The organism is Deferribacter thermophilus, from assembly GCF_049472675.1.
Classification (GTDB): Bacteria; Chrysiogenota; Deferribacteres; order Deferribacterales; family Deferribacteraceae; genus Deferribacter; species Deferribacter thermophilus.
The window spans coordinates 1-386,288 of record NZ_JAPNXM010000001.1 but is presented as its reverse complement, the minus strand read 5'-3'; the positions used below and the strand labels follow the sequence as shown (position 1 = coordinate 386,288).

Below are 386,288 nucleotides of genomic sequence, written 5' to 3'. Positions count from 1 at the left end.
GTGAACAAGGGATAAAAAACTAAAAAGTAATAAAAATTGAGTAGAAAATTGAGCAAAATTTAAGAAAAATGATGAAAATTGAAAAACATAGAAATTATGCAATAGCCTTGAATATTGTATTATTTATCATATAGTAATTATAAAACTATATTAGTGTAATAATTATATGTAAGATTCTAAAACTTTTCATTTATTAAATCTTGTAGCTTGGGTGATAGAGCATCATTAATAGATTTTGAGTTTAAGTTAAAAAATGATTGATAAAATTGAACTACTCTTTCTTCACCGATTTTAAAAGTCATTTTTGTAAATCTTCTTTCTTCTATACAAGGGAAAATTAAACCTATTTTTTTACAATCTTTATATTTTGCCGCATAAACAAAGATCTGGTAAAGGTCAGTCTGGCTAATATCATCTACATCTCCAATAAGTTTCCATTTTGTATCTAAAATTATTAGCCCTTCATTTATAACTATATCTGGGATTAAAGAAAACTTCTTGGGCTCATCAAATAAATAATGTTGTTTATCTTGCAGTTTAACATTATTACATAACTCCTTTTTAATAAGTCTACCAACATATTCTTCAAAAATTTTGTTCATATCAAATAATAAAGCATAAGCTACAGAACTTCCTTTATAAGGGGTAAAAATCTCATTTAATAAAAATAGCTTTGCCCATACTAAAGAGGTATGATAATGTGAAATAGTCCTGTCTTTTTTTATTTTAGTAAATGCTATTTTTGGATCATTTAAAATTATGTCTATATCATCAAAAATAAATAAAGCTTTTCTAATTCTTTGTTGATTTCCTGATAATTTTGATAAAGAGTATAATTTCATTAGTGCTGTTTTTAATATCTGGTTTTCTATCCTATTTGAATGGTATTCATCATATTCAACAAAAAACCTCTCTTTATGTATAAAATTTTTATTTATTTGTTCTTTAATTTTTAGTTTACCTTTTAAAAACTTTTGATTTTGAGTATGAGTTATATAGTCACACTTAATACCTTTTTTTATTAAATGTTCTATTTCAGTCAAAAACATTGATATAAATATTTCAAGAAGAGGCATATTTTCAGTACTTAAATAAGCTGATTGAAAATAATGAAAAGGGGAATTTTTTAGTTCTTTTAGCATTTTAATTAATATTGTTTTTGATAACTCAACATCATTTTTATTAGAAATTTTAGGAAGAATTTCAATTACAAAACCACTTTTAGTTTGAATAACTCCTACAAAATTTTGAGGTTTTAATGCTCCATTTCTTTCATAAACCAAAAATCTGTTTTTATTGTCTTGTGCAAAAAGTTCTAATTCCTTAAAAATTTTCTGTGCTTGAACGCTATTTTTTACAACACTGTTTATCTTTTCTATATTTATAATTTCATATTCTATTACTTGTAAAACATTATCCATATTAAAGTGTTATACAATTTTATTAGGATTATAAATTTTTATATAACTTTCAGCTTGTTCAAATGCTTCATTGTTAATTGTAAAAATCCTTTTTTCATCGATAAGTTCTGGAATGTTATTTCCAAAAAGTTCTTGAATTTTAATATTTTCTATTTTTATAAATTGATAATCCTCATTATCAACTTGATTATCTGCTAGAATAAATCTTATTTTTTCCCAATCATCATAAAAATATTCCTGCAATAAAGGGATTATTTTATTTTTAAAAATAAACTTTAAATCTTCAAAACTTTTAATTTTTAAAAAGTAAGCATGGCCAATTGTATGATCTCGGTCATACAAATATTCAATCCTCTTATTCATTGTTTTTAAAAGGTTGGACAAATCTATTTCTTTATTTTCTTGTAAGGAAATTTTTTTATCTTCTAATAAGCTATAATCAGGCATCATTTCAATAAAGGTGAATCTTCGTCTCAAAGCTGTATCTAATAAAGCGATACTCCTATCTGCTGTATTCATAGTTCCTATGATATAAAGATTATTTGGAACACCAAATTCTTCATTTAAGTAAGGCAATTTGACGATTGCTTCTTCTTTTTCACCGATTCTTTTATCTTCTTCAATTAATGTTATTAACTCGCCAAAAATTTTAGAAATGTTGCCACGGTTAATTTCATCTATTATCAATATATAATTTTTTAGATCTTCAGATTGCTTTAAATAACTTATCTTATTCCCTTCATAAAATTCTTTAATTTTTTCAAACAATGCATAATAATAAATAGCGTTTCCATGTCGTTTATTTTTCGATTCGTAGCGAGGTTTAATATCATCTGGAGTTTTAATTTTTCCTTTAATAAAGTTTAAAAGATCTCTCATAATAATTTCTTTTGCTAATCTTTGTTTGCTTGTTACGCTTCCACCGATAGTAAATGAAATAAAATCTCCGTCACTATTTTTATTAACCGATTCAATTAAAACATTACCTTTTAGATTAAATTTTTGATTATTAAGCAGAATATCTTCTATATAATCAGCAAAATCACTTACTAATTGTTCTATATTAATAGTTTCTTCTTTTTTTGAATTCTCAAAATTCTCTTTAGCCTTTATAGTAACTATTTTAAATATTCCATCTTTAACTTTATAGTTGATTTGTCCATTATCATCAGTTTCAGCTTTTAATCCTTCGATAAAATCCTCATAGCTATAACTTTGATGAAATGTAATAAACTCAATTTGTCCTTTTTCTTTAAATTCTTTAAATTTTTCTCTTAATTTTTCTCTATCAGTATAGTCTATTTTTTCTTTATTTAAAATGTCATTTATTTCATTCCCTAAATCTTCTTTTTCTCCTATAATTTTTAAAGCCATTTCAATGGTTTTATAAGTTTTACCTGTACCTGGAGGGCCATACAAAATTTTATTTAAAGCTTCTTTATCAATATTATTTATGATATTCGCTTGATTCATGTTATTCTCCTCATTTATAATCTCAAATTCCTGATCACTTTCCAAAATTTTTGTAAAGTGACCTGATTCAAAATAATAAGGGATAGCTGGAGCATCTAGTTTATTAGCCAGCATTGTGGCTATAAGTTCAAGTTTTCTAAGATCATAAATCTCATTTTTATATTTAACCTTTTTTAAAGAATCTGGTAGATTTTTATACTTATGGTAATATTTTGTAGCTTCTTTAAAATCATCAACTTTAGGCTCATTAATTTCCCAAATTCTAAAATTTTCGGGAACTTCTTCCTGTAATACTTCTAAAAGTTTTTCAATTTCACTTTTATTAAGTTGTACCTCAACAGTAAAATCAGGTTTTCTTACGTCAGTATGTTGGACTATCTTTCTTAAATCTTCAGTTTGCCATTCACTATAATCTTTTATTCCTTCTATAAATACCCACTTAACTTTATCTGTTTTTTTATTATCATTTAACTCAGGGAAATCCTTTTTTATTTGTTGTAATAACTCACTGAGCCCTAATTTTTTTCTTTTTTCATAATCTCTTAAAACCCAACTTAAATAAAGTAAAATATTTTTTCTATGTTCTTTTTCCGTTATGAATTTTACTAAATTCTCAATCTTTTTCTCCATGTTAACCCTCATAAAAGATTTATTTTAATATCATGTATTAAATTTACAAAAATGGTTGTAATCGCAATATTCACAATGTTTGTCTGGTAAAGCATAAAGATATTCGGAATTTATCATGTGGTTAAAAATATATTGTATGAGTTCTTTATGATACTCTATATTTTCATCTGACATTTTTTCAATTATCTCATTTCCTTTAGAAGCTCCGATGTGATGTATTTCAGATTCAACTTCATTTTTAAATTTTTCTTTAGCCATTAAAATATAACATGGTATTTGAACAGAGTTTATACTTTTCCTAACTTCTATTAAAGTTGAATCGTCATAAACATTTAATATATCATCGCTATTGTCTATTAATTTCTTTACTTTGTTTTTAGATGGCATAACTTTGCCAGTACCTGTTTTATAGTCAATTACTCTTATTTTACCATCTTCAGTTTCATCTATCCTATCAGCAAAACCATACAATTTTAGCTTATCAGATTTAAGTTCTTCTTCTAATGCTACCAATATAAAATCAATTTGATTTTTTGTGATATATTTTAAATAATTATCTACTCTATATTTTAAAATTATTTTTAATGCGTTTATTTTAAGATCATCTAACTTATTTAGAAACGATTTAATTTCTCCGTTTTTACCATCATATTTATAATCTGGTAGTTTTTCTATCTCTTTATGAATAGACTTTTTTATATTCTCTAAGATTTCCTTCGTTATTTTTTCCCCTAAATAATTTTTAAAGTTTTCTTCAAAAAATTTATGAACAATTGTTCCCAGTTTGTCAGCTTCAAAATCTTCGTCTAATTTAATTTTACTTTTTACTTCTTTAATATATTTTAAATAATAAGCATAAGGGCACTGCATGTAATAATTTAGTCTAGATGGTGAAATATGTCCTTCTTCAAATAGTTCTTTAAAATGTTCTTTAATTTCTTCAGTTTTTTCTATTTTGTTGTCTATTTTTTCAAATTTAGATAATACTAACTCATGACTGTGTATTTTTAATCTTTCTTTATTTTTTAATTCATTTAATAAAATTAACTGTTCTACAAACCTACTTCTTATGTGTTTATCTATACCTATTGCCCCTGATTTATACATTACATGGACATTTTTAGCAGAATAGACTAGTCTGAAAAAATTATATCTCATTAACATTTCTTTTTCTTTAAAAGAAGTCAGTCCAAGCTCAACTTTTATTTCTTCTGGTAATAAAGGGTCTATTTTATCACCTGAAGGTAAAACACCTTCATTTACATCTGCGATTATTATATTTTCAAAAGATAATGATCTTGCTTCAAGCATCCCCATTATTTGAATACCTTCAAGAGGATGTCCTTCAAAAGGTATAATCATATCATTGATGATTTCTTTTAGTAAGTGATAAGAAAATAGAATATCTATTTTGCGATTAGAATCTAAACAACTTAAATTTTCAATAATTTCATTATAGAAATATTGTAATATCTGAGTTGTAAATTTGTATTTTTCTTTTTGAAGCTTATCTTTATCAAATTTGTTGTATAAATATAAAAATGAGTCTTTTAATGAATCTATATCTTTAACTTCTAAAAACTTTTTTAGGAATTGTCTAAAAAAATCTGCACTTTCTTCAAATTTGTAAGTTGATGATTGTATTTCAAATAATTCTTCTCTTAATTTGTTTGCACTGCTTATAATTTCATTGTTAAATAAATTTACAATACTCGAATTTAATAATCTTAGTAATAACTTTGAATCAACAATATATTTGCCTGTCGCTGTATTTCTTCTATCAATATCAATCAAAACAAGAAATAATGAATCTAAAAACATACCCACATCAGTATTACCAAATGGATAACCCATTGAAATATTTAGGTGATAATTATCTTTATTATCAAAGAACGCTAATAAAGGAAAAAGAGTCCTGGCATCAGGCAAAATTACAGCTAATTTCTCTGGTGATTTTTTATCTTCAAAAGTCGAATATTTATTTTTTACAATTTCAAAAATACTTGCTGCTTGTGAATGTGTATCTGGAAACTGGTAAAAACTAAAATTGGTTTCGAAAAGATTTTTATCATCTTTAATTTCTTCAACATCTGTTTTTCCAATTTTATTTAATTTAGATATTAAATTATCCACAATTTTAAAGGTATCAAAAGATAAATTACTACTTTCTCTATCTTGTAAATCAGTTTGTATTAAAAAGTAAGTATCAACAAAATCTGATATATTTTTTATCATTTTCAATTCAGAATTAGAGAGATAGACCATTCCGCTAAAAATAAATAATGTATCCTTAAAATCTTCACGAAACTTTTCTAAAGAAGTTAACTCTGATGCTCTTTTAAATGTGTTACCGTTATATGTATAATTTTTGTAATTTTCTTCATAAATTGTGTATAGCCTTTTTAAGTTTTCTAAAATCTCTTTTGCTTCATCTAATGCTTCTACATAATAAAAATCTTTCAATTTATTTCCTAGTAATTGTTTATCAATTTCATCAAACAATTTTGACAGTCTTTTAGCCCAAGGAAATACTTTAACATCTGTTCCACCTAACTTATTATAAAGTGTAGAATAATTTTGCAGCAAATCTAAAAAGAATATTTCTCTTTCTAAACTACTATGAAAAGTTGGTATTTCATCAGAATAGCTTATTACAATATTTTTGACAAAATCCTCTATTGTGTAAAAATCAACACTAAGTGCTGTATTCAGATCTATAGATTTTTCAATAAATCTTATTGGACGTCTGTTTGCTGAAATAAAAATAATTTTTTTGTACTCTTTTTTTAAAGTGTCTAATAATGATGAAACATAATGAATAAAATTTACACCTAAATCGATCTTATAAATTTTAACTGACATTTATAATATCTCCAGTTTCAGTGTAATAGATAATGCCTTTTGCATTATCAAAGAATTTTAAATAATCTTTTATTTGAGACTGATGCTTTTCTTCCTTTTTCCCTGTTTTAAAATCAATAATATAGTAGTTATTACCTTTTTTAACTATTCTGTCGATTCTAAAAATCCTCCCTTCTTTATCGATAAGCTCTTTTTCATTCCAATAATCATCAATGTTTTGATAATAATCTTTTAAGTTATTTAAAGTTTTTTTCATTAAACCTTTCGCAGAATTATCTTCGTGTTTAAGGATTTTTACAGCTTTATTATAAGCATTTGTTATTATTGCATCTAAATCATCATTTTCTTCTATTTTTCCAACAAATGATATTGCTAAGTGAAATAACTCTCCTAAAATTTTTTCATTAGGTGACAGGTTTAAAAAGTAATTTTCAGGATATACTTTTAAAAATTCCCTAAAAGTAGAATTAATTTTTAAGTTATTATTAGCTTGTGTTTGTGTTGGAGTTCCTTCAGTTTCTTCAGTTTTCAACTCGCCTATGATATATGGGTATTTTAAATTATTATTACCATTTATAGTTTTTAGAATCGTGTGTAATAAACTCGCAGCAGTTATTGTTTTTTCAAATTCACCTTTACTTTTAAGCTTATAAGCACCCAAAATAAATAGATTTTCTTTTGCTCTTGTATTGGCCACATACATGAGATTTAATGATTCAATAAATCTTGTTTTTATATGCTCAAAATATTTCTCTTTGGCATCATTTAAAATATCTTTTAATTTACCACTTATCTTAACAAATACATATTCATCTTTTTCAGTCAAAGGTGAAATATTTACACTATCATAGATTGTAATATTTTTGGTGTCGTATAATGGCCAATCGTAAAATGGGATAATAACTGTATGGCTTTCAAGACCTTTAGATTTATGAATAGTCATTACTTTTATAGCGTCAATATCTTCGCTAATTGTAATTGTTATATCTTTGTTTTTGTAGAAATACTCTAATATATCTTCCAAACTTTTCTGTGATTCTGCTAGTTTTAAAACTTCTTCTAGTAACCTATCAAAATATAGTTTGTTATTTTCAACATCAAAAATATCTAGACTCATTAATTTACAAAAAGCTTCATAGGGCGATAATAATTTTATTTCATTTTCAACTTCTTTAATTCTTGAAGGATTTATACCTACAATTTCTAATGCTGATTGATAACTTTCATCTTTGGAATAAACTATCGCAGATAGTGCTAAAAGGAATTTTTTAATTTCAAAATTGTTTAAAAGTACGAGTGAATCTTCCGTAATAAATGGAATGTTTGGAAAATCTTGTCTGATCCAATTTACTACTTTGTCGATATCTTTCTTTTTCCTCAGCAAAATCATTATTTGCGATGGTTTTAAGTTTTTGGAGTTTAACAATTTATCTAAAATATTTTTTAATTCTTTGTGATAAAAATCTTCATCTAAATCTATTGATTCGTCTATTCTTTTAGTTATTTCCTTTAAGTTGACTTCTACATAACCTTCTAAGTCACTGTGAATCTGTTGTTCTGATTCTGTATAAATATCTTCTATTGCTTGTTTTATCTTTTGAGATAATACACTGTCATATTGACTCAATAAGTCTTTAAAATCATTATTTTTTTCAGTAATGTTATTAATGTTAAATACATTGTTGTTAAATTCTACTATATTCTTTGCAGAACGGTAATTCATATCAAGAAAATCTGGTTCTAATCTTAAATTTTCTTTTTTAAGTACTTCATTGAAAATGGTATAGTCTCCACCTCTCCAAGCATATATTGCTTGTTTTTTATCTCCAACTATAAATAATGAACCTCCTTCAGCAATAGCATTTTCAATTAAATGATATATAGCGTTGAATTGCTCTTTTGATGTATCTTGAAATTCATCTATTAGATAATGAAAAATCCTATCTCCAAGCTTACAGAATGCATAGCTTACACCATATTCCTTTGATAATATATCGCTGACATCTTTAGATATTTTACTACCATCTACAATGTTTAAAAATGACTTAATCTCCGACTCTTTTTCTTTAAACTTTTTTAATTGTTTTGCTACCGAATTAGTTTCATATACATGTTTTAGTAAAATAAATTTTTCTACATTTAAAACGCACTCTTTAAGTTTTAAGATAAATTCAACTTCAACTTGATAATCTAGAGTTTTGTCTTTACGATAAAGATCTACTAATGTATTACTTTCGCATATCTTTTTGAAGTCGCTAAATTTATCAATTAATTTATCAAAGTTCAGGTTATTAAACCTTTTTATTTTGTTTCCATTAAAAACATCTTTGTTGTTTTCGACTATATATTTTATATAATTTATGTAACTTGATAAACTATTTTCAATTTCCTTTTTTAATGACAATAAATTTGATGACTTTGAAGTTATTTGAAATTTTTCACATAAATCATCAAATGTTATTAAATCATGAGGAATATCTAAGTCTCTAAATTGCTCAATACCTCTTTTAATAATATATTCTGCATTCATCCCTTTATAATCTAATTGTAAAAGACTTTCTAAAAATTCTAGTAGGTCACTTAAGTTGTTTGGATCTGTGATAAGGTCATCTATTGCAAGTTGAAAAATTTCTTCTCTATCAAAGGTTATTTCATAATCAGGATAAATTTTTAAATCAATTGCAAAAGCTTTTAAAATCTTATTCATAAAAGAATCTATAGTTGTTATATTAAAATCACTATTATTTTTTATGATATCGATTAACAATTCTATTGCTTCTTGTTCTTCAACATTAAATTGTTTTTTATCAAATTCTTCATCTTCATAAATGCCAGCCAATTTTTTTAAAAATGTTACAACCCTTTCTTTCATTTCAGCAGCAGCTTTGTTTGTGAATGTGATAGCAACAATAGAACCAATAGAATTTGGATATAATAGGTTATCGTCAATTTTTATATTAGCAATATTACAAGTTTTTCTATCTTTATTTGATTGTTTGGTAGATAAATAAAGTTTTAATAGGTGAATAAATCTTTTAGCTAACGTATAAGTTTTACCTGCTCCTGCTGATGCTTGAATACAAAGGCTACTAATAAATTCATTTGTTTTTTCTTCGCTCATTTACAACCCTTTTTATTTTACAAATATTATAGCATAATTTGCATTTAGTTAAAAATTTTTATCTTAAATAAATTCATTGTAGTAATTTTTCTTTATATAATGAAAGCTATTTAATTATTTCAGCTATTCTATTTCTATTATATTCATCTTTTCTTGCTTAAATGAGTTCTTTAATTCGGTTAATGAGCACAATTTTATACTGTTGACTTTTATAAATTTAAGATACGAATCATATTCAGATTCATTTTTAAAAAATTTCACAATATCTAAATAAAATTTAGGAAAATAATCTTTCTCATAAAAAAATTCACATTCTTTAAGATGCCCTTTACTATCAGTATGAAAAATAAATATTCCTAAATTCGAACTAAAAAGATAATAATCGTCTGTAATGAAAATACCTTGTTCCTCAGAAGCAGAATTAACATAAAATGTACCACAACAAACACCGTGACAGGCATCATTTTCATCAGATATACATTCACAAATTCCTGTAATATTGTATATATTTAACTCCTCAGATATTTTGTTTATTGGAATATCTTGAAAATATTTGGCTAGTAAAAACACTAAAAAATCATACATTTCTTTACATTCAGTAATTTTTAAAGACTTTACCACTCTATACTCCCAGCAATTAATTTTCATTAATTATACTTAAATTATACGACATTATTTGACGCTTGCATTAAAAATCTTTTTTGTTTTAATTATTAATGGCAAGTACTTTATAAAATTAATTATTCTCCCTTTTTATTTTTTGTTAAATTATAAAAAATCTTCTGTTGTAATTATACCTTGTTTTTTTCTAATTTGCTCTTGAAGGTATTTTTTGTAATTCATGTTTAAAATCTGTAAAAGTTGTTTCTTATTCTTGCCAAAAGCGTCCATTACTCCGTATTTAATTAGTAAAATTATAGTATTTTTGTCTATAAGTGATAAATCTATTCTCCTGCAAAAATCTTCTAGATTTTTAAATTTACCATTTTTATTTCTTTCTTTAATTATTTCTTCAATTATTTTATTTTCATCAATTATAACATTTAGTCCAATTTTAATAATATTTTTTTCTATAATAGTTTTTTCTTTAGATTTATTAATATCAGGTAAAATCACAGTTATCTCCATTTTTTTACATTCTTTAAATAATCTTTCTAAATTACATTTAAATTCAAAATTTAATAAAGAAGCCATATATTCAACAGGGGAATGAGCTTTAAGATATGCAGTCTGATAACTTACCATTGCATAAGCTGCAGAGTGACTTTTATTAAATCCATATTCTGCAAATTTTGCCATTAAATCGAAAATCTCAGAGGCTATTTTTTCATCAAAACCTCTCTTTACAGCACCTTCTATCCCAAGTTTTTCATCACCATAAAGGAATATCTCTCTGTGTTTTGCCATCTCTTCAGGTTTTTTCTTACCCATTGCTCTTCTAAGTAAATCCGCACTTCCAAGTGAATATCCAGCAATAACTTGTGCAATCTGCATTACCTGTTCTTGATAAACAATAATGCCGTAAGTCTCTTTTAATATCTCCTCTAACTCAGGTAATGGGTAAGTAATCTCTTGAAGACCATGTTTTCTTTTTACAAAGTCATCAAGCATCCCACTACCAATAGGGCCAGGTCTGTAAAGAGCTACTAAGGCTATTATATCTTCAAAGGTTGTTGGTTTTAATTTCTTGAGAAGGTTTTTCATCCCGCTACTTTCAAGCTGGAATACACCTGTTGTCTCTCCACTTGATAAAAGTTCAAAGGTTTTTTTGTCATCTAATGGGATTGAGGATATATCAAAATCAGGATCTTTTGTTTCTCTTATTAGTTTAGATGCATAATCAATTACTGTAAGGTTTTTTAAACCTAAAAAGTCAAATTTAACTAGCCCAACTTTTTCAAGTGTATCCTTTTCAAATTGAGTTACTACCTCATCATTTTGCCCCTTACAAAGAGGTACATATTCTACTAATGGTTTATCAGCGATTACCACACCTGCTGCGTGCATCCCTGCGTTTCTCAGTAAACCTTCTAATTTTAGTGCATGATCTAAAAGCTCTTTCCCCTTTTCTATACTTCCTATGTTTGGCTTTAATTCTGGATCCATTTCCAACGCTTTTTTCAAAGTGAGGCCTGGCTTTTCAGGGATCATTTTGGCTATTTTGTCCACAGTTTTCAGTGGGATTTCCAGTACTCTTCCAACATCCCTTATAACACCTCTTGCAAGCAATTTACCAAAAGTGATGATTTGAGATACTCTATCATGCCCATACTTATTTCTCACATAGTCAATTACTTCTTCTCTTCTGTTCATACAGAAGTCGATATCAAAGTCGGGCATGCTTTTACGTTCTGGGTTTAGAAATCTTTCAAAAAGTAGTTTATATTTTATAGGGTCAATATCTGTAATCCCTACGGCATAGGCTACAAGAGAACCAGCACCAGAGCCTCTACCAGGGCCAACTGGTATTTTATTTTTTCTTGCATAATTTATAAAGTCCCAAACTATTAGATAATAACCGTCATACCCTTTTTCGTGTATTATTTTAAGTTCGTATTCTAATCTTTCGTAATATTTTGAGTGTAATTCTAATGGCACTTTTGCAAGTCTTTTATGAAGCCCTTCTTTTGCGATATGTTCTAAATAGGTTTTTAAAGTGTATCCTTCTGGGGCATAATATACAGGAAGGTGCAGTTCACCAAATGTCATCGAGACATTACATCTTTCAGCAATTTTAACAGTGTTTACTAAAGCTTCTTCAACTTCATTAAAGGATTTCCACATTTCTTCAGGTGATTTTACATAAAGTTCTGATGAGTGAGAATCTCTTCTATTTGGATCATTTAAAGTTTGCTGATATTGAATACACATTAAAACTTGATGAGAATAATAATCTTCTCTGTTTAAAAAGTGGCAATCGTTGGTTGCTACAAGTGGTATCCCTGTCTCTTTTGATATCTCTATTAATTTTTTATTAACTAAATTTTGTTCATCAATCCCATTGTCTTGAATTTCTAAAAAATAATTATCTTTCCCCATGATTTCATAGTACTCAAGAGCCGCTTTTTTTTGCTGCTTCATACCCTTCGTTTAACAGTTTTCTTGCAGGCTCTCCAGCTAAACAAGCTGATAGGGCAATCAACCCTTTTGAATGTTCTGCAAGTAGCTCTTTATCTATCCTTGGTTTATAATAAAAACCTTCAAGGTGAGCTTTTGAAACTAAGTATTGGAGATTTTTTAAGCCTGTATTTGTTTGGGCTAATAGGACTAAGTGATAATTTTTATCCTCTTTTTTATCATAATTCTTATTAAATCTCGAATCAGGTGCGACATACACTTCACAACCGATTATCGGTTTTATACCATGATTAAGAGCTTGATTATAAAAATCCACAATACCGTACATTGTCCCATGATCTGTAATAGCTACTGCTTTACTACCGTTTTCTTTCAATTTTTTCATAAGTTCTGAAATATGAATCGCACCATCAAGGAGCGAGTATTGTGTATGAAGATGAAGGTGAACAAAATCCTTTTTCATAAGTAACTCCAACTTAAAAAATATTATTTAGAACTAATTTGATAGATGTACCTTTTATATTTTGGTATAAAAAAACTAAATTATTTAATTGATAGTAAGTAACTGGATAATTTGAAATTTCTTTAATCTCTTCTGAAGAAATATTTTTAATATTTTTTTGGAGAAATTTACGAATTGTAGTTTTATCAGGAAGTTTTAATTTTAGGATAACATCAAATTGATTTTTAAATTTTAAAGGTAGTTTTTCTAATTCATTTACAGTAACAATTAAAATACCTTTGAAATTCTTTATATGTTCAATAAATTCGTAGATTGATTTATTAAAAAGAAATTTTGAATTGGAAATTAAAAATCTCTCTATATCATCAATAAGTAAAATAAATGATTTGTTTTCAATCAACTCAATTGAATTAAAGGCACTAAAAACTTTATTAATTAATAATGAATTATCTGTGTTAGAAGATTGTAAAAAACTTTTTTGACTAACAGTCGCTAATTTTTTATTGGTTAAATAAGCTAAATGATGTGCTGTAGTAGTTTTTCCAGTTCCACTTTCTCCATAAATTAAGACTTTTTTAATTTTGTCTAATTGAATTAAATCTCTTAATATTTTGATTTTGCTTTCAATGTTCTCGTTATAAATTAACTGTTTTTTAGAAGGATATTCATAAAAAATTAGTGTGTCTAATTCAATATTAGTTCTTTTTTTGTAAAAAAGCTTAGTTAAGATATAATCATTGATTTTTAAACTTATATCAAGATTAGACGTGCTTGGATAATTATTGTCCATCATTATTATATTGTCTTTGATTATTGGTAACTCTTTATTTATAATTTTATATAAAAACCTTAGGTGTTTTTTAGTATCGTTTTTTACAATGTGAATGTAATTATTTAACGCTTCATCAGGAGAAAAGTAAGGTTGAGTATAAGAAAATATGAGATATAGAAAAAGAAATTGTTCTTCAAATGAATATTTTGATAATATTTTGTAAGTTAGTGAAGTTTTAGGTATTTTGTCAATTAATCTTTGAAGTTTTGCTACAAACATATTAAATGAAATTTCAAGTTGCTCAAGCTCTGTTATTGGCTTAATTAGAATGTTTAATATTTCATATTCTTCTTGTAGTTCTTCTAATTTAATTACATCTTCAAATGCATTTTGTTTTATAAGTTTTTTTAAAACCCAACCTTCGACTTTAACTTCTGGGTCAAGAATTGTTTTTTGGTTATCATTAATGCAAATTGAATTTGGTTTGGTTGTTATTAATTTCTGATTTTCTAAACTGATTAAATAAGCTATTATTTCTAAATATTTTTCAGTTGTTAATCTGTTACAATATTTTTTAATAGTAACCCCATCTGGGTTATCTACACTTTTAGCTATAAGAAATCTTAAAAGATTTGCTTCTGAAGTAGATATATCAAAAAGTTTTACCAAAGTTTCAGTTATTTTATTCTTTTCTTTTAAATTAGTTAATATATTCTTATCTTTTGTAGAATTATAGATTTGTAAAAGTAAATTTTTCATTTTTGTACCTCCGATTAATTTTAAGTATAAAATAATATTTATTGACGACATTTTTTGACGTGCCTCTAAATTAAATATCTATTACATATTTTATATGTTATAATTAAAATCAATCGGAGGTGATGTATGTGTAAAAAATGGGCTACAGATTTATTAAATGAAGTGAAAAAAGTATGGGAAGAAACAGAAAATAATCACTTAAAAAATAATGGTTTTGCTGTTTTCTATTCGAAAGTTAGAAAGAATCCTGAATTAATGATTATTGGTTATAATCCTGGCGGTGGAGATAAAGATTTTAATATTGAAGATGTGTTTAATCTCGATAAAGAACACGAATACATAAAATATAGTGGTAAATACAATAAAAATGAGAAATATAAAACTGCTGAAGTGATGTATAAATTATTTGAGGAAATAAGAAAATTAGAATTATTAGAAAAAAGTGTAAAGTTAAATCTTATTTTTTTTAGATCAAAGAGTGAAAAAGAATGGCAAAGTTTAGATAAAAACTCTCGAATATTATTAGAACAGTTTTGCTTTGATAAAATTAAAGAAATAATAGATTTTTTAAATCCTAAAACAATTTTATTAGAAGGTATAAAAACATTTGATTTATTTATTTCAGAAATTTTAAGTAAACGATACGGTGTAACGAAGCAAAAAATTATTTCTTTTTATGCTTATTCTGATAAATCTCATAGACGCAGATGCATATTTGCAAAAACTGAATTTAATAATAAGAAAATAATTGGTATAATCCACCCGTCATATATTTATAGTGAAGTCAAAAAATATCTAGCAGAGGAATTATAATTTTTAATTATGAAAGGCATTTCGTTAACAATTGAAATACTAAATTTACTGAAATCCAATAAAAAGGTGACAACAAAATTAATTTCAGAAGAATTAGGGGTTAGCGTAAGGACTGCTCAGCGATACATGGCAGAGTTGCTAAACATTCCTGGTCTTTTATATTATGATACAGATAGTCACACTTATTCGTTACTTGAAAATGTAAAATTTACTGACGTAAATTTACCAAAAACAGAAATGAAATTTCTGGCAGCATTACTTGAGTATATAAAGAAATTTGTTACACCTAAAACCAAAACACATATTGATAAAATATTGAAAAGAATCTTACATATAAATTCAGTAGAAGCTGTAAAGTTTATCAATAATCCTAAGTACATTAATGTCGATAACATCATGGATACTTTATCTTTTATAGATGATGCCATCAAACACCGTCAGGAAATAGAATTTTATTATGAAAAGTACGGCAAAAAATATAATGTTACACCATTATGCATATTAATAGATAATGGATTTTGGTACTTATTAGCAAAGCATGAAAATACATTAAAAAAATTTTCTATAGACCTTATTAGAGATGTTAACATTCTTATGAAATTCTTTAAAATTTCTCAACAGGAAATTGATGAACTGATAAATAATGCCAATAGCATTTGGTTTGAAGAAAAAGAAAAAATTAAAGTGAGCGTTGAAATAGATTCAGAAGTAGCATTTTATTTTAAAAGGAAAGAGATATTTCCCCTGCAAAAAATTGAAAAAGAATTAGATAATGGGAACATATTATTAACTTTTCTTGTATCAAATGAGGAAGAGTTTTTATATTTTGTTCGCCCATGGGCTGAATATATCAAAATCAAAGAACCCGCAGAGTATATTACCATTATAAAAAAATTTGCTGAAAATATTCTTAAGAAATATTCAAAAAATTTATAAGATTTAAAATAAAGTTAGAGTGAAAAAAATAATTTTGGATAATTAAAATATTAATTAAAACGATTCCCTAACTGTTTTAATTATTCAGAATACTTTCTAATATTAAAAAAAATACAAAATTGATTAATGCAATCTTATTATTGATGCATCTATAATAGGGTAGTGTATAAGAATCTTGTGTAAGAATTGAAAAAGAGGTATACCCCAATGAATAATTATAATTTAGCTGAATTGTTTGAAAAAAAAGGATATTCGAGAAGTTTTTATGGAATTTATTTCGCAACACTTTGTTAATTTTTTAGAAAAGCTTGGAGAAATAAAAAGAGAGATTCATTGTACGGTCAATGAAGACAGTAAAAATGGTCATTTTACAAGAAATTTTGATACCATTTTTGGGAAGATAGAAGGAGTAAAAATACCAAAGACAAGGAAACTAAATTTTATCCATCGGCTGAGCAGTATGATATTATGACATTAATGGCAGCTAATAAGGTGTTAGAAGGTTTAGGAAACTTCAATAAGGAAATAGCACCAATGGTATCATTAAATAAGGGGTATCAGCTTAAAAATGAGGATATTGATACTAAAACAGAAGTTTTAAAAGAAGGGTTTGATAGATCTATTGCCGAGCTAAAAAAAGATATTACAGAACTTACCACCGGTAATGTTCAGGAATATACTGATGATAAGCATAAACATGTTAGTCCTAAAGGGGATGTGGAGCATCATAAAAATGATGGTGTTGAACAACGGCCTGATGATGCTGAGGCTGAAAGAATGTTAAAAGAAGCAAAAAGGAAAAGTGAATATAGTGATCCGTCCGATTCGGTAATGCCTTAGCAAAGCAGAACCGACACTATACACTGTCAAAATAGTGTATAGTGTCAAAAATAGTGTATAGTGTCGGTTCTAATCATTTTTGTGTAGATCTTTGTATTGATAGTATTCGTATAAACAGTATAATGGTTCCCTATAATCCCAAATTATTTTGCTACCACTATTAGAAAACAGAAAATCATCTTCAGTAGGTTCTTCTACCGGCAAATCCCCTTTTCTTGTCATCAGAATAATAATTACAGCAACAATCAACCCAATCAACATAAAGTCCATTACGTATTCTAACATCTTTTACCTCCTCGTCTTACCTGCCCTTACGGGTCAGGGACGGGAGGCAAACGTTTTTGATTATGTTTTTCCGTTTGCCACCCCGTTATAGTAAATTTAATTTTCTTTTACGGCTAATATTAAAGCTTACCTATAATTATAAAAAGATTTTTATTCTTTTGTCAATGATACTAAAATAATATATTAATATAATTATTAATATATTAATATTAGTAAAAAAATTAATATTTTATATTATATACTTCGGTAATTCGGTTGGTTAAGTTCAAATATAAGGTTCTTACAAATGTACATTAAAGCCAATAGCCCAAAAAGATACAAAAGTGCAGAAACTATTTCAAAAACATTTAAAAAGCTTAATAAAGCTTCTGATTTTGATTTGTTATGTATAACTGCCAATTAATAACCTGATATGGATATAAATATTAAGGCGCTTTAAGATCTTGTATTAATCAAAGGGAATTTGTTGTTTCATTCATAAAGGTAAAAATACACCAGCATTTATTCTTCGTAAAAGTTTTATTTAATGATTAAAAAAGTCTTTTTAACTTAATGTTGAAATTATATTAGATAATACTATAGTAACAAATAATTAGATGAAAGGAGTGGGTAAAAGTAAAATTGGGTAACGTTTTGGGTAATGGTTATTTTAGACAGAGTGTTATTGCCAGGTTTATCAATGGGATAACTATTGCTATTCGAGTCCGGTGTTGGGCATCAAATGTGGGAAATAGCTAAAAATATTGCTCACGATAGGACTTTTGGTTCTTTAGGTATGAATCAGGTAGCAAGAAGCTTAACGGGTGCGGAACTATTCAGTTTAGCTCAAGGTGCAGGAAAGATGGATGCTTACAATCAATATGGGTTTGATAAAATAAGGACTTCCACAGCTAACCTAACAGCACAGAATATAGGTGTAGGTAGTGCGTTTGATACTATGAATCAGGCTTATAAAACAGGGCTTACACAAGCAGAGCAAAAGATAGGTGAGGCACAATTAATACGTAATGTGGCTCATGATTTAGGAATAAGTGTTGCTGAGGCACAGAAATTGTATAAAACAGGATTTACGGCGACAGGCGATTTGAGGGATAAACTACTTGAGAGAATGGGAATTGATACAGAAACATTAAAATCGCAATTTGGTATTGATTACGATACACCATTATCATTTAAACCACAAATAGATAGTAGCGGACATGTTCAAAATATAATGGGATTTGAAACCGTGCAGTATGGTGAAGATGGTATGGCACATAAGTTTGGTTATGTGGCTGGTAAAGGTATGTTTGAAGAAGTTGTTACTACAATGAATATAGGTGGACACAACTACAATGCGGTAAGGACAACGCAGTATAATATGGATGGTGAAGTTGTAAACAGTATGGCAAGCTTTACGGCTGATCAGGATAATCCGTTAAGGATTAAAGGGGCTGATGGTCAAGAACACGAAATTACCGGTAGGGTATCAATTGCTGGTGATGTTGTAACCGTTAAAGATGGTATAATGGACGGTGAGAAGGTTACTGACACAACTTTTCAAGTGGATTCTGAAACCGCACAATATTTTAGAGCGGTTGGAGGTTACGAAAACCGCAATATACAAAGCGATCAGACTATTAGTGAATCTATTAATAGGAGTATTGATGAAATAAGTAATATAAAATTAAGACAGGATATAGATAAATTTGTTCGTGAAGACGCCGATCAGAAACCTGATTATGTTCAGGTTGGCGATAAAACTTTTATGGTTTATGGTTCGGTGAAACAGGTTGGTAATAAGACGGTTGCTGAGGGTGCGTTTTTTGAAGTGGATGCAAAAGGTAATATTGGTAGAGCGGTTGGTACTGGTGTATTGCAGGGTGAGGCACAAGTTGTGGATCATAAGTTTGCTGATGGATTAGAAGTAAAAGAATATTCGTTTAGTGATGGTGCTTATCTATCTTTGAAACAAGGGGTTAACAAACAAACTGAACAGGTTGACACCACTACGGTTGATACAGGTATGCATATCAATTCGTTGGATGCACTTAAAGATGTTAATGTTGCTCATCAATTATTTAAGGGTGCCACTTATACCGATGATAAGGGTAGGGAACTTATTGATATAGAAAAAGTACAACAACCTTTAAGTGATGTTGCAAAACAAATACAGACATTGGTGCATGCGAATATGGAAAAAGGGCATGTAGTATCAGAGGATTTTGTTAAGGCATTTTCTACTAATTTTTCTGGACAGGCTGGATTAGGTGGGAAGAGTGGTGGCGGTGCTTCAAGTACCGGTGTTAATGCTGGTATAGATTTATCTGTCCAACAACGAAGAACCGATTCTGAAAAGACTGGGGTGGAGCTTGATTACAATACCATTTATGGTGGGCTTGTTAATAAAGTTAAGGATTATGTAGAAAAGTATAATGAACACATTGATGTATATAAACAGCAGGGTATTACTTTAGATATGTTTGTTGCGCAACAGTTTACTAATGATTACAAAAGTTTTCTTAATAAAGTAACAGCTGAAACGGCAGGTGCGCAAAGTGGTGATATTAAGAATAATCCTAATGTAAAGGTTGAACAAATCAATGATAAACCTGGTGCTATACATACTCAGGAAGTCAAAGAGGTAACAGCAGAGGAAGCTCATCAGAATTTAATGGATGGTAATAACAGTCGTGATTTATACCATAATGTTACGCCAGATCATAAGAAGTTTACGCCAGATAAGAAAGAGTAAAATGATATCCTGCCTCTAATATTAGAGGCAGGATTAAAATGGAAGAATACCTATGGAAGCATACCTTTATCATCATACAAGCAATCATATGGAGGAATATTAAGATGCATCTTTCTGTATCTTTCTTCTATGTTTTCCATAAATATTACCGCATCATTATTTGTAACATTTTTAGCAGTATATTTTTTATTAACCTCTTTAACTGTTTTTATGGTATCTTTGTCTACGTTTTTGATTAACGCATAGATACCGAAACCTAATCCGAATACAAACAAACCAACAAAAAACAATAAAAATAAAAATTCTAACATCTTTTACCTCCTCGTCTTACCTGCCCTTACGGGTCAGGGACGGGAGGCAAACGTTTTTGATTATGTTTTTCCGTTTGCCACCCCGTTATAGTAAATTTAATTTTCTTTTACGGCTAATATTAAAGCTTACCTATAATTATAAAAAGATTTTTATTCTTTTGTCAATGATACTAAAATAATATATTAATATAATTATTAATATATTAATATTAGTAAAAAAATTAATATTTTATATTATATACTTCGGTAATTCGGTTGGTTAAGTTCAAATATAAGGTTCTTACAAATGTACATTAAAGCCAATAGCCCAAAAAGATACAAAAGTGCAGAAACTATTTCAAAAACATTTAAAAAGCTTAATAAAGCTTCTGATTTTGATTTGTTATGTATAACTGCCAATTAATAACCTGATATGGATATAAATATTAAGGCGCTTTAAGATCTTGTATTAATCAAAGGGAATTTGTTGTTTCATTCATAAAGGTAAAAATACACCAGCATTTATTCTTCGTAAAAGTTTTATTTAATGATTAAAAAAGTCTTTTTAACTTAATGTTGAAATTATATTAGATAATACTATAGTAACAAATAATTAGATGAAAGGAGTGGGTAAAAGTAAAATTGGGTAACGTTTTGGGTAATGGTTATTTTAGACAGAGTGTTATTGCCAGGTTTATCAATGGGATAACTATTGCTATTCGAGTCCGGCCCCGGGCATTTTTCTATATCATGTCAAAAAATTCAAAAACCTTAATTTTTCTGTTAAGATTATTTTCAACAAAATATTTCAAAAAAGATACATATTTTTTTTCCAACTCTCTACCTATAAAAACCTTTTTAAAGACCTCTTTATTATGAATATCTTCAAATAACTTTATTAGATCTTCTCCTATTTTTAAAAAATTTTCGGTTTTACAATCAACACACTTAATATTTAAATCATTACCTATATACAAATTATCAGTTTTTTCACACATAACACATTTCATCTCAGGGAAGTATCCAGACGAATTAAGTAAATAATGAGTTATGTAAATAAATGATTTATAAATATTTTGCTCATTTATGTTTAATAATAACTTCCATAAATAAGAATAATCATCAATATGATATTCTTGTAACAAAAAAAATATAACATTTAACCTTGCAAAAACATAAGGATTATCAATAAAATAAGAATAAGACACATAGTGCTCAAAGTTATAAAACTTATGCAGTGCCCCATTCTCTTTATACCTAATATCCATCAAACCAGGGATAAATTTGAAAACCCCCCCTTTTTTATTATAAGCACTGCTTATAAAAACTTTTATTATCCCAAAATCTTTAGATAAAACATAACCGATTGCTGATCTATCAGAATAGCTAATTAGTTTATAAATTATAGATTCAGTTTTTACTCTCAACATCAAAGAATAGTTAATAAAAGAATTGATACAGAAAAATAAATAGTCAAACCAGTAATATCATTCAATGTAGAGATAAACGGACCAGAAGCTACAGCAGGGTCATAATTAAATTTAATTAATGTAGCAGGCACAAAGGTTCCTGTAAATGCAGCAAAACTAAGAGCAAAAAAGAGTGCACATCCAACAACAACACCTATTTTAGGATCACCATGCCAAAACGGAGCCAGTATCGCTAGTAAGATACCTAAGATCAACCCCATTACCATACCAACCTTAACCTCTTTAAACATAAATTTTGTAAGCTCACTTTTATCTATTTTCCCCAAAGCCATACCTCTAATTAAAATCGTAGAAGATTGCGTCCCAACATTTCCACCCATTGCCATAACTAACGGCATGAAACTCGCTAAAATTGCAAATTCTTTAACTCTACCTTGAAAGAAAGTTATTACAAAACCTGAAATTAATTCACCAAAAAAAGTAATCAAAAGCCAGGGTAATCTTATCTTAGCAATTTTAAAAGCTTTATTTCCTAACAACAATTCATCATCAGTGGTACCAATCATTTTATATATATCTTCTGTAGCCTCTTCACGAATAATATCTATAACATCATCAACGGTTATAATACCCACAAGCTTTCTATTCTCATCAACTACAGGCACAGCCAATAAGTCATATTTTTCTACAATCTTTGCCACATCTTCTCTATCCATATCAACAGTGACACTTATAACATCCGTGGTCATAATTTCTTTTAATTTTTTATCAGGTGGATTTAATATCAACTGCCTTAAAGAAATAACACCTACCAACCTTTCTGCATCATCTATCACATAAAGATAAAAAACCATTTCTACATCTTCTGCTTTATGTAAAACCTTTGTGGCTTCTTTTACAGTAGTATCTTCATGTAGTGCAAAAAAGTTAGGGTTCATTACAGCCCCTGCACTATCTTCCGGATAGTGCAGCAGCTCTTCTACCGCTTCTACATCATCCTTTTCCATATATTTTAAAATTTCGTTAACTTTATCTTGATCAAATAACCTCAAAATATTAGCGGCATCGTCACTTTCCATCTCATTTAAAATCAAAGCAACCTCTTCTGGCTGCATAGACTCAAAAAACTCTAATAACTGCGAATCCTCTAATTCTAATATAATACTTGCAATTTTTGATTTATCATCAATACATTCCCAGATTTTTTTACGATCAAGTTCATTTAAATTTTTTATAATAACAGCAATATCTGCAGGATGAAGTTTATCCAATACTCTTTGAAGGCTACTTTTTGCATTTTTCCTTATTAACTTTTTAACAGTTTCTAATTTTACTCTTAACGCTGAAGTCAACATTATAAAATCCCTTGGATCTTTAAATATTCATCTTTATCTTGCCAATTATTAACAACTTTAACCCACAAATCAAGAAAAACCTTTACACCAAAAAATTTCTCCAAATTTTCTCTACTCCTCTTTCCAATCTCTTTTATAGTTCTACCTTGCTTTCCTATAACAATGGGTTTTTGCGATTCTTTAGATAAAATAATTGAACATGCAGCATAAAGCAAATCTTCACTTCTATCTTCCACTAACTCACATTCAACAACTGTATCATAAGGAACTTCTTCCTTTAATATTTTGAAAACCTGCTCTCTAACAAATTCTGCTATTAACAGTTTTTCAGGAACATTTGTTATGTAATCATCATCAAAAATTTTATCCCCTTCTGGTAAATCAGTTACTGTTAATTCCACAAGCTTATCAATATTTATGCCTTTCAAGGCAGATATAGGTAAAACATATTTAAATTCAGTATAACTAAATATTTTATTAGCCACTTTTAAGGCTTTTGATTTGGTAAATTTGTCCACTTTATTAACTAATAAATATTTTACCCCTTTATATTCTTTGAGTAAATTCAAAATAAAAAGCATCTCTTTTCCTATAAATTCATCAGGTTCAACCATTAAATAAACTATATCTACCATACCTAAGCTATCTATAGCATTTTGAACCATTAACCTATTTATTTTATCTTTAGCATCATGTATTCCTGGTGTATCAATAAAAATTATTTGATAATTAGCGCCAGTTTTTACCCCATTTATATTCGTTCTGGTAGTATTAGGTTTGTTAGATATAATACTTACTTTTTCCCCTAATAGATTATTTAATAAAGTTGATTTACCTACATTTGGCCTACCAATTATTGAAACAAAACCAGATTTATATTTTTTTCTCACTATCTTCTCCTAATATCGTTAACTCAAGCTTATCTAACTTTTTACCAGATTTTTCCAAAATTTTAAATTTAAAGTTCTTAAACACATATTCTTCACCAATTTCTGGAATTTTACCTGATAAAAAGTATATTAAACCACCAACAGTTTCATATTCTTTCATACTCTCATCCTTTTCTATTTTAAAATATTCACAAAAATCATCTATATCTAATAAAGGATCTACAATAAAAACATTTTCACTTATTTGAACTAATTTGTCTTCCTCCTCTTTATCAAACTCATCTCTAATCTCTCCAACAATTTCTTCAATAACATCTTCCAAGGTTACAAGACCAGCAACACCTCCATACTCGTCAATGACTATAGCTAAATGAATATGATTTGCTTGAAACTCTCTTAATAGATTATCAATTTTTTTTGTTTCAGGAACAAAATACGGTTTTCTAAGAATCGATTTCAAGTTAAAATTATTCCTATCTTTTCTTAATTCTTTAATCAAATCTTTAGTATATAAAATACCAACAATATTATCCATCCTTCCTTCATAAACAGGGATTCTGGAATATTCAGAATCAATAACTATATCCAATATTTCATCAAGAGTTTGATCAACCCTAATCGCAACCATTTCAGTCCTAGGAACCATAATTTCTTTTACCAATGTTTCACTAATTTCAAATATATTATGCAACATCTCTTTTTTTTGATTTTCTAACACACCCTCTTCTTCACCAACATTTATTAAAAACTCTATTTCATCTTCAGTAATTTTTGGTCTATCATTATCTAATTTCCCACCCATAATTTTAATCATTAATTTAACAAAAAGATTCAATACATAAGTAATAGGATAAAATAATCTATAAAATACTTTTAACAGCTTCATAAAAAGAATGGATATTATTTCAGCATTATGCTTTGCGAAAGTCTTAGGAGTAATTTCTCCAAAAATTAACACAAGAAATGTCATAACACCTGTTGTTAGAGCTATCTGACTATTTCCAAAATATTTTTCCGCTACATCAGCAGCAACTATAGAACCAAATATATTAACGATATTGTTACCTATCAAAATTGTATTAAGAACCTTATTTGGATGCATTAACCATAGCTCTAAATCCTTTGCTTTCTTCCCCTTTTCTTCTAATAAATGCTTAACCTTCAATTCACTTAATGAAGTCAAAGCAGTTTCACTAGCAGAAAAAAAACCAGAAAAAATCAAACAGATAAAAACTAAAAATAACTCTAAATTAATACTTATATCCAACTTTTACCCTCCTAAAAATATATTATACAACAAATAGGTAGTAACACTACCTAATAGACCACCTATAATAACCTCTTTTTTATTATGAATACCAAGTTGAACCCTTGATTGACTTACAAGTATAGCAAGTAAAAAAACAAGAATTATCTCTGTAATATTTTTAGTGATATATATTGTAGAAACAAGTATTGAAAAAGCTACAGCTGCATGACCAGAAGGCATCCCCCCATGTAATGGTTCACCCTTGCCAAAAATTGCCTTTAGTATTACCACCAATAGCACAGTTATAACTAATGACATAACAGCCAAATGGGAGGGTAAATCTGGTAATCTTTTAAGAGCAAAACTTGTATACTCTTTAATTTTATCAAAAAGTACAAAATAACCTACAAAAATAGCTCCAAAAGCCGTTGTTAATACCGCTCCTGCTGCCACATCTTTTATATGCTTAACTTCGTTACACTTTTCCTTACAAATAAAATCAATAATGTACTCTATTGCTGTATTAAAAAGCTCAGCTGCAATAACTAGTGATATTGTAATAGCAAGGATAATATATTCCCAAGACTTCAACTTGAAAAATAGTGCTACAAAAAGAACTAAAACAGCAAGAATGATATGTATTCTAAGATTTCTTTCTTTACGAACGGCGTAAATAACACCTTCTATAGCATAGCCAAGAGATTTCCACCAACTATCAGACTTCATCTCATTCACACAAACCGTAATTAATAGCTTTATGCAAAATTTTTTCTTGCAAATCAAACATTAATTTTTCCTCTTCATCCCCTTTTTCATGGTCATAACCCAACAAGTGCAATAAACCATGAATATATTGAAAAACAAGTTCCCTTAAAAAGGGGATATCATTTTCAAGACTATATTCTTTAACTTTATCAAGATTTATAACAATATCTCCAAGCATATCATCTTGAATAATACCCTCATTCATTGGGAAAGATAGCACATCTGTTGGATAATCTTTATCCCTATATTCCTTATTTAGTTTTTTCATTTTTTCATCATTATTTAATAATATAGATATCTCTGCCCTGTTTAAAGGGTAAATCACTTCTTTTAAAACCAATTTTGTTGTTTCATAAAAAACTTTTTCATCTATATTATAATTAGTTTCGTTAGTAATCAGCAAATCTATTTCTAAATCATCTTTCATATTTTTCCACCTTCCACTTCATATTTTTCATAAGCTTTTATAATCTTTTGAACCAAAGGGTGCCTTACCACATCTTTATCAGAAAACTCTATAAATTTTATCCCCTTAACATCCTTCAAAATTTTCTTCACAACTACTAAACCAGACTGTTTCTCCTTTGGCAAATCTATTTGAGTTATATCCCCTGTAATTACCGCTTTCGAATTAAATCCAAGCCTTGTTAAAAACATTTTCATCTGCTCAACGGTAGTATTTTGAGCCTCATCTAAAATTATAAATGAATCATTTAATGTCCTACCTCTCATAAAAGCTAAAGGAGCAAGCTCAATAACACCTTTTTCAATCAATCTTGCAGCTTTATCAATACTCAACATACTGTATAAAGCATCATATAATGGTCTTAAATAAGGTGTAATCTTATCCTCAATATCACCAGGTAAAAACCCTAATCTTTCTCCTGCCTCCACAGCAGGCCTTGTTAAAATAATTCTATTAACAACTTTATTAAGATATAGGTTTATAGCCATTGCCATAGCAAGAAAAGTTTTACCAGTACCTGCAGGACCAATCCCAAAAACTATATCATAATTCCTGATTGCATTTATATATTCATGCTGCCCCTTTGTTTTTGGAACTACAGATTTTATAAACCCAGCCACTTTTATATGGTCACTTAAAACTGCAGATACATCTTCATTTTTATCAGAATTAATCATATTTATGGCATCCCTAACATCATTGATATTCAAATCCCTAACAAAAGCAACATGTTTTAAATGATCCAAAAGCTTTGTAGTTTTTTCTACATTTTCATAATCACCTATAATCGTAAACTCTGAACCTCTAACTGAAATTTTCACATCTAATCTTTTCTTTATGAGCTTTAAATTATCATCATTAGTCCCCAAAATAATAGGAACAACCTGCTCTTCAACTGATATTACCTTTTTAATCTCCATCGTTTCTTCCACTACTCAACTCCTCAAAAATTTTTTTAGCATAAACTATCTCTTCTTCTTTATTATTAATAATACCATCTAATTTCAAATCTAAAAGTTTATCTAATACATATTTAAAGTCTTTCGATGGTTTATACCCCATCTGTTTTAATGTGTCTCCATTAATTTCAAGTTTTACATTTTGTAGTTTTGTAAAATAATTCTTAATAATTGACTCATATTTTTCACCAACAATAGCACCCAAATATAATATAAACTCATCATCTATCTCTTTTAATGTATTATAAACAAAGGAATTAACAAGATTTTTATTTTTCCTAAGTCTAATAGCTGCATTTCTTGACCTAAATATCTGTGTTAATAAATATTTTTTGTAATTATAACTCAATTCAAATCTTTCTAACAATTTTAACAAACCAGATCTCTTAATAGAATGAAACAGCAAAGCGAAACGAGGTAACCAAATTTCTATATTATTTTCAACTTGTACCGTATACCAATTAAGCAACTTTTCAAGATACTTAAAGTCATCAATTTTATCGTTAGAATAATTAAGATTTTCACCTAAAAATTTCAAAATTTCATATTTTTTCATTAAATCCAAAGCCTTTAAGTAATCTTTTTCACTAAGAATATATTTTAATTCTAAAAAAAGTCTTTGACCTACAATTCTATTTATTAACTGAAGATTTACAGCATGCTTAAGCAACCTTTCAGTATGTGGACCAATTTCAAAATTATACCTGACAGCAAATCTGATAGCTCTAAAAATTCTTGAAGGGTCATCTACAAAACTCAAATTATGCAACACCCTTATTTTTCTATCCTTTATATCAGACTGAGCTCCAAAGTAATCTATTAAAGCTCCAAAATCAGAACTATTTAGTTTGATTGCCATCGTATTGATTGTAAAATCTCTTCGATACAAATCTATTTTAATTGAAGAATCCTCCACTTCTGGGGCTGCAGCAGGAAAGTCATAATACTCTGTCCTGGCTGTTGCAAAATCGATTCTAAAATCATCTGGTAAAATAACTACTGCAGTTTTAAATTTATAGTGAGCAGAGACTTTAGCATTTTTAATCTTAGCAAATTTTTTTGCCAAAACTACTGCATCCCCTTCAACTACAACATCTAGATCTAAATTTTCAATTTTCATTATTAAATCTCTTACAAATCCACCAACAACATAAGCATTCATTCCCATTTCTTCAGCTAATTTACCAATCTCTAAAAGCAGATTAAAGATTTTTTCAGGTAATCTATCTTTCATCAAATGCTTAACATTTTTAAACCTTTTACTGTCTATATTTGTAATTCTACCTAACATATATTTTGGTGTTTTATTCATCTCTGCCATAGCTCTTAGAAAATCAGTCCTTGTTATTACACCAATAAGATTACCATCATCTTCCACAGGAACAAGCTTTTGCCTTTTTTCTAGTATTATATCTTCCACAACAGAAAATGGCGTATGAGGCTTTACTGTATAAAACTCTGTCTGCATTATTGAACCAACTTTTTCCCCTTTTAAACCATGTTGCATCCCTTTTAATATATCTTTTCTTGAGATCAAACCCACAGTCTTGCCATTTTTGAGAACTGGCATCGTATTAAGGTTATATTTCATAAATATTTCCATAGCTTCTTCAAACTTACTATCTGCATCAATATACTTAACAGGAGAAGTCATAAAATCCTTTGCAAATTTTATCGGTTTTATATTCTCTTTAATTAAATATTTCAGCTTCTCCAAAGATTCTTGCAAGGTCATATCCTTAATAATTGCACTAGCAGCATAAGGATGACCACCACCTTTGAAACCTTCCGCTATCTTACTCACATCAATATCTTCAACATTACTTCTACCTACAAATAAGACTCTATCTTCAATTCTAACCAACAAAATGCAAGCATCCAACCCTTCTACATCCATTAGCTTGTTAGCAAGTATTGCCACATCAGCTACATACTCATTATAGCTTGCATAAGATACGCCTATACTGTAAGAAGCAATTCTAAAAACAGTAAGATTTTGCAAGAGCTGATTTAATATTAAAATATGTGATTTACTCAAATCTCTTTGAATATATAATTGCAATGCATTTAAATCTGCCCCATTTTCTAGTAAAAAAGCACTAGCATAAAGATCTCTTGGAGTTGTATTACTATAAGAGAGAAACCCTGTATCTTCATAAATGCCTAATAAGAGTAATGTGGCAGTAACATTGTCAATTTCAAACTCATTTACCTTAATCCTCTCCGTAATGATAGTAGAAGTGGATCCAAAATTAAAAATGTATTCTTCATCAGCATTAATATCCCTTCCACTAACTGGATGATGGTCGTAAATAATAATTTTTTTTGCATTTTTTAAAAGCTTTGATGCTTCCCCTAATCTTTCTGAAATCTTACAATCAGTAATAATTAAAACCTCAATTTTTTCGTTTTCAACATCATTAAGATGTTTTAATGGTATATCGTCCAGTTTATAATCTTTTATAAACTTTCTTATAGATTCATCAAAACCACTCGTATAAACTATATAATCTGCATTGTATATTTTTAAGGCTGCATAAGCACTTGCAAATGCGTCAAAATCAGGATTTACATGTGTAACCACTAACTTCAATTCTACCTCTCAAACCTTGGATGATAACTAATAAGACTATTCCTTAATGAATCATCATCAAGCTGTGTATAAATTTCAGTTGTCAAAATAGATGAATGTCCCAACAACATCTGAATTACTCTTAAATCCGCACCATTTTTCAAAAGGTGAGTAGCAAATGTATGTCTAAAAACATGTGGTGAAACATTTTTTTTAATCCCAGCTAATTCTGCGTACTTTTTCACAATACCCCAGCAATATACCCTACTTAATTTTTTACCATATCTATTCAAAAACAGATACCCACTATCACTACCCTTTACAAAATAATTATGTCTTACTTCAAGATAATTATCAAGTAAATCTAATATTTTTTTATGAATAGGTACATATCGCTCTTTTCCACCCTTCCCTTTTACTCTAATTATCCCCCTTTTAAAATCACAATTAGTTAGCTCTATATTTACCAACTCACTAATTCTGAGGCCAGAAGTATAAAGCAATAATATCATAATATAGTCTCTAACACCAATAGGTGTATTTTTATCAATACATCTCAAAATCTTATCCACTTCTTCTTCATTTAAAAACTCTGGCAACTTAAACCATTTTTTTGGCTTATCAATAGCTAATACAGGGTTTTTATCTATCTTCTTCTCTTTAATTAGAAAATCATAATATGTAGATATACTTGACAACTTTCTTAAAATTGATTCAATAGTATACCCACATTTAACCAGATATTTAATATAATTTAAAATAGATGTATTATCATCAACCTTTAGTTTTTTTTCACCTAAATAGCTAATGTACTGCTCGACATCTCTAATATATGCATCAATAGTATTATCTGATAGTGACTCTTCTACAATTAAATAATGTTTAAAATAATTATGAACTTTCATATTTTTCTATGATATCATCAACGTTACTCATCCCTAAACGATCTGCTCCAGCATTTATAAACATAACAGCCTGCTCAAATGTTTTTATTCCACCAGATGCCTTAATCATAATTTTATCACCAAATGCATTTTTTATCAATTCTATATCTTCCAACCTTGCACCAGAAGCTCCAAAACCAGTGCTTGTTTTTACAAAATCAATACCACAGTTTATTAATAAACTTACTGCATCTAAAATTTGTCTTTTATTTAAATAACATGCCTCGATTATTACTTTAATAGTTTTATTTTTTGTAAACTTTCTAATTTTTGTTAACTCTTCTTCAACATATTTATAGTCTTTTTCTAAAAATTTTGACACATTCATAACTATATCATATTCATCTATACAAAAATTTTTTATATAGGCAATTTCTTTTATTTTATAATCAGTATTATTATAACCAAATGGAAAACCTATAACAGTAACTATTTTTGATTGTATTTTTTCTATTTCTTTATAATTTTCAATTATTTTTTCCATAGGTAAACATAATCCATAGAAACCATACCTTTTACATAAATTAATATATTTATGAACAATACTAGTTATAATATCCGCTTTTAAATATGTAATATCGATTTTTTCTATTACTTCCTTAACTTTATTATTAATATTCATAATAATGAATTCCTCCTCATAAATAATTTATTTTTACTATTTACAATCTTTTTATGTTGATTTATAGTTTACTCAGTTTTTAAATAAATGCAATATAGTTTAATGGAGGTAGAAATGGGTAAGAAACCAAAAATAACAAAAGAAGAAGCATTAGAATATCATGCAGGTGCCAGACCTGGTAAAATTGAAGTAGTTCCCACCAAACCATGCTTTACACAAAGGGATTTATCTTTAGCGTACACTCCAGGCGTAGCAATACCTTGTGAAGAGATCGAAAAGAATCCTGATCTTGCTTTTGAATACACTGCCAAAGGTAATTTGGTTGCAGTAGTTTCAAATGGTACTGCTGTATTAGGGCTTGGAAATATTGGTGCATTAGCAGGCAAACCTGTAATGGAAGGTAAAGGTGTTCTATTTAAACGATTTGCTGATGTTGATGTTTTTGATATTGAAGTTAATTCGCAAAATCCAGATGATGTTATTAAAGTATGCGAGCTTTTAGAACCTACTTTTGGTGGGATTAATTTAGAAGATATAAAAGCACCTGATTGTTTTTACATAGAAGAAGAATTAAAAAAGAGACTGTCTATCCCTGTTTTTCATGACGATCAGCACGGAACCGCAATTATTGCAGCTGCTGCTCTACTAAATGCTCTCGAACTTGTTAATAAAAAAATTGAAGAAATAAAGATAATCATAAATGGAGCTGGTGCTGCAGGGATTGCAATTGGAAAATTATTAATTTCTTTGGGTGCAAAAAAAGAAAATATTATTATGTGTGATACCAAAGGGGTAATCTATAAAGGTAGAAAAGAAGGGATGAATAAATATAAAGAAGAGTTTGCTATTGAAACCGATAAACGAACTTTAGAAGAGGCAATGGATGGTGCTGATGTATTTATGGGGCTATCTGTTAAAGGTGCTGTAACTAAAAAGATGGTAAAATTGATGAACAGAAATCCTATAATTATGGCTATGGCAAACCCTGATCCAGAAATTACACCAGAGGAAGTAGCAGAAGTAAGAGGTGATGCAATAATGGCAACTGGTAGGTCAGACTATCCTAACCAGGTAAACAATGTTTTAGGTTTCCCTTTTATTTTCAGAGGTGCTCTTGATGTAAGGGCAAAAGAGATCAACGAAGAGATGAAAATCGCAGCAGTAAAAGCTCTGGCAGCATTAGCAAAAGAAGATGTACCAGAAAATGTTTGTAAAGCTTATGGAGAAGAAAGGATTGAGTTTGGTAAGGATTATATAATACCGAAACCTTTTGACCCAAGAGTCCTTACATGGGTAGCACCTGCTGTTGCAAAAGCAGCTATGGACACAGGGGTTGCGAGAAAACCAATTACAGATTTTGAAAAATATAAAGATTATTTAGAGTCAAGATTATCCTTTGCTAAGGAATTTACCAGAGAAATTATTCATATTGCAAAACAAACACCTAAACGAATTGTATTACCTGAAGGCGATTTTGAAAAGGTTCTTAGAGCAGCTCAAAAGATTGTTGAAGAAGGGTTTGGAACACCTATTTTACTTGGAAATAAAGAAAATATCTTGGAACTTTCTAGTAAATACAACATAAACCTTTCTGGCTGTGAGATAATCGAACCAGCAAAATCTGATAAACTTGAAGAGTATGCAAATCAATTATTCCAGATGAGGCAAAGAAAAGGTATGACATTAATAGAGGCAAAAAGAAGACTTTCAAAAGTTTATAACTACTATGGAGCTATGATGGTATTAAACGGCGAAGCTGATTGTATGCTCACTGGCTACTCAAGAAGTTATGGTGATTCCATAAGACCGATATTAGAAACAATGAGTTTACAAAAAGGTTATACAGTTCCATCAGGTTCATACTTTATGGTTTTTAAAAACAGATTGGTCTTATGTGCTGATACTACTGTAAATATTGATCCAGATGCTGAACAGTTAGCTCAAATTGCCATTCAATCAGCTGAAACTGCAGAAAAATTTGGTATTGAGCCTAAAATAGCAATGCTTAGCTTTTCAAACTTTGGTAGTGTGAGAATTCCAAGAACAATTAAAGTAGCAGAAGCAATGAAAATTGTAAAAGAAAGATATCCTAATTTAACAATTGATGGTGATATGCAAGCTGACACAGCAACATATCCACCAATAGCTGAAGAAGCATTCCCTTTCTCTGAAATTAAAGGGGATGCAAACATTTTAATCTTCCCTAACTTAGAAGCAGGTAATATCGCCTACAAACTTCTTTATAGATTGGGTAACGGGATAGCGATTGGACCAATCCTTCAAGGATTTTGCAAATCTGTGCATGTATTACAAAGAGGTAGTGAAGTAAATGAGATAGTAAACATGGCTGCGATTGCTGTTGTTGATGCAGAATGGAAGCAAAAAAACGAAGAAAAAATTTGTCTTTAAAATACAAAAAAAATTACAGGCCTGACGGGTATTACCGTCAGGTTTTTTTAAAAATTACTTGAATTTATATTCATTCTAAATTATAACCCTCAAAAAAGTTTGAGGGTAAATAGTGAAAAAAAAGATTGTTATTATCGGGGCTGGTTTTGCTGGGTTAAATGCTGCAAAAACCCTTTCTAAAAACAAAGAAATAGAAATTGTTATTATTGATAGAAAAAATCATCACCTATTTCAACCTTTACTATATCAAGTAGCAACTGCAGGGCTAAACGAAGCTGATATTGCCTATCCCATCAGGAGTATTTTTAGTAGGAAAAAAAATATTACTGTTTTAAAAGATGTGGTAGTAGATTTTGACCTTGAAAATAGACATGTAATAACCAAATCAGATAAAATTAAGTATGACTACCTAATAATTGCAGCTGGTGCAGAAGAAAATTATTTTGGAAATACACAATGGAAGAACTATGCCCCAACAATAAAAACGCTAAAAGATGCTCAAATCTTAAGAAACAAAATACTTAATGCCTTTGAAATGGCTGAAAAAGCAAAATCTGAAAACGAAAAAAAGAAATTTCTTACTTTTATAATTATAGGTGGTGGCCCAACTGGTGTCGAATTGGCTGGAGCAATCGGCGAAATGACAAGAATCACTCTGGCCAAAGACTTTAGAAATATTGACCCAAGGCTTTCAAGAATCATTTTAATTGAAGCAGGTAAAAGGATATTACCATCTTTTGATGAAAAGCTAAGTACCAAAGCAACAAGAGATTTAGAATCACTTGGTGTTCAGGTATGGACAAATAGTTTAGTTACAGAAATAAATGAAAAGGGAGTAAACATAGGTAATGAGTTTATTGAAGCTGCTACAGTCATTTGGGCAGCAGGTATAAAAGCTAATAAATTATCTCAAAAAATTCCTGGAGAAAAAGATAAATCAGGTAGAATTAAAGTCAACGCAGATTTAAGCTTACCAAACTATCCTGAAATTTTTATCTGCGGAGATATTACAAATTTTGAGCAAAATGGCACACCTCTACCTGGAATTGCTCCCGTCGCTATGCAACAAGGAAAACATGCAGCTAAGCAAATTCTGAATGATTTAAAAAACAAAAAAAGGGAACCCTTTAAATATTTTGATAAAGGGCAGCTTGCAACAATTGGTAAAAGTAAAGCAATAGCTGAAATAAAAAATATTAAATTATCTGGCTTTATTGCATGGTTTACATGGATTTTTGTTCATATTTTATATCTAACAGGTTTTAAAAATAGACTTTTCGTAATGCTACAATGGGGTTGGTCATACTTTACATTTAAAAAAGGAGCAAGATTGATTATCGATAACGAAAATTGATGAATTAATTCTCTTCCCCTCTTTTTCTATAACTTACCACTAAAGGGACACCCTTAAAACCGAAGTTTTCTCGAATTTGGTTTACAATAAATCTTTTATAAGAAAAATGAACAGCCTCTGGATAATTTACAAAAATTACAAAATGTGGTGGTTTTATATCCACTTGCGTCATATAATAAAATTTCACCCTTCTATTTCTTACCACCGGTGGCTGATGTAAATACTGTACCTCTTCTAAAAGTTTGTTAAGTTTTGATGTTTGAATACGCTTAGTGTACTCCTTATAAAGCTCATTCACAGCATCAAAAATTTTAAAAATATTTTTCCCTGTTAATGCTGAGACAAAAACTACTGGTGGATTATTTAAAAATTTAAACTTCTCGTTTATATCACTTTTAAATTTATTCCCAATCTTTTCATCCTTTTTTACAGCATCCCACTTATTGACAGCAATTATTACTGGTCTTCCAGCTTCATAAGCATCAGCTATTATCTTTACATCTTTTTCAGTCACACCTTCTGTAGCATCTATAACACCTACAGCGATGTCTGCCCTTTGGATAGAATCATAACTCCTATAATAACCATATTTTTCAATCCTATCTTTAAACATAACAGACTTTTTTCTTATCCCAGCAGTATCTATTAATACATATTGCTGTGAATTAAAGTTAAAAAATACATCTACACTATCTCTTGTTGTTCCAGGAATTGGCGTTACAATTAGTCTTTCATCTCCAAGCCAACTGTTTATTAAACTTGATTTACCAACATTTGGTCTGCCAACAACAACAATTTTAACACTTTCACCATAGTCTAAATCAACATCATCTTTCTCATGGTAATTTTCTAATATTTTATCTAAAATCATATCTATATTTCTACCATGAGTAGCACTAATCGGGATAATTTCATCTACACCCAGTTGATAAAAATCAGCAATAAAAGCTTCTAATTTATCATTATCAACTTTGTTAACTGCTACTATAAAATTTTTCCCTTTTTCTCTCAAAATGTTACAAACTATCTCATCAAGAGGGTGCACCCCCTCTTTTGCATCCACGAGCAAAATAAAGAAATCGGCCTCTTCTAGTGAAGCATAAAACTGCTTTATCATCTCTTTTTTCAAAAGTTCTTCTCTCAAATCGTAACCGCATGTATCAATAACTTTAAACTTTTTGCCTTCCCATTCTACTATATGCTCAATTCTATCCCTTGTAACACCAGGGATATCGTCCACAATAGCTATTCTTTTACCAGCAAATCTATTAAAAAGCGTGGACTTTCCTACATTAGGCCTTCCAATAATTCCAACAGTAAACATCTATTCTCCCATTAAATTTAAAACTTGATTAATTCTCTTTATAACCTCTTCTTTACCAAGGTTTACAACCAATTTATCTAACTCTGGCCCCTTAGTAGTTCCAGAAACACCTACTCTTATAGCCATAAACAATTTTTTCCCTTTAACTTTTACTTCCTTTTGAACTTCTTTTATAGCTATTTTATAATTATCCTCATTTAATTCATCTATATTTTCAACAAAATTTTTAAAAGACACTAACACAGATTTTGTTGTATCATATCCTAAAATTTCCTTAGCTGAATCATCAAAATCTGTATTCATACAGAAGTATACTTTCAAATAATCTGACACTTCTGATAAAACTTCTAAATTATCTCTTATAGATTCCACCATCTTTACTAATTTTTCAAAATTCTCTTGAATATAATCATTACTAACTAAACCAGAATTAATTAAATATGGGATACATAATTTGGTAAGCTCAACCAAATCTTTATTTCTTATATAAATTCCATTCATCCACTTCAATTTTTCAAAATCAAATACTGCAGCACTTTTTGAAACTCTATCTAGTGTAAAACTCTTAATTAGCTCTTCCTTCGACAAAATTTCTTTCTCCTCAGGATGAGACCAAGAAAGCAATGCCAAATAATTAAAAAGAGCTTCGGGTAAATAACCCTTTTCACGAAATTGATTGACACTTGTATCCCCATGCCTTTTACTCAATTTTGAATGGTCAGGGCCCAAAATCATTGGTATATGTGCAAAATTTGGTATTTCAAAACCTAACGCATTATATATTAAAACTTGTTTAGGCGTATTGCTTAGATGATCATCCCCTCTAATTACATGAGAAATCTTCATCAAAGCATCATCTATAACAACAACAAAATTATATACAGGTGTTCCATCCGGTCTTACTATTATAAAATCTCCAAAAGCATCAGTTTTAAAAGTAATATTTCCCCTTATAATATCATTCACTTCAACTTCTTCTTGTTCAACCTTAAATCTAATAGATGGTTTTAACCCTTTATTTTCTAACTGTTGAATCTGCTCCTCTGTTAAATTCCTACATTTACCGTTATATCTTGGGGGTTTCCCTTCTTTTAATGCTTTTTCTTTCATCACTTCAAGCTCTTCTTTACTGCAGAAACACTTATACGCTTTTCCTTCTTCTAAAAGTTTATCAACATATTTTTTGTAAATATCAAATCGTTCTGTCTGTCGATATGGGCCAAACTCCCCACCTTTAATTGGACCTTCGTCCCAGTCTAAACCTAACCATTTTAAATCCTCATAAATTAAATTTTCACTTTCTACAGTAGATCTCTCCAAATCGGTATCTTCTATCCTTAATATAAACTTTCCTCCCATGTTTTTAGCAAATAAATAATTAAATAAAGCTGTCCTTGCATTACCTACATGAATATGACCAGTTGGACTTGGTGCAAATCTTACCCTTATACTCATTTAATCCTCCAAAAATATTGATTATTTATCATAAATATACTAATATGTTTGTAAAAATTATATTTTTATTATGATGAAAAAGATACTTATAGCAGACGCTTCTAAAGTGTCAAGAATTCTTTTAGAAAAAATACTTGCTGATACATTTGATATAATATCTTTCTCTTCAATAGCTGAAACTATAGATTATTTAAAAAAGAATTCAGCTGATATTCTAATTTCTGGTTTCGAATTATCCGATGGCAATGCTTTCAAATTAGCAGAATTAATCAAAATCAATGATATATTAATACCAATTTTACTTATAACTTCAGATCCCAAAACAATATCCAAATATGATGTTTACTCTTATGGAATTTTAGACATTTTAACAAGGGATCATATAGATGAAAATATAATAGATGAGATCAATCATATTATTGAATTATATTCAAACATTGATTTATCCAACTCTTTTATAGCTGCTATCGATGATAGCAAAACACAACTCTACTTTATAGAAAATGTATTAAAACAGACCAAATCCAAATATTTTTTATTTGAAAATCCAAGAGAGTTTATACAAACCTTACCCCATAACAAACCAGATATTTGTATTTTAGATGTCTATATGGATGAGATGGACGGTATCGAAGTTACAAAGGCAATTAGAAAATTTCCTGAGTTAAAAAATACGAGAATCCTTATCCAAACATCAGCAAGAGAAAATTCACTTTTGAGAACACTAATGATAATAGGAGCTGACGATTATATTATTAAACCTTATTCAACAGAAGAATTACTTTTAAAAATTATAAATAATTACAAAGTAAAAAAATTAAATGATGAATTAGACCAAATTAATAAAGAGCTCTTTGAAAAAGCTACTACTGATCCCCTAACAGGTCTTTACAACAGGAGATTTATTATTCAACAGCTCAATATCTTGATAGAAAATTATAAAAGATATCTCACCCCTTTCTCAGTTATAATTTTAGATATAGACCACTTTAAAAAGATAAATGATACTTATGGCCATGACATAGGAGATAATATATTAATAAGTTTAGCAAAAATATTAAAGGATACTTTAAGAAAAACAGATATTATAGGAAGATTTGGCGGAGAAGAATTCCTATGTCTTATACCAAACACACCAGCAGAAAATCTTTCATTAATAATTTCAAAACTTTTGAATAATGTTAGAAATTTTGAATATAAACACAATGATACTGTTATCAAATTTACAATAAGTATAGGCTGTTGTCTGTTTACTAAAAAATATAAAAGTGACAATGAAATCATTAAATGTGCTGATGATATGTTATACAAAGCCAAAAATAGTGGTAGAGATCAAGCTTTTTTACATATTGAAGGCACAGAACTAAATATAGTATGAGTACAAAGCTTGCATTTTTATTTGCTTTTTCTTATGTAATATTTTTTTGCTTAATAAATATTTACAATAAAAATAAAATAAGTATTAAAATAATAAAATATGCCAAAATTGTGTATCTTGGTTATAACGACAAAACAATTTCAGGTATAATATTTGGCTTAATTTGGGCTTTCTTTGATGGTTTTATCACAGGTCTAGTATTAAATTTTATCCTAACTATTTTTAGATAAAAGAGATGCTTAATAGCATCTCTTTATATTTTGTTGCCATGAAGACCAAAAAGTTGTCTTAAAGCATGTCTACCAATATTTGGGTTTTCCTTTAATCTCCTTCTTGAATAAGGCAACCAATCTTTTCCAAAAGGAACATATACTCTCAATCTGTGCCCAGCAGAAACAATAATTTCCCTTAATTCCTCATCAACACCTAAAAGCATTTGAAATTCATACTGATTTTTATCATATCCATACTTTTCTATCAATCTAAGAGCCTCAAATACAAGCTTTTCATCATGGGTAGCTATACCTACATATGCCTTATTTTTCAACAAAAGCTCAAGCGAATAAGTAAAGTTTCTATTTATAATATATGGATCTTTGTAAGCTAATTTTCTTGGTTCATTGTATATACCTTTACACAATCTAAAATTCATTGGGCCATCAGATAGTTTTATAATATCATCTGGAGTTCTTCTTAAATATGACTGTAATACTGTACCAACATGCCCTGGGAACTCTTCTCTCAATCTTCTGTAGAATTCTAGTGTATCATCTGTACATTTGGTATCTTCCATATCTATTCTAACAAAATTATTTAATGATTTTGCATGAGCCACTATTTCTCTAATATTTTCAAAAGCAAACTCTTTATCCAAAAGTAGTCCCATTTGAGTAGGCTTTAAGGATAAATTAGCATCAAGCCCTTCCTTATCAATAGTATCCAAAATTTCTATACACCTTTCTTTATAATACTTAGCCTCATCTTTAGTGCTTATAAACTCACCTAATATGTCAATGGTTGCCATCATATTTTTATTATTTAGTTCGTGAGTAACTCTAACAGCATCGTATAATTCTGGACCTGCAATATAGCTTTTAGCAAACAGGCCCACAATTGGGCCTGGTATATACATAATCGATTTAGATATTAAAAAATTCAAAAGTCCCATTTTTTACTCCTCAGCCATAAATGGGTATCTATAATTCTCAGGAGCATCAAAATTCTCTTTTACTGTTCTTGGTGTTACCCATCTTATCAAATTCAAATAACTACCTGCTTTATCGTTTGTACCAGAAGCTCTACTACCACCAAAAGGCTGTTGACCAACTACAGCACCAGTAGGTTTATCATTTACATAAAAATTACCAGCAGCATATTCCAATTTTTCCAATGCAATACTTATAGCTTTTCTATCTTCACCAAAAATAGCACCAGTTAATCCATAAGGTGATGTATTATTACATAACTCCAAAGTCTCTTCATACTTATCATCGTCATATACATAAACTGTCAACACAGGGCCAAAAATCTCTTCTTCCATAAGTTTAAATTTTGGATTGGTTGTTTCAACCAAAGTTGGCTCAATGAAATATCCGACAGATTTATCACAGCCACCACCAACAAGGATTTCAGCTTCATTAGAATTTTTAGCATAATCGATATAAGATTTTATACTTTCAAAAGCACTTTCATCTATCACTGCATTGAAAAAGTTAGAAAAATCTTCTGGACCACCAATCTTAATAGACTTGATTTCTTCAATCATCATTTCTTTAACATCTTTCCATATAGATTTAGGAATGTATGCCCTTGAAGCGGCAGAACATTTTTGACCTTGATATTCATAAGCTCCCCTTACAAGAGCTGTAACTAACTTTTTAATATTTGCACTATTATGGGCAAATACAAAGTCTTTACCACCAGTCTCACCAACAATTCTTGGATAATATTTATAATTTTTTATATTTTCACCCACAATCTTCCACATATTTTGAAAAACTTCTGTACTCCCTGTAAAATGAATACCAGCTAAATTAGGATCTCTTAAAACAACATTACCTACAGTGGAACCTGAACCAGGAATAAAGTTTATAACACCATCAGGTAAACCAGCTTCTTTCAATAATTTCATAATAAAATATGGGGCATAAACAGCAGTAGATGCTGGCTTCCACACAACAACATTACCCATAATAGCAGGTGCTGTTGGTAAGTTACCTCCAATTGAAGTAAAATTAAATGGCGTTACAGCAAAAATAAAACCTTCTAATGGTCTATGCTGTACATAATTCCAAGTTGGTTTTGGTGAATATGGAGGTTGATCAGTGTAAATTTGTTGCATGAAGTAAGTGTTGAATCTCCAGAAATCGATTAATTCACAAGCAGAATCTATTTCAGCTTGAAAAACATTTTTACTAACAGAAAGCATAGTAGCTGCATTTAGTATATATCTATACTTACCAGCAAGTAATTCAGCTGCTTTTAAAAATATAGCTGCACGCTCTTCCCATCTATATTTTTGCCATTCTTTCCAAGCTTCAAGAGCAGCTTCAATAGCCATTTTGACCTCATTTTCGCCTGCCATATGATATTCTGCTAATACATGATTATGATCATGAGGACATACAACTTTTCCAAGCTTTCCAGTTCTGACCTCTTTACCACCAATTATAAGAGGGATTTCAATTTTTTGATTTCTAAGCTCATTAATTGCATTCTTTAATAATTCACGCTCTTTTGTGCCTGGAGCATAACTATAAACTGGTTCATTTTCTGGGTATGGAATTTTTACGATACTATTATTAAACAGAAACATATTTCACCTCTCTAAAAGTTTTAGTTCATTATATCAAAATAAAAAATAAATTTCAATATTTTGAACATTAAAAAATAAAAAAAATAAGCCTGTCAAAAACAGGCTTTACATACCAAGATAAGCTTTTTTTACTTCTTCATTATTCAATAATGCCTTAGCATCATCTTCCATAATAATATTACCGGTTTCCATCACATATCCTCTGTCAGCAATAGACAATGCCAAATGAGCATTCTGCTCTACGAGCAAAATAGTAGTACCCTGAGAATTTATCTCTTTAATAATTTCAAAAATATTTTCCACAATTATTGGCGCTAAACCAAGACTTGGCTCATCTAATAATAATAACACTGGTTTGCTCATTAAAGCTCTTCCAATAGCAAGCATCTGCTGTTCACCACCTGAGAGGGTCCCACCAAGCTGATTTCTTCTTTCTTTAAGCCTTGGAAATAGCTCATATACTCTTTCTAAATCATTTTCTATTTCAACTTTATCTTTTCTTAAATAAGCGCCCATAAGCAAATTTTCATAAACTGTTAAGTTAGAAAAAATCTGCCTACCTTCAGGAACCTGAACAATACCCTTAGCAACAATCTTATCAGCAGTAAGATTTGTAATATCTTCATTTAAAAATTTTATTTTTCCTGCAGCAGGTTTTAAAATACCAGAAATTGTGTTTAATGTAGTAGTCTTTCCTGCTCCATTAGCACCAATTATTGTGACAATTTCACCCTCTTTTATATGTAAACTTATCCCTTTTAATGCTTCAATATGACCATATTTTGTATGTACTTTATCAAGTTGTAGCATTAGCCACCTCTTTTCCTAAATAAGCTTCAATAACCTTTTTATTATTTCTTATCTCATGAGGAAGCCCTTCTGCAATTTTCTTCCCATAGTCTAAAACAACTATCCTATCAGATATACCCATAACTAATTTCATATCATGCTCTATTAAAAATATGGTTTTATCTAGTTCATTTCTTATTTTTTCAATTAATTCCATTAAGTTAGCTGTTTCTTGAGGGTTCATACCAGCAGCTGGCTCATCCAAAAGTAGTAGTTCAGCACCAGTTGCAAGAGCTCTTGTTATTTCTAACTTTCTCTGCTCACCATAAGGGAGGTTTTCTGCTTTCTCATCTTTTTTACCTAATAAACCCATATAATCTAAATATTCCTCAGCTTTTTTAATAGTTTTTTTCAGTTCACTATGATAACTAGGAAGCCTCAATACGGATTGAATGACACCAATTTTTCTCCTACAATGCATTGCAAGTATAATATTTTCTAATACGGTTAATTGTTTAAAAAGTCTGATATTTTGAAATGTTCTAGCAATCCCCATTTTAGTTATCTGATGCGGCTTATACTTGTTCAAAAGTGTATTCTTAAACCATATTTCACCGCTTGTAGGTACATAAACCCCTGTAATTACATTAAAGATAGTGGTCTTACCAGCCCCATTAGGGCCAATAAGGCTCATTATCTCACCCTTTTTAACATCAAAACTGACATCATCTACTGCTTTTAACCCTCCAAAATACATACAAACATTTTTTAGTTCTAAAATTACTTCACTCATAATCACACCTACACGTTGACTCTTATTTTTCCAAATAAACCTTGAGGTCTAAATATCATCATAACTATTAATACAATTCCGTATGTGACCATTCTATACTCAGATGCAAACCTCAACAATTCTGGGACAGTACTAAGAACAACTGCTCCTGCTGCAGCACCAGTTATACTACCCATACCACCTAAAACAATCATACAAAGCTGCTCTATCGACTTCATAAAACCAAAATCGTTTGGATTTATGTATGTTAAGAAATGAGCATAAAGAGAACCACCAAGACCAGCAAAAGCAGATCCAACTGCAAAGGCTAAAATCTTATACTTAGCAATATCTACACCCATCATTTCAGCAGCTATTTCATCCTCTCTTATACTTCTTAAAGCAAGGCCGTGTCTTGAATTTTCAAACCGATACATAAATATTATTCCTAAAATTACGGCAAGTAATGCAACAAAAAATGTTGTATATTGTGGAATAGCATACAAACCTAACGCTTTACCAGCAAAGGGCGTATTTAAAATCACCACTCTAACTATCTCACCAAAACCTAATGTAGCTATTGCCAAATAATCTCCTCTTAGCCTTAAAATAGGTATCCCAAGCAAAGCACCCATTATACCTGCAAAAGCTGTTCCAGCTGATAAACAAACCCAAAATGGCATATTTAATTTTAAAGCTAACAATGCTGAACAGTATGCACCCAAACTCATAAATGCTGCATGCCCTAACGAAAGCTGTCCAGTAACACCTGTAATTAAATTTAATCCTAAAACAATTACAATATTTATACAGGTCATTGTAGCAATTTGTAAGAAATAATCATTTTCTAAAAAGCTTAAAAAATCCATCATATCCCCTCTTATACCTTCTCTTTAGCTGTTGAACCAAACAGACCAGTTGGTTTAACAATTAATATGAATATTAAAATTCCAAATGCTATTGCATCTCTAAATGATGGTGAAATAAATGCAACCCCAAGCACCTCTGCTAACCCTAACACAATTCCTCCAAACATTGCACCAGGGATACTACCAATTCCACCCAACACTGCAGCTACAAATGCTTTAAGACCAAAAAGTAAACCCATCATGGGGTCAATTGCAGTGTAATATGTCCCAACAAGGACACCAGCAGCTGCTGCTAAAGAAGAACCTAAAGCAAAAGTAAAACTAATTATCTTATCTGGATTTATCCCCATTAATCTAGCTGCATTTAAATTTTGGGACACAGCCCTCATGGCTATACCCATTTTAGTATTATGAACTATATAGTAAAGCCCATACATAAGAGCAATTGAAATCACTATTATAAATACCTGTAAAAGAGAAATTGATATACCACCAATCATAAAGCTAATATTAGGGAAAAGTTTTGGATATGCTTCACGCTGAGGTCCATTTATCAATACAACTGTATTAGAAATTATTATGGATGCACCAATAGCGCTAATTAATGCTGATATCCTTGAGGAGTTTCTCAAAGGTTTATAAGCTACTTTCTCTACTAAAACTCCAAGAATAGCACAACCCATCATCGCAAATACTAAAACTACCACAAAGTTCTTAACTAATAAAGTCGCTGCGATTAGACCCAAAAATGCTCCAACCATATAAATATCGCCATGAGCAAAATTAATCAGTTTTATTATTCCATAAACCATTGTGTATCCTAAAGCAATGAGAGCATAAACACTCCCAACAGTCAAACCATTTAACAATTGTTTAATAATTATCTCTAACAATGAAAACCTCCTAACAAAGAAATAGCCGCCATTGGCGGCTATTTTTGTTTATTATAGGATTTTTACTCGTTGAGTAATTTAAAGTAATACTTTCCGTCTTTCTTATCAACCATTTGTATAAAAGGAACCTTTTTAGCGTTACCTTCTTCATCAAAACTCATCTTACCACTTACACCCATAAAGTCTTTAGTAGCTGCAAGAGCATCTCTCATAGCAATTCTCTGTTTAACATTTGTACAATCTGTAACACCAGCTTTTTTCATAGCGTTTACAAGAAGATAAACTGCATCATAACCTTGAGCTGAGAACATGTCAGCTTCTTTTCCTCTTTCAGCCATTTTCCTTACAAAATTTTGAACATTTTCAGCTTTAGCTTGTGGAGAAAAACCAGCATAAACAATAGAACCTAAAACAGCATCGCCACCAACTTTCCATAAATCAGGTGCAAGTAAACCATCACCACCAACCATAGGTGCTTTAAGCCCTTGTTTTCTAGCTTCTAACATAATCAATGAACCCTCTGGATAATAACCAGTAAATATAATTGCATCAGGATTATGAGGCTTTATAGCAGTAATCTGAGCAGAAAAATCTGTATCTCCATCTGATATAGTCTGTTCAACAACTATATTTGCTCCATATTTCTTAGCTGCATCTTTAAAAATAGCTGATAAACCTACACTGTAATCATTGTTCACAGAAGTTATTAAAGCAAAATTTTTCCAACCAAATTTATCCATAATAAACTTTAATGTTGCAGGAGCACCATCTGAATCTAACAAAGTATCCCTGAAAACAAATGGTTTACCATCTGTTACACCTTTAGCTGTTGCACCAGCAGAAATTAATACAACTTTAGCTCTGTTAGCTATAGGTCCTATAACAAATGTAGCTCCAGAAGTTGGCTCTCCAATAATAGCACAAACTTTATCTCTATTAATGAGCCTTTGAGTAGCTGCTGCTGCCTCAGCCTTATCTCCCCTATCATCATAGTGAACAACTTTAATCCTCTTACCATTAACACCACCTACAGCATTAATTTCATCAACAGCCAACATAACACCATCAAGTGTCTTAACACCATAGACAGCCAAATTACCTGTCTCAGGTCCTACAACTCCAATTACTAACTCATGATGCTTTGCAAAAACACCAAAAGATAACAATACAACAAAGCTTAATACTAACAGTAATAACTTCTTCATACATCCTCCTTCTTGTTTTTATCAGTTTAAAATTGTGAACCGTAATTTATTTTATATTTAACAAATTGTCAATTAATTTTTAAACTATTGTTTAATCATGCTTAACTCAAATCCTACTTTTATTTAATTTAAAGCAAATTTGATTTAATTACATACTAATATTATAATTTAACTAAACACACATCTTTTAGCATATTTAAACTAATTTTAGTTTACTTTAATATCGCTTGACATTTATTCTTTTTGTTTTATATATTGAACTTATGACAATAGGTAAGAAGATTCAGGAACTAAGACAAAGGAAAAAACTAACATTAAGACAACTTAGTAAATTATCTGGTTGTTCACTAGGATTTTTATCACAAGTAGAAAGAGATTTAGTCTCTCCAACCGTATCTTCTTTAAAAAAGATAGCTGATGCTTTAGAAATAAGTATAATGCACTTTTTTGATCACCCTTCTCGCTATCAAAGAGTAGTAGTTAAAAAAGAGGAACGAAATAAATTAGTAAATCCAAAATCAAAAGTTACTTACGAATTATTACGCCCCCAATTTTCAGATACTGACTTAGAAGCTTTATATATGTACCTTGAGCCAAATGCATATAGTGGAAAAGAGTTACATTCTCATAATGGCGAAGAGTTTGTAATTGTTCTAAAAGGTGAACTGGAGATTACAGTAGGCGAAGAGATTTTCCATCTAAAAGAAGGTGATTCGGCTATTTATAAATCGAATATTCCTCATGGGTGGCGAAATCCTGGTGATACAGTTACAGAAGTAATTTGGGTTAATCATCCACCAACATTCTAATTTTTTAATTTTTTTGTAAATAAAAAAAGCAGGGTTAACCCCTGCTTTATATTTAATTAAAATTTATCATCAAATTATTCATCTTTGTTAAATGCGATAAATTTGCTCCCCATTCTAGTTATTACTTTTAAAGCAACAATTTCATCTTTCTTTATTTTATCATAGTATTTATAAAACTCTTCACTATCTTTAATTTTGTGTCTATTTATCCATACAATAATATCACCTTTTCTAAGACCAGCCTCATAAGCATTTGAGCTTGGATCAACATCCACAACTTTTACTCCACCATTGATCCCATAATCTTTCAATTCATTTTCATTCAAATCATTGACGACAATTTTACCTTCTCTTAAACCACCACCTTCAGCTACTTGTCCATCTTTCCTTTCACCTAACACAACAGATTTTTTCAAAATTTTACCATCACGAATTATAGTTAATACAACCTTATCCCCAGGATTATGTTTACCTATAATCATAACTAAGTCTCTACTATCTTTAACAGGCTCATCATCGACAGCAATTACAATATCTCCTGCCTTAATTCCTGCTCTATCAGCTGGATCACCTTTGATAACATCAGCAATTAATGCACCTTCATTTTTATCAAGACCAAATGATTTAGCCAACTTTTCATCTAAAGGTTGTACTGTTACACCAAGCCACCCTCTTTTAACTTCCCCCTGCTTAAGCTTTGGTAAAAGCTCTTTTAACATATTTACAGGTATTGCAAATCCAAGACCCTGTCCAGAAGGTATTATTGCTGTATTTATACCAACTACCTCACCTTTCATATTCACTAATGGCCCACCACTGTTTCCAGGATTAATTGAAGCATCCGTTTGCATAAAATTATCGTAAGGACCTTCACCTAATACCCTACCTTTTGCACTGATTATCCCAGCTGTCACTGTCCACTCCAAACCAAATGGGTTACCTATTGCAACAACCCATTCCCCTACTTCTGTCTTATTTGAATCTCCAAGAGGCAATGGTTTAAGATCCTCATCTTTTGGATCAATCTTTAACAAAGCCAGATCGGTTAGAGGATCTTTCCCAACAACTTTAGCCTTAAACTCTTTCTTATCAGCCAATTTGACAACAATTTCATCTGCACCATCAATAACATGATTATTAGTAACAATATAACCCTCTTTATCAATCACAAATCCAGAACCCAATGATTTAGATTTATATTCTCTAGGTTCTTCTTGAAAACGCTTAAAATCATCTCCAAAAAACCTCCTAAAAAAATCATCATTAAAAAAATATGGGAAACCTTTTCTTTTTACTATTTTTGTTGTACTAATATTAACTACTCCATCCCTTGTTTTCTTTACTACATCCACAAACGAATCTGGAGCGCCAAAATAAGCAAAAAGGTTTGCCGCATAAAGAACAATTACCATAGAAATCATAAATAACCGTTTCATTTAATAACCTCCTTTTTTATTAAATATTTAACAACTTTTTCCATCTCAAAATATGGGATAGTCCCAACAACTGTAACCAAAAAATCATCAATACATTTTCTTAACATATAATTACCAAAAATAATCCTCCTTAAAGGGGTAAAATCACAAAGATGCTTTTTCCAAAACACCGAAAAATTATTTAGCCCATCACTAAAAAGGAGTTGATTTTCATCCTCATTATTTTTCCCCGAATAAACCAACTTAAACCCTTTATAAAAATAAAAACCACCATTTATTTCACTTTTTGGTGGAATCTTTTTAACATTATTTGTTTTAAACTCATAGGAATAAAGTAGCTTATCGCTTAAATCATAAACTTCTTGTTTGTATAATCTACCATCCTCATAAATCCATAAAATATGTTTAAACCTGTCATTAAAAATTGGATCAAAATGATAAATTTTTATTTCAATATGATTATTTTTAACGGTCGAAACCTTTTCAGAATAATATTCAGTAGATATTGATTTAATAGAAAAGGTAGATTTTATCAAGCTTGATACAGTATGTGATAAATATCTATTATGGGGGTTTTTCTTCTCAAGATCCAATTGTAAATATCTATTTTCATCTAAAGCAATTTTTATATAAACCCCTTCGATTTCTTCAAATGAAAATGAATAAGAATAAGAGAGTAATAAGAACAAAAAAACTATATATAAAATTTTAGACTTATTTATCATAATTAACATTAGTAATTCTATTTAAATCAACTGGCCTATATTTCTCTAAATGTTCAGCAACATATTTTTCAAGTTTATAATCGGAAGCCATTTCATTAGAATTTTGTGATTTATTAAATAGCAGTAAAGATATTGCAATGAGAAAAATTGCAGCTACTGCAATAAATATTTTACCAACCTTTTTATTTTTATAATGTACTACATTACGATTTAGTTTAGTCATAACATCATTCAAACAATCGTAATCGTAATTATTCTCCATATATGAATTTTTTACTTCATCTTTTAATATTAAAAGATTTTCATAAAAAACTTTGCAACTACTACATTCTTTTAAATGTACTAAAACATTATCAACTTCAAATTCATCAAGTTCATTATCTACATAAGATGAAATCATTTTACGATATTTTATACAATCCATCTGCTAACCCCTGATTTATAAGTCTATCTTTTATAATTTGTCTTGCATTGAAAAGTCTGGATCTAACAGTACCAATTGGTATGTTTAAAGTTTCAGCTATCTCTTCATAACTCATATCTTCCACCTCTCGTAAAATAACAACCACTCTCAGTCTATCAGGTAATGATTCAACAAACTTTCTCACATACCTTCTTAATTCTTCTTTTAATAAGAACTCTTCAGGATCACCTTCATCAGCAATACTTTCAAAATAATCCGTTTTTTCTTCTCCATCTTCATTCCAGTCAGCATTCATATCAACATTTCTTTTATTTTTATTCAAATATCCTAAAGCTAAATTTATTGCTATTCTTTTAAGCCAAGGGAAAAATTGTGATTTATCCCTTAAAGTATCAAGTTTTTCAAACGCTTTCAAAAAAGATTCTTGAACTAGATCATCAGCAACATCTGGATCTTTAACCAATGAAATTACAGTATTAAATAGTTGCCTCTGATACTTTATTATCAACAGTTCATAAGATTGCGTATCACCTTTAAGAATTGCGTTAACAACACTCTTATCTGACACATTAGCCTCCCTTTACACATCTTAAGATATTATTATAATCTAAAAGTTCAAAAATTCATATGATTTATTGACAGAGTTTGTTTTTTAAGCTATAGAGACAATCTGCCATATTGGAGAGGTGTCCGAGCTGGCCGAAGGAGCACGATTGGAAATCGTGTGTACCGCCAAAAGCGGTACCGAGGGTTCGAATCCCTCCCTCTCCGTTTCAGAATGGCTCGATGGGGCCTCTGCAACAGGAGCTGCGTGAACCCCGCCAGGCCCGGAAGGGAGCAACGGTAGCGTGGTTTCCTGTGTGCCGGAGTGTCCCTGTCGAGCCTCTTAAACTATTGTGTTAAAGGGGTTTGATTATGCTAAGAATGTTTAGAAACCAAAAAAAAATCTTGGCTATTTTTCTCTGGCTTGTAATTGCAGCATTCATAGGTACTATATTCTTAGTTTGGGGAGTAGGTGGAAATAGAGCTAATCAAAAAAATTACGCTATAAAGGTCAATAATTTTGAAATTAGTTTTAATGAATATCAACAAGAGTATGAAAAGTTTACAAACACTCTTAAAACCCTTTTAGGTGATAATTTACCAACAACATCAAATATTAATAAACAAGTCATAGACAGTATAATAGAAAAATATCTTTTATTAGAAGAAGCAAACAGATTAGGTGTTTTCGTGTCTGATGTTGAAGTTTTTAATGAAATAAAACAAGTCCCATCATTTCAAACTAATGGGCAATTTGATACGCAAAGATATGTAGAAATCTTAAGGTTAAATGGATTAACCCCAGCACAATTTGAAAGGTCTATTAGAGCTGATATATTAGTTCAAAAGGTAAAAGATATTATTACTAAGAGTGTCTCAATAAACGAAAATGAAATTAAAAAAGAGTATACTTTTAGAAATAAACAGGCAAAAATTAAATATGTTAAATTAAATCCTGATTTGTATAAAAAATATGTCAAATATAATGATAATGACCTTAAAAGTTATTTTGAAAAAAATAAAGAGGATTATAGAGTCCCAGAAAAAATAAAAGTTAAGTATGTCAAAATAGATCCTAAAAACTTTAATAAAGATATAAATATATCAGACGAAGAAATAGAAAAATACTATATTCAGCATGCTAATGAATTTGTAGATAAAGAAAAAGTTGCTGCTAAGCATATTCTTGTTAAGGTTAATAACTGGGATAACGAAAATGAAGTAAAAAAAGCCAAAGAAAAAATCGAAAAGATTTTAAAAGAACTTAAATCTGGTGCTAAGTTTGAAGATTTAGCTAAAAAATATTCTGATGATCCATCAGCAAAAAATGGGGGTGATCTTGGCTATTTTACAAAAGGGGAAATGATAAAAGATTTTGAGGAAGCAGCTTTTAAATTAAAGGTTAACGAAATGTCTAATATTGTTAAAACAAAATATGGTTATCATATAATCAAGGTTTATGATCACAAACCTGAAAAAAAACTTACATTGGCTGAAGCTAAACAAAAAATAATCGATAAACTAAAAGAGTTGAAAGCAAAATCCATTTTTAATGAATATGTTCTAAATATTTACAGAGATATCCTGAGAGCATCAAATATAACGGCTTATTTAAAAGAGAACAAAGATTTACCTGTTTATGAAACAGAGTATTTTTCACTATTTGATAGTGTACCACCTGTTGATAATGATATTAATTTAAAAACTAAACTCTTTAAATTAGAATTAGCTGAAATTACCAATATAATTGATATTAATGGTATTAAATATATTTTTGAATTAGAAGATAGACAAAAATCATACATTCCAAATTTTGATAAAATAAAAAATGAAATATTACAAGATTATATAAATGATAAAGCCACCGAAATTGCTTATAATAAAGCTACTGAAATGATCAAAAATTCTAAAAATATTGAAGAAATATCAAACAAAAATAAGTTAGCTGTAACTACATCACCATATTTTAAAAGGATAGAGCCTATACCAGATATTGGTGCAAATGAAGAACTTTCCAAAAATATTTTTAATAATAATGGGAAATTATTAGAAAAACCGTTCGTTATTGCAGATAAAGTATATATCATAGAAGTTGTAGATGTTAAAGAACCTGATTTTACAAAAATAACCAATGAAGATAAAGAAGAAATTAAAAACTTTATACTTTCAATTAAACAAGATGAAGCTTTAAATAATTATATTGCAAAACTAAAAAGTGATGCAAAAATAGAAATTAACCCATCATTACAATAATTATGTATGAATATTTTTTCTTTTACGGCACCCTTCGCTTTGGGTGCCCTATTTCTACAATAATTTTAAAAAATGCTAAATATATAACTTCTATATCTCTACCTGGATCGTTATATTTATCCGATGATAAATACCCAGTATATGTTCCAGAGAATACTGGTGTGGTAATTGGTGATATATTTAAAGTTCCTTCAAATTTAATTCCTCACTTAGATGAATATGAAGATATAAATTCAGATTATACTCCATACAAAAGAGTACAAATGGAAAAAAATAACCTAAAATTTTGGATATATACTGCAAATAACAGTTTTCTAAAAAATTTAAGTATGTACAAAAAAATACCATCTGGTGATTGGTTAAAATATTACAAAAAAAGATATGTTTTAATGAAAAAACACATCTGATGCATATTTGTTTACAAATTTATCAAGTTTTTCCTCAGCATTTCTAGCCAACTTACACCTTTTTAAACTTGTAATTAGTTTTTCACATTTTTCTATTTCAATTTTACTAATCATCATTTTAGCTTTTAAAATAGCTGAAGGTGACATACTTAAATTTCTATACCCCAAACCTAATAAAACTGGTATATACTTTGGATCCCCAGCCATTTCACCACAAACAGTAACCTCTATACCAGCTTTTTGAGCATCTTTCAAAATTTTTCTTAATAAAGTTAATACAGCTGGATGTGTAGGTCTGTACAAATAAGCAACATACTCATTATTTCTATCTATACCTATCGTATACTGAATAAGATCGTTTGTACCAACACTAAAGAAATCTACCTCTTTATTAATTAAATGTGTAATTAAGGCAAGTGAAGGAAGTTCAACCATAACACCAAGTGGGATATTGGATCTGAACTCCTTTTTCTCTCTCTTTAAATCTTCTTCACATTCTTTTACTATCGATTTAGCCTGTCTAATCTCTTCTACCCCAGATACCATAGGAAACATTATCCTGACATCTCCAAAAACAGCTGCCCTTAAAATAGCCTTTATTTGAGTTTTAAACATATCTTTAAATCTTAAAGAATATCTAATAGCTCTCAGACCCATTGCAGGATTTTGTTCGTCAGGATGAGGTAATAAGTTTGCTAATTTTTCACCACCTAAATCAAATGTTCTAATAGTAATAGGCTTCCCTTTATTCTTAAGTACTGCGTCTTTTAATATTAAAAATTGTTCATCTTCTGACACATCCCCTTTTTCAAGATAAATAAATTCAGTTCTATAAAGGCCAATACCTTGGGCATTGTAATCATTTGAAATTTCTATTTCCTCATTAATTTCAACATTTGAAAATATATTTATTATTTCACCATCTTTAGTTTTTACATCAAGATTTTTTAATTTTTGCAATTCATTTATATATTCTTTATACTTCTTTTCCTTTTCTAAATAATCATTAAGAACTTCTGAATTTGGTGAGATAATCACCACCCCTTTAAAACCATCAATTATAACCATCTCTTCTTCAGAGATAATATTATCAGTTATCTTTTCCAAACCTACAACAGCTGGAATACCCATTGCCCTTGCTATAATAGAAGTATGAGATATTTTACTACCCAAATCTGTTGCAAAAGCCACTATATTTTGCTTTAACAAACTAACCAATTCAGATGGGGATAGATCATGTGCAATAGCTATCCTCGATTCTCCAAAAGTTTCTTTAAAAATAAACCCATCATTTGTCATAAATTTAATGATTTTATTTACGATATGTTTTACATCGTTTTTCTTTTCCTTAATATATGGATCTTCAGTCTTTTCAAAAATCTCTATCAATTTTTTAGAAACTTTTAACAAGGCATACTCTGCATTTACTTTTTCATTCTTTATAACTCTTTCAGTTTCACCTATTAACATATCATCTTTTAATAAAAGTAAATATACATCGAAAATAAACGAATGTTCTTCACCTAAATCTTGTAAACTTATATCTTTAATATGTTTTATATATTCTTCTGCTTTTTTTATAGCATCTTTAAATTTCCTGATCTCAAAAGCTATTTTATCATCAGAAATTCTTATTTTGTTAACCTTTACATGTTTTTTATTAATGAAAAATGCTTTCCCAACAGCTATACCTTCACTTGCAGCAATACCTTTTAAAACAATCACTTATCTTCTCCAAATTTATTTTTTACCAAGCTACTTAAAGCATTTAAAGCATCATCTGCATCATCCCCTATCGCTTTTATTTTTATTTTAGAACCTTTTGGAGCTGCAAGCATTAAAATACCCATAATACTTTTACCATTTACTTCCATCCCATCTTTTTCTATAAACACATCAGAAATATATTTACCAGCTTCTTTTACAAATGCAGCAGCAGCTCTCGCATGCATCCCCAATTCATTCACAATTTCCACTTCAATCTCTTTTTTCCCAGCCATACTACACCCCAACAGTAACTTTGAAAAGGAAAACAAAAAACATAATAGCCACAAAACTGTATATCAAATCAATCTTTTTTGCCAAAAATGTGCCCAACAAAAACAAGGATATGCCTGAAGCATATATACTTATATTCCCATCAAAGCCGTTTTTATGAATTATCATAACTAATATAAATCCTAAAAGAAATGATGTGATAGCATCAAAATACTCTGACCATCTATTAAAAAGTATTTTATTAAACCACTTAATTGTCTCTTTTCCGTATTGAAAACCTATATCAAACCCATTATAAAGAAAATAAAAATGAAAAAAATTAAAGAAAAATAAATATAAAATTAACGCTATAAAAGGGTTGTAAAAAGAAAACAAAACAGCAATAACAAAAGATGTAGGTCTTAAAGCATGCCAAAAAAAACTATCTCCAAGAGCTCCAAAAGCAGATGAATATATTTTCTTATACTGATCAGGATCCCCTTTATCTAAAAATTCTCTAAACCATACGCCTACAACAAACATCAACAAAAATGGGTGTGTATTAAAATAAGTCAACTCTCTTTTTATAACACTATCAGGGATATTAAATGATTCTTCCCTATTTATCTCATCCAGCATAAAAGCAAATCCTGTACCTTGCATATTCTCGTAATTCCAATTCCCTTGCAATAACAAACTTTTCAATAATCTTTTTATTTTCTTCAACTTCATATCAAATACCAAGCAGACATTACACCAAATATAAATACTAAATATTTAATTATACTTTTTAAATTCAAAAATCTTATTAAATAACCAGAAACAAAACATATAAGTAGTATCAAATATTCTGTAATATTTTCATTAAATATAAAGTTTAATTTAATATTAATAACTTGTATGTAGATGTAATATAGTAAAAAAAACAAAATGTTGTATACTATTACACCTCTAAAATAAGAAATCATTATCCCCCAAGTAATAACTTTAGTTATGGGAAATCTATAACCTTTCAATCTATTTTTCAAATACAAACCTTGATTTAATTTTCTAACAATAGACTCTGTAAATGTTGCAGGATAAGAAAAAACAACTACCAGTAACAAAAGTAAAAATACCTTAAAAATATTATCTACATTAACATGAGAAAATACCAAGCATGTAACATAAGTCATAAAAGAATCATCTCTAGGTATATGCGTCCCCACAGGTAAATCTATTAACCCTATTAACTCAAATAATATCCCTACAAGTAACAATAAATAAAAATTATCAAACATTATCCCTATTAACATTGATATAAAAATAGGTCTTGATATCATAATATTTAATGCAGAATTCCTATCAACCGAAATCAAACCTGATAAAAGAAATATTATCAAATACTTAATCATACAATCTCATCAAAGTTCAAAATATCAACACTTGTTTCCCAAGGTAATTTTTTTATATATATCATATAATTTTTTCGTAATTCACATAGCATTCTAATTTCGTCTTTAGTTAGAAAAACAGTATCACTAACCTCTATTTTATGCTTTCTATTAGCAACACACCCAATATTTATATAAATATCATCATTTAATAGTTCCTTAACATTGTACAAAGATTGTACATCTTCAAACAAAACAAGTAAGGATTTCTTTATATTTTTAAAATTAAATTTTTTCTTAAATCCCTCAAGGTTCATAAATTCTAAACTAACATTTTCTGGAGTTATACTAGAATATATTGTTTTTTTGAGAGTATCTTTTGCTATAATATCACTAACAATTATAACACTTGGTATTTTATAATATTTAATCCAGCCCTCTATAACTTGCCCATGAATTAATCTATCATCAACTCTAAAAATAACTCTTTTACCCATTTAATAAATCACCAGGTCTTTTTATACTATCTTTGCCTCTTTCTACAACTTTTTTTGCAATCTCCGTCACATCGTTTACTTCTTCCCTTAACGTTAACACTTTGATTAACATAGGTAAGTTAACACCAGTAACTACATCCACTTTATCTTCATTCATATAAGCCATAGCAATATTTGTAGGACTACCACCAAACATATCAGTAAGAATTAAAAGTCCAGAATCTTTATATTTTATAATATATTCCTCTAAAACTTCAGCTATATCATTTAAAGAAGAACCACTTTGAACTGGCAAGATCTCAACCCGATCCTTTTTACCCAATATCATTTCTGCTGTTTTTAGTAAAGCCAGTCCTAAAGAACCATGTGTTAATAAAACAACTCCAATCATCTTATCACCTTTCCATATCTCTGTGTTTTAATTTAACATTTATGTCAGTCTTATCTTTAATATATTCATATATAAATTCCGCAATAACAACAGAACGGTGTTTACCTCCAGTACATCCAATTGAAATTGTCAAAAACTTCTTACCTTCTTTAATATAATTAGGTATCAAAAAGTTCAATAAAGACTTTAACTTAACAAGAAATTTTTTAGCTCTTTTATCCTTAAATACAAAATCTTTGACTTTTTCATCCCGACCTGTTAATGGTCTAAGTTCATCATTATAATGTGGATTTTTTAAAAATCTAACATCAAAAACCAAATCTGATTCAGATGGTATCCCATATTTAAAGCCAAAAGATTGAATTATAACTGTAAAGTTTGTTTCAAAAAATTTTGAAAAAATATCATATATTTTATTAGAAAGTTCATTTATATTTAATTTACTAGTGTCTATCACAATATCTGCCAAATCTTTAATCTTATTTAATAATTCCTTTTCTTTATCAATAGCAAATAACAAATCATCCCCTAAAGGGTGTTTTCTCCTTGTTTCTTTAAAGCGATTTAATATTACCTCATTATCTGCTTCCAAAAATAGAATTTGAGCATTATAATTATCTTTCAAACCTTTGATAAAACTAAACGCATTATTAAAATCTTTATTTCTAACATCTATTACTAAAGCAACTTTTGGTATTTCAACATTAAAATCGAAAGCAAACTGAAAAAACTTTTCACCCAAAAATATAGGTAAATTATCTATTGTGTAAAATCCTAGATCTTCTAAAGCCTTTGCCGCTGTAGATTTACCAGCTCCAGACAAACCAGTAATAATAACAACAGAATAATCTCTATTCATTCAACCCCTTTTTTAAGGAAAATATTTTTTAGTAAAGCCTCTTTTTTTGCCTCTAAAACTTTATTTAGCTTATTATTAAATTCTACTGCAGCATCAAAGCCCATTAATTTTAACAAATGATTTTTAGCTGCAGCCTCTATAATGATAGCAATATTTCTTCCTGGAGAAACAGGAATATTTACAAGAGGTAGATCCACATCTAAAATAGTAAAAACTTTTTTATCAATACCTAACCTGTCATAATCACCATCTTTATTCCAATCTATAAGATTAACAACTAACTCAACCCTTTTCCTAAGCCTTATTGCACCAATACCATACATCTCTTTGATATTTAAAATACCTAACCCTCTAACTTCTAAATGATTAACTAACAAATCATCACCAAACCCTACAAGAAAATCTTGTTTTTTCTTTATTATGACTACATCATCGGCTACAAGCCTATGGCCTCTTTTAACCAACTCCAATGCACACTCACTTTTTCCAATACCACTTCTACCAAGAATAAGCACCCCAACACCATGAACATCTACCAGTACTCCGTGCATATTCGTAGTGGGTGCTAACTTTTCCTCTAAATATGAAGATATTTCATTTATCGCAATTGAGCTTTTTAATGGAGTTTTAAATAAAGGGATACCGTACTCTTTGCATGCATCAATTACTACTTTTGGAATATGTTGATTTTTAGTAACTACTATACATGAAATATCCTTTTTACATAAGCCAGTTATTGCATCATATTTCTTCTTTTCATCTAAAGCATTTAAATAGGAAATTTCTGTATTTCCTAAAATCTGTACTCTTCCTTTGTGGATATGATCGGTAAATCCTGCTAATGCAAGGCCAGGTTTTTGTATGCGGTGATTATCAATAAATTTTTCAAATACTTTTCTTTTACCATAAATTAGTTTTAATTTTAGATTTTCAGCCTCAGGAGCAAGTAGCTCAGAAACTGGTATAGAACTCATTACAATTTATCTTCCTCTTCTTTTAAAACTTCTAAAGCATCAGACGGATTATTACATTTCAAAACTTTCTCTTTAAAATCGGTCATTTTTATTAATCTTGAAATTCTTGCAAGAGCTTTCAAATGTAACTGCATCTTACTTGAAGGAGCAATAACTACAAAAAATAGTCTAACGGGTAAATCATCTACTGCATCAAAATCCAATCCATTATCAGATAAAGCAATTAAGATTTTTAAATCATCTAAGTTATTTATTTTAGCATGGGGGATAGCAACTTCTTCCCCCACTGCTGTAGAACTTAATATTTCCCTTTCATATAAGGCTTTATAAATTTCTTCTTCATCTAACTCTGAATAAAGCTCTTTAAATTTTTTAGCAAAAAATTTTAAAAGTTCATCCTTATTATAATTTTTATCAATAAAAATAATATTTTTTTCATCGATATAATCATATATTTTCATTTTACTACCTATTATGGTTCTATTAAACCTATATTACCATCATCCCTTTGATAAACAACATTTACTTCACCTGTATCAGCATTTCTAAAAACAAAAAAGTTTTTATTTAATAGTTCCATCTGCATAACAGCTTCGTCAATAGTCATAGGTTTTGCAGGTATCTGTTTACTAATAATAGTTTTTGGATTTGAATCGATAGACTCTGAATCAATAACATTTAATCTAAGCGATGTATCAGGTGTTGATTCCATAAATTTCTTATTTTTAAGCTTTTCTTTATATTTAACAAGCTGCTTTTCAATTTTATCTACAGCAAGATCAATTGATGCATATAAATCTTCAGACTTTTCAAGCCCTTTTAAAAACACCCCTTTAGCATCTACTAATATTTCAGCGATATGAACATTTTTTTGAATTTCTAATAAAACATGAACATCTATAATCTGATCAAAATACCTTTTTATTTTTGATACTTTTTTTTCTACATAACTCCTAATTGCATCAGTCAACTCAAGATTTCTTGCAGTAATTTGAATATTCATAAGACCTCCTATTTATTTTTTCTTTTACTAGATGATGGTATACCTAATTCATCTCTATATTTTGCAACAGTTCTTCTAGCAACTTTTATACCTTTTTTTGATAAAATTTCCACAATTTTTTCATCACTTAACGGCTTCTTTTTATCTTCATTGTCTATAATTTCTTTAATTTGATTTTTAATCTCTTCAATACTAATAGTTCCCTCACCTGTTTCAATCCCTTTTACAAAAAAAGTCTTTATTTCAAAAACCCCATACTCACAAGCTAAATATTTATTGGATGTTACCCTACTGACAGTAGATTCATGAAGACCAGTAGCATCAGACACTTCTTTTAATTTTAAAGGTTTTAACTTTGTATCCCCATTTAAAAAGAAATCTTTCTGATGGTTCACTATAAATTCCGCAACTTTTAAAATGGCTTTCTTTCTCTGATTTAAGCTTTTGATAACCCATAATGCATTCTTTATTTTATCCTCAATATACGACTTTGTCTTTTCATCCAATGAATTACTTTTTAATATCTTAAGATAATAACTGTTTAATTTAATTGATGGTGTATGCTCTTCATTTAACTTAACCTCTAGACCATCTCTTGTCTTATATACATACACATCAGGAATTATATATTGAGTATTTTCTGAAAATTTCAACCCAGGCTTAGGATCTAATTTTCTAACAATACTTAATAAAAATTTTAAATAATCCTCATCAATATCAAGCTTATCTATGATTTTATCATATTTTCCCTCGATTAATTCTAACTCAAAATCTTCTAACAAGCGAGTAATAAAATAAAAATCAATTTCTAATATTTCAAAATCTTTAAGTTGAATAAGCAAACATTCCTTTAAATCCCTTGCAGCTATGCCGGATGGCTCAAATTCTTGGACTTTCTTCAATACTTTTAAAAACTTATCTTTATCAACCCCTAAATTTTCAGATGCTTCATCTATATCCAATCTAAAATAACCATTCTCTGTTAGATTACCAATAATAAATTCCCCAATTCTGTATTCATCATCTTTCAATCCTGAAATTTTAAGCTGAAAGAGTAAATGACTATACAAATCTGGCTTTTTACTAACAAATTTTTCAAAATTAATATCTTCACTATCATCAGCTATATATATTTTATAATCATCTTCATTAAAAAATGATTCCCACTCTACTTTTTGTAATTCTTTTATATAGTTATCTATCTCTGTATCATTATAATTATCCATATCCTCTTTTACATTTACCTCTTCTAAAACAGGATTATTCTCTAAAATTGTGTTCAACTCCTGATTTAGCTCCATGATTGGTAATTGTAGTATATTCAAAGATTGTTTCATTTGAGGGGTAATTAATAACTTTTGAGATAATTTTGTTTTTAATGTTATATCTATTTTATTCATCTATATTGAATACCCTTCACCCAAATAAGTCTTTCTGACTTTATCATCTTTAATAATTGTATCTGGATCACCATGTGTTAATATCTTCCCTTCATACATAATATAAGCCCTATCAGTAATCTGTAAAGTTTCTCTTACATTGTGATCAGTAATCAAAATACCAATATTCATTTCTTTTAATTTAGCAATCATTTTTTGTATCTCTTGAACAGAAATAGGATCAATCCCAGCAAAAGGTTCATCCAGTAAGATAATTTCTGGCTCTATCGATAAACAACGAGCAATTTCAACTCTCCTTTTTTCACCACCACTTAAAGCATATCCGATTGTATCTCTAACATGTTGTAAACCAAACTCATCTATTAATCTCTCTGTTCTCTCTTCTATTAGCTTTTTATCTTTAAATTTAAACTCCATTGCAGCATAAATATTTTCATACACAGTCAAGTTACGAAATACAGAAATCTCCTGAGGTAAATAACCGATACCCAACGATGCTCTTTTATAAATTGGTAAATCAGTTATATCCTCTTCATTAAAACGAATTACACCTTCATCAGCCCTGATAATACCAACTATCATATAAAATGTTGTGGTTTTGCCAGCTCCATTTGGTCCTAACAACCCAACTACTTCACCTTTAGATAAATGAAGACTAACTCCATCGACCACAAATCTTTTCTTATATCGCTTCTTTAAATTCAAAACTTCTAACATATTTACTCTAATTCTGATTATTTTCTGGGATAAAAATAATTTTTACTTTCCCCTTATCATTATTCTTAACTTCAACCCTTTTCTCTTTATTATAATAAGTGACTTTATCACCTTCCAAGTAATTTTTATTTTGCCAAATTTTGACATCCCCTTCCAATACTAAAATGTCCTCTTTTATATCAAAAACTGCATTATCTGCCAAAGCAGTCATATTATCTTTTATAATTTTTACATTCCCTTTACAAACTATCTTACTTGGCTTATTCAAATCATCTAAATACACATACATTAAATCACTTTTAATAGTGGAATTATCATAAATAGCATCAACATCACCTTTGAAGATCGATATTCTTTTATTTACATCATAAGTAAGCTCATTTGAAGTTATCTGAACTCTATTTTCAGCAAACCCTAAACAACTAAATAATAAAAAAATAGATATAAATCTAAAAACTAATTTCATAATTAACCTCTACATTATCTTTGAATAACAATAAATTTTTATCATAATAGTATTTTAATCTTTTCGCCGTAATATAATTGAATTTATCTTTTATTACAATATTTCCTTCCAATTTTAAAGTTTTACTTTCTAACGAATATTCCCCTATAGCATCTTTATCCTTAGTAAATAAAGTATAACCATTGAACAAAACATTAATATCTCCTCTTACAAGCAGCTTTTTATCAAGAACATATTCACAACTATTAGCATTTAAAATTATATCGTTACTTTCTTTATGATAGATTAATTTGCAATTTTTTAGGTTAACTAATTTGTTATTTTTACTATAAATTGCTTCATCAGCAGTAAGTTTGTAATATTCACCTTCAGAAAATCTTTTAGATAGCTCAAAATTTTGCACACTTATAATATCTTTTTTAATATTTAAATCATTAAATTTTATTTTACTTTTAAAATAAGAATTAATCAAAAGTACTAAAAGAAAGAGAACAAAAATAAATATTAATATAATTTTAAAACTTCTTGCCACTGTCTATTTCTCTTAATAATTTCCTCAATAAAATATCTTACAGCCCCCCTTCCACCTGCTACAGGCGCAATATAATCTACCTCATTTTTAATATAATCTGGAGCATCATTAACCGTTGCTGAAAAACTAACTCTCTTTAAAAGGCTTAAATCATTTAAATCATCACCTATATAAGCAGCTTCACTATCATCAAAACCATATTTCTCTTTTAGTTTTTCATACACTTCTACTTTATTCATAACTCCCTGAAAAATATCTTCTATACCCAATTCCTTACATCTCATCTCTGTAATCTTTGATTCTCTTCCTGTTAATATTAAAATTTTATAACCAAGCCTTTGAGCTAACTTAATCCCTAACCCATCCCTTACATGAAAGTTTTTAATCTCACCATACTTTTCACTATAAATAATAGCACCATCTGTCAATACACCATCAACATCTAAAAAAATGTATTTTATCATACAATTCCTGCCTTTAATATATCGTGCAAATGTATTATCCCATAAGGCCTTTTATTTTCGTCAACTATGAGTAAAGTTGTTATAGAATGCTTCTCCATCAATTGTAATGCCTTCGCTGCTAAAGCATCCTCTTCAATTGTTTTAGGATTTTTTGATGCTATTTCCATAACATTTCTTATAAATAAATCTTTAAACTTTTCTAAACCTCTCCTCAGATCACCATCTGTTAAAATACCCACTAAAACACCATCATCATTCACTATAGCTGTACAACCAAATCCTTTTGAACTCATCTCTAAAATAGCATCAGTAACCGTAGCTCTATCTTTTACGATAGGAACTTTTGAGCCAGTATGGTAAATATCAGATACTTTTAAAAGTAATCTTTTACCGAGACTTCCAGAAGGGTGAAATAGTGCAAAATCCTCTTCTTTAAACCCTCTCTTTTCTAATAAAGCTATTGCTAAAGCATCCCCTAAAGCCAAAGCAGCTGTTGTACTGGCTGTTGGAGCCAAATTTAAAGGGCAAGCCTCTTTTTCAACTGATGCATCCAAAACACAATCACTTTTTTTTGCTAAAGTAGAATTAACTCTACCAACAATTGAAATCAAAGGCACACCTAATCTTTTAATAATAGGTAGTATTGAAACAATTTCATCAGTTTCTCCACTATTTGATATTGCTAATACTACATCATCTTTTACAATCATCCCTAAATCACCATGAACCCCTTCTGCAGGGTGTAAAAAAAGTGAAGGTGTCCCTGTAGATGCAAAAGTAGAAGCTATCTTCTTACCAATTAGACCTGATTTTCCCATTCCAGTTACTACCAAACGACCTTTACAATTATAAATAATATCTACTGCTTTTAAAAACTGATCATTAATCCTATCGATTAGATTATAAATCGCATCAGCTTCTATTTTTAAAGCTTTCTTTGCTACCTCTTTTAAATCCATAATGCATCCTGTATTTTTTTTACCTGTTCAAATAATTCCTCTGTCATTTTAAAATCTAACATATTTGGCCCATCACACAAGGCAGAATCAGGATCAGGGTGAACCTCTAAAAATAACCCATCTACACCACATGCAACAGCCCCTCTTGCTAAATATGGAGCAAATCTCCTTTCTCCACCAGATGCAGCCCCTTTACCACCAGGCAGTTGAACAGAATGAGTAACATCAAAAATTACAGTATCACAAAACTCTTTCATTATTGGAAAGCTCCTAAAATCAACTACTAAATTATTATAACCAAAACTGTACCCTCTTTCCGTAATCATAATATCTTTTGCATTAAAATATTTTAATTTATCAACAACATTTTTCATATCCCACGGAGCCATAAATTGACCTTTTTTTACATTCACAATTTTTCCACTTAAAGCAGCAGCTTTTAAAATATCTGTTTGGCGACATAAAAAAGCTGGTACCTGTAAAATATCCACATAATCTTTTATTAAGTATGCCTCTTGTTCAGAATGAAAATCTGTCAATATTTTTACTTCAAACTCTTTTTTCAATCTTTCAAAAAAAGAGACCCCTTTTTCAATACCTGGTCCTCTATAAGATGTTATAGAACTTCTATTTGCTTTATCATAAGAAGTTTTATAAACATATTCAAAACCATACTTACTGCATAAATTCTTTAAAAATTCACAAGTTTTAAAAGCAATTTCATCATTTTCATAAACACAAGGTCCAGCAATTATTAACATTCTTTCTCCTGAGATACATCCTTTTTCTCAAGCTTAAAATTATAAGCAGCTTTTATAAAATCTCTAAAAAGAGGATGGGGATATAATGGTCTTGATTTAAACTCAGGATGAAACTGGCACCCCAAAAACCACCTATGTGCCTTTAACTCAATAATTTCCACCAAATTTCTATCTGGATTTATACCAGATATATGTAAGCCAGCTTTTTTAAAATCATCTAAAAATTCATTATTAAACTCAAGTCTGTGTCTATGTCTTTCATAAATTACATCTTTTTGATATGCTTTGTAAGCCAATGAATCTTCAGTTATCTGGCACTTATAAGCTCCAAGCCTCATTGTCCCGCCAAGCTGTTTTATATTCTTTTGTTCCTGCATGAAATCTATTACAGGATATGGTGTTTTTGGATCAAACTCAACACTATTAGCACTTTCATACTTCATCACATTTCTTGCAAATTCAATAACAGCACACTGCATCCCAAGACATATACCAAAAAATGGGATATCTTTATTCCGAGCATAATTAACAGCATTTATCTTACCTTCAACCCCTCTTTCCCCAAAACCACCTGGTACTAATATCCCATCAACATCATCTAAATACTTGCTTAAATTTCCATGCTCTAAATCTTCAGCATCAATCCATTTAATCTCAACTTTCAACTTATTTGCTATACCACCATGAACCAATGCTTCATTCAAACTGATATAAGCATCTTTAAGATTTATATATTTTCCTACTACACCAATAGTCACAGTATCTTCCGGATTTTTTAATCTATAAACCACATTTTCCCAGTCTGAAAGATCAATATCCCTTTTCTCCAATTTTAATTTTTCTAATACTATTTTATCTATACCCTCTTTATGTAAAAGCAATGGAACTTCATATATCGTGGATGCATCTATAGCATTAATTACCGCATTTTTAGAAACATTACAGAATAAAGCAATCTTTTTCCTGATAGATTCATCTAAAGGATATTCTGATCTACATACTAAAATATCTGGTTGAATACCTATTTCCCTTAGCTCTTTTACTGAATGTTGTGTAGGTTTCGTTTTTAATTCACCAGCACTTTTTATGTACGGTACAAGTGTAACATGAATATAAACTACATCATTTTCATCCAAATCATACTTCATCTGCCTTATCGCTTCTAAAAATGGTAAACTTTCAATATCCCCAACAGTACCACCTATTTCAGTTATTACAATATCATACTGTTCAGATAGCTTAAAAATACTGTTTTTTATTTCATCAGTAACATGAGGGATTACTTGAACAGTTGCACCTAAGTAATCTCCTCTTCTTTCCTTATTAATTACATTATAATAAATTTTACCAGTTGTTATATTACATTCTCTTGTTGTAGGAGTAGATAAAAACCTCTCATAATGACCTAAATCCAAATCAGTTTCAGCCCCATCGTCAGTTACATACACTTCACCATGCTGAAAAGGGCTCATAGTACCAGGATCAACATTCAAATAGGGATCAAACTTTTTAATTAAAACCTTATAACCCCTGCTTTCTAAAAGTGTACCAATCGAAGCAGCAGTTATCCCTTTTCCCAAAGATGACAAAACTCCACCTGTTACAAAAATAAATTTAGCCATTATCAATCTCCTTTGCAATTTCTTCAGCTTTAATTGCATCCTCCATAGTATCAACAGAAAAAGGTTTATAATTAGTCAAAATTACCTTTATTTTTCCACCATTTTCTAAAACTCTTAATTGTTCAAGCTTTTCTAATCTTTCTAATTCCCCTTCGCACATTTCAGTAAATTTAAACAAAAAATCTCTCCTAAAACCATAAACTCCAATATGTTTTTTATATTTAATACTTTTAGCATCATCCCTTACAAAAGGTATCAATTGCCTTGAAAAATACAAAGCATAACCTTCATTATCTGTAACAACCTTAACAACATTTGGATTATCCACTTCTTCTAACGAAACTTCACAACAAGCAGTTACCATATCCAAATCTTTTTCATTTGTCAAAACTTCAATTAAATTATCTACTAATTTTGGATCAATAAATGGTTCATCCCCCTGAACATTAATAATTACATCATCTTTTATAAACTTAGCAACTTTTGCAACCCTATCACTTCCCGTTTTAATATCTTTATCACTCATTACACATTCTAAACCTTCTATCTTTTCACACTCTTCCAAAATCCTAAGATCATCTGTAACAACAATCACTCTATCAGCTTTTGACTTAAGACATCTTGATGCAACCCTATTTATCATACTTACACCATTAATTTTTATCAGGGGTTTACCAGGTAACCTTATTGAATCGTATCTCGCAGGTATAATAACAGTAGCCATAAAAACCTCTCAAATTTTCAAACAAACAGCCATTGCATAATCTCTTGAATGAGAAATTGATAATTTTAGATCATCTCTTACAGAATTATCAATAACAATAAACGGTTTTCCAGATTTATCATTTAAAATTTCAATTTTATTATAAGAAATTATTGTTTTATCCAGACATTTTATCACAGCTTCCTTCGCTGCAAATCTGCCAGCTAAAAAACTATATTTATTTAAATGTTTTGTAAAAAATATCTTTTTTTCCTTTGTAGATAAAATCTTATCTAAAAACTTTTCTCCGTATTTAATATAACTTTTTTTTAACCTTTCAATTTCTATAATATCACAACCAATCATTTTTTACACTCTAATGAGTGCTTACATATTAAATCTTTCATCTCTCTAACAGCTTCTTTTATACCTACATAAATTGACCTAGCAATTATAGAATGTCCAATATTTACCTCATAAATTTCTTTAATTTTAACAATATCAATAATATTATAATAATCCAATCCATGACCTGCATTCACAATAAATCCAAGCTCTTTTGCTATTTTAGCAGCAGACTTTAATCTCTTAAGCTCCTTGATTTTTTCGCCACCTTTTGCATCAGCATAAGCACCTGTATGAAGTTCTACAAATTTCGCACCAGTATATGTTGCTTTTTCAAGCTGAGATTCATCTGGATCTATAAAAATAGAAACCTCTATGCCAGCATCCATCAATCTAGAAACAGTATCTTTTACTAAATTAAAGTTTTCTATAACATCTAAACCGCCTTCTGTAGTCAGTTCCTGTCTTTTCTCAGGAACAAGAGTGCACATATCAGGCTTAACCTTTAAAGCTATATTTATAACATCTTCATTACATGCCATTTCAAGGTTAAGTCTTGTTTTTACTGTCTCTTTTAGTAGAAATAAATCTCTATCTTGAATATGTCTTCTATCTTCTCTTAGATGAATGGTTATACCATCAGCACCACCTAGCTCTGCCAAAACTGCGGCTCTAACAGGATCTGGCTCAATAGATAATCTTGCTTGTCTAACAGTAGCCACATGATCTACATTAACTCCTAATTTAATCATTAAACTTTCCCTCCACAAAATCTAATTTCTAGATTTGTTTTTGTTTATATCTTCAATAGCAACTTCACAAATTTTATCAATATATTCATCAATTTTATCTTCAAATTCTGCTTCTACCATGACTCTGAGCTTATTTTCAGTCCCTGAGTATCTCACTAAAACTCTTCCAGAGTTTTTCAACTCATTTTCTATATCTCTAATTATTTTTTGTAGCTTCGTTAACCTTTCAAATGGAACTTTTTCATCAACAGGTAGATTTTTTAACTTTTGAGGATAAACTTCAATAAACTTTTTTATATTATTTAAAGAATCCCCTTTTCTAACAAGCACTTTTAAAAGTTGTAATGCACTAATTAAACCGTCCCCCGTAGTATTATAATCACTAAAAATTATATGTCCTGATTGTTCTCCACCTAGATTATATCCACCTTTCAACATTTCTTCCAATACATATCTATCGCCTACTTGGCTTCTAATCATTTTAATACCTCTGTTAAGAAGTGAATTCTCAAAACCAAGATTACTCATCACAGTAGCAACTATTGTCGAATTTTTTAAGCTCCCAATCTCATTCATAAAGTCAGCACATATACCAAGTATATAATCTCCATCTACTATTTCCCCTTTTTCATCAACAAAAATAACTCTATCACCATCACCATCAAAGCTTATCCCCAAATCAGCTTTATGTTTAATCACTTCACCCTGTAATTGTTCAGGATTTACTGCACCGCACCCATCATTTATGTTGTAACCATTCGGCTTATCATTTATCACAATCACATCAGCGCCTAATTCAGAAAAAGCCATAGGAGCTACCTTATAAGTTGCACCATTAGCGCAATCAATAACAATCTTTAACCCTTTTAAATCTATATCTTTATCAAAAGTAGATTTCACATACTCCACATATCTACCAATTGCTGTTTCAATTCTGTATGCTTTACCAATATTTGTTGGTGAAAGATTGAAATTATTCTTTTCAACTAATTCTTCTATTTTTAATTCCAAATCATCACTTAATTTATAACCATCAGGTCCAAAAAACTTGATCCCATTATCATAGTATGGGTTATGTGATGCAGAAATAACAACCCCTGCATCTGCCCTCAAACTCTTTGTAATAAATGCTATAGCTGGTGTTGGTAAAACACCCAACAAAACAGCATCAACACCCATTGAACATATCCCAGAAACAATAGCATTTTCAAACATATAGCCAGATATTCTTGTATCTTTACCTATAACTATTAGATGTTTTTTACCACCATTTTTAAAAATTGTAGCAATAGCCTTCCCTAATTTTAACGCAAAATCCGAAATCATAGGAAAAACATTGGCTCTTCCCCTAATCCCATCTGTTCCAAAATATTTTCTCACTTTTTCACCTCTACTCTAACTTTCGAAGGCTTAATTCTTAATACAGTAACTTTTTCAGGCACATCGTATTTTACAGGTAATAAAAACCTACCCTGAGATTTAATATCAGATAAGTCCACATACACTTTAATAATCTCAGAAATTCTATCATCTTCTAATAAATCTTTCCTCCCTTTAATTTCTACACTAACTTCATTATCAAGGAGATCTGCATTATAATCAGTTTTATTTATTATAGATACTGGCAAATTTATCTTTTTGGTTACAATATCTTCCATAAATTTAACTACGACATCAATATAAGCAGGTTCAACCTCCATTAAACCTGGAACTTTCCTGATAGCAATATTATAAGTCAAATCTCTAAATTTATTATTTAAATCGATAGGTAATGTTTCTATTGTCTTCATATCTTTTATACTATTTTCAGCACCCTTTACTTTGACAGTATTAGGATAAACCTTTATATTTTTAACTTTATAGCCTAATTTTGGCGATCCAATAAAAACAGGCACCACCTTCAATTGTTTCTCAACTAATTTGTCTATTGTAATCACGATAACACGAGGATCTAAATTTACTATTTCAACCCCTTTTGGAGTTGACACATCCTGATTGGAAATTATATATCTATTTTTACCATATTTCAGTAAATCAGCATTTACTCTTACTTTTAAATCACTAAATTTAATATTTTTTAAAATATAATCTGGCCCTTTCACAGTTACTCTTACCAAATTCGTATCATATACAGCAATTAACCCTTTATTTAGATTTTCTAAGACTATAGGAACATCATAGGAGGCCTCTTTATAATCTGAAGTAACAACTATAAACCAAAAAAATAAAGCCATAATAACGCTAATTATTTTCAATTCTAAATTTTTAAGAATTAGATTCATCATTTATCCCTAACAATGAAACTAATGTATTTTTCAACATATCAGCATCCAACTCAGTAGAAATTCTTCCATTTGCTGCTACAGCAATTGTTCCCCTTTCTTCGCTAACTACTATACTTATTGCATCAGTTTCTTCACTAATTCCTAAAGCAGCTCTATGTCTAGTCCCAAATGACTTATCTATATCCTCTCTTTTTGTCAAAGGCAAAATAGCACTTGCATACACGATACGGTCATCTTTGATAACCACCGCACCATCATGTAAAGGTGAATATGGGATAAATATACTTAAAAGTATCTCCTTTGTTACAACTGAATCAACCTTTTGCATGCTTTGGACATAATGAGTCAAATCTGTATTTCTTTCTATAACTATTAAAGCCCCTATTTGTCTATTTGCAAGAATAGTGCAAGCTTTTACAATTTCATCTACAACAGCAACCCTTTTTTGAGCAAAATTACCAAAAATACCAGTTTCACCCAATACCGCTAAAGCCCTTCTGATTTCAGGTTGAAACAAAATAATAATAGTCAAAAATAAGTAACCAGAGAAATTACTCAACATCCAACTTGTAGCTTTTAGCCCTAAGAATTTGGAAATTACAGAAAAAATCAACAGAAAAACGATACCAAAAAACATACTAAATGCTCTAGTCCCTTTAATAAGCAACAAAAGACGATAAATTACAAAGCTAATAATTGTAATATCAATCAAATCAATAATTGAAAAATCTCTCAAAATCTCAAGCATCTAAACTAATCCCTTTATAATATTTTCCTATTTTTACAATATCCTTTGCAGTTTTTATATCATGAGTTCTAATAAAATCGGCACCTTTTGTAATTGCTAAAAACTCGATAGCTTTAGTTGCAATATCCCTTTCAACTGGTGGTTTATCAATAATGTTACCTATCATAGATTTTCTTGATACGCCAACTAATAAATGATACCCAAGCATCTTAAATTCTTCTAAGTATTTTAAAATTATATAATTATCTTTCAAAGTCTTACCAAACCCAAAACCAGGATCCAAAATAATACTATTTTTTCTAATTCCAAAATCCATAGCTTTTTTAGCTGAATTTAGTAAAAATAATTTTATCTCCTCTAATATATTTGTATATTGTGGATTATTTTGCATATCTTTTGGAGTACCTTTAATATGCATAAGACATACCGCAGCATTATATCTACTACAAACTTCCACCATTTTATCATCAAAAGTAAAGCCACTAATATCATTAATAATATGGGCTCCTTCTTTTAATGCAAAATCTGCAACTGCAGATTTGTATGTATCAATAGAAACTATAAAATCTTTTTCCAAAGCTTTACTAAGAGCATATTTGATCCTACTAATCTCCTCTGAAGCTGAAATAGGCAAAGACCCAGGCCTAGTTGATTCTCCACCAATATCTACAATCTTCACATCGTTTTCTAAAAAATACTCCAATCTTCTCTCAATAGAATCATTATCTGTAAAGCACCCCCCATCACTAAAAGAATCTGGGGTTGTATTTAAAATACCTACAATTTGAGGCTCATCTAAATAAATATTTTTATCTCTAGCTACTAAGATATTTGTATCATTTAGATTTAAGTATTCACCTAATTCATCAGCTAATACTTTTAAATTAAAAGGTTGAACTTTTAATTTTTTTATAAACTTCTTAAGAGATTTTTTATTTAACAATACCAAAGCATCGGTTTTCTCTACTTTACAATTAATAGATCCTTTAGCTACTGCCACATCTCCACCAAGCGAAAGAGCTTCCTGTTTTAAAATATTAGCTTGTCCAGGGGATAAGTCTAATACTTTAATACAATAAATTTCACCCTTTTCATATAAAGATAAAGCATAATTATCTACACCAATTTTCTTTAATTCATACAATAATCTATCTTTATCATTATTTATCTGATAAAATTTAAACATCTTCTATATTATCCCTCTTTTCTATATCAATATTACCACCATCATCACTACTATCATTTTTATCCTTAAAGCTTTTAATTATCTCATCCAATTCTTTGCCATCTATTGTTTCTTTTTCTAAAAGAAGCTTTGCCGTTGCATGTAAAATATCTATATTTTCTTTAAGAATATTTAATGATCTCTTATAATTATTCATTACAATCGATTTTATTTCTTCATCTATCATAATGGCTGTTTTTTCACTAAACTCTCTAGCAGAGACAATCTCTTTACCTAAGAAAACTGCTTCATCTTTTTTACCCAATGCAAGCGGTCCTAATTTTTCACTCATACCCCAGCTACAAACCATTTTCCTTGCTATATCAGTTGCTCGTTCTATATCATTTCCTGCCCCAGTAGTAAATCTATTAAATACTATCTCTTCTGCAGCTCTACCACCCATCAATACGCTGATCATCCCCTCTAAATATTCTTTACTGTACATATGTCTGTCATCTTGGGGTAGTTGTTGAGTAACACCTAATGCCATCCCTCGAGGAATAATACTAACTTTATGAACAGGGTCAGCTCCAGGTATAAACTTAGCAACAATTGCATGTCCAGCCTCATGATAAGCAGTAACCTTTTTCTCTTCTTCACTAATACTCATACTTCTTCTCTCTTTACCCATTAAAACCTTATCCTTTGCTTCTTCAAAATCTTCCATATAAACTTTATCTTTATTTTTCCTTGCAGCAATAAGGGCAGCTTCGTTTACTAAATTAGATAAATCAGCACCAGAAAAACCTGGTGTACTTTTTGCCAGGATTTCTAAATCAACATCATCAGCCAATGGAACTTTTTTAGTATGCACTTTCAAAATTTCATAACGACCATTTACATCAGGTCTTGGAACTACAACTTGTCTATCAAATCTACCTGGTCTTAATAATGCAGGATCAAGGACATCCGGTCTATTAGTTGCTGCAATAAGTATAACACCTTCATTTGATTCAAAACCATCCATCTCTACCAACAGTTGATTAAGCGTTTGTTCTCTTTCATCATGGCCTCCACCAAGACCTGCTCCTCTATGCCTACCAACCGCATCAATTTCATCTATAAAAATAATACATGGAGCATGTTTTTTCCCTTGTTCAAACAGATCACGAACTCTTGCTGCACCTACACCAACAAACATTTCAACAAAATCAGAACCAGATATGCTAAAAAAAGGTACTCCTGCTTCTCCAGCCACAGCTTTTGCTAACAATGTCTTACCTGTTCCAGGAGGACCAACTAATAAAACCCCTTTTGGAATTTTCCCACCCAATCTCTGAAATTTATGCGGGTCTTTTAAAAACTCAATTATCTCTTGTAACTCTTCCTTTGCTTCTTCTACACCTGCCACATCTTTAAAAGTAACCTTTTGCTGATCTTGAGTTAATAACTTTGCCCTACTTTTACCAAAAGAAAAAGCTTTCTCACCTGCACCCTGCATCTGCTTCATGAAAAAGATCCAGATACCAATCAATATAATCATTGGCAGCCAAGAAATTAATACCTGTACATACCAAGGATTTTGATCAGGCGGTTTTGCATATATTTGAACTTTATGTTCTCTTAAAATTTTTACAAGCTCATCATCAGTGGGATAATATGTTTCAAATTGTGTTCCATCAGTCATCTCCCCAGTTATATGATTCTGTTTTATAATAACTACCTTAACTTTATTTTCTTGAACTTTATTGATAAAGTCAGAATATGATAATTTTTTACTTAGTCCTTGACCTGTATTGAAAAAATTAAACATAACTACCATCATCAATGCAATTACCATCCAAAGCATTAAATTCTTGTAAAAATTATTTTTCATTTTCACTCCCTAACAGTATTTTATAATAATTTTAAAATAGAAATATCTTTTAGATTTCTAAAATATCCATTGTAGTCCAAACCATACCCCACAACAAACTCATCAGGTATTGTAAATCCAACATAATCTGCCGAAATTTCAGCAATCCTTCTTTCTGGTTTATCAAGCAATGCACATATCTTAAAAGATTTTGGATTCCTGACTTCAAGCAATTTCTTTAAATAACTCAAAGTAAGACCAGTATCCACAATATCTTCAACAAGAATAACATTTCTATCATTTAGGGGCTTATCTATATCACAAAGTAATCTTACAACACCTGATGACTTTGTAGTTTGCCCCACATAGCTTGATACAGAAATAAAGCTAACCTCTAAAGGTAAATCGATATTTCTAACCAAATCTGCCATAAAAATCCATGACCCTTTTAAAACTCCCACCAAAAATAACTCTTCACCTTTAAAATCTTCTGTAATCTTCTCACCTAATTCTTTTACTTTTGACTCAATCTCATCCCTAGTTATAAATGTCTCTAACTTATAATTACTAATCATTTTCCCCACCTTTTATATATTTTATTTCAATATCATCATTTTTAGATATATTTTCAACCCATAAAATATTTCCATTTTCTTCAACTAACACAGAAGTATCTCTTATAACTAAATCAATTTTTTTATCAATAAAAATATCCTTTAATTTTTTACCCAAAAACCTATCACCCTTACGCCTATTCCTAATTAACAAACTTTTGTTTTTTAATCCCCTTTTGAATACAACACATTTATTTAAATGAGGTATTTGCACTTTAAAAGTTCTTGAATCTTTTATAATTTCAAAATTCTTCAAGTAATATTTTTTATAAAGATAACAGTATTTATAAGATTTTTCAAAAACAAAGCCTAAAGGCAGTATTACCCTTTTTGACTCTTTGTAATTAAATATATCAATTATAGAGTTTATATGTCTTTTTTCTACCTTGAAATATTTATTTAACAATGACATCAAAAAATACTTTTTTTCATAATCAGTTAACTTTAAAAAATCATCTAATAAAAAAAATTTAAAATCATCAAAATTTTCTAAAATATGAACATTAATTTTACTATCTAAAAAAGATTTTAGCTCTTTTGACTCATCAATAAGTCTAATAATATTTTTAAAAAAGCCTTTATTGTAATTTGCTATTTCTGACATTAACTTATTTCTAACCCAATTTCTGAGAAACCTATCATCATAATTACTTTCATCAACCATAAAATCTAATTTGTAATAATTTACAAACTCATCTATTAAATTTCTGTCTATATCCAACATAGGCCTTTTAACATTACTGCTTTCTAAATTAAATCCACCTAAATTATAAAGAGGTGTTCCCCTAAAAACTCTTATAAAAAAATTTTCTATTAAATCATCTCTATGATGAGCGGTTAGAATATAATCAAAACCTAAGTTTTCTAATAATTCGTTTAATCTATTATATCTTAAATTTCTCGCAGCATCTTCAATACTCAAATTATACTTTTTTGCATATTCATAAACATCAATTTTAAAAACATATATCTTTAAACCTAATTTTTTGCAAAAACCCAAAGCAAACTTTTCGTCTCTGTCACTATTTTTTCTTAACTGATGATTTATATGACAAGCAACAATATCAGATATTTTCAATAAACACTTATTGTTAGCTAAAAAGTACAGTAAAGAAACAGAGTCTTTACCACCTGAAAAAGCTACTATTACCTTTTTGCCTTCTAAAAACCTACATTGTTCATACAAAAACTTTTCAAATAATGTATTCATCTAATTTAAGATATTCCTGCTCAAAATCCTTTTTAAAATCTATAAACTCTTTTCGGCCAAGTAAAGCATTTGTGTATTTTTTACCTTCTTCAACCCCAGGTTGATCAAATGGATTGATATCATTTGCCAATCCTATGATACTTACAATATACATATACATCATCATTAAATAACCAATGTTATATTCATCAATTAAATCCATAATAATCTTAATGGAAGGCCTACCAGCTTTTCTTAAAACCAATTCCGTCGAATGCAACTCATAATTAATCAGCTGTCCTAATGAAACATTTTTAAAATAACTTAAACTATCATCAAATACATCAACACATTTATTATCAAATTGATGATTTAAAACCTCAATAAATGTAAAATGCTTATCATTTGGTCCCTCTTTAAATAACTGCAACAGTGAATGTTGATCAACAGAACCTATAGACTTAAGAGGTGTTGTGCCAAAATTTACAGTTTCACCTTTGTTATTAGCAGCTTTTCCTAAGCTTTCTGCCCAAAGCTGGCAAAACCATTCTACAAACTTGCCTAATCTAGAAGTGTAAGGCATTACAACATTTATATTTTTACTGTTTTCAATAAAATACATGTAAATTGCAGATAATAATAAACATTTATTAATACCTTCATCGATAAAATTTTTAGCTCCAGCCAAAAGTCTATCAATTTCAATTCCAAGAAGAGCAAAAGGTAAAAGGCCAACAGGTGTAAAAACAGAAAATCTACCACCAATATTTTTTGGAATATCAAACATCTTTATTTTGTTTTCATTACCAAATTTCTTCAAAAAACCTTTTTCAGGATCTGTAATAAATATTAAATGTTCATTTAAATTCTTTCTCAAATTTTCTTTTAACCAGTTATAAACATAGACAAAATTAAAAATAGTCTCTACTGTAGAACCAGACTTCGAAATTACACAAACCAATGTATCTTCAGCTTTACAATGCCTGAGTATCGATTTTTTCTTAAAAGGATCAACATTATCTAAAACCCAAATCCTAGGAAAACACCCTCTTTCCGAATAGCTTAAGGCGTTGTAACCATAAGGTAACAAAGCTTCACAAACAGCTTCTATACCTAATGATGAACCACCAATGCCAATTACAATCAGATCATTATATTTTCCTAATGTTTTTTTAGCAAAATCTTTAATCTCGGAGATATTTTGGTTAACCACATCGGGAAAACCTACTTCACCATTTGAATGCAACTGAATTAGCTTAAGCAAGCCATTTTGTGCTTTGGATTTATAATTTTCAATATCGCTTTCAGTCAAACCAGAATTTAAAAATTTTTTTAAAGAATAATTAATATCTACTTTTATATTTTCCATACCCCCTCTCACAAGTTAATATATGTTTTTAAAATATCATAATTTAAAGAATAATTAAAAATATCATCTTTTTCAAGCACTCCTTCTTTTATTAAATCGGCAAACTTTTTCTCCAAAGGGATATAATCAGATGATCCTTTTACTTGTGAATTAATTTGTGATATAGCATTTTCAACAATAAGCCTTTTAACCTTTAAATTCATTCTCATATATTCATAAATATACAATTTTTTTATACTGTTTCTTAAATTAACTAACCTTTGAGCCAAGCATACCCTTAAAACGTTTGCAAACCTCTCCCTTATTGAATAATCTTTTGTTTTTTCAATTAAGGAATTAATATAACTAATGGCACTGGTAATATCAGGGGTTTCTAAACTTATAAAAACTTTTTTACCTGCCTCAGCTAATTGTAAAATATTTACAAATTCTTCTAAGTTATTCAACAAACCTATAAAAATTATATTTGAATTAATTACCTTATCTAATAATAAAGCATCTTTTAAATTTTCAGCATCACTTCCTAGCTCAATCTGCATAATGTAAGAATAATCACTCTCAAACCTATACATTATAAACTCATCAATATATATTATTGTTGTATTTAAATTCTTACTGAAATGACTTGCAATAGAGCTCATAAAAGTCGATTTTCCATGGCCATGAGGTGCTGCTATTAAATACAAACCACCACGCATAGATATTAAATCTCTAAATAAAGGCTGTTCAATATCATAACTCACAATATCAGGGATATGTTTACTTACAGGACTTAATATTACATTATATTTCCCTCTTTGCTTTAAAATCGAGCATAAAAATGTTTTATTATAAATGTTTAGATTGATTTTTATATTATTATCTTCAACCAACTTCTTCCTTAACCCCTCTGACAGATATAATTTTATAAAATTCAATATATCAGTGTGCTTAATTAATTTATAATCAACTTTAAAAATAGCACTGTTTTTCTTTAAGAATGGCTGCTCACCATCTGTGAAAATTATTTGAGTATAGTTTTGTTCAAGTTCATCTATTAATACAGCGACTTTACCCAAATCTACATCAAAAGTATTATATTTTTCTATCAAATATTTTTTCAAGCTTTTGTATTTATAGTCCTTCAAACCATAAGGGAAATTCTGAAAATCTATTATAATCTTTTTTACCATATTATCAGGCATAAGAAAAGGGTATACTTTACACCCTGATTCAAACTCAAAGTCTTTAATTAAATTTAATATTGTAAAATTTGAAAACCCTATAAATAACTTATTTTCCTTTTTTTCTAAAGGGATAATCTCATTTTCTACTACAGTTTTTAGTGAAAGACAGTTTTGAGCTTCTTTTGTGATTATAAATTCATCTTTATCAAACTTATTAATATTAAACTGTTCTGCTAAAAGCTTATAAAACTTCTCTTCATCAACAAAACCTAACTTTACCAAAATATGACCTAATTTTTCACCTGTAATTGACTGCCTTTTTAAGGCTATTTCTAACTGCTCTTTAGTTATAGCACCTTTCTCAACTAGTAATTCACCTATTTTTTTAGCCATCTCTATACCCTTTATTTTTTTAATTTTTTATTATTATAACATAATTGTAATAATAAAACAATTTTATTGATGTATAAAATTTATTGGTTTAATATAGAAAAAAATTTTAGGAGTTTTGACATGATACCAGTAATATCAATTGTGGGCTCATCAGACTGTGGTAAAACCACTTTAATTGAAAAATTATTAAAAATTTTCAAAAGTAAAAATTATAAAGTAGCTACGATTAAACATGATGTTCATGGATTTGATATAGATAAAGAGGGGAAAGATACATACAGACATAAACAGTCTGGAGCATATTCTGTAATTATTTCATCCCCATGGCAGTATGCTATAATTTCTGATGTAGATCATGAGCTCTCAATAGACGAACTAATATTCAAACTGGATAACGATATAGATTTGATATTAACAGAAGGTTTTAAAAGCGCAAATAAACCAAAAATTGAGGTATTCAGAAAAGAGCATTCGCAGGAATTATTATGTAAAAATAACCCCACACTAATTGGCGTTGCAACTGATGAGCCAGAAAACCCTGAATTAAAAAATATTAAAAATATTTTTGATTTAAACAAACCAGAGGAAATAGCTGATTTTTTAATTGAACACTATATAGAAAGCAAAAAGCGCAAAATTAGATTAGTAGTTGATGGTAATCCGATACCTATGAAAGACTTCGTAGCCGATATCGTATCATCAACTATATCATCAATGATTAGATCACTAAAAGGGTGTGAAAATGCAAAAGATATCAAAATTAGTATAAAAGATGAATAGATTCACAGATTTATACGAAGCTTTTAAAATTATTAATTCATTAAAAATTAAACGAAATACACAATTAATTAGTATTGAAAATGCTTTTGGTAAAACAGTTTGTAAAGATATAATCGCTCCAAGATCTATACCTGAATTCAATCTATCTAAAATGGATGGCTATGCTATAAACTCTAATGAAAGTGATTTTTCAAAACCGTTTGCCGTTATTGATGAAATATTTGCTGGAGAACAAACTAAAGTGAATTTATTGCCAAATGAAGCATATAAAGTTGCAACAGGAACAAAACTTTTACACAACATTGATATGGTTGTTCCAGTTGAAAACAGTAAAACAATTAATGAAAAACTTTACTTAGAAAAGCAAAAAAATACTTTTATTCAACCCAAAGAATCAATAATAAAAAAAGGGGAAAAAATTATAAATAAAGATGAAATAATTGATCACAGAATCATAGAACTTTTAGCCACATTAAGAATAAACAGTGTTGAAGTTTATAAACCTATTAAAATCGGAATAATTTCAACAGGATCAGAATTAACCGAGCTATTTGCAGATCCTAACAACACTTTAAACAGTAACTATTACATGATATCTACATTTTTAAAGAATTTTGATACAGAAATCACATATTTGGGTATAGAAAAGGATGATTTTCATTCTATTAAAACTAAAATTCAATCTACTATAAACGAGTATGATTTATTAATAACTATCGGTGGAACAGGATTAAGTAAAGCTGATTTAATCTTAGACATTATAAATTCACTTAATGGTAACATATTAATAAATAATATAAATGCAAGTCCAGGCAAAACATTTAAGCTTGCAACATTAAACAATAAACCGATTTTTATAATACCAGGTAATCCACAATCTGCAATTGTATGTACCGAATTATTTATCGGCTTCCTTTTAAGAGGGATATCTGAAAAAAATCTTTTAATAAAAATACCTGTAAATTTTAGCCTTAAAAAGAAAAAAGGTTTCTATAAAATCATAAAAACTATAACAACCACTGAAAGTAATAATCTTATTAATTGTGATTTGTTTCAAAATAAAAATAAAGGTTTTAGAAGTCTCACTATTATTGACAAAAATACTGAAATTTTGTATGAGGGTGATTTATGCGATACATTCTTGCTTTTCTATTTATAATTTTCATATCTTTAAACACCTTTGCTTCCCATAGGATAAATGATGTTGTTTTAGCAATTCAAAGAATTGAAAAGTCTGTAGTAAATATTCGTACGGAAAAGATTATCAAAAAAAGCTTTAACCCTTTTTTTAATGACCCATTTTTTGATGACTTTTTTGGCTTTGAAAGAACATATAAAACTCAAAGCCTTGGGTCTGGTTTTTTTGTCGATGATAATATTATTGTTACAAATTATCATGTTATAGAAGCTGCCAATAAAATATTTATAATCCCTTACGATAACGAACAATATGAAGCAGAATTAATTGGTGGTGATAAGCTCTTAGATATCGCATTACTCAAAATAAAAGCTAATAAAATATTTCCAAGTGCGAAATTAGGTAATAGCGATAATTTATATTTGGGTGAAACAGTTATTGCAATGGGGAACCCTTACGGATTAAGTAACTCGGTTACAACAGGTGTAATTAGCAATACTAAAAGAATAATAAAATCAGATAACGGATTTTCTATTTTTATTCAAACAGATGCGTTGATAAATCCAGGTAATAGCGGTGGTCCTCTTATAAATTTAGATGCAGAAGTGATAGGGATTAATTCTGCTATTTATAGAGAAGCTCAAGGGATTGGTTTTTCCACACCAATAAATGTATTAAAAAGAATTAAACCAGAAATAATTAAATATAAAAAAATAAGAAGAGGCTTTTTAGGAATTTTATTTGAAGAAGATAATGATGGTAATCTAATAATAAGTAGTGTGGAAAAAAATAGTAACGCCAGAAAAAGTGGTATTAAAAGAGGAGACATTTTATACTCTATAGAAGATATACCAGTATCTTCAAAAAAAGGGGTTAATTATATATTAAGAAGTTATCCGCCAAATTCTACAATTAAATTAGTTATTAAGAGAAAAAATGATTTTTACAAAACTAAATTACTGCTCACAAGCTATCCAGAAAATTACGGTTTAAAAATATTTAAAGAATTATATGGATTGGAATTTGTAAAAAAAAGGGAATATATTGTTGTTAAAAAAAGTAATATACCAGCCTATGTAAAACGAGGTGATGTAATATTAAAAGTAAATGATAAGGAGATAACCAATTTAGAAGTTCTAAATGAAATAATAATAAATAACTTTTATGATGAAATAAATTTTAGCATTTACAGGAATGGAGCAATATTCAACATTTTACTATCTTTATAGATTGAAAAATAAAAATAATTAAACTATACATTTAAAAACTTTGATGGAGGATTAATGAAAACAGCATATTTAGTATTAGAAGATGGAACCGTATTTGAAGGTATAAGCTTCGGTGCAGACGGTGAAGTGGAAGGGGAAGTTGTTTTCAATACATCAATGACAGGTTACCAAGAAATATTAACTGATCCATCCTATTATGGACAAATGGTTTGCATGACATATCCTCTGATAGGAAACTATGGTGTCAATGAAGAAGATTTTGAATCAGATAAGCCTTATGTCTCAGCATTTATAGTTAAAGAGTATTCTAAAACTTATTCAAACTATAGAGCAACTTCTTCTCTGGGGGATTTTTTAAAAAAATATGATATTATAGGTATTGAAGGGGTAGATACACGCAAACTTGTTAAGCACATTAGAGAAAGAGGTTCAATGAATGCTATAATTTCAACAGAAACAGATGATATAGATTACCTCAAAGAAAAAGCTAAAAACATCCCTTCTATTGTAGGTAAAGATCTTGTTCAGTTTGTAACTACAAAAAAAACTTATGAATGGACTGAAGGTAGTTGGATATTAGGAAAAGGTTTTTATAAACCTGAGAAATTTGATTTACATATTGTTGCCATAGATTTTGGTATAAAAAGAAATATCTTAAGGTATTTCGTAGATAATGGTTGTAAAGTCACTGTCGTTCCAGCAAACTCTAAGTTTGAAGATATTGAAAATCTTAATCCTGACGGTATCTTTCTTTCAAACGGTCCTGGAGATCCAGAACCAATAAAATATGGAATAGAGTTAGCACAAAAAGCAATAGAAAAATACCCTGTATTTGGTATCTGTCTTGGTAATCAAATTCTATCTTTAGCTCTTGGTGGCAAAACTTATAAATTAAAATTTGGACATCATGGCGGAAATCAACCAGTTATGGATTTAGAAACAAAGAAAGTAGAAATAACTGCACAAAATCACTGCTTTGCTGTTGATATCGATTCATTATCAGATGTTGTGGAAGTCACTCATATTAACCTAAATGATAAAACTGTTGAAGGGGTTAGACATAAAACAAAACCTGTGTTTGCTGTACAATATCATCCCGAAAACGGGCCAGGGCCACATGATGCCATATATCTTTTTAGAAGGTTTGTCGACTTAATTAGAAGCTGTAAATAGTTTAATGAATTATAAATTAAACAAGCTCTTACAATTTTTTACATTATTAGTTATTATCCTTTTTATTATAGTATTTTTATTATCCTATTGGATTTATAAATGCGAAAATTTCATAAATAATAACTACTTAACATTAGAGCTTAGAATTGATAAAAACGAATCCGTATCACAAACATATAATAAACTTTTTAAATATTTAAACACTCCACCCTTTTTCAAAAATTATTTACTACTTGTTTACAAATTTGGTAAAAATAGAAAATACGGTTTTTATAAATTTAATAATAAAAATATTAAATCAATTTTAGAAGATATCAGAAATGGTCATACATTTAAAATCAAAATAACTATTCCAGAAGGCTTTAATATATTCCAAATTGGTAACCTATTAGATAAATTAAAAATTGTAAAATATGATGATTTTATAAATTATATCACAAACAAAACTGTAATTAGAAAATTAACTGGTAAAAACTACATTTCATTAGAAGGTTTTTTATATCCAGAAACCTACTTTTTTAGCATGAACGAACCTGTTGAAAATATTGTAAAAAAAATGATTAATGAGTTTTTTAAAAACTTACCAAAAAACTTTGAAATCGAAGTCAAAAAAAATGGTTTAGATTTTTATAAAGGTTTAATATTAGCTTCAATTATACAGAAAGAAACATATTTAGAAGAAGAATACCCTATAATAGCATCAGTATTTTACAATAGAATAAAAAAAGGTATGCCACTACAATCTGACCCAACCGTCATCTATGGAATCTTTCATCAATTCAATGGAAACCTACAAAAAAAACATTTATTAGATAAAAATAACCCTTATAACACATACATTTATAGAGGATTACCACCCACACCAATTTGCAACCCATCCATTAGTGCTTTAAAATCAGTAATGTACCCAGCAAAAACTGATTATTTATATTTTGTCGCTGACAAAAACGGAAAGCATCATTTTAGTAAAACATACAGTGAACATAAACATAAAGTGTATAAGTATCAAATAATAAAAAAATAAGACAAAATTTGTATAATTTATCTTGACAAAATTAAAACAATTCTAAATATTATAATATAGAATTTTTAAAGGAGGGAAAATTATGGCAATAGGTGAATTTGTTAAATCTGCAGATTTCAAAAGTGAAAAGCATGTTCCTGTAATTGAATTACCAGAAAAAATTGAAGCAGGTAAAGAGTTTGTTGTAAATGTTTCTGTAGGTAAAGAGATTGCTCATCCAAACACTACAGAGCATTTTATAGGGTGGATTGCACTTTATTTCAAACCAGAAAATGGTAATGTTTATAACTTGGGTAGAGCAGAATTTACTGCTCATGGTGAATCCACAGAAGGTGCAAACAAAGGCCCTGCATTTACCGAACCTTCTGCACTATTCAAAGTTAAACTTAACCAACCTGGAAAATTAGTAGCTGTAAGTTATTGTAATATTCATGGTTTATGGGAAAGTGAAGTAGAGGTTAAATTTTAGCTAAAAAAGGGGGTAAGTAATTACCCCTTTATTTTATAATTCTTTCAATTCCATTAAAAACAACAAACCCCCTTGAAGAAGTTATCCCTATCATTGTTATATTAGTTTTTTTTGCAATCTCTAACCCCAGTTTGCTTGGAGCTGTCCTTGATACAACTATCGGTATTTTAGCTCTTGCACATTTTAGCATCATCTCTGAAGTCAGTCTTCCAGTTGTTAAAATAACCCCATCAAAAGTTCTTTCATTTAATAAAACAGCACCAATCACTTTATCTATCGTATTATGCCTTCCAACATCCTCACAGGTAAATTCAAACCCATCACTACAAAAAAAGTAAGCCTTATGCACACATCTTGTATAAGAATGAAGCTCTGAATCAGCTTCTAATTTCTTGTACATTTCCAAAACTTTTTGAGGTGTAACTTTAATATCTATCTCAACCCTTTCAAAACCTTTATAAACCTTCTCCAAAACCTTGCCTCCACCACAACCTGATGTAACAGTCCACTTTTCATCTTGAAACTCAAAATCTAAATCATTTAAATAAACATAAAAATTTTTATTATCACACATTCGAAAACTTTTTATATCATCTATACTATTAATTATTTTTGATGTATATAAAAAGCCAAACAGAAACTCTTTCTCATATTGTGGAATAAGCATTACCGATGTAAACTTTCTGCCATTAACAAAAATGGTATATTTTTCCTCCTTTATCAAATATTTTTCTTCTTTAATAAAGGAATTGTTTTCAATATAGAATCTTTCTACCTCATATTTCCAAGCAACCCTTTTTGGCAATAACCTTTGCTCTTTCATAATCCTCTCTGGTATTAATATTTAAAAAACTATACAACTCTTTATCATATTTGTAAAAAAACTCTAAATTATCAAAATATAATACATTCAAATCCTTATATACATCCAATAATCTAAAAATACCATTATTTAAATATTCCTCTAATACTTTTAATGAATTTTTAGTATAAAAACCAAATAAAGTATAAATTTTACTTTTTATCACAGGCAATAGTACTTCATAACCATCAATAAAACTAAATAAGTTTTTAATTAATTCTTTATTAGCAAAAGGGGAATCAGCAGAAATGACAAACAAAGTATCATATTTACTATTTTTTAAACCAGTTATTATACCTACTAATGGGCATTGTTGTTCATACTCATCATTTAAAAATCTACAATTTTTTACTTCAAAATCAAATTTAGTTGAATCTTTACTAATAATTAGTACATCATCCGAAATTTCAGACAGATTTTCAGCTAAAATCTGCGTAAATGACTTATTATTAATCTTTGCTAAAGTTTTATCACTTCCAAATCTTCTACTTTGCCCTCCAGCTAATATAGCACAACTAAAATTGCTCACTTCTAACTCGTAACAGGAATAATTTTTACAAAATCACTAAATATAGATTCTTTATCTTTATAAAATCTTTCTGCAAACTTTTTCAATTTTTCATTATAATCAGGGTCTATATCCACATCTTTAAAGGTATTTATAAACTCATCTATTTCATTACTTAAGAATACTTTATCTTCATCAGTTAAATAATCAATTTTCACAACACCTACCCCAAGCTGATTTTCTTTTATATTTCCCCTAATATAAGCAGCACCAGCCGTCATTCCACTACAAATATAATACCCCATTGGGTTATCCAAATCTACTACATTTAAAACTATTCCAATACCACCCTGAGCATACTCCATAAAATAATCCCCCATCCCCTTTTCTGAACCTACTCCATATATAGCCACAGGTGGTTTTCTTTCACTCAAGCGTTTTTCAAAAGTTTTTAAAAACTGATTCCAACTCATCTTTTTCCTTAAACTTCTTCTTTTTTGATATCTTAATAATAACTCATCTAAAATACTTTCCTTATCCCAATCCTTATATTTAGAAAGATCAAGCTCTGCCCATTCTTTTGGCAATCCAGCTTTCATTAACAATAAATTCCTAACTCCACCACTTTTAGCAACTCTAAATTTACCACTTACAGAATATGCAGCAAATAAATCGCCAACCTCACCAGCAATATTAATCTCTTTTGGATTAGAAGTGTTAGCAACACCAACATGCGCATTTGCAGGTATGTAAGTTTTATGATTTTTATTTGGAATTACATTTATCTTTACATCTTTAACAAAAGCAAATGCATGATTACCAACTAAACCTCTAACAGTGATCTCTTCGCAATTAACCCCCGTTCCAATAAGTCTTTGCCCAACAACATTATCTAAGAAAAATCTTTTTACCCCTTTTTCCACTGCTTTCTTCATAATTAAATTTAAAGTTCTACTATCAATCTCAAAAACTCCAACATCAATATATAAATAATCATTCTCTATTTTACTCAATATTTCTTCAATCAAATCTTTATTCTCATCATAAACCATTTTATATGTTTTAAATACTTTATGCTTTCTCTCTTTTGTTGAAACCCTTGGCAACTGCTTAAATATTTCAGATTTTCCAAAAGTTTCAAAAAGTAATGGATCACTGCCATGATATCTAAACCTTCTAGCACCCACAACATCAGCATGAGAACTCATACCCAAACCAGCCGCTAACCCTTCTAAATCCTTTTGAAAAGATTTTATCATATTCACTATACCTTCTGCAGCAACACCAGGATCAATTCTATCCCCATATTGTCTTGATGTTATCCCCCACGCACATTGACCAGTATGACACCTTTGACAGAGTGTACATCCTAATGGGTGCAATGTTCTCATCCCCATCCCAACAAAATCAGCTCCAGCGAGAAGAACAAGAAAAGCATGAAAGCTATCAAGAACTCCACCTTCAGCAATAATAGATACCTGCTCTCTAAGCCCCTCTTCTCTTAAAGCAAGATCAGCTATATGTGTTAAATAAACAACATTTAAACCTCTATTTTGCAAATCCACTAAATGTGCAGCACCAGTAGAACCATCCCCAGCTTTAACAGTAATATAATCAAAACCAGCTTTAGCAAGAGCAACAACAATCTCTTTAAAATTCCATGCAGTTCCATAAACATCTGCTCCAATAAGCTTATCATCACCCAATAGAGCTCTTAACGATTCAACGCGCATAGGTAACTCTTCTATGGAATATTGAAGGTGCTGAGGATTAGGTGCAGTTAAATTCCTTAATGCTTCAACACATCTTAAAAGAGCAATTTCAATATCATTTTTTTTAGCCTGTAATCTACCACCTTTACCCTTTTTTGCATCCTGCCCATATTTCATAGAAAATCCAGCAAACTTATCCAACTCAACCCAAGGCCCATAGCCACCAGAACCAAACTGTAAAATACAGTATTTAGCGGCAGGCATCATATCCGGATGAAGATAACCTTCACCAGTAAAAAAAGGTCTTCCAAGTTTGATACTTGCAATCAGACGAGCTAAAAACGCTTCATGACTATTAGAACCATAACTCATATGAACATCAAAAATTGGTGTGTTACACTTAAATCTTGCCTCCCTTTTCCCAAGATACATATTGTCAAACTTACCAGCATACTCATGCAAATGATCCCTTTGAGGGCTTAATATTTCAGCAGCATCAATTAACCAATCATTTGAAAGTTTTGATTTTTGAGCACCCAAATGGGCGCTACTAAGCATTGAATCACCTTCAGCTCTTCTAAGACAGTTGTTTATTACTGTAGAGTCAGTAAGCTCGACACCTATATCATGATAATCAGGGTTTTTATACACTTTAATTGCTCTTTGTGGACACATTTTTACACATCTTTTACAATTGCAACATTCATCAGGATTAATCCATAAAATCTTTTCTACCAAATGAACTTTATCTTCATTTTCAGGTAAAATACGATTTCCTGCATCATCATAATAAATTGTTTCCATTCTAAAAACGCCATACTCACTATTTGGATTTTTTAAGTTATGTGTACAAGCCTCAACACATCTGCTACAAAAAACACACCCTCTTCCAGGCTCTTCTTCCTCAGATGTAACCTTAACCCAATATTTTGCTCCTTTAGCATAAATCCCTGTTTCAATAGGCTCAATATATTTTATCGCTTTTTTAACAACTATTTCTTTCTTAATCATTTGTCATTCTCCATGAATAAACTAATTTTTTCAATTTTTTATTTTTAACTTCAAACGCTACCACCTTTCCTGCAGCTGGATCATAAACTTTGTCAAGTTGTTCACCCATAAAATATGCTGCAGAAACTACAGCTCTCTGCTCACTACCCAAAAAAGCAACCTTATCATTAAAACCGATGCTAAAAGGTCTCAAATGGTCTCTATCGGTAAATCCTAAAACATAATCTTTTACAAGTACAATTGCGGTTGCTGGACCACTCATTTTCATCCTACTTAGATATGGATCATTTACCACTTGAAAATACCTTTCCCTTTTTTCTTCTTCCATTTCGCTTATCTCTTGAGGAAACTTTCTACACAAGATCCATTCTATCTCTTCTATTGAAAAACCATTATTTAACAGATAATCCACTTCTAAAAAAATAGCCTCAGAATCTGTACCAACATGTAAATCAATCCCCAATTGCTCTAATGCAATAGCGTTAGATTTATCACTCGATAAATGCCCATTATGTATACCAGCTACCTCTCCAAAGGAAATTGGCTGAGGCCCCCACCATAAACCTCTACCTTGACTTGTTGGCCATCTCAAATGTATTAAACAACCATCATAAAACCAGTCCTCATACTGTTCTAATTCATATATTTTGATAGTATCCAAAAGCTCAAATGCAGTTAAAAATGTGCCATTTTCCTTTGATGAAGAAAATATCCTTGCATCATCCATAAATGTTTTATTAAAAAGGGTGACATGTTTTCTTATATAACGATACTCATCATCAATTCTTTCTCTATATAGCATCTCCTCTCTTGTTGGTGGTGTAACAAAATATCTTTTAATAATCGGTAAGTCATACTCAAAATAAAATTTCTTTTTCACTAAATCCTGCGAATCCAAAATATGAACTCCCCACTCTTCAATTACCTTTTCCAATTCTCTTACTTTAGTTTGATTACGAAACATTATATGAAAAACATAAAAATCATTGTCTTTATAAATCCCTTTTAAAGTGACGCCAGCACCTGCTCTACCTCTATATTGTAAACACATTGCTGCCTTCAATAGAGGTGATAATTTAAATTCACCAAAAGCAGAAATTAGGCCACAAGCACCTAATGGAAGCCCTTTTTCACCACCAGAAAATTCTTCAACAGAAATTTTACTATTTATCATTTTTAACCCCTTTTATTTCATCCAAACTTTTATACTGCTCTAACACATGTTCAAAATTTTCAGAATTTTCATCAATTACACTGAGTGCTGACCTTGGACATGCCTCAACACTTTTAAAAGTGCTACCTGAAACTTTTTCTTTTATAAAGGTATAAAAACAGGCATCATGCTTTGGATCCCAATCTACTTCATGTTTTGCAATAGAACCATCAGAATATCTATAGCACCAATCGCATTGAATACATATTCCACAGAAAAAGCATCTTTTGGCAAACAATACCGCTGTATCTTCATCAACCGTTTTCACAATTTCTTTAAAATTATATTTTCTCTCTTTAAAGTCTAATTTTTCCTCAATTAAACGGTGAGATTTTTCAAAATATTTCAAATTTAAAGTATTATAGTATGCAATATCTCTTTTTTTATCTTCTTGAAATTCAATATTTAAATATCTCAATATCTCTTTAGCAGTCTTTCTTGCCAGCCCTACTGCTCTTACAACCATCCCTGTACTTTCTACTGCTCCACTTGCCGCATCTCCAGTAATAAAAATTTTATCAATAAATTCTTCTGGTAAATCAGAGCATATAATTTTTGGAAATTCGATTGTAAATTTTTCACCCACAAAATAAAGATCGGGCTCATCACCTATAGCAAGAACAATTTTGTCAAACTCAAAAGTTTTATACTCACCTTTGACTGGCACAGGTCTCCTTCTACCACTTTCATCTACTGGCCCAAGCTTCATCTTTTGACATGTAAGTAATAATTTATTATTATTACTTTTTTCTATTTTAACCGGTTGTAATAGGAATTCAAACTTTACCCCTTCCCTTTTTGATTCTTCAACCTCACCTGGATGTGCTGTCATCTCAGCGACAGTTCTCCTGTAAATAACAGTTGGTTCACCTTTTAGTCTAACAGCAACTCTAGCTACATCAAATGCTGTATAGCCTCCTCCAATAACACCAATCTGCTCCCCTTCTTTAATTGGATTTTCACCATCCACATTAATCCCTCTTAAAAATTCAATGCCATGTAAAACATTTTCTAAATCTTCACCTTCAATATTTAACTTAAATGGTTTATGTGCACCTGTTGCTATAACTACCGCATCATATTCACTCGCCAAATTATAAAATTTTGACTTATTAATATTTTCATTACAATGAACTTTAACACCCAAATCTAATATATAGTTCAACTCCTTTTCAAACACATCTAAAGGATACCTATACCTTGGAATGCCTTCAACCAACAAGCCTCCTGGAGATTTATGTCTTTCAAATACATCGACATTTACTCCATATTGAGCCAAAAAATAGGCAACAGACAAGCCAGATGGGCCAGAACCAATAACTGCTACATTTTTTCCAACATTTTCACTTACATATTTAATTGGCTTTAAGCCATTTTTATAACCCCAATCTGCTACAAACCTTTCTAAAGCTTTAATATCAACAGGCATGTCAAATTTTGCCCTATTACAAGCTGTCTCACATGGATGATCACAAAATCTTCCACACCCACCAGAAAAAGGGTTTGTTTTCTTTAAAACATAAAAAGCCTCTTCGAACCTTCTAAGTGAAACTAAATGCAAAAATCTTGGGATATCATTTTCAGCAGGACAACCACTATTACCCAGATGGTCTTTGCTATAACAAGGGCTTTTTTTGTTAATATATATAGGGTATAACCTTTTCAACTTTTCCTCCTTACTTTCATAAATAATAGAGGAATCATCAAATATCCTAGTCAAACTTTCATAGATACTTTTACTATGACTTCCTCTATTAATAATTTATCATGAAATTATAAATATGTATAATAAAATTTAAAATACCTGTCAAGATTTTTTATTATATTATTAGGTTAATAGTTAAATTTATATTATTTTTTAAGGATTTCTATGGCTTTTGCATAAGAATATGAGTTTAAAATCTTTCGCCTATCCAATCCACCTTTACGAGCAATATTTATCCCATAAATTATGTCATTAAAACCTTGTTTATTATGTGCATCAGGATTTATAGCCACCATAAGGTCATACTTATGGACATATTCCATTTTTCTCCAATCGATGTCCAATCTATAAGGGTTAGCATTTAATTCAATCACTACATTATTATATTTACAAACTCGATATATCTCATCTTCATCAAATTCATAGCCATTTCTTGATAGCAAAAGTCTTCCTGTTGGATGACCAAAGATATTAACATGTTTATTCGAAAGAGCTTTAACTAACCTTTTCGTCATTTCCCCTTTTGTCATATTAAAATGTGAATGAACACTTGCTATAACAAAGTCAAACTTACTTAAAATATCATCATCAAAATCCAGGCTACCATCAACAAGGATATCGCATTCTATCCCCTTTAAAATTAAATTGCTATTCTCAGTATTGACTTGGTTAATTGCTTCAATCTGTTTTATTGCTCTATTTTCATCTAAGCCATTTGCTATACGAGATGATTTACTGTGATCAGAAACCCCAATATACTCATATCCGTAAATTTGAGCAATTTCTATTAAATCCTTAATTTGCATTATACCATCTGACCAAACTGTATGAACATGAAAAACACCTTTGAGATCCTTTAGTTCAATCAATTTATGAGAATTTATTGATTTTTCTCCAAACTCATAATAGCCTTCTCTCAATTCAGGGACAATATATGAAAGGCCTAAAATATTATAAATATCTTGCTCATCATCTATATTTAACTTTTCCTCACCTTTAAAAATACCATACTCATTTATTTTCAAACGTAAACTTTTTGCTTTCATTCTCAACACTTCGTTGTGATTTTTACTACCAGTAAAATGGTGTAACATTGTTACAAAATTTTCTTTTGAAGCAAACCTAACATCTACATTGATATTTTTATAGTTGAACCTAATTAATTTTTCTCCAGATTCTATAATTTCTATATTATTGCTTTTTAAAAAGTTAATAATACTATTTTCTGCAATTAAATTATTTACCAATATGACAAAATCGATATCTTTGATTACCTCTACTTTCCTTCTTAAACTGCCAGCAAATTCTACTTTATCAACCCCTTTTATATGACTTAAGCTTTTCTTAATCTCATCAGCTACTATTTCTGCTTCAAAAAAGAGATGTTTATCTTTATGTTTTTTATAGTACTCTAACCCTTTTAAGATATTCTCTTGAGATTTTTTGCCAAACCCCTGAAGTAATAAAAGCCTATTTTCTTTACATGCATATTCTAGCTCGCCTATACTATTGATTTTTAATTCGTTATACAATCTGTAAGCCTTTTTTGGCCCAAGACCAGGTATTTTTGTCATTTCAATCAAAATGTTTGGGGTATTTTTCTTAATTTCTTCTAATGCAGATAAAGTGCCAGTCTCAAGAATTTCTAATATTTTTTTAGAGATAGCTTTTCCTACACCTTTTATATCCTCTAATCTTTTACCACTATCAACATAATCTTTTAGATTAAAAGGTAACCCCTTTATAACCCTTGCTGCTTTTCTATATGCAGCAATTTTATAAACTTCATCATTGTTTAACTCTAAATAATCAGCATATTCCTCAAAAATTGAAGCTATCTTCTCATTTATCATTTTTTAAATTAAAGTGATTAATTTTCTTATGTAAATAAGTCCTTTCGATTTTTAAAACCTTTGCTGCTTTGGATATATTCCAATCCGTGCTTTTCAGAACCTTCAATATATAATTTTTCTCAAACAATTCCTTAGCTACCTTTAATGGTAAACCCATACTAATAATTTCAAGATCATCATTTTTAACCCCTTTTAAAAAACCAGGGGCATCTTCAACTTTGAGAATATCATCATCAGATAAAACAACCATACGCTCTATCGTATTTTTAAGCTGTCTTACATTACCCGGCCAATCATAATTAATAAACAATTCCATCAACTCATCAGACACCCTTTTGACAGGAAAGCCATTATTATAACAAGACTCCTTAACAAAAAACTCTACCAGTAATGGGATATCTACTTTCCTCTCTCTCAAAGGTGGCACATGTATAGGGACAACATTTATCCTGTAATATAAATCTTTACGAAAATTCCCCTTTTCTATCTCTTTTTCAATATTTTTATTAGTCGCTGATATTAATCTGAAATCTGATCTAATTACATCGTTGCCACCAATTCTACTAAATTCAAAAGTCTCTAATACTCTCAATAATTTTGCCTGCATCATCAAATCCATATCACCTATCTCATCCAAAAAAAGTGTCCCTTTGTCAGCGAGCTCAAATTTACCAGCTTTCCTACCAACAGCTCCTGTAAATGCACCTTTTTCATAGCCAAACATTTCACTTTCAATTAATTCTGATGGTACAGCAGAGCAATTTAATTCTACAAACCTATTTTTTGACCTTTTACTCAGTAAATGAATCAGCCTTGCAACATGCTCTTTTCCAGTGCCATTTTCACCAGTTATTAAAACCCATGCATTTGTGGGAGCAATTTTTTCTATCCTTCTTTTCAATGCTTGAATTTGATCACTAATACCTATCAAATCATACTTTTTTAAGAGATCCAGCTTAGTCTCTCTAAGATCCCTTTCTAATAATATTTTATCTTTCAAATGCTTTAATATTAGAAGAATTCTTTCAAGCGATAACGGCTTTTCTAAATAATCATAAGCACCATGTTTAATCGATTCTACTGCATTTTCAATATTTCCATGACCACTTATCATTATTACTTCTAAATCAGGAAAATATTTTTTAATTTCTATAAGCCCCTCATTCCCATCTTTATCAGGCAGCCATATATCCAAAAACAAAATGTCATAAAGTTCATTTTTTAACTTATTAAATCCATCGTTAAAGTTTAATGCAAAGTCAGCATTAAACCCTTCATCCTCAACTATATCTTTTAAAGTCTCACAAATATTTTTTTCATCATCTATAATTAATACTTTCATACTTGACTCCACTTTCTCTTATCAAATCTTATTTTAAAAATAGAATACTCTCCAATTTTGCTTTCTACCTTTATAGTACCATCATGTTCTTCAACAATCTTTTTAACAATTGATAAACCTAAACCTGTACCCCCCTCCCGTTTACTAAAATATGGTAAAAATATTTTTTGTATATCTTCTGGACTAATACCTTTTCCATTATCTCTTATTGATAAATATAAATATTCATTATCCTCATTTAGCGATAATTCTATAACAGCTTTATTATCCACAGCTTGAATTGAGTTTTGAATTAAATTATGAAGTAATCTTTTAATTTGCGAAGCATCCCCATACATCAATTTTACATTTGATTGATTAAATTTAAACTCCACATTTGAAACTGTAGATGTATAGAAATCGATTACCTCTTTTATGAGTTCACTTATATCAAAATATTTTTTATTTACACTTGGCATCCTTGCAAATTCATTAAACTCATTTATCATTTTGTACAAATCATTAACTTCATCTATAATAGTTTTTAAACTTTTGTATATTGATTCAGACAAACCATTTGAATTATCTTTTAACTTTTTCAAAACTCTTTCTGCATTGAGTTTGATAGGGGTTAGAGGATTTTTTATCTCATGAGCAATGCGACTTGCAATCTCTTTCCATATTTCATACTTTTTAGCAATCAATATGTCTGTTATATCATCTATAAATACAATTACATTATCCGGCTCATTATGAGTTAAGAAGACTTTAGAAAAAGTAAATGACAATGTTTTCATCTCGTTGTCAATTTTTAAATCTTTTTGGAAATTAAAAGTTATATCAGAGCTATGATAAAAAAACTTTTTTAAAGATTCTATAATTTCATCCCACCATTCTAAATTACTACTCAATAATTTTTCTGCACTTTCATTACACTTTAAAATTTTAAGTTTTTCATCAAACAGAAAAATTGCTGATTTTGTATTCTTAAAAATAATATCAATATATTGACTATCTCTAAAGACTTGTTTGTACATTTTATCCAATTCAATGTTTTTCTTTTTTAACTGTTCAGTATGTTCATTTAGTTTTTGCGCCATTTCATTAAAAGATTTAATCAAAACCCTAAGCTCATAACCGCCAACTTCTTCAAGCTTAATATCAAGATTACCAGAAGAAATCTTCTTTGATGCATCAACTAAAACATTTAAAGGTTCAGTAATATTTTTAGAAAAAACAATACTACCCCAAATCCCTGCCAGCGCCACTAGTAAAGTCATCAATATTAGAAGTATCTTATAAGAATTTTTAATAGGCTCGGCAAAAAACTTTATTTGGCTATAATTCCTATATGAATCCATTATTTTAGAAACCTTAGAAGCTTGATCAGGTGGAACTATTTTATACACAAAAAGAGCTCCTAAAGTTATCTTCTCAGAAGTTTTAGCAGATATTGGTGCACCTACCCAATAAAGTTGATTTTCACCAAAAAATTCATATTTTGCTACCTGCTTTGCTTGAGATACAATTTCATCAACGATATCTTTACCCACTATAAAGTTGATGTAATACTTCTTATCGCTTGATAAAATTCTATTACCTTCTTTATTAAATACAGCTACTCCATCAATTCTATTATTTTGTAAATAATCGTTTACAAAATCATTTAGTTCTCCATAGTTCCTTTGCAATAAAAATCCTTTGGTGGTTACAAGTTTTGAAAGTATTAAAGTTTGCTCTACCAAATCCTGCTCAAGTTGATTCTGATACCTTTGCATCAAATCAACTGAGCTTTTTAAAGCAAGCTCCACCTGGCTATCAAACCACTTATTAATACTATTATTAATTATATTAATGGAAAAAATAAAAACTATTGAGACAGGTATAACACTCAGAATTATTGAAAAAATAACTAATTTACTTTGAAGAGAAGAGCCAAAAACACCATGTCTACGGTTAAAGAAAATTTTAGCTAAATTTCTAAAAATTACTATTAGCAAAGCTAAAAGAAGTACAATATTTATATTAATTAATAAAAAAATCGAAATATTTGAGCTCAAAGGGAAATTATAATTAACCAACTTAGAACTAACAAAATAATTTAACAATATAACTAGAAATAAAGTTATTGTGTAATAAAGAATTCGCTTCTTTTTAGGTTCTAAATCTTTAAACATCAAGCCAGGCCTAAATCAAAACAAACCTGTTTAACAATATCAACACCAATCTTTTGAGACTTTCTAAGATACCCTTCAAATAGAGCATTATCACAAATAGTGTTAATTAACCTTGGTATCCCTTTACTATTTTCGTATATAATAGGTATCGAATCATCTTCAAATAAATTTTCATCCCCACCAGCTATTTTTAATCTGTGAGCGATATAATTCTTTGTATCTTCCAAAGTTAGAGGTTGTAAAATCACCCTTACTGCTATCCTTTGGAATAATGGCTCATCTAATTTAAGGTTTTCCTCAAGCTCTGGCAAACCAAATAAAACAAAATTTATCATTTTACCGTTTTCATCCTCAAAATTTAACAATCCTCGAATCTCTTCCATTACCTCTTTTTTAGTAAGCATTTGAGCTTCATCAATCAAAACAACAACTTTTCTACCATTATCATTCAATTCTTGAATCTTTTTAAAAAGTTTTGTAACCATTTCAGGCTTTTCTGAAGGGATATCCTCAATCCCTAACTGAACGCTCAATTTTTTAAGAAACCACTCAGAAGAAATTTCAGAGTGAACAACAACAATAAATACTGATTCATATATATCTGGATCTATCTCCTCATAAAAAAGCCTTGCAATGGTAGTTTTCCCATTACCAATAGGGCCTAAAACAACCCCTAAACCTTTTCTCTCTTCAATTAAATAATGTAGTTTAAGCATTGCTTTGACATGATTTGAAGATTTATAGAAATATTTTAAATCAGGTGTATTATTAAATGGTAATTCTTTTAAATTATAAAATTGCTTAACACTCATCTAAACCTACAAAAATGAAATTTTCTTTTTCTTCTTTTTTGTTTTATCATCTAAAACACTTATCTGCTCTTCACCTACAGAAGTTTGATCACTTTCAACAACCATATTATCATCTACTTTATCCCTTACATCTCTAAAATCTTTATCCAACATACTCAATTTATCAAAATAGTTCTTAGCAGTGTCTTTATAACCTTTTTCTTCATAAATAGTAGCTAACTCATATAAAGAAGTTTTAATCTTTTCTGTATCATCATAATCAGCAATAATAAGTTTATGGATATTTGCCGCTTCATCTATTTTACCTAACTTTTTATAACATTCAGCTAACATATGCAAACTTTCATACCTTTTCTCACCATAAGAAGATTTCTTAAACTCTTCAATTGCATCTTCAAATAATTCTAACTCAAAATAAGCTAAGCCTAAGTCATAATGAGTTTCATAATCATCTTCAGAAACCACATCCTCAATACTTTTACGCATTGCTTCTAATATTTTTGTTTCTTCATCAGAAAACTTCAAAACCTCAGAGGATGATTCTTCTTTTAACTCAGGTTCTATCTCTTCTATTTCTATTTGTTCTATTTGTTCATTTTCTTTAGCTGTTATATCTTCTAATTCATCACCTTCCAATTTCTCATAGGCAACCTTTTCTTCTGTTTCAGATTGAAAATCTTCTAAATCAAACTCATCAAGTGTTACATCAAACTCCGTTTCTTCTTCTACTATAGATACATCTTCAGCAAGCTCCATTATTTTTTCTTCTTCTTGCTCATTTACTAAATCTAAATCAATATCAAAACTCTCTTCTAAATTACTATCTGCTGAAATATCTGTCTCATTTGACAAAGTATCATCTTCAAATTTAGTAGTATCTAAATCGATATCTAAATCCAACTCCACATCATTTTTCAAAATATCAAAACTAGTTGTTTCTAAATCAATGGTGTCACTTTCCTCTAAAGATTGAAAATCAGTTGTTTCTTCAAGTGGTTCACTCTCTTTATCAGCTATCAAAACACCATGCTCAAGTTCATTTATATAATCAATAATGCGCTCAGCCTTTTCATTCTCACCATTTTCATAGTAAATATTTGACATTTTTTTATAAATTTCTATTTGTAAATTCTTTGCTTTACATTTACCTGCTAAAACAACCAAACCATCCAAAAGTTCTGTATCATCAGTTTGTTGATAAACAGACTCCACAATATTTATAAAATCTAAATTAAAATCATAATCGGGTAAGTTATTAATTTCATCAATGAGCTTTTTCAAATTATCATTATCGCTCTTTTTTAAGAAATATTCAGCAAGATCACTGTAAATATCCACTTTTTTATACTTATCTTTTAAATTTAAATAGTAATCTAAATCAGAGTCAATTGGGTAATATTTTTTAAAAAGTCTATACAAATCTTCATTAAAATCGTTTTTCAAATATAATTTTGCAGCCTCAATAAATTTATCTTTATCCTCCTCCCTTTCCTCAAAAAACGGTACCATAAACACGATAAGCTCTGATAAATCACATTTATGCTTTAATGCATAATCAGAAAACTCAAACAAATACTTTTTAGCTATATCAGATTTTTCAGCAGTATATTTCTCATATACCATAGATAAAGCTGAAAACAAAAATTTACATATTTCAAAACTTTTACCAAATTTATCTAACCGTTCTAATACCTTCACATAATTATTTAAATTTGTTCTATCAATTTCTGTTATCTCTTTTAGTATATCTATTGATTTATCTATAAAACCATTTTTTTCATATAAATCACTTAATGACATTAGGGTTCTTAATTGCTCCCCTTTCAGCTTTTTCTTCTCAAATGCCTCAGCCAATTTTCTATATAAATCATATTCATCAGGATAAAACTTCAAAACTTTTCTTATCTGAGCAATCAGTTTATCTAAATATTTACCTTTTTCCAAATCATCAATAAGCTTTTTATAGGTATTCAATGCTTCATTTTTTTGTCCGAGTTTATACTGGATATCACCAATCAAATTTAAGGCATCATAATCATCTGCATGATTAGCCAAATATTTTTTACACTCTTTTAAAGCCTTTTTTAAATTACCTTTTAAGTATATCTTTTTTATATCTCCAAAAGTTAATTCCTTATTTCCAAAAAGCCCCATTATTTGATACCTACCAGTTTATGTATTTGTGGAATAAAGTATCCCATAATGTTATAACAATAACATAAATCTAAAATTTTATCAAGTATCCTTAGATTAAATTTATTATTAATAAAATGTAAATATAGTTCCTTTACCCCCATTTCTTTAATATAATTTAAGATTTTATCCATTTTTTCTAAATCTATATTTTCACTAATTACAATTTTAAAATACACTTTATCTAACAAAGAAACCAATTTACCGATTTCTTTTAAATCACACTCCACTCCAAATGACTCATAAATTTTTAAATCTACGCTAATAATATCAATATATTGTTCTACTTCAAAAATTTCATCTAACAAAATTCCACTGGTTTCTAAAAATATTTTCACCCCCTTACTTTTAATAAGTGGCAAAAACTCTTTTAGAAAATCTTTATGGATTAAAGGTTCCCCACCAGTTAAAGCTATTGAATGATACATATTAAGCTTAAAATTTTCATCAATAATCTTTTCTAACTCTGAAGGTGAAAGAGGATTTTTGTATCTTTTATTATTACAGTAAAAATAGCTTTTAGCTATATAATCAGTATCACAGTTTTTACAATTTACATTACAACCTGCAAATCGTATAAAAATCTGTCTTACACCTACATATTTCCCTTCACCTTGTATGGATGAAAATATTTCTTTTATATAGGCACTATTTTTCATAATACTCTGCTGCAGCTGTTTCACTTTCCCAAACAACAACAGAGCTCACTAAATCCCCAAACTTAACTTTTAGCCTATCATATATATATTTCGCAATATTTTCACTTGTGGGGTTAACTTTAATAAAATATTCGTGTTCATTCAAAAAAATATGATCTAACTCTTCTGTAACGTTTTTCAATTCTTTTTTAATTACCTTAAAATCAACAAGCATTCCTGTTTTATCAAGCTCGTTACCTTCTAAGTAAACCTCTACTTTCCAATTATGCCCATGTAAGTTTTCACATTTACCATTATAATCTCTTAAAAAATGTGCACTCGCAAAGTGATCAATAACTCTTAATTTAAACATTGCCTCAACTCCTTTAATTCTTCATCTGTTAAATATTTATATTCTCCTGGTTTAAGCCCATTTAGCTTTATAGGCCCAATTCTAATTCTCACCAATTTTTTAACATTTATTCCAAAATATTTAAATATATTCCTAATCTCCCTTTTTTTACCTTCTATCAAAATAATATTATATGTATAATTTCCCAAATATTTTATTTTGCAAGGTAAATATTTAAAATCTTTAATTTTCAAACCTTTTTCGACCAGTCTCTCTTCTCTATCTTTTAGCAGCTTATCAACAACAACTATATACTCTTTTTCCACTTTATTAGCAGGATGTTGTATTTTATAAATCAAATCCCCATCGTTAGTAAATAAAATCAGCCCTTCACTCTTATAGTCTAACCTTCCCGAATACCCAAGCTTATTTTCTTTAAAAAACTGAACATCAGCTAACGATTTTTTCCCTTTGTAACTAACATAAGATGTTAACATATTAACAGGTTTATAAAATTTAATATAAATTTTATTTTTAAACTGAAGCTTTTCTCCAGCAACTATTATCTCATCATTAATAGTAAATTTCTCAGCAGGATTTGTAATTAAACTACCATTAACTGTAACCAATCCACTCAAAATCAATCTATCTGCATCTCGCCTTGAATATTTCCCACTTAATGCAATTAATTTATTTAGTCTAATTAACTCTTTTTCAGCTCTTGCCATTCTCTAAATGTAGGTAATTCTGATAAATCTGATAAACCAAAGTATTCTAAAAATTTATTAGTTGTACAATAAAGTAATGGTCTTCCAGGAACATCTTTTCTGCCAATAATTTTAATAAAACCTTTATCTAATAAATTCTTGATAATCGCTGTGCTATTTACACCCCTTATCTGCTCAATTTCAGCCTTTGTTATTGGTTGTTTATATGCAATAACTGCCAAAGTTTCTAAAGTAGCTTTGGAAAAATTTTCATTTTTTTCACCAAATATTTCTACCAAAATACTATGTAAATCATCATCCGATACCATTTGATAACCACCAGCTACAGGCAAAATTTTAATCCCCAAATCGAGATTGTTAAAATATTCGACATATTCAGACAACCTATTTTCTAAATTCACAGGTTCCATTATTTGCCTAAAAGTTTTTAAACTTACTGGTTTGCCAGATAAAAAAAGTGTTGCAAAAAATACCTTTCTTTCATCCATTCCTTTTCACCAAAAAATTTGAAAAATTACTCTCTTGAATAGCTAAAATCAATTTCAATTTAATCAATTCCAAAATAGCCAGAAAACTCACAACAACTTCCATTTTATTTGTACAATTTTCGATTATATGGTTCCAAAAAATCTCATTTTTTTCAAAAACAATCGATTTAATCTTTTCAATTACTTCCTTAATATCAATATTTTTCTTTTCTATCTTAATTACTTTTTTCTCCTCTTTATTTAATAATTCAAAAAACAATCTTGCAATTTTATAAGCATCATAAGTTTCTATTTCATCTTTTTCTAATAAAATAGATTCTTCTCTTGACATATATTTGTTAAATCTACTCTCCATCTCACTTAAAATTGCCGCAACATCTTTAAAAAAGGAGTATTCTATCAATCGTTGTGTAAATAAAAACTTTTCTTCTTCAATATCTATATCATCCTGAATAACTTCATTTTGAGGCAAAAGTAACTTGGACTTCAAATACACCAAATATGATGCCATTTGAATAAAATCTGAAGCCACTTCGATATCCATCTCCTCCATTGCATTTATAGCACTAATAAATTGATCAGCAATGACAGATATAGAAATATCATAAATATTCATTTCATTCTTGTAAATAAGATGTATTAACAAGTCTAGAGGACCTTCAAAATTATCAAGTTTAATTTCTAACAAATCACTCATACTAAATTCTCATAGCTTTTCTAACACTCTCCATAATCTTTCCAGCAGTTTCATTCGCTTTTTGTTGCCCATCTTTTAAAAATTCATCAATATCTGAAATTAGATTATCGTAATATTTTCTCTTTTCCTGAATAGGTGTTAAAAATTCCACTAAATGCTTTAACAATATCCTTTTACAATCCACACACCCAATTTTTGCATTTTTACATCCATCAATTATTTCAGCTTTTTCATCTTCGGTAGAAAAAACCTTATGATAATCAAAAATTGGACAAATGTCTGGATTACCAGGATCACTCCTTCTTTTTCTATTTGTATCAGTAATCATTGTCATTATTTTTTTCTCTACACTCTTTAAATCTTCACTAAGCATGATAGTATTGCCGTAAGATTTACTCATTTTTCTTCCATCAGTTCCTAAAAGTTTTGGAACTTCAGTTAACAACCCTTCAGGCTCGACAAAAATTTCACAATTATATAGATGATGAAATCTTCTCACAATCTCTCTACTAATTTCGATATGAGGTAATTGATCAATACCAACAGGCACATATTTAGCACTATAAAGTATTATATCCACCGTTTGCAATAAAGGATAACTCAAAAAACCCAAGTTATTTAAATCCCTATCCTTTAATTCCATTTTAATTTCTTTATATGATGGGCATCTCTCTAACCATGCTACAGGTGTAATCATAGATAATAATACGAAAAGTTCAGCATGATATAAATTTTTGGACTGGATAAAAAGAGTGCTTTTTTCTGGATCAATTCCTACACTAAGCCAATCTAATACAAGATCTCTTCTATAAGCCTCTATATTTTCAGGATTTTCATAAGTAGTGGTTAATGCATGCCAATCCGCAATAAAATAAAAGCATTCATACTTTTCCTGTAAATCAACCCAGTTTTTTAAAGCTCCAAAATAATGTCCAATATGTAGTTTACCAGTTGGTCTCATCCCGCTCAATACTTTTTCCATATTACCCCTCTTACAATAATATTTTAACAAAATAATGTATAACAGGAAAAATAAAATAATCTACAACATTTGTTATTAACAATAATAAAATTAGTATAAAACCATACCTTTCATATTTTATCATAAATATTTGTTTTGAAGGTGGTAAAAAAGCTTGCAATATCCTCCCACCATCTAAAGGTGGTATTGGTAACAAATTAAAAATACCCAATGCTATATTGATTTGAACAGAATATATTGCCATTAAAGTTAGAGGAACCAATATCTTATTAATCAAAATATTAGATGTCTCTATACTAGCAAATATATGATAAAGGCCTGATGATATTAGTGCTAAAATAAAATTTGCTAAAGGACCTGCAGCCGCAACAATTGCTATCCCATATTTTTTTCTTGCTACAATATTAAAATTAACTGGAACTGGTTTAGCCCAGCCAAACAATCTCGTTAAAAAAAGGACAAGTAACCCCATAATATCGATATGAGCAAAAGGGTTTAAAGTCAGTCTTCCTGCTCTTTTTGCTGTATCATCCCCTAAGAAATATGCTGCATAACCATGAGACGCCTCATGAAAAGTAACAGCAGCTAAAAAAGGGAGCAAAGCAATACTTAATTGTTGAAAGAAATTGTTTATATCAAACATAGAGTGAATTCTTACCAAATTAGTAAAACAATGTCAAAATATATTTAAATCTAAAGAAATTTATCTATAAAAGAGATATCATCAGAATATGTAATTTTTAAATTTCTAATATCAGATTCAACAATTCCAACACTTTCCCCTATCTCTTCCATCACTTGTGCCTCATCAGTTACAAAAATATTCTTCTCAAAAATATTTTCAAACCCTTTAATTAGCTTTTCTCTCTTAAAAACCTGTGGAGTATGAGCTAAAAAATATCTTTCTCTATCAACTGTTTTGACTATTTTATTATTTTCAACGATTTTCAAGGTGTCTCTAACTTTTAATCCGCATATTACAGCATCAAAATCTTTTAATCTTTTTAATAATCTATCAACAATATCACTATTTATAAATGGTCTTACAGCATCATGAATAAGAACATATTCTGCTGAAGAACTTATGGCACAGTTATAAACTGTATAAAAACGCTCACTCCCCCCCTTAACAAGTTTATAATTTTTTAGTCCAACCATATTCAATATAGAAAGTATAAATTCGTTATCATCCAAATTACATCCAATTATAAAACTATTAAATTTGAACGACATGGAAAGATTCTTTAATGTATAATATAATATCGGTTTACCATTTATTTCATAATATTGCTTCTTAATCTTGTCATTAAATCTACTGCCCACACCTGCTGCAGGGATAATTGCATCAATAATCATCTTTGCCTTGCAAATATAATTCTGCCTGTCTCTGTTTGTAATAGACTTGTCACTTCTACTCTTATCTTCTCGCCAATTAAATGCCTTCCATTTTCCACTACTACCATTGTTCCATCTTCCAAATAGCCTACCCCCTGATTATGCTCTTTACCCTCTTTTACAACATATATTTCCAAAATATCCCCTGGAAGTACAGTCTGTCTTAAAGCTATCGCTAAACTATTAATATTTAAAACTTCTACATTTTGAATCTCAGCCACTTTTAATAAATTATGATCAGTTGTAATTATTTTCCCTTTTAATTTTTTAGCTAATTTAACAAGCTTTTCATCCACAGTACCGATATTCTGATAATCAGTTTCATCAATCCTCACAGGGATCTTTTTTTGTTCTTTTAATCTCTGTAAAATACTTAGCCCTCTTTTACCTTTCTGCCTTCTAAGATGTTCATGAGAATCGGCAATATTTTGAAGCTCTTTTAGAACAAATACTGGAATAACTACCTCCCCTTCTATAAAACCTGTTTCAATAATATCTAAAATTCTACCATCAATCAAAGTAGATGTATCTAAAACCTTTGGAATTCTCACATACTTTGTCTTAACTGGTACAATCGATATCTTTGATAACAAATTTTCTAAAATTGTATAATTTTTATAACCAATTAAAATACCTATGTAAGTTCCCACAAAATATATAGCCAATTTTAAAGGTTCACTTGTAACAAAAGATTCCAGCGGAGATAATATCAAATAACTTATAATTAAAAATAAGATACCGCCAACAATACCGCTTAAAATTCTAAAACTTTTCAAATCTGTTATAAGTATTTCTAAAATATTGATTGCCAAAATTACACCAAAGCCGTAAGCAACGGCATAATTAAGTTCTACACCAATCTTGTCTCTTAAAAAAACAAAAACAAACATAATAATAATTGAATAAATCAACCTAAAAAGCCACATATTAACCTCTTAAAAACCTTTTTAGTTCTTCAAAATCCTCTCTACGCCCAAGACAAATAAGCACATCATCAGATTCTAAAACCTCATTTGCACTTGGATTATAGATAAAGTTTTTATCATTCTTTTTTATAGCAATCACAATCAATCCAAACTTTCTGATATTTGATTCTAAAATAGTTTTACCATCAAACTTTGAACCTTTTTTAACTTTTATTTCCTCAACTTCGATATTATAGTCATTTTTCCCTAATGCTAACTCTAAAAACTCTGTAACATTAGGTTTAATAATAGCGTTTGCAATCTGTAAGGCACCAGTAGTAAAAGGTGAGATAACACTATCAGCACCTGCCCAAAACATTTTCGAACTTGCCTCAGCATCCATTGCTTTTGTATATACTTTTATATCACTACTAAAACCTTTTGCAGTCAATGTGATATACACATTTTCTGCGTCAGATTCTACAACAGATATAACGCCCGCTGCATACAAAATATTTGCTTTAACTAAAGTATCCTCTTTAGTAGCATCACCAATAATATATAAATACTCCTTTTCATCAAATTCATGAATATACTTTTCATCCTTTTCGATTATCACAAAAGGTATCGATTTTTCTTTTAATTGAGCGGCTATAATTTTCCCCATTCTACCATAACCACAAATAATATAATGACCATTTAATTTACTTATTTTTTTATCCATCCTCTTTCTCCCAAAAGTTCTTCTTAACTCTCCAGCTATTATCAAATCAAATATTTGAGTACCAATATAAGCAAGAGTACCTGTACCAGTCAAAATTAAAAAGATTGTAAAATATTTCCCTTTATCTGATAAACGAAATACCTCTTCATAACCCACAGTTGAAATAGTAATAATAGTCATAAATAGAGAGTCTAAAAAATTTGCTTTTTCAATTAACACATATCCTAAAGTCCCAATTGAAGTTATAAATATTAAAATAGCAAAACCTATTAATATATTTCTAATTCTGTACTTTAACATTTAAAAGATCAACTCCAATAATCTTTTTAAAAAAATATTTAAAAATTGAATTATAAATATCAAAATAATTGGAGAAATATCAATAAAACCAATAGGTGGGATAAGCCTCCTAAAAGGCCCCATAACAGGCTCTGTTAATGCTACAATTAATTGTACTATTGGATTGTATGGGTCAGGACTTACCCATGAAATTAAAGCTCTTATAATTATAAGCCAAGTTAAAATCTGTAACAAATCTACTAAACTCATTAACCCATATTTTGTATTAACCAACAATATGGTAACAATATTAATTTCTCTTGCTATTAAAATATTAAAAACTATTTGCAAACCACTATTTGCCAAAACATAAATGATAAAAATAAAAATTACTGCTGCAACTACAACACCATTACCTGGTATATTAACAATTGTTCTTACTATTTTAACAACGGGTAAACCTATTCTGTGAAAAAAAGTAGTATATACAGAAGCTTGAAAAGATGTATTTAACACACTACCTAAAATTAAAGAAATAATATAAAACAACATTAAAAACCTTAAAATATCATCTATTGCACCAATTAAAGCATATATAAGACTAATTTTATTAATTGTCCAAAATACTAAAGCGAGTATAACCGTTAAAACACATATCAATAAAGGTATAAACTTTTTACTTTTTTCATGTGGATATTTGCTAAACATAGTAGAAAAAATCGGCTCTGTAAATGATGCAACTAATTTACCAAGAGGGTTAAAGTATAATTCCTGTCTAGTCATCACCCCTCTTAATATCAGTAAAACAATATATGCTTTAATAATAAATGAGAAAAACCACATATCTATCCCCTTTTTCCAAAAATAGCAGAACCTATCCGAACCATGTTAGCACCCTCTTCAATTGCTATTTCAAAATCATCACTCATCCCCATCGATAAATAATCCATATTAATATTATATTTGTCATTTGTTTTAACAAAAAGTTCATACATTTTTGCAAATAAAGGTCTATTCATTTCAGCATCTTCCACTAATGGTGGTATCATCATCAATCCCCTCAATTTTAGATTTTCGCAACTTAAAACAGTTTCCATAAGCTTATCAAAATCATTTAATAAAACCCCAGATTTTTGAGGCTCTTCAGCTAAGTTTACTTGTATTAGTATATCTTGAACCAAATTATTTTTTTTTGCGTATTTATTTATTAACTCTGCTATTTCAATTCTATCTACAGAGTGAATAAGAGTAAAATTATTCTTTAAATACCTCGCTTTATTACTTTGTAAATGTCCAATTAAATGAAATTTAATATCAGGGTATCTATCTTTTAATACCTCTACCTTTTTTAAAGCTTCCTGAACCCTATTCTCTCCAAAAATTTTCTGACCACATTCATAAGCTTCGATTATTTTATCTACAGGAAATGTTTTACTAACAGCTACTAATGTAATATCATCTTTACTTTTACCTATCTTATTAGCAGCTTTATCAATTTTTTCCCATATAATTTCTAAGTTTTTACAAATCATTAATCCCTCACTATCATACTAATCATTCTTCCCGTCACTTTCTCCCTTCTATAGGAGTAAAAATTTTCATCACATTTAGGACAACATCTTATATGCTCAATAATATTTTTTTCAATACCATTTTCTAAAAAAATATCTTCAATCTCACTTCTTAAATCAAAAAAATAACAACCATTTAATTTACGCAAATTTTTATCTAAATTAAACACTTTTTTTGTTAAATTTATAAAATCATCCTTTACTTCAAAACATTTTTCACAAATCCCAACATTAATTACTACATTTGATATTTTTTCATCTTGAAAATGCCTTAAGGCATTAACAATTATTCCATTATAAACAGATCTCCAACCACAATGTAAATTTGCTATACTCCCTGATTTACTCACAATCTGTACACTATAACAATCAGCAGTCAAAATCCCCAAACCTACACCTTGAGCTTTTGTAAAAAGCGCATCCCCTTCTTTAAATGATGCTGAATTTTTATCAACCACTACAACTTTAGATCCATGAATCTGTCTAAGAGTAATAATCCTCTTAATACCAGTATAATCTTTTAAAGCTTCATAATTTTTCTCAATATTTATTAAATCATCACCTGTAAAATAACCAAAGTTTAAACTTTTATAAACTCCTACAGAATATCCACCTAATCTCGTTGTAGTAAAAATTTTATAAGGAGAAGACAACTTTTTTGGTTTAATTAATAATAATTTTTGAGAATCTCTTTGCACTTTAAAAACTCTCTTTTAATAATTTCTCTATCAAAATTTGGTATTACCATCTTTTCCCAAATAAAAGTATAATTTTCATCAAAAAACTGCTCAGCCTTTTTCATAGCATCAATATCTTTTAACGCTTTTTTAACTCTAAAGTTATTATTTAAATAACTCTTATAAAATTCTCTAATATCATCTTCAGCTCTGGATAAGTAACTTTGTAACAATGCATTACTATAATTCATTATATCATATTTTACATTTGGTATCTTCCCCAATCCACTTTTTAATAAATTTATTTTTTTATTCAAAGATGATTTATTGTCTATACCAAAATACTGCATAGGGGTATTTGGTTTAGGGATAAAAATATTGATTGAAACTCTAATTCTTCCCAATCTGTTATAAAACTCTTTTTGAGTATTTAAAAATATTTTCGCTATATTTTCGATTCTCTTTACGATTAACGCTACATCCTCTAAAGTTTCTCCTGGCAAACCGATCATATAATAAAGCTTTAGATTTTCTATACCTTCCTTTGCAATCATATTTGCAACACTTAAAACAGTATCTTCATCTATCTCTTTATTTATTAATTTTTTTAGATTTGGGCTACAGGTTTCCTCTGCAATCGTTATTGACCTAACTCCTAAGCTTTTTAAAGAGCTTATAATTTCTTTTGTTAAAGTATCCGCCCTTAAAGATGAAACTGAAACTTTTAAGTTATAATCCATAAATTCTTTTAATAAATGATTAATACCAGGCAAATCGCCAAATGCTGCAGAAATCAATCCAATATTATCAGAAAATCTATAATGAACAATATCTTTCTTAACCAAATTATAATCAAATATTCTAAAAGGGCGATATGCAAAAGTAGCTGTGCAAAATCTACAGCTATATTTACAGCCACTTGAAAGCTCTACTAAATATTCATTTGCAAACTCACCCAAACCTGTTATAATAACTGAGCTTATAATCTCATTCTTTTCTCTTAAGGCAATCTTACCCGGGTACTTTTCCTTTGAAATCGCAAAATCAAAAGTTAACAGCCTCTCTATAAATTCTTCTTTTTTAGAGTACTCTCTAAAAATATCTTTAGTTTTATTCAATATTGGATCAATATCTCCAAGTAATATTACATCAACTATATCTGTTAATATTGCTGGGTTGATAAATGCCAATGCACCACCTGCAATAATTGGAGGATAAAATTCACCCCTTTCCTCTTTAAAAACTGGGATTCTTTCACTATTTAAAAATTGAATAAATCTCAAAATATCCTCTTCAAAATTTATAGATAGTGCAATGATATCAAATTCTCTAATAAACTTTTGAGACTCAATAGACAAATTATCTTCAATATAGTCCAACACAAATCTTTCACAAACAACATCTTCAATTTCATTGAATCTTTTATAAACATGCTGAAACCCCAAATTTTGAATAGCTATATCGTATTTGTTAGGATAAACCAGAGCAATTTTGACTTTACCAAACTTTTTTATTGATCCTTCTTCTTGATTCAATATTTTTCTATAATGATTTATTACTGACCACTTTTCCATTAAATTATAATATACCTTTTAGCTGAAAGTGACCATAGATACTAATTACCAAGTAAATATTCAACCTTTTCTAACAACATAGGAAGTTTAAATGGCTTTTTTATGAATACATGTTCCGAACTTGGTATTTGGTTATTTTCTATATCGCTGAAACCTGATATATAAATCACTTTACAAAGACCAAATTTCTTATTATACGCATTGATAAACTCATACCCATTACCATCGTTTAAAACAATATCAGAAATTATCAAATCGTAGGGGTAGCTTGTCTCTTCAAGTGTTTTCATAGCCTCTTTAATGGAATTAGCCACAACAACTTCATACCCCTTAGATTTTAAAAACTCAGAAATTGATAATGTAATAATCTCTTCATCATCAAGTACAAATATAGTAGCTTTTTTATTATCTACCTTGTTTTCATTATTCGAGTTTACTACCTCTACAATGGGTATTTTAATAGTAAATTTGGTATACTCATTTTCTTTTGAATCAACTGTTACTTTACCTCCATTGTTTTTTATATATCCATAAACCATTGCGAGATCTAACCCAATACCATGCTTATCATGTTTTGTGCTAAAAAATGGATCAAAAACTTTATCTAAATGTTCCTCTTTAATCCCTATACCATTATCAAAAAGCTCAATTATTGCAAATTTATTGCCATCTTCCTCTTGCATACTTGTAGTTATAACTATTTGCTTTGAATCTTTTTTTGAATCATCTAAAGCCTCAATACTGTTCATAATCATACTAAAAATAACATTCTTAAAAATATCTTTATTCAAATTGACATAATAATTACAATTTAGATTCACATCTAAAGATATACTTTTGACAAAAATATCATTATACTCTTCTAAAAACTCTTCTATTGCTTCATCAACCTTGAACAACTCTCCAGATATATCTTTAACTTTTATAAACATCATCATCTTATCAAGCATTGAAGCTATGCCATCACATATCTCAGTAATTTTGAAGAGATAATCTTTTGCTTTATCATTAACCTCATTTGAAGCTAAAGATGTATAAGACATAATACCAGTCAATGAATCATTGAGCCTATGAGAAAACATCTTGATAACCCTTTCGATTGCTTCGATTTTACCCTTTCTAGCCAGCTCCTCCTCTAATAAAATCTGATAGGTTATATCTTTAAAGATAAAAACAAGATAATCTTTACCATCAAAAACAACTTTAAAGACAACATAAGCAAACACATATCGGTTATTATCTAATGTAAAATATACTGTATCTGTATAATATTTATTCTCTTTTAGGTTATTTAAAATTTTATGTTTAACTTTATTATGATCTTCAAAAAAAGGTAAATCTTCAAAACTTATATCTTTTACCATGATAATATCATCAAATGACTTGTTTCTATACAAAGGTGTAAAATTTTCATTTGTTATCAAAACTAAATGAGGCGAATTGTAAACTATCTCCTTAAATAAAACCAACTCTTTTTTGGTTTCAACTAAATCCGTAATATCGTTAATTGTCAATATAAGTCCAAAGTTATCATCATCACTGCGATATTTTGAGACAGATAATAATGCCAAAAAGCTTGAGCCATCAGTTTTTTTTAGTCTTATTTGAAAATTTTTTACAAAACCTTCCTCTTCAATTAAATTTATAATTTTTTCTCTATCTTTAATGTTAAAGTAAAAACTTTTAGTATTTATTTTTCCCAAATCTCCCTTTTTTATCTTAAATAAATTTAAAGCTTCATCATTGGCATATAATACTTTCCCTTCTAAAGAGGAAATCACTAAAGGGGTTGACATATTATTAATAAAGTTTAATACACTTTCGTTTTTTAGAATATTCATATTCTACCTTCAAATAAACTTTTTTCTTCTTTATAAATCTCATCAAAATCCATCATTGCAGAATCAATTATATCCTCTGATAAATCAAGCTTTTTATTTGCTATTTTAAAAGATTCTTCGTCATAAATATTTAAACCAATTTTTCGTTTATTTATCAAACAGTTTGACACCACTAATAAAGCTAACATATCATCTTTTTGATACATTGTCATATCATGATGATAATAAACCTTTTCATAAAACAGCTCAGGTAAACCCCATTTACTTAAAACATACCCCCCTATTTCTGCATGATTAAAACCTATAAGATTTGACTCTATTTCAATGGAATTCACACCACCTTTTTTTGTTATATTAACTATTTCATCATAAAATGGTGTAGTTAATAAAAATATCACTTTACCAATATCATGTAAAATGCCCAATAAAAAGGCATCTCCAGTATCTATATTTTTGTAACTACCCAAAATCCTCATCAAAATTGCTACACATAATGAATGTTCCCAAATTCCTCTGGCTAATTCAATCTTTGTCTCATCATTATAAAAATAGCTTTTCATAGAAAGTGCTATCAATAAGTTTTTTAAATTCTTTTCACCCAAAATAACAATAGCATGTCTCAAATCTTTAATTTCCTCTTTTGGGGAAAAGATAGCAGAATTAGCCATTTTCAAAATTTCAGTAGTTAAACCTAAATCTTTTGAAACTAAATAAACTATTTCTGATAAAGTATAATTTTCCTTTTTTAAAATAGATAAAACACGAGCAGCTATTTGCGGTAATGGAGGTATATTATTTGCCTTTTTAATAATTACATCACTATCAAATTTCATATTTAAATTATACTTTATTTTAACTAAAAATCAACTCTAAAACTTGAAATTTAAACTGTTTTAATTATAATAATTCTAAAAATTTTAAAGAGGGCAACATGAAAGAAAGATATTTAGAGCTAAAAAAGAAAATAGTTGAAATGAGTGATTGTTATGAATTTTTAACAATATCCGAAAGAGATGAGCTAAAAAATTACAAAGTAGAATTAGAGCAGCTAAAATCAAGCCTTACACAACTCGATTTAGAATGGATTGATAATGAATTTAAAAAATGGTATGAAAGATATGTCATGATGGAAACATTAGTTTTTATTAAACCGCATGCTGGCTAATTAGTTTCAATAAAAAACTTCTTTCAGATACAGTCCATGAGCTGGAGCTGTACGACCAGCATTTTCTCTATCTTTACTTGATATTATCTCCTCTATTTTTTCTGGCTCTTCCTTTTGAAAATATAAATCTATTGCAGTTCCAACAATATTCCTAACCATATTATGCAAAAAACCGTTTGCATTAATCTCAATATCTATAAAGGGTCGATTATTTACCACTTTAATAAAATTTATCTTTCTAATAGGATTATCCGGCACACTTTTTTTCAAGCACATAGCACTAAAATCTTTTTCTCCAATAAAAAATTTAAGATATTCATATAATTTATTTTCATCAATTTTATCTTTAATCCACCAAGCTCTATTCCTATAAAGGGCTGACCTGATGGGGTTATTAAAAATTTTGTATAAATAGGTCTTACTTTTAGCTGATTTTTGTGCATGAAAACTGATATCAACATCAGTTACGTCTTTTATTACAATATCGCTTGGTAATAAACTATTTAACCCCATAAGTATAGACCTATTTTCTAAAAATCTATCAGTAGTAAAGTGAAAAACCTGACCAATTGCATGCACTCCAGTATCAGTTCTTCCTGATCCAACAATTTTTATATCTTTTTTAAATATCTTTGACAAAGCAGTTTCTATTTCACCCTGCACAGTTCTAAGGTGCTTTTGCCGCTGCCAACCATAAAAATCTGTCCCATCATATTCAACAATACATTTTTTCTTATACATAAATACAACCTACTAAAATAAATATTTCTAACATAACAAATAAAAAAAACTCTTTCTTATTTGGAAAATTAAATTTTAAAATCTTCTCCCAATCCCTTTTATACATCAAGGTTATACTAATTTGCTCTGCAAAATAAAATATCCTATTTAATAGCGGAATTATAAAATCTTCTATACGAAATAGGTTCTGGATAAAACTTCTATTTTCTCCTCTTATTTTTTGTGCAATTTTAATCTTTTCAGCTTCCTCAAAAATTAAAGGGATAAACCTTATTGCAAGAACAGATGTTATAGCAAGCTCTTCAACACTAACTTTAAAAACTTTAAGAGGTTTTAACATTAAATAAATTATTCTTACCAAGTCAAAAGGGGATGATGTAATTGTCAATATAGCTGATAATAATATAATCATTAAAAATCTCATTGTATATAAAATACTATAATTAAGATTTGATATATCAAATTTTAAATGTCCATCTATTGTAAAAAAAAGCTGTAGTAAAAAAGTAAATATTAATAAAATTAAAAATGGTTTTACATAAGATATTAAAATGTTAATTTTTATTTTGGAAATTTTTGCAGTAACTAAAACAACAATTAATAAAATCGATAGCAATGCCACACTCTTTATAATTGAAATAAACAATATCATTGACAATATAAGTAAGAACTTTAGAAAAGCATGAAAATTGTGAATATAAGAATTCGTCGCTATATATTTTCCAAAATAAACTTTATTCATACCAAAGACTGCTGCATTAACAATCCAACATTACCAGTAATCATCACATCACCAAATGGTGAAACAAAATTTACTCTTTCATTATAGTTATCAAATAATTCTTTTCTTCTTGGGCCAGTAACATAGATAGGGATATCTTGTATGTCTATTTCATCTATTTTATAATAAATATGTGCACCATGCCCACCATCATTAAAAATATCCTCATGCTTTATCTTATATAAACATAAATCTGCTATGTATGATAATATCTTTTCTTTACTTAACATTGAGGTATGATGCTCTATAAAAGCTGAAATTTTATAACCTTTATCTATCAAAGCAATAAAAGTATGTCCATTCCCAACATCTACAGTCACACAAGGAAAACTCTTAGCATCAAATGCTGCACCAAGACTTGCCACAACAGATGTATCGGAAATTGCAAAATCAAAAATAGCTATATCTAAAAGCTGCTTTTTCAAAGAGTTCCACCTAGAAAAACTATTGGGAATTACAACTGTTTTTTCAAACTTTGCCTTTAATAAACCATCTTTCAAAAATTTTTTGAGAAACTCTATTCTAACAACTCTATCAGATTTCCCTTTCTCAAAGCCATGATCCTGGGCAGCAACTAACACCTTATCAATTTTACTACCACACATTTTTTCAATAAAATCTATAATTTCTAAATCAATCTCTTTCAAAAAAATGTCCGGATTAACAATATCCTCTACAACTTTGAAACCTTCATTAATCACTTCACTTAAATCATCACTCACTGTTTTAGCAGCATCTTTAGACAAAATTACATTATTCGTAGATAAATATCGTTTTAAACTTTTGTTGATAAACCCCCCTCCAATTGTATACCCCCCAACAGTCAAAACTCCATTAAAATTACTTATTTTTTTAGAAAAAAGCTTAGTGGGAGAAGGTAAAATCAATTTTATGAAGTTCTCTGGGTTTACCCCCTCTTCATACAAAAGGTAATCAGCAGTGCCTAAACCTATATCAATAGACAATACAACCATTTAGTTAAGCGTCTTTTTGCTCATCCCCTTTTGCTTCAACTTGCTTATTTGGCTCTTCTGGAGTTATATCCACAGCATTTTCTGCTTCATTTGCAGCTTTTTTAAAGTTTTTAATTGCTTTTCCAAGCCCCTCACCAATCTGAGGCAACTTTCCTGCACCAAAAATAACTAAAACAATAACTAAAATAATAAGTAATTCTTGTGTACCCAATCCAAACATATTTACCTCCTAATTCCTTAACCTTTTATATTTTTTTATAAATTTTATCAACAAGTTTCTTTTATAAAGTTCAAATATAATACCAATAAAAAACAAAAACAACAGATATATATAAGCATATCTTGAAAAAACTGTTGATTTTTTTAAAACTGGCAAACTACACTTTAATATCCCACTTTCATCTATTCCTAAAGAAACTACTTTCTTATTAAATGGATCAATACATGCAGAAATACCTGACTGTGTCCCTCTAACAATTGTTCTATTAAACTCAAAAGCTCTAATAATATCAATAGCTAAATGCTGATATCTACCTTTAGAGTTTCCAAACCAGCTATCATTAGATAAAAAAACAAAAAGGTTTGCCCCCTTTTTAAAAAATTTTCTAACAATAGATGAATAAGCCGATTCATAACATATAGGTGTAGCAATAGCTAAATTATTACTTTTAAAAACAGTAAATTTATTACCAGCGCTAAAATCCTCACTATCCTTAAAAAAATAATATTCAATAGGTTTTAATAAATTTTTAAAAGGGAAATATTCTCCAAAAGGGACTAAATGTATTTTATCATAAAAATTAACAGTTTCGTTATCTATAAAAAATACAGAATTATAATACCTTATCTTTTCTTTTTTTTCATATCTTAGACATCCAAAAATAACCCCATCAGATTTCTTATTCTTTCTTAAATAATCTATTATCCATTTATCCTCATTGCAGAATGTTGGAAAAATTGATTCAGGCATTATAATCAAATCAAAGTTATCTTCTAAAGAGTTAAACATATTTAACACCTTATTTATAAGCTCTTCTTTTTTATTAGGATTCCATTTTTCTTTTTGGCTGTAAGCAGGCTGAATAGCAGCAATATTTACTTTTTTTCCATTATTATCATAATTAATTGATATATTTACTATAAATACAAAAACAATTAAACAAATAACACTAAATAAATAAATCAATTTTCTACTAGTAATTAAATTATAAAGAAGTAAATTCGTTAAAATTATAATAAATGATACACCATTTTCACCAACAATACTGTATAACTTTATTAATAAGTTATTGTTGTATTGTGTTATTCCTAAATTAATCCACGGAAAACCAGTAAATAAAAAACCCCTAATAAGTTCAAGCGCAACAAAAATAACTGACAAAAAAAGTATATTTAACCTTTTTTTATAAAAATATACAAATAAAAGCCAATAAATTGATAAATAGCTTGCAAATAGTATTAGAATAAGAAAGCCTATTATTTTTGGAGCATTTCCAAAATCACTTACTGTTATTACAATCCAGCTTAAGGTTATGGTGTATAAAATAACTGAGAAAAAATAAGTAAAAATTATAGATCTTTTCAAATTTAAGCTTTCTAACAGATAGAAAAATGGCACCAGTGCAACAAAAGCAAAATAATAGCAATCAAAACCAGGAGTGGATAATATAAGCAAAACTACAGAAGATAATAATAAAACTACCTCTTTAATCTTTTGCATAAATAAGCACTATATTTTCTTTGCTTAAAAATTTCACTACAACTTACCAAAAATTTACTTTTAAATTCATTAATATATTTTGGTCTTGTAACCAAAAAAAACTCATCTCTTTTATTCACAAAACTCTTCACTTCATTAAAACTTGTTAAATAGTAATTTTTATAAAAATTATCCTTTTCAAATTGTATCTCTCTTTCTTTACCAAAGGCTATTATAGCTAATTTGTTTCTATAATAAGATATTGAAGGTATAAAACCTTTATAGACCAAAACATCAATTTTATTTTTAGGATCTATTTTATTCATATAAAGACTCATCTGTCTGTAACCTTTAATATTTGGTCCAATTACTGGTAAAACCAAATAAACAATAAAAGTAAAAGCAATCATAGAAAAAGCAACAGAGCTTAGAAATTTTTCTGTTTTTAGATTAATTATAGCTAAAGACACAGTAAACATTGCCAAAATACCATATAAAACAGATGTCTTTTTAAAATCATTTAAAGGTGGATATAAATAACCAGAAATCATTATACCAAAAGCTATTACAAATAAAATTCCAATGATTAAATATCTAAACAAATTTTTGTTTAAATTTTTGTAGCCGTAATATGCCATGATTGATGAAACAGGGATAATTGGTAAAATGTATGTCTCAAGCTTACTTTTAGCAATACTAAAAATTATAAAAGGAGCAATAAAATAGATAAACAGAGTTTTAAGCTTAACATCTACACTTCTTAATCTTTTCAAATAATTAAAAAAATAAAATGTATATGGCAAAAAACCACCAATAAATACAAATATAAAAAAGTAAAAAGGCTTATATCTATGAAATCTATTTGTTACTACTCTATCAACAGTTTGAACTTTTAGAAAATAATTTAATAATTCAGGATTTTTTATAATTACTGCAATATACCACGGTAATGCAATAAACAAAAACATTACAATCGATAAAAAAGTCTCTTTTAATGAAAAAACTTTTCTATGGTTTTTATCAAAAAATTTCGCAACAAAAAATGGGAAAATTGTAAAAAGAAATATGATTGGCCCCTTTGTTAAAAAACCAAACCCAAGCGTAGCCCCATAAAGCAACGCATTAAAATATGACTTTTCATGATATATTTGCTTAAAAAGTAAATATTGAGCAATTACAGTCCACATTGTCAAGTAAATATCAGTAGATGTAATTCTTGATATAGCGATAAAAAGAAAATTTGTTGCATAAATCAAAGCTGTATTATAACAATCCTCCTCATTTTCTAAAAATAATTTTGATAATCTGTACAGAAAAAATATTGAGATAACTGCAGCAAAAACACCAAAAAACCTTGCGCCCAAACCATTTACACCAAATATCTTAATACCTGCAGCTATCATCCAATAAGCAAAGGGTGGTTTGTGAAAATGTTTTATGCCATTAAAGCGAGGTTCTATAAAATCACCAGAGACAACCATCTCTCTAGCAATTTCAGCATACCTTGCTTCTGTAGTTTCAAAAAGTGGCACATACTTTAGAGGATAAATAGATATCAAAAAATAAAATATTAAAAAAATATAAATCTTTTTTTTATTTGTCATTTTCTAACATCTTTTTCTTTTTCTCTTTATGTATAAAATAAAGATTTCGTATATAAATGAGAAAACCTGTAGATTGACCAACAATAAATACAATATCTTTTCTTAAAATTGCATAAGTTAATAAGCAAATACTCCCCCCTAAGCTAAAATACCAAAAAGCTATAGGGATAACGCTTTTTCTCATCTTTTCACTATAAATCCATTGGACAAAAAAACGCATAAAAAACAAAAACTGACCAGTAAAACCAATTGTTAACATTATAATTTCTGTTTTAGACATTTTTTTCTTTAACTTCAATATATAAAAATCTTTTAATCATCCATCTTACTACAATCAAATCATAAAACCCTTCGATAGCTCTTTTCAAATTTGTATATTTCGACTTACCATAAATCCTTGGTCTATGATTTACCTTTACTTCGATAACCTTAGCACCTTCTAATCTCATTAAAGTGGGGATAAATCTATGCAAGCCTTTAAACATTTTTATCCTTTTGACCATATCAGCTCTTAATATTTTTAATGCACAGCCTGTATCCTTTATTGTCTCTTTTGTTAAAAGATTCCTCACAAAATTACCTATTTTACTCCCTATCTTTTTAGATAAACTGTCTTGTCTATTGTGTCTCCATCCATTAACAACATCATATTCAGGATAATACTTAATCATTTCAATGATGTCGTTTGGATCATTTTGTAAATCTGCATCCATCGTTATTATGACATCTCCTGATGCATTTTGAAATCCAGCATACAAAGCTGCAGATTGCCCACAATTCTTCTTAAAAGACAAATATTTTACATAACTATCAACTACTGATAACTCTTTTATTATCTCCAAACTTTTATCCTTACTCGCATCATCCACAAATAAAATTTCATAATTATAACCCAAATTTTTCGCAACAAGCGTAATTTCATTATATAATGGTCTGATATTCTCTTCTTCATTATAGACGGGTATTACAAAAGAAATTTTATTAATCATTTTTAAATTCCTCTTTATCCCTTTTCAATTTTACAATAAATGTTGTCCCTTTATTTAGTTCACTTTCAACAAAGATTTGGCCATTATGTGCATCTATAATATCTTTAACAATACTTAACCCCATACCTGTACCATCTTTTTTTGTAGTATAAAACTCATTAAAAATATTTTTTTTCACTTCTTCACTCATCCCAACACCATTATCTTTAAACCTAAAAATTATAAAATCATCTTCACACTCTATCTCTAATATAACTTTGGGATTTTCTGCGCTACTTACTGCATCAATAGCATTTTTTATAATATTTATAAAAACTTGCTCAAGCTGCACTCTTGAAATTTTAATAAAACAATCCCTCCATTCCCCAATTTTATGTATTTCAAAGCTTATATAATCTTTATCAAATAAGATTCTTTTAACATAAGCTTCAATATCTTTTAAAAATTCCTTCACATTTAAACATTCAACATTATTTGGTGTGTATTTTGAAAATCTCAATGTTTGATCAATAATAGTTCTTATCCTTTCTGCATCGTTGATTATACTTTCGACTAATTTTTTAGTTTTCTCACTACCTATCTTTTCGCAATACATTATCAAAAGGTCTGAATTTATCATAATAGAATTTAATGGATTTTTTATTTCATGACTAATAGAAGCCATAAGTTGACCAATAGTGGTCAATCTATCTACATGGAGCATATTTCTATGCATATTATCTATTTTTCTATTAGCTTTCTTCAAAGAGCTCACCATATAATTAAAAAACTTTGCTAATCTTTCAATTTCATCTTTCGTATTTAACTTAATGCGAACATTTAAATCGTTATTCGCAACTTGTATCATCCCCTTTTCTATAATTTTTAAAGGATGAATAATTAATCTATTTAACATATAAGAAAGTAGAATTGTTAAAATAATTGAAAATAAGATTAATGTAATTATTACATTTATTGCTTCCTTGCTAAGTAAATTAGTAATTCTATTTACATCTACATTAATATTTAATACGCCTATCAAATCAGATTCGTCAGTATGACATTTTCTACAAGCCCCTTCATTCTTATAAGGTCTGTAGTAAGAATAAAATTTTAGATTATTAGTCTTAACTAACTTTAACTGTTCTTTTCCACCTAAGTTTTTATAAATTGAGTCGATATATTCTCGGCCATATTTTGTATTAGAACTAGAATAAGAACAATTAATATCTCTGTCTTTACCAAAAATGTGTATTCCTAATATATTTTCATCTTTACTCAAATTATTAATAAGCTCTCTTACAGCATCTTTATCCCCATTTATCATAAAATTATTGATTGCTCTATCCACAAGTAAAGGTAAGGTCTTGACATAATTTTCTACAATTAATAGAGTTTTTTTTCTAACATTATTAGAAAGGTATAATCCTACAAGAATATTAAGTATCAATAAAATTATAAAAATTATTAAACTGATTTTAAACTGTAGTTTACTAAATTTTGAGTTATTCATAAATTAGCTTAATAGATTCAAAAACCTTTTTAGCATACTCTGTAATATTTTCACCACTAACAATATAAGTAACAATAAACTGGTAAAAATATTTATCTTTAGTGAGAATTTTAGCATAAAAACCTACTGGTAGTTTAATCTTTTTATAGCCCATTGTGCCTTCAATAACTCTAGCTTTAACACCATTTTCATCTAATAAACTTTTTTTATATTTTAATGTCTGTGGATTACTCACATTTTCAAACTGCAATAACAAAGCTTTCTCCAAAGCATCAATGTCAGGATTTTCATTTTTATATTCAAACCTTGCCACACTAATTCTAAAAGACCCTTGAGAATATTCATACATTATTCCATTTTTGATTGTCTCCACCCTCTTAAGACTCAAGTCTTTTTTAATCGGTTCATCTGGGGATAATAACATTACTCCAATGTCATTTATTTTATAAAGCTTTAGTTCTTGCTTAACAAGCTCATCATTCTGTTTTCTTAATCCAGATTCTCCAACCCCTCTTTTTGCAACCATATAGGTAATTATCAACCCAAAAATAAATAGCGTTAATATTAATAACCTTCTATTCATTAAATCCCTCCATATTAATTAAATCTTCCTTTGAAATTAAAGATATTATATCTCTATTATCGCTTTTATTTACTACCACTAACGATGTTACTATTTCTGCTTGAACTTCCCTACATATTTCTTTTAAAGCTTTCAATGTATTGCCATGAGCATAAAAATCATCGACAAATACGAGTTTTTCACCACATTTTAGCACCTCTTTAGATACATACAAAGAGGTTGTTTCCTGTTTAGTAAATGAGTAACTTGTAACATTATAAAACTCTTTAATAGTAACTGGTAGTTTTTTCTTAACAATTATAAATGGCTTCTTCAATTTATAAGCCAAAGCAGATGTAAAGATTATTCCACTACTCTCAACTGTTATTAATTTATCAAAATATATATTTTGTAACTTTGAAGAAAAATAATCTACTATCAAACTTAATGATTCGTAATCTACTAAATGATTTAGAAAACTTGTAACATTTATTATATCACCATTTATTACCGCTTTTTCTTTAAAAATTTTAAGAAACTTATCTTTATAATTCAATATCATCTCCTATCTTCTCTATCATAAGCAATCCCCAATGACTCAGGTTCAACTTTGGCACCTTTTTCAAGCCTAATAGTAGCAATAACTAAAACCACTATTGTAAAAATGTATGGCAACATCTGCAGTATATGAGCTGACACATTAGTCCCAATAGCTTGTAATCTCAGCTGCAAAGCACTAATACCACCAAAAAGATAAGCACCAAACATAGCTCTATAACAGTACCATGAAGCAAAAATAACCAGAGCCACAGCAATCCAACCTCTTCCAGCAGTCATATTTTCTATCCAAAGTGGTGTATATGCTAACGATAAATAGGCACCACCAAGACCAGCAAGTCCTGATCCAAAAATAGTTGATAAAAATCTAACTCTAAAAACATTTATACCAGCTGTATCTGCTGCTGCAGGATTTTCTCCACACATTCTTATTTTTAAACCTAATTTTGTTCTAAAAAGTAAAAATGATAAAGCTATCACCAAAAAATAACTTAAATAAACCAGTAAATCTTGATTAAACATTACACCTATTACAGGTATTTTTGATAAAAAAGGTATAGAAATTTTCTTAAATCCACTTAAAGGAACACCTATCATTTTTTTACCATAAAGAGCTGTAATCCCAACACCAAACATAGTTAATGCCAACCCACTGACAATTTGATTTCCTCTAAGATATACAGTGATAAAAGCATGAATCATCCCTGCAATTGATGCTAAAACAAATGAGGCTAAAACACCTAAAAACAAATTCCCCGTTAAATAAGATATATAAAAACCACCAAGTGCTCCAATTAGCATCAAACCTTCTACACCCAAATTTATAATACCACTTCTTTCAGTAATTATTTCACCCAATGTTGCAAACAGTATAGAAGTACCAGACCTAATTGTAGCATCCAATAAAATCTCCACCATCATTTATTAATCTCCAGCCTTAACTTATAATTAACAAAAAACTCAGAAGAAATTACAAAAAAGAGTATCAACCCCTGAAAAGCATTTACAAATGCTACCGGCAATTGATAGCTTATTTGCAAAGCATCATTCCCCACAAATAATACACCCATCACAAATGACACAATCAATACACCTAAAGCACTCCTTTTTGCCAACCATGCAATAATTATTGCAGTATATCCATATCCCGGAGAGATAGAGTGTTGTAAACGGTAAGTTACACCAGCAACTTCAGAAAATCCTGCAATCCCAGCCAAAGCACCACTAATAAACATCACAAGAATAACATTTTTTTCATAATTAATACCTGCATATTTTGCAGCATTTGGGTTATTACCTATTACTCTTATCTCGTAACCCCAAATAGTTTTTTCAATAAGGATATAAAATAGAAATATCAAAAGTAATGCAATAAAAAAGCCTGTATGCAATCTTGTATTAAAATAATAACTAAGTCTTGCCACATCTGAAAACTGCTTTGTTAATGGGAAATTAAATCCAGCAGGATCTTTCCAAGGTCCATAAACCAAATAATCTACCCAAAGAATTGCTATATAATTCATTAACAAAGTAACGATAATCTCATTTACATTCCACCTTGCTTTTAAAAAACCTGCTATTAATCCCCATAATCCACTAAAAAATACTGCAGATAAAAACATCAATAAAATCATTAAAAAATGATTGTCTAACTTTAAAAATAATGCAACCAACGATGCCCCAAATGCCCCCATGTATAATTGACCTTCTGCACCAATATTCCATAACTCCATTCTAAACGCCAAAGCAACCCCAAGTCCACATAACATTAAAGGGGTTGTTTTTACTAAAACTTCACTTAAACCATAAAAGGAGCCCAAAGATTCAACAAACATATCTTTAAATACATTCAAAGGATTCATCCCATTGATAAACAAAAAAATTCCAACAAATGTGAAAGATAAAAAGATGGCTATAAAAGGTACCGCAATTTGTAAAAATTTACTTGAGTCGTCTCTTTTAATAACTCTAATCCTCATTTTTATGCCCTGCCATCAACAAGCCAATTTCTATAATTGTAGTCTCTTTAGGATCAACAATACCTATAATTTTACCTCTAAAAATAACACCAATTCTATCTGAAAGCCTAAATAATTCATCTAAATCTTCAGAAATCAAAATTGTGGTAACCCCTTTTTCCCTTTCTTCAAGAATAACTTTATGTACATACTCTGCTGAACCCACATCAAGCCCTCTTGTTGGATAAAGTGCCACCAAAATTTGAGGGTTTTGTGATAATTCCCTTGCTATAATAACCTTCTGAATATTGCCACCTGATAAATATCTTACAGCTTGATCAATGGATGCCAATCTGATATCAAAATCTTCAACCTTATTTAGTGCATTTTCATTTATTTTTTTAGTATTTTAAAAAAACCCTTTTCTAAATTTTTCATCTTTATAATTCTTCAAAACAAGATTTTCCTTTACACTCATATCAGGTGCTATTCCCATAGTTTTTCTATCCTCAGGTATATGAGCTATCCCTGCAATATACTTACCCCTTGCGCTTGAAAAAGTCATATCCTCACCGTTAATCAAAATCTGACCTCTTTCGACCTTTTTAAGACCTGTTAAAACTTCAGCCAAAGCTTTTTGACCATTCCCTGCCACACCTGCAATACCAAAGATTTCACCTTTATATATATCTAAGGATAAACCATCTAAATCACTCAAACCTTTTTCGTTTTTTACATATAAATCTTTTAAGCTTAAAATAATCTTCTTTTCTGTTAAAGGTTTTCTTTCAAAACTAATCTCTTCCGTTCTATCAATCATCAAATTAGCCAAAAGCTTTTCATCAAATTCACCCTTTTTAAGAGTTCTAACAACTTTCCCCTTTTTTAAAACTGTAACTTTATCAGATATATCCATTACTTCTTTCATCTTATGTGAAATAAAAATAATTGATTTCCCACTTTTTTTGAGATTTTTCAAAAAGTTAAAAAGCCTCTGGCTTTCTTGAGGTGTCAAAACTGCAGTTGGTTCATCTAAAATAAACAATTCACAATCTCTAAGTAACAACTTAATAATTTCTATCCACTGCTGTTTACCTATCTCCAATTTCCAAACAGGCACATCTAAAGGGATATCTAACTCAAACTCATCAATTATATTTTTAATTTTATCAATAGTTTTCTGATTATTAATTAAAAAAGGCGCATCTTCAACAGATAGAAGTAAATTTTCAAATACTGTGTGATTTCTTACTAACATAAAGTGCTGATGCACCATACCTATTCCAAGCTTTAGTGCATCCATAGGAGATTTTATATCTACCTTTTTTCCTTTCCAATATATATCACCAGAGTCAGGTTTATAAAGTCCAGTAATGATATTCATTAGTGTGCTCTTACCAGCCCCATTCTCACCCAGTAAGGTATGAATTTCCCCTTTCTCAATTTCAAATGAGATATTATCATTTGCAACAATTTTACCAAATGATTTTGTAATATTTTTCAGACTTAATAACATATCATTCATCACACGCTCTCAGTCAATATCATAAATAAATTTATATACTAATGAGCTTGTATATTTAAAAAGCACCTACCTATATTTTAATAAAATAAATTTGTAAAGCTAAAAAAACAAAGGGCGGGTAATCCCGCCCAAAAGAAGTCACTTTATTTTAAAATTTACTTTGGTATTACACCATTTACACCTTCAACAAAGAAATTCATCCCTAACAATTCCTTATCACCAAAAATTTCACCTTTTTTAAGAACCACTTTACCGTTTTGATCCTTTATTTCACCTTCAAAAACCTTAAATTCACCACTAACTATTTTTTGTTTCATATCCTCAACAAGTTTTCTTATATTAGCAGGTACTTTATCACTTATTGGAGCAAGCCTTACAACATCTTTGTCCATCCCCCACCATAATTGTTCACTTTTCCATGTTCCATCATGTACTTGTTTAGCTACATATTTATAAATAGCACCCCAATTCCAAATTGGAGCTGTTAAAAAACCGTTTGGAGCATATTTTCTCATATCAGAATTGTAACCGATCACAAATTTACCGCGAGCCTCAGCCGCTTGCAATGTAGCAGGTGTATCCTGATGCATAGTCAAAACATCAGCACCTACATCTAATAAGCTCTCAGCAGCATTTCTTTCTGTACCTGGATCAAGCCAAGTTTGGGTCCAAACCACTTTTACAACAGCTTTTGGATTTACCTTTCTAACTCCCAAAGTAAAAGCATTAATCCCTCTAATTACTTCTGGGATAGGATGTGCTGCAACATAACCAATAATATTTGATTTAGTCATAGCTCCTGCTATCAAACCAGTTAAATATCTAGCCTGATACATTCTACCAAAATATGTTCCCACATTTTTGGCAGTTTTATAACCTGAACAATGCATAAAAACAACATTTGGAAATCTTTTAGCAACCTCTAAGGTTGGATCCATAAAACCAAAACTTGTGGTAAAAATTAGATTATGACCAGTTTGAGCAAGCTTTAAAATCACTCTCAATGCATCTGCACCCTCAGGCACAGATTCCACATAAGTGGTCTTTTTTACAAAGGGCAATTTTTCAAGCTCTTTTCTACCTAAATCATGGGCAAAAGTCCAACCACCATCACCCACAGGACCTACATAGATAAAACCTACTTTCAAATCTTTAGAATATCCTACAGATAAAAAAATAGAAAACATAAAAAGTATTAGTAATATCTTCTTCATAAATCCTCCTTCTACTTTAAAATTAGGTTGATTTTATAAATAATATCAACTTATTGGTCAATTGCAATATAAATTCTACCAAGTTTTTCCCCATCAATTGATTTTGCCTCAACAGGATAAACCTCTTTATCAACATAAATAGAATATTTCTTTAAAAAACTATCATCAATTTCTATTAAATAACCTCTGTCATCCCCAGTATTTGTATTTACATTTTTTGGAACAAAACCCTTAAAATTAATTGCAATATCAGAACCATCATCATTTTCATAAAAAGCTTTAACTATTTTTATCTTGTCCCCTCTTTTAACTTTTAAAGTCTCTCCATCTAAAAAAGCTTCTTTTTTGCCATTAACTTCAATAATAAATACTAAGTTTTTATCTTCTGTTTTGCCCAAAACTTTCAAAAATACTTCACCTATTTTTTCATTATCCTTTCTAAAAATTACAGTTGTATCTTTTTCAATTTTAATTGGTACTCCCATATCATTTAGCCCATTGATACCTAAAAAATCACATGAAAGCCCCCTTTTATAATTAGACTCAATATGGATAGTTTCCACCATTGCACCTTTAGGCACAAACAAAATTTTCCTATTTTCCACAATCTTTGGGTCACCATTAATTTGTAAAACTACATATTTAAACTCTGGTTTTGGCAAAAAAATCTTTGGTTGTTCAGGTATAATATCAAATAGCTTCATAAAAGCATTAACAGCATAATTGTGGTGCAAAACTTTCATTTCAACACTTGGTAGGTTTTTAGATGCTTCAATTCCAAAAGCAGGTATACAATATTTTTTTAAAGCAAAGTATGTAGCTGTCTTTTTCATATCGGAAAAAGGAGTTTTGGGATCATCAGTATTTGTATTGAAATAATGCATGTAATATTTTTCTTCTCCAATTTTCTGATTTACCTCATTTAATACTTTTAAAGCTATATTTTTTAAATCTATTTTTTTCCCATTTCCACATTCATATATATCAGCATCTGTAATAATCGACTGCCCAAATCTTTTGGGATTTCTTAAAGAGTCTATATATTTAGGATAATGAAAACCCCAGCCATCATGTAAGTGCAAAAAGATATCAGACTCCGACATTAATTTCTTTATAATAGCTACCACTTTATCCATTTCTGTCTCAATTCTATTTTTATGAAATATTCTATTCATATCCCCATCAACACCACGATTAAAAAGTATTATAGACTTAAAATTAGCTCTTGGCACTACAATCAAATCACCTTTTTCTAACCTTAAATCAGAATATAAATCTGCAGACAAAAAACCCCCTGGCTCATCTCCCTGAATCCCCCCTACAATTAGCATAGTATTACCTGGTATCCTCCCATAGATTTTGTAAACATGTAATTCATAATCAGTCCCTTTAAAATAAACATCATGCACAGTTGAAGGACGTTCTACAGCCAATAAGCTTTTATAAACTAAAAATACAATTAGAATTAAAAACCATACAGCTCTCATTCGATTTTACTCCAGCTTTCGGAAAATATCCGAAAATTGCCAGGGCACCCTTTTATTTTTAAAACCTTATATCCAACATCTGAATAATTATCAGCGCTATAGCTTTGGATAAAACTAACTGTTATATTGTTAGAATTTAAAGGTACAATTTTCATATCTTTAATTTTTATATCAATATCCTGTGTATTATTAAAAATTTTTTCTTTATATGCTTTCCAAGCACTTTTATCCATCCCTTTAGAATAAAAATTCTCTCCATAAAATTTTATATATTCTTCTATATTTTTGCTCTTCCAATAATCAAGCCAGCTTTGCACAAATTCACTAATGTATTTTTTCAATATGCTCAAATCACTGTACTCATAAAAATTTTCATAAATTAATTTATAATCATCTATTTGCTTCATAAAATACAATTCCTTATACCCTTCACTGATTAAGTTTGATGCGCAATAAAGCTGTCTAAAACCATAATAAAGATATCTATCATCACCCTTTAAAATCTTAAGATTATCATAATAAATCCTTCTAAAAGGGTATAATTCCATTAATCTTTTCTTCATTAAAATATAACTTTTAAAACTTTTACCTTTATTATTTTTAAACTTTGTGTGATAAAAACTTGCAAACTTTTCAAAATCGTTTTTTTCCCAAGAACTAATATAATCATTTAATATGTTAATAAGTTTAGATTTAAGAAATATATAGTCTGTAGAACCTAATAATTTCGTCTCTTTAGCAATTATCACATTTTTCCCAATCGGTTCAAATTTTCTTAAATTGTTAATATCACCATTATGTAAGGCAACACAGCCTTGAGTAAATTGTTTATCAGAACTTTCATCCAGACCGTGTATCCAAATCCCATAACCTGTTTTACCCAAAATTTTATCTACAGGATTTGGATAATTTAAAGGGTAAGCACCATCACCATATATTGCTGAAAGTTTTTCTTTAGGTATAAAACTTACAATTTTATAAATACCCTCAGGTGTTTTTTTATCCCCCTCAACCTGTTTATCACCTTCGACTTCACCAAGTAATATATTTTCATATATTGTATCAATTTCAGGAACATCATTATTTATTTTTATTACAAAAAGCTGTTTTTTACTTTTATCAACAACAATTACAGTATCCTCTTTTACCCCCTTTGTAAAAACAGTATCAATTAGTTGTGAAAACGCTTGCTTATTAATTATCAATATAAATAGTGGTATTAATATGTAAAAAACTAATCTTCTCATAAATACTCCACTCTATTTTTCCCATTATTTTTAGCTTTATAGAGTCTATTGTCAGCTAATTTTATAGTCTCTTCCAAATTATTAGTTTCATCTCTGGAAGCAACACCCAAACTAACAGTTATTTTTAGATTTAAATCCGTTAACTTATCATCACTTATAAACTTCCTTATTTTTTCAGCAACATAACTACTACCTTTTATACCTGTCTCAGGTAGTAGCAGAATGAACTCTTCCCCACCAAATCTTGCCAAAATATCTGCATATCTAACGCATTCTTTGATTTTAGAGGCTATCTCTTTTAATACGATATCACCCACATCATGCCCATAAGTATCATTTACATCTTTAAAATTATCAATATCTAAAATAATTATCGAATATTCCCGCCCATATCTGATATATCTATTTTCTTCTTTACGAGCTAACTCCCAAAAAAATCTTCTATTATATAGTTGTGTTAATTCATCTGTAGTTGCCAATATTGATAACATTTTGTTTTTAGCCTCAAGCATATCTATTAAATATTTAATCCGTAAATGTGATCTAATCCGCAAATAAAATTCACCTATATCAAAAGGCTTCTTCAAATAGTCTGATACACCCAGTAAAAACAGACTATATTTAATATTTGAATCTTCACTTACAGTTATCATCATAATAGGTGTGTGCTCATAAAATTTAATAGATTTAAATTGCTGTATAAATTTTTCTGTCTTTTCACTACCCAAATAATAATCCATTATAACCAAATCCAACTTCGGTTTTTCTTTAGCTAATAATTTTTCAGCTTCTTCTAAAGAAAAACTGCTATAAACATTTAACCCAGCATATTCTAACAACCCTTTTAAATATAAATGTTGAATTTTACTATCTTCAATTAATAAAATATTTTTACCGCTATAATCGAATGTTTGAAGCAATCTATCTAAATTTAAAATAAATTCAGCAAGTTTTTCTTTTGATTCGCTTTTATTAAAATACCCTAAAATACCATATTCATTTAATTTAGTTTTTAACTCATTATCATCTGAAGCTGAAATTACTGCTATTTGAGTTTTTGTAAAATTTGGATCACTTTTTACACTTTTACAAAATTCTAAACCATCCCCATCAGGTAAATTTAAATCCAAAATAATTAAATCATATTTGTTTTTATTTAATAAATTATAAGCCTCTTTTAAAGTTATAGCTAAATCTACATTATATTTTAATAGTCCTAAATTATTTTTCAAAACATTAGCAAAAAACTTACTATCTTCAACCACCAAAACCTTTCTCATGTTAAACCTCTAATAAAATACCTATCTATCTTATTTTTTATCCTTCCGTCAACATGTTTAAAATAACCTAAAGGGATATCATTAAAAAATAAAATACCATTATTCACATTTAAATTATCTATTTGCAAATCATTACCTTTAAGAAATTCTTTAGCTTTTTCATAACTTACTCTATAATAATTTTCCGTTAATAATTCACCAAACTCCCAACATGCTTGAGATGAATATTCTAAACTATTTTTAATAATTTTGCCAAATTTTGTGCCAAACTTCTCATACTTAAGACCATTAATCTGTAATTTTGAAGAGATATAAACATCATTTTTTAATTCATAAAAATTCGCTTTCTTATCTATCTTTAAAATATCTTTAAATTTTTCATTTTTTAATAATTTTACCATACCCAACTTATTATTACCAAATCTCTTTTTAAAACCCGCCACAAAAAACCCTTCAAAACCTGGATATTTATTTGTATGAGGCAAAACCCTTACTACTCTTTTATCAATATACTCATCCCCTGATAAACCATAGTCAAACATCCCCTTGTTTAAATCTATAAGCTCCATATCATAATTTTTGATAATATATTTAACTACTTGCTCATTCTCCTCCATTGAAAATGTGCAAGTTGAATAAATAAAAACACCATTTTTCTTTAAAGTTTTGATAGCAGAATCCACAAGCTCCTTTTGCAGTTTTGATAACCGTAAGATAAGATCTTCACTCCAATTATTAAAAACAGTATTATCATAAAAAATCTTATTTTCATTACTGCATGGAGCATCCAATAATACAGCATCAAAAACTTCACTCAGTAAATTTCCCAAAACTCTACCATCATAAGAGATAGTAGCAACATTATAAGCAAAGTTTTTTTCAATATTAAAATGTAAATCTTTTAATCTTTTTTTAGAAGGTTCATTTGCAACAATCAAACCTTTTCTTTTCAATAGTTCACTAATAGCTGTCGTTTTGCCACCTGGGGCTGATGCCATATCAAGAATAATTGGTTCATTCTCTTCTAAATTTTCTATTAAAAATTTTACAGGTAACAAAGATGATGGATTTTGTATATAAATTCCACCTGTTAAAAATGAAATTGTATCTGACAATCTAAATTCTGAATCATCTGGATATTCATAAACATATGAAAAAATAGAATTACTTTTTATGTTCAGCTTTAAATAGTCAAACTCTGACAAATAATTTCTACCCCTTGCTAAATTAACTCTAATAAATTTTTTCTTATTTTCCTTTAAGGATTCTATAAATTTATTAATATCGTCTTCAAATATTTTACTAAATTTTTGTATAAACGGATGCATAGCTTTTTTTTTACACATAATTAAGGTTTTATCAACAAAAAGTGTAGATTTTTTTAATTTTCTATTTATTTTATGATTTAAATGTGTTAAGGACATTTTTAAAATTTTTAAAGGAGATATTTATGAAAGTAACCAACGATTCAAAAGTAACATTTATCTACACTGTAACCCTTGAAGATGGGACAGTAGTAGATGCAGTATCAAAGGAAGAACCACTAGTAGCAGAAATTGGGAAAAATCAGCTTTTACCAGTACTTGAAGAACAAATGTTAGGTATGGATGTAGGAGAAAAGAAGAATATTACTCTTCGTCCAGAAGATACTTTTGGCCCTTACAACGAAAGCTTAATAGCTGAAATACCTAGAGAAGAGATCCAACTTGACCCTTCTATCAAAGAAGATATGTATATTGATCTTGAAGATGAACAAAACAATCTATATAGAGGTAAGGTTTTAGAGTTAAATGATGATTATGTAAAAATAGATTTTAACCATCCATTAGCAGGTGAGACCTTAACTTACACAATAGAAATATTAGAAATCAATTAAATAATTAAGTGGAGGGGATCCCCTCCTACCTTTTTATAATCCTTTACATTTCAATATTTTATTATTAAATTAATTCAAAATTTATTAATTAACAAGAGGTGTTAAATGATAATATTAACTGGAGCAGCAGGTTTTATAGGTAGTGTATTATTAGGATATCTAAATGAAAAAGGTATTTCTAATATAATATGCGTTGATAAATTAGCTTCTAAATCAAAATGGAAAAACCTTGTTGGGAAAAAATTTATTGATTTTGCTGATAGAGATGTTTTCATTAACAATATTACAAATTATAAAGATATTGAATTTATTTTTCATATAGGTGCCTGCACTGATACTACAGAATTTAATTTAGATTATTTGCTAGAGCTAAATTATGAATATAGTAAAAAATTATTCAAATATGCTTCTGAAAATAAAATACCCTTTATTTATGCAAGCAGTGCTGCAACTTATGGAGATGGAGAATTAGGATACAATGACGATGAAATTATTATAGAAAAACTTAAGCCGTTAAATCCGTATGGTTTTTCAAAACAATTATTCGACCTTTGGGTTTTAAAACAACAAGAGAGACCACCATTTTGGGCAGGGTTTAAATTTTTCAATGTATATGGCCCGAATGAATATCATAAAGGTAGAATGGCAAGTGTGGTATTCCACTCGTATAATCAACTAAAAGAAACAGGCACAATTAGGCTTTTTAAATCACATAAGGATGGTTATGCTCATGGTGAACAAAAAAGGGATTTCATTTATGTCTTTGATGTAGTAAAAGTTCTTTACTATTTTTACAAATATTTACCACAATCAGGCATATTTAATCTTGGAACAGGATTCGCTAGGACTTTTAACGATTTAGCTAACAATGTAATAAAAAATTACGGAAAAGGGAAAATCCATTACATCGATATGCCAGAGGATATAAGGGATAAGTATCAATATTTTACTCAAGCAAATATGAATAAACTAAAGAGTACTGGTTATGATGAACCATTTTATTCACTTGAAGATGGGATAAAGGATTATATGCTGAATTTTTTGATGAAAAATTATAAAATTTATTAAAATTTATAATTTAACTCCCATTTTTTAAACTTAAAAACAATAATAATATTTACATATCAAACAATTATAATTTTCATTTTTTTAAATCTTGACAATAAAATTTATTTTACATATAAGTTATCACCTTGGAATTATCTAATTTTTTGTTTTGTATCATTCTTTTTTGGAGGAAAATATGAAAGCTTTAGGAAAACATATCCTTGTAGAGTTTTACGGTTGTGATAGAGATGTTTTAAATAATTCTAGCCTTTTAGATAAAGAGATGCAAACTGCAGCTTTAAAAAGTGGCGCAACTATTATTAATAGTGTTTTTCATACATTTAGTCCTTACGGTGTTAGTGGAGTAGTTGTTATAGCTGAATCTCACTTAACTATTCATACATGGCCAGAATATGGATATGCCGCCGTTGATCTTTTTACATGTGGTGATACAGTTGACCCATGGATAGCTTTTGATCATTTAAAGAAAATTTTAAAATCTACTCACACCTCTACAATTGAGATGAAAAGAGGACAACTAAACGACATTCAAGGTGAGCTTCGTCATAAGCCAGAAAATGCGTCTATTTAGGGGGTAAGCATGAATTTGTGGTTTACAGAATATTATGAAAATGATACAGCCTTATCAATTAAAATAAAAAAAACACTTTTTAGCGGTAAATCAAAATTTCAAAAAATAGATGTGTTGGAATCAGAGCATCTTGGAAAAATACTTTTATTAGATGACATTATAATGCTAACAGAAGCACATGAGTTTGCTTATCATGAGATGATAGCTCATGTCCCCCTATTTCATCATCCAAATCCTAAAAAGGTTCTTATTATAGGCGGTGGTGATGGTGGAACTGCAAGAGAAGTTTTAAGACATTCATGTATCGAAGAATGCATAATGTGTGAAATTGATGAAATGGTTGTTAAAATCTCTAAAGAGTTCTTACCAAATGTTGCAAGTGAGTTTGAAAATCCAAAACTTAAATTACTTTATAAGGATGGTGTGAAATTCATTGAAGAAAATACAAATAAGTTTGATATAATTATTATAGATTCTACAGATCCTGAAGGATTTGCAGAAGGGTTATTCAAACAAAAATTCTATCAATCTGTATTTAACTGTTTAAAAGAAGATGGCATAATGGTAGCTCAAGCAGAAAACCCTTATTACTATTTTGATATTCAAAAGGATATGTTTAACAATTTAAAAAATGTTTTTCCAATAGTATCAATGTACTTATCTTTCGTACCATTTTATCCGAGTGGTATGTGGGCATTTGCCTTTGCTTCTAAAAAATACAAACCTTTAGAAAAGGTAAGGTTTGATGATATAAAAGCTATAGAGGGGTCTTTAAGATATTTTAATTCTGATATAATTAAGTCTTGCTTTGCTCTACCAAACTTTGCTAAAAAAGTGATATGAAGAGTATTTCTAATTGCTTTATAGGCTGTAATACTGATTTAAATGAAACAAATATCGTTTTAACTGGAATCCCTTATGATGGTACTAGCAGTTTTAGACCTGGTTCTAGATTTGCACCAGATGAAATCAGAAAAGTTTCTTATGGTTTAGAAACATACTCACCTTATCAAAATGATGATTTAGAAAATAAACAAATATGCGATGTAGGGGATTTAGAACTTCCCTTTGGTGAAAAAAACATCATTTTAGACAAAATTGAATCACATATAGATAACTTTTTAAAAATTAACAAAAAAGTGGTTTCTATTGGCGGAGAACACTTAATAACATTGCCAATCATTAAAAGTTATTTAAAAAAATATAATGAATTATACATAATTCACTTTGATGCTCATGCAGATTTGAGAGATGACTATTTAGGTGAAAAATTATCTCATGCTACCGTTATTAGAAGAGCTGCAGAAATAGTTGGCTTTAACAAAATTTTTCAATTTGGTATCAGAAGTGGTACAAAAGAAGAATATGATATAATTAGAAAATATAACCTTTTAAACAGATCAATAGATAAAATTAAATCAATAATCGATGATAAACCTGTTTATATTACTCTTGATCTAGATATATTAGATCCATCTATTTTCCCCGGCACTGGCACCCCAGAACCTGGAGGGTGGAGTTTTAATAATCTTATAAATAAGCTACTTAAGCTTAAAAATTTAAATATTGTAGGATGTGATATTGTGGAACTATCTCCACACTACGATAATTCTATGGTATCATCAATAGTTGCTGCAAAAATTATAAGAGAAATACTAATTTTTATTTGAAATCTAATTAAATCTAATATATAAGGGTGTTTGCACCAATTAATAAATAATAAGTTTCAGGAGGTTAACGTGAACAAAAGGGAATTGATTGAAAAAATCGCTTCTAAAGCAGGCCTTAAAAAGAGCGAAGCAGAAAGAGCATTAGCAGCATTTGAAGAAGCTGTAATTGAAGCTTTAAAAGCTGGAGACAAAGTTACTTTGGTTGGTTTTGGTACTTTCTCTGTTAGCGAAAGAAAAGAAAGAAAAGGGAGAAACCCTCAAACTGGTGAGGAAATTACTATACCTGCTACAAAAACACCAAAATTTTCCGCAGGTAAATTATTAAAAGATTCTGTTAAATAAGCGGCTTCTATAAAGAAGCCGTTTTTTTATTATGAGTACCAAAAATAATATCTTAGGCGAAAAATTAAGAAATCTTAGAAAATCTCAAGGCTACAGTTTAAATCAACTTGCAAAAGTTATAGGTAAAACCAAAAGCTATTTATCAATGATTGAAAACGGTAAAGCAATCCCCTCAATGGCAACACTTAAGGCTATCACTAATTTCTTTAATGTAACAATTTCAGACTTATTAGAAGAAGACGAAAAAAATATACACCTAAATAAAGAAAGTTTTGATTTTAAAAATGATGCAGAATTAATTTATTCAAAAAAAGGGTTCTATAACCTTTATTTACTAATAAAAAACCCACTATTGAAAATGAAAACCTATCTTGTCGAAATCCCCCCTTATGGTGGATATCAACAAGAAATTAAACATGAAGGGGAAGAATTCGGTTATGTTTTGAATGGGGAAATTGAATTAACATTAGATAATGAAAAACATATAATTACATCAGGAAATTATTTTTACTTTTACTCTAACAAAAAGCACAAAGTAAAAAATATCTCCAGCTCAACTGCAAAGGTTCTCTGGGTTTATCTTCCAAAGTAATAAACAAAGTTAAATTATATTTGACTTCAAAACATCTTTTTGCTACTATTTAACCGGTTAAATAAACTCGCAGGGGTTTGCAATGATCTGGAATGAAGAATATGAAACTTTACCTCGTGAAGCCTTGGAAGCTCTTCAATTAAAAAGATTACAGCATTTAGTAGAAAAGGTTTATGCTACAGTACCTTTTTATCGTAAAAAGTTAGATGAAGCAGGTGTCAAACCAGAGGATATAAAATCATTATCAGATCTAAAGAAGCTCCCTTTTACCACAAAGCAAGATTTAAGAGACAATTACCCTTTTGGTTTGTTTGCTGTACCTAAAGAACAGGTAGTAAGAATACATGCCTCTAGTGGTACTACTGGTAAACCTACAGTTGTTGGTTATACACGCAGAGATATAAAAACCTGGGCTGAGCTTATGGCCAGGACTTTTTACGCAGCTGGAGTTGGAAAAGGTGATATACTTCAGAATGCTTATGGTTATGGTCTTTTTACAGGTGGTCTTGGAGCACATTACGGTGCAGAACTTATAGGAGCATCCGTCATACCTATATCAGGTGGTAATTCTAAAAAACAGATAATGATTATGCAAGATTTTGGGACTACTGCTATTTCCTGTACCCCTTCATACGCTCTAAATCTATATGAAGTAGCAGAAGAGATGGGGGTTGATCTCAAAAAGCTTCCAGTTAGAGTTGGGGTTTTTGGTGCAGAACCATGGACAAATGAAATGAGAAAAGAGATTGAGGAAAAATGGGGGATTGACGCTATAGATATTTATGGTTTAAGTGAGGTTATTGGGCCTGGCGTTGCCTTTGAATGTATCGAAGCTAAAAATGGTATGCATATTAATGAAGATCATTTCTTGGTTGAAATTATAGATCCCGAAACTGGAGAACAGCTGCCATACGGAGAAAAAGGGGAAATAGTTTTTACAACAATTACTAAAGAAGCAATACCACTAATTAGATATAGAACAAGAGATATAACAAGATTAATAAAAGAGCCTTGCATTTGCGGTAGGACTTTCGTAAGAATGGAAAAAGTAATGGGTAGAAGTGATGACATGTTGATTATTAGGGGTGTAAATGTATTTCCTTCACAAATAGAATCCATTTTAATGGAAACAAAAGGTATTCTTCCACATTATCTTATCGTTGTTGATAGAGAAAATAATCTTGATACACTCGAGGTACTCGTTGAAGTAAATGAAGAGTTTTTTTCCGATGAAATTAAAAGATTGCAAGAATTAGAAAAAGCTATAGAAAAAAATATTAAAGAGATGATTGGTATAACGGCTAAAGTTAGATTAGTTGAACCAAAAACCATAGAAAGAAGTCAGGGGAAAGCTAAAAGAGTAATTGATAAAAGATCCCTGTAGGAGGTAAATATGAAAATAACCCAAATCTCCATTTTTATAGAAAACCAATCAGGAAGATTGTGGGAAGTATGTAATATCTTAGGAGAAAACAATATAAATATAAGAGCATTATCACTTGCCGACACATCAGATTTTGGAATTTTGAGACTTATAGTAAATGATCCCGAAAAGGCATTTAAAATTTTAAAAGAAAACGATTTTACTGTTGGCAAAACAGAAGTCATTGCTGTTGAGGTACCTGATCAACCAGGAGGATTAGCACATATTCTTAAAATTTTAAAAGATAACAATATTAATGTAGAATACATGTATGCTTTTGTAGAAAGAAGTGGTGAAGAAGCAATTATGATTTTCCGTTTTGATGAAACTGATAAAGCAATAGAAACCCTAAATAAAAATGGAATTAAAACAATAAAGGGTGAAGAAATATATAGATTATAAGAGGTGAAAAATGAAAAAACTTTTGTTTTTACTAGTGTTTACAGTAACCCCAATTGTTCTTTTTGCAGATATAAAAATCGGAGCACTATTTTCTGTAAGCGGTCCAGCATCATTTTTGGGTTTACCTGAAAAAAATACTTTAGAAATGGAAGTAGAAAAAATTAATAAATCTGGTGGTATTAATGGAGAAAAAATTAAATTATATATTTATGACACAAAAGGCAACGATGCTGAAACTAGAAAAAAATTTCTAAGACTTGTTAATAAAGACAAGGTAATTGCTGTAATTGGTCCTACAAGGAGTGGTTCAACATTGGCAATTAAAGATCTAGCAAAAAAATTTCATATACCTGTAATAAGCTGTGCTTCTAGTGATAAAATAATTAATCCTCTTTATAAAGAAGTTTTTAAAGTTGCTCCTTCAGACGGTCATGCAGTAGAAAAGATTTATGAATATCTCATTAATAAAGGTTTAAAAAATATAGCAATTTTAACAGCTCAAAACGGTTTTGGATATTCAGGAAGAGAAGCTCTAATTAGATTAGCTAAAAAAATGGGGCTAAATATTGTTGCTGACGAAAAGTTTAAAGATACAGATAAAGATATGAAAAGCCAATTAAGCAAAATTGCAGAAAAAAATCCTGATGCTATTATTTGTTGGGGGGTTGGGCCTGCACCAGCAATTATTGCAAAAAACTTTAAAGAGTTAGGGTTAAAATCATTACTAATCATGAGCCATGGGGTTGCTTCTAAAAAATTTATTGAATTAGCTGGTGATGCCGCAAATGGTATAATCTTCCCTGCAGGAAGATTAATAGTTGCTGATCAATTAGATGATACTGACAAGTTTAAGAAATTACTTTTAAGTTATAAAAGCGAATATGAAAATACTTTTCATTCCCCTGTATCTACATTTGGCGGACACGCTTATGATGCTATTCACATACTTGTGAAAGTATTAAGAAACAACGGCAAAGATGCAAACTCAATCATAAAAGGGATAGAATCAATTAAAAATCATTTAGGTACTTATGGTGAATTCAATTTTTCAGAAAATGATCATAATGGGCTAAGTAAAGATGCGTTCATAATGGTAAAGATTGAAAAAGGGAATTGGAAACTAATTAAATAAATACACAATTTAAATAAAGCAATGCAGTTTTTATATTCTGGTTTAACAACAGGTAGTATATATGTACTTGTAGCAATAGGTTTTAATATAATTTACAATACCACAGGTATTGTAAATTTTGCTCAAGGTGAGTTTGTGATGATAGGTGGTATGTTAATTTATACCACCTTATCTTTATTTAATGTACCAATGCTATTATCTTTTATATTAACAATAATTTTATCATTTATTCTGGGAATTATTTCTGAAAAACTATTTTTAAATAGGGTAAAATTAAAAAACGAAATTAATCTAATCACTATAACTTTAGCAATTGCTATTATCCTTAGAGGATTAGCAATGATAATTTGGGGGAGAGATTCTTTAAAAGTCGAACCCTATATTGTAGAAAAAACTTTAAATGTTCCTGGAGGGGTAATCACAACCAATAGTTTAATGGTAATAATAATATCTATTATTATTGCTCTTTCCCTTTCAGCTTTCTTTAAATTCAATAAGTACGGTAAAGCCTTTAGAGCATGTCAAATTGATACATACGCAGCTGCAAACTGTGGAATAAATGTTAAAAACATAAAAATGCTATCCTTTGCTATCGCTGGAGCGTTAGGTGGTATTGCAGGGATACTAATTACACCAATTACCTTTGTTACTTACAATGATGGAATAATGAGTGGCTTAAAAGGGTTTTCAGCAGCTGTATTAGGTGGTTTTGGAAGTTTTACTGGAGCTATTATAGGAGGTTATTTACTAGCAATATTAGAGAGCTTTTTTGCATTAATATTCCCTTCAGGATTTAAGGATGCTTTTGCTTTTTTAGTCTTACTATTAGTTTTATTCTCTTTTCCAAATGGAATTTTTGGGAAAAAGAAGGCTGATAGAGTATGAATAAAACCAATAAACTATTTATCTTAATTAATTTTTTTATCGTAATTTTAATAGCAATATTTCTCAAAAACGACTATTATATTGGGCTTGTCACATATATTTTAATCAATGCAATGCTCGCTTCAGGCTTAAATATCCTTTTAGGATATTCAGGGATAATTTCACTATGCCAAGCCTCTTTTTTTGGGATAGGAGCATATCTCTCAGGGATATTGACTGTTCACTTTCAATATTCACCCATAATAACCGTTTTAATCGGAGCTTTTGTTACCTTTATAGTTGCTTTAATTATTGCTTACCCTACCCTTAAACTTCATGGTCATTATTTAGCTATGGCAACAATCGGTTTTGGTATGATAGTTTATGTGCTAGCAAATGAGTTGGATTTTTTTACTGGTGGGCCTTCTGGGCTTATAGGAATCCCATATTTTTCAATTTTTGGTTTTGAATTTGATACTGAAATCAAAAATTATATGTTGTTTGCATTTTTATATCTTTTAACATTAGTTTTTTTAGAATTATTCGATAAATCATTTTTAAGTTATGATTTTAGATTTATTAGAGAATCTGAGCATGCTTCAAGTGCTTTTGGTATAAACTATCACAAAGAGAAAATGTTACTCTTCGCATCTATTGCAGCTTATTCTTCAATTATTGGCTCTTTTTATGCTTTTTACAGCCAGTTTATCAGTCCAACATCAATAGGGATTAATTATTCAATTGAAATTCTTGCTATGGTAATTATTGGTGGTCTTGGATCAACTTATGGTGGTGTCATAGGAGCAATTATAATTTCTCTAATTCCAGAGGTTTTTGCTTCATTTGAAGATTTTGAAATTTTAATATATGGTGGGATATTGGCACTATGTATAATTTTCTTCCCTTATGGTATTGCAGGTTTTTTTAAGAGGTTAAAAATTGCTCAAAACTAATAATGTATCAATAAATTTTGGTGGTTTAAAAGCTTTAGATAATGTAAATATAGAAATAAAAGATAAGAGTATAACAGCATTAATTGGTCCTAATGGTGCAGGTAAAACAACTTTATTCAATATAATTACTGGATTTTTAAAACCCACATCAGGCAAAATAATTTTTGAAAACAATAACATTACGGGACTACCCCCTAATAAAATATTTTTTAAGGGAATTGTCAGGACTTTTCAAAATTTAAAAGTTATCAAAGAGTTGAGCATAAAAGAAAATCTATTATTAGGACTATTAAAAAAAGATTTAAATAAATATTACTTATTAAACTTATTTAGGTTAGATAGAACATATAGAAATAAATTAAATAATATTTTAGAGGAAACTTTAGAATTTTTTGGCATTTCAGATTGGGCTAATAAAACACCTGAAGAGTCTCCATACGGAGTGTTAAAACTTTTAGAGTTAGCAAGAGCATATCTTGCAAAACCAAAACTTTTACTGTTAGATGAGCCTGCAGCAGGTCTAAACAGTTTTGAAAAGGAAAAAATGGAGTCAATTATTTCAGAGCTAAATAAAAAAGGGATAACAATCTTAATGGTAGAACATGATATGAATTTTATATCTAATCTTGCAACATATGTTTATTGTCTAAATTTCGGTAAAATAATAGCCCAAGGAGAATTTAGGACAGTTCGAAATAACCCAGATGTATTAAAAGCTTATTTGGGTGATGAAGATGCTTAAAACTGTTTCCCTTTCTGCTTTTTACGGCAAAATCAGGGCATTAACAAATGTTTCTTTACATGTCAAAAAAGGGGAATTTGTCTCTTTGATAGGATCAAACGGAGCTGGTAAAACTACCCTTTTAAACTCAATCATGGGGCATATAACAAATAAATCTGGTCAAGTCTTTTTTGATACCATAGATATTAGTAATTATCCAACTGAAAAAATTGTATCATTAGGTATAGGTTATGTACCTGAAGGTAGAAGAGTTTTTACAGACATGACTGTAGAAGAAAATCTTGAGATGGGCGCTTTTATCTTAAAAAATAGCTCTAAAATAAAAGAAAATATGCAAAATGTATTTGATTTTTTCCCTGTTTTAAAAGAAAGAAGAAAACAGTTAGCTGGAATGTTATCAGGTGGTGAGCAGCAAATGCTTGCCATTGGCAGAGCACTTATGTTATCTCCAAAAATAATTCTAATGGACGAACCATCTATGGGGCTTGCACCTAAGATAGTTTCAGAATTATATAAAAAACTTCACCTCTTAAAAAAATATGGGTTGACAATATTTTTGGTAGAGCAAAACGCTAAAATAGCACTTAAATATTCTGATAGAAGTTATGTATTAGAAAATGGAGCAGTGGTTTTACAAGGAAAAAGTCAAGAATTATTAAGTGATAATGAATTATTAAGAGCTTATCTTGGTAAAGAATATAAAGAAAAATGGGAGAGATAAAATGAGAATGTGGCAAATGTCAGATGAAACAATGTCTTTATCCGAATTGAAACAACTACAACTTGAAAGATTACAATCAACCATAAATCGCGTTCATAACAATGTGGAGTTTTATCATAATTTATTTAATAAGCTGGGTATTACTCCTGACAAAATTAAATCGTTAGATGATATAAAATATTTACCATTTACTACCAAACAAGACTTGAGAGATAACTACCCTTATGGGATGTTTGCAGTTCCGCTAAAAGATATCGTCAGAATCCACTCATCAAGTGGGACTACAGGAAAACCCACGGTTGTTGGCTATACAAAAAGAGATTTAGAACTGTGGAAAAACTTAGTAGCAAGAATAATGGTTGCAGGCGGTGTTACAAAAGAAGATATCGTTCATATAGCTTTTACTTACGGCTTATTTACTGGAGGATTTGGCTTGCACTATGGTGCAGAACATATTGGTGCAAGCGTAATTCCTGTTTCTAGCGGAAATACTAGAAGACAGATTATGATTATGCAAGATTATAGAAGTACTGTATTGATTTGTACCCCTTCTTATGCTTTGCATATTGCAGAAACATTAGAATCGATGGGGCTTTCCAAAAATGATATACATCTAAAATATGGATTATTTGGGAGTGAACCTTGGGGAGAAAAGATAAGAAATGAGATTGAAACAAAATTAGGTATAATAGCCACTGATAATTATGGACTTAGTGAAATTATAGGACCTGGAGTTGCTGGTGAATGTTTATATAAAAATGGTTTACACATAAATGAAGATCATTTTTATGTAGAAGTAATTGATCCTGATACTGGAGAAGTTTTACCAGAAGGGGAAAAAGGTGAATTGGTTATAACAACACTTACAAAAGAAGCAATGCCTTTAATAAGATATAGAACAAGGGATATAACTAGAATCTATAGAGATAACTGCAAATGTGGAAGAACATTAATAAAAATGGAAAAACCATCAGGTAGAACTGATGATATGATAATTGTAAATGGAGTAAATGTTTTCCCATCTCAAGTTGAAGAAGCTCTAAAAGAAATCGAAGACACTACCCCCCACTTTATGATTTATGTTAGAAAAAAAGGCGCTTTAGATATGATGGAAATACATTTAGAAGTCTCTGAAAACCTATTTTTTGATGAAATGAAAAGGCAAAAAGAGGTTTTGGACAAAATTACAGAAAGGCTCTTTAATTATCTTGGTATAAAACCAAAGGTAAAACTTGTAGAGCCTAAATCATTAGAGAGATTTGAAGGGAAAGCTAAAAGAGTTATTGATGAAAGACATCAGTAATGATAGTTTAACGAAATTAGTCGATTTTTTCTTTGAAACAGGATTACTTCAACAATTACAAAGAAGTGGAATCCCTTTTTTAGGCTCCGGCAGTCAAACTGTAGCATCTCATATTTTCAGGACTACTTTAATAGGGTATTCAATTGCAAAATTAGCAGATGCTGATATTACAAAAGTGATATTAATGTGTTTATTTCATGATATTGAAGAAACAAGAATTGGAGATTTAAACTATTTACAACAAAAATATGTTATATCAGACGATAAAAAAGCTTTATACGACCTTTTAGAATTACTTCCGTTTAAAGAAGAAATTGCTAAAATTATTAAAGAATATGAAGAACAAAAAACATTAGAAGCAAAAATAGCAAAAGACGCTGATACACTGGAACTTATACTTTTTTTAAAAGAAAATCTAGACAAAGGGAATGAACAAGCTTTATTTTGGATTAAAAACGCCCAAAAACGCCTTAAAACATCTTTTGCTAAAAAAATTTTTGATATAATCATGGAAAGAAAATATTACGACTGGTGGCAATCTATAGAGAATGATTGGACAAATGGTAACAAAACCTGGTAATATTTGTTGACTTAACATCATTATTAATTTAAAAGAAACAAATGTATAACAAAGAGTTAAAAGGTTCATTATTTATTATATTTGCTGCTTTTCTTTGGGGAACAACTGGTACAACCCAAGGTTTAGCACCAGCTGAAGCAAATTCTGCAGTAATTGGTACTTTGCGAATATTGATTGGTGGTTTTATACTATTTATTATTGCATTAGCAAAAAATAAGAAAATTAGTTTTTCTAAAATTCCAATATCCACTACTTTGTTAGGAGTTTTTGCAGTTGCACTTTATCAAATCAGTTTTTTTTATGGAGTAAAACTTGCTGGAGTGGCAATAGGAACAGTTGTAGGGATTGGTAGCTCACCTATATCAGCAGGTTTATTATCAGCAATTTTTTTAAAAGAAAAACTTCACAGAAGATGGATAATAAGTACTTTTATTTCAATAATGGGATTATTTTTTATTAGTTTTAGTAGCATACAAGTAAACTACAATTTCAATATATTTGGAGTATTTTTAGCAATCACTGCAGGTTTTTCCTATGCTCTTTATACTATGATTAGCAAAAAGCTTTTGGAAGTTTTAGATAATGATACTGTTATGGCAATCCTTTTTTTAGGTGGTGCAGTTTTTCTCTCTCCTGTTCTGTTTTTTAATGATTTATCATGGGTTTTAACAACAAGAGGGTTATTAGTCACATTACATCTGGGGCTTTTTACAACAGCATTATCATATATCTTTTTTATCAGAGGGCTAAATTATATTGCAGTATCAAAAACCGCTACTTTATCCTTAACAGAACCTCTGACAGCAGCCTTTTTAGGGATTACAATATTAAATGAAAAGCCAAATATCTATTCTATTATTGGGATAATATTGATTTTTATAGGTATAATGATTTTAACTTTTAATTTACAAAAAAACAAATAAAGATAACTTTACATCATTTAAATATTTTGTTATCATAAGGTTATGAAAATATTATATATTGATGATAATTTAAGCAATTTAATAGCATTCAAAAAAATTCTTGAGCCTTTTTTTCCAGATTTTATTACAGCACAATCAGGTGAAGAAGGGATAAAGCTCCTTTATAAAGAAAATCCTGATATAGCTTTAATAGATTTAAAACTTCCAGATATAAACGGATTTGAGATTCTAAAAAATTTTAAAAAAGATAACCCAAAATCAAAAACTATTTTTATAGCGGTATCTGGCTATAACGATAATAATACCATAAAAAATGTTTACAATGCAGGATTTAGTGGATTTATTGAAAAACCTGTAAATATTAATCAGATAATTACTTACATATTGTCTTTTAAAAAGGATGATAAACAAACAAGTTTAAAACAAAATAATTTTAAAGATAATGATAAATTATCAAATGCTAATGAAAATATTATATGGGATGAGATTATCAACGCAATTTCTCATGATTTAAAAACCCCCATTACTTCGTTATTAATAAATTTAAAGGATAATAATTTTAATAAAAATGAAGTTATTGAAAAAATTAATAACTATTTGACTGAATTAGACAATATTTTAGATTTCTTAAAAAATCAATCAAAGATTTTGTTTAAATACAAATATTTTTTTCAGCTTGATGAAATAATAAAACATATTGAGAATAATTACGAATGTAATATAACTTATATAAACTCTCAAAATAAGATATACAATAACCCTGAATTAATTAAATATCTAATTGACACGGTTATAAAAAAAATAATATTATCAAATAAAAGCTTAAATATAACTTTAAGTAGTGATAAAAATTATATAAATTTTATATTTGAAAATATAAACAATATTGAAGAGTTAGAGTTTAACGATATGTTATTTAACAATATAATAAAAAGTTTAAATGCAAGGATATTTACTGATAACAATAACCTTTTTCTTTTAATACCAATATGGGGTTGATATGTATAAGGTTTTGTATGTTGAAGATGAGTTTCAAAGCTTTAAATTAGTTGAGTTAATTTTAAAAAAATACAATATAGATGTTTACTTAGCAAAGGATGGGTTAGAAGCTTTAGAACTTGCTGAAACAATAGTTCCTGACTTAATTATAATGGACATAAATTTGCCAAAATTAAAAGGTTTTGAAGCGGCTGCAATTTTAAAGTCAAAAAAGTCAACGAACCACATACCTATTATCGCTTTAACTGCAGTTAATGACGAATCCTATGAAAAACTTTCAATGGCTGCTGGATGTGAAGCTTTTCTAACAAAACCGATTGACCCAAAATCTTTTGCTAATCTAATAATAAAATTTATTGAAAAAAGGGATTTCACCGAAAAAGAGATTGATTTATTTTCTAAAGAGTTAAGTATATCATTGAAGAACAAAGCAGAATCATTAGCCAAATTAGAGAAAGAACTGCTAAATCTAAATTATAAACTAAATAAAATTTTAGGTTCTCTCCCTGAAGCCGTTTTTATTGTAAATAAAGATTTTGAAATTAATTATATGAACACAAAAGCCTTACAAATCAAAATAAGCAACGAAAGTTTTTTAACAACAAAGCAATTTTTTGATATATTTTCATTAATAGAGTACGACACCGATTATTTAAAAGAGGAACTTTTAGAAAAAGATAAAATAGAAGGGATCTATTCCACATTAAATGACTCATCAAACAGATACTTTTTGAGTACTTTTACCACCTTTGATGATGATATTTTAGTTTCTCTTAAGGAGATTACAGATTTGAAAGCATTTGAAGACAATATTAAGCATTTGGAAAAATTAGCCACGATAGGCCAAATCACTTCAGGTATAATCCACGAAATAAACAACCCACTTACATCAATAAAAAATTATATAACTGTCCTAAATCAAATCTGTAAAGATGAAATGCAAAAAGATATTTTAAATAAATTAACTTATGGAATAGATAGATTAGAATCATTAGCCCAAAACCTTGTAACTTTCGTAAGAAAACCTACTGAGAAAAAATACCCAATAAATTTAAATAACGCAATAAAATCTATTTTATCTTTTAGTGATTATGAAATCAGAAGAGGAAATGTTCAAATTAAGTTAGAATTAGAAGATGACCTCCCTTTAATTTTTGGACACACAACAAGTATTGAACAAATGATTCTAAACCTTTTAATCAACGCTAACCATGCTGTAAATGAAGTAGAATCACCTACAATTATTATAAAAACTTATTCAACCGATAAGTTTGTATTTTTAGAAATAATAGATAACGGTAAAGGGATACCTAAAGAAATCCAAGACAAAATCTTTGAGCCTTTTTTTACCACTAAACCAGAAGGAAAAGGTACCGGTTTAGGGCTTGCTATTGTGAAAAAGATAGTGGAAGAACATAATGGTGAAATAACTTTTACCACTTCTGATATTGGCACATCTTTTGTTATTAAATTAAAAAAAGACGATGGGAGTAAAAAATAGATGGAAAAAGTTTCCAATCCTGATCGATACATAGAATCAAATACCAAAGTACTCGTTGAAGTATTATCTGGGGAATTTATAGGTAAATATGATTCAAGGATAGAAGCCATTGATAACGATTATATCTATATTTCACTTCCTACAAAAAATGCAATACCTGCTCCACTAAAACCTGAAACTAAAATTGAGGTCTCATTTGTAACGGATAAAGGGAGATTTAGCTTTATAAGCGAAGTTATTGAAAGAGTAAGAGATAATATAATTATGTTAAAAATAAAAAAACCCAATCATTTAAATAGGAAAGAGTTAAGGAAATATTTTAGGGTAGAAACTCATCTAAAAATTATCGTTTACAAAATTAAATATAACGAAAACAGTAATACACCTGACATGTTAAAGATATGCAAGGAGAGTATTGTAAAAGATATATCTGGCGGAGGAGTCCGTATACTTACCGATCTTGAGCTCAATGTTGACGATATAGTCGAGCTTGATTTTGCAGGAACAATTGATCATATAAAAGAAGTCTTCGGCAAAGTTGTAAGAAGAAATGAGTTACAAAATAAATTAGAAGCTGGTATTGAATTTATATCTATCAGGGAAAATGACAGAGATAAAATTATTCAGTATGTATTTAAACGGCAAATAGAGTTGAAAAAGATGCAGTCTTAAATTGTAAAAGGAGGTTTGAAAATGCCATTTCAAACAGAAAAAGTAGAAGATATAACAATAATAATTCCACTATCAGAATTAGATGCAATAAATGGTAATGAAATTCGTAATTATTTATCAAAAATAGATAATACGAGTGGAGTTATAATCAATTTTGCAAGAGTTATTTATCTCAATAGTTCTGGCCTCAGAGAACTAATTCAATCTCTAAAACTTTTAAAAGATAAGCATATCCCATTTGCACTTTGCAAACTATCAGATAATATTTTCAAAATCTTTTCAAACACAAATTTAGACAAACTATTTAATATTTTTAAAAATGAAGATGAAGCTATCAAATTTATCAAAGAGCAATACACTACTTGAAACTATCTGTGATTTTCTTAATTATGAATGTGGACTCAAAGTAACTGAAGCTATAATTGATGAAGTTTTAAAATATATTAAGAAAAACTACTTTTTAGATCAATTACCTTACAATGATTTAATTAATTATTTGAAAAAAAATCTTATTAATTCGGTGCTGATAAATGAAACCTATTTCTTTAGAAATCCAGAACAACTTGATGCTATCATAGATTATTATAATAAATTTTTAAAAAATAAAAAATTAAAAATTTTATCATTTGGCTGCTCATCTGGTGAGGAGTGTTATAGTTTAGCAATAAAATTTTTCTTAGAAAATATAGATAATTATGAGATTGTAGGAATTGATATCGATAATGAAGCATTAGAAATAGCAAAAAAGGGGGAATATACTGAAAACTCATTTAGAAATAATGTAATGTTATTAAAAAATTTCTTTAAAAGAATTAATGATAAATATGTAATAAAAGATATTTATAAAAAAAATATAACCTTTTTAAACATTAATCTGCTAAAAGAAAACGCTTTAAAATATTTTGACAAACACCATTTCGATGTAATTTTGATAAATAATGTATTAATTTATTTAGATGAAAAAGCTATTTCTATTATATTAAAACAACTTAATAATTTGCTTTCAAAACAAGGTATATTATTAACAACAAAAGAAGAATCTTTTTTGATAGAAAAAGCTCATATTTTTAAAAAAGATCCGTACAATGATATTATTTATAAAAAAATCCTTTTTGAAGATATCTTACAAAAAGAATTCAGAGAATTATATTATATAAAAGCTGAAAATGATGAACAAGATGCAAATAAAATTTATGAAATCTCAAATAAATATAAAAATGAAACAATTGAAAAATTAAGAGAATATATAAAAATAACTCAAAATAAAAATGAAGTTTTAGCAATCAGTTATCGCATTTTTGAAAAAACACTAAATGCAGAAGATTTAAAAAATTTTATCAATCTACTAATAAATGAAAACTACTATCATGAAGCTCACAAATGGTTAAAAACTTACCTCATGATAATTAACCCTACAGAAAAAGATCTAAATGATTATATTAAGTTATGTATAAAAACTAAAAATTATGACGATTTGATACCAATATTAAAGAAAAAGATAGAATTATATAATAACAAAAAAGATATTTTGCTTTTAAAAACTATATTAGGACATATTAATGAACAGTGATGTTTTATTATGTATTACTCAAAACGAAACAATTCCTGAAGCTTTTTTATCAAAAAATGTAGTAGTTAGAACAACATTAAAATCAGCAATAAACGAAATAATGCATAAAAATGTAAATAAAATAATAATAAGTGAACAATTCTTTAAAAAATACTCTTTAGTCATACAACTAATAGCAAATATCATATACACTTATGAGATAGAATGTTATTTGTTATCAGAAAACCAATATTATAATTTTCATAATGTAACTATAATCAAACCAGAAAATTTAGAAACAATTATTAACAAAAATAACAATATAGAAACCCCATTTAAATCAAACGAAAAAACAACTACTTATATTTATAATATAATCAAACTTGCTATTACCAATAACATTTACAATCTGCTTCAAAGTTATAATGAAGATTTTGATGTTACTGTCAGTAGATTACTTGATATTTTAGAAAAAATCTTTTTACCTAAAAACCTAATAGTTCTAATTAAACAGGAATATTGCTACAAAGCTTACAAAAGTAACAACTCTAATTTGATGTGCTGCAATTTAATAAACATTTTATCAGAACATTTTAAAATCAATAAAAATGATATCATTTTTACAAATGAATTTGAAAACAAAGAAAACCAAACAAAAGATGAAAAGATTATAAATAAATTTTTCAATGTTGACGACGACATTTACTATCTTATTCAATTTGATGAAAACTCCCCTTTTGATGATACACTTTTAAATTATGCAATAACTTATTCAAATCTTCTGCTATCATATCTACTTACACAACAAAAGAAACAAAAAGAAATAATTACCGATTATCTAACTAAGATTTATAACAGAAAATTTTTTGATGAAACTTTAAAGAATATAATTAAATTTTCTAAAAGACATAAAACCCCATTTTCACTATTAATGTTTGATATTGATGATTTTAAAAAGATAAATGATATTTACGGACATGACTCTGGAGATACAGTATTGATTGAATTATCTAATATAATTAAATCGATCTTGAGACAATCTGATATTTTTGCAAGAATAGGTGGAGAAGAGTTTGCTATAATCTTAACAAAAACAAACTATAAAGGTGCCCAAATTTTATCTGAAAAAATAAGAAGTACAGTTGAAAATCACAAATTTTTATTTGATAAAGAATATAAAGTCACTATCTCTATTGGAATGATATCAATAGAAGAAGATTTCAATAACGATTATAATAAATTATATAAACTTGTTGACAACGCCTTATACAAAGCTAAAAAAGAAGGTAAAAATAGAGTAATTATAGAAAGAGTATGACATATAAAATAGATAACCTTTCAATTAAAGAATTGCAAAAATTTATCATTGATTTAAATGAAAAACCTTTTAGGGCAAAACAGTTATACAAATGGATTTACCAAAAAGGTATCACATCTTTTGAGGAAATGACTGACTTACCATTAAATTTTAGAGATAAATTAAGCGATATCTTTGAATTCACCAAAATTACTCCCATAGAGCAACTTTTATCAAAATTAGATGGATCTATAAAAGTACTGTTTGAACTTGAAGATAAAAACTATATAGAATCTGTTTTAATGTTTGATGGAGAAAGGGTCACAGCCTGTGTATCTACACAAGTAGGTTGTCGAATGGGTTGCAAATTTTGCAATACAGCTAAAATTGGCCTAATTCGTAATTTAACATCAGGTGAGATTATTAGACAAATTATATATCTAAAAGATCTAGCAAGACAAAATAATAAATTACTCTCAAACATTGTATTTATGGGGATGGGAGAACCTCTTGATAATTATGAAAATCTCACTAATTCTTTAGACATCATTTTAGATGAAGATGGATTAAATTTTAGCCATAGAAAAGTTACTGTTTCCACATGTGGTATTATTGATAAGCTTTATACTCTTTCTAAAAACTATAAAGTAAATATTGCAATATCCTTAAATGCTTCATCAAATAAAATCAGATCAAAATTAATGCCAATCAATAAAAAATTTAACATTGAAGAGATTATAAAGTCAATAAAAAACCTTCCAATTCCTAAGAGAAAAAGGATAACAATAGAGTATGTTCTAATCGATGGTATAAATAATACTAAAAGAGATGCAAATCTTTTGGTAAAACTTTTAAAAGGTTTACCAGTAAAGGTGAATCTAATAGTTTATAATAAAATAAAAGATTCACAGTTTAATCCTCCAGATTTAAATTATGCTTTAAATTTTCAAAAGACTTTGATAAATAATGGAGTGGCAACATTTATAAGAAAAAGCTTTGGCCAAGATATCGAAGCTGCATGTGGACAGCTTTACGCAAAATATTATAAAGAGAGGGGACTATGGAAAAGATCAAACTTAACCCAGGAGATAAAGCAGTAGATTTTAAACTTATTGGTGATGATGAGAAAGAGTACACCCTTGATGATTTTAAAGGTAAAAAGTTAATTTTGTATTTTTATCCAAAAGACAATACATCTGGTTGCACTAGAGAAGCAGTGGGCTTTACCGAACATCTCGAAGAGATAGAATCACTAAACGCAAAAGTTGTTGGTATAAGCCCAGATTCCATTACTTCACATAAAAAATTTAAAGAAAAACATGGATTAAAAATCCTTCTTCTTTCTGATCCTGATAAAAAAGTTGCAGAAAGTTATGGTGTTTATGGTGAAAAGAAGATGTATGGTAAAGTAACAAAAGGTATTATTAGATCAACTTTTATTATTGATGAAAATGGAATAATACTAAAGCCATTTTATAATGTAAAAGTAAATGGGCATGTAGAAAAAGTTATAGAGTTTCTAAAAGGGTTAAATAATGAGTAAAGAGAACATCAAATTTGAAGAAAAAATAAAAAGGCTTGAGCAAATTGTAAATATACTTGAAGAAGGTAATGTAGGATTAGAAGAATCCCTAAAGCTTTTTCAAGAAGGGATGAAGCTTGGAAAAGAATGTAAAAAATTTTTAAAAGAGATAGAACTAAAAATTAATAAAATAATAGATGTCAATGAAGATGGTACCTTAGAAACGGAAGAATTCAATGAATGAAAATTTCAATTTAAAAAACTACATTAAATTTTTTGCTAATAAAGTTGATAATTGGATGAGAGATTATCTTACTTATAAAAATGAATATACTATTGGTTTAATTGATTCTATGAGATATAGCATCTTTGCTGGCGGCAAAAGGCTAAGACCTGTATTAATTTACTCCTCTTACGGTATCTTTGAAAGCTATTTTGATAAAATTACCCCTTTTGCTGCTGCAGTGGAAATGCTCCACACTTATTCCTTAATCCACGATGATTTACCTGCAATGGATGATGATGATTTAAGAAGAGGAAAGCCCACAAATCACAAAATGTTTGGAGAAGCCACTGCCATATTAGCTGGTGATGCATTATTGACTTTGGCCTTTGAAATTATGCTAGATAAAGATATAAACAAAGATATACCTACAGATTTAATGCTTGAAGCAGCTTTTAAATTAGCCAAAAGTGCTGGATACAATGGTATGGTTGGTGGTCAATATGCTGATATAATCAATGAGAACAAAGAAATTGATAAAAATACATTAGATTTTATACATAAACACAAAACTGCAGCACTCATCTCTTATTGCTGTGAACTTGGCGCTATTTTAGGTTTTGCTGAAGAAAAAGATAAGCAAAATTTAGCTAAATTTGGCGAAAAAATTGGTTTAGCATTTCAAATTGTAGATGACATACTTGATATCACTTCGACTACCGAAGAACTTGGTAAAAACGCTGGAAGTGATATAAAAAACAAAAAAGCAACATATCCTGAAATTTATGGTTTAGAAAAATCAAAAAAAATAGCAGAAGACTTAATTGAAAAAGCTATCAACACCATTGAAATATATGGAAAAGCTGCTAATCCATTAATCGAAATTGCAAAATATATAATAAAAAGGGAAAACTAATGATTGACGATATAAAATTACCTAATGATATAAAAAACTTAAATTACAATGAATTAGAAGTTTTAGCCCAAGAGGTAAGAGATATTATTATTAACACTTGTGCTAAAAACGGTGGCCACTTAGCTCCATCATTAGGCGTCGTTGAGCTTACTTTAAGCATATTAAAAAACTTTGACCCACTTATAGATAGAATAGTTTGGGATGTGGGACATCAATCCTATGCCTATAAAATATTAACAGACAGAAAAGATAGATTTCATACATTGAGACAATTTAAAGGCATAAGTGGATTTAATAAACCTGCTGAAAGTAAATATGATGCATTTGGTGTCGGGCATACCAGCACATCTGTTTCAGCTGGATTGGGGATGAGGGTTGCAAATGACATTTTGAATTTAAATCGCAAAATTGTTGCAATTATTGGGGACGGTGCCCTTACTGCAGGTCTTGCTTTTGAAGGATTAAATAATCTTGGACATCTTGATAAGGATATGATTGTAATTTTAAATGACAATGAAATGTCCATTAGCAAAAATGTGGGAGCCATATCATCCTATCTATCAAGAGCAATGACAGGGGAATTTTACACTCATTTCAGAAAGGATGTTCAAAGTATCTTAGAGCATGCCCCGCTTGGAGATAAATTACTAAAAGTGGCTAAAAAGTTTGAAGAAGGGCTAAAAGGTTTTTTCACACCGGGTATTTTATTTGAAGAATTGGGTTTAAAATATATAGGGCCAATAGATGGCCACAATCTAAAAGAGCTTGATAAAGCTTTACACAATGCAAAAATACAAGATGGCCCTACTTTAGTCCATGTAATAACTAAAAAAGGGAAAGGGTATAAACCAGCAGAAGAAAACCCAGAAAAATTTCATGGGATATCATCTTTTGATATCAAAACAGGTAAGCCTATCAAATTTAGTGGCAAAACATTTACTGAGGTCTTTGGCGAAAAAATTATAGAAATGGCCGAAAAACACAAAGATATTGTAGCAATTACTGCAGCTATGAAGCCAGGGACAGGGCTCACAAAATTTGCGGAAAAATTTCCAGATAGATTTTTTGATGTGGGAATAGCAGAACAACACGCTGTTACTTTTGCAGCTGGCTTAGCTATAAGTGGATGCAAACCTTATGTTGCAATATATTCTACCTTTTTACAAAGAGCATATGATCAGATAATCCATGATGTCGCACTTCAAAATCTCCCTGTTACTTTTTGTATTGACAGGGGTGGACTTGTGGGAGCTGATGGCCCCACTCACCATGGAGCTTTTGATATCTCATATCTACGAACAATTCCAAATATACATATAATGCTTCCAAAAGATGAAATAGAACTAAAAGAGATGTTAGAATTGAGCTATCAAATCGATGCACCTGTGGCTATTAGATACCCAAGAGGAAATATAAAAGAATATGAATATCCTTACGAAAAAGTTGAACCTTTCAAACCTCAAATTATAAACGACAAAGGAGAAATATTACTGATAAGTGCCGGACACATTTTTGATGAGGCAAGTATAGTCTATGAAGAATTAAAATCAGATTATAATATTGCTTTTATTAATCTTCGCTTTGTAAAACCAATAAACAAAGATATTATTTTAGAAATATGCAAAGGGAAAAAATTAGTTGCTGTAGTTGAAGAAAATGCAAAATTTGGTGGTGTTGGAGAATACATTTTATCAATATTAGCAGAAAATAACCTCTTACCGAACAATTTTTTATCTTTTGGACTACCCGATAAATTTATCGAGCATGGTTCTATCACTGAACTTAGAAAAATCGCGGGTATCGATTCTGAAACAATAAAAAATAAAATAATTTCTGAATGGCAAAAGATAGATTAGATAAGATTTTATTTCAAAGAGGGTTAACTGAATCAAGGGAAAAAGCCCAAAGATTAATAATGGCTGGGCTTGTCATTGTAAATAATGAAAAAATAGACAAACCTGGCACAAAAATCGATGAAAACGCCCATATTAAATTATTGGAAACATTACCTTATGTCAGCAAAGGTGGTCTCAAATTAGAAAAAGCTGTAAATTATTTCAATTTAGATATTAAAGAAAAAACTGTCCTTGATATAGGAGCATCCACTGGGGGATTTGTCGATGTGGCACTAAAAAACGGTGCTAAAAAAGTTTATGCAGTGGATGTGGGAAAAGCTCAACTACACTACTCATTGATAAATAACCCAAAAGTTGTAAACATTGAAAAATGCAATTTTAGATATATAGAATTTGACACTATTGGCGAGCAAGTTGATATTATCACCTGTGATGTATCTTTTATTTCCCTTTCTCTCATCATCCCAAAAACAGTTCAGTTTTGTAAAAAAGATATTACAATTTTTATACCATTAATTAAGCCTCAATTTGAAGCTGGAAGGGATCAAGTAGGTAAAAATGGTGTTGTAAAAGATATAAAAATTCATAGAGAGGTTATAAAAAAAGTTATCACCTGTGCTTTAGATAATGGTTATGAGTTTGTTGATATAACCAAATCACCTGTAAAAGGTGCAAAAGGGAATGTTGAATACTTAGCATATTTCAGATATACTGGAAATAGGATATCAATAAAAGATAGTTTTTTCATAGAAATTGATAAAAAAATAGAGAGAGCCTTAAATGAATAATATAACATTAATTGTAAAACCGCACTCAGAAGCTGCCAAGCCTTTAGCTGAGCAAATTTATACTTTATTAAAAAAGAAAAATAAAAATATACTACTTGAAGAAAGGGCAGCTGCAGTTTTAAATTTACCAGAAAACAGTGCAGAAGAGATAAAAGAAAAATCAGAATTGATAATCGTTTTAGGAGGCGATGGCACATTAATATCAGCTATACGACTTGTTGAAGATAAAGATATCCCCATTTTAGGGATAAATCTTGGAAGGCTTGGATTTCTTACAGAAACAAAAGTTGAAGAAGCAATACATGTAATAGAAAATATTTTAGAAGGCAATTATAGATGTGAACAAAGGATGAAATTAAATGGTAAAATAGTTAATGGTGAAGCAGAATTTTCAATGGATGTCTTAAATGATATTGTTATTCATAAGGGTGCTTTAGCAAGAATTATTGAAATGGATGTTTTTATTGACAATATGTTTGTTAATACTTATAGAGCTGATGGTTTAATTATTGCTACTCCTACAGGCTCTACTGCTTATTCTTTAGCTGCAGGTGGGCCAATAGTAATACCGACAATGAATTCTATTTTGATAACACCTATATGCCCCCATTCTTTAACCCATAGGCCAGTTGTTGTCCCTGATAATTCAGAAATAAAAATTATTATCAAAAGTGAAGATGAAAAGATTTTTATCACCTTTGATGGACAAATTGGTAAAAAATTGGAAAAAAACGATGAAATAATTATTAAAAAATCGAAAAACTATGCAAGATTAATTATTCCTAAGAATCGCAATTATTATTCACTTTTAAGAGAAAAATTACATTGGGGCGATAAATAACGCCGCCCCAATTAAATCAGCCCTTTATCTTTTGCAAAATTTTTAAAACTTCTATCGTAAGTTCTTTCCGCCTCTGGAGAAAAATAACAGGCAGGTAATTCATCTTTACTTCTATGGCGAGCAATACAATCACAACATTTCCCTCTTATAGGGCAACTTACCCATGTACATGGACAAGACTGTGCTATTTTTTCTGCTTTACATTCCATAAAGACCTCCTAATTACTTAATATTTCAGCAATTTCTAATAATTTTGGATCAAGCTCTTTCTTTTTATTCAAAACATCATTCAATTCTACAAGCTCCATCTTTGTTTTCTGTAAAGCAACCATTTTACCGCATCCTGTCCCATCCAAAAGTGTCTCAACAGCAAATGTACCCATCCTTGTTGCAAGCGTTCTATCAAAAACTGTTGGGCTACCACCTCGTTGCAAGTGACCTAAAACTGTTATCCTTGTCTCAAAACCACCAATCATACCAAAAACCTTCCCAAAATCATAAGCAGACCCTACCCCTTCTGCTACAATCACAATACTTCTCGTTTTCCCTTCTTCATATCTTTTTTTAATCTTTTCAATAATTTTCTCAATATTAAATGGTACTTCAGGAATTAAGACTGCTTCAGCTCCACCAGCAATGGCTGACATTAAAGCCAAATACCCACAGTTTCTCCCCATCACTTCTATAAGAAATGTTCTATCATGTGAACTTGCAGTGTCGTTGATAGAATCAATACAACGAACAATTGTATTTAACGCAGTATCCACCCCAATAGACATATCAGTGCCGTATATGTCATTATCAATAGAACCAGGTATCCCAATTACATTCACACCATATTTACCACAAAGCACAGTAGCACCTCTAAGGGAACCATCACCACCAATAACTACAAGCCCATCAATATTATATTTTTCGAGGTTTTTTACAGCTTCCTTTTGCCCCTCTTCGGTTTTAAATCTTTCACTTCTTGCACTTCTTAAAAAAGTCCCACCTTTTTGAATAATGTTTGCTACATCCTTGCTCTCAAGTTTTCTAAACTCACCTTCTATCAACCCTTTATACCCCTGCTCTATACCATACACTTCAATACCTTTGCTCAAAGCCGTACGCACAACACTTCTTATAGCTGCATTCATACCTGGACAATCACCACCACTTGTTAATACAGCAATTCGTTTCATACTCCCCTCCTCTTTTTTAAATAAGTTTCATAAAACTCAGGAAATTTTTCATAGGGGATAGGATCTACTTCACCTGCTTCCATAAACCCTTTTAGTCTCAACAGACAGCTATCACACTCTCCACAAGCCTTATCTTCACTCTTATAGCATGACCAGCTCAAATGAAGTGGAGCATTTAACTCAACCCCTCTTTTTACAATATCTTTTTTCTTCATATTTATTAAAGGGGTTTCCACCCTCAATCCAATGTCCTTTGCAAGTGCCACACTCAGTAAATCGTTAAATTTGTCATAAAATATCTTTCTACAGTCTGGATAACCAGAACTATCCTCTTCCACAGCCCCTATAAAAATCCGCTCAGCCTCAATAACCTCAGCCCAGCTTGTAGCAATGGAAAGGATATTAGCATTCCTAAAAGGGACATAAGTTTTTGGTATCTCTTTCCTATTTAAATCCCCTTTTTCCACTTCAATCTTTTCATCAGTTAGAGCTGAACCACCTATCTTTTTAAGATAGTCTATACTCACCACCAAAGTATCTTTTGCATCATAATAATTTGCAATATCATAAAATGCTTTTAGTTCCCTATTCTCAGTTCTTTGCCCATAATTTGTATGCAAAAGATAAAGCTCATACCCCATATCCTTAGCAATAGCAGCCGTCACACAACTATCCATACCACCACTAACTAACACTATAGCCTTTCTCATAATTTCCTCCTGATTAATATTGTAGAAATCCTATTAGACAAATCAACAGTTTTTTACTTAAAAAATATTTAAATAATTATAATTTAATTTGAAAGTACTGATTTGACTATGTTTAGTTTACAAAAATCAAAGTTTGTTGCAAAAGATGTTATATCTTCAAAACCTAAAAGCTTGTTTCTTATTTTTTTTACACTGTACCCTTTCTCATGTAACTTTTTTACTTTATCAATAAGATCCTCAATATATTTAATCTTTTTAGATATCAATTCCTTAGGTTTTTCATCAACGATACCTCTATGAGCACAAAACATTACATCAAAATCATAATTTAGCAATTTTTTCAAACTTTCCAAAATAGTATAAATATTCTCATCCCTTCTCAAATACTTTGGTTTTGCAGATATAAATAAATCCCCTGTAAACAACCAACCCCTGTTTATCTCAAGCAAGGATACAGAATCCACAGAATGCCCAGGTGTATGTATCACATTAAAAGAGTACTTACCTATTTCAACTTTATCACTATAAATAAAATCAGGTGAAAATTTTTCTGGCACACCCCAGATAATTTTCTCATAAGGGAGCATCTTATATCCATTTTCCAGGTAACTAACTGATAAGTTATGTGCAAATATTTTCGTATTAAACAACTTCTTTAAGTCATAAGCATTACCAGCATGATCTTCATGATAATGTGTTAACAAGCAATACTCAGGTTTATAATTCTTAGCAATTTCAATAAATATTTTCTTTGTTGTAGGCTGTGCAGAGTCTATAAATATATTATCTAAAACAAAAAAATGAACCGTGGTATTTACCGCTTCATGAAACCTACCAACTTTATACGCAATTAAATCATAATACTTTTTACTTTTATGAACCATGAATCATTTTTATTATAAAATTGTATATTTATCAATCTATTTTTGAAAAATTATTTCCCCTTTTTTGATTACTTTATTAATACGGTTTACACCAAAATTATAAACAAGATATCTGTAGTCTGGCGCATCTAAAATAACAAGATCAGCTTGTTTTCCTCTATGGATAGATCCTGTTTTATCAGATAATTCTAAAGAGTATGCGCCATTAATTGTAACAGCATTAATAACTTCCTCCATTGTCATGCCCATATTAAGACAAGCAATAACCATTACCATCTGTATAGAATGCGTATATGAGCTACCGGGATTTAAGTCTGTAGATAAAGCTACAATTCCGCCTTTATCAAGAATCTTTCTTGCAGGTGCATATTCTTTTGACATCAAGAAAAAGGTAGTAGCTGGAAGCAGGTTGAACACACAGCCAGCATCTATCATTTTTTCAATATGCTCATCCTTTATCTTTACAAGATGTTCTCCACTAACAGCTTCAAATTCTGCACATAGCTCAGCTCCACCAAGAGGGTAAATTTCATCAGCATGGATTTTAACTTTAAACCCCAACTCTTTAGCAGTTCTCAAAATTTTTCTCGTATCATCAAGCTCAAAAACACCTTTTTCACAAAAGATATCTACATACTCTGCTAAACCTTTCTCTTTTACTGCAGGTAACATCTTATTTATCACAAGATCTATATATTCTTCTTTTTTCCCTCTATATTCTAACGGAATTTCATGCGCTCCCAAAAAAGTAGATTTAATATCTACAGGGTATTCTTCTTGCAATTTTCTTATCACTTTTAACTGCTTAATTTCATTTTCTAAGTCAAGTCCATAACCACTTTTCATTTCAACAGTAGCCACACCAAAACTTATCATCAACTCCAAGTCTTTCTTAGCAGCCTCATAAAGCTCATCAAAGGTGGCATTTCTAACAGCTCTAACTGTAGAATTTATACCACCCCCCTCAGCTGCAATTTCCATATATGTTTTCCCCATAATTCTTTTATTAAATTCATCCTCTCGTGAGCCAATAAATGGGATATGGGTATGTGGATCCACAAAAGCTGGCAAAACTACCTTACCAGTTGCGTCAATAACCTCATTTGCTTCTGCTTCTTTCGTAGTAATATCAACTATTATACCATCCTCAATTATCAAGTTCACATTTTCGTAAATATCAAGTTTTTTTGCATCATCTTTTACTGCATATTTTTTATTAACTGATGTCACAAGTTGTTTTATATTTTTAATTACTTTTCTCATCTGTAACCCCACCTCGAAATAGCATCTATTACATAAAAAATAATGTTAGCCCCTAGTCTTGCAGTCCTTCCATCAATATCATATTCTGGATTAATTTCTGCTATATCAAATGCAGTCAATTTACCTGTTTCAATAATCTTTTCTGCAAAAAATAAAAAGTCCTCTGGAGAAATGCCAAAAGGTGTGGGTGCACTTACCCCACATGCAATATCAGATGAAAAGACATCCATACAAACAGTTGTATAAATATAATCTGCATTTTCTAAATAATTTCTTATTTCATCAGTAAAATTCCTATTTTTTACTTCATATGCGAGTAAAAATTTACCACCAAATCTTTCATTCCTTTCAAAAAGTTGCCTTGTATTACCCGATTTTTGAATCCCAAGACAAAAATATTTATAATTTTCTTTTAATTCATCAGCAATCTGAGCAAACATTGTCCCAGACGATGGAGAATCATCATATGGCCTATTATCAAAATGTGCATCAAAATTCACAATTGAAATGTTATAATCTTTTATCCCCAAAAATGTTCCATAGGCAACTTCATGCCCACCACCGATAATAACAGGAAAACCTTTTTTATCTTTTATAATTTTAACCAATTCACCAAGTAATTTTTGTCCACTTTCTAAATCATCATTTACAATAACATCTCCAGCATCATACAACTTTAGATTATCCCAATGCCAAGGGAGTGAGGCCAGATATTTTCTGACCTCACCAGGAGCATTTTTAGCACCAATTCTACCTTTATTTCTTTTCACCCCTTCATCAGAACAAAATCCCAGCAAAACAACCGAATCTTCAAACTCAAAGCTATCTTTTTTTAAGTCAATCTGCTTTACTACCTGATGCCATCTAAAAGCCAATTTTTCATTTGTAGAGTCAACCCTTCCAGACCATTTAAAAGTATTACTTTTGTACTCACACATAGTATTTTATTTTCTCCAATCTAAAATTCCAAATTTATTGCCCACTTCGATAGCTTCTTCATAACCAGCATCAGCATGCCTATAAATACCAAGTGCAGGGTCATTAAAAAGCACTCTTCTAATACAGCGCTCTGCCCTTTCAGTACCATCCACAAGAATTACCATTCCAGCATGCTGTGAATACCCTATTCCTACACCACCACCATGATGGAAAGAAACCCAAGTGGCACCCCCAGCAGTATTAGCCATAAGATTGAGTAGTGGCCAGTCTGAAATTGCATCACTACCATCCTTCATCCCTTCTGTTTCTCTATTAGGTGAAGCGACTGAGCCACAATCTAAATGATCTCTACCAATCACAATTGGAGCCTTTACTCTACCACTTTTTACAAGCTCATTGAATATCAAACCAGCTTTTTCACGCTCACCAAGCCCTAACCAACATATTCTACTTGGTAACCCCTGAAAAGCCACCTTCTTCTCTGCCTCCTGTAGCCAGTGAATCATATGTTTATTTTCAGGAAATGCCTCCATTAAAGCTCTATCGGTTTCATAAATATCCTCAGGATCTCCTGAAAGTGCAGCCCATCTAAAAGGCCCCTTCCCTTCGCAAAATAATGGTCTTATAAACTCTGGAACAAACCCATTGAAATCAAAAGCATTTTCTACACCACCCTCTTTTGCAAACTCTCTTATATTATTTCCATAATCAAAAACTACACTACCCCTTTTTTGCATCTCAAGCATTGCCCTTACATGCCTTGCAATTGTTTTTATTGCTAAATCTCTATATTTTTTCGGATCCTTTTTCCTCAATTCAAAAGCCTCTTCTAATGAAAGGCCTGATGGAACATATCCATTTACAGGGTCATGAGCAGAAGTTTGATCTGTAACAATGTCTGGTATAATACCATCTGCAAGTAATTTTTCTAAAACATCAGCAGCATTCCCTACAAGTCCAACAGATATGGCTTTTTTCTCCTCTTTAGCTTTGAGTACGATATTTATAGCCTCTTCGTAAGAATAAGTCATTATATCTAAGTATTTAGTATCCAATCTTTTTTTGATTCTTTCGGGATCCACATCAACACCTAAGAAAGTTGCACCAGCCAAAGTCGCAGCCAATGGTTGAGCACCACCCATACCGCCCAATCCACCAGTAACAAGAAGCTTACCACTCAAATCGCCATTAAAATACTTTTTACCACAGGCAACAAATGTTTCATAAGTACCCTGTAAAATCCCCTGAGAACCGATGTAAATCCAGCTACCAGCTGTCATCTGCCCATACATAATAAGCCCTCTTTCTTTTAACTGGTTAAAATAATCCCAATCTGCCCATTTTGGCACAAGATTGCTGTTTGCTATTAAAACCCTGGGAGCTTCCTCATGAGTCCTCACAATTCCAACAGGTTTACCTGATTGAACAAGAAGACTATGCTCATTGTCCATAGTTAAAAGAATCTCTACAATCTTTTTCAAAGTCTCAGGATTTCTTGCTGCCTGACCTGTGCCACCATAAACTATTAAATTTGCTGGATCTTCTGCAACTTCTCTATCAAGATTATTTAGAAGCATCCTCAAAGGAGCTTCAGTCTGCCAAGATCTAGCATGAAGCACATTTCCCCTAGGGGCTTTATACTCTGGATGATTGGCATATTTTTTAATGAATTCCGAAAAGTTCATAATAACCTCCATATAAATCTATATTTTTTGATTTTGCTATCGATTCAGCAGCTTTTACCATCTCGCCGCTCTTAATAATTTCCACACCTTTTTTAAGATCGTTTGAAAAGATTCTATCTTCATCTGCATGATCAATATATTCTCTTACTACTTTATGGCACTCTTCTAAAACTATCCCAGACCTTAATGGTCTTCTAAAATCAAATGCCTGAGCAGCACAAACAAGCTCAACAGCTAATATTTTTTCTAAATTATCTAAAATTTTGTAAAGTTTCCTTGCGCTTATAGAACCCATACTCACATGATCTTCCTGCCCTAATGAGGTTGGGATGCTGTCTGCACTTGCTGGGAAACAAAGAGATTTATTTTCACTTGCCAAAGCGGCAGAAGTGTATTGTGGTATCATAAAACCAGAGTTTATACCTGTATTTTTCATCAAAAGTTTAGGTAGTCCCACATTCCCTTCTAAAAGTAGATATGTCCGCCTATCAGAAATATTGCCGATTTCACTCATTGAAAAAGCAGCATAATCTAAAGGTAAAGCAATCGGTTGCCCATGAAAATTACCACCGCTTATGATATCTTCACTAGAAAATATTATTGGATTATCAGTGACAGAATTAATCTCTGTATGAACAATCTCTTTAAAATGCAAAAATGTATTCCAGGTAGCTCCATGAACTTGAGGGATACATCTTAATGAATATGGATCCTGAACTCTTTCACAATTTTCATGTGATTTTAATATTTCTGATCCTTTTAAAAGAGTTCTAAATTTGTGCGCCACATACAAAGCACCTTTATACTCTCTTAACCTATGCAACCTTTCATCAAACGGTCTAAGAGATCCCATCAATGCCTCAAGAGTCATAGCACCTATAATGTCGGCATTTTCTAGGATATTTTTCATTCTTACCAGCGACAAAACTCCAAAAGATGACATAAACTGAGTCCCATTTATCAACGCCAACCCCTCTTTTGCTCCAAGTTCGATAGGGTCGATACCAAGTTTTTGCAACAACTCTCCAGTTTCAAAAATCTCACCTTTGTATTTCACATAACCATAACCTATCAGAGGCAAAAACAGATGCGCAAGTGGTGCAAGATCACCGGATGCACCTACTGACCCCTGCTCAGGCACAAGCGGTATAATATCATTTTCTAAAAACCAAAGCATTCGCTCAACTGTTTTAGGTTGAACTCCCGAATAACCAAAAGATAAAGCATGAGCTTTAATGATGATCATTGTTTTTACTATGTCATCATCAAGAAAACTACCAACCCCAGCGCTATGACTTTTTAAAAGATTATATTGAAGCTTTATTGTATCATCCGCAGAAATCTTTGTAGAACAAAGTGGCCCAAAGCCAGTATTTATACCATATACAGGTTTTTCACCCTTTGCCACTTTTTGTGTTTCATGATAAGAGTGATTAACTTTTTGATATGTTTCTTCATCCAAAATAGGTTTTAATTTTTTATTCAAAATATCTAAAATTTTTTTAGCACTCAGTCTATCTTTTCCTAATAAAAAGCTTTTCATCAATTCCCTCTCTCCTTTTGTATTTAATATGAAATTGTTGCCCAAAAGTCTAACACATTGTAATGACCAATTTTTATAAGATTGCTTCGGCAACTTTTGATACCTCGCAATGACCCTAAAATACTGTCATTGCGAGCATTAGCGAAACAATCTAAAGATTTAAAGCTGCTAACACTGTGCAACGCTCTCAATATATTGACTCCCTTTTTGTAGAACCATCTTTAGCATATCTAAAACGTGTTCCTATCTTGTATTTATCACCAGGAGCTATAAATTTTACATAAGTAACAACATCATTTCCAAGCCATGTCCTTCTTGACAACTGCAAACATGGTGTGTTTTTGCTAATTTTAAGCAATTCACAAATCATCCTATCTGGCATAATCGCTTCAACAATATGCTCAGCTTCTGTTAAAGCAGTGGTTCTCATTAAGTACTGGTGAGCTGTCTCTTTTGTAAAATCTACATTGAGATAATCAGGAACAATTTTTGGATTTACATATCGTATCTCTATCTGAAATGGTTCATTATCTGCAAAATGCAAGAACACTGATTTATAAACTTTATCACCACTATTAAGACCCATTAACTTTACTATTTCACCTTCTGCAATAGTAACCTCTACATCTATAACCTCTAAGCTATGCTTTTTGCCCATTTTCTCGATTTCATCAATCACTCCTCTAATTTCAAGCATCTCAGCCACATTACTTTCATAAGCTACATAAGTCCCTTTCCCCTGGACCCTTTTTAAAATATTTTCTGATGTCAATTCTCTAACAGCTCTATTTACAGTCATCCTGCTTACATTAAACATTTTTGCAAGGTCGTTTTCAGAGGGGATCTTAAAACCAGGCTTCCACTCATTTGAATGAATTTTATTAAGTATAAAATTCTTTATCTGAACATAGCTTGGTGCTATCACATCATTCATAATTCACCTTTCTAAATTCTTTCAATAAAAATAGATATTAATATTTTAAAAGGTTATTGTATATACAACTATATACATAATTAGTCAAGCGTATTATTTTCTTGACTTTAACAAATAATTAAATATTATTCAGCAATGAACTTACTGAGACCTTTTTTAGCCGCTGTTGCAGCTTTTCTTATTTGGGGATTTTTACCTTTCTATTGGAAAGCATTAAAAGAGATTAACGCCCTTGAAGTGTTAGCTTATAGAATAGTTATGACATTCATTCTTTTAGTATTTTATCATTTTTTCACAAATAGAAACACATTAAAAAAATTGTTTAATATAATTACTTTAAAAAAACATGTCATAAGTTCCATATTTTTAGCATCAAACTGGTTGATTTATGTGTGGGGAGTTGTCAATAATCATATCATAGAATGCAGTCTTGGGTATTACCTCACCCCTCTTGTTAGCGTTTTCTTAGGAGGGCTCATATTTAAAGAACAATTTTCCAACATTCAAAAAATATCAATTATATTAGCTACATTATCGGTTTTAAATATTATTGTATCTCTTAAAATAATTCCATTTATTGCAATTGGCTTAGCATTCTCTTTTAGCATGTATTCAGTATTCAGAAAAAAATCTAAACTTTCTTCCATTGATGGTCTCACCGTTGAATCTTTTCTATTATCAATCCCTTTTGCAACATATATCTTTATTTATGGTTCAAATCTCATCACAATCTCATCAACAATCTCATTTTTATTATTATTTAGTGGAGTTGTTACAGCTACCCCTTTGCTACTTTATGTTTATAGCATTAGAGAATTACCTTTATCTACCGTTGGAATGTTACAGTATATAGGCCCAACACTTATGTTCTTAATTGGACTTTTTTACTATAAAGAAAGTTTTTCCCTAATGTATTTTTTAAGTTTTCTGATAATATGGTTAGCAGTAATACTATTTACTTATGAATCAATAAAAAATAGATAAAAAATTATTGTTTTTTACTTTTGTTGCGTATCTCAGAAATTCTATTTTTTTCAAAAGCAAATTCTTGAATATCTTTTAAAAACTTTTCGGGATACTTATCTGCATAATAACTATAAGGTTTAATACCGAAAATAATATCAAACAAATCATTATCGAATATTTTTTCTAAAAAGATATTAAACTCACCTAATGTCTCTAAATCATAATGTGAAGGTACAAATTCTTTTACAAACTCTCTTAATAAAAGCTCATTTTCAAGCATCGCTCTTTTTGAGGCTAAAAACACACATTTTTTATATTCTTTCGTGTTTTTTATATCCATTAATGTCCCCTCAAAAGTAAAGAAAGATAGGGAGAAACCTCCCCCTATCTAATTATAAAACTTCTTTTGCAATCTCTCTACCAGCTGCAAGTGCTTTTTTATTTAACTCTTCAGTGCCCTTTGGTACTTTACTCAACACTGCCTTTTCTAAAGACTCAAAAGACACTACCTCCGCAATTTCATTTAAAACACCTAATGTAACAATGTTAGCAACAAGAGATTTACCAACTTTCTCAGCAGCAGTTTTAATGATAGGTAGTGAGTAAAGCTTAAAATTACCACTTGGTGGGTTTTTTACCATCAAGCTATCAACGATAACAATGCCGCCATCTTTTACTGCAGATGAAAACTTATCAGCAGCTTCTTGTGTCAAAGCTACTAAAATGTCTGCATCAATTACTTTTACATAAGTAATTTCCTCATCACTAATAACCACTTCAGATCTTGCAGCACCGCCTCTTGCCTCTGGGCCATAAGACTTTGTTTGTACTGCATTTTTACCATCGTAAACTGCTGCAACCCCAAGGATTGCACCAGAAGTAATCATACCTTGTCCACCGGATCCGCTTAATCTAACATCTACCCTTGCCATTGTTACTCTCCTTTTTTTAATCCAACAGTAGCATCATAAGTTTCTACATATTCTGGTTTTTCCTCTTTATGCAATACACCAATTACAAACTTATCAACTAACTCTTCTGGGCTCATTCTATCAGCTTTTGCCTTTTGAACAGCATTATCTTTCATCCACAATAGCATTGAAGTTGGAGTTTTAAATTTATTCTTTCTACCATAACCAGTTGGACAAGCATTTATAATTTCTACAACACTAGTACCTTTATGCAACAACGCTTCTTTAATCATTTTTTCACAATGAGTGGTATGATAAGCTGTAGATCTTGCTACAAAGGTAGCACCAGAACCAATTGCAAGATTTACAACATCAAAATTATTTTCTGGCATACCATAAGGAGCAGTTGTAGCCCAAGCACCTTTTGGAGTTGTAGGTGAATATTGAGCACCTGTCATACCATAAATATTGTTGTTAAATACCAAAATAGTAATATCTAAATTCCTACGACATGCATGGATAAAGTGGTTACCACCAATAGCAGTCATATCACCATCGCCACCAAGTGCGATAACTTTTAAATTTGGATTAGCCAATTTAACACCTGTTGCAAATGCAATAGATCTACCATGGGTGGTATGAAGTGTGTTAAAATCTACATATCCTGGTAATCTACTAGCGCACCCAATACCTGATGTAACTACTATTTCATTTTTATCCCAGCCAAGGCCATCAATTGCTCTGATAAAAGACTTTAAAACTATACCATAGGTACAGCCAGGACACCATATATGCGGAAATTTCTCATTTCTTAAGTATCTACTGTAATCGTAAGCCATTTAAGCAAACCTCCTAATTTTCTCTAAAATCTCAGAAGGCAATATTGGGTCAAGCATCAAGCTATATAAGCCCTCTACCTCACAACGACCTTTTGCTACCCTTTCAACCTCAAGAGTCATCTGACCAAGATTCATTTCTGGCACAACAATCCCTTTTATATTGTTAGTAGAAATAATTTTATCTAAGTGTTTTTCAGGAAAAGGCCATATTGTAAGTGGTCTTAGTAAACCAGCTTTTATCCCCTTCTCTCTAGCTTCAATAACTGCAGCCTTAGCAGATCTTGCATTAACACCAATTGCAAAAACAAGGATATCTGCATCATCAGTGTAAAATTCTTCAACTTTCACAATATCATCATAATTCTTGTTTAATTTTTCTATTAACCTTACTGTATTTTTTGTATGAAGAACAGGGTCATTTGTAGGAAAACCTGTTTCATCATGGTGTAAGCCAGTTACATGCCATCTATATCCTGCACCAAAAGGTGGCATCGGATTAATATCTTTTTCCATATCATAAGGCAAATATTCTTCAGGTGGAACACCTGGATCTTTTATTCTATCAATCACTTCTAATTCACCTGGTTCAGGAATTACAATAGACTCCATCATTTGACCTATAATAGCATCAGTCAACACTATAACAGGGCATCTATATTTTTCAGACAAGTTAAAAGCTCTAACAGTTTCTGTAAACTGTTCTTGAACAGATGCAGGTGTAACAGCTATTATAGGATGATCTCCATGAGTACCCCATTTTGCAGCCATAATGTCAGACTGGCTAGGACCTGTAGGCATACCAGTAGAAGGGCCACCCCTCATAACATCTACAATAACAACTGGTATTTCACATAAACATGCAAAACCTAAATTTTCTTGTTTTAATGATAGACCAGGACCACTTGTAGCAGTTAAAGCTTTAACACCAGCAAGTGAAGCACCAATAACTGATGCCATTGCTGCAATTTCATCTTCCATCTGTATAAATCTACCACCAACTTGTGGCAATCTTTCAGCCATTCTTTCAGCTACTTCTGATGAAGGTGTAATTGGATATCCACCATAAAAACGGCAACCAGCATATAAAGCACCTTCAGCCACAGCATGATTACCCATCATAAATTGAACATTTTTAGCCACTTTTAAAGCCTCCTAAGTTATTCTTCTTTCTTATAAACTACAATTGCAAAATCAGGACATCTTAATTCACATTGCATACAAGCAATACATTTGTCTAAATCTTTAACTGCAGCTTTGAAATCTCTCATTTCTAAACATCCAGTAGGACAAAGCTCAACGCAAATCTCACAACCTTTACACCATTTTGTATTGATTTCTATTCTCTCAGCCTTTGCCATTTACCTCTCCTTGTTCTAATTACTTAAAACTTTTGCAACAGTTTCACCTATTTCTGCTGGGCTCACAACAACATGAACACCAGCAGCACTTAATGCATCCATTTTTTCTTTAGCTGTACCCTTACTACCAGAGATAATAGCACCTGCATGACCCATTCTTTTACCCTTTGGAGCTGTCTGACCAGCGATAAATGCCACAACAGGTTTTGAAATATTCTCTTTTATGTATTCAGCTGCTTGAATCTCCAAATCACCACCAATTTCACCAATCATAACAATCGCTTTTGTTTCAGGGTCTTCTTCAAACATTTGTAACAACTCTTTATAACTCAAACCAATTATTGGATCACCACCAATACCAACAGCAGTAGAGATACCTAACCCCTGCTTAACAATCTGATTACTAGCCTCATAGGTAAGGGTACCTGATTTTGAAATTAGACCAACTGGCCCTTTTTTGAAAATAAAACCAGGCATAATGCCAATTTTACACTCTTCAGGGGTAATAATACCTGGGCAGTTCGGCCCAATCATTTTAACTTTTCTATGTTTGAGATATTCTTTAGCGTACATCATATCTTTTACTGGCGTTCCTTCAGTAATTGCAACTACCAACTCTATACCAGCATCAGCCGCTTCCATAATCGCATCAGCAACAAATGCAGGTGGAACAAACACCAAAGATACAGTTGCACCAGTTGCTTTTACTGCTTCTTCTACTGTATTAAAAACAGGCACACCAAGATGCTCTGTACCACCTTTACCAGGAGTAACGCCACCTACTATCTTTGTGCCATAGGCCATACATTGTTCTGCATGAAAAGTACCTTCTTTTCCAGTAATCCCCTGAACAATAACCTTTGTATCTTTATTTACTAATATGCTCATGCCAACCCCCTTTCTGCTGCCTCAACAGCTTTTCTTGCACCATCTTTCAAGTCTGTTGCAGCTATAAGCTGTTTAATACCAGAATTATTTAATATTTCTGCCGCTTCTTCAGCATTTGTACCATCTAATCTAACAACAACAGGTACATTTACTTGGGTAGCTTTTGTTGCTTCGATTATACCGTTTGCAACTCTATCACAACGAACAATTCCACCAAATATATTTACGAATATCGATTTTACATTTGGATCTCTCAATATAATTTCAAACCCTTTAGCAACAGTCTCAGCACTTGCTCCACCACCTACATCTAAGAAGTTTGCAGGTTTTCCACCTTCATGCTTAATTATATCCATAGTAGCCATTGCAAGTCCAGCACCGTTTACCATACAACCAACATTACCATCCAATTTTACATAACTGAGTCCATATTTAGCAGCTTCAATTTCAGTAGGCTCTTCCTCTGTCAAGTCTCTCATTGCCAGTATTTCAGGCTGTCTATAAAGAGCATTATCATCAAAACCCATTTTAGCATCAAGAGCGATAAATTTACCCTCTTTTGTCAATACAAGTGGGTTTATCTCTATCAAGTTAGCATCGTAATCCATATATACATTGTATATCGCCTGCGCAAAACTGATGAATCTGTTTACCAATTCTCTTGGTAAACCAAGTCCAAAAGCAAGCTTCCTACCATGAAAACCTTGGAATCCGATTGTAGGATTTATAGCAACTTTTATAATTTTTTCTGGACTTCTTGCAGCAACCTCTTCAATCTCAACTCCACCTTCAGAAGAAGCCATCATAACAGGCATTTCCAAAGACCTATCTAATACCATCCCTAAATAGAACTCTTTTTCAATATTTACACCTTCTTCTATATATACTCTATGAACAACTTTCCCTTCAGGACCTGTCTGATGGGTTACAAGTTTGCTACCTAACATCTGCTTTGCAATCAGACCAACTTCTTCGGTAGATCTTGCAAGTTTTACACCACCTGCCTTACCTCTACCACCAGCGTGAATCTGCGCTTTAACTACCCAAACATCTAAATCGCCGCCAAGCTGTTGAGCAGCTTTAACAGCGTTTTCTGGTTTAAACGCTACAAAACCTCTTGGGGTTGGTACACCATATTTTCTGAAAATCTCTTTGGCTTGGTGCTCATGAATATTCATAGCTCACCTTCCTTTTTTTGTATTTTCTTTCGAATTGTCGTTCATCATTACTACCCTCTCCCCGATTTTTCAAGTTTTTTTTAAGGTGAGCTATTTTTAAAACGGGGTGTTATAAACCCCGCAATTATTTTATAAAAAGCCAAGTCTCTTCATATCCTCAACAAGTTTTTTAACTGCATTAATTGAGTTCTCAAGCATAGCTTGCTCTTCTTCATTTAGAGACAGTTCAATAACCTTCTCCACACCATTTGCTCCAAGTACTACAGGAACTCCCAAATACATATCTTTAACACCATACTCCCCATTTAACCAAGCACATACAGGGAGAACTCTCTTTTGATCTCTCAAAACAGCCTCAGCCATAGCTATAGCACTTGAAGCAGGAGAATAGAATGCTGAACCTTTTTTCAATAATGCAACTACTTCACCACCAGCTTTTCTTGTCCTTTCAACTATTGCATCCATAACCTCTTTAGCCTTAGCAGCATCACCATATTTTTGCTCTAATAATTCCATAACAGGGATACCGTTGACATTAGCATATCTTACAAGAGGAACCATAGTATCACCATGACCACCAAGAACAAGAGCATTAATATCTTTAACTGACAAACCAAGCTCCCATGCTATGAATGAAGCAAAACGGGAAGAGTCAAGAACCCCAGCTTGTCCATAAACTCTATTGTGAGGGAAACCAGTAACTTCTCTCATAAGAGTAACCATAGCATCAAGAGGGTTAGAAATTACAATAACATGAGAATCTGGAGCATATTTTTTAATATTTTCTGCAACAGTTTTAATTATATTTGCATTAGTAGTTAAAAGATCATCTCTGCTCATCCCTGGTTTTCTTGGCAAACCAGCAGTTACGATACATAAATCCGCCCCTTCAATATCAGCATAGTCGTTTGTACCCTTAACAGATACATCAAAACCATCAACACGAGCTGCTTCTGCAATATCAAGACATTTACCTTGTGGCATATCCTCTACAATATCATACATAACCACATCACCAAGCTCTTTTAAAGCACAAAGTTGTGCTAAAACACCACCAATCTGTCCACCACCTATTAAGGCTATTTTTGGTCTTTTAAATGTTGCCATACGAGCCCCCTTTTTATTTATTTGGCAAAAGCCATATATACTTAAGCCAGGCTTTAAGCCTGGCTACCTTTTATAAACTATCAATAATCCCATTTAAAGTAACACTAGGTCTCATTGCTACTGATAATTTTTCTTTATCAGGATGATAATAACCACCTATATCAACAGGTTTACCTTCAGCAGCCATAATTTCATTTAATATTTTTTCCTCATTTTCCTTCATTGCAGTAGCAACTTTTTCAAAAGTGTTTTTTAATTCCACATCTTCTGTTTGTTCTGCAAGGGCTTCTGCCCAATACATTGCAAAATAGAAATGCTCCCCTCTATTATCTAATTGTCCAACTTTTCTTCCTGGCCACTTTTGATTCTCTAACAGCTTACCTACAGCCTTATCTAATGCATCTGCCATAACCTTAGCCTTTTTATTACCATACTGGTTGTAGATGTGTTCTAATGATGCGCCAAGAGCAGTAAATTCTCCAAGTGAATCCCATCTTAAATGACCTTCATTTAAAAACTGCTCTACATGCTTTGGAGCAGAACCACCTGCACCAGTTTCAAACAAGCCACCACCAGCTAAAAGTGGAACTATTGAAAGCATTTTTGCGCTTGTACCAAGCTCTAAAATTGGGAAAAGGTCTGTTAAATAATCTCTTAAAACATTCCCAGTTACTGAAATAACATTTTTACCCTGTCTTACAAGCTCACAAGTTAATTTCATAGCTTCTCTTGGAGCCATTATTCTGATATCTAAACCTTCTGTATCGTGCTCTTTAAGGTATTTTTCAACTTTTTTGATTAACTCACTATCATGTGCTCTATTTTTATCTAACCAGAAAATAGTTGTATCACCGGTAGCTTTTGCTCTATTAACAGCTAATTTAACCCAATCTTTTATAGCAATATCTTTAGTCTGACAAGCTCTCCAAATATCACCTTTTTCAACTTTGTGCTCAAATAAAACATTTCCATCAGCATCTACAACTCTGATTACTCCATCTCCAGGAGCTAAAAAAGTTTTATCATGAGAACCATACTCTTCAGCCTTCATAGCCATCAAACCAACATTTGATACACTTCCCATTGTAGATCTATCAAATGCACCATTCTTCTTACAATCTTCTATTATTTCTGCGTACATTGTTGCATAGCTTCTATCAGGAATAATACATTTACAATCATGTTGCTGACCATCAGGTCCCCACATTTTACCACCATCTCTTACTACCACAGGCATAGAAGCATCTATGATAATATCGTTTGGCATATGGAGGTTTGTTATACCTTTATCAGAATCAACCATTGCAAGAGGTGGATTCTTCTCATAAACTTTCTGGATAGCATCCTCTATCTCTTTCCTTTTATCTTCAGAAAGCTTTTGCAATTTTTTATAAATATCACTTAAACCATTATTTGGATTAACACCTACTTCTTCAAATACATCAGCATATTTTTCAAAAACTTCTTTAAAATACGTTTTTACCGCATGCCCAAACAATACTGGGTCTGAAACTTTCATCATTGTTGCTTTTAAGTGCAATGAGAAAAGTACACCTTTCTCTTTTGCATCTTTAATCTGCTCTGCATAAAACTCAGCAAGCTTCTTAGCACTCATAAAAGTGCCATCTAATACTTCCCCCTCTAAAAGATGAAGTTTATCCTTTAAAACAGTCACATTGCCATCTTTATCCACAAATTCGATTCTAACATCAGTTTCTTTATCAAGTGTAACTGATTTTTCATTTTCATAAAAATCACCACCAGACATGTGCGCCACATGACATTTCGAATCTGCACTCCAAGGTTTTAATGGCAAACCCATAGAATTAGGAAACTTTTGAGCATATTTCTTAACTGCAAGTGGTGCTCTTCTATCAGAGTTACCCTGCCTCAAAACTGGGTTTACTGCACTACCCAATACCTTAGCATATCTTTCTTGAATTTTCTTTTCTTCTTCTGTTTTAGGTTCTTCTGGATAATCAGGCACATTATAACCCTGCTTTTGTAACTCCTCAATAGCCTCTTTTAACTGTGGAATTGACGCACTGATATTTGGCAACTTAATGATATTTGCCTCAGGTTTATTAACTAATTCACCAAGATACGCCAAATCATCGTTAACTTTTTGTTCATCAGTTAAATAATCTGGAAAAGTTGCAAGTATCCTACCTGCAACAGAAATATCCCTAACTTCTACATCAATATCCGCATGTTTTAAATAACCTTTTACAATTGGCAACAAAGAAAATGTTGCTAAATAAGGCGCCTCATCAGTTTCTGTCCAAATTATTGTAGGTTTTTTCTCAGCCATAACCACTCCTCACATACTATTATTTAAATTATAAATGTATACTGTATACAGATATATATAATTTCATATTTAATGTCAAGAAATATTGATATTCACTATATTAAAACAGTTTTTTTAAATATAACTACTTTACAATATTAATTAAAATTCAAATATTTTTCCTAAATTTTCATTTATTATTTCACAATATATATCAATAAATTATATTTTATACTTAAAAGATTTTAAAATTTAACAATTTTAATATTTTATATCAAACAATTAAAAACATGATTTTTATTATTTAAAAACAATAAATAAACACTATTGAGTTTTCTATAGTTATAGTTTTTTTCAATAAAAATAGGGAGCTATAAAAGCTCCCTTAATTTATTTAAGCATAATCTAACTTGAAATCACCCATTTTATGAAATTCTAAATATCTGTAAACTTCCTCTTTGTTTGGCTCTAACTTCTCTTTCACTATCTCAAAATATTCTTCAGGTGTTGGTAATTTCCCTTTTAAAGCTGCAACAGCTGCCAACTCTGCAGAACCTAAATATACCCTTGCACCATCACCCATTCTATTATCAAAGTTTCTTGTAGATGTAGAAATTACTGTAGAGCCTGACTTAACTCTAGCTTGATTACCCATACAAAGTGAACAACCTGGAATTTCTGTTCTTGCTCCTATTTGAGAATAGATAGAGTAGTAACCTTCAGCCATCAATTGAGCCTTATCCATTTTTGTAGGTGGAGTTAACCAAATCCTTGTAGGTGCTTCCTTATAACCTTCCCAAATTTTACCAGCAGCTCTAAAGTGACCAATGTTTGTCATACACGAACCAATAAACACTTCATCTATTTTATCACCTGCAACTTCACTTAAGAGTTTCACATCATCAGGGTCATTTGGACAAGCTACGATAGGCTCAGTAATTTCTGATAAGTCTATTTCGATAACTGCTGCATATTCAGCATTTTCATCTCTTTCAAGTAATACAGGATTTTCTAACCATTTTTCACAATCTTCAATCCTTCTTTTCAATGTATCAGCATCTTGATAACCTTCTTCAATCATCTTCTTCATAAGTGCAATATTACTTCTCAAAAATTCAGCCACACTTTCTTCTGATAATTTTATTGTTGCACCAGCAGCAGATCTTTCAGCAGAGGCATCAGTAAGCTCAAAAGCCTGTTCAACAGTCAAGTTTGGTAAACCTTCCATTTCTAAGATTCTACCATTGAAAATATTTTTCTTACCCTTCTTCTCAACAGTAAGCAACCCCTGCTTTATTGCAAAATATGGGATAGCATTTACCACATCCCTTAAAGTAATCCCAGGGTTTAACTCCCCTTTAAATTTTACAAGTACAGACTCAGGCATATCAAGAGGCATAAATCCCAATGCTCCAGCAAAGGCTACAAGACCAGATCCAGCTGGAAAAGATATACCAATAGGAAATCTTGTATGCGAATCACCACCTGTACCTACAGTATCTGGTAACAACAATCTGTTTAACCATGAATGAATAACACCATCCCCAGGTTTTAATGCTACACCACCTCTTTCTATAATAAATTGAGGTAGTGTTTTATGCATTTTAACATCAGCTGGTTTTGGATAAGCTGCAGTATGACAGAAAGATTGCATAAACATAGGTGATTGAAACTTAAGACAAGCCAACTCTTTTAACTCGTCAGCAGTCATTGGACCAGTGGTATCCTGAGAGCCAACAGTAGTCATTTTCGGCTCACAAGCAGTGCCTGGCAATACACCAGGTAACCCACAAGCTTTACCAACAATTTTTTGAGCTAAAGTGTATCCTTGATTTGGTTTTGGTTTTGGATTGTCAGGTTTAATAAATAAATCACTCTCACCTAACCCTAAAACCTCTCTTGCTTTATTTGTTAAAGAACGACCAATAATAAGATTCAATCTACCACCAGCTCTAAACTCATCTCTCAATGTAGGAGGTTTAATTTGAAAAGTTGACAATACTTCTCCATTTTCACTTCTAATTTCACCCTTTTTCGTATCAATAATTACTACATCTCCAGTATTAAGCTTTGAAACATCACACATTATTGGTAAACCACCAGAATCCTCCACAGTATTAAAGAAAATAGGTGCAATTAAACCACCAATAACTATTCCGCCTCTTCTTTTATTAGGAACATAAGGGATATCTTCGCCAATATGCCACATTACTGAGTTTGTAGCAGATTTACGAGAAGATCCTGTACCAACAACATCGCCTACAAAAGCAACTTTATACCCTTCTTCTCTAAACTTTTTAATTGTATCAATACCGCCAGGAAATCTTGTTTCACCCATACTTAAAGCATGCAGTGGTATATCTGGTCTACTCCATGCATGTTTTGCAGGGGATAAATCATCAGTATTTGTTTCACCATCAACTTTAAAAATCTTAACCTTAATCTCATCAGGAAACTCAGGTTTACTTGTAAACCACTCCCCATTAGCCCAAGACTCTAATACCTCTTTAGCATACTTGTTAGTTTTTGCCATTTCAGCTACTTTATCAAACGCATCATAAACCAAAATAGTATGCTTTAAAGCTTCTGCAGCTTTAGCTCCAAGCTCCTCATCGTTTAACAAATCAATTAAATATCCCACATTATAACCACCCAACATTGTACCAAGCATAAAAACAGCATCTTCTTTGCTAACAACAGGAGAGCTCTTTTCCCCTTTTGCAATCTTGTAAAGCCATTCTGCCTTTACTTTTGCTGCTGGATCAACACCAGGAGCTACTCTGTCTCTAATTAAATGTAACAAAAAATCTTTTTTATCAGCTGGAGGATTTTCTAATAATTTGCAAACCTCCTCTGTCATTTCAGCAGATAGTGGTAAAGGAGGAATCCCCAAAGCTTCTCTTTCTTTTACATGTTCCATATACTTATCTAACATAAATCACCCCTCACAGAAATTTTAGGATGTTGCACAATATCACTTAAACTTTTTTAATCATTGAGATTGCTTCAATAAATTATTACTAATCATTGATATCTTTTTAAACTACTGTAATTATAATTGAAGCAATCTCAAGCTAAAGCACACATTATTGTGCAACATCTCAATTTTGTATACTGTATACTATTTTTTTTATCTTTTGTCAATTTACTAAAACATCTTTTTATATTTTGTAGTCATACAATGCATTTACATAATTATTTGTATTGTACAAAGTTTTTGATATACTTTATAACACTTTTTTGTTTTAACAAAAATAAAACGCTATTTAATTGTATACAATATACAGTTGACATAAATCAGAATTTATGGCATAAAATTAATGATTATTCACAATAAAAATCTCTTGTGAGGGTGACTATGGAGTTAAAAGAGGCAATATTAGAACTTATTAGAAGGGCATCCACAGATTTACCACCAGATATTGAAAAAGCTTTACAAGAAGCTTATGAAAGAGAGGATGAGGGTACCCCTGCAAAAAGCGTTTTTAAGACAATATTAGAAAATGTAAAATTAGCAAGGGAAAACTCTACCCCTATTTGCCAAGATACGGGCTCATTAATTTTTTATATTGATTATCCAGTTGGTGAAGCTGAAAAAACTTATAGAGAAGCTATTGAATGGGCTGCAGCAGAAGCTACAAAAAAACAGTACTTAAGACCAAATGCTGTAGATCCCATTACTGGGAAAAACTCTGGCAACAATGTTGGGAATAATGCACCTTACATTCATTTTCATCAATGGGATAAAGATGAAGTCAGAATAAGACTAATGCTCAAAGGTGGTGGTAGCGAAAATGTAGGAATTCAGTATAAACTTCCTGATTCCAATTTAAGAGCTGGAAGAGACTTAAAAGGTGTAAAAAAGGTTATCATTGATGCGGTTGTTAAAGCTCAAGGTTTTGGTTGTGCTCCAGGGACTATTGGAGTTGGTATAGGTGGAGACAGAGTTACATCTTATGCACTCTCTAAAGAGCAATTTTTTAGAAAACTTAACGAAAGAAATCCTAATCCAGAAATAGCAAAACTTGAAGAAGAATTGTACAAAGAACTCAATGAGTTAGGCATAGGACCTATGGGTTTTGGTGGAAAAACTACTGTTTTGGGTGTCCATATTGACGCTCAGCACAGGCATCCAGCAACATATTATGTAGCAATATCTTATATGTGCTGGGCTTATAGAAGAAAAGCTATGACAATTAAAAATGGCGAGGTGACTTATGCCGATTAAATTAACTACTCCAATAAGTGAAGAAGAAATTAGAAAATTAAAAGTTGGTGATGAAGTACTTTTATCTGGAACAATAGTAACAGCAAGGGATCAGGCTCATAAATTGATGGTTGAGGAAAGACCTGATTTTATAAGAGAATATTTAAAAGATTCTGTGATATATCATTGTGGCCCAGTAGTGAAAAAAAATGAAGATGGAAGTTGGTCTTTTGTTGCAGCAGGGCCAACAACTTCATCAAGGGAAGAACCTTATCAAGCTGATGTAATTTGTGAATACCAAGTCAGAGGTGTAATTGGTAAAGGTGGAATGGGTCCTAAAACAGCAGAAGGTTTACAAAAATGCGGTGCTGTTTACTTTCACGCTGTAGGTGGTGCTGGTTCATTAATTGCAAAAAAAGTAAAAAAAGTAAAAACTGTATTTAAGTTAGAAGAGTTTGGCACTCCAGAAGCTTTTTGGGTAATTGAGGTGGAAGATTTCCCTGTAGTAGTCACAATGGATTCTCATGGTAATAGTCTTCACAAACAAATATTAGAAAAATCTCAAGCTAAAGCAAAGGAATTGATGGGTCTTTAAAAAAGCGGGGGTATCCCCCTTCTTTTTACGATTATTCTTTTATCATTAATAAATTGCGTAATTTATTTATATCATTATTTAACAACCTAAATTAATCATAAATATATTTATAACAATACTATAAATTATTAATTTTAAATTGAATTTATTATAACACTACTTATATTTTATAAAAAATATTTAGGAGGTATCAAAATGCACAAAAAAAGTATTGAACTTTTAAACAAAGCTATAGCTGAAGAGATGACTGCACTCCAACAGTATATGTATTTCCATTTTCATTGTGATGACCAGGATTTAGATATTTTATCATTTATTTTTAGACAAAATGCTATCCAAGAAATGATTCATGTAGAAAAATTTGCTGAAAGGATACTTTTTTTAAAAGGTGAAGTTGAATTAAAAGCCTCAAATGATGTACAAAAAATCAAAGACCCTATAGAAATGTTGAAAATGGCTAGAAAATTAGAAGAAGAAGCTATAACCCTTTATAATCAATTCGCTTTGGAATGTGCCAAAAATGGAGATGCTATAACAAAACAATTATTTGAATCTGTAATAGCAGAAGAAGAAAGACATTATGATGATTTTGATAAAGAGGCTGAGAATATAGAAATTTATGGCAAAGAGTATCTAGCTCTTCAATCAATGGAAAGAGCAAAAAAAAGAGGAATTCCAAGACCTAATCCATCAATGGAATAAAATGGTAAGGCAGCAAAGTGCTGCCTTATTTTTTATAATATAGTATGTGTTTTTTTACCTAAATAAGCTTCCTGAATTTTTTCTGAATTTAACAGTTCCTCAGATGTTCCAGAATAAACAATTTTTCCTACTTCCAAGACATACCCACGATTAGCAAGTTTTAAAGCTGCTTTAGCATTCTGCTCAACCAGTAAGACTGTTACTCCACTTTTGCTAATTTCCCTGATAGTCTTAAATATTGATTTAACTAACAAAGGAGCAAGCCCTAAACTAGGCTCATCTAACAATAACAATTCGGGATCTGACATTAATGCTCTTCCTATAGCAAGCATCTGTTGCTCACCACCCGATAAAGTACCAGCCAACTGCCTCCTTCTTTCTTCAAGTCTTGGAAAAAGTTCATAAACCCATTTTAGCTTATTGTAGTCAACCTCTTTTTTTGAATAAGCTCCAAGGATTAAGTTTTCTTCCACCGTTAATGTGGAAAAAACTCTTCTCCCCTCAGGTGCTTGAGTAATACCCAATTTTACAATATCATGAGCTTCTAATTCAGTTAACTCTATCCCTTTATATTTTATACTTCCTGATGCAGCTTTTATAATACCGCTGATTGTTCTAAGAGTAGTTGTTTTACCTGCACCATTAGCACCAATAATTGTTACAATCTCACCTTTATTTACATATAATGATATCCCTTTTACTGCTTCAATATTACCATAATTAACTTTTAAGTCTTTAATCTCTAATAACTTTTCACTACTCATCGTCATCCTCATCGCTACCTAAATATGCTTCAATAACTTTAGGATCATTTTGGACTTCGGCTGGTGTCCCTTCAGAAATCTTTTTACCAAAGTTTAAAACTACTATTCTATCTGTTACATTCATCACCAAGTCCATATCATGCTCGATTAAGAGAATCGTCACACCCATATCTCGAATCTTAATAATTGTATCTATTAATTCCAAAGTTTCCTTATCATTTAAACCTGCAGCAGGTTCATCTAATATTAATAACTTTGGTTCTGCTGCAAGAGCTCTAGCCATTTCCACCTTTCGTTGAATCCCATAAGGTAAACTCGTGGCAGATACTGCAGCATATTCTGTAAGATTAAACATTTCCATGTAATCATATACTTTGAGCCAGTTTTCTTTTTCATCCTTTAATGAAAATGGTGTATGAATGATTCCATGATACCATCTTTGCTTACTCTTAAAATGTCTTCCTGACATTATATTTTCAGCAACACTCATTTCACCAAAAAGTCTAATTGTTTGAAAAGTCCTAACTATTCCAAGATTTGCTATTTTATAAGGACTTAATCCAGTTATATTTGAACCATTAAATATGATATCCCCTTTTTCTGGTTTATACACACCAGTTATACAGTTAAAAACTGTTGTTTTACCTGCACCATTAGGGCCTATAAGCCCAAAGATTTGCCCTTCCTCTACATTAAAAGTCACATTATCAACAGCTATCAATCCACCAAAAATTTTAGTAACATCTTTTAGTTCCAATAGTGCCATACTCTAATCCTTCATTATGTATTTTGGAATTCTACCAAATTTAGCAGGCCAAACACCTCTTGGCCTTAAAATCATAGTTAAAATCATCGCTATCCCAAAAACAAAATACCTAGCAGTGGCAAACTGTCTAAATAGCTCAGGCAATACAAACATAACAAATGTACCAATCAGAATACCTGGTATAGATGATGGACCACCTACTATAACAATAGTAAAAAATAGAACTGATTGAATAAAACTAAATGCCTCAGGACTTACAGCTGCATACTGAACAGCGAATAATACTCCAGCTAATCCAGCTAATGCAGCACCTAAACCAAATGCATATAATCTATAAAATCTGGTATTTATTCCAATACACTCAGCAGCTAAAGAATCCTCATTTAAATAATGTAGAGCTCTACCCACTTTACTAGTTTCTAAGTTTCTTATAATAATAAAAGTTATCATCAGTACTACAAAGGACATATAATATATTGACTGCTGAGACATAATCTGAAAACCGAATATTGATGGAACTCCTATCCCAAATATTCCATTTGGACCACCTGTAATCCCAAAAAGATTATTTTTTAACACCTGTTCAAAGACTATATTAAATCCAATAGTTGTTACCAATAAGTAATCGCCTCTTAAATGAATAATTGGTGCTGCAAGCAAAACACCTAATACCATCGGTAACAAAATTGCAACAGGTATAGTCCACATAACAGGTACATTATATACTGTATTCAAAATGGCAGTTGAATAAGCTCCCAATCCAAAAAACAGTGCATGCCCCATATCAAACATTCCAGCTCTACCAAGTACAATATCCTGACTCAAGGCAACAATAGAGTAAATAATAAAAGTAGTACCAACAGCCAACCACCTTGAATCTGCTACTAAAGGGAATATAACCAAAAAAATGATAAAAATAGAATAACCAATATACGCTTTTCTCTTATCCATTACACTTTCTCCGCAACTCTTTCTCCAAGGATACCAGTAGGCCTAAATATTAAAATCACAATAAGCAAAATATATGTAAAAGCATCAGCCCATGTTGTAGAAACATAACCTGCAATAAAAGCATTAAACAATCCTAAAAGCAAACCACCAAGCATCGCTCCAGGAATATTACCAATACCGCCAATAATTGCAGCAACAAAGGCATTAAGGCCATAAATCCAGCCCATATTAAAATATATACCTTTATAATACAACCCAATAAATAGACCTCCAACAGAACCGAGAGAGGAACCAATAATAAAAATCATCACAATAATTTTATTAACATCAATCCCCATCAATTTTGCAGCAAGCTGATCAATAGCACTAGCTCTAATAGCTGTACCTATCTTTGTTTTATTTACAAAGAAATATAAAACGACCATCAAAATCAATGATAATATAAGTATTATCAACTGCATTAATCCAACTGAAACACCACCAATACTCCAATAAACAGCTGGGATAACATCAGCAGGATAAATCTTTGGTCTTGGGCCCCATATAAGCATTATCCCATTTTGTATTACCATCCCAGCTCCAAGAGCTGAAACCACTGCACTAAGCCTTGGTGCATGTCTTAATGGTCTATATGCTACCCTTTCTAATATTACACCTATAATAGCAATAACAATTGCAGTTACCGCAAAAACCAGAGGTATTACAATATAATTTGGTAAATTAGCACCAGTTAACTGCATCATGATCACAAGTCCAATATAAGCAGAAAGTGCTACAAGATCGCCATGTGCAAAGTTAATAAGCTTCATTACCCCATAAACCATTGTATAACCAAGGGCTACGAGAGCATAAATGCTCCCGATAGTTAGCCCATTGATTAATTGTTGGAAAAATATTTCCATCGCCAACCCTTTTATTTAGTAGGATAAACTATCTTATACTCACCGTCAGGCTGAATTTCATAAGCCATGTATGCACTTGTTACTCTTTCACCTCTCTTATCCCATGTGATAGGACCTGTTATACCAGGGAAATTCTTAAGGTCATTGTGAAGATAATCTGCAATTTTTTTAGTATCAGTTGTTTTCAACACCTCAATAGCATGTAAAATAGCTCTTAAACCATCAACATTGAAAAGAGTCCATATACTTGGTGGATCTTCATTATATTTTGCTCTGTAGTCAGCAAGAAATTTTTTCGCAATATCATAAGGTAAATATTGTGGTAAAGGAACATTAATTATATAAGCACCAACAGCAGCTGAGCCAGCAAGTTTTACAAACTCTTTATTATCGTTAGAGTCACCACCAACAAAGTCTGCCTTAATACCAAGCTGTCTCATTTGTGCTACTATCAAACCACCATCTGTGTAGTATCCACTAAAATAGATTACATCAGGATTATAAGATTTAATTTTAGTTAAAACAGGTGTAAAGTTTTGATCACCTGATTTAATTTTTGCTCTATATACAATATTCCCACCAAGTTTCTTTGTATTTTCATAAACAGCTTTTTCCAAATCTACAGAGAATGTTGAATAGTCTGAAATTGTTGCAATTCTTTTGTATTTTTTAAATTTCATAAAAAATTCAGCTGTAAATTCGCCTTCAGCACTATTTGGTGAAGAATTTCTAAAGAATGTCCAATACCCATGTTTTACCAATGTATCACTTGTACCGTCACTAGTTTGCAATACACCAGCTCTAAAATAGGTAGCCTGTGCTGCTTCTGTAGCTGTAGATGTGTAAGAACCTATAACAGCAATAACCCCTTTGTTAACAAGTTCTCTAGCACAGATAGCAGCCTTAACAGCAGTTGCCTCATCATCACAAGTGATAACTTCAATCTTTTTACCTAAAAGACCACCTTTTGCATTTACCTGCTCAACCCACAATCTTACTGCATTATCAATACCCTGCCCTTCACTCGCAAACTTGCCAGTAATTGGTGCTTGAACACCTATTTTAATGGTATCAGCAGAAAAAGCAAAAGTTACCATAGAAAATACTACCAAAAGCGTTAATAACACCTTTCTCATAAGAACCTCCAAATATTAGAATTATGTTTTAATAAGAGCCCCTTATTATTCTAAAACTTTAAGGATTTGTCAAGTATATTGAACAATTTTCACAAAAAAATAACAGAGATTTTTAGTAATAAAATATTGGTTTATTATCAACAAATTATAAACAGCAAAACCCATAACATAATTTTGAAAAATAATCTATATGATGAACATAATAAATTAAGAGATAAAAATTTATTTAGCTAAGAAAATCAGAATCAATATTTTGCTAATATAAGCCGAACTATTATCTAACTTAATTTATTATAAAAATAGTATGAAGCGTATAAATCAAAACTCGCATTACCCACAGATTTAAAAACAGTTTTTATCTTTTTATAATTATCAGATCTATCAATCACCTCACCTAAATTAACTATTTCATCATCTTTGACCTTTCCATCTTTTAAAGCATTTATGATATCCCCACTCTCATTTATGCACCCTACTTTATTATCTGCAAAAATTTTAAACTCTCCATACAAGTTTGTATCCAGTTCTTGCATTTCTGGCTTGAAAGATCCTATAGCATTTATATGAACATCATCTTTAAACTTTATCTTTGTACTATCAAAAAGAGGGGTTTTACTATTTGTAGCAGCAATTATAATATCAGACTCTTCAAGCTTTTTATAATCATTCATCAGATAAATTTCTTTTTTATAAAACTTTCTAACCCTTTTTAAAAAGTCTTCAGCTTTGACTCTATTCCTATAATAAACATAAACAACTTCAATATCTCTAACAGCAATTACACCTCTTAATTGAGTTTCAGCCTGAGCTCCAGTCCCAAATATTGAAAGGACTTTTGCATCTTTCGAAGCAAGCTCATCCACTGCAGCCCCTCCGATTGCACCTGTTCTTAATGCTGTTAATTTTGCACCATCAAACATCGCTTTAACAACCCCTGTTTTCCCCTCAGCCAAAAATACAATTCCATTTATAGCGGGTAAACCAACTTTTGAGTTTTCATTACAAACTGCAACATATTTAAAACCCACTTTGTCTATCTTTTCAGAATAAACTGGCATAAATAAATATGTTGAATCATGCAAAGAGCTCGATATATGATGTCTTTCTGGCACTACAACATCATTATTATGCAATGCAACTAAAGAATCTTTCATAACATCAATCAACTCTTTCATATCTAAAGATTTTTCAATATCTTCTGCGCTAAAATATTTCATTTTTCACCTCATAAAAAAACCATAACTTATACTATCCTCTTTATCCACAAAAAACTCATTTTTACCAATAATATAAGCTTTACCTTCAACCTCAGGAATAACTGACTTAAAACCACAAAAATCAACCTCTTTAAATATTCTTCCTTTAAATCTTGTACCGATAATACTTTCAATTGTGATTTCATCTTTAATATCTATTTCACCTTTTAAATAATGCAAGGCTAACCTACCACTAACACCAGTCCCTGTTGGGCTCCTATCTACTTCACCATCAGCAAAGATACATACATTTCTACTAATGCTATCATTTCCAGTTTTTCCATCATAAAAAATAACTCCATATAAAAAACTTAAATCTTCATGTTTTGGATGATTAATTTGATATTTTTCTGATACTTTCTTCTTTATTAATCTTCCATAAGATATCAATTGCTGTACATTTTGTGGAGTCAAATCTATTTTTAAATTATTTGTATCCACATAAGCATAAAACGCTCCTCCAAAAGCAATATCAAAATGTATTTCACCCAAACTCTCTAAGTAAATAGAGCAATTAGATTTATAAATAAATGATGGAACATTCCTAAAATAATATCTAACAAGCTCGCCTTGTTTAATCTCTGCAAAAGCATTAACTATACCAGCAGGAGTATCTATTTTAATTTCCGTAAGAGGCTCTTTAAAATCAACTAAGCCCAATTCATAAGCAAGTTTTATTAATGCTATAATGCCATGTCCACACATTGTACTATAACCTTCGTTGTGTAAAAAAATAACTCCGAAATCAATATCTTCTCTATAGGGTGGTAATAAAATAGCACCATACATATCTGCATGACCTCTAGGTTCTAAAATTACAGCTTCCCTAATATAATCATATTCATTCATCATCTTTTTTCTGAATTCCAAAACAGATTTTGCAATAATATCAGGTAGGCCATCGTATATGACTCTTAGAGGTTCACCAGCAGTATGTAAATCTATAGTTTTAATTATTAAACCTTTAGAATCACACAATTTAAATTGTTCAAACTTATCTTTTCTAAACATAGTTTCTCCTTGACAAAATAATTTTTATATAATTTTATCAGTGATGAAAAAGCTTAACAAGTCTTTTTATAAAATTAGATACAACTAAAAACTTCTGGAGGTAAAAACATGGATGAAATCAAAAAGTGGTTTTACGAAAAGCTGGCAAATAAAGCAATTGAATCGCTAACAAAAAATGGATTTAAAGCTGTTTATTTTGAATCAAAAGAAGAAGCAATAAAACATTTTATTCAAACTGCCACAAATTATGATTCTATAGGTTTTGGTGGTTCAATTACTGTTGTTAAAGAGTTAAGATTAGTTGATGAAGCAAAAAAAACTAAATAAAAAGATTTTAAATCATGGAGATCCAAACCTAACACCTGAAGAAAGGAATCAGGTTAGATTAGCAGAATTAACTTGTGACCTTTTTGTCACTTCTACAAATGCATTAACCCTTGATGGTAAATTAGTAAATATTGATGGTACTGGTAATAGAGTAAATGCAATGGCTTTCGGCCCCAAAAAGTCTGTTGTGTATACTGGAATTAACAAAATAGTTGAAAATGTGGATGATGCAATAAAAAGAATTAAATTTATTGCTTCTCCAATGAATGCTAAAAGATTAAATTTTAATACACCCTGTGCAAAAACTGGCTTTTGCGCAGATTGTAATTCACCACAACGAATTTGTAGAATTGTAACAATAATTGAAAAAAATCCACCCTTGTCAGATATAGAAATAGTAATTATTGGTGAATCGTTGGGATTTTAATAAATTAAAAATAAAAAGCTTGCTTTATGTTATTTAATGTGTATATTGTTGTTAGTTGTTCAGGGCAGTTCGAGAGTTATTCTGGTAATTCCAAAGTAATTCTTACTGACAAACAACAAAACAAATAATACGAGGTATAGTTATGAGAAAAGGAACAGTAAAATGGTTTAACGATTCAAAAGGTTATGGTTTTATAACCGAGGATAATGGACAAGATGTTTTTGTACATCACACATCTATCCAAAAAGACGGATTCAAGTCTTTGGCTGAAGGAGAAAGGGTTCAGTTTGAAGTTGAAAAAAGTCCTAAAGGGCTTGCTGCAATAAATGTAGTATCACTTTAATAAAACGATATCTTAATCCAAAATATAAAGGCCGCTTTTTAAGCGGCCTTTTTTTATAATTTCAAAATTCATAAAATTTAAAGCTGGTAAGGGGACTTGAACCCCTGACCTACGGATTACGAATCCGTTGCTCTACCTGCTGAGCTATACCAGCTTATAAATTATATATTACTTATGGCACCTTTATTGTCAATTTTTGAAAATACCAAGCCAATGTAAGTTGAAAAAATAATATCCTTTTGCTATCATTTAAATATGATACAATCATTAACAATAATATTTTTATACCTTTTTATAGGTGATACAATTTCAACTATCTTAAATATCCCTATTCCTGGTAATGTCATCGGCATGATTCTTTTAACAATCTCATTAAAAACAAATCTAATTAAATTAGAAAGTGTAAAGCCTGGAGCAGATGTCCTTGTAAAAAATATGGCTTTTTTATTTGTTCCACCCGGTGTAGGGATAATGATATATTTTGACTTAATAAAAAAAGAGTTTATACCCATTGTTATTTCCTATTTTTTTAGCACATTAGCCGTTCTTTTCATAGTTGGCAAAGTACAACAAATAATGGACAAAAAAAATGAAAGCAATAATTGAAAATCCAATTTTTTCTGTAATGATAACATTTTTAATATTCTATTTAGCTTCCAAACTATACAACAAATATAAGTTTATACTCTTTAATCCAGTTTTAATATCAATAACATCACTTATTTTATTATTAAAACTTATTAACCTTGATTATAATACCTATTTCAAAGGTGCCAAAATTATCAGCTTTTTCCTTGGGCCATCGGTGGTAGCTCTCGGTGTACCACTTTATTTACAATTTGAAGAGATCAAAAAAAGAGGTATATCAATTATAATTAGTATAATAATCGGTAGTATTGTTGGTATATTATCGGCTGCATTAACTGCAAAATTACTTGGAGCTTCAAAAGTGGTGGTAGCTTCAATTGCTCCTAAATCTGTAACAACACCTATAGCAATGGGGATTTCAGAAAAGATCGGAGGAATTCCATCTTTAACTGCTGCGATAGTTATAGCTACAGGGGTGCTTGGCGCTGTAATTGGGCCAGCTTTTCTAAAATTAACCGGTATAAAAAATAAAGTGGCAATAGGTCTTGCAATTGGTAGCGCTTCTCACGGCATCGGCACAGCAAGAGCCTTTGAAGAAGGTGAATTAGAAGGAGCATCAAGTTCACTTGCAATATGTTTAAATGGCATTGCAACAGCCATATTTACTCCAATAATTTTTTATATTATATACAAATTATTATGAAATTAGTTGATTATCTCTCACAACAATTTAATATTTCAAAAAGATTAGCAAAAAAATATATAAAAGAGAAAAAAGTATTAATTGATGGTAAATTCATTAAAGAAAATATAGAAATCACAAATATTGAAAATCATCAAATATGCCTCAACATTGATATAAAAAAAGTAGAATATAATTTAGACGAATTTATCATTTCAAATTATGAAAATGTATTATTTCTCTATAAACGACCCTTTATGCATACAGAAAGACACAAATTAGAAGACTCTCTAACGATTTCAGACATTGTATCAGAACATTTCAAAGAATATACGCTTATTTCAAGGCTTGACTTTGAAACGGATGGAGTTATTGCAGCAATAAAAGATGGATATAAACCAGAGAATGTTTTGAAAAAATATCTAGCTGTTGTAATTGGTAATTTCCCAGAGGATACCATCGTTTTTAACAAAATCGATTACAATAAAAGGAAAAAAGTAAAAGTGTTAGAAGAGATTGACCTTGAACACCCATCAAATATAAAGGTCATTAATTCAAATAAAAATTATTCACTACTTGAAATCACAATATTTAAAGCAACAAGACATCAAATAAGAGCTCATCTATCTTATCTCGGATATCCGATTTTGGGTGATACACTTTATGGTGATAAACAATACAAAAGACTAATGCTCTCTTGTATTTATACAAAAATTGATAATTTTGAAGCCCACTCCCCAAAAAAAGAAAACTTTTTAAAAGAATATCAAAATCTCATTTCAATTTAAGTATTTTGGACTTTGCAAACTACTAATTAATATGCAATACTAAAAAGTTACTTTTAACTGTCTAACACTTGAATTAGTCAATCTCGCAATTTTTAATACATTTTAAGGAAATTTTTTTGTTAGAAAACCATAAAAATCTTATATTTAATTATAGTTATCAATCATTTGTCGATCTCCAAGGTTTTTTACAAGATTAGAGGTCGACTAAAAATTACTTTAAATTTGACACATTTTTCAAAATTTTGTATAATAAAATTAGTAGATTTATCAAAGATGTTTGACAATTTGATATATCATAGAGATAAGGGTTTTTAGAGTGCCTATGAGGAATTGAAACTATCGCAAGCGTATATTTAAAGTATGCATTTAACAGGGTTTTTAGAGTGCCTATGAGGAATTGAAACTCAAAGAACAATTAATAATTGCTGGGTATAATGAAGGTTTTTAGAGTGCCTATGAGGAATTGAAACTAGGTTCTAAAAAATCCTTTTGTTCAGGTAATTCAAGTTTTTAGAGTGCCTATGAGGAATTGAAACTTTGCCGTTTGTTTCTATGTTTTCATCAACTAATAGTTTTTAGAGTGCCTATGAGGAATTGAAACTGGGTCAAGATGTCAAGGAAGTTAATAAAGGTCTATTTGTTTTTAGAGTGCCTATGAGGAATTGAAACTGATAATAGTAGCGTAGGTGGGGTATAGTATGACTTCGTTTTTAGAGTGCCTATGAGGAATTGAAACTAATCTATGTTCGATAAACAATTATTTATACAAATACGTTTTTAGAGTGCCTATGAGGAATTGAAACTGAATCAGCCCCGACTATTTCGAGGCTGAATCATAAGTTTTTAGAGTGCCTATGAGGAATTGAAACAGCGACTTCCAGCGCTGCTTTCCGTTTTCTCGGTATAGTTTTTAGAGTGCCTATGAGGAATTGAAACCCAGGAATAATTTCAAATATTAGCTATCAACAAGAGCAGTTTTTAGAGTGCCTATGAGGAATTGAAACAAATCTTGTTGTAAATTATCCCAACAATGTTCCTTAAGTTTTTAGAGTGCCTATGAGGAATTGAAACGCAAATTCTTTGTTGATATTGCTAACTGTTATTTTTAGTTTTTAGAGTGCCTATGAGGAATTGAAACAAAATGAAAATAAACTATTAAAAACACCAAAAAGCCAAGTTTTTAGAGTGCCTATGAGGAATTGAAACGTTTCTGATATACCAATAACTTTGCGTGAATCTATGCCAGTTTTTAGAGTGCCTATGAGGAATTGAAACTTATGTGTGGAATATTTGCATTTTATGCTAGGGAAGTTTTTAGAGTGCCTATGAGGAATTGAAACTAAAGCCCTTTACTAAAATCCAAATAAGGTAAATTAAAGTTTTTAGAGTGCCTATGAGGAATTGAAACTCATTAGTTGATAATAGACCCAATTTAGTCAATCCAGTTTTTAGAGTGCCTATGAGGAATTGAAACACAGCATAATAAGATTTACCAGAACCAGGCACACCCTGTTTTTAGAGTGCCTATGAGGAATTGAAACGACTTGCTTTTCCTGAAGAGCTTGGTGGTATGCCATGTTTTTAGAGTGCCTATGAGGAATTGAAACTTACCATCCTCTCACAGGACAAAAATGTCAACAAGGTTTTTAGAGTGCCTATGAGGAATTGAAACAATGTAACACCTTTCTTTGTTTGCCTTGCACCGAAGCGTTTTTAGAGTGCCTATGAGGAATTGAAACTTTAAAAAAGGTTCAAAGCGTGGAACGATAAAAGAGGTTTTTAGAGTGCCTATGAGGAATTGAAACAATTTTCTGTATAGAGAATTGTTAATTCTATAATAGTTTTTAGAGTGCCTATGAGGAATTGAAACCCTAAACAATATTATTATGAAGATGGAACAGTTAAAGTTTTTAGAGTGCCTATGAGGAATTGAAACGTTCCAAATATTGATATAGGTATTGAACATGTATCACCGTTTTTAGAGTGCCTATGAGGAATTGAAACACGAAGATCCTTCACCGATGATGTATATCATGCCGACGTTTTTAGAGTGCCTATGAGGAATTGAAACAATACGCAATATTGACCAATTTCACTATGATATATGTTTTTAGAGTGCCTATGAGGAATTGAAACGGAAAAAAGAAATAGTCAATATAAGGCACATTTTCGGTTTTTAGAGTGCCTATGAGGAATTGAAACCGGGTTGAAAGTCTACCGCCGTGCTCTCTACCGCACGGTTTTTAGAGTGCCTATGAGGAATTGAAACTTGACAAATTTTTTTTAGTGGTATATGATGATAATCAGGTTTTTAGAGTGCCTATGAGGAATTGAAACTGTAAATCATAGTGAAATAGATTATAACTGTATTTCGTTTTTAGAGTGCCTATGAGGAATTGAAACCCTCCTTTGTCTTTAATATAATAATCAAACTGATTAGTTTTTAGAGTGCCTATGAGGAATTGAAACACTACACCACATTTTTCTCCATCTGGTGTGAATATTGGGTTTTTAGAGTGCCTATGAGGAATTGAAACTTGCTTTTTTTAGTAAATCTTCTGTTATGTTCTTATGTTTTTAGAGTGCCTATGAGGAATTGAAACTTTTAATTTCTTTATATGTCTCTTTTCTTTCTTTGTCGTTTTTAGAGTGCCTATGAGGAATTGAAACAAGTCAATTATAATGGAGATGATTACTATGGCGTTTGTTTTTAGAGTGCCTATGAGGAATTGAAACAGCAAATCAAAAAACGAACTAATGTCAGCATTACCAAGTTTTTAGAGTGCCTATGAGGAATTGAAACTTTATCATCTAACTTGATTGTTGTTAAAACTAAAGAGGTTTTTAGAGTGCCTATGAGGAATTGAAACCTATACCATAATTGCCATCTGCATAATATCTTGGTGGGTTTTTAGAGTGCCTATGAGGAATTGAAACAATTGTGATGGGAAAGAATTACATCTTGTTCAAAAATGTTTTTAGAGTGCCTATGAGGAATTGAAACTGGTTTTGATGCAACGCAATCTTTGCAAACTTTAGGTGTTTTTAGAGTGCCTATGAGGAATTGAAACTTTCATCATCTTCACAAATAATCCGTTTTGACATATGTTTTTAGAGTGCCTATGAGGAATTGAAACATGCAATAACATTGAAAAGTATCACTGTGTTAAACTGTGTTTTTAGAGTGCCTATGAGGAATTGAAACTTCTAAAATCAGATGGATTATGGGGGTGCGGGGAGAAGTTTTTAGAGTGCCTATGAAGAATTGAAACTAAGGTGCGGTAATAAACCAAAAGCGGTTCAATCCCGCGTTTTTAGAGTGCCTATGAGGAATTGAAACAACAAATGCATATGCATATGCAATATCGCTTGCCAAGTTTTTAGAGTGCCTATGAGGAATTGAAACTAGAAATATAGTATAACTTTAGGAATCATCTCATATTGTTTTTAGAGTGCCTATGAGGAATTGAAACTCTCAAAAAGTAAATGAAGAAAAAGAAACTATCAAAAAGTTTTTAGAGTGCCTATGAGGAATTGAAACTTCGAACTTGATAAATATTGTAAAATAGTAATTTTCGAGTTTTTAGAGTGCCTATGAGGAATTGAAACTAGCCTCAAGCTCCTCAAGTGTTGTAGCATTTTCAAGTTTTTAGAGTGCCTATGAGGAATTGAAACACTCAAAGACGCTTGATTTGACTTGTTTTGTCGATGGTAGTTTTTAGAGTGCCTATGAGGAATTGAAACGTATCCCAGCATGGAAAACGGTAACTGATACATATTAGTTTTTAGAGTGCCTATGAGGAATTGAAACCAGAGCTTTGGTTGATTTGTTTACTCCTGCTCCTAGTTTTTAGAGTGCCTATGAGGAATTGAAACTTGCTAAAACTATAGATAGAATCAACAAAATACTTAGTTTTTAGAGTGCCTATGAGGAATTGAAACAACAACATAGGACATAGGACAAAGAACTTAGAACTTAGAACTTTGAACTTTTGTTTTTAAAGTGACTAAAAGAAATTGAAGCTAATTAAATAAAAGCTTTTGCTAATATTTGTTTATATTATATTAATAATATGGATACATTTAATATCAACGGAACTCTTATTTGGTATTATTATATCTGTCCACGAGAAGTATGGTTTATTGGTCATTCCATAGAAGCAGATCAAGAAAACGATTTTTTAGCTTTAGGAAGGCATATTCATGATTTCTACTACAAAAGACAAAAAAAAGAATTTATTATCGATAATACAATAAAAATAGATATCTTGCCTGGGAAAAAAGTTATAGGTGAAATCAAAAAATCTTCAAAATACTTAAAAAGTGCAGCTATGCAAATTGCTTTTTACTTATATTTTTTAAAACAAAAAGGAATAATTTTATCAGGCGAGCTTTTGTTCCCAGAAGAGAGAAAAAGGGAAAAAATATTTTTGACAAAAGAAATCGAAAACGAACTTAAAAATGCAATAAATAATATTAATAAAATTTTAAATATGGATAAGCCTCCAAAAGCAACAAAAATCCACTATTGTAAAAATTGCGCTTATAAAGAGATGTGCTGGAGTTAGAATCTCATGAAGAAGCCAATATATATTTTTAATGACGGCGAATTAAAAAGAAAAGATAATACCTTATTTTTCATCAAAGATAACGAAAAAAAGACAATTCCAATAAATGCAGTATCCGAAATACATGTTTTTGGTGAAATCGATATAAATAAAAGAGCGCTTGAATTTTTAACTCAAAACAAAATACCTTTATACTTTTACAACTACTATGGATATTACATTGGAAGTTATTATCCAAGAGAATACTTAAATGCTGGCATTATAATTTTGAAACAAGCAGAATTCTATTTAAATAAAGAAGAACGACTATTTTTAGCAAAAAGTTTTGTAAGTGGAGGATTATCAAACATTTTAAAAAATCTCAATTATTATAAAAAAACAAAAGAAGAAAAAATAACACCGTATATTGAACAAATAGAAGAGAAATCAAAAGAAATAAATAATAAATCAAGTATATCAGCTTTAATGGCTCTCGAGGGTGAAATAAGAAAAATATATTATGATGCCTTTAATGTAATCTTAAACTTTGAAGATTTTTATTTTGACAAAAGGACTAAAAGACCACCCGAAAACCCAATAAACGCCTTAATAAGTTTTGGCAACTCACTGATATATACTACAATTCTATCTCAAATTTATAGAACACATCTTGACCCTAGAATCGGCTATCTCCACGAAACCAACCAACGCAGTTTTAGTTTAAATTTGGATTTAGCTGAAGTTTTCAAACCAATAATAGTTGATAGAGTAATTTTTAGCCTCATTAACAAAAAACAAATACAATTAAAACATTTTGAACAAGAAATTGATTTTACTTATCTAAACGAAAAAGGCAGACAAGTCTTTATAAAATTATTTGAAGAAAAATTAGCTACAACAATAAATTATAAAAATATAGGTAAAGTTTCTTATAGAAAACTTATAAGATTAGAGTGCTACAAACTTTATAAACACTTTTTAAGAGAAGATATTTACAAACCATTCATAACTAATTGGTGAGAAATGTTTATAATATTAGTATATGATGCAAATGAAAAAAGGGTGCAAAAATTTCATAAAATTTGCAAAAAATATTTAACTTGGGTTCAAAATAGCGTTTTCGAAGGGGAAATAACAGAAGCAAATCTCCGTATACTTACTGACGAATTAAAAAATATAATGGATGAAAATGAAGACTCTGTATTGATTTATAAATTCAGAACAAAAAAATATTATGAAAGAGATTCTATCGGTATAACAAAGCCTTCACATGAAGATTTATTTTTCTAATCAACTAATGTTGACAAGTTAAAAGTATATGTTAAAATATTATTATGAAAATAAAGCTTTTATTAAGTTCTGATAACGAATATATAATTTTGCCTATTCATCACAATTATTTACTTCAAAGTATGCTTTATAATAACCTTCCTACTCCACTTGCAAATTTTCTTCATGAAATTGGCTTTTTTTATTACAAAAGGCAGTTTAAACTATTCACTTTTTCAAAAATTCAATCCAAATATTTTGAACTTATCAGAGAAAAAAGTAAAATCACAAAAATTAAATATAAAACTCCAATAACTATTTTTATTTCTTCGGCTATAAGTGACTTTACAAAAAATTGGGGGGAAACATTTTTGAAAAAAGAAAATATTTTTTTAGGTAAAAATCCACTTTATCTTGAAAGTATAGAGGTTCTCCAAAATCCATACTTTGAAGAAGAGTTTATAATAAAAACATTATCTCCAATAACTGCTTATAAAACTTTTGAAAATGGAAAAAAATATTATAGATACTACTCACCAAGTGAACCTAAATTCCAATATTTAATAAAAGAAAATCTAAGAAAAAAATTTGAAATCATTACAGGTGAAGAAATTTCAGAGTTTCCAATTGAAATACAGCCAATAAAAACAAAAAAAGTATTATTCAAATACAAAGATTTTCCAATAGAAGCCTATGAAGGAACTTTTAAGATAAAAACAATCCCTGAACTTTTTAAAACTGTTTATGACGCAGGTCTTGGAGCTAAAAACCCCCAAGGTTTTGGGATGGTTGAGGTATTAAATAATGGCTAAAAAAGAAGTTTCAGTAACTTTTAATACTATAACTCCTCTTTGGACAGGAGACGCTTGGCAAGATAATAGCGAAATAAGACCTTCTTCACTAATGGGAAGTTTAAGATTTTGGTTTGAAGTTATTTGCTATTTTTCAGGTATATGTAAAATTGAAAAAGAAAATAATAGGATTGTTAATATTAAAGAAGGAAGATTTGAAAAAGAAGTTAATAAAAAAGATTTTAGAGAGTGTATCTTAGAAAGAGGAAATGACTTTCAAGCAAAAATAGAGTGTTTGAATGAGCAGAATATACTTTTACCTTCTATTATTTTTGGAACTACAAACTGGAAAAGTTTGATAGAAATTAAAGATATTGAATATTTAGAAAATTATTGTTTTGGAAACTACTTAAATTTACCTTATGCAATTGCTTTCTATAAGAAAAACAATAACGATGAACCTCAAGAATTTAAGACCAGAGAAGAACTAAACACATTCATTAATAACAGATATAAAAATATTAGGGATTGGAAAGAAAAACAGAAAAAATTTAGAGAAGAATACTCTGTTTTTTATTTCCCTATCCCTTATTTTTATGGGAAATTTAGTGTTACTTTTAAAATAGACGAAATTGAAAAATCTATTTTCTTTCCACTTTTAACCTTTATGGAGCAATACGGTTTTTGGGGTGGGAAATGGAATATTGGATATGGGAGATTGGAAATAAAAAGCGTGGAGGAAAATAATCAAGAAATAAATAATTGGCAAAGTAAAGAATTTGATTTATCTGTAGTTCAGAAGGATAAAAAAATAAATTTTACAGAATTCATTAAATTTGAAAACAAATTTGAAAATCTAACAAAAAAAGAAAATAAAATAAAAGTTCTACACCCTATAAGCTCAAATAGTGATTTTAAAGAAATTATAAAAATTCTTATTCAACGAAAATCCCTAGAAAGAGCTAGTTTTAGAGAAGACGATGAAGAAAGACATAAAATTTTTGGTAAAACAGGTAATCCAAGACAAATACCTTATGTCCCTCAAGGCTCAAAAATCCTTCCTTATATCTACAAAGAGGGGAAAGAATTTAAAGGTGGATTTATATCTGTTGCAGGATTATTAAATTTAGAAAGAATAGGTGATAGAGATGGCTAAATTTGATATTTATGCAGATAAAATAAATATTGATAACGATAATTTGATTTTTACACATGAAAATGAGAAGTTTCTAAATCTATTCTATGGAAATCTATATAAGAAAAGTAAAATTCTAAATGATTTTAAAAAAAGAATAAGATTTTATAAAAGTTTTGTAATTAACGAAGATAAAAACGATTTTAAAACCATTCAAAAAATATCTGGAATTTATAAAAAAGAAGATGACTTAAATAAACTTCAAAGCTATGTTGAGAAACTTCCTAAATACTCCTTTGCTATATGGTTTAAATTCGAGTTGGAAGCACCTTACTTTTCTAAAGATGACGATGAATTTTACATTATTCAAAATCCAATTTTAAAAGAAACAAATTTTAAAGTTCCAATGGTAAGAGGTTCTGGATGGAAAGGAGCTTTGGCAAGTGCTTTTAGAGAATTATTTAAAGAAGATTTTGAAAGCAATAAAGACAAAATAGAAAGTTTTTTGAGAATTTTTGGAGCAGGTTCAGACAGTATAAAAGCTTTAGAAAATTATATTTTAGGCAAGTCAAAGGATTTAGAGGGAATTAAGAATAAACTCTTAGAATTTATGCTTTTCGAGCTGGGTATAAAAGTAAATAAAGATTTAATTAATGAAGTTAATAATGCAAAAGATAAAAACGAACTTTTTAAAATATTAAAAGATAAAATCTCCTCAAAATTAACTGAAAAACAAAAAGAATTTCCTTTAGAGTTTCAAACCCATAAAGGAAGAGCAATTTTCTATCCAACTTACTTTGATAAACTGTCACTTGAGATAATAAACCCCCACGATAGAAGAAAAAGAGCTGGAACAAATCCTATTCATTATGAAGTAGTTCCAAAAGAAACTGAAGGAATTTTTCAACTAATTTATATTCCTTTTGATGGTGTTTTAAAATCAGATGAAGATTTAAAAAAAGAAGTTAGTCAAGATTTAAACAATCTATGTGAAGCAATAGAAAAATTATCAGAACAAGGAATAGGAGCAAAAACAAAACTTGGATGGGGGAGATTCAGTATAGAAACTAAAAAAGTTTGTGTAAATGGAGAATTAGAACTTCCTGAAGGGTGGGAAAAATGTTAGGATTAGATTTAAATAAATTAAAGCAATATAGGAATGAGATTTTAAAAGCTGAAATAGTTTCATATTTAGCTTTGTGGGATAAATTAAATCCATCTGATCAGAATAAGGCTTCAATTAATATCCAATGTAATGATTTAAATTGTTGGGAAAGTACCCTAAAAGATAGGGAAATTGATATTAAATTAGATGTAAATTCTTCTAAGTCTTTTAAATTATGGGATAATTTTTTAAATAATTTGAGAGATTGGAGAAAACAAAACAGTTTAGACTTTCTACTACAAATTTTATATGGTATATCCGAAAGTTTGAATTCTGGGATAGATAAAGGAAGTCCAAAAGATGATGTAAAGGTAAAACCTGAAAATGAAAGATGGTTAGCGAATGCTTTTGGTAGTTATAAAGAAGATATAATTTATTTAGAAAATGATGAAAATAAAATTAATAACCTTATAAACGATATACAAAATAATATACAACATCTATTAGATAAATCTAATATCTCTTTTGGAGAGTTAGAAGAACTTAGAAAGGAACTAAAAGAGTTATTATCTGGTTTATTATCTGATGATAGATTTCCAATTAACGACGTTTCATTATGGGAACAAACCTACTTACCTGCTTCAATGTTTAAAGCTTTATTATCTGATTATATTCTAATTAATCAAAATTTTAAAAGTATTCCTGATAGGCAAAAAGTAAAATGGAGAATATTAGGAGTTCAATACGATAAATTGGGCTTGGCAGAGAAAGGTTTAAAACTTGCTTCTATCGAATGGTATAGAGAAACAGCTAAAGAAATAGATAATGAAATAAAAGAGCTTTTAGAGATTAAACATCCGATAGGAAATGAAATTTATAGAGATGAGACTGGGATTTATTTTATTGTTGGAGAAAATATAGGGCAAGATGGAAGTAATGGTTTAGCTTGTTTAAAAGGGGATTTAAAAAGTATTGAGGAAAGAATAATAAGTATTTTTAAGGAAAAGTTAGAAGGTGAGATTTATCCTACCATAGTTTTAACAAAAGCTTCAAGAGGCTTAATGAATTTAGGTTATCTACTTGAAAAGGCTAAGGAGAGCTTTCTAAAAATAAAGATTAATGACGATATAACTAAAACATTAATACAAAACATAAACAATACTTCTGAAGCTATTGGAATTTGCCCTTTATGTAAAATTCGTTTGATTTATAAAGAGGACAAAGAGAAAAATAACTCTACAGCTATCTGCAAAACATGTGATGAAAGAATACATCATTATTCAGTAAAAAACTGGATACAAAATTTAGGCTCTGAAACGATATGGGTAGGTGAAATAAAAGACAAAAACGATAGAATAGCTCTTGTATCCTTAAAGTTTGAGCTTAAGGATTGGTTAAATGGAAATTTGTTGAATAGTTTGCTGGTTCGAGAAGAAGATTATAACGACTACTTTGAGACTATAAAACATATTTTAAAAGAGATTCAAAAAATTGATTGGAATAATTTTGAAAATTTTTTTACGAATGAAGAGTCTAATATTAAAAAATTTTTAAAGCTATTTGACAAAAAAGGAATACAAATACCTTATAGTAGCTTGTTAAAAGATAGTAATTTGAAAACAATCTTAACACAACGAGAAAATAATCTAGATGAAAGGAAAAAATCTCTGAAAGATTTATTCTATAGAAGTTTAGAAAACTATCTCTTACCTTTTTTTGGTAAACCTTTAGAAGATTGGCTCGCCAAAATAAGTAATAATTTCCAACAAGATTATATTTTCGAAGAAAAAAGATTTAAAAATCAGCAAATATTTAAAAATAATATAGAATTTCTGAAATCTTCTTTTTCTATGGGTTTTGTATTAATGCAAATATATAACACATTATTAGAACGCTCCATTGGTAATGAATGGGAAAAATTCATTAAAAATAATTTATCAAATAAAAATCATATAGATTTTGAAAATAGAATGATTGACTGGCAAAAGTTAACAGATAATGACATAGAATTTTTAGCTACTCTTCTACTGCAATTCCTACTTAGAAAAAATCCATCTCCTGCAAGACTAAGAAGAATTTGGGAAACTACACAGGAGTTTTTTGAAAATATAAAAATCCAAGTGTTAGAAAACAATCAATTAGGCATTCCTGAGTGGAGAAGGAAAAGAATAGTTTTTGAAGCAGATTTACAAGAACTTAATAAAAGCAGAGAAATAACTGATGAAAAAGGTTTATTATATTGGGCAGAAAAAAACGCAAATAAAATCTATCTAATAAGCTCTATAGAAGACTTTTTAGATGCTTATAACTTAGATTTTTACAATAACAAGAAATTACTTAAAGAACTCAAAAATAGTAAAACTAACTTTGAAAAAACAGAAGAAATTAACTCACAACTCAATCAAATCATAGAAAGTTTAAAAAATAACAGCAATCCTATAAATATCAAATTTTATACTTACAACGAAAAAGAAAACAAGGAAGACAAACCACTGGAAGAAATCAACATAAAAAGTATAGAAATCATTTCTTACAAGCCATATGCTTCAATCACAGACCCAACTCCTGCTGGCTGGCAAGTAATTATCCCTGCCGAATATGTTTCAAGATTTATTGATTTAGTTATGGAAAAATATAACCAAGAGTTTAAATATGTTTACGGAAAATTATCTATTCATATTGGAATAGTTGTCCAAAATTATAAAAAACCGCTTTATATAGGGATAAACGCTTTAAGAAGAATTAGAAGGGATGTGAAAGATACAGATAAACTTGGGATAAAAAAAGATAAAAAAGAGTTTAAAAAATATTTCAGATATAAAACTATTTACTATGCAAAACAGCAAGAAAGAGAAAATGATACTGCTAATTATTATTCCTTATATTGGAATAATACTGACCAAAAAGATTACAATTTCTTCATAAAACCGAATGATAACTGGAAAAAATGGATTTCTGTTATAGGTAAATTTCCCAATGATAGTTCAATAGAAGTTGTCCCCAATACTTTTGATTTTGAATTTTTAGATAACAATACAAGAAGAAATGATATTTTTTATGATGAGGAAAAAGGTTACAAAAGAGCCTTTGAGCTTAAAGCAAATAGACCTTATGAAATAGAGGAATACTGGAAGAAATTCAAAGCTTTTAAAGAACTTTTCAAAGAAAAAACAAACGCAGCAAAAATGCACAAACTGGTAAGTCTTTTTTATGAAAAACTTCAAAACTATGAAAAAGATTTAAATCCATTCCTTGCTTCAGCAATTATAAACATTTTAGAACTCAGGAAAAACAAAGAAGCACAAAAGCATATTCAAAATATTTTTGGATTAAATAAAAACAAAGATATCTTTGAAGAACTAAAAGACAAGTTAAATAAGGAAAAAATAAAACTATTTATAGATATGTTTGAATTCTGGCATACAGCATTGAAGGAGGTTTAAAAATGAGCGATGAAAAGATACAAAATGAAACAGTCAAACCCTTGAATATATTTGCTCTTGCTACTGACCCAATCTACATTGGAACAGGTGGTTATACTATAGGAAGAGTTGATAATACGATATTGAGAGATCCAATTACAAATATTCCTAAAATTCCTGGAAGTAGTTTAGCCGGAACTTGGAGATATTATGTAGTTTTAGAAGCATTGAAAGATATAAAAGATAAGCAACCTATTTTTGACGATATAAAAAAAGAAAATGAAGATACTATAGGAGAAAAATTAATAAATTATAACTGGAAACATCTACCTGAAGGAGTAAATAAACCTTCTGGATGGAAAGGCTTTGAAGGAAATCAAATTTTAAAAATCACTTGTGCAGGACAAGATGATGCTCCTAACGTAGATAGAGATAGCGAAAATAACACTGGGCATTGTGGACATTGTATAGTTTGTAAAGGTTTTGGATTTTCCAAAAAAGATATAAGCTGGCAAGGGATGCTCTTTTTTAGCGACCTAAATATTTTATTTTTCCCTGTATTTACAATGAAAGGGACAAAATGGATAACTACCGCTTCTCTATTAAAAGAAATTGGAATAGAAGAAAGTGAGTCTCAAGAAAACAAAATTAAGACAAAAAATGGAGATGAAGGACATCTAAATTTAGGCTGGCTTTATTTGGAATTAGATGGTAGCCATAATATTAATGATGAAATCAAAGTTAATGATTTTTCACTGAAACCAGAAGACATTATCATCGTTCCAGAAAGCTTATTCTCTCATATCGTCAACTCCAACCTTGAAGTTAGAACTTCTGTTTCCATTGACCCAATAACAGGAGCTGCAAAAGAAGGAGCTTTGTTTACAAGTGAAGCTATCCCAAGAGGAACTATTTTTTATGGAAGTATTAGGATTTTTGAAAAGAAAGCTTTTGAAGGATTAGATAATAAAATAAAAATAAAACCTTTACCTTCAGCAGAACAATTAGAAGAAGCTCTTAAAGACAGTGCTCACTACTATGAAAGTTTAGGTATTGGTGGAATGACTACCAGAGGATTTGGAAGGTTGAAAATTGAACTCTCTTTGGAAAATACTTCTCAAAACGGAGGCAGCGAAAATGAGCATTCAAGCCAATAATTTAGAAGCTACAATAAGCAAAGTTTCATATGAATTAGTAAGTGAAAAAATTTTAGATGAAAATGAAATAAATAAGCTTTTGGGAGTTTTATCAAGTAATGGTGTCTATGCAATGTGGGTGTATGCTTTAGATAAATTAGATTTATCTTTTAAAGAAAATAATGAAAAAGCTCAGATTTTGGAGTTTTTAAATAAATTTCTCAAATTAGTAAAAGTTATAGATAAGAATTTTAGTGAAATTGATAATATTAAAAATATAAATAATTACAAAGAAAAAATTTCTAATTTAACAAAAAGGATTAAAAATGATACAGATAAAGAACGAAAAAAAAGTTTAAACATCGAAAGAAATAGACTTTTAAGGCTACTTTTAGAGGAGGCAAATAAATACCTACAAGAAATTTCAAATGATTTACACAAACTTCTTTTCCTAAAACAACTTCTTGAAAAAACTCTTATTTATGCCCGTTATCAGGCTAAAGCACTGGGGGATTAAAATGTCATGGAAAAAGCTCATTTTTAAACAAAACCAACCTATTCATATAGGCTCTGGAAAATGGGGTGTATTAAAAGAAACTGATATTTTTATATCAGGACAAACAATGTGGGGAGCTTTAACAAATGCTTATTTTCAAAAAACTCAAGATTATAATGAAACTCTTTTTGAAAAAATATCAAATTTTTTCCCAAGTCTTGATAAAGAGAATATTTTAGCACCCCATTATAAAGAAGGAGAATTTCATTTAGGAGATTTTTCAGAAGAAGAGTTCAAAGCCTATTTTGTAGATACTCTTATTCAAACAGCAGTTGAGCCGATCAGCAGAAAAGCAAAAGATGAAAGCCTGCACGAGATTGATTATATTTTGCCAAAACCTAAAAAAGAATTCCAAAGTGTTGAAAAATTAGAACCGTTAAAAGAGCAACTTTATTGGATAGGAATAATTAACACGGATAATAAATTTTTAAAAAAAGGTCTAAAAATCTATATTGGAGCAGATAGTAGATATGGCTATGGAGAACTTGAATTGATATACATTGATAACTTAGCTGAAGAGGAAAAAGAATTTTGGTGGATAAACGGAGAGGAAATAAAAATTGAAAATGGACAATCCTCACCCTATTTTATTGAAGCTATTAAGAATTTAGAATTTAAGGGAGAACTTCTATTATTAACCGAATTAGATTTTTTGCAAAATATTCCGAAAGTTAATGAAGCAAAATTTTTTATAAATGTCGGAAGTAAAATACAAAATTCAGAGCAAAAAATGAATTTAAAAAGAGGAAAACTTTATGCTAACGGCTCTTAAAGACTTAGGAGAGATACTTCTAAATAAGGAAAATAAAACTCCTATAGATATCCTTATAGAAAATCCAGACAGCAACGGAACATACAAAGTGGTCTGGGCTTTAGAATTTGATAAAAATCTAAATTTCCAGAAAATCTCTGTTGAAGAGTTCAAAGCTGAATCTCCTTATATTTACCTTTATAAAAGAGCCTCTGGCTCAAACGCACCTGATTTTTCTCCAACCTCAAGAGTAACTGAACCAGAAAAAACATTTACAAAAAAACTTTTAAGATGGCTTGAAAATCATAAAAACATCCCAGAAATTGAGAAAATTTATAATGAGCTTTTAGAAAATAAAAATAAAATCATTCAAAAAATAGAAGAACTCAATCAACAAACAAAAGATAACAAAATTTTAACCCTAAAAATTGATGGAAAATATCTCTATGAAATAGAAAATCCAGACTTTAAGCAAATTTTACTTGAAGATTATTTAAGTAAAATAAAAGAGATTTCAAAAAAAGATGCAGTTTGCAGTGTTTGTGGAGAGAAAAAAGAAGAAGTTTTTACAACATCAGAAATTTATAAATTTTACACCTTTGATAAAGAATGCTATATAGCAGGAGGATTTAACAAAAAAGAGGCGTGGAAAAACTTTCCCATTTGTGAAGATTGTTTTCTAAAAGTGGATTTTGCCAAAAAATTTGTAGAAGAACATCTAAAGTATAATTTTTACGGCAAAACCTGCTATCTCATTCCCAAAATGATTTTAAATGTTTCTGAGGCTCTTACAGAAATAAATGAGATTTTAACTTCAGAAGAAAAAATCCAAAAACTGACAAATGAGCAAAGAAGAACAATAACCGGAGATAAAGAAGAAATCCTTGATATTATCAAAGATTATAAAGATGTTGTGAGCTTTTATTTTCTGTTCCTAAAAAAAGATAATGCTGCTGAGAGAATTTTGCTTTTAATAGAAGATGTTTTTCCCTCAAGAATTCATTTCATTTATGAGACAAAAGCCAAAATTGACAGAATTTTTGAGCAAAATTATACTTTTGCTAAACTCAATGAATTTTTAAAAGAGTTCGATAAATTATTTTTTGAAGTAGTAGATAAAATTTTTAGAGGTGGTAACCTCAATTTTAATACTCTTCTTCAAATATTTAACAGAAAAATAAGAAGCGATTTTTTAAATAACAACAATTTTAATTATACTGTAATAGATTCTCTCATGAATATTATATTTTTTGAAGAACTTGGTTTAATAAACTTCAAGGAGAACAAAATGGAAAGAACTAAATTTGATAAGATTTATGAAAAAGTAGGAAAATCTTTAAATACTCCAGCAAAAAGAGGTATTTTCTTACTTGGAGCTTTAACACAAATGCTTTTAAACATTCAAGGGCAGGAAAGAGGAAACACTCCATTTTTTAAAAACCTAAAAGGTTTAAAAATGAATGAAGAGAATATAAAAGGTTTACTTCCTAAAGTGATTAACAAACTGATGGAGTATGAAAGACTTGACAAAGGGAAGCAAGAATTAACACAGGAAATATCAAATGAATTTTTAGCTCAAGACAAATTTAGCTTAACAATAGATGAAATAAATTTCTATTTTGCTTCCGGCATGGCATTATCAAAAGAAGTTGCAAATATTATTTATGAAAAAGAAGAATAAAATAATTTTTATAGTAAAAACATAAATAAAAAGGAGTAAAGTTATGAGTGAAATTATTAAAAATCGAAGAGAATATCTATTTTTATATGATGTTAGCTTTGCTAACCCAAACGGAGATCCAAACGACGAAAACAAACCACGAATTGATGAAGAAACTGGAAGAAATATCGTTACAGATGTAAGACTTAAAAGAACTATAAGAGACTATTTAAAAGATTTTGAGGAGATGGAAATTTTTGTTAGAGAAATTGCTGATGAAGATGGAAAAATCCAAGATGCAAAGGCAAGGGCAAAAGATTTTGAAAACAATCCTGAAAGAATATTAAATGAGTGTATAGATGTTAGACTATTTGGTGGTACAATACCTATCACAACAGGGAAAAACAAAGATAGTTCAATTACCTATACAGGTGCTGTCCAGTTTAATATGGGTCAATCTCTTCATAGAGTAAAACTTGAATATATCAAAGGGACAGGTGCTTTTGCCTCAACAGCCGGAAAAGAACAAAAAACATTCAGAGAAGAATGGATTTTACCCTATTCTCTAATAGCATTTCATGGAGTTGCAAACGAGAATGCTGCAAAAGCAACAAAATTAACAGTTACAGACTTAGAGTATTTAAAAAAAGGGATGTGGGAAGGAACAAAAAATCTTATCACCCGCTCAAAAAATGAACAAATACCAAGACTTCTAATAGAAGTTATTTACAAAGATGAGGTTCATTCACATATTGGAGAACTTCATAGATATATAAAACTCGAATCTGAAAAAGCAGATGAAGAGCTTAGAAGTACTGATGACTTTATTCTAAATATTGATAAACTTATACATGCATTAGAAGAAGAAGCAGATAAAATTGAAAAAGTTTTATATAAAATTGACAGAAATTTAAGATTGAATAAAGATTTTTCTTCAGAGAAAATAAACTTTGAAAAAATAGAAATTTAGATTTAATTTTAAACTATGAAGACATTAGAAGATATAAAACAGCTTTTAATGAAGCACAAAAGTGAGATAAAAGAAAGGTTTGGAGTTAAGAATTTATATATTTTTGGCTCTTATGTTAGAGGAGAACAAACTCCAGAAAGTGATATTGATATATTAGTAGAATTTGAAAAAGGGAAGAAAACATTTAGAAACTATATGGGATTGAAATTTTATTTGGAAGAATTGTTTGAAAAGAAAGTAGATTTGGTAATTAAAGAAGCTGTAAGAAAAGAATTAAAAAAAAATATATATGGAGAGGCAATAAATGTCTGAACGGGAATATAAATTTTTTTTACAAGATATCGTTGATGATATAGAAAGGATAAAAAAATTTGTTTCTCAACTTGATAAATTAGAAGACTTAGCAAATAATGACCTTGTTCTATATGCGGTTCTTAAAGCTTTTGAAAATATAGGAGAAGCTACAAAACATATTCCTCAACATATAAAGGAAAAATATCCATATTTTTGGAAAGAGGTTTCTGGACTTAGAGATGTTATTGTTCATCATTATTGGGGAGTAGATATGGAAGTTATTTATGACATTATAGAAAATGAGATAGATGAGTTACAAAAATTAACGAGGGAAATTTTAGAAAAGGAATTTAGTAAATGAAAGTATTAGTTTTTGATATTTGGGGAGATTTTGGACATTTTAAAAAGTTTTATACAACATCTTCACCATTGACATTTTCTGTTCCACCACCTACATCAGTTTATGGAATGTTCGGTGCGATTTTAGGATTTGGAAAAGATGAGTATCTAAATTATATAAACGGAAAAACTATTAAACTAGCTATTCAAATACTAAATCCCATAAAGAAAACAAGAATGACAATTAATCTGATAGATACTAAGAACTCAAACAGTTTCCATTTGATTAAATCAAGAACACAGATAAAAACAGAATTTTTAAAAAATCCATCTTACAGATTTTATGTAAATATAAACAACGAAGACCTATTTAATAAGTTGATACAAAAAGTTAAAAATAAAGAAACCTACTACACTTTATCTTTAGGTCTTGCTAATTTGCTTGCAAATTTCAAATATATAGGAGTTTTTGAAGCAAAATCAACTGATAATGCTGACTTTGTAAATTCGGCAATTCTTTCAAAAAATGTTGAAAATATAGAAGTTGAAGAAGGGAAAAAATATTTTAAAGAAAAACTTCCAATAGATATGAATCAAAATAGAGAAGTTTTAAGATATGAAGATGTAATCATGGAGCTCAACGGACAAAAATTAGAAGGAAGTTTTAAAAAATGTTATAAAGTTAAGGATAAAATAGTTTCTTTTCTTTGAATTTAAACTTTACAAAGTATTTAAAAGATACTATATTTAGTATTATTAAGAATACTAAAAAGAGGTTTTTTCATGATATTATCAGCCAATGAATTAAAAATAAAAGGAATTTCATTTGTTGAAAAACTTATAAAAAAATATAACGAAGTTTTTATTACAGTAAGAGGAAAAAAGAAATTTGTCATTCTTCCTATTGAAGAATATGAAAAATTAAAAGAAGCAGAACTCGAAAAGATTATTAAAGAAGCAGAAGAGGACTATAAAAAAGGAAAATATATAAAAGAAACTGCAGAAGAACATTTCAAGAGGTTAAGTATTTAAGTGTATTCTCTTGTTTTTACAGAAACCTATTTAAAAAGAGAAAAAGAATTTTTAAAAAAGCATAAAGATTTGATTCCAAGATATAAAAAAGTTTTGAAATTATTAGAATTAAATCCATATCATCCATCTTTAAGACTTCATAAGTTAAAAGGAAAGTTCAAGGATAAATATTCAGTTTCAATTACTATGAGCTATAGAATTATTTTAACTTTTGCGATTGTAGAAAAGGAAATAGTTTTAATAGACATAGGACATCACGATGAAGTATATTAATTCAAATCTTCTTTCCCATCCAGATAGACTATTAGAAAAACATACCTCACAGGTTATAAAATTAGCTAATAAGTTTTATTCAAACTTACCTATTAATAACGAAATTTTAAAAGATATATTAACGATCATAACCTTTTCCCACGATATAGGAAAATCTACACAATTTTTTCAAGAATACATCAGCATCAACAAAAGTTTAAAAAACAAACCTGAAACAAAACACGCCCATCTTGGAGGAATTATTGGACTTTATTTAACTGACAGATATTTAAAATCTAAAAACATAGACAATCCTTTTCTTATTTCACTATCTTATATTTTGCCTAAACGCCATCATTCAAACCTAAAAGATTTTTTAAATGATTTATTTATTGAAGAAGAAGATATAAAAATTTTACAAAATCAGATAAACTCCATTGATAAAGAAAAATTTAAAATATTTTTACAAAATATAGAAATTTACGATAAAAACTTAATTAACTTCTCATTTGAAGAAATAGATTTCCAGCACATAAAGCAAACTTTAAGGAAAATAAAAAGATTTATTAGAAAACTCAAAGATGAAAAATCAATTGATTGCTACATAAATACAGTTCTTATATTTTCTCTACTTCTTGATGCTGACAAATCAGATGTTGGTATAAAAATAGATAAAAATATACTTTTTAAAGAAATTCAAATAAAACCTGATATTGTTGATAATTTTGTAAAAAATCTTTCTTATGGAAAAAATGAAATTATAAATCTTAGAAAAAAAGCCTACCAAGAAGTTTCAGAAAAAGAAATAGATGTAAATCAGAAAATTTACACTTTAACCCTCCCAACAGGACTTGGAAAAACACTTATCTCACTTAAAACAGCTTTAAAAATAGCTGAAAAAGTAGAAAAAGAAAAAGGGATAAATCTAAAAATTATTTACTGCTTGCCTTTTCTTTCAATTATTGAGCAAAACTTTAATGTTTTTGAAAAAGTTTTGAAAGAAAACAATATAAATCCAGACACCTCAATTCTTCTAAAACATCACCATTTGACTGGTTTTAGCTATAAATCAATGGATGATGAGTTTGAATATGACACTTCGAGAGTTTTAATAGAAGGCTGGAACTCTAAAATAATTACAACAACATTTTTACAGTTTTTTTACTCACTCATAGGAAATAAAAATAAAATGCTCAGAAAATTTCATAGATTTACAAACTCTGTAATAATTTTAGATGAAATTCAGTCTATTCCCCACAAATATTGGCTTCTATTGAAAGAAGTTTTAAGCCATTTAGCAGAAAAATTTAATTTCTATATCATTTTATCAACAGCTACTCAGCCAATGATTTTTGAGGAAAACCAATACTTTGAGCTTGCAAGTAAAGATTATTTTAAACATATTGATAGATACGATGTCTTTATAAATAAAACACAGCAAACAATTGAGGAGTTTTACTCAAATTTAAATATAAAAGATAACAAAACTTATCTTTTTATAATGAACACTGTAAATTCTGCTAAAATGCTTTATGAATTTCTTAAAAAAGATTTCAAAGATGAAATAATATTTTTATCGACTCATATTATACCAAAAGAAAGACTAAAAAGAATTAAAGAGTTGAAAAGTCATAAAAAAAGAATTGCAGTTTCAACACAACTTGTAGAGGCAGGCGTAGATATTGATTTTGACATTGTTTACAGAGACTTTGCACCTTTTGATAGTTTAAATCAATCAGCCGGAAGATGTAACAGAGAAGGTAAAAAAGAAAAAGGAAACTTTTATATAATAAAACTTTTTGATAATAAAAATAACAGATTTTATAGCTCATACATATATGACTCTGTTTTGATAAATGCTACAGATGAAATTCTTGAAAAAAAAATTTATTCAGAGAAAGAGTTTATAGGTTTAGTAAGTAAATATTTTGAAAAAATAAAGCAAATAAAATCTGACAAAGCTTCCTTAGATATGCTAGAAATGTTATACACACTAAGGTTTTCAGCAGAAAGAGAAAAAGACAAAATTAAATCTATTGAAGATTTTGTTTTAATAAAAGAAGACTACTATAAGGAAGATGTTTTTATTGAAATTGATAACGAAGCCAAAAAAGTATGGAAAGAATATTCAGAAATATGGAAGATACAGGATTTATTTGAAAGAAAAAAGGCATTTGATAGTATAAAATCTGACTTTTATAAGTTTGTTGTTTCAGTTCCAATTAAAGACAATCCACCACCAATTGAAAACAATTTTTATTTTGTTCCTTATGAAAACATAGATGAGTATTATGATTTAGAGACAGGTTTTAAAGTAAAAGGTGGGCTATTTTTTAGTTTTTAGTCGACCCCCATTATTTTGGATATTTTCCTAAAAAAATTTTTATTAGAAAACCATAGAGATCTTGTATTTATTTATATGTATCAATCAGTTGTCGATCTCCAGGGTTTTTTACAAGATTAGAGGTCGACTAAAAATTACTTTAAATTTGACACATTTTTCAAAATTTTGTATAATAAAATTAGTAGATTTATCAAAGATGTTTGACAATTTGATATTTAATAGAGATAAGGGTTTTTAGAGTGCCTATAAGGAATTGAAACTTTGGATCTTTCAAAAGATCAGAAATCAAACAAACAGGTTTTTAGAGTGCCTATAAGGAATTGAAACTGGATTGGAAGGGATTAATTAGTGAAGATGGAAAAAGTTTTTAGAGTGCCTATAAGGAATTGAAACTCAGCAATTTCAGAAGCTTTTCTTTCAGAAATCACATCGTTTTTAGAGTGCCTATAAGGAATTGAAACATAATAATAAGAATATAAGTATACAGTATCACAAAGAGTTTTTAGAGTGCCTATAAGGAATTGAAACGCTATTGGAATGGGATAGTGCCAATATGCCGCAAGGGTTTTTAGAGTGCCTATAAGGAATTGAAACATCCACTTAAAGAAACGTTAGCTGATGTATTATTATGTTTTTAGAGTGCCTATAAGGAATTGAAACTTAATTTTATCAACATAAAAAACAAAACATTCTAACAGTTTTTAGAGTGCCTATAAGGAATTGAAACTATAGTTGATACGAATACACATAAAGTTTATGAGTCACCGGTTTTTAGAGTGCCTATAAGGAATTGAAACTCACGTTTCGGTTGCAATTGTTTTATTTGTGTGTTGAGTTTTTAGAGTGCCTATAAGGAATTGAAACTCAGCAACTGAAAAAGCATTAGTTGATAGTAAAGCTGTTTTTAGAGTGCCTATAAGGAATTGAAACTATCATTGATAATACTATGGTTAACGTAATTTCTGGCGGTTTTTAGAGTGCCTATAAGGAATTGAAACTGTAATTACACATATGAACCGTTACCGCAAGGTTTTGCAAGTTTTTAGAGTGCCTATAAGGAATTGAAACACCATATCATATAAGCAAGCTTTTTATGTTTTGTGTTGTTTTTAGAGTGCCTATAAGGAATTGAAACTGTATGTAGAAAATTGAGTGACGGAACATGTGCAACTGTTTTTAGAGTGCCTATAAGGAATTGAAACTTCAAAAACAAACAAAAAATTCATGTGTTTGATTTTTGTTTTTAGAGTGCCTATAAGGAATTGAAACTAAACGTAGAGTTTATAATAGCCTGTCAAATCAATTGTTTTTAGAGTGCCTATAAGGAATTGAAACATTAGAAATCAAAGAATAACATATTTGGATGTTAATGTTTTTAGAGTGCCTATAAGGAATTGAAACATGAGATCAATAAACCTTCTTCTGCTATTTTGCGATGTTTTTAGAGTGCCTATAAGGAATTGAAACTTCTGATGTTGCTGATGTTGTTGATGTGGGAAATGGTTTTTAGAGTGCCTATAAGGAATTGAAACGAATGGTGTAAAAAAGAAAGCAGGGACTGAACCCGTTTTTAGAGTGCCTATAAGGAATTGAAACATACTTACAGCGGAGGGGATTAAGCCGATAGAAGAGTTTTTAGAGTGCCTATAAGGAATTGAAACAATTATAAACAAATAAAAAAGCTTGTGTATTTTTTGAGTTTTTAGAGTGCCTATAAGGAATTGAAACGTGTGTCGGGAAAAAGAAAAGGTTTTAAAGATGATAGAGTTTTTAGAGTGCCTATAAGGAATTGAAACTTTTTGAAATTTTCTTTAAATGTCCAGTCGCTTTTTAGTTTTTAGAGTGCCTATAAGGAATTGAAACTAAAATGGCAGGCAACAGCGTAACCGTTCCTGTTGTGGTTTTTAGAGTGCCTATAAGGAATTGAAACTCCTGAGTAGAACGCTCAATCAAGACAATAAACATATGTTTTTAGAGTGCCTATAAGGAATTGAAACTTGCGTTTGCTTGATATCCATTTGCTTTATGCCATTGTTTTTAGAGTGCCTATAAGGAATTGAAACTGATAATAGTAGCGTAGGTGGGGTATAGTATGACTTGTTTTTAGAGTGCCTATAAGGAATTGAAACGTTTTTATTTTTACTCTTAATACTTTTTTTACTAAATGTTTTTAGAGTGCCTATAAGGAATTGAAACTTATCTATTTATTGATGAATATATCTATACAGATAGAGTTTTTAGAGTGCCTATAAGGAATTGAAACTTGGTATATCAGAAACTAAATCAGCTACATTTCCTGTTTTTAGAGTGCCTATAAGGAATTGAAACTTTCTTTTATCTATTTTTTTTCTCGTTTTGTTTAGTGTTTTTAGAGTGCCTATAAGGAATTGAAACGAAAATGGCGAGATAGAATGCCACTACCTTTTAAAAACGGTTTTTAGAGTGCCTATAAGGAATTGAAACTACAACGGCGAAACGCAATTGATTGTGATTTGATATGGTTTTTAGAGTGCCTATAAGGAATTGAAACAGCGCTCTGCTAACGGTGAAACAGTTTTGACATTAAGGTTTTTAGAGTGCCTATAAGGAATTGAAACTATCACTATCAGCTGGCTTCAAAAGCTTTGGCTCTCCGTTTTTAGAGTGCCTATAAGGAATTGAAACCTGATGGCTCAGGGACACCTGTTCAAGCTTTCACTGGTTTTTAGAGTGCCTATAAGGAATTGAAACCTTTTTCAAAGGTTCTATATGCGCCATAGCCAAGATAGTTTTTAGAGTGCCTATAAGGAATTGAAACTGAAAAAACTTTTTGTTGCTCTTATGTTGACTTTATCGTTTTTAGAGTGCCTATAAGGAATTGAAACATATGCCTGAACAGGTTGATTTTCTCTCTCCTGTAGTTTTTAGAGTGCCTATAAGGAATTGAAACTAATACTGTATTATATCATAATATAGGGTTATGATTAGTTTTTAGAGTGCCTATAAGGAATTGAAACTAATACATATAAGCCATATAACCAGCACCAACAATAGTTTTTAGAGTGCCTATAAGGAATTGAAACAAAAAAAGTATTGACAATGTTGCAACAATGTATATAGTTTTTAGAGTGCCTATAAGGAATTGAAACCCTTCAAAACGATACAACGCAACAGCACTACCATCACCAGTTTTTAGAGTGCCTATGAGGAATTGAAACTCAAAACTAATATAGTTCTTGCTCTCTACCGTAAATACAACTGATTATTTCCCTTGCTGTTTCCTCGACAGATTTGTTTGTGGTATCGACAATATGCCACTGTCTATTCTTTTTAACAAGGTCATACACAAACTCTAACTCTTCAAATATCCTTTTTAAATCAGTATAATTACTTGTAGTTTTATAATGTTTCATCCTTTCCATCCTTACCTTTTGCAATACCTCTGGATCCATAACAAGACAAACAATCTTTTTCTGATCTATTTCAAACAACTCTTTTGGTAATGGGATTTCAGGAACAATTGGGATATTAACCACTTTATAACCAAGTTGTGCAAGGAAAAAAGATGTGGGTGTCTTGGAAACCCTTGATAAACCTAAAATTACAATATCGGCTTCTTTTAGCCCTTTAAGATTTTTACCATCATCATGGTTTATAGTAAACTCGATAGCCTCTATCCTTTTAAAATATTTGTCATCAACCCTTCTAAGCAAATTAGGATTTTCTAAAGGCTTAGCACCAAGAAAATTTGAAAGCTTTTCTACAGGTGGTCCCAAAATATCGTGGTGTATTATCTCATAGTCATGACACAATTTATGCATATATCTTCTCAACTCTTTTTTTACGAGAGTAAATGCAACAAAAGCCTTTTGTTCTCTTGCCTGATCTAAAATACTTTCAATCTGCTCTTTTGTATTAACTTTAGAAAATATAGTCAACCTAACATTTTGCTCCTCAAACTGTATTAAACAAGCCCTCATTAAATTGATAGCACTTTGACCCGTACCATCAGAAATTATAAATATTCTTTTCAAATCATCACCTTTCTTTCCAAGAAAAACATCAATATTTTTCATCCGTTCCACCTATAAGTTTATAAAATTCTTCCTCATTTATCGTTTTTACACCTAAAGATAACGCTTTATTATATTTACTACCGGGGTCTTCTCCCACAATTACATAATCAGTTTTTTTGCTCACTGATGAAGAAACCTCACCACCAAGCTTTTCAATCAACTCAACATAATAGTTTCTAGGTTTTGATAATGTGCCAGTGATAACAAATTTTAAACCTTTCAACTTTTCACTTTTATCTTCTTTCTCACCTTCCATAGAAAACTTTAAGCCATAACTTTTTAATCTCTCAATCAATTTTAAAAAGTTTTCATCCCGCAATGTATAATAAACTGACTTAGCAATAATTTCACCAACTTCATCTATACATACTAACTCTTCAATGGTTGCTTTTTGTAAATTTTCAATATTTTTGAAATGGTTAGCAAGAATCCTTGCAGTCTTTATCCCCACATGCCTAATACCAAGTGCATACAACACTCTATCAAAACTTCTATTTTTGCTCTCTTCTATACTCTTCTTAAGATTTTCTGCAGACTTTTTACCAAACCCATCTAACAAAGCAATCTTTTCAAAATCCAAAGTATAAATATCTGCAATCGATTTCAAAAAACCTAAATCAACAAACCTCTCAACAATAGCCTCACCCAAACCTTTTATATCCATCGCATCCCTTGAGGCAAAATGTATTATGGATGCTTTCAATTTTGCACTACAATCTGGATTTAAACATACATAATATGCGTTTTCTTTTCTTACCAAGCCATTACACACAGGACATTTTTCAGGAAAAACTATTTCTTTTTCATTACCTGTTCTTTTTTCTTTAACAACTTTTATAATTTTAGGAATAATCTCACCACTTTTTTCTACAAAAACCGTATCCCCTATTTTAACATCCAATCTTTTGATTTCATCCTCATTATGCAATGTAGCTCTTTTCACAACTGACCCAGAAATATGCACAGGCTCCAATACAGCAACAGGAGTAATAATCCCCGTTCTACCCACCTGAAAAATAACATCTTTTAAAACAGTTGTTTTTAGCTCTGGCGGATATTTAAAAGCTACAGCCCATCTTGGATATTTTATCGTTTCTCCAAGCTGCTCTTGATAAGAATATTCATTTACCTTTATCACTGCCCCATCAATTTCATAATCTAACTCATCTCTCATTTTTCCTAAATTCTCTATATGAGAAATAATATCTTCAAAACTTTCTACTTTTTTTATTAATGGATTAACTTTAAAACCTAATTCTTTTAAATAGTTTAAATCATCAAAATGAGTATCATGCTTCCTTCCAATATCAACAGCATAAATAAAAATATCCAAGTTTCTCTGTGCAGCAATCCTGGGATCAAGTAGTTTTAATGTCCCTGCAGCAGCATTTCTTGGATTTGCAAAAGGCTCTAAACCATTCTTTACCCTTTCATCATTTATCCTTTCAAACTCACTTTTAGGTAAAAATACTTCACCTCTTACTACCAACTTTTCTTTTACAGCAATTTTTAAAGGGATAGATTTTATCGTTTTCACATTGTGAGTGACATCCTCGCCTGTCACTCCATCCCCTCTTGTTGCCCCTACCTTTAAAATCCCATCCTCATAGATAAGAGAAACAGCTGCTCCATCAATTTTAGGCTCCACAACAAAAGAGGGAACACTTTCAAGATTTTTCAATACTCTATTGTAAAAATCCCTTAACTCACCTTCATTGTATGTGTTATCAAGAGATAACATTATAACTTCATGTTTTACAGTTTTTAAATTTGATACTGGCGCATAACCAACTCTCTGAGTTGGAGAATAAGGTGATATAATTTCTGGATATTTACTCTCTATCTCTTTTAATCTTTTATAAAGCTGGTCATATTCATAATCAGAAATAACTGGATCATTTAAAACATAGTATCGATAATCATGATAATTTATTTCATCCACAAGCTTTTGATATTCTTTTAAAATACTCTCATCCATATTACACCTTATACCTTCTGATTATCGATCCACTATCAAAAGCTTTATCTGTCAAGATATAATACTCTTTATTTGGTTTTGTAAATTCAACCAAGCTTCCGTCAAGCTCAAAGATTTTATCAAAAACTATAGTTTCTTCTTCCATATTTCTATTTAAAATGGATAGAGCTTCATTTGCTAAAATTTTTCCTCTACTATCAAAAAACAGCTTCCCATCCTTATAATTGTTTACCACACCTAAAAAATCTGTGTTCCTTACATAGCTTGATGTTTTATAGTTCATCGAATCTCTATCAGCATTACCAAGATAAAATCCTGTAGTATATTCCCTGTTACTCACACTCATCAAAAGGTTCATCAAATAATCATAATCAGGTTCTTTCCCATTTTTTAAATCATCAATAACTTTCCTATAAACTCCTGTTACTACAGAAACATACATCACACTTTTCATTCTGCCTTCTATTTTTAAACTGTGCACACCCATATCTATCAATTCTTTTACATATTTCAATAGGCAAAGATCTTTTGAGTTATAAATATATGTACCTCTTTCATCCTCAAAGATAGGGAAATATTCACCCTCTCTTGTTTCTTCCATCAAATAATAATTCCATCTGCAAGGGTGCGTACATTCACCCCTATTTGCATCTCTGCCAGTCATATAATTGCTCAAAACACATCTACCAGAATGGGAAATACACATAGCACCGTGCACAAAGACCTCAATTTCCATATCGCAATTTTTGCAAATATACTCTATTTCACTCTTTGATAGCTCCCTTGCCAATACTACTCTGCTTGCACCTAGCTCTTTCCACATATTAACAGCGTAATAATTTGTAGTATTAGCTTGTGTGCTTATATGAACTGGCAAATCAATCTTTTCATCCTTAATCAGCTTTAAAACACCTAAATCACTTATGATAATACCATCTGGTTTTATCTCATTTAGCTGATGCAAATATTTTTTTAACTCTTCAAAGTCAAAATTTCTCGCATAAATATTTACAGTGACATACCCTTTCTTTTCTCTTTCATGGAGATACTTCAAAGCTTCTTCCATTTCTTCAAGGGAAAAATTGCCAGCTTTTGCACGCAAGCCAAAGTCTTTGCCAGAGAAATAAACTGCATCAGCACCAAAATTTATGGCTGCTTTTAATTTTTCAAAATTTCCAGCAGGACTTAACAGTTCAATACTCATAATTCAACAATAAAAGCCCATTCCCAATGGGTAGAATATTACAATTGTCTTTATATTTTGTGGTCATTTCAAAAATAAACTCTTTTAACATCTCAACAGTTTTTCTATATTTAAAAGGTATCTCACAATCTTCATCTAAAACCATACCATAAAACAGCACATCATCAAAAATTAAAAGTGCTCCATCATTTAAATGAGGTTTTAAAAGAAAAAAATACTCCAAATAATCCCTTTTTACCCCATCTATAAATACAAAATCAAATTTATCATTACACTTTTTCAAATATTCTTTAGCATTTTCACCAACAAAGGTAATATTGTCAAAATCTTTTAAGAAATCTTTCGCTTTTTCGAGTCGTTCAGGATTGTATTCAACTGTTGTAACCTCTTTCCCATATAAAGCAAGGTGAGCAGTAGCATAACCAGCACCTGTTCCAATCTCAAGAATTTTATTTGGCTTCCTTAACTTAACCATAAATTTTAAAAACTCTGCCACGCATTTCTCAACAGCTGGAATCATCTTTTCTGTTGAATATGTTTTTATCTCATCAAACTCATCTGAAGAAAATCTAGATAAAAAATTAACAACATGAGTCATCATTACCGATGATTTCACTTCACATCCCCCAAATCTATCTTTTTAGGAGTCATAGCCTCACTAATTTTAGATGCCTTTTCTGGGTCTATTTTCCCCATCTGGCTTAAAATACCGCCAGCAGCCATTGGGCTCATCCTTTTAAAAAGTTGTACTGCTTTTTCCAAATCCATCTGAGAAATAATCTTTGCTGCAGACTTAGGGTTAGCAGAAGCATAATATTTTGCCAATTTATCCAAATCCTCACTCTCAATTTTCTTTATTTCATCATACAATTTTTGTAATTTAGCTAATTTTTCATCTATTTCCTTTGATTTTTTATCTAAAATCTCTTCTAAAGCTTTTAGCTCTTCTTCTTTTTTCTTTAATTGCTCTTCTTTTAATTTCAATTCTTTCTCTTTTTCCTGTAAATGTTTAGATATTCTATTTATATCTGCAAGGTCTGTTTCAGCAAATACAGATACATTTACACTAAAAATCAAAATAATTAAAAAACTAATCCTTTTTAACATTTTTAAACCTCGTTATTACCAATTCATCTATCATTTTTAACTCTTCTTTTTTTAAAAAATTTCTGTAATCAATTATATGTTTTTCTTTTAATTTTTCCATCACTTTCTTATCATTTAGAGCTTTCACTACTTCCTCTTTTTTTAGCTCAATCTCGTTTTTTTTCTCTTCTAACCTTTTTTTAGTATTATTTATAGCACCTTCAACCCTCATTAAATACTTATCATACAAAGGTTTCATAAGTAAACTTTCATTTTTTAAATTTAAAATATCATTACTTATTCTTTTATACTCTGCTTCTAAAATAGTTAATTCATTTTCTATATTTGACAACTCCATTTTAAGCTTTTCCAATTCCTGCAACTTAATTTCATATATCCTACTTCTATGCTCAAGAACTTTTTGTAGTGGGAAATTTTTTTTCATTTAACTTATTTGATCCCAGCTAATTGAAAAAGCTGTTTTTTTGTTTCTTCAAAAGGGGAAGTTTCATCAATCTTTTGCTTTAAGAAATTATTAATCATATCAATTTTCAAAATAGCTTCATCAATTTTTTTATTACTACCTTTTACATAAGCACCTATATTTATCAAATCTTCAGCTTCTCTATATGTTGCTATTAAGTCTCTTATTCTGCCTGCTGCTTCAAAATGTTTTTCATCAACTATTTCTTTCATTAATCTACTAGCACTCATCATTACATCAATTGCAGGAAAGTGATTTTTGGCTGCCAGGTTTCTATCGAGAACTATATGTCCATCAATAATAGACCTTACTGAATCAGCAATAGGATCATTGAGATCATCACCCTCTACCAAGACTGTGTATAAACCCGTTATTGTCCCTTCCCCTTTTTTAGTCCCAGCTCGTTCAAGTAACTTTGGCAATAAAGCAAAAACTGACGGGGTATAACCTTTTGTTGTAGGTGGCTCACCTACAGTCAATCCAATTTCTCTTTGAGCCATGGCAAATCTTGTAACAGAATCCATCATAAACATCACATCTTTTCCAAGACTTCTAAAATATTCTGCAATTGTTGTTGCCACAAAAGCCCCCATCTTACGCACAAGAGGGGATTGATCGCTTGTTGCAACAACTACAACCGATTTTTTGAGCCCCTCCTCTCCAAGATCCCTTTCTATAAACTCCCTAACCTCTCTACCTCTTTCCCCTATCAATGCAATAACATTTACATCTGCACTACTATTTCTTGCAATCATTCCTAGCAATACACTTTTTCCTACACCACTTCCAGCAAAAATACCTACCCTTTGCCCTTTGCCAATCGTAATCAAAGAATCAACCGCTTTTACACCTGTTTGTATTGGATCTTTTATAATTTCCCGTTCTAAAGGTGAAGGTGGATTAGCATAAATATTTTTCATTTCATATTCAACCAAAAGCTCTTTATTATCCAGCGGTCTTCCTAATCCATCCAAAATCCTTCCTAATAGAGATTCACTGACCTTGATTACATTCCCATAAGTAACATTTCTAACAATACTTCCAGGAGCGATCCCTTCACTATCGGCATAAGGCATTAAAACAACTCTATCATCTTTAAAACCAACTATCTCAGCTAAAATACTTTTTCCACCGACACCTTCTATTTCGCATCTTGTACCAATACTTAAAAGTGGGCCATCAGCCTCAATTGTAAGACCAACAATCTTTGTAACCTTCCCAGTTACTACAACTGAATTATTAAGATTAATACTTTTAAGAAGTTTCAAGTTCTTCATAGATTGTCTTTTCAAAGTTTTTAATTAAAGTATCAATTGTAAAATCAAACTCCCCAATGTTAGTTTTTACTTTAAACCCACCTTTCAAAACTGATTCATCAGGAACTATTTCCAAATCAGAATACTCTGATTTTAATATATCTACATCTTCAGGATTAACCATTATAACGATTTTTGATGCGTTCTTAACCTTGTCAAAATGTTTCTTGAAAACAGATAAGATAAGGTCATCGTTTAGCTTCCTCTCAATACCAATGAGCTCCTTTACATAATTGATAATTAGTTTAGGTAACTCTTCATCCAAAGCAGAAATCATCTTTTTAAGCTCTTCAATATTTACAATCGCCTCGTTCACACCTTTTTTCAAAATCTCTAAATAATCTTCTCGCTGGGCTTCATAATTTTTTTTATAATTTTCCATCTTTTTTAGCCCATCTTGAAGCCCTTTTTCATACCCTTCTTCATACCCTTCTTTTCTGGCAACCTCTTTTAACTTTTCTAAATCAATATCATTATTATTTGTAGCGGTTTCATTTTTATCTGATATTGATGATTCTTTTATATCATCTAATTCATGAATTTCTTCTACAGATTTTTCAGTTTCATACTCTCTTTTTTGATCATCAGAAAATGGCTTAAAAACAAACTGAGAAACACCTTTTTTAACAGTAGTGTAAACCTTAAAATCATACTTTTCTATTTTATAATTTTCCTCAGCTCGTACTATCTTCTTTGGCATATATAACCTGATATTTTATTTCAAGTAAATTATACATATTGCTCTTCTTCACCGCCAGAAATACTTATTACGCCTTCTTCATCTAACTCTCTTACAATTTGCACAATTTCATGCTGAGCTTTCTCAACCTCTTTGAGTTTTACAGGTCCCATATACTCCATTTCTTCTTTCATTGTTTCTACAGCTCTCTTTGACATATTTGAGAAGAATTTATTTTGAAGCTCCTCATCCGCTCCTTTCAAAGCAAGAGTCAATGTATTCTTATCTGCTCTCTTTAATATCTCTTGAATAGCTGTATTATCAAGTCTTCGAATATCATCAAAAGTAAACATCATATCTCTTATTTGACTAACAAGCTCTGGAGCATCCTTTTCCAACCTTTCAAGAGTTGATTTTGATGTAGTCCTATCCATTCTATTCAATATTTCAGCAACAGCTTTAACACCACCAACATCAACTTTATAAGAACCAATGGACTCAAATCTCTCTTCGAGAGTTTTAGAAAGAGTTTTTATAACTGCAGGTGAAATATCTTGTAAATTGGCAATCCTTAATGCTACATCAGCTTTTAAATCCTCTGGAAGCTCTGATAAAGCCTCTGCTGCTTGAGATGGATCCAAATGGACTAATATCAAAGCAATAGTTTGAGGATGCTCATTTTGTATAAATTTTGCAAGCTGTTTTGGATCGATTTTAGTTAAAAATTCAAAACCAGTGGATTGCTCTAAAAGTTTTGTAAGTCTATCTATAATCTTCCTTGCTCTTTCAGGCCCCAATGATTTGGTCAAAACAGACTTGGCATAATCAAGCCCGCCTTTCGAAATAAATTTTTTAGCTAAATACATATTGTAAAACTCTTCTACAACATCATCAGCTAAAGTAGGATCTACAATTTTTGTTAAAGCTATCTCCTTAGAAATTTCAGCAACTTCTTCATCTTCAAGCTCTGCCATTATTTTACTAGATACTTCTTCTCCAAGAGTTATCAATAAAATAGCTGCCTTCTTAACTCCACTCAACTGTTCTTTTTCTTCAGCCATTTATCCACCTTTTAACCATATTTTTATCAAGTTTGCTATCATCTCTGGATCTTCATTTGCAGCTTCTTCAATCTTTTTAAGCATAACTTTAGTTTTCACTGTATCCACATCTACAGGTGCGCTTTCTTCCAATTCACTTTCTATCTCTTTTTCCAATTCCTCTAAAGTCTTAGGAAACTTTATTTCCTCACCTATACTGATATCTACAGTATCCCCTTTTCCAGTAGCACCAGCAGCAACAAAAGTACCTTCCTCTGTCTCTCTAACCGTTTCTAATCGCTTCAATATTGGTCTGACTATTAAAAGATAAAATAGTAATATAATAACCAAAGCAACAACATACTTGGCAATCATAAAAATTAAATTCATTTTTTCTTGCTTAGCATAAAATGATGAAACCTCAATATCATGAGCTGTATCAAAAGATATATTAGATACCTCAATCCTATCACCTCTTTCAGGATTAATACCCGCTGCAGACTCAATCAGTTTTTTAATTTTATCAATTTCATCAGGACTCCACTGGACATATTCGACTTTACTTTTTTTCCCTTCCTGTTTTACAACTTTCTTATCATTTAGTAAAACAGCAACGGTTATCTTTTTTAGTTCTCCTATTGGTTTTTCTTCATTAATTACTGTTTTACCAACTTCAAAGTTTTGCGTAGTTTCTGCTTTAGAATATTCAGAATTACTACCACCATTAATATTGGTAGGCTCTGCCAAATTTGACGATACTCCTGGAACACCACCAGGAGCATTTGGGCTATTTTTACTCTCTATTTCAACAGTTTGTTGTGATCTTAACACAGGATTTGGATCATATTCTTCCTTGGATATTACCTTTTTTGTAAAATCTATTTCTGCAGTAACCTTAGCTACAGCATTGTCAGGTCCAAGTACTCTTGTAAGTATGCTATTAATCTTATTTTCAAGATTTTTTTCTAGATGCTTTTGATATTCTAATTGAGTTTGGGTTAATAAAAGGGGCTCATAATCTTTTGATAAAAATTCACTTAGTAATCTTCCTTTTGTATCAATTATCTGAACATTATCAATAGTCAACCCTTTAACAGCCCCAGATACCAAAGATGCAATAGCCTTTATATTTTCCCTGCTAATATTAGCACCATTTCTAAATTTTAAGACAACAGTAGCTTTAGGAGCAGTATCCTCTGAAACAAAAATTCTTTCCTTTGGCAAAGTTAAATGAACCCTAGCATCCTCAACTTCATCAAGACTTTTAATTGTCCTAGCCAATTCCCCTTGAACTGCTCGCTGATAATTAACATTTTGAGCAAACTCAGATATCCCAAAAGATGATTTATCAAACAGTTCAAATCCAGCACTTCCTCCTGTAGGCAACCCTTTTTGTGCTAAACTCAATCTCAAATCATAAACATCTTTTTCAGGCACTAAGATGGTTTTGCCATTATTTTCAAGTTTATAAGGTACTTTACCATTTTTTAACTCTTCAACAATTTTCGCTGCATCATCAGACGATAAATTTGAGTATAATGTTTTATAGACTGGTTTGTTTGCCCAAATAACAAGTATTAAAATAGTCAAAAATACTGCAATAGTAGCGGAAATTATTGAAATTTTTTGAAATAGAGTTAAATTTTTAAAAACTGTTTTAAATTGATTAATAAAATCATTTAATGCCATTTTTCATCCATTTTATTATACCTGTGTCCTCATAATTTCTTGATATGCTTCTAATAATTTATTCCTAACCTCTAACATTAGTTTTAAAGAAACATCTGCTTTTTGTAAGGCTATCATTGTTTCATGAATATCTTTTGTCTCTCCATTCAATACCTTTTTTACAGCTTCGTCAGCTTGCAGTTGAGCATCATTGACCTCTTTTATAGCATTTTTTAACAGCTCTGAAAAATCAATATTTTTGGATTCGCTCTTTTCAGCTTTTTTGCCATTATCAAGTTTATTTGGAAGGAGAAAATTAACTTTATTTATTTCTGACATATTTACCTCACATAATTAGTATACATATATTTTATTCATCTATCAACACAAAAATTTAAGCTCTACCAATCTCTAAAGCCTTTAAAGCCAACTGTTTTGTTGTATTTAAAACTGTTAAATTCGCCTCATAACTTCTTGAAGCCTCAAGCATATTTACCATTTCTTCAATTGGGTTAATATTTGGATATGCTACATACCCTTCTTCGTTTGCATCTGGGTGTTCTGGTTCATACTTCAATATAGGAGGCTTTTCATCCTTAATTACCCTTTCTACTCTAACACCACCCTTTAACTCACCATCTAAGATATTCCTAAATATTACATCCCTCCTTTGATAAGGTGTTCCATCCTCTGTTTTTGTCGTATTTGCGTTAGCTAAATTTGATGAAACCACATTTATCCTGATTCGTTGTGCAGATAATCCTGTACTTGCAATTTTTAGAATATCGAAAAAACTCATTTAATCCTCCTATCTACCCTGTATTGAAGTTTTTAATCTTGTAAACTCATAACCAGCAATCTGGGATAACATATTATAAAGAATCCCATTTGCAGCTAACTCACTCATTTCATAATCTAAATTTACATCATTCCCATCATTTCTTACTGACATATTATTCTGGTATTTAACATAATTTGATACTGAAAAATTTTCACTATTAGCAGAAATATGTTTTTTATCTGTTACTTTTAAAGGAAGTTTTTTCCCACTTTTCATTACATTTTGCATAACTTCTTTAAAATCTAACTTTTTGGCTTTATAAAAAGGGGTATCCACATTTGCTATATTTTCAGAAATAACCTTATTCTTATAGGAAGTTACATCTAATGCATAAGATAGCTTATCAATATTAACAGCCTTAAATAGATCCATCTAAACCTCCTTATTTATACATATATATAACAAACTCCATGCCATTTTATAACAAAACCATAACACCCACTTTCTAAAATCTATTTGAACATATATTTTTTAGAACTCTCGACTAAAACATTTGTTTAAAATTTAAGCATTCAACAAATCCTAGTATTAAACAAATATTAGCAACTAATATTAGTCTACTAAAACTCAAAACAAAGCCTTACATGTACATAAACTAACAATAAATTGTATACTGTAAATTATTACTAAAAAATAGTTATGTTTAAATAATCATATTTTAAGATAGTTTACAATAATATTGACAATTTATAAACAATATACTATTTACTATTTATTAATTTATAAAATTGTTTTAAGAAAGGAGGTGAAAAAGATGATAGAAGCACACAATAATGTTTTAAAGTCTGAAAAGTTTAAAAACTTGATAAGGAAGCGCTGGACTTTTAGCTATTTTATGCTTTTAGTCTTATTTTTAATTTATTATGGTTACATCTTTCTTATAGCTCTCAACAAAGAATTTATGGCAAAAAAAGTAGGAGTTTACACTAATGTTGGTATCATAATGGCAGTTGGAGTTATCTTTGCTGCTTGGATTTTAACTTATATCTATGTTATTTGGGCAAATAACGTTTATGACAAAGAAGTAGAAGAATTAAAAAAGGGATTGGAGTAGGAGGAGGATTCTAATATGGATTATAAATTTGGCGAACCTAATATTATAGCAATTATTTCTTTTATACTAGTAGTTATTTTTACAATGATTATCGTTTGGTTTGCATCTAGGAAACAACAGCAATCAGCAAACAATTATTATACTGCAGGCGGTGGTATTACTGGCTTCCAAAATGGTCTTGCTTTAGCAGGGGATTATATGTCAGCTGCTTCTTTTTTAGGGATTTCAGGTCTTGTTGCTCTCAAAGGGTATGACGGAATGATTTATGCTGTTGGTTGGTTAGTTGGTTGGCCAGCACTTATGTTTTTAATAGCTGAACCTTTAAGAAATCTCGGTAAATATAGTTTTGCTGATGTTGTTGCTTACAGATTAAAACAAGGACCAATTAGAACAGCCTCAGCTATTAGTGGATTAATGGTTCTTGTTTGCTATACTACTGCACAAATGGTAGGTTCTGGAAAACTAATCGAGCTTTTGTTTGGTATACCTTATATCTGGGCTGAAATCATTGTTGGTGTTGTAATGCTAATCTATGTAGTTCTTGGTGGTATGCTCGCTACAACATGGGTACAGATAATTAAAGCTTGTTTGTTACTATTTGGTGTTACTCTTTTAACATTATTAACTTTAGCAAAATTCGGTTTTAATCCTGGGAATTTATATGGTGCTGTACAAACTAAATACGGTGTAGAAATGTTAAACCCTGGTGGATTAGTTAAAGGACCAGTTGAAGCATTGTCTCTGGGATTAGCACTAATGCTTGGATTACTAGGGTTGCCACATATTTTAATGAGATTCTTTACAGTGCCAAACGCTAAAGAAGCAAGAAAATCTGTAGTTTATGCTACTACATTTATAGGTTATTTTTACCTCATAATTCCTATTGTTGGTTTCGGAGCTGCTGTACTTGTAGGCAAGGCAGCCATTACATCAATTGGTAAAGGTGGTAATATGGCTGCTCCTATGCTAGCACTATTGCTTGGAGGAACCCCATTCTTAGGATTTATCGCAGCAGTTGCTTTTGCAACAATATTAGCTGTTGTTGCAGGTTTAACTCTTGCTGCTTCTGCTGCACTTGCAAACGATCTATATGTTAGCACATTTAAAAAGGGGAATGTTACTGAAGAAGGCAGACTTAAAGCTGCAAGAGTAGCAACTATAATTTATGGTTTAACTTCTATACTGTTAGGTATTGCTTTCCAAAAACAAAATGTTGCATTTATGGTTGCTTTAGCTTTCTCTATTGCTGCTAGTGCTAACTTTCCAAGCTTATTTTTATCTATCGTTTGGAAAAAATTAAGCACTACTGGCGCAGTATTATCAATTCTTGCTGGAGGATTAACTGCCACTATACTGATTATTTTAAGTCCAACAGTATGGGTTGACTTATTACATAACCCTGCACCAATTTTCCCTTATAAGTTCCCTACAATTGTTTCTTTACCAATTGCATTTTTAGCAGCATGGTTTGGTTCAAAAATCGCACCTGATAAAAATGCAGAGAAAATTTTCGAAGAACAAAAAATCAGAACATATCTTGGTGTAGGTATTTCAGAAGCAAGTGATCATTAAAAAAGGGAGAGGAAATCTCTCCCTTTATCTTTTTATAGATATTAGTAGATTACAGGAAATATACCTCTTTTTCAATTCTTACTCAAAATTCTTGTACAATACCTATTCAGTTACTACTAAAATTATTAATTAAGAATATGGTAAAACTGTTTTGCCATTGGGCAAATTTTAATAAAGCAGTAAGATACCCCCTCATTAAGCTTTCTCTTTAACCAATAATACCGAACAGGCAGCTCTTCTAACAACTTTTTCTGTAGTACTACCATAAAAGAATTTTTCGATCCCACTTCTACCATGTGAAGCAATAACAACTAAGTCGAAGTCTTCTTCTTCAGTCAGTCTAACTATTACATCATAGGGGATTCCAAAAACAACCCTTTTTTCAATATCGATACTTTTCCCTGAACCAACTTTAGCAATCAGTTCATTTAATTGATTTTCAGCATGTGTTTTAATATCATCATTAATTTTTTCTAATTGCTCCTTAGACAAATACATATTCAAAAGCTCATCTTCTTTCTTTTCAACCACATGCAACAAAACAATTTTTGACCCCACATTTTCCGCGATTTCAAGAGCCTTTGCCAAACAGATCTCACTTCTATCTGAAAAATCTACTGGTACTAAAATCTTCTTTGGCTTAAACATAATTTACCCCCTTTATTTTTTTATTGCCTTTTGAGCACAAACTAAAACAGGATCCCAAACAGGAGCAAATGGAGGAGAATATGATAAGTCTAACCATGCAAAATCATCTATTGTCATTTTATTTGAGATTGCAGTGGCAATAATATCAACTCTTTTTGCTACAACATCCTCTCCAACCATTTGAGAACCAAGAATTTTTCTATCATCTTTATCATGATAAATAACAACAGTCATTTTACCACCACCAGGATAAGCACCTCTCGTGCGAGTTGTTACAACTGTTTTTTCATAATCAATACCCAATTCATCCATTTGAAATTCGCTCAAACCTGTAGTAGCCACGGTATATTCAAACAGTTTAAAAGTAGCTGTTTGAACAATACCATAAAATTTCATTTTATTTCCATGCACTATGTTGTATGCAGCCACTCTACCCTGCTTATTCGCAGTTGTTCCAAGTGGAAAATACACATTGTCATCGATAATCCTATTATATACAAGTGTTACATCACCAACTGCATATACCCCTTTTTGTGAAGTCTGCATATATCTATCAGTAATAATTGCACCTTTTACCCCTTTATCCACATCAAAAAGATCACTATTGGGAGTTACACCAGCTGAAACAATAAACATATCAGCTTTAAAGTCGCCAATATTTGTTTTCACTTTACCAACATCTTTTTCTGTTATATCAACATTTAAATATAACTGAACACCTTTCTCATTTAATTTTTTATAAACCTTTTCTCTAATCTCATCGCAAAATTGAGGTAAGATTTTATCCATCTTCTCTAAAATAAAGACTTCCTTGCCTTGCTCTCTTAAAACCTCTGCAACCTCTAAATTTACATAACCAGCGCCTATTAAACAAACTTTATTGACTTTATTATTTTTAATAAAATCTTTTACCCTTCTTAAATCATCTAATGTCTTAAAATAAAAGCTATCTTTTTGGTCATTAAAAATCGAAATTCTATTTGCTCTTGCACCAGTAGCAATAACTAAAATATCATAATTTTCAATAAACTCTCCATCTTCATTTCTAACTTTTACATACTTTTCTTTTAAATCTGCTTCTATGACTTCATGATTTAATCTATAATCAATACCCCTATTTTTTACTATCTCATCAAAACTTAAAGCATAAAGTTTTTCTACTGGTCTATCTAAATCAATTAAATTATAGGGCATTCCACAAGCTCCATAAGAAACATCTTTCCCTTTTTCAAAAACCACTACATCTATTTCTTTATTCATCCGTTTTATATTGCTTGCACATGTAAGACCACCAGCAATACCACCAACAATCACAACTTTCATAACTATCTCCTATTTATAATATTCTAAGATATAATAAAAATTATTTTTTACAATACTGGAGATAGTGTTCGGCAAACACCTTCGAATACTTTTACCATAAAATTTCTTTTTGAAACATCCTCAAAGAAAATCTCTTTAGATAATGAGTGATAATACTTGAAAAGTTTATTAACTTCATAAGCAAATTCACTGGAGTAAACTATAACATTAAGCTCAAAATTAAGCCTAAAACTTCTAATATCAAGATTTGCTGAGCCAACTGTAACCCATTGATCATCCACCTTAATAATTTTTGCATGGATCATTACATCTTTCATTTCAAAAATTTTCACACCAGCAAGAAGCAGCTCTTCATAATAAGATTTCCCAGCCATCGCGACCATAGGGTGATTATTTTTACCTGGCAAAATAATTTTTACATCAACCCCTCTTTTTGCAGCATTTTTTAAAGATTCCATAATTGGAGCATCAGGGACTAGATAAGGGGTAACTATTTCAATAGAGTGTTCTGCTTTATTAAATACTGTAAAAAGAGTATCATAAATATATGGGGATTCTTGATCAGGACCAGATGGTATGATATGTACCGTAGCATCACCAGCTTCTGCTTCTCTTTTTTTAAGAAAAGGTGTAATATCTTCACCTGTCGTAAAATACCAATCTTCAGCAAAAACTTCCTCTACAAAGCCAACTCCATTCCCTTTAAATTTTATATGAGCATCATACCATTTTTGCTTATTAAATAAGTCGCCTATATATTCATTGCCTATATTAATCCCACCAGTATAACAAACTTCACCATCAATAATAGCAATCTTTCTATGGTTTCTAAAATTTACCCTTGAGAAAGTTTTTAAATTCAATGGAGATAAAAAAGCGGCACATTTACCACCAGCTTCCTTTAATGGATTTAAAATTTTTCTCAAAGATAGCCCTATAGCACCAATTCCATCATAAAGTAAATATACCTTTACACCTTCTCTAGCCTTTTTGGTAAGTAATTTAATTAAGAATCTTCCTACATCATCTTGTCTAAAAACATAATATTCTAATAATATGTAATGTTTGGCTTTATTAATGTCCTGAAAAAGTTTTGAATATTTTTCGATGGCACTAGGTAGCAATTCCAGTTCCTTTACTAAAAAAGGTTCAAGATTAGTAACTTTTTCTACCAATTTTCCAAATTTATTTTTTTCATATTCTAAAATACAACTATGATATTGTGTTAAATGAATTTTTTTTGATTCTCTAATTTTCTTCTCGACAATTCTTTTTAATTTATAATTACCAAATATTAAATAAGCTATTGCTCCCAAATATGGGAAAAAAATGACAAAAAGTAGCCATGCCAGTGTTGCTCTAGCTTCTTTTCTACCAGAAAGGATTATTAAAACAAAAGTCATTGTTATTATTATATTTGTGTATTGGAAAAATAATTCAAAAAATATTTTCATTATAATTTTTTCCCTGATATAATTTATTCTCTTTTAAGTAATAATTTAATTTTTCTAAAAATTTAAGTTTATTTTCTGGCCATGAAGGTGCCACTAAATATTTCTCATCTGCATCACCGACTAATCTTGCAATAACAGTGGATTTTGGTAATAAGCTTATACTTTCTGCTAAAATTTCGATATAGTCATCCTCATTTAAAAGTTTTATTTTTCCTTCTATATAGTCTCTATGCATCTTTGTATCTTTCACAATGTGTAAATGATGAAATTTTACAAATTCAACTTTAGACTTTGCTAAATATTTTACTGTTTCCAACATCATATTCTTGTCTTCACCAGGTAATCCTAAAATAATATGTGCACATACTGGCAATTGATATTTTCTTGTTAACTTCAATGCATAATCAAACTCTTCAAAAGTACTCCCTCTATTAATAAGTTTTAAAGTTTGATTATGTATAGATTGAAGCCCATACTCTAAGACAATATCTATCTTAGATGATAATTCATTAAAAAATCTAATTTTTTCTTCATCTATACAATCTGGTCTTGTCCCAATATATATAGCTACAATTCTTTCATCCACAAGACTTGCCATTATCTTCTTTTTAATAATATTTAAAGGAGCATAGGTATTAGAATATGTTTGGTAATAAACAATAAATTTTTTTATCTTTCTTTTTTCAAGATGTTTTATTCTATTTTTTATCTGATTTGAAATCTCATCTTCTGAGACATTTGAAAACGAATCTACATTGCAGTAGGTACACCCACCAACCCCTTTAAGTCCATCTCTATTTGGACATGTAAATCCAGCATCAATACTAATTTTCCAAACTTTGCAACCATATCTTTCCTTTAAATATTGATTAAAAGAGTTATACATTTTATCCTAACGCATTATCAAGAATTAACATTACAATAAAACCTAATACTATTCCAAAAGTAGCTAACCTTTCATACCCACCTTTATGAGTCTCAGGAATGATCTCATCACTAATTACAAAAAACATTGCTCCAGCTGCAAAAGATAGAAAGAAAGGCAACATTGGTAACATAATAGAAACAATAGCAGCACCAAGTAATCCACCTATTGGCTCAACAATACCAGATAAAAACGCTATACCTGTGCCATAACGCACAGATTTCCCTTCAGAAATTAAAGCAGCAGCAACTGCCAAACCCTCAGGTATATTTTGCAAACCTATTGCAGTTGCGATAGTAATACCATCATCAATGTTACCACTACCAAATGATACACCAACTGCCATACCCTCAGGAAAATTATGAAGTGTAATAGCTAAAACAAAAAGCCATATCTTTCTCATTTTCGAAGGTGGCCCTTCATACCCAGTTTCAGTATGATAATGTGGAATTATTTTATCCATTCTATCCAAAAATAAAGCTCCCAAAGCAAATCCAATAACCGAAATCAAAATACCACCCATATCCATTGCAGGGATTAATAAACTAAAGATAGTTGCAGCAAGCATTATTCCAGCAGAAATACCAAGTAAAAAATCAAGAGCACCTCTTGATGGCTTCTTATAAAAAAATAACGGAACTGCACCTAAAGTGGTTGCCAAACCTGCTAGTAAACTACCTAATAAACCCAGAGTTATTGTTGACATAAATTTACCCTCCCATTATCACTAAAGTAAAATAAACAATTTAATTACATTTTACAATAACTCTATTAGATTTTTTTAAACAAAAACTTCTTGATAAAAATATCTGTAAAATTTATAGTCATTTTACAAAGTCAATTAGGAGGTTATTATGCCTATAAATAAAGAACTTTTAGAAATTTTAGCTTGCCCAAAATGTAGAGGTGATATCAGATTAAGTAAAGATGAAAAATTTATTGTTTGTGATAATTGTAAACTGTTATATGAAATAAGAGAAGATATCCCTGTTATGCTTATAGACGAAGCAAAAGAGGTTGAAAATACAGATGAATATTAATTTAGAAAAACTAATAAACTATGTAAATAATTTTAGTAAACTCAATATCTTAGTAATTGGCGACTTGATGCTTGATGTATTTATTTATGGAACTGTTGATAGAATTTCTCCAGAAGCACCTGTGCCAGTGGTAGAAATAAATAAAGAGGTAATGATGCCTGGAGGAGCAGCTAATGTAGCTGCAAACCTAAAAACTTTAGGTGTAAATCCAATACTTGCTGGCATAATTGGAGATGATAACAATGGCAAAATTCTAAAAGAACTTCTGAATGATATAGGAATTCATGAGTCATTTATACTAAATGATGGTAGAATAACATCTACAAAAACAAGGATTATAGCACATAGTCAGCAAGTAGTTAGAATAGACAAAGAAGAAAAACATAATATTAAGAAAAAGGATATCGACAAGTTATTAAATTATATTGATGAAATTGAAAATAGGATAGATGCCATAATTATATCCGATTATGGAAAAGGGATGATAACTAAATACCTAATTGAACAGTTAGTTACTAAATATAACAGTAAAATTATAACAGTAGATCCAAAAATAGAAAATTTTTATTATTATAAAAATGTTACTTCATTGACACCAAATAATAAAGAAGCTTCTATGGCAACAAATATTAAAATTAAAGATACAGACTCGTTAATAAAATGCGGTAAAAATATTTTAGAAAAGCTCAATAGTAAGTCGTTGGTTATTACAAGGGGTGAAGAAGGGATGACAGTTTTTACCCCTAACTCCATTACACATATACCAGCTGTTGCAAAAGAGGTTTACGATGTTACAGGAGCTGGAGACACAGTAATTAGTGTATTCACATCTGCTTTGGCAGTAGGCGCTGACTATGTAGAAGCAGCAATTATAGCAAACGCAGCAGCTGGAATAGTTGTAGGCAAAGTAGGAACAGCTACTACAACTAAAGAAGAACTTTTAGAAAATCTACCCACATTAATCAAGTATACAATGGAGAAGTAAAATGGAAGTTTTAACTTCTAAACAAATGGCAAATGCAGATAAATACACCATAGAAACTCTAAAAACGCCATCCATTGTATTAATGGAAAATGCTGCTAGAGCAATCTTTGAAGAATTTGAAAAACTAAATATAAAGAAGAATAAAGTAGCAGTTCTAATCGGTAAAGGGAACAATGGCGGCGATGGTATTGCGGTGGCAAGACATCTTTTCAATAATGGGTATCATGTTGATATTATCTTACTATATCCTCAAGAAGAATTAAAAGGTGATGCTAAATTAAATTTAGAAATTATAAAAAATTACCCAATTAAATTATTAAATTATAATGAAAATATAAATTTTAATGAGTATGATGTAATATTTGATGCTATTTTTGGTACAGGATTATCAAGAGCGGTTGATGGTTTTATTAAAGATATTATTAAACAAATAAATTTATCAAATGCTTATAAGATTGCCATCGATATACCCAGTGGTTTGTCAGGTAGTAATCACAATGTTATAGGTGAGTGTATAAAAGCTGATCTAACCATAACACTTGCAAGACCTAAAATACCTCATGTTTTTTACCCAGCTAAAAAGTTTTGTGGTAAAGTAGTGGTCAAAGATATTTCAATCCCCGATTTCGCAATTCAATCTGTATCCCCTTTTATTTTTGAACTTACTTTAGAGAATCTACCTACAATTTATAAAAGGGAAGAAGACTCACATAAAGGGCACTTTGGTCACAATGTAATTATTGGTGGTTCTGCTGGGAAAATGGGTGCACCTATAATGGCTTCTTACGCATCTGTAATGTCTGGAGCTGGACTTACAACATGTGCAATCTTTGAACAGTATTATTACTTTTTATCAAAATATCCTGAAATTATGGCTTTTATTGTAAAAGGTAGAGACTTTTTTACAACTGACGAATTAGAACCTCTATTGGAATTTATAAAAGATAAAGAAGTTATCACTTTAGGATGTGGATTAGGCAGAAATCATCAAACCAAAGAATTTGTTAAAGGATTAATAGAAAACACTGATAAAAATTTTGTAATTGATGCTGATGGGTTATATCATTTAGATGATTTAATGCTAAAAAATCTAAGTTTTAGAGCAGTATTAACACCTCATATAGGAGAGTTTGCAAAACTCACAGAGCTTACAAAAGAAGAAGTTTTAAATAACAAAATTGAATTAGCAAGGGAGTTTTCTACAAAATACCAAGTAGTTTTAGTCTTAAAGAGTGCTGATACAATAATAGCCACTCCTGATGCTAATCTTTATGTTTTATCAAATGGTACACCTGCACTCTCAAAAGGTGGAAGTGGTGACTGTTTAGCTGGGATAATCGGAAGTCTTATAGCACAAAAATACTCTTTAGAAGATGCTGCAAAATTAGGTTGCTATGTAATGAATCTTACAGCAGCAATACTTAGCAAAGAGAAAAATGAGAAATGTCTTAGAACAACAGAGATCATAAAAAATATTTATAGAGGGTTTAATGAAATTGAAAACTATCAGCAATTGTGAGAATGATACAATCGAAATTGCTCAAAATTTTGCTCAGGAACTTTCAGGCAATGAGATTATTTTACTCTATGGTGAATTAGGAGCAGGTAAAACTTTATTTGTTAAATCTGTAGCAAAAAAACTTAAATGCCATGATGAAATTACAAGCCCTACGTTTACACTGATGCAAACTTATCAAGGGAAATTTAATATTTACCACTTTGATCTCTATCGAATTAAAAATATTTTGGAGCTTGATAATATAGGTTTTTTTGACTATATAGAAAAAGATGGTATAAAATTTATAGAATGGCCAGAAATTATAAAAGACACAATTAATGGGCTAAATTTTATTGAAATATATATTAAAAAACTTGATAATACTAAAAGAGAAATTATTATAAAAAAAGGTGATTGATGGAGCCAATATTTTGTCCTTATTGTGGAAAACAGAAATTAGAAGAATTAAACCCAACAGAAATAGTTGTAGATAATGATGTCTGGATTATTTTTCATTATGAATGTCAGGAATGCGGAGAAGTCTTTGATAAAATTTATTTAAAGGATGAAGATATCGAGTTTGAGGGGTATAATGAAGAAAACGGATGGAATTGATATTTTGAAAGAACTAAAAAAAAGAGAATTAGATATTTTCAATTTAGCAAAAGATGGGCTTGAGGATTTATCCCTTTTTGTATCAGAGATGGAAAAAATATACAAAGCACTTAATGATCCAACTTTGTCATTGGAAGATAAAGCTTATCTTAAATATAAGCTATTTATTATTGAGCAATATATAAATAAATTGAATAACTTGATTTTAACTTTATTACCAGTTGAAAATAAAGAAAAATCTCTCAATTAATATTCAAATTTTTATCTTGAAAAATTCAAAGTAATCGATAAAAGCACTTTTGTTTTTAAAAAACTTATGTTATTTTTGAAATTGTTTATCTTATAATAACTAAAGAAATGAGGAGAGGAAATGGAAAAAGAATTACCAATTCGAATTGAGCCTTCTGAGTTTGAAGAAAAGTTGTATAATGAATGGTTAGAAAAAAAATATTTTCATGCAGATGAAAATTCAGATAAACCACCCTATTCTATTGTGATCCCACCACCAAATGTAACAGGTTCTTTACATATGGGTCATGCCTTAAATAATACATTGCAAGATATATTAATAAGATACCACAGGATGAAAGGTTTTGAAGTTTTATGGCTACCTGGCACAGATCATGCTGGAATAGCCACTCAAAATGTTGTTGAGCGTATGTTAGCTCAAGAAGGTTTATCAAGACATGATCTTGGTAGAGAAAAATTTATAGAAAGAGTTTGGCAGTGGAAAGAAGAATCTGGTGGGCAAATTATAAATCAGCTTAAAAGGCTTGGAGCAAGCTGCGATTGGGACAGGGAAAGATTTACTATGGATGAAGGGCTTTCAAATGCTGTAAGGACAGTTTTTGTTACCCTTTATAAAGAAGGTTTAATCTATAGATCTAACTATATTATAAATTGGTGTCCAAGATGTCACACTGCTTTGAGTGACCTCGAAGTAGAGCATGAAGATAAAGAAGGCGCGCTTTATTACATCTATTATCCTATAGAAAATAGTGATGAAAAACTTTTAATTGCTACTACAAGACCTGAAACAATGCTCGGTGACACTGCTGTTGCAGTCAATCCAAACGATGAAAGATACAAGCATCTCATAGGTAAATATGCAATTTTACCAATTTTAAATAGGCGATTGCCAATAATTGCAGACGAATATGTTGATATGGAGTTTGGTACAGGTGCGTTAAAAGTAACACCTGCACATGACCCTAATGACTTTGAACTTGGTAAAAAATATAATTTAGAAGAAATAAATGTAATGGATGAATCAGGTATTATTAATGAAAATGGTGGCAAATTCAAAGGATTGGATCGTTTTGAAGCAAGAAAAAAGATAGTAGAAGAATTAAAAAACCTTGGATATTTAGAAAAAATTGAAAAACATGACCATTCTGTTGGACATTGTTATAGATGTAAAACTGTTGTTGAACCAAGAATATCAATGCAGTGGTTTGTAAAAATAAAACCTCTTGCTGAAAAAGCAATAGAAGCCGTTGAGCAAGGTAAAATAAAAATTTTTCCAGAGATGTGGACTAAAACATATTTTGAGTGGATGTACAATATAAGAGACTGGTGTATATCAAGACAAATCTGGTGGGGGCACAGGATACCAGCCTGGTATTGTGAAAAATGTGGACATATCAACGTAGATTTTAAAGATCCTGAAAAATGTGAAAAATGTGACTCTACTGAGCTAACACAAGAAACTGATGTCCTCGATACATGGTTTTCTTCAGCTTTATGGCCATTTTCCACAATGGGTTGGCCAGAAAAAACAAAAACTCTTGAAAAGTTTTATCCTACAAGCTGTCTTGTTACAGGTTTTGATATCCTTTTCTTCTGGGTTGCAAGAATGATTATGATGGGATTAAAATTTATGAAAGATGTTCCATTTTATCATGTCTATATTCATGCTCTTGTTAGAGACCAATACGGACAAAAAATGAGTAAATCAAAAGGTAATGTAATCGATCCTTTGGTTATGATAGAAAAATATGGAGCCGATGCATTTAGATTTACTTTGGCTGCATTTGCAGCTCAGGGAAGAGATATAAAATTATCAGAAGATAGAATAATAGGTTATAAAAACTTTGTTAATAAAATTTGGAATGCTTCAAGGTTTATTATGATGAACCTCGATGAAAATATAAGTGAAATAGATTTTGATAGCCTTGAGATGGAAGATAAATGGATTTTACACAACCTTTATCAAACTGCAAAAAATACTGAAGAATTTATCAAATCTTATGATTTTAATGAAGCAGCAAACGAAATTTACCAATTCTTTTGGCATAAATTCTGCGATTGGTATATCGAATTTATCAAACACAGAATTTATAACAACATAAACAAAACAAACGCTTTAGCAGTGGCAAAATATACATTAGAAGAATCACTTAAAATACTTCATCCATTTATGCCTTTTATAACTGAATACATTTACAAAAAGTTGACAAACAAAGAAACTATAACTTTTGGACCATATCCAGAAAGTAAGTTTGAGTTTTATAATGAATTCTCAAACATAGAAGAAATTATTTCATTTATTTCAAATATAAGAACTATTAGAGGAGAATATAATATACCACCTGCAAAAAATGTAGAAATCTATGTGAAATGCACAGATAAAATGAAAAATCTAATCGAAATTAAATCAGATATTATAAAAAAATTGGCTAAAGTAGATAACATTAATTTTACTAACAAAGATATTGAAAAATCAGCTGTTCAGATAGAAAAAGATTTTACTATTTTCGTTCCTTTAGAAGGCTTAATAGATTTTGAATCAGAAATCAAAAGGCTTGAAAAAGAGAAAAAAACATACCTAAAAGATATCAATATTTACGGCAAAAAATTAAATAATGAAGAATATCTTAAAAAAGCACCAGAACATATAATAGAAAAGGATAAAGCTAAATATGAAGAAGCAAAAATAAAACTTGAAGAGATTGAAAAAACAATAGAAAGGTTAAAAAGCCTATGTTAAACTCCCCTCTGGTTGATAAAATTATCGATTTAGCACTTTTAGAAGATATTGGATCTGGCGATTTAACGACTAAATCTTTAGCTCCATTCCTAAAAAGGGCTAAATATTATCTTATTGCTAAAGAAGAGTTTATTTTATGTGGATTACCTGTTATCAATGATTTATTCTACAAAGTAGATAGAAATATTAAATTTATTCCACTTAAAAGTGATGGTGATTTAATAAATAAAGGTGAAAAAATAGCAGAAATAAGTGGTGATACATCAACCATTTTGATGATTGAAAGGACTGTTTTAAATTTTCTTCAAAGATTATCAGGAATTGCAACAAATACAAATAAATATGTGAATGCTCTCAAGGGAACAAACATCAAAATTTTAGATACAAGAAAAACAACTCCAGGTTTAAGAATTTTAGAAAAATACGCAGTAAAAGTTGGTGGAGGAACCAATCATAGGATAGGCTTATTTGATGGCGTTATGCTTAAAGATACTCATATAGACGCTGTAGGCTCTATAAAAAAAGCAGTAGAAATTGTAAGAAAAAATATCCCTGTTACTGTAAAAATAGAAGTAGAAACAAGGAATCTTCAAGAAGTAAAAGAAGCATTAGAAGCTGGTGCTGATATTATTATGCTTGATAATTTTGACATAAAAGATATTGATGAAGCTTGCAAACTTATAAATAAACGTGCTAAAATAGAAGTATCAGGAGGTATAACGCTGGAAAAGATAGAAATATACAAAAATTATCCTATAGATTTTATTTCAATAGGTGCATTAACTAATAATTTTAAATCTGTGGATATAAGTATGAGATTTGGAGAGTTGCTATGATAACAGATTTAGAAAGAGCAAAAAGACTTGCAAGGACAATTATTGATGATATCGTTTTATACAACAAAGATAAAGTCATTGAAGGATTAAAGAACGATAATGTTTTTGAAGTCCTCGAAGAAGAAATAAACTTAGGAAGAAAGCTTTTTGAAGAAAAAGTTGATACAAGCGTCATTAGTCCAAAAATATTTGATAAGACATTAATAGATATTTTAATTGCTAAATATGGAAAAGATGTGGATACCAACATCTGGTAATGAGCAGAACAAATTTTTTAAGTGGCAAAAATATAATAATATATATTTTAGTTGCATACGCATTTTATTATTTATATAAATACAGACAAAATGAACCACCCCCCTATTATTCAACAATACCTAACTTTGAAATAAAAACTATAAATGGTAAAAAGTTTAATCTTTACGATATAAAACTAAAAAAAGTTATTGTATTTCTTACAACTAACAATATTTATTCGAATTTTTACAAAAAAGATATAATTAAGCTAAAATATATAGCTGAAAAAAAGGGGTGGTATTTTATCGTTTTTGTTAATACAAAACAGAACAAAAATGATGCATTAAAGTATATTTCAAATAAATATTATAAAGGCGTTGAAAAAGATTTATATTTGACTAATATAAAAAAAGTTGAATATATTTTTGGAATTAATAGCTGGCCATTTATGGTTATTTTAGATGAAAATAATAGATTAATTTATGCTTCAAAAGTTCCAAATATTAAAGAAATTAATAAAATTTTATAAATTATAAGGAGTAAGCATGGAAGATTTTTTTAATTTTGATGACTTAAAAGATGAATATGATGTGGTTATAATTGGTGGTGGTCCAGCAGGGCTCACAGCTGGAATATATGCTGCAAGAGACAACCTAAAAACACTTATTCTTGAAAAAAATTTCCCTGGAGGGCAAGTAGCTATTACTGAAATAATTGAAAACTATCCAGGTTTTGTTGAAGGGATTTCTGGAGGTGATCTTACAGAAAAATTATATCAACACGCAAAGCATTTTGGTGTTGAAGTGAAAAATGGGATGTGTAGAGGAATAGAGTTTTGTGATGGATATAAATATGTGTGCCTTCAATATAAGGATTTAAAAATAAAAACTAAAACAGTCATCATTGCATCAGGTGCAAAGCCTAAACATCTTGGAGTCCCAGGTGAAAATAAATTTTTAGGAAGGGGTATTTCTTTTTGTGCTACATGTGATGGTGCTTTTTACAAAGATAAAGTTGTAGCAGTTATTGGTGGTGGTGATTCTGCAGTAGAAGAAGGGCACTATCTCACAAAATTTGCAAAAAAAGTATATATTGTGCACAGAAGAGATAAACTAAGAGCAGCTAAAATTTTACAGGATAGAGCCTTTGCAAATCCAAAAATAGAGTTTATATGGAATAGCGTTGTAAAAAAAGTAAATGGTGAAGATAAAATCGAATCTATAACTCTTTTTGACCAAAAACTTGGTAAAACCAGTGATTTAAAAGTTGATGGTGTATTTGTATTTATCGGATGGACAGCAGATACCGATGCTTTCAAAGGGTTGCTTGAAATGGATGAATCAGGCTTTATAATCGCTGATGAAACCACTAAAACAAATGTCCCTGGGATTTTTGCTGCTGGCGATGTTAGGAAAAAAGAGTTGAGACAGATTGTCACAGCCGTAGCTGATGGTGCTGTTGCTGCTAAAATGGCAGAAAGGTTTATTGAAGAAAATTATTCACAGGAGGTTTAGGTGAAGAAAATTTACATAATTTTAACAATATTTTTGCTAATATTCTCAATTAATGTTTTTGCAGAAACAAAAGTTAAAAGAATTGCTATTGCTAAAGGGATTGAAAACAGAGAACCCGTAGATGTAAATACCATCTTTCCTGCAGATATAGGAAAAGTTTATTGTTTTACCGAAATAACAACTGACAAATACCCCACTAAAGTAGTTCATATCTGGATTTATAAAGATAATATTATGGCAGAAGTTCCTTTAGCTGTTAACTCTGGAAGGTGGAGAACTTACAGCTCTAAAAAGATTTTACCTAAATGGAAAGGGGATTGGAAAGTTGAAATATATTCTGAAGATGGAAAAATGATCGATTCTATTAGTTTTAAAATTGAATGATTGAAACAAAATTTTATGTAGTACCAACTCCAATTGGAAACATTAAAGATATATCTTTGAGAGCTTTGGATGTACTAAATACTGTTGATGAAATTTTAGCTGAAGATACAAGAAAAGCTCTTACTTTACTTTCGCATTATAATATCAAAAAAAAGGTTACTTCGTATCATAAGGACAATGAAAAGAAAAATATTGAAAGTATATTAAAAAAGATTAATAACGGTTTAAAACTTGCTCTAATTAGTGAAGCTGGGACACCTTGTATTTCAGATCCAGGTTATTTTCTGATTAAAGAATTAATAAAAGAGGGGATTAAGTTTGAGGTTTTACCAGGAGCAACTGCTTTCGTTCCTGCACTTATCCTTTCTGGATTCCCTTCAAACCACTTTTTATTTTACGGTTTTTTAAACCATAGAAAAAATGAAAAAATTAAAGAATTAGATATCTTAAAAAGTTATAAAACTACTATAATCCTCTATGAATCACCTCATAGAATAACTGATACATTAACACTATTGTTTGATTTTTTTAATCCACCTTTTGCTGTAATTAGAGAAATAACCAAACTTTACGAAGAAAGAATTTTTATAAACAATAGCTCAGACATTAATAACCTAACATTAAAAGGGGAGTTTGTAATTGTAATTGACAACAATACTTCAGATGATTTGTCACAAAATTACGATTATCAGAAAATATGTACATCACTTTTTAATGAAGGTTTTGATAAAAAAGATATTATGAAAATTTTAAAAGTTTTAGGTTTAAAAAGAAATGACGCCTATCAATTATTAGAATCCTTTAACAATATCAAGGAATAAACTCAAGTTTTCTTTTTCCCCTTCAATTACAACTTTAACTTTTTCATTTATAAATTCACTACGAATCAAAGATAAATTATACTTATTTATTAAGTAAAGAAAATGACTATATCTGTTTATTGAAATGCTTAACTCCATCTTTTCCTTTAAAACAAAATCAATTAATTCTGCCTTTTGAATAACTTTTAACGCTGCTTCTGTGTATGCTTTTATAAGCCCACCAAAACCAAGTTTTACTCCACCAAAGTATCGAACTGTGAATATAACAACATTTATAAGATTGTTCCCTTGAATTACCTTTAATGTAGGTTTGCCAGAACTGTTTTTTGGCTCCCCATCATCAGTTTCTCTTTCTTCTATCAGCCCATTATCGTTTAATAGTCTGTATGCCCATACTATATGGTTTGCTTTCGAATGTTCCTTTCTTAATTTTTTCAAATATACATCAAACATACTGGTGGGTAAAAGATATGATATAAATTTAGATTTTTTCACTTCATAACTTTCAGTAAAACACTCTAAAACTGTAAACATAACTTAAGTCTAACTAAAAGCTAAAAAAATTTCAAACAATAAAAACTATTGCATTTATCAAAAGAATGAGTTAAAAAACCAAAAGCAAACATTTGTTTGCAGGAGGTAAATATGCTGGTAATTTTAGATGAAAAAATAAAGGTGGGAGCTATTTTCAATATAAATGGACAAATCAAACCCGTTTGGTTTAAATTTAAAGACACGAAAATATTTATAAAGTCATTGATATATCAATGGAAAGAGCGTGAGGGGAGTGATACCATTTACAAATTTACAGCAACAGATGGAGTGAATATTTATGAGATTTTTTACAGTAAAAATAACCTTGAATGGAGATTAGTTGCTATGGATGAAAAATAACAATTGACAAAATAATTATAGAAGCAATTTTATCCTTATGAAAAGAAGAACATTTATAAAACAAACTTTCTTAACTGGATTATTCATTTTATCATCAAGAGTTAGTTCATTTGCAAAAATAACCGACATATTTAAAAAATGGAAGATAAGAACAGTAGAAGAACCCACTCCAACAATAGATGTTAAAAAGTATAATCTTCAGGTTTTAGGCCTTATAGAAAATAAGCTAAAATTAAAGTATGATGAATTATTAAATCTAATAGATACTAAATATACAGAAGAGTTTCATTGTGTTGAAGGCTGGACTGTACCAAATCTAATGTGGGAAGGGATTAGTTTAAAAACTCTTATAAAAATGACAAAACCCTTCTATACAGCTGAATATATCAACTTTTACTGCTATGGGAATAAATACACAGAATCAATACCATTAAAAGAAATCAAAGATTCATACATCTTAGCACTAAAAGTAAACAATAAGCCTTTAGAAATGGATCATGGTTTCCCAGTAAGATTGTTTTATCCTGACAGGTATGGATACAAAAGCGCTAAATGGATTAAAAAGATAGTATTTTCAAATCAAAAAGAGGTCGGTTTCTGGTCAAAATACGGTTATCCTGAAGATGGTATAATAATAAAATAACGCGCCCAGGAGGAGTCGAACCCCCAACCTTCTGATCCGTAGTCAGACGCTCTATCCAGTTGAGCTATGGGCGCAAAATAATATAGAGCTCAAATTTTATAATTATAATAAAATCCTTTGTCAAGTTGTAAAAATAGAATTTTTTTACGAAAAATATAAATGAATAAGGGCTATGCCCTTATTCTAAGTTAGCTTTTAAAAATGACCAATCATAATCTTTCACATCTGAATGACAAGATATACACCCTTTAACTTTTCCTTGAGCCTGCACTTCACCCTTTGGAGAATATTTAGCCCAATACCAATCTCCCCCTTCAGGGTTATACCCTTTTATCTTGTACATAACAGTTATTGCTGCTAACTTTTCAGAGGGTGTATAGTTTTCCTTCACAATTATAGTACCATAATCAAACTCTTTCTTTTTCAAACTATTATAACCAACATCGTTAATATAAGATGTCAAAAATGCACCATGAGGGCTCTGACCTTTATACAATTTTGTAGTCCCAGGGAAAAGCTTCCAACTAGTATAATTAGATTTGTTAATTTAATTCCATAACGATTTTCCATCTACACTAGATGAGCCATACATACCACATGAAACAATTACAACTGATAAAATTACTAATACTAAAGTACCCAAATACTTTTTCATAAGCCACCTCCATATATATATTATATCATAAAAAAAAATTAAACATAAAAATAACTATAAAATCCTTATACAATAAAATTATGATAAAAATATATTATTGAACAAAATCTGGTTTTTATTATCATATAGTTGTGCTATATTAAGTTGTCGTATGAGGTGAAAAATGAAATTTTTTATAAAATTAATGATTATACTATTATGTTTTGGAGGGGTTGCTTTGGCTACAACTGAGTTTAAACTAAAAAATGGTGTAAATGTGGTTTTTAAACAGGTGGATGGAGTGAAAATTGTATCTGTCCAACTATGGATGAAAACAGGCTCAAGAAATGAAAACGAAAAAAACAATGGTATTGCACATTTCTTAGAACACATGGTTTTTAAAGGTACAGAAAAATATAAACCTTCACAAATTGATGAAATTGTAGAGTCAAATGGTGGTCAGATGAATGCAGCTACAAGCAAAGATTACACATTTTATTACATTACTATCCCATCAAAAAATGCTGAAGTAGCTTTTGATGTAATAAGTGAAATGGTTTTTAAAGCAAAATTTTTACCTGAAGAGATAGAAAAGGAAAAACCTGTAGTAATCCAAGAAATAAAAAGAAAATATGACTCTCCAACTTATGATATGTGGGTAGAATTATCTAAAAACCTCTACAAAAATACCACTTATGCTATGGAAGTTATCGGGACAGAAGATAATATAAAAAGTTTTACAAGAGAAACCCTCTTTAATTATTACAACCATTTTTATCATCCTGAAAATATGACATTAGTTGTTGTTGGTGATTTAAGTGAAGCTGAAGTAAAAAAATTAGCAGAAAAATATTTTAATAAAACAAAAGAGGTAAAATCTGGAAAACAAAATGTTTTTAAACCAACTATTTTACAAAAAGATATAGAAAAAACATTTTATAAAAATGTCAATCAAGCCTATGTAGCTATAAGCTACAAGGCTTTCCCTCTAACTAGTGATAAAATTTATGCAGCAGAAGTCCTTACAGAAATACTTTCTGGTGGAGAATTTTCATTATTAAACCAAAAGCTTAAATATGAAAAACCGTTGGTAACATCTGTATTTGGTGGATATATGGGTTTAAGATATGACGGTAGTTTTACTTTTTATTTTACATCAGCACCAGATAAACAAGATGAAGCAGAAAAAGAGTTATTTTCTTTAATAAACGAATTAAAAGATGGGAACCTATTAACCAAAAATGATATTGAAAAGGCTAAAAACAGATTAATTTCCCAATTTCTTTTCCAGCATGAAAAAGTGAGCTCTGAAGCAAACGATATAGGGTATTCCTATACCCATGATATTAAAAACTATTACAAAGATTATGAAAAAAATATAGAAAATGTATCATTAGAGGATGTTAAGAGCTTAGCAAATTCAATATTTAACGGCCACTATGTATTAGTTAAGACACTTCCGAAAAGTAACTAATGTGTGTTTACGCTTTTGCAATAAACCCAAATGAAAAGTACAAATTTGTTTTAATAGGCAATCGTGATGAGTTTTATGAAAGGGGATCAATATCAGCTCACTTTTGGGAAGACTTCCCTGATATATTAGCTGGTAAAGATAAAAAGGCTGGTGGCACTTGGCTTGGTATCAATAAAAACAATGGTAAGATAGCTTTTCTAACCAATTATCGAGACCCTAAAAAATTTGACTCACAAAAAGCTTCCCGCGGTCTAATTGTCAGAAATTTTTTAACTTCACCTGCCTCAATTCAGAGATTCTTGATAGACTTTTATGCTATGCAAAATGCTTATAACCCATTTAATTTAATTTTTGGTACAGTTGATAATCTTTTTTACTACTCAAATGTTGTTGGGGGGCTTAAAAATCTAACAAAAGGGGTATACACTTTGAGTAACGCTTTTTTAGATACCAATTGGTATAAAACAAAAAAATTAAAATCTTATCTATTGAAAATACTACAAAAACAAAATATCGATGTTAACGAAGTATTTAGTTATTTAGAAGATAAAGAAAAAGCTGATGACAACTTATTACCTGATACAGGTGTAGGTTATGAAAAGGAAAAACTTCTTTCATCAATATTTATTGAATCTGAAACCTACGGGACTGTTTTTTCATATTTTATCCTAATTGATTCAAAAAACAATGTGTCATTTTATGAAAAAGACCAACTAAATAATAAAATTTCTAAGTACAAATTTCAAATTAAGCTTTCCAAGGATAATAAATCTTAAAACCTTTAGATTTTAGATGCTCCTCAACTTTGTGCTTGAATAAACCATCAAATCTAATTGATACAATCCTCTTTTTATCACCTGTATTTGAAACAATCACTGATATTATATTTATATCAAGCTCTTTAAACTCTTTGGCAAGCAACTCAAGCATACCAGGTCTATCCTCTAAAACAACATCAACTCTACTACCCGGCTCTTCCAACCCCATAATAGCTACCATCGCTTTTAAAATATCGTATCTTGAAATAATACCAACAACTCTGTTTTCGTCATCCACCACTGGCAATGCACCTATTCTCCCTTGATAAATAAATAACAATGCATCTTCTAAAGTGTCATTTTCATTTATTGATACTACCTCATCAGACATAATATCTTTTACAAAGAGAGGTTTTTTATCACTTAAATCTTCCTTTTTATCTATAGTTGACTCTGGCATAACTCCCCTAATATCACTTTTCACCACAATACCAAGCAACTCTTTTTCACTATTTACAACTGGTAAATGTTTAATATTTTTAGACAACATTATATAAGCAGCCGTATCAATTTTTGTATCAGGGAAAACTGTTATTACATTTTTTGTCATCCAATCCTTTACAAACATATTTTTCTCCTACTTAAAATATACCAAACATTTCATCAGTTAGAAATAAATCATAAACATCTATCTGCTTATCATCATTTAAAGCATCCAAAAAATTTACCACCGATTCAGCTAAAATCTCTGGCTTATAGCCACCTTCTAAAGATATAAGTAAATGCCCTTCACAAAATTTATTGCTCAAATATTTCAAAGCATACCCTAATTTTCTATAAAGTTCTGTCGTAAAATTCAAGTCCCCAATCATATCTTCTTTATGCCCATCAAAACCAGCAGATACAAGTAAAATTTCAGGTTCAAATTTATAAAATATTGGAACCACTTTTTCTAAAAAAACCTTGCCAAACTCATTGTCATCCGCTTCTGGCTTAAGGGGTATATTTAAAGTATAACCCTTCCCTAACCCCTTACCTGTTTCAAAATACCTACCTGTGCCTGGGAACAAAAAAGTTGGGTGTTCATGGATACTTACATAATACACAGTATTATCTTCATAAAAAATATTTTGTGTACCATTACCATGATGCACATCAAAATCAAAAATCAAAATCTTTTCTAATCCATGGTATTTCTGGATATATCTTGCCGTTATTGCAATATTATTAAAAAAACAAAAGCCTAATGCTTTATTTTTATCCGCATGATGTCCTGGAGGTCTTGCTGCCACAAATATTTTTTTAGGTTCGTTACTCATAATATAATCAGCAGCAAATAAATGAGCATAAACAGCTTTTAATGCCACATCAAAAGAATCTTCACATATAGAGTTATCTTTATGTTGAAAAAAAGTTTCTGACTTTACACTTGATTTAAATTCCTGGATATAACTTTTAGAATGAACCAATCCTAAAAGCTCTTCACTGTATTCTTTAAAAACAGGTTTTATAATATTACTTTTTAATTCAGAATTTTTAATACTTTCAATTAATGCTTTTAATCTATATGATGACTCAGGATGCCCTTTAAATGTTTTATGCTTCAAAAATACTTCATCATAAACAATCTTAACCAATAATCTATTCCCTACAGCTTAATAATAGCTTTTGTAGGACATACCTCTTCACATTTTCCACAGTTTATACATTTTTCTGCATGAATATAAGCTAAATTATTTTCAACAGTTATTGCATCTGCAGGACAATTTTTTGCACATAATCTACAACCAATACACCCCACACTACACACTTTCTTTGTTTCAACACCCTTATCTTTTGATGAGCAAGAAACTATAAATCTTTTTTCAACATCAATCAGCTCAATTAAATTTCTAGGACAAGCTTTTACACACAAGCCACATGCAGTGCATTTTTTTTCATCCACAACAGGGATACCATTATCTCCCATTTTAAGAGCGTCAAAATTACAAGCCTTTACACAACTTCCCCCACCAACACAACCATATATACACCCTTTATTACCTCCACCTAACAAGACAATTGCGTGACAATCAGCAGGGCCATAATACTCATATTTTGGAGGACATTTTTCTTTATCTCCATGGCATTTAATCTTTGCCACTTTTCTAACTGAGGTATCAACTTCTAACCCTAATAATTTACCAATCTTTTCTGCAAGTTCAGCACCACCAACTGGGCAGGCGTTTGCAGGAGCATCACCTTTAACAATAGCTTCAGCCAAAGCAGAGCATCCAGGGTAGCCACATCCACCACAATTTGCCCCAGGTAAAATCTCATTTACTTCTTCTATTCTAGGATCTTTTTCAACAGAAAACTTCTTTGAAGCAGCATACAAACCAAATCCCGCTACAAAACTTGATAAACCAACAACTACTACAGCTTCTATCATCTAAAACCCCATAATTAAATTTTTACAAGTCCAGAAAACCCTAAAAATGCTAAAGCTAAAATCCCTGCAGTTATAAAAGCTATAGGTACCCCTCTAAAAAAATAAGGGATATTTGAAAGCTCAATTCTTTCCCTGATACCAGCAAAAAGAACAAGAGCCAATCCAAAACCTATGGACGAGCCCACAGTAAAAACTAACATTTCTAAAAAGTTAAATTTAAATTGAATATTTAAAATAGCTGCACCTAAAATCGCACAATTAGTTGTAATTAATGGCAAAAATATTCCAAGACTCTTATAAAGTGCAGGAGATGTTTTTTCTATCACCATCTCAACAAACTGTACTAAAGAAGCAATAACAAGAATGAAAACTATAGTTTGTAAATACTCTAATTTTAGAGGATTCAAAACTGCATATTGCAATATCCAGGTGATAATCCCAGCAATTGTCATAACAAATGTAACTGCAAAAGACATACCGATAGCAGTATCCAGTTTTTTAGAAACACCAAAAAATGGGCATATCCCTAAAAATCTACTCAATACAAAGTTGTTTACCAAAACAGCACTTATAAAAATAAGTATCAACTCTTTCATACCAATCCCCTAATTTTACTCATTTACAGTGCAACATTCTTCTTTAACCTTATCTCTATCTTCAATCCAGTTTATAATAAACAATAAAAATCCAAGTGCTAAAAATGCTCCTGGAGGTAAAATCATAACAATAGCAGGACTAAAATTATCCCCAAGAATATTTACACCAAGTATTGAGCCAGCGCCTAACAACTCCCTAACAGATCCCAATACAAATAGAGCAAAAGTAAAACCAAGACCAGAAGCAATCCCATCTATTAAAGAATCAATTATACTGTTTTTTGATGCAAAGCTCTCAGCTCTACCTAAAATCAAGCAGTTTACAACTATCAAAGGGATAAAAAGACCAAGACTTTTGTGTAAACTGTGAGCATAAGCATTCATAACTAAATCTATCACTGTAACAAAACTTGCAATAACTACAATAAAAGCAGGAATTCTAACTTTTGAAGGGATAAAACTTTTAAGTAATGAAACTACAATATTTGAACAAATCAAAACAGCAGTAGTAGCCAACCCCATACCAATCCCATTTTCAGCTGAAGTAGTAACTGCAAGGGCAGGACACATCCCTAGCACCTGTTTAAAAACCGCATTATTTTTCCAAAAACCATCTTTAAATATCTGGAGCTTCATTTGCTGCCCCCTTCAATTACATTTGTGATTACAAAATCTAAGCCATTTTTAACAGCCTCAGCTACAGCTCTTGGGCTAATTGTTGCTCCACTAAACTGGTCAATCACACCACCATCTTTTTTAACAGCAATTTTATCTTTTATTGTTAAGCCTTTAAATTCATCTTTAAACCACTTTTCCTCTATTTTTGAGCCAAGACCAGGAGTTTCTGCATGTCGCAATATTTCAACCCCTGTAATTTTTCCATCAGTTGAAACACCAAGCAAAACTGCTATACTCCCCCCATACCCCTTTTCAGATACTGATTGAATAGCATAACCAACTATTTTCCCATCTTTTTTAGCAACATAAACTGTTTTATCTTTAGCTTTTATAGTGTCTTTGTCAGGCTCATTATTATATTCAGGTAAAACAACCTTTAATGCTCTCAAAAGCTCCAATCTATACTCATACTCAATTTTATCTTTAGTTAAAGTATACACCGAAGCAAGAACCAAAGCAGATACAGCCCCAATTATTGTCAGAACAACAAACATTTTATAATTATTATCGTTACCCTTACTCACTTTCAACCTCACCAAAACTTTTTGGTCTTATATAATAATCTATTAGAGGAACTGTAGCGTTCATTAACAATATGGCGAAAGATACCCCTTCTGGATAACCACCAAAAAGCCTAATAACAGCAGTTAAAATACCACAACCAGCACCAAAAATAAGTTGTCCTCTCTTTGTAACTGGGCTTGTCACCATATCAGTAGCCATAAAAAATGCACCAAGCATCAAGCCACCAGAAAAAAGATGAGCAATAGGATCCAATGTTTTTTCTGGAGCAAAAAACCAATAAGGAACAACTATAATTAAAAATGCAACAATATAACTTAAAGGGATATGCCAAGAAATAATCCTTTTATATAGTAAAAATAATCCACCTATTATTATTGCCAGTGCTGATATTTCTCCTAATGATCCACCAACATTTCCTAAAAACAAACTAGAAGTATTAGCAAGATTTTCTGAAACTATTTTACCATAAGTCAATACCTCTGTTTTAGAAGCACCAAGAGGTGTAGCTGTACTAACCGCATCAAAAATAAAACTCTTTGTAATAGGATTAGGTTTTATCCAGTTTGTCATCTGTGCAGGCCAAGAAATGAGTAGAAAAACTCTCGCAACTAAAGCTGGGTTAAAAGGGTTTTGTCCAAGCCCACCAAACACCTGTTTCCCAATTATGATTGCAACAAAACTACCTACACAAATTAACCACCAAGGACTATTTGGAGGTAAATTCATAGCAAGAAGTATAGCGGTTACAAGAGCAGAATTATCATTTAGACTGACAGGTCTTTTAGAAATCTTCTGAAAAAGGTATTCAAAACCGAGTGTAAAAATTATTGTGAGAAGATATGTTTTAATAGCATAAAAACCAAAATAGTAAATAGATACACCCATTGCAGGAATAAGTGCATAAATGACATAGAGCATTACTTTGTCTGTTCTTAAATCATCTCTTTCATGTGGTGAAAAAGTAACTAATAACTTATTTCCCTGCATTTTTCTTCTGCCTCATTATATTCATTATTTCTCTTTTTGCTGTTTTAAAATATCCAACAAGAGGTCTTCTTGATGGACATACATAGCTACAACAACCACACTCAATACAATTTAATACATGCCATTCATTTAGCCTTTCATACATCTCATTTAAGGCAAATTGCTCCATTATAGCAGGAACAAGCCCCATTGGACATGCCTCTACACATCTGCCACATCTTATACAGTTATGCATATTAAGATTTGGCAAGTCTGAATCTCTATAAAGAATAATCCCACTAGTACCTTTCATAACAGGGGTATTTAAATCAAAAAGAGAAAAACCCATCATTGGCCCACCCATAACAACCTTTTTAATCTCACCAATAGGGCCACCACAAAACTCTATTAACTTAGACACAGGGACACCAATAGGTACCAATAAATTTTTAGGTTCTTTAACAGCGCCTGTAACAGTAACCACTCTTTCAATCAAAGGTTTTTTAAATTCTATAGCTTCGTATATCGATAAAGCAGTACCAACATTGTGAACAATAACACCAACTTCTAAAGGCAATTTCCCTTCAGGAACTACTCTATTTACAGTCGCTTTTATAAGCTGTTTTTCACCACCTTGTGGATATTTTACTTCAAGAGGGATTAATTCAAAATCATACTTATTTTCAAACTTTCTAAAAGATTCTATTGCGTCTGGCTTATTTTCTTCTATCCCAAATACAAGATTATCTATTTCTAATTCTTTCTGTATTATCTTAGCACCTTTTATTATCTCTTCAGTTCTTTCCACCATCAACCTGTGATCGCAGGTTAGATAAGGCTCACACTCTGCACCATTTATGATTAAATAATCAATCTTTCTTGGAGGAGATAATTTTACATGAGAAGGAAATGTTGCACCACCAAGTCCAACAATCCCTGCTGATAAAACATTTTCTTGAAATTTATCCGCTAATTCAATTGGGGTAAACTCTTCAGTAACTTCAGTTACTTTTATAACTACAGCAGGGATAGAACCCATAATAGGGTGAGGAACATTTTGTATATTTATAACTTCGCCTGTGACAGAAGAATGAATATTTGAGCTAACAAAACCTTTCGATTTTCCTATCAAATCACCACGCTTTACCACATCTTTCTTTTTAACTACAGCTTCAGCTGGAGCACCTATATGTTGAGATAAAGGGATAGCAACCTCATCACCAACATTTACTCTATATCTCTCAATACTCTTATTTGCTGTTTTTTCTTTATTGTACATTGGATGAATACCACCACGAAATCCATAATACGGCATAGCTCACCCTTATCTATCTATTTTTATACACTCAACTATAATATCAGTTTCTTTCAAAAGCTCATCAGCTAATTCATCGTTATAATATTCTTCAAAAACTATCCTTTTAATCCCTGCATTTATAATCATTTTTGTACAAATAGAACAAGGCTTGGCATTTGTATAAATAGTAGCACCCTTTATTGTAACCCCATGATAAGCAGCTTGTATAATTGCATTTTGTTCTGCATGCAATCCTCTACAAAGCTCATGTCTCTGACCTGAGGGGACATTTAGCTTTTTTCTTAAACAACCAGTTTCACTACAATGAGTAATCCCTCTTGGCACGCCATTATAACCTGTAGCCAAAATCTGCCTATCTTTCACAATAACTGCACCTACCTGCCTTCTCAAGCAGGTAGATCTACTTTTAACGACATTAACAATTTCTAAAAAATATTTATCCCAATCAGGTCTCAATACAATACACCTTTGTATAATGGATATTTATTGCACAATTTAATAACTTTTTCTTTTACTGTATTTATAACATTTTCATTGTTTATGTTATATAGGACTTCAGCAATATAGTTTCCAATATCTTCCATTGCATCCTCTTTCATACCTCGAGTAGTTACAGCTGGAGTACCAATTCTAATACCACTTGTGATAAACGGACTTCTTGTCTCAAAAGGGATAGTATTTTTATTTACAGTTATATTAGCTTTTCCAAGCGCTTCTTCTGCATCTTTACCTGTAATATCTTTATCAGTTAAATCAACAAGCATCAAATGATTATCAGTACCACCTGACACAAGTCTAAACCCTTTATTTTTAAGAGTTTCAGCCAAAGCTTTTGCATTTTTCACAATCTGCTTCTGATACTCTTTAAATTCGTCACTCATTGCCTCTTTTAAAGCTACAGCTTTAGCTGCGATAACATGCATTAATGGGCCACCTTGTGTCCCAGGGAAAATCATAGAATTAACCTTTTTAGCATACTCCTCTTTACAAAGGATTAAACCACCTCTTGGTCCTCTCAATGTTTTATGAGTTGTTGTTGTTACAAAATCAGCATAAGGGACAGGGTTTGGATGAACCCCTGCAGCAACAAGCCCAGCAATATGAGCCATATCAACCATCACATAAGCCCCAACTTTATCTGCAATCTCCCTAAATTTAGCAAAATCTATAACTCTCGGATATGCGCTTGCTCCAACAACAATCATCTTTGGTTTGTGCTCTAAAGCCAGTCTTTCCACTTCATCAAAATCAATAGTTTCTGTATCTTTATTTACACCATAAGGTACAACATTAAAAAATTTACCAGAAAAATTTACTGGACTACCATGTGTTAGGTGCCCACCATGAGATAAATTCATACCTAAAATAGTATCTCCAGGTTGCAAAACTGAAAAATAGACAGCCATATTGGCCTGACTACCAGAGTGTGGTTGAACATTGGCATGTTCTGCACCAAAAAGCTCTTTTGCCCTATCTATAGCAAGCTGCTCAGCAATATCTACAAACTCACAACCACCATAATACCTTTTACCAGGATACCCTTCTGCATATTTATTGGTCATTATAGAACCCTGTGCTTCTAACACTGCTTTTGAAACAAAATTCTCACTTGCAATCAACTCTATATGAGTCTCCTGCCTGTTTAACTCTTTCATCAAAGCATCATACACTTGTGGGTCAATATTTTTTACAGCTTCATATAAACTCATTTATCCCCCCTAAGATATTCTTCCCAAAACTTTTTCGCTAATTCATCCAATTTATTAATTCTTCTTTCATGCCTTCCACCCTCAAAATCGGTTGTCAGCCATGTTTCCACAATATCTTTAGCGAGCTCTACCCCAATTATTCTACCACCTAAAGCTAAAAGGTTTGAATTGTTATGTAGTCTACTCATTTTTGCAGTATATGAGTCCCAACATAGTGCAGCTCTAATCCCAGGAAATCTATTAGCCGAGATAGAAATCCCAATACCTGTACCACACATAATAATCCCTTTTTCGACTTCTTTGTTCAAAATAGCCTTAACCACTTGGAAAGCATAATCAGGATAATCTACTGAAGTTTCATCTTTTGTTCCAAAATCTTTTACTTCGTATCCCCTACTAACCAGAAAATTTTTTATTTCCTCTTTAAGTCTAAAACCACCATGGTCGGAACCAAGTGCTACGATCTTTTCAGACATATAGTCCTCGTTTTATTTTTAATGAGTTGTTATTCTTTAATTTAAAAAAATTAATATGTCAATTTGTTTAAAAATTTCTTGGGACTTCTAACATTTTTTGAATAGATTTTAAAGCTTTTTTCCTGATTTCTTCATCAACAGTAATAACATATTGTTCTTTTATTAAAGCATCATATACTTTTCTTAATGTCGTTTTCTTCATATTTTTACATTGGAAACCTTTATATGCGAACACAAACTCTTTGTCAGGATTTTCTTTTCTTAATCTATAACCAACACCTTCTTCGGTTCCTATTATAAAACGCTTTTTGTCACTTTCTTTCACATATTTATATACACCTGAAGTTGAACATACATGATCAGCTATATCAATAACATCTGGTGGACATTCAGGATGAACTACAACCACAGCATCCGGATACTTTTCTTTAAGCTCAAGTATCTCCTTTTTAGTTACCCTATTATGAATTGGACAAAACCCTTCCCATAAGATAATCTCTTTATCAACAAACCTTGAGACATAATGACCTAAATTCTTATCTGGCACAAAAATAACTCTATCTGAATCTAAAGATTTAACAACATTTATAGCATTTGCTGATGTACAACATATATCACTTTCAGCTTTAACTTCTGCAGAAGAATTTACATAGCAAACAACAGGGACACCCGGATATTTCTTTTTCATCTCCCTTAACCCTTCTGCAGTCACCATATCAGCCATTGGACAACCAGCCTCTATTTCAGGTAATAAAACCTTTTTATCAGGTGATAAAATGTATGCAGTTTCTGCCATAAAATGTACACCACAAAAAACAATAGTCTTATTTTTTACTTTGGATGCCTCAATACTAAGCCCTAAAGAATCACCTGTAAAATCTGCAATCTCTTGAATGTCATCAATTTGGTAATTGTGAGCTAACAAAACAGCATCTTTTTCTTTAAGTAATTTTCTAATTTCTTTTTTAATATCCATTTTTACCCCTCTACTACTTTAAATATTTTTTCAAACTTATCTACCTTTTGTGTTTTTTCATCTATACTAAAAAACAGTGCATTAAACACCAATTTCCCTTTATTTTCAACATCATATTTTTGCGGAATGCCTGTTAAAAACCTTTTTAATGGAGCTTCTTTTTTCATACCTATAACAGAATCCAAAGCACCACACATCCCAACATCAGTAATATACAAAGTCCCTTGCGGTAAGATTCTATCATCGTTTGTCTGAACATGTGTATGAGTACCCACTACAACAGCTGCTCTACCATCAACATATAATCCAAAAGCAGATTTTTCACTGGTTGCCTCAGCGTGAAAATCTACTATAATCACAGTATCTTTAACTTTCTTATATATTTCATCAAATTTCTTAAAAGGGCAGTCAACAGGTGGCATAAAGACTCTACCAATCAAGTTTAATATTGTCACCTCAGTGGATCCAACAACTACAGTTATATAGCCATTTCCAGGGGTTTCATCTGGATAATTTGCTGGTTTTATAAGATATTCATATTTATTTAAGTCAGGGATTATCTCTTTTTTATCCCAAATGTGATTACCACTGGTTATTATATCAGCACCTTTACTTTTCAGCTCTTTATAAATTTTATCATTTATTCCAAAACCACCAGCAGAATTTTCACCATTAACAATTACTAAATCTAAACCGTATTTATATTTAATTTCATCGATAAAGCGGGCAAAAACTCTTCTGCCCGCTCTACCTACTATGTCTCCAACAAATAATATATTCATATCATTTACTTAGCATACTCTACAGCTCTAGATTCTCTAATAACTACAACTTTTATCATACCTGGATATGTCAATTCTTCCTCTATTTTCTTACTGATCTCTCTAGATAAAGGCACTATTTCCGCATCATCTATTTTATCTGGCTCTACAATTATTCTCACTTCTCTACCTGCCTGTATTGCAAAACTTTTTTGAACACCTTCAAAAGAAGATGCAATCTCCTCTAGTTTTTCAAGTCTTTTGATGTAGGATTCTAAAACTTCCCTTCTAGCTCCAGGCCTTGAAGCTGATATTGCATCTGCTGCTTGAATTAAAACAGATTCAACAAACTTAAATTCTTCTTCACCATGGTGAGATAATATTGCATTAATAACCATTGGGTGCTCATTATATTTTTTGGCTATTTCAACCCCAATCTCAGTATGAGAACCTTCACTTTCCTGGTCTATTGCTTTTCCAATATCGTGAAGCAAACCTGCTCTTTTGGCTAACTTTTCATCCAAACCAAGCTCAGCAGCCATAATGCCAGCTATTTTTGCCACTTCAATAGAGTGTGCCAGTACATTCTGCCCATAACTTGTTCTATATTTTAACCTACCGATCAGTTTTAATAGATCAGGGTGTATATTGTGCAGTCCAAGATTAAAAGCAGTCTCTTCACCAACTTCTAAAATATATTTTTCAAGCTCAGCCTTACTCTTTTCATAAGCTTCTTCAATTCTAGCAGGGTGAATCCTACCATCAGATATCAGCTTTTCCAAAGTTAACTTAGCTATTTCTCTTCTAAAAGGGTCATAAGATGATAAAATGACTGCTTCAGGTGTATCATCTACAATAATATCAACACCAGTAATACTCTCAAATGTTCTTATATTTCTACCTTCCCTACCTATGATTCTACCCTTCATCTCATCGTTTGGTAAGCTAACAACAGATACAGCAACTTCTCCAATATACTCAGGGGCACATCTTTGAATAGCTGTCGCAATTATACTTTGAGCTTTTTTCTCAGCCATATGCTTAGTTTCTTCTTCCAACTCTTTTAAAGTCCTTGCAGCATCCTTTTTAGCTTCAGCCACCATTTCATTTATAAGCATCTCTTTTGCTTCATCTCTTGTCATCCCAGCTACTTTTTCTACCTCAGTTAATAACTTCATTTTTAACTGTTCTACCTCATCCATTTGAGATTTTAAATTACTTAGCTTTTCCTCAAGCTCCTGCTCCCTTTTAGAAATCAACTCCTCTTTCTTATCGACAAGCTCCAGCTTCTTGTCAATATTTTCTTCCTTCGAAATTAAGCGTTTTTCTTGCAATTGTAATTCTTTTCTTTTCTCTTTAACCTCTTTTTCAAGCTCCTGTTTCCCTTTGAAAATAATATCTTTTGCTTCTAACTTTGCTTCTTTAACTATTTCATCAGCTTCCCTTTTAGCCCTACTAATGATCTCCTCTGCTGTTTTATTTAATCTGATATTTTCAGTTTCACTTTTCTTCTTTTGAATTATTATCCCTAATAATAAGCCAATTATCAGACCTGCAATAGCTAGTAAAATATTCAACCAAATCATCAATTACCTCCTATTTCTCTTTTTTCTGTTAACACAAAATCAAGTTTCACATCATGTGATTCCACTGGGAGTTTTTCAACAACTTGAAAATCGTATGCAAAACCTATCAATACTTTTGCATAAATACTTTTTAAAAATCTGTCATAATAACCTTTTCCATACCCCAAACGATAACAGTTGTTATCAAACACTACACCTGGTACCACCACTACATCAAAATTATCTACGCTACTCACCCTTTTAGGCTCCCTGATACCATATTTTCCTGGTACCAAGTCCTTAAAACCCTCAAAACAACCAACTGTTAATCTTTCTTTATATACAACTGGCAAAAAAACTTCTTTACCATTATCTTTTAGATATTCAATCAGTTTAATAGTTCTAACTTCATTATTGAAACTTAAATACAATAAGTAACTATTATAATTACTAAAATTTCTTATAAACTTTTCTGTAATTGTAGCACTAGCTTTTTCTATAAAAAATTCATCAAGTTCATTTCTCAATTTTTTATATTTTTCCCTTAACTCATTTTTCTTCATAAATTTCTTTTCCCCATAGCTTAATTAGCCTGTCATAAATCTTAGCTTCAAATCCAATTTTAGATGGTTTATAAAAAACTTTTTTCTCTGGCATATAACTCTGCTTGACAAAATCTCCATAATCAAAAGGGTACTTATAATCTTTACTGTTATTTTTTAAATGATCTGGCGGTAGTGGATTATGTTTTTCAAGATATTCGTTACATTTTTTTAGAGCTAAATAAGACTTATTGCTCTTAGGGATGGATGCTAAGTAAGTGATAACATGAGCTAGAATTATTTCTCCCTCAGGCATACCCACTTTTTCAAATGCCTCATAGCCAGCATTAACTACACTCAAAGCAGTTGGCACAGCATTTCCTATATCTTCAGAAGCTGATATTAAAAGACGCCTAAAAATTATCTTTGGATCGACCCCATTTTTGACTAATCTCAAAGCCCACAATAATGCTGCATCTGGATCGCTACCGCGAATGCTTTTAATCATAGCTGATAACAAATGGTAATAATTATCTGTGTTAAAAGTTATATCAAAAGGTAGAAGTGTAATATCCTCTGAGCTAATCAAGAGCTTGTTATCAACCTTTTTTGAGATTTTAGCTAAAGAATCAATCATAATATAAAATTTCCTAACATCGGCATTTGACGCATCAATTAACAAATCTTTCAAGTCATCATCAAAAACTACATCTTCAACATTATACTCGGTCTTGAGCCAACCTATTGCTCTTAAAAATAGTTTTTTAAAATCATCTCTTTTAGGTTTTTTCATTTCAAATAATAAACTTCTAGATCTTAAAGGAGGGATAAGGTTATAAAATGGGTTTTCTGTTGAGGCACCAATTAATTTGACATACCCATCATCAATAATGTTTAATAAAAGGTTTTGCTGAGATTTGTTAAAATGATGAATTTCATCAATAAAAACTATTGAGGTTTTCCCATACCCTTTTGTTTCTTCAACAATTTTTTTAATATCAGCTGTGCCACTATTTGCAGCATGCAAACGATAGAAAATCATTGAATGTTGTCTGCCAATCAATCTCGCTAAAGTGGTTTTTCCAATTCCTGGAGGCCCAATTAGTATAATTGACTGAAAATCACCACTAATTACAATATTTTTGAATAAAGCTCTACTGTCTAATAGATGTTCCTGTCCAACAACTTCATCAAATGTTTTAGGTTCTAAAGCCTCTAATATTTTCATCTGCTATACATAAAAAAAGCCCCCGCAAGTGCCGACCGTGTAGTCCATTTGCAGCCCTGGCTAACCAGGTTGAGGGAATCACGGCTGCTTTAGGCTTCCCACTCAAAGGTGGGCTTGCACACCACAGCCAGTATCATCCCTCTTTTAAGAGGTGTTGGCTCCAAATTTCCTACACTGTATCGAGCACCGCAGGGGCTATTCTTTAAACACCCTCTACGATTTCCAGTTTCTTTTCTATTTCGCTTAACCTATTTTCTAAAAAGTCCAAATCTCTTTTAACTTTTAAATACTCAGTTGCAATATCAAAAGCTGCCATAATAGCTACTTTGGATGTGGTCAATATACGATATGTTTCTTCAATCTCTTTCATCCGATTTTCAACCATTTTAGCAGCTTCTTCCAAAAAAAACTCATCAAAATCTGATCTAATTCTATATTTATTTCCATAAATTGAAACTTCTAAAACTTTCAAAGTGCCACACCTCTTAAATCCTGCTTAGCAGGCTTTCAATTTTAGCTGCTATTAACTCTCTTTCCTCTTCATACTCCTTAACTTTTAATTCTAAATCTTCCTTTTCTTTCTTTAACTGCTCGTTTTCTTCTAATAATTTATTATATTTTTCAAGCAGTAAATCTATCTTTTTCTCTAACTCATCAATTTTTTCCTTTAACTCCACCATATCTGTAAATTACAATAATACAAAGATAATGTCAATCACAAGTTAGTTATCTCACATTGACATTGCGGATACCGTCAGGTTTCCAGGCTGGAGAAATGGTAAGGGCACCTTTTCTTTTGCATTTTAAAATAGATGCATAAGAGATAGAAAAGCTACCGTATTTTTTATTTATTTTATCCATCGCATGATAAAGCTTACTTTTCCTTTCATCTTCAAATATATTTTGCAAACAAACAGTATCGTGAACCAACTTACCAAGAGATACCCCCACCAATCTGACCCCTTTTGAAATATCAAAATCTTCAATTATTTTTTTGGCAAAATCGTAAATATGGTGTGTGGCCGAAGTAAAAAAAGGTAATGTATAACTCTTTCCAAAAGATTTCATATCTGTATCTCTAATCACCACAAATAACCTTTTCCCAGAGACTCTGTTTTGCCTTGCTCTTTCCGAAACCATTTCACACAACTGAAGTAAATATGGTGATAACTCATCCATATTAAATATATCCATCGGTAAAGTCATACTATGTCCAATGGATTTAACAGGCTCTTCTTTTGTATTTACCCCTTCAAAATATTCACCATTTGCCATAGCATAAAGCTTATACCCATTTTTCCCAAACATCTCTACAAGACTATCAATCCCAAACTCCCTCAAATCCTTCGTAGAAAAAATACCTAAATTTTCAAACCTTTTTGCAAGTCTTCTACCTACCCCCCAAATCTTAGAAATGGGAAAACTATCTATAAAATCTTTATTTTTCTCCCTTGGAACATAACAGAAACCATCTGGCTTATTTACTCCGCTTGCCATTTTCGCAATAAGTTTATTAGAACCAACCCCTATAGAGCAGGTAATTCCAAATTTGCTCTTTATAAAACTTTTGATCATAAAAGCCACATCCTCAGGGGGTAAATTAACATAAGAAAGATCAAGAAAGGCTTCATCCACAGAATACATCTCAACATCAGAAGTAATAGTAAGCAAAAAATTGTATATCTGCTTTGACACATAAGTATATTTGCGATTGTTCCCAACCACTAAAACTATATGAGGACACAATCTCATAGCCTCAAACTTACTCATACCAGTCCTAACACCATACTTTCTCGCTTCATAAGAGGCTGTAGTCACCACAGTGCGCTCTTTGGCACCTATCACAGCAACAGGTTTTCCCCTTAAAAGTGGATTTGATGCTTGCTCCACAGAAGCAAAAAATGCATCCATATCTATACACATTATCATAAAAATCCCCTTGATTTTTACTAACAACCAGATTATAAACAAACAAATGTTTACTTTCAAGAGAAATTTAAACAAAAAAGAGGTAGCTATGCTTACGAAAAAACAAGAACAAATGCTCAATTTTCTTATAAGTTTTAAAAACAGATACGGTTATTACCCAACCATAAGAGAAATTTGTACACATTTAAAACTATCATCCACCGCATCAGCAAAAAAGATGCTCGATAGGCTGGAAGAAAAAGGGGTAATAAGAAGAGGGCATGGAAAAGCAAGATTAATAGAAATAGTCAATCACACCCACAAAAAAGGTATCCCTGTTTTAGGAAAAGTTGCAGCAGGTTATCCAATCCTTTCCGAAGAAAATATTCTTACTTACATCAACTTAGAAAAATTTTTAGACACAGATAAATATTTCTTTTTAAAAGTTACAGGCGACAGTATGATCGAAAAGAAAATTTTTGACGAAGATTTAGTTTTAGTAGAACTCACCAAAGAGCTTAAAAATGGTGATATTGGCGTTTTCAGATTAAATGGAGAAGTAACAGTAAAAACTTATTATCATAATAAAAACTCGATCATACTAAAACCTGAAAACCCTTTTTATGAAAATATAATTGTAGAAGAGACAGACGATTTCGAAATAATTGGTAAAGTAGTTTTTATATTACGCAGCCCATAAATATTTAAAACAATTTTACAATCATAAGAATTTTGTTTAAATCAAATATTTCTCTTGACTATATTTATTTTTAATCAATAATAATCATTAATTAAAGGAGGTTATTATGAAAAAAGATTATGTATCAAAAAAAATTAATTTAAAACTATTACATCAAAATTGCAGTGAAAGATGTCCGTTAGGTAATGATTTTAATTACAAAGAAGAATTTGAAAGTCTTGATATTGAAGCTGTTAAGAAAGATTTGAAAGAGTTAATGACAAATTCTCAAGAATGGTGGCCTGCTGATTTTGGACACTATGGACCTTTATTTATTAGAATGGCATGGCATAGTGCTGGCACCTATCGTATTGCAGATGGAAGAGGTGGAGCAAATTCTGGTCAGCAGAGATTTGCACCTGTAAACAGCTGGCCTGACAATGTTAATCTTGATAAAGCAAGAAGACTTTTATGGCCTATTAAGAAAAAGTATGGAAGAAAATTATCGTGGGCTGATTTGCTTGTTCTTGCTGGTAATGTTGCTTTAGAATCAATGGGCTTTGAAACAATAGGATTTTCAGGTGGAAGGGTTGACTGGTGGGAAGCAGATGAAAGTGTATATTGGGGACCAGAAGAAGAGTGGCTTGAAGATCAGAGACATACTGAAGAAGGTGAACTTGAAGGTCCTCTTGCTGCTACTCAGATGGGATTAATATATGTAAACCCAGAAGGACCTGGTGGAAATCCAGATCCTAAAGAAGCGGCAAAGGATATTAGAGAAGCATTTAGAAGAATGGGAATGGATGATGTGGATACTGTTGCATTAATTGCTGGTGGACATACATTTGGCAAATGCCATGGAGCAAGCACAATTGACCATTTAGGCCCAGAGCCTGAATTAGCGCCAATCAATGAACAGGGACTTGGCTGGAAAAATTCTTATAAAAGTGGAAAAGGGCCAGATACTATAACAAGCGGATTAGAAGTAACATGGACAAGTTCTCCTACACAGTGGAGTAATAATTTTTTATGGAACCTTTTTGGTTATGAATGGGAATTAACTAAGAGTCCAGCAGGAGCATACCAATGGGTTGCAAAAGGTGCTCCAAAAATTGTCCCAGATGCACATGATCCAGAAAAGAAACATCCACCAACAATGTTAACTACTGATCTTGCTTTGAGATATGATCCAGAATATGAAAAAATAGCAAGAAGATTTTTAGAAAATCCTCAAGAGTTTGCTAAGGCTTTTGCAAGAGCATGGTTTAAATTAATTCATAGAGACTTAGGACCTCGTTCAAGATATGTGGGCAAAGAAATTCCTGAAGAAGTTTTTCCATGGGAAGACCCTTTACCAGAAGCTGATTATCCAATAATTGATGAAAATGATCTTGAAAAGTTAAAAGAAAAAATTATAAATTCAGGATTAAAAATTTCTGAACTTGTCTATACAGCATGGTCTTCAGCTGCTACTTTTAGAGGATCTGATAAAAGAGGTGGAGCAAATGGAGCAAGAATTAGATTAATTCCCCAAAAAGATTGGGAAGTAAATATGCCAGAACAATTATCAAATGTATTAAATGTATTAGAAAATATTCAAAAAGAGTTTAATAAAGAGCAAGAAAATCTTGATGGCAAAAAAGTATCTTTAGCAGATTTAATTGTGTTAGGAGGTTGCGCTGCTATAGAAGAAGCAGCTAAAAAAGCAGGATTTAATGTAAAAGTTCCATTTACTCCAGGAAGAGTTGACGCGACTCAAGAACAAACAGATATTGAAACTCATAGATACTTAGAACCTGTTTACGATGGATTTAGAAATTATCTTAAGAAAAAATTTAACATCCCAGCAGAAACTCTTTTAATTGACAGAGCACAACTTTTAACATTAACTGTTCCTGAGATGACAGTATTATTAGGCGGTTTAAGAGTTTTAAATTCAAATTTTAACTATTCTCCTCATGGTGTATTTACACAAAATAAAGAAGCTCTTAGCAATGATTTTTTTGTAAACTTGCTTGATTTAAATACTGAATGGATTCCAGTAGATGATGAAGAATATATATTTGAAGGGAAAGATAGAAAAACTGGTGAAACAAAATGGACAGCAACAAGAGTTGACTTAATTTTTGGTCATCATCCAGAGTTAAGAGCCCTTGCTGAATTTTATGCAAGTGATGATGCTAAAGAAAAATTTATAAATGATTTTATCACAGCCTGGGATAAAGTAATGAATCTTGATAGATTTGATGTTAAATGGTGGTAAATTATTTAAGAGGTAGCTACATATGTAGCTACTTCTTTTTATTTTCAACAGCAAAAATTAAAAAAACAATTAAAAATAACATTTTTTAAATATTCTTTATGATTTTAACTTCTGGTTCTAATAAAATGTTAAATTTTTTATAAACCTCGTTTTGCACAAATTCTATTAAATCCAAAATATCTTTTGCTTTGGCATCACCAAGATTTACTATGAAATTTGCATGTTTTTCAGATACCATTGCTCCACCTATCCTATACCCTTTTAGTCCACACTCTTCAATAAGTCTTCCTGCATAATCTCCTTTTGGTCTTTTAAAAACCGAACCGCATGATGGATACTCTAAAGGTTGTTTACTATCTCTTTTCTTTAAAATTTCATCTACTTTAGACTTAAGATATTTTTTATCACCATACATTTTCTTAAACTTTGCAAACAAAACAATTCTATTTTTCAACCCTTCTGCTATACGATAACCAAACTTGCAATCAGCATTTGATAAACTTATTATCCCCTTTCTAACCATATCATAGGCAACACATTCCGTTAAGACATCCTTTATTTCAGTGTTAAACGCTCCAGCATTCATATTTACAGCACCACCAACAGAGCCAGGTATCCCTGCAAGCTCTTCAAAACCAGAAACCCCTCTATCAACAGAAAACTCAACCAACTCAGAAAGCTTAACCCCAGCACCGACCAAAATATAATTATCTTTTTCTATCAACCATCTATTTAACAAGCCAGTGTAAATAACCACCCCATCAAAACCTTCATCCATAAACAATATGTTAGAACCAGCTCCCAACAAAACATAATTCATAGAAAGCCTTTCAGCAAAATTGATAGCAACCCCAACATCATCATTACTGATAACTTTAATAAAATATTTTGCCTTTCCGCCAACTCTGTAAGATGTATAATTTGAAAGAATCTCATCTTTTAATATTATCATTTGTCGATACGAGTCCCTTTTAAAGCATTTTTACAATCACAGTCATTTTTAACGATACCTATAAAATCTGGTATATTTTGTATCACTTTCTTAATATTCTCATTACTTTTTTTCATAGTATCAATAACTTCATCCACAGTTAATTTAGTTTTGCTAATACCAGCTGCATAATTTGTCACAATACTCATATTTGCATAGCAAATTTCTAGCTCTCTTGCCAATGGTGCTTCTGGGAACAAGGTCATCCCTACAATATCAGCATCAACCTGTTTATAAAACTTTATCTCTGCAGCAGTTTCAAGTCTTGGACCATTTGTACAGATGTAAGTTCCAACATCAAAAAAACTTAAATCTTGTGCCATACAACTTTCAATAAGAACAGTTCTTAAATAAGGACAAAATGGATTTGTAAAATCGATATGATATTTCTCTTCCAGCTCATCATAAAAAGTGGAATTTCTACCATATGTCATATCTATCGCATTATCTGGAACAACCATATCCCCTGGCTTTAATAACTTATTTATCCCACCAACTGCAGTAAAAGAAAAAATATGTTTTACACCAAGTTCATAAAAGCCATAAATATTGGCTCTATAATTAACTTTATGTGGTAAAATTTTGTGATTTTTACCGTGTCTATTTAAAAAGTAAAACTTACAATTTTTATACTCAAATACTTTATAGCTATCAGATGGACTACCAAATCTATTATCCAATTTTATTTCTTCAAGAAATTCAAGGCCATCAATTTCATATAATCCACTCCCACCTATTATCCCTATTTTCATTTCAACCTCCAGACCGATTAATTTATACTTTAGGTTTTGGTAAATTCCAATTTTTAAAAATAGATATGAGTCTTATAGAAAAAACAACTAATACAGCTAAAGTTACACTAAAAGTTTCACTCAGCCCCATTTTGTGAGCAAGAAGATAAAAAAAACCACCCACTATACAAGCAGAAGCATATATCTCCCTTTGAAGTACTAGTGGCACCTCTTGTTGTAAAACATCCCTTATCATTCCGCCAAAGGTACCTGTCATTACACCCAAAAATACCGAGCCTATCATCCCAATATTATATTCCATCCCTATTGATGTCCCAATCACAGTAAATATTCCAAGCCCTAAAGCATCCATAATAAGCAAAAATTTAAATCTTCTCTCTATTAATCTATGAAAATAAAAAGTCATCAGTGATACCAAAATAGAAATAATCAAATAATTATAATCTCTAAAAATGAAAGGTGGAATTCTTCCCACAACAATATCTCTTAAAGTACCGCCACCAACAGCGGTTACTACTCCAAGAAAAATCACTCCATATAAATCCATCTTCTTTCTTACACCCGCAACAGCACCACTTGCTGCAAAAGCGGCAGTACCTACAAGATCAAATAGATAGATAAATTTTGGTAACATTATACTTTTTCTAATCGCAAAATTTTCTTTGCCTGAGAAGCAATATGCTCATCATGTGTTACCATCAATATGGTTATCCCTTGTTCATTCAATCTTTTAAACTCATCAATAACAGTTTTACTATTTTCTTTATCTAAATTTCCTGTAGGTTCATCAGCAAATATTATCAGAGGATCATTTATCAGAGCCCTTGCAATGGCAACTCTTTGCTGCTCTCCACCTGATAACTCATTTGGGAAATGATTTAATCTATTAATTAAACCCATCTTATCCAATATAGCTTTTGCCTTTTTAAAAGCTTCATCTTTTTTACCAGTTATCATAGCAGGCAAAGCCACATTCTCTATTGCGGTAAAATCGTCCAAAAGATAATGAAATTGAAAAACAAACCCAAAATACTGATTTCTAATATTATCAAGCTCTTTTTCATTCTGATATATATTTTCACCATTTAATAAAACAAATCCGTTATCAGGTTTTTCTAAACCACCAAGGATATGTAAAAGTGTGGATTTCCCAGCTCCAGAAGGGCCAACAATTGCTATAAAATCACCTTTGTCTACTTCAAAGTTAAAATTATCCAAGACCTTTATCAAATAATCACCTTTTTTAAAGGTCTTAGATAGATTTTTGGCTTCCAACAACATTATTCATTCCTCAACAGTTCTACAGGATCAAGTTTTGCTGCTTGTTTCGCAGGATAAATAGAAGAAAAATATGTAATTATCACAGCGCATATAGATACAATGATAAACACTTCTGGCATAATCTTTACTGGTATTCTATCCATATAGTAAATATCCTCTGGTAAGCTGATAATTTTATACTTTTCCAATATAAAACAGATTAAATAGCCAAGTATATCACCAATTATTGTTCCCACAATACCAATAAATAACCCCTGTTTCACAAAAATTTTTCTTATCAATTTCTGATTAGCTCCAAAAGATCTCAAAATTGCTATATCTTTTCTTTTATCTTTTACTGTCATCGTAATAAGGCTTATTATATTAAACGATGCCACCACCACTATCAATGTAAGTATGACGAACATAGCAGCTTTTTCCAGTTTTAATGCACTAAAAAGATTTCTATTCATACTGAGCCAATCCCTAGCCCAATAAGGGAACCCAAGCTTTGCTTGAATGTTCGCTGCTATTTCACCACTTTTATTAAAATCAATAGTTTTTACAGAAAGGCCAGATACCCCTTCCCTTTTTATTTTGAAAAAATTTTTTAACACATTTAAATCTACAAATATCAATGAATTATTGTATTCATACATCCCAGTATCAAAAATAGCTCCCACTTTAAAATGTTTCATGATTGGTGTAAATCCAAAAGGCCCTTTCTTCCCAAAAGGGGAAATCAAAACGACATCGTCACCAACAACAACACCCAAAGTATTTGCAAGCTCCTTTCCAATGGCGATATAAGGTTTTGTAGAATTATCACTTAGAAATTTTAAATCCCCCTGTTTTATAAATTTACCCAGATTTGTGGCCTTAACTTCCAATTCTGGTATTATCCCTTTTACAGCAACTCCATTAACAGCATCTTTGGTACTCACCAGAACCTGACTCATGATAAAAGGGGCAACTGCAACCACACCATCAACTTTTTCGACCTTTTTTGCAATTTCCTTCCAATTTTCTATTGGTGTTCCATCTAATTTATTTATTACGATGTGAGAGTTTGCTCCAACTATTTTCTCTTTTAAATTTTCTGAAAACCCAGTTAAAACGCTCGTTACTACAATCAATGTAGCAACACCAAGAACAATACCAACAATGGAGATAAAAGATATAAATGATAAAACTTTTGATGATTTTTTTGATTTTAAATATCTAAAGGCTATAAACCCATCTATTTTAGCCACAATTACTCCCACTCAATAGTTGCTGGTGGCTTTGAACTAATATCATAAACTACTCTATTAATCCCTTTAACTTCATTTATTATCCTATTTGAAATCCTTGCCAGCACATCATAGGGGATTTTAGCCCAGTCTGCAGTCATTCCATCAAGGCTTGTAACAGCTCTAAAAGCGAGCACATGCTCATAGGTTCTTTCATCCCCCATAACACCAACACTTTTCACAGGCAAAAGCACAGTAAAAGCCTGCCAAATTTCTCTATAAAGTCCTGCTTTTTTTATTTCTTCAATAGCTATAAAGTCAGCTTCTCTTAAAATATCTAATCTCTCTTTTGTAATATCGCCAATCACTCTAATGGCTAACCCAGGGCCAGGGAAAGGGTGTCTATAAACAATATCCTCTGGCAGACCCAACTCTAAACCTACTTGCCTTACTTCATCTTTAAAAAGTTCTCTTAAAGGCTCAATCAGTTTGAAATTCATCTTTTCTGGCAAACCACCCACATTATGATGGGTTTTAATGGTTGCAGAAGGGCCTTTAAAGGAAACAGACTCTATTACATCTGGATAAAGTGTTCCTTGAGCTAAAAAATCAAACCTACCAAGCTTTTCAGCTTCTCTTTCAAAGATTTTTATAAAGAGATTGCCTATAATCTTTCTTTTTTTCTCAGGGTCAGTTACCCCTCTTAAAGCCTTTAAAAATTCCTCTTCAGCATCCACATAAATAAGATTTATATTAAAATTGTCTCTAAATGTTTTAACTACTTGCTCAGCCTCATTTTTTCTCAATAAACCGTTATTTACAAAGACACATGTTAAATTTTTTCCAATAGCTTCATTTAATAAAACAGCAACAACAGATGAATCAACTCCACCACTAAGTGCACACAAAACCTTTTTATCACCAACCTGTTCTCTAATCTTTTCTATTTCATTGTGAATAAAATTACCAGCAGTCCAAACAGGCAAGCACCCACAAATTTTAATAGCAAAATTTGCTAAAATGTTGCTACCGTAATCGGTATGAGCAACCTCAGGGTGAAACTGAAGTGCATAAAACGGTTTCTCTTTGTGTTTCATAGCTGCTACAGGTGAATTATCAGTTCTTCCAATTACAATAAAATCCTCAGGCATTTTTTCCAATCTATCGCCATGACTCATCCATACTTTTAACTTCCCATCCTCCAATGGTATATCATCAAAGAGTATTTCCTTTTGATTAACAATTAGTTCAGCATAACCATATTCTCTCTTTTCAGCTCTACCAACAACACCATTAAAATGTTTGCACATTAGCTGCATCCCATAACATATACCTAGAACAGGTACACCAAGCTCATATATCTTTTCACTTACAAAAGGTGCATCTTCATCATATACACTCTTAGGACCACCTGATAAAATTATACCTTTTGGATTAAACTCTTTTATCTTTTCCAATCCAATATTAAATGGAAATATTTCGCAATAAACCCTGCTTTCTCTTATTCTTCTGGCTATAAGCTGTGTATATTGAGACCCAAAATCTAAAATCAATATTTTATTGTGCAAATAGTCCATTATTCACCCCTATATCAATTATCTGTAATCCAATAAAATTATGTTGATATCCAATAGTTTGGTGCTTCTTTTGTGATAATCACATCATGCACATGACTTTCTCTTAGACCAGAGTTTGTAATTTTTACAAATTTTGCATTCTTTCTTAATTCTTCAATGGTAGCACATCCACAATACCCCATACCTGCTCTAAGACCACCGACGAGCTGATATATCGTATGACTTAAATCCCCTTTGTAATGCACTCTACCTTCTATCCCTTCTGGAACAAATTTGCCCTCCATATCCATTTCATCTTGGAAATATCTATCTTTACTTCCTTTTTTCATCGCACCAACTGAACCCATCCCTCTATAAACTTTATAACTTCTACCTTGATAAAGCTCTATTTCTCCAGGTGATTCTGTAGTACCAGCTAAAAGTGAACCTATCATAACTACAGACGCACCAGCACCTATTGCTTTAACAATATCTCCAGAAAATTTTATCCCACCATCAGCAATTATCGGAATTCCATATTTATCAGCAACTTTAGCACAATCCATTATAGCTGTAATTTGAGGCACCCCAACACCTGCTACAACTCTCGTAGTGCAAATAGAACCAGGTCCAATCCCCACCTTTACACAATCTGCACCAGCTTTTATTAAATCTTCACAAGCTTCAGCTGTGGCTACATTTCCAGCCACTAAATCCAAATCAGGATATTTTTTCTTTATAGCTTTTACCGTTTCAATTACTTTTACAGAATGTCCATGAGCTGTATCCACTACAATAACATCAACCCCTTTTTCCAGTAAAGCATCTACCCTATCAAAAGTATCTGGCCCCACTCCAACAGCTGCACCAACCCTCAGTCTTCCAAGCTCATCTTTTGTTGCATTAGGATATTTTAATTTCTTATTTATATCTTTGATAGTAATGAGCCCTTTTAATTCAAAATTATCATCCACCACCAATAATTTTTCAATTCTATGTTTTTGAAGATGTTCTTTAGCCTCTTCTAATGATGTACCCACAGGAACTGTTACAAGATTTTCCTTTGTCATGTATTTTTCAACCTTGCCAGTATAATCTGTAACAAAACGCAAATCTCTATTAGTAATAATCCCCACCAGTTTATGCCCTTTAACCACAGGGATACCACTTATTTTATACTTAGCCATCAGGTCTAATGCATCCTGAACAGTTCTTTCAGGCTCTATTGTGATTGGATCCACTATCATCCCACTTTCAGATCGCTTAACCTTATCAACCTCTTCAGCTTGTTCTTCTATACTCATATTTTTATGAATAAAACCAAGTCCACCTTCTTGAGCAATTGCAATAGCCATCCTCGCCTCAGTTACTGTATCCATCGCAGCACTAACAATTGGGATATTAAGCTTAATTTTTGCTGTTAAAGATGTAGCTGTAGAAACATCCTTAGGTAAAAAAGAACTTTTTTGCGGAATAAGAAACACATCATCAAATGTTAATGCTTCTTTGATTATCTTATCACTCATGTAAAACCTCTCCTTATTTTAATATCCCCAATCTCTACTATATCTAAAATCTTTATCAATTGTTCTATTGCTAATTTTTGCAATTACTGGTAATTGCCTTTTAAACTGATTTCTTCTAATCCTTTCTTTCACATTATCTATAAACTCTTCCGTAAATCCCATCCTTAAAAGTTCACTTTTATCTTTTCTGTCATCAATCATTGCCTTTAACAATCTATCCACATCACGATAAGTAAATCCCAGTTCTTCTTCATCTGTCTGACCTTCCCATAAATCAGCTGTTGGCTTCTTCTCTATAACTCTTTTTGGAATATTTAAATATTCTGCCAGTTCCCAAACCTGAGTTTTATATAAATCACCAATTGGGTTGATTGCACAAGCAAGATCTCCATACCATGTCCCATAACCTAAAAGTAGCTCAGTCTTATTGCTAGTACCTAAAACAATACCACCAACTTCTGCTGATTTATCAAAAAGAACTATCATCCTCATTCTAGCCATTACATTCCCTTTTCTAAGGTTTGATATATTTGGATTTATTTTAAAATAGGGGTCAACAAAGTTTGTTATCTCAATTATCTCAAAGTTTACTCCCAAAAAATCAGCAACTAACTTTGCATCATCAAGACTCTCTTTACTACTAGTTTTATAAGGTAAAGCATAAGCATAAACCCTATCTTTACCCAATGCTAATGTAGCCAATGTAGCACTTAAAGCAGAATCTATACCACCACTTAAACCTACTACTACATTTTTAATACCTATTTTTTCCACTTCTTCTTTTATAAAACTTGTCAATATCTTCGTAACCAAATCATAATTAAGACTTATTCTGCCATTAGCCATTTATTTCTCCATATTTTTTATAATTTCAGATATAATGTATGATTTGTCATCTTTTAAAAATGGGGAAATCACACGACTTCTCTTAATCTCAGATCTATCTATATTTGTAGAAACAATTGCCTCCTCAAACAGTGGAAGTTCTATCACTTCTTCCCCCATAGGAGAAAAAATACATGAGCCACCCCAAAAAGTAACTCCCTCTTCAACCCCTACTCTATTTACAAAAACCACATAAGAATTACAACTTAATGCCATATATTTTAATGCTGTATACCAAAAATCTTTAACATAAAATTTATTTTCGTATATACCTCTTGCAGGACTATTTGAAATCACATATATTACTTCCACCTTTTGTAATTTCATTGCATAAATGGAACTTGCCTGAAGGGCATCTTCACATATCAGTAAACCACTTCTAAAGTGTTTAGTATCAAAAACTTTAAAATTATTTCCAGCTGTAAAATATCGCCCCTCCTCAAACATTGTATAATCAGGTAGGTACACTTTTTTGTGTATATGCTTCATACCATCATTTTCAAAATAAAATGCTGAATTGTAAGATAAATAATCTACATCTTCAAAGACACCACCCACAATAATTGAAATATATTTTGATAACTCTTTGAATTTTTTAAAAACTGAAGAAGTTATATTTAATCCAGTATCTACAACCAAATCTCTCAAAAAATAACCAGTTAAAGATAATTCGGGAAAAACAATTATATCAGATTTTGATTCTATTGCTCTTTCTATTATTTCGATATGCTTTTCGAAATTTTTATTTACATCACCTAAAAAAGGCTTTATTTGAGCTATCGAAATCTTAGGCATAAGCCCCCCTATTTTAGCTCTCTAACAAAAGTTCCACTTTTTCCACCAGTCTTTTTTAACAGCATTATCTCTGAAATAACCATCTCTTTATCAACAGCTTTACACATATCATAAATTGTCAGAGCAGCGACAGACACACCTGTTAATGCTTCCATTTCTACTCCAGTTTTCCCAGTCAATCTAACTTTGCAGTCAATTTTTATCCTATTTTTACCTGGCTCAGGAGTAAAATGTATTTCAGCACCTGTGATATTTAAAGGATGGCACATTGGGATTAAATCAGATGTTCTTTTTAAAGCCATAATTCCAGCTACTCTAGCTACTTCAAACACATTACCTTTTTCAATCTTTTTATTTAATATTAAATCCAAAGTCTCTTGTCTCATATATATAAAACCTGATGCATGTGCCTCTCTAAAAGTATCCCTCTTTTCGCTCACATCCACCATTTTACTTCTACCATCTTCATCAAAATGTGTGAGTTTCATTTTACCCCCTTTAAAGGTAATGTTTTAAAAAGTAAGTTAATATCTAGTGTACTTTCAATATAATCCCATATTTTACCATCATAATTTTTAATTTCAAAATATTTATTATCATTATATTGATATCTCAATTTGACATATTCCACTTTTTTATTATCTTTGTACTCATATATTTTAATCACATAACTTTTAGCTTCTTCAACAAACATTTTAAAAAATATCACTTCAATCAATTGCTTTAGCACATCTTGAAAAGGATTATTAATATCAATTTTTTTTACACCATCTTTAACATCCAATGTATACACAAGTTTTACTTCAAGGGTATCACCTTTTTTAGTTATTGATTCAAACTTAAATACTGGAACATACCCAGTTTCTAAATAATATTTAGACTCTTTCATATAAAAGTTGTATCGTTTGATTAAACTATCTAAATCTATTTCAATCTTTTTTAATTGGTAAGGCCCTCTTTTTACCTCTTTTTTTAATGTATTTTTTATCTCAACATATTTTTTTAATACATAACCTGTTTTTACATTATTGTATTTTATTAAATACCAATCGTTATTATAATCTTGTATTATGATTATTTTAAACCCTTCATACAAAACCCTTAATTTCTTAGAAGATAAGCTTGGCTCTTTATAAACATAAGTAGTTCGCTTTACTTTACCAAGAAATTCCACATATTTTTTTGACGAAGTTTCATTATCTGCATAAGATAAATTGAAGAATAAAGTTATCAAACATAAAGTATAAAAACTTTTAAACATTAAATCTAAAATAGATAATATCCCCATCTTTTACTATATAATCTTTCCCTTCTAATCTAAGTTTCCCCAATTCTTTAATTCTTTGCAGAGATTTATATTCTTTAAAAGTATCAAAATCAACAACTTCAGCTCTAATAAAGCCTCGCTCAATGTCAGTATGGATTTTCCCTGCAGCCTTTACGGCAGTAGTACCATTTTTTATTGTCCAAGCTTTAACTTCTTTTTCCCCAGCAGTAAAAAATGTTATTAAATCAAGTAATTTATACCCTTCTAATATCATTAATTCCAATCCAGATTTTTCTATACCCATCTCTTTCAAATATTGTTTGGCTTCATCCTCATCCAATTCTGCTAGTTCAGCTTCCATTTTCCCACAAATTTTTACAGTCTTCGCATTCTCTTTTTCTGCTAATTCATTAACTTTTTTCACATAATCATTATCTTCAAAAATACCATCTTCATCAACATTCATCACATACATCATAGGTTTTAATGTTAATAAATTATATTCTTTTAAAAATGCTTTTTCATCTTCAGTTAAAACATTTCTCAATAAGTTGCCCTCAGAACATTTTTTATATAGATCTTTTAAAAAAGAAACCCTTTCTTTCAACTCTTTATTACCACTTTTAGCATTTTTTTCTAATCTTATAATAGCTCTTTCTAAAACTTCTAAATCGGCTAATAATAGCTCTGTATTTATAACTTCTATATCATTGATAGGATCAACCTTTCCATGAACATGCACAACATTTTCATCATCAAAACATCTTACAACATGAGCAATAGCATCAACCTGTCTTATATTAGATAAAAACTGATTACCCAAACCCTCTCCTTTACTAGCACCTTTTACAAGTCCAGCTATATCAACAAATTCCATTACAGTTGGGGTAATTTTTTTAGGCTTAATACAATCAGCTATAAAATAAAGCCTATCATCTGGAACATTTACAATTCCAATATTTGGATCAATTGTGCAAAAAGGGTAATTTGCACTTTCTGCTCTTGCCCTAGTTAGAGCGTTAAATATTGTAGATTTCCCCACATTTGGTAAACCAATTATTCCACAATTAAATCCCATTTAAACCTCTCTATAACAAAATTTATAATAAAAAAGGCCGCTAAAAGCGGCCTTTTTTATAACAATGGAGCAATTATCAAAGAAACAATGCTCATCAATTTTATTAATATATTCATTGCAGGCCCACTTGTATCTTTAAATGGGTCTCCAACTGTATCTCCCACTACAGCAGCTTTATGAGCCTCACCACCTTTTTTCTCACCAGGGATTTCACCTTTTTCTATAGCCTTTTTAGCATTGTCCCAAGCACCACCAGCATTAGCCATAAGCAGTGCAAGTAACACACCAGTTATGGTCGCACCAGCAAGCATACCGCCTAATGCTTCTTTCCCAATACCAAAACCTACTATTATTGGTGCAATAACAGCTATTACACCAGGTAAAACCATCTCTTTTAATGCTGCCTTTGTAGAGATATCAACACAAGTTTTTGGATCAGGCTTAACACCAGGTTTACCTTCAAGAAGACCAGGTATTTCTCTAAACTGTCTTCTAATTTCTTCAACCATTTGACCGGCAGCTTTACCAACAGAAGTCATAGTTAATGCAGCAATTAAAAATGGTAGGAAACCACCTATTAACATACCAATTACAACGTTAGGATGAGTAATATCTATAATATCAATTTTAGCACTACTACTATAAGCAGCAAAAAGAGCCAAAGCAGTCAAAGCTGCTGAACCAATAGCAAACCCTTTACCAACAGCAGCAGTAGTATTTCCAAGAGCATCTAAACTATCTGTAATTTTCCTAACTTCAGGTCCAAGCTCAGCCATTTCAGAGATACCACCAGCATTATCAGCAATTGGACCATAAGCATCAACTGTCATAGTTACACCAACAGTAGCAAGCATACCCACAGCTGCAATACCTATCCCATATAAGCCTGCTGCACTATTAGCTACAAAAATTGCAATACATATCATTACAATTGGTAAAACTGTACTTTCCAATCCAACAGCAAATCCATGAATAATATTAGTTGCAGGACCAGTTTTAGAAGCTTCAGCAATTCTGCGTACAGGTGCTGCAGATGTGTAATATTCTGTAATTAAACCTATTGCAATACCAGCAATTGTTCCAAGGAATAAAGCCCAGAAAACCCCAGTACTTATTCCAAAAGCTTTAATCGCAATATAGGCACCTACTATAAAAAGTATAGCACCAATAAAAGTAGAGTATCTCAAAGCTTTTTGAGGGTCTGTATTTTTAAGAACTTTCATAGAGAAAACACCAATTAATGATGCTGCCAATCCAATAACTGCAAAGAACACTGGTAAATACATCAAATATGCTTGAAGATTTGCACCACCAAGTTTAGCAAGTAATGCTTCATTTGCAGTTGCAGCAATTGCTACTGTTGCAATTATAGAACCTACATAAGATTCAAAAATATCAGCACCCATCCCTGCAATATCACCAACATTATCACCAACATTATCCGCAATAACACCAGGGTTTCTTGGGTCATCTTCAGGAATACCTGCTTCTACTTTACCAACTAGGTCAGCGCCAACATCCGCTGCTTTTGTATAAATACCACCACCAACTCTAGCAAAAAGAGCAATTGATGATGCACCCATAGCAAATCCGTTTATATACTTTGCATTTTCAGGATCACCAAAAATTGCAAAAAAGATCCCTACACCCAATAAACCAAGACTTGCAACAGCAAGCCCCATTACTGCACCACCATTATAAGATACAAAAAGTGCAGCATCCATCCCTTTGCTTCTTGCAGCCTCACTTGTCCTTACATTAGCTCTGGTAGCAGATTTCATACCGAAAAAACCTGCTAATACTGAACAAATAGCACCACTTAAGAAAGCAACAGCCGTTTTAAAGCCTAAGTCTTTAGAAAATAGCATCAATACAAAAACAATTATCACAAAGATAGAAAGTACCCTATACTCCCTACCAAGAAAAGCCATTGCACCTTCATGGATCATATCAGAGATCTCTTTCATCTTTTCATTACCAACTGGCTGACTTTTGATATAATTATAAATTAGAAATGCAATTATCAGACCAGCAACCCCCATAACTGGAGCAAGATACATTAAGGTTGACGACATTGGTTATCCTCCTTCTCTATTTTTTTATTATTAAAATTATTCATTGCTGCCTTAACCCCACTCTCAATAAAACACTGGATAGCATTTCTACATAAAAGTAGCAAATCTGGCAACACTTTTTTCTCAAAACTATTAAATTCTGCTAAAACATATTTTGCAGTGTATTCTGGGCGCAACGGTTTTGATATACCTATTTTAAATCTATAAAAATCAGCACTGTCTAAATGATTTATAATAGAACGAATACCATTATGCCCACCATCACTGCCACCTTTTTTAAACTTTATCTTACCAAATTCCATATCGAGATCATCATGAATAACCAAAATATCCTCAACATTTATTTTATAAAAATCTACTATTCCCCTAACTGATTCCCCACTTCTATTCATATAAGTAAAAGGTTTTAAAAAAAGCCAATTTTTATATTCACCATAAACACCTTTAAAACCATTTTTATAGTTTACGTTAAAGTAAGATGCTACTTCATCTAAAACCATAAAACCTATGTTATGTCTAGTTTTTTCATATTCTTTACCTGGATTACCCAGGCCAACAATCAATTTTTTACCCATTAGTTTGTGAATAAAGAACTTATACTTTCTTTTTTATGTATCCTTCTTATTGCCTCAGAAAATATATCTGCAACAGATAAAACTTTAATCTTTGATATGGAAATTTTGATTTTTGAAAGCTCTATCGTATTTGTCACCACAACTTCTTCAAGTGCACTATTTACTATCCTTTCTATTGCAGGGCCACTTAATACTGCATGGGTTGCGCAAGCCCTAACACTTTTTGCTCCCATTTCCAAAACAGCATTTGCAGCCTCTGTCAATGTACCTGCAGTATCAATCATATCATCCACTATAATAACATGCTTATTTTTAACATCACCAATAACATGCATCGCTTTTGCTTCATTTGGAGCTGTTCTTCTTTTATCAATAATTGCTAAAGAGGTATTCAAAATTTTTGCATAAGCCCTAGCTCTTGGGACACCTCCAGCATCAGGAGAAACAATCACAAAATTTTCCCCTTGCATATCATTTTCTATTAAATACTTAGTAATAATTGGTGAAGCATATAAGTTGTCAACTGGGATGTCAAAAAAACCTTGGATTTGACCAGCATGCAAATCCATTGTAACCATTCTATTTATTCCAGATGTGGTCAAAAGATTAGCCACAAGCTTTGCAGTAATAGGTACCCTTGGTTCAACAGTTCTATCCTGCCTTGCATAACCAAAATATGGGATTACGGCTGTCACAGAATTTGCTGAAGCTCTTCTTAATGCGTCAACCATTATCATCAATTCCATAAGATGCTTTTCCGCTGGATTATTAGTTGATTGAATTACAAAAACATCTCTGCCCCTAACACTCTCATTAATCCTTACAAATATTTCACCATCACTAAATTGAGTTACTGTAGCATCGCTAAGTCTCATACCAAGTTTTTTAACTATCTCTTCAGCAAGCTGTTTATTAGAATTTCCACAAAAAACTAAAAAATCCATATCTTTGCCCATCCTTTATTCTCCTAAATTATATTAGTTTTATAAACAAAATAGCTTTTATTCACTGCTTTAAAATATTTATAAGCATTATCCAAACTCTTCTTAGAATTAAAAATTCCAAATATCGTGGAACCACTACCTGACATTAGAGATTTTACTGCACCATATTCTGTCATCATCTTTTTTATAAAAATAAGCTCTTTATTATTGCCAAACACAGGTTTTTCTAAACTATTATACATTAATTCGCACAAAACATTTAAGTTTGAAAGCGAGTGAATATTAGTAATATGTGGTTTAGTTGTCAACTTCAAATTTTTATTATTATACACTTGCCTTGTACTAACTCCAAAATTAGGTTTTACTAACAATATATAACTTTTTGGTAAATCAATAGTTGCTACAATTTTATCGCCTATCCCTTCTGCCAACACCCCTTTATCCCATAAAAATGACGGAGCATCTGCACTTACTTTAGCTAACACTTGAACCATATCATTCAGAGATAAATTTAAATTGAATAGCTTATTCATCAGTTTTAAAAATATTGCACAGTTACTACTTCCTCCACCTAATCCAGCCTCAATAGGGATTCTTTTGTTAAGATAAACCTTTACAGGAAATTCTTTCTGAAAGTATTCTCTTAACTTTTCATAAACTTTATAAATAAAATTTCTTCTATCTACTGGTATCTTTTCATTATTACATATAATTTGAAACTTATTGGCCTTTTCAACTTTTATAGTGTCATACAAATTTATCTTGCTAAAAAGTGAGTAAATATTATGATAACCATCCTCTCTTTTATCCGTGACATAAAGAAATAGGTTTATCTTCGCATAGCTATTAGCAAATACCGATTCCATAATTTCCCGATTTTTTTATAAAAATTTTATCGTAAGATGTTTATCATTATCAATAAAATCTATTTCTTTCAAATTCATTTTATCATACTCATATTTAATTATTGCCTCATCTTTTTTAACCATTACAATTTTATAATCACTATTAATCGTATATTCAATATTTTGAGAATCATGTATAATTAGACCATCTTTTAATTCATATTTCTCTTTAATATCTTTAGGTATACTATAAGGGATATTCAACAACTTTATCAATTCATTGATATCCATATTTTCAAAAAAAGCATTTAAATCGGAAGATATATCTTCTTTTTTCGATTTCGCAACAGTAATTACTCCATTTCGAACCTGAATCTCAGCAACTACACTATTTAGAACCCCTAAAATCAACACATCAATGTTACCATTACAGCTCTTCTTAAAATATGACTTAAATCGTACTTTGTATAGACGATCCTCATAATCGATAGCGGTTTTAGCTTTTAAATTACAAACAAATCTGTTTTCAAGCTGGATCTTTTCTAACAAAATTTTATTACTTTCTGGATATTTAAATTCTACCTTTTTGGAACAACCGTAAAAAATAAAAAATGATATAAACAGAAAAACAATTAACCTGTTATTCATTAGACTTTTTTAAAAAATCATCTATATTCTTATCAGGATATAGTTTTTTTATTACTGAAATAAAATGCTCTTTTATCTCAACTTCTTCAGGAGCCAAAAAATATGCCCTTTTCAAATAATCAAAAGCCCTCTTATAGTCACCTTTTTGATAATAAATCCACCCCATGCTATCAATATAAGCTGGATTATCAGGCTCAATTTCTAAAGCTTTTTTAACCAACCTGTAAGCTTCATCCAACTTTATACCTTTTTCTGCATACATATAACCTAAAAAATTTAATGCAGTTGAATTCTTAGGATTCAATTCAATAACTTTTAAAAGATACTTTTCTGCATTTGAAAAATCTTTAACCTTTTCATAATTAATAGCTAAATCAAAATATATATCCTCATCATCAATCCCTTCTTTCAATGCATCATTTAAAACCTGAATAGCTTTTTGATAGACTTTTTGCTCATAATAAATTGCTGCTTTCAACCTATAAAAATCCACATCCCTCATAGATTTTTCAATAGAATTTAATAGCTCTAAAGCCTTATTAAACTCTTTTTTTCGTGATAAAATCAATACTAATCTTTTCTTAGGCTCCACATAATCTGGGTCTACTTTTAAAGCTTCATTATAATATGTAATTGCAGCTTCAGTATCTCCAACAATTTCGGATAAATAACCTGCAAAATAATAAGCCTGAGTATCATCCTTTTTAATTTCAATTATCTTTTTAAAATACTCCAAGGCCTTTTTATAATCTTTCTTATCAGAATATATGCTTGCTAACTGCTTCATTGCAGTAATTTTTAAAAGCTCATTTTTACTTTTTGCTATTTCTTCAAAAAGCTTAATAGCTTTGTCATAATCCTTTACATCAATATATAATCTTCCAAGCTGAAAACTTAAATTTACTTGATTGGGATGCCTTTCTAAAATTTTTGATAAATAATAGATAGCTTTCTCTTTATCATCTTTTTTTAAATAATAATCAGCAAGCTTATATAAGGCTAATGGATATTTATCAATTTCATACGCTTTCTCTAAATCCTTAATACCATTCTTTTCTAATCCTAGTTTCAAATACAAAATACCTCTTTGATAATAGTAAGCAGATGAAGGGTTTACTTTTATCAGTTCATTCATAATACCAATAGCTTTTGAAAAATCAGTGTTAGATTCATACAACCTTGCTAACTCTAACATGTTTTGTTCACTTTTATCAAGTGATACAAGTATTTCCATATATTTTATAGCATTATCCAAATCCTTATAATGAGATTTATATAAATTTACCAAATTAAAAAGTATCGGAGGATATTTATTCCTTTTAACATAATCAAGATATAAATTTCTTGCCTCATCATACTTGTTAATTTTAATCAAATATTCCCCTTTTTTTAAAACCAAATACGGGTCACCATCATATTGTAATAAATCATCAATATATTTAATCGCTTCTTCGTATCTATTTTCTTCTTCAAGCTGAATTATCTTAAGATATTCTTTATAGAAAAAACCTGTACCGCTAACTTTTGCCTGATTAACAACTGTACAACCAAAAATTATTATTATCAGAAATAAAACTCTTATCATTTAAAATATTTCTCCAAAAAATCTGTACTCACATCCCCTTCTATAAATTTATAATGATCCATAATCTTTTTATGTAAAGGTATGGAGGTTTTTACTCCCTCTATTATAAATTCATCAAGTGCTACTTTCATCTTAGAAATAGCATCTTTCCTAGTTGGAGCATGTACAATGAGCTTAGCAATCATTGAATCATAGTAAGGCAAAACAGTGTATTCTTGATAAGCAGCAGAATCCACTCTGACTCCAAACCCTCCAGGAGCATAATAAGCATTTATGAGTCCAGGTGATGGCATAAATGTCTCTGGATCCTCTGCATTTATTCTACACTCAATGGCATGACCATTAATTTTAATATTTTCTTGTTTTAAAGGTAGTTCATAGCCTGAAGCTACTAATAATTGCAATTTAACTAGGTCAATTCCAGTAATCATCTCAGTAACAGGGTGCTCTACCTGAATCCTAGTGTTCATCTCCATAAAATAGAAATTACCTGCCTTATCAACAATATATTCAATTGTTCCAGCATTCTCATAACCCAAACTTTTTACAGCATTGACAGAAACTTCTCCCATTTTGTATCTCATTCTTTCGGTTAAGAAAGGGCTTGGAGCTTCTTCAATAAGTTTTTGGTGTCTTCGTTGTATAGAACACTCCCTTTCAAAGAAATGTAAAGCATTCCCTTTTGAATCACCAAATACTTGTATTTCAATATGTCTTGGAGATTCAATAAACTTTTCAATATAAACATCTCCACAACCAAATGCTTTTTCACTTTCTATTTTTGCCATTTCAAATTGATTTAAGAAACTCATTTCGTTATGGGCAACCCTCATCCCTTTACCGCCACCACCAGCAGAAGCTTTAATAATAACAGGAAAACCTATCTCTTTTGCTATCTTTAATGCCTCATCTGGATCACTAACAACACCATCACTACCAGGAACAACAGGGACACCAAGTTTTCTCATAGTTTCTTTCGCTTTAGCTTTATCACCCATTAACTCAATGTGCTCAGATTTTGGACCAATAAATTTAAATCCACAATCTTCACATATTCTGGCAAAATCAGCATTCTCAGCCAAAAAACCATACCCTGGATGTATACCATCTACATCTGCAACCTCAGCTGCAGCAATTATATTTTTTATATTAAGATAACTATCTGTTGCAGTATGAGGCCCAATACAAATAGCTTCATCAGCAAAAGCAACATGTAAAGACTCTTTGTCAGCAGTCGAATATACAGCAACTGTTTCAATACCAAGCTCTTTACAGGCTCTAATTATACGAAGAGCAATTTCACCTCTATTTGCAATTAATACCCTTTTCAACATCTTGAGCTCCCAAGTTTCTTATAATGGTTCTACAATGAAAATCGTTTCACCATATTCTACAGGTTTTGCATTTTGACCTACTTTTTTAATTATTTTACAATCAAACTCTGCTTCAATTTCATTCATTATTTTCATCGCTTCTATAATACAAAGAGTTTGACCTTTTTTTACTGTATCACCTTCTTTTACAAATGGCTCTGCACCTGGAGCTGGTGCTTCATAAAATGTGCCCACAATAGGTGATTTGATTTCCACATAATTTGAATCAGGCTTTGCTTCAACCTGCTCAGTTTTGCTTTCTACTTTTTCACTAATAGTTGGCTCTACTTTGTCAGGTTGTTGTACAGTCACAGGTTGTGCTTGTATTTGAGATACATTTAATTCAACATTTTTAGAAAGATAGATCCTCTCATTCTCATTTTCATATTCGAATTCAGTTAAATTACTTTTATCAATTAATTTAATCAATTCTTTAATCACTTTTAAATCCATAATCAATACCTCCTAATTTATAATTGGCTGAATTATTTACTACTTTTTACTCTTTCTATATATTTTCCATCTCTTGTATCAATCTTAATAACATCCCCTTCTGATATAAATAAAGGAACCTGCACAACTCCACCAGTAACCACCTTTGCAGGCTTAGAACCACCACTCACAGTATCCCCTTTAACTCCTGGTTCTGTTTCAGCTACTTCTAATTCTACAAAGTTAGGCAATTCAACTCCAACCGGTTTACCCTTATAGATTAATACAGTTACATTTAAATTTTCTGGCATAAATAAAGCTGCTTCACCAATTTCATTTCTACTAATTGTAATCTGCTCATAGGTTTCATTATCCATAAAATAGTAATTTTCCCCATCATTATAAAGATATTGCATCTCTTTTTCTTCAAAATCAGGTTGAGGAAGCTTCTCATCTGATTTAAAATTCTTTTCTATCACATTACCTGTCAGTAAACTTTTCAATTTAGTCCTTACATTCGCACCACCTCTACCCATTTTAACATGTAGATACTCAACTACAACATAAGGTTCACCATCAACCTCAACCTTTGTACCTCTTTTAAACTGGTTTGGAGTAATCATTATTCACCTCTCCTAATTTTGTATTTTATAAACATAATCTTTTAATTTTTCATTTAAAGTAATACACCCATCTTTAGTAACTAAAACAGTATCCTCTAATCTAACACCGAATTCATTTTCAAAATATATCCCAGGCTCAATAGTCATTACCATACCTTCTTGTAAAACTGTTTCATCTCTTGGATTAAAAGATGGTTTTTCATGCACATCTATACCTACACCATGCCCCAGTCCATGATTAAAAAAATCACCAAAACCTTTGCTTGCGATATAATCTCTTGCAACTTTGTCCACTTCCTTACACTTTACTCCTGGCTTCACAGCTTCTTTAGCATACATTAAAGCACTTTTGACAATTTCAATTATATTTAATATATGCTTATCATCTCCATTATAAATGACCCTTGTTATATCACTACAATACTGAATTTTACATCCAAAATCTACGATTACTGGTTCATTTTCGTTAATTATTTTCTCACTTGCAACTCCGTGAGGTAAAGCACCCCTAAACCCTGATGCAATGATGGAATCAAAACTTGGTTTTCTTGAACCATTAATTTTCATTAAATATTCTAAATAACCTGCCACTTCCCTTTCAGTTTTATTAAAAAAACCACTCTTTAAAACACCTAAAAATGATTCCTCTGCAATCAAATATGCTTCTTTAATTGCCAAAATTTCATCCTGATCTTTAATCATCCTTAATTCTTTTACATAATCATTAGATGCAACTAAAACTTCCTTATTTAAGTTTTGCAAAGAAATAAAAGTAGTTAAATCTCCAGATGGCTCTATAAAAACTTTATCAAAATCAGATAATAACTTTTTAAACATTTCATTGTAATTATTTCCTACAACTATATTAAAATCTTTACTAACCTCTTTTTTTGACTGCAAATCATACCTGAAATCAGTAACAAATATATTTTCATTTTCTGTGATTATTAAATAAGCAGTACTCCCAGTAAAACCTGATAAATAATAAATATTTGATAAATCACTTATAAAATAGGGGAAATACCCCTCTCTTTCGAGATAACCCCTAAGTTTTAAAATTCTATTTTTTCTCAAAATGTTTCCTCACCTTTCAAATAGGTAGTAAAATAATCAATTGCATAAATATAAGAATATACTCCAAGACCTGTAATAACCCCGATAGCTTTATCTGATAAATATGATTTGTGTCTAAATTCTTCTCTTGAAAATATATTGCTGATATGAACCTCTATAAACGGCTTATTAACTCCCAATAAAGCATCTCTTATAGCGACACTTGTATGGGTCAACCCCGCTGCATTAATCACAAAACCATCAACATACTCACCAAACTGGTGAATTTTATCGATAATCTCACCTTCACTATTTGATTGAAATATCTCTACTTCGATACTTTTACTTTTTGCATAATTTTGGATCATATCAACAAGATCATTGTAACTTAAAATACCATAAATACTTTTTTCTCTTTTACCTAAAAGGTTTAAATTTGGTCCATTAATTACCGCTAATCTAATCAATCTCAAACTCTCTTTTGAAATCTCTTTCAAAATATTTTATATAAAACTTCAGCTTACCTATAATAGCATTTCTATCAAGAAGAGCTACTATATAATAGAAATTATTTAACTTGTGAAGATAAAATATTTCTTCGCCACAATCGATAAGCATTTTTTGCATTTTACCAGTAATTAGATATGTAGTCACCTTATCAATATATCTGAGAACCGAAGAAAACTCAGCTGCCAATTCTTCAGCTGTTCTATCAGAAACTTCCACCTTATCCACAATAATCCCATCTTTATCAAAAATAGCGAATAACTTTAACCCATCAACTGCATCAAATATTTTATTTATAATATTTTTAAACACTTCTACTTTCCTTAACTTTTCTGATATTATCCAACCACTTTTCTAACTCTTCAACAATTTTTGCATTTTTACTATCTATTTTTTGCTCCTCTTTAATGGCCTCACCTTCATCTATTTCAGTCTCTATTTTGAGACTTTCATCCAATAAATCATCAATGGATTCTTCATCTTCTTTCCTATCAGATAACTCTTTACCTTCTTCTAAATCCTCTGCAAGCTCTACTTCCTCATCCTCTTTTACCGATTCTGTTTCCTCAACTTTTACCACTTCAAATTCACTAACCGCCTCTTCTTTTTGAGTTAACTCATCCACATTAGAAAATTCTTCTCCTAGATCTTCCGTAACCTCTTTAGCAGTTTCAGCAAGCTTTTCAATCTCCTCTAACTCTTCTTCAGTTTTTGGTACAGCATCTATCTTTTCAGCAAACTCTTCTATTAATTCTTTTAAATCGTTATCTTCAGGACTCACCACATAAGCAGATCTATAATGAAACAAAGCTTTTTCTAAATTATTTTCAGCCCTATATATGTCACCTAATAATTTATTAGCTCGATAATTATTTTTATCAATTGTTGCAACTTCAACCAGTAATGCTTTAGCCTCGTTAATAAGCCCCTTTTCTAAATATGCCTGTGCCAAAACAGTTTTTGCAGCTAAATAGTTTGGATTTTTATCTAACCCTTTTATACATACATCAATTACCTCATCATATTTTCCCAACTTTAAATAAGCAATAGCTAAAGGCATAAAAACTTTTGAGTCAGGATTTTCTTCTAACTTTTTTGAAAAATATTCGATATCTTTAAGGTATCTAGCTTTAATTTTTTCATCCATTTAAAACTCCATACTTTAAAAGTATTTTCTGCAACTTTTCAAAATCAACCCCTTTTACTATTTTACCAGTGCCAATAGGATTAGTCAAGGAAAGGACTAATCCATCCTTTTCTATCTTCTTATCACCTTTTAGTGCCTCTAAAAATCTACTATCATTTGCAGCTTTGTAAAAAGTATTAAAATCGTAACATTCCAATAAATTTTTTGTATAATCAACAGTATCTTTGTCTACCACACCAAGCTCCATACCGATTAATGATTCTATAAACATACCTATGGCAACAGCAAAACCGTGCTTTATAGTATGATTAGAATCAATTTCAATCGCATGCCCAATTGTATGACCAAAGTTTAAAAATTTTCTGATACCATGTTCAAATTCATCCTCTTTAACAACATAGGCTTTTAACTCACAACACCTATAAATCATCTCAACTAATTTATAATTTGAAGCTTTATTCAAAATACAATCTTTATTTTTTATTAAAAACTCACAAAACTCTTTATCAAACATTAAGCCATATTTTACCACTTCTGCAAGACCATTTTTGTATTCATCAAAGGGTAGTGTATCCAGAAATGTCACATCAATTATCACCTCAACTGGCTGTTTAAAAGCACCTACCAAATTCTTGGTATCTGAAAAATTTATCCCAGTTTTCCCACCTATACTGCTATCAACCATTGCCAACAAGCTCGTAGGAACCTGGATAAAATTAATACCTCTCATATAAATTGCAGAAACAAACCCACCAACATCCCCAACAACACCACCACCTACAACCACTAAAGTAGAGTCTCTTTTGCAACCCTTATCTCTTAACCACTTTAAAATATCTATTACACTATCAAAAATTTTATTCTCTTCACTTGATTTAAAAATATAAAAATTTTCCACATTACGAAATCTATCTTTATGCAAATCATAAACATTAGAATCGATTAGATAATATGCATTATCATATTTGCAAACAAAGGGCTCAAAATTGATAAAATAGGAGTTATCAATAGATTTTGCCAAATCAACCAAAAGCTTTTTAATCATTTAAATACCCTATAATTTCTTCTACAATCTCTTCAACCGCTCTTTCAGTAGTATCTACAATATAATCAGCTTTTATATATAAAGGTGCTCTTTCAAATAAAAGCCTTTTTATCTCATCCAACACATTATCAACCACTAAAAGTGGCCTTGTATTATCATTCTTTAACCTTTCATAAATTGCCTCTGGACTTGCAGCTAAAGTTATTAATACCCCATTACTTTTCATTATTTCATAATTACCCCCTGTAGTTAATACCCCTCCACCAGTAGCTATGACATAATCATCAAGCTCATTAACCGTTTTTAATACTTCTGTTTCTAATCTTCTAAATTCCTCTTCCCCATCCTCACGAAATATATCAGCAATAGATTTTTCAGCTTTTTGAACTATTAAATCATCCAAATCACTAAACCTTTTATTCAACCTTTCTGCGAGCAGCTTACCCACTGTGGTTTTCCCTGTACCCATGAAACCTATTAAATATATATTCATTTTCTACTCCTTTTTAGCAAAATTCAAATCATCACAACTTTTAGGAAGATTATCCTCTTTTAACATTTCATAATAATAGCTTCCACAACCTTCACTATACAATATATCTTCATTTTTAACAACCTTTCTTAATACTATACCTTTAGGAACTTTAAAGTTAACTTTTTTACCCCCTTTCAATAAATATTTTTCAATTTTTGCAACGATGGGAGCAGATATGCTCCCACCTGTAGCATCTTCATCTATTGTCCTATAATCATCATAACCGACCCATAAAACCACTACAAATGGTGGAAATATAGCTACAAACCAACAATCTTTGCTATCATTACTCGTCCCAGTTTTACCAGCAGTCCCAGGAATTAATCCAGCACCTCGAGCAGTGCCGTATCTAACCACTTTTTTCATCAAAAATAATGTTTGATAAGCAGATTTCTCATCAACCACCCTAACACACCTTTTATCATTTTTATATTCAACACCATTAATTTGAATTTTATTTATAAAACTCACATTACATTTTTGCCCATAATTTGCTATCACTCCAAAAGCCTTAGCCACTGTAAAAGGTGCCTGAGGAATAGAGCCAAGCGGCATAGCATAAAAGGGTTTTATATCTTCAAAACCTATTTTATTTGCCAAATATGCAACCTTTTTTAGACCAACCTTTTCAGCAAGTTTTATTGTTAAATTATTCAACGAATAAATAAGACCATTTCTAATGTTAGTTTTTCCCATGTAAAAATCTTTAAAATTTTTTGGTCTGTATAAAAATCTTCCTTCATTAAAAATATATGGCTTATCTTCCATTACATAAGATGGTCTTACCCCCTTTGTAAATGCAGTTAAATAGGTAATTGGCTTAAATACAGATCCGACTTCCCTCTTTTCAAAAATTGCTCTATTTTTTGAAAAATCGTTATTAATAGTACCAATGGTAGTTATGACTATGTTCTCATTATAATTTATGACAACAGCCGAAGCCTCTATCCCATCATAATTATACAAATGATCCTTGATAATTTTTTTTACATTTTGATAGACTACTTCATCCAAATTAGAATAAACAACAATATTTTGATTTTTATAATCTATATTAAAACTTTTGAGTTCTTTTAAAACTCCCTCTACATAATCGTTATATTTTATATAAGTTTTCGGATACTTAAATCTTAATAGCCTTTCATCACCTGTAAATTTTGTAGAAAGTTTTTCTAAATAACTAAAATGCCTTACTGGATTATCATAATCAAACAAGACAGCTAAAAGCAAAAAAACCTTTTCTTTATATTCTAAATCAGCAAAATTTTGTCCAAATAAATAGAATGATAACCCATTTATCCCCTTAATATTATTGTTGAAATGAAAATTATTAGCTATAACATTATAAAAATCTATCAATCCATATTTATTTATAACTTTTTGATAATAAAATTTTTTTAAATATTCTTCATATTTTTTATCAATTATTTTATTTGATACTTTTTGATAAAACTCTTCCCAGAGTTTTTTAATGTGATAGTCTTCATTTGTTATTTTATAAAAATAATCATAAAGTTTTTCAAAGTTATCAAAATCGGTATTTAAATCAATTAATCCACCAAAATTGTTATATTGAGAAAAAATCAGATCCCCATTTTTCGAATAAACTTTTAAATAAGTAGTTTTTTCAATGTTATTAATTTCTAAATTTGGCAATTCAATTAAGCTTATCAAATATTTTTTATAAAAATCGTTCAACTGACGAACAAAAATTAAAGCAACTACAATTAATAATAAAAATAATAACGCTCTATTAACTATTTTTAGAAACATTATCCAAGAACTTCTTTAATTTAGACAAAGCTTCCCTTCTATGACTGATCCTATTCTTTTCATCACTTGACAACTCAGCCATTGTTCTTCCATCATCAAGGACAAAAAGCGGATCGTACCCAAATCCATTTCCCCCTTTAAGCTCAAACCCTATCTTCCCTTTATATTCACCATAAAAGGTTTCAATAGTTTTACCACTTTTACATAAAGCTATAACACAGACAAATTTTGCATCTCGCTGTTCAAATGGCACCCCATTCAAATCATTTAAAAGTTTAAGATTATTATCCAAATCAGTGGCATTTTCACCAGCATATCTGGCAGAATAAATACCTGGTTTACCACCAAGCGCATCAACTACTAACCCAGAATCATCAGCAATTACAAATCCATCAACAAATCTTGATAATAACTCCCCTTTCTTTTTTGCATTCTCTTCAAAGCTATTACCATCCTCAACTACATCAGGAGGATTTTTTAATACATCATAAATAGAAATTATTTCTATTGGCTTTAAAATCTCTTTGATCTCTTTTAATTTCCCTTTGTTAGATGTTGCTACAAAAATTTTTTCAATCATAACCCTAAAGCTCTTTTTTGAGCCTCAACAATATTTTTTATCCCTATAAAAGCAAAATCAATCATCTTATTTAAAACTTCTCTGCTAAAAGGGCTTTCTTCACCTGTGCCTTGAATTTCTATTATCTCACCACTTTCTGTTGCTACAACATTCATATCAACTTTTGCAGTAGAATCTTCTTCATAATTCAAGTCCAGAATAACCTCATCATTCAAAACCCCAACACTAACCGCAGCCACAAAATTTTTAATAGGGTTTTCTTCTAATTCACATGCCTTTACAAGTTTATCAAGTGCTAAATAGAGAGCTACAAAACCTCCAGAAATTGAAGCTGTTCTTGTCCCACCATCAGCCTGTATTACATCACAATCTATAACAATAGTTCTTTCACCTAAAAGTGTTAAATCAACTACAGACCTCATAGCTCTGCCAATAAGCCTTGAAATTTCTTGTGTTCTACCAGAAAGTTTACCTTTTACTGACTCCCTTACATTTCTGGTATGTGTTGCCCTTGGAAGCATCGAATACTCAGCAGTAATCCAGCCTGTCCCTGAACCTTTCAAAAAAGGGGGAACACCTTCTGTAATTGACACATTACAGATAACTTTAGTTTCACCAAACTCTATTAAGACAGAACCTTCTGGATATTTGATATAATCTGTGGTTATTTTAATTAAGCGCATTTCATCATTTCTTCTGCCATCACTTCTCATTACAACTCCCTTCTACTATTTTTATTTCATTATCCTCTAAAGTCATAGCACAATTATAATCCATTTGTAGATCAGTTTCACTATTTTGTACATTTATTTTAAATAATTTAATATTATTATCAAAGGATTTTAATGTTTTCATAATAGATTTTAAAAGCATGTATTCGCTATTACTGCTATTGATAAAACCTTTCTTGACTTTTAAATTTACAACACAATAATTTCCTTTAATTTTTACATCTTCAAAATCTACATAATTACCAACTGCAGATATATTATTACCTATATCAACCTTTAATTTATTCAAAAGTAAAAAAGCATAAACATCTTTTCTAAAAAAAGGGTTAATAACGATAACCTTTTTAGGGACAAGCTTATTGGTATCAGCATCTATATAAAAAACTTCATAACGCTTTACAGAATATAAAAATATCACAACAACTACTAAACCAATTATTATATATGTATATTTTCTCATACTGAAAGATTAACACATTATAAAAATTTTATCAAAATGTATTTTTAATAAAATCTTTTAATTTCTCTATATCCCCCTGCCTTTTAACTATTTCTGTTCCTACAACTACACCATCGGCAAAACTCATAACATTTTTAATATCTTCTTTTGTTTTTATCCCAAAACCGTATATCAATTTTTTATTGATAATTTTCTTAATCTCTTTAACTTTCCCCTTATTAAAATCTAAGTCCCCCATCACACCAGTAGTTCCCTTTGTCCCAACATAGTATACAAAATCCCCCTTTAACTCATTAATGTAGGAAATATCGTTTACTCTACTCGTTGGTGTTAAAAATGGAATAATATCTATCTCTAAACCATTTCTATAAAAAAAATCATGCAATCTATTTGGTAAATCAGCAATTATAAGACCATCTATCAATGAATTAAATTCTTTGGAAAATGTGCTTATTCCATAACTAAAAACAATATTGGCATAAGTCATAACATAAGTTTTTTTACTTTTGTTTATAAGTTTTAGAATACTAATCAAATCGTTATAAGTAACTTTATCATAAACTTTATTTACAGCATCCATAATAACAGCCCCATCAGCAACTGGATCATTAAAAGGGTAACCTATCTCTATAAAATCTATTCCATCGTAATCTAATAAAAACTTTATTACTTCATAAAAAGTATCCTTATCTGGATAGTTTAAAACGACATATACACCTTTCATAATCCCCTCACATAATCTTCAATTATATGTAAATCCTTATCCCCTCTGCCTGATAAATTTATTAAAACAGTTTTTCCTAAAAAATCTTTACTGTGCTTAATAACAAAACCTATTGCATGGCTTGACTCTAAAGCTGGTAAAATCCCCTCCAATCTAGTTAGTTCAAAAAAACCATCCACCGCATCTTTATCTTTTATCGGATAATACTCAGCCCTACCAGTATCACATAGATACGCATGTTCAGGCCCAACGCCTGGATAATCAAGCCCAGCAGATACAGAATGAACTGTTGCAATCTGACCATTTTCAGTTTGCAATACTTTTGATAAACATCCTTGAAATACCCCTTTTTTACCAAAATTTAGACTGCTTGCATGTTCACCTATTTTATCCGATAGTCCACCAGCTTCTACACCTATTAGTCTTACCTGCTCATCATTTATAAAACCTCTAAAAATACCAATTGCATTGCTACCACCACCTACACAAGCTACAACAACATCAGGCAATTTACCAATCTCATCAATAAAATATTCTCTTGCCTCTTTACCAATCACTGATTGAAAATGTGCTACAATCTCAGGGAATGGATAAGGGCCAACTGCAGAACCTATTAGATAATGAGTTGTATCCACATTTGTCACCCAATCCTTCAAAGCTGCACTAACTGCATCCTTTAAAGTCTTACTGCCAAAATCCACCACCTTTACTTTTGCCCCAAGCATCTTCATACGCTCAACATTTATTTTTTGCCTTTCAGCATCAAGACTCCCCATATAAACTGTGCAATCAATCCCAAGTAATGCACAAACCGTAGCTGTAGCAACACCGTGCTGACCAGCTCCAGTCTCAGCAATAATACGCCTTTTTCCCATATATTTTGCAAGCAGGGCTTGTCCAAGGGTATTATTTATTTTGTGAGCTCCTGTATGAAGCAAATCCTCCCTCTTTAAATAGATTTTGACTTTATACTTTTCTGACAATCTTCTTGCAAAATAAACAGGAGTAGGTCTACCAGCATAATTTTTCAAAAGATAATCTAGCTCTTCATTAAAGTCTGTGTTATCTTTGTATTTAAAAAAACTCTCCTCAAGCTCATCAAGTACTGGGATCAAAGTTTCAGCAACAAATTGCCCCCCATATTCACCGTAAAAATATTTATTATAATCCATAAAACACCTCAAAAGTGATTTTTAACTTTCTCTATAAAGGATTTCATCTTATCAAAACTTTTTACTCCATAGCTTTCTTCTACACCACTAGATACATCAACACCAGCTGGATTAATCTTTTTGAGAACTTTATTCACATTTTCAGCTGTCAATCCACCAGAAATTATTAGTTTATCTTTATATTTGCAAATCCATTTTGGGTAATCCTCTTCAAACATCCCTTTACCCATACTTTTATCATAAATTAGATACTGAAAAATCTGATTTTCGGGCTCTTTAGTAGTTGCATAAATGAGATTATCGTGTTTTTCATAATTATAAAGCTGAACATAATCGAATTTATCAATCACATCTTTTACTTCATCAAAATCGATACCAACACATACTGTTGAAATTTTCCCTTTTGCATATTCTGCAAGCCTCACACCTTTTTCATAACCCACATATCTTTTACTTTTTGGATGAAAAATAACGCCTATTGCACTATATCCAAGCTCAACAGCCCAATCTATCTGCTCAAATGTCGTTATACCACAAACTTTAACAAACATTTTACACCCTATTGAATTTCATTATTAAATCTTCTGGATTTTCTGATTTCATTAAGCTAGTTCCTACCAAAAACATTGCAGCACCAGCTTCTTTAAATTTTTCAACATCATGGATAGTCTCTATTCCACTTTCAGCCACTTTTACAAAATCACCCTCAACACTTTTTAAAACATCCAAAGCAACATCTTTATCAATTTTCAATGTATTCAGATTTCTGCTATTAACCCCTAAAAATTTAATCCCTAAATCCTTTACCCTATCAAATTCGTTTTTATCATGTATCTCTACTAGAACATTAAGCCCTAAACTAACTGCATATTCAAAAAGCAAATGGAGTAAATCATCATTTATCAATGCTACAATTAAAAGTATTGTATCTGCACCATTTATATAAGCCATATCTATCTGTCTTTTATCGATAATAAAATCTTTGCACAATAATGGTAGCTCCACCTCTTGGCTTATCATCCTTAAAAACTCAAAACTGCCATTAAAATAATTTTTATCTGTAAGCACACTAATTGCTGCAGCACCACCTGCTTCATACCTTTTAGCCTGCTTAACTACATCAACTTTTTTAATAACCCCTAAAGAAGGTGATGCCTGTTTTACCTCAGCGATCACCCTTTTTTCAGGTAAGTTAATATCAAAAGGGATAATTTTTTTGTTTCTTTCACCTTTAGGGTTAATTTTTTTTATTTCCTCTAACTTTTTTTGATAAACTTCTTGTAAAAACATTACACTTCTACCCCTTTTAAACTTTCAAGTTTTTCCAAAACTTTACCACTTTTTATAATTTCTAAAGTTTTCTCAAAACCATCATCAATTGATAAATTTTCTATTAAATTCAAGGCAAGAGCAGTATTTATAGCAAATAAAATGGATACCTTTTCATTTTTTCCAGAGATACCATCAACAAAAAGTTTTACAGCTTCCTCTTTGGAACAAACATTTGGCATTTCAAAAGGTTCAAAAAAATCTTCAGGTTTTAATACAAATTCTGATATTTGCCCATCAATAATTTTATAGCATCTTGTTGGCTCTTTTGTTGATACTTCATCATATCCATCATAAGAGGAGTAAATTATAAATTTTTTCTTTGTAAACTTGCTGGCAGCTTGAGCATAAACATCTAATTTAGTTTTATCACCAACCCCAATAATTTGATACTCTGGATTAGCTGGATTTACCAGTGGCCCTAAAAGATTGAATATTGTAGGAACACCAAGTTTTTTTCTGATTGGTGCAACATTTCTCATTGCAGGGTGAAATACAGGTGCAAGCAAAAACACAAAACCGTTCTTTTCATAAAATTCTTGCATCTCTTCCACAGTCAATTTTATTGGAATACCAAGAAGTTCTAAAATATCAGCAGACCCAACTTTACCACTTATTGCTACATTGCCATGCTTAACCACATTATAACCTAAAGCTGACAAGATAATGGAAACCGCTGTAGAAACATTCACGCAGTTTTTACCATCACCTCCAGTGCCACAAGTATCAATACAGGGTCTTCTTTTGTGTTCAAATAAGAGCTTGAATTCATTTAAAATTTTAGCTGCAGCAAAAATCTCAGTGGCTGTTTCACCTTTTAATCTCAATGCTATCAACACAGCTGAAATAATTTCACTATCCAACTCCCCTTTCATCATTTTTTCAAAAAGTTTAAGTGATTCTGCTAATGTTAAGTCCTCACCATTAAATAATTTTTTTAATGTTTCAAACATGACACCCTCCACAAATTTTTATAAAGTTTTTTACAATGATATCCCCAAATTCACTTTTTATTGATTCTGGGTGAAACTGGACTCCAAAAAGCAAATCATCTTTATACTCAATCGCCATAATTTCATTATCAGTTTCTGCTATAGCCACTACATTATCATCGCTTACATTAACAGCTAATGAGTGATAACGCACAGCATCAAATCTTTCTGGTATACCATCCAAAATAAGTGAATCTTTTGTTTTTATTACCTTTTCTATTTTTCCATGTTTTATACTTTTTGCCTGTCTATAAGAACCTGTTTTGTAAAAGGCAATGCACTGCATCCCTAAACAAACGCCAAATATAGGGATTACACCTTTATACTTTTCAATATATGCCAAAGAGTATCCTGAATTTTCTGGGTTGGATGGGCCTGGTGAAATAATTATCCCTTTATAACATGATGCATCAACAAGCTCATCATTTTTAACAATATCTACCTTTACTCCAGCCTCATCAAAAAGTGCATATAGATTATATGTAAATGAATCGTAATTATCTATCAGTAAAAACATACCTTTCCTCCATATTCTTTGTAATTTCAATTGCCTTAAACAATGCCCCCAATTTATTTTCCACCTCGTAAAACTCCCTTTCTGGATTGCTGTCATACACAATCCCAGCACCAGCTCTCAAAATCATTTTCCCATCTTTAAACGCAGCACTTCTAATAGTAATGCAAGTATCCATATCTCCAGCAAAAGAAAAATATCCGGCGCAACCAGCATAAAAACCTCTAGGGCTTCTCTCATACTGACTTATCAACTCCATGGCTCTAACCTTTGGAGCACCAGAAACTGTTCCTGCAGGAAAAGTCATAGCAAAAAGGTCAAGATTAGAAATATTATCTTTTTTCACACCCTCTACCTCAGAAACAATATGTACCACATGTGAATATACCTCTGGAACAAAAGCCTCTTTCACTTTAACAGTATCTGACTTACAGCCTCGATAAAGATCATTCCTTGCAAGATCCAAAAGCATTAAATGCTCTGAAATCTCTTTTTCATCAGATATCAATCTTCTTTTTACATCTTCTATATCTTCTTCTACAGGGTATGTCCCAGCAATTGGCTTTAATGTCGCTCTATTATCTTTTATTTTAAGATGAATCTCTGGGGACGAACCACACACAATAAAATCATCAAATTTAAAATAGAACATATAAGGGGATGGATTAATATTTCTTAACGCTCTATAGAAACTTACTGGGTTTACAAATCCATCCACTTCAAATTTATTGGAAATTACAACTTGAATTGCTTCGCCTCTAATTATTTCATCTTTAACCTTTTTGACAGTTTCAATAAAAGCATCTTTTTCAAAATCTTTTTTAATATTTATAAAACTGTCAGATTTCGTGAGATCAAAATTAACTACATGCAGTTCATCTACCATCTCGAGGGTTCTTTTTACACATCTTCTAAACTCATCCTCTAAAGAGTTTGAGGTATCTGCAATGCAAACCGAATAAAATTTACCTAACTTGTTATCAAAAACATAAAACTCATCAATGTATCCAAGTCCAAGTTGAGATTCATCACCTTCATACAATTTTTCTCTTAAAATCCCCATATAATTTGCCATTTCATAACCAAAAAAGCCCACATATCCGCCACAAAAATCACCGATACTTTCAAATTTTGCACCTTTAAACTCATTTATTTCACTGTTTAAATAATCAATAGGATTTACAAGTAGTTCTGTCTTCTTCCCGTTTTTATCAATTAAATAAAGTTTCCCCTTTTTAAAAATTAGTGTCTTCTTCGCAGTCTTTGCAAAATAGGTAAACCTTGAAAAACTCTTATCAATATTTGCACTTTCTAGCAAAAATAGAAATTTTTCATTAGAAAAATTTCTGAGTAAACTGATAGGGGTATAAATATCCCCCACAATTTCTCGTATTATAGGGATTTGTCTAAATTCTTTTGATAATTTTTCAAATTCATTAAAATTTACATTTAACATTTTAAACCTCCAAATTCATAAAAAAAGGCCGTGAGTAATACCCACGGCCTTTGAATAGATACAAAAAAAAGGCCGTGTGGCTGCTCCGCCACACGGCCTAATTATATTTTAATGGTGGCAGAACAGCCCTATATTACTGTTAACTGCCACCACCAATTTCTTACTAATTTTAATGTGTTAAAAAATATTGAACCTTTCATGGTCATATTTATAACTCATAAAATTAAAAATGTAAAGTATTTTTTTATTGAATTTCCCAAAACTATTTTATATAGAGTAGCAGGCAAATAATAATTAGGAGAAACAATGGCTATAGGTGTTTTTGATTCAGGTATTGGTGGACTAACAGTTTTTAGGACAATTGCAAAAGAATTTCCAAAGCTTGATATATATTATTTCGGTGATACTGCTAGAGTCCCCTATGGGATAAGGTCAAAGGACACAATAATCAAATACACATCTGAATGTATTGATTATTTAGTGAAACATTATAACCTTGAAGCAATAGTTATTGCTTGCAATAGTGCATCAAGCTATGCCATTGATTCACTGAAGAGTAAATTTAATTTACCTGTCTTAGGTGTTATTGACCCAGGTGTGAGGGCTGCTTTAAGTGCAACTAAAACAAATAATTTACTTGTTATTGGTACAAAAGCAACTGTAAATAGCAATGCGTATCCAAATAAAATCAAACAGATTTCACCATCAACAAAAGTTTATCAGCAGGCTTGCCCACTTTTTGTTCCAATTGTTGAAGAAGGGTTATTTAAACACAAGGTAGCAGAAATAATGGTCAAAGAATATCTATCACCTTATATAGATAAAGTTGATACTGTCATATTAGGCTGCACCCACTACCCACTTTTAAAAGACACTATATTAAAACTTTATCCTAATTTAAATCTCGTTGATTCATCCATTGCTATTTTAGACGACTTAAGAAATTTACAAATAACATTCAATGAATCTGGAAAAAGATTAATTCATATCACCGACAAAACACAATCATTTGAAACACTAAAAAACCTTTTAGCTGAAAACACCACTTATAAAGTTATTTCATTATAAATCTCATCTGTTGAAATCTAATCATAATTTATGTATAAAAAGCTATGCTCAGCTTAATTAGATTACTAAATAAACTAAGTAGATATAATTTTATAACACTTTTCATTGCATTTTTATTATCAGTATTTTTAGTAAATTTCTCTTTTTATTTTACATTTAACAAATCATTTAATGAAACAACATACACCATATCAGAGAATATAAAATACCTTTTCGCTTCTGAGCTAAATAAAATTAAAGCTTCAGAAAACAAATTAAAATCTCTTCACAATAAATATTCATCATTAATAGCTAATTATCCATCTTCTGATTATGATAAGCTTATATTCAAAATTAAAGATGATCTTGAAAAACAGTTAAAAACAAATGTTTCAGTAGCAATAATCGATAAAAATTTAAAGATAATTCACACTACATTAAATGAAGAAAAGGGGCTTGATTTGAGCCAGTTTGATGATGCAAAGGCAGTAACAAATTATCTTAAAGAAAAAAAAGATAATAATATTGTTAACATAGAGTATCCTGTTTATACTCCAGCTGACAATAACTTTAAAATTTATACTTTATCTTTTTTAAAGGAAAAAAATATTTTCTTCCAATTAGGTATAAGCACTTCGATTTTAAATCATTTCGTTGCTTTAACAAAATCATTAAAATCAAATTATCAATTTAGTTTGGTTTATTTTGCTGACAAAACGCCACTTTATTCAATTTTAGGATCAATGATTGAATTCAATAATGAGGAAACAAACTCACTTTTTAAAAACAACTTCGTAAAAATCAATCTATTTAGCAACATAATTTATGCTTCTAAGATTTTAAATTTTAAATATCTCAAAGACATGCCAAAACCAATTGATACTACAGTTGTTTTAGTGATTAAACTATCTAAGAGAATTCTATTTAATTTTATTATGTTATCTACAGTAATATTATTCATAACATATTTTTTAATTTATTATATAATTCAAAAAAATATGTATATTTATAAAGTTAACTTTCTTTTACCATTTATAAAAATCTTAAAAAGGATGAAATCACATAAATTTGTAGAAAAATCATTAATGTCAGATGTTCAGATAAAAGAGCTTAACCTTTTATCAAAATATTACAATACACACTTAAATGAATTGCTAAACCAAAAGAAATCTCTTGAAAATGCTTTAAATGAGATAAAAACTTTAAAAAAACTTGTCCCAATATGCTCTTCATGTAAAAAAATAAGAGGGAAAGATGACAACTGGTATACCATCGAAGAATATATGTCGAGCAAATTTGAATTCGATTTTTCACATGGTATATGCCCTGATTGTATACGCAAGCTTTACCCGGAATACGCCGACAAAATCCTCAAAGAATTAAATAAAAAATAGATTATTATACGATTACTAGTAAATTATCATTAATGATTATTTATTAATATTTTTTTTAAAATACTTTCAACAATTTTATATAGTTTCATCAATTTATTAAAATAATTATTAGATAAGCTTTTGAGCTTCTTTTTTAACTTTTAGATAATAAAATTAACAATATAATTGATTAATAAGTAAAATTGAATAAACGATAAATAAATACAAATAAAAAAAAGCCCGCCTAATAGCGGGCATTTAAATAGTTTAATTAGAATGTCAAAGCAATTTTATGATAAGCTCTGATTGCTTTCAAATCAAACTTATCCTCATCCGTTAGTCCATTATTTTCTATTATATCTTTAACTTGAGCATATCCAAAAGCTAAGCTATAAGTAAGATTTTTTGTAATTGCATATGATGCACCAAGATCTACTTCATATGCTTTAACATCTTCATACTCATTATCTTCTTGATTTGAAAAAACATATGATAATGAAGCATTAACTGACAATTTGTCTGTAACATTAGTTTTAGCATATAACTGAAGTAAAGTCATACCAACGAGGTCAGATTCACCTTTTGTACCGTAACCATATGCATAATCATCACCTAACTGTAGCCAGTCACCAAGCACTAAAGTAGAGTCAAAATCGTCCTCAAAGTCATAACCCTTTTTAGCGTCTTTATCATAGCTACCGTAAGCAACAATAGCACCCACTTTTACCTTATCAACCATAGCATAACCATTTAAGTAAACACCATACACATCAAAATCAAGAGAACTGTTATCATCATCATTCATAGTTACGTAGCTAAATTCACCTTCAAATCCAACCATACCCACTTTACCAGTAAAAGCTACGTCAGCTCTCCAAGTCTTCTGTGCATCTGTGCCATTGTCTAGATATTTAGCACTATTATTCATATATGTTACAAGTGGCATAATTTTAAAATCGCCTGCTTTAATGTTAGCACCAAGTCCATAAGTATCGCTGTCATCTTTTTCAGCATCTTTGTATTTTAATTCAGCACCTTTTTCAGTATTTTTCTGGACAAAAGCCACTAAAGAGCCGTAAGGTAAAGCCTGTGTAAATTTAATCCTATATTTTCCACCAGTGTCATTACCGAAAGCAGTACCCCAACCAGCACCAGTCATAAGACCAGCATCAAGTGTAGTGCCTGTAGAAAATTTATGAGTCATCCAAACTCTTTCAGCAGTAAAATCATCATCTGCCTCATCCTCACTGTCATCTTTCCAATTTTCATCATGAATAGCAAATCTTGTAGTAACCCAAGTATTTTCATCAACAACAAGTTTTGCCCAGAGATTCATATCTTGGTCATAATAAGAATACTTTTCATCGACACCATTTGTTTCATCAGTATCAATACTGATATAACTACCTCTCACATAAAAATCACCACTGAGCTTAAGCTCAACTGCAAAAGAAGTTGCAGCAAACGCTAACAACGCTAAAATAACTAATAACTTCTTCATACTTCTTCCTCCTGTAGGTTTTTATTTTTTTCTTGCTATTATTGCCTTATCCAAAACATCTGTTTTAAAAACGCTAATTCTTCCTTTTTCTTTTCATCCCTCCTTTCATTATTAATTAATATCATACAATTATTATCTAACACAATGTTTTTTTTCTGTCAACAAAAAGAGCTAAATTTTTTATTTAACTTCAAGGTATATAAACTCACTCTTTTTACCTTTAAAAAGTCCACTATCATAGTTCCTAAGCAGAATCACATAATTTTTACCATATTTCTCTTCACCATAATAATCCACTATAACTGGATTTAACACTTCAGATTCCCAAATCTTTCTCAACATTTTAGCTTGCCATTTATATCCTGCAAAAGTAGAATTTCTATATTTATTTAAATTAGGTAGCATTCTCGAAACAGGTTCATTTTTAACAATATATATTTTCCCATCATTGTAGATATATACTCTACCCTTTAAAAATCTTTTATGAGTCATAACTTCAAACGGATTCTCATCATGCTTATCTTCATCAACTGAAGCTTTCTTAACTTCTTCTAACATGAAATAATATGGAGTATCAGCAAAATATTCAATACTTTTATATATTTCTTTCCCATTTGACAATATTCTCAATCTATTATCACTATCAACATATAATATTTCATTTTTACCATCCTTATTTATATCACCATAGCCAAAACCAAATATCCCTATACCATTAGTTCCTTCAATAGCGTCCCCTCTCATATAATCTGACTTATATACATAAAAGTGGATTTTACCTAAGTATTCACCTTCTCTTGATATTCTTTGACAAACTAATTTTTTTTGTCCATTTACCATTATAGTTCTAAAAATAAACGGGATACTCTTCTTTAATAACTTAACCTTTTTACCATCAAACTCATAAATTACTGACTTTAAATTTCTCCCATTATCCAAGTTTGTAATAAAAATCTCATCAATCCCATTTCCGTTTAAATCAATAGTTTCAACACTTAATATTTCATCAAAATCACCATCAATCTTTGATACATATTCAAAATCTTCACCAGTAAATTTGTAAATATACACTGTGTCTTCATCAGCAGTTACAATATACTCAAAATCATCATTAAATATATGACCTACACTAATAACTCTTAACTCTTTATCGATGGGCTTACTTCTTAATATATCTGCAGTCATTAAAGATGGTTTACTTTTTGTCAAATAAGTAGTGTTGATATCTGCAAAATATTTTTTTTCTATTAATCTGTCGTTATAAAATATGGTATATTCAATCCCACCTTTATCATCTTGTACTAAATTAAGGATATAATTTCCGCTATCTGAAATAATAAAATTTTTTGCATCAGCTAAATCTTGTCTAATTAATAACTCTAGCCTTTTATTAAAATTTTCATAATGTACTTTAACTTTTACTGGAGTTTCACTAATTACAATATCACCTTTCTTGAAATCTTCTTTTTTATCAAATATAGATGCGATTGAATACTTTTCGAACACATCTATTATTTTTATTTTACCCAAAAATGAACGCTTGACTCCCAAAATATCACCAGTGATTGGATGAACAATCTTTTCACCCTCTCTATATACATTTAACACTAACCCTTTTGTGACTCCATCTTTTATTGAAAGGTCAGTATAAACAGTATCACCTTCGACAGCTACAACATACCCTTTTTTGGGTGCAAAAAAATCATCTATTTCATTTACAAGTTTCTCAAACCTTGCAAAACTCAGTAATGGAAAAAAGAGAAAGACTATAATAAACAGCTTCTTCAACATACTACCCCCTTATTATTAGCATTTAATTACTAATATTAGATTGGTAAAAAAGCAAATAGTTTTATAAAAAATATTAAAGTATTTTTAAGGTATGTCGATAGTATAAATGCAGGGATGCGAAAAATTTTACATGGATGTGACCATGAGGTTGTGTCCATGAAGATAAATTTTGTCCCTGCAGGGAATATCTTAAATAGTATCAATCAATCAACAAATTCAATAAACAGTTCGATAGAAAGATTATCCACAGGGAAAAGGTTAAACAGTGCCAAAGATTCTCCAGCTGAAATAGGTATTGCTGCAAAACTAAAATCTGCTATTGAGTCTCACAAAAGACTAATGCAAAATTTGCAGGATGCTATCTCCCTTTTTCAAACAGCTGATTACTCAATTAGCGGCTCATCAGGGTTACTCGATATTTTAAACTCTATAAGGGAAAAAATTTTTGCAGCTGGGAATGGAACACTTACAAGCTCTGATATAAATCTCATTCAAAATGAAGTAAATGACTTAATTGATGAAATAGATAACATCACAACATCCATTGAATTTAATACGAAAAAATTGTTAAACGGCGATTATCTTGCCACAATTACCACAAGCTCTGCTGATGTAAATGCTTACGCACTTGACAGATTAAATACAACAACATTGGAACTTACAAACATAACTGGAGCCACTTATAATACCTACCAAATAGGGCCATACGATCCTTCAACATTAACTTCTGAAGGAACTTTTGTTATTCAAGGAAATGATAATGCTATTTCAATTAACTGGAGTGCTTCTGACACTTTAGAAGATATTGCAAACAGGATTAATAGCTATAATGATGTGGCAAAAGCAGAAGTTGTCACTTCAGGTACAGATACTTATTTACAAATAACATCATTGGAAAAGGGGGTTGCTGGAAGAATAAGCTTAAGTGATTTGTCAGGAAATTTTATATCGTCTCAAGGAGCAACAGAAACAGATGCTGGTAACGATGCATCATTAACTTACAATGGAACAACATACACATCTCAAACAGGTGAGTTTACTGATGTCTATGATAATTTGGTGATAAAAGTAGCTGATAATGCAAATGTACCAAATGCAACCATATCAATTACTGATAAAACTGTCAGTATCCCTCTTGATATAGAAGGTGGGACACAATTAGATGTTTATATCAAAGATCTAACTCCAGAATCACTTGGATTAAAAGATGTAAATGGCGATTATGCCATAGACTTATCAACTTCAAATGGAAGGACTAAGGCTTTGTCATTGATAGATAATATTATTTCAAGAGTGACCAGTGAAGCTTCAAGAATAGGTAGTATGGAAAACACACTGAATTACCAGATTGACCAAATAACAAACTACAACTTAAATCTATCAAGCTCTTACTCAAATATTATGGACACTGATATTGCTGAAGAAATGGCAAAACTCACCACCCAGCAGCTTCAACTGCAAACATCTACTTTAATGCTTACAAAAAGAAACGAGCTGATATCATCTGTGATAAACCTGCTTGGAATAAACACAAATAAATAGATGATGTCGCACAAAATTTTGAGATTGCTTCGGAGCAAAAGCTCCTCGCAATGACCACCGTAGCTATCTTTGCAAGCGTTAGCGAAGCAAACTCAACATTATATCAACTTCCAAAGATTAAACTATGTTCAGCATTCTCAACCTATAAAACTATTAAAAAACTCCAATCAATTTCAAAAAAGCGCCCAAAGCTCCTAAGATTGAAATTGCTATGGATATTGAAAACATCCTAATTGTAAAATTTCTTTGTTCAGTTTCTCTACTATCAAGTTTATCAGACAATTTCTCAATAGAAGCTATAATTTGCTCAAATCGCTTGTCGACCTGTTCAAACCGCTTGTCAATATCAGCCTTTAACTCACTAAAACGCTGGTCAACTTTATCAAACTTTTTATCGACTTGTTCAAACCTTTTGTCGATTTGTTCAAACCTTTTGTAAACTTCCTCAAATCTTCTATCAATTTGTCCAAACCTATAATCAACATCTTTTTTAAAGTCTTTTAAGTGCTCTTTGAAATCTTCCTGATTTCTTCTTAACTCATCAATTTGTACTTGTAGATAATCAAATTTAGCATCAAAATACTTGGTATTGGGGAAGATACCCGCTATCAAAGTTTGAATTTCAGTAGGTACTCTCATATTTTCATTTTGAATATTGTTATTTTTAGTTTTTTCACTACTCATTTCAAACCCCTACTTATTCGTAATTATATAATACTATATTAATATGTTTTTTCAAATCAAAATTTAATTTCATTTAGCTTTGGCCATCTCTACAAGAGGTTTTCTACCTCTTTTATTTTTCTTAAACACCGACAATATATACTCTGCTTCTTCAAAAGGTACAGTAATAAAAGAGAATTTTTCAAACACTCTAACATCTTTAATCTTTTTAGGATCAACCTTGCACTTATCAGCAATAAACTTTTTGATATCTGTTTCGTTCATACCATCCATTCTACCTTTTGCAACAAACAATCTCGATTTCCCTTTTCTATTAACTGTAACTTCTTCAATATCGCTATATGATTCGCTACTTAAATCATCAGCAAATCGATATCTAAGCATCGCAGCTACAATATCTTCAGGGTTTCCAACAGATAACAACTCTTTTGCAAAATCTAAATAATCTTTATGTTCATTATTCTCAATAACTGCTTTCAAATCATCAATGATATGCTTCTTTTTATTTTCGATTATCTCTTCAACACCTGGTAGCTTCTCTTTTTTTATCTCAGTATTGGAAATTCTCATAATATACAAAAGATTCCTGTATTCTGATGGTGTCACAAAGGTTATTGCTATCCCTTTCTTACCTGCTCTACCAGTCCTGCCAATCCTGTGAACATAGCTTTCTGGATTTTGTGGTAGTGAGTAGTTAATCACATGTGTTAGATTGTCAATATCTATACCTCTTGCAGCTACATCTGTGGCAACAAGCATATTAATCCGCTTTGTTTTAAACTTGTGTAAAATTCTTTCTCTCTGATACTGAGATAAATCACCATGCAAACCTTCTGCGTTGTAACCTCTATCAATTAACTTATTTGCAACTGTATCCACATCCACCTTTGTCCTGCAAAAAATAAGTCCGTAAAATTCTGGATACATATCTCTGATTCTACAAAGTGCCTCAAATTTGTCCTCTTCTCTCACCTCAAAATATATCTGCTCTGTCAATGAAGTGGTAAGCTGTTTTGCATCAACTTTTATCAACTCGTAATCTTTCATAAAGGTTTTAGCAAGATTCAAAATTTCCCTTGGCATGGTTGCAGAAAAAAGTAAAACCCTTCTATTTTCTGGGGTATATCTAAAGATTGTTTTTATATCATCAATAAACCCCATATTTAGCATCTCATCTGCTTCATCAAGAATGAAAAAATCTATTTTTGAAATATCAAGACTCTTCCTTTTTAGATGGTCTAATATCCTGCCAGGTGTACCTACAACGATATCTGCACCCTCTTTAAGCCTTTTTAACTGCAACTCCATGGATTGACCACCATAAACGGGAACTATTTTAAGCTTCCTTCTACCCTTTAAAGAGTTAATCTCTTCTGCCACCTGATTAGCAAGCTCTCTTGTAGGTGTCAAAATAAGGCATTTTACTCCACTCTTTTTCCTATCAATCATCTCAATCAATGGGATACCAAATGCAGCTGTTTTGCCTGTACCTGTTTGTGCTTGAGCGACAATATCTTTGTCACTATTTAATATTTTTGGGATAACCAATTTTTGAATATCCGTTGGTTCTTCAAACCCCTTTTTCTTCAATGCTTCCATAATACTTTTTGAAACTCCAAGTTTTTCAAATTCTTTCATACTTTGCATAAATTTAACCTTCCTTCTTTTATATTGTTGGCAACAGAATATTATGTAAGGGCATTGCATATCCTTAGATTGCTTCTCTGACGCTTGCAATGACTACAAATTATGTCATTGCGATGAAATTTTGATCCGAAGCAATCTCAAAATTAGAATATGCACAATAACCTCAATATTCTGTTTGCATTTTTAAGAAGAAAATGAAAATCGATTATTTTTAGATAAGCTGCTCTAATCTTTTTTGAAAGTAGCTTTCTTTCTCTTCAAGCTCGCTTAGTTTGATTTCATAACGACTGTAAAGCTCATCAATATTTTTCTCAATATTTTTCAACTCTTTACTCAAAGAAGCAACTTCTTCAAAATTGCCTTCCATTGAATACTTTAAAATCAAACTGTTTACTTCAGTTTTTCGACTTTCATTCTCTTCTATCGATCTTTCTAACTCCTCTACCTCTTTTATAAGAGGATTCAAAACTTTAGATTTTTCAGCAATAACTTCTGCCTTTAATCTTCTAATATCCTTTTTGGATAATTTCCCTTTTTCTTTTTCATTTTTTCTGGTGAAATCCTCTTCATCCCAACCAACTTTTTCTAAAAATTCATCATAGGTGCCATCAAAAAGCATAACTTCATCTTTTTTAAACACTATTAGCCTGTTTGCTATCTCACGCAAAAAGGTTTCATTGTGGGTAACCATCAAAATAGCACCTTCAAACTGTTTTAGTGCCTCAAGCAAAGCATCGGTGGAATAAATATCCAGATGGTTTGTGGGCTCATCTAACATAACCAAATTTACAGGTTTTGCAATAACTTTTCCAAGCAATACCCTACTTTTTTCTCCACCAGATAAAACTCCAATCTTTTTTAATGCCTCATCACCAGAAAACATCATTATCCCAGCAATATCTCTTGCTCTTTGTCTATCTACACTCGCATCAGAATACATTATCTCTTCTTCTATCGTTCTATCATCAACCAAATCAACTATATTTGTTTGCTCATAAACCCCTATTTCCACATTGTTGTTGATAATTATTTCACCTGAAATGGGTCTTAGTTTACCAGAAAGAACCTTTATAAGTGTGGTTTTCCCTTTTCCGTTTGGTCCAATTATACATATTTTATCATTTGAACCAATACTAAAAGATAAATTTTTAAATAGTGGCTTATCCTTATGATACCCAAAAGTAATATCTTTTACATGTATCAAATTTTTCCCTTCGTAAGGTTTATAACTAAATCTAAAATTTAAATTTTTTATGGGCTCTAAATCTACCTCATCCTCTTTTAATTTTTCCAATGTTTTAATCCTCGACTGGACAAGATTTGCCTGTCTTGCCTTTGCTCTAAATTTATTGATAAACTGCTCCATCTCTTTTTTACGCTTATCAATATTCTCTTTTGTTTTTTCTAAATGCTCCTCTTCTAATCTTATCTGCTCATAAAATTTGGATGTATCACCCTTTATTTTCCTAACCTTTTTACGATAAATCCCTAAAATATGTGTGCAAACACTATCCATAAAACCTCTATCATGGGTTATCAAAATAAATTCTTTTTTCCATTCTCTCAAAAAGTTTGCAAGCCATCTAATTGATAAAATATCCAGATAGTTTGTTGGCTCATCAAGTAGTAAAAGATCACAATCAGAGACTAAAACTTTTGCAAGATTAATTCTAACCTGATACCCCCCAGAAAACTCATAAGGGTTTTTATCCAAATCCTCTTTTGTAAATCCAAGTCCAAAAAGCACCTTTTCTGCTTTCCATCTATTATCTTCTAAATCACTTTTTACTATGGAATAAACCTCATCAATCAGCCTATTATGTGAAAATTCAAGATGTTGTTTTAGATAACCTATTTTATAATCTTTTGGAATGTTCACTTTGCCACTATCTGGTTCTTCTTCACCCACTATCATTTTAAAAAGTGTAGTTTTCCCTTCACCATTTCGGCCTATCAAACCGACCTTTTCACCGCTACCGATAGTAAAATTTATTTTATCAAAAATATGCCTTGTTCCAAAAGACTTTGTTAAATTTTCAACGCTAATCATTACCTATCCTCAATAAAAAATTATATAAACAAAGTTTACCCAGATTGCTTTGCTGACGCTCGCAACGACTGATTTTGATGTCATTGCGAGTAGCTTTTGCTTCGAAGCAATCTCTTAAATTGTTTTTTATTTTCTATATAACATCCTCTAACTATTTATACTGCAAATCTTCATTTAAAATTTTTAAAAACTCATCCAGTAAATCTTCTTCTTTAACCTTTTTTACTACTTTACCTTTTTTAAATATTATGCCCACCCCTCTACCTCCAGCTATACCATAATCAGCTTCTCTTGCCTCACCTGGTCCATTAACAGGACACCCCATCACAGCAACCGAAATCTTTTTATCAAAAACCACAAGAGCCTTTTCAACCTTCTCTGCAAGCTCTACCAAATTTATCTCACACCTACCACAGGTTGGGCAAGAAATGATATCTACCCCTCTTTCTCTTAAACCAAGAGCTTTTAAAATTTCAAAGCCTACTCTTACCTCTTCTAGAGGGTCAGCTGTCAAAGAAACTCTCAAAGTATCACCTATCCCCTCTGCTAAAAGCGTCCCAATGCCAACTGCTGACTTAATTGTACCTGAAAAAAATGTTCCAGCTTCAGTAACACCAAGATGAAGAGGGTAATCAGACCTTTTAGAAAATTCTCTATATGCTTCGATAGTCATCATCACATTGCTAGCTTTAAGAGAAAATTTCATATTTTCAAATCCATTGTCTTCAAAAAACTGCTGGTACTTCAACGCTGATTCCACCATTGCCTTTGCAGAAACACCATATTTTGACTTTAACTCTTTTTCAAGCGAACCTGAGTTTACCCCAATCCTGATTGCCACATCGTGCATCTTTGCAGCATCTATAACTTTTTTTACATATACAGCTTTACCAATATTTCCAGGATTAATCCTAATCCCATCTGCGCCATTTTCCATTGAAAGTATAGCCAGCCTATAATCAAAATGGATATCAGCAATAAGTGGAATTTTAATCTTATCTTTTATAAACCTAATAGATTTGGCTGCCTCTTCATCAACAACTGCTACCCTAATAATTTCACAGCCAGCACTTTCCAACAATTTAATCTGATTAATTGTGGCCTCAATATCTCTTGTATCAGTATTGGTCATAGATTGAACAGTTATAGGATTATCCCCACCAATTTTTAAATTGCCAAGCTTTATAACCTTTGTTTTTTTTCTCATTTAAGTTCACCTTTGCCATAAGGGTGTGTTTTATCATATACTTTGAGTATCTCAGATAAATTTAGGTGTGTGTATTTTTGTGTTGTAGCAAGACTTGAATGCCCAAGCAATTTTTGAATAGTCCTCAAATCAGCTCCATTTTCAAGAAGATGTGTTGCAAAAGTATGCCTAAATGAATGAGGGCTATAATTTAAAGGAAGTCCAGCAATTTTAAGGTATTTGTCAACTATTCTCCTTACTGATCTATCGGTAAGTGCTGTCCCAAATTTATTTATAAAAAGATGGTCTGTGTTTACTACACCTTTTTGAACAATATCTTCTCTTACATATAAATATTTTTTTATCAAATCCATAATATAATCAGAAAGAGGGATAACCCTCATCTTTTTCCCTTTACCAAAAATTCTAACCCTCATTCCCCCAAAATCTATATCATCAAGTTTTATGTTAACAAGCTCTGAAACCCTAACCCCAGTCCCATACAAAAACTCCAAAATCAGAGCATCACGAATACCTAAAGGGGTTTCTTTATCAGGCAGTTCAAGTAAAGAAAAAATAGTATCTATATCGAATACGGTAAAAAGTTTTTTATCCTTTTTTGGAAATTTTATCATCCTTGCTGGGTTCTCTTCACAATAACCTTTTTTTATTAAAAATTTATAAAATGACCTCAATGTAGCTACTTTTCGCTCAATACTGCTTTTAGAAAAACCTTTTTCATGTAAATATGAAACAAACATCCTGAGAGAAAAATAATCAATTTCGTCTAAATCTACTTCTTCATCTTCAAAATATGTAATTAAATCATTTAAATCATTCAAATAAGACTTTACAGTATGGCTACTGACCTGTCTTTCGTTTATCAAATAGTTTTCAAAATATAAAATAGCCTCTTTAAGCTTCACTTTCTAAATACTCTTTCAAGTCTTTTAGTGCTCTATTACTCATTTCCAACTTTTTTTTCTTTTTATCTCTTATCTTTTTATCTAAAGATGGGAGCATTCCAAAATGAAAGTTGCTCGGTACATAATCTTTTTTATTAGTTGAAACATATCTTGATAATGCACCAAGTGCTGTAGTTTCTGGAAAAGGTTTTATATTTTTGCCATTAAAATAGTTTACTAAAAATTTTGCTATAATAAGTGATGTAGCTGCTGATTCGATATACCCTTCCACACCTGTAATTTGCCCAGCAAAGAAGAGCAAGTCATTTTTGTATCTAAAAAAAGCATCTAAATAATCGCAGGCTCTCACATAGGTATTTCTATGAATTGAGCCATATCTCAAAAATTCTGCATTCTCAAGCCCAGGTATAAGTCTAAAAACCTCTTTTTGAGCTCCAATTTTCATTTTAGTTTGGAAACCAACAATATTGTATGCTCTCCCCTCTACATCCTCTTTTCTAAGTTGAACTACTGCATAGTATTTTTCACCAGTTTCTGGATGCTCAAGCCCTACAGGTCTCATGGGGCCAAATAGTAAAGTTTGCTTACCACGAGCTGCAAGCTCCTCTATCGGCATACACCCTTCAAAAACTGCACCTTTTTCAAAATCTCTAAACTCCACCTTTTCAGCTTTCATCAGTGCATCATAAAAACGATCAAACTCCTCCTCTGTCATTGGGCAGTTGAGATAATCACTTTCCCCTTTGTTGTATCTACTTTTGAAGAAACATTTTGAATAATCAATGGATTCTGCATCAACAATTGGTGAGATGGCATCATAAAAATATAGCTCACCACCAAAAAGATTCTTTAGCTCTTTTGATAAACTTTGTGAAGTAAGAGGCCCAGAAGCAACAACAAGTGGTCTATCTTTTGGTAACGATTTTACTTCTTCTCTGATAACTTTTATATTTTCATGATTTTCTAAAATATTTGTAATCTCTCTTGCAAACTTTTCTCTATCTACTGCAAGGGCGTTTCCTGCTGGTACTCTATTTTTCTTTGCAACTTTAATAATCAAACTATTAAGCATTTCCATTTCAGCTTTTAATAAACCTGATGCAGTATCCAGCGACTCAGCCTTTAGAGAATTTGAGCAAAGTAGTTCACCTAGAAAACCTGTTTCATGAGCCTCAGTCATCTTTTTAGGCCTCATCTCGTATAAAACCACTTTTATACCACTTTCGGCAAGTTGAAATGCAAGCTCGCTCCCTGCAAGTCCACCACCAATTATCGTTACCCTTTTATCCATAATTACCCTATTTTTTTACTGTGATTGTGCCATCCTCTAAGGTGATAGCACTTTTTGTATTTTTGCATTCTGGATAGTTTTCACAGGCAAAAAAACTACCCCTTCTACTCCTTTTTAAAACCATTTTTCCGCCACATTTTTCGCAAGTGATATCATCTACCTTTTTTATAACTGAGATAATTTTGTCTTCCTCAACTCTGAAATTTGCAGTAAATTTACATCCTGGATAATTTTCACAACCCAAGAATAAACCATTTCTCCCTTTTTTTATAAACAGGTTGCCACCACATTCTGGGCATTTCTCATCAATCTTTTCGTTCTTTTCAATCACTTTTATCCCATCTTTAAGCCTGATAAAATTTTTTATATTTTTACATTCTGGATATCCACTGCACGCAAGGATCTCTCCAAACCTGCTTTTTTTAATTACCATTTCACTGCCACATTTTTCACATTTTAGTCCTGTTGACTCACCATTTTTTCTTTCCACAAGTTCTATTAAACCGTTTTCACCCCTTTTAAAATCTGAAGTATATTTACAGTCTGGATAATTTTCACAGGCTACAAAAGGCCCATTTTTACCATATTTTATAATCAAATCGCTCCCACATTCTGGGCATTTTTTGTCAATACGCAAATCCATCACAAGTTTATTTTCAGCCTTCTTTAACTCCTGCTCAAAACTACTGTAAAAATCTGATAACACCTTTTTCCAATCAATCTCACCCTTTTCCACCTGATCCAAATCCTTTTCCATTTCGGCTGTAAATTTTACATCAAAAATCTTCGGAAAATTTGTAGTCAAAAGTTTATTTACTATCCTGCCAAGCTCCGTTGGATAAAAACGGCGTTCTTTCACCTCTACATAGCCTCTATCTACAATGGTAGAAATAATCGTTGCATAGGTAGAAGGTCTACCAATCCCTTTTTGTTCTAAGGTTTTTACAAGTGTTGCTTCTGTAAATCTTGGAGGTGGTGTAGTAAACATCTGCTTAGAAATTATCTCTTTTAATATTGCTAAATCAGATTCTTTAACATCAGGGATAACCCCTTCTTCATCATTTTCAGATTCGTTGTCTTTCCCCTCAACATAAAGTTTCATAAACCCATCAAATTTTAAAATCTTCCCTCTTGCAACAAAGGTGTAAACTCCATCACTTATCTCTATTGTACTTTTATCAAAAACCGCTGGTGACATCTGGCTAGCCACAAATCTTTCCCAAATTAATTTATAAAGTTTATATTGGTCTTGGGTTAGATAATCTTTCACCGACTCAGGATCTCGTAAAACAGATGTTGGCCTGATAGCCTCATGAGCATCTTGAATATTTTGTTTTTTCTTTGATTCCCTTTTTTCATTACTGCAATACTTTTCTCCAAATATTTTTAATATATAATTTTGAGCTTCACTTTTAGCGTCATCAGAAACTCTTGTAGAATCTGTACGCATATAAGTAATTAAACCCGTAGGCCCTTCAGCTCCAAGCTCAACCCCCTCATAAAGTTGTTGAGCAATCATCATCGTTTTTTTTGCAGAAAAGCTTAGCTTCCTTGCAGCTTCCTGCTGTAATGTGGATGTAATAAAAGGTAGAGGAGCTAACTGTTTGACCTCTTTCTTCTCAACCTTTGAGACATAAAACTCATGATCTTCAATCTCTTTTTTAAAATTATCGACCTCCTCTAGAGTATTTAATTCAAACTTTTTACCATTCTTTTTCTCTAATCTCGCTTTAATTTCATAATTATTACACAAGAAAATACCATCAACTAAATGATATTCTTTAGGGACAAACTTTTCTATTTCCTCTTCACGCTCACATATTAGACGAAGAGCCACACTCTGCACTCTTCCTGCTGATAAACCGTACTTTAAAGGTTTCCACAAAAGAGGGCTCACAAGATAACCAACAAGTCTATCAAGAATCCTTCTTGATTGTTGAGCATTTACCCTTTGAATATTAATTTCTTTTGGATTTGATATCCCTTCTGTAATACCTTTTTTTGTAATTTCATGAAACTCTACACGCATAATATTAGGATTTTTCTTTTTAACTTCTTCAGCAATATGCCAAGCTATTGCCTCCCCTTCTCTATCTGGGTCAGGAGCAAGGTAAACCTTATCACTCCTTTCAGCCTCTTTTTTTATTGCATTAATTATTTTATTTTTCCCTTTGATAACTTGATATTTTGGTTTAAATCCATTTTCTATATCCACACCAAGCTCATTTTCGGGCAAATCTTTAATATGTCCAACACTTGCCATTACTTTGAAATCTTTTCCTAAATATTTCTCTATTGTCCTTGCCTTAGCAGGAGACTCTACAATCACCAGATTCTTAGACATCCTTCCCCCTTTCATTTAATAAAAATATTATCAGATTTTCTGCTTTAGAAAAAATTGAAGATGAAAAACTAATTATCAAACTCATCAATATTGCCATTATTAAAATCAACCAATTTTCTTCTCTCTATCAAAATATACAAAAGCGTTTGTTTAATATTTTCTACATCAACCTTTCCATCTGAATCCATACACCTATCTATTAACTCTTCTATTACTAAAAGATCTACAGCACCTGAAAGTTGTAATTTCTGAATATATTGCATACCAGCTTCTGTAAATTTTTCTTTCTCAGACTTTGAAAAATATCTTACGCCGTTTGCTGGTGTAAAATTACCAAAATCAAGATAACTAAACACTTGTCTTATTTCATAGCTTTCAAAGCCAGATTTATAAAGCATTGTAGCAATATCTAACTCATCTACCAATTCATAATTTTCCACAAAATCCACTATCATATTTAATGCAATTAAAATCTTATCCATCAATTACTCCTGACATAATATTTCCCATCATATTCAGAATAAACAAACCCCTTTAGCTCCATCATAGAAATCTTATTCATAATAGTAACATAATCTATGTCAAGTGATAAACAAAGCTCATCAATATTTTTTGGAGATAATGACAATGCATTGTATATCTTTTCTTCCAAAGCATCTTCAAAATTTATATTAGTTTTATTCTCCTCTTTGTCAATTATTTTAATATTATCCACATACTTAACAATATCTTCTAATACATCATAATAACTCTCTAAAAGTTTAGCTCCTTCTCTTAAAAGCTTATTTGCACCTCTATTTTTCTCTTCAGGCCACATAGGAACAGCATAAACTTCTCTATTTTCTTCCATTGCAAGCCTTGCTGTTATTAGAGAACCACTTTTCTCAGCAGCCTCAACTACAACTACTCCATAAGAAAGTCCAGCTATTATCCTGTTTCTACGAGGAAAATTATATGGATCAGGTTTCGTATTTATCGAAAATTCTGTTAATACACACCCTTTGTTAACTATATCTTTAAAATATTTTTTATTGCTCTCAGGGTAAATATATCTTAAACCGTTGCCAAGGACAGCAGTTGTTACCCCTTTCTTCATTGCCCCAATATGAACAGCTATGTCAATACCAGCAGCAAATCCACTAACAACATTGATACCCACTTCAGCGAGATCCATCCCTAATCTTTCTGCAAATCTCAACCCTCTTTTGCTTGCTCTTCTTGAGCCAACTACAGCAATCATCGGTTTATCTAAAACACTGATATCACCAAAACAATATAAAAAGGCTGGAGGGTTTGAAATCCGTTTTAGCAACTCAGGATAGTTATCATCCTCATAAAGCAACATTTTAGCTTTGTATTTGTTTATCAATTCAATTTCATTATTTACAGATTCATAATTTAGAAAACTATGCTTTATCAAAGTAGCAATCTTTTCACCAAAATCAGTTTTTAATTCTTCAAAATCTCTTTCGAAAATATCGAATAATGAACCATATTTCTTAATTAAATTTACTATGATATTGTCAGAAATACCTTTTATAGATTTTAACAATAAATAGTTTTTTAACAATAATTTTCTATTTGACTCCATCAAATATTATTTAATAATATCTCCCAAAATCTCACTGCACTATCAAGTGCCCTATCTGGGACTTTAAAGTTTATATTATGTAAAGGAACGACTTTACCCCCTTCTTTGATCCCAACCCTAGCAAATACTCCTGGTATAAGTCTTTGATAAAGCGCAAAATCTTCTCCACCCATTGTTTTTGGAATATTTTTAAAAACTTTTTCACCATTATTTTCAAATAAATCTATCATTTTTAATGATAAACCTTCATCATTAATCACTGGTGGTGTTCCATCCTCTATAACTAAGTCTATTTTTATCTTGTAAAACTCCTCAATAGATTTACAACAATTTTTTAACTCAGATTTTAGAAATTCTAATAACTCATTTTTAAAGTACCTAAAAGTACCATCAATCCTTAACTCTGATGGTAAAATATTACCTGCAGTGCCACCTTCAATTTTTCCAAAAGTTATCAATGATTCGTAAAGTGGATTGATTTTCCTTGAAACAATCTTTTGAGCCAAATTAATAAGATCAGCAGCAGCTACAATCAGGTCATTCCCCATGTGCGGATAAGCCCCATGTGTGCCTTTCCCTGTTAGAATTATATGAAAATGATTTGAACCAGCCATCAATTCACCAGGCTTAATCCCATATGCACCAAGCTCAATTTCTGGATCAACATGGATACCATAAATCTCACTTACTCCATCAAGCCCACCTTCTTGAATTATCAATTTTGCTCCAGAAATTATCTCTTCTGCAGGTTGAAAAATATATCTTATATTTACATTCGGTTTGATTTCTCCAGTAGATATTTTCTTTAACACTAATAATAAGGCAGAGGTATGAAGATGATGGCCACAAAGATGCTTTGCCTCAGTTTTTTCTGCATTAACAGGCAAAGCATCTATATCAGCTCTAATAGCAACTGTTTTAGATTTACCAAAATCAATTGTCCCAAAACACCCTGTTTTTAAAACCTTATCAATTTTGATGCCGTTATTGTTTAAAAAATTTTTAATATACTCTGTTGTCTTAAACTCATTAAAGGATACTTCAGCCAAATTTTCCAAATCATGCAATATTTCGTAATTTAACATATTATAACCCTAAAATATTGTATCCACTATCCACATACAATATATCACCTGTAACACCACTTGCCAAATCACTACAAAGGAAAAGTGCCGCCTTTGCCACATCATCTTGAGTAACATTTCTTCTTAATGGTGCTCTCTCCTCAATCAATGACAAAATTGATCTAAATCCAGCAACACCGCTTGCTGCCAAAGTTTTTATTGGACCTGCAGAAATAGCATTTACTCTGATTTTTTTCTCACCAAGCTCATTTGCTAAATATCTAACCGAAGCCTCTAATGCAGCTTTTGCAACCCCCATAACATTGTAATTTTTAACTACTTTTACTGAGCCATAATAGGTCATAGTTACTATTGAGCCCTCTTCATTCATTAAAGGTTCTGATAATTTGGCAAGCTTTACAAGAGAATAAGCACTTACCTCCATTGCAGTTAAAAACCCTTCTCTACTTGTATCGATAAATCTACCTTTCAAGTCCTCTGCAGGCGCATAAGCAATAGAGTGAACAAGTATATCAAACTTTCCAAACTCTTTTTCTACAACCTTAAATGTTTCTTCTAACTCCAACTCATTTGTAACATCACATTTAACACAAAATTTACCACCAAGCTCTTCAGAAATAGGCTTAACCCTTTTTTCCAAAGGTTCGGATGCATAAGTAAAGCCTAACTCTGCTCCTTCCTCTTTAAATCTCTTTGCAATTGCATAAGCAATAGATTTATTATTTGCTACTCCAAAAATTAATGCTTTTTTACCTTCTAACAATCCCATTATCAAACCTCCTAAATATAATTTACTAACTCATTTATATGTTTTATAGATAACAGTTCAACCGATTTGTCTGAAATTGTATTCAGATTACCTACTATCTTATTTATACTAAAGCGTTTTGCTTCCTTTAATCTAATATCCAAAAAAGAAGGTATCCTTACCTCTCCTGTCAATCCAACCTCACCAAGAAATAACATCCCTCTTTCTAAGACATTATCCCTAAAAGAAGAAATTATCGCAGCACAGACTGCCAAATCAACTGAAGGCTCCGTTATTTTCAAACCTCCAACTATATTCAAATAAACATCACAGGTAGACAAATTAAACCCACATTTCTTTTCCAAAATAGCAAGCAACATATTTAACCTATTCAAATCAAATCCAGTTACATTCCTCTTTGGATAATTAAAATATGTTTGCGAAACAAGCGCTTGTATTTCCACCAAAAAAGCTCTTGTCCCTTCCATTACAACTGTAAGAGCCCTACCTGGGGCATCACTGTTATTATCAATAAAACTACTTGATCTGTATTCAATGAGCCCTTTACCTGACATTTCAAAAAGCCCCACCTCATTGGTGGAACCAAACCTGTTTTTTACAGCTCTTAAAATTCTCAAACCTCTTTCATAGTCCCCTTCAAAATAAAGCACTGTATCTACTAAATGCTCTAAAACCTTAGGTCCAGCAATAACACCATCTTTTGTTACCTGCCCTACTATAAATACCGAAATACCCTTGCTTTTTGCAAACTCTACCAACTTATGTGTTACATATTTTACCTGGCTAACTGTTCCTGCAGCAGATGAGATTTCCGAAGAATAAATTGTTTGTATAGAGTCAATTATAATCACATCAGCTCTTTTATCACTCAATGAATCCAAAACATCTTCTATATTATTTGTCGCAGAAAAATATAGCTCATCACCATTAATATTCAATCTATCACACCTAAGTTTTAACTGTGTTAAGGATTCCTCACCACTGAAATAAATGACTCTTTTCCCAAGTTTTGATAATTTATCAGATATTTGTAGCATAATTGTTGATTTACCAATACCAGGTTCACCACCTATTAAAACTACGCCACCTTTTACAACCCCTCCTCCTAAAACCTGATCAAACTCATTAATTCCGGTACTAAATCTTTCAGTTTCAACACCTTCTATTTCAGATATTCTCTTTATTTCTAATCCATTTCTTTTCTTTCTAATTTCACTTTGTGACTCTTCAATTTCTTCCACAAAGCTATTCCAGCTACTACATTCACTGCATTTTCCAACCCATTTTGGTGTTTTATAGCCGCAGACCTGACAGACAAAAGAGGTTTTACTCTTCTTCATCCAAAAACTCTTCTATTGTCATCTGGTACCCTTTAAAAGGGATATTCAAATGTTCATAAGCAAGCGGTGTAACTACCCTACCTCTTGGAGTCTTTTTAATAAAACCTTTATAAATAAGATAAGGTTCTATCACATCCTCCAAAGTATCCTTCTCCTCTGAAAGGGTAGCTGACAAAGTTTCAATACCCACAGGTCCCCCATTATACTTTTCAATAATTGCTAACAAAAAGTTTCTATCATTTATGTCAAGTCCAGCACTATCTATTTCAAGACGATTTAGCCCAAAATCTGCAATCTCTTTAGTAACTACACCATCATTCATAATTTCTGCGAAATCTCTAACTCTACGCAAAATTCTATGGGCTATCCTTGGTGTACCACGACATCTTGAGGCAATAACCATCGCGGCACTATCATCTATTTTCACCCCCAATACTTTTGCCCCTCTTAAAACTATTTGTTTAAGCTCATCAACATCATAAAAATCCAATCTAAATATCATCCCAAATCTATCCCTAAGAGGCGAAGTTAGTAAGCCTGCTCTTGTAGTTGCACCGATTAAAGTAAATTTTGGTAAATCAATTTTTATAGTCCTTGCAGCTGGCCCCTGACCTATAATTATGTCAAGTTTAAAATCCTCCATAGCAGGATACAGTATTTCCTCAACAGATGTATGTAATCTATGAATTTCATCAATAAACAAAACATCACCTTCCGAAAGATTGGTCAGTATCGCAGCTAAATCACCTGGTTTTTCAATAGTAGGGCCACTAGTAGATTTTATACTTACACCAAGCTCGTTTGCTATAATATTTGCTAAAGTAGTTTTCCCAAGCCCTGGAGGCCCATAAATAAGACAGTGATCTAACGGCTCTCCTCTCTTTTTAGCTGCTTCAACAAATATTTTAAGATTTTCTATAATCTTTTTCTGACCAACATACTCATCAAAACTATTTGGTCTTATATGAATCCCCTGAATATCCTCTTCCCTTCTTTCTGGATCAAACATTTCTCTCATTAAACACCCAAAATATCAGCATTTTTGGACAAAGCTTCTATTAAAAAGGCGATATGCTCATCCAGATCCACACCTAACTCTTCTACCCCTTTATAGATGTCCTCTCTATTTACACCCCTTGCAAACGATTTATCTTTTAGTTTTTTCTTTACACTTTTAACTTTCACATTTGCTATTTTTTTATCTGGTCTTACATAAGCACAGGCAAGTAAAAAACCTGAAAGCTCATCTACAGCAAAAAGTGTTTTAGCCATCAAAGTTTTTCTTTCAACACCAGTATAATCTGCATGACCTAAAATAGCCTCTATTATATCTTCTGGATAGCCTTTTTCTTTTAGAATCTCTGCACCTTTATAGGGATGCTCATTTTCAGAAGGGTATTTTTCATAGTCAAAATCGTGAAGCAAACCCACAACCCCCCACTTTTCCACATCTTCACCAAATTTTTCTGCATAAGCTCTCATTGCAGTTTCTACAGCTAAAGCATGCTTTATAAGACTATCACTTTTAGTATATTCTGTTAGCAATTTATAAGCTTCCTCCCTACTAATATTCATCAAATACCCCCTTTATTTTTACCTTTATAAACCAAAATTGAACCTATAACAATCATAATAATACTTGCAAGATGCGGAGCTCTCAAAAACCCTATCATCAAATCATCTGCTCTAAAGCAAGTTACAAACCCTCTAATGACACCATAAAAGATAAGATACAATCCAGAAATCACACCTTTTCCAATATTATTGTCATCTTTCCAAAGTCTAATAAGAAAATATCCACATATAAAATTTAATATCATTTCATAAAAAAATGTGGGATGCACAGGCAATGTTCCAAAGTCCTGATAAGCTGGAGGATTATATTTTGGAGAAAAACTAATCCCCCAAGGGACATACTCTTTTAATTCATAAATTTTTCCTTGAAATTGCACAGTCAACGCACCTTTTTCTTTTATTAAATCCATTAATTTAGAGACTTCGACTGGATGGTTTTTCAAACCAAAGGTTTTTAAAACCGTACTCCAGAATTCTGGAAAAACATTTTTAACTTTAAATATAATCGATGGTGGAGTAATAGTGGGTACCCCATGAGCTTCACCATTTGCAAAATTGCCAAATCTTCCAATCCCTTGAGATATTAATAAAAAAGGTAAAACCATATCCCCATATTGAAAAATTTTTATCCCATATTTTTTACAATATAAATATGCAGCAATTATCCCTCCTATAATACCACCATGAATAGCAAGTCCACCATGCCATATTGCAATAATCTCTTTTGGATATCTACTGTAAAAATCCCATTTCAAAATTACATAATAGATTCTTGCTCCTATAATAGCACCTAAAAAAGTGACAATTATCAAATTTTCTATTAACTCCTTAGAGAAACCAAGCTTTTGCCCCTTTTTTTTGACGAAATATAAAGTCATTAAAATCCCAATCAAATACATCAAACTGTAAACCCTAAGCTCAAATACACCTATTTTGAATATATACGGGAACACTATTTTTCCCCCTTTCTTGAGCCAAATATTATTGCTACAAATATTAAAATTATTCCAATAAATTTAAACTTGTCAATAGTCTCACCAAAAAAGATATAAGCTAAAAATGAAGCTATAACAGGCTCACCAAGGGTGGTAAGAGAAACCACACTTGTTTTAATATACTTTAAAGCCCAATTAAAAGCTGTATGACCCAAGTTTTGCGATACCACAGCTAACAAGACCATAAAAATATAAGATTTTACGCTGTAACCAGTAAAAGGGATTTGCATTAAAATGGAAGTTATCAATAAAATTACTGCTGCAAAAGTATACACCAAAACTATGTAGCTTAAAATATCCATTTTTTCTCTTAGTTTGCTACCCACCATTAAATAAAGACTTACAAAAAATGCCGATGATATTGCCAAAAAATCCCCGATAAGTGCCTTTTCTCCAAAAGCAAAATCTGCATTTGAATCACCCAAAGCTAATATTGCAGATCCAGCTATTGCCAGAATAATGGCAATTATTATCTCTTTGCTCTGCTTCTCCTTTAATATAACATAAGATAAAATTGCCACAAATATAGGACCAGTAGATAGTAAAACAACACTACTTGCAACAGAAGTATATTTTAACGATTGAAACCATGTAACAAAATGCAAAGCTAAAAATAAACCACCAGCAAAGCCATAAATAAAATCCACTTTTTGAAAATCAAACCTTTTACCACCTTTTCTGAAATAAATAATAATTAAAATGGTAGAAGCAATCACAAGCCTATATGTTGCTATCATTATTGAAGGTACATCTTCACAAAACCTTACAAAAATTGCAGCAAACGAAACAGATATTATACCAAATAGTAAAACAAGGTAAACCCTAACCATTTATTCCCCTATTGAAATATTTTCTCAATAAAAATGGGCTTACTTCAGAAATTATTATTGAAAGTAAAATAAGAAAAGAACCAATATATTGCTTAAAGGTAAGTATCTCAGCCCCTATTAGATAACCAAAAAATGCAGCTGATACAGGCTCAAAAGTAAATATCAAAGCAGCCTTTGTCGGTGTAGTATATTTTTGCATCAATATTTGAATGAAAAAAGCCACCACAGTAGCAAAAACGCCTGTTAATATAAACGCAAATATCAGCTCTCCATCAAAAGTAATTTTAAATAAGTTTTCTTTAAACAGAAGTGAAAAAAGAAAAGATAAAACAAAAATCACTAAAAACTGAATAAAAGTTAAAATAACCACATCATATTTTTTCGAATAAATATCTATCAAAATTATATGTATAGCGATAAAAAAAGCATTTAGAATAAGAAATATTATACCAATATTAAACTCTGCAACTTCACCATAAAAAGATATCATATATAGACCACTCAAAGCAAAAATTACACCTATTATAGAGGTGATTCTTGGGATTTGTTTCAAAAAAATCACACTTAAAATTGGTACAAATATAACATATAAACCAGTTAAAAACCCTGCAATCGAAGCAAGTGTATATTTCAAACCTACTGTTTGAAAAGCAAAAACAGCAAAAAGTGTCAAACCCAAAAACAAACCAGGGACAAAGGAATCTCTCAATTTATCTACTCTTTTGAATACAAACAAAAGCATAATTATCGTCGCTAACCCAAATCTAATTGTTAAAAAACTAAAGACATCTACATCTTCAATAGCTTCTTTAATGATAACAAAAGTAGAACCCCATATAAGACTTATAAAAATAAGTGATAAATCAGCAATATACTCTCTTAACTTTTCTCTCATAAATTATCCTGTAACTATTTGGCAATATAATACCAAAAACTAACAAAATTCCACCAACAAATTGAAACAACCCCATCTTTTCTTTAAATAACAGAAATGACATCAATAAAGTAGCAAAAGGCTCAATTGATGAAAATATGGAAACATAACTACTACCAATAAACTGTATAGCTTTATAAAGCAATATAATCCCCAAAGATGTTGGAATTAAACCTAACAAGAAAAGAAAAGGCAAATCTTTCATCGCTATAGTTCCTATACCCTTAAAACCAAAAAAAATATAAAAAAACAGAGCAAACAAAAGAACATAAAAAGTAAATGTATAGTAGTTGAGTTTAGTTAAAACTTTTTGCACAGTCAAAAGATAGCAGGTAAAAGTTAACATTGCCAAAATTCCCATCGATACATTGATTAATGGAATATTAAAATTTATTACATCATAAAAAATAAACAAAATTCCCAACCCTATGATAATAAGAGCAAAAACAGATATTTTATCAATCCTATTTTTATATATTAATGCAGCTAAAATTGTAACAGTAAAAGGGTACATATAGAGTATAAATGAAGTCATAGAAGCACCAATGAGCTTTACAGATAAGAAAAAAAAAGTAGCTTGCAAACCATAAAGAACAAAGCCAACAATAAAACATAAAAAAAGATTCTGTTTTGATATTCTCAAAAGGTTTCTATCCTTTATCAAAATGTAAAGTAAAAAAATTACTGTTCCAAATAAAAATCTATAAAATAATAATGTGTTAGTATTATACCCTTTTAAATAACCAATCTTTGCAAAAATTGCTAAAGTGGCAAAACAAAAAGAGGAAATTATTGCCAATAAGCTCCCTTTAAAAAATATTGCCTGCATAAAGATATTTACTCCTTTTTGACATTTTTATATATTATTAATTTTTATTTTACAACTTTATAATTTCTGATATAAAATCTAAAATTTTAATATTTGCACCTAAAATGATTATTCATTTGTTTTAAAACAATACATTTTACACCAAAAGCCATAACCTGTTTTAAGTTCACTAAATTTTTTACATTATCGCTTGACACTTTTATAATCTCAACCTAAAATAAAATATAATTTTATTTCAAAGGAGGCAATTATGAGCTTAATGCAAAATTATTGGGAAAAAGCTAAAGAGCTTCAAAAAACTATTGTACTACCAGAAGGAAACGATGAAAGGATCATTGATGCTGCAAACACTCTACTTGAAAACAAATTGGCACAAGTAATCGTTTTAGGAAACGAAAATGAGTTAAAAGATAAATTAAAACCTGGCATTGAAATTATCAATCCAGAAACATCAAGCTATCTACAAGAATTTGCTCAAACTTATTACGAAAAAAGGAAAAACAAAGGGATAACTGAAGAAGAAGCTTTAGAGACCATGAAAGATGTAAACTACTTTGGATGTATGCTTGTTGAAAAAGGGTATGCTGATGGGGCTGTGACAGGTGCCTGCCATACAACTGCTGATGTTTTAAGGGCTGCCATCAGAGTAATAGGGACAAAACCTGGAATGAATACTGTTTCAAGCTGCTTTATTATGGTTACTCCAAAAAAAGAGTTTGGTAAAGATGGAGCAATCCTTTTTGCAGATTGTGCAGTAAATCCTAACCCTGATGCAAGGGTACTTGCAGAAATAGCAGTAGCTACCGCTGATAGTTGCAAAGCTTTCTTAGGAGAAGAGCCAAGAATAGCAATGCTTAGTTTTTCCACTAAAGGGAGTGCAAGCCACCCTGATGTAGATAAAGTGGTAAAAGCTACAGAAATAGTAAAAGAGCTTGCACCAGATTTAAAAGTTGATGGTGAGCTTCAAGCTGATGCCGCATTAGTTAAAGCTGTAGGTGAAAGAAAAGCACCAGGTAGTTCTGTTGCAGGCAGTGCAAATGTTTTAATCTTTCCTGATTTGGATGCAGGAAATATTGCTTACAAATTAGTCGAAAGGATTGCTTCAGCAGAGGCAATCGGTCCAATTATCCAAGGATTGAAGAAACCTGTAAACGATTTATCTAGAGGTTGTAAATATATGGATATAGTAAATGTTGCAGTAATAACATCACTACAGGCAAATTAACAGGGGGGTAAAATATGAAAATTTTAGCTTTAAATTGCGGAAGCTCATCAGTAAAATATCAACTTTATGACTGGGATAATGATAAACTTCTTGCAAAAGGGGTTGTAGAAAGGGTTGGTATTGGTGATTCTTTCATCGTCCATGAGGTTCCAGGAAGAGATACTCTCAGGGAAGAGTATGAGTGTCATGACCACAACACCGCTATTAATTTAGTAGTTCATACTCTTACAAGTAAAGAAAAAGGTGTAGTATCAGATATAAAAGAAATATCTGCAGTTGGACACAGGGTTGTTCATGGTGGAGAAAAATTTAAAAGAAGTACACTTATCGATGATGAAGTTATAAAAGCGATAGAAGAAGTCCAACACCTTGCTCCATTACACAATCCACCAAATCTAGCTGGGATTAGAGCTGCGCAAAAAGTACTACCTGATGTGCCACATGTGGCTATTTTCGATACAGCCTTTCATCAAACTATGCCAAGACATGCATATTTATATGCTGTACCTTATGAATGGTATGAAAAATATGGTGTTAGAAGATATGGGTTTCATGGAACAAGCCATTTGTATGTATCTAAAAGAGCAGCTGTCCTTTTAGGAAAAGACCCTAAAGAGTGCAACATCATAACCATGCACGTAGGAAATGGTGTATCTCATACAGCTATTAAAAACGGTGTATCCGTAGATACATCAATGGGTCTTACTCCGTTAGAAGGTGCTGTAATGGGAACAAGATGTGGAGATTTGGACCCAGCAATTCCTCTTTTTATGCAGCAAATTTTAGATATAGGGCCTAAAGAGATGGATACAATCCTCAATAAAAAATCTGGGATTTTAGGACTCACAGGCAAATACACTGACAGAAGGGATGTATTAGAAGGTGCTGAGCAAGGGGATGAGCGCTGTAAAATAGCATTAGAAGTGGAAGCTTACAGATTGAAAAAGTATATAGGTGCCTATATGGCAGTATTAGGGAGAGTTGATGCGATAGTATTTACTGCTGGTGTTGGAGAAAACGCTGGAATTATCAGACAGATGGCTCTTGAAGGATTAGAAGAGCTTGGGATAAAAATTGATAAAGAGAAAAATTTAAAAACAAGAAGTAAAGACGGAGAAACAGAAATTTCAACTCCAGATTCCAAAGTAAAAGTATTTGTTATACCAACAAATGAAGAGAGAGTTTTTATAGAAGATGTTGTTGCAATTCTAAACGGCACTTATAAAGAACACACAGAGTATCCATACACTTTCTTAAAATAAAAAAAGGGGGATAATTGCCCCCTTTTTATAATTTATTCTAAAAATTCAATATTATGACCCTTTTTTAATCGCTGAATAAGTTCCTCGTAATATATTTTCCTTTTGATACTTAATAATTTTGCAAAAGCTTCGTTTTTATTTGTTATACCATTTGATTTCATAAAGCTTTCAAGTTCTTTCTCGTCCACTTTTATTTTTCCATTAACCTTATCATCAATAAGATGTAGCAAATATAAAGTATCATTATCCAAATTTGGATGAGAATGCTTTAATTTATTAATATCTTTTTCTTTGTAAATAGACTTTGCATAACTTAATAGAAGTTCTCTTTCTATATAAAATTCAGCTAATTTCCTTCTTCCATCTTTACTTTTCAAATAATTATCATATTTTTTACCAGCAACATTGTTTACATAATTTTTCAAATCAGCATCGGTAATCTTTTTACCATCAAAAACTGCAACAACATTTGCAAAGACAACAGTTGAAATAAAAATAAACATAAAAATTAAAACAACTTTTTTTCTCATACTGATACCATCCTTAAGATTCTTTTTAAAAAAAGGGGAGCAAAGCTCCCCTACCTATTATTTAATATCACTTATTTTAGGTGAAGGTAGCCCTATATTAATTGCCTTGGAAAGTGGTGAGTTTTCATCTTTTAAGTTAAGCTCTTTTACTTTCCACTTTTCATAATCTTTATAAACTTTGTGCTTACCATATTTTTTCCCAAGATATTTATCTTTATTTTTGTATCTTTCTAACCACCTTTCCCACTGAGCTTTTGTTATAAACCCTTTCTTATAAGCCTGTTCTACATTAGCTTTAACAACTTCCCAGTAATTTGGAATGATTTTATAGAGTGCAGGAACAGAATCCTGTTCTTCGGTGAAGATACCATATAATCCACCTGGTATATCATATAATTTATAGGTAAAAAATTTAGTTGGGCTATCGCTTTCATAAATCTTTTTAGCTTCCTCAACACCGTGCTCAGCACCCCAAGCTATCATCTTCTGTAAATTATGTTGTAATTCCCAAATACCATGCCATTGAACATAGTCAGCGCCCTGCATTGCAGCACCATGTCTAAATCTTCTACCTTCATGATGCCATGAATTGTACATAATCTCAGAAGCTTCAGTATACCAACCTGCATTAATTACAGTATCAGAGAACTTCTTCTCTTTACCATCTACAGTTTTAGCTTTAAGTGGTTTTATGAGACCTTTCTTTTCATAAAGCTTTGTCCAATAAACAAACTGTCTTCTCAGCTCATTGTATTGAAGATTAACTAAATCATACACAAGGAAATAGTCCTCAACAAAGTTTGGCGCATGACAAGCTTTACATGCTGTTTTCATTCTTTCTTGTTTTTCTTGCCATGTCCCAATCTTTTCTTCTTGCCATATTGTCCTATAACTCCATGGAGCTTGAGATTCCCAAGATAATCTTTCACTTACATTATGGGTACTCTTTAAACCATTAATAGCATCCATATGACATGTTGTACAAACAGGGAAATCTAACGGAGTATCACCAGTTTTCTTAGTATTATAATCAAGGTTTAACTCACCTTGAGCCATCTTAGTAGTAAATATGTTACCATGCTTTGACTCTAAATAAATCTCAATGTGAGGATGGTCTGGTCCTAAGTGACATTCACCACAGGTATATGGGTTATGTGCCTGAGCTAAGTCAAATGTATGCTTGGAGTGACATACATCACACTCACCTACACTACCATCAGGCCACAAAGCAGAAATATTGTGACACTGCTCACAACCCTGTTTTGTACCAATGATAGGTTCAAATACAGCTCTATCAGCTGGTGCATAAAGCCAGAAAGGATATGCATGTTTACTTAAAGTATTTTCTTCTACTTCGTCAGGGTGGCAATTAGCACAATCTTTTGGTGTAGGATGCTTTGCAACATATTTTCCGTAATGTTCCATTGCATCAAAATCACTTTGTTCAGCTTCATGACAGCTAAGACAACCAATACCATTTTTGGCATGCGCACTTTCCGCCCATTGATCATGAACTTTTGGTGCTACTTTCATATCCTGGTGACAAGAAATACATTTTGCACTGTCGGCATCAACTTGAACCCCTTTGATTTCGAGTGCAAAAACAGATGAAGTTAGTAAAAACACCGATAAAACAATTAATAAATAACGCATACACACCTCCTACAAATTCGTTAATTGAAGGATACAATATCTATTTTAAACATACAGTAAAAGATTTTAGTTTTGTGTAAATTTTGTAAATAATCTTCTTTACAAATTTTACATCGACTTAACGATTATTAAAAACTTTTTACTTTATTCATGACAAAATTAATTAAGAAATTTATGGAGGTGGTCATGAAAACAAAGATTTTTATTTTAATGTTTTTTTTACTATCTTTCTTAGTAGTAAATGTCCTAGCTGACCAACACCCTGTTAATAAGGGTAACTCTACTTGTATTAGCTGCCACAAAGATGTTACTCCAGATGTTGTAAAACAATGGCAAGAAAGCGCACACGGTTTAATCGATGTTGAATGTGGTGTTTGCCATGGTGATTCAAATAATTTCAATGCTAAACCCACTGATGAAACCTGTTTAGGCTGCCACTCAACTCAGGTTGAAAATAACATGGCTAAAGATAGGGAATGTTCAAGCTGTCATATAGCACATAACTTTACTATTCATAAAGTTCATCAATATAAGTAGGAGGGCATTATGTCACTAAGTAGAAGAGATTTTATTAAACTTTCCATAGCATCAGCAACTGCTGCATCAATAGGCTTATCTTTACCAAAACAAGCAGAATCAAAAGAATTAGTAGATAAATGGGTAAAAGGTGTTTGTAGATTCTGTGGAACTGGATGTGGAGTTTATGTTGGTGTAAAAGATGGGAAAGTAGTTGCTATCAAAGGAAATCCTGATGCAAAAACTAACTTTGGTTTCCTATGTATAAAAGGTTTTCTTGCATACAAATGTATGTATCATCCAGATAGATTAAAACATCCAATGATTAGGCAAAAAGATGGAAAATTTAAAAAGGTATCATGGGATGAGGCTTTAGATTATGTAGTTAATAAGTTCAAATATTACCATAAAAAATATGGTAAAGACGCTGTAGCATATTACGGTTCAGGACAATGTACAACTGAGGAAAGTTACACATTTAACAAATTGTGGAAGGGTGGTTTTAGAAGCAATATGGTAGAAGGTAACCCAAGACTGTGTATGGCTAGTGCAGTAGGTGGTTATATTACTACTTTCGGCTCAGATGAACCGGTTGGTAGCTATGCTGACATAGAAAGTGCTAAATGCATATTTTTAGTTGGTTCTAACACCAGTGAATGCCACCCTATTATTTTTAGACGTATAATGAGACACAAAATGAATAACCCAGAAGTCAAAGTTATCGTATGTGAGCCAAGAAAAACAAATACTGCAAAAATAGCAGATTTATGGCTACCAGTTGACCCAGGTACTGACCTTGCTGTATTCCACTCAATGGCAAGAGAGATTATTAAAAACAACTGGCATGATAAGAAATTTATTGATGAACATACAAGAATCACTGATGGCAAAAACGTTTATACTTTTGACAAATATGTAGAATTTTTAGAACAATTTACACCAGAAACTGTTGAAAAGCTTTCAAGATGCCCCGCAGAAAGTATCAAAAAAGCTGCAAAATGGTTTGCCACTAGTGGTGCAACCATGACACTTTGGACCATGGGATTAAATCAAAGGACAAGAGGTGTATGGGCAAATAACCTGATTCACAACTTACACCTTATTACTGGAAATATCTGTAAGCCTGGAGCTGATTCATTCTCCCTTACTGGGCAACCAAATGCCTGTGGTGGTGTTAGAGAAACTGGTTCACTCTGCCACTTATTACCAGGCACTAAGCCTGTAAGTGATAATAAATGGCGTGCTCATGTAGAAAAGGTATGGGGACTTAAACCAGGAACAATTGATCCAAAACCTGGTTTTCACACAATAAAAATGTTCGATTCTTTAGGTGGTGAGAACGATTCTACTAAACCTATAAAAGCAATGCTCACCTCCACAACCAATCCTGCTCAATCACTCCCAAATTTAAACAAGTATATAAAAGGGATGAAAGATGCCTTTCTTGTGGTAATCGATATTTTCCCCACTAAAACAACTCAACTTGCTGATGTTGTTTTACCAGCAGCATTTCTTTATGAAAAAGGTGGGGTTTATGGATGTAGTGAAAGAAGAAGTCAGCTCACCGAAAAAGCAGTTAACCCACCAGGAGAAGCAAAACCTGACATCTGGATTGCAGCTCAAATCGCTAAAAGAATGGGGTTTGAAAAGCTAATACCATGGAATATGGATGATTCTATGAAAGCCAATGAAATGGCTTGGACTGATTACATCACCGTTACTAAAGATACAGACCACAGTCTATGGGGTGCAACATACGATAGATTGAAAAAGGATAAAGCTGGTATCCAGTGGCCTTGCCCATATCCAGGACATCCTGGGACATACAAACGTTATGTTCGTGGTATGGATCCAATGTTTGAGCATGAAGAATTTAAAAAATTCTTTGGGAAAAAGATACCAAAAGATGCAAAAATCTATTTCTACATGGATAAAAAAGGGGAAGGGAAAGCAAACATCTGGCTTAGACCTTATAAAGGGCCTGCAGAAGTACCTGATGCAGAATATCCATTTTATCTAACCACTGGTAGAGTAATCGCTCACTGGCATACAGGCACCATGACAATGAGAATACCTGAAATAGCAAGAAGTTATCCTTATGCATTTGTGGAAATACACCCAGATGATGCTAAAAAATATAATATTTTTGAAGGGGATTTGGTTGAAATCGTTAGTAGAAGAGGTAAAGCAATATTACCTGCAAGAATTACTAAAAATTCCCTCCCTGGGATCCTATTCGTACCATGGTTTGACCAAGAAATCAGTAGAATGATAAACTTTGTTTGCAATGACGCAGTGGATCCAGGCTCTAAAGAACCTGAATTCAAAATTGCAGCTGTAAAAATAAGAAAACATACTGGTGCTACAAAACTCACTGAAAAAGTAATCATTTCTGATATAAATTCAAACTATTATTAATAACAGGGCTCTGTAAGAGCCCTTTTTTTTTCTAAAAGGAGGTTTTATGTTATACTGTGGCTGCATAATTTTTATTAAGGATGGAAACTTTGAAGCCGTAAAAGAGGAAATATATAAATATAAAGAGATATCACTTTTTACAAAAAGTGATGATAATAAAATGATTGTTGCAACAATTGAAGCAGAATCAGATAAAGAAATTGAAAAGATAATAAACGAACTCAAACAAAATGAATATATTATAGATATTTCCCCACACTATTTACACTTTGAAGAAGAAGTAGAAAGATTGATAAAAACAGGAGAAAAGCCTGACTTAACTGGTTTTTCAAAGAGTGAGAGAAGAAAAATAACTAATGGATAAAAAAAAGCTACAAAAATTTTTTAATACAAATCCATTTAAAGGGTTTTTTAAGAAAAACAGGCTTAGACCGCCTGGTGCTGTTGAAGAATCAAAATTTATGGAATTATGCATAAGATGTGCAAGGTGTATAGAAGTATGCCCTTATGATTCCATAAAAAGAGCTGATATTTTTGAAAGACTGCAAATTGGTACACCATATATTTTTGCAGAAGAAAAAGGGTGTTATCTCTGTATGAAGTGCCCATCAGTGTGTCCCACAGGAGCACTTGATAACAATCTTAAAGAGCCTGAAAAGGTGGAAATGGGTATAGCAGTAATAAATCAAGAAACTTGCTTAAATTTTAAATATTATCTGGATGAAAAAGCTGGTATTACCGAAGAAGGGCTTTTGTGCAGCTTTTGTTATGATGTTTGCCCTTTGAGAGATAAAGCTATTGTTATGGAACATTTTATCTTGCCTGTTATCACTGATGAATGTGTTGGTTGCGGTGTTTGCACTGAAAAATGCCCTACTACACCCAAGTCTGTAAATATAATCCCAAAAGGGATGGAACAAAAAGAATTAGCTGGTTTTTATTATCGAAAATTAAGGATAAATGCTCAAAAAAAATCATCAAAAATCAAAGAGGAATATGAAAACAAAACTGAGTCAGAAGTTAAGAAAAAGGAGAACATCTCATCTTTTGGAGTAAAACCTGAATTTAAAAATAACTTTGAGCCGATGGATACCATAGACGAATGGGAAGAACAATGAAAAAATCAAAATTACGCTTATATCGTAAACTTTCCCAAATTTTAACATTTTTAATAATGTTTATTATCCCTTTGCTAAATATTTATGGTATAAATTTTATTAAAGGCACATTTTACTCTCTCGATGTTGGTGATATTGCTGTTGCAGATCCAATAGCTATTTTTCAAGCGTTTTTTGTATCAAAGAAGTTTGTTCTTTCAATGGTTATCTCTGTGATAATCCCAATAATGTTAGTCTTAATTCTTGGTAGAATATGGTGTAGCTGGATGTGCCCATATCACTTTTTAACTGAACTAATAAATAACTTTCGAAAAGTTTTCTTCAAAAATAGTAAATGGAAAATTAGGTATAAAAAAATATCAAAAGTAAATCTTTTTAGATTTGGATTTCTTATTATTGGGATTTTTTTGACAGGAATTGCTGGTATTCCATTATTAAATCTTATTTCAGCACCAGGAATTATCTCTTCTCAAACATTAGTTTTAATCAAATTTCATTACTTTACATTTGAAATCTTCTTCATAATAGCACTTTTAATTTTTGAGTTTATTTTAGGAAACTTTTTGTGGTGTCGATATTTCTGTCCAACTGGAACATTTTTGTCAATTTTTAGAACCAAAAAAGGGTTAAAAGTTGAAAAAATAAGGGAGAATTGCTCAAATTGTTTAAGTTGTATTAAAAATTGCACAATGGGGATAAACCCTATGACAGATGGTGATAACTATCTTTGTCACAACTGTGGGGACTGTATTTCAGTTTGCCCTGATAATAAAACCGAAGATACATTGAAATTTACCTTTAAATAAATATTGATTTAGATATGTTAATCTTATAAAATTAAATTATGCAGTATAAAGTTTTGATTGTAGATGATGATTACGAGATTTTAGAAATACTAAAACTTTTTTTAGAAATGGAAAACTTTGATGTGGTAACAACTCAAAGCGGGTTAAATGCTCTCAATTTAATAAAAAATAATCAATATGACTTAATCCTACTGGATTTGGGGCTTTCTGATATAGATGGGGAGCATATATGTAAAAAGATAAGAGAATTTAGCGATGTTCCCATTATCATATTAACAGCTAAAGAATCTGTCTCAAATAAAGTATTGTGCTTTGAGTATGGATGCGATGATTACATTATTAAACCGTTTGAAAAGATGGAACTATTAGCAAGAATAAAAGCTGTATTAAGACGAAGTAATAAAGTAAAATCTTCAAATGATGATAATATAATTATAACTCCACCCTTCGAATTAAACCTTGAAGAAGGCTACTGTAAAAAAGATGGTGAGAAAATAGATTTAACTACCAAAGAGTTGGAAATATTATCATATTTGGTTAAAAATGCAGGGAAAAATTTAAAACGGGATCAGATTATTAAACACGTGTGGGGTGACGATTCACTCTATGAATGGTCAAGAGCTCTCGATGTTCATATTCAGCATATCAGACAAAAGATTGAGCAAAATCCTAAAAAACCAAAATTTATTAAAACTATCCCAGGCATCGGTTATAAATTTGATATAAACTCTTCACAATGAAGCTCACACCTAAAATTATAATAATACTAAACATAACCACGCTGATTATATTAATCCCTTTTTTCATGATACTTTGGCACAATCAAAAAATCTTGATAATGAGACAAGCCCATATTCAAGCTAAAACATTATTTGATATGATTGTTATTACAAGACAGTGGGTCGCTGAAAATAGGGATGAAATAAAACCTGTACCTGCTGTTGCTACAAAGCAACTCTCAAAATATGCAAATAAATTTGCTGATTTTAGATTTCATATAACAAGTGATAATTTAGTAAATCCAGAAAACAAACCTGATACTTTTGAAAAATATGCTTTAAAAGAGTTTAAAAAAGGGGTGAAAGAGGTTTACCGTATTGAAATAACTTCAGAAAACCAATTAGTTTACAGATATATGGCACCTCTTTACATAAATAAATCCTGTTTAAATTGCCATCAATATCAGGGGTATAAAGTTGGTGACTTGAGAGGTGGCATCTCTGTTTATGTCCCAATCGATAATATGATTAATACACTTAGACAAAACCAAAAAACTACTATCTTTCTGGTGATAACTGCATACTTTTTATTAAATTTCGTTTTAATAATTTTACTTAGAAAAACTGTGTTAAAACCTATTAAAATATTAGAAACAGGAACTAAGGCTATAGAAAACAAAGACTTTTCACATAAAATAATAATAAATACTAATGATGAATTTTCTCAGTTAGCAAAAGCATTCAACATAATGATTGAAAAGATTTCAGAACATGAAAAAGATTTAAAAACAAAAATAAAACAAGCAGTAGGACAATACACAATAACAGTTGAGCAATTAAAGGAAACCAATGAAAACTTAAAGAAATTGGCAAATTTCAAATCAGATATTATCGATTCTTTGGCTCATGAAATAAGAACACCTCTTACCAAAATTGTATCCTGTATAGAAATACTGCAATCAGATAATTCCATTAAACAAAATAAGTGTATTGAAATTTTGAGCAGAAATTCTCTGATACTAAAAGAGTTATTTGATAAGATTTTGCTTTTAAACAAATTAGAATACTCCAAATACGAATTTAATTTTTCTGAAATAGACATGGAGAGTCTAATAAAATATATTTTATCAAAATTTATGCTGGAAATTGAAACAAAAAATATTAACATTAACTATAATATCAAAGAGAAAAAAATTATTTGTGACCCAACACTTATCGAAATATTAATTTCCAACCTAATTTCAAACGCTGTAAAATATAATGTAGAAAATGGAGAGATATTTATTGATATCTATTCAGATGACAAAAATTATATAATCAAGGTAAAAGATACTGGTATAGGTATTGATGAAAACGAAAAAAAGGAGATATTCAAAAGATTTTATAGATCAAGTAGTGTCAAAAAACTTTACTCTGGTACTGGGCTTGGTCTAAGTCTCGTAAAAAGGATATTGGATAATCTAAATGGTAGAATTGAGATTCTATCAGAAAAAAATAAATATACAGAATTTATTATATACCTTCCGAAAAAAAAATAAATATTTTGAATTAAATAACCTTACTTAAATACTCAATAATTTCACCAAGTTCTTTTATTTTAGTATCAACATCTTCTCTGTTTTTAGAATCTATTGCATTTTTAACACAGCTTCCAAGATGAGCATTTAACATTTTTACATTTGCCTTTTTTAATAGCGAAATTGAAGCAAGAATCTGTTTTGAAATATCTATGCAGTATTTTCCATCCTCTACCATTTTTATAACTGCTTCTACCTGCCCTTTTGCTGTTTTCAAATATTGTAGAGCCTCTTCTCTTTTCATAATACACCCTTTCTAATAAGCGGAGAAAACTCTCCGCTTAAATTATAAATCTTTAATCTCTTTTACTTCATATCCAGCTTCGTCAATTGCATTAACCAAATCCTCATTATTAATATTTTCACCACTCACTACCGCTTTCCCAATCTCAACATTTTCCACAGTAATACCATTTACTGATTCAAGCTCCTTTTTTACATGCATTACACAGTGATGACATGACATACCTTCGATAATTATCTCTTTTTTCATAAGTACCTCCTCATTTATTTAGTTTAAATCTTTTTAATCTCAGTGCATTACTGACAACTGAAACAGAGCTAAACGCCATAGCTGCAGCTGCAATAATTGGGCTTAACAGCGGTCCTCCAAAAATATGTAAAACTCCAGCTGCAATAGGTATCCCTAAAGTATTATATGCAAAAGCCCAAAACAGATTTTGTTTTATATTTTTTATAGTTGCCTTACTAAGCTGAATTGCTGTAACCACATCCATTAAATCGTTTTTCATCAAAACGATATCCGCTGATTCCATTGCTACATCTGTGCCTGAACCTATGGCTATCCCCACATCAGCCTGAGCAAGCGCAGGAGCATCATTTACACCATCACCAACCATAGCGACAATCTTGCCTTCTTCTTGTAGCTTTTTCACTTCATTTGCTTTATCCTCAGGTAAAACTTCTGCCAAGACGATATCAATACCCACCTCTTTTGCAATAGCCTCTGCAGTCCTTTTATTATCACCAGTTAGCATAGCAACCTTTATACCCATATCATGAAGTTTCTCAATGGCTGCTTTACTTGTAGATTTTACCTTATCTGCAATACCAATTATACCAGCTAATTTATCATTAATTGCTATAAAAATAAGTGTTTTACCTTCTTTTGAAAGCTTCATAATTTCATCTTTTATATCTATTTCGATATTTTTATTTTCCATTAATTTACGATTACCTATTAAAATCTTTTTATCATCAATTATTGCTTCAACCCCCTGTCCAGGAATAGACATAAACTTTTGGATAACCTTTAGTTCAACCCCTTTTTGTTCAGCATATTTTACTATCGCTTCACCAAGAGGGTGTTCTGAGCCCTTTTCAGCAGAAGCTGTAAAACTCAGTATCTCATCTTCTGTAAACCCATCTATCGAAATAACATCAGTTACATCTGGCTTACCTTCAGTAATTGTCCCCGTTTTATCAAAAATCACCACATTTACCTTATGAGCTATTTCAAGTGCCTCACCACTTTTTATCAATATCCCAAGTTCTGCGCCTTTGCCTGTGCCAACCATTATTGCTGTAGGGGTAGCAAGACCCAAGGCACAAGGGCAAGCTATAACCAAAACTGAAATAAATATTTTGAGAGCAAAAACATAGCCTGCTCCAGCTAAATACCATCCAAAAGAAGAAAAAATAGCTATTAAAATAACAGCTGGAACAAAATAACTAGCCACAATATCGGCCAATCTTGCAATGGGAGCCTTAGAACCTTGTGCATCCTCAACCAATTTAATAATCTGAGATAGAATAGTATCTTTTCCTACCTTTTCTGCTTTAAATTTTATAGTTCCATTTTTATTAATTGATCCACCTATAACCTTATCACCAGGCTTCTTTTCAACAGGGATACTTTCACCTGTCAACATAGACTCGTCAACTGATGTAAAACCTTCAATAACTACCCCATCAACTGGTATTCTCCCACCTGGTTTCACAATAATTATATCTCCAACCTCTACCTCTTCCACAGATATCTCTATCTCTTCACCATCCTTTATAATTAATGCAGTCTTTGGTTTTAAATTCATCAGTTTTTTAATCGCATCAGAAGTCTTACCTTTTGCGAGGGTCTCAAGATATTTCCCAAAAAGTATAAGAGTTATAATCACAGCTGCTGTTTCAAAATATAAGTTTTTTGCGTAAATTATATTTCCCTTATAAATTTGAATTAATCCATAAAAGCTGTAAATAAAAGCAGACGATGTACCGATAGCAATCAAGGAATCCATATTTGGATTTAGCTTGAAAAGATTTTTAAAACCGATTGTATAAAATTTATAACCTACAACTAACACAGGTAAAACAAGAATAAGTTGTAATAGAGCAAAATAACGAGGGTTTGTATCAGGATTTATAATTTCTGGAAGAGGAAGTCCAACCATATGCCCCATGGAAATAATTAAAAGTGGTAAAGAAAAGATTGCAGATGCAATCAATTTTGTTTTCATTATTTTTATTTCTTTTTCTTTTCTATTCTTATCTTCATCAATTTTTTCATCCTCTACTACTTCAAGTGGTTTATAACCAGCATCTACTATCACTTTTTTAATATCTAATAATTTAACCTTTGTTGGATCAAATTTGATCGTAGCTTTTTCTGATGCTAAGTTAACATTTGCAGAAATAACACCATCAAGTTTATTCAATTTTTTTGATATAATATTTGAACATGCTGCGCAGGTCATCCCTTCAATTGGGATGGTTACTATCTTTTCACTTGTTGGTAATTCTAACTCATACCCTGCATTTTTTACAGTTTCTTTTAAAATCTCATCATTAACTTTTTTAGGATCAAATTTTATATACATTTTTTCAGAGGCAAGATTTACACTGACATCTTCTACCCCTTCTAATTTTGACACTTTCTTCTCTATCCTGTTTGCACAAGCAGCGCATGTCATCCCTTTTACATTGTAAACTTTTTCTAACACCTCTAACCTCCAATACCCCCACCCTCAGGGGTAGCCCTAATATATAAAAACAAAAATCATTTTCAAGTATTTTATGAAATCTTAATGAAAATATGCTATAATTAATTATTATATCAGGGGGTAAACTATGAAGATTAAACTAACATCAATCTTATTTACATTATTATTAGCTATGAATGTATTTGCTGGCACCCTTACATATTCACCTGATGATAAATCTTACTCCATTACTTTTCCAATAAGCTGGCTTATTTTTGAACAGGATAATGGTAAAATAACTTATGCTGTTGCTCCTGAAAAAAGTGGTGATCCTTTTAGAGAAACAGTTTATATAGAAAAGGAATATGTGGGGAACAACACAAATATTGAGCATTATCTGTTCAAGGCATTAAAAAATATAAAAAACAAATATCCAAGCTTCGTAAAAGAAGGGGAGAAAAATGTAATAATAGACAATATTTATGCAAAAGAGATAAAATATTCCGTTGATGATAATGGTGTAAAATTAAAAGCTAAAGTTATAATTGTTTTTACAAGAGGGAACGCTCTAAAATTTTACTTCTTATCAGACCAACAAGATAGTAAAAACTTTAAGAATATCTTCGACGAAATACAAAAAAGTATAAGATTAAGATGATAAAAAAGGGGGATTCCCCCTTTATTTAAGAAAAAATATTTTTCAATCTTTGATTAATTATCTCTTCAGCTTCTTTAACTATATTATCAATCAATTCTTTAACAGTAGGGATATCATTTATCAGACCAACAATCTGTCCACATGCAAAAAGAGCACTTTCACAATCCCCAGTCTTAATAGCTTCTAACCCTCTTAATCCACTCAATAATGGCGCAAGTTCTTGTAATGTAGCTCCATTATTTTCCATCTCTAAAACTTTTTCAGCATGCTTATTCCTTAACACTCTAACTGTATTTTTTAAGCTACGCTCAACAAGCATTGTATCAGTTTCCTTTGCTTCAATTAATCTCTTCTTGATATTTTCATGAACAGGTGCTTCTTTTGTTGCAACAAAACGAGTCCCCATATTTACACCTTCAGCTCCAAGAGCAAGCGCCGCAACAAGTCCACGTCCATCACCGAAACCACCAGATGCAATCACAGGTATATCAAGCTCATCTACTGCTCTTGGAATCAAAATTAAACTTGTTACATCATCTTCTCCAGGGTGCCCTGCACATTCAAACCCATCAATACTCACAAAATCACAACCTATTTTCTGAGCTTTTAAAGCATGTCTTACTGAGGTGCATTTATGAATAACAGTTATACCATTACTTTTAAGCTTATCCATATAAGCTTCGGGATTCCTCCCTGCTGTTTCAATAATTTTAATCCCTTTATCTATAATGACATCAATATAAGCATCATAATTTACAGGTCTTAAAGTTGGCAAAAATGTTAAATTTACACCAAAAGGTTTATCTGTTAAGCTTTTTGCTTTATCAATTTCAGCAGCTAACTTTTCTGGTGTATCAAATGATAAAGCAGTAATTATACCAAGTCCACCTGCATTTGATACTGCACTTGCAAGCTCTGCAGTAGAAATCCACATCATACCGCCTTGAATAATTGGATATTCAATACCTAATTTTTCAGTAACTTTTGTTTTAAGCATATCTCCTCCTTATTTTCCACAAGCTTTTAAAAAATTTTGTAATATTTCAGGATTATTTGTCTTTAGCTCACCACTAAAAATCTCTTTCATCCCTGGCTTATAATTTTCATACCAGATTTTTTTAAAAAGGTTTGAGCTTATTTTGCAGACACAATCAGCATTATCAACTGTTTTTCCATCATACACTTCAAGCTTATCTAAATCAGCAACTACTGTTTTTTTTATGGATTCATCAATAATAAAGTATATTGTAGTCTTTTCACTCATACCTTTATAGTTTTGGATTGCCTCATTGAGTATATTTTCCATCAAATAACTCCCCCTTTTTGAATTTTTTATAAAAGGGGCTAATAGCCCCTAAATATTTTTTATTTTAAAGATCTTATTTTTTCTGTTAAAGCTGGAACAAATTGCATAACATCAGCTACAACCAATACATCAGCTACTTCACCGATTGGAGCATCTTTATCAGTATTAATTGCTAATACAAACTCAGATTTTTTCATACCTGCCAAATGCTGGATAGCACCAGAAATACCGCAAGCCACATAAAGCTTAGGAGCTACTGTCTGACCAGTGGTACCAACCTGTCTAGAGTGATCTACCCAACCAGCATCTACTACTGGACGGCTTGCACCAAGCTCCCCACCAAGAGCTTTAGCAAGCTCTTCAATTACAGGGATATTATCAGGTTTTCCTACACCTCTACCTGCACTTACAATAATCTCAGCCTTTGTTAAATCTACACTTTTAGCTTCAGCTTCTTCATATCCAACAAATTCTAATGCTGAATCAGAAGCATCTAATGTTAACTCTTCAACCTCTGGTTCCCCATTTGGCTCAGCAGGTGGAAAAGCACCAGCCTGTATAGTTAAAACACCTTTTCCAGTTGCTGGCTTTACAAATCTTCTCAACTTAGCATTACAAGCTGGCACTACAAAAGTTCCATCAACAACATCTACTATTTCAGATACCTGACCAACTTTTAAACTAGCAGCAACCCTTGGAGCTAAATCCCAACCATATGATGAATGAACAAAAACAACATAATCAGGATTTTCTTTTTCAACAACTTGCAATATCAATTTTTTGTGAACATCTGGATTGTATTCCCCATACTTATTCGCATCAGCCAAATACAGTTTACCACCCACTTTAGGTAAGTTATCACCATAACCTACTGCAAACCACACCTTTTCTGCGCCAAGTTTATCTGCAAAAGTAGCCAACTCATAAGTTGACTCTAAAAGTTCTTTTTCTCTATATTCAGCAACAAGTAATACTTTCATCTCAGCCCTCCTTTATAAAACTGAAGTTTTCTCTTTTAAAATCTGAACAGTTTTTTCAACTAAGTCTGCAATATCCCCTTCTAAAATAAGTGCTCCGCCCTTCTTCTCAGGATAATCCACTTTTACAGTTTCCACCAATGCCTCATCTTTCAAAAATTCACTTACATCATGTGTAAGGAGCTCTTTCTTCTTAGCTTTCATAATATTTGGTAAAGTTGGGTATCTTGGTTCATTTAACCCTAATTGACATGTAAAGAGTGCTGGGAGTTTTACTTTTACAATAGCTTTCTTACCACCTTCAAGTTCCCTTTTAGCTGTTACTAAACCATCTGCATACTCAAAACCAACAATAGTTGTAACAGCAGGAATACCTAATAATTCAGCCAAAATTACTCCAAACTGTCCACTACCTCTATCTTGTGATTGCATCCCAGTAAAAATAACATCAAAACCTTTATCTTTAGCAAATTCATATACTATATTTGCTTTTTGATATGGGTCTTTTTTATAATCTTCATCATCTTTTATATGAACACCTCTATCACAACCCATTGCTAATGCTTTTTTGATTGCCTCTTTTACCCTTTCTGGGCCAATAGACAACACCGTTATATCAGCATCATTTACCTGCTCTTTAAGTCTTACTGCCTGCTCAACAGCATATTCATCATATTCATTCATACGATATGCCAAATCTGTCTGATCATACCATTTACCTTCACTATCAACTTTAAACTTTGATTCCATATCAGGAACCTGCTTAATACAAACAAGAATTTTCATCCTTACCTCCTTCTATTTAATAGCATTATTTCCAATAATAACTACCTTTCATAATTACAGAATAAAAACATTTTTCGGGTTCAGGTTTCCAAAAAATCGCCAAGGACGGCGATTTTTGAAAAACCTGCCTCGCAGTGACACTGGATGTGCCACGAGAATTAGAAAAATGTTTTTATTCTGCTTTTTATTTATTTCCTTAATAATATACATTTAAACAACACTAACTTTTAATTATTATTAATTTTCTAATCTTTCTACTAATAATTCTGCCAAATCCCTTGGTTTAAGTTTTTCATCAAGTTCAGCCATTTTAACGCCATCTTCAAACATAGTAAGACAGAATGGACAGTTTGAAACCAGCATATTTGCACCAGTTTCTTCCGCCATTTTAACCCTTTTTACACTAATCTTCTCACCTATGCTCTCTTCAGCGATTATTCTACCACCACCAGCACCACAACAGAAACTTTCAAGCCTGTTTTTACTCATCTCTTTTATATTTCCACCAGCTACTTTTAAAACCTCTCTTGGCTCTTCATAGATATCCATGTATCTTCCAATATAGCAAGAATCGTGGTATGTGCATTCGAATGAAACTGGTTTAATTTTAAGTTTACCATCGTTAATTAATTTCCTTAAAAATGTAGTGTAATGCTCAACTTCAATATCAAAGCCTAAGTCTTTGTAATCTCTACCCAAAGTATTGAAACAGTGAGGACATGTTGTAACTACTTTTTTTACGCCATAACTTTTAATAGTCTCAATATTTTCCATGGCAACCATTTGGTAGAGATACTCATTACCCATCTTTCTTACAGGTTCGCCACAACATTTCTCTTCTTTACCTAAAATACCAACTTTTATACCAGCAGCATTACAAAGCTTTATAAAACTTTTTGCAACCTGCTGATTCCTTTTATCAAATGACGCATAACAACCTACAAAATATAAGATATCTACATCAGAATCTTCGCTCATAACTTTAACATCTAAACCTTCAGCCCAATCCCCTCTAGAAGCAAAACCAAGACCCATTGGGTTACCATTTACTTCCACATTGTTCATAGCCATCAATACTTCCTCGCCTGGGAATTCACCTTCCATCAAAACAAGATTTCTTCTCATCTCAATAATCTTATTGACATGCTCATTATTTGCTGGACAAATCTCCTGGCAAGCACGACAAGTAGTACATGACCAGATAACATCTTTTGAAACCTTTTCGATTACATTTGTTTCAGCACCATTAGCAGCAGCTTCACCAATATCCAAAATTAACTTCATAGGGCTTAAAGGTTTACCAGTGTTATATGCTGGACATCTATCCTGGCATCTTTTACATTTAGTACAGGCATCAGAATCAAATATATCCTTCCATGTAAACTCATTTACCTTTGAAACACCAAAACTTTCTGCCTCTTCATTTTCTAAATCGATAGTATCAATGCTCCCTTTTTGTCTAAAATCATTAAAAAAGTAGTTAGCACTCGTAGTAAATATATGTCTAAATTTTATATATGGGATAGATGCTATAAAACCGAAAGCTAAAAACATATGAATCCACCAAAGCCCTTTATGTAAGGAAAGGAGTGAGGATTCATTCATCCAGCTAAACATTTTAGCAACTATCAATCCAACTGGAGACCATACAGCTAATGATGGATTTACTTTCAATTCTGTAGCAGCCATTCTAACCCCTTCTATCAGAAAACCTGTAATTAGAATGGCAAAAAGTAATCCATGCATAATATAATCATCTTTTGAAGTTTCCAAACCTTCTGGTTTTACAAAAAATCTCCTAACAAAAAGCCCTATCATCATTAAAATAGCTATAAACCCTGCAATATCTAAAGTAATTGAAAATAGCTTATAAAAAGCACCCTTTAAAAATTTAACGCCAAAAAGTGGATGCAAAATATCTGCTTGTAAAAATACCAATGTTGTACCAATGGTAAGAAGTACAAATCCCCAGAAAAATAGAGCATGAGCTATTCCAGGACCAGGAACTCTTAAAACTTTAATTTGACCCAATACATTTTTTAGCATGTATTGGAACCTTTCAGCTTTATTATCAAATCTGTTTAATGGTCTCCCAATTTTGTATAATTCTAATCTTTTCTTAAAACCGTAAACAAGTAAAGCTATTGCAATAATAGCAAACAAGTACATAGGGATTAAAACACCATGCCCAACATTCCAATAAATTTCTCTTGTTGCTTCAACCATTTTTCACCCCTTATTTCAAAAGCATTTTAGAGATAACAATTCTTTGAACCTCATTTGTCCCTTCATAAATCTCAGTAATTTTTGCATCTCTAAACATTCTTTCCACTTCGTATTCGCAGATATAACCATAGCCACCATGTATTTGAACTGCTTCTTTAGTCACATAAGTAGCTGTTTCAGATGCATACATTTTTGCCATTGCAGACTCTATCGCATTAGTTTTCTTCATATCTTTCAGCCATGCTGCTTTATAAGTGATCAGTTTGCTTGCCTCAATTCTTGTCGCCATATCTGCAAGCTTAAATTGAATAGCCTGAAAAGCAGCTAAAGGCTTTCCAAACTGTTTTCTCTCCTGAACATAGCTCAAACATTTTTCAAATGCTCCCTCAGCTATACCTAAAGCCTGAGCAGCAATACCTATTCTACCACCGTTTAATGTTTCCATGGCAATCTTAAATCCATCACCTTCATTCCCTAAAAGATTCTCTTTTGGTATTTTCACATTATCAAGTGCAAATGCTGTAGTATAACTACCTCTAATTCCTAACTTATCCTCATTTTTAAGAATCTCGACACCATCACTTTCCAAATCTAAAATAAATGCAGACAACCCTTTATGTTTTAGATTCTTATCTTTTGTAGCAAAAAGAACACTAATACCTCTATAAGCACCATTTGTTATAAAAATTTTACTACCATTAACTACATAATGGTCACCTTCATCTCTGTATGTGGTAGAAATATTTGCTACATCACTACCTGCTTCTGGCTCTGTTAGCATAATACAACCGATCCTTTCTCCAGTTGCCAAAGTTGGTAAATATTTTTTCTTCTGTTCTTCATTACCAAACTGTAAAATAGGATCAGCAGCAAGTGATGTATGTGCTGAAATCATTACACCTGTAGATGCACAAGCTTTTGAAACCTCTTCTACAGTCATTATATAAGAAAAATAATCTAATCCAGCTCCACCGTACTCCTCTGGAATATATGTCCCTAAAAATCCCATATCAGCTATTTTTTTCACTAAATCTTCTGGTATTTCATGATTTTTATCAATGTCAGCAGCAATTGGAGCTATTTCATTTTTTACAAAATCTCTTAATGTGTCCTGCAATACTTTGTGGTCTTGTGTTAATTCAAAATCCATAATATTCCTCCCAATTTATTTTCCTTTAAACTCTGCTTTTCTTTTCTCAACAAAAGCCTTCATCCCTTCTTTTTGGTCTTCGGTACTAAAAAGAATACCAAACAAGGAAGCTTCCAAATCTAACGCTTCTGAAAGTGGTAAATTAACTCCTGTCAAAATAGCTTTTTTTGCATATGCAACACCTATTGGGCCATTTGAAGCGATTTTATTAGCAGTTTCCATAGCACTATTTATCAACATCTCTTTATCTTCAAACAGTTCCACAACAGCACCAATCTCTTTAGCTTTTTGTGCATCAATCATTTTCCCCGTAAAAATAAGCTCATTTGCAATCTTCTCCCCACAAATTCTAACCAAGTTCTGAGTGCCACCAAAGCCAGGCATAATCCCTAAAGTAACCTCTGGGAATCCAAATTTTGCATTTTTTGATGCATATATGATATCACACGCCAAAGCTAACTCAAAACCACCGCCTAATGCATAACCGTTAACTGCAGCAATAACAGGTTTTGACATATTTCTTACAAATCTTATTAAAGCATGCCCTTTTTTAGCAAAAGATTCAGCTTCGATAGCATTCATATTTGCCATCTCTTTGATATCAGCACCAGCAACAAATGCCTTTTCACCATCACCGGTAACAACAACCACCTTTACAGCACTGTTATTTTCTAATTCATAAAAAGCACATTCTAACTCTTTTAAAACCTCGCTGTTTAAAGCGTTTAAAACTTTTGGCCTACTAACTGTCAAAAGTACCACACTATCTTTTATTTCTACTTTTAAATTTTTATATTCCATAACATCCTCCCTACTTTGTATAATCGTAAAATCCTCTACCAGTTTTCCTCCCAAGCCTACCTGATCTAACCATATTTACAAGAAATGGGCATGGTCTGTATTTGTCATACTTAAACTCATTGTATAAAACTTCCATGATTGCCAAAACAGTATCAAGCCCTATAAAGTCTGCCAGCTCAAATGGCCCCATTGGCTGATTTGTACCAAGCTTCATAGCCTTGTCTATATCCTCAATGGATGCAACACCCTCAAAATGAGCAAAAATAGCTTCGTTTATCATAGGGATTAAAATTCGATTCACTATAAACCCAGCATAATCTGATGCTACAGCAACCTCCTTCCCAAGCGATTTTGCCAACTCTACAGTTTTATTAAAAGTATCATCATCTGTTGTAAGCCCTCTTATTATTTCAACCAATTTCATAACAGGAACAGGGTTCATGAAGTGCATACCGATAACCTTTTCAGGTCTTTTAGTAACCGCTGCAATTTTAGTTATTGAAATCGATGATGTATTAGTAGCCAAAATAGTATCTTGGTCTGTAATTTCATCAAGCTTTCTAAATAAATCAAGCTTTATCTCTTCATTTTCAGTTGCTGCTTCTATTACAAATTCGGCTTCTTTAATATCTTCAAGTGATTCAATTGTTTTTATATTTGATAAAAATTCAGCAATTCTACTCTCTTCAAAAACACCTTTCTTTACCTGCCTCATCATATTTTTTTCAATATTTACAAGAGCCTTTTTCAACTGTTCACTGTTCACATCGTAAAGATAAACTTCATTACCATGCTGAGATAATACATGGGCAATACCTGAGCCCATCTGTCCTGCACCAATAACCCCTACTTTCATCTTACACCCTCTCAAAAATTGCGCTTACTGCCTCACCACCACCTATACACAGTGTAGCAAGGCCATATTTAGCTTTTCTTCTCTGCATCTCCTTTAAAAGGGTTACAGCCAATCTTCCACCACTTGCGCCAACTGGATGACCAATAGAAACAGCGCCACCATTTACATTCACTTTATCAAGTGGTAAATTTAATTTTTTAACTGCAAACAGTACCACAGCTGCAAAAGCTTCATTGATCTCAAACAGGTCGATATCATCCAATTTTAATCCAGCTTTTTCACATACCTTTTCGATAGCACCTATTGGAGCTAATGAAAAATCATCTGGTAAAATACTGTTTGTAGCATAAGCAACAAGTCTTCCGATTGGCTTTAAATTGTATTTTTTTACAGCATCTTCACTAGCAAGGAGCAGACACGCTGCACCATCATTTATTGTAGAAGCATTGCCTGCAGTTATTGTACCATCTTTAACAAAAACAGGCCTTAACTGTCTAAGCTTCTCAAAATTTACTCTAAAAGGTTCTTCATCCTTATCTACAACGATGTCCCCTTTTTTAGTTTTTTTAACTACAGGGACAACCTCTTCATCAAAGATACCAGATTCAACAGCTTTTTGAGATAGTCTATATGACCTTTCTGCATAATCATCCTGCTCTTCCCTTGTTAATCCAAACTTTTTAATCGTTTCTTCAGTAAGCTCCCCCATATGTCTTTTAGAGTAAGGATCAAGCAAAGCATCATAAATCATCAAATCTACAACTTCATTATTTCCCATCCTATACCCATATCTTGCTTGTAACAAAGCGTAAGGAGCCATAGACATATTTTCCATGCCACCAACAATAGCTAAATCTGAATCACCAAGCATTATTGATTGAGCCCCAAGCATCAAAGATTTTAAACCGCTACCGCAAACTTTATTTATAGTCATTGCATGAACACTATCTGGTAAACCAGCATATCTCATAGCCTGCCTAGCAGGAGCTTGCCCAAAACCTCCTGTTAATACCTGTCCTAAAATAACTTCATTTACAACATCAGGCTCAATACCTGTTTTCTCAATTATCTTTTTAATAACCTCAGCAGCCAAAACTGCAGGATGAACATCTGACAAACTCCCTCCAAAAGAGCCAAAAGGTGTTCTAAGCCCTTCAATCACATATACATCTTTCATAAGACACCCCTTTAAGGATATTTTATTAACTTATAAATGTATTTTACGTAAATGTCAAGCGATGTATAACATTATATTAAATAGCTTGAACTAAAATTCACATAGGCCAAAAGGAACCCTTTACACTTAAGTAGTTAGCAAATTTTTCAATATACAAAAATTAACACGCTTGACAAAAAACTGTTTTAGTATTATTGAATAGTAACATATTAACGTAAAGGTGAAGTAAAATGAAAATAAATGGTGAAACTCATTATCAAATAGGTGAAGTTGCTGAAATGCTTGGCACAACAACCAGAACAATTAGATATTATGAAGAAATAGGTTTACTCACTCCACCAATACGATTGGACGGTGGAATAAGAATTTACACAAAAGATGATATAATAAAACTAAAATTTATTCTTAAATTAAAAGAATTAGGTATCACACTTAAAGAGATGCAAGAATTGGCTAGCATATATAGAGTCCATCAAACGCCAGATAAAATTATGCCAAGATTAATTGAGATTTTGGACTCACATATTGCAAAAATTGACGATAAAATTGCAAAATTGGCTTCTTTAAGAAAAGATATTGTAGATTATAAACAGAAGGTATTAGAAGCCATGAAAAATAAAGAAGGGGGACAAGATGAAAAAGATTAGTCTTATTTTAGCTCTATTGTTAGTGCTAATAATTCCAACCGGTTATTCCAAAGTTATAAAAGGGGTAAATATCCCAGGCAATTATCAATATTTTGGAAAAAACTTAGTATTAAACGGTACAGGTTTTAGAAAAAAATTCTTCATAAAGGTTTATATAGGTGCTCTTTACTTAGAACAAAAGACTAATGATGAGAAAATTGTTATTTCTGCTCCAACAAAAGTAGTAAAAATGCACTTTTTATACAAAAAAGTAAAATCATCACAAATGAAAGATACTTTCAAAGAAGGGTTTGAAAAAATTAATGAAAACTTATTAAAAGAAAGCGCTGTACAAGAATTTTTAAATTCTGTTAGCTTTGATGTTGTAAAAGGGGATGAGGTGGATTTGATAATTGATAAGGATATGGTGACAGTTTTAAAAAATGGTAATAAAATTGGTGATTTTAAATCACAAGCTTTAGCTGATGCTTTGATTAAAATTTATGTTGGAGAAGAACCTGCTGACAGTGGATTGAAAGAAGGGTTATTGGGGAAAGAATAGATGAAAGTTACGGTTGATGTAGAAGTTAGATATGGTGACCTTGACACATACGGTCATGTAAACAATGTAGTTTTTTTTAGATACTTTGAAACTGCCAGAACAAAAGCTTTTAGAAAAGATTTCTTAGAACTTTTAAATGAAGGTATTTACATATTAGTTGTAAAAGCTGAGTGCGAATATAAAAGACCAATCCAACTTGTAGATAAAGTTTTTGTAACAATGGAAGTAGTTGATATAGGTAATACAAGCTTTACAATTGCCTATAAAATTCATGATGATAACAATGACACTATATATGCAACAGGCAAAACAGTGATGGTAACATTCGATAACAAAATTAATAAGCCTGTAAAAATACCTGATAAATTTTTAAAATTGTTAAAAGGTTAAGAGAGACTCCTCTTTTAACCTTATTCTTTAAACAAGAAATCTGTATAAAACATCAATTAAAGGGATAAAGAATAATGAAGGAAGCATATTTGCTGTTTTAATTTTAGTGATTCCAAGCATATTTAATCCAATTCCTAAAATTATTATCCCACCAACTACTGAGATTCCATTAATATAGATTTCATCATTAAGCAGAAAAGTTAGCTTAAAAGCAATTAATGATAAAAGCCCTTGATAAGCAAAAATAACTATAATGGAAAAAAATACTCCTATTCCAAATGTAGATGCAAGAATTATTGATGTAACACCATCTAATAGACTTTTAACATATAAAACTGAGGGGTCATTATTAAGGCCATCTTTTATAGCTCCAACTATGGTCATAGATCCTACGCAAAATAAAACTGAAGCTGAAACAAAGCCTAAAACAAATGTTCCTGATTCTGATTTGACCTTATTTTTTATATATTCTGCAAAATTTTCAATCCCTTTTTCAATATCGATTAATTCCCCAATAAGTGTACCAATTACTATTGCAATTAAAGCCATTAAAAAATCATGTTTACTAAAAGCCATTTTTATACCCAAAACTAATACTGCTAAACCAAGAGCCTTCATAATAGACTCTTTTATTTCAGTCTTTATGCTTTTACCAATTGTGACACCAACAATACTTCCAATCGCAACAGTGATAGTGTTAACAATTGTACCAGTAATCATCTTAGCCCCTTTATGTAATTAATAACCTCTTTTGCAAGCTGTTCTGATTCAACTCTCACAGTTGCTTCATTATTATATTTAAATGCTGAATGTGTATAATTATGGCTACCAATATAAACAATTTTTTCATCAATAACAGTTATTTTAGCGTGCAATCTCTTTTGTGGTGTATCAAATTGAACAATTGCCCCTTTTCTTTTTAGCTCATCTGCTGTATCCTCATTAAAATCAGTCGTAATATCATCACCTTTACCTTTATCAAAAATTATATAAACTTTTACACCTTTTTTTAATGCATCATAAAGTGCTTCTTCAATTAGTGTAGAAAGATTAAATTTATGATCATCCGTTTTAAACATATATATTGCCATATAAATACTTTTTTTAGCATTCTCAATATCAGATAGTAATGGTTTTAAAAGCTTATCATCAGGCAAAAAAGATATTTTACCGTCATATTTATCCGCTTTGGCTATGATATTTGTGACAATAATAAATAAGACAACAATTAAACCAATAATATATTTAAACAGATAACTCTTTGATGATTTGCCATAGTTCATCTTTCCCTCTTCTTGTTATACTTGAAAATAGAACATAATTATTTAAAAACTCTTCTGATCCCTTTTTAATCTTAGATAATTGTGCTTGAATTTTATTGTTTGATAATTTATCACATTTAGTAAATACAACGACTGTTGGCACCCCATAAGCTTGAAGCCAATCATACATAAGTTTGTCATCCCCTGTAGGTCCTATTCTTATATCAACTATCAGTACAACCCCTTTTAATTGAGCTCTTTTCAGCAAATAAGTTTCAATCATAACCTTCCACTGTTCTCGTTCCTTTTTTGAAACCTTTGCATATCCATAACCAGGTAAATCCACAAAAATAATCTCATCATTTATATTAAAAAAGTTAATTGTCCTTGTTTTACCAGGTTTTTGACTTACCTTTACAAGATTTTTTCTATTAACTAATGTATTAATCATAGATGATTTGCCCACATTACTTCTACCTACAAATGCTATCTCTGGCAAATTTGTATCTGGATAATCCTTTTCAAAAACTGCAGATTTTATATATTCTGCTTTCATAATACCCCCACTTTTTTCAAGAACTCTTCTAAACAAAAATTAAAATCTGTGGAAAAACCAGCTGCATTTTTATGCCCACCACCACCATTAGCAACAGCAATCTTTGAAACATCCACATCAATTTTTGATCTTAGCGAAATTTTCTTCTTTTGTATATTGATTATAATTACATAATCTAAGTTTTTTTCACTTATTAAATTATGTCCCAATTCTGAATTATACTGCTCTGCAAATACAACACCAAATTGTCTATTATCCCTATCTTTAAATATTTTCACAGTATCAGCGGTACTTTCTAAATATTTTTTCTGTCTTTCATTCTCAATTTCTAATACAAACTGTTCTTTTTCATCAAAATCGATAGTGTAATTTTTTATAAATCGGTTCACAAAATTTTCAAAACCATACAAATAAAAAAGCTTATTTAACTCTAAACTTCTTTTGTCTTCTAATATCCACAAATCATAATCATTTACAAGTTTTACAAAATCATAATATTTTGATAAATCAGCATTAATTGTCTTTTCAAGATATTCAAAAGTAAGCATAGTACCGCACTTATCATTTTCATGGTAAACATTATCAAAAATTTTAAAAGACTCGCTGGTCTTATGATGATCTATCAAAATTATTTCTTTTCTCTTTAATACTTCTTTATAAACATCTAATGATGGTGACAAATCAGTAATATAAATTTTTTCATAATTCATAAAATTTTTTAAAATAAAATCGTCAATCTCATCATAATTCATAGAAAAATATTCGAGATTATCACCAAATACTTTTTTCATCAAAATAGCACAACCAGCACCATCCAAGTCATTATGAGTAATATGTAAAATCATCCTTTATCACTCCCCTATTATTTTAATCAAAACCCTTTTTCTTCTTTGCCCATCAAACTCTCCATAAAATATCTGCTCCCATGGGCCAAAATCAAGCTTTCCATTCGTAATTGCCACTACAACTTCTCTACCCATAATTTGCCTTTTCAAATGAGCATCCCCATTATCCTCACCCGTCAAATTATGTTTGTATTGAGATATTGGCTCATGTGGAGCCAACTCTTCAAGCCATCTCTTATAATCCTCGTGTAACCCTCTTTCATCATCATTAATAAATACACTAGCAGTAATATGCATTGCATTTACAAGACAAAGCCCCTCTTTCACACCACTTTCATCAACAGCTTTTTGAACTTCATCAGTAATATTAATAAATTCCACTCTATTTTTTGTATTAAACCAAAGCTCTTTTCTATAACTTTTCATTTTACACCTCCAATATTTATGATATACTTTTATCAAAATAAAATTGATTAGTAAACAGAGGATAATATGATTGTAATATGTGGTATAGGTTATTTTGAAGAAAAACTTATAGCAAATTTAAAAGATAAAGAAGTCATTGCAATAGATATAGATCCTAATAAAGCAAAAAGCATTGAAGAAAAGTTCAATAATGTTAAGGCTATAATTGGTGATGCAAGCAGTATTCTTACATGGAAAAAAATAAAGTTAGAAAGGGTAAATCATGTAATTACAGCTTTTAAAGATCCAGATGTAAGTCTGGAAATCTGCTTTTTTATTAGAAAAACTTTTAACTTGGAAATACCTATCTTAGTCATCACCTATACAGAAGGGATAGAAGAAAAATTTTCAGAATTTGGAGTTACTATAATAAATCCTCTTAAAACTGCTGTTAACTTGGTGCTTAACAAATTAGACAAAAACTATTCTAAAGCGATTGATCTTGGTTTTAAAAAAGGGGAATTGATTGAAATAAATGTTTTATCAAAATCTCATTTAACAGATAGAAAACTAAAACATATAAAACCATCAAACTGGCATTTAGCAGCAATATATAGAAATAATGAAATTGTCATACCAACAGGTAATTCAAAGATTAAGGTCGGGGATAAAATTATTATTTTTGGCGAGCCAAAGGTTTTGGAAAACCTTACAAACATATTTCTAAAAGGGATACCACAGTTTCCACTTCAGTATGGGAAGTTAATGACCCTTTATATAAAGGGCAGTTATGAACATAAATATTTGAAAGAAGCACTAACACTCTTTAAATGTTCAAGAGCAACCACTTTAGAAATTGTTATCACAAAAAATACTATTAATGATAAAAAAATAGAAAGATTTATTGAAAATACAGAAATGACAAAAGAGATAAAAAAAGTATTTTCTGAAAATATTTTTAAAAATTTAAATAGACAAGATAATGGGCTTAACGCTTTTATACTTCCAAAAATTTCATTTTTTCAAAAGATAAAACTAAAACAAATTTTTAAGGAAACCGAAAAACCTATTACAATTTTTAAAAATAATGAAACCTTTTCAAAAATAGTAGTTTGTTTAAATTCTCCAGATATGGCACATATTCTTGAAATAGGGATAGAGCTTGCAAGGTTATCTAAAGTAAATATTGAAACTGTATTCACTACTTTACCAAAAGAATTGCGTAATGAAGATGATGAAAAACGGCTTAATGAAGTAACCGAAATAGTAAAAGATTTTAATGCTATTTATAAAATGGATATAAAGCTAAATATTTTAGAAGGGAATCCTGTAAGAGAAACTTTAAGATATTTGAATTATCAAAAAAACATACTACTTATTACAGGCTATAAAAAGTTTAACTCTGGTTCGTTTTTTAAACCATCTACAGCCTACAATCTTGCAATAAAGTGCAATTGCTCAATTTTACTAATTCCACAGAGTGTAGAGTAATTATGACAGCTTACGAAGCTATCCTTCTTTTCATTTTAGCTGTAATAGCGTTTGTATCCCCTTTTTTAAGTAAAAAGCTATATTTGCCAATCCCTGTAATAGAAATTTTGCTTGGAGTTTTTATTGGACAATTTGTTAAAATAGACCATAATACGCACACTATTATAAAATTTATTTCAGAATTTGGTTTTCTTGTTCTAATGTATTTAGCTGGATTAGAGCTTGATATAGAAGATCTTAAAAAAACACCCAAAAAAGAGTTTATAATATATATTTCATACTACATAATTATTATTGTAATACTTTTTATAATTGGTCTATATTTTAATATTTCTATACCGTTTATCCTTTTAATATCCATGACAGCAATAGGTCTATTATTCCCAATTCTTACTTCAAACAATGCAATAAATTCACCCACAGGTAAAACTTTGCTCATTGTTGGAAGCATTGGAGAAATAATTAGTCTTATTGTTATTACTTTAACTATTATTTATTATTCTTACGGTGTTAGTTTAAAATCTTTAATACATATTGCAGAAATACTGATTTTTTGTTTATTAACCTACTTTGTTTTAAAATTATTAAAACTCTTCTCATGGTGGTATCCTGAAACACTAATAAAAATAGTAAGTAGCAGCAACACAGCGGAAACTGGTATGAGAACAAACTTTTTAAATATGCTTTTCTTTGTATCCCTTGCAGCAATCTTCAAAATTGAGATTATCATTGGCAGTTTTATTGGAGGGATGCTTTATGCAACAGTGTTAAAAGAAAATGAAGATATTAGAGAAGGTTTTGAAATGTTTGGCAATGGGTTTTTAATACCTATCTTTTTTATATATGTTGGCCTTTCATTAGATTTAAACAGCCTAACAAACCTAACTACAATTATTTATGCATTAATTTTATCTATTAGTATTTTTTTGATAAGATTATTTGCAAGTTTTATTTTTCTGTTTTCCGATATAAAGTTTAGAAATATTTTAACGATCCCATTAGGAACTTCATTCCCGCTTACATTGTTGGTAGCATTTGCTGAAATAGGTAAAAATGCTAAAATTTTAACAATAGAAATGTCTAGTGCAGCAATTTTAGCATCAATTATAACAGCGATAATTTATCCACCATTATTGAAAATCGTATTAAAATATTAAAAGGAAGGGGGATTGTCCCCCAAATCTTTTATGCAAGTTTTTCTCTTAATTTTTGCTCAATTAATACTAAAAAGAAAAGAGCTAAACCAGGGATATACATATAATATTTATATTCTGGACCTAGTGGTAAATAATGTAACAATATTTCAGGATTAAATAGAATTAGTGCTGCAGCTAACAAAAATGGGATTTCAAACCATTTATTTTTAGTAATGAGCCACCCTTGAAGCACACTTGTAAAAGCAAATGCTGCAAAAACAGCCATAACGAATATCAAAATACCAAGTGGCCAACTATATACCTGATGAAGTATTAAATCAGGATTAAATACAAACATAAATGGTATAATCGCTGTCCTCAAGTCGTATAAGAAACCTTGCAAACCTGTTGGTATTGGCTCTGAGTCTGCCAGAGCAGCCGCTGCATAAGATGCAAGTCCCACAGGTGGGGTATCATCAGCCAGTATACCAAAATAGAAACAGAATAAATGAGCAGCTATGAGAGGAACAAAAAATCCATAACTTGCACCAACCTCAACAATTATTGGTGCAGTCAATGAAGCCATAACAATATATGTTGCAGTTGTTGGAAGCCCCATGCCAAGTAATAAACTTGCTATTGCAGTAATTAGGAGCAACAAATATATATTACCACGAGCAAGATTCTCAACTATCTCAGTAATCATACTACCAATTCCAGTATTAACAAGTCCAACAATTATTCCAGCAGAAGCAGTTGCAAGTGCAACAGATACCATATTCCTTGAACCACCTACAAAACCAGATTTAATAATTGATATTGCACTTTTCAACCAATGGTCATTTTCTCCTCTTTTAAATTTTACAAACTCTTGAATAAAGATAATAATTGTCAATACAATAATAGCTCTAAATGCTGCAAGCTCAGGTGAATGTCTCAAAACAACAAGCTCATAAACCAACATAGCAATTGGGAGAATATAATGTAAACCATTTCTCAATGTTTTCTTAAAATCAGGCAATTGCTCTTTTGGCAAACCTTTCAGCCCCAATTTACTTGCCTCAAGATGTGTGACAAAGAAAAGTGCAAAATAAGAAACAAATGCAGGAATTGCAGCAGCCTTAACTACCTCAATATACGGCACATTCACATACTCAGCAATAATAAACGCAGCAGCACCCATAATTGGTGGCATGAGCTGCCCATCTGTACTTGCTGCTACTTCAGTAGCTGCAGCTTTTTTAGCTGGATAACCAACACTTTTCATTAAAGGTATAGTGAAAGTACCTGTAGTCACAATATTTGCAATACTTGAGCCAGATACAAGCCCTGTCAAAGCACTTGAAACAATAGCAGCTTTAGCTGGCCCACCTTTATATTTACCAAGTAATGATACAGCTAAATCTATGAAAAATTTGCCTGCACCAGCTTTATCAAGCATTGAACCCAACAACACAAAAAGATACACTATCGAAGCTGACACACCTAATGGAATACCGTAAATCCCTTCTGTTGATAGAGATAATTGATTTACATATTTTGTCAAAGAGACACCTTTGTAGGCTAGAACTTCAGGCATATATGGGCCAAAAAATGCATAAATTGAAAAAACTATGGCAATAAAAGTTAGTGCTGGGCCAATTGATCTCCTAGTAGCCTCAAGCAATACCACAATTAGTAACAATCCAAAAACAATATCTCTGGTTAATGGGCTACCAGCTCTCATTGCAATACCATTGTAATCGATCACAATATACAAGGCTGCAAAAACCCCTATAATAGCAAAGATATAATCTATTAAAGGTATTCTATCAGTTACGCTCAAAAAGCGTAATACACGCTTTGGTTTTTTAAAAAAAGGGATTGATAAGAAAACAAGCGCCATTGCAAAAGCTAAATGAATAGCTCTAACATAAGTACTGTTTAAAATCAGAAAGCTCGCTAATGCCAACTGAAAAAGTGCCCATCCAACTGCTATTGTATCAAATATTATTCTTTCATGTGGTCTAAACTCTCTTAATTCCCCTGTTTCTTCTTTTAAAATTTCTTCAGCTTTCTTTATATTTTCTGAACTCATATTACCCCCATATATGGCTGATAAACATAAAAATAGGAGAGGGGGGATACCCTCTCCTACTTAAACATAAAACATAATGTTTATCAAAAATTATTGAATCAGATCTTTTCTTATATACTTGATCAAACCTGCTTCTTTATAATACTTCAAAGCACCTCTGTGAATAGGTGCAGTTAAACCTTGAAGCATATTTTCTTTTGTAAGTACAGTGTAAGCAGGGTGTAATTTTTTAAACTGCTCTAAATTATCAAAAACTTCTTTTGTAATTGCATAAACAATTTTAGGATCAATTTTTCTAGAAGTAACAAATGTAGCTTTCACACCAACACTTGGTACATCTTCTTTATTTACAGCATTTGGATAAAATTTTATAGGAATAACTGATTTTGCATAATAAGGATATTTTGATACAAGCTTTTCAGCACCTTCTCCAGCGATAGGAACAAGCTTAACTTTAATTCTACCTGAGGTAGCCTCTTTAATATTACCATTTGGATGGCCAACAGTATAGAAGAAAGCATCTATTCTTTCATCCTGTAACAATCCAGGTGCTTCAACAGCTTTAGCATATTCTGCCTTAATATCATTTTCTGATAAACCAAAAGCTACTAAAACATCTTTTGAGTTTTGAAGTTGACCAGAACCTGGATTACCAATATTAACTCTTTTACCTTTTAAATCAGTAGGTGAATTAATACCAGCATCTGCTCTAGCAACCAAAGTAATAGACTCTGGGTGGATAGAAAATACAGATCTCAAATCTTTTTGAGGCCCTTTATCCTTCCATTCAGCAAGCCCATGCCAAGCTTGATACTGTCTATCAGACTGAGCAATACCAAACTCTAAATCACCACTTAATACAGCATTAATATTGTAAACTGACCCACCTGTAGACTCAACTGTTACTTTAAGACCATAAACTTTAGACTTTTTGTTAACAATTCTACCAATGGCACCACCTGTTGGGTAGTAAACACCTGTAACCCCACCTGTACCAATAGTAACAAATTTGGTTCTGCTAAAAGAATCATGTGCAAAAGTAACCACAAAAAGGACAACTGCAACAATTGACAATAACTTTCTCATATATTACCTCCTCAGATATTTTAGTTTCAATATACATAAATATTATTTCTTGTCAAGCTTGTGTTCACAATAAGTAAAATGAACATTGTTCAATAAATTGAATATTATTAATATTTTTAATATATCAAATACTTTAACCTTTTTTATAAAGTTAACCTTTACTTTTCAAATAATTTTATTAGATTATTTTGGTATGAAGAATTTAGATATAAATATTTTACCAGAAGAACCTGGTGTTTATATATTTTTAGATAAAAATTCTAAGCCTTTATACATAGGAAAAGCCAAAAATATTAAAAAACGGGTTAAATCCTATTTTTCTAAAAACAATACACTTAAAACTACTATTATGGTAAAACAAGCTGCAGATATCAAATATATAGTTACAAAAAATGAGATTGAAGCTCTACTATTAGAAGCAAATCTAATCAAAAATGAAAAACCCAAATATAACATTTTACTAAAAGACTCAAAATCCTATCCATACCTTGAGATAACCGATCATGAATATCCAAAAATTAAAATTAGTAGAAATGTATCCCCTACCTCTAAATACATTGGTCCTTTTGTAAATGTAGGTGATTTAAGAGGTATCTTAAGAGAAATTTTAAAAATTTTCCCGATCAGGACATGCTCTGAACAAACCTTTAAAAAATCAAAAGCTTGTATTAACTATCAAATAAAGCGATGTAGCGCACCATGTGAAAGTAAAATAAGTAGGCAAGATTATTTAACATTAGTTAATAACATAATCAGTATTTTTAATGGTAATATCAAAGATGTTTTACACTTTTTAGAAGAGAAAATGTTAACTTATTCAAAAAATTTAGAATTTGAAAAGGCAGCAGAATATAGAGACAAGATTAAAGCTCTAAAGAAATTAAGCACTTCACAATCAGTTGTATTAAATTTTTCTGAAAATATAGACATATTTTATTTTAAAAATATAAACGATTCTCATTTTGGTTTTGCTGTAATTTTTATTAGAAATGGGAAAATTATAGGCATTGATAGGGATATCTTAGATAGTAATCTTTTAATTGATGAAATTCCAGGGTTTATTTTGCAATTTTACTCAAAAAATATTTTTCTACCTGACAAGGTAGGTATAATTTTTGAAAATAACATTTACAATGATCCAACATTAGAACAAACATTAAAAGAACTAAAAAAAGATATAATTATTACTAAAAAACTAAATTCCGAAATAATCGATTTTGCTAAAAAAAATATTGACATATATTTTGAAACAGAACTTAATAAAAAAATCAAGAATGAAGATTTATTACTAAAACTATCTAAAAAATTGCATATCTCAGATAAAATTTGTTCAATAGAATGTATTGATATCTCACATCTATATGGTAGCCATACAGTGGGTGTATCAATTTACTTTGAAAATGGCAATTTTGTTAAAAACAGATACAAAAGATATAAAATCAAATCAGCTAATAATGATGATTTCCAATCTATTTATGAGCTATTTAAAAGAAAGGGAGCAAAAATTTTACAAAATGAAGAAAAATTAGCTGATTTATACATAATAGATGGTGGTAAGGGTCAGCTAACAAGTGCTATCAGAGCGTTTGCAGAGCAAAATATTTCAGCAAATATTATCTCAATTGCTAAAGGGAGAAGTAAAATAGAAGATGACAGCTTTTCAAGAGAAGAAGTTTTTATCCCTAATAGAAAAAATCCCATTAGATTTAAAAAGGATGATCAGATTTTACTATTAATTCAAAAAATAAGGGACGAAGCGCATAGATTTGCAATAGAATACCAAAGGAAATTAGCATTAAAGGAGCTTACTTCATCGCCACTTTTACAAGTTAAAGGGGTTGGTGAAAAAACGATAAAGAAAATTTTAACAGAATTCCCTGATATTTATTCCAATAATATCATTACAAGTAATGAATTATCTAAAAAATGCAAAATTCCAAAAAAGGTTGCAGAAGATATTATTAACTTTTTACAAACTTTTCAAAGCAACGGCAGTTAAAAAAATCCTATCCTTAATAGAATCCTTAATAATAAATTCTTTATCGCTGTGATCATTTCCACCCAAGGGGCCAAATCCATCCAAGACAGGCACTCCACATGATGAAATAAAGTTTGCATCGGACACACCGTTTCTAAATTCACTTTTCAAATTTATTCCATAGTTTGAACACTTCTCTTTTAACTTATTAAAAAATTCTAAATTATCATTCTCATCCATACAAGGTCTTTCACTTGTCTTAACTATTTCAAATTTAACACCTTCAACATAGCTTTTATTAGCTATATCCAAAATCTTTTCGCCCAAAAAATCTCCATCCTCTTTGCAACTATACCTGATATCAATCATAATCTCTGCATAATCTGGTACAGTATTTGCACCTATACCACCAGAGACTTTACCCACATTACAAGAAATCTTCTTTTTGCTGTCATTTAGATTTTCAAAATCGATTATTCTATGAGCGATATCCAAGATTGCTGATTTTTTACCTTCTATGATAAAAGCAGCATGCCCTGCTTCACCTTTTGAAAAAGCTTTTAAACCAATTTTACCTTTTCTTCCTACAACAACTTCCCCATTTTCTCCTGCCCCCTCAAATACAAAAGCGCACTTTGCACCTTTTGCATATTTTTCAATTAAACTTTTAGATTTTAATGAACCAATCTCCTCATCAGAATTTATCAAAAATTTTATATTTAAACTATTTAATTCATCAATTGTATGCAGGAACTTAAGCGCATATAAAGCAACAACTAACCCCCCCTTCATATCGTAAGTGCCGGGTCCTCTTATTAAACCATCTTCATATGAGATTTTTTGAAAATTTGAATTTTCTGGAAAAACTGTATCAATGTGCCCCATAAGTAAAATATAATCTTTCTCATTAGAGCTATTTTCTAACAATAAACAGTTATTTTCCAGAAATTTATAAGATAGAAAATTAGCTTTTTGACTAAAAATATTTAAACACTCTTTAACCCCTTTTTCGTTAAAACTATAACTGTTTGTTTTCACCAAATCTGAGAGGAGCCTGAAAATATCAGACTCCTCATTTTTATAAAATTTCTCAAACTGATTTTCAATCATAGTATTTCCTAAAAGCAAACTCTTCTTCATTATAATATGTCTTAGGATCTGCATCTGGGTATTTTACGATTTCACCACTCCATGGCTTCCTCAAAATAATATTTCCATCCTCTGCAAACTCTATAACATTTGTTCTATGCAATGGTATTTTCCCACCTGCTGTAGCAATATATCTTGGAATAGCATCACCTGAAATATTTCCATACATACCCTCAATGATATCCTGTCCAACCTGCACAGGCACTCTCATGTGAGCAAACTGTGGATTTCTATAGCTGCAGTTAAACACATAATATGGCCTTACATAAGCTTCCTGTATTGTTTCACAGAGTTTCCACATTTTTACTTTTGAGTCATTTATCCCTCTCAATAGAACAGCTTGGTTTAAAACTGCTGAAACTCTCTTGGATATCTGTTTAAACACCTCTTTTGAAATCGGTGTTATTTCCTGAGCTGTATTTATCTGAGTAACAACTCGCAAAGGCTTCTTATCATTACTTTCTTCTAAAATATCTAAAAGCTCTTGATCTACCCTTTGAGGCGTCGTAACAGGTATCCTTGTCCCTAATCTTTTCATTTTTACATGCTCAATTTTATCCAGCTCTTCTAAAATCCATTTAATTAAAGAATTAGGCAAAACAAATGCATCACCACCAGTTATCAGTACATCTCTGATATTTTTATTATTTTTGATATATTCTAAAGCTTCCATATAAGCTTTTTTGTTATAAATTTTATCTTTTTTACCAATATGAGCAATCCTTAAGCAGTGAGTACAATACATCGCACACATATTTGTAGATTTGATTGTAACGACTCTTGGATAAAATTGATCTATCAATCTTGCAGGCGAATGGTCTGCAGCAACAGGTGGGATTTCTACACCTACATTATCCACCATTTCTCCAGTTGGAACAGCTTGTAATAATATTGGGTCATTTATATTTCCAGGCATTATCAAGCTTGCATAATATGGAGTAAGTCTCATTCTATAATGCTTTGTAACTCTCAACACATCAGTTATAGCTTTTTCTGGTAAATCAATTATTTTAGAAAGCGTTTCCACATCCTCTATGGCAAATTTTAATTGACCAGTATAACTGTTCCAATCTTTATCAGTCATTCCTAATATTTCCATAATCCTCTTTTTATTTTCAACAATTTTATCCCAAAGCTCTATCCCGCTTGGTGCTTCAATATCTTTTTTGGCAAGATACTCTTCTACCCTCTTATTTGCTTCCTCAACAATTGGAATAGCCTTTAAAACTCTTCCACCTACAGTAACACCATGCTCATCTATATTTTTATGTTTATCAGCAAGTTCTAACAACTCTTTTCTATTAAAACCAAAAGACTCTGCGCTAATCCCATCTTTTTCATTTAATAATAATAGTTTTCTAAAAAGCTCTACTATTGGTGCTGTGAACTCTTCATCTTTTGCCTTTTGATACAACTCGTTAATTTCATCTTTTAAAAAATTATAAACTTCCTTTTTTTCACCACTAAAAATTTTGTCAAACAACTCTTTTGTTAAAGCGTCTCCATAATCCATTACTCTACCTCCTAAAGTATAAAAATTGTATTTTCTACTAATTTCTTACCAAACTCTATACCTTCAAGCATCTCCTCCCTTGAAGATGCAACAGATACAATTCTGGCCAAAAAAGTACCCGTAGTAATAATAAAATCGTTACCAATATGCTCCATCACTACATAGTCTTTTTTTAATTTACCTTTTGCTACCTTTCTAAAAACTTCTCTCTCATCTTTAAATTGTGGAATATAACCATCTGTAATAGTATTTGTGGGAACTTTAAAATTATAAGTCCCCCAGTGGATTTCATCGCAATCATATTTTTCAATCACATTTTCAGGAAATTTATTATAAAGGACTGAATATAACTCCAATTCGGGCAAATTTGGGCTACCTTCAGGCAAACAGTTTTCAAGTGTACAACAAAATTCTAATGTTGTTCCCTGTTTTCTTGCATTTATTTCCACAAAAAATACATTTTCATCATCATCTACAATGTAATCACAACCAAAAATACCTCTGTAACCATATTTTCCTAAAATTTTTCCAATCTTTCTTGTATAATCATAAAGTTCTTCTTTTACTTTTTCTGGCAACACAGATGGATAAGTAGATCCTGTAAACTTTGTCCCATTCACTATTCGCTGATCTGCAACACCTGCAATATAAATATCATTTTCATTCCCAACGACACCTAAAACAGTGGGATCATATTTATGTGGAATATATCTTGAAATAAGGTAATTAGTATCGAACCCCTTATATTTTTCATATAGCTCTTTTTTCGTATAAGAAATTATACTATTTGCACCACCTGCACTATACTCTAATGTAACAAAAATTCCATCTATCCAATCATTCCTTAAACTTTCTGTTTCATCAATTAATTGAGTAAAACTATTACAGATTTTATGCTCGACAACAGGAATTTCATCTTTTAAAAGTGTATATTGAAAAATTTTATTATTAAATTTTTCCACTAAAAAAGGATCTGGGCCTATCAGTTTTACTTTTTCATGCTCTATTAAAGTTAAATATGGTGAACTTTCAAACATATAAACATAAAGCTCATCTTGATTTTCTAATATCTTATGAATTAAGCTATGGACATAATCATTGTGAGACACAGCTGTATAAAACTCTCTTGCAGTAATTCTCGAACTTATTTTTCTTTTATTAGTTGATTTTTTAAGATACGCCTCAACAACAGGATTTATAACAATTATATTTTCATAATCATACTGTTCAAAAACATCAGGAACAATGGCAAAAAATTCTATATCTTTATCTGGATATAGTTTTGACAAAGCTTCTGCAAAAAAAACTGAAATCCCGTAAGATTTAAGCTCACCAATGTAAACAAAATAATATTTTTTTGGATTATAATCAAAATTAGTATAAAGAATATGTTCCATAACACCCTCTATATTAAATTTTAAAAGCTATCTTTTGGCCTGTTTCTAGATAGTGTTCTCTGATAACCTCTTCTACTAATTTTTTATTATCACTTTTGATTGAAGTTATAATTTTTATATGCCTTTTTTTAATTTCATTTGGGGTGTATATCTTCCCCCAATTTTGTGAAAACAAGATATGTGATCTAAAGCTTAATCTCTTTGTTTCATGTACAAGTAATTCATTATCGCATTTTGTAAAAAGAAGCTCATGAAATTTATCGCCTATATCAATCAATACAGAGTTGTCATCAGCTTTAGCTGCCTGATACATTTGCCTTACATAATCATCTAAAATATCCAAATCTTCATCACTTATTTTAAACATACCATCAGCAACAGCATAACCTTCTAAAATCCCTCTTGTTGTGTAAATATTTATTATCTCTTTTGGGGTAAGTTTTCTAAGAAATGTCCCTTTATGAGGCTTATACTCCAAAATCCTTTCTGCTATAAGCTCTCTAAAAGCTTCTCTTACTGGAGCTCTACTGATATTTAATAAAGCAGCAATAGAACTTTCTCTTATCTGATCACCAGGGTTGAACTCTCTTTTTAATATCATATCAAAAATAAATTTTTTTACTTTATCTTTGTATGTTTCCCTGTCAAACATAAATACCTCTCGCCGACAATCGATTGTCGACAATCTATAATATCCTTTTAATTATATGTCAACAATTTTTTAATTTTATTGATAATTTATTTAGATTGAATTATTATTAAATATGCGCAGCAAATTTATATCTATTTTTTTAATTTTATTTTTTGCAAAAACAGTTTTTGGACTAACTAAAGTTGGTATAGGTACGATTTATATATCATCTAAAAGCAATCTTGAAACAAATTATTCTAAAATAAAAGATTATGATAAACCTGACAAAACTAAGACGGATATTATTCCTATCGGCGAGCTTACATTTACATCAAAATATAATGGTGCACATATAAGTAGTGGTTTAGGTTATTCTGAAGGGGCAAAAGGGCTTTTTTTAAATTATCAAAATAGTTTTTCAAATTTGGGTAAATTTAAGGTTCAAATAGCTTTTGATCCTTTTAGCAAAGAATGGAAAAATCCATATTTGTTAAATGATAACAGAGAAAAAACAGATGTTTATAATTATTCTTTAAATCTTGAATTAAAAGATATAAAAAACACAAATTTTCTTTTTAAATATAAACTCAGGTACAAAGATGTAAGAAAAGATGGTATTGAATATAGCGATTTAAAAAGGGATACTATTTTCAAAGATTTTATTTTAGGTTATAGTTTCAAAACACCTATTAGAGGCTTGATTTTAATCCCCGAAGTTGCTTTTAATACCTCAAAAGCTAAAGGTGAAAGTAACTCCTACTATGGCTATGGATTAGGTTTTTCTGCACTTTTATTTACAAGATACAATAAATTCATTATAAAAACCAATTTTAACCAAAGATTTTTTCAAAAAACAGATCCAGTTTTTAATAAAACAAGAAAAGAGGACTTATTCTCACTTTTTGCAGTTTTTACTTTTAATGAACCAATAAAAATCAAAAATACTTATTTTACAATAACAGCTGGATACATGATAAAAAATACAAATATAAATTTTTATAAAGAATCAAAACTAGTTACAGGCCTTATTGTAGGTTATAAGTTCTGATGAAAAATCAGTTTTTCAAGCCAAATATAATATTAAGCAAATGTATAAATCATGAGCCCGTAAGATATAATGGTGCTGTTATCACTGATGAATTTACTAAAAAGCTTGAAGACTTTGTAAATTTTATCACAGTTTGTCCAGAAGTCGAAATTGGTTTATCTGTTCCAAGAAAGCCTTTAATATTAGTAAAATCAAAAGATAAAATTAAAATGATAGAATTAGAAACTCATAAAGATTACTCAGAAAAAATGTTAAACTTTACTAATAACTATCTAAAAAGTCTAACTGACATCGATGGATTTCTTTTAAAAGCAAAATCACCAAGCTGTGGTGTAGCTGACACAAAACTTTATAAAGAAAACTCCAATCACTTATTAGGTAAAACATATGGACTCTTTGCCAAACAAGTGAAAGAATTATTTCCTACTGTTCCTGTGGAAGATGAAGGAAGACTCAAAGATTTCTGGATTAGACAAAACTTTTTAACCAAAATATTTGCTCTGGCTGAGTTTAGAAATTTAAAAAAGAATATTACAAAAATTAATGACCTAATAAAATTTCACCAAAATTATAAATATTTATTAATGTTGTATTCCCCTTTTGACCTTAAAAAAATGGGGCAGACGATAGCTTTTTGGGATAAACATGGTTTGGAAAAAACTATCTCTGATTATGAAAAATATTTTAGAAATGCACTATCTAAAAAACAAAATATTAACAAACATATAAATGTCATCCAGCATATATACGGATATTTTTCAGATTTACTTAAACCATCAGAAAAAAGACAATTTCAAAATTTATTAAAAAAACTATCTAAAGATAAAAGTTATTTAAAAATTGTTATGGAATTTTTAAGAAATTATGTTTACAGATTTGAAAATCCATATCTTGCCACTCAAAAATACTTATCCCCCTACCCCGTAGAGTTAGAACGGGATTAAGAATATCTCAAATATTCAAGTTACGATTAGAACAATAAATAATTAAAAGTCTTATTTTCTATTTAAACTTTCATTTTTTTAAGATAAATAATTACAAAGAATACTGGAGTTGAAAATGAACAAAAATAAAATAGGTCTACCTCCTGGTTCTTTAATTTATACTGGGGATAAATCATCAAGTTTTCAAATTAATGTAATAAAGTACAGTGAAAATTCTTTCTCAGAAGAAGAAATACACACCCCAGAAGAGTTAGCCAACAAAATTAATACTGATAAAGTTACATGGATAAATATAACAGGCTTGTATAATGTAGAAATGATCACAAAAATTTGTAATTTATTTAAAATCCACCCATTAATAATTGAAGATATCCTAAATGTACATCATAGACCCAAAATGGAAGATTTAGAAGAATATCTTTTTATCATAATCTTTATCAACCCTTTTCCATCTGGCTGGAAGTAATGATGGGCGAAATGTTTTGCCAATCCTAACTCTAGGAACTTTGATATCTAATTCCCCAAATTTTATGTTTAACTTGCGATTATAAAACCCATTTGCAAAATCAAAACTGTTTTTCTTCAAATATTCTTCTCTTTCTTTACGCATGATGTAATTTAATATTTCTTCAAGTAAATAACTTAAATTTGGTTTTTCTCCCTTTTCTAAGTATTCATCGATCTTTGATAAAAATTCTTGAACAGGTAAATCTGTTATTTTCTTCTTAGCCATAAGTAACCTCCTACGCTTAGTATCAAACATTCAAAAAAATTTAATTTATTTTTTTTAGTTAACTCAAGTAATTTCTTCTATACACAATTTTTACTTCAATCCCGAAATAACAAGCGCTCTTGGTTTTCACTGGATACTGAGGTTAGCGTTGTCATTAAAATTAATTTTTATTTTTGGTTATCTTTTTTCACCGATACCTGTTAATCCATTCATATTCATATATGGAGTGCCAGCAGGGACACTAATTGTTACCTATTATTTGAGTTCAAATTTTCCTATTAAGAAATTATTCTAAGAATATAGTAAGGGATGTGTTATTTAGAAAGCTATATTAATTATTTTGCTAAAAGTAAGTAATTAAATAGAAATTAGAAATTTTATTATTTTTACGAAATTATAATTGATAAAAAAAAACTTGTTTGTTAAACTATACTTAATAAAGTTAAATTGATAGAGGTTACAATGGGATTAGTTAAAAATATCTATGTTTTTTTAGAAAAAAAGATATTTAATAGTATCACAAAAAAATTCATAGGTAACATATTTTTCCTGTTTTCGTTTCAGGTATTAATATACATTGTTTTTTTAAATTTAAAATCTAAGATTTTAGGATATGTTTCAAATAACAATTTTGATAAAATATATGAAATTTTATTGAATACAAACTCCTACTATATTGCTATACTTTTTATTTCTTTTATATCTTCGTGTTTTATTTTATATTTTTTAAGGCTGTTAATTTTAAAACCATTAAAAATAGTAATTGAAATATTCAATGAAATTGGAAAAGGTGAAGCTGATCTCTCTAAAAATTTGCCAGTAACAACTTATGATGAATTTAGAACTCTATCAGACAGCTATAATAACTTTATTAAAAAACTAAGGGAAATTATTGATACGGTAAGATCTCATGGCATTCTAATAGCCATAAGTTCAGCAAAAGTAAAAGCAAAAATAAACAGGGCAACTCACAATTCCAGAAAACAGGGTGAATTAGCAGATCAAGTTTTTAATGCAAGCAATGAAGCAAATGTTGCAATCAGTGAAATTACGGAAAACACTCAATATGTAACCTCATCCACACAAAATAATATCAACACAGCAAGAACATCTTTAGAGAAAATGAATGAAGTTGCAGAAAAAATACAAAAAGTAAACAGCCAGTTTATGCAGTTTTTAAATGTAGTTGAAATACTTAGCAAAAGTTCTGAGCAGATAAAAGGGGTACTAAATTTAATTCAAGATATAGCTGATCAAACAAATCTGTTAGCTTTAAACGCTGCAATAGAGGCAGCAAGAGCTGGTGAGCATGGTAGAGGTTTTGCTGTGGTTGCGGATGAAGTGAGGAAGCTGGCAGAAAAAGTAAAATCAGCTACAGATGAAATAAATGAAAACATAAAAAATATGATCACAAATGTAAAAACAACAAAAGATGAGAGTTCTCAGATTGTTGATGATGTTAAAGATACAACAGAAATTATTGGCCAAACAGCAAATCAATTTCATCAAATGATACAGGATTTCGAAACAAATGGAGAACAATTGTTAAAAATTGCATCAGCAATTGAAGAATTATCAATCACAAATAATGAAATACATCAGCGAGTCCAAGAAATTCACAATCTTAGTCAAGAGGTTTTAATAAGTATGGATGAAGCAAACAGCGCAACAGAAGAGCTAAATAAAGAGACACAACTTATGCAGGTACTTGTTTCAAAATTTAAAACAGGTGCTGGAGAATGTAAATTTGAGACAATTACCGAGTTAACAGAAAAATACAAAAAACTTTGTATAGAAAAGATTAACGAAATTAAAAATAGCGGTGTAAATATTTTCGATACAAATTACAAACCAATTCCAAATACAAACCCACAAAAATACTCTACAGTATATGATAAATATTTTGAAAGGGAATTACAAAAAATCTATGATAAAGCAGTAAATGAGATACCTGGTGCTATCTTTACTCTTTGTGTAGATAAAAACGGTTATGCACCAACGCATAATTCTAAATACTCAAAGCCACCAACAGGCAATTATGAACAAGACCTCGTTAGCAGTAGAGATAAAAGGATTTTTAATGACCCCACAGGTATTGCAGCAGCAAGAAATCAGGAAAAATTTTTACTTCAAACATATATGAGAGATACAGGAGAGATTATTTGTGATTTATCAATGCCCATCTTTATAGATGGCAAGCATTGGGGTGCTATCAGAGTTGGATTTGATCCTATAGTAGCTTTTTGTTTAAGTAAAAACTAACTCTATAAACTTATATTATTGAGGGGGATTTTATTATGGAAAAATTTCATTACAAACTGCACTGGAAGTATCGAGGTATTAAAATACCAATAGGTGTTAAAACCATCATCTCTTTCTTTTTAGTTTTAATTATACCTATTACAGGCTTATACCTGGCTCTAATTGAAACTTTAAAAGAACATTTTACAAAAGAGTATATTCAGCAAGCTGCCAAACAGATTAAATCAGTATATGAAATTTTTGAAACCGAGGTTAGCAAACCACTAAATATTGCTAACTTTATAATACAAAATGATGTATTTAAAAGCTATCTCAAATCTGATAAAGAAAAATTAGCTAACGAGCTAGCAACCATAAGCAAAAGTGTTAATGGCGTAAATATTACCTTTGTTTATAATATATCGGAAAATAATATAATTACTTCAAATGGGAAAAATTTTGATTTTTATAAATTATTTAATAGTCTTTACAAAGAGTTGCTTAATAAAAAAACAACTATTAAAAGTTATGAAATAATTAATTTTGACAAATCAATATTTGATGAGTCACAACTTTATTTACTTGAGAATTCAGGTTTTGATGAGCTCTTGGTTTATTTTATGTCTATCCCTTTTAAACATAAAAATACCGAATACATTTTAGGAAGTTTTACAGTATTAAACAAAAATAAATGGTTGATGGACAAGTTGTATAATGTATTTACATATAATACAGCTCTTTTTAGTGCTCTTAGCTATAAAGATAAAATAATTGCTACAAACTCTTCACCTAAAAATATTTTCTTTATTAATTTAACATTGCCTGATGAAATGTTGGACAAATTAAAAGAAAAATCGCTGATAAGTGGAATTTATACAATAGATAATGAACCTATAGTAGCAGCCACAATACCTCTGAAAAGCATTAGCGGAGATATAGTAGGTGGGTTAAGCATTGCGAATAACTTAGTGCCTTTAAAAGTGATAATAAATAAATTTACTGGCTTAACAACATTAATTACTTTTTTATTTTCTGTTCTAATTATAATAATTGGAGGTATAGTATACAATGACACCAAAAGGCCTATTTGGGGATTAAAAAAGGCAATGCAAGTAGTAGCAAATAATAATTTTGATGTATATTTAGATTATAAAACGTATGATGATTTTGAGGATATTGCCAAATATTTTAATAACATGGTTCAAAGTCTGAGAGATTACACAACAATACTAAATAGATTTAACAACTTAAATCAAGTTATAACAACTACACTGGAAGTTGAAGAAATACTTAATATAACAATGTCAAAAATAATGGAATACACCTCTTCTCAATTGGCTGTAGTGTATATGTATGATAAATATAAAAATATACTTTATCCTTATAATTCTAAAAATGTGCGTCTAAGTTCTTTGCAAAATGTAAAAATGGGAGAAGGGTTGGTAGGCGAAGTAGCCAAAACAAAAACCTATTTTTGCATAACAGATATAACCCCGGAAAACTTTATCTTGGATTCCGGTATTGGCAATGTGAAACCTAAAGAAATAGCTGCTTTTCCTATTGCTTTGAAAGATGAATTGATTGGTGTTATGGTTGTTGGTTCTATGATAAAGCATAAGAAAGAAGAACTTGATTTGGTCAATAATTTATTAGTTCAGGTCGCAATTGTTTTAGACAACTGTCTGATTCATAAAAAAGTATCTGAACTATCAATAAAGGATGAGCTGACTGGAACTTATAACAGAAGGTATTTGATACAGGCTCTTGAAACTGAATTTTCAAAGTGCAAAAGAAACAAAATACCATTATCAATAGGCATTTATGATTTAGATAATTTTAAAAAAATAAATGACAATTATGGCCATCCAACAGGTGACTTAGTATTAAAATCTTTTGCAGAAATAATATTAAAAAATAAAAGAGACTATGATATCTTAGGTAGATATGGCGGAGAAGAATTTATGATTATTTTGCCAGGAGCTGATAATTTAGAATTAAAACAGATTCTTGAAAGACATAGAAAACTGATTGAGGAAAGTTTATATAAAATTTTAGGTTTTAAAGTTACTTGTAGTATTGGTGGAGTTACCATTTCAAATTATGAAAACATAGATGTCAACCAACTAATTAAGATTGCTGATGACAATTTGTATAAAGCAAAATCCACTGGAAAAAATAAAGTAGTAATTTGAGGCTATAAAATGTACAAAAAGTTTTTTGTATGCTTTCACCATGCGGCGGATAATATAAAATGCTGGGAACAACTTGCAGATTATATCGGTAAAAAAACAGGCGAAAAAGTAAATTTAGTTTGTCTTAATTCTTATAAAGAGGAAGTGGAGATTGCTCGAACGGAAGAGTTTGATCTTGTATTTCAAAACCCTCAAATATCATTTCTTCTTGCAAAAAAAGGTTATAAACCTTTTGCAAGATTGAAAGAACAGTGGGACACGATAACTTTCATCGCTAAAAAAGATTTTAATTCCAATAAGGATTTATTAAAAGTAGGGATTGTACCATTAGAAATACTTTATTCAACATTAATTGAACTAGAAGAGCTTGGTTTTGATATGACAAAAATATCTTTTAGATATTTTGATAATTTAGTTGCTATAGAAAAAGCTTTATTAGATGGGACAATTGATATCGGTATATTACGAAAAGATACCTACGATAAGAAAGATGAAGTTTTTAAAAATAAAGTAGTTTGTTTAAAAGAGTTTGAAATCGGAATATTTCATGTATTTATGATGAAAGAGAAGGAACTAGAGAGCGAGTTTGGTCAAAAAGTGCAAAATATTTTATTTGAAATGCATAATGATAATGAAGGCAAATTAATATTAAAACAACTTGAGACAACTAAAATAATGAAGCTTGATTATAAGTTTGAGTTTATCCAAAGAATTAGTATTTTAGGGGAAAAAGTTTATGATCTAAGAAATTATAAAAGTTTTTTTAATGTAATAGACAATATTAATAATGTTGGTGTATTAATTTTTGATCGATACATTGAATATGCTAATAATTATGCTAAACAGCTGTTAAAGTTAGATGAGAAAAGTTTAGAAAGCATAGAGGTTAAAAGTCTTTTTAAAAAGAACTTTATAAATGAAATTGAAAATACTTTAGATAAAAAGTTAACTGATAAATTTTTGAATGAACCTTACAATAATATTCAAATGATATCAAAAACTGGGGAAGTAATTCCTGTTTTAGCCTTTATTTCTACTATTATTTTTAAAGGGAAGCCTACAAATGTTTTAATATTTACTGATAACAGGAAAGCTTTTGTAAATGAACAACTGAATAATACATTAAAAGATTTACTTAATATAATAATTACCGCTGAAGATATTGAAGAAGTGTTTACCAGTTTAAATGAAAAGTTGCACAAAGGTATGCATTTTGATTATATCAAAACTTCACTTTATAGAGGTAATAGTTTGGTTAAAGAGTATTCTGTTGGTAAACCTCTTTCAAAATCCATTTTTATTAACCATGATAAAGCAACGATAGATTATAAATATATTGATATTAATAAGCATGAAAGAGCTCTAATAATATTAATTCCAGTTTATACTTTTAATGATACTAAAGCCATAATTGAGATACAAATATCTTCTCTTTCCTTATATTTAGATGAGTTAATAAGGTTTTGTAAAAATTTACAAAAAACTGTATTGTTTAAATTAAATGATATAGAAAAAAATAATTTTGCCAGGTTTGTTTATAGCGCAATAAATTCCTCTAAAGATTTTTGTTTTATTACAGATGATAAATTAAAAATCATATATCATAACAAAACAGTTAGTGAGATTACTGGTTATAAACCTGAAGAGATAATAGGAAGCACTCCTTCATTATTCAAATCAGGAAAATTAGGGTATGACTTTTATGAGGCTTTAAACAAAAAGCTGGAAAACAATGAAGAGTTTTCAGGAGTTTTTATAAATAAAACTAAAGATGGCAGTCTATTTTATTTAGATGCAAAGATATTACCTATAATTAGAAAAAATAAAAAGAAAGGCTATATTTTCATTGGTAAAAATATTACAAACGAAGTAATTTTAAAAACAGAAATTGAGCAAGTTAAGTATAAGGATTTTCTAACAGGTTTATACAATTTAACAGGTTTTTTTCTTAAATCTAATGAATACCTCAAAGAAAATGTTGAATCTGTATCAGCTTTAATTTTATTAGATGTATATAATATGAGCTTTATAAATACTACTTATGGACATGAATTTGGTAACAAATTACTTATTAATATAGCTAATTTATTAGAAAAAAATATGAAGAAAAGGGATATAATTGCAAGGGTTAGCGGTGATGATTTTGCTATATTATTAAAAAATATTAAAAGAAAAGAGAATATTGTTAAAATAACTGAAAGGTTAATTTCAATTTTAAATCGAAAATTTGTTATTGATGATAAAGAAGTTAATATATTAGTAAAGCTGTCCGCTGTATTGTACCCTGATGATGCCAAAGACATTAAAGACCTATATAGTAAGGCTTTTATGACTTTGTCGTTATTGAAAAAAAGTAAAGATAATATCCATTACTACAATCCGTTAATTGAAAAAGAAGCAAATAACTATTTGAAAATAGATCATTTACTCTCTAAAGCAATAGAAGAAGATTTGTATGAATTACACTTTCAACCATATTTTTATAGCAGTGATCTTTCTATTGCAGGATTTGAAGCTTTAATAAGACTTAAAGATGAAGATGGAAGTCTTATATTTCCGGGTTCTTTTATTAATCAGCTTGAGGAATCAATTTACCTTAGTGACTTTGAAAAATGGTTAGTAAAAAAAGTATCTGAAATCATAATAAAAACAGGTTATAATATCTCTTTTAATATTTCAGCAAAGAATTTTTCTAAAAATTATTTAGAAAATATATTTAAAGATATCCAACAACATGTTATGGAAAAAATGATTATTGAAATAACAGAAAGAGAAGTTAATTATAATTTTAATCTTTATTCAGAAATTTTTAATAAATTTAAAACTAAAACTAAAGTTAAATTTGCATTGGATGATTTTGGAACGGGTTTTTCTACCCTTGTTAGATTAAAACATTTGCCATGTGATATTATAAAAATTGATTTAAGCTTTATTAGGGAGATGTTTACCTCTGATAAGGATACTGCCTTAGTAAATGCCATAATAGATTTAGGCAAAAGATTTAATTATGTGATAACAGCAGAGGGTGTCGAGAATATACAACAATATCTTTATTTAAAAAATATTGGTTGCGACATAGTTCAGGGTTATTTATTTAGTAAACCTGTTGATGAACAAACATTTTTAGAGACTGACTGGCAAAATTTATCTATAACTCTAAAAAAGAAATTAGGTAATTTATAAATTACTTAAATTAGAGGATAGTTAATTCTGTTGTATATAGGCTCTGTAACTAAAACTGTGTAAATCCTCCTGAAAATATGTTAACTAAAGAACAAACAGGAGGATTTATATGTTTATCAACAAAGATGAGATAAGAAGATTGTTTAAAGAAGGCAAACTTAATACCCCAGAAGATTTGCAATCTACATTATCTTCAATTATTAAGGATGTAGTAGAAACAATTTATGAGGGGGAATTAACAGAATTATTAGGTTATTCCCGCTATGACAAATCATCTAAAGAAACAAACAATTCACGAAACGGTTACAGCAATAAGAAGGTAAAATCAAATTATGGAGAGATAGAATTATCGGTTCCAAGAGACCGTAATGGAGAATATGAACCAAAAATAGTGAAAAAACGCCAAACAGATATTACAGGTATAGAAGAGCATATAATTTCGATGTATGCCAAAGGTATGACAACAAGAGATATTCAGTCCCACATGGAATCTTTATACGGTCTTGAGTTTTCAGCTGAGGCAATCAGTAGGATTACAGATAAAGTTCTTGCAAGAGC

Annotated in this window: 378 protein-coding genes, 3 tRNA genes, 2 other RNA genes, 3 pseudogenes and 2 CRISPR repeat arrays; of the genes and pseudogenes, 126 read left to right on the top strand and 260 right to left on the bottom strand. The window is 30.6% G+C overall.

Annotated elements, in window-relative coordinates; genetic code table 11:
• Nucleotides 1-176: 176 nt before the first annotated feature.
• The 7 genes and pseudogenes from OWM07_RS01930 to OWM07_RS01900 form a co-directional block, all read right to left on the bottom strand.
• Nucleotides 177-1,421 (bottom strand): McrC family protein, encoded by a 1,245-nt coding sequence (locus OWM07_RS01930; protein WP_423301985.1) that lies wholly within the window; start codon nt 1,419-1,421, stop codon nt 177-179.
• Nucleotides 1,422-1,430: 9 nt separating this feature from the next.
• Entirely contained in the window at nt 1,431-3,524 is a 2,094-nt protein-coding gene (locus tag OWM07_RS01925; RefSeq protein WP_423301984.1) for an McrB family protein, read from the bottom strand.
• A gap of 30 nt (nt 3,525-3,554) precedes the next feature.
• Nucleotides 3,555-6,386 carry a PD-(D/E)XK nuclease family protein gene (locus tag OWM07_RS01920; RefSeq protein WP_423301983.1) on the bottom strand — a complete coding sequence of 944 codons (2,832 nt, stop codon included), beginning with the start codon at nt 6,384-6,386 and terminating at the stop codon, nt 3,555-3,557.
• Nucleotides 6,376-9,507, bottom strand: a complete 3,132-nt coding sequence (locus OWM07_RS01915) for a UvrD-helicase domain-containing protein (RefSeq protein ID WP_423301982.1) — start codon at nt 9,505-9,507, stop codon at nt 6,376-6,378. The genes OWM07_RS01920 and OWM07_RS01915 overlap by 11 nt, the downstream gene beginning before the upstream one ends.
• Before the next feature lie 123 nt (nt 9,508-9,630).
• Nucleotides 9,631-10,128: a hypothetical protein gene (locus OWM07_RS01910; protein ID WP_423301981.1), complete on the bottom strand. Its 498-nt coding sequence runs from the start codon at nt 10,126-10,128 to the stop codon at nt 9,631-9,633.
• 147 nt (nt 10,129-10,275) lie between these two features.
• A pseudogene (locus OWM07_RS01905) lies at nt 10,276-13,048 on the bottom strand (DNA polymerase III subunit alpha).
• A gap of 13 nt (nt 13,049-13,061) precedes the next feature.
• On the bottom strand, nt 13,062-14,579 hold the full coding sequence (locus OWM07_RS01900) for an ATP-binding protein (RefSeq protein WP_423301980.1): 1,518 nt from the start codon (nt 14,577-14,579) through the stop codon (nt 13,062-13,064).
• Nucleotides 14,580-14,705: 126 nt separating this feature from the next.
• Between OWM07_RS01900 and OWM07_RS01895 the strand changes: the two genes are divergently transcribed.
• The 4 genes and pseudogenes from OWM07_RS01895 to OWM07_RS01880 all read left to right on the top strand — a co-directional run bounded on the left by OWM07_RS01895 (nt 14,706) and on the right by OWM07_RS01880 (nt 17,168).
• On the top strand, nt 14,706-15,392 hold the full coding sequence (locus tag OWM07_RS01895; RefSeq protein WP_423301979.1) for a hypothetical protein: 687 nt from the start codon (nt 14,706-14,708) through the stop codon (nt 15,390-15,392).
• Between the two features lie 9 nt (nt 15,393-15,401).
• Nucleotides 15,402-16,328: a helix-turn-helix transcriptional regulator gene (locus OWM07_RS01890; RefSeq protein WP_423301978.1), complete on the top strand. Its 927-nt coding sequence runs from the start codon at nt 15,402-15,404 to the stop codon at nt 16,326-16,328.
• A gap of 207 nt (nt 16,329-16,535) precedes the next feature.
• Nucleotides 16,536-16,770 (top strand): annotated as a pseudogene (locus tag OWM07_RS01885) (IS256 family transposase); the annotation flags it as partial.
• 35 nt (nt 16,771-16,805) lie between these two features.
• Complete coding sequence (locus OWM07_RS01880; RefSeq protein WP_423301977.1) at nt 16,806-17,168, top strand: hypothetical protein; 363 nt, start codon at nt 16,806-16,808, stop codon at nt 17,166-17,168.
• 69 nt (nt 17,169-17,237) lie between these two features.
• Here OWM07_RS01880 and OWM07_RS01875 read toward each other — a convergent pair whose 3' ends face one another.
• Nucleotides 17,238-17,453: a hypothetical protein gene (locus OWM07_RS01875; RefSeq protein ID WP_423301976.1), complete on the bottom strand. Its 216-nt coding sequence runs from the start codon at nt 17,451-17,453 to the stop codon at nt 17,238-17,240.
• A 721-nt stretch (nt 17,454-18,174) separates the two neighbouring features.
• Between OWM07_RS01875 and OWM07_RS01870 the strand changes: the two genes are divergently transcribed.
• Entirely contained in the window at nt 18,175-20,187 is a 2,013-nt protein-coding gene (locus tag OWM07_RS01870; RefSeq protein WP_423301975.1) for a hypothetical protein, read from the top strand.
• A 50-nt stretch (nt 20,188-20,237) separates the two neighbouring features.
• Here OWM07_RS01870 and OWM07_RS01865 read toward each other — a convergent pair whose 3' ends face one another.
• From OWM07_RS01865 to deoC, 11 genes are all read right to left on the bottom strand, one after another.
• Entirely contained in the window at nt 20,238-20,498 is a 261-nt protein-coding gene (locus OWM07_RS01865; protein ID WP_423301974.1) for a hypothetical protein, read from the bottom strand.
• Nucleotides 20,499-21,220: 722 nt separating this feature from the next.
• A complete protein-coding gene (locus OWM07_RS01860; protein ID WP_423301973.1) occupies nt 21,221-21,907 on the bottom strand; it encodes a hypothetical protein in 687 nt (228 codons plus the stop codon).
• Complete coding sequence (mgtE, locus tag OWM07_RS01855; protein ID WP_423301972.1) at nt 21,907-23,262, bottom strand: magnesium transporter; 1,356 nt, start codon at nt 23,260-23,262, stop codon at nt 21,907-21,909. Before mgtE ends, OWM07_RS01860 begins: the two co-directional genes overlap by 1 nt.
• A complete protein-coding gene (gene era, locus OWM07_RS01850; RefSeq protein WP_423301971.1) occupies nt 23,262-24,152 on the bottom strand; it encodes a GTPase Era in 891 nt (296 codons plus the stop codon). Before era ends, mgtE begins: the two co-directional genes overlap by 1 nt.
• Complete coding sequence (locus OWM07_RS01845) at nt 24,136-25,419, bottom strand: hemolysin family protein (RefSeq protein WP_423301970.1); 1,284 nt, start codon at nt 25,417-25,419, stop codon at nt 24,136-24,138. The genes era and OWM07_RS01845 overlap by 17 nt, the downstream gene beginning before the upstream one ends.
• Nucleotides 25,420-25,422: 3 nt before the next feature.
• The gene (locus OWM07_RS01840) at nt 25,423-26,127 is read right to left on the bottom strand and encodes a diacylglycerol kinase (protein WP_423301969.1); all 705 of its coding nucleotides are present in this window, start codon (nt 26,125-26,127) and stop codon (nt 25,423-25,425) included.
• Between the two features lies 1 nt (nt 26,128).
• On the bottom strand, nt 26,129-26,593 hold the full coding sequence (gene ybeY / locus OWM07_RS01835; RefSeq protein WP_423301968.1) for an rRNA maturation RNase YbeY: 465 nt from the start codon (nt 26,591-26,593) through the stop codon (nt 26,129-26,131).
• Complete coding sequence (locus OWM07_RS01830; RefSeq protein WP_423301991.1) at nt 26,590-27,552, bottom strand: PhoH family protein; 963 nt, start codon at nt 27,550-27,552, stop codon at nt 26,590-26,592. The genes ybeY and OWM07_RS01830 overlap by 4 nt, the downstream gene beginning before the upstream one ends.
• Complete coding sequence (locus OWM07_RS01825) at nt 27,542-30,175, bottom strand: CBS domain-containing protein (protein ID WP_423301990.1); 2,634 nt, start codon at nt 30,173-30,175, stop codon at nt 27,542-27,544. Before OWM07_RS01825 ends, OWM07_RS01830 begins: the two co-directional genes overlap by 11 nt.
• Before the next feature lie 11 nt (nt 30,176-30,186).
• Complete coding sequence (xerA, locus tag OWM07_RS01820; RefSeq protein ID WP_423301967.1) at nt 30,187-31,068, bottom strand: site-specific tyrosine recombinase/integron integrase; 882 nt, start codon at nt 31,066-31,068, stop codon at nt 30,187-30,189.
• On the bottom strand, nt 31,055-31,729 hold the full coding sequence (gene deoC, locus OWM07_RS01815) for a deoxyribose-phosphate aldolase (protein WP_423301966.1): 675 nt from the start codon (nt 31,727-31,729) through the stop codon (nt 31,055-31,057). Before deoC ends, xerA (OWM07_RS01820) begins: the two co-directional genes overlap by 14 nt.
• Before the next feature lie 114 nt (nt 31,730-31,843).
• Between deoC and OWM07_RS01810 the strand changes: the two genes are divergently transcribed.
• On the top strand, nt 31,844-34,138 hold the full coding sequence (locus OWM07_RS01810) for an NADP-dependent malic enzyme (RefSeq protein ID WP_423301965.1): 2,295 nt from the start codon (nt 31,844-31,846) through the stop codon (nt 34,136-34,138).
• A gap of 112 nt (nt 34,139-34,250) precedes the next feature.
• The gene (locus OWM07_RS01805) at nt 34,251-35,492 is read left to right on the top strand and encodes an NAD(P)/FAD-dependent oxidoreductase (protein ID WP_423301964.1); all 1,242 of its coding nucleotides are present in this window, start codon (nt 34,251-34,253) and stop codon (nt 35,490-35,492) included.
• 4 nt (nt 35,493-35,496) lie between these two features.
• Here OWM07_RS01805 and der read toward each other — a convergent pair whose 3' ends face one another.
• Both der and gltX read right to left on the bottom strand, forming a co-directional pair.
• Nucleotides 35,497-36,816 carry a ribosome biogenesis GTPase Der gene (der, locus tag OWM07_RS01800; protein WP_423301963.1) on the bottom strand — a complete coding sequence of 440 codons (1,320 nt, stop codon included), beginning with the start codon at nt 36,814-36,816 and terminating at the stop codon, nt 35,497-35,499.
• Nucleotides 36,817-38,271 carry a glutamate--tRNA ligase gene (gene gltX, locus OWM07_RS01795; protein WP_423301962.1) on the bottom strand — a complete coding sequence of 485 codons (1,455 nt, stop codon included), beginning with the start codon at nt 38,269-38,271 and terminating at the stop codon, nt 36,817-36,819. It lies immediately after the preceding gene.
• 70 nt (nt 38,272-38,341) lie between these two features.
• On the opposite strand from gltX, the gene OWM07_RS01790 reads away from it, so the two are divergent.
• Both OWM07_RS01790 and OWM07_RS01785 read left to right on the top strand, forming a co-directional pair.
• Nucleotides 38,342-39,649 (top strand): GGDEF domain-containing response regulator, encoded by a 1,308-nt coding sequence (locus OWM07_RS01790; RefSeq protein WP_423301961.1) that lies wholly within the window; start codon nt 38,342-38,344, stop codon nt 39,647-39,649.
• The gene (locus tag OWM07_RS01785) at nt 39,646-39,879 is read left to right on the top strand and encodes a hypothetical protein (RefSeq protein WP_423301960.1); all 234 of its coding nucleotides are present in this window, start codon (nt 39,646-39,648) and stop codon (nt 39,877-39,879) included. The genes OWM07_RS01790 and OWM07_RS01785 overlap by 4 nt, the downstream gene beginning before the upstream one ends.
• 23 nt (nt 39,880-39,902) lie before the next feature.
• On the opposite strand, the gene OWM07_RS01780 is transcribed toward OWM07_RS01785, so the two are convergent.
• The 7 genes from OWM07_RS01780 to OWM07_RS01750 form a co-directional block, all read right to left on the bottom strand.
• On the bottom strand, nt 39,903-40,817 hold the full coding sequence (locus OWM07_RS01780) for a proline dehydrogenase family protein (protein ID WP_423301959.1): 915 nt from the start codon (nt 40,815-40,817) through the stop codon (nt 39,903-39,905).
• Nucleotides 40,818-40,820: 3 nt separating this feature from the next.
• Nucleotides 40,821-42,464 carry an L-glutamate gamma-semialdehyde dehydrogenase gene (gene pruA / locus OWM07_RS01775; RefSeq protein ID WP_423301958.1) on the bottom strand — a complete coding sequence of 548 codons (1,644 nt, stop codon included), beginning with the start codon at nt 42,462-42,464 and terminating at the stop codon, nt 40,821-40,823.
• 105 nt (nt 42,465-42,569) lie between these two features.
• A complete protein-coding gene (locus tag OWM07_RS01770; protein WP_423301957.1) occupies nt 42,570-43,274 on the bottom strand; it encodes an ABC transporter ATP-binding protein in 705 nt (234 codons plus the stop codon).
• Entirely contained in the window at nt 43,261-44,046 is a 786-nt protein-coding gene (locus OWM07_RS01765; RefSeq protein WP_423301956.1) for an ABC transporter ATP-binding protein, read from the bottom strand. The genes OWM07_RS01770 and OWM07_RS01765 overlap by 14 nt, the downstream gene beginning before the upstream one ends.
• Nucleotides 44,047-44,054: 8 nt before the next feature.
• A complete protein-coding gene (locus OWM07_RS01760) occupies nt 44,055-44,897 on the bottom strand; it encodes a branched-chain amino acid ABC transporter permease (RefSeq protein WP_423301955.1) in 843 nt (280 codons plus the stop codon).
• Between the two features lie 8 nt (nt 44,898-44,905).
• The gene (locus OWM07_RS01755) at nt 44,906-45,787 is read right to left on the bottom strand and encodes a branched-chain amino acid ABC transporter permease (RefSeq protein ID WP_423301954.1); all 882 of its coding nucleotides are present in this window, start codon (nt 45,785-45,787) and stop codon (nt 44,906-44,908) included.
• 62 nt (nt 45,788-45,849) lie between these two features.
• Nucleotides 45,850-46,992, bottom strand: a complete 1,143-nt coding sequence (locus OWM07_RS01750; RefSeq protein WP_423301953.1) for an ABC transporter substrate-binding protein — start codon at nt 46,990-46,992, stop codon at nt 45,850-45,852.
• 263 nt (nt 46,993-47,255) lie between these two features.
• Between OWM07_RS01750 and OWM07_RS01745 the strand changes: the two genes are divergently transcribed.
• The gene (locus OWM07_RS01745) at nt 47,256-47,801 is read left to right on the top strand and encodes a helix-turn-helix domain-containing protein (protein WP_423301952.1); all 546 of its coding nucleotides are present in this window, start codon (nt 47,256-47,258) and stop codon (nt 47,799-47,801) included.
• A 74-nt stretch (nt 47,802-47,875) separates the two neighbouring features.
• Here the strand turns inward: OWM07_RS01745 and OWM07_RS01740 are convergent, their stop codons facing one another.
• From OWM07_RS01740 to OWM07_RS01725, 4 genes are read right to left on the bottom strand one after another with little or no spacing between them, the layout of a single operon-like run.
• Entirely contained in the window at nt 47,876-49,237 is a 1,362-nt protein-coding gene (locus tag OWM07_RS01740; protein ID WP_423301951.1) for a Do family serine endopeptidase, read from the bottom strand.
• Nucleotides 49,234-49,962: a hypothetical protein gene (locus tag OWM07_RS01735; RefSeq protein WP_423301950.1), complete on the bottom strand. Its 729-nt coding sequence runs from the start codon at nt 49,960-49,962 to the stop codon at nt 49,234-49,236. Before OWM07_RS01735 ends, OWM07_RS01740 begins: the two co-directional genes overlap by 4 nt.
• On the bottom strand, nt 49,952-50,386 hold the full coding sequence (locus OWM07_RS01730; RefSeq protein WP_423301949.1) for a zf-HC2 domain-containing protein: 435 nt from the start codon (nt 50,384-50,386) through the stop codon (nt 49,952-49,954). Before OWM07_RS01730 ends, OWM07_RS01735 begins: the two co-directional genes overlap by 11 nt.
• Nucleotides 50,364-50,954: an RNA polymerase sigma factor gene (locus OWM07_RS01725; protein WP_423301948.1), complete on the bottom strand. Its 591-nt coding sequence runs from the start codon at nt 50,952-50,954 to the stop codon at nt 50,364-50,366. Before OWM07_RS01725 ends, OWM07_RS01730 begins: the two co-directional genes overlap by 23 nt.
• A 112-nt stretch (nt 50,955-51,066) precedes the next feature.
• Here OWM07_RS01725 and OWM07_RS01720 point away from each other — a divergent pair.
• The 4 genes from OWM07_RS01720 (at nt 51,067) to OWM07_RS01705 (ending at nt 53,589) form a co-directional block, all read left to right on the top strand.
• Nucleotides 51,067-51,157: transfer RNA gene (locus OWM07_RS01720), tRNA-Ser, on the top strand.
• A 13-nt stretch (nt 51,158-51,170) separates the two neighbouring features.
• Nucleotides 51,171-51,269: signal recognition particle sRNA small type (gene ffs, locus OWM07_RS01715), an RNA gene on the top strand.
• Nucleotides 51,270-51,301: 32 nt separating this feature from the next.
• On the top strand, nt 51,302-53,182 hold the full coding sequence (locus tag OWM07_RS01710) for a SurA N-terminal domain-containing protein (protein WP_423301947.1): 1,881 nt from the start codon (nt 51,302-51,304) through the stop codon (nt 53,180-53,182).
• 2 nt (nt 53,183-53,184) lie between these two features.
• Complete coding sequence (locus OWM07_RS01705; RefSeq protein ID WP_423301946.1) at nt 53,185-53,589, top strand: gamma-glutamylcyclotransferase family protein; 405 nt, start codon at nt 53,185-53,187, stop codon at nt 53,587-53,589.
• Here the strand turns inward: OWM07_RS01705 and ptsP are convergent.
• The 30 genes from ptsP to OWM07_RS01555 are packed head-to-tail and all read right to left on the bottom strand — an operon-like array spanning nt 53,569 to nt 80,168.
• The gene (gene ptsP / locus OWM07_RS01700) at nt 53,569-55,314 is read right to left on the bottom strand and encodes a phosphoenolpyruvate--protein phosphotransferase (RefSeq protein WP_423301945.1); all 1,746 of its coding nucleotides are present in this window, start codon (nt 55,312-55,314) and stop codon (nt 53,569-53,571) included. The two genes, OWM07_RS01705 and ptsP, sit on opposite strands and share 21 nt — an antisense overlap.
• Nucleotides 55,311-55,589: an HPr family phosphocarrier protein gene (locus OWM07_RS01695; RefSeq protein WP_423301944.1), complete on the bottom strand. Its 279-nt coding sequence runs from the start codon at nt 55,587-55,589 to the stop codon at nt 55,311-55,313. Before OWM07_RS01695 ends, ptsP begins: the two co-directional genes overlap by 4 nt.
• 1 nt (nt 55,590) lies before the next feature.
• On the bottom strand, nt 55,591-56,298 hold the full coding sequence (locus tag OWM07_RS01690; protein WP_423301943.1) for a PTS system mannose/fructose/sorbose family transporter subunit IID: 708 nt from the start codon (nt 56,296-56,298) through the stop codon (nt 55,591-55,593).
• A complete protein-coding gene (locus OWM07_RS01685; RefSeq protein ID WP_423301942.1) occupies nt 56,295-56,960 on the bottom strand; it encodes a hypothetical protein in 666 nt (221 codons plus the stop codon). Before OWM07_RS01685 ends, OWM07_RS01690 begins: the two co-directional genes overlap by 4 nt.
• Complete coding sequence (locus tag OWM07_RS01680) at nt 56,957-57,436, bottom strand: PTS sugar transporter subunit IIB (RefSeq protein ID WP_423301941.1); 480 nt, start codon at nt 57,434-57,436, stop codon at nt 56,957-56,959. The genes OWM07_RS01685 and OWM07_RS01680 overlap by 4 nt, the downstream gene beginning before the upstream one ends.
• Nucleotides 57,429-57,827 (bottom strand): PTS sugar transporter subunit IIA, encoded by a 399-nt coding sequence (locus OWM07_RS01675; RefSeq protein ID WP_423301940.1) that lies wholly within the window; start codon nt 57,825-57,827, stop codon nt 57,429-57,431. Before OWM07_RS01675 ends, OWM07_RS01680 begins: the two co-directional genes overlap by 8 nt.
• Nucleotides 57,828-57,831: 4 nt before the next feature.
• On the bottom strand, nt 57,832-58,686 hold the full coding sequence (gene rapZ / locus OWM07_RS01670) for an RNase adapter RapZ (RefSeq protein ID WP_423301939.1): 855 nt from the start codon (nt 58,684-58,686) through the stop codon (nt 57,832-57,834).
• Nucleotides 58,683-59,660 carry an HPr(Ser) kinase/phosphatase gene (gene hprK, locus OWM07_RS01665; RefSeq protein WP_423301938.1) on the bottom strand — a complete coding sequence of 326 codons (978 nt, stop codon included), beginning with the start codon at nt 59,658-59,660 and terminating at the stop codon, nt 58,683-58,685. The genes rapZ and hprK overlap by 4 nt, the downstream gene beginning before the upstream one ends.
• Complete coding sequence (locus OWM07_RS01660) at nt 59,660-60,121, bottom strand: PTS sugar transporter subunit IIA (RefSeq protein ID WP_423301937.1); 462 nt, start codon at nt 60,119-60,121, stop codon at nt 59,660-59,662. Before OWM07_RS01660 ends, hprK begins: the two co-directional genes overlap by 1 nt.
• Nucleotides 60,122-60,132: 11 nt before the next feature.
• On the bottom strand, nt 60,133-60,663 hold the full coding sequence (hpf, locus tag OWM07_RS01655) for a ribosome hibernation-promoting factor, HPF/YfiA family (RefSeq protein ID WP_423301936.1): 531 nt from the start codon (nt 60,661-60,663) through the stop codon (nt 60,133-60,135).
• Nucleotides 60,664-60,671: 8 nt separating this feature from the next.
• Nucleotides 60,672-62,063, bottom strand: a complete 1,392-nt coding sequence (gene rpoN, locus OWM07_RS01650; protein WP_423301935.1) for an RNA polymerase factor sigma-54 — start codon at nt 62,061-62,063, stop codon at nt 60,672-60,674.
• Nucleotides 62,064-62,780, bottom strand: a complete 717-nt coding sequence (gene lptB / locus OWM07_RS01645; protein ID WP_423301934.1) for an LPS export ABC transporter ATP-binding protein — start codon at nt 62,778-62,780, stop codon at nt 62,064-62,066.
• Nucleotides 62,781-62,787: 7 nt separating this feature from the next.
• Nucleotides 62,788-63,246: a lipopolysaccharide transport periplasmic protein LptA gene (gene lptA, locus OWM07_RS01640; protein WP_423301933.1), complete on the bottom strand. Its 459-nt coding sequence runs from the start codon at nt 63,244-63,246 to the stop codon at nt 62,788-62,790.
• Nucleotides 63,230-63,778, bottom strand: a complete 549-nt coding sequence (gene lptC / locus OWM07_RS01635) for an LPS export ABC transporter periplasmic protein LptC (protein WP_423301932.1) — start codon at nt 63,776-63,778, stop codon at nt 63,230-63,232. The genes lptA and lptC overlap by 17 nt, the downstream gene beginning before the upstream one ends.
• The gene (locus OWM07_RS01630) at nt 63,751-64,242 is read right to left on the bottom strand and encodes a KdsC family phosphatase (RefSeq protein ID WP_423301931.1); all 492 of its coding nucleotides are present in this window, start codon (nt 64,240-64,242) and stop codon (nt 63,751-63,753) included. The genes lptC and OWM07_RS01630 overlap by 28 nt, the downstream gene beginning before the upstream one ends.
• The gene (locus OWM07_RS01625) at nt 64,239-65,201 is read right to left on the bottom strand and encodes a KpsF/GutQ family sugar-phosphate isomerase (protein WP_423301930.1); all 963 of its coding nucleotides are present in this window, start codon (nt 65,199-65,201) and stop codon (nt 64,239-64,241) included. Before OWM07_RS01625 ends, OWM07_RS01630 begins: the two co-directional genes overlap by 4 nt.
• The gene (gene kdsA / locus OWM07_RS01620) at nt 65,192-65,962 is read right to left on the bottom strand and encodes a 3-deoxy-8-phosphooctulonate synthase (RefSeq protein WP_423301929.1); all 771 of its coding nucleotides are present in this window, start codon (nt 65,960-65,962) and stop codon (nt 65,192-65,194) included. The genes OWM07_RS01625 and kdsA overlap by 10 nt, the downstream gene beginning before the upstream one ends.
• Nucleotides 65,956-67,584 carry a CTP synthase gene (locus OWM07_RS01615; protein WP_423301928.1) on the bottom strand — a complete coding sequence of 543 codons (1,629 nt, stop codon included), beginning with the start codon at nt 67,582-67,584 and terminating at the stop codon, nt 65,956-65,958. The genes kdsA and OWM07_RS01615 overlap by 7 nt, the downstream gene beginning before the upstream one ends.
• Nucleotides 67,577-68,308, bottom strand: a complete 732-nt coding sequence (kdsB, locus tag OWM07_RS01610) for a 3-deoxy-manno-octulosonate cytidylyltransferase (RefSeq protein ID WP_423301927.1) — start codon at nt 68,306-68,308, stop codon at nt 67,577-67,579. Before kdsB ends, OWM07_RS01615 begins: the two co-directional genes overlap by 8 nt.
• 9 nt (nt 68,309-68,317) lie before the next feature.
• The gene (gene acpS / locus OWM07_RS01605; protein ID WP_423301926.1) at nt 68,318-68,653 is read right to left on the bottom strand and encodes a holo-ACP synthase; all 336 of its coding nucleotides are present in this window, start codon (nt 68,651-68,653) and stop codon (nt 68,318-68,320) included.
• A complete protein-coding gene (locus tag OWM07_RS01600) occupies nt 68,650-69,384 on the bottom strand; it encodes a pyridoxine 5'-phosphate synthase (protein ID WP_423301925.1) in 735 nt (244 codons plus the stop codon). Before OWM07_RS01600 ends, acpS begins: the two co-directional genes overlap by 4 nt.
• A 21-nt stretch (nt 69,385-69,405) precedes the next feature.
• A complete protein-coding gene (gene glmM, locus OWM07_RS01595; protein WP_423301924.1) occupies nt 69,406-70,764 on the bottom strand; it encodes a phosphoglucosamine mutase in 1,359 nt (452 codons plus the stop codon).
• Complete coding sequence (locus OWM07_RS01590) at nt 70,761-71,669, bottom strand: CdaR family protein (RefSeq protein WP_423301923.1); 909 nt, start codon at nt 71,667-71,669, stop codon at nt 70,761-70,763. The genes glmM and OWM07_RS01590 overlap by 4 nt, the downstream gene beginning before the upstream one ends.
• Nucleotides 71,650-72,417 (bottom strand): diadenylate cyclase CdaA, encoded by a 768-nt coding sequence (gene cdaA / locus OWM07_RS01585; RefSeq protein ID WP_423301922.1) that lies wholly within the window; start codon nt 72,415-72,417, stop codon nt 71,650-71,652. The genes OWM07_RS01590 and cdaA overlap by 20 nt, the downstream gene beginning before the upstream one ends.
• Entirely contained in the window at nt 72,410-73,603 is a 1,194-nt protein-coding gene (folP, locus tag OWM07_RS01580; RefSeq protein WP_423301921.1) for a dihydropteroate synthase, read from the bottom strand. Before folP ends, cdaA begins: the two co-directional genes overlap by 8 nt.
• Nucleotides 73,596-75,458 carry an ATP-dependent zinc metalloprotease FtsH gene (gene ftsH, locus OWM07_RS01575; protein ID WP_423301920.1) on the bottom strand — a complete coding sequence of 621 codons (1,863 nt, stop codon included), beginning with the start codon at nt 75,456-75,458 and terminating at the stop codon, nt 73,596-73,598. The genes folP and ftsH overlap by 8 nt, the downstream gene beginning before the upstream one ends.
• Before the next feature lie 20 nt (nt 75,459-75,478).
• Nucleotides 75,479-76,012 (bottom strand): hypoxanthine phosphoribosyltransferase, encoded by a 534-nt coding sequence (gene hpt, locus OWM07_RS01570; protein WP_423301919.1) that lies wholly within the window; start codon nt 76,010-76,012, stop codon nt 75,479-75,481.
• Nucleotides 76,005-77,261, bottom strand: coding sequence for a tRNA lysidine(34) synthetase TilS (gene tilS / locus OWM07_RS01565; protein ID WP_423301918.1), 1,257 nt, complete (start codon nt 77,259-77,261; stop codon nt 76,005-76,007). The genes hpt and tilS overlap by 8 nt, the downstream gene beginning before the upstream one ends.
• A complete protein-coding gene (locus OWM07_RS01560) occupies nt 77,245-78,609 on the bottom strand; it encodes a glucose-6-phosphate isomerase (RefSeq protein ID WP_423301917.1) in 1,365 nt (454 codons plus the stop codon). Before OWM07_RS01560 ends, tilS begins: the two co-directional genes overlap by 17 nt.
• 8 nt (nt 78,610-78,617) lie before the next feature.
• Nucleotides 78,618-80,168 carry a cyclic di-GMP-binding domain-containing protein, MshE-related gene (locus tag OWM07_RS01555; protein WP_423301916.1) on the bottom strand — a complete coding sequence of 517 codons (1,551 nt, stop codon included), beginning with the start codon at nt 80,166-80,168 and terminating at the stop codon, nt 78,618-78,620.
• 120 nt (nt 80,169-80,288) lie between these two features.
• Between OWM07_RS01555 and mobB the strand changes: the two genes are divergently transcribed.
• From mobB to OWM07_RS01525, 6 genes are all read left to right on the top strand, one after another.
• Nucleotides 80,289-80,948: a molybdopterin-guanine dinucleotide biosynthesis protein B gene (mobB, locus tag OWM07_RS01550; protein ID WP_423301915.1), complete on the top strand. Its 660-nt coding sequence runs from the start codon at nt 80,289-80,291 to the stop codon at nt 80,946-80,948.
• Complete coding sequence (locus OWM07_RS01545; protein ID WP_423301914.1) at nt 80,941-82,107, top strand: molybdopterin molybdotransferase MoeA; 1,167 nt, start codon at nt 80,941-80,943, stop codon at nt 82,105-82,107. The genes mobB and OWM07_RS01545 overlap by 8 nt, the downstream gene beginning before the upstream one ends.
• On the top strand, nt 82,077-83,315 hold the full coding sequence (locus tag OWM07_RS01540; RefSeq protein ID WP_423301913.1) for a trypsin-like peptidase domain-containing protein: 1,239 nt from the start codon (nt 82,077-82,079) through the stop codon (nt 83,313-83,315). Before OWM07_RS01545 ends, OWM07_RS01540 begins: the two co-directional genes overlap by 31 nt.
• Nucleotides 83,316-83,369: 54 nt before the next feature.
• Nucleotides 83,370-84,488 (top strand): glutamine-hydrolyzing carbamoyl-phosphate synthase small subunit, encoded by a 1,119-nt coding sequence (gene carA / locus OWM07_RS01535; RefSeq protein WP_423301912.1) that lies wholly within the window; start codon nt 83,370-83,372, stop codon nt 84,486-84,488.
• A gap of 4 nt (nt 84,489-84,492) precedes the next feature.
• On the top strand, nt 84,493-85,512 hold the full coding sequence (mltG, locus tag OWM07_RS01530; protein ID WP_423301911.1) for an endolytic transglycosylase MltG: 1,020 nt from the start codon (nt 84,493-84,495) through the stop codon (nt 85,510-85,512).
• Between the two features lie 82 nt (nt 85,513-85,594).
• The gene (locus OWM07_RS01525) at nt 85,595-85,981 is read left to right on the top strand and encodes a class II SORL domain-containing protein (RefSeq protein ID WP_423301910.1); all 387 of its coding nucleotides are present in this window, start codon (nt 85,595-85,597) and stop codon (nt 85,979-85,981) included.
• Nucleotides 85,982-86,009: 28 nt separating this feature from the next.
• Here OWM07_RS01525 and fdhD read toward each other — a convergent pair whose 3' ends face one another.
• The 26 genes from fdhD to OWM07_RS01395 form a co-directional block, all read right to left on the bottom strand.
• Nucleotides 86,010-86,804 carry a formate dehydrogenase accessory sulfurtransferase FdhD gene (gene fdhD / locus OWM07_RS01520; protein WP_423301909.1) on the bottom strand — a complete coding sequence of 265 codons (795 nt, stop codon included), beginning with the start codon at nt 86,802-86,804 and terminating at the stop codon, nt 86,010-86,012.
• Nucleotides 86,758-87,372: a molybdenum cofactor guanylyltransferase gene (mobA, locus tag OWM07_RS01515; RefSeq protein WP_423301908.1), complete on the bottom strand. Its 615-nt coding sequence runs from the start codon at nt 87,370-87,372 to the stop codon at nt 86,758-86,760. Before mobA ends, fdhD begins: the two co-directional genes overlap by 47 nt.
• A gap of 2 nt (nt 87,373-87,374) precedes the next feature.
• Nucleotides 87,375-90,074 (bottom strand): glutamate synthase-related protein, encoded by a 2,700-nt coding sequence (locus OWM07_RS01510; protein ID WP_423301907.1) that lies wholly within the window; start codon nt 90,072-90,074, stop codon nt 87,375-87,377.
• On the bottom strand, nt 90,067-91,248 hold the full coding sequence (locus OWM07_RS01505) for a class II glutamine amidotransferase domain-containing protein (protein ID WP_423301906.1): 1,182 nt from the start codon (nt 91,246-91,248) through the stop codon (nt 90,067-90,069). The genes OWM07_RS01510 and OWM07_RS01505 overlap by 8 nt, the downstream gene beginning before the upstream one ends.
• The gene (locus tag OWM07_RS01500) at nt 91,238-92,953 is read right to left on the bottom strand and encodes an FAD-dependent oxidoreductase (protein ID WP_423301905.1); all 1,716 of its coding nucleotides are present in this window, start codon (nt 92,951-92,953) and stop codon (nt 91,238-91,240) included. Before OWM07_RS01500 ends, OWM07_RS01505 begins: the two co-directional genes overlap by 11 nt.
• Before the next feature lie 185 nt (nt 92,954-93,138).
• Nucleotides 93,139-94,845, bottom strand: a complete 1,707-nt coding sequence (gene polX, locus OWM07_RS01495) for a DNA polymerase/3'-5' exonuclease PolX (protein WP_423301904.1) — start codon at nt 94,843-94,845, stop codon at nt 93,139-93,141.
• Nucleotides 94,835-96,187: a sigma-54-dependent transcriptional regulator gene (locus OWM07_RS01490; RefSeq protein ID WP_423301903.1), complete on the bottom strand. Its 1,353-nt coding sequence runs from the start codon at nt 96,185-96,187 to the stop codon at nt 94,835-94,837. Before OWM07_RS01490 ends, polX begins: the two co-directional genes overlap by 11 nt.
• A complete protein-coding gene (locus OWM07_RS01485) occupies nt 96,184-98,343 on the bottom strand; it encodes an ATP-binding protein (protein WP_423301902.1) in 2,160 nt (719 codons plus the stop codon). The genes OWM07_RS01490 and OWM07_RS01485 overlap by 4 nt, the downstream gene beginning before the upstream one ends.
• Nucleotides 98,343-99,155, bottom strand: coding sequence for an ExeA family protein (locus tag OWM07_RS01480; RefSeq protein WP_423301901.1), 813 nt, complete (start codon nt 99,153-99,155; stop codon nt 98,343-98,345). The genes OWM07_RS01485 and OWM07_RS01480 overlap by 1 nt, the downstream gene beginning before the upstream one ends.
• A 6-nt stretch (nt 99,156-99,161) precedes the next feature.
• Nucleotides 99,162-101,309 carry a tetratricopeptide repeat protein gene (locus OWM07_RS01475; RefSeq protein WP_423301900.1) on the bottom strand — a complete coding sequence of 716 codons (2,148 nt, stop codon included), beginning with the start codon at nt 101,307-101,309 and terminating at the stop codon, nt 99,162-99,164.
• Nucleotides 101,309-102,007, bottom strand: a complete 699-nt coding sequence (locus tag OWM07_RS01470; RefSeq protein ID WP_423301899.1) for a 7-carboxy-7-deazaguanine synthase QueE — start codon at nt 102,005-102,007, stop codon at nt 101,309-101,311. The genes OWM07_RS01475 and OWM07_RS01470 overlap by 1 nt, the downstream gene beginning before the upstream one ends.
• On the bottom strand, nt 101,997-102,359 hold the full coding sequence (queD, locus tag OWM07_RS01465; protein ID WP_423301898.1) for a 6-carboxytetrahydropterin synthase QueD: 363 nt from the start codon (nt 102,357-102,359) through the stop codon (nt 101,997-101,999). Before queD ends, OWM07_RS01470 begins: the two co-directional genes overlap by 11 nt.
• Nucleotides 102,347-103,066, bottom strand: a complete 720-nt coding sequence (locus OWM07_RS01460) for a pseudouridine synthase (protein WP_423301897.1) — start codon at nt 103,064-103,066, stop codon at nt 102,347-102,349. The genes queD and OWM07_RS01460 overlap by 13 nt, the downstream gene beginning before the upstream one ends.
• Nucleotides 103,042-103,554: an SMC-Scp complex subunit ScpB gene (scpB, locus tag OWM07_RS01455; protein ID WP_423301896.1), complete on the bottom strand. Its 513-nt coding sequence runs from the start codon at nt 103,552-103,554 to the stop codon at nt 103,042-103,044. The genes OWM07_RS01460 and scpB overlap by 25 nt, the downstream gene beginning before the upstream one ends.
• Entirely contained in the window at nt 103,547-104,251 is a 705-nt protein-coding gene (locus tag OWM07_RS01450) for a segregation and condensation protein A (protein WP_423301895.1), read from the bottom strand. Before OWM07_RS01450 ends, scpB begins: the two co-directional genes overlap by 8 nt.
• Before the next feature lies 1 nt (nt 104,252).
• Complete coding sequence (gene trpS, locus OWM07_RS01445) at nt 104,253-105,233, bottom strand: tryptophan--tRNA ligase (RefSeq protein ID WP_423301894.1); 981 nt, start codon at nt 105,231-105,233, stop codon at nt 104,253-104,255.
• Nucleotides 105,234-105,243: 10 nt separating this feature from the next.
• Complete coding sequence (locus tag OWM07_RS01440) at nt 105,244-105,876, bottom strand: site-2 protease family protein (RefSeq protein ID WP_423301893.1); 633 nt, start codon at nt 105,874-105,876, stop codon at nt 105,244-105,246.
• Between the two features lie 50 nt (nt 105,877-105,926).
• Nucleotides 105,927-106,589 (bottom strand): 2-C-methyl-D-erythritol 4-phosphate cytidylyltransferase, encoded by a 663-nt coding sequence (ispD, locus tag OWM07_RS01435; protein ID WP_423301892.1) that lies wholly within the window; start codon nt 106,587-106,589, stop codon nt 105,927-105,929.
• The gene (locus tag OWM07_RS01430) at nt 106,586-107,554 is read right to left on the bottom strand and encodes a PIN/TRAM domain-containing protein (RefSeq protein WP_423301891.1); all 969 of its coding nucleotides are present in this window, start codon (nt 107,552-107,554) and stop codon (nt 106,586-106,588) included. Before OWM07_RS01430 ends, ispD begins: the two co-directional genes overlap by 4 nt.
• Nucleotide 107,555: 1 nt before the next feature.
• A complete protein-coding gene (locus tag OWM07_RS01425; protein WP_423301890.1) occupies nt 107,556-108,557 on the bottom strand; it encodes a potassium channel family protein in 1,002 nt (333 codons plus the stop codon).
• Nucleotides 108,558-109,319, bottom strand: coding sequence for a YggT family protein (locus OWM07_RS01420; RefSeq protein ID WP_423301889.1), 762 nt, complete (start codon nt 109,317-109,319; stop codon nt 108,558-108,560). It abuts the gene before it with no gap.
• A 62-nt stretch (nt 109,320-109,381) separates the two neighbouring features.
• Nucleotides 109,382-110,068 (bottom strand): YggS family pyridoxal phosphate-dependent enzyme, encoded by a 687-nt coding sequence (locus OWM07_RS01415; RefSeq protein ID WP_423301888.1) that lies wholly within the window; start codon nt 110,066-110,068, stop codon nt 109,382-109,384.
• A complete protein-coding gene (locus tag OWM07_RS01410; protein WP_423301887.1) occupies nt 110,068-110,805 on the bottom strand; it encodes a purine nucleoside phosphorylase YfiH/LACC1 family protein in 738 nt (245 codons plus the stop codon). The genes OWM07_RS01415 and OWM07_RS01410 overlap by 1 nt, the downstream gene beginning before the upstream one ends.
• On the bottom strand, nt 110,775-112,358 hold the full coding sequence (locus tag OWM07_RS01405) for a radical SAM protein (RefSeq protein WP_423301886.1): 1,584 nt from the start codon (nt 112,356-112,358) through the stop codon (nt 110,775-110,777). Before OWM07_RS01405 ends, OWM07_RS01410 begins: the two co-directional genes overlap by 31 nt.
• 41 nt (nt 112,359-112,399) lie before the next feature.
• Entirely contained in the window at nt 112,400-114,199 is a 1,800-nt protein-coding gene (locus OWM07_RS01400; protein ID WP_423301885.1) for a PAS domain-containing protein, read from the bottom strand.
• The gene (locus OWM07_RS01395; protein ID WP_423301884.1) at nt 114,196-115,032 is read right to left on the bottom strand and encodes an HDOD domain-containing protein; all 837 of its coding nucleotides are present in this window, start codon (nt 115,030-115,032) and stop codon (nt 114,196-114,198) included. The genes OWM07_RS01400 and OWM07_RS01395 overlap by 4 nt, the downstream gene beginning before the upstream one ends.
• Before the next feature lie 98 nt (nt 115,033-115,130).
• Here OWM07_RS01395 and OWM07_RS01390 point away from each other — a divergent pair, with 98 nt between their 5' ends.
• Nucleotides 115,131-115,364, top strand: a complete 234-nt coding sequence (locus OWM07_RS01390; protein ID WP_423301883.1) for a hypothetical protein — start codon at nt 115,131-115,133, stop codon at nt 115,362-115,364.
• Between the two features lie 6 nt (nt 115,365-115,370).
• On the opposite strand, the gene truA is transcribed toward OWM07_RS01390, so the two are convergent.
• From truA to OWM07_RS01290, 20 genes are all read right to left on the bottom strand, one after another.
• Nucleotides 115,371-116,105: a tRNA pseudouridine(38-40) synthase TruA gene (truA, locus tag OWM07_RS01385; RefSeq protein ID WP_423301882.1), complete on the bottom strand. Its 735-nt coding sequence runs from the start codon at nt 116,103-116,105 to the stop codon at nt 115,371-115,373.
• Nucleotides 116,098-116,847 carry an energy-coupling factor transporter transmembrane component T family protein gene (locus OWM07_RS01380; protein WP_423301881.1) on the bottom strand — a complete coding sequence of 250 codons (750 nt, stop codon included), beginning with the start codon at nt 116,845-116,847 and terminating at the stop codon, nt 116,098-116,100. The genes truA and OWM07_RS01380 overlap by 8 nt, the downstream gene beginning before the upstream one ends.
• Nucleotides 116,844-117,860, bottom strand: coding sequence for a DUF1786 family protein (locus OWM07_RS01375; protein WP_423301880.1), 1,017 nt, complete (start codon nt 117,858-117,860; stop codon nt 116,844-116,846). Before OWM07_RS01375 ends, OWM07_RS01380 begins: the two co-directional genes overlap by 4 nt.
• 4 nt (nt 117,861-117,864) lie before the next feature.
• Entirely contained in the window at nt 117,865-118,080 is a 216-nt protein-coding gene (gene tatA / locus OWM07_RS01370) for a twin-arginine translocase TatA/TatE family subunit (protein WP_423301879.1), read from the bottom strand.
• Nucleotides 118,081-118,089: 9 nt separating this feature from the next.
• Nucleotides 118,090-119,580, bottom strand: a complete 1,491-nt coding sequence (lnt, locus tag OWM07_RS01365; protein WP_423301878.1) for an apolipoprotein N-acyltransferase — start codon at nt 119,578-119,580, stop codon at nt 118,090-118,092.
• On the bottom strand, nt 119,559-121,163 hold the full coding sequence (locus OWM07_RS01360) for an ArnT family glycosyltransferase (protein ID WP_423301877.1): 1,605 nt from the start codon (nt 121,161-121,163) through the stop codon (nt 119,559-119,561). The genes lnt and OWM07_RS01360 overlap by 22 nt, the downstream gene beginning before the upstream one ends.
• The gene (locus tag OWM07_RS01355; RefSeq protein WP_423301876.1) at nt 121,153-121,443 is read right to left on the bottom strand and encodes a lipid-A-disaccharide synthase N-terminal domain-containing protein; all 291 of its coding nucleotides are present in this window, start codon (nt 121,441-121,443) and stop codon (nt 121,153-121,155) included. Before OWM07_RS01355 ends, OWM07_RS01360 begins: the two co-directional genes overlap by 11 nt.
• Complete coding sequence (locus OWM07_RS01350) at nt 121,436-122,152, bottom strand: glycosyltransferase family 2 protein (protein ID WP_423301875.1); 717 nt, start codon at nt 122,150-122,152, stop codon at nt 121,436-121,438. The genes OWM07_RS01355 and OWM07_RS01350 overlap by 8 nt, the downstream gene beginning before the upstream one ends.
• The gene (locus tag OWM07_RS01345; protein ID WP_423301874.1) at nt 122,145-123,644 is read right to left on the bottom strand and encodes a sensor histidine kinase; all 1,500 of its coding nucleotides are present in this window, start codon (nt 123,642-123,644) and stop codon (nt 122,145-122,147) included. Before OWM07_RS01345 ends, OWM07_RS01350 begins: the two co-directional genes overlap by 8 nt.
• Nucleotides 123,637-124,227, bottom strand: a complete 591-nt coding sequence (locus OWM07_RS01340; RefSeq protein ID WP_423301873.1) for a hypothetical protein — start codon at nt 124,225-124,227, stop codon at nt 123,637-123,639. The genes OWM07_RS01345 and OWM07_RS01340 overlap by 8 nt, the downstream gene beginning before the upstream one ends.
• Nucleotides 124,220-124,762, bottom strand: coding sequence for a phosphoribosyltransferase family protein (locus OWM07_RS01335; RefSeq protein WP_423301872.1), 543 nt, complete (start codon nt 124,760-124,762; stop codon nt 124,220-124,222). Before OWM07_RS01335 ends, OWM07_RS01340 begins: the two co-directional genes overlap by 8 nt.
• 2 nt (nt 124,763-124,764) lie before the next feature.
• On the bottom strand, nt 124,765-125,685 hold the full coding sequence (locus OWM07_RS01330; protein WP_423301871.1) for an ABC transporter permease: 921 nt from the start codon (nt 125,683-125,685) through the stop codon (nt 124,765-124,767).
• Nucleotides 125,682-126,743, bottom strand: coding sequence for an ABC transporter permease (locus tag OWM07_RS01325; protein ID WP_423301870.1), 1,062 nt, complete (start codon nt 126,741-126,743; stop codon nt 125,682-125,684). The genes OWM07_RS01330 and OWM07_RS01325 overlap by 4 nt, the downstream gene beginning before the upstream one ends.
• Nucleotides 126,733-127,074: an ATP-binding cassette domain-containing protein gene (locus OWM07_RS01320; RefSeq protein WP_423301869.1), complete on the bottom strand. Its 342-nt coding sequence runs from the start codon at nt 127,072-127,074 to the stop codon at nt 126,733-126,735. Before OWM07_RS01320 ends, OWM07_RS01325 begins: the two co-directional genes overlap by 11 nt.
• Before the next feature lie 57 nt (nt 127,075-127,131).
• Nucleotides 127,132-128,247: an ABC transporter ATP-binding protein gene (locus OWM07_RS01315; protein WP_423301868.1), complete on the bottom strand. Its 1,116-nt coding sequence runs from the start codon at nt 128,245-128,247 to the stop codon at nt 127,132-127,134.
• 155 nt (nt 128,248-128,402) lie between these two features.
• Entirely contained in the window at nt 128,403-129,461 is a 1,059-nt protein-coding gene (locus OWM07_RS01310; protein WP_423301867.1) for a BMP family ABC transporter substrate-binding protein, read from the bottom strand.
• Between the two features lie 50 nt (nt 129,462-129,511).
• Nucleotides 129,512-130,948: a M99 family carboxypeptidase catalytic domain-containing protein gene (locus OWM07_RS01305; protein ID WP_423301866.1), complete on the bottom strand. Its 1,437-nt coding sequence runs from the start codon at nt 130,946-130,948 to the stop codon at nt 129,512-129,514.
• Nucleotides 130,945-132,195 carry a L,D-transpeptidase family protein gene (locus tag OWM07_RS01300; RefSeq protein WP_423301865.1) on the bottom strand — a complete coding sequence of 417 codons (1,251 nt, stop codon included), beginning with the start codon at nt 132,193-132,195 and terminating at the stop codon, nt 130,945-130,947. The genes OWM07_RS01305 and OWM07_RS01300 overlap by 4 nt, the downstream gene beginning before the upstream one ends.
• Entirely contained in the window at nt 132,192-133,475 is a 1,284-nt protein-coding gene (locus tag OWM07_RS01295) for a diguanylate cyclase (RefSeq protein ID WP_423301864.1), read from the bottom strand. Before OWM07_RS01295 ends, OWM07_RS01300 begins: the two co-directional genes overlap by 4 nt.
• Nucleotides 133,472-134,821, bottom strand: coding sequence for an NOL1/NOP2/sun family putative RNA methylase (locus OWM07_RS01290; protein ID WP_423301863.1), 1,350 nt, complete (start codon nt 134,819-134,821; stop codon nt 133,472-133,474). Before OWM07_RS01290 ends, OWM07_RS01295 begins: the two co-directional genes overlap by 4 nt.
• A 104-nt stretch (nt 134,822-134,925) precedes the next feature.
• Between OWM07_RS01290 and OWM07_RS01285 the strand changes: the two genes are divergently transcribed.
• From OWM07_RS01285 to OWM07_RS01140, 30 genes are all read left to right on the top strand, one after another.
• The gene (locus tag OWM07_RS01285; RefSeq protein ID WP_423301862.1) at nt 134,926-135,351 is read left to right on the top strand and encodes an FKBP-type peptidyl-prolyl cis-trans isomerase; all 426 of its coding nucleotides are present in this window, start codon (nt 134,926-134,928) and stop codon (nt 135,349-135,351) included.
• A gap of 105 nt (nt 135,352-135,456) precedes the next feature.
• Nucleotides 135,457-136,419 (top strand): ADP-glyceromanno-heptose 6-epimerase, encoded by a 963-nt coding sequence (rfaD, locus tag OWM07_RS01280; protein ID WP_423301861.1) that lies wholly within the window; start codon nt 135,457-135,459, stop codon nt 136,417-136,419.
• A gap of 175 nt (nt 136,420-136,594) precedes the next feature.
• Entirely contained in the window at nt 136,595-136,990 is a 396-nt protein-coding gene (speD, locus tag OWM07_RS01275; protein ID WP_423301860.1) for an adenosylmethionine decarboxylase, read from the top strand.
• A 9-nt stretch (nt 136,991-136,999) separates the two neighbouring features.
• The gene (gene speE / locus OWM07_RS01270; RefSeq protein ID WP_423301859.1) at nt 137,000-137,833 is read left to right on the top strand and encodes a polyamine aminopropyltransferase; all 834 of its coding nucleotides are present in this window, start codon (nt 137,000-137,002) and stop codon (nt 137,831-137,833) included.
• Nucleotides 137,830-138,660, top strand: coding sequence for an agmatinase (gene speB, locus OWM07_RS01265; RefSeq protein ID WP_423301858.1), 831 nt, complete (start codon nt 137,830-137,832; stop codon nt 138,658-138,660). Before speE ends, speB begins: the two co-directional genes overlap by 4 nt.
• 42 nt (nt 138,661-138,702) lie before the next feature.
• On the top strand, nt 138,703-139,002 hold the full coding sequence (locus OWM07_RS01260) for an HU family DNA-binding protein (RefSeq protein WP_423301989.1): 300 nt from the start codon (nt 138,703-138,705) through the stop codon (nt 139,000-139,002).
• Between the two features lie 31 nt (nt 139,003-139,033).
• The gene (locus OWM07_RS01255) at nt 139,034-139,594 is read left to right on the top strand and encodes a helix-turn-helix domain-containing protein (protein ID WP_423301857.1); all 561 of its coding nucleotides are present in this window, start codon (nt 139,034-139,036) and stop codon (nt 139,592-139,594) included.
• An 82-nt stretch (nt 139,595-139,676) separates the two neighbouring features.
• A complete protein-coding gene (locus OWM07_RS01250; RefSeq protein ID WP_423301856.1) occupies nt 139,677-140,978 on the top strand; it encodes a phenylacetate--CoA ligase family protein in 1,302 nt (433 codons plus the stop codon).
• Nucleotides 140,979-140,987: 9 nt separating this feature from the next.
• Nucleotides 140,988-141,419 (top strand): ACT domain-containing protein, encoded by a 432-nt coding sequence (locus tag OWM07_RS01245; protein WP_423301855.1) that lies wholly within the window; start codon nt 140,988-140,990, stop codon nt 141,417-141,419.
• Between the two features lie 10 nt (nt 141,420-141,429).
• Entirely contained in the window at nt 141,430-142,551 is a 1,122-nt protein-coding gene (locus OWM07_RS01240; RefSeq protein ID WP_423301854.1) for an ABC transporter substrate-binding protein, read from the top strand.
• Nucleotides 142,552-142,572: 21 nt separating this feature from the next.
• The gene (locus OWM07_RS01235; protein WP_423301853.1) at nt 142,573-143,436 is read left to right on the top strand and encodes a branched-chain amino acid ABC transporter permease; all 864 of its coding nucleotides are present in this window, start codon (nt 142,573-142,575) and stop codon (nt 143,434-143,436) included.
• A complete protein-coding gene (locus OWM07_RS01230) occupies nt 143,433-144,368 on the top strand; it encodes a branched-chain amino acid ABC transporter permease (RefSeq protein ID WP_423301852.1) in 936 nt (311 codons plus the stop codon). The genes OWM07_RS01235 and OWM07_RS01230 overlap by 4 nt, the downstream gene beginning before the upstream one ends.
• Nucleotides 144,355-145,110 carry an ABC transporter ATP-binding protein gene (locus tag OWM07_RS01225; protein WP_423301851.1) on the top strand — a complete coding sequence of 252 codons (756 nt, stop codon included), beginning with the start codon at nt 144,355-144,357 and terminating at the stop codon, nt 145,108-145,110. The genes OWM07_RS01230 and OWM07_RS01225 overlap by 14 nt, the downstream gene beginning before the upstream one ends.
• Nucleotides 145,103-145,831, top strand: a complete 729-nt coding sequence (locus tag OWM07_RS01220; RefSeq protein WP_423301850.1) for an ABC transporter ATP-binding protein — start codon at nt 145,103-145,105, stop codon at nt 145,829-145,831. The genes OWM07_RS01225 and OWM07_RS01220 overlap by 8 nt, the downstream gene beginning before the upstream one ends.
• 1 nt (nt 145,832) lies before the next feature.
• On the top strand, nt 145,833-147,134 hold the full coding sequence (locus tag OWM07_RS01215; RefSeq protein ID WP_423301849.1) for a phenylacetate--CoA ligase family protein: 1,302 nt from the start codon (nt 145,833-145,835) through the stop codon (nt 147,132-147,134).
• Nucleotides 147,118-147,714: an HD domain-containing protein gene (locus OWM07_RS01210; RefSeq protein WP_423301848.1), complete on the top strand. Its 597-nt coding sequence runs from the start codon at nt 147,118-147,120 to the stop codon at nt 147,712-147,714. Before OWM07_RS01215 ends, OWM07_RS01210 begins: the two co-directional genes overlap by 17 nt.
• Nucleotides 147,715-147,755: 41 nt before the next feature.
• Nucleotides 147,756-148,637 (top strand): DMT family transporter, encoded by an 882-nt coding sequence (locus OWM07_RS01205; protein ID WP_423301847.1) that lies wholly within the window; start codon nt 147,756-147,758, stop codon nt 148,635-148,637.
• A gap of 42 nt (nt 148,638-148,679) precedes the next feature.
• On the top strand, nt 148,680-149,636 hold the full coding sequence (locus tag OWM07_RS01200) for an ATP-binding response regulator (protein ID WP_423301846.1): 957 nt from the start codon (nt 148,680-148,682) through the stop codon (nt 149,634-149,636).
• A 1-nt stretch (nt 149,637) separates the two neighbouring features.
• Nucleotides 149,638-151,137: an ATP-binding protein gene (locus tag OWM07_RS01195; RefSeq protein ID WP_423301845.1), complete on the top strand. Its 1,500-nt coding sequence runs from the start codon at nt 149,638-149,640 to the stop codon at nt 151,135-151,137.
• Nucleotides 151,138-151,809, top strand: a complete 672-nt coding sequence (locus tag OWM07_RS01190) for a flagellar brake protein (protein ID WP_423301844.1) — start codon at nt 151,138-151,140, stop codon at nt 151,807-151,809. It begins immediately after the preceding gene.
• Between the two features lie 21 nt (nt 151,810-151,830).
• Complete coding sequence (locus OWM07_RS01185; protein ID WP_423301843.1) at nt 151,831-152,175, top strand: STAS domain-containing protein; 345 nt, start codon at nt 151,831-151,833, stop codon at nt 152,173-152,175.
• Nucleotides 152,135-153,379: a CheR family methyltransferase gene (locus tag OWM07_RS01180; protein WP_423301842.1), complete on the top strand. Its 1,245-nt coding sequence runs from the start codon at nt 152,135-152,137 to the stop codon at nt 153,377-153,379. Before OWM07_RS01185 ends, OWM07_RS01180 begins: the two co-directional genes overlap by 41 nt.
• A complete protein-coding gene (locus tag OWM07_RS01175) occupies nt 153,369-154,676 on the top strand; it encodes a GGDEF domain-containing protein (RefSeq protein ID WP_423301841.1) in 1,308 nt (435 codons plus the stop codon). The genes OWM07_RS01180 and OWM07_RS01175 overlap by 11 nt, the downstream gene beginning before the upstream one ends.
• On the top strand, nt 154,673-155,755 hold the full coding sequence (gene rlmN, locus OWM07_RS01170) for a dual-specificity RNA methyltransferase RlmN (RefSeq protein WP_423301840.1): 1,083 nt from the start codon (nt 154,673-154,675) through the stop codon (nt 155,753-155,755). The genes OWM07_RS01175 and rlmN overlap by 4 nt, the downstream gene beginning before the upstream one ends.
• A complete protein-coding gene (gene bcp / locus OWM07_RS01165; protein WP_423301839.1) occupies nt 155,716-156,198 on the top strand; it encodes a thioredoxin-dependent thiol peroxidase in 483 nt (160 codons plus the stop codon). Before rlmN ends, bcp begins: the two co-directional genes overlap by 40 nt.
• Nucleotides 156,191-156,421 carry an exodeoxyribonuclease VII small subunit gene (gene xseB, locus OWM07_RS01160; RefSeq protein ID WP_423301838.1) on the top strand — a complete coding sequence of 77 codons (231 nt, stop codon included), beginning with the start codon at nt 156,191-156,193 and terminating at the stop codon, nt 156,419-156,421. Before bcp ends, xseB begins: the two co-directional genes overlap by 8 nt.
• Entirely contained in the window at nt 156,414-157,316 is a 903-nt protein-coding gene (locus OWM07_RS01155; protein WP_423301837.1) for a polyprenyl synthetase family protein, read from the top strand. The genes xseB and OWM07_RS01155 overlap by 8 nt, the downstream gene beginning before the upstream one ends.
• A complete protein-coding gene (gene dxs / locus OWM07_RS01150) occupies nt 157,316-159,172 on the top strand; it encodes a 1-deoxy-D-xylulose-5-phosphate synthase (RefSeq protein ID WP_423301836.1) in 1,857 nt (618 codons plus the stop codon). The genes OWM07_RS01155 and dxs overlap by 1 nt, the downstream gene beginning before the upstream one ends.
• Nucleotides 159,154-159,960: a TlyA family RNA methyltransferase gene (locus OWM07_RS01145; RefSeq protein ID WP_423301835.1), complete on the top strand. Its 807-nt coding sequence runs from the start codon at nt 159,154-159,156 to the stop codon at nt 159,958-159,960. Before dxs ends, OWM07_RS01145 begins: the two co-directional genes overlap by 19 nt.
• On the top strand, nt 159,953-160,801 hold the full coding sequence (locus OWM07_RS01140) for an NAD(+)/NADH kinase (RefSeq protein WP_423301834.1): 849 nt from the start codon (nt 159,953-159,955) through the stop codon (nt 160,799-160,801). The genes OWM07_RS01145 and OWM07_RS01140 overlap by 8 nt, the downstream gene beginning before the upstream one ends.
• 11 nt (nt 160,802-160,812) lie before the next feature.
• Here the strand turns inward: OWM07_RS01140 and OWM07_RS01135 are convergent, their stop codons facing one another.
• The 9 genes from OWM07_RS01135 to hutC all read right to left on the bottom strand — a co-directional run bounded on the left by OWM07_RS01135 (nt 160,813) and on the right by hutC (nt 169,943).
• Nucleotides 160,813-161,010, bottom strand: coding sequence for a DUF6485 family protein (locus OWM07_RS01135; protein WP_423301833.1), 198 nt, complete (start codon nt 161,008-161,010; stop codon nt 160,813-160,815).
• 9 nt (nt 161,011-161,019) lie between these two features.
• Nucleotides 161,020-161,985: a 6-phosphofructokinase gene (gene pfkA, locus OWM07_RS01130; RefSeq protein ID WP_423301832.1), complete on the bottom strand. Its 966-nt coding sequence runs from the start codon at nt 161,983-161,985 to the stop codon at nt 161,020-161,022.
• Nucleotides 161,982-162,695: a 7-cyano-7-deazaguanine synthase QueC gene (queC, locus tag OWM07_RS01125; protein WP_423301831.1), complete on the bottom strand. Its 714-nt coding sequence runs from the start codon at nt 162,693-162,695 to the stop codon at nt 161,982-161,984. The genes pfkA and queC overlap by 4 nt, the downstream gene beginning before the upstream one ends.
• Nucleotides 162,696-162,778: 83 nt before the next feature.
• Nucleotides 162,779-163,579 (bottom strand): MBL fold metallo-hydrolase, encoded by an 801-nt coding sequence (locus OWM07_RS01120; protein WP_423301830.1) that lies wholly within the window; start codon nt 163,577-163,579, stop codon nt 162,779-162,781.
• 36 nt (nt 163,580-163,615) lie between these two features.
• On the bottom strand, nt 163,616-164,842 hold the full coding sequence (gene hutI, locus OWM07_RS01115) for an imidazolonepropionase (protein ID WP_423301829.1): 1,227 nt from the start codon (nt 164,840-164,842) through the stop codon (nt 163,616-163,618).
• Nucleotides 164,839-165,780: a formimidoylglutamase gene (gene hutG, locus OWM07_RS01110; protein WP_423301828.1), complete on the bottom strand. Its 942-nt coding sequence runs from the start codon at nt 165,778-165,780 to the stop codon at nt 164,839-164,841. The genes hutI and hutG overlap by 4 nt, the downstream gene beginning before the upstream one ends.
• 6 nt (nt 165,781-165,786) lie before the next feature.
• The gene (gene hutU / locus OWM07_RS01105; protein WP_423301827.1) at nt 165,787-167,466 is read right to left on the bottom strand and encodes a urocanate hydratase; all 1,680 of its coding nucleotides are present in this window, start codon (nt 167,464-167,466) and stop codon (nt 165,787-165,789) included.
• Nucleotides 167,444-169,009, bottom strand: coding sequence for a histidine ammonia-lyase (gene hutH, locus OWM07_RS01100; RefSeq protein ID WP_423301826.1), 1,566 nt, complete (start codon nt 169,007-169,009; stop codon nt 167,444-167,446). Before hutH ends, hutU begins: the two co-directional genes overlap by 23 nt.
• A gap of 187 nt (nt 169,010-169,196) precedes the next feature.
• The gene (hutC, locus tag OWM07_RS01095) at nt 169,197-169,943 is read right to left on the bottom strand and encodes a histidine utilization repressor (protein ID WP_423301825.1); all 747 of its coding nucleotides are present in this window, start codon (nt 169,941-169,943) and stop codon (nt 169,197-169,199) included.
• Nucleotides 169,944-170,078: 135 nt separating this feature from the next.
• Between hutC and rarD the strand changes: the two genes are divergently transcribed.
• Complete coding sequence (rarD, locus tag OWM07_RS01090; protein ID WP_423301824.1) at nt 170,079-170,927, top strand: EamA family transporter RarD; 849 nt, start codon at nt 170,079-170,081, stop codon at nt 170,925-170,927.
• A 4-nt stretch (nt 170,928-170,931) separates the two neighbouring features.
• Here rarD and OWM07_RS01085 read toward each other — a convergent pair whose 3' ends face one another.
• The 10 genes from OWM07_RS01085 to acnB form a co-directional block, all read right to left on the bottom strand.
• Nucleotides 170,932-171,249 carry a succinate dehydrogenase assembly factor 2 gene (locus OWM07_RS01085; protein ID WP_423301823.1) on the bottom strand — a complete coding sequence of 106 codons (318 nt, stop codon included), beginning with the start codon at nt 171,247-171,249 and terminating at the stop codon, nt 170,932-170,934.
• Between the two features lie 52 nt (nt 171,250-171,301).
• Entirely contained in the window at nt 171,302-171,841 is a 540-nt protein-coding gene (locus OWM07_RS01080; protein WP_423301822.1) for a 2-oxoacid:acceptor oxidoreductase family protein, read from the bottom strand.
• A gap of 2 nt (nt 171,842-171,843) precedes the next feature.
• The gene (locus OWM07_RS01075; protein WP_423301821.1) at nt 171,844-172,659 is read right to left on the bottom strand and encodes a 2-oxoacid:ferredoxin oxidoreductase subunit beta; all 816 of its coding nucleotides are present in this window, start codon (nt 172,657-172,659) and stop codon (nt 171,844-171,846) included.
• Nucleotides 172,660-173,799 (bottom strand): 2-oxoacid:acceptor oxidoreductase subunit alpha, encoded by a 1,140-nt coding sequence (locus OWM07_RS01070; protein ID WP_423301820.1) that lies wholly within the window; start codon nt 173,797-173,799, stop codon nt 172,660-172,662. It lies immediately after the preceding gene.
• Between the two features lie 17 nt (nt 173,800-173,816).
• Complete coding sequence (locus OWM07_RS01065; protein ID WP_423301819.1) at nt 173,817-174,017, bottom strand: 4Fe-4S binding protein; 201 nt, start codon at nt 174,015-174,017, stop codon at nt 173,817-173,819.
• A gap of 15 nt (nt 174,018-174,032) precedes the next feature.
• Nucleotides 174,033-174,905, bottom strand: a complete 873-nt coding sequence (gene sucD, locus OWM07_RS01060) for a succinate--CoA ligase subunit alpha (RefSeq protein ID WP_423301818.1) — start codon at nt 174,903-174,905, stop codon at nt 174,033-174,035.
• Nucleotides 174,902-176,083 (bottom strand): ADP-forming succinate--CoA ligase subunit beta, encoded by a 1,182-nt coding sequence (gene sucC / locus OWM07_RS01055; protein WP_423301817.1) that lies wholly within the window; start codon nt 176,081-176,083, stop codon nt 174,902-174,904. Before sucC ends, sucD begins: the two co-directional genes overlap by 4 nt.
• A gap of 129 nt (nt 176,084-176,212) precedes the next feature.
• Complete coding sequence (mdh, locus tag OWM07_RS01050; protein WP_423301816.1) at nt 176,213-177,190, bottom strand: malate dehydrogenase; 978 nt, start codon at nt 177,188-177,190, stop codon at nt 176,213-176,215.
• Between the two features lie 70 nt (nt 177,191-177,260).
• Nucleotides 177,261-179,501 carry an NADP-dependent isocitrate dehydrogenase gene (locus OWM07_RS01045; RefSeq protein WP_423301815.1) on the bottom strand — a complete coding sequence of 747 codons (2,241 nt, stop codon included), beginning with the start codon at nt 179,499-179,501 and terminating at the stop codon, nt 177,261-177,263.
• A 373-nt stretch (nt 179,502-179,874) separates the two neighbouring features.
• The gene (gene acnB / locus OWM07_RS01040) at nt 179,875-182,415 is read right to left on the bottom strand and encodes a bifunctional aconitate hydratase 2/2-methylisocitrate dehydratase (RefSeq protein ID WP_423301814.1); all 2,541 of its coding nucleotides are present in this window, start codon (nt 182,413-182,415) and stop codon (nt 179,875-179,877) included.
• Nucleotides 182,416-182,838: 423 nt separating this feature from the next.
• On the opposite strand from acnB, the gene OWM07_RS01035 reads away from it, so the two are divergent.
• The 3 genes from OWM07_RS01035 (at nt 182,839) to OWM07_RS01025 (ending at nt 184,984) form a co-directional block, all read left to right on the top strand.
• Nucleotides 182,839-183,708, top strand: coding sequence for a fumarate hydratase (locus OWM07_RS01035; protein WP_423301813.1), 870 nt, complete (start codon nt 182,839-182,841; stop codon nt 183,706-183,708).
• Nucleotides 183,698-184,282, top strand: coding sequence for a FumA C-terminus/TtdB family hydratase beta subunit (locus OWM07_RS01030; RefSeq protein WP_423301812.1), 585 nt, complete (start codon nt 183,698-183,700; stop codon nt 184,280-184,282). The genes OWM07_RS01035 and OWM07_RS01030 overlap by 11 nt, the downstream gene beginning before the upstream one ends.
• Nucleotides 184,283-184,477: 195 nt before the next feature.
• On the top strand, nt 184,478-184,984 hold the full coding sequence (locus tag OWM07_RS01025; protein ID WP_423301811.1) for a ferritin-like domain-containing protein: 507 nt from the start codon (nt 184,478-184,480) through the stop codon (nt 184,982-184,984).
• 269 nt (nt 184,985-185,253) lie between these two features.
• Here OWM07_RS01025 and OWM07_RS01020 read toward each other — a convergent pair.
• The 7 genes and pseudogenes from OWM07_RS01020 to OWM07_RS00990 all read right to left on the bottom strand — a co-directional run.
• Nucleotides 185,254-185,748 (bottom strand): annotated as a pseudogene (locus OWM07_RS01020) (ABC transporter ATP-binding protein); the annotation flags it as partial.
• Nucleotides 185,741-186,514: an ABC transporter ATP-binding protein gene (locus OWM07_RS01015; RefSeq protein WP_423301810.1), complete on the bottom strand. Its 774-nt coding sequence runs from the start codon at nt 186,512-186,514 to the stop codon at nt 185,741-185,743. The pseudogene OWM07_RS01020 and the gene OWM07_RS01015, both read right to left, overlap by 8 nt.
• A gap of 3 nt (nt 186,515-186,517) precedes the next feature.
• Complete coding sequence (locus OWM07_RS01010; RefSeq protein WP_423301809.1) at nt 186,518-187,465, bottom strand: branched-chain amino acid ABC transporter permease; 948 nt, start codon at nt 187,463-187,465, stop codon at nt 186,518-186,520.
• Nucleotides 187,465-188,367: a branched-chain amino acid ABC transporter permease gene (locus OWM07_RS01005; RefSeq protein ID WP_423301808.1), complete on the bottom strand. Its 903-nt coding sequence runs from the start codon at nt 188,365-188,367 to the stop codon at nt 187,465-187,467. Before OWM07_RS01005 ends, OWM07_RS01010 begins: the two co-directional genes overlap by 1 nt.
• 11 nt (nt 188,368-188,378) lie before the next feature.
• A complete protein-coding gene (locus tag OWM07_RS01000; protein WP_423301807.1) occupies nt 188,379-189,503 on the bottom strand; it encodes a branched-chain amino acid ABC transporter substrate-binding protein in 1,125 nt (374 codons plus the stop codon).
• A 278-nt stretch (nt 189,504-189,781) separates the two neighbouring features.
• A complete protein-coding gene (locus tag OWM07_RS00995) occupies nt 189,782-190,720 on the bottom strand; it encodes an ornithine cyclodeaminase family protein (protein ID WP_423301806.1) in 939 nt (312 codons plus the stop codon).
• Between the two features lie 3 nt (nt 190,721-190,723).
• Complete coding sequence (locus tag OWM07_RS00990) at nt 190,724-191,770, bottom strand: proline racemase family protein (protein WP_423301805.1); 1,047 nt, start codon at nt 191,768-191,770, stop codon at nt 190,724-190,726.
• Between the two features lie 108 nt (nt 191,771-191,878).
• Between OWM07_RS00990 and OWM07_RS00985 the strand changes: the two genes are divergently transcribed.
• From OWM07_RS00985 to OWM07_RS00975, 3 genes are all read left to right on the top strand, one after another.
• Nucleotides 191,879-192,097: an LUD domain-containing protein gene (locus tag OWM07_RS00985; protein ID WP_423301804.1), complete on the top strand. Its 219-nt coding sequence runs from the start codon at nt 191,879-191,881 to the stop codon at nt 192,095-192,097.
• Nucleotides 192,075-192,524: a lactate utilization protein gene (locus tag OWM07_RS00980; protein WP_423301803.1), complete on the top strand. Its 450-nt coding sequence runs from the start codon at nt 192,075-192,077 to the stop codon at nt 192,522-192,524. The genes OWM07_RS00985 and OWM07_RS00980 overlap by 23 nt, the downstream gene beginning before the upstream one ends.
• Before the next feature lie 142 nt (nt 192,525-192,666).
• The gene (locus tag OWM07_RS00975; protein ID WP_423301802.1) at nt 192,667-192,867 is read left to right on the top strand and encodes a cold-shock protein; all 201 of its coding nucleotides are present in this window, start codon (nt 192,667-192,669) and stop codon (nt 192,865-192,867) included.
• A gap of 81 nt (nt 192,868-192,948) precedes the next feature.
• Here the strand turns inward: OWM07_RS00975 and OWM07_RS00970 are convergent.
• Nucleotides 192,949-193,021: transfer RNA gene (locus OWM07_RS00970), tRNA-Thr, on the bottom strand.
• Between the two features lie 101 nt (nt 193,022-193,122).
• Here OWM07_RS00970 and OWM07_RS00965 point away from each other — a divergent pair.
• The 21 genes from OWM07_RS00965 (at nt 193,123) to cas3 (ending at nt 216,528) form a co-directional block, all read left to right on the top strand.
• Nucleotides 193,123-193,473: a CidA/LrgA family protein gene (locus OWM07_RS00965; RefSeq protein WP_423301801.1), complete on the top strand. Its 351-nt coding sequence runs from the start codon at nt 193,123-193,125 to the stop codon at nt 193,471-193,473.
• Nucleotides 193,457-194,158, top strand: coding sequence for a CidB/LrgB family autolysis modulator (locus OWM07_RS00960; RefSeq protein ID WP_423301800.1), 702 nt, complete (start codon nt 193,457-193,459; stop codon nt 194,156-194,158). The genes OWM07_RS00965 and OWM07_RS00960 overlap by 17 nt, the downstream gene beginning before the upstream one ends.
• On the top strand, nt 194,155-194,925 hold the full coding sequence (locus tag OWM07_RS00955; protein WP_423301799.1) for a pseudouridine synthase family protein: 771 nt from the start codon (nt 194,155-194,157) through the stop codon (nt 194,923-194,925). Before OWM07_RS00960 ends, OWM07_RS00955 begins: the two co-directional genes overlap by 4 nt.
• Before the next feature lie 307 nt (nt 194,926-195,232).
• Nucleotides 195,233-198,949: direct repeats of the CRISPR family, unit length 30 nt; unit sequence GTTTTTAGAGTGCCTATGAGGAATTGAAAC.
• Nucleotides 198,950-198,998: 49 nt separating this feature from the next.
• Nucleotides 198,999-199,493, top strand: coding sequence for a CRISPR-associated protein Cas4 (gene cas4 / locus OWM07_RS00950; RefSeq protein WP_423301798.1), 495 nt, complete (start codon nt 198,999-199,001; stop codon nt 199,491-199,493).
• Between the two features lie 6 nt (nt 199,494-199,499).
• Nucleotides 199,500-200,492 (top strand): type I-B CRISPR-associated endonuclease Cas1b, encoded by a 993-nt coding sequence (cas1b, locus tag OWM07_RS00945; protein WP_423301797.1) that lies wholly within the window; start codon nt 199,500-199,502, stop codon nt 200,490-200,492.
• Nucleotides 200,493-200,495: 3 nt separating this feature from the next.
• Entirely contained in the window at nt 200,496-200,762 is a 267-nt protein-coding gene (gene cas2, locus OWM07_RS00940) for a CRISPR-associated endonuclease Cas2 (protein WP_423301796.1), read from the top strand.
• Between the two features lie 44 nt (nt 200,763-200,806).
• Nucleotides 200,807-201,553: a CRISPR-associated endoribonuclease Cas6 gene (gene cas6 / locus OWM07_RS00935; protein ID WP_423301795.1), complete on the top strand. Its 747-nt coding sequence runs from the start codon at nt 200,807-200,809 to the stop codon at nt 201,551-201,553.
• Entirely contained in the window at nt 201,546-202,688 is a 1,143-nt protein-coding gene (cmr1, locus tag OWM07_RS00930) for a type III-B CRISPR module RAMP protein Cmr1 (protein WP_423301794.1), read from the top strand. The genes cas6 and cmr1 overlap by 8 nt, the downstream gene beginning before the upstream one ends.
• Complete coding sequence (locus OWM07_RS00925; protein ID WP_423301793.1) at nt 202,681-203,793, top strand: RAMP superfamily CRISPR-associated protein; 1,113 nt, start codon at nt 202,681-202,683, stop codon at nt 203,791-203,793. The genes cmr1 and OWM07_RS00925 overlap by 8 nt, the downstream gene beginning before the upstream one ends.
• Nucleotides 203,787-207,215 (top strand): CRISPR-associated protein Csx11, encoded by a 3,429-nt coding sequence (locus OWM07_RS00920; RefSeq protein ID WP_423301792.1) that lies wholly within the window; start codon nt 203,787-203,789, stop codon nt 207,213-207,215. The genes OWM07_RS00925 and OWM07_RS00920 overlap by 7 nt, the downstream gene beginning before the upstream one ends.
• Before the next feature lie 2 nt (nt 207,216-207,217).
• Nucleotides 207,218-208,351 carry an RAMP superfamily CRISPR-associated protein gene (locus OWM07_RS00915; RefSeq protein WP_423301791.1) on the top strand — a complete coding sequence of 378 codons (1,134 nt, stop codon included), beginning with the start codon at nt 207,218-207,220 and terminating at the stop codon, nt 208,349-208,351.
• A complete protein-coding gene (locus OWM07_RS00910) occupies nt 208,332-208,847 on the top strand; it encodes a hypothetical protein (RefSeq protein WP_423301790.1) in 516 nt (171 codons plus the stop codon). The genes OWM07_RS00915 and OWM07_RS00910 overlap by 20 nt, the downstream gene beginning before the upstream one ends.
• 1 nt (nt 208,848) lies before the next feature.
• Nucleotides 208,849-209,658: a hypothetical protein gene (locus tag OWM07_RS00905; RefSeq protein ID WP_423301789.1), complete on the top strand. Its 810-nt coding sequence runs from the start codon at nt 208,849-208,851 to the stop codon at nt 209,656-209,658.
• Nucleotides 209,642-211,318, top strand: a complete 1,677-nt coding sequence (locus OWM07_RS00900) for a TIGR02556 family CRISPR-associated protein (protein WP_423301788.1) — start codon at nt 209,642-209,644, stop codon at nt 211,316-211,318. The genes OWM07_RS00905 and OWM07_RS00900 overlap by 17 nt, the downstream gene beginning before the upstream one ends.
• Nucleotides 211,319-211,361: 43 nt before the next feature.
• Nucleotides 211,362-212,267 carry a type I-B CRISPR-associated protein Cas7/Csh2 gene (gene cas7b / locus OWM07_RS00895; protein ID WP_423301787.1) on the top strand — a complete coding sequence of 302 codons (906 nt, stop codon included), beginning with the start codon at nt 211,362-211,364 and terminating at the stop codon, nt 212,265-212,267.
• Between the two features lie 15 nt (nt 212,268-212,282).
• Complete coding sequence (locus tag OWM07_RS00890; RefSeq protein WP_423301786.1) at nt 212,283-212,579, top strand: nucleotidyltransferase family protein; 297 nt, start codon at nt 212,283-212,285, stop codon at nt 212,577-212,579.
• Complete coding sequence (locus tag OWM07_RS00885) at nt 212,572-212,922, top strand: HepT-like ribonuclease domain-containing protein (RefSeq protein WP_423301785.1); 351 nt, start codon at nt 212,572-212,574, stop codon at nt 212,920-212,922. The genes OWM07_RS00890 and OWM07_RS00885 overlap by 8 nt, the downstream gene beginning before the upstream one ends.
• Nucleotides 212,919-213,611, top strand: coding sequence for a type I-B CRISPR-associated protein Cas5b (gene cas5b / locus OWM07_RS00880; RefSeq protein ID WP_423301784.1), 693 nt, complete (start codon nt 212,919-212,921; stop codon nt 213,609-213,611). The genes OWM07_RS00885 and cas5b overlap by 4 nt, the downstream gene beginning before the upstream one ends.
• A 72-nt stretch (nt 213,612-213,683) precedes the next feature.
• Complete coding sequence (locus OWM07_RS00875; protein WP_423301783.1) at nt 213,684-213,932, top strand: type II toxin-antitoxin system prevent-host-death family antitoxin; 249 nt, start codon at nt 213,684-213,686, stop codon at nt 213,930-213,932.
• Nucleotides 213,933-214,205, top strand: coding sequence for a type II toxin-antitoxin system RelE/ParE family toxin (locus tag OWM07_RS00870; RefSeq protein ID WP_423301782.1), 273 nt, complete (start codon nt 213,933-213,935; stop codon nt 214,203-214,205).
• The gene (gene cas3, locus OWM07_RS00865) at nt 214,192-216,528 is read left to right on the top strand and encodes a CRISPR-associated helicase Cas3' (RefSeq protein ID WP_423301781.1); all 2,337 of its coding nucleotides are present in this window, start codon (nt 214,192-214,194) and stop codon (nt 216,526-216,528) included. Before OWM07_RS00870 ends, cas3 begins: the two co-directional genes overlap by 14 nt.
• Nucleotides 216,529-216,758: 230 nt before the next feature.
• Nucleotides 216,759-219,725: direct repeats of the CRISPR family, unit length 30 nt; unit sequence GTTTTTAGAGTGCCTATAAGGAATTGAAAC.
• 6 nt (nt 219,726-219,731) lie between these two features.
• Here the strand turns inward: cas3 and OWM07_RS00860 are convergent.
• Genes OWM07_RS00860 through flgB form a run of 13 tightly spaced genes read right to left on the bottom strand, consistent with a single transcriptional unit; the run spans nt 219,732 to nt 231,251 of the window.
• Nucleotides 219,732-220,583 carry a pyruvate, water dikinase regulatory protein gene (locus OWM07_RS00860; RefSeq protein ID WP_423301780.1) on the bottom strand — a complete coding sequence of 284 codons (852 nt, stop codon included), beginning with the start codon at nt 220,581-220,583 and terminating at the stop codon, nt 219,732-219,734.
• Nucleotides 220,570-222,561: an NAD-dependent DNA ligase LigA gene (ligA, locus tag OWM07_RS00855; protein ID WP_423301779.1), complete on the bottom strand. Its 1,992-nt coding sequence runs from the start codon at nt 222,559-222,561 to the stop codon at nt 220,570-220,572. Before ligA ends, OWM07_RS00860 begins: the two co-directional genes overlap by 14 nt.
• Before the next feature lies 1 nt (nt 222,562).
• A complete protein-coding gene (locus tag OWM07_RS00850; protein WP_423301778.1) occupies nt 222,563-223,765 on the bottom strand; it encodes a peptidase U32 family protein in 1,203 nt (400 codons plus the stop codon).
• A complete protein-coding gene (locus OWM07_RS00845) occupies nt 223,755-224,381 on the bottom strand; it encodes an O-methyltransferase (protein WP_423301777.1) in 627 nt (208 codons plus the stop codon). Before OWM07_RS00845 ends, OWM07_RS00850 begins: the two co-directional genes overlap by 11 nt.
• Nucleotides 224,378-224,872, bottom strand: coding sequence for a MotE family protein (locus OWM07_RS00840; protein WP_423301776.1), 495 nt, complete (start codon nt 224,870-224,872; stop codon nt 224,378-224,380). The genes OWM07_RS00845 and OWM07_RS00840 overlap by 4 nt, the downstream gene beginning before the upstream one ends.
• Nucleotides 224,856-225,296: a flagellar export protein FliJ gene (gene fliJ, locus OWM07_RS00835; protein WP_423301775.1), complete on the bottom strand. Its 441-nt coding sequence runs from the start codon at nt 225,294-225,296 to the stop codon at nt 224,856-224,858. Before fliJ ends, OWM07_RS00840 begins: the two co-directional genes overlap by 17 nt.
• Nucleotides 225,297-225,301: 5 nt before the next feature.
• Nucleotides 225,302-226,612, bottom strand: coding sequence for a flagellar protein export ATPase FliI (gene fliI, locus OWM07_RS00830; RefSeq protein ID WP_423301774.1), 1,311 nt, complete (start codon nt 226,610-226,612; stop codon nt 225,302-225,304).
• A complete protein-coding gene (locus OWM07_RS00825; protein WP_423301773.1) occupies nt 226,590-227,351 on the bottom strand; it encodes a FliH/SctL family protein in 762 nt (253 codons plus the stop codon). The genes fliI and OWM07_RS00825 overlap by 23 nt, the downstream gene beginning before the upstream one ends.
• 29 nt (nt 227,352-227,380) lie before the next feature.
• The gene (gene fliG, locus OWM07_RS00820) at nt 227,381-228,391 is read right to left on the bottom strand and encodes a flagellar motor switch protein FliG (RefSeq protein WP_423301772.1); all 1,011 of its coding nucleotides are present in this window, start codon (nt 228,389-228,391) and stop codon (nt 227,381-227,383) included.
• Nucleotides 228,392-230,059 carry a flagellar basal-body MS-ring/collar protein FliF gene (gene fliF / locus OWM07_RS00815; RefSeq protein WP_423301771.1) on the bottom strand — a complete coding sequence of 556 codons (1,668 nt, stop codon included), beginning with the start codon at nt 230,057-230,059 and terminating at the stop codon, nt 228,392-228,394.
• 15 nt (nt 230,060-230,074) lie between these two features.
• Nucleotides 230,075-230,377 (bottom strand): flagellar hook-basal body complex protein FliE, encoded by a 303-nt coding sequence (fliE, locus tag OWM07_RS00810; RefSeq protein ID WP_423301770.1) that lies wholly within the window; start codon nt 230,375-230,377, stop codon nt 230,075-230,077.
• Between the two features lie 55 nt (nt 230,378-230,432).
• On the bottom strand, nt 230,433-230,837 hold the full coding sequence (flgC, locus tag OWM07_RS00805) for a flagellar basal body rod protein FlgC (protein ID WP_423301769.1): 405 nt from the start codon (nt 230,835-230,837) through the stop codon (nt 230,433-230,435).
• Between the two features lie 9 nt (nt 230,838-230,846).
• Entirely contained in the window at nt 230,847-231,251 is a 405-nt protein-coding gene (flgB, locus tag OWM07_RS00800) for a flagellar basal body rod protein FlgB (protein WP_423301768.1), read from the bottom strand.
• Nucleotides 231,252-231,633: 382 nt separating this feature from the next.
• On the opposite strand from flgB, the gene OWM07_RS00795 reads away from it, so the two are divergent.
• Both OWM07_RS00795 and OWM07_RS00790 read left to right on the top strand, forming a co-directional pair.
• Nucleotides 231,634-231,933 carry a DUF485 domain-containing protein gene (locus tag OWM07_RS00795; protein ID WP_423301767.1) on the top strand — a complete coding sequence of 100 codons (300 nt, stop codon included), beginning with the start codon at nt 231,634-231,636 and terminating at the stop codon, nt 231,931-231,933.
• A gap of 15 nt (nt 231,934-231,948) precedes the next feature.
• Nucleotides 231,949-233,505: a sodium:solute symporter family transporter gene (locus OWM07_RS00790; protein ID WP_423301766.1), complete on the top strand. Its 1,557-nt coding sequence runs from the start codon at nt 231,949-231,951 to the stop codon at nt 233,503-233,505.
• A 195-nt stretch (nt 233,506-233,700) separates the two neighbouring features.
• On the opposite strand, the gene OWM07_RS00785 is transcribed toward OWM07_RS00790, so the two are convergent.
• The 5 genes from OWM07_RS00785 to OWM07_RS00765 are packed head-to-tail and all read right to left on the bottom strand — an operon-like array spanning nt 233,701 to nt 238,561.
• Nucleotides 233,701-234,153 carry a universal stress protein gene (locus OWM07_RS00785; RefSeq protein WP_423301765.1) on the bottom strand — a complete coding sequence of 151 codons (453 nt, stop codon included), beginning with the start codon at nt 234,151-234,153 and terminating at the stop codon, nt 233,701-233,703.
• A gap of 12 nt (nt 234,154-234,165) precedes the next feature.
• Nucleotides 234,166-235,476, bottom strand: a complete 1,311-nt coding sequence (locus OWM07_RS00780; RefSeq protein WP_423301764.1) for an FAD-dependent oxidoreductase — start codon at nt 235,474-235,476, stop codon at nt 234,166-234,168.
• A gap of 47 nt (nt 235,477-235,523) precedes the next feature.
• Nucleotides 235,524-236,930, bottom strand: coding sequence for a cardiolipin synthase (gene cls, locus OWM07_RS00775; protein WP_423301763.1), 1,407 nt, complete (start codon nt 236,928-236,930; stop codon nt 235,524-235,526).
• Complete coding sequence (mnmL, locus tag OWM07_RS00770; RefSeq protein WP_423301762.1) at nt 236,914-237,816, bottom strand: tRNA modification radical SAM protein MnmL/YtqA; 903 nt, start codon at nt 237,814-237,816, stop codon at nt 236,914-236,916. Before mnmL ends, cls begins: the two co-directional genes overlap by 17 nt.
• 1 nt (nt 237,817) lies before the next feature.
• Entirely contained in the window at nt 237,818-238,561 is a 744-nt protein-coding gene (locus tag OWM07_RS00765; protein WP_423301761.1) for a ZIP family metal transporter, read from the bottom strand.
• Between the two features lie 148 nt (nt 238,562-238,709).
• Here OWM07_RS00765 and OWM07_RS00760 point away from each other — a divergent pair, with 148 nt between their 5' ends.
• From OWM07_RS00760 to rsmI, 13 genes are all read left to right on the top strand, one after another.
• Nucleotides 238,710-238,895 (top strand): Trm112 family protein, encoded by a 186-nt coding sequence (locus tag OWM07_RS00760; RefSeq protein WP_423301760.1) that lies wholly within the window; start codon nt 238,710-238,712, stop codon nt 238,893-238,895.
• Nucleotides 238,885-239,880, top strand: coding sequence for a D-glycero-beta-D-manno-heptose-7-phosphate kinase (gene rfaE1, locus OWM07_RS00755; RefSeq protein ID WP_423301759.1), 996 nt, complete (start codon nt 238,885-238,887; stop codon nt 239,878-239,880). The genes OWM07_RS00760 and rfaE1 overlap by 11 nt, the downstream gene beginning before the upstream one ends.
• Before the next feature lies 1 nt (nt 239,881).
• The gene (locus tag OWM07_RS00750) at nt 239,882-241,399 is read left to right on the top strand and encodes an NAD(P)H-hydrate dehydratase (protein WP_423301758.1); all 1,518 of its coding nucleotides are present in this window, start codon (nt 239,882-239,884) and stop codon (nt 241,397-241,399) included.
• On the top strand, nt 241,371-241,796 hold the full coding sequence (gene tsaE / locus OWM07_RS00745; protein ID WP_423301757.1) for a tRNA (adenosine(37)-N6)-threonylcarbamoyltransferase complex ATPase subunit type 1 TsaE: 426 nt from the start codon (nt 241,371-241,373) through the stop codon (nt 241,794-241,796). Before OWM07_RS00750 ends, tsaE begins: the two co-directional genes overlap by 29 nt.
• Nucleotides 241,796-241,993: a hypothetical protein gene (locus OWM07_RS00740; RefSeq protein ID WP_423301756.1), complete on the top strand. Its 198-nt coding sequence runs from the start codon at nt 241,796-241,798 to the stop codon at nt 241,991-241,993. The genes tsaE and OWM07_RS00740 overlap by 1 nt, the downstream gene beginning before the upstream one ends.
• A complete protein-coding gene (locus OWM07_RS00735; protein WP_423301755.1) occupies nt 241,971-242,243 on the top strand; it encodes a hypothetical protein in 273 nt (90 codons plus the stop codon). The genes OWM07_RS00740 and OWM07_RS00735 overlap by 23 nt, the downstream gene beginning before the upstream one ends.
• A 120-nt stretch (nt 242,244-242,363) precedes the next feature.
• The gene (locus OWM07_RS00730; RefSeq protein ID WP_423301754.1) at nt 242,364-244,982 is read left to right on the top strand and encodes a valine--tRNA ligase; all 2,619 of its coding nucleotides are present in this window, start codon (nt 242,364-242,366) and stop codon (nt 244,980-244,982) included.
• Nucleotides 244,976-245,818, top strand: a complete 843-nt coding sequence (gene nadC / locus OWM07_RS00725; protein ID WP_423301753.1) for a carboxylating nicotinate-nucleotide diphosphorylase — start codon at nt 244,976-244,978, stop codon at nt 245,816-245,818. Before OWM07_RS00730 ends, nadC begins: the two co-directional genes overlap by 7 nt.
• Entirely contained in the window at nt 245,815-246,075 is a 261-nt protein-coding gene (locus OWM07_RS00720) for a hypothetical protein (RefSeq protein WP_423301752.1), read from the top strand. Before nadC ends, OWM07_RS00720 begins: the two co-directional genes overlap by 4 nt.
• Complete coding sequence (locus tag OWM07_RS00715) at nt 246,075-246,584, top strand: TlpA family protein disulfide reductase (RefSeq protein ID WP_423301751.1); 510 nt, start codon at nt 246,075-246,077, stop codon at nt 246,582-246,584. The genes OWM07_RS00720 and OWM07_RS00715 overlap by 1 nt, the downstream gene beginning before the upstream one ends.
• 16 nt (nt 246,585-246,600) lie before the next feature.
• On the top strand, nt 246,601-247,569 hold the full coding sequence (gene trxB, locus OWM07_RS00710; protein WP_423301750.1) for a thioredoxin-disulfide reductase: 969 nt from the start codon (nt 246,601-246,603) through the stop codon (nt 247,567-247,569).
• Nucleotides 247,570-247,953: a DUF2914 domain-containing protein gene (locus OWM07_RS00705; RefSeq protein ID WP_423301749.1), complete on the top strand. Its 384-nt coding sequence runs from the start codon at nt 247,570-247,572 to the stop codon at nt 247,951-247,953. It abuts the gene before it with no gap.
• A complete protein-coding gene (gene rsmI / locus OWM07_RS00700; protein ID WP_423301748.1) occupies nt 247,950-248,774 on the top strand; it encodes a 16S rRNA (cytidine(1402)-2'-O)-methyltransferase in 825 nt (274 codons plus the stop codon). Before OWM07_RS00705 ends, rsmI begins: the two co-directional genes overlap by 4 nt.
• Here rsmI and OWM07_RS00695 read toward each other — a convergent pair.
• Nucleotides 248,745-249,308 (bottom strand): IMPACT family protein, encoded by a 564-nt coding sequence (locus tag OWM07_RS00695; RefSeq protein WP_423301747.1) that lies wholly within the window; start codon nt 249,306-249,308, stop codon nt 248,745-248,747. The two genes, rsmI and OWM07_RS00695, sit on opposite strands and share 30 nt — an antisense overlap.
• 111 nt (nt 249,309-249,419) lie before the next feature.
• Here OWM07_RS00695 and OWM07_RS00690 point away from each other — a divergent pair, with 111 nt between their 5' ends.
• Both OWM07_RS00690 and OWM07_RS00685 read left to right on the top strand, forming a co-directional pair.
• On the top strand, nt 249,420-249,668 hold the full coding sequence (locus tag OWM07_RS00690; RefSeq protein WP_423301746.1) for a hypothetical protein: 249 nt from the start codon (nt 249,420-249,422) through the stop codon (nt 249,666-249,668).
• Between the two features lie 37 nt (nt 249,669-249,705).
• Nucleotides 249,706-250,311, top strand: coding sequence for a molybdopterin-dependent oxidoreductase (locus tag OWM07_RS00685; RefSeq protein WP_423301745.1), 606 nt, complete (start codon nt 249,706-249,708; stop codon nt 250,309-250,311).
• On the opposite strand, the gene OWM07_RS00680 is transcribed toward OWM07_RS00685, so the two are convergent.
• Nucleotides 250,312-250,385: transfer RNA gene (locus OWM07_RS00680), tRNA-Arg, on the bottom strand.
• Nucleotides 250,386-250,489: 104 nt separating this feature from the next.
• Complete coding sequence (locus OWM07_RS00675) at nt 250,490-250,858, bottom strand: cytochrome P460 family protein (protein WP_423301988.1); 369 nt, start codon at nt 250,856-250,858, stop codon at nt 250,490-250,492.
• A gap of 271 nt (nt 250,859-251,129) precedes the next feature.
• On the opposite strand from OWM07_RS00675, the gene OWM07_RS00670 reads away from it, so the two are divergent.
• Nucleotides 251,130-252,419 carry a M16 family metallopeptidase gene (locus OWM07_RS00670; RefSeq protein ID WP_423301744.1) on the top strand — a complete coding sequence of 430 codons (1,290 nt, stop codon included), beginning with the start codon at nt 251,130-251,132 and terminating at the stop codon, nt 252,417-252,419.
• A complete protein-coding gene (locus tag OWM07_RS00665) occupies nt 252,419-253,195 on the top strand; it encodes an NRDE family protein (RefSeq protein WP_423301743.1) in 777 nt (258 codons plus the stop codon). The genes OWM07_RS00670 and OWM07_RS00665 overlap by 1 nt, the downstream gene beginning before the upstream one ends.
• Here OWM07_RS00665 and OWM07_RS00660 read toward each other — a convergent pair.
• The 20 genes from OWM07_RS00660 to dinB all read right to left on the bottom strand — a co-directional run bounded on the left by OWM07_RS00660 (nt 253,167) and on the right by dinB (nt 268,877).
• Nucleotides 253,167-253,805, bottom strand: coding sequence for a CBS domain-containing protein (locus OWM07_RS00660; protein ID WP_423301742.1), 639 nt, complete (start codon nt 253,803-253,805; stop codon nt 253,167-253,169). The two genes, OWM07_RS00665 and OWM07_RS00660, sit on opposite strands and share 29 nt — an antisense overlap.
• 13 nt (nt 253,806-253,818) lie before the next feature.
• Nucleotides 253,819-254,814: a histone deacetylase family protein gene (locus tag OWM07_RS00655; protein WP_423301741.1), complete on the bottom strand. Its 996-nt coding sequence runs from the start codon at nt 254,812-254,814 to the stop codon at nt 253,819-253,821.
• A gap of 11 nt (nt 254,815-254,825) precedes the next feature.
• A complete protein-coding gene (locus OWM07_RS00650) occupies nt 254,826-255,608 on the bottom strand; it encodes an RnfABCDGE type electron transport complex subunit B (protein ID WP_423301740.1) in 783 nt (260 codons plus the stop codon).
• 14 nt (nt 255,609-255,622) lie between these two features.
• Nucleotides 255,623-256,204 (bottom strand): electron transport complex subunit RsxA, encoded by a 582-nt coding sequence (gene rsxA, locus OWM07_RS00645; RefSeq protein WP_423301739.1) that lies wholly within the window; start codon nt 256,202-256,204, stop codon nt 255,623-255,625.
• 15 nt (nt 256,205-256,219) lie between these two features.
• Nucleotides 256,220-256,840, bottom strand: coding sequence for an electron transport complex subunit RsxE (gene rsxE / locus OWM07_RS00640; protein WP_423301738.1), 621 nt, complete (start codon nt 256,838-256,840; stop codon nt 256,220-256,222).
• Nucleotides 256,837-257,406, bottom strand: a complete 570-nt coding sequence (locus OWM07_RS00635; protein WP_423301737.1) for an RnfABCDGE type electron transport complex subunit G — start codon at nt 257,404-257,406, stop codon at nt 256,837-256,839. Before OWM07_RS00635 ends, rsxE begins: the two co-directional genes overlap by 4 nt.
• The gene (locus tag OWM07_RS00630; protein WP_423301736.1) at nt 257,399-258,394 is read right to left on the bottom strand and encodes an RnfABCDGE type electron transport complex subunit D; all 996 of its coding nucleotides are present in this window, start codon (nt 258,392-258,394) and stop codon (nt 257,399-257,401) included. The genes OWM07_RS00635 and OWM07_RS00630 overlap by 8 nt, the downstream gene beginning before the upstream one ends.
• On the bottom strand, nt 258,381-259,688 hold the full coding sequence (gene rsxC, locus OWM07_RS00625; RefSeq protein WP_423301735.1) for an electron transport complex subunit RsxC: 1,308 nt from the start codon (nt 259,686-259,688) through the stop codon (nt 258,381-258,383). The genes OWM07_RS00630 and rsxC overlap by 14 nt, the downstream gene beginning before the upstream one ends.
• Nucleotides 259,689-259,697: 9 nt before the next feature.
• The gene (locus OWM07_RS00620) at nt 259,698-260,147 is read right to left on the bottom strand and encodes a deoxycytidylate deaminase (RefSeq protein ID WP_423301734.1); all 450 of its coding nucleotides are present in this window, start codon (nt 260,145-260,147) and stop codon (nt 259,698-259,700) included.
• On the bottom strand, nt 260,144-261,400 hold the full coding sequence (locus tag OWM07_RS00615) for a serine hydroxymethyltransferase (RefSeq protein ID WP_423301733.1): 1,257 nt from the start codon (nt 261,398-261,400) through the stop codon (nt 260,144-260,146). The genes OWM07_RS00620 and OWM07_RS00615 overlap by 4 nt, the downstream gene beginning before the upstream one ends.
• A complete protein-coding gene (gene rpiB, locus OWM07_RS00610; protein WP_423301732.1) occupies nt 261,397-261,876 on the bottom strand; it encodes a ribose 5-phosphate isomerase B in 480 nt (159 codons plus the stop codon). Before rpiB ends, OWM07_RS00615 begins: the two co-directional genes overlap by 4 nt.
• A gap of 67 nt (nt 261,877-261,943) precedes the next feature.
• A complete protein-coding gene (gene nadA / locus OWM07_RS00605) occupies nt 261,944-262,852 on the bottom strand; it encodes a quinolinate synthase NadA (RefSeq protein ID WP_423301731.1) in 909 nt (302 codons plus the stop codon).
• Between the two features lie 2 nt (nt 262,853-262,854).
• The gene (locus tag OWM07_RS00600) at nt 262,855-263,634 is read right to left on the bottom strand and encodes a TIGR00282 family metallophosphoesterase (protein WP_423301730.1); all 780 of its coding nucleotides are present in this window, start codon (nt 263,632-263,634) and stop codon (nt 262,855-262,857) included.
• Between the two features lie 5 nt (nt 263,635-263,639).
• The gene (gene rny / locus OWM07_RS00595) at nt 263,640-265,199 is read right to left on the bottom strand and encodes a ribonuclease Y (RefSeq protein WP_423301729.1); all 1,560 of its coding nucleotides are present in this window, start codon (nt 265,197-265,199) and stop codon (nt 263,640-263,642) included.
• The gene (locus tag OWM07_RS00590; RefSeq protein ID WP_423301728.1) at nt 265,199-265,741 is read right to left on the bottom strand and encodes a 5-formyltetrahydrofolate cyclo-ligase; all 543 of its coding nucleotides are present in this window, start codon (nt 265,739-265,741) and stop codon (nt 265,199-265,201) included. The genes rny and OWM07_RS00590 overlap by 1 nt, the downstream gene beginning before the upstream one ends.
• Nucleotides 265,728-266,948 (bottom strand): AAA family ATPase, encoded by a 1,221-nt coding sequence (locus OWM07_RS00585; RefSeq protein WP_423301727.1) that lies wholly within the window; start codon nt 266,946-266,948, stop codon nt 265,728-265,730. Before OWM07_RS00585 ends, OWM07_RS00590 begins: the two co-directional genes overlap by 14 nt.
• Before the next feature lie 15 nt (nt 266,949-266,963).
• A non-coding RNA gene (gene ssrS, locus OWM07_RS00580) (6S RNA) lies at nt 266,964-267,146 on the bottom strand.
• 4 nt (nt 267,147-267,150) lie between these two features.
• Entirely contained in the window at nt 267,151-267,420 is a 270-nt protein-coding gene (locus OWM07_RS00575; protein ID WP_423301726.1) for a cell division protein ZapA, read from the bottom strand.
• A gap of 13 nt (nt 267,421-267,433) precedes the next feature.
• The gene (locus OWM07_RS00570) at nt 267,434-267,628 is read right to left on the bottom strand and encodes a hypothetical protein (RefSeq protein ID WP_423301725.1); all 195 of its coding nucleotides are present in this window, start codon (nt 267,626-267,628) and stop codon (nt 267,434-267,436) included.
• A gap of 46 nt (nt 267,629-267,674) precedes the next feature.
• Complete coding sequence (dinB, locus tag OWM07_RS00565) at nt 267,675-268,877, bottom strand: DNA polymerase IV (RefSeq protein ID WP_423301724.1); 1,203 nt, start codon at nt 268,875-268,877, stop codon at nt 267,675-267,677.
• A 46-nt stretch (nt 268,878-268,923) separates the two neighbouring features.
• On the opposite strand from dinB, the gene lexA reads away from it, so the two are divergent.
• Together lexA and katG are read left to right on the top strand one after the other, a co-directional pair.
• Nucleotides 268,924-269,556 (top strand): transcriptional repressor LexA, encoded by a 633-nt coding sequence (gene lexA / locus OWM07_RS00560; RefSeq protein ID WP_423301723.1) that lies wholly within the window; start codon nt 268,924-268,926, stop codon nt 269,554-269,556.
• Between the two features lie 106 nt (nt 269,557-269,662).
• On the top strand, nt 269,663-271,798 hold the full coding sequence (gene katG, locus OWM07_RS00555; RefSeq protein ID WP_423301722.1) for a catalase/peroxidase HPI: 2,136 nt from the start codon (nt 269,663-269,665) through the stop codon (nt 271,796-271,798).
• 85 nt (nt 271,799-271,883) lie between these two features.
• Here the strand turns inward: katG and murB are convergent, their stop codons facing one another.
• Genes murB through OWM07_RS00365 form a run of 38 tightly spaced genes read right to left on the bottom strand, consistent with a single transcriptional unit; the run spans nt 271,884 to nt 306,258 of the window.
• Entirely contained in the window at nt 271,884-272,750 is an 867-nt protein-coding gene (gene murB, locus OWM07_RS00550; RefSeq protein WP_423301721.1) for a UDP-N-acetylmuramate dehydrogenase, read from the bottom strand.
• Nucleotides 272,747-273,541 carry an S-methyl-5'-thioadenosine phosphorylase gene (gene mtnP, locus OWM07_RS00545; protein ID WP_423301720.1) on the bottom strand — a complete coding sequence of 265 codons (795 nt, stop codon included), beginning with the start codon at nt 273,539-273,541 and terminating at the stop codon, nt 272,747-272,749. The genes murB and mtnP overlap by 4 nt, the downstream gene beginning before the upstream one ends.
• 22 nt (nt 273,542-273,563) lie before the next feature.
• Nucleotides 273,564-274,175 carry a trimeric intracellular cation channel family protein gene (locus OWM07_RS00540; RefSeq protein ID WP_423301719.1) on the bottom strand — a complete coding sequence of 204 codons (612 nt, stop codon included), beginning with the start codon at nt 274,173-274,175 and terminating at the stop codon, nt 273,564-273,566.
• Complete coding sequence (locus OWM07_RS00535) at nt 274,175-274,822, bottom strand: ABC transporter ATP-binding protein (protein WP_423301718.1); 648 nt, start codon at nt 274,820-274,822, stop codon at nt 274,175-274,177. Before OWM07_RS00535 ends, OWM07_RS00540 begins: the two co-directional genes overlap by 1 nt.
• Complete coding sequence (locus OWM07_RS00530) at nt 274,822-276,054, bottom strand: lipoprotein-releasing ABC transporter permease subunit (RefSeq protein WP_423301717.1); 1,233 nt, start codon at nt 276,052-276,054, stop codon at nt 274,822-274,824. The genes OWM07_RS00535 and OWM07_RS00530 overlap by 1 nt, the downstream gene beginning before the upstream one ends.
• A gap of 2 nt (nt 276,055-276,056) precedes the next feature.
• Nucleotides 276,057-277,610, bottom strand: a complete 1,554-nt coding sequence (guaA, locus tag OWM07_RS00525) for a glutamine-hydrolyzing GMP synthase (protein ID WP_423301716.1) — start codon at nt 277,608-277,610, stop codon at nt 276,057-276,059.
• 38 nt (nt 277,611-277,648) lie between these two features.
• Nucleotides 277,649-279,115 carry an IMP dehydrogenase gene (gene guaB / locus OWM07_RS00520; RefSeq protein WP_423301715.1) on the bottom strand — a complete coding sequence of 489 codons (1,467 nt, stop codon included), beginning with the start codon at nt 279,113-279,115 and terminating at the stop codon, nt 277,649-277,651.
• 18 nt (nt 279,116-279,133) lie between these two features.
• Nucleotides 279,134-279,961 carry an NAD+ synthase gene (locus tag OWM07_RS00515; RefSeq protein ID WP_423301714.1) on the bottom strand — a complete coding sequence of 276 codons (828 nt, stop codon included), beginning with the start codon at nt 279,959-279,961 and terminating at the stop codon, nt 279,134-279,136.
• Complete coding sequence (locus OWM07_RS00510) at nt 279,962-280,795, bottom strand: nitrilase-related carbon-nitrogen hydrolase (protein ID WP_423301713.1); 834 nt, start codon at nt 280,793-280,795, stop codon at nt 279,962-279,964.
• A gap of 8 nt (nt 280,796-280,803) precedes the next feature.
• A complete protein-coding gene (gene moaC, locus OWM07_RS00505; RefSeq protein WP_423301712.1) occupies nt 280,804-281,283 on the bottom strand; it encodes a cyclic pyranopterin monophosphate synthase MoaC in 480 nt (159 codons plus the stop codon).
• On the bottom strand, nt 281,280-282,056 hold the full coding sequence (locus OWM07_RS00500; protein WP_423301711.1) for an SH3 domain-containing protein: 777 nt from the start codon (nt 282,054-282,056) through the stop codon (nt 281,280-281,282). Before OWM07_RS00500 ends, moaC begins: the two co-directional genes overlap by 4 nt.
• Nucleotides 282,049-283,140: a redox-regulated ATPase YchF gene (gene ychF / locus OWM07_RS00495; RefSeq protein ID WP_423301710.1), complete on the bottom strand. Its 1,092-nt coding sequence runs from the start codon at nt 283,138-283,140 to the stop codon at nt 282,049-282,051. Before ychF ends, OWM07_RS00500 begins: the two co-directional genes overlap by 8 nt.
• Nucleotides 283,141-283,196: 56 nt before the next feature.
• Entirely contained in the window at nt 283,197-285,215 is a 2,019-nt protein-coding gene (locus OWM07_RS00490; RefSeq protein WP_423301709.1) for a sodium-translocating pyrophosphatase, read from the bottom strand.
• The gene (gene pth, locus OWM07_RS00485; protein WP_423301708.1) at nt 285,200-285,790 is read right to left on the bottom strand and encodes an aminoacyl-tRNA hydrolase; all 591 of its coding nucleotides are present in this window, start codon (nt 285,788-285,790) and stop codon (nt 285,200-285,202) included. The genes OWM07_RS00490 and pth overlap by 16 nt, the downstream gene beginning before the upstream one ends.
• Nucleotides 285,790-286,746: a ribose-phosphate pyrophosphokinase gene (locus OWM07_RS00480; RefSeq protein WP_423301707.1), complete on the bottom strand. Its 957-nt coding sequence runs from the start codon at nt 286,744-286,746 to the stop codon at nt 285,790-285,792. The genes pth and OWM07_RS00480 overlap by 1 nt, the downstream gene beginning before the upstream one ends.
• Nucleotides 286,747-286,757: 11 nt before the next feature.
• Nucleotides 286,758-287,600, bottom strand: coding sequence for a 4-(cytidine 5'-diphospho)-2-C-methyl-D-erythritol kinase (gene ispE, locus OWM07_RS00475; RefSeq protein WP_423301706.1), 843 nt, complete (start codon nt 287,598-287,600; stop codon nt 286,758-286,760).
• Between the two features lie 15 nt (nt 287,601-287,615).
• A complete protein-coding gene (locus OWM07_RS00470) occupies nt 287,616-288,227 on the bottom strand; it encodes a hypothetical protein (protein ID WP_423301705.1) in 612 nt (203 codons plus the stop codon).
• Nucleotides 288,220-289,812, bottom strand: a complete 1,593-nt coding sequence (locus OWM07_RS00465) for a tetratricopeptide repeat protein (RefSeq protein ID WP_423301704.1) — start codon at nt 289,810-289,812, stop codon at nt 288,220-288,222. The genes OWM07_RS00470 and OWM07_RS00465 overlap by 8 nt, the downstream gene beginning before the upstream one ends.
• Nucleotides 289,809-291,146 (bottom strand): acetyl-CoA carboxylase biotin carboxylase subunit, encoded by a 1,338-nt coding sequence (accC, locus tag OWM07_RS00460; RefSeq protein WP_423301703.1) that lies wholly within the window; start codon nt 291,144-291,146, stop codon nt 289,809-289,811. The genes OWM07_RS00465 and accC overlap by 4 nt, the downstream gene beginning before the upstream one ends.
• Nucleotides 291,147-291,164: 18 nt before the next feature.
• On the bottom strand, nt 291,165-291,638 hold the full coding sequence (gene accB / locus OWM07_RS00455; protein ID WP_423301702.1) for an acetyl-CoA carboxylase biotin carboxyl carrier protein: 474 nt from the start codon (nt 291,636-291,638) through the stop codon (nt 291,165-291,167).
• A 32-nt stretch (nt 291,639-291,670) separates the two neighbouring features.
• Nucleotides 291,671-292,240: an elongation factor P gene (gene efp, locus OWM07_RS00450; RefSeq protein WP_423301701.1), complete on the bottom strand. Its 570-nt coding sequence runs from the start codon at nt 292,238-292,240 to the stop codon at nt 291,671-291,673.
• A gap of 12 nt (nt 292,241-292,252) precedes the next feature.
• On the bottom strand, nt 292,253-293,314 hold the full coding sequence (locus tag OWM07_RS00445; RefSeq protein WP_423301700.1) for a M24 family metallopeptidase: 1,062 nt from the start codon (nt 293,312-293,314) through the stop codon (nt 292,253-292,255).
• Nucleotides 293,311-293,760 (bottom strand): type II 3-dehydroquinate dehydratase, encoded by a 450-nt coding sequence (gene aroQ / locus OWM07_RS00440; RefSeq protein WP_423301699.1) that lies wholly within the window; start codon nt 293,758-293,760, stop codon nt 293,311-293,313. The genes OWM07_RS00445 and aroQ overlap by 4 nt, the downstream gene beginning before the upstream one ends.
• Complete coding sequence (locus OWM07_RS00435; RefSeq protein WP_423301698.1) at nt 293,753-294,112, bottom strand: roadblock/LC7 domain-containing protein; 360 nt, start codon at nt 294,110-294,112, stop codon at nt 293,753-293,755. Before OWM07_RS00435 ends, aroQ begins: the two co-directional genes overlap by 8 nt.
• Nucleotides 294,105-294,947 (bottom strand): tetratricopeptide repeat protein, encoded by an 843-nt coding sequence (locus tag OWM07_RS00430; RefSeq protein WP_423301697.1) that lies wholly within the window; start codon nt 294,945-294,947, stop codon nt 294,105-294,107. Before OWM07_RS00430 ends, OWM07_RS00435 begins: the two co-directional genes overlap by 8 nt.
• On the bottom strand, nt 294,940-295,992 hold the full coding sequence (gene aroB, locus OWM07_RS00425) for a 3-dehydroquinate synthase (RefSeq protein WP_423301696.1): 1,053 nt from the start codon (nt 295,990-295,992) through the stop codon (nt 294,940-294,942). Before aroB ends, OWM07_RS00430 begins: the two co-directional genes overlap by 8 nt.
• On the bottom strand, nt 295,985-296,485 hold the full coding sequence (locus tag OWM07_RS00420; RefSeq protein ID WP_423301695.1) for a shikimate kinase: 501 nt from the start codon (nt 296,483-296,485) through the stop codon (nt 295,985-295,987). The genes aroB and OWM07_RS00420 overlap by 8 nt, the downstream gene beginning before the upstream one ends.
• 3 nt (nt 296,486-296,488) lie before the next feature.
• Nucleotides 296,489-298,300, bottom strand: coding sequence for a transglycosylase domain-containing protein (locus tag OWM07_RS00415; protein WP_423301694.1), 1,812 nt, complete (start codon nt 298,298-298,300; stop codon nt 296,489-296,491).
• On the bottom strand, nt 298,281-298,877 hold the full coding sequence (locus OWM07_RS00410) for an XTP/dITP diphosphatase (RefSeq protein ID WP_423301987.1): 597 nt from the start codon (nt 298,875-298,877) through the stop codon (nt 298,281-298,283). The genes OWM07_RS00415 and OWM07_RS00410 overlap by 20 nt, the downstream gene beginning before the upstream one ends.
• Complete coding sequence (rph, locus tag OWM07_RS00405) at nt 298,877-299,593, bottom strand: ribonuclease PH (protein WP_423301693.1); 717 nt, start codon at nt 299,591-299,593, stop codon at nt 298,877-298,879. Before rph ends, OWM07_RS00410 begins: the two co-directional genes overlap by 1 nt.
• Nucleotides 299,583-300,071 (bottom strand): hypothetical protein, encoded by a 489-nt coding sequence (locus OWM07_RS00400; RefSeq protein WP_423301692.1) that lies wholly within the window; start codon nt 300,069-300,071, stop codon nt 299,583-299,585. Before OWM07_RS00400 ends, rph begins: the two co-directional genes overlap by 11 nt.
• A gap of 31 nt (nt 300,072-300,102) precedes the next feature.
• Nucleotides 300,103-300,795 carry a tryptophan synthase subunit alpha gene (gene trpA / locus OWM07_RS00395; RefSeq protein ID WP_423301691.1) on the bottom strand — a complete coding sequence of 231 codons (693 nt, stop codon included), beginning with the start codon at nt 300,793-300,795 and terminating at the stop codon, nt 300,103-300,105.
• Nucleotides 300,792-301,967 carry a tryptophan synthase subunit beta gene (trpB, locus tag OWM07_RS00390; protein WP_423301690.1) on the bottom strand — a complete coding sequence of 392 codons (1,176 nt, stop codon included), beginning with the start codon at nt 301,965-301,967 and terminating at the stop codon, nt 300,792-300,794. Before trpB ends, trpA begins: the two co-directional genes overlap by 4 nt.
• An 8-nt stretch (nt 301,968-301,975) precedes the next feature.
• Complete coding sequence (locus OWM07_RS00385; RefSeq protein WP_423301689.1) at nt 301,976-302,518, bottom strand: phosphoribosylanthranilate isomerase; 543 nt, start codon at nt 302,516-302,518, stop codon at nt 301,976-301,978.
• Between the two features lies 1 nt (nt 302,519).
• Nucleotides 302,520-303,257, bottom strand: coding sequence for an indole-3-glycerol phosphate synthase TrpC (locus OWM07_RS00380; RefSeq protein ID WP_423301688.1), 738 nt, complete (start codon nt 303,255-303,257; stop codon nt 302,520-302,522).
• Nucleotides 303,257-304,249, bottom strand: a complete 993-nt coding sequence (trpD, locus tag OWM07_RS00375; protein ID WP_423301687.1) for an anthranilate phosphoribosyltransferase — start codon at nt 304,247-304,249, stop codon at nt 303,257-303,259. The genes OWM07_RS00380 and trpD overlap by 1 nt, the downstream gene beginning before the upstream one ends.
• Entirely contained in the window at nt 304,242-304,805 is a 564-nt protein-coding gene (locus tag OWM07_RS00370; RefSeq protein WP_423301686.1) for an anthranilate synthase component II, read from the bottom strand. The genes trpD and OWM07_RS00370 overlap by 8 nt, the downstream gene beginning before the upstream one ends.
• Complete coding sequence (locus OWM07_RS00365; RefSeq protein ID WP_423301685.1) at nt 304,786-306,258, bottom strand: anthranilate synthase component I family protein; 1,473 nt, start codon at nt 306,256-306,258, stop codon at nt 304,786-304,788. Before OWM07_RS00365 ends, OWM07_RS00370 begins: the two co-directional genes overlap by 20 nt.
• Before the next feature lie 306 nt (nt 306,259-306,564).
• Here OWM07_RS00365 and murI point away from each other — a divergent pair, with 306 nt between their 5' ends.
• Nucleotides 306,565-307,326 (top strand): glutamate racemase, encoded by a 762-nt coding sequence (gene murI, locus OWM07_RS00360; protein WP_423301684.1) that lies wholly within the window; start codon nt 306,565-306,567, stop codon nt 307,324-307,326.
• 44 nt (nt 307,327-307,370) lie between these two features.
• The gene (locus OWM07_RS00355) at nt 307,371-308,699 is read left to right on the top strand and encodes a hypothetical protein (protein WP_423301683.1); all 1,329 of its coding nucleotides are present in this window, start codon (nt 307,371-307,373) and stop codon (nt 308,697-308,699) included.
• 250 nt (nt 308,700-308,949) lie between these two features.
• Here the strand turns inward: OWM07_RS00355 and OWM07_RS00350 are convergent, their stop codons facing one another.
• Both OWM07_RS00350 and OWM07_RS00345 read right to left on the bottom strand, forming a co-directional pair.
• Nucleotides 308,950-310,179, bottom strand: a complete 1,230-nt coding sequence (locus OWM07_RS00350) for a hypothetical protein (RefSeq protein WP_423301682.1) — start codon at nt 310,177-310,179, stop codon at nt 308,950-308,952.
• A 180-nt stretch (nt 310,180-310,359) separates the two neighbouring features.
• The gene (locus OWM07_RS00345; protein ID WP_423301681.1) at nt 310,360-311,970 is read right to left on the bottom strand and encodes a hypothetical protein; all 1,611 of its coding nucleotides are present in this window, start codon (nt 311,968-311,970) and stop codon (nt 310,360-310,362) included.
• Nucleotides 311,971-312,126: 156 nt separating this feature from the next.
• On the opposite strand from OWM07_RS00345, the gene OWM07_RS00340 reads away from it, so the two are divergent.
• Entirely contained in the window at nt 312,127-313,512 is a 1,386-nt protein-coding gene (locus OWM07_RS00340; protein WP_423301680.1) for a flagellin N-terminal helical domain-containing protein, read from the top strand.
• A 153-nt stretch (nt 313,513-313,665) separates the two neighbouring features.
• Here OWM07_RS00340 and OWM07_RS00335 read toward each other — a convergent pair whose 3' ends face one another.
• The 18 genes from OWM07_RS00335 to OWM07_RS00250 form a co-directional block, all read right to left on the bottom strand.
• Entirely contained in the window at nt 313,666-314,196 is a 531-nt protein-coding gene (locus OWM07_RS00335) for a hypothetical protein (protein WP_423301679.1), read from the bottom strand.
• A gap of 69 nt (nt 314,197-314,265) precedes the next feature.
• Nucleotides 314,266-315,843 carry a DEAD/DEAH box helicase gene (locus tag OWM07_RS00330; protein ID WP_423301678.1) on the bottom strand — a complete coding sequence of 526 codons (1,578 nt, stop codon included), beginning with the start codon at nt 315,841-315,843 and terminating at the stop codon, nt 314,266-314,268.
• A 211-nt stretch (nt 315,844-316,054) separates the two neighbouring features.
• The gene (locus tag OWM07_RS00325; protein WP_423301677.1) at nt 316,055-317,893 is read right to left on the bottom strand and encodes an ABC-F family ATP-binding cassette domain-containing protein; all 1,839 of its coding nucleotides are present in this window, start codon (nt 317,891-317,893) and stop codon (nt 316,055-316,057) included.
• Nucleotides 317,894-318,044: 151 nt separating this feature from the next.
• Nucleotides 318,045-319,100, bottom strand: coding sequence for a flavodoxin-dependent (E)-4-hydroxy-3-methylbut-2-enyl-diphosphate synthase (ispG, locus tag OWM07_RS00320; protein WP_423301676.1), 1,056 nt, complete (start codon nt 319,098-319,100; stop codon nt 318,045-318,047).
• Nucleotides 319,097-320,005, bottom strand: coding sequence for a site-specific tyrosine recombinase/integron integrase (gene xerA, locus OWM07_RS00315; protein ID WP_423301675.1), 909 nt, complete (start codon nt 320,003-320,005; stop codon nt 319,097-319,099). The genes ispG and xerA (OWM07_RS00315) overlap by 4 nt, the downstream gene beginning before the upstream one ends.
• The gene (trmFO, locus tag OWM07_RS00310) at nt 319,995-321,296 is read right to left on the bottom strand and encodes a methylenetetrahydrofolate--tRNA-(uracil(54)-C(5))-methyltransferase (FADH(2)-oxidizing) TrmFO (protein WP_423301674.1); all 1,302 of its coding nucleotides are present in this window, start codon (nt 321,294-321,296) and stop codon (nt 319,995-319,997) included. Before trmFO ends, xerA (OWM07_RS00315) begins: the two co-directional genes overlap by 11 nt.
• Nucleotides 321,297-321,303: 7 nt before the next feature.
• Nucleotides 321,304-323,640 (bottom strand): type I DNA topoisomerase, encoded by a 2,337-nt coding sequence (gene topA / locus OWM07_RS00305; protein ID WP_423301673.1) that lies wholly within the window; start codon nt 323,638-323,640, stop codon nt 321,304-321,306.
• A 68-nt stretch (nt 323,641-323,708) separates the two neighbouring features.
• The gene (locus tag OWM07_RS00300) at nt 323,709-324,122 is read right to left on the bottom strand and encodes a DUF494 family protein (RefSeq protein WP_423301672.1); all 414 of its coding nucleotides are present in this window, start codon (nt 324,120-324,122) and stop codon (nt 323,709-323,711) included.
• Nucleotides 324,122-325,231: a DNA-processing protein DprA gene (dprA, locus tag OWM07_RS00295; protein ID WP_423301671.1), complete on the bottom strand. Its 1,110-nt coding sequence runs from the start codon at nt 325,229-325,231 to the stop codon at nt 324,122-324,124. The genes OWM07_RS00300 and dprA overlap by 1 nt, the downstream gene beginning before the upstream one ends.
• On the bottom strand, nt 325,231-326,316 hold the full coding sequence (locus OWM07_RS00290; RefSeq protein WP_423301670.1) for a M20 metallopeptidase family protein: 1,086 nt from the start codon (nt 326,314-326,316) through the stop codon (nt 325,231-325,233). The genes dprA and OWM07_RS00290 overlap by 1 nt, the downstream gene beginning before the upstream one ends.
• A 1-nt stretch (nt 326,317) precedes the next feature.
• The gene (locus OWM07_RS00285; protein ID WP_423301669.1) at nt 326,318-327,085 is read right to left on the bottom strand and encodes an enoyl-ACP reductase FabI; all 768 of its coding nucleotides are present in this window, start codon (nt 327,083-327,085) and stop codon (nt 326,318-326,320) included.
• A gap of 11 nt (nt 327,086-327,096) precedes the next feature.
• Entirely contained in the window at nt 327,097-328,425 is a 1,329-nt protein-coding gene (radA, locus tag OWM07_RS00280; protein WP_423301668.1) for a DNA repair protein RadA, read from the bottom strand.
• The gene (gene ruvB / locus OWM07_RS00275) at nt 328,412-329,443 is read right to left on the bottom strand and encodes a Holliday junction branch migration DNA helicase RuvB (RefSeq protein WP_423301667.1); all 1,032 of its coding nucleotides are present in this window, start codon (nt 329,441-329,443) and stop codon (nt 328,412-328,414) included. The genes radA and ruvB overlap by 14 nt, the downstream gene beginning before the upstream one ends.
• Nucleotides 329,443-330,000, bottom strand: coding sequence for an HD domain-containing protein (locus OWM07_RS00270; protein ID WP_423301666.1), 558 nt, complete (start codon nt 329,998-330,000; stop codon nt 329,443-329,445). Before OWM07_RS00270 ends, ruvB begins: the two co-directional genes overlap by 1 nt.
• Entirely contained in the window at nt 330,000-330,953 is a 954-nt protein-coding gene (lgt, locus tag OWM07_RS00265; RefSeq protein ID WP_423301665.1) for a prolipoprotein diacylglyceryl transferase, read from the bottom strand. Before lgt ends, OWM07_RS00270 begins: the two co-directional genes overlap by 1 nt.
• Nucleotides 330,953-331,825 carry a DMT family transporter gene (locus OWM07_RS00260; protein WP_423301664.1) on the bottom strand — a complete coding sequence of 291 codons (873 nt, stop codon included), beginning with the start codon at nt 331,823-331,825 and terminating at the stop codon, nt 330,953-330,955. Before OWM07_RS00260 ends, lgt begins: the two co-directional genes overlap by 1 nt.
• The gene (locus OWM07_RS00255) at nt 331,818-332,720 is read right to left on the bottom strand and encodes a DMT family transporter (protein ID WP_423301663.1); all 903 of its coding nucleotides are present in this window, start codon (nt 332,718-332,720) and stop codon (nt 331,818-331,820) included. The genes OWM07_RS00260 and OWM07_RS00255 overlap by 8 nt, the downstream gene beginning before the upstream one ends.
• Nucleotides 332,689-333,588, bottom strand: coding sequence for a DMT family transporter (locus OWM07_RS00250; protein ID WP_423301662.1), 900 nt, complete (start codon nt 333,586-333,588; stop codon nt 332,689-332,691). Before OWM07_RS00250 ends, OWM07_RS00255 begins: the two co-directional genes overlap by 32 nt.
• A 250-nt stretch (nt 333,589-333,838) precedes the next feature.
• Between OWM07_RS00250 and pta the strand changes: the two genes are divergently transcribed.
• Both pta and OWM07_RS00240 read left to right on the top strand, forming a co-directional pair.
• Entirely contained in the window at nt 333,839-334,813 is a 975-nt protein-coding gene (gene pta / locus OWM07_RS00245; protein WP_423301661.1) for a phosphate acetyltransferase, read from the top strand.
• 14 nt (nt 334,814-334,827) lie between these two features.
• Nucleotides 334,828-336,075, top strand: a complete 1,248-nt coding sequence (locus tag OWM07_RS00240; RefSeq protein WP_423301660.1) for an acetate kinase — start codon at nt 334,828-334,830, stop codon at nt 336,073-336,075.
• A 32-nt stretch (nt 336,076-336,107) separates the two neighbouring features.
• Here OWM07_RS00240 and OWM07_RS00235 read toward each other — a convergent pair whose 3' ends face one another.
• On the bottom strand, nt 336,108-336,605 hold the full coding sequence (locus OWM07_RS00235) for a hypothetical protein (protein ID WP_423301659.1): 498 nt from the start codon (nt 336,603-336,605) through the stop codon (nt 336,108-336,110).
• Nucleotides 336,606-336,662: 57 nt separating this feature from the next.
• The gene (locus OWM07_RS00230) at nt 336,663-338,258 is read right to left on the bottom strand and encodes a multiheme c-type cytochrome (protein WP_423301658.1); all 1,596 of its coding nucleotides are present in this window, start codon (nt 338,256-338,258) and stop codon (nt 336,663-336,665) included.
• A gap of 186 nt (nt 338,259-338,444) precedes the next feature.
• On the opposite strand from OWM07_RS00230, the gene OWM07_RS00225 reads away from it, so the two are divergent.
• The 7 genes from OWM07_RS00225 (at nt 338,445) to OWM07_RS00195 (ending at nt 345,373) form a co-directional block, all read left to right on the top strand.
• The gene (locus OWM07_RS00225; protein ID WP_423301657.1) at nt 338,445-338,795 is read left to right on the top strand and encodes a cytochrome c3 family protein; all 351 of its coding nucleotides are present in this window, start codon (nt 338,445-338,447) and stop codon (nt 338,793-338,795) included.
• A 9-nt stretch (nt 338,796-338,804) separates the two neighbouring features.
• Nucleotides 338,805-341,192 carry a molybdopterin oxidoreductase family protein gene (locus OWM07_RS00220; RefSeq protein ID WP_423301656.1) on the top strand — a complete coding sequence of 796 codons (2,388 nt, stop codon included), beginning with the start codon at nt 338,805-338,807 and terminating at the stop codon, nt 341,190-341,192.
• Between the two features lie 46 nt (nt 341,193-341,238).
• Entirely contained in the window at nt 341,239-341,556 is a 318-nt protein-coding gene (locus tag OWM07_RS00215; protein WP_423301655.1) for a chaperone NapD, read from the top strand.
• Entirely contained in the window at nt 341,549-342,310 is a 762-nt protein-coding gene (locus tag OWM07_RS00210; RefSeq protein WP_423301654.1) for a 4Fe-4S dicluster domain-containing protein, read from the top strand. The genes OWM07_RS00215 and OWM07_RS00210 overlap by 8 nt, the downstream gene beginning before the upstream one ends.
• Nucleotides 342,307-343,116 (top strand): 4Fe-4S binding protein, encoded by an 810-nt coding sequence (locus tag OWM07_RS00205; protein WP_423301653.1) that lies wholly within the window; start codon nt 342,307-342,309, stop codon nt 343,114-343,116. The genes OWM07_RS00210 and OWM07_RS00205 overlap by 4 nt, the downstream gene beginning before the upstream one ends.
• Nucleotides 343,117-343,154: 38 nt before the next feature.
• Nucleotides 343,155-343,856: a response regulator transcription factor gene (locus OWM07_RS00200; protein WP_423301652.1), complete on the top strand. Its 702-nt coding sequence runs from the start codon at nt 343,155-343,157 to the stop codon at nt 343,854-343,856.
• A 98-nt stretch (nt 343,857-343,954) separates the two neighbouring features.
• Entirely contained in the window at nt 343,955-345,373 is a 1,419-nt protein-coding gene (locus OWM07_RS00195; RefSeq protein ID WP_423301651.1) for an ATP-binding protein, read from the top strand.
• Between the two features lie 10 nt (nt 345,374-345,383).
• Here the strand turns inward: OWM07_RS00195 and OWM07_RS00190 are convergent, their stop codons facing one another.
• Genes OWM07_RS00190 through OWM07_RS00180 form a run of 3 tightly spaced genes read right to left on the bottom strand, consistent with a single transcriptional unit; the run spans nt 345,384 to nt 348,339 of the window.
• A complete protein-coding gene (locus tag OWM07_RS00190; protein WP_423301650.1) occupies nt 345,384-345,656 on the bottom strand; it encodes a metal-sensing transcriptional repressor in 273 nt (90 codons plus the stop codon).
• A gap of 42 nt (nt 345,657-345,698) precedes the next feature.
• The gene (locus tag OWM07_RS00185; RefSeq protein ID WP_423301649.1) at nt 345,699-345,905 is read right to left on the bottom strand and encodes a heavy-metal-associated domain-containing protein; all 207 of its coding nucleotides are present in this window, start codon (nt 345,903-345,905) and stop codon (nt 345,699-345,701) included.
• A gap of 10 nt (nt 345,906-345,915) precedes the next feature.
• Nucleotides 345,916-348,339, bottom strand: a complete 2,424-nt coding sequence (locus OWM07_RS00180) for a heavy metal translocating P-type ATPase (RefSeq protein ID WP_423301986.1) — start codon at nt 348,337-348,339, stop codon at nt 345,916-345,918.
• Between the two features lie 157 nt (nt 348,340-348,496).
• Between OWM07_RS00180 and OWM07_RS00175 the strand changes: the two genes are divergently transcribed.
• Nucleotides 348,497-349,006: a hypothetical protein gene (locus OWM07_RS00175; protein ID WP_423301648.1), complete on the top strand. Its 510-nt coding sequence runs from the start codon at nt 348,497-348,499 to the stop codon at nt 349,004-349,006.
• Nucleotides 349,007-349,031: 25 nt separating this feature from the next.
• Here the strand turns inward: OWM07_RS00175 and OWM07_RS00170 are convergent, their stop codons facing one another.
• From OWM07_RS00170 to OWM07_RS00130, 9 genes are all read right to left on the bottom strand, one after another.
• Nucleotides 349,032-350,003, bottom strand: coding sequence for an NAD(P)H-dependent flavin oxidoreductase (locus tag OWM07_RS00170; protein ID WP_423301647.1), 972 nt, complete (start codon nt 350,001-350,003; stop codon nt 349,032-349,034).
• A gap of 9 nt (nt 350,004-350,012) precedes the next feature.
• Complete coding sequence (locus OWM07_RS00165) at nt 350,013-350,312, bottom strand: hypothetical protein (RefSeq protein ID WP_423301646.1); 300 nt, start codon at nt 350,310-350,312, stop codon at nt 350,013-350,015.
• 59 nt (nt 350,313-350,371) lie between these two features.
• Nucleotides 350,372-351,292, bottom strand: coding sequence for an electron transfer flavoprotein subunit alpha/FixB family protein (locus tag OWM07_RS00160; protein ID WP_423301645.1), 921 nt, complete (start codon nt 351,290-351,292; stop codon nt 350,372-350,374).
• Nucleotides 351,293-351,304: 12 nt separating this feature from the next.
• On the bottom strand, nt 351,305-352,075 hold the full coding sequence (locus OWM07_RS00155; protein ID WP_423301644.1) for an electron transfer flavoprotein subunit beta/FixA family protein: 771 nt from the start codon (nt 352,073-352,075) through the stop codon (nt 351,305-351,307).
• A 237-nt stretch (nt 352,076-352,312) separates the two neighbouring features.
• Nucleotides 352,313-354,301 carry a heterodisulfide reductase-related iron-sulfur binding cluster gene (locus OWM07_RS00150; RefSeq protein ID WP_423301643.1) on the bottom strand — a complete coding sequence of 663 codons (1,989 nt, stop codon included), beginning with the start codon at nt 354,299-354,301 and terminating at the stop codon, nt 352,313-352,315.
• Between the two features lie 10 nt (nt 354,302-354,311).
• Nucleotides 354,312-355,451: an acyl-CoA dehydrogenase gene (locus OWM07_RS00145; RefSeq protein WP_423301642.1), complete on the bottom strand. Its 1,140-nt coding sequence runs from the start codon at nt 355,449-355,451 to the stop codon at nt 354,312-354,314.
• A gap of 15 nt (nt 355,452-355,466) precedes the next feature.
• A complete protein-coding gene (locus OWM07_RS00140; protein WP_423301641.1) occupies nt 355,467-356,252 on the bottom strand; it encodes an enoyl-CoA hydratase-related protein in 786 nt (261 codons plus the stop codon).
• A gap of 10 nt (nt 356,253-356,262) precedes the next feature.
• A complete protein-coding gene (locus OWM07_RS00135) occupies nt 356,263-357,108 on the bottom strand; it encodes a 3-hydroxybutyryl-CoA dehydrogenase (RefSeq protein WP_423301640.1) in 846 nt (281 codons plus the stop codon).
• Between the two features lies 1 nt (nt 357,109).
• Entirely contained in the window at nt 357,110-358,285 is a 1,176-nt protein-coding gene (locus tag OWM07_RS00130) for a thiolase family protein (RefSeq protein WP_423301639.1), read from the bottom strand.
• Between the two features lie 230 nt (nt 358,286-358,515).
• Between OWM07_RS00130 and OWM07_RS00125 the strand changes: the two genes are divergently transcribed.
• From OWM07_RS00125 to OWM07_RS00115, 3 genes are read left to right on the top strand one after another with little or no spacing between them, the layout of a single operon-like run.
• Nucleotides 358,516-358,932 (top strand): helix-turn-helix domain-containing protein, encoded by a 417-nt coding sequence (locus tag OWM07_RS00125; RefSeq protein ID WP_423301638.1) that lies wholly within the window; start codon nt 358,516-358,518, stop codon nt 358,930-358,932.
• Complete coding sequence (locus OWM07_RS00120; protein WP_423301637.1) at nt 358,919-359,473, top strand: chalcone isomerase family protein; 555 nt, start codon at nt 358,919-358,921, stop codon at nt 359,471-359,473. Before OWM07_RS00125 ends, OWM07_RS00120 begins: the two co-directional genes overlap by 14 nt.
• A complete protein-coding gene (locus OWM07_RS00115; RefSeq protein ID WP_423301636.1) occupies nt 359,474-359,863 on the top strand; it encodes an acyl-CoA thioesterase in 390 nt (129 codons plus the stop codon).
• 27 nt (nt 359,864-359,890) lie between these two features.
• Here the strand turns inward: OWM07_RS00115 and OWM07_RS00110 are convergent, their stop codons facing one another.
• From OWM07_RS00110 to OWM07_RS00090, 5 genes are read right to left on the bottom strand one after another with little or no spacing between them, the layout of a single operon-like run.
• Nucleotides 359,891-360,583, bottom strand: coding sequence for a DUF554 domain-containing protein (locus OWM07_RS00110; RefSeq protein ID WP_423301635.1), 693 nt, complete (start codon nt 360,581-360,583; stop codon nt 359,891-359,893).
• Entirely contained in the window at nt 360,580-361,146 is a 567-nt protein-coding gene (locus OWM07_RS00105) for a phospholipase D-like domain-containing protein (protein WP_423301634.1), read from the bottom strand. Before OWM07_RS00105 ends, OWM07_RS00110 begins: the two co-directional genes overlap by 4 nt.
• Nucleotides 361,109-361,681: a ribosome biogenesis GTP-binding protein YihA/YsxC gene (yihA, locus tag OWM07_RS00100; protein ID WP_423301633.1), complete on the bottom strand. Its 573-nt coding sequence runs from the start codon at nt 361,679-361,681 to the stop codon at nt 361,109-361,111. The genes OWM07_RS00105 and yihA overlap by 38 nt, the downstream gene beginning before the upstream one ends.
• Nucleotides 361,678-362,526: a DHH family phosphoesterase gene (locus tag OWM07_RS00095; RefSeq protein WP_423301632.1), complete on the bottom strand. Its 849-nt coding sequence runs from the start codon at nt 362,524-362,526 to the stop codon at nt 361,678-361,680. Before OWM07_RS00095 ends, yihA begins: the two co-directional genes overlap by 4 nt.
• A gap of 6 nt (nt 362,527-362,532) precedes the next feature.
• Nucleotides 362,533-362,952, bottom strand: a complete 420-nt coding sequence (locus OWM07_RS00090; protein ID WP_423301631.1) for a secondary thiamine-phosphate synthase enzyme YjbQ — start codon at nt 362,950-362,952, stop codon at nt 362,533-362,535.
• Nucleotides 362,953-363,018: 66 nt separating this feature from the next.
• Here OWM07_RS00090 and OWM07_RS00085 point away from each other — a divergent pair, with 66 nt between their 5' ends.
• Both OWM07_RS00085 and OWM07_RS00080 read left to right on the top strand, forming a co-directional pair.
• On the top strand, nt 363,019-364,422 hold the full coding sequence (locus OWM07_RS00085; protein WP_423301630.1) for an NAD-binding protein: 1,404 nt from the start codon (nt 363,019-363,021) through the stop codon (nt 364,420-364,422).
• Between the two features lie 2 nt (nt 364,423-364,424).
• The gene (locus tag OWM07_RS00080; protein WP_423301629.1) at nt 364,425-365,579 is read left to right on the top strand and encodes a cation:proton antiporter; all 1,155 of its coding nucleotides are present in this window, start codon (nt 364,425-364,427) and stop codon (nt 365,577-365,579) included.
• Between the two features lie 28 nt (nt 365,580-365,607).
• Here the strand turns inward: OWM07_RS00080 and OWM07_RS00075 are convergent, their stop codons facing one another.
• Together OWM07_RS00075 and OWM07_RS00070 are read right to left on the bottom strand one after the other, a co-directional pair.
• The gene (locus OWM07_RS00075) at nt 365,608-367,635 is read right to left on the bottom strand and encodes a TRAP transporter permease (protein ID WP_423301628.1); all 2,028 of its coding nucleotides are present in this window, start codon (nt 367,633-367,635) and stop codon (nt 365,608-365,610) included.
• Nucleotides 367,636-367,725: 90 nt separating this feature from the next.
• Nucleotides 367,726-368,721, bottom strand: coding sequence for a TAXI family TRAP transporter solute-binding subunit (locus OWM07_RS00070; protein WP_423301627.1), 996 nt, complete (start codon nt 368,719-368,721; stop codon nt 367,726-367,728).
• 193 nt (nt 368,722-368,914) lie between these two features.
• Here OWM07_RS00070 and uvrC point away from each other — a divergent pair, with 193 nt between their 5' ends.
• Nucleotides 368,915-370,720 carry an excinuclease ABC subunit UvrC gene (gene uvrC / locus OWM07_RS00065; protein WP_423301625.1) on the top strand — a complete coding sequence of 602 codons (1,806 nt, stop codon included), beginning with the start codon at nt 368,915-368,917 and terminating at the stop codon, nt 370,718-370,720.
• Here the strand turns inward: uvrC and OWM07_RS00060 are convergent.
• Genes OWM07_RS00060 through OWM07_RS00045 form a run of 4 tightly spaced genes read right to left on the bottom strand, consistent with a single transcriptional unit; the run spans nt 370,691 to nt 375,410 of the window.
• Nucleotides 370,691-371,839: a M20 family metallopeptidase gene (locus tag OWM07_RS00060; protein WP_423301623.1), complete on the bottom strand. Its 1,149-nt coding sequence runs from the start codon at nt 371,837-371,839 to the stop codon at nt 370,691-370,693. The two genes, uvrC and OWM07_RS00060, sit on opposite strands and share 30 nt — an antisense overlap.
• Nucleotides 371,802-373,361: a KamA family radical SAM protein gene (locus tag OWM07_RS00055; protein WP_423301621.1), complete on the bottom strand. Its 1,560-nt coding sequence runs from the start codon at nt 373,359-373,361 to the stop codon at nt 371,802-371,804. The genes OWM07_RS00060 and OWM07_RS00055 overlap by 38 nt, the downstream gene beginning before the upstream one ends.
• Nucleotides 373,362-373,372: 11 nt before the next feature.
• Nucleotides 373,373-374,758, bottom strand: a complete 1,386-nt coding sequence (locus OWM07_RS00050) for an ATP-grasp domain-containing protein (RefSeq protein ID WP_423301619.1) — start codon at nt 374,756-374,758, stop codon at nt 373,373-373,375.
• 13 nt (nt 374,759-374,771) lie between these two features.
• Nucleotides 374,772-375,410 carry a GntR family transcriptional regulator gene (locus OWM07_RS00045; RefSeq protein WP_423301617.1) on the bottom strand — a complete coding sequence of 213 codons (639 nt, stop codon included), beginning with the start codon at nt 375,408-375,410 and terminating at the stop codon, nt 374,772-374,774.
• 112 nt (nt 375,411-375,522) lie between these two features.
• On the opposite strand from OWM07_RS00045, the gene OWM07_RS00040 reads away from it, so the two are divergent.
• The 3 genes from OWM07_RS00040 to OWM07_RS00030 all read left to right on the top strand — a co-directional run bounded on the left by OWM07_RS00040 (nt 375,523) and on the right by OWM07_RS00030 (nt 377,847).
• Nucleotides 375,523-376,437 (top strand): DUF2860 family protein, encoded by a 915-nt coding sequence (locus tag OWM07_RS00040; RefSeq protein WP_423301615.1) that lies wholly within the window; start codon nt 375,523-375,525, stop codon nt 376,435-376,437.
• A complete protein-coding gene (locus OWM07_RS00035; RefSeq protein ID WP_423301613.1) occupies nt 376,437-377,381 on the top strand; it encodes a YbgA family protein in 945 nt (314 codons plus the stop codon). Before OWM07_RS00040 ends, OWM07_RS00035 begins: the two co-directional genes overlap by 1 nt.
• Nucleotides 377,382-377,496: 115 nt before the next feature.
• Nucleotides 377,497-377,847, top strand: coding sequence for a hypothetical protein (locus OWM07_RS00030; RefSeq protein ID WP_423301611.1), 351 nt, complete (start codon nt 377,497-377,499; stop codon nt 377,845-377,847).
• Here OWM07_RS00030 and OWM07_RS00025 read toward each other — a convergent pair.
• Nucleotides 377,788-378,114, bottom strand: coding sequence for a transposase (locus tag OWM07_RS00025; RefSeq protein WP_423301609.1), 327 nt, complete (start codon nt 378,112-378,114; stop codon nt 377,788-377,790). The two genes, OWM07_RS00030 and OWM07_RS00025, sit on opposite strands and share 60 nt — an antisense overlap.
• A 462-nt stretch (nt 378,115-378,576) precedes the next feature.
• Here OWM07_RS00025 and OWM07_RS00020 point away from each other — a divergent pair, with 462 nt between their 5' ends.
• The 4 genes from OWM07_RS00020 to OWM07_RS00005 all read left to right on the top strand — a co-directional run.
• Complete coding sequence (locus OWM07_RS00020) at nt 378,577-380,376, top strand: methyl-accepting chemotaxis protein (RefSeq protein WP_423301607.1); 1,800 nt, start codon at nt 378,577-378,579, stop codon at nt 380,374-380,376.
• Nucleotides 380,377-380,411: 35 nt separating this feature from the next.
• Nucleotides 380,412-382,547 (top strand): diguanylate cyclase, encoded by a 2,136-nt coding sequence (locus OWM07_RS00015; RefSeq protein WP_423301605.1) that lies wholly within the window; start codon nt 380,412-380,414, stop codon nt 382,545-382,547.
• Nucleotides 382,548-382,556: 9 nt separating this feature from the next.
• A complete protein-coding gene (locus OWM07_RS00010; protein WP_423301603.1) occupies nt 382,557-385,730 on the top strand; it encodes an EAL domain-containing protein in 3,174 nt (1,057 codons plus the stop codon).
• Between the two features lie 109 nt (nt 385,731-385,839).
• The coding region (locus OWM07_RS00005; protein ID WP_423301602.1) for a transposase at nt 385,840-386,288 on the top strand (449 nt) is incomplete at its 3' end.

Coding starts and splice junctions, on each gene's coding strand:
- OWM07_RS01930 (WP_423301985.1), bottom strand. CDS start 1,421: ATGGATAATGTTTTACAAGTAATAGAATATGAAATTATAAATATAGAA.
- OWM07_RS01925 (WP_423301984.1), bottom strand. CDS start 3,524: ATGGAGAAAAAGATTGAGAATTTAGTAAAATTCATAACGGAAAAAGAA.
- OWM07_RS01920 (WP_423301983.1), bottom strand. CDS start 6,386: ATGTCAGTTAAAATTTATAAGATCGATTTAGGTGTAAATTTTATTCAT.
- OWM07_RS01915 (WP_423301982.1), bottom strand. CDS start 9,507: ATGAGCGAAGAAAAAACAAATGAATTTATTAGTAGCCTTTGTATTCAA.
- OWM07_RS01900 (WP_423301980.1), bottom strand. CDS start 14,579: ATGAAAAATTTACTTTTACAAATCTATAATTCTACAAAAGATAAGAAT.
- OWM07_RS01895 (WP_423301979.1), top strand. CDS start 14,706: ATGTGTAAAAAATGGGCTACAGATTTATTAAATGAAGTGAAAAAAGTA.
- OWM07_RS01890 (WP_423301978.1), top strand. CDS start 15,402: ATGAAAGGCATTTCGTTAACAATTGAAATACTAAATTTACTGAAATCC.
- OWM07_RS01880 (WP_423301977.1), top strand. CDS start 16,806: ATGGCAGCTAATAAGGTGTTAGAAGGTTTAGGAAACTTCAATAAGGAA.
- OWM07_RS01875 (WP_423301976.1), bottom strand. CDS start 17,453: ATGTTAGAATACGTAATGGACTTTATGTTGATTGGGTTGATTGTTGCT.
- OWM07_RS01870 (WP_423301975.1), top strand. CDS start 18,175: ATGTGGGAAATAGCTAAAAATATTGCTCACGATAGGACTTTTGGTTCT.
- OWM07_RS01865 (WP_423301974.1), bottom strand. CDS start 20,498: ATGTTAGAATTTTTATTTTTATTGTTTTTTGTTGGTTTGTTTGTATTC.
- OWM07_RS01860 (WP_423301973.1), bottom strand. CDS start 21,907: ATGTTGAGAGTAAAAACTGAATCTATAATTTATAAACTAATTAGCTAT.
- mgtE (WP_423301972.1), bottom strand. CDS start 23,262: ATGTTGACTTCAGCGTTAAGAGTAAAATTAGAAACTGTTAAAAAGTTA.
- OWM07_RS01840 (WP_423301969.1), bottom strand. CDS start 26,127: ATGAAGTCTGATAGTTGGTGGAAATCTCTTGGCTATGCTATAGAAGGT.
- ybeY (WP_423301968.1), bottom strand. CDS start 26,593: ATGAAAGATGATTTAGAAATAGATTTGCTGATTACTAACGAAACTAAT.
- OWM07_RS01830 (WP_423301991.1), bottom strand. CDS start 27,552: ATGGAGATTAAAAAGGTAATATCAGTTGAAGAGCAGGTTGTTCCTATT.
- xerA (WP_423301967.1), bottom strand. CDS start 31,068: ATGAAAGTTCATAATTATTTTAAACATTATTTAATTGTAGAAGAGTCA.
- deoC (WP_423301966.1), bottom strand. CDS start 31,729: ATGAATATTAATAATAAAGTTAAGGAAGTAATAGAAAAAATCGATATT.
- OWM07_RS01810 (WP_423301965.1), top strand. CDS start 31,844: ATGGGTAAGAAACCAAAAATAACAAAAGAAGAAGCATTAGAATATCAT.
- der (WP_423301963.1), bottom strand. CDS start 36,816: ATGTTTACTGTTGGAATTATTGGAAGGCCTAATGTAGGAAAGTCCACG.
- gltX (WP_423301962.1), bottom strand. CDS start 38,271: ATGAGTATAAGGGTAAGATTTGCACCAAGTCCAACTGGTCATATTCAT.
- OWM07_RS01790 (WP_423301961.1), top strand. CDS start 38,342: ATGATGAAAAAGATACTTATAGCAGACGCTTCTAAAGTGTCAAGAATT.
- OWM07_RS01785 (WP_423301960.1), top strand. CDS start 39,646: ATGAGTACAAAGCTTGCATTTTTATTTGCTTTTTCTTATGTAATATTT.
- OWM07_RS01780 (WP_423301959.1), bottom strand. CDS start 40,817: ATGGGACTTTTGAATTTTTTAATATCTAAATCGATTATGTATATACCA.
- pruA (WP_423301958.1), bottom strand. CDS start 42,464: ATGTTTCTGTTTAATAATAGTATCGTAAAAATTCCATACCCAGAAAAT.
- OWM07_RS01770 (WP_423301957.1), bottom strand. CDS start 43,274: ATGCTACAACTTGATAAAGTACATACAAAATATGGTCATATTGAAGCA.
- OWM07_RS01765 (WP_423301956.1), bottom strand. CDS start 44,046: ATGAGTGAAGTAATTTTAGAACTAAAAAATGTTTGTATGTATTTTGGA.
- OWM07_RS01760 (WP_423301955.1), bottom strand. CDS start 44,897: ATGATGGATTTTTTAAGCTTTTTAGAAAATGATTATTTCTTACAAATT.
- OWM07_RS01750 (WP_423301953.1), bottom strand. CDS start 46,992: ATGAAGAAGTTATTACTGTTAGTATTAAGCTTTGTTGTATTGTTATCT.
- OWM07_RS01745 (WP_423301952.1), top strand. CDS start 47,256: ATGACAATAGGTAAGAAGATTCAGGAACTAAGACAAAGGAAAAAACTA.
- OWM07_RS01740 (WP_423301951.1), bottom strand. CDS start 49,237: ATGAAACGGTTATTTATGATTTCTATGGTAATTGTTCTTTATGCGGCA.
- OWM07_RS01735 (WP_423301950.1), bottom strand. CDS start 49,962: ATGATAAATAAGTCTAAAATTTTATATATAGTTTTTTTGTTCTTATTA.
- OWM07_RS01730 (WP_423301949.1), bottom strand. CDS start 50,386: ATGGATTGTATAAAATATCGTAAAATGATTTCATCTTATGTAGATAAT.
- OWM07_RS01710 (WP_423301947.1), top strand. CDS start 51,302: ATGCTAAGAATGTTTAGAAACCAAAAAAAAATCTTGGCTATTTTTCTC.
- OWM07_RS01705 (WP_423301946.1), top strand. CDS start 53,185: ATGTATGAATATTTTTTCTTTTACGGCACCCTTCGCTTTGGGTGCCCT.
- OWM07_RS01695 (WP_423301944.1), bottom strand. CDS start 55,589: ATGGCTGGGAAAAAAGAGATTGAAGTGGAAATTGTGAATGAATTGGGG.
- OWM07_RS01690 (WP_423301943.1), bottom strand. CDS start 56,298: ATGAAGTTGAAGAAAATAAAAAGATTATTGAAAAGTTTGTTATTGCAA.
- OWM07_RS01685 (WP_423301942.1), bottom strand. CDS start 56,960: ATGATTAAGTATTTGATAATATTTCTTTTATCAGGTTTGATTTCGGTT.
- OWM07_RS01680 (WP_423301941.1), bottom strand. CDS start 57,436: ATGGGTAAAAGAGTTATTTTTAGAGTTGATGATAGATTAATTCATGGG.
- OWM07_RS01675 (WP_423301940.1), bottom strand. CDS start 57,827: ATGATTGGAGTTGTTTTATTAACACATGGTTCTTTAGGACTGGCTTTA.
- rapZ (WP_423301939.1), bottom strand. CDS start 58,686: ATGAATAGAGATTATTCTGTTGTTATTATTACTGGTTTGTCTGGAGCT.
- hprK (WP_423301938.1), bottom strand. CDS start 59,660: ATGAGTTCTATACCAGTTTCTGAGCTACTTGCTCCTGAGGCTGAAAAT.
- OWM07_RS01660 (WP_423301937.1), bottom strand. CDS start 60,121: ATGAAAATATATGATTATATCGATGAAAAAAATATTATTTTTATTGAT.
- hpf (WP_423301936.1), bottom strand. CDS start 60,663: ATGAATATTCAAATTACTGCAAGAAATCTTGAGTTGACTGATGCAATT.
- rpoN (WP_423301935.1), bottom strand. CDS start 62,063: ATGAATAAAATAGATATAACATTAAAAACAAAATTATCTCAAAAGTTA.
- lptB (WP_423301934.1), bottom strand. CDS start 62,780: ATGTTAGAAGTTTTGAATTTAAAGAAGCGATATAAGAAAAGATTTGTG.
- lptA (WP_423301933.1), bottom strand. CDS start 63,246: ATGAAATTAGTTTTTAGATTTATATCTATTTTTTTATTATTTAGTTGT.
- OWM07_RS01630 (WP_423301931.1), bottom strand. CDS start 64,242: ATGATAAAATACATTTTTTTAGATGTTGATGGTGTATTGACAGATGGT.
- OWM07_RS01625 (WP_423301930.1), bottom strand. CDS start 65,201: ATGGATTTAAAAGAGGTAGCAAAGAAAGCTTTAAAAATAGAAGCTGAT.
- kdsA (WP_423301929.1), bottom strand. CDS start 65,962: ATGTTAATAATTGCTGGACCTTGTGTTTATGAAAATGATGAAATTGCT.
- OWM07_RS01615 (WP_423301928.1), bottom strand. CDS start 67,584: ATGGCTAAATTTATTTTTGTAACAGGTGGAGTTTTGTCATCTTTGGGA.
- kdsB (WP_423301927.1), bottom strand. CDS start 68,308: ATGGCTACTGTTATTATACCTGCGAGATACGATTCAATAAGGTTACCT.
- acpS (WP_423301926.1), bottom strand. CDS start 68,653: ATGATTGGTTGTGATATTATAGAAATTGAAAGGTTAAAAAAAAGTTAT.
- OWM07_RS01600 (WP_423301925.1), bottom strand. CDS start 69,384: ATGATTAAATTAGGAGTTAATGTAGATCATGTGGCTACTGTTAGACAA.
- OWM07_RS01590 (WP_423301923.1), bottom strand. CDS start 71,669: ATGATGAATCTAATTCTTAAAAATTTAGAATTGAAAATAATTAGCGTT.
- cdaA (WP_423301922.1), bottom strand. CDS start 72,417: ATGCTTGAGATTTTGAGAGATTTTTCAATTATTGATTTGATTGATATT.
- folP (WP_423301921.1), bottom strand. CDS start 73,603: ATGTTTAAATTTTATCAGATAAATAATGATAAAGATAGATTATTGTAT.
- ftsH (WP_423301920.1), bottom strand. CDS start 75,458: ATGAAAAATAATTTTTACAAGAATTTAATGCTTTGGATGGTAATTGCA.
- hpt (WP_423301919.1), bottom strand. CDS start 76,012: ATGATTAGTAATTATAAGTTAGAGACATTTATAACTAGGGATGAGATT.
- tilS (WP_423301918.1), bottom strand. CDS start 77,261: ATGAATACATTATTTGAAAAGTTTTTGTATGAACAATGTAGGTTTTTA.
- OWM07_RS01560 (WP_423301917.1), bottom strand. CDS start 78,609: ATGGAAAATATAAAAGTAGATATTAATTATTCTTTAAAAAAATTTTTA.
- OWM07_RS01555 (WP_423301916.1), bottom strand. CDS start 80,168: ATGGCTAAAAAAATAGGTGAATTACTAGTTGAGAAAGGTGCTATAACT.
- mobB (WP_423301915.1), top strand. CDS start 80,289: ATGATACCAGTAATATCAATTGTGGGCTCATCAGACTGTGGTAAAACC.
- OWM07_RS01545 (WP_423301914.1), top strand. CDS start 80,941: ATGAATAGATTCACAGATTTATACGAAGCTTTTAAAATTATTAATTCA.
- OWM07_RS01540 (WP_423301913.1), top strand. CDS start 82,077: ATGCGATACATTCTTGCTTTTCTATTTATAATTTTCATATCTTTAAAC.
- carA (WP_423301912.1), top strand. CDS start 83,370: ATGAAAACAGCATATTTAGTATTAGAAGATGGAACCGTATTTGAAGGT.
- mltG (WP_423301911.1), top strand. CDS start 84,493: ATGAATTATAAATTAAACAAGCTCTTACAATTTTTTACATTATTAGTT.
- OWM07_RS01525 (WP_423301910.1), top strand. CDS start 85,595: ATGGCAATAGGTGAATTTGTTAAATCTGCAGATTTCAAAAGTGAAAAG.
- fdhD (WP_423301909.1), bottom strand. CDS start 86,804: ATGAAAGAGCAAAGGTTATTGCCAAAAAGGGTTGCTTGGAAATATGAG.
- OWM07_RS01510 (WP_423301907.1), bottom strand. CDS start 90,074: ATGATTAAGAAAGAAATAGTTGTTAAAAAAGCGATAAAATATATTGAG.
- OWM07_RS01505 (WP_423301906.1), bottom strand. CDS start 91,248: ATGATAAATAGTAAAATTTCTGTTGAAGAATTTTCTGGTGGTGAAAAA.
- polX (WP_423301904.1), bottom strand. CDS start 94,845: ATGATAAATGAGAAGATAGCTTCAATTTTTGAGGAATATGCTGATTAT.
- OWM07_RS01490 (WP_423301903.1), bottom strand. CDS start 96,187: ATGAAAGTATTAATTATAGATGATGAAAAAAATATTTGTGAGACTTTA.
- OWM07_RS01485 (WP_423301902.1), bottom strand. CDS start 98,343: ATGTTTAAAGATTTAGAACCTAAAAAGAAGCGAATTCTTTATTACACA.
- OWM07_RS01480 (WP_423301901.1), bottom strand. CDS start 99,155: ATGAGTGTTAAGCAATTTTATAATTTAAAAGAATTACCATTTAATAAT.
- OWM07_RS01475 (WP_423301900.1), bottom strand. CDS start 101,309: ATGGGGCTTTTTGGAAATAAGGAATTAACTTTTGGAGATATAAAAAAG.
- OWM07_RS01470 (WP_423301899.1), bottom strand. CDS start 102,007: ATGAAAAATAGTGCCTATATAAAAGAAATATTTTCATCCATACAAGGT.
- queD (WP_423301898.1), bottom strand. CDS start 102,359: ATGTTTAAATTAAGAGTTATTGATCACTTTGCGAGTGCACATTTTTTA.
- OWM07_RS01460 (WP_423301897.1), bottom strand. CDS start 103,066: ATGGCAAGAGCTGAAAAAGAGTTAATTAGACTAAATAAATTAATTGCA.
- scpB (WP_423301896.1), bottom strand. CDS start 103,554: ATGGATGAAAGAAAGGTATTTTTTGCAACACTTTTTTTATCTGGCAAA.
- OWM07_RS01450 (WP_423301895.1), bottom strand. CDS start 104,251: ATGAGTGATTTGTTAGAAATTAAACTTGATAATTTTGAAGGTCCTCTA.
- trpS (WP_423301894.1), bottom strand. CDS start 105,233: ATGGAAAAAGTATTGAGCGGGATGAGACCAACTGGTAAACTACATATT.
- OWM07_RS01440 (WP_423301893.1), bottom strand. CDS start 105,876: ATGTTTGATATAAACAATTTCTTTCAACAATTAAGTATTGCTTTGCTC.
- ispD (WP_423301892.1), bottom strand. CDS start 106,589: ATGATTATTGATGCAATTATCCCTGCAGCAGGTGTGGGCAGTAGATTT.
- OWM07_RS01430 (WP_423301891.1), bottom strand. CDS start 107,554: ATGTGGCTTTTTAGGTTGATTTATTCAATTATTATTATGTTTGTTTTT.
- OWM07_RS01425 (WP_423301890.1), bottom strand. CDS start 108,557: ATGTTAAAGTACAGAATTAGAAATATATTAATAGGTTTTGCTATTTTA.
- OWM07_RS01420 (WP_423301889.1), bottom strand. CDS start 109,319: ATGACTAGACAGGAATTATACTTTAACCCTCTTGGTAAATTAGTTGCA.
- OWM07_RS01415 (WP_423301888.1), bottom strand. CDS start 110,068: ATGATTTGTAAAAACTTAGAAATTATATGGGAAAAAATTGATAAAGCT.
- OWM07_RS01405 (WP_423301886.1), bottom strand. CDS start 112,358: ATGGAAAAGTGGTCAGTAATAAATCATTATAGAAAAATATTGAATCAA.
- OWM07_RS01400 (WP_423301885.1), bottom strand. CDS start 114,199: ATGAATATTCTAAAAAACGAAAGTGTATTAAACTTTATTAATAATATG.
- OWM07_RS01395 (WP_423301884.1), bottom strand. CDS start 115,032: ATGAAATTTGATAGTGATGTAATTATTAAAAAGGCAAATAATATACCT.
- OWM07_RS01390 (WP_423301883.1), top strand. CDS start 115,131: ATGAAAGAAAGATATTTAGAGCTAAAAAAGAAAATAGTTGAAATGAGT.
- truA (WP_423301882.1), bottom strand. CDS start 116,105: ATGTATAAGAAAAAATGTATTGTTGAATATGATGGGACAGATTTTTAT.
- OWM07_RS01380 (WP_423301881.1), bottom strand. CDS start 116,847: ATGAATAAAGTTTATTTTGGAAAATATATAGCGACGAATTCTTATATT.
- OWM07_RS01375 (WP_423301880.1), bottom strand. CDS start 117,860: ATGGTTGTATTGTCTATTGATATAGGTTTAGGCACTGCTGATTACCTT.
- tatA (WP_423301879.1), bottom strand. CDS start 118,080: ATGTTTGGATTGGGTACACAAGAATTACTTATTATTTTAGTTATTGTT.
- lnt (WP_423301878.1), bottom strand. CDS start 119,580: ATGCAAAAGATTAAAGAGGTAGTTTTATTATTATCTTCTGTAGTTTTG.
- OWM07_RS01360 (WP_423301877.1), bottom strand. CDS start 121,163: ATGACAAATAAAAAAAAGATTTATATTTTTTTAATATTTTATTTTTTG.
- OWM07_RS01355 (WP_423301876.1), bottom strand. CDS start 121,443: ATGTCTAAAACAGAAATTATAATGTTAACAATTGGTTTTACTGGTCAG.
- OWM07_RS01350 (WP_423301875.1), bottom strand. CDS start 122,152: ATGATTAATAAAATTTCTTTTGTAATACCCGTCTATAATGAAGAAGAG.
- OWM07_RS01345 (WP_423301874.1), bottom strand. CDS start 123,644: ATGAATAACTCAAAATTTAGTAAACTACAGTTTAAAATCAGTTTAATA.
- OWM07_RS01340 (WP_423301873.1), bottom strand. CDS start 124,227: ATGAATAGAAGGTTATTAATATTAACGCTATTTATTTTTGGGTTGATA.
- OWM07_RS01330 (WP_423301871.1), bottom strand. CDS start 125,685: ATGATGGTGGAGATTTTATTGGATGCTACAATTAGGTCTGGTACTTCT.
- OWM07_RS01325 (WP_423301870.1), bottom strand. CDS start 126,743: ATGAGGATTAGAGTTATTAAAAGAGACGACTCAAGTAAATTTTTACAA.
- OWM07_RS01315 (WP_423301868.1), bottom strand. CDS start 128,247: ATGAATGATATGTTATTAAGTCTGAAAAATATTACAAAATCATTTGGT.
- OWM07_RS01310 (WP_423301867.1), bottom strand. CDS start 129,461: ATGAAGAAGATATTACTAATACTTTTTATGTTTTCTATTTTTTTATCT.
- OWM07_RS01305 (WP_423301866.1), bottom strand. CDS start 130,948: ATGAGAGCTGTATGGTTTTTAATTCTAATTGTATTTTTAGTTTATAAA.
- OWM07_RS01300 (WP_423301865.1), bottom strand. CDS start 132,195: ATGAGAAGATTAGTTTTTTACATATTAATACCACTATTTATATTGATA.
- OWM07_RS01295 (WP_423301864.1), bottom strand. CDS start 133,475: ATGAGAAAGGTTTTGGTGGTTGAAGATAGTAAGTTTTTTGCTAATGTT.
- OWM07_RS01290 (WP_423301863.1), bottom strand. CDS start 134,821: ATGTGTAAAAAAAAAGCTATGCATCCGTTTATACAAAAATTTAGTAAA.
- OWM07_RS01285 (WP_423301862.1), top strand. CDS start 134,926: ATGAAAGTAACCAACGATTCAAAAGTAACATTTATCTACACTGTAACC.
- rfaD (WP_423301861.1), top strand. CDS start 135,457: ATGATAATATTAACTGGAGCAGCAGGTTTTATAGGTAGTGTATTATTA.
- speD (WP_423301860.1), top strand. CDS start 136,595: ATGAAAGCTTTAGGAAAACATATCCTTGTAGAGTTTTACGGTTGTGAT.
- speE (WP_423301859.1), top strand. CDS start 137,000: ATGAATTTGTGGTTTACAGAATATTATGAAAATGATACAGCCTTATCA.
- speB (WP_423301858.1), top strand. CDS start 137,830: ATGAAGAGTATTTCTAATTGCTTTATAGGCTGTAATACTGATTTAAAT.
- OWM07_RS01255 (WP_423301857.1), top strand. CDS start 139,034: ATGAGTACCAAAAATAATATCTTAGGCGAAAAATTAAGAAATCTTAGA.
- OWM07_RS01250 (WP_423301856.1), top strand. CDS start 139,677: ATGATCTGGAATGAAGAATATGAAACTTTACCTCGTGAAGCCTTGGAA.
- OWM07_RS01245 (WP_423301855.1), top strand. CDS start 140,988: ATGAAAATAACCCAAATCTCCATTTTTATAGAAAACCAATCAGGAAGA.
- OWM07_RS01240 (WP_423301854.1), top strand. CDS start 141,430: ATGAAAAAACTTTTGTTTTTACTAGTGTTTACAGTAACCCCAATTGTT.
- OWM07_RS01235 (WP_423301853.1), top strand. CDS start 142,573: ATGCAGTTTTTATATTCTGGTTTAACAACAGGTAGTATATATGTACTT.
- OWM07_RS01230 (WP_423301852.1), top strand. CDS start 143,433: ATGAATAAAACCAATAAACTATTTATCTTAATTAATTTTTTTATCGTA.
- OWM07_RS01220 (WP_423301850.1), top strand. CDS start 145,103: ATGCTTAAAACTGTTTCCCTTTCTGCTTTTTACGGCAAAATCAGGGCA.
- OWM07_RS01215 (WP_423301849.1), top strand. CDS start 145,833: ATGAGAATGTGGCAAATGTCAGATGAAACAATGTCTTTATCCGAATTG.
- OWM07_RS01210 (WP_423301848.1), top strand. CDS start 147,118: ATGAAAGACATCAGTAATGATAGTTTAACGAAATTAGTCGATTTTTTC.
- OWM07_RS01205 (WP_423301847.1), top strand. CDS start 147,756: ATGTATAACAAAGAGTTAAAAGGTTCATTATTTATTATATTTGCTGCT.
- OWM07_RS01200 (WP_423301846.1), top strand. CDS start 148,680: ATGAAAATATTATATATTGATGATAATTTAAGCAATTTAATAGCATTC.
- OWM07_RS01195 (WP_423301845.1), top strand. CDS start 149,638: ATGTATAAGGTTTTGTATGTTGAAGATGAGTTTCAAAGCTTTAAATTA.
- OWM07_RS01190 (WP_423301844.1), top strand. CDS start 151,138: ATGGAAAAAGTTTCCAATCCTGATCGATACATAGAATCAAATACCAAA.
- OWM07_RS01185 (WP_423301843.1), top strand. CDS start 151,831: ATGCCATTTCAAACAGAAAAAGTAGAAGATATAACAATAATAATTCCA.
- OWM07_RS01180 (WP_423301842.1), top strand. CDS start 152,135: ATGAAGCTATCAAATTTATCAAAGAGCAATACACTACTTGAAACTATC.
- OWM07_RS01175 (WP_423301841.1), top strand. CDS start 153,369: ATGAACAGTGATGTTTTATTATGTATTACTCAAAACGAAACAATTCCT.
- rlmN (WP_423301840.1), top strand. CDS start 154,673: ATGACATATAAAATAGATAACCTTTCAATTAAAGAATTGCAAAAATTT.
- bcp (WP_423301839.1), top strand. CDS start 155,716: ATGGAAAAGATCAAACTTAACCCAGGAGATAAAGCAGTAGATTTTAAA.
- xseB (WP_423301838.1), top strand. CDS start 156,191: ATGAGTAAAGAGAACATCAAATTTGAAGAAAAAATAAAAAGGCTTGAG.
- OWM07_RS01155 (WP_423301837.1), top strand. CDS start 156,414: ATGAATGAAAATTTCAATTTAAAAAACTACATTAAATTTTTTGCTAAT.
- dxs (WP_423301836.1), top strand. CDS start 157,316: ATGATTGACGATATAAAATTACCTAATGATATAAAAAACTTAAATTAC.
- OWM07_RS01145 (WP_423301835.1), top strand. CDS start 159,154: ATGGCAAAAGATAGATTAGATAAGATTTTATTTCAAAGAGGGTTAACT.
- OWM07_RS01140 (WP_423301834.1), top strand. CDS start 159,953: ATGAATAATATAACATTAATTGTAAAACCGCACTCAGAAGCTGCCAAG.
- OWM07_RS01135 (WP_423301833.1), bottom strand. CDS start 161,010: ATGGAATGTAAAGCAGAAAAAATAGCACAGTCTTGTCCATGTACATGG.
- pfkA (WP_423301832.1), bottom strand. CDS start 161,985: ATGAAACGAATTGCTGTATTAACAAGTGGTGGTGATTGTCCAGGTATG.
- queC (WP_423301831.1), bottom strand. CDS start 162,695: ATGAGAAAGGCTATAGTGTTAGTTAGTGGTGGTATGGATAGTTGTGTG.
- OWM07_RS01120 (WP_423301830.1), bottom strand. CDS start 163,579: ATGGTTCATAAAAGTAAAAAGTATTATGATTTAATTGCGTATAAAGTT.
- hutI (WP_423301829.1), bottom strand. CDS start 164,842: ATGAGAAAAGTAATTAAAAATATAAAACAACTTGTGACATCAGTTAAT.
- hutG (WP_423301828.1), bottom strand. CDS start 165,780: ATGTGTGAGTACAAAAGTAATACTTTTAAATGGTCTGGAAGGGTTGAC.
- hutU (WP_423301827.1), bottom strand. CDS start 167,466: ATGAACTTTTCGGAATTCATTAAAAAATATGCCAATCATCCAGAGTAT.
- hutH (WP_423301826.1), bottom strand. CDS start 169,009: ATGAAAAGCTTTTTATTAGGAAAAGATAGACTGAGTGCTAAAAAAATT.
- hutC (WP_423301825.1), bottom strand. CDS start 169,943: ATGAATGATGTGATAGCACCAAGCTATGTTCAGATAAAGAATTTTATA.
- rarD (WP_423301824.1), top strand. CDS start 170,079: ATGAACTTACTGAGACCTTTTTTAGCCGCTGTTGCAGCTTTTCTTATT.
- OWM07_RS01085 (WP_423301823.1), bottom strand. CDS start 171,249: ATGGATATAAAAAACACGAAAGAATATAAAAAATGTGTGTTTTTAGCC.
- OWM07_RS01080 (WP_423301822.1), bottom strand. CDS start 171,841: ATGGCAAGGGTAGATGTTAGATTAAGCGGATCCGGTGGACAAGGTATG.
- OWM07_RS01075 (WP_423301821.1), bottom strand. CDS start 172,659: ATGGCTTACGATTACAGTAGATACTTAAGAAATGAGAAATTTCCGCAT.
- OWM07_RS01065 (WP_423301819.1), bottom strand. CDS start 174,017: ATGGCAAAGGCTGAGAGAATAGAAATCAATACAAAATGGTGTAAAGGT.
- sucD (WP_423301818.1), bottom strand. CDS start 174,905: ATGAGCATATTAGTAAATAAAGATACAAAGGTTATTGTTCAGGGGATT.
- sucC (WP_423301817.1), bottom strand. CDS start 176,083: ATGAATATTCATGAGCACCAAGCCAAAGAGATTTTCAGAAAATATGGT.
- mdh (WP_423301816.1), bottom strand. CDS start 177,190: ATGGCAACATTTAAAAGACCAAAAATAGCCTTAATAGGTGGTGGACAG.
- OWM07_RS01045 (WP_423301815.1), bottom strand. CDS start 179,501: ATGGCTGAGAAAAAACCTACAATAATTTGGACAGAAACTGATGAGGCG.
- acnB (WP_423301814.1), bottom strand. CDS start 182,415: ATGTTAGATAAGTATATGGAACATGTAAAAGAAAGAGAAGCTTTGGGG.
- OWM07_RS01035 (WP_423301813.1), top strand. CDS start 182,839: ATGGAGTTAAAAGAGGCAATATTAGAACTTATTAGAAGGGCATCCACA.
- OWM07_RS01030 (WP_423301812.1), top strand. CDS start 183,698: ATGCCGATTAAATTAACTACTCCAATAAGTGAAGAAGAAATTAGAAAA.
- OWM07_RS01025 (WP_423301811.1), top strand. CDS start 184,478: ATGCACAAAAAAAGTATTGAACTTTTAAACAAAGCTATAGCTGAAGAG.
- OWM07_RS01015 (WP_423301810.1), bottom strand. CDS start 186,514: ATGGCACTATTGGAACTAAAAGATGTTACTAAAATTTTTGGTGGATTG.
- OWM07_RS01010 (WP_423301809.1), bottom strand. CDS start 187,465: ATGGATAAGAGAAAAGCGTATATTGGTTATTCTATTTTTATCATTTTT.
- OWM07_RS01005 (WP_423301808.1), bottom strand. CDS start 188,367: ATGGAAATATTTTTCCAACAATTAATCAATGGGCTAACTATCGGGAGC.
- OWM07_RS01000 (WP_423301807.1), bottom strand. CDS start 189,503: ATGAGAAAGGTGTTATTAACGCTTTTGGTAGTATTTTCTATGGTAACT.
- OWM07_RS00995 (WP_423301806.1), bottom strand. CDS start 190,720: ATGAAATATTTTAGCGCAGAAGATATTGAAAAATCTTTAGATATGAAA.
- OWM07_RS00990 (WP_423301805.1), bottom strand. CDS start 191,770: ATGTTTAGAAAAGATAAGTTTGAACAATTTAAATTGTGTGATTCTAAA.
- OWM07_RS00985 (WP_423301804.1), top strand. CDS start 191,879: ATGGATGAAATCAAAAAGTGGTTTTACGAAAAGCTGGCAAATAAAGCA.
- OWM07_RS00980 (WP_423301803.1), top strand. CDS start 192,075: ATGAAGCAAAAAAAACTAAATAAAAAGATTTTAAATCATGGAGATCCA.
- OWM07_RS00975 (WP_423301802.1), top strand. CDS start 192,667: ATGAGAAAAGGAACAGTAAAATGGTTTAACGATTCAAAAGGTTATGGT.
- OWM07_RS00965 (WP_423301801.1), top strand. CDS start 193,123: ATGATACAATCATTAACAATAATATTTTTATACCTTTTTATAGGTGAT.
- OWM07_RS00960 (WP_423301800.1), top strand. CDS start 193,457: ATGAAAGCAATAATTGAAAATCCAATTTTTTCTGTAATGATAACATTT.
- OWM07_RS00955 (WP_423301799.1), top strand. CDS start 194,155: ATGAAATTAGTTGATTATCTCTCACAACAATTTAATATTTCAAAAAGA.
- cas4 (WP_423301798.1), top strand. CDS start 198,999: ATGGATACATTTAATATCAACGGAACTCTTATTTGGTATTATTATATC.
- cas1b (WP_423301797.1), top strand. CDS start 199,500: ATGAAGAAGCCAATATATATTTTTAATGACGGCGAATTAAAAAGAAAA.
- cas2 (WP_423301796.1), top strand. CDS start 200,496: ATGTTTATAATATTAGTATATGATGCAAATGAAAAAAGGGTGCAAAAA.
- cas6 (WP_423301795.1), top strand. CDS start 200,807: ATGAAAATAAAGCTTTTATTAAGTTCTGATAACGAATATATAATTTTG.
- cmr1 (WP_423301794.1), top strand. CDS start 201,546: ATGGCTAAAAAAGAAGTTTCAGTAACTTTTAATACTATAACTCCTCTT.
- OWM07_RS00925 (WP_423301793.1), top strand. CDS start 202,681: ATGGCTAAATTTGATATTTATGCAGATAAAATAAATATTGATAACGAT.
- OWM07_RS00920 (WP_423301792.1), top strand. CDS start 203,787: ATGTTAGGATTAGATTTAAATAAATTAAAGCAATATAGGAATGAGATT.
- OWM07_RS00915 (WP_423301791.1), top strand. CDS start 207,218: ATGAGCGATGAAAAGATACAAAATGAAACAGTCAAACCCTTGAATATA.
- OWM07_RS00910 (WP_423301790.1), top strand. CDS start 208,332: ATGAGCATTCAAGCCAATAATTTAGAAGCTACAATAAGCAAAGTTTCA.
- OWM07_RS00905 (WP_423301789.1), top strand. CDS start 208,849: ATGTCATGGAAAAAGCTCATTTTTAAACAAAACCAACCTATTCATATA.
- OWM07_RS00900 (WP_423301788.1), top strand. CDS start 209,642: ATGCTAACGGCTCTTAAAGACTTAGGAGAGATACTTCTAAATAAGGAA.
- cas7b (WP_423301787.1), top strand. CDS start 211,362: ATGAGTGAAATTATTAAAAATCGAAGAGAATATCTATTTTTATATGAT.
- OWM07_RS00890 (WP_423301786.1), top strand. CDS start 212,283: ATGAAGACATTAGAAGATATAAAACAGCTTTTAATGAAGCACAAAAGT.
- OWM07_RS00885 (WP_423301785.1), top strand. CDS start 212,572: ATGTCTGAACGGGAATATAAATTTTTTTTACAAGATATCGTTGATGAT.
- cas5b (WP_423301784.1), top strand. CDS start 212,919: ATGAAAGTATTAGTTTTTGATATTTGGGGAGATTTTGGACATTTTAAA.
- OWM07_RS00875 (WP_423301783.1), top strand. CDS start 213,684: ATGATATTATCAGCCAATGAATTAAAAATAAAAGGAATTTCATTTGTT.
- cas3 (WP_423301781.1), top strand. CDS start 214,192: ATGAAGTATATTAATTCAAATCTTCTTTCCCATCCAGATAGACTATTA.
- OWM07_RS00860 (WP_423301780.1), bottom strand. CDS start 220,583: ATGAAAAATATTGATGTTTTTCTTGGAAAGAAAGGTGATGATTTGAAA.
- ligA (WP_423301779.1), bottom strand. CDS start 222,561: ATGGATGAGAGTATTTTAAAAGAATATCAAAAGCTTGTGGATGAAATA.
- OWM07_RS00850 (WP_423301778.1), bottom strand. CDS start 223,765: ATGAGTATTGAACTGTTAAGTCCTGCTGGAAATTTTGAAAAATTAAAA.
- OWM07_RS00840 (WP_423301776.1), bottom strand. CDS start 224,872: ATGTTAAAAAGGATTAGTTTTTTAATTATTTTGATTTTTAGTGTAAAT.
- fliJ (WP_423301775.1), bottom strand. CDS start 225,296: ATGAAAAAAAATTTCCCACTACAAAAAGTTCTTGAGCATAGAAGTAGG.
- fliI (WP_423301774.1), bottom strand. CDS start 226,612: ATGAAGAACTTGAAACTTCTTAAAAGTATTAATCTTAATAATTCAGTT.
- OWM07_RS00825 (WP_423301773.1), bottom strand. CDS start 227,351: ATGCCAAAGAAGATAGTACGAGCTGAGGAAAATTATAAAATAGAAAAG.
- fliG (WP_423301772.1), bottom strand. CDS start 228,391: ATGGCTGAAGAAAAAGAACAGTTGAGTGGAGTTAAGAAGGCAGCTATT.
- fliF (WP_423301771.1), bottom strand. CDS start 230,059: ATGGCATTAAATGATTTTATTAATCAATTTAAAACAGTTTTTAAAAAT.
- fliE (WP_423301770.1), bottom strand. CDS start 230,377: ATGTCAGAAATAAATAAAGTTAATTTTCTCCTTCCAAATAAACTTGAT.
- flgC (WP_423301769.1), bottom strand. CDS start 230,837: ATGAGTTTTTTCGATATTCTAAAAATTGCAAGTACAGGATTATCTGCA.
- flgB (WP_423301768.1), bottom strand. CDS start 231,251: ATGGATCTATTTAAGGCTGTTAATATTGATAAGCTATCTTATGCATTA.
- OWM07_RS00795 (WP_423301767.1), top strand. CDS start 231,634: ATGATAGAAGCACACAATAATGTTTTAAAGTCTGAAAAGTTTAAAAAC.
- OWM07_RS00790 (WP_423301766.1), top strand. CDS start 231,949: ATGGATTATAAATTTGGCGAACCTAATATTATAGCAATTATTTCTTTT.
- OWM07_RS00785 (WP_423301765.1), bottom strand. CDS start 234,153: ATGTTTAAGCCAAAGAAGATTTTAGTACCAGTAGATTTTTCAGATAGA.
- OWM07_RS00780 (WP_423301764.1), bottom strand. CDS start 235,476: ATGAAAGTTGTGATTGTTGGTGGTATTGCTGGTGGTCTTACATGTGCA.
- cls (WP_423301763.1), bottom strand. CDS start 236,930: ATGAAAATATTTTTTGAATTATTTTTCCAATACACAAATATAATAATA.
- mnmL (WP_423301762.1), bottom strand. CDS start 237,816: ATGTATAACTCTTTTAATCAATATTTAAAGGAAAGATATGGTTGCAAA.
- OWM07_RS00765 (WP_423301761.1), bottom strand. CDS start 238,561: ATGTCAACAATAACTCTGGGTTTATTAGGTAGTTTACTAGCAGGTTTG.
- OWM07_RS00760 (WP_423301760.1), top strand. CDS start 238,710: ATGCCTATAAATAAAGAACTTTTAGAAATTTTAGCTTGCCCAAAATGT.
- rfaE1 (WP_423301759.1), top strand. CDS start 238,885: ATGAATATTAATTTAGAAAAACTAATAAACTATGTAAATAATTTTAGT.
- OWM07_RS00750 (WP_423301758.1), top strand. CDS start 239,882: ATGGAAGTTTTAACTTCTAAACAAATGGCAAATGCAGATAAATACACC.
- tsaE (WP_423301757.1), top strand. CDS start 241,371: ATGAAATTGAAAACTATCAGCAATTGTGAGAATGATACAATCGAAATT.
- OWM07_RS00740 (WP_423301756.1), top strand. CDS start 241,796: ATGGAGCCAATATTTTGTCCTTATTGTGGAAAACAGAAATTAGAAGAA.
- OWM07_RS00735 (WP_423301755.1), top strand. CDS start 241,971: ATGAAGAAAACGGATGGAATTGATATTTTGAAAGAACTAAAAAAAAGA.
- OWM07_RS00730 (WP_423301754.1), top strand. CDS start 242,364: ATGGAAAAAGAATTACCAATTCGAATTGAGCCTTCTGAGTTTGAAGAA.
- nadC (WP_423301753.1), top strand. CDS start 244,976: ATGTTAAACTCCCCTCTGGTTGATAAAATTATCGATTTAGCACTTTTA.
- OWM07_RS00720 (WP_423301752.1), top strand. CDS start 245,815: ATGATAACAGATTTAGAAAGAGCAAAAAGACTTGCAAGGACAATTATT.
- OWM07_RS00715 (WP_423301751.1), top strand. CDS start 246,075: ATGAGCAGAACAAATTTTTTAAGTGGCAAAAATATAATAATATATATT.
- trxB (WP_423301750.1), top strand. CDS start 246,601: ATGGAAGATTTTTTTAATTTTGATGACTTAAAAGATGAATATGATGTG.
- rsmI (WP_423301748.1), top strand. CDS start 247,950: ATGATTGAAACAAAATTTTATGTAGTACCAACTCCAATTGGAAACATT.
- OWM07_RS00695 (WP_423301747.1), bottom strand. CDS start 249,308: ATGTTTACAGTTTTAGAGTGTTTTACTGAAAGTTATGAAGTGAAAAAA.
- OWM07_RS00690 (WP_423301746.1), top strand. CDS start 249,420: ATGCTGGTAATTTTAGATGAAAAAATAAAGGTGGGAGCTATTTTCAAT.
- OWM07_RS00685 (WP_423301745.1), top strand. CDS start 249,706: ATGAAAAGAAGAACATTTATAAAACAAACTTTCTTAACTGGATTATTC.
- OWM07_RS00670 (WP_423301744.1), top strand. CDS start 251,130: ATGAAATTTTTTATAAAATTAATGATTATACTATTATGTTTTGGAGGG.
- OWM07_RS00665 (WP_423301743.1), top strand. CDS start 252,419: ATGTGTGTTTACGCTTTTGCAATAAACCCAAATGAAAAGTACAAATTT.
- OWM07_RS00660 (WP_423301742.1), bottom strand. CDS start 253,805: ATGTTTGTAAAGGATTGGATGACAAAAAATGTAATAACAGTTTTCCCT.
- OWM07_RS00650 (WP_423301740.1), bottom strand. CDS start 255,608: ATGATAGAAGCTGTAGTAGTTGTTGGTTTATCAAGTTTTGTAGCGGGA.
- rsxA (WP_423301739.1), bottom strand. CDS start 256,204: ATGAAAGAGTTGATACTTATTTTTATAAGTGCTGTTTTGGTAAACAAC.
- rsxE (WP_423301738.1), bottom strand. CDS start 256,840: ATGAAGCTCCAGATATTTAAAGATGGTTTTTGGAAAAATAATGCGGTT.
- OWM07_RS00630 (WP_423301736.1), bottom strand. CDS start 258,394: ATGCAGGGAAATAAGTTATTAGTTACTTTTTCACCACATGAAAGAGAT.
- rsxC (WP_423301735.1), bottom strand. CDS start 259,688: ATGCCGTATTATGGATTTCGTGGTGGTATTCATCCAATGTACAATAAA.
- OWM07_RS00615 (WP_423301733.1), bottom strand. CDS start 261,400: ATGAGTTTATATGAAGCTGTAAAAAATATTGACCCACAAGTGTATGAT.
- rpiB (WP_423301732.1), bottom strand. CDS start 261,876: ATGTCTGAAAAGATCGTAGCACTTGGTTCCGACCATGGTGGTTTTAGA.
- nadA (WP_423301731.1), bottom strand. CDS start 262,852: ATGGATATTAAAAAAGAAATTAGAAAATTACTTAAAGAAAAAGATGCT.
- OWM07_RS00600 (WP_423301730.1), bottom strand. CDS start 263,634: ATGAATATATTATTTGTTGGAGACATAGTAGGTAGAGCGGGCAGAAGA.
- rny (WP_423301729.1), bottom strand. CDS start 265,199: ATGATTTGGTTGAATATTTTACTAGCTATTGCAGGTCTGATAATTGGC.
- OWM07_RS00590 (WP_423301728.1), bottom strand. CDS start 265,741: ATGAAGAAAAATGAGTTAAGGGAAAAATATAAAAAATTGAGAAATGAA.
- OWM07_RS00585 (WP_423301727.1), bottom strand. CDS start 266,948: ATGAAAATATTAGAGGCTTTAGAACCTAAAACATTTGATGAAGTTGTT.
- OWM07_RS00570 (WP_423301725.1), bottom strand. CDS start 267,628: ATGGTGGAGTTAAAGGAAAAAATTGATGAGTTAGAGAAAAAGATAGAT.
- dinB (WP_423301724.1), bottom strand. CDS start 268,877: ATGATAATGTGTATAGATATGGATGCATTTTTTGCTTCTGTGGAGCAA.
- lexA (WP_423301723.1), top strand. CDS start 268,924: ATGTTTACTTTCAAGAGAAATTTAAACAAAAAAGAGGTAGCTATGCTT.
- katG (WP_423301722.1), top strand. CDS start 269,663: ATGAAAAAAGATTATGTATCAAAAAAAATTAATTTAAAACTATTACAT.
- murB (WP_423301721.1), bottom strand. CDS start 272,750: ATGATAATATTAAAAGATGAGATTCTTTCAAATTATACATCTTACAGA.
- mtnP (WP_423301720.1), bottom strand. CDS start 273,541: ATGAAAATAGGGATAATAGGTGGGAGTGGATTATATGAAATTGATGGC.
- OWM07_RS00540 (WP_423301719.1), bottom strand. CDS start 274,175: ATGTTACCAAAATTTATCTATCTATTTGATCTTGTAGGTACTGCCGCT.
- OWM07_RS00535 (WP_423301718.1), bottom strand. CDS start 274,822: ATGTTGTTGGAAGCCAAAAATCTATCTAAGACCTTTAAAAAAGGTGAT.
- guaA (WP_423301716.1), bottom strand. CDS start 277,610: ATGGACTATTTGCACAATAAAATATTGATTTTAGATTTTGGGTCTCAA.
- guaB (WP_423301715.1), bottom strand. CDS start 279,115: ATGAGTGATAAGATAATCAAAGAAGCATTAACATTTGATGATGTGTTT.
- OWM07_RS00515 (WP_423301714.1), bottom strand. CDS start 279,961: ATGGCTAATGGCAGAATAAGTCTTAATTATGATTTGGTTACGAAGATA.
- OWM07_RS00510 (WP_423301713.1), bottom strand. CDS start 280,795: ATGCCTAAGATTTCGATAGCTCAAATAAAGCCTTTTTTAGGTGATGTA.
- moaC (WP_423301712.1), bottom strand. CDS start 281,283: ATGAAACTCACACATTTTGATGAAGATGGTAGAAGTAAAATGGTGGAT.
- OWM07_RS00500 (WP_423301711.1), bottom strand. CDS start 282,056: ATGTTTAAAAGTTTTTATACTTTATGTTTGATAACTTTATTCTTCAAT.
- ychF (WP_423301710.1), bottom strand. CDS start 283,140: ATGGGATTTAATTGTGGAATAATTGGTTTACCAAATGTGGGGAAATCT.
- OWM07_RS00490 (WP_423301709.1), bottom strand. CDS start 285,215: ATGTCGTCAACCTTAATGTATCTTGCTCCAGTTATGGGGGTTGCTGGT.
- pth (WP_423301708.1), bottom strand. CDS start 285,790: ATGGGTAAAAAATTGATTGTTGGCCTGGGTAATCCAGGTAAAGAATAT.
- OWM07_RS00480 (WP_423301707.1), bottom strand. CDS start 286,746: ATGGGCAAAGATATGGATTTTTTAGTTTTTTGTGGAAATTCTAATAAA.
- ispE (WP_423301706.1), bottom strand. CDS start 287,600: ATGGAATCGGTATTTGCTAATAGCTATGCGAAGATAAACCTATTTCTT.
- OWM07_RS00470 (WP_423301705.1), bottom strand. CDS start 288,227: ATGAATAACAGGTTAATTGTTTTTCTGTTTATATCATTTTTTATTTTT.
- OWM07_RS00465 (WP_423301704.1), bottom strand. CDS start 289,812: ATGATAAGAGTTTTATTTCTGATAATAATAATTTTTGGTTGTACAGTT.
- accC (WP_423301703.1), bottom strand. CDS start 291,146: ATGTTGAAAAGGGTATTAATTGCAAATAGAGGTGAAATTGCTCTTCGT.
- accB (WP_423301702.1), bottom strand. CDS start 291,638: ATGGATTTAAAAGTGATTAAAGAATTGATTAAATTAATTGATAAAAGT.
- efp (WP_423301701.1), bottom strand. CDS start 292,240: ATGATTACTCCAAACCAGTTTAAAAGAGGTACAAAGGTTGAGGTTGAT.
- OWM07_RS00430 (WP_423301697.1), bottom strand. CDS start 294,947: ATGGATGAAAAAATTAAAGCTAGATACCTTAAAGATATCGAATATTTT.
- aroB (WP_423301696.1), bottom strand. CDS start 295,992: ATGATTAAAAAGCTTTTGGTTGATTTGGCAAAATCTATTGATAACTCC.
- OWM07_RS00420 (WP_423301695.1), bottom strand. CDS start 296,485: ATGAATATATATTTAATAGGTTTCATGGGTACAGGGAAAACCACAGTG.
- OWM07_RS00415 (WP_423301694.1), bottom strand. CDS start 298,300: ATGTTTCTAAAAATAGTTAATAGAGCGTTATTATTTTTATTATTAATT.
- rph (WP_423301693.1), bottom strand. CDS start 299,593: ATGAGAAGTGATGGCAGAAGAAATGATGAAATGCGCTTAATTAAAATA.
- OWM07_RS00400 (WP_423301692.1), bottom strand. CDS start 300,071: ATGAGAAAATATACATATATAATAATTGGTTTAGTAGTTGTTGTGATA.
- trpA (WP_423301691.1), bottom strand. CDS start 300,795: ATGAAAGGTGTATATGTCGTTTTAAACTATCCAGATAAGGATACTTTT.
- trpB (WP_423301690.1), bottom strand. CDS start 301,967: ATGGATTATAATAAATATTTTTACGGTGAATATGGGGGGCAATTTGTT.
- OWM07_RS00385 (WP_423301689.1), bottom strand. CDS start 302,518: ATGTTTGTTAAAGTTTGTGGTATAACGACATTTGAGCAGATAGATTGG.
- OWM07_RS00380 (WP_423301688.1), bottom strand. CDS start 303,257: ATGTTTTTACAAGAAGTTTATCAAAAAAAGTTAGAGGAAATAAAAAAA.
- trpD (WP_423301687.1), bottom strand. CDS start 304,249: ATGTTTGAAACATTAAAAAAATTATTTAATGGTGAGGACTTAACATTA.
- OWM07_RS00370 (WP_423301686.1), bottom strand. CDS start 304,805: ATGTTTTTACTGATAGATAATTACGATTCATTTACATATAATCTATAT.
- OWM07_RS00365 (WP_423301685.1), bottom strand. CDS start 306,258: ATGTTAAATGTAAATTTTAATGAATTTGAAAAATTATCAAAAGAATTT.
- murI (WP_423301684.1), top strand. CDS start 306,565: ATGGCTATAGGTGTTTTTGATTCAGGTATTGGTGGACTAACAGTTTTT.
- OWM07_RS00355 (WP_423301683.1), top strand. CDS start 307,371: ATGCTCAGCTTAATTAGATTACTAAATAAACTAAGTAGATATAATTTT.
- OWM07_RS00350 (WP_423301682.1), bottom strand. CDS start 310,179: ATGAAGAAGTTATTAGTTATTTTAGCGTTGTTAGCGTTTGCTGCAACT.
- OWM07_RS00345 (WP_423301681.1), bottom strand. CDS start 311,970: ATGTTGAAGAAGCTGTTTATTATAGTCTTTCTCTTTTTTCCATTACTG.
- OWM07_RS00340 (WP_423301680.1), top strand. CDS start 312,127: ATGAAGATAAATTTTGTCCCTGCAGGGAATATCTTAAATAGTATCAAT.
- OWM07_RS00335 (WP_423301679.1), bottom strand. CDS start 314,196: ATGAGTAGTGAAAAAACTAAAAATAACAATATTCAAAATGAAAATATG.
- OWM07_RS00330 (WP_423301678.1), bottom strand. CDS start 315,843: ATGCAAAGTATGAAAGAATTTGAAAAACTTGGAGTTTCAAAAAGTATT.
- OWM07_RS00325 (WP_423301677.1), bottom strand. CDS start 317,893: ATGATTAGCGTTGAAAATTTAACAAAGTCTTTTGGAACAAGGCATATT.
- ispG (WP_423301676.1), bottom strand. CDS start 319,100: ATGAGAAAAAAAACAAAGGTTATAAAGCTTGGCAATTTAAAAATTGGT.
- trmFO (WP_423301674.1), bottom strand. CDS start 321,296: ATGGATAAAAGGGTAACGATAATTGGTGGTGGACTTGCAGGGAGCGAG.
- topA (WP_423301673.1), bottom strand. CDS start 323,640: ATGTCTAAGAATCTGGTGATTGTAGAGTCTCCTGCTAAGGCAAGGACA.
- OWM07_RS00300 (WP_423301672.1), bottom strand. CDS start 324,122: ATGGATAAGATTTTAATTGCATTAAATATGATAGTGGATTTTGTGGAA.
- dprA (WP_423301671.1), bottom strand. CDS start 325,231: ATGGAGTCAAATAGAAAATTATTGTTAAAAAACTATTTATTGTTAAAA.
- OWM07_RS00290 (WP_423301670.1), bottom strand. CDS start 326,316: ATGTTAAATTACGAAATATTGCATGATTTGGAAAATTTGGCTGAAGTA.
- OWM07_RS00285 (WP_423301669.1), bottom strand. CDS start 327,085: ATGGGATTGTTAGAAGGTAAAAAAGCATTAATTTTTGGAGTAGCAAAT.
- radA (WP_423301668.1), bottom strand. CDS start 328,425: ATGAAGAAGAGTAAAACCTCTTTTGTCTGTCAGGTCTGCGGCTATAAA.
- ruvB (WP_423301667.1), bottom strand. CDS start 329,443: ATGAGAGAAATGTTTGATCCAGAAAGAAGGGAAGAGGATATTCAGGGG.
- OWM07_RS00270 (WP_423301666.1), bottom strand. CDS start 330,000: ATGAATATTAGTAGGGAGGAAGCTTATAAATTGCTAACAGAATATACT.
- OWM07_RS00260 (WP_423301664.1), bottom strand. CDS start 331,825: ATGGTTAGGGTTTACCTTGTTTTACTATTTGGTATAATATCTGTTTCG.
- OWM07_RS00255 (WP_423301663.1), bottom strand. CDS start 332,720: ATGAGAGAAAAGTTAAGAGAGTATATTGCTGATTTATCACTTATTTTT.
- OWM07_RS00250 (WP_423301662.1), bottom strand. CDS start 333,588: ATGCAGGCAATATTTTTTAAAGGGAGCTTATTGGCAATAATTTCCTCT.
- pta (WP_423301661.1), top strand. CDS start 333,839: ATGAGCTTAATGCAAAATTATTGGGAAAAAGCTAAAGAGCTTCAAAAA.
- OWM07_RS00240 (WP_423301660.1), top strand. CDS start 334,828: ATGAAAATTTTAGCTTTAAATTGCGGAAGCTCATCAGTAAAATATCAA.
- OWM07_RS00235 (WP_423301659.1), bottom strand. CDS start 336,605: ATGAGAAAAAAAGTTGTTTTAATTTTTATGTTTATTTTTATTTCAACT.
- OWM07_RS00230 (WP_423301658.1), bottom strand. CDS start 338,258: ATGCGTTATTTATTAATTGTTTTATCGGTGTTTTTACTAACTTCATCT.
- OWM07_RS00225 (WP_423301657.1), top strand. CDS start 338,445: ATGAAAACAAAGATTTTTATTTTAATGTTTTTTTTACTATCTTTCTTA.
- OWM07_RS00220 (WP_423301656.1), top strand. CDS start 338,805: ATGTCACTAAGTAGAAGAGATTTTATTAAACTTTCCATAGCATCAGCA.
- OWM07_RS00215 (WP_423301655.1), top strand. CDS start 341,239: ATGTTATACTGTGGCTGCATAATTTTTATTAAGGATGGAAACTTTGAA.
- OWM07_RS00210 (WP_423301654.1), top strand. CDS start 341,549: ATGGATAAAAAAAAGCTACAAAAATTTTTTAATACAAATCCATTTAAA.
- OWM07_RS00205 (WP_423301653.1), top strand. CDS start 342,307: ATGAAAAAATCAAAATTACGCTTATATCGTAAACTTTCCCAAATTTTA.
- OWM07_RS00200 (WP_423301652.1), top strand. CDS start 343,155: ATGCAGTATAAAGTTTTGATTGTAGATGATGATTACGAGATTTTAGAA.
- OWM07_RS00195 (WP_423301651.1), top strand. CDS start 343,955: ATGAGACAAGCCCATATTCAAGCTAAAACATTATTTGATATGATTGTT.
- OWM07_RS00190 (WP_423301650.1), bottom strand. CDS start 345,656: ATGAAAAGAGAAGAGGCTCTACAATATTTGAAAACAGCAAAAGGGCAG.
- OWM07_RS00185 (WP_423301649.1), bottom strand. CDS start 345,905: ATGAAAAAAGAGATAATTATCGAAGGTATGTCATGTCATCACTGTGTA.
- OWM07_RS00180 (WP_423301986.1), bottom strand. CDS start 348,339: ATGACATGCGCTGCTTGTGCAAACAGGATAGAGAAGAAAGTGTCAAAA.
- OWM07_RS00175 (WP_423301648.1), top strand. CDS start 348,497: ATGAAGATTAAACTAACATCAATCTTATTTACATTATTATTAGCTATG.
- OWM07_RS00170 (WP_423301647.1), bottom strand. CDS start 350,003: ATGCTTAAAACAAAAGTTACTGAAAAATTAGGTATTGAATATCCAATT.
- OWM07_RS00165 (WP_423301646.1), bottom strand. CDS start 350,312: ATGGAAAATATACTCAATGAGGCAATCCAAAACTATAAAGGTATGAGT.
- OWM07_RS00160 (WP_423301645.1), bottom strand. CDS start 351,292: ATGAAAGTATTACTTGTTGCTGAATATAGAGAAAAAGAACTTTTAGAG.
- OWM07_RS00155 (WP_423301644.1), bottom strand. CDS start 352,075: ATGAAAATTCTTGTTTGTATTAAGCAGGTTCCTGATATGGAATCAAAG.
- OWM07_RS00150 (WP_423301643.1), bottom strand. CDS start 354,301: ATGGTTGAAGCAACAAGAGAAATTTATTGGAATGTTGGGCATGGTGTT.
- OWM07_RS00145 (WP_423301642.1), bottom strand. CDS start 355,451: ATGGATTTTGAATTAACACAAGACCACAAAGTATTGCAGGACACATTA.
- OWM07_RS00140 (WP_423301641.1), bottom strand. CDS start 356,252: ATGGAATATAAAAATTTAAAAGTAGAAATAAAAGATAGTGTGGTACTT.
- OWM07_RS00135 (WP_423301640.1), bottom strand. CDS start 357,108: ATGAAAGTAGGGGTTATTGGTGCAGGACAGATGGGCTCAGGTATTGCC.
- OWM07_RS00130 (WP_423301639.1), bottom strand. CDS start 358,285: ATGAAAGATGTATATGTGATTGAAGGGCTTAGAACACCTTTTGGCTCT.
- OWM07_RS00125 (WP_423301638.1), top strand. CDS start 358,516: ATGAAAATAAATGGTGAAACTCATTATCAAATAGGTGAAGTTGCTGAA.
- OWM07_RS00120 (WP_423301637.1), top strand. CDS start 358,919: ATGAAAAAGATTAGTCTTATTTTAGCTCTATTGTTAGTGCTAATAATT.
- OWM07_RS00115 (WP_423301636.1), top strand. CDS start 359,474: ATGAAAGTTACGGTTGATGTAGAAGTTAGATATGGTGACCTTGACACA.
- OWM07_RS00110 (WP_423301635.1), bottom strand. CDS start 360,583: ATGATTACTGGTACAATTGTTAACACTATCACTGTTGCGATTGGAAGT.
- OWM07_RS00105 (WP_423301634.1), bottom strand. CDS start 361,146: ATGAACTATGGCAAATCATCAAAGAGTTATCTGTTTAAATATATTATT.
- yihA (WP_423301633.1), bottom strand. CDS start 361,681: ATGAAAGCAGAATATATAAAATCTGCAGTTTTTGAAAAGGATTATCCA.
- OWM07_RS00095 (WP_423301632.1), bottom strand. CDS start 362,526: ATGATTTTACATATTACTCATAATGACTTGGATGGTGCTGGTTGTGCT.
- OWM07_RS00090 (WP_423301631.1), bottom strand. CDS start 362,952: ATGAAAAGTTATAGAAAAGAGCTTTGGTTTAATACAAAAAATAGAGTG.
- OWM07_RS00085 (WP_423301630.1), top strand. CDS start 363,019: ATGATTGTAATATGTGGTATAGGTTATTTTGAAGAAAAACTTATAGCA.
- OWM07_RS00080 (WP_423301629.1), top strand. CDS start 364,425: ATGACAGCTTACGAAGCTATCCTTCTTTTCATTTTAGCTGTAATAGCG.
- OWM07_RS00075 (WP_423301628.1), bottom strand. CDS start 367,635: ATGAGTTCAGAAAATATAAAGAAAGCTGAAGAAATTTTAAAAGAAGAA.
- OWM07_RS00070 (WP_423301627.1), bottom strand. CDS start 368,721: ATGAGAAAGTTATTGTCAATTGTTGCAGTTGTCCTTTTTGTGGTTACT.
- uvrC (WP_423301625.1), top strand. CDS start 368,915: ATGAAGAATTTAGATATAAATATTTTACCAGAAGAACCTGGTGTTTAT.
- OWM07_RS00060 (WP_423301623.1), bottom strand. CDS start 371,839: ATGAAGAAGAGTTTGCTTTTAGGAAATACTATGATTGAAAATCAGTTT.
- OWM07_RS00055 (WP_423301621.1), bottom strand. CDS start 373,361: ATGGATTATGGAGACGCTTTAACAAAAGAGTTGTTTGACAAAATTTTT.
- OWM07_RS00050 (WP_423301619.1), bottom strand. CDS start 374,758: ATGGAACATATTCTTTATACTAATTTTGATTATAATCCAAAAAAATAT.
- OWM07_RS00045 (WP_423301617.1), bottom strand. CDS start 375,410: ATGTTTGACAGGGAAACATACAAAGATAAAGTAAAAAAATTTATTTTT.
- OWM07_RS00040 (WP_423301615.1), top strand. CDS start 375,523: ATGCGCAGCAAATTTATATCTATTTTTTTAATTTTATTTTTTGCAAAA.
- OWM07_RS00035 (WP_423301613.1), top strand. CDS start 376,437: ATGAAAAATCAGTTTTTCAAGCCAAATATAATATTAAGCAAATGTATA.
- OWM07_RS00030 (WP_423301611.1), top strand. CDS start 377,497: ATGAACAAAAATAAAATAGGTCTACCTCCTGGTTCTTTAATTTATACT.
- OWM07_RS00025 (WP_423301609.1), bottom strand. CDS start 378,114: ATGGCTAAGAAGAAAATAACAGATTTACCTGTTCAAGAATTTTTATCA.
- OWM07_RS00020 (WP_423301607.1), top strand. CDS start 378,577: ATGGGATTAGTTAAAAATATCTATGTTTTTTTAGAAAAAAAGATATTT.
- OWM07_RS00015 (WP_423301605.1), top strand. CDS start 380,412: ATGGAAAAATTTCATTACAAACTGCACTGGAAGTATCGAGGTATTAAA.
- OWM07_RS00010 (WP_423301603.1), top strand. CDS start 382,557: ATGTACAAAAAGTTTTTTGTATGCTTTCACCATGCGGCGGATAATATA.